The following is a 457201-nucleotide window of genomic DNA, read 5'->3' as shown; positions in this document are numbered from 1 at the left end:
CCGGTAGGCCGAGACTTCGCGGCGGCCGGTGAGCCAGAACCGCCAGGGCCGGTCGGCCGCCTGGCTCACCCCGACCCGTGGCCCGCAGCTGTCCGGGCCACCCGCGCCGAGCAGAACGGTGACCGGCGACGCGACGTCGAACATGTCCACCCCGTTGTCGGCCAGCTCGATGGCCAACGCCGAACACAAGTTCCCCGGACCGCGGGCCAGGGCCATCGGCCGGACCGCCGGGCCGCGACGGTGTCGGGCGACGTCGACACCGGACTCGATGGCCGCCGCCCGCAGGAGTACCGCCGCGGCGGTGCCCTCAGGTCCGCACGAGACGTTGGCGCACACGTGGATGCCGTGGCTGCGATAGGTATAGAGTCGACCCGGCGGGCCGAACATCACCGCGTTGCGGGCACTACGCCCCCGATAGGAGTGGGCCGCGGCGTCGGGCCACGGCCCATCCGGCGGGCCGCCGTAGGCCTCGACCTCGATGATCAGCGCACTGACCCCCCGGCAGGAGATCACCCCGCCGAGCAGCAGCCGGGCTGCCGACACGGGGTCGGTGTCGAGCTGCGCGGCGGTCATGTGAGGCGATTCTGCCCGCAGACATTGACATGCCGGCCACAGGCGCGCAGTGTTCATCATGTGATGAGTTCATCGGGCGATTAATTGCAGACCGACTTCGACGGGGCGGTTCACGCCCGCCATCTGCGCGTCGTGCGCGGCAAACGGATCGCTCTGCGCGACGTCTCGGTGAACATCGCCCGAGGTACGGTGACCGGGCTGCTCGGACCGTCGGGCTGTGGCAAGACCACTCTGATGCGCTGCGTCGTGGGCACCCAGATCGTGGCGTCCGGGACGGTGACGGTTCTGGGTCATCCGGCCGGCTCCCCCCAGCTGCGCCGCCGCGTCGGTTACGTCACTCAGGACCCGACCATCTACAACGACCTGCGCGTCATCGACAACGTGCGTTACTTCGCCGCCCTTTACGGCGCACCCGCCACCGCCGCCGACGAGGCCGTCGACTCAGTCGGGCTGCGCGACCATGCCGGAGCCTTCTGCGGCAACCTCTCGGGCGGCCAGCGGGCCCGGGTGTCGCTGGCGTGTGCCCTGGTCTGCCAACCGGACCTGCTGGTGCTCGACGAACCGACCGTCGGCCTCGACCCCGTCCTGCGCGCCGATCTGTGGGCCCAGTTCCGCGCCCTGTCCCGCCGCGGCACAACGCTGTTGGTGTCCAGCCACGTGATGGACGAAGCCGACCATTGCGGCGACCTGCTGCTGATGCGGGAGGGCCGCCTGCTGGCCCACACCACTCCCAACCGTCTACGCGAGGAGACCGGATGCACGTCGCTGGAGGAAGCGTTCCTGTCCGTCATCCGGCACACCACCGCAGTGTCAGCAGGCTGAGCCCACGCGCCTACCTGGCCACAACGACGCGCATCCTGCGCCAGCTGCGAGCCGATCACCGCAGTGTCGCAATGATTCTCGTGGTCCCCAGCGCGGTGATCACGCTGATGTACTTCATGTTCTCCGACATACCCACCCGCCCAGGCACGGCCTCGCCGTTCCACACCGCATGCCTGATCCTGCTCGGACTGTTCCCGTTGTTCGTGATGTTCCTCATCACCTCGATCACCATGCAGCGTGAGCGGGCATCCGGAACGCTGGAGCGAATCCTGACCACCCCTCTTCGCCGCCTCGATCTACTGGCCGCCTACGGCACCGCGTTCTCCATAGCCGCTGCCGCACAAGCGATCCTGGCGTGTGTGGTGGCATTCTGGTTGCTGGGCTTCGACACCGAGGGCAGCCCGGTCTGGGTGTTCGTGATCGCGGTGATCAACGCCGTCCTCGGCGTAGGTCTCGGGCTGCTGGCAAGCGCGTTCGCCCGCACCGAGTTCCAGGCAGTGCAGTTCATGCCCGTCGTGATCGTCCCGCAGCTCCTGCTGGCAGGCATCATCGTCCCGCGCGCCCTGATGCCGACCTGGCTGGAATGGATCAGCAATGCGATGCCGGCCAGCTACGCCTTGGAGGCGCTGCAGCAGGTGAGCTCCCACGCCGAGTTGACCGACGTCGCCGTCCGCGACATGTTCGTGGTCCTCGCCTTCGCGGTCGTGGCGCTGGCGTTGGCAGCCGCCACCCTGCGGCGGCGCACTCCGTGAGGCGTCCCGGCCGCCCGCCCGGCACCTCCGACACCCGGGACCGGATTCTCAAAGCTGCCCGAGAGTTGTTCGCCGCCAATGGGATTGACAGAACATCCGTTCGCGCTGTCGCGGCCGCAGCCGGGGTGGACTCGGCGTTGGTGCACCACTACTTCGGCACCAAACAGCAGTTGTTCGCCGCGGCCATCGACCTACCCCTTGACCCGATGACCTTGCTCGGGCCCGTCCGCGAGACACCGGTGGACGAGCTCGGGCTGGCGTTGCCGTCGTTGCTGTTGCCGCTGTGGGACTCGGAGATGGGCGCCGCACTGGTGGCCACGCTGCGCTCGATGCTGGCCGGCTCCGACATCAGCCTGTTCCGCTCGTTCGTGCAGGAGGTCATCAGCGCCGAGGTCGGCCCGCGAGTCGACAATCCGCCGGGCAGCGGCCGCGTCCGCGTGCAGTTCGTCGCCTCCCAGCTCGTCGGCGTGGTGATGGCCCGCTACATCATCAAGCTGGAGCCGTTCGCCTCCCTGCCGGCCCAGCAGATCGCTGAAACCATCGCACCGAACCTGCAGCACTACCTGACCGGGGACCTGCCGTGAGGTTCAGCCGACGCTACCCCAATTCAGCTGTCCCAGAAGGACAATCGCCGGTTAACTGCCAGCGCTGGCCATCAGTCGCTCGTGCTCCTCGGGGCCGACGTCGACCGCCTCGTCGACCAGCAGCACCGGGATCCCGTCCTCGATGCGGTAGGCCTTGTGCAGGCGCGGGTTGTAGAGCACGCCGTCGGCGAGCAGCAGCGGACCCCGGTCGGCGGGGCAGACCAGGATGCTCAGGAGCTTCTCGTCGAGCACGGCCGCGACTACGGGGTGATCGGCGCGGCGGGCGGGGCCGACTGCTGGCCGCCACCGAAGCCGGGGTTGCTGTCGCCGGGCATCTGGCCGGCGCCCATCACGGCGCTGTTGTTGTTCTGGGCGGCCCGGGCCTGCTGCAGCAGATCCGACTGCGCCTTGATCTTCTGCTGGTAGGCCAGCGTGTCCGACAGCGCGTCGATCAACGGCTTCTGGTTGGGCCGGTAGTTCAGCGCCTGGATGATCGCGGCGACGTTGGCCTTGGACGGCTTGAAGCCCGCGGCGCGCAGCTTCATCACCGACTTGATCAGGTTGGACAACTGACCACCGCCGGCGCCCATGTCGTATTCCTGGTCGATGTACGCCAGCAACTCGTCGGCGCTCTTGAACTGCGGCATGCCCGAATCCGAGGCGGCGGCTGCGGTGGGGGTGGCCGGCGATGTCGTGCCCGGGTCGGCCAGCGCGACCTGCGAGCCGAACCCGGCGACCAGACCTGCAGTCACCGCACTGATCATCGTGCCTCTGACGCTGCGACGCCAGCGACTCCGTGTCTGCGTTGTCATGCAATCCTCCGACGCGTGGGGTCCCCGACCTACCGGCGAGCCTAACAGCGCGGCCCGACCTGGGCAGAAGCTCAGCTCTGGGACCCCACCAGCGCAGCTCGTGCCGCGGCCGTCAACCGCGTGTACTTTCCCGTATCGGCGTCGAAATACCAGCTGTTACGCGACGGCTTGGGCACACCGGCGGCCCGCAATGCGGAGACCGTCGGGCGGTAGGTGGCGCTGAGCGGCAGCGAGGGCACCACGTGGATGACGTCCGGGCCGAGCCCGAACGGCATCGCGGCCACCGCCTCACTGAGGTCGGCGACGGTCACACTCAGCCCCGGTCGCAGCGTGATGGCGGTGACGGCCACCGTGCCACCCGGGCCCTCGACGCCGTACGTCGCGGCCAGGTCCACCGCAGCGATGCGGCCCATCGCCTCGGTGATGGGCTCGGGAAACACCACCCCGCGCGGGGCGCGGATCAGCGTGTTGCGGTTGCCGAGCAACCAGAAGTCACCGTCGGCGTCGCGCCGGAACACGTACTCGGTGGAGATCCACGTGTCGCCGGGGGCGAACACCCCGCGCTTGACCGACGCCGTCGGGTCGATCGGTCCCCGCGGCCGGGCCAGCAGCAGACCCGCCTGGTTGGCTTGCGCGACCTGGACGAAGCCGCGGTCGTCCTCCAGGATCAGGTCGTCATCGGGGTCGTAGGCGGCCAGTTCCACCTCACCGCCACCCGGCAGCGGACGGCCCTTGCTGCCGACCTTGGCGCCGGCCACATTCGCCAGCACCGTCTGCCCGTCCGTCGTGGCGAAGAACTCCACGATGTTGGCCGGAGTGAAGGCATCGACGACCCGCTGCCACAGACCGGTGGGCATACCGGAGCCGATGAACAGCCGGACCGGGTGGTTGCGGTGCGGCGTGAAGGCCGGATCTTCGATGAGTTCGCGCAGCATCGCCCACGTGTAGGACACGACGGTGACACCGTACCGGCGGATCTCGGCGGCGAACCGGTCCGGCTGCAGCCCGCGCGACAGGGCGATGCGGGCGCCGCCGACGACGGCCCCGCCCAGGCTCACCAACAGCCCGGACTGGTGGTGCAGCGGGGTCAGGCAGTAGACCGTGTCGCTGCGGCCCAGCGCCGCGGCCGAGGCCGTCCCGAACGCCGACAACGCCCAGCGGTAGTTGGTGATCTGTTTGGGGACCAGTTCCCCGCCGATCGTGCTGAATGCGACGAACGCGAGGTCCCGCGCCAGGCCGGGGTTGGGCCGGTACCACCCGGGCAGCGCCACGGTGTCCGGATCGATCTTCTCCATGTCGATGACGCCGCTGTCGGCGGGCAGGTTGAGGTCGCGGCTCTCGCCGCCGCCGAGGACCAGGATCTGGACGGGCAACTTGCGGGCGGCCTCGAGATTGCCCGGGTCGGTGATCACCTCGGTCACCCCACCGAGCCGGACGGCCTCGTCGAGGTCGGCGTCCGGGGGCATCAGCACCGCAACCGCGCCGAGCCGGGACAGGGCGGCGATCGCCACCAGCGCCGAGGGTCGGGTGTCCATCAGCACGCCCACGCGCACACCCTGGCGCACACCCACCCGGATCAGGCCCCGCACCACGTTGTTGATGCGGCAGTTGACCCCCTCGTAGGTGTGCACCCGGCCGTCGAAGATCAGGAACTCGCCGTTGGGGGCACCATCGGCCTGCTCATCGATGATGCGCGCCAACGAGATTCGGGTGTGGTCGTTGATCTGGCCCAGGCGAACCAGGCGCGGCAGGGTGCGCGCGGTCTCGATGGCCAGCAACCGCATCGACTTGTTCGCGTTGACGACCGCGTCGGCCGCGCCGCGCACCAGCGACACGGCCAGACCCGAGGCCTCCGCCACGCCGTGAATGATGCGCGAACTGAGCGCGACCCCGGAGTCCTCCGGTTCGGCGGCGCTGTCCTCCATCGGTGAGATGTTGGCCGGGCGCGGGTCCTGGCCGGACAGCCACAGCACCCAGTCGGCCACCGTCGGCCAGGTCGTGGTGGCGGCCTTGGAACCGACGACGAGACCGAAGTGCCCGGCGCGGATCGTCACCTCGTAGACGTCGGCGCTGGGCGCGGCCCGTTTGATGCCACGCACCGACGCCGGCTGACCGATGTCGTCGACCTCGCCGACGAACGCCAGCACGGGGCAGGTGATGTCGGACAGCGTGACGAGCTGACCGTTGATGGCGAAACCGCCCGTCATCATCCGGTTGTGGGCGATGAACTGCTTGAGCAGTTCGGAGACGGCCGGGCCCGACCATGCGATCCAGCCCTCGCTGTCCAGGAAGCGGCGCTGCTGTTCGCGCGGCAGCAGGGCATCCCGGTCGTGGAGCTGGCGCATGAAGTCGACGCGGGCTTTGGCGGTCTTGAGCGGATCGAGCATCTGGAAGCCGGTGCGGGCCATCCATCCGGTGATGTCGACCCGGTTGAAGACGTGGTCGGCCATGAAATCGGCGGCCACCGCCACGAAATTGGCCGGGATGCCCATCGGAAGCGCGGCCAGGGTGTCCACCGGCGCCCCGAACGCCACGATGCTGGCGATGTCCTTGCTGCGCCGGTAGGCGGCGGTCTGGTAGCAGAACATGCCGCCCTGCGAATAGCCCGCCAGGTGCACGTCGTGGCCGGTGGTCTCCTTGATGGTGTCGATGGCCTCGTCGAGGGCGACGATGTGATCGGTGAGGGTGCGTTCCATCCCGCCCTCGACCTCGTCGGGCGAGCCGAAGTCGATCACCCACGGGTCGATCCCGGCCGCATGCAGGATGCCGACCGCGCCGTCCTCCTGGGTGACGTCCCACATGTTCGCCGACATCATCATCGGATGCACCATCAGGACCGGTGGCCCCGCGGGCGGCTGGCCGGGCCGATTGTCCGGCGGGAAATAGCGCCGGAGCTTGTACATCGGCTTGCTCTCGACGATCTGGAACGGTGAGGGCACCACACCGGTCTCCAGACCGCCCCAGCGCAGCACCTCGAAGCCGTTCTGGGCAGTCGCCATCAGACGCTCGACCGGCCTGGTGACCGCCGACAAGTTCAAGTCCACAACCACTCCCCTGTCCGCCGTCGCTGCTGCATACGGCCCCTGACAGCCTGCACATCATGGCACAGAGCCGGTGCGCCTCCGGCCGCTTTGGCAGCGGCGATACGGCCACAGATAGGGTCGTCCCGGTGGCACACCTACTGGGGGCCGAAGCCCTCCACCTCGAGTATCCGACCCAGGTGGTGCTCGACTCCGTGACGGTCGGCGTCAACGAGGGCGCCCGCATCGGCATCGTCGGACGCAACGGCGACGGAAAATCCAGTCTGATGGGCATGCTCACCGGCCGGATCACCCCGAATTCCGGCCGGGTGACGCGCCGCGGCGGCGTGCGGGTGACCGCTCTGGATCAGGCCGACACCCTCGAGCCGGGCAGTACCGTTGGCAGTTCGCTGGTCGGCGACCAGCCTGAGCATGAATGGGCCGGCGATCCCCGGGTGCGTGACGTCGTCGCCGGGCTGCTCTCCGACATCGACTGGCAGACCCCGGTCTCCTCGCTGTCCGGCGGGCAGCGACGCCGGGTGCAGCTGGCCACCCTGCTCATCGGCGACTGGGACGTCATCGCCCTCGACGAACCCACCAACCACCTCGACATCGAGGGCATCACCTGGCTGGCCGAACACCTCAAGAACCGGTGGCCCGGCAGCGCCGGCGGGCTGTTGGTGGTGACCCACGACCGCTGGTTCCTCGACGAGGTCGCCAACACGACGTGGGAGGTGCACGACGGGGTCGTCGAGCCGTTCGAGGGCGGCTACGCGGCCTACGTGCTGCAGCGCGTCGAGCGCGACCGGATCGCGGCGGCCACCGAAGCCAAGCGGCAGAACCTGATGCGCAAGGAGCTGGCCTGGCTGCGCCGCGGTGCACCCGCGCGGACGTCCAAGCCCAGGTTCCGAATCGACGCGGCCAACCAGCTGATCGCCGACGTGCCGCCGCTGCGCAACACCGTCGAGTTGGCCAAGCTGGCGACCGCGCGTCTGGGCAAGGACGTCATCGACCTGCTCGACGCATCGGTGTCCTTCGACGGCAGGACGGTGTTGCGCGACGTCGAGTGGCGCATCGCTCCCGGCGAACGCACCGGAATCGTCGGGGCCAACGGCGCCGGGAAGTCCACGCTGCTGGGCTTGATCGCCGGGACGCTGAGCCCGGACAGCGGCCGGGTCAAGCGCGGCAAGACCGTCCGCCTGGCGGTGCTCGACCAGCAGTCCAGCCAGCTGACGGAGATCGCCGGTGACCTGGTGCGGGAGGTTCTGGGCCGGCTCAAAGCAGGGTACGTGGTCGACGGGCGCGAGCTGACGCCGGCACAACTGTTGGAGCGCTTGGGTTTTCGCCGCGATCAGCTCTCCTCCCGGGTGGGCGAGCTCTCCGGCGGACAGCGACGGCGTCTGCAGCTGATGCTCACCCTGCTCGAAGAACCCAACGTCCTGGTGCTCGACGAGCCGACCAACGACGTCGACATCGACATGCTCTCGGCCACTGAGGATCTGCTCGACTCGTGGCCCGGCACCCTCATCGTCGTCTCCCACGACCGGTACCTGCTCGAACGCATCACCGACCAGCAGTACGCGATCATCGACGGCCATCTTCGCCACCTCCCCGGTGGCGTCGACGAGTACCTGCGCATCGCCGCGCGGCGACGGGCCCAGGCGGGCACCGGCCGGCCTGCGGAGGAGTCCGGCACGCCGGTGGCACTGTCAGGGGCTGAGTTGCGCAACGTCGAGAAGGAGATCGCCGCACTGGACCGGGCCTTGGCCAAGTTGGCCGAACGAGTCAACGCCACACACGTCGAACTGGCCGAGCACGACCAATCCGACCACGTCGGGATCACCCGTCTGACTCAGCAATTACGCGGGCTCGAAAGCGACGTGGCAGACAAGGAAAGCCGGTGGCTGGAGCTCTCCGAGCTCATCGAGTAGCGATTCGCAACCGGTCAGCGCTGTCGCGCACCACAGCGAGCTGCTTGGCGACCTGAATGGGTGCGGTACCGCCGCGGGCGTCGCGCGAGGACACCGAGCCCTCCACGGTCAGCACGTCGCGCACCTCGGGGGTCAGGGCCTCGCTGATCTGCGCCAGTTCGTCGTCGGTCAGCTCGTTGAGGCCGACTCCGCGGCTCTCGGCCGTGCGGACCGCCGCGCCCGCGGCCTCGTGTGCGATCCGGAACGGAACCCCGCGGCGTACCAGCCATTCGGCGACGTCGGTGGCCAGCGTGTAGCCGGCCGGCGCCAGCGCGGCCATCCGCTCGGTGTCGAACCGCAAAGTGGCGACCAGGCCGGCCATCGCCGGCAGCACGAGCTCCAGCTGGGCGACGGAATCGAACACCGGCTCCTTGTCCTCCTGAAGATCGCGGTTGTAGGCCAGCGGTTGAGCCTTCAGCGTCGCCAGCAGACCGGTCAGGTTGCCGATCAGCCGGCCCGACTTGCCGCGGGCCAGCTCGGCGATGTCGGGGTTCTTCTTCTGCGGCATGATCGAGCTGCCCGTGGACCACGAGTCGTGCAAGGTCACGTAGCCGAATTCGGTAGTGCTCCAGATGATGATGTCCTCGGCGAGCCGGGACAGGTCGACGGCGATCATGGCAAGCACGAACGCCGCCTCGGCGGCGAAGTCCCGCGCGGCGGTCGCGTCGATCGAATTGTCCGCTGCCGCAGCGAATCCCAGCTCCTCGGCGATCGCGTCTGGATCCAGGCCGAGCGACGAGCCGGCCAGCGCACCCGAACCGTAGGGCGATACCGCGGTACGCCGGTCGAAGTCGACGATGCGATCCACATCGCGCAACAACGGGTGTGCGTGAGCCAGCAGGTGGTGGGCCAGCAGCACCGGCTGCGCGGCCTGCAGATGAGTCTTGCCCGGCATGACCGCCGTCGGGTGGGCAGCCGCCTGGGTCGCCAGCGCCGAGACCACCTCCAGTGCGCCGGTCGCGACGCGACCCATCGCGTCGCGCAACCACATCCGGAACAGCGTGGCCACCTGGTCGTTGCGGGACCGCCCGGCCCGCAGCCGGCCCCCCAGATCGGCGCCGACGCGATCGATGAGGCCGCGCTCCAGCGCGCCGTGCACGTCCTCGTCGGTGACCAGCGGGGTGAAGCTACCGTCGGCGACGTCGGCGCCCAGGCTGTCCAGCCCGGCCAGCAGACCGTCGCGCTGTTCGTCGGTGAGCAACCCGGCCCGGTGCAGGACCTTCGCGTGGGCCTTGGAAGCGGCGACGTCATAGGGCGCCAGCACCCAGTCGAAGTGGGTGGACTTACTCAGGGCCGCCAGCGCGGGCGCCGGCCCGTCGGCGAAGCGCCCACCCCACAGCGAGCCCTCGTTGGTAGTCATGCCTGCCATTCCATCGCGTCGAGATCGAGGTTTTGTCGGGATTCACTCGCACCATCGCGGCGAAACGTCGGTTTGGCCGTCACAAACTGAGGTCCCGGCGCGCGGCGATCTTCGACGACAGCCCGTGCAGGTGCACGAAGCCCTTGGCTGCCGACTGGTCGAAGGTGTCACCCTCGTCGTAGGTCGCCAGGTTGAAGTCATAGAGCGACTCCGGGCTGCGCCGGCCGTTGACGGCGATGTGACCGCCGTGCAGCACCAGCCGGATCTCGCCGGTCACCTTCTCCTGAGTCTTGGCGACGAACGCCTCCAGCGCACTCTTCAGCGGGGAGAACCACAACCCGTCGTACACCAGCTCACCCCAGCGCTGGTCGGTGAGCCGCTTGAACCGGCCGAGTTCGCGTTCCAGGGTGATGTGTTCGAGCTCGGTGTGCGCGGTGATCAACACCATCGCACCCGGGGCTTCGTAGATCTCCCGACTCTTGATGCCGACCAGGCGGTCCTCGACCACGTCCAGCCGCCCCACACCCTGCGCGCCGGCCCGCCGGTTGAGTTCGACGATGGCATCCAGCACCGTGACCGGATTGCCGTCGATGGACACCGGTACGCCGCGCTCGAAACCGACGATGACCTCGTCAGGAGTGTTCCAGTTGAGCGTGGGGTCTTCGGTGTAGTCGTAGACATCCTTGGTCGGGGCGTTCCAAAGGTGTTCCAGGAAGCCGGTTTCCACCGCACGCCCCCACACGTTCTGATCGATGGAGAACGGTGAGCGCTTGCTGACGTTGATCGGGATCGCGTTCTCCTCGGCGAAGGCGATGGCCTTCTCGCGAGTCCAGGCGTAGTCGCGGACCGGGGCGAGTACCTCCAGATCCGGTGCCAGCGAGGCGAATCCGACCTCGAAGCGAACCTGGTCGTTGCCTTTACCAGTGCAGCCGTGGGCGACCATGCCGCCGCCGTACTCGCGGGCGGCGGCCACCAGGTGTTTGACGATCAGTGGGCGACTGAGCGCCGACACCAGCGGGTAGCGGTCCATGTAGAGCGCGTTGGACTGGATGGCCGGCAGGCAGTAGTCGTCGGCGAACTCGTCGCGAGCGTCGACCACGACCGCCTCGACGGCACCGCAGTCCAGGGCACGCTGGCGGACCACCTCCATGTCCTCGCCGCCCTGACCGAGATCGATGGCCACGGCCACGACCTCACGGCCGGTCTCCTTGCCGATCCAGCTGATGGCCACCGAGGTGTCCAGACCGCCGGAATACGCCAAGATGACGCGCTCGGACATGAAGTGTCTCCTTTGTTGTGGGGCGCTATCGGATGTTGTCGAACATGGTGGCCAGTTCCGCGCCGGTCATCGGCTCGCGGGCCACCACAAGGATGGTGTCGTCACCGGCGATGGTGCCGACGACGTCGGGCAGCGCGGCCCGGTCGATGGCGCTGGCCAGGTAGTGCGCCGCCCCCGGCGGGGTACGCAGCACGGTCAGGTTGCCACTGGCGTCGGTGGACACCAGCAGGTCGGCGAGCAGCCGGAACATGCGCTCGGTACCACCGGACACCCCGCGCACCGGGCTGCCGTCCTCGGGGACGACGTAGACGCCGACCCCGCCGTCGGCGCCGCGCAGCTTGACCGCCCCGAGTTCCTCCAGATCGCGTGACAGCGTCGCCTGGGTGACCTCGATACCCTCGCCGGCCAGCAGCGTGGCGAGCTCGCCCTGGCTGTGCACCGACTGCGACGACAGAAGGGCCACGATCCTGGCCTGCCTGCCGGCGCGGTTGGTGCTGACTTCGGTGGTCATCGCTGCTCCAGCAGCCAGACCAGCAGCAGGAATTGCCGAAGGGTGCTCATACTGCTGCCTTTTCGAGGATGTCGGGCAGTGCGGCCAGGAAGCTGTCGATCTGACCCTCGGTGATCACCAGCGGCGGCGCCAGCCGGATCACATCCGGAGCGGCGGCGTTGACCAGGAATCCCGCCTCGCGGGCAGCGGTCTCGATGATCTTGCCCTGCGGCGCGGTCAGCACCACACCGCGCAGCAGGCCGCGTCCGCGGACGTGGTCGACCAGAGGGTGATTCAGCGACTCGATGCCGTGGCTGAGCGTCTTGCCGAGCACCTCGGCTCGTTTCACCAGATCGCCGGCGGCCAGCACTCGCAACACAGCCAGCGCCGCCGCCGTGCACACCGGGTTGCCGCCGAAGGTGCTGCCGTGCAACCCCGGCGTCATCAGATCGGCGGCTGGGCCGATCCCCAGGCATGCCCCGATCGGCAGCCCGCCACCGAGACCCTTGGCCAGCGTGACGACATCGGGTGTGATGCCGTCATGCTGGTGGGCGAAGAAGGCGCCCGTACGCCCGACCCCGGTCTGCACCTCGTCGAGAACGAGCAGTGCGCCGTGGCGACTGGTGATCTCACGCGCGGCGACCAGATAGCCGGCCGGGGGAACGACGACGCCGCCCTCGCCCATGATCGGCTCGAGGAACACCGCGGCGGTGTCGTCACCCACGGCGGCGGCAAGCGCATCGCCGTCACCGTAGGGCACGTGCGTGACGTATCCGGGCAGCGGCTCGAAGGGCGCCTGCTTGGCGGGCTGACCGGTCAGCGCCAGTGCCCCCATGGTGCGGCCGTGGAACGCGTTCTCGGCGGCGACGATCTTGGTCCGCCCGGTCAGCCGGGTCAGCTTGAATGCGACCTCGTTGGCCTCGGCACCCGAATTGCAGAAGAAGACCCGGGTGGGCACCTCGGCGCCGAGGTGGTCGACCAGCGCTTCGGCCAGGGCGATTCCCGGTTCGGTGGCGTACAGGTTGGAGGTGTGGCCCAGGGTGTCGAGCTGGGTGGTGACGGCCTCGATGACCGCCGGATGACGGTGGCCGAGCACGTTGACGGCGATTCCGGCGAGCAGGTCGATGTAGGTCTTGCCGTCGACGTCGGTGACCACCGCGCCGTCGCCGGTGGCCAGCGCCACCGGCGGCGTGCCGTAGTTGTTCATCATCACCGACTGCCAGCGCTGCTGCATGGCCTCGGTATTGGTCATGAAGTCACCTTCGTCCCGGTCCCTTCGTCGGTGAACAGTTCGACCAGCACGCAGTGCTCCACCCGGCCGTCGATCACATGCGCGCTGGGAACGCCGCCCTCCACTGCCCGCAGGCACGCCTCGATCTTGGGCACCATGCCCGCTTCCAGGCTCGGCAGCAGCTGTGTCAGGGTGGCGATGTCGACCTCGCTGACCAGCGAGTCGCGGTCGGGCCAGCGGGTGTAGAGGCCTTCGACGTCGGTGAGCATCAGCAGCTTCTCCGCGCCGAGGCCTTCGGCGAGCGCCGCGGCCGCGGTGTCGGCGTTGATGTTGTGCACTACCCCGTCGGCGTCCGGGGCGATGGTGGAGACCACCGGAATGCGGCCTGCCGCAATGAGATCCAGCACCGCTGCGGTATTGACCTGCTCGACGTCGCCGACCAGGCCGATATCGGTGGCCACGCCGTCGACGTTGACGCTGCGCCGCACCGCGGTGAACAGCGCGGCGTCCTCGCCGGTGAGTCCGACCGCGTAGGGGCCGTGCGTGTTGATCAGGTTCACCAGCTCGCGGCCGACCTGGCCGAAGAGCACCATCCGCGCGACGTCGAGCACCTCGGGTGTGGTGACCCGGAAGCCGCCCTTGAAATCGCCTGCGATGCCGAGCTTCTTGAGCATGGCGGTGATCTGCGGGCCGCCGCCGTGTACCACCACCGGATGGATTCCCACATTGCGCAGGAACACCATGTCGGCAGCGAACGCCGCCTTGAGCACATCATCGGTCATCGCGTTGCCGCCGTACTTGACCACCACGATCTTGCCGTGCAGCGCCTTGAGCCACGGCAGGGCTTCGGCCAATACGGCCGCCTTGGTGTTGGTGGTGACAGTCATGAGCTGTAGGCCGAGTTCACTTCGACGTAGGCGTGCGACAGGTCGGTGGTCCGGATGGTGGCCCGTGCCTCACCGAGCTTGAGGTCGACGGTGACGTCGACGTCCCGGCCCGACAGGTCGACATCGCGTGCCCCGGCAGCACCAGCCCCGTCGATGCACACCGGGAAACCGTTGAACGACACGTCGATCCGCTGGTGCTCAATAGGGAACGGGACCATGCCGACGGCAGCCAGCACCCGGCCCCAGTTCGGGTCGGAACCGAACAGGGCGGTCTTGACCAGGCTGTCGCGGGCGATCACCCGCGCTGCGACGACAGCGTCGTCCTCACTGGGGGCACCGGTGACGGTCACGGCGATGCGCTTGGTCGCCCCCTCGGCGTCGGCCTGCAGTTGTGCGCACAGATCGTCACAGACCCGTAGCACGGCCTCGTCGAGTTCCTCCTGGGTCGGGGCGATTTCGCTGGCGCCGGAGGCCAACAGCAGCACGGTGTCGTTGGTCGAGCAGCTGCCGTCGACATCGAGGCGGTCGAAGGTCTTGGCCGCGGCCCGGCGCAGGGCGGTGTCCAGCGCGGCGGCGGCGGCCACGGCGTCGGTGGTCAACACCACCAGCATGGTGGCCAGCGACGGGGCCAGCATCCCGGCGCCCTTGGCCATACCGCCGACAGTCCAGTTCTGCCCGGAGTCGGGCGAATGGTGCAGCGCAACCTGTTTGGCCACGGTGTCGGTGGTCATGATGGCCCGGGCGGCTTCCTCTCCTCCGGTGAGTCCACCGCCGAGCTCGCGGACGATTTCGGTAACGCCGGCCAGCACCCTGTCCATCGGCAGCCGGTCGCCGATCAATCCGGTGGAGCAGACCGCGACCTCGATCGGTCCCGTCTCGGTGCCCCAGTCGGACAAAGCGGAGGCGACGGCCTCCGCCGTGGCGTGAGTGTCCTGGAAGCCCTGCGACCCGGTACAGGCATTGGCGCCGCCGGAATTCAGCAGAACCGCCCGCAGCCGGCCGGTGGTCAGCACTTGCTGGCTCCACAGCACCGGCGCCGCCTTCACCTGGTTGCGGGTGAACACCCCGGCGGCCGCGTAGTCGGGTCCTTCGTTGAGCACCAGGGCGAGGTCCAGCGCCGCAGGCTTCTTGATACCCGCGGCGATTCCGGTGGCCCGGAATCCCGCCGGCGCGGTGACGCCCTGGGTGCGCAGCAGTTTGGTACTCGCGAGCGTCACGGCGCCACTCCCACGGTCGACAGTCCTTCGGTCTCCGGCCAGCCCAAGGCGAGGTTCATCGACTGCACCGCGGCACCCGCAGTCCCCTTCACCAGGTTGTCGATGGCGCACACCGCGACCAGCACTCCGGCGTCGGCGTCGACGGCCACGGCCAGTTGCGCGGCGTTGCTGCCGATCACCGAGCCGGTGCGGGGCAGCTGGCCCTCCGGAAGCAGGTGGATGAACAGCTCTGAGCCATAAGCCTTTTCGTAGGCGGCGCGGATCTTCGACAGCGTTGCGGTGGTCCGCGCCGTGCAGGTGGCCAGGATCCCGCGCGAGGTAGGGATGAGCACCGGGGTGAACGACACCGTCACGGGCCGGTCGGTGACCGCACGGAGCCCCTGGGCGATCTCGGGGGTGTGCCGGTGCGCACCGGCGATGTTGTAGGCCCGGGCCGAACCGATGACCTCCGAACCCAGCAGGTCGCCCGTGGCGGCCCGGCCGGCTCCCGACGTGCCGCTGACGGCCACGACGGTGACCGCCGGCTCGACGAGGTCCTCGGCCACCGCGGGCAGCAGCGCGAGCAGCGCGGCGGTGGGATAGCAGCCGGGAACCGCGACCCGGTTGGTGCCCCGTAGCCGGTCCCGGCCGCCGGGCAGTTCGGGCAGCCCGTAGGGCCAGGTGCCGGCGTGTGCCGAGCCGTAGAACCGCTCCCAGTCGGCGGGGTCGGTGAGCCGGAAGTCGGCGCCGCAGTCGACGACCAGCGTCTCCTCGCCGAGCTGCTCGGCCAGGGCGGCCGAGTTGCCGTGCGGCAACGCCAGGAACACCACGTCGTGCCCGGCGAGGACGTCGAGGTCGGTGGGCTCCAGTACCCGGTCGGCCAGCGGCAGCAGGTGCGGGTGATGCTCGAAGAGCTGGGTGCCGGCGCTGGCCGCGGCGGTGAGCGCACCGATGGTCAGCCTGCCGTCGGCACATGCGGGATGGCCGAGCAGCAGACGCAGGATCTCACCGCCGGCATATCCGCTGGCACCGGCAATAGCGACCGAAGTCATCCCGCGATTCTGCATGTTTATGCAACCGTATGCAAATTCATTCCAGATCCCCGCCGCGAGCAGACGCAAAGGTCTCCAAAACACCGCGTTTTCCGGGACTTTTGCGTCTGCTCGCGGGGGAAATCAGGTGCGCAGGACGGCGCCGACGCGCTCGGCCGCGACAGCGAGCGCGGCATCGCGGGCGGCGCTGGCCTCGTCCTCGGTGAGCGTACGATCCGCCGCCCGGAACCGCAGCGCCAACGTCAGCGACTTGCGGCCCTCCCCGATCTGCGGACCGGTGTAGACGTCGAACAGCGCGACGTCCTCGAGCAGCTCGCCCGCACCGTCGCGCACCGCGTCGATGACCGCCTCCGCGGCCACGTCGCTGTCCACCACCACACTCAGGTCTTGGAACACCGCCGGGAAGGGCGAGACCCGCGGCGCGGGAAGTGTCTCGACGATCGGCACCCCGTCGAGATCGAGTTCCACCGCGCAGGTGCCCTTCGGCAGTCCCGAGCGTTCGATCACCGCGGGGTGCAACTGCCCGGCGTGACCGACGACGCGACCATCGACCACCACCTCGGCACACCGTCCCGGATGCCACGGCAGGTGCTGCGCGGCCCGCAGCGTCACATCGACTCCGCCCGCGCGGGCAATGATCCGCACCGCCTCAAAAGCGTCGGCGGCCTCCACCGGCCGGCCCGGCCCCCACGGGCCGCGCGGCTCGCGCAGCCCGGTCAGCACCGCGCCGACATGGACCGGCTGGTGCGGCAGCGAGGCGTTCAACGCAGCGATCTCGTCGTCGGTGGGCCTGCGATGGGTCGGGATCAGGTCGACGCCGCGGGTGGCCCCGGTCGGGTGAACCACCTGCGCGATCGAGAACAGAGCGACGTCGGCAAACCCACGAGAGACGTTGCGGGACAACGCTTCCAGCAGCGCGGGCAGCAATGTGGTGGCCAGGTGCGGTCGCTCGGCTTCCAGCGGGTTGAGCACCGTGGTGGTGCTGCGGCGCGGATCCTCGGCCGGCAGGCCCCACTGGTCGAAGACGCCCACCGGCAAGAACGGTGTGGGCAGCACCTCGACGAAGCCGGACAGCGCCAGCGACTTGCCGACCGCCCGGCGCCGCTTCTGCCCGGCCGTCAGGCCGCGGCCGGCAGGTGCGGCGGGCAGCACAGACGGGATCTTGTCCAAACCTTCGAGGCGCAGCACCTCCTCGACGAGGTCGGCGGGCTGCACCAGGTCGGGCCGCCAACTCGGCGGGGTAACCACGAGGATCGCCGGATCGGCGCTGTCCTCGTCGACACGGGCGCCGATCTGCGTCAGCCGGTTCACCGCGGCACCCGGCTCGTATTCCACGCCGGCCGTCCGGTCGGGCAGGTCGAATCGCATCCGCACCGGGTCAGGCGTCCACTGCTCCCGCGGCGGATCCCCACGCCAGTCGGTCAGCCGGGGCTCGACGGTCCCGCCGGCGATGTCGGCCAGCAGCGCCGCACAGCGGTCGAGTGCGGCCACCGAGATGGCCGGGTCGACCGACCGCTCGTAGCGGCGGCCGGCCTCGCTGACCAGGTGCAGGCGCCGCACCGTGCGGGACACCGCGGCCGGATCCCAGACAGCGGCCTCGAGCAGGACATCGGTGGAGTTGTCGTCGATCTCGGTGGTGCCGGCGCCCATCACTCCGCCGATGGCGGCGGTGGCAACGTCGTCGACGATGAGCACGTCACCCGGATCGAGCTTGCGTTCGATGTCGTCGAGGGTGACCACGGTCTCCCCCGGCTTGGCGAAGCGCACCGCGAAGTCGCCGTGAATGCGGCTGCTGTCGTGGGCGTGCATCGGGTGGCCCAGTTCGAGCATCACGTAGTTGGTGACGTCGACCGCCGGTGAGATCGGGCGGATACCGCAGAGCATCAGCCGGCGGCGTAACCACCACGGCGACTGGGCTTTCGGGTCGACACCGGTGACCGGGCGCAGCGCGAAGCGGCTGACCCCGGTGCCGGGCTGAACCGTCACCGCAAGCGCCGGGCCGTCGACCGGCAGTGGGGGCACGTCGGCGGGATCGACATAGTCCAGGCCATAGGCGCAGGCGATCTCACGAGCGATGCCCCGGATCGACATGCAGTAACCGCGATCCGGCGTGACCGCCAGGTCGAACACCACATCGTCGAGACCCAGCAGGCCGACGCCGTCCTCGCCCGGTTCGGCGGTGCCCGGCGGCAGCACTAGGATCCCCGAATGGTCTGCGCCCAAACCCAATTCGGCGGCCGAGCAGATCATGCCGTCCGACAGGCGGCCGTAGGTCTTGCGGCTGGCGATGTGGAAGTCGCCCGGCAACGTGGTGCCGGGAAGCGCCACCACCACCAGGTCACCGATAGCAAAGTTCGTTGCGCCGCAGACGATGTCGCGGTCCTCCGATTCACCGACGTCGACCTTGCACGCCCTGATGGGTTTCTTGAACTCGGTCAGCTCCTCGACGGCGGTCACCCGCCCGACGGTCAGCGGACCACTCACCGGCCCGAGGGCGACGATGTCCTCGACCTCGTGGCCCACGCGGATCAGAGCCTGCTCGAGGTCGCGCGGTTCGACGTCCCAGCCCGGGGCGCCGCGCTGGACGACCTCACGCAACCAGCTGTAGGGAAGGCGCATCAGACCCCGACCCCGAACGGCAACGAGAACCGGACGTCACCCTCGACCATGTCCCGCATGTCGGGAATGCCGTTGCGGAACTGCAAAGTCCGCTCCAGACCCATGCCGAAGGCAAAGCCCGAGTAGACCTCCGGGTCTATTCCGGCCGCCCGCAATACATTCGGGTTGACCATGCCGCAGCCGCCCCATTCGACCCAGCCGGCGCCGCCCTTCTTGCTCGGGAACCAGATGTCGACCTCGGCCGAGGGCTCGGTGAACGGGAAGAAGTGCGGGCGCATGCGGGTCCGTGCGGTCGGCCCGAACTCCGAGCGCGCGAACGCGTCGAGTGTGCCGCGCAGATGCGCCATCGTCAGGCCGCGGTCCACCGCCAGCCCCTCCACCTGATGGAAGACCGGGGTGTGGGTGGAGTCCAGCTCGTCGGTGCGGAACGTGCGCCCGATCGAGACGATGTAGACGGGCAGCTCACGATCCAGCAGCGTGCGCACCTGCACCGGCGAGGTGTGGGTACGCAGCAGCTGGCGCGATCCTTCCGGCGCGACGTGGAACGTGTCGGACTCGCTGCGCGCCGGATGGTCCGGCGGGAAGTTCAGGGCGTCGAAGTTGAACTGCTCGGTCTCGACCTCGGGACCTTCGGCCAGCTCCCACCCCATCGCCACGAAGGTGTCGGCGATGTGTTCGGCCAGGATTGTGATGGGATGTCGCGCACCGACGGGCTGACGCGTCGAGGGCAGCGTGACGTCGACGGCCTCGGCCACCAGGACGGCCGCGTCACGCTCGGCGCGCAGCACCGCCAGCCGATCGTCGTAGCCCTGCTGGGCCTCGCCGCGGGCGGTGTTGACCCGCTTGCCGGCGTCGACCCGGTCCGCCTTGGCCAGGGCGGCCAGCGCCTGACGGGCCAGCGCCAGCGGGGCGCGGTCACCGAGGTGTTCGGTCTTCGCGCGAGCCAGCGCGTCGAGATCGGCTGCCGCCTCGAAGGCGTGCCGGGCCGCGGCGACGGCCTTGGTCAGCGATTCCTGCGACAGCAGGTCGTCGGCTTGCTCACCCACGCGGCGAGACTCTCCTTCGCAGGCCGGATTCGTTCGCGACACGGGTGTGACGCAAGAGCCGATCATAGGTGATGCCAGAATGGCGCCTCGCGGGCATTTCGCGTACCTGGAGGTCAACCGGGTTCAGACCTTCGGGGAGGTCAAATGACCAGACCGCTGATCGTGGTCACCGTCTGGGCGGTGGCCATCGCTCTGGGCGCACTGGGGGTGTTCGTCCACTGGCTGTGGTGGGTGCCAGCCGGTGTCATGGCAGCCCTGGCCGCACTGGGTACCTGGGACGTCCTGCAGACCAAGCACACGATCCTGCGCGCGTTCCCGATCCTCGGCCACACCCGGTTCCTCGCCGAAATGCTGCGCCCGGAGATCCGCCAGTACTTCGTCGAGGCGAACACCGAGGCCAGCCCGTTCGACCGGGAGACCCGCGACATGGTCTACGAGCGGGCCAAGGGCATCAACAGCGAGGAGCCGTTCGGCACCGAGCGCAACGTCTATGCGCTGGGTTATGAGTTCCTTCGCCACTCGTTGCGGGCCCGGATGGCCACCGACCTGGCCCCGACAGTCCGGCTGGGCGGCCCGGACTGCGCGCAGCCCTATGACATCGCGCTGCTCAACGTCTCGGCGATGAGCTTCGGGGCACTGTCTGGCAACGCGATCGAGGCGCTCAACGGCGGCGCGGCCCGCGGCGGCTTCGCCCACGACACCGGAGAGGGTGCGATCAGCGCCTACCACCTCAAGCACGGCGGCGACCTGATCTGGGAGGTCGCCTCGGGCTACTTCGGCTGCCGCGACGCCGACGGTCACTTCGACGCCGCCAAGTTCGTGGAGAAGTCGGCGCTGCGCTCGGTCAAGGCGATCTCGATCAAGCTGTCCCAGGGCGCCAAGCCGGGGCTCGGCGGCGTGCTGCCCGGCGCGAAGGTGACCGCTGAGATCGCCGCCTGCCGCGGCGTACCCGTGGGTCAGACGGTGATCTCCCCGCCGGCGCACACTGCGTTCCGTACGCCGCTGGAGCTGATGCATTTCATCGCGACGCTGCGCAGCCTCTCCGGCGGCAAGCCGGTGGGGTTCAAGCTGTGCGTGGGTGCGCGCACCGAGTTCCTGTCGATCTGCAAGGCAATGCTGCAGACTGGCATCACCCCCGACTTCATCATCGTCGACGGCTCCGAGGGCGGCACCGGCGCCGCACCGCAGGAATTCGAGGACCACGTCGGCATGCCACTGACCGAAGGCCTGATGCTGGTGCACAATTGCCTGGTCGGCGTCGGGCTGCGCCGCCACATCAAGATCGGCGCCTGTGGCAAGGTGGCCGGCGGGGGCGACGTCGTCACCCGCATCTGCCAGGGCGCGGACTTCACCATGGCGGCGCGCGCCATGATGTTCGCCCTGGGCTGCATCCAGGCGATGAAGTGCAACACCAACGCCTGCCCCACCGGGGTGGCCACCCAGAACCCCAGGCTGGCGCGGGCCCTCTACGTGCCGGACAAGATCGAACGGGTGGCCAACTTCCAGCGGTCGACGGTGGCCAGTGCCGCGCAGATCGTGGCCTCGATGGGACTCGACAGCTTCGATGAGCTCGAGCCGTCGATGCTCAACCGCCGCATCGAAGGTCAACGCACCCGCACCTATGCCGAGATCTACGACTGGCTGATGCCCGGTGAGCTCTTGGAGGATCCGCCCGAATCCTGGCGCTCCGACTGGGTCGAAGCCTGCGCCGAGGAGTTCCGTTAGACCGCGGGCTCAGGCAGCGGCGCTGCTTCGAGCGCGCGCCGCGCAGTGCGCCAGCGGGTGATCCGGTACGCGGTCGCGGCGCCGACGACGCCCAGCGTGGACGTGACCACCAGCGACAACGGCGTGTAGGCCATGATCATGTAGCCGAACGCGGCGGCGACGGCGAGCAGGCCATAGCGGGCGGTGGTCCAATGCGCCGGGTGCCCGAACCGGGCCCCGACCAGCATGCCGATCACCAGCGCGATCGCATGCCCGACGTTGGTGAAGTCGCCTTGCGAGGACGCCGCCGATCCGATCGCCACGGCCAGCCACCAGCCGGTCCACACCGCCCGCCAGGGGCGCGGGATCGCCGCGGTCAGCGTGCCCAAAACGGCCAGCGCGCCGTAGCTCATTCCGACGTCGGTGACGTCGACGATCGACACCGACAGCAGGCCCACGCCCACCGCGGCGGCCATCCCCGCGGCGACCACCAGCGTGGCGCCGACGTGGCCGATCGCGAAGGCCACCACCAGCCGCCGGCTGCGCCACAGCAGTTCCGCCAGGGCCAGCAGGGCCATCAGGCCCGGCAGCCAGACGTAGATCGGTCCGGCCTCGTTGACGAAAGCGCTGCCGATCAACGTGCCGACGCGCCCGTCACCCAGGTTTCGCAGATTGGTACTGGCGTGCCGGATGACCTGTTCGCGGACGTGCGGGCCGAGCAGCAGCAGCGCCGTGGCCACCGCGACCAGTGCCGCGGTGTAGCCCAAGGTGACCCGAACGCGGCCCAGTCGCGTCAACGCAGAGAGAAACATCGCCCTCCACTATGCCTGTGTCGTCTATGCCTGTGTCGTCCAAGTGTTCGGCAGCGATACCCGTCCCGGGGGCCTAACCGCGGCGCTGCGCCCTCGCGCTCTGATACAGGCAGATCGCCGCGGCGGCAGCCACATTGAGGCTCTCGGCGCCACCGGCCATCGGGATCGTGACGCGGTGATCGGCCAGTGCCGCCAGCACCGGCGACAATCCCTGCGCTTCCGGACCGAAGATCCACGCAGCCGGTTCACCCAGCAGCGCATCGGCGTCATCCATGCTCACGTCACCGTCGAGGGTCGTCGCCAGAAGCTTCAGGCCCGCGGCGCGCAGTGCGGTAAGCACAGCGGCAGTATCGGTTTCGACGATCACCGGCACCGAGAAGATGCTGCCCGCCGAGGATCGCAGGCATTTGCCGTTGTAGGGATCGACACTGTGCCCCGAAAAGATCATCGCGGCCGCACCCATGGCGTCAGCGAGCCGGATCAGCGTGCCCGCATTGCCGGGCTCGGACAGATCGACAGCAACCGCGAGCAACGCCGGCCCGGCGCTCAGCACCTCGCCGAGATCGGTGTCCGGTACCCGGCACACCGCGACGAGCCCGGCCGGGGTCACCGTCTCCGACAGCGCCTTGGCCGCGCGCTCGGTCACTGGGTGCACCGTCAGCCCGGCCAACAGGCCGGCATGGCGCGCTGCGGCGGACTCGGTGGCGAACACCTCCTCGACCAGACCGCGGCGCGCCGCCGCCTCGACGAGGTTCGGCCCTTCGGCCAGAAAGCGCCCAGCACGACGACGCCCGGTGTGGCGCTGCAGTTTGGCCGCAGCGACCACCCGGGCGGATCGTTCAGTGAGCGCCGCTGTCAGGGAGATGTCAGGCGGCTTCACCGGAAGGCGCGTTGACATCCTCCGGCAGGGCGGCCTTGGCGGCCTCGACCAGCGCGGTGAACGCGGCCGGGTCACTGACCGCGATCTCGGCGAGGTTCTTGCGGTCGACCTCGATCCCGGCGGCCTTGAGCCCCTGGATCAGCCGGTTGTAGGTGATGTCGTTGGCGCGGGCGGCCGCGTTGATGCGGGAGATCCACAGCTTGCGGAACTCGCCCTTGCGGGCTCGGCGGTCCCGGTAGGCGTAGGTCAACGAATGCAGCTGCTGCTCTTTGGCTTTGCGGTAGAGCCGCGAACGCTGGCCGCGGTAGCCCTTCGACGCCTTCAGTACTGTGCGCCGCTTCTTCTGGGCGTTGAGTGCGCGCTTCACGCGTGCCATGGGGTGTTCCTATTCTCGTTCGTTACACGGCGGGAGGGGTACGGCGCTTAGCCGTTCAGCATCTTGGTGACGCGCTTGGTGTCGTTGGCCGACACGGTGGTGCGGCCATCGAGGCGACGGGTGCGGCGGGTCGGCTTGTGCTCGAGCAGGTGGCGGCGGTTGGCCTTCTGCCGAACGATCTTGCCGGTGCCGGTACGGCGGAAGCGCTTGCTGGCCCCGCTGTGGGTCTTGGCCTTGGGCATGTGTCCTCAGTCCTATTCGTGTCGTGTGGTCAGGTTTCGGTGGGCGCTTCGGGTTCCGCGGCGGGTTGTGCCGCCGGCGCTCCGATCGTCTGCTGGGCCGCTTTGGCGCGAGTCTTCGCGCCGCGATGCGGTGCCAGCACCATCGTCATGTTGCGGCCGTCCTGTTTGGCGGACGTCTCGACGAAGCCGTGGTCGGCCACGTCGGCGGCCAACCGCTGGAGCAACCGGTACCCGAGTTCGGGCCGGGACTGCTCGCGGCCGCGGAACATGATCGTCACCTTGACCTTCGACCCGGCTTCCAGGAAGCGGACGACGTGGCCCTTCTTGGTCTCGTAGTCGTGCGGGTCGATCTTGGGACGAAGTTTCTGTTCCTTGACGACGGTCTGCTGCTGGTTCTTGCGAGACTCGCGCGCCTTCTGGGCCGTCTCGTACTTGTACTTGCCGTAGTCCATGATCTTGCAGACCGGTGGTCTGGCGTCCGGGGCTACTTCGACAAGGTCGAGATCGGCATCCGCAGCGACGCGGAGGGCGTCTTCGATGCGCACGATGCCTACCTGCTCGCCACCTGGTCCGATCAGACGGACTTCAGGTACGCGGATGCGCTCGTTGACGCGGGTCTCAGTGCTGATGGGGCCTCCCTGGTTCGTTTTCTCTTCTAACCGGCCGCGGTGTCGAGCACCGGGGATCAGCAGGGAAAACACCACGCCATCAGCAACCTGTTCCATCGAACAGAAGGGCCCTTGCATGAAGCAGGGCCCGATGCCGACCGATCACGGCCTTCGCCGCCTGCGGAAACCGCAGAACGGATACCGTGGCGGCATCCGCGACCGGACCGCTGAGCCTATGCGGCCAACGGTGGGAGCGGGACTCCACTTGCTGTCCCCGGCGTACGCCGGGACGGTCGTGCATGCCAGTCTAGCAGGCATGACGGATTCGACGACATCGCTTTCCGATGGGGCCCCGCCTGCCCGCGACCTGGCCGACATCCCGGCCGTCGAGGTCATCAGCCGGGCTGCGGTGATGTTGATGAGCGCCGCTGCGGAGAAACTCGGGCTGTCCTGCCCCGATCCCGACGCTTCCGAGCGGCGCGACCTCGACGAGGCCCGCCGTCTCATCACGGCCCTGGCCGGTCTGGTGACCGCGTCGGCGCAGTACCTCGGCCCGCACGCCGGTCCGATGCGGGACGGTCTGAAAAGCCTGCAGCTGGCCTTCCGCGAAGCCAGCTCCGCCCCCGACGAACCCGGGCAGGGTCCGGGCGAGAAGTACACCGGGCCCGTCCAGTAGCACCCTTGACTCATTTCGCAGCACAAGGGAATATCCTCGCGGCCTATGACCGTCACCACGAGTCGCCCCACCTCGAGCTTCGGGTGGGTGCCTGCCGCGGCCGGGTGGATCATCGGCGTCATCGCGACGCTGTCGCTGCTGTCGAGCGTGTCCCCGCTGCTGCGGCATCTGATCAGGGTGCCGCGGGAGTTCATCAACGACTACCTGTTCAACTTCCCCGACACCAGCTTCGCCTGGGCGTTCGTGCTGGGCCTGTTGGCCGCCGCGCTCGCCGCCGGCAAACGGATCGCCTGGTGGATCCTGCTGTTCTACATGGTGGCCGCTTCGGTGTGGAACACCATCGCCCTGCTGACCGGCGACCAGTCCGCCGCCGTGGACGCCGGCGAAGTCATCGGCCTGATCTTCCATCTGGCGTCCATCGGCATCCTGCTGCTGGCCTACCGCGAGTTCTGGGCCAGGGTCCGCCGCGGCGCCCTGTTGAAGGCGGCGGCCACGCTGGTCGCGGGTATGGCCGCGGGAACGCTGATCGGCTGGTCGCTGCTCGAGTTCTTCCCAGGGACGCTGGCGCGCGACGACCGGTTCCTCTACGCCCTGAACCGGGTGGGCGCGTTCGCCGGTGCGGGCGCCGACGCCTTCACCGGTCACCCGCACGTGTTCGTCAACGCGCTGCTGGGTTTGTTCGGCGCGCTCGCGCTGATGGTCGCGGCGATCGTGCTCTTCCAATCCCAGCGCGCCGAGAATGCGCTCACCGGGGAGGACGAATCGGCGATCCGCGGCCTGCTGGAGGTCTACGGAAAGAACGACTCGCTGGGTTACTTCGCCACCCGCAGGGACAAGTCGGTGGTGTTCGCCCCGAGCGCTCGCGCCGCCATCACCTACCGCGTCGAGGTCGGGGTCTGCCTGGCCAGCGGCGATCCGATCGGCGACCCGCGCGCCTGGCAGCAGGCCATCACGGCGTGGCTGGACCTGTGTCAGGAGTACGGCTGGGCGCCCGGTGTGATGGGCGCCAGTTCCACTGGCGCGCAGGCTTATCGGGAAGCCGGACTGAACGCCCTGCAGCTGGGCGACGAGGCGATCCTGTACCCGGACAAGTTCCACCTGTCCGGATCGGACATGAGGGCGGTGCGCCAGGCGGTCACCCGGGCCCGCCGGGCCGGGCTCACGGTGCGAATGCGCAGGCACCGCGACTTCTCCGCCGAGGAGATGGCCGACGTCATCAAGCGCGCCGACGCGTGGCGTGACACCGAGACCGAGCGCGGTTTCTCGATGGCCCTGGGCCGGCTCGGCGACCGTGCCGACGGGAACTGTCTGCTGGTCGAGGCGGTCCACGGTGACGGCGTGGTGGCAATGCTGTCGTTGGTGCCGTGGGGCAACAACGGCTTGTCGCTGGACCTGATGCGGCGCTCACCGCAGTCCCCCAACGGCACGATCGAGCTGATGGTCACCGAGCTGTTGCAGAACGCGGAGAGCATCGGTGTCAGCCGAATCTCGTTGAACTTCGCCATGTTCCGCGCCGCCTTCGAGCAGGGGGCCCAGCTGGGCGCCGGTCCGGTCGCGCGGCTGTGGCGGGCATTGCTGGTGTTCTTCTCGAAGTGGTGGCAACTGGAGACGCTGTACCGGTCGAACATGAAGTACCAGCCGCACTGGGTACCGCGCTACGCCTGCTACGAGGACGCCCGCCTGATTCCCCGCGTCGGGGTGGCATCAGTGATCGCCGAGGGATTCCTGGTCCTGCCGTTCACCCGGCGCAACAAGCAGCACACCGGTCACTACTCGGCGGTGCCTCATGACCTGGCCGCCACCGGGCGCCTGCACGCCGACGGCAGCGCACCCGACGTCGACGAGCCCGCCGCCCAGCCCGTCCGGACCGAGGAACCGCGGCTGCCGGACCAGCTGCGGGTCCGACTGGCCAAGCTGAAAGCCCTGCAGGACAAGGGCATCGACGCCTACCCCGTCGGCAAACCTCCCACCCATACGGTGGCGGCGGCCATCGCCGAGGCAGATGACGTCACCTTGACCGTCGCCGGACGCATCCTGCGCGCCCGCGACTACGGCGGCGTGGTGTTCGCCCAGCTGCGTGACTGGTCGGGAGAGGTGCAACTGCTGCTGGACAAGTCCCAGCTCGACGGGTCCGCGGACGACTTCGTCGGCGTGGACCTCGGTGACCTGGTCGAGGCCGGCGGACGCATGGGCTACAGCAAGAACGGCACCCGCTCGCTGATCGTCGAGCAGTGGCGCATGCTCGGAAAGTGCCTGCGGCCCTTACCCGACAAGCACAAGGGGCTGCAGGATCCGGAGGCCCGGGTGCGGGCCCGCTACGTCGAACTGGCGATCAACCCTGAAGCGCGGGACCTGATCCGGGCCCGCAGCAACGTGCTGCACGCCATCCGGGAGACCTTGTTCGACAAGGGCTTCCTGGAGGTCGAGACGCCCATCCTGCAGCAGATCCACGGCGGAGCCAACGCCCGGCCGTTCACGACCCACGTCAACGCCTACGACCTCGACCTGTATCTGCGCATCGCCCCCGAGCTCTACCTCAAGAGGTTGTGCGTCGGCGGCGTCGAGCGGGTCTTCGAGCTCGGCCGGGCATTCCGCAACGAGGGCGTCGACTTCAGCCACAATCCGGAGTTCACCCTGCTGGAGGCCTATCAGGCTCACGCCGACTACCTGGTGTGGATCGACGGTTGTCGGGAGCTGATCCAGAACGCGGCGATCGCCGCCAACGGCTCGGCGGTGGTGATGCGTCCACGCGACGCCGACGGCCGCAACCTCGAGCCGGTCGACATCTCGGGCACCTGGACGGTCAAGACCATGCACGACGCGGTGTCCGAAGCCCTCGGTGAGCGCGTCGACGCGGACACCGAGCTGCCGGTGCTGCGCCGGTTGTGCGACGCGGCACAGGTGCCCTACCTGAACCACTGGGATGCCGGTGCGGTGGCGCTCGAGCTCTATGAGCGACTGGTCGAGGACCGCACCGAGGCGCCGACGTTCTACACCGACTTCCCGACCTCGGTGTCGCCGCTGACCCGCCCGCATCGCAGCAAGGCCGGGGTCGCAGAACGCTGGGACCTGGTGGCCTGGGGGGTCGAGTTGGGTACCGCCTACAGCGAGCTCACCGACCCCGTCGAACAGCGGCGACGACTGCAGGAGCAGTCGCTGCTGGCCGCCGACGGGGACCCCGAGGCGATGGAGCTCGACGAGGACTTCCTGGAGGCGATGGAGTACGCCATGCCGCCGACCGGCGGCCTGGGTGTCGGTGTCGACCGGATCGTCATGTTGATCACCGGGCGCAGCATCCGCGAGACGTTGCCGTTCCCGCTGGCCAAGCCTCGCTGACCGCCAATATTGACACCGGTTCACGGCAGGTTCATAGCAACCTTCAAGGTAGCTTCGTCACGATGGAGCCGAGACGCCTTCGACGACGATGGTCGCCGAGACGTTAATCGCGGACCCGGCCAGCCCGCTGCGACAACACATTTCGTAAACTCCCCGGAGCGTCGGCCGCCGGGAGTACGGTGACGCTATGGCCGACCAACCCAGCCAGCCCGACGACGGCGCGAAGGCCGAGCCGGCTCTGCCCACCGCGCCGCCAGTGGACACCGGCTACTCCGCGTCGGGGGTTCCGACCTTCGAGTCGGTGCGCGAGAAGATCGAGACGCGGTACGGAACGGCGCTGGGCTCAGCGGAACTCGATGCCGAAACGCCGGAGGGTCGTAGCGTCGAGGAGCAGTACGAAGCCCGGCAGCGCGCGGCGCACGACAAGCTCGAGGAGATCCGCGCCTCGATGCACCAGCAGGACAAGCCCTGAATCGGTGCGGTCGTTCACCGTCGAGGAGCGCCGTGCCCTGCTGGCCCGGCGGCACTTCCTGTCTCCGCCCGCCGAGACCCGGAACCTGACGGCGCTCACTGGGGCGGTGATCGGCTGGCATGCCACCGATCCGGCCACTCCCTACCTGTCCATGTGGTCGCGGATACCCGGATTCACCACCGCCGACCTCGACCACGAGCTTTACGAGAAGCGCTCTGTGGTAAAGCAACTCGCGATGCGCCGCATCTTGGGTCAGATGCTGACTGCCAAACAGGCGGCCGCGCCAGGATGACCGGTCGCCCGATCTGACACCGGTCCGGTCAGGCGCTGACTTTGCGCCGCCGAGTCGCGCGTTTGGGCGTCGGCGGCACGAGGATGTCTCCGAGGAACTTGCCGGTGTAGCTCTCCAGCACGGCGGCCACATCTTCCGGCGTGCCCTGCGCCACGACCGTGCCGCCGCCGGCACCGCCTTCGGGACCCATGTCGATGATCCAGTCCGATGTCTTGATCACGTCGAGGTTGTGTTCGATCACGATCACCGAATTGCCTTTGTCGACAAGGCCGTTGATCACCTTGAGCAGCTTGCGGATGTCTTCGAAGTGCAGGCCGGTGGTGGGCTCGTCGAGGATGTAGACAGTCCGTCCGGTCGACCGCTTCTGCAGTTCGGCTGCCAGCTTGACGCGCTGGGCCTCGCCGCCGGACAGCGTCGGCGCCGGTTGACCCAGCCGCACATAGCCGAGGCCGACGTCGACCAGTGTCTTGAGATAGCGGTGGATTCCGGTGATCGGCTCGAAGAACTCCGAAGCTTCCTCGATCGACATGTCGAGCACCTCGGAGATCGTCTTGCCCTTGTAGTGCACCTCGAGCGTCTCGCGGTTGTACCGGGCCCCCTGGCAGACCTCGCACGGCACGTAGACGTCGGGCAGGAAGTTCATCGCGATCTTGATCGTGCCGTCACCCGAACACGCTTCGCAGCGTCCACCTTTGACGTTGAAGGAGAACCGGCCCGGCTGATACCCGCGCACCTTGGCCTCGGTGGTCGCCGCGAACAGGGTCCGGATCTTGTCGAACACCCCGGTGTAGGTGGCCGGGTTGGACCGCGGCGTGCGGCCGATCGGCGACTGGTCGACCCGGACCAGCTTGTCGACGTGATCGAGTCCGTTGATCCGGGTGTGCCGGCCGGGGACCTGGCGCGCGCCGTTGAGCTTGTTGGCCAGCACCGAGGCCAGAATGTCGTTGACCAGAGTCGACTTTCCCGAGCCCGACACGCCGGTCACCGCGGTCAGCACCCCGAGAGGGAACGCCACGTCGATGTCGCGCAGATTGTGCTCACGTGCCCCGACGACGGTGAGCTGTTTGCGACGGTCGATCGGACGGCGAATCGCCGGCACGTCGATGCTCTGCCGCCCCGACAGATAGGCACCGGTGATGGAGTTCGGATTCTGCAGCAGGTCCTGATACGTCCCGCTGTGCACTACCCGTCCGCCGTGCTCGCCGGCGGCCGGGCCGATGTCGACCACCCAGTCGGAGTGCGCGATGGTATCCTCGTCGTGCTCCACCACGATCAGCGTGTTGCCCAAATCCCTTAGCCGCGTGAGTGTTTCGATGAGCCGACGGTTGTCGCGCTGGTGCAGCCCGATCGACGGCTCATCGAGAACATAGAGCACGCCGACCAGACCGGAGCCGATCTGGGTGGCCAGCCGGATGCGTTGTGCCTCGCCGCCGGACAGGGTGCCGGCCGCGCGCGCCAGCGACAGGTATTCCAGCCCCACGTCGAGCAGGAAGCCCAGCCGCGACTGCACCTCCTTGAGGACCTGGCCTGCGATGGCCTGCTCGCGCGGGCCCAGCGTCAGCTCGTTGAGGAACTCCGAGCATTCGGCGATCGAGAGCTCACAGACCTCGGCGATCGACTTCGACCCGCGCCCGCCGGCCGCCAGCGTCACCGCGAGGATCTCCGGCTTGAGCCGCGTGCCCTCACACACCGGGCACGGCACGTCGCGCATGAACCCTTCGTAGCGTTCCTTCATCTGCTCGGACTCGGTCTGGTCCATCCGCCGCTGCAGGAACGCCATTACGCCTTCGAAGTCGGCGTAGTAGGACCTGGTGCGGCCGTAGCGGTTGCGATAGCGCACGTGCACCTGCTCGTCGGAGCCCTCGAGAATCGCCTTGCGCGCCTTGGCCGGAAGCTTGCGCCACGGGGTGTCGACGTCGAAGCCCAAAGCCTCGCCCAGACCGGACAACATGCGGGTGAAGTACTCGGCGTTGTGGCCCATCGACCACGGCGCCACCGCACCCTGCGCCAGGGTCAGGTCCGGGTCGGGCACCACCAGCTCGGGGTCGACCTCCTTGCGGATACCCAGGCCACTGCACTCCGGGCAGGCGCCGTATGGCGAGTTGAACGAGAACGACCGCGGCTCGAGATCGTCGACGGCTAGAGCGTGGCCGTTCGGGCAGGCCAGCTTCTCGGAGAACCGCTGCTCGCGATGCGGGTGGTCATCCTCCCGGTCGACGAATTCCAGGACGACGATCCCTTCGGCCAGGTTCAGTGCCGTCTCGACGGAGTCGGTGAGCCGCTGCTTGGCGCTGGCCTTGACCGTCAACCGGTCGACCACCACCTCGATGTCGTGTTTCTCCTGCTTCTTCAGCTTGGGCGGATCAGTCAGCGGGTGCACGACACCGTCGACCCGAACGCGGCTGTAGCCCTGGGTGTTCAGCTTGTCGAAGAGGTCGGCGAATTCACCCTTGCGGGTGCGGACCACCGGGGCGAGCACCTGGAAGCGGACACCCTCCTCCATCGTCAGCACCTGGTCGACGATCTGCTGCGGGGTCTGCCGCGCGATGCGCTCACCGCATACCGGGCAGTGCGGGGTGCCGGCCCGGGCATAGAGCAGCCGCAGGTAGTCGTAGACCTCCGTGATGGTGCCGACGGTCGAGCGCGGGTTGCGGTTGGTGGACTTCTGGTCGATCGAGACCGCCGGCGACAGGCCTTCGATGAAGTCGACGTCGGGCTTGTCCATCTGGCCGAGGAACTGGCGGGCGTAGGCGCTCAGCGACTCCACGTAGCGGCGCTGGCCTTCGGCGAAGATGGTGTCGAACGCCAGGGACGACTTGCCCGACCCGGACAACCCGGTGAACACGATGAGACTGTCGCGGGGCAGGTCCAGGTCGATGCTGCGCAAATTGTGCTCGCGTGCGCCCTTCACGATCAGCCGGTCAGCCACCAGCTCCCCTTCCCGCGGGTCTTCCGCGCACCCCACACTCGACCCCCATGCTATGTGCACCCCCCGACAAGTAACGTGGCGACCATGACAGTCGTCGACGACACCTACGCCGGGCACGTCGAACCGCAGACCGCGGCTCGGCGCACGCTCCCGGGCGCGACCATCATCAAGATGTCGGTCGGCCCGATGGACAACAACGTGTACCTGGTGACCTGTTCCGCGACGGGCGAAACCCTGCTCATCGACGCCGCCAACAACCCCGAACTGCTCGTCGAGCTGGTGGGCGAGTACGCCCCCAAACTGGCCCTGATCGTGACCAGCCATCAGCACTTCGACCACTGGCAGGCGCTGGAGGCGGTCGCCGGGGCCACCGGCGCCCCGACGGCCGTGCACCAGCTCGACGCCGACCCGCTTCCGGTCAAGCCGGACCGCTTCCTGGCCAACGCCGACACAATCTCGGTCGGTGAGCTGACCTTCGACGTGATCCATCTGCGCGGGCACACGCCCGGCTCGGTGGCGCTGGCGCTGCGACCGACGGCCGAGCGAACCGCGACCCAGCTGTTCACCGGTGACTGCCTGTTCCCTGGTGGGGTCGGCAAGACTTGGGAGCCCGGCGCGTTCGAGGAACTGCTCGGCGATGTCAGCACCCGGCTGTTCGACGTGTACGACGACGCGACGGCGGTCTACCCGGGTCACGGGGACGACACGACGCTGGGCGCCGAGCGGCCGCATCTTCAGGAGTGGCGCGAGCGCGGCTGGTGAGAACGCAGACAGGCGCCGGCTGACAGCACGCCGCCTAGAGCGAGCGCGGCAGCAGACGCGACAATATGTCGGACGAGAAGAACCACCGGTGTTCGTGCAACTTCCGTAACGCCAGCCCCGGAATCCCCACCGCCCCCACGAGCGGGCGCTCAGATCCAGCCGCGCCGCTTGAACGCCAGATAGAGCAGGCCCGAGACCACGACGATGATCGCCGCGCTGGCGATCACGCCCGCGGCATCCTGAAAACCCGGGTACGGCACGTTCTGCCCGAACCAGCCGGTGACCGCCGTCGGAACCGCGATGATGGCCGCCCAGCCGGTGAGCTTCTTCATGATGGTGTTCAGCCGGGCGTCCTGCAGGGACAGGTTCGTCTCGAACACCGTGCTGATCATGTCGCGCAGCGACTCCGTCCATTCCGCCGCACGGATGACGTGGTCGTAGAGGTCGGCGTACCAGCTGTCGAGTTCGATGGCGTCATCCCGCTCCGCACGCCGGCGCATGATCGTGTTGATCACCTCTCGCATGGGCAGCACGATGCGCCGCAACTCGACGAGCTCCTTGCGCAGGCGATAGGTGTCGCGCTGGATTTTGCGGGTCTGCGCGCGGTCGTCGAACAGCTCGTCTTCCAGTGCCTCGATGGCGTCGTCGAGATCCTGGATGGTCTCGAACTGCCCGTCGACGATCCCATCGAGCAACCCGTGCAGCAGTGCCGGACTGCCCAGCCGAAGCAGATCGGCGTTGTCGTCCCACTGGCTGATGACGTCCTCGACATCGAAAACCGGTCGCTGCGGGTCGTTTTCGTGACGCACGGTGACGATCCCGCCGTGTAGCACGAAGATCGACACCCGCGCGGTGAGGAGCCGAGACTCCAGGTCGTTGGCCAGCTGCGGGCCCAGCGCGGTGGCGTAGACGGTCAGGAAGGTGTGGGTCGCATAGCGGGTGGCCTTGGTGCGCTCGGCGTGGGCGACGGTGTCCTCGATGGCGTGTTTGTCGAAGCCGAGTTCGTCGGCCAGTTGCCAGAGCACGTCATGGTCGGGGTTGCACAGGTCGACCCACAACAGAGCGCCGTCCTCGTTGAGGTGGTCGGAAATGTCGCAGAGGGGGAAGTTTTCGGCCTTGAGTTCACCGTCGAGCCAGAGCCGGGTTCGGACGGCGTTCGAGGGCGCGCTCACGTGTCAGGTCTTACCCGAGACCCGGTCATCAGCCCGTGGTATGCACGATCAGCACGTCGCTCTTGGAGCGGCGTGCGACATTGGCCGGCACCGATCCGAGCAGACGGCCCGCGATGGTGCTCAGACCCACGTTGCCGACGACCAGCAGGTCCGCGTTGACCTCTTCGGCCAGCTCGACGAGAGCATCGACGGGGGCGCCGACGACGGCGCGTTCCTCGATGTTGGTCGCGCCGGCGGCCTTGGCACGGTCACGTGCCTCGCGGAGGATGGCGTAAATGGGCGCGTTGCCGGCCACTTTGTAGCCCTCGTCCTTCAGGAGATCGGCGGCGCGAGTGTCCTCGGAGGCGGGAAAGTAAGCGGTCGCCACGATGACCTTCGCGTCGGGATCGGAGGCCAGTTGGCCCGCCCGGTCGACGGCACGCAGCGAGGAATCCGAGCCGTCCGTGCCGACGACCACGGTCTTGTAACCGCCCATCCGTACCCTCCAGTCTCCGATTGCGACGCCATCGGAACAGTAACGCCTCGGCACCACGCCAGCGCGCGATACACCTGACGTGGCTATTCCAGGAAATCCAGATCGCGTCCCAATGACTTTGTCGGCGCGAGCACAGCGTTGCTCTTTATCGAAATTGGCACCGAATTCACCTCGACACCGCGCGTTTCGCACACACCGCGCGGTGCAGAGCACGGCGGGTTAACGTTTTGCTCACCAACGGAACGGGGTTCGAGACGACCGGCGTGAGCATCACATATCGGCCAGAACGGGTCACTGGCGTCGTCGGGGGGTCAGTCGAGCCCGCTCGGCAATTCGATGCCGTCGCCGTCGCGTTCCTCGCCATCGTGGTCAGCGCTGCCGGAGCCGCCCGCCCTTCGCTGTGGTTCGACGAGGCGGCCACCATCTCGGCATCGACTCGCACGGTGCCCGGACTGTGGCGGATGGTGGGCAACATCGACGCCGTCCACGGTCTGTTCTACCTGATCATGCACGGCTGGTTCGCGATCTTCCCGGCCACCGAGTTCTGGTCGAGGTTGGCCAGTTCGGTGGCCGTGGGCGTGGCGGCCGCCGGCGTTGTGGTGCTCGGCCGCCAGTTGTCCACCCGCTCGGTTGCCGTCGCCTCCGGCGTGGTGTTCGCCCTGCTGCCACGGGTGACGTGGGCCGGCATCGAAACACGTTCGTACGCGCTGTCGACGGTGGTCGGTGTCTGGCTGACGGTATTGTGCGTGGCCGCGGTGCGCCGCAATCGGTTGCGGTGGTGGACCGGCTATGCCGCGATGCTGGTCACCGGGACGCTGCTGAACGTCTTCGTGGTCCTGATCGTCGGCGTGCACGCCGTGGTGGTCGGTGTGCTCGCCGACTCTCGCCGGGCGCGAATATGTTGGGCGGCGGGCACCGTCATGGCGGTCGCGGCCGTGACGCCATTCCTGCTCTTCACTCAGACCCAACTTTTCCAAGTCGGGTGGATTTCGCGGCTCAACGCACAGACCATCGGAAAGATCCTGCAGGAACAGTACTTCGACCATTCCCTCGCGGTGGCCGTCCTGGCCGGGCTGATAATCGTCTCGGGATTGCTGTTCCGCGCCCGGGCAGCCGACACCGCCGGTCCGCGTCCCGGTCGGTTGGTCGCGGTCAGCGCCGCCTGGATACTGATTCCCACGGCCGCCCTGCTCGTGTACTCAGCGGTGCATCAGCCGATCTACTTCCCGCGGTATCTGTCCTTCACGGCGCCCGCCATCGCGCTGCCGCTCGGTCTGTGCATCGTTGTAGTTGGACGGTCCCGTCCGGGAATCGCCGCCCTGCTGGTGGTGTTCGCCTTCGCCGCGACGCCGAACTATCTGGCGCAGCGCGGCCCCTACGCCAAAGAACACATGGACTACAGCCAGGTGGCCGACGTCATCACCCGCTACGCGGAACCCGGTGACTGCCTGGTGATGGACAACTCGACCTCCTGGAAGCCCGGACCGATCCGACCGTTGATCGCCGCCCGGCCCGCCGCGTTCGCCAAGCTCCACGACTACGGCCGCGGACTGTCAGCCGTCGAGCGAAACCGGTTGTGGGACGCCCACCTTGCGATCTGGACGTGGGCGGACAAGATGCCAGGCTGCCCGGCGATCTGGACGGTCTCTGAGCGCGACCCCACCCTGCCCGACCACCAACAGGGTTCCGACATTCCGGCGGGACCGCGGCTGGCCAGGGCGATGGCCTATCAGGTGCCGAGCCGGTTCGGCTTCCGGGCGGTCGAGCGCTGGCAGTTCAGCTTCGCCCAGGTGACCAAGTCGATCCGGTGAGGCTTCGGCGGATCCGAAGACGGGTACGCCGACGGGCATGACCGCCGAGGGCGCCGCGGCGTATGTTCCGCAGACCGATCATCTCGACCAGCTCGCCGAGGCCGCACGAACGCGCCACGGCTGCGGGCTCAACCTCGACGCCGAACAGACGGTGTTCGGCGAGGGCGCCGGTGACGAGGCCCGCTCAGTTCTCGAACCAGCGACCGGCCTTCGGCAGATCCGCTCCGAGAACCGCACCCGCGGACGGCCCGGAGACCGTGCCGGGCTTGGTGGCCGACCACCCGGTTCCCACGCACAGCAGGTCGTGCGGCGCGGAGATCGTGGTCGGCAGCGGGATCCCGAAGCCCGGAATGCCGGGGATCGTGAGCTGCGGTGGTGACAGCAGCGTCGCGACACCCTGCGCCAGCGCGGGGATGACCTGCGCAGGTGGCGTGGGCAGCGTTCCGGCGGCCTCGGCGATGGGCGCGGCCGGGATCAGGCCGGGCAGACCAGGCGTGCTGGCGGCCGCGTTGACACCCGGTCCACCCGCGACAGCGCCCGGCGGGACGGCCGGATAGGCGTCGATGTTGCCGATCGAGCTGCCGGTGACCGCCGCGGGGGGCGTCGGCGGAACAGCACCGGTGCTCACCGCGGGAACCCCCGACACCAGCGCCGGCGGAGTCGGCGGGACGGCACCCGTGCCCATAACCGGCACGCCGGGCACCACACCGGGTGGGGTCGGCGGGACGGTACCGGCGCCCACAGCCGGAACGCCGGGAACCACACCGGGCGGGGTCGGCGGGACGGCACCGGCGCCCACAGCCGGAACACCGGGAACCGCGGCAGGCGGCGAGGGCAGCCCGGCGCCGCCGCCACCACCGGGAAGTCCGGGAACAGCTGCGGTAGGAGTCGGGATTTCTGCACCGCCCGCGCCGGCTGCAGCGGCGGGCAGCGCCGCCGGCGGGGCCGGGATACCGGCCGCGGCCTGGGCAATCGCCTCGGCGGGAACACCGGCGGCCGGGCCGACGACTCCGGAGGCGTCGGCGACCGGCGCCCCGAGGGCACCCGCAGCGCCAGCACCACCGGCTCCGCCACCCGCACCAGCGCCACCCGCACCAGCGGCTCCGGCACCCGCATCACCGGCTCCGGCACCGGCACCGCCGGCACCACCGGCTCCGGCACCGGCACCCGGGAGTGCCGCCTCGGCCAGTTGACCGGAGCTGTCCGAGAGGGCGGCGCCCGGTGCTGCGGCGCCTGCGGCATCAGCGATGGCAGCCGCAGGGACACCCGCAGCGACAGGTGGAACTCCTGCAGCCGCAGGGACACCCGCAGCGACAGGTGGAACTCCTGCAGCCGCAGGGACACCCGCAGCGACAGGTGGAACTCCTGCAGCCGCGGGGACACCCGCGCCACCGCCACCGCCGACCGGGCCGCCCCGCACCGCCGCGGGCGGAGTCGGCAGACCAGCGCCGCCACCACCACCTGGGCCGCCGGGAACCGCCGCCGGCACACCCTCAGCCACCGGAGCACCCGGAGTACCAGGCACCGCCGCCGGCACACCCGGCACACCCTCAGCCACCGGAGCACCCGGAGTACCAGGCACCGCCGCCGGCACACCGGGAGCGCCCTCAACTACCGGACCACCCACAGCGCCGGGGACGGCGGCGGGCGGGGTCGGAACACCCTCGACGGACGCGGCGGCCGGAGCACCGGGAGCCGCGCCGGGGACACCGGGCACGCCTTGGGCAACCGGGACACCGGGGGTGCCGGGCACCGCGGCGCCGGGGGTGCTCACGCCGGGAATCGACGCGGCGCTGGGAACACCGGGCAGCGTGACCGGGGGCGTTCCCGGGACGTTGAGTGTGCCACCGCCGAGCGGGACGCCGGGCACGGAGACCGGGGGCGGCGGCAAGGTTGCGGCCGAATTACTCACGGCTGCGCCGGGATTAGCGGCCAGCGGCAGCGGCGGCGTCTCGACCGACGCTGCCGCCGGTGCACCAGGGGCTCCGACCGGCGGGGCACCGGGCGTGCCCACGTTCACCGGGATCTCCGCGCCGGGAACCTCGACCGGTGGGGCGGTCGGGGTGTCGACCACCGCGCCGGCCGGCGCACCGGGAACACCGGCTGGCGGCACCGGCGGGATTGCCGCGGCCTCGGGCACCACACCACCGGGAACACCGGCTGGCGGCACCGGCGGGGTGACTATCTCACCACCGGCCGGGACGCCCGGCACCGCGGCGGGCGGACCGGGGGGAACGTCGACTCCCCCGCCGACAGGCGCCCCGGGAACCGCGGCAGGCGGTCCCGGCGGGGCGACGGCCGCGCCGGGAAAGGGTGCACCGGGAACCGCGGCGGGCGGGGCCGGAACGGCGCCCGCGGCATCGGCGATGGGCGCAGCGGGAACTCCTGCGGGCGGGGCGGGCAGCGCACCGGCCGCGTCGGCGATCGGGGCACCCGGCACTCCGGCACCCAACGCGCCGGCGGCAGCGGCGGCGTCGGCGACGGGGGCGCCGACAGCCCCGGCTCCAGCGCCTGCACCCCCAGCTGCGGCACCGGCCGCGTCGGCGATCGGGGCACCCGGCACTCCGGCACCCAACGCGCCGGCGGCGTCGGCGACGGGGGTGCCGACAGCCCCGGCTCCAGCGCCTGCACCCCCAGCGCCGGCAGCGCCGGCTTCGCCACCGGCGGCGCCCAACTCGGCGCCGGCCTGCAGGCTGGCCGCGGCGTCCGCGATCGGGGCGCCAACAGGCGCCGCAGCCGCAGGCGGAAGCGCACCCGCAGCATCGGCGATCGGGGCGCCTCCGACGCCGCCGGCAGGCGGCGCCACGACACCACCGGGTGGAGTTGGCACACCACCGACGACACCTCCCGGCGGAGTGCCGGGGATCGCTGCAGGCGGTGTGGCGGTTCCGCCACCGACACCGGCGCCCGGCACGGCAGCCGGCGGAGTCGGCACACCACCGACGACACCTCCCGGCGGAGCGCCGGGAGCAGCGGCCGGCGGAGTGGTCAACCCACCCACCGTGCCGCCGGGCGGAGTGCCGGGGATCGCTGCAGGCGGCGAGGCGGTTCCGCCACCGACGACACCGGCGCCCGGCACGCCCGGCACGGCAGCCGGCGGGGTCGGCACACCACCGACGACACCGGCGCCCGGGGCGCCGGGGACCGAGGCCGGCGGCACGGCCGCGCTCGCCACGGAGTGGGTTCCGGCTGCGCCTGGCACCGCAGCAGGCGGGACCTTGATCGCACCGGGAGCGGTCGCGGGGGGAATCGGGCCGCCGACCGTCGGGGGGCTGTTGGTGAAGATCGAGGCGGCGGGGCCCGGGACCCCTTCCTGGAGGTTCGGCGGACTCGCGGCGACCTGCTGCAGGATGCTCACGCACGGCACACCAGGGCTGCCCAGATCAGCAGCCGCGCGGGGACTGAACAGCGGCGCAGTCCAGAAAAGCCCCGCAGTCGCCATAGCGGTGACAGCCGCTAAGCGATCGGTGGTCCGAGACATGGTTCCCCCGTTCTGTGGTGAGGTCTGACGGGAAAACTACAGGCGTGTAAGTAAAGGGCGGTGGCGCACTTCGGGGGGTTACCGAACTGTTGCAAACCAGTGTTGCCGCGGTTACCCCGCCCGCCCCCGAGGCTTCGGGGGCGGGCGGGACATGGAGCGAGTGACGGGATTCGAACCCGTGTAAACGGCTTTGCAGGCCGGTGCCTAGCCACTCAGCCACACCCGCATCGCTCGGTCACGATTCCAGCACGAGCCGGTCGCACACAGCGTTTGACTCAGCATGATCGCTAGCTGGACGAAGTCCGGCGAATACCGTCTCGGCATGCAGACAGGGTTGGTCGCTGACCCATCCCTACTCGGCGGGCCCGGGCAGGGCGGCCGACAGATCGTCGAGCTACTGATCGCATTCGGACCAACCGCCCTCATCGGGCTGGAGCGGGAGATCCACGGCGAAAGCGCCGGAGTGCGCACTCAGACGATCGTGGGCACGGCGGGCCGCCCTGATCCTGATGTGACCCGTCCCGCGTCGCCGCGCAGATCGTCTCCGGCATCGGCTTTCTCGGCGCCGGCCTGATCATCACCCGCCTGGGAGCGGTGCACGGGCGATCGTCCTGGGACTCACCCCGCCCATCGCGGTCGCGAGCGTCACCGGCGTTCGCCGCATCGACGACAAGGACGACTGGTGTCCCGCGTCAGTAATTCGTTTCATTAATAGTCCGAGTGAAGCTCGGCAGATCGGCGCCGCAAAACGTACTCGCACCTGGGTGGAATCACCGCGTCCCTGCTGCTAAGGCAACAGGAAACCGTGCCGTGCATACCGTCTCCTTCAGCGGTCGGCCCAGGAGTTCGGTCTTCCTCACGGTCGACTCACCGAGACACTGCCCGGACCGGGGCGGGGTTTCCACGTTCCACATGCGCAAGACTCGGCCGGGGAGGGTGCAGCCTATATCCCGGGAGCGGCGGTGTTCATGCGACCGATCAAGTGCCCTGGGTCGCCGCCTGCCGCTTCCCAGCGGCCAGCTCCTGCACCCCGGTACCGCAATCCATCTATCCGGGGCTCACCTTGACCTATCCGGGGCTCACTTTGACGAGACGTATTAGCTCCCCGGGTGATCTGCGTTCGTGACGTTCTCGCGGAGCTCTCACTCAGTGTGACGGACGCGTGGTATCCGTGCGTTCGGCGGAGTTCCTAGCAAAACAGATGTGAGCCCAAGGCGAGCTTGGATTCGACGTCGCCAGCCGGGACGGCAGGGGTGATGTTGACGATGGTGATGTCGATCACCACCACCACGATCAGCTGCGCGACCCCGATGATGGCCAGCACCCACCACCGCCGAGCCAGCGGCGCTGGACCGGAACCGCCTCCAGACGACCGTCTCTCGATGCGCCGCCCGGCAAGTCGATGACTCACTATCTCCCTGTCGAGCTAGCCCGAGCTAGCCCCGGTGTCGAGCTAGCGGCCCCATTTCACCTGCATCAATGCTCGTGGACCGCCCAGCCGACGGGGGTACGAGTCACCTCGTGCGCATCGTAGGATCGCGCCCCGGCCGTGGCCACTTCTGTCGGCCGATGATGCCGGGGCCGCGAGCCCACCGCTAGCCCAGCTCGCAGAGCTGGTCAGCCGGTCAGCTGGCCCAGTTGCTGCGATGGCGGGCATGAATCCGGTCACGACCGAGGTGGCGAACACGTCCCGACCGGCCCCGACAATGCCCGGCCAGTAACGGGCACCACACGCCACCGATTGTTCGACATGATGCAGTCCCCGCGGCCGGGCGCCTGACGGTCCCCTCGGATTACGCGTCCGAGGGGACCGTGGCGAGGCCGCCGCTGCCGACGTCCGGCATCGTTGGCGGACGTCGGCGGGTTCAGGCTGCCGGTGCCAGGACCACCGCCGAGTTGTGTCCGCCCATGCCCAGGGAGGTCTTCAGCGTTACCGCCCCCGCGCGCATCGGTGTGGGTCCGTCCAGCAGGCGTCGATGACCTGGTGCGACGGTCGGCGGCGCTGGCACGACGTGGTGCGCGTAGCCCAAGGCGGCGGCGGCGAGTTCGACGGCCGCGGCCGCGCCCTGGCAGTGCCCGACCATCTGCTTGATGGAGTAGATGCCGGGTCTTCCGTGCAGGACGTCGTCGACGAGTCCGGCTTCGGCGGTGTCGCACTGTTGGGTGCCGGGTCCGTGGGCGTTGAGGTAGGTGACCTCGTCGACGGAGGTGTTCGCCGCGTGCAGCGCGTTGAGCACGCAGAGGTCGACCTGTGTGCGGGCGGGGTCGACCGAGGTCAGGTGATGGGCATCGTGGGTCATGTCCCCACCGAGCACCCGGACGTAGGCGCGATCGGTCCGTTGGGACAGCACGAAGGAGATCGCGGCCTCACCGGCGGGGAATCCGCGGCTGCCCTCCTGGAAGGGCCGGCACGCGTCCAGCGGTTCGGTGTCCACGACCCCGACGCCGAGGCGCACGAAGTGCTCCACGTTCTCCGGTGTCAGCGACAGGTCGGTGGAGACGAACACGACGTCGTCGACGAACCCGCTGTCCAGCCACATCTTCGCGGTGATCAGCCCGGCGTTGCCCGAGGAGCACATCGCCGAGACGTTCATCGCCGGCCCATGAAAGTCGTACTCCTGCATCAGCATCGACACGGGGGTGGACGGCATCAGCGTCAGATAGTCCCGTATCCGCCGGTGCGCAGCATCCTTGAGGTAGAAGTCGCGCCAGCCCTGCACTTCCGAGATCACCACCGCGTGTAACAGGCCGACCCGTCGCCCGGGCCTCCAGCCGCGTGCGGCGGCGTCGGTGATCGCTTCGCGGGCCGCTCCGCGCATAGCACGGGCGAACCGGCTCAGGCCATCGCACGGGTCACCGTCGTCGGAGATGCGCGCCAGCCACACGTTCTCCTCGCTGCTGCGGCCGAATCCGGCGACCAGCCTCGCGGCAGGTTTGCCGCTGAGCAGTCCGTCCCACAGCGGCGGGGTTCCCCAGCCGTAGCCCGTCACGGCCCCGATCCCAGTGATCGTCATCGGTGCTGAAATCATCATGTGTTGCCTTCCTATTTCTGGCGCCCGCAGTGGGCGACCACCTTCGATTAACGCCGACCGCCCGGCAATTGACCAGGCACCATGGGGTCAGGGACCATGGGGTCTCGCAGTAGGCAGTGTGGTTACCAGTACTGCCGCGGCTAAGCTGGCGGGTCGCCAGCAAATTCGCGATTGGGGGCCTGTTGATGGCTGCTGGACCCGGCGACATGGGTGCGGGCAACGTTTCTGTGCCGCCTGATCCCGCCGAGCGGCGGTATCGGGAGCTGCTGGAGCACAGCCCCGACCCGATGTGCGTGCACGCCGACGGACGCGTCGTTTACGTCAATCCCGCGGGCGTGCGGGGCATCGGCGCGCGGCACGCCGATGACGTGCTGGGACATTTGATCACCGACTTCGTGCACCCTGATTCCGTCGCTGCGATGCTGGCCCGCATCGCCATTCTGCAGCGGGCGGGCGACAGCACTGAACCGTCGGAGGCGGTGATGCTGCGCCTGGACGGCAGCCCCGTGGACGCCGAGGTCGTCTCCGTGTTGACCAGCTGGGATGGCAAACCCGCCTACCAGGTTATCTTCCGGGACCTGACCCTGATCAAGGCTGCCCAGGCAACGCTGCGTTACCAAGCGGCCTTGGTTACGCACGCCACCGATGCGATCATCGCCACTTCGTTTGCCGGCACCGTCACCAGTTGGAACCAGGCCGCCGAAACCATCTACCAACGCTCGGCCGCACGCGCGCTGGCGGTGCCGATCAGCGAGGCGGTCGGCGCCGCCCTCGACCCCGCCGTGATCGCCGCGGGCGGCGGGGTCGAGCACGCCACCCACTACGCCGCCGACGGGACGGAGCTCAACATTCGGGTGGCCGTCGGCGGCATGGACGATGGCTACGTCGTCGTGTGCTCGGATCACACGGCGCTACGACGCGCCGAAGCGCGATTCCAGACCATCGTGGATTCCCTCGACGACGGGGTGGTGGTGTTCGACTCACACGGTCGGCCCGAATGGGTCAATCCCGCCGCCCGCCACTACCTCGGATTCCCGCCCGACGGCACGGTGCCAAATTACGCCACCCTGACCGCCCTATCTCCGCTGTGCGACATTGACGGCACCCCGATCGGCGGCGACCGACGGCCCATCGCCAAGACCACGAATAGCGGCGTTGCGATCCGAAACGAGATAGTTGGCCATGACCGGCCCGACGGGACGCGCCGGTGGCTCTCCGTCTGCTGTCGTCTGCTCGATCCCGGCGGGAGCCGACAGTCGGGGGTGCTTCTCTCCTTCACCGACGTCACCGAGCAGCGCACCGCACAAATTCAGCTCAGCCACCAGGCTCGTCACGATGCGCTCACCGGCTTGCCCAACCGGGCGTATGCCGAGGCGCAGCTATCACGTGCACTGCAGGCCGAGCCGCCGACGCTGGGCGCGGTGATGTTCGTCGACCTCGACAACGTCAAGACCATCAACGATGCCTTCGGCCACCACGCCGGTGACACGGTGATCACGGTCGCCGCTCAGCGATTGCGCTCCACGTTGCGCACCGAGGACTTCCTGGCCCGCCTCGGCGGCGACGAATTCGTCGCCCTGCTGTTCGGCCATCTCGACCGCTCCGCGATGAAGCGGCTGACCGACCGACTCCACGCCGCACTCGCCATGCCAATGGACGTGGCCGGAACACTTTGCCGCATCACCGCGAGCATCGGGGTGGCCGAAGTGGGGCCAGGAGATCCCCGCGATACGGCGCGGATTCTGCGCGACGCCGACGCCGCGATGTACAAGGCCAAGACGCACCGCGCCGCCACCCACTACGCCGACCACTAGTGTCCTGCGCCTGAAGTTCGTTACATAATTGTAATGGATATGGACCGGAGGGGTTCCCCCGCGGTGAATCAGGTTGTGCTGTGCGATGATTCGCTTATGGCGGCACGCGGGAGACCGATGGCGGAGCTGGTGTTGAGCGACGAGGAGCGCCAGACGCTGACGCGGTGGGCGCGGCGGCGCTAGTCCTCGCAGGCGCTGGCGTTGCGGTCGCGGATCGTGCTGGGCTGTGCGGATGGGCTGTCGAACAAGGAGGTCGCGGCCCGGGAGCGGGTATCGCAGCCGACAGTCGGGAAGTGGCGGCGCCGGTTCGTCGAGGCGAGGTTGGACGGGCTGGTCGATGACCCGCGGCCGGGCCGGCCGGCGTCGGTGACCGCTGAGCAGGTCGAGGACGTGGTGGTGGCCACCTTGGAATCGGTCCCCGCCCACGCCACGCACTGGTCGCGCACATCGATGGCCGAACGCGCCGGGCTGTCGAAGTCCACCATTGGGCGGATCTGGAAGGCCTTTGAGCTGCAGCCCCATCGCAGCGAGCACTTCAAGCTGTCCAACGACCCGCTGTTCGTGGAGAAGGTCTATGACATTGTCGGGCTCTACCTCGACCCGCCCGAGGCCGCGGTGGTGTTGTCGGTGGACGAGAAGTCCCAGATCCAGGCCCTGGCCCGCAGCCAACCGGCGTTCCCGATGATGCCGGGCATGCCCGAGAAACGCACCCACGACTACGTCCGGCACGGCACCACCAGCCTGTTCGCCGCCTTCGACATCGGCGAGGGCACCGTGATCTCTTCGCTGCACCGCCGCCACCGCGCGATCGAATTCCGCAGGTTCCTCGCCAAGATCGACACCGAGGTCCCCGACCATCTCGACATCCACCTGGTCTGCGACAACTACGGCACGCACAAGGCGCCCACCGTGCAAACCTGGCTCGACCGCCACCCCCGCTTCCACATGCACTTCACGCCGACCTATTCCAGCTGGATCAACCAGGTGCAACGGTGGTTCGCCGAACTCACCCGACAACTCGTCGAACGCGGCGACCACCACAGCGTGCAGGCCCTCGAACGCGACATCCGCACCTGGGTCGCCGCCTGGAACGAGAACCCGAAACCATTCATCTGGACCAAGACCGCCGAGCAGATCCTCAAATCACTCGGACTATTAATGAAACGAATTACTGACGCGGGACACTAGTGAGCCTGGCCCCGTCCCGACCGGTAGGACGCCACGACGCCGACCACGGCGAATGCCGCGAACACCCCGAACATCCACCGTCCCGCCGCGGCGTCGGGCGAGTCGCGCAGGTTCACCACCACGCCCGCAAGTCCCGCGCCGAACGCGCCGCACACCAACTGCACGGTGTTGATCGCCGCGGCGGCCACCGCCTGCTCGGCAGGGGCGTCCTGCACAGCACCCATCGCCCACGCCGACAGATGCGGCCACGCGATCCCGATGCCCGCTCCGGTGATCGCCAGCGCGACCGCCCAGATGACAACGTATCCCGTTGAGGCGCCGTCTTTTTGGGATAATGCGGCCACGGTCAGACCGACGGCCATCACCGGCGGCGCCACCGTCACCAACCGGACCGTGGCGCGGACGTCGGTGACCGACGCGCTCGCGATCTCCCCAACCGTCCAGCCCACCGACAAGGCCGCGCCCAAGAAGCCCGCGACCACCGGGGCCAGCGCCCCGAGCCGCTGGCCGAACAGCGGGACATACATGTCGCCCATCGTCGCGGCCATCAGCAGACCCAGGGTGGCGTAAATCCATTTCATCGGGCCGGGCCCGAATGCGCTGCGCGGCAACACCGCGGTGCCGGCCCGCCGGTCGACGACCATGAACGCCAGCACCAACGCCACACTGAAGGCCAGCAGGCCCCCGGTGACCGCAGTATTGCGGGGAATCGCCGCCACGCTCACCACCAGCGCCGCCGAGCCCAGCAACAGCAACGACCAGACGGGGATCCGCGGGCCGGCCGAGCCCGTGTCGGAGGCTGGGACCCGCGCAGGCAGCGCGATCGGCACCAGCAGACTCATCGCCACCGCAAGCGCCGCGAGAAGCCCGAATCCGCCTCTCCATAAACCGAATTGAGCGAACAGTCCACCCGCGGTCGGGCCGATGAGCGTGCCGATCCCCCACATGGCCGACACCGCCGCCGACGCCCTGGTCCACAGTCGATCTGGCAGCGCGGCGCCGATCACTGCGTAGCCGAGCCCGGCGAGCAGGCCACCGGCCAGGCCCTGCACCACCCGACCGACCAGCAGCAGCTGCATGGTCGGCGCCAACGTGCACAGTGCACTGCCCACGCTGAACGACAGCAGGGCGCCCAGATAGGACCATCGCGGCCCGAACCGGGTGAGTACCGGGCCCACCGTCGTCGCCGCGACCACCGACGACACCAGGTACACGGTCGTCACCCAGGTGTAGAACCGCTCACCGCCGATATCGGCGACGGCGCTGGGCAGCAGGCTCATCGTGATGAACTCGTTGGTGGCATAGATCGCCACCCCGCCGGCCAACACGGTTGTGGCACCGCCGTAGTCGCCCAGCAGCTCGCGCCAGCTGCCCGCCGCCGATGCCGTCGTCCGGGTCACGTGCATCACCGTAGAGGCTCAACCGCGATTGAGCTCAAGCCCGGTGCCGCTCCTACTTCAGGCCCGCGGCATCCATGCCGCGAAGTTCCTTCTTCAAATCGGCGATCTCGTCGCGGATTCGGGCTGCCAGCTCGAACTGCAGGTCCCGTGCGGCGGCCATCATCTGCGCCGTCAGGTCCTTGATCAGATCGGCCAGTTCGGCGCGCGGCATGTTCGCGGTGTCGCGGCCCTCGATGCTGCCAGCGCTGACGACCCGGCCCGGTTCGCCTTGCGCGCGTCGGCCCCTCGACGAGTTGCGTCCCGATCCGCCGATCTCGACGGCTTCGGTGTCGTCGGCCTCCCGGTACACCTGGTCGAGGATGTCGGCGATCTTCTTGCGCAACGGTTGCGGGTCGATCCCGCGCTCTTCGTTGTAGGCGATCTGCTTGGCGCGTCGACGCTCGGTCTCGTCGATGGCCTCTTTCATCGAGTCGGTGATGTTGTCCGCGTACATGTGCACCTCACCGGACACGTTGCGAGCCGCACGACCGATGGTCTGGATCAGGCTTCGGGTGGACCGCAGGAAGCCCTCCTTGTCGGCGTCGAGGATGGACACCAGCGACACCTCGGGAAGGTCAAGGCCCTCGCGGAGCAGGTTGATGCCGACCAGCACGTCGTACTCCCCGAGCCGCAGCTGACGCAGCAGCTCGACACGGCGCAGCGTGTCCACCTCGGAGTGCACATACCGCACCCGGATGCCCATCTCGAGCAGGTAGTCGGTGAGGTCCTCGGCCATCTTCTTGGTCAGCGTCGTCACCAGCACCCGCTCGTCGCGCTCGGCGCGGGCCCGGATCTCGCCGATCAGGTCGTCGATCTGGCCCTTCGTCGGCTTGACCACCACCTTGGGGTCTACCAGGCCGGTCGGGCGGATCACCTGCTCGACGAACTCGCCGCCGGTCTGGCTGAGCTCGTACGGTCCCGGGGTGGCCGACAGATACACCGTCTGCCCGACGCGATCGGCGAACTCCTCCCAGGTCAGCGGGCGGTTGTCGACCGCCGAGGGCAGCCGGAAGCCGTACTCCACCAGGTTGCGCTTGCGGGACATGTCGCCCTCGAACATGCCGCCGATCTGCGGCACGGTGACGTGCGACTCGTCGATGACCATCAGGAAGTCCTCGGGGAAATAGTCCAGCAGCGTCGCCGGCGCCGAGCCCGCCGGCCGGCCGTCGATGTGCCGCGAGTAGTTCTCGATACCTGAGCAGAAGCCGACCTGACGCATCATCTCGATGTCGTAGTTGGTGCGCATCCGCAGCCGCTGCGCTTCCAGCAGCTTGCCCTGGTTCTCCAGTTCAGCCAGCCGCTCGGCGAGCTCCTGCTCGATGGTCGAGATGGCCTGCGCCATCCGCTCCGGGCCGGCCACGTAGTGGGTGGCCGGGAAGATCCGCACCGAGTCGACCTTGCGGACCACGTCCCCGGTCAGCGGGTGCAGGTAATACAACGCCTCGATCTCGTCGCCGAAGTATTCGATGCGAACGGCCAATTCCTCGTAGGAGGGGATGATCTCGACGGTGTCGCCGCGCACGCGGAACGACCCGCGGGTGAAGGACATGTCGTTGCGGCTGTACTGCACGTCGACCAGCAGCCGCAGCAGCCCGTCGCGCGGCACCTCGCTGCCCACCTGCAACTCGACCGAACGGTCCAGGTAGGACTGCGGGGTACCCAGGCCGTAGATGCACGACACCGACGCGACCACGACCACGTCGCGCCGTGACAGCAGGCGTGACGTCGCCGAATGCCGGAGGCGTTCGACGTCGTCGTTGATCGAACTGTCCTTCTCGATGTAGGTATCGGTCTGGGCGATGTACGCCTCGGGCTGGTAGTAGTCGTAGTAGCTGACGAAGTACTCGACTGCGTTGTGCGGCAACATATCTCGCAACTCGTGGGCGAGCTGGGCGGCCAGCGTCTTGTTCGGCGCCATCACCAGGGCGGGCCGCTGCAGCCGTTCGATGAGCCACGCCGTGGTGGCCGACTTGCCGGTGCCGGTGGCCCCCAGCAGCACCACGTCGCGCTCCCCCGCCCGGATCCGGCGTTCCAGTTCGTCGATGGCGGCCGGCTGATCGCCGGCCGGCTGGTGCGGGCTGACCACCTCGAACCGCGCGCCCGCGCGCACCACGTCCTCCACCGCGCGGTACTCCGAGTGCGCAACGACTGGGTGTTCGGTAGCGAATGCCATCTGTCCAGGTTAAGCGCCGCCACCGACATTCGTTCCGCAGCCGATCCTCCCGGCCCGTACGCTGACGCCGTGCCCGAAGCGCCCGGGACCGCGCACGTCCACCCCCCGAAACGCGAGACCTTCGACATCGCCGCGCGAACCAACACCGACAACAAGGGCATCGCGCGCGCCGTCGACGAATATGTCATCCGTCCGTGGGGCCTCTACATGGCCCGGCCCACCCCCGGTCGCGCTCAGTTCCACTACCTGGAGTCCTGGTTGCTGCCCTCGCTGGGCATCCGGGCCAACGTCTTTCACTTCAACCCGGGCTACGAGCGAGAGCAGGACTACTACCTCGACGTCGGCCACATCGCGCCCGCGGACGCCGTCTGGCAGACCGAAGACCACTACCTCGACCTGGTCGTCTACACCGGGGACCGCACCGAATTGCTCGACGCCGACGAGCTGCTCGAGGCGCACCGACACGGCCTGGTGAGCACCGGGACGGCCGAGGCGGCGGTCCGGCGGGCCCTGGCTGCGGTCGAGGGGCTGGCCCGGCACGGCCACGACCTCACCTCTTGGCTGGCGGCCCAGGGCATGGACCTGTTCTGGCGCTAGCAACTCGGCAGCCTCGCCCGGCCACCCGAATCGATGCCGCACGCCCAACAGGTATTCTCGCTAGGCATGAGCCTCAGCAGGCGCCGCAGGCTGGCTGCGGCGGTAGGTGGTGCGATCGTACTCGCAGGTTCTCAGTTGACTGTGAGCCCGGCAGATGCCGACCCCGCGCCGCCGTCGCCGGCCCCGCCTCCGCCACCCGCGGGCGAAGTGCTGCACAACGTGACTTACCGCGCGCGCGCCGACGGCACCTCGCGCGGTGCGGTCGTTGCCTACAAAATCGACGACACCAACGTCAACAGCGACCAGCCGACACTGCTGCCCGGCGTCACGTTCGAGGTCAACACGGTGCTGACCGACCCCGAACAGGCCGGTATGGAGATCTCCATCCAGTGGCCCTACGGATCGAATCTGCACTGCGAGATCCTGGTGGACGATCAGACCGTCACCCAGGCCGATCAGTTCATCGCCCCGCGGCTGTTCCATCCCAGAGATGACCCGCTGTACGGCACGCTGCAGTGCGGCGCGCCGCTGAACAAGCCCAACCCGGCGCAGGTGGCACCTCCGAGCGGCCCGGACGCGGCTGCCTGACCGCTCAGGGGCGCCAGCCGGTCGCATCGGCCCACGCCCACGCTCGCCGGTAGGCGTCGAGGAACCACGGCTCCTTGGCTTCGGTGTAGCGCGCACCGTCGTGGTGCTGAGCCGCGGACCGCTTGACCACCAGGTAGTCGGTCCGCGCTGCGGGGTTGGCGGCCAGCCAATCCACGAACAACAACGCGAACTGCTGGTTGGGCCAGCCGTCCACCCGGATGTGGACGTTGGTCGGCCGGCCGGGGTCGCCCGAGGCGTGAAACCGCTTGTGCCACAACGACGTATCCTCATCGCGGTCGAACCGGGCATCGGTACTGCGGGCATCGGACTTCGGCGCGTCGGACGTGACGGCCGCCACCCTCGGGTAGCCCGCCCGCAGCAGGTCGTCGGCGAGCTCATCGGCGACCTCCGGCGACGCGACTGTCACCTGGATGTCGATGACGTCCTTGGCGTCCATACCGGGCACCGCCGTCGACCCGATGTGGTCGATCCGCACGGCACGGTGCCCACATGTGGTGTTGAGCCGGGCCATGATCCGGCGGGCCTGGCCGGGCCAGCTCGGATCGGCGGACACCACCTCGGGAGCGCCGTGCACCGGCGTGCCGGTGGCGAGGTTGTGCGCGAACGGCCGGACGCGCTGATACCAGAGGTCGCGGGCCTTCTCGACCAGTTCGCCCTCGCTGCCCGAGTTGTCCAACCACACGTCTGCGACCAGTCTTCTCTGCTCGTCAGTGGCCTGGGCCGCGATGCGGGCCCTGGCGTCGGCCTCGGTGAAACCGCGGTGGTCGATGAGCCGCTTCACCCGGACCTCGGGGTCGGCGTTGACGACGACGACCAGCGGGAACATCGGCGCCATGTGCGACTCGACCAGCAGCGGGATGTCCTCGACGATCACCGCATCCTCACCGGCGGCGGCGATCAGCTCCGAGCGGCGGTGTGCCACCAGCGGATGGACGATGCTATTGAGGGTCTGACGCTTGTCCTCGTCACTGAAGGCGATCGCGGCCAGCGCGGGACGGTCCAGCGCGCCGTCCGGCCGCAGGATGCGCGCCCCGAACGCGTCGACGAGCTTGGACAGTCCCTCGGTCCCCGGTTCGACCACCTCGCGGGAGATGACGTCCCCGTCGACGACGATGCCCCCACATTCGGAAAACGTGGCGGACACCGTCGACTTACCGGCGCCGATACCGCCGGTCAATCCGATCCGAAGCATCATTCTCCTTAGAAACGAAACTGCGCAGGAAGCCCGAAGGCTTCCTGCGCGGTTTCAATCTCGACGGCTGAGCTGCTAGGCGTTGCCCGCCAGCTTCTCGCGCAGGGCCGCGAGCTGGGCATCGCTGGCCAGCGAGCCGCCTGCTGACTCACCCGAGCTCGAGGACGACGAGGACGCTCCGTTGCCAGCCGGACGCTCGGCCGCGGCAGCCTCGGCCGCGGCGAACTTCTCCATCTGGGCGGTGTGCATCTTGTGCCGCTGCTCGGCCTCGGCGTAGCGGGCCTCCCACTCGGTGCGCTGCTTGTCGAAGCCTTCGAGCCATTCGTTGGTCTCGGCGTCGAAGCCCTCGGGGAAGATGTAGTTGCCCTGCTCGTCGTAGCTGTCGGCCATGCCGTACTTGCTGGGGTCGAACTCCTCGGTGTAATCCTCGTTGGCCTGCTTGAGGCTCAGTGAGATCCGGCGGCGCTCCAGGTCGATGTCGATGACCTTGACCATGGCGTCGTCGCCGACCTGCACAACCTGGTCCGGCACCTCGACGTGGCGCTCGGCCAGTTCGGAGATGTGCACCAGACCCTCGATGCCCTCCTCGACGCGCACGAACGCGCCGAACGGAACGAGCTTGGTGACCTTGCCCGGCACGATCTGGCCGATCGCGTGGGTGCGGGCGAAGTGACGCCACGGGTCTTCCTGGGTGGCCTTCAGCGACAGCGAGACGCGCTCGCGGTCCATGTCGACGTCGAGCACCTCGACGGTGACCTCGTCACCCACCTGAACCACCTCGGAGGGATGGTCGATGTGCTTCCAGGACAGCTCGGAGACGTGCACCAGGCCGTCGACCCCACCGAGGTCGACGAACGCGCCGAAGTTGACGATCGAGGAGACCACACCCTTGCGGACGGCGCCCTTCTGCAGCTGGTTGAGGAACTCGCTGCGCACCTCGGACTGGGTCTGCTCCAGCCAGGCGCGCCGGCTCAGCACCACGTTGTTGCGGTTCTTGTCCAGCTCGATGATCTTGGCCTCGATCTCCTTGCCGATGTACGGCTGCAGATCGCGGACGCGACGCATCTCGACCAGCGACGCGGGCAGGAAGCCGCGCAGGCCGATGTCGAGGATCAGGCCGCCCTTGACGACCTCGATGACGGTGCCCTTGACTGCCTCGTCCTTCTCCTTGAGCTCCTCGATGGTGCCCCAGGCGCGCTCGTACTGGGCGCGCTTCTTGGACAGGATCAGGCGGCCTTCCTTGTCCTCCTTGGTGAGGACGAGGGCTTCCACCTTGTCGCCGACGGACACAACCTCGCTGGGGTCCACGTCGTGCTTGATGGAGAGCTCACGGGAAGGAATGACACCTTCGGTCTTGTAACCGATGTCGAGCAGAACCTCGTCCCGGTCGACCTTGACGATCGTCCCCTCGACGATGTCGCCATCGTTGAAGTACTTGATGGTTTTGTCGATGGCGGCGAGGAAGTCCTCTGCCGAGCCGATGTCGTTGACGGCTACTTGCGGCGAGGTGACGGTGGGACTTGGCATATTGTTGGGTTGCTCCGGACAGGGTCGCTCGTAGGGACAGTGTTCAGGTGATGTACCCGCAAAGTGCGCACAGGTACCATCCGAGACTACTCGACTAGGCACACGCTGGACAAACTCGGGTCTGGCAGGCCCCTGCCGGCGATGTTGCCGATTACCCTCCTCTGGTGTCCTACGCCACGATGCCGCCGTTCCCGCGGCCCGTCCGCAAAGTCGGAGCGCCCCTGGCGGTGATCATCGTCTTCGGCACCATCGCCGGGCTGATCTTGATCCTGCTGACCGCGGTGAACCCGGCCGGGACGGCGATCGGCTTCGTCTTGTCCACGGTGGCGATGAGCCTGGTGCTGCTGTCCTACCTGTGGCTGGACCGCTGGGAGCCCGAGCCGCCCCGGCTGCTGGTGCTGGCGTTCCTGTGGGGCGCGTCGGTGGCGATCCTGGCGTCGGTGGTGCTCGAGTTGATCGTCGAGTCGGCGATCAACCCGGGCCAGCAGGAGACCACCTTCTTCACCGTCGCCGTCGCAGCACCGGTCATCGAGGAAGCCGCCAAGGGCCTGTTCCTGCTGCTGATGATGACCGGGGTGCGCCGCAACGAGCTGAACTCGCTGACCGACTGCCTGGTGTATGCGGGCGTGCCGGCGGTGGGTTTCGCATGGCTGGAGGACATCTTCTACATCGCCGACGGCGAGACGCTGGCCACCTCGCTGGCCACCGCCGCGATGCGGCTGATCATGGCGCCGTTCGCGCATCCGCTGTTCACCACCTTCACCGGTATCGGCGTGTATTTCGCTCTACAGCAACGCAATACGTTGGCCAAGGTCGGCTACGTCGGACTGGGCTTCGTCGCGGCGGTGGTGATGCACGGGTTGTGGAACGGCTCGGCGCTGGCGAGCCCGGGCGCCTACTTCGGGCTGTATGCGGTGTGGATGATGCCGATCTTCTTCCTGGCGATCGTGCTGGCCGTCCGCAGCCGGCGACGCGAGCAGAAGATCGTCGCCGAGAAGCTGCCCGGGATGGTGGCCGCGGGCCTGGTGCTGCCCGCCGAGACGGCGTGGCTGGGGTCGATCAAGACCCGCAAGCAGGCCGTGGCGGCCGCCACCGGATTCGGCGGCCGGCAGGCCGGCATCGGGGTGAAGAAGTTCACCCACCAGGTGGTCGAGCTGGCGTTCGTCCGTGACCGCATCGAGCGAGGCTTCGGCGACGCCCGGGTGTTCGCCCTTCAGCAGGAGGAAGTAGACGGCGTGGTCGCCGCGCGAGCCGCCGCCGGGCCGGCACTGCAGTGGCTCACCAATCGGCGAACGTGCGCGTAATGCGCGCCAATGCGGCGTGTCGGCGTGCCGACGCGCACCCTCGCGGGTCAGTCAGTGCGCTGCCGCGTCCCAACTGCGGCCGTATCCCACCGACACCTCGAGCGGCACATCCAGCGGGTAGGCGCCGCCCATCTTGTCGCGCACCAGCTCCTCGACGGCGTCTCGCTCGCCATCGGCCACCTCGAGCAGCAGCTCGTCGTGCACCTGCAGCAGCATCCGGGACTTCAAGCCCGCATCCTTGATCGCGTGCCAGACGTTGATCATCGCGACCTTGATGATGTCGGCGGCGCTGCCCTGGATCGGGGCGTTGAGCGCGGCCCGCTCGGCGGCCTCCCGGACCTGCCGGTTGCTGCTGTCCAGCTCGGGCAGATAGCGCCGCCGGCCCAACACCGTGGACGTGTAGCCGTCCTTGCGGGCCTGGTCGACGACATCCATCAGGTAATCGCGCACCCCGCCGAACCGGGCGAAGTACTGGTCCATCTGGACCTTGGCCTCTTCGGTGGAGATCTTCAGCTGGGCGGCCAGGCCGTAGGCGCTCAGCCCGTAGGCCAATCCGTAGGACATCGCCTTGACCCGGCGTCGCAGCTCGGGCGTCACCTCGTCGATCGGCACGCCGAAGGCCCGTGAGGCGACGAACGAGTGCAGGTCCTCCCCGGTTCGGAAAGCCTCGATGAGGCCCTCGTCCTTGGACAGGTGCGCCATGATCCGCATCTCGATCTGGCTGTAGTCGGCGGTCAACAGCTCGGCGTAGCCGCCGCCGACGATGAACGCGTCGCGGATCTGGCGGCCCGCGTCGGTGCGGACCGGGATGTTCTGCAGGTTGGGTTCGGTCGACGACAGCCGGCCGGTCGCGGCGATGGTCTGGTTGAACGTGGTGTGGATGCGGCCGTCTGCGGCCACCGACTTCAGCAGCCCGTCGACGGTGACCTTGAGCCGGGTCGCGTCGCGGTGGGTCAGCAGGTGCTCGAGGAACGGATGCCCGGTCTTGTCGAACAGCGACTGCAGCGCGTCGGCATCGGTGGTGTAACCGGTCTTGGTGCGCTTGGTCTTCGGCATGCCGAGCTCGTCGAACAGCACGACCTGCAGCTGCTTCGGCGAGCCGAGGTTGATCTGCTTGCCGATGACCGCGTACGCCGCGTCGGCTGCCTCACGGATCTGGTCGCCGAACTCTCGGTGCAGGGTGTCCAGCTTGTCCAGATCGACCGCGATGCCCGCCGTTTCCATCCCGGCCAGCACCGACTGCACCGGCAGTTCCATCTCGCCCAGCAGCGACGACGAGTCGATGCGGGTCAGCTCCTCGTCGAGCGCGTCAGCCAGGTCGGCAACCGCACGGGCCCGCAGGATCAGGGTCTGCACCGCTTGGTCGTCGACGCCCTCGCTGTCGTCGAGCAGCGAAAGCTGTTGCTGCTCAGGGTTATCGGCGCGCAGCTCGCGGCGCAGGTAGCGCAGCGAGAGGTCGTCGAGCGCGAAGCTGCGCTGGCCAGGCCGCACCAGATAGGCCGCCAGGGCGGTGTCGGAGGTGACGCCGGCCAGCGTCCAGCCCCGCCCGGCCAGGTCGTGTATGCCGATCTTGGCCTCGTGCAACGCCTTTGGCTTGGCCGGGTCGGCCAGCCAGGCAGCGAGTGCGGCTTCGTCCTCGGGTGTGAGAGTGGCGGTGTCGAGGTAGGCACCGTCGCCGTCGGCGGCGGCGATGGCCAGCGCGGTGGCGTCACCGTCGTACACGGCGTGGGTGCCGACCACCGCGAGACCGGAGCGACGTCCGTCGCCGGCATGCTCGGCCAGCCACGCCGCCAATGTCCCGGGCTCCAGCGGCCCGCCGCGGACGTCGAAGCCCTCGTCGACTTCGGGTTCCACGGCGGCCAACGTGTCGAACAGCCGGTCGCGCAGCACCCTGAACTCGAGGTCGTCGAACAGCCGGTGGATCTGGTCGCGGTCCCACGGCAGCAGTCGCAGAGTGTCGGGCGTCTGCGCCAAGGGCACGTCCTTGACAAGTTCGGTGAGGTCGCGGTTGAGTACCACGCTGGACAGGTTCTCCCGCAAGGCGTCCCCGACCTTGCCGCGCACGGACTCGACGTTGTCGACGAGCCCCTGCAGGGACCCGTACTCGACGATCCACTTGGCCGCGGTCTTCTCCCCCACGCCTGGAATGCCGGGCAGGTTGTCACTCGGATCGCCCCGCAGAGCCGCGAAGTCCGGATACTGCGCGGGTGTCAGCCCGTACTTCTCCACCACCGCCTCCGGGGTGAAGCGGGTCAGGTCGCTGACACCCTTGCGGGGATAAAGCACCGTCACGTCGGGGCTGACGAGCTGCAGTGCATCGCGGTCACCGGTGACCACCAGGACCCGGTAGCCCTCCCGCTCACCCTGGGAGGCCAGCGTGGCGATGATGTCGTCGGCTTCGAAGCCCGGCTCGGCCAGGACGGTGATGCCCAGCGCGTTGAGCACCTCTTTGGTGATGTCGATCTGGCCGCGGAACTCGTCGGGAGTGGCCGACCGGCCGGCCTTGTACTCCGGAAACTTGTCCACCCGGAACGTCTGCCGCGAGACGTCGAACGCGGCGGCGATGTGGCTGGGCTGCTCATCGCGCAGCAGGTTGATCAGCATGGCGGTGAAGCCGTACACCGCATTGGTGGTCAGACCGTTCTTGGTCTTGAAGTTCTCGGCGGGCAGCGCGTAGAACGCCCGGTAGGCCACCGAGTTGCCGTCCAACAGCATGAGTGTGGGCTTTTCGTCCGTCGCGCTCGCCGTCACGGCCCTAACTCTAGGCACCGCCGCCGACACCCAGGCAGCTGATCCTGTTGCGGTCGGTAGCCGAAAAGCATCTGGGTTCGGTAGCGGGTGTGCCGTCGGTGCGGGCAGTGTCGACGGTCACCCCGAACCACCCGCAGCACCCGCCCGAATCGCCCGACATCGCAACGGATTCCACCGCCACGGCATTTAGTACTATCCCCAGTACCAATCGAGAGGTCCAGCCATGCCCGTCGACCGCCTGTTGCCCAATCAGGACGCCGCCGATCTGATCGCCCTGACCCGCGACGTCGCCGACAAGATCCTCAGCCCCGTCGTCGACGAGCACGAGCGTTCCGAGACCTACCCCGAAGGTGTTTTCGCCCAGCTCGGTGAAGCGGGACTGCTGAGCCTGACTCAGCCCGAGGAGTGGGGCGGCGCCGCCCAGCCGTTCGAGGTCTACCTGCAGGTGCTCGAGGAACTCGCCGCGCGCTGGGCGTCGGTCGCGGTGGCGGTCAGCGTGCACAGCCTGTCTTGTCACCCGCTACTCACCTTCGGCACCGAGGAGCAGAAGCGGCGCTGGCTGACCGGCATGTTGTCCGGCGACCAGATCGGCGCCTACAGCCTGTCCGAACCGCAGGCCGGCTCGGATGCCGCGGCGCTGCGCTGCGCAGCCACCCTGACCGAGGGCGGCTACGTCATCAACGGCTCGAAGTCGTGGATCACCCATGGCGGGCGGGCCGATTTCTACACCCTGTTCGCCCGGACGGGTGAGGGTTCCAAGGGGGTGTCCTGCTTTCTGATCCCCGGCGACCAGCCGGGCCTGAGCTTCGGTAAGCCGGAGGAGAAGATGGGCCTGGCCGCCGTGCCGACCACCTCGGCGTTCTACGACAACGCGGTCGTCGACGCCGACCGCCTCGTCGGGGCCGAGGGTCAGGGTCTGCAGATCGCCTTCAGTGCACTGGACTCCGGGCGGCTGGGTATCGCCGCGGTGGCCGTCGGCATCGCGCAGGCCGCACTCGACGAGGCCTGCGCCTACGCCAACGAGCGAACGTCATTCGGCCGCAAGATCATCGACCACCAGGGGCTGGGCTTCCTGCTGGCCGACATGGTTGCCGCGGTGGCCAGCGCCCGGGCCACCTACCTCGATGCGGCCCGGCGCCGCGACGCCGGACTTCCCTACTCGCAGCAGGCCAGCGTCGCCAAGCTCGTCGCCACCGATGCCGCGATGAAGGTGACCACCGACGCCGTGCAGGTGCTCGGCGGCGTCGGCTACACCCGGGACTACCGTGTCGAGCGCTACATGCGGGAAGCCAAGATCACGCAGATCTTCGAAGGAACCAATCAGATCCAGCGGCTGGTTATCGCGCGGGGCCTAACGAAGCCCTGATCGCCAGGCCCGAACCGGGCTACGATCCGTCCCATCGACACCGACGCCGAGGTGCCGTTCCACGGTAAGGTGCGCTCGTACCGCGGTCTCGACGAGGGAATCCATCGCAAAAATCCAACTTCGTTGCGGAATCGGTTGCGGATGTCCGGCGAATCCGCGATGGTTTAGTGACGGAGGGCGACCGATCGCTGTGGCCGTCGGCCGGCGGTGCGGATCTCGGTGGAACCGCCCACCGGTGACGTCGCGTCGGTGCGCGCCAAGGTCGTCGATCTCACAATCACTTTCGACTACCCTCCGCCCCCTTACGAAAGGCACCACGGCTCATGGCCAATGGGATCGACCCCCGCATCTTCGCCCAGTCCGCGTCCCGACGCCGGTTCATCGGCGGCGGCGCCGCTGCCGCCGCGGCTTTGGTCCTCTCTCTCTCTCTCTCACGAAAATTCACGTGACCACAGCTGGTGAGGCGTGCGTGGGTGACTCGCCAGCTGTGGCGGGTGGGGTGATCGAGGTTGGCGCGTTGTTGTTATGCGGTGTTGGTGAGGGGTTGGAGGCTGACTCGGTAGCCGAGGGATTCGAGCTGACTGATCGCGTGTGCCTTGGTTTTGGCTGGGATACGGCGGGTGAAGTAGTCGGCGCCGGGATCACGGTAGAACTCGCCGTTGGTGAGCATGTTCCACACCGCCACGAGGATGGAATGTTCGAGTGCAACAAGTGCTTTCATCGGACCTCGACGGGCGGCGATACGCCGGTATTTGGCTGAGAGGTAGGTTCCCTTCGAGCGGGACGCGGCTAGCGCGGCAGTCCCGAGGGCCCCTTTCAAATACCGGTTTCCGTGCCGGGTTTTGGTCGACTTCACCTTGCCCGCGGACTCGTTGGATCCGGGTGCGGTGCCCGCCCACGACGCCAGATGCCCGGCGGTGGCAAATACGCTCATGTCGGCGCCGGTCTCGGCGAGCAGCACCTCAGCGACGATCCTTGAGACGCCCGGGATGCTCGTCAGCAGTTCCCGGGCCGCCGCTAAAGGTGTCACCGCCACGCCGATCCTGTCATCGAGGTCGGCTAACGCCTGCCCGTACTGGTCGATCAGATTCAGGTGCATCCTGATCAAGTATCCGTGGTGGGGGGTGAACCGGCCGGTCAGCGCCTCGGTGAGGGTCGGGATCTTCGAGCGCATCCGGCGTTGGGCCAGATCTGCCATCGCCGCCGGCCCCGACTGGCCCGCGATGAGGGCCTCCAGCATCGCCCTGCCCGAGACTCCCATGATGTCGGTGGCGACCGAGGACAGTTTGATGCCGGCGTCCTCGAGGACTTTCTCGATGCGCTGCACCTGCCGTGCGCGGTCGCGGGTCAGGGTGGTGCGGGCGCGGGTGAGATCGCGTAGTTCCCGGATTGGTTGGGGCGGCACCAGCGATCCGCGTAGCAACCCGTGCGCACCCAAATCGGCCAGCCAGGCAGCATCGGAGACATCGGTCTTGCGGCCCGGCATGTTGCGGGCGTCGTGGGCGTTGACCAGCATCACCGTCAGGGTGTCTTCGAGGAGGTAGAAGTACGGCTTCCAATAATCGCCCGTCGCTTCCATCACCACACAGTTGACCCTTTGGTCGAGCAGGTGCTCACGCAACGCCAGGATCTGACCCGACATCGCACCCCACGTCGTCACCGTGGCCGATGTCGGTGTGCTCCCAGAGCCTTGGACCCGGACGCAGACTTTGGCGTCCCTCTTTGAGATATCTATTCCCGCGCACCGCGGATGTATCACTTCCATCGCCGATCACCTCAGCATTCCCATTGCAGTTTCATTGCAGGCGTGTGGGTTACGGGGAGGGCGGGGGTAAAACAGAAATCTCTCACTCGTGCTCGAAGGCAACACTCCACGGTCCCCGCGGATGACGATCATGCCCTCCACCACCATGCTGACACGCAGGCTCACCGGCACCACAGGCTGATCGGGGTTGGCCGCAACACACACCTGGAAAGCCTGCACCCTTCACGCGGTATCACGCCAGAGTCGGCGTCGACCATCGGCACAGGTGAGGTCGCCACCATTTTCCGTCCCCACGGAGGGGCCAGCGCAGCGCCCCTGAATTGCTGACACGAAAATTGGGTGACCACAACGGGTGACCCTGCTTGTTTGGCGGGTTATGCAGACTGGGTGAGTGGTTCCAGTGTGACTCGGTAGCCGAGGGATTCGAGTTGGTTGATTGCCCGGGATTTGGTTCGGGCGGGCTGGTGGGCGGTGTAGTAGTTCGCGCCGGGGTCGCGGTAGAAGTCGCCGTTGGTGAGCATGTTGTGGGCGGCGGTGATCATGGCGTGTTCGATGGCGACGATGGCGCGCATCGGGCCGCGTCGGGTGGCGATGCGCTTGTATTTGGCGGACAAGTAGGTGTTCTTGGAGCGGGCTGCGGACAGCGCGGCGATTCCGAGGACGCCCTTGAGGTAGCGGTTGCCGGGCCGGGTTTTGGTGGATTTGACCCGTCCGGCGGACTCGTTGGAACCGGGCGAGACTCCCGCCCAGGATGCCAGATGCCCGGCGGTGGGGAACACGCTCATGTCGCCGCCGGTTTCGGCGATGAACACTTCAGCGACGATCCGGGAGAATCCCGGGATGCTCATCAGCAGGTCCCGGGCCGGGAGAAAAGGTTCCATCGCCGCCTCGATGCGCTCATCGAGTCGACCGATGTCGGCGGTGTGGGCGTCGATGCGGTCCAGAAACAGTCGCGCCATGAACGCGTGGTGGTCGTTGAAGCGTCCGGTCAGCGCTTCGGTCAAGGCCGGGATCTTCGAGCGCAGCCGGCGCCGGGCCAGATCGGCCAGGGCAGCGGGGTCACGCTGGCCCGCGATCAGCGCTTCGAGCATCGCCCGGCCCGAGACGCCGGTGATGTCGGTGGCCACCGAGGACAGTTTGATGCCGGCGTCTTCGAGCAGTTTCTCCAGTCGCTGCACCTCGCGGGTGCGTTCGCGGGTGATCACGGTGCGGGCGCGGGTCAGATCGCGCAACGCCCGGATCGGCGCCGGAGGCACGAACGACGCCTTCACCAGCCCGTGGGCGCCCAGATCGGCCAGCCACGCGGCATCGGAGACGTCGGTTTTGCGGCCGGGTAGGCCTCGCACCGAGGCGGCGTTGACCAGCACCACGTCGAGTTCGTCGTCGAGCAGGTAGTAGAACGGTTTCCAATAGTCGCTGGTGGACTCGATCACTACGCAGCTGACCTTGGCTGCCACCAGGTGCTCACGTAGCGCCAGGATCTGGCTGGTCGTCGCGCCCCAGGTCGTCACCGTCGCTGCGGTGGCCCGCCGGCCGTGGCCTTGCACCCGGATGCAGACCTTGGCGTCCTTCTTCGAGCAGTCGATCCCCGCGCACCGCGGGTGCATCACATCCATCACCCATCACCTCAATCTGATGTACCGTAATTCCTTGTTGTGGAGGGTGTTTCGGGGAGGGCGGGAGTGAAACAGGAATCTGACACTCGTGCTCGACGGCAACATTCCACGGTTCCCGTGGACAAGATGTGCCCTCCACCCCAAGCTAGCCTGCGGGCTCACATGGCAACATAGAGCGACCGGGGTCGACCGAAACACTCCATCAGCATCAACCCGGGCCACCGCTGAGACAACCCCGTACCCGACCGGCGGACGAGCAGCAAATTTTCGCCCACCACGGCGGGGCGCAGCCCCTCAAAAGCTAGCCTCGATTTTGCGTGCGAATTGGTCGGAGTGCGGTTCGGGGTCGGCTGGGGCTGTTCGGGCGCGGTTTCGGTGGGTGGGTGTGACGGTTTGGCCGGTGTCGCTCGGTGTGGCGGGCTTTCCAGGGCCGGTGGGTCTTTCGGGTCGTGGTGGACGTGTGGTGCGGTGGTCAACCGAAGGCGGTGCGCAGACGCTGCCATGCGGTGGCGATGGCGTGGGCCCAGCGCCATGTGGCGTCGATGCGCAGGTGGGTGCGTCGGGCGGCGCGGGTGATGCGGGCGGCGACGTGCAGGACGCGGTAGCGGAAGGTGTCGATCTCGCAGCCGGCGATGTCGGGCTGGTCGGCGAAGCCGATGAGTTTGGTCCAGGCCACGAGATCGGTTGCGGTGAGGATGATTTCGAGCCAGGCAGCGTTGGCATCGAAGCCGTGGCAGGGCAGGTTGCGCAGCCCGGTGGTTTTGGCCTCGCGGATGCGGTCCTCGACGCGGGCGTGTTGGCGATGCCGCAGCTCCAGGCCGGCGAGTTGCCCGTCGACGACGCCGTTGGGTGTGTCGGTGATGAAGGCGGTGACCCGCATCCCGTCGGCGTCGGTGAACCGCAGCTGCGCGCCGGGGTGGGGGCGTTCCCTGCGCAGGATCAGCCGGGTGCCCTCGGGCCAGCTGCTCATCTCGACCAGGCCGGTGGCCTCGGCGACCCAGGCGCCGTCGCGGATCGCGCCGCTGGAGTCGATCGCCGGATACCAGGCCTCGGCGAGGTTGAGGGTGTCGACCGCGTCGCGCACGCGGGCGTCGACGGCGAACCCGAACGAGAACCCCACCCCTTGCCTGCGGCATTCGGCGGCGAACTTGTGCGTGGCACCGGCGGAATCCGACCGCACCAGGATCTTGTGGGCGGTGGGATCGTGCGGGTCGGGTCGGTAGGCGGCCGGCAGCGATTCCAGCGCCCAGCCCAACACGGTGATGTGATCGGCGGCGGTGTTGCTGCCGGCGTTGCCCGCTCGCAGCAGCCCGGCCAGCGCTTCGCCGCCGGCGACCTCGGGGCGGTCCAGGAACGCCAGCAGCGGGTGGTGACCGTAGGTCTTCTTCCAGGTCGCGGCCGCGTTCTCCTTGTTGTCGGAATGGTCGATGGTGATGGTGGCGTCGAGGTCGATGTGCAGCCACCTGCCAGCGGCCGGCGCAGCCCCGGCAGCCCACGCCGCCGCCCGCGCATCGCAGCGCGCCGCCCGGATCGCCGGCAGGTGCGCGGCGTCGATCCGCTCGTCGACCAGCCGCCACATCGTGGTCGTCGAGGCGGCCGGACCGAACACGTGCTCACGGTCCCCGCACAACTGCCCGACCCCGTCGATGCAGGTCGCGCCGTCAGCGACCGCCGCGGCGAGATCGGCGAACACCGCCCCCGGCGGGTAGATCCACGGGCCCCGATAGGTGTCGGCCAACGCCGCGGTGACCCCCGCCGACAGCCCGGACAGATCCGCCAGTTCCCGCAGCATCCCCACCCCGGCGTGAGACACGACGCCATGACCATCCGCGGACACTTTCACTCGGGAAACCGCTGCGCTACTCTTCACCTGCGAAGTGCCTTCCAGCCAGGCTAATGGAACCGTTAAGAAGTCCTATTATTCCTTGCAGGACAGGCACTTTCGCGTATCAACACACTCCACCCGGGGCATTGCGCGAAAAATCGAGGCTAGGCCCGTCATTCCTCGCCGCGTGTAGCACGTCGGACAACTCGTCGGGCAGCGCCAGCGGCCCCGCGACCCCGTCCGACGACGGCAAGCCGGCGACCGGCAAGCTGCGGATCTCGAACTGGCCGCTGTACATGGCCGACGGATTCGTGGCCGCCTTCCAGACCGCGACCGGCCTGACCGTCGACTACAAGGAAGACTTCAACGACAACGAGGAATGGTTCGCCAAGAACAAGGAGCCGCTGTCCCGCAAACAGGACATTGGCGCCGACCTGGTGGTGCCGACGCAGTTCCTGGCCGCCCGGCTCAACAGCCTGGGCTGGCTGAACGGGATCAGCGAAAGCCGTTGGACCAACAAGAAGAACCTGCGCCCCGACCTCATGGACGCCAAAGCCGACCCGGGCCGCAAGTTCAGTGCGCCGTACATGTCCGGAATGACGGCGCTGGCCTACAACCAGGCCGCCACCGGTCGCGACATCACCAAGATCGACGATCTGTGGGATCCCGCTTTCAAGGGCAAGATCAGCCTGCTGTCCGACATGCAGGACGGCCTGGGCATGATCATGCTCTCGCAGGGCGGATCGCTCGAGAATCCCACGACGGAAAGCGTCCAGAAGGCCGTCGAGCTGATCAAGGAGCAGAAGGACAAGGGCCAGATCCGGCGGTTCACCGGAAACGACTACGCCGACGACCTCGCGGCGGGCAATAGCGTTATCGCCCAAGCGTATTCGGGTGACGTGGTGCAGCTGCAGAAGGACAATCCGGACCTGAAGTTCGTGGTGCCCGAGAGCGGCGGCACGACGTTCGTCGACACGATGGTGATCCCGTACACCACGCAGAACCAGAAGGCCACCGAGGAGTGGATCAACTACGTCTACGACCGGGCGAATTACGCCAAGCTGATCGCGCACACGCAGTACGTGCCGGTGCTGTCGGACATGACCGACGAACTGAACAGGATCGACCCGGGCCTGGCCTCCAACCCGTTGATCAACCCGCCGAAGGCGACCTTGGACAAGCTCAAGTCGTGGGCTGCACTCACCGACGAGCAGACCCAGGAGTTCAACAAGGCCTACGCCGAAGTTACCGGCGGCTGACCCGATGGCCGGTGTAGCCGGTAGCAGCCGGCAGCGGAGCAAGTTGGCTCCGTACCTGATGATCCTGCCGGCGCTCGCGTACCTCGGGGTCTTCTACGTGGTGCCATTCGTCTCCCTGTTCCGGACCTCGCTGTCGAGTATGGGCGGGTCGGTGTACCTGCCGAAAGCTCACCTTCGGCTGGAACTTCAGCAACTACACCAACGCCCTGAGCATGTACAGGGACCAGATCCTGCGCTCGTTCGGCTACGCCTTCTCCGCCACGGTGCTGTGCATACTGCTGGCCTTCCCGCTGGCCTACGTGATTGCGTTCAAGGCCGGCCGGTACAAGAACCTGCTGCTGGGTCTGGTGATCCTGCCGTTCTTCGTCACGTTCCACTGATTCGCACGCTGGCGTGGAAGACCATCCTGGCTGACGACGGCTGGGTGGTGATCGGCGGGTTGACCTACGACTGGATCATCTTCATGGTCCTGCCGCTGTACGTCCACGATCCTGATCGCGCATGTGGCCTTCGAGATCAGCTTCGTCGCCATGACCGTGCGTGCGCGGGTCCGTGGCTTCGACTGGACGCTCGAGGATGCCTCGCTGGACCTGGGCGCCGGACCGACTCGGACGTTCTTCAAGGTGACGCTGCCGCTGATCGTCCCGGGCATCGTGGCGGCGGCGATGCTGTCGTTCGCCTTGTCGCTGGACGACTTCATCATCACCTATTTCGTCAGCGGCTCCACGGTCACCTATCCGCTTTACGTGAACGCGGCGGTGAAAGCCGCTGTGCCGCCTCAGATCAACGTGCTGGCCACCGCGATCCTGGCGATCAGCCTGCTGCTGCTCGGTGTGGGAACCCTGTACCGACGCAAGCGGGACATCTGAGCTTGCTCGCGGAGAAGACGGCGGTTCACGCCGGCAACCGCCGACGATACGGCATTCTTGCCGGGTGAACATCGAGTCGATCCTGGAGTCCATCCCACCGCTGGCGGTGTACCTGGCGGTGGGCCTGATCATCGGTATCGAGAGCCTCGGTATCCCGCTGCCCGGGGAGATCGCGCTGGTGAGCGCGGCGCTGCTGGCATCGCGACACACCCTCGACATCTCCCCGGTCTGGGTAGGCGCGGCCGCCACCATCGGCGCAATCATCGGTGACACGATCGGCTACACGATCGGGCGGCGGTTCGGAATGCCGTTGTTCGAGAGGCTCGGCAAGCGCTTCCCCAAACACTTCGGCCCGGGCCACGTCGCTCTGGCCGAGCAGCTGTTCTCCCGATGGGGGGTGTGGGCGGTGTTCTTCGGCCGCTTCATCGCGCTGCTGCGAATCCTGGCCGGCCCGCTGGCCGGCGCGCTGCGCATGCGCTACCCCTACTTCTTGGCCGCCAACGCCGCGGGCGCGGTGTGCTGGGCCGGCGGTACCACGGCGGTGGTGTACTACCTAGGCTTGGCGGCCGAGAAGTGGCTGTCCCGGTTCTCCTGGGTTGCCCTGGTGATCGCGATCATCGCTGGCATCGGACTGACCTTGCTGTTGAAGGAACGCACCCGCAACCTCATCGCGCAACTCGAGGCCGAGCACGATTGGGAGACGCTGCGCCACGCCAAGTGACGACCGGTTTGCGTGACCCGAATCCCGGGACGCTAAATGCCATGGTCGACAATGCGGTGCACGGCGCGGTGGACATCAGGCCGTGCGAACCAATTCCACTCCACGATCGCGCAGTTCGGTCAGGGCGCGCGCGGTCGAGTCTGGGGCGACCCCGGCCGTCAGGTCCACCAGGACCCTCGTCCTGAAACCCGCCCGCACGGCATCGGAGGCCGTCTCGCGCACGCAGTAGTCCGTCGCAATGCCGGCGACGTCCACCTCGTCGACTCCGTGGTCGCGCAGCCAGTCGGCCAGCGAGATGCCGTCGGCGACACCGTCGAACCCGCTGTAGGCAGCGGTGTACGCGCCCTTGAGGAACACCGCCTCGATGGGTGCGGTGTCCAATTCGGGGTGGAACTCGGCGCCGGTTGTTCCGGCCACACAGTGCCGCGGCCAAGAGTCGACGAAGTCCGGCTTGTCGGCGAAGTGCGCACCGGGATCGACATGCAGGTCCTTGCACGCCACCACATGGTCGTACCCGTGGTGGCCCGACAGCAGGGCGTTGATCGCCCGCACCACCCCCGTGGCGCCGTCCACCGCGAGCGACCCACCCTCGCAGAAGTCGTTCTGCACGTCGACGATGATCAGCGCCCGCACCCTGCCACCGTATCGGCGAACGCCGGGCGGCACAGCAGTACAGTGATACCGCCGAATCGCCAGAAGAGGATTCCCGGGCAAAAGGTACCGCACCCAGGGCTACTTCTTCTCCTCAGCCGGCGGCAGCCCGGTGTCGTGCGTGGTGGGCCTGACCGTGGCGTCGACCACGGCGCTGTGGCCCGGCACGTACACGGCATCCGGGCCGCCCTGGTGGTCGGGTGCGCGCACTGCGGCGGCGGCCGGGCTGACGGCGTCGGGAAACCCCGCCGAGCCGAGAATGTGGTCGAAGTGGTAGTGCATCTCACTGAACCAGTCGCTGAGCAAACCGTGCGGTGAGGGCCTACGTTGCAACATGTAGCTAATCGAATTATAGTCCAGACACATGTCCAGACAGCTCGCTGCCGGTGTCCGGTTGCTTCCACGATGACTTGCGGGAGCCCGGCGGGTAACCCGCCCTCATCCGTCGTGGCCATGGCAGGAGCGTGAGCATGCGAATTGCGTTGCTGTCGTATCGCAGCAAGACCCACTGCGGCGGGCAGGGGGTTTACGTCCGCCACCTCAGCCGTGGGCTGGTCGAACTGGGTCACGACGTCGAGGTCTTCTCCGGTCAGCCCTACCCCGAGGTGCTCGATCCCCGGGTCCGGTTGACCGAGGTTCCCAGCCTGGACCTCTACCGCGAGCCCGATCCGTTCCGCGTGCCCCGCCCCAGTGAGATCCGCGACCGTATCGACATGCTCGAACTTGCCACCATGTGGACCTCGGGCTTCCCCGAGCCGCGCACCTTCAGCCTGCGCGCCGCACGACTGCTCGCCGCCCGCCGCGACGAGTTCGACGTGGTCCACGACAACCAGTGCCTCGGTACCGGGCTGCTGCGGATCGCCGCCGACGGCCTGCCCGTAGTGGCCACCGTGCACCACCCCATCACCCGGGACCGGGTGCTCGATCTGGCCGCCGCCAAATGGTGGCGAAAGCCGTTGGTGCACAGGTGGTATGGCTTCGCGCAGATGCAGAAGAAGGTCGCCCGCAGCATTCCCGACCTGCTGACGGTGTCGTCGTCGTCGGCCACCGACATCGCCGACGACTTCGGCGTCAGCCCCGACCAGTTACACGTCGTGCCGCTCGGTGTGGACACCGAGCTGTTCAAACCGCTCGAACAGCCACGGGTTCCGGCCCGGATCATCGCGATATCGAGCGCCGACCGTCCACTCAAGGGCATCGGCCACCTACTTCACGCGGTTGCGAAACTGCGTGCCGAGCACGAGGTGGAACTGCAGCTCGTCGCCAAGCTCGAACCCAACGGACCGACCGAGAAACTGATCGCCGAACTCGGCATCTCCGACATCGTGCACACCTCCAGCGGTCTGTCGGACGCCGAGCTGGCAACACTGTTCGCCTCCGCCGAGGTCGCCTGCATCCCCTCGCTGTACGAGGGCTTCTCGCTGCCTGCCGTGGAGGCCATGGCCAGCGGGACGCCGATCGTGGCCAGCCGCGCCGGTGCGCTGCCCGAGGTGCTGGGCCCCGACGGGGAATGCGCTGATCTGGTGACCCCCGGCGACGTCGGCGAGCTGACCGCCGCGCTCGACCGGCAGCTGTCGTCCCCCGAGCGCAGGCACTGGCTGGGCACCGCGGGTCGACGGCGCGCGCTCGACGTCTTCAGCTGGGAGTCGGTGGCTGCGCAGACGGTGCGGGTCTACGAGCAGGCGATCGCCCGCACCGGTCGGGTCCGCAACACCATCGAGGCGGTCGACGAACCATGCTGACCGTGGACTACGACCGGTTGCGCGTCGGACCGGGCAGCAAGGTGATCGACGTCGGCTGCGGTGCGGGCCGGCACAGTTTCGAGGCATATCGCCGCGGCGCCAACGTGATCGCCTTCGACCAGAACGCCGCCGAACTGGCCGACGTCGACACGATCCTGCAGGCGATGGGTCAGGCCGGTGAAGCGCCGGAGTCGGCCAAGGCGCAGGTGGTGGTCGGTGACGCGCTTGCCCTGCCGTACCCGGATGGCAGCTTCGACACGGTGATCGCCTCGGAGATCCTCGAGCACATCCCCGATGACGACGGTGCGATCACCGAGCTGATCCGAGTGCTCAAACCCGGTGGAACGCTTGCCGTCACGGTGCCACGCTGGCTTCCGGAGAAGATCTGTTGGCTGCTCTCCGACGCCTACCACGCCAACGAGGGCGGCCACATTCGCATCTACAGGGCCGACCAGCTGCGGTCCAAACTCACCCTCGGTGGCCTGAGGTTCACCCACTCCGAGCATGCCCACGGTCTTCATACACCATTCTGGTGGCTGAAATGCGCTGTCGGCGTTGACAAGCCGGAGCATCCCGCGGTCAAGGCGTATCATAAGCTGCTGGTGTGGGACTTGATGTCACAGCCGAAGCTCACCCGGGTCGCCGAAGCTGCGCTCAACCCTCTGGTGGGCAAGAGCGTCGCGCTCTACTTCGAGAAGCCGGTCACCGATGGCCCGGCGAGCTGACCTCGACGGCGTGCCCGGCGTAGCCGGGGTGCTGACTCCGCAGCAGTGCCGCCAGACGGCGGAATCGATTGCGGCCGTGCAGGAAGCCTCGGGTGAGATCCCCTGGTCGGAAACCGGGCACACCGATGTCTGGGACCATGTCGAGTGTGCGATGGCACTGACCGTGGCGGGGCTGACCGAGCCCGCCCGCGCCGCCTACGACTGGTGCCGAAGCGAGCAGCGGGCCGACGGGTCATGGCCGATCCAGTACCGCCGCGGCGTGATCGAGGACCCCAACAGCGACAGCAACTTCTGCGCATACGTCGCCACGGGCGTGTGGCATCACGTGCTGGTGACCCGTGATCGCCGGTTCGGCGAGCTGATGTGGCCCACCGTTCGCGCGGCGATCGACTTCGTCCTTGACCTGCAGACCACCACAGGAGAAATCTACTGGGCACAAGGCCCTTCCGGTGCGCTGCCGGAGGCGCTGCTGACCGGTTGCGCCAGCGTGTACCACAGTATCCGCTGCGCGCTGGCGCTCGCCGACTTCGTCGACGACCCGCAGCCGGAATGGGAGATCGCACTGGGCCGGCTCGGCCACGCGATCGCCGAGCATCCGGATGCTTTCGCCGAGAAGCCGCACCATTCGATGGACTGGTACTACCCCATTCTCGGTGGCGCGCTGCGTGGTTCGGAGGCGAGCACCCGGATCGCCCAGCGATGGGACGAGTTCGTGGTCGACGGTCTGGGCATCCGCTGCGTCAACGACCGGCCGTGGGTGACCGGCGCGGAGACCTGCGAACTGGTCATGGCACTGGACGCGATGGGTGAGCGCCACCGTGCGATGATCCAGTTCGCCGCGATGCAGCATCTGCGCGAGGCCGACGGCTCCTACTGGACCGGACTGGTGTTCGCCGACGGAAAGCGCTGGCCCGTCGAACGCACCTCGTGGACCGGCGCGGCCGTCATCCTGGCCGCTGATGCGCTGTCGGTGACCACCGGAGGCAGCGGCATCTTCCGCGCCGCCGAACTGCCCCGCGGCCTCGAAGGTGACTACGACTGTGAATGCGTCAGGAGCTGACGGGCTTGTCGCCCGCCGCGCCGGAGCCGATCCCCGAGTCGCTTCGCTCCTGCCCGCCGGAGCCGATCCCCGAGTCGCTTCGCTCCTGCCCGCCGGAGCCGATCCCCGAGTCGCTTCGCTCCTGCCCGCCGGAGGTACGCTCCAGCACCCGCAGCGACCCGGTGCACCCTACCTCGGTGAAGTGGCCGGATTCCAATGCGCGGCAATAGATGTTGTAGGGCGGTCGGCCGCCGTCGCGCGGGTCGGGAAAGACGTCGTGGATGATCAGCACGCCACCCACCGACACCCACTTGGCCCAGCCGGCGAAGTCCTGCTGGGCGGCGGTCTCACTGTGACCCCCGTCGATGAACAGCAATTGCAGGGGCGTCCGCCAGCCGCGGGCCACCACCGTCGACTTGCCCACCACCGCGACGATCGTGTCGTCGAGACCGGCCGCATGAAGTGTCCGGCGGAAGGTGGGCAGCGTGTCGAACCGCCCGCTGACCGGGTCGACCATCGTCGCGTCGTGCCACTCCCAGCCCGGCTGATGCTCCTCGGAACCGTGGTGATGATCGATCGTGTACAGAACGCTGTCGGTGGCCGCGCCCGCCGCACCGAGCAGAACCGTCGACTTGCCGCAGTACGTACCGATCTCGACGGCCACCCCGCCATCGAGGTAGCGGACCGCCGCGTCGAACAGTGCCCGCCCTTCGTCAGCGGGCATGAAACCCACCACCTGGTCGGCCAATTCGAACAGTCTGGAAGTTTGCGCGCCGAGCGCGGAGTCGGTGCGGCCCATGGTTCGAACCTATCCTGTCGGCGTGTGCGATGGCCAGCGGTCATCTTGTCGCCCAACGTGCGTTGTAGTAGCGTCCGGACATGTGTCTGAACCGGTAGCTCGGGAATCCACACGCCGCCGGTTGACAGCCAGACAGGCAGCCACCGTGGAGCGGCTGGGCCGCGCCGCGGTGGACGTGCTCAGCCGGGAGGGTTTCGCCGGCCTGACGGTCCGGATGGTGGCCGCCGAGGCCGGTGTCGGTGCGGCGACTGCCTATACGTACTTCTCGTCCAAGGAGCATCTGGTCGCCGAGGTGTTCTGGCGCCGGCTGGCCTCGACTCCTGCCCCGCCGTCCGACTCACCGGATCCGGTGGAGCGGGTGGTCGCCGTGCTGCGCCACATCGCGCTTCTCGTCGCCGACGAGCCGCAGCTGGCCGGGGCGGTCACCACCGCGCTGCTCGGCAAGGATCCCGACGTCGAGCACCTACGCTTGCGCATCGGTCGGGAGATCCACGAGCGGTTGTCGTTAGCCCTTGGTACCCAAGCAGATTCAGAGATCGTCGAGTCGCTCGAGCAGCTCTACGCCGGAGCCCTGGTGCGGGCCGGGATGGGCTACGCCTCCTACACCGAAATCGCCCCCCGGCTCGAGCGGTCCGCGCGGCTGCTGCTCACCGAGGCGCCCGTGGCGAGCAGGCGAGACGCGGTTTGAACCGGCCGGCTCCCGGGCATCGTCACCAGGTGGTGTTCTGATCGCACCGCGGCGAAGCCGCTACTGCGTCGGGCGCTCGGGGTAGATTGAGCGCGACGACAGCGGCTGGAGGAGCGATCTGATGACCACGGATGACAACGACCCCAACGCGTACGGCCAACCGCAGGGTTTCCCCCGTCAGGCCTTGGGCGCGTAGTCGAAGTTGATCCGGTCACCGTCCGCGTTGGTCACCGTCAAGGTGAACGCCTGCGTCTCCTCTCCGGCGACCACCGTGCAGTCGATGGTGGTGCCCGGCTTGCCCTCGAGATCGCTGGTGCAGTCCGCGGAGTCGGGGCGCTGCCCCAACTGAGTCTCGAGCTGGTCGAGCAGTGAGCTTTCGACCTGCGCCTTGACCAGAACCGGAATGACTGTGAAGTTCATCAGCAGACCGTCAACGTTGGTGACGTCTACGGTGCGCTTGAGTGTGATGCCGCCCTGGCTCACCTCGCACTGCGCCTCCGAACCCTTCTTGCCCTCCAGTCGGGACTCGCAGGTGATCGAATCGACAGGCGTGCCCGCCGACTCCGAGAGCAGGCGCCCCACCGCCTTCTCCAGTTGCTCCTTGGACACCGCGGGGGTCATGTCGTAGCTGACGGTCGAACCGTCAACCTTGGTGACCGTGACGACCGGCTCGAAGACGTTGGTGTCGGTGAGCGCCACCTCGCAGGTGACCGACTTACCGACCTCGCCCTTGAGATCGTCCTTGCAGGTGACCGACTTCGGCTTCTGCCCGGCTTTGTCCAGCCGGTCGGAGATGTCCTTCTGCAGGTCGGCTTTCGCCACCACCGGCGCTCCCCCGCTGCCGACGCTGAACGAACAGCCCGTCAGCGTCGCCGAGGTGACAGCCACCGCCGCAAGGGCAGCGCCTGTCCGTCGCATCCCAACCTCCCAAGCTTGCTCAGGCAGCGCCCACGCGCGGTCCGCGAACAAGATACCAAGCGCGCGTCCGCGAGCAGTCAGCTGAGCGTGATTGACTGTGGACGTGAGCAGAGCCCCGCTTCTGGCCCGGCGCTTCTTCGACCGCTTCGAGCCGGTCCACGCGATCACCTACTTCGCCCCCGAGGTGCGATCAGGCTTGGCGGCGATGGGATTCACCGGTTACTGGCGGGGCTACTTCGCCGCGCGGTCGTCGCCGCTCGGTCCGGTTCCGGCCGAGGTGGTGACCGCCATCTTCTACAACTTCGCCGCCGAGCGCGTGCACCGCACGGTGCCGGCCGTGTGGGAGGTTGCCACACCCGCCGAGGTGCTGCGGGTGCGGGAGGACACTGCCGTTGCCGCGTTGCGCCGCTGCGGGCTGTCCGACGACTCGGCGGGTGTGGCCGAGGCTGCCGAACTCGCCGGAGTCGCCGCGCGCAGCGCTCCCCTCGACGGCCGGCCGTTGTTCGCCGCGAACCTGGCCCTGCCGTGGCCCCGCACTCCGCTTGCGGCGCTGTGGCAGGCCGCGACCCTGCTGCGCGAACATCGCGGCGACGGCCACGTGGCGGCGTTGGCGGCCGAGGGAATCGGGGGCCGGGAGGCCAGCGTGCTGCACGTGGCGGCCGGAGCGGTCCCGGCGGCGGTCATCAAGCGCAGTCGGGACTACACCGACGAAGAATGGGACGCTCGTACCGATAGCCTGAAGGCGCGCGGATTGCTCACCGCTGCAGGCGAACTCACCGACGAGGGAAGAGCTCTCAAAAATCATGTCGAGCATCGCACCGACACCCTGGCGCTGACGGCCCTGGACGCGCTCGACGACGACGCCGTGGAGCGTCTCTTCGCGGCGCTGACTCCCCTGACCCGTCTGGTGGTCGCCGGAGGCGACATCCCGGCGGCGACCCCGATGGGCCTGCGCCGCGACGATCTCGACGACGACTCGGCGCACCTGTAGTCAGAGGTTGCGGTTCCACTCCGCCGAGCCGACACCGCGGCGGCCGTCGGTGGTCTCCACCTCGGCTCAGGCGCGCGGGAACTGCCTCACCCGGTCCGCCAGCGCCGGGACCGCTAGCCTGGCGGGATGCGGATCGCCGGGTTGGTCGCTGCGTCGCTGCTGGTCGCGGGATGCCTCGCCGGGTGTTCGGACTCAACCGGCGGTCAGGCGCACCCGACGGCGCTGACGCCGATCACCCCGTCCCGCTCGGGTAGCTCGACCTCTGCCACCACGACCACGTCGACGCTGGCCGCTCCGCCGACCGGCGTGCCCATCGCCCAGGCGATCAAGTGGATCGAAGCCGCCCCGCCCGTCGACGCCGCGCGGTACCACGTCGCACTTCGCGGCGGGGTGACCGCCGATCTCGGCGACGACGTCGCGTTCACGACGCCGGCCGGCACCACCTGCATGACCGACGCCAAGCACAGCGCCCCCGGGCTGGCGTGCCTGGTCAACCTGACCGATCCCCCGAAACAGCCGCCGGACGTCTACGGCCAGTGGAAGGGCGGCTGGGTCGACTTCGACGGCGGCACCGTTCTGGTCGGCTCGGCGCACGGCGACCCAGGACGGTTTGCGAACGGGCGGGGGGCCGAGCTGCCGCTCGACAAATCACTGTCGTTCGGCGACTTTCGCTGCCGAACCGATTCCGATGCGCTGTACTGCGTGAACTATGCGCACCAGTCCGCGGTGCGGTTGGCCGACAGTGGTGTGGACACCTACGCCTGCGCGCAGCAGGTCACGCCGCCCGCGGGAATAGGTGTGGAGTACGTCTGCTAGCCCGCCGGATAGGCGTGCACCACAGCGGTGCCCAGCTTGGGGATCGCGTGGGCGAGGGTGTGCTCGGCCTCGTGGGCGAGCTGATGGGCTTCACGCAGGCTCAGCTGCGGGCTGACGTCGAGTTCCACGTCAGCGTCTAGGCGCAGGCCGACCCAGCGCATCCGAATCCGTTGCACGCCGAGCACTCCGGGCTGGCGGGTCAGGGTGTCGTAGGCGGTGTCGACGAGGGCGGGATCCACGCCGTCGAGCAGTCGGGCGAACACGTCGCGGGCCGCGACCACCATCACCACGACGATCGCCGCGGCGATCAGCAGGCCGACGACCGGATCGGCCTGCGGGAACCCCAGCGCCACTCCGATCGCGCCGAGGACCACCGCAAGAGAGGTGAGACCGTCTGCGCGGGCGTGCATTCCGTCGGCCTGCAGGGCGGTGGAACCGATCCGCTTGCCCACCCGGATGCGGTACAGCGCCACCAACTCGTTGCCGAGAAATCCGACTACACCGGCCGCAGCCACCCAGCCGAGGTGGGACAGCGGGGCCGGATGGATCAGCCGGTCGACCGCCTCGGCCGCCGCGACGATAGCCGACAACGCGATGACGCCGACCACGAACAGACCAGCGAGGTCCTCGGCGCGGCCGAGACCGTAGGTGTATCGCTTCGTGGCGCTTCGCCGGCTCAGTGAGAACGCGAGCCACAGCGGGATCGCGGTCAGCGCGTCGGAGAAGTTGTGGATCGTATCGGCCAGCAGCGCAACGGATCCCGAGACGATGACGATCGCGATCTGGATGACGGCCGTGACGGTCAGTGCTACCAGACTGATCTTGACGGCCCGGATCCCGGCGTCGCTGTCGGTGAGCGCATCATCGACGCGCCCGGCGTGGTCGTGGGTGTGGCCGTGACCCTGTTCGTGACTGTGTCCCATCACGCCCTCCCCGTGCGTGGCAGTTCAGCGACTTCGGTGTCACCGCGATGATGTGCGGGTACCCCGCCGGCGGCGTGTTCAGCGTTGAATACCGCGTCGGAGACGAGTTGGCGCACGTGGTCGTTCTCCAGGCGGTAGAAGACCTGAGTGCCTTCACGGCGGGTGCGGACCAGCCGCGCCATCCGAAGCTTGGCCAAATGCTGCGACACCGACGGTGCCGGCTTGCCGACCCGCTCGGCGAGGTCGTTGACGCTCAATTCGTCGCCGCTGAGCGACCACAGTAACTGGACGCGGGTGGCGTCGGCGAGCATGCGGAACACCTCGACGACGAGGTCGACATGGTCGTCGACCAGGCGGCGTTCATGCTTATCTGCATTCATACGCAGATAATAGCGGCTGGATTCGATGCTGGGGTTGGTGACGACGTGGCTGGACGAGGCGATGACGCCGGGGTGGGCGTACGGGCCGAGCCGGTGACGGCGGAAATGGGAGTCGAATGACGTTGCCAGACCGGGTCTGCGGAGTCGGCGAGCGCCGCGGCGATCCTGTGGCACGGAGACCGAGCGGGTGCGTACGCGCGCATTCCGTGGTGAGGCAACCTATCGCCCTTTCGCACGCATTTCCGACGAGTCAACCCTGTCGGTGCGCCGGCGTATTATTCGAACATGCTTTCGAATGAGGTGGTGGGGGCGTTCGCGGCGATCAACGCCGCCCTCGACACCGTCGCGGAGGTGGATCTCAGAGCCCTGGCCGCCCAGGATCTACTGCAGCTGGCCGCGCTGACCGAGAAAGCCATCCGCCGCCACACCGTGGTCTCCCACGACCTCAGCCAACACCTGCACCAACACAGCGTCGCCGAGATCGGCGGGGCGGCAGGCAAGGTCCTAGCTGACTGGCTGCGCATCAGCCCCGCCGAAGCCCGCCGCCGCGCACGGATCACCGAACCGCTGACCGAGCGCACCACCTTGACAGGCGAATCGCTGGCGCCGCGTCAACCCGCCGCCGCCGAAGCCTGGCGCGCCGGGGTCCTGGACCCCGAACACCTGAAGGTCATCCAACGCTTCCTCGGCGACCTGCCCCTCGACGTCCCGCAGGTCGAGCGGGAGAAAGCCGAAGCCTTCCTGGCCGAGCAGGCCAGGCTGTTACGGCCCGATCAGCTGGCCCGGGTAGCCGACCGACTGGCCATCGAACTCAACCCCGACGGAAAATTCAGCGACGACGATCGGGCCCGCAAACGCAGCTTCACCCTCGGGCGCCAACATCCTGACGGCATGACCGAAGCCCGGCTGGTGGCCACCCCCGAACTGCGCTCCTATCTGGAAGCATTGCTGGCCAAGTTCGCCGCGCCCGGCATGTGCAACCCCGCCGACCAGACCGCCGTCACCGCCGGCGAGCCCGCGGCGGCTCAGGCCGAAGCCGACACCCGCACCCTCGGGCAACGCCAACACGACGCCCTGATGGCGATGCTGCGCTCGAAGCTGGGCGACCCGAAACTGGGCCAGCACAACGGGCTTCCGGTCACCGTCATCGTCACAGCCACGATGCAGGAACTGCAGGACAAAACCGGATACGCAGTCACCGGCGGCGGAGGGTTGGTGCCGATGCGCGACGTCATCCGGATGGCATCACATGCCTACCACTACCTGGCGCTCTTCGACTCGGTCACCGGGCAGGCTTTGTGGCTAGGCCGGTCAAAACGACTCGCCACACCCGATCAACGCATTGTGCTGCACGCGAGAGATCGCGGCTGCACAGCACCCGGCTGCACCGTTCCCGGCTACGGCTGCCAAGTGCACCACGCCGCCAAAGACTGGAAAGACGGCGGAAACACCAACGTCGACGAACTCGGATTCGCCTGCAAATGCGACAACCTGCTCGTCGAAAACGGCGGCTGGCTCACCCGAAAACTCCCCAACGGCGACACCCAATGGATCCCACCTCCGCAGCTGCCACTGACCGGCGGCGTCAACACCTACCACCACCCCGAACGATTCCTTCGAGAGCGCGAGGGCCCGAAGCGGCGGAAGTAGGGGCCGGTTGCGTTTCTCCGCTGTTGGATGGCCTATCCACCCTGCCCGCACCCGAACGACGCAGCCGCTCAGCTGGCCAGCACTCCCTTGGCCCGCAGGATCGGAAGCACGCCCTCGGCGAACCAGTACGCCTCTTCCAGGTGCGGGTAGCCGGACAGGATGAACTCGTCGAAGCCCAACGAGTGGTACTCCCAGATCAAATTGGCGACCTCTTCGTGACTCCCTACCAGCGCGGTGCCCGCACCACCTCGCACCAGGCCGACGCCGGCCCACAGGTTGGGGTAGATCTCGAGCTTGTCGACCTGCCCGCCGTGGAGGGCGGTCATCCTGCGCTGCCCTTCGGATTCCGACTTGGCATGCAGCTTGGTGGCCTGCTCGATCTGCTCGGGCGTCAGCTCCTTGACCAATTCCTCGGCCACCGCCCATGCCGCCGCGGATGTGTCGCGTGTGATCGTGTGCAACCTGATGCCGAATCGCAGGGTGCGGCCGCGACGTTCGGCGAGCTCACGCACCTGGTTGATCTTGGCCGCCGCGGCCTGCGGCGGTTCACCCCAGGTCAGGTAGACGTCGACATAGTCGGCGGCGATCGGAAGCGCGGCCGCCGATGATCCACCGAAGTAGAGCTCCGGCTGCGGGTTCGGCGGCTCCGAGACCCGACCATCGTTGATCGTGTAGTACTCGCCCTTGAAATCGAACGACTCGTTCTCCCAGATTGACTTGATGATGTGGAGGAATTCGCCTGTACGCGAGTACCTTTCGTCGTGGCTCAGCCGGTCGCCGAAGCGGCGCTGCTCGGAATCGTCGCCGCCGCTGACCACGTTGAGCAGCAGACGTCCATCCGAGAAGCGCTGAAAGGTCGCCGCCTGCTGGGCGGCCAGCGTCGGTGGCACCAACCCGGGGCGGAAGGCCACCAGGAACTTCAGCCGTTCGGTTTCGGCGAGCATCGCCGAGGCTGTCAGCCAGGCGTCCTCACACCAGGTTCCGGTCGGCGACAGTACCCCCTCGTAGCCCAGCCGGTCGGCGGCCCTGGCGATTTCGGCCAGGTAGCGCCGACTCGGAGCGCGGTAACCCTCCGGGATAGTGTGATGCGACGACGCGTGGGAGGCGCCGACGATCGATCGGCTGTCACCGTTGGTCGGCAGGAACCAGAAGAATTTCGCAGGCACGGGTGCCCTCCTTAGTTGGCGCTGATGAGGCTGGCTTGCAGGGCGTCGTTGTAACGACGGTCGACCCATTTGGCGAAGTCGGGTGCGGACTGGATCTGGCCGGAGGCGGCGAACAGATCGGCCAGCTTCTGCTCGGAGGCCACCGCCCGATCGGTCAGCTCGGTCGGCAGTCGCAGACTTCTCCCCTGCGACACCTCGGCCACTTTGAGATCCAATCCGACTGCGGCCGCGTACTTCTCGGCCCAGTCCTGCGGGTAGTCCTGAGCCCACTTGGCAGCCTTGGCGAAGCGGACCAGAAGATCGGACAGCGCGGTATTGCGTTTGGCGTCGGCCAGCGCCGCGTCGGAGGCGACGCCGAACCAGTACCCGTTCGTCACGCCCTTGGCCTGCGCGATGCTACGGACCTTCAACTGCTGCTCGGCCTGCGCGGTATAGGGATCCCAGATCGCCCACGCGTCGGCCTGACCGGCACGGAACGCCGACAGCGCATCAGCCGGTTGCAGGAACACCAACTTCACGTCGGTCGGCTTCAGCCCCGCCTTGTCCAGCTGCCCGAGCACGTTGCCGTGCGCGGAGCTGCCCTTGGCCACCAGGATCGTCTTGCCGCGCAGATCGGCGACCGAGGTGATCGGCGAGTCGGCCTGCACCAGGATCTGGTCCCCCAGCCCGCCGCCGTTGTACGCCGAGACCACCTTGACCTTCGCACCCGACGCAGCCCCGAAGATCGGCGGTGTGTTCCCGGTGATCGCGAAGTCGATCTTGCCCGCGGTCGCCGCTTCCACCTGCGGTGGACCTGAGGTGAATGTGGAGAACGCGATCTTGTACGGCAGGTTGTCCAGCGCACCCGCCGCCCGAAGCAGCGATTCGGTGCCGCCCTTCTGGTCGCCCACCTGCAGGGTGAGGTCGGACAGCTCGGTGAGCGGGACGGTCTGCGGGGCCTTGGTGGCACCCGCGTTGTCCTGCCGCGACACGCAGCCGGTCGCCAGCAGACTCACCACTGCCAGCACGGCCAATAGTGCACGGATCGGGTTGCGGTACAAGCTCACTCCTGTCAGATCTGGACACCAAGTTGCTCGAGCAGCTCGATCCGGTGGTTATCGGTCTGCGTCGACGAGGTGCCATGCGGCCGACGCGGTTCGGCGATCTCGGTTTGATGCACCACGCGGCCGGAGTCCAGGACCAGCACCCGGTCGGCCAGTGCCACAGCCTCGTTGACGTCGTGGGTCACCAGCAGCACACCGAAGCCGTGCCGGCGCCACAGATCGAGCAGCAGCGACTGCATGCTCAGCCGGGTGAGCGCATCGAGCGCACCGAACGGCTCGTCGAGCAACAGCAGCCGCGGCTCGGCCGCCAGGGCGCGGGCCAGTGAAACCCGTTGCGCCTGGCCCCCCGACAGCGTCTGCGGCCACGCGTCCGCACGGTCGCTCAAGCCCACGTCGGCAAGGGCCTGATCGGCGCGCGCGACGATTTCGCTTCGGGACAACCGGAACCGGGTCAGGCCGTAGCCCACGTTGGTTCGCACGGTGCGCCACGGGAACAGCCGCGGCTCCTGAAACGCCAACGCGGGCGCACCGGCCACCACCCGTTCCCCGCTGTGGTCGTCGGACAGCCCGGCAAGCACCCGCAGCACGGTCGACTTGCCCGATCCGCTGCGACCCACCAGTGCGACGATCTCCCCGGCACCGACGGTCACCGACACGTCGCGAAGAACATGGTGCTCGCCGTACCACTTGTCGACGTGGCGAAGCTCGGCGGCGTTGGAGGTCGAGCGTTCGGAGACCACCGTCATGACCGATACCTCAGCGCCCGACGCTCCATCACCCGCACCACGGCGTCGGTGACGATGCCCAGCAACGCGTAGACGATCAGACCGAAGATGATGACGTCGATCCGCAGGAAGTCGCGCGCATTGTTGATCAGGAAGCCGATGCCCTTGTCGGCGTTGATCTGCTCGGCCACGATCAGCGTCAACCAGGCGATGGCCAGTGACTGCCGCAGGCCGACGAGCACCTGCGGGGCTGCGCTGGGGATCGCGATGTGGCTGAACCGCTGCCGAAACGAAAAACCAAGCACGTCAGCGGTTTCGAACAGCTTGGGGTCGACCTGGCGGATCGCCGAGAACGTGTTGAGGTACAGCGGGAAGCTGACACCGAGCGCCACCAACAGCACCTTGGGCAGCTCGCCGATGCCGAACCACAGGATGAACAACGGGATCAGGCCCAGGTGCGGAAGAGCACGCAGCATCTGCATCGGCGGGTCGACGGTGGCCTCGGCCCACCGCGACAACCCGACCACACTGCCCAGTCCGACGCCGATGACGCCACCGAGCAGAAGGCCTTCGGTCACCCGCAGCCCGGACACCCGCAGGGCATCGGACAGCTCGCCGTTGCCGATGAGCTCGACACCGGCCTCGGCGATCAGCGACGGGGCCGGCAGCACGTCCTGGGAGATCAGCCCGATCGCGCTGCCGAGCTGCCACAGCGCCAGCAGCGCCAGGGGCGAGACCCACCGCGCGATCGTCCACCTGCGGTGCCGGCGCGCGACGGACGTTCGGGCACCAGCCGGCAGGACCGGCGCGATGGCCGGCGCGGTGGGCGTAGTCACGGTGTTCGTCCTCGGGATGGCGGGTGATCGTGCGTGCGACAACTCAAAGCCGTCGCATGAATCGACCCTACGAACGCGCCGCTACGCCGATAAGGGTTTGCTTCGCGATGAAGAAATCACGGGCAATCAGGTGGCCCGGCTCAGCACACCAGACGCCTCGATCGACTCCAGCAGCAGGGTGCGGTAACCGTAGTCGTCGAACAGCACGGTGATGCGGTCGTCCTCGACGCTCATGACCGCCCCCGAACCCCACTCGCGGTGCCGGACCGGGGTGCCGACCACCCACCGCCCGTCGGGCGCCGTCGAGTCGGCACCGGCGTCACAGCAGTCGCAATTACCGCACGGCGCGGACAACGATTCACCGAAGTAGCTCAGCAGGAACTCGCGCCGGCAGTCCCGCGTCTCGGCGTAGCCGCGCATCATCTCCACGCGGGTGCGGTCGATGCGCTCCTTCTTGTCGACGATCTCGACCGCACGCCGCACGGCGTCCCCGACCTCGACCCGGTCGGTGAGCGTGAACCCGGCCCGGGAGGACGAGATCAGCCCGGCCTCCTCCAGCAGGTTGACCGCGTTGGTCACTCGACGGCCAGCTACGTCGAGCGCATCTCGTAAGTCGTTGAGCTGCTTGGGATCAGTGGGACTCAGCGCGGAGTACACCCCGGCCAACAGTTCTTCGTCGGGGCGGTGGGTGGTGAAGAAGCGGGCCAGCCCGAGGTCCTCCTGGCGGTAGAACAACACCGCCTCGGCAGGCTCGCCGTCCCGCCCGGCGCGGCCGATCTGCTGGTAGTAGCTATCCATCGAATCGGGTACCGAAGCGTGGACGACGGCGCGAACGTCCGGCTTGTCGATGCCCATGCCGAAGGCGGACGTGGCGACGACGACGTCGACCTCGTCGGCCCGGAAGCGCTGGTGCACTTCGTCGCGCTGCCCGCGGGACAGCCCCGCGTGATAGGCGTCCGCCCGCACACCGTGCGAAACCAGTTCGGCCGCATAGTCTTCGGCGTCTTTACGGGTGGCGGTGTACAGCAGTGCCGGTCGCGGCACCCGTAGCATCCGGGCCAGCACCGCATCGCGCTTGTCGTCGTCGGTGACGTGGTGGGACACCGCCAGGTGGATGTTCGGTCGGTCGAAGCCGCTGGCGATCACCAGCGGATCGCGCAGCCGCAGACGCTCGGCGATCTCGCGGCGCACCACCGGGGACGCGGTGGCCGTCAGCGCGACCACCCGCGGACCGCCGAGCCGTTCGATGGCATCGGGGATGCGCAGATAACTCGGCCGGAAGTCGTGGCCCCACGCCGATACGCAGTGCGCCTCGTCGACGACCACCAGCGAGATGTCGATAGCGGACAGCCCCGCGACCACCTCGTCGTTGCTCAGCTGCTCCGGTGCCAGGAAGACGTACTCGGCTTCATGCTCGCGCACGGCCTTCCAGTTGCGGGCCACATCGGCGCTGTCGAGTTGGGAGTTGAAGGCCACCGCGTCGGGAGCCTCGGTGGCCGCCAGCCCGCTGATCTGGTCGCGCTGCAGGGCGATCAACGGCGAGATCACCAGGGTCGCGCCGTCGAGCAGGACACCGGGAACCTGATAGATGGCCGACTTTCCCGACCCGGTCGCCATGACCGCCAGCACGTCACGTCCGGCCAGTACCGCCTCCATCGCGTCCAGCTGGGCCGACCGCAGCTGCTGCCAGCCGAACACGTCTCGGGCGACCCGCCGCAGATCGTCCCGCCGACTCATCGGAGTGCCATTGCCCCGGCACGTGCCGTTCAACCGGACGTCACCGCCATCCGTCGGCGGCCTTGGCGGCCCGCATCAAGGCGTCGCACAATTCCCGCAGTTCCTTGGCACCGGCGCCCTCGTCGACCGCGATCGCGACGTCCTCGGCGGCGCAGCGCACCTGATAGACCCGATCGGACAGCTCGGCGGCCTCCTCGGCGGTCAGGACCACCGCGTCGGGCGGCACCGACGTGCCCTTCACCAGGGCACGCTGCTCATACGCGCGCTGCCGGCACGACTGACGGCAGTATTGTTTGCGCCGGCCCATTCCCGAATCGGCGACATCGCGACCGCACCACCGGCACGGCTGCGAGCGGGTACGGCGCGTCACGCCTTGAGACTGTAGCCGGGTCCGGCGAGTGATCCCGGTATCATGGACAGTCGAGTCGGGAACCGCGGACGCTGCTCCTGCGTTCATCATCCGGACTGCATATTGCGTTATTGAGGAGAGTTGACGATGGCTGATCGTGTCTTGAGAGGCAGCCGGCTCGGAGCCGTGAGCTACGAGACTGACCGCAACCACGACCTGGCGCCGCGTCAGATTGCGCGGTACCGGACCGACAACGGCGAAGAGTTCGACGTCCCGTTCGCCGACGACGCCGAGATTCCCGGCACCTGGCTGTGCCGCAACGGCCTGGAGGGCACCCTCATCGAGGGCGAACTGCCCGAGCCGAAGAAGGTCAAGCCACCGCGCACCCACTGGGACATGCTGCTGGAACGCCGCTCGGTCGAGGAGCTCGAGGAGTTGCTCAAGGAGCGTCTGGACCTGATCAAGACCAAGCGCCGCGGTAGCTGACCTCTACCGGACGACGCCGCGCGCCCGGTCCAGTCGCCCGCCGATGCCCCACTGGGCGACCTTCACCATCGCTTCGCGGATATTTGAACCGCTCATCTTCGACACACCGAGTTCGCGCTCGCTGAACGTGATCGGGACCTCCACGACGGAGAACCCGTTGTTGATCGTGCGCCAGGTCAGGTCGATCTGGAAGCAGTAGCCCTTGGAGTCGACCGCCGACAGGTCGATCTTCTCCAGCACCTCACGCCGGTAGGCGCGATAGCCCGCGGTGATGTCGTGAATGCCGACGCCGAGCAGCACCCGCGAGTAGGTGTTGGCCGTCTTGGACAGCACCAACCGGCGCCACGGCCAGTTGCGGACCGTCCCGCCCTCGACGTAGCGCGAGCCGATCGCGAGATCCGCGCCGTTGTCGACCGCATCGAGCAGCCGGTGCAGCTGCTCGGGGGCGTGGCTGCCGTCGGCGTCCATCTCGACCAGCACGTTGTACTGCCGGCCCAGACCCCAGGCGAACCCGGCGAGGTACGCCGCACCCAGACCGTCCTTGACGGTGCGGCGCATCACGTGGATCCGGTCGGGATCGACCAGCGACAGCTCGTCGGCAAGCTCGCCGGTGCCGTCCGGGCTGTCGTCGTCGACGATCAGCACGTGTACGTCAGGCCGGGCCTTGTGCACCCGGCCCAGGATTAATGGCAGGTTCTCCAGCTCGTTGAACGTGGGGATGATCACCAGGGAGCGCTGGCTGGGCCGCGCGGAATCCTTCTCGGCGCCCTTCTTGCCCTGCCAGGTCATGAGTCTCCTTTGTCGCGCTGCCCGGCCAGGGCCGAGGAGGTATCACCCTCATCTGGCGGGTTGTTCTCGTCGTCTCCGCCCCCCGACATGCTGGACCCGTCGTCTCCTTCCCGTCGCCTGCGGCGCAACGGGCGCATGAACCAACCATTGTGCAGTATGGCCGCCGCGATCACGGCAACGGCGGCTCCGACCAGCACCCACTGCACCAGCGGACCCCACCGGGTCGCCGGCGTCTCGGTGGTCTTCAGCCGGACCGGTACGTCGAGGTAAGCCGGGGTGAAGAACTGGGTGCGGGCGATCTCGCTGCCGTCCGGCGCGATGACGGCACTGATGCCGGTGGTGCCTGCGACCACGACGTAGCGGTCAAGCTCGACGGCGCGGGCCCGGGCGAACGCGAGTTGCTGTTCGCTCATGTTCTGGTCGAAGGTGGCGTTGTTGGTCGGCACGGCGAGCACCTGGGCGCCGTTGCGCACCGACTGGCGCAGTGCGCGGTCGAAGATGACCTCCCAGCAGGTGGCCACCCCTACGGGAACGCCAGCCGCGTGCACGACGCCGCTGCCGCTTCCCGGGACGAAGTAGCCCGCCCGATCGGCGTAGGACGACAGGTGCTTGAAGAAACTGCGCCACGGCAGATACTCACCGAACGGCTGCACGATCTGCTTGTCGTGGCGCTCCCCCGGCCCCGAGACGGCGTCCCACACGATGATCGTGTTCGACGCGGTCGGGTTCTCCGGCGTCCAGTCGGGACGCGCGAGGACCGCGCCGACCAGGATCGGGGCGCCGATCGCCTGCGCGGCGACTGAGATCTGCTGGGCGGCGTCGGCGTTGGTGAGCGGGTCGATGTCCGAGGAGTTCTCCGGCCACACCACGAACTGCGGCTGCGGCGCGCGGCCGGCCTTGACGTCCTCGGCCAGCTGCACGGTCTCGCTGACGTGATTGTCCAGCACGGCACGACGCTGGCTGTTGAAGTCCAGGCCCAGCCGGGGCACGTTGCCCTGAATGGCCGCGACCGTGACGGTTGGCTCGTTTCCGGCCCCGGCGCGGCGAACCGGCGGCGCGGCCAGCGCGGTGCCCAGCAGAACTGCCATCACGCACAGCCCGGGCACCAGCACGCCCGCCAGCGACGGTGCCTCGCCACTCGTGTCCGGTCCGCTGTGCTGCCACCAGTGCACGATCTCGGTCGCCAGCGCGCACAACGAGGTGCCGAGCACGGCGATGGCAAACGACAGCAGCGGCACACCGCCGAACTGGACCAGCGCCAGGAACGGCCCCCGAGTCTGGCCGAAACCGACTACACCCCAAGGGAATCCGCCGAACGGAACACTAGACTTCAGCCATTCCTGCATCACCCACAGCAGCGCCAGCCACAACGGCCAGCCCGGCAGGCGGCGCGCCAGCACGGCGAACATGCCGAACACCGCCGTGAACAGCGCCTGCAGCGCCGCCAGCAGCAGCCAGGGGACGGGACCGACCAGTCCGCTGATCCATGGCAGCAGCGGGATGTAGAACGCCAGCCCGTACAGGAAGCCGTAGCCGAGGCCGCCGGCGAGGGTGGTCTTCGGATGCACCAGCACCCAGCTCAGCAGCGCGAAGCTCACGATGGCCGACCACCACCATCCGATCGGCGGGAAGCTGATGTACATCAGCAGGCCCGCCGACACCGTGGCGAGCAGGCGGAAGGCGCGCGGGGGCAAGGCGGCGGCGATCCGCCGCAGCCGCCCGGGCTTCTCGTCAGCCATGCAGCTCAGCCATGCAGCACGACACCCCGGTGAACGGTCTGCCGGCAGACCGGCAGCGGATCGTCCGGATCGAGGCGCGGCAGGGCCGGCACCCGCGAGCGCGGGTCGGTGGACCACCGCTGCACGCTGTCGGCGGGGGCGCTGACATCAAGATCACCGGTCTCCCACACCGCGTACGACGCTGGCGCACCGGGCACCAGCGTCCCGGTGACACCGTCGCGAACCCCGCCGGCCCGCCACGCCCCGCGGGTGGCAGCGGCGAAGGCGGCGCGCACCGAAACGGCGCTGCCCGGAGTCTGATGATGGCTGGCTGCGCGTACCGTCTCCCAGGGATTGATGCCGGTCACGGGAGCGTCCGAGCCGAACGCCAGGGGCACGCCTGCCGATGCTAACAGCGCCAGCGGGTTGAGCCGGGTGGCTCTGCCGATACCGAGTCGCCGGGCGTACATTCCGTTGCTGCCACCCCACCGCGCGTCGAAATTGGGCTGCATGCTGGCCACGACACCCCATTGGCCCAACTTGGCTGCCTGCTCACCGGAGACCATCTCAAGGTGCTCCAAGCGGTGACCGCAGCGAGCCACCGTCGGCGCCCCGAATCGCTCGACGACCCGCTCGAGTGCCTCGACCACGGCGGTGACCGCGGCGTCCCCGATGACGTGGAAACCGGCGGTCACGCCGGCCTCAGTGCAGGCGGTGAGGTGTTCGGTGATGGTGTCGGGATCGAGGTAGCAGTGGCCGGTCGTGTCGGGGGCGTCGGCGTAGGGCTGGCACAGCCATGCGGTGCGTGAGCCGAGCGCGCCGTCGACGAACAGGTCACCGGCCAGTCCGCGCGCCCCGGTGGCCTCGATCAGGGCCCGGGCCTGCGCGGCACTGGACACCGCCTCGCCCCAGTAGCCGACGACGTCCACGCCGTGCTCGGTGGCGCGCAGTTCCTGCCAGTCGTCGGATCCGCCGATGTCGGGTCCGGCGCATTCGTGGACGGCGACGATGCCGGCGGCGGCGACGCCATCCAGCGCCGCCCGGCGGGCCTCGTCACGCTGCTGCCAGGTCAGCAGGCGGCGGGCCTCGGCGCGCACCAGATGGTGAGCGTCGGCGGACAGCGGTCGGTGCGGGTCGAAGCCCGCGACGGCGGACAGGCCCGAGACCAGGTCCCGCAGCGCGGTCGAGGCGACGGCCGAGTGGACGTCGACGCGCGCCAGGTAGGCCGGCACCATGCCGACGACGGCGTCGAGTTCCTTGGTGGTGGGCGTGCCGTCAGGCCAGGCGGTGTCGTCCCAGCCGTGCGCCCAGATCGGCTGACCAGGGTGGGCGGCGGTGTGCTCGGCGACCAGCCGCAGGCAGTGCTGACGGGAGGTGGCGGCGGTGAGGTCCAGCCCGGTGATGAGCAGGCCGGTGGAGGTCAGGTGGATGTGGCTGTCGACGAACGCCGGTGCGACGAACGCACCGGCGAGGTCGACGACGTCGGCGTCACCGAACTGGGCCCGGCCGACATCGTCGCTGCCGAGCCAGGCGACGACGCCGTCGCGCACAGCCATCGCGGTGGCATCGGGGTGCGACGGGCTGTGCACGCGCCCGCCCAGCAGCAGTGTGGTCACGTCGGTTAGTGTCCCGCGCGGGTGAATGAAAGTGAGTGAGAGCGGAGTGCGGCTAGTTGTACTAGTTGTAACGGACGATGTTCGCGTCGTGCACGCCGCTGTAGTGCTGCTCGTCGATGACGTCGCCGTCGATGTAGTCACCGTGGCCGCCGTAGCCTGCGGCCGCGAACCTGCGGCCGGGCCCGGTCAGGTTGATCACGCCGACCCGGCGGGCGATTCCGCGAGTGAGCATCACGGCGGCCAGCGGGCGCACGGCGCCGCGGGTGGGCGGCATCAGCATCAGGGTGCCGAGGGCGGTGGTGACCAGGCCGGGGATGAACACCAGGAAGGTGCCCAGCGCCACGAGCATGCCGTCGGCGACGGCACTCCGGGGGTTGGTGCGGGTGCGTTGCAGCCGCACGATCTGTCGCTTGACCTGGGATCCGGCCAGCGCCACGCCGACCACCGAGGTGGCCAGCAGCACCAGCAGGGTCCAGCCCAGCCCAATGGACCAGGTCAGCAGGGCCAGTACGGCCAGCTCGACAAGGGCGTAGACGAAGAACGTCCGCATCACCATGTCCAGCCAACGACCGGGGCGCGGGCGGGGTTCCTGACAGTCCTGAAAAGAGCCTGTGATTTCCGGTCAGGCGGCGCGCAGTTCCAAGCCGACATTGTGCTTGGCGCCGCCGCGCAGCTTGCTGAAAAGGCTGAACAGGAACCCGAAGAGTCGGTAGCGCTTCACGATCGCCCGGTAGACGTCCTCGGTGTGCGCCGGGTCGAGCACGGTCGCCACCGCCTCGTTCGGCTCGCCCTTGACGTTGCCGCGCCAGTCACAGACCGCCAGCGTCACCCGCGGGGTGTTGCGGATGCGCTTGACCTTCCAGGAGTCCTTCCCGGTGATGACCAGGGCGCGCTCACCGTCCGGGGCGATCCAGATCGGCGTCGGATTGGGCCTGCCGTCCTGCCCACCGATCTAGCGAATTACCGTGCTTCGAGGTCGCCCTCAGTCTCCAGCAGCACCTGGCGCAGACCGTCCAGCGTCGCCGGATCCGGGTCCTGCCACATGCCGCGGCCGACGGCTTCCAGCAGCCGCTCCGACATCCCGTGCAAGGCCCACGGGTTGGACTCGTCCATGAACTTGCGATTCTCCGGGTCCAGGACGTACTGCTGGGTGAGCTGCTCGTACATCCAGTCGGCCATCACCCCCGCGGTCGCGTCGTAGCCGAACAGGTAGTCCACCGTCGCGGCCATCTCGAAGGCGCCCTTATAGCCGTGCTTGCGCATCGCCGACATCCAGCGCGGGTTGACCACGCGGGCCCGGAACACCCGGGTGGTCTCCTCCGAGAGCGTGCGGGTGCGCACCGCGTCGGGCCGGGTGTTGTCCCCGATGTAGGCCGCCGGCGCCTTGCCGGTCAGCGCGCGAACGGTGGCGACCATGCCGCCGTGGTACTGGTAGTAGTCGTCGGAGTCGGCGATGTCGTGCTCGCGGGTGTCGGTGTTCTTGGCGGCCACCACGATCCGGCGGTACTGGATCGACATGTCGCCGGCGGCCGGCTTGCCGTCCAGTTCCCGCCCGTAGGCGAAGCCGCCCCACGCGGTGTAGACCTCGGCCAGGTCGGCGTCGTCGCGCCAGTTGCGGCTGTCGATCAACTGCAGCAGACCCGCCCCGTAGGTACCCGGCTTGGAGCCGAATATCCTTGTGGTGGCGCGCCTTTGGTCACCGTGCTCGGCGAGGTCGGCTTGGGCGTGGGCGTGGACGAAGTTCTGGTCGGCGGGCTCGTCGAGGCCGGCGACCAGGCACACCGCGTCGTCGAGCATCGCCACGACGTGCGGGAACGCGTCGCGGAAGAAGCCGGAGATGCGCACCGTGACGTCGATGCGGGGCCGGTCGAGCTCCTCGACCGAGATGGCCTCCAGGTCGACCACGCGGCGCGATGCGTCGTCCCACACCGGCCGGACACCAAGCAGGGCAAGGACTTCGGCGATGTCGTCGCCGGAGGTGCGCATCGCCGAGGTGCCCCACACCGACAGCCCGACCGAACGCGGCCAGTCGCCGTAGTCGGCTTTGTAGCGCTCCAGCAGCGAATCGGCCATCGCCACACCGGTTTCCCAGGCCAGCCGTGACGGCACCGCCTTGGGGTCCACCGAGTAGAAGTTGCGCCCGGTGGGCAGCACGTTGACCAGGCCGCGCAGCGGCGAGCCGGACGGACCTGCCGCGATGAAGTGGCCGTCCAGTGCGCGCAGCACCTGGTCGATCTCGGCCGCCGTGCCGGCCAGTCGCGGCACCACCTCGGTGGCCGCGAATCGCAGGATCCGGGCCACCTGGGCGTCGTCGGTGAGCTCGTCGACCCGCTCGGCGTCCCAGCCGGTGGCCTGCAGCCGGGCCAGCAGGTCGCGGGCCTGCCGCTCGGCCTCATCGACGACGGTCCGTTCGTCGCTGCCGTCCTCGACCAGGCCGAGCGCTTGGCGCAGACCGGGCAGGTGCTGCTCGCCGCCGAAGAGCTGGCGGGCGCGCAGGATCGCCAGCACCAGGTCGAGTTCGCCCCCACCGGTGGGCGCCGCGCCCAGGATGTGCAAGCCGTCGCGGATCTGGACGTCCTTGATCTCGCAGAGCCAGCCGTCGACGTGCAGCAGCATGTCGTCGAAGCTGTCGTCCTCGGGGCGGTCGGCCAGCCCGAGATCGTGGTCCATCTTGGCGGCGCGCATCAGCGTCCAGATCTGCTGGCGGATGGCGGGCAGCTTGCCCGGGTCGAGGGCGGCGATGTTGGCGTGCTCGTCGAGCAGCTGCTCGAGGCGGGCGATGTCGCCGTAGGTTTCGGCCCGGGCCATCGGCGGGATGAGGTGGTCGACCAGCGTGGCGTGGGCCCGCCGCTTGGCCTGAGTGCCCTCCCCCGGATCGTTGACCAGGAACGGGTAGATCAGCGGCAGGTCGCCCAGGGCTGCGTCGGGGCCGCAGCCGGCGGACATGCCGACGGTGTTGCCCGGTAGCCATTCCAGGTTGCCGTGCTTGCCCAGATGCACGACCGCGTGCGCCCCGAACTCGTGGCGCAACCAGAAGTAGGCGGCCAAGTAGTGGTGGGTCGGCGGCAGGTCCGGATCGTGGTAGATGGCCACCGGGTTCTCCCCGAACCCGCGGGGCGGCTGCACCAGGATCACGATGTTCTCGGATTCGATTGCCGCGACGACGATTTCACCCTCGGGATCGCGGCTGCGGTCCACGAAAAGCTCGCCCGGTGGCGGGCCCCAGTGCCGCACCATCGCCTCGGTCAACTCGGCCGGCAGCGTCGCGAACCACTCGCGGTAGCGCGCGGCGGGCACCCGGACGGGGTTGCCGGACAGCTCGGCGTCAGTCAGCCAGTCGGGATCCTGCCCGCCGCGCTCGATCAGCGCATGCATCAGGGCGTCACCGCCGCCTGCCTCGACGCCGGGAAGGTCGCCGATGTGATACCCGTTGTCGCGCAACGCCGTCAGCAACGCCACCGCGCTGGCCGGGGTGTCGAGGCCGACGGCGTTGCCGATCCGGGAGTGCTTGGTCGGGTAGGCCGAGAACACCAGCGCCAGCCGCTTGTCGGGTGCGGCGACCCGGCGCAGATTGGCGTAGTTGACGGCGAGACCGGCCACCCGCGCGCAACGCTCCGGATCCGGCACGTAGGCGATCAGCCCGTCGTTGTCGATCTCCTTGAACGAGAACGGCACGGTGATGATGCGGCCGTCGAACTCCGGCACCGCCACCTGGGTGGCGACGTCCAGCGGGCTCAGCCCGTCGTCGTTGTTCGCCCAGGTTGCCCGCGAGCTCGTCAGGCACAGCCCCTGCAGAATCGGGACGTCCAGGGCGGCAAGGTGTTTGACGTCCCAGCCATCGTCGTCGTTGCCCGCGGTCGCGGTCGCCGGGCGGGCACCGCCCGCGGCGAGCACGGTGACGACCATGGCGTCGGCGGTGCCCAGCAGGTCGAGCAGTTCGGGTTCGGGGGTGCGCAGCGAGGTGCAGTACACCGGAAGGGGCCGCCCGCCCGCTTGTTCGATGGCGGTGCACAGGGCGTCGATGTAGGCGGTGTTACCGGCCAGGTGCTGGGCGCGGTAGAACAGCACCGCGATCGTCGGTCCGTCGATCTCACGGGTGTCACGCTCCAGCACTCCCCACACCGGTGTGGGCGCGGGCGGGTTGAAGCCGAAGCCCGTCATCAGCAGGGTGTCGGTGAGGAAAGCGTGCAACTGGCGCAGATTCTCCACGCCGCCCTGCGCCAGGTAGATGTGAGTCTGCATGGCGATGCCCGCCGGCACGGTGGAGCGCTCCATCAGGTCGGCATCGGGTGCCTGCTCGCCGCTGACCACCACCGTCGGCACACCGCTGGCCACCACGGCGTCGATCCCGTCCTCCCAGGCGCGGTACCCGCCGAGGATCCGCACCACCACCACGTCGGCCCCGGCCAGGAGCTCGGTCAGCTCACCGTCGACCAGCCGCGAGGGGTTCGCCCACCGGTAGCCGGCGTCGCTGGCGCGGGCGGCGATGAGGTCGGTGTCTGAGGTGGAGAGCAGCAGGACGGTGGGTTGAGGCACCCGTCATTCGTACCCGGGCGGCATCAGCCGGGTCCAGTCGGAGCGTGGCGTATCGAGGATGGGCAGCTGGTCATGACGCCGGCATCGGGCACCACCACCCTGCGCTGGACTGCCCTGCCGGACAGTCCCTGACCGTACGCTGGACCGGTGACCAGAACGCGTGAGGACGACGCCTGCCCGGGGGCACTGCAAGTGCACCGGGCCGCCGACGGCGCGCTGGCCCGGTTGCGTCTGCCGGGCGGGATGATCACCGCCGGCCAGCTGGAGGCGCTGGCCCACGCCGCGACCGAGCACGGCAACGGCACGCTGGAGCTGACCGTGCGGGGCAACGTCCAGCTGCGCGGTGTGCGCGACACCGCCGCCGTCGCCGATGCGGCCGCCACTGCCGGCCTGCTGCCCTCACCTGACCACGAGCGGGTGCGCAACGTCATCGCCTCGCCGTTGTCGGGCCGGGTGGGTGGACTCGCCGACGTGCGGCCCTGGGTCGCCGAGCTGGACCGCGGGATCCAGTCCGACCGCGACCTGGTGCGGCTGCCCGGCCGGTTCATGTTCGGCCTCGACGACGGGACCGGCGACATCTCGGGGCTGCGCGCCGACGCCGGCGTGCATGTTGTGGGCGAGCGGGCGGCGCTGCTGCTGGGCGGTAACGACACCGGTGTCCGCCTCAGTTGCGACGAGGTGGTGCCGGCCCTGCTCGCGGTGGCGCGCCGTTTCGTCGCGGTGCGCGGAAATGCCTGGCGGATAGCCGAATTGGAGGATCCGTCGATTCTGGCGTCGGACTTCGCGGCGACCGCACCAGGTGGGGCGACCTATCCCCCGGTGCTGCGGCCGCCGGTCGGCTGGATCCTGCAGGACGACGGACGCGTGGCCTTGGGGGCGGCGGTGCCACTGGGTGTCCTGGAGGCCCGGCAGGCGCAGTTCGTCGCCGCGATCGACGCCCCGGTGATCGTCACCCCGTGGCGGTCGCTGCTGGTATGCGACATGGAGGAGGGCGTCGCCGACTCGTCGCTGCGGGTGTTGGCTCCGCTGGGCCTGGTGTTCGACGAGAACTCGCCGTGGCTGCGCGTCAGCTCCTGCGTCGGCAGCCCCGGCTGCGAGAAGTCGCTGGCCGACGCGCGTGCCGAGGCCACCCGGGCGGTGGCCGCGGACGTCCCCGTCGGGCACGTGCATTACGTCGGCTGCGAACGGGCCTGCGGCAGTCCGCTGTCGGGCGAGGTGAGGGTGGCAACGGGCGAGGGCTTTCAGCGGATGAACCGCCAGGTCGTAGGGTGATCGGATGCTCGACTACACCCGGGACGCCGCCGAGATCTATCGGCAGTCGTTCGCGACGATCCGCGCCGAGGCGGACCTTTCGCCGTTTCCCGACGACGTCGCGCGGGTGGTCGTCCGGCTGATCCACACCTGCGGACAGGTCGACCTCACCGAGCACGTGGCCTTCACCCCCGGCGTCGTTGCCGCGACGCATGCAGCGCTGGTCGGCGGCGCCCCCATCCTGTGTGACTCCTCGATGGTCGCCGCGGGAATCAACGCCGCCCGGCTGCCCGCGGGCAACGAGGTCGTGTCGCTGGTGGCCGATCCGCGCGCCGCCGATTTGGCGAAGCGTCGGGAGACGACGCGGTCGGCGGCCGCCGTGGAGTTGTGGGCCGAGCGGCTGGACGGTGCCGTGCTGGCGATCGGCAACGCCCCCACCGCGTTGTTCCGGCTGTTGGAGTTGATCGACGAGGGTGTGCCTGCCCCGGTGTCGGTGCTCGGCGGCCCAGTCGGGTTCGTCGGCTCAGCGCAGTCCAAGCAGGAGCTCATCGAGCACCCGCGCGGGATGGAGCACCTGCTGGTGCGGGGCCGCCGCGGCGGCAGTGCGATGGCAGCCGCCGCGGTGAACGCGATTGCGAGCGAACGCGAATGACGGGAACGCTCTTCGGCGTCGGGCTCGGGCCAGGCGATCCGGAGCTGGTGACGGTCAAGGCCGCGCGCGTCATCGGCGAGGCCGACGTGGTCGCGTATCACAGTGCGCGCCATGGCCGCAGCATCGCGCGACGTATCGCCGAGCCGTATCTGCGGCCGGGCCAGATCGAGGAGCACCTGGTCTACCCGGTGACCACCGAGGCCACCGACCACCCCGGCGGCTACGCCGGCGCGATGGAGGACTTCTACCGCGAGTCAGCCGAACGGATCGCCGCGCACCTCGACGCTGGGCGCGATGTGGCGCTGCTGGCCGAGGGTGATCCGCTGTTCTACAGCTCCTACATGCACGTGCACAGCCGGCTGACCGAGCGGTTCGACGCGGTGATAATCCCCGGGGTGACGTCGGTGAGCGCGGCCTCGGCGGCCATCGCCACTCCGCTGGTGACCGGTGACGAGGTGCTCTCCATTCTGCCCGGTACCATGCCGGTGCGCGAGCTGACCCGCCGGCTCGCGGACGCCGACGCGGCCGTGGTGATGAAGCTGGGCCGCAGGTATCCACAAGTGCGCGAAGCGCTTTCGATGTCCGGTCGGCTGGACGAGGCGTTCTACGTGGAACGGGCGAGCACCGACGCGCAGCGGGTGCTTCCGGCCGGCGAGGTGGACGCCGAGGGAGTGCCGTACTTCTCGCTGGCGATCCTGCCCGGAGCCCGAAGGCCGGCGACATCGGACACGTGCGGTCTGCATCGCAAGACGGTCATCGGCGGTGTCGCGGTGGTGGGCCTGGGCCCCGGCGATGTCGACTGGATGACCCCGCAGAGCCGCCACGAGCTGGCTGCTGCCACCGATTTGGTCGGTTACGGGCCGTATCTGGGCCGGGTGCCGTTGCGCGCCGGTCAGATTCGCCACCCGAGTGACAACACCGATGAACCCGCCCGCGCCCGGCTGGCCTGCGAACTGGCTGAGCGAGGCCGGGCGGTCGCAGTGGTGTCCTCGGGTGATCCGGGGGTGTTCGCGATGGCCACCGCGGTTCTCGAGGAGGCCAAGCAGTGGCCGGATGTCGCGGTGCGGGTGATCCCGGCCATGACGGCCGCCCAAGCTGTGGCGAGCCGGGTCGGCGCGCCGTTGGGTCACGACTATGCGGTGATCTCACTGTCCGACCGGCTCAAGCCGTGGGACCTCATCGCCGCCCGATTGTCGGCGGCGGCGACCGCCGATCTGGTTTTGGCCATCTACAACCCGGCGTCCAAGAGCCGGACCTGGCAGGTCGCGGCGATGCGGGATCTGTTGCTCGAGCACCGCGATCCTGGGACGCCGGTGGTCATCGGGCGCGACGTGTCCGGCCCGGACGAGTCGGTGACGGTGGCCCGTCTGAGCGACCTCGATCAGGCCGACGTGGATATGCGCTGCCTGCTGATCATCGGCTCGTCGCAAACCCAGTGGTACACCACTTCTTCGGGTGACACCGTGTTCACCCCGCGCCGCTACCCAACCTGAGGCCCCGGGGGGCAGGAGCGCAGCACCCACGCGACGGCCTCGTCGACGGTGCTGACCGTCTCAACGCCGGCAGGTAGCGGCGGGCGGTCGATCATCACCACCGCCACACCCAGGTTCTTGGCGGCGGCGAGCTTGGCCTCGGTCAGCGCTCCCCCGCTGTTCTTGGTGACCAGCACCTCGATCCTGTTGTCCCGCAGCAGCGCGTACTCGTCACCGTAGCCGTAGGGCCCACGCGACAGCAGCACCTCGTGATGGCGCGGAAGCACCTCGGGGTCGGGCGGGGTGACGACCCGAATCAGGAACCACGCGTCGCTGCCGGTGAACGGTGCGACTCCGGAACGCCCGGTGGTCAGGAAGACTCGCGAATAGCCCTGCTGTGCAACGATGTCCGCCGCTTCGGTGTCGGAGGCGACCAGGGTTGCCTCACCGGGGTTCCAGGCCGGCCGGGCCAGCACCACGTGTGGCAGCTTCAGATCGGCACAGGCTTGGGCGGCGCGTGCGGTCATGGTGGCGGCGAACGGATGCGTGGCATCGACGACGGCTCGGATGTCGTTGTCGCGCAACCACTGTGTGAGACCTTCGGCGCCACCGAAGCCGCCGATGCGGACCGGACCGACCGGCAGCGCCGGGTCGGGGACGCGACCCGCGAGCGAGCTGATGATGTCGGTGTCGGGGTGCAGTCGCGCGGCCAGCGCCCTGGCCTCCCCCGTCCCGCCAAGCAGCAGGATGCGCATCAGTGTCGGCTGCCGCGAGTACGGTGCGAGGAGTACAGGTAGCTGTCGGTGAAACCCTCTGCGGCAAGCACATCACCGACGATGATCACCGCGGTCTTGGTGATCGACGCGGCGTGCATCTGCCCGGCGATGTCGGCCAGCGTGCCGCGCAGCACGACCTGCTGTGGCCAGCTCGCGAACGCGACGACCGCGACCGGGGTGTCCGGGCGGTAGCCCCCCTCGAGCAACTGGGGCACGATGGCGTCGATCCGGTGCGCCGCCAGGTGCAGCACCAGCGTCGCACCGGGTTTGCACAGCGCGACAAGGTCTTCACCGTCGGGCATCGCGGTGGACAGCGTGGCGACCCGGCTCAGCGTCACGGTCTGCGCGACGCCGGGCACGGTGAGCTCACGGCCGAGCGCCGCGGCGGCGGCCGCGAAAGCCGGCACACCGGGCACGATGTCGTAGTCGATGCCCAGTGCGTCCAGCCGGCGGCACTGTTCGGCGATCGCGCTGTAGATCGACGGATCACCGGAGTGCAGCCGGGCCACGTCATGGCCGGCGTTACTGGCCTCGGCGAGCTCGTCGATGATCTCCTCGAGGGTCAGCGGACCGGTGTCGACCACCTTGGCCTCGGGCGGGCACAGCGCCAGCAGGTCCGGCGGCATGATCGACCCGGCGTACAGACAGACCGGGCAGCGCTGCAGCAGCCGCTGGCCGCGGACGGTGATCAGGTCTGCCGCACCGGGCCCCGCGCCGATGAAATGGACGGTCACAGCGCGCTCACCACCCACTGGGTGATGGGCATGGCCGGGCGCCAGCCGGTGAACCCGCCGAGCGGTTCGCCGCGGTAGTGCTGGAATCGGCGGAGCTCGCCGCCGAGACGTGAATGCCATTCCACCAGAAGCGCTTCGGATTCCGCGGTGACAGCGTTGGCGACCAGTCGGCCACCGGCGAGCAGTCGGTCGACACACGCCGAGAGCAGGCCCGGGTGGGTCAGACCGCCGCCGACGAAGATGGCGCTCGGTTGCGGTACGTCGTCGAAGGCCTCCGGTGCTCCACCGCGGACTTCGAGGTCCACACCGAAGTCCTTGGCGTTGGCGGCGATCCGCTCGCACCGCTCCGCGTTGGTCTCGAACGCGACGGCCCGGCAGCCGGGCGCGCTGCGGCACCACTCGATGCCGATGCTGCCGGACCCGGCACCGACGTCCCACAGCAGCTCACCGGGTCGCGGCGCGAGCGCGGCCAGCGTGACGGCACGAATGGACTGCTTGGTGATCTGCCCGTCGTGGCGGAAGACGCCGTCGGGCAGGATCTGGGCGATCCGCTCGTCGGGCAGGTAGCGGATGGCGGCCACGTTGAGATCCTCGACGTCGTCGGGCGGGGCGGCGGCCCAGGCGTCGGCGGCCCGGCTGCGCACCCGCTCGTCGCGACTGCCGAGCTGTTCGAGGACGGTGAACTCCGATGTCCCGCGGCCCGTTTCGACCAATAGCCGGGCCAGCTCGGCGGGTGTGGCGCCGTTGCGCGACAACACGACGGCCTGTCCCCCGCGGCGCACCGCGGTGTGTACCGGTGCGGTAACCAGGCTGATGACTTCGGTGTCCTGCGCCGTCCAGCCCATCCGGGCGCAGGCCAGCGTCACCGAGGACACGTGCGGCAGCACCCGCACCCTGCCGGCACCGTACAGCCGGATCAGCGTGGTCCCGATGCCGTGCAGAAGCGGGTCACCGCTGGCGACGACGTGGATGTCGCCGGCGGGGTGGTCGTCGAGCAGACACTCCAGCGCGGGCATCATGGGCGAGGGCCAGCGGTGCCGCGGGGCGGCGACGGTGTCGTCGAGCAGGTCGATCTGCCGTTGAGATCCGTAAATGACTGTGGCGGAATACAATTCGGATCTAGATTCCTCGGACAACCCGGTCATGCCGTCCGCGCCGATACCCACGACCACGATCATCGCGGCAGCCTCCGCCACACCGCTTGCGGCAACAACTTCATCCCGAAGAAGATCGGCCGCAGCGCCCACGGCACCCACACCGTGCGCCGCCCGTTCGACAGGGCGCGGGCCGTCGCCTCGGCCACCTGGGCGGGTGTGCTGGACAGCGGCGCCGGGTCCATCCCGTCGGTCATCCGGCCGATGACAAAGCCGGGCCGCACGATCAGCAGCCGCACCCCGCTGCCGTGCAGCGCGTCGGCGAGTCCGGAGGCGAACCCGTCGAGGCCCCCCTTGGCCGAGCCGTAGACATAGTTGGCTCGGCGCACCCGGATTCCGGCCACCGAGGAGAACACCACCAGCGCGCCCCGGCCGGCGGCGCGCATCGCGGTCGCCAGGTGGGTCAGCAGGCTGATCTGCGCGACGTAGTCGGTGTGCACGATCGCGACGGCGTGCGCGGCGTCGGTCTCGGCGCGGGCCTGGTCGCCGAGGATGCCGAAGGCCAGCACGGCGGTGCCGATCGGCCCGAACTCACCGACCAGCTTGTCGACGAGCGGGCCGTGGGAGGCCAGGTCGTCGGCGTCGAACTCGACGGTGTGCACCGCGGCGGCCCCGGCGCCGCAGACCGCAGCCACCTGCTTGTCGAGCCGGTCGGCGTTGCGGGCGGCCAGCACCACGGTGGCCTTCGGGGCGAGCCGCTGCGCGAGTTCGATGCCGATCTCGCTGCGGCCGCCGAAGATCACGACCGGTCCGGCCCCCGTGTCATTCACAGCTCTCGATTATTCACTGCGCTAGCGTGGAGCTTGATGGCGAACCTAACCACGCGGCTGACCGGCGATGCGCTGGCATTTCTCACCGAGCGCCACCTCGCGATGCTGACGACGCTGCGCGCCGACAACTCGCCGCACGTGGTGGCGGTCGGCTTCACCTTCGACCCCAAGACCCACATCGCCAGGGTCATCACCACCGACGGCTCGCAGAAGGCGATCAACGCCGAGCGGAACAACGTCGGTGTGCTGTCTCAGGTCGACGGTGCCCGCTGGCTGTCCCTGGAGGGCAGCGCCAGTGTGAATCGCGATCCGGCAGCGATCCGCGACGCCGAACTGCGCTACGCGCAGCGCTACCGCACCCCGCGGGTCAACCCGCGCCGCGTGGTCGTCGAGGTCCACGTCGAACGGGTGCTGGGCTCCTCGGGCCTGCTGGACCGTTCCAAGATCTGAGCCCGGAGGCGAGGATCAATCGACGCGCCAGCGGCGGGAACTGTGCTGAACTGCTGCGCCCAGCCAACCGAGGATGCGGTCGTCGACCTCTAGATCGGCACCACGGTCAGCTCACGCGGGCGACCGTTGACCGACAGCGCCCCGTCGGCGGTGACGATCACGATGTCCTCGATGCGCGCACCCCAGCGGCCCGGAAAGTAGATGCCCGGTTCGACGGAGAACGCCATGCCCTCGGCCAGCGGCAGGGCGTTGCCCGCGACGATGTAGGGCTCCTCGTGCACCGACAGCCCGATTCCGTGGCCGGTGCGGTGCACGAAGTACTCGCCCAGTCCGGCGTCGGCGAGCACGTCGCGGGCGGCGGCGTCGACCTGATCGGCCGTCACCCCCGGCCGGACCGCCGCCACCCCGGCGGCCTGTGCACGCTGCAGCACCGCGTATTGCTCGGCGATCTCCGCGCTTGGCTCGCCGAGGCTGTAGGTACGGGTGGAATCCGAGTTGTAGCCGGGCTCCACTGGGCCGCCGATGTCGACGACGACGATGTCACCGGCCTGCAGTACCCGATCCGAGCACTCGTGGTGCGGGTCGGCCCCGTTGGGCCCGGAACCGACGATGACGAAAGCCGCCTCCGAATGTCCCTCGGCCACAATGGCTCTGGTGATATCAGCGGCGACATCCGCCTCCGTGCGGCCGGGCACCAGGAACTCCGGCACCCGCGCGTGTACCCGGTCGATTGCCGCACCGGCCGTGCGCAACGCCTCGATCTCGGCCGGGTCCTTGTGCATCCGCAGCGAGCGCAGCACGTCGGTGGCCAGTACCGGTACCGCGCCCAACCTCTTGGCCAGCGGCAGCAGGTGCAGTGCGGGCATCGAGTCGGTCACCGCGGCCCGCGCCTGCCCGCCGAGGGCGTCGGCCACGATGTCGTAGGGGTTCTCGCCGTCCGCCCAGTCCCGCACCACAAGGCCGAGGTCGCCGGCCGCGGACTCCCGCAGCGCCGCCAACTCCAGCCGCGGGACCACCACGACCGGCGCGCCACCGGCCGGAATCACCAGGGCGGTCAGCCGCTCGAAGGTCTGCGCCCGCGAGCCCAGCAGGTAGCGCAGGTCATAACCCGGCGTCACCACCAGGCCCGCCACCCCCGCCTGGTCGGCGGCGGCCGCGGCGGCTTTGAGCCGGTGGGCGTACACATCGGACGGGAAACGGCTGGCGCTCATGTCAGCAAGGTTAGCCGCGGGCATACGATCACACGGTGCTGCGCGACATCCGCGAACTCGCCGGCGACCCGGAGGCCTGCGCCGCCGAATTGGGCGCTGAGGTGGTCTGCTCAGCGACCGCAACCTGGGCCGCAGCTACCCCCGGGTCGTATCTGTTCAGGGAGGTCTGATGTCAGCGCCGGTGTTGCTGCTCGACGGCGCCAGCATGTGGTTCCGGTCGTTCTTCGGCGTGCCGTCCTCGATCACCGCGCCGGACGGCAGGCCCGTCAACGCCGTTCGCGGGTTCATCGACAGCGTGGCGACGCTGATCACCCGGGAGCGCCCAGGCCGGCTGGTGGTGTGCCTGGATCTGGACTGGCGCCCGCAGTTCCGCGTCGATCTCATCCCGTCGTACAAGGCGCACCGGGTCGCCGAGGAGATCGACGGCGGCGAGCCGGATCTGGAGGAGGTGCCCGACGAGCTGAACCACCAGGTGGACATGATCATGGAGTTGCTCGACGCGTTCGGGGTCGCCACCGCCGGGGCGCCCGGCTACGAGGCCGACGACGTCCTGGGCACCCTGGCCGCCGCCGAACGGCGCGACCGTGCCGTGGTGGTCAGCGGCGACCGCGACCTGCTGCAGCTGGTCTCCGACGACCCGGTCGAGGTTCGGGTGCTGTATCTGGGCCGGGGGTTGTCCAACGCGGTGATGTTCGGGCCCACCGAGGTGGCCGAGAAATACGGTGTCCCCACGCACCGGGCCGGGCCGGCATACGCCGAACTTGCCCTGTTGCGCGGAGATCCGTCCGACGGGCTGCCCGGCGTGCCCGGGGTCGGTGAGAAGACAGCCGCCACAATGCTGGCGCAGCACGGATCACTGGAGGCGATCCTCGCTGCGGCTTACGATCCCAATTCCAAGCTGCCCAAAGCCTTTCGGGCCAAGCTGCTGGCCGCCGCCGACTACATCGAGGCCGCGGGCCCGGTGGTGGCGGTGGCCCGCGGCGCTCCGGTCGAGTTCTCCACTGCCAGTGACCTGTTGCCGCTCTCGGCCGCCGACCCGGCACGGGTGGCTGAACTCGCCAAGGCCTACGGGGTGGGCTCGTCGATCGCGCGCCTGCAGAAGGCGCTGGATACGTTGCCGGGCTAGTCGATTGCTACCTGTGTAGCATCTCGGTAGGATATCGGTATGAAGCTTAGCATCAGCCTGTCAGACGAGGATGTTGCGGTGCTCGATGCCTACATCGAACGCGTCGGGCTGCCTTCGCGGTCGGCGGGTCTGCAGCGGGCTATTCGCATGCTGCGCTTCCCGACGCTTGAAGACGACTACGCCGAGGCCTGGGAAGAATGGTCGGCCGCCGGCAGCGACGAATCATGGAGTGAGACCGTCGGCGACGGGCTTGACCATGCTGCGCGGTGAAGTCTGGCAAGTCGATTTGGATCCCGCCCGTGGCAGTGAAGCGAACAAGCAGCGGCCGGCGGTCGTCGTGAGCAATGACCGTGCCAATGCCACCGCAACAAAGCTGGGCCGTGGTGTCATCACCGTAGTCCCCGTCACCAGGAACACTGCTCGGGTCTTCCCGTTCCAGGTGCTGTTGTTGTCAGACCCCAGTGGGTTGTCCGTTGAGTCCAAAGCCCAAGCAGAACAGGTCAGATCAATTACCGTGCAACGACTCGTGCGTCGGATCGGGCGAGTATCCCCGACCGAGCTTGCCGCGATTGACGAGGCGCTACGACTTCATCTCGACTTGTGAGGGTCGGCTAGGGCGTGGACCGCGGCCAGGCGCTGCCGCAACTCGACCTCGTCGATCACTCCGCGCGCCATCAGCGAGTGCGCCAGCGCTACCAGTTGACTCTCCGGGTACGGCAGGTTCGCGTACCGGATGGCCGACGGCTCGTCCTCCTCGTCGCGGCGCTCCTTGAACGTGAAGTTCAATTCCTCAGTGCCGCAGGACTTGTCGAGTGTTCGGAGGCATTCAGGGTGACGGTAGTTCGGGGTGCGGTGCCACTCCGGGAACTCGTTTTCAGACGGCGTGCAGCGAGCATGACGGTAGCACCGCGCGGCAACACCGAGGTGACATTACCGGATCCTGATTTTGTGTTGCAGCACAGGGAAATTCGGCTACATGGCCGTCAATTCAGCGGTAGTTCGCGGGCCCGGAGGACGCCGGTCGGCTATTTGGGACGGCCGACCTCGTAGGTGCCCTTGTCATCCTGGAAGGTCACTGTCACCTGGCGCTTGGTGCCGTCGATACTGACCTCGCAGGTGAAGGTGTCGCCCTTCTTGACCGTCGGGTTCTGGCCGTTGTTGCACTTGACGTCCTTGACGTTCTTGGCTCCATAACCATTGGTCTCGTCGGTCAGGATCTGCTGGACACCCTGCTGGGCCTTGTTGATGTCCAGCTTGGAGGTGACGAAGAAGCCGGGCTTCCAGAACCCGAGCACCAGGACCACGGCCAGGATGATGGCCGCCAGCACTCCGATGACGGTGCCGATGACGGCCGCCGACTTCTTGGACGACTCCTCCCCGCCGGGCTGCGGGTAGGGGGCGTACTGCCCCGGCTGGCCGGGTTGCCCCGGCTGGCCCGGCTGCGGGTACTGGCCGTACTGCGGCTGGCCGGGCTGGCCGTACTGCGGCTGGCCGGGCTGACCGTACTGCGGCTGGCCGGGCTGGCCGTACTGCGGCTGGCCGGGCTGGCCGTACTGCGGCTGGCCGGGCTGACCGTACTGCGGCTGGGCGTACTGACCGGGCTGGCCGTAGGCGGCGGGGTTGTATTCGGTCGGCTGCTGGTACTGCTGCTGCGGCGGGTAGCCCTGGGTCTGGGGCTGGCCGTACTGCGGGTACTGCTGCGGGGTGTAGGCGGGCGGCTGCCAGGTCGGCGGCTCGCTGGTCGGCTGCTGCCAGGACGGGGTTTCGGCCGGTCGCTCCGGGGAGGCCGGGGGCTGCCAGGACGGCGTCGCAGCCGAGGGCTGCTCCGAGCCGGGGGCAGGCTGATCCTCACCCTGGGCGGGCTGCTGAGCCTGCCAGGGGTTGGGGTCAGATCCCTGCGGTCCGCTCATCGTCTCTCCTTGGTCTGGTAGCGGCTAGCCGCTCCCACCGTAGCGTTTGCATCACCCTACCCGCTATCAACAGCCACGACGCCGCGTCGGACGTCGTCGATGGCGCGTTTCGCCGCACTGCGCAGCGCCGGGTCGGGTCCGGCGTTGCGAACCTGATCGAGTAGGTCGAGCACCTGACGGCACCAGCGGACGAAGTCGCCTGCAGGCAGCGGGGTGCCGTTCCCCGCGACGTCGGAGGCCGCCAAGGCGGCGGCGAGATCGCCGGTGGTCGCCCAGCGGTACACCGCGGCCCCGAACCCCTCGTCGGGCTCGCGCGACGGGCTGATCCGATGCCGGTTCTCGTCGGCACGCAATTGACCCGCCAGTCGGCGGGTCTCGGCCAGCGCCCGGCGCACCCCGGCGGTGGGCATGTCCACCGCGTGCAGCGGCGTCGGGCCGTCGCCGCCGCGCGACTCGAACACCATGGCCGAGAGCACCGCCGCCAACTCCGCGGGCTGAAGGCCCTTCCAGATCCCGTTGCGAAGGCATTCGGCAACCAGCAGGTCGCACTCGCTGTAGATCCGGGCCAGCAGCCGGCCGTCCGGGGTCACCCGCGGACCGCCGTCCCCGCCGGAATCCTCTATGAAGCCGCGCTCGGTCAGCAGGCCGACGATCCGGTCGAACGTGCGGGCCAGCGAGTTCGTCGCCGCGCCGACCTTCTTGCGGATCGCCTCGTTGTCGCGCTCCACCCGCAGATAGCGTTCACCGACCCGCACCTTGGCCTCCCGGTCGGCCGCCCGGTGCCCGGGGTGCCGGCGCATCTCGTCGCGCAACGACGTCAGCTCCGGATCGATGCCCGGTTCGTCGCCGCCGTCGCGCCGCTTACGTCCCGACGGCACGACCAGCCCGGCCGCCGCCGACCGCAGCGCCGACGCCAGGTCGCGGCGCACCCTCGGTTGGCGGTGCTCGACGCGTTTGGGCAGCGACATCGACCCGATCGGCGCGGCGGCACCCGGATAGTCCGCCGAGGAAATCCTTCCCGCCCAACGGTTTTCGGTCAACACCAGCGGTCTCGGGTCGTCCCCGTCGTTCGCGGCCTCCAGCACCACGGCCAGCCCGCCGTGGCGGCCCTGGGTGATGGTGATGATGTCGCCGCGGCGCAGCGAGGACAGCGCGTCACTGGCGGCCTGCCGACGCTGCAACCGCGACGCCCGCGACTGGGCGCGCTCGCGCTCGCTGATCTTGGCGCGCAGCCGCACGTAGTCCAGGATCGCGGGCTCGGGCACCGGCTCGGCTCGGCGGTCCCAGCCCATCTCGGCGGCGATCTCGTCGAGCATCTTCTCGCCCCGCTCGATACCGCGGACCAGCCCGACCACCGACCGGTCGGCCTGGTACTGGGCGAACGAGCGCTCCAGCAGCCGGTGCGCCTGCTCCGGGCCCATCTGGTTCACCAGGTTGATCGTCATGTTGTACGACGGCGCGAACGAACTCTTGAGCGGGAAGGTCCGGGTGGACGCCAGTCCGGCGACCTCCGCGGGCTCGAGGTCGGGATGCCAGACCACGACGGCGTGGCCCTCGACGTCGATGCCGCGGCGCCCGGCCCGGCCGGTCAGCTGGGTGTACTCGCCCGGCGTGAGCGGCATGTGCTGCTCGCCGTTGAACTTGACCAGCTTCTCGAGCACCACCGTGCGGGCCGGCATGTTGATGCCCAGAGCCAGTGTCTCGGTGGCGAACACGGCCTTGACCAGACCCGCGGTGAACAGCTCTTCGACGGTGTGCCGGAAGACCGGGAGCATGCCCGCGTGGTGGGCGGCCAGCCCGCGTAGCAGTCCCTCGCGCCACTCGTAGTAGTCCAGCACCGCGAGGTCGGCGTCGGCCAGGTCGCCGCACCGGCGGTCAATCACCTCGGCGATGCGGGCCCGTTCCTCGTCGTTGGTCAGCCGCAGGGGGCTGCGCAGGCATTGCTTGACCGCGCCGTCGCAGCCGGCGCGGGAGAAGATGAACGTGATCGCGGGCAGCAGGCCCTCGCGATCCAGAGTGGCGATGACGTCCGGGCGCGACGGCGGCCGATGCAGGCCCGGACCACCGCCGGGCCGCCGCTCGTCAGACCTGCCCCGGCCGCGGTGACGCGGCTGCCCGTCCGCCAGCCGGTCGGCCTCCCGCCGGTGCGCGATGTGCCGGGTCAGATCCGGGTCGACGAGGTGCTGCCTGCCCTGGCTGTCGTAGTCGAACAGGTCGAAGAGCCGCTTACCCACCAGCATGTGCTGCCACAGCGGTACCGGGCGATGCTCATCGACCACGACTGTGGTGTCACCGCGCACGGTCTGCATCCAGCCGCCGAACTCCTCGGCGTTGCTCACCGTCGCCGACAGGCTGACCAGCCGGACGTCGTCGGGCAGGTGCAGGATGACCTCCTCCCACACCGCGCCGCGCATCCGGTCGGCCAGGAAGTGCACCTCGTCCATCACTACATACGAAAGTCCATGCAGCGCATCCGAACCCGCGTACAGCATGTTGCGCAGCACCTCGGTGGTCATCACCACCACCGGGGCATCGCCGTTGATCGACTGATCGCCGGTCAGCAGCCCGATGCGTTCCGCGCCGTACCGGCGGACCAAATCGGCGTGCTTCTGGTTGCTCAGCGCCTTGATCGGCGTGGTGTAGAAGCACTTTCGCCCGGCGGCCAGCGCCAGGTGCACGGCGAACTCGCCCACCACCGTCTTGCCCGCGCCGGTCGGCGCGCACACCAGCACGCCGTGACCACGTTCGAGGGCCTCACACGCCTCGAGCTGGAACGGGTCGAGGCGAAACGTCAGCAGCTCGACGAACCGGGCCAGGCCCACCCCCGGGTCGCTGCGCTCCTGCCCGCCGAACTCAGGTGATGTCGTCATGCTGTGCCGCGACCTGCGCAGGTGCGGCCACCGGTGTCGGCGGCTCGATGGGCGCGGCCTGGTCGTCGGGGATCGCCGCCTGCGCGGCCGCCTCGCGTCTGGCCTTGCGGCTGTCGTGCAGGTGGGTGACCTGGATGGCCAACTCCATCAGCAGGGACAGGGCCAGACCCAGCGCCAGCATCGAGAACGGGTCCGAACCGGGTGTGGCGAACGCGGCGAACACGAATACCCCGAAGATCAGGCCGCGCCGCCACGACTTGAGCTTCGCGTAGGGAAGGATGTCGACCAGGTTCAGCATGATGATCAGCAGCGGGAACTCGAAGCTGACGCCGAAGACCAGCAGCAGGTTGATCAGGAACCCGAAGTAGCGATCACCGGACAAGGCCGTGACCTGCACGTCGTTACCGACGGTCAGCAAGAAGTGCAAAGCCTTCGACAACACGATGTAGGCCAGCACCGCGCCGGAGATGAACAGCATCGCGGCGAACGTCACGAACGCCATCGCGAAGCGCCGCTCGTTGCGGTACAGCCCCGGGGTGATGAACGCCCACAGCTGGTAGAGCCACACCGGGCAGGCCAGCACGATACCGGCGGTCATGCCGACCTTCAGGCGCAGCATGAACTGGTCGAACGGCGCGGTGGCCAGCAGACGGCAGCCGCCGTCGGCGCTGATGTCGGCGCGCGCCGACGGAGGCAGCGAACAGTACGGCTCGCGTAGCCAGTTGCCGAGGCTTTCGACCCCGAAGATGCCGTGGCTGTACCAGATGAAGCCGATGATCGTGGTCAGCGCGACAGCGCCGAGCGAGATCAGCAGCCGGGTGCGCAGCTCCCGGATGTGGTCGACGAGGGACATCGTCCCGTCAGTATTGGCGCGGCTGCGACGTTGTCGCGGGTCGAGCCGCGACATGAACTTAGGGGTGCGCACGGCAGCGTCTGACTACGGGCGCCTTCGCGCCGGATCGTGGTCGGCTCAGGCCGGTCGGGCGTCGGTCGGGTTCGGCGCCGGGGTCGGTGTCACGGGCGCCTCGACGCGTTCGGACTGCACCTGGGTTGGGGGCTGCGCCGGCTGGACGGGGGTTTCCGTCTTCCCCTCGTTCTGCAGCTCCTTGACCTCTGACTTGAAGATCCGCATCGACTTGCCCAGCGAGCGCGCAGCATCAGGCAACCGCTTCGACCCGAAGAGCAGCACGATCACGGCGATCAGGATCAGCCAGTGCCACGGTTGTAGAGCACCCAATTTGGTCACCTCCAGATGTCTGTTCGATGCTACCGCAGGCGGCCCCGTGACAAGCCTGGACGCGGAATCAGCCGTCCAGATCCGCGTAGGCGGCCAGCGCCGCGGTCGCCGCCTCGCGCACCCGGGCCACCAAGGACTCGGGCCCCAGCACCCGCACGTCGGGACCGAAGCCCAGCACCAGCCGGCTCATCCACTCGTCGGAGGCGTAGGTCATCGCCGCCTCGCAGTAGCCGGCGGGTAGCTCTTCACGAACCCGCATCGGGTAGTACTCGAGCATCCACGACGCCGTGGGCGCCACCAGCAGGGTGGCCGCGGGCAGTGCGGGGTCGGCGTCGAACAGCGAGGTGTCCGGGCCGGCTTGCACGGCCGGTGCCGGCGGCGCGGACGGTTCGTCGAGCACACCGGCCTCGACGATGCGGTCGAACCGGAACAGCCGCACGCTCTCGGCCTCGCGGGACCACGCCTCCAGGTAACTGTGGTCACCGACCAGCACCACGCGGATCGGGTCGACGATGCGGGTGGACAGCATGTCGCGCGACGCCGAGTAGTACTCGATGCTCAGGGCACGCCCGCCGCGCACCGCGGTCCGCACCGCCGCGGCGGCCTCGCTCTCGATCGGGGCCTGCTCCTCGACTGCGGCCGCGGCATGGGTCTGGTCATGCGCGATGGTCCCCGCCGCCGACTCGATCTTGGCGATGGCACTGCGGGCCGCCGCCGGGTCCACCACACCGGGGATGTCGACCAGCGCGCGCAACGCCACCAGCAGTCCGGTGGCCTCCGGTGAGGTCAGCCGCAGCGGGGCGTCCACGCCAGCGGTGAACGTCACGTTGATGGTGTCGTCGGAGAACTCGAAGTCGATGAGGTCACCCGGCCCGTACCCGGGCAGCCCGCACATCCACAACTGGTCGAGGTCCTGCTGAAGCTGCTTTCGGGTGACGCCCAGATCGGCGGCGGCCTCCTCGTAGGTGATCTGGGGGTTGGCCTTGAGGTACGGCACCATGTTGAGCAGCCGGACCAGGCGGGTGGAAACCGGACTCATGCGCAACCCGCCTGAGCCTTCAACCGCGCCACCACATCCTCGCGCAGCGCAGCCGGTTCCAGAACCAGCGCGTCGGCCCCGTAGCCCGTGATCTCACGGGCGAGGCGGTCGCGGGTGCCCAGATCCAGTTCGAGGACCTCGCCGGCCCGGCCGCCGATGGTGCGCGCGCCTTTCGATGTCCCGGCACGTCGCAGCGCCGCTGCCCGTCCGTCGGCCACCCACACCGTCGCCGTCACGCCGCTGGGCGCCTCGCCGATGGCCTTGTCGACGATCGCGCGCAGGTCCACCCCGTCCGGGCGGCTCACCGATCCCGGCGGCCCAACGGTTTCCACGTCGGCACCGATGCGGGAAAGCCGAAATGTGCGGGTGGCGTCGCGGTCCCGATCATGGCCGACCAGATACCAGCGGCCCCGCGCGGTCACCACACCCCACGGCTCGACAGTGCGCTCGGTGAAAGGCTCGGTGGGCAACGGCCGGTGCCGGAACCGGACAGCTTGCCCAGAGTTGATGGCGGACAACAGGATTCCGAGAACGTCTTCAGAGCCGCGCAGTCCGGGCGGGCCCGACGGTGTGGTGATCGCGACCGCACCGTCGGGGTCGACGTCGACACCGGCGGCCCGCAGCTTCAGCAGCGCGCCCTGGGTCGCGGTGATCAGCTCGGGTGACTCCCACAATTGCGCGGCGACAGCAACCGCGGCCGCCTCCTCGGCGGTGAGCTCGATGTCGGGCAGCGCGTAGGCGTTTCGGTTGATGCGGTACCCCTCGGCGGGGTCGAAGGAGGAGACCCGGCCGGTCTCCAACGGGATGCCGAGGTCGCGCAGCTCGTTCTTGTCGCGCTCGAACATCCGCGAGAACGCTTCGTCGCTCGGGCTTTCGGAGTACCCGGCCACGCTGGCGCGGATGCGCTCTGCGGTGAGGTAACCGTGGGTGGACAGCAGGGCGATGACAAGATTCATCAGCCGCTCGACCTTGGATGTCGCCACTCGCCCAACCTTAGCCGGGATGGGTGCGCCGGTCGTGCGGCGCGCTCGTCACATGCTGGCGATGAGCCGCTTCACCCGCTCGTCGACCGAGCGGAACGGGTCCTTGCACAGCACCGTGCGCTGGGCCTGATCGTTGAGCTTGAGGTGCACCCAGTCGACCGTGAAGTCGCGGCCGGCCTCCTGGGCGGCGGCGATGAACTCGCCGCGCAGCTTGGCGCGCGTGGTCTGCGGCGGGGTGTCGACGGCGGCCTCGATCTCCTCGTCGGTGGTGATCCTGGTCGCCAGTCCCTTGCGCTGCAGCAGGTCGAACACGCCGCGCCCGCGCTTGATGTCGTGGTACGCCAGATCGAGCTGGCTGATCTTCGGGTCGGACAGCTCCATGCTGTAGCGGTCCTGGTAGCGCTGGAACAGCTTGCGCTTGATCACCCAGTCGATCTCGGTGTCGACCTTGGCGAAGTCCTGGCTCTCGACGGCGTCGAGTTGACGGCCCCACAGGTCGACGACCTGGTCGATCTGGGTGTTCGGCTCGCGGGTCTGCAGGTATTCGACCGCCCGCGCGTAGTACTCGCGCTGGATGTCCAGCGCGCTGGCCTGCCGCCCGCCGGCCAGCCGCACGAGTCTGCGACCGGTCAGGTCGTGGCTGACCTCCCGGATCGCGCGGATGGGATTGTCCAGCGAGAAGTCCCGGAACGCCACGCCGGCCTCGATCATCTCCAGCACCAGCGAGGCGGCGCCGACCTTGAGCATGGTGGTGGCTTCGCACATGTTGGAGTCGCCGACGATGACGTGCAGGCGACGGTACTTCTCGGCGTCGGCGTGCGGCTCGTCACGGGTGTTGATGATCGGACGCGACCGTGTGGTGGCGCTGGAGACGCCCTCCCAGATGTGCTCGGCACGCTGCGAGAGGCAGAACGTCGCGGCTTTCGGCGTCTGCAGCACCTTGCCTGCGCCGCAGATCAGCTGGCGGGTGACCAGGAACGGCAGCAGCACGTCGGAGATCCGGGAGAACTCCCCGGCCCGCACGATCAGGTAGTTCTCGTGGCAGCCGTAGGAGTTGCCCGCCGAGTCGGTGTTGTTCTTGAACAGGTAGATGTCCCCGCCGATGCCCTCGTCGGCCAACCGCTGCTCGGCGTCGATCAGCAGATCCTCCAGAACCCGCTCACCCGCGCGGTCATGGGTGACCAGCTGGACGAGGTTGTCGCACTCGGCGGTGGCGTACTCGGGGTGGCTGCCCACATCCAGGTACAACCGCGCGCCGTTGCGCAAAAAGACATTCGAGCTGCGGCCCCACGACACCACGCGACGGAACAGATACCGGGCTACCTCGTCCGGGCTCAGTCGGCGATGGCCGTGGAACGTGCAGGTGACACCGAATTCGGTTTCGATGCCCATGATCCTTCGCTGCACACAGTCGAGCGTACTGGTTGCTGTGGACCAGCGGTGTGCAAGCGCTCAGTGAAACGCCTTCGGATCTATGCGGATTGCCCTGTGGATCGCCGAATTCGCGCCGCCTGTCGCCATGTCAGCATCAGCCATGCCCGAACCCGTCGGCCTCGACGCATCCGCACTGAGCCGGCTCACCGAGCGCGTCGCGCAGGCAGGTGCCGAACTGTCCGCCATGTCGATACCCGGCGTCGAGCAGTTACCCGGCTCGGCCCTGGCCGGTCTGGCCGGACCCCGGCGCGCGGCCGCTGACGTGCGCAGACACGGCACGACGGTACAGGCGTGGGCCGACACCGCCCGTCGCATGGCCGGTGAGCTGTCAGCCGCCGATCAGGCCGGCGCCGACCGCGTTGGCCTGCGATGACGCGTCCTACCGTAGCCGAGGTGGTGGCCTGGCACCCGGAAGCGCTGAACGCCTTGGCCGCCGAGTGGGACGACGCGGCGGGCCTGTTGCAGGCACACGCCGACGCCGTCGAGGGGGCCGTGCGGCCGGGCGGTTGGACGGGTGTCGCCGCGCAGGCCGCCCACGATGCACTCTCCCCCGTGGTAGCCGAACTGCGGCAGCTGAGCCGGGCGCTCGTCGTCGCCGCCGCGGAAGCGCGGGACGCCGCGCTGACCGTCGGCCACGCCCGTGACCAGGTCCTGGTGGTGCTGGCCCAGGCGAAACAGGCCGGGTGCGCGGTCGCCGACGACGGCACAGTCGGACCACCTACCGCGTCGAGCCTGATGACGGCATGCAGCGGCGGTTCACCGGCGGTCGCGGGTGCCATTCTCACCGGCCGGCTTCAGGCCGCGCTGGACGGGCTCGGTGATGCCGACCGCGCTGCGGCGCAGGCGATAGACGCCGCGTTCGACGTCGGACCGTCGTCTGCACCGGTGCGTCCGGCCGGAGTGGTCGGCCCCGGCGTCAGCGACTGGCCGACCCTGAGTCAGGACCGGATCGCCGCGCAGATCGGCGCGATGTCCCCCGACGAGCGCGAACGGCTGGTCGAGCAGCGACCCCGCGAGGTCGGCAACACCGACGGGGTGCCGTGGCAGATGCGGCTGGCGGCCAACCGGATCAACATCGCCACCGCGATCCTCGACGAGCGCCGCACCCTCGACCGCCCAGTCGAGGACAAGCTGCGCGCCGCCATCTCGCCGACCCTGAGTCCGGCCGACGCCGAACGGCTCTGGGCAACCCTGCACGCCGACCCGGCGCTGCGGGCCGCGGCGATCGCCGTCCACGACCGTGACGCCCGCCGCCGGATCGCCTACTACGAGACGCTGCTGGCCGACGTCCCCGACCCGGTCGACCGCGAGCGCCGGGTGCCGCGGCAGATCCTGGCGTTCGACCCGGCGCGATCTTCACTGATCGAGCTCTCCGGCGACCTGGGCCGGGCCCGCGCGCTCGGCGTGCTGGTGCCGGGGTTGAACACGACGTTCGACGGCTCGGCCGACGACGTGGCCACCGCCCGCCGGTTCGTCGCGGGCTCGGGCGGGGACGTCGCGATGATCACCTACCTCGGCGGACCGTTCCCGACCGGGGTGCTGGCGGCTGGTTTGGCCGACGCGGCGGACGCCCGCTACGCACTGGACATGGCGCCGCGGCTGGTCGCGTTCAGCGAGGACGTCGAGCGGCAGGCCGGGAACCGTCCGGTGACCTACATCGGCCACTCCTATGGCGGTTCCATCGTCGGAACCGCCGAGCGGTTCGGGCTCACCGCCGACCGGGTGATCTTCGTCGAGGCGGCCGGGGCCGGCGTCGGCGTCCAGAGCCCCGCCGACTGGCACGACCGCAACCCCACCGTGATCCGGTTCAGCATGACCGCGCCCGGCGATCTGATCAGTGCCGTGCAGGGCATCCCGTTTGGACCGCACGGCGCCGACCCCGACGAGATGCCCGGTGTCGTCCCACTGTCCGCCGGCCGGCGGCTGACGGGCGGGCCGATGATCGGGCCGTCGACGCACAGCGACGTGCTCACCGAACCGTCCGACGCGTGGCGCAACATCCTGGCGGTGATCACCGGCGACCGCGCGCACATCCGGGTGGGATAGCGGGCATGGTTTCGCTGGGCGCCGCGACGGGCTAACCGGCGCTGTCATCCTCGGGGGCAGCTGCTGATTCCGAATCATCTTTCTGCAGTAGGGCTTCCACCGCCGCACCGGTGATCCGGCGGAATGCCCGCCGCGGACGGTTGGCGTCCAGAATCGCCACCTCCAGCGTTGAGGACCCCAGCGCGCGGGGCTCGCTCGGCGGGGTGGCGTTGGTGCTCGTGCTGGCGATCCCGGCGCGCAGCGCGCCGACGGCGATTCTGACCGCGTCGGCGAGTTCGGCGTTCTCCGAGTAGGAGTCCTTGAGCGCACCGATGATCGGGTCGGTCGTGCCGCCCATCACCACGAAGTGCGGCTCGTCGGCGATTGAGCCGTCATAGGTGATCCGGTACAGCTCAGGGGGTTTCGTCTCGCCGTAGTGGGCCACCTCGGCCACGCACAGCTCCACCTCGTAGGGCTTGGCCTGCTCGGTGAAGATCGTGCCCAGCGTCTGCGCATAGACATTGGCCAGCTGTCGTCCGGTGACATCGCGACGGTCATACGCGTAGCCGCGGGTATCGGCGAACTGGATGCCGCCCCGGCGCAGGTTGTCGAATTCGTTGAACCGGCCGACCGCGGCGAAACCCACCCGGTCGTAGAGCTCGCTGACCTTCTGCAGCGACCGCGACGGGTTCTCCGCGACGAACAGCACACCGCCGGCGTAGGCCAGCACGACCACACTGCGGCCCCGGGCAATGCCCTTGCGCGCGAGCTCGGAACGCTCACGCATCGCCTGCTCAGGCGAGATGAAATATGGGAAGCTCACTAGTCCACCCGCGGTGCTTCGTTGCTCGGACCCTTACCTGGGCCGAATGTGTTTGTCGCAGAACGTGCTTCGATCACGTCACGGGCCAGCCTGGAGATCCGCTCCTCGGAGACCTCGGCCGCGCCTTCGGCTTCGATGGTGACCGCGGTCGGGAAGATTCCCCGGACCAGGTCCGGCCCGCCGGTGGCGGAGTCGTCGTCGGCCGCGTCGTAGAGCGCCTCGACGGCGGCCTTCAACGCCGAATCCGCGTCCGTCACATTGGCATACAGCTTCTTGATCGACGACTTGGCGAAGATCGAGCCCGAGCCTACCGACTGATATCCCTCTTCCTCGATGTTCCAGCCACCGGCGGCGTCGAACGACACGATGCGGCCCGCGGCGAGCGGGTCGGGATCGTCGAGGTCGTAGCCGACCAGAAGGGGCAGTGCGACGAACCCCTGCAGAGCCGCACCGAGGTTGCCGCGCACCATCGTCGACAGGCGGTTGACCTTGCCGCGGAAGGTCAGCGGCACCCCTTCGACCTTCTCGTAGTGCTCGAGTTCGACGGCGTAGAGCCGGGCGAACTCGACGGCGATGGCCGCGGTGCCCGCGATGCCGGTGGCCGTGTAGTCGTCGGTGATGTACACCTTCTGCACATCACGCCCGGCGATCATGTTGCCCTGCGTCGAGCGGCGGTCACCGGCGATCAACACACCGCCGGGGTACCGGAGGGCCACGATCGTGGTGCCGTGCGGCAGTGCGTCCCCGGTGGCGGTCGTGCCGGAGACCGCGCTGGTCGGCAGCAGTTGCGGTGCTTCGCGGCGCAGGAACTCGGAGAACGAGGACAGATCGGACAGAGACGAACTGGCGGCCAGGCGATCAGAGAACGGCCAGGTCACTGTCCGCCCTTTTGAACGTATGCGCGCACGAAGTCCTCGGCGTTCTCCTCGAGGACGTCATCGATCTCGTCGAGCAGATCGTCGGTCTCCTCGGCGAGTTTGTCGCGACGCTCCTGCCCGCCGGCGCCGTTGCCGGAGAGGTCGTCGTCCTCGCCGCCTCCGCCACCACGCTTGGTCTGCTCCTGAGCCATCGCTGCCTCCTGCTCGTCATCGGCGGCCATGTCGTGCCATGCGGCACGGGCCACCGGTTCTTCCACCCTACCGGTCACGACCGGTATTGCTCGGTCTAACGATCGTCAGGTCGTCAGTTGTTCCACCAGTTCCGCGGCGCTGTCGACCGAATCCAGCAAGGCGCCGACATGGGCTTTGCTGCCCCGCAGCGGCTCCAGCGTCGGGATCCGGACCAGCGAGTCGCCGCCCAGGTCGAAGATCACCGAGTCCCAGCTCGCCGCGGCGATGTCGGCGCCGAACCGGCGCAGGCATTCACCGCGGAAGTAGGCACGAGTGTCCGTCGGCGGGTTGTCCACGGCGTCGATCACCTGCTGTTCGGTGACCAGGCGCTTCATCGACCCGCGGGCTACTAGTCGGTTGTACAGGCCCTTGTCCAGCCGCACATCGGAGTACTGCAGATCCACCAGGTACAGGCGGGGTGCCGACCAGCTCAGGTTCTCCCGGTTGCGGAAACCCTCGAGCAGGCGCAGCTTGGCCGGCCAGTCCAGCAGCTCCGCGCAATCCATCGGATCGCGTTCGAGCAGATCCAGGACGTGCGCCCAGGTTTCGAGGACGTCGGTGGCCCGCGGATCGGGGTCGCGGGCGTCGACCAGCTTGGCCACCCGGTCGAGGTAGATGCGCTGGATCGCCAGCGCCGTCAGCTCCCGGCCGTCGGCCATCGCGACAGCGGCCCGAAGCGACGGGTCGCGGCTGATCACGTGGACCGCATGCACGGGCCGGGCCAGCGCCACGTCGGACAGGTCCAGACCGTGCCGCAGGCCCTCCTCGATGAGGTCGAGCACCAGCGAGGTGGTGCCGACCTTCAGATACGTCGAGGTCTCGGCCAGGTTGGCGTCGCCGATGATGACGTGCAGCCGGCGGTATTTGTCGGCGTCGGCGTGCGGCTCGTCGCGGGTGTTTATGATGCCCCGCTTGAGCGTGGTCTCCAGACCAACCTCGACCTCGATGTAGTCCGAGCGCTGCGACAGCTGGAAGCCGGGCTCATCACCCGACGGGCCGATGCCGACCCGGCCGGAGCCGGTGACGACCTGGCGCGACACCAGGAACGGCGTCAGCCCGGAGATCACCGACGAGAACGGCGTCTGCCGGCTCATCAGGTAGTTCTCGTGCGTGCCGTAGGAGGCGCCCTTGCCGTCGACGTTGTTCTTGTACAACTGCAGCTTGGCCGCTCCGGGCACGCTGGCCACGTGCCGGGCAGCGGCTTCCATCACACGCTCGCCGGCCTTGTCCCAGATCACCGCATCGAGCGGATCGGTGACCTCGGGGGCGGCGTACTCGGGATGGGCGTGGTCGACATAGAGCCGCGCACCGTTGGTCAGGATCATGTTGGCCGCGCCGATCTCGTCGGCGTCGACGATCGGCGGCGGGCTCGAGGACCGGCTCAGGTCGAAGCCGCGGGCGTCGCGCAGCGGCGATTCCACCTCGTAGTCCCAGCGGGTGCGCTTGGCCCGCTGGATGCCGGCGGCCGCGGCGTATGCCAACACCGCCTGAGTCGAGGTCAGGATCGGATTGGCGGTCGGGTCGGACGGCGAGGAGATGCCGTACTCGACCTCGGTTCCGATAATCCGTTGCATGTGCGCAAGCCTATCTGTCCGCCAGGCGCGCCTCGCGGCCGGAGCACGGGAGATACGACAGGGGTGAGCCGATCGGCCCCGCCGCTGGCCCGCCTACTCGCTGGAGTTCTGAGAGCCCAGCGGTTAGAGGTACTGGCCCAGGTTCGACTCGGTGTCGATCGCCCGCGACGCACTCGAGCTCTTGCCCGTGACCAGCGTGCGGATGTAGACGATCCGCTCACCCTTCTTGCCCGAGATCCGGGCCCAGTCATCGGGATTGGTGGTGTTGGGCAGATCCTCGTTCTCGGCGAACTCGTCGACGATCGAGTCGAGCAGATGCTGGATGCGCAGACCCCGCTGCCCCGTTTCCAGCACCGACTTGATCGCGTACTTCTTCGCGCGGTCGACGACGTTCTGGATCATCGCACCGGAGTTGAAGTCCTTGAAGTACATGACTTCCTTGTCACCGTTGGCGTAGGTGACCTCCAGGAACCGGTTGTCGTCGATCTCGGCGTACATCCGGTCGACGACCTTCTCGATCATCGCCCTGATGCACTGTCCGCGGTCGCCGTCGAACTCGGCCAGATCGTCGGCGTTCACCGGCAGGCCCTTGGTGAGGTACTTCGAGAAGATGTCCAGCGCCGCTTCGGCATCCGGCCGCTCGATCTTGATCTTGACGTCCAGGCGGCCGGGCCGCAGGATCGCCGGGTCGATCATGTCCTCGCGGTTGGAGGCGCCGATCACGATGACGTTCTCCAGGCCTTCCACACCGTCGATCTCGCTCAGCAGCTGCGGCACGACAGTGGTCTCCACGTCCGAGCTCACGCCGGTGCCGCGGGTCCGGAAGATCGAGTCCATCTCGTCGAAGAACACGATCACCGGAGTGCCCTCGGACGCCTTCTCGCGCGCCCGCTGGAAGATCAGCCGGATGTGGCGCTCGGTCTCGCCGACGAACTTGTTCAGCAGTTCCGGGCCCTTGATGTTGAGGAAGTACGACTTCGCCTCGCGGGCGTCGTCGCCGCGGACCTCGGCCATCTTCTTGGCCAGCGAGTTGGCCACCGCCTTGGCGATCAGCGTCTTGCCGCAACCCGGAGGGCCGTAGAGCAGGACACCCTTGGGCGGCCGCAGCGAGTACTCCCGGTAGAGGTCCTTGTGCAGGAACGGCAGCTCCACGGCGTCGCGGATCTGCTCGATCTGGCGGGTCAGACCGCCGATGTCGGAGTAGGCGACGTCGGGCACCTCTTCGAGCACGAGGTCCTCGACCTCGGCCTTCGGGATGCGTTCGAAGGCGTAGCCGGCCTTGGTGTCGACCAGCAGCGAGTCACCGGGACGCAGCTTGCGCGCGCGCTGGTCGTCGTCGAGGTCCTCGGCCACCTCCGGAGGCAGGTCCTCCATGGCGACCAGCGGCTCGGCCAGCCAGACGATGCGCTCCTCGTCGGCGTGGCCGACCACCAGGGCGCGGTGGCCGTCGGCCAGGATCTCGCGCAGCGTGCTGATCTCGCCGACCGCCTCGTAGTGGCCGGCTTCGACGACGGTCAGCGCCTCGTTGAGCCGGACGGTCTGGCCCTTCTTCAGCGACTTGACGTCGATGTTGGGCGAGCACGTCAGCCGCATCTTGCGGCCCGAGGTGAACACGTCGACGGTGTCATCGTCGTGGGAGCCCAGCAAGACGCCGTAGCCGCTCGGCGGCTGGCCCAGCCGGTCGACCTCCTCGCGCAGCGCGAGCAACTGCTGCCGCGCCTCCTTGAGGGTGTCCATCAGCTTGGCGTTGCGCGCCGCCAGGGAGTCGATTCGCGCCTCGAGCTGGTGCACGTCGCGGGCGCTGCGTGAGCTTTCCTGACCGATCGCGTTCTCCAGCTGCTCGCGCAAGATCGCTGCCTCGCGGCGCAGCTGCTCCAATTCGGCAGCGTCATCGCCGGACAGCTGTGGGTCTTCGTGCAGTGACTCAGTCATGTTGCGCTCCTTTCCCGCACCGAGAGTTGGTGCGGCGGATACCTCAACGCTACCGGCCAATGGCCGATCATGTACGCCCGAGGAATTTCGACACACTGGCAACACTGTTAACCTGTTGAGTGAGTCGGGATGATCGAAAGGACAGTCGTGACCCTGAAACACCTCGCCACGGGTATGGCGGCCGCCGCAATCGTCGGTGGCGTTGCCGCCGGTGTGACCTCGGTTGCATTCAGTACGCCGATGACCTCGCCCGCCGTGCAGCCGGTCGTGTTCGGCGCCCCGCTGCCCCAGGCACCGGCCCCCGAGTTGCAAAGTGCGCTGGTGGCCACGCTCGACGGGCTGCAGAGCCGCGGCTCGTTCTCGGGCTCCAAGGCCTCCTACATCCAGGGCGGTCTGGGCCGGATCGAGGGCATCACCGCCGACCGCGCCTTCAGCAACGCCTCCGCCAAGGGCTACTTTCCGCTGAGCTTCACCGTGGCCGATATCGACCAGGAAGGCCCGACCGCGACGGCGAATGTCACCGCGACCGCGGCCACCGGCGCGTCGGCCAGCCAGAGCATCCAGTTCATCGCAGGTCCGAGCCCAACCGGCTGGCAGCTGACCAAGTCATCGGCGCTGGCGTTGATGTCCGCCGCCAGCTGAGCCGCCGCTGGATGCGTCGCAACCCGACAGCAGCGCTGAGCGCCGCCACAATCGTGGCGGCGCTCGCGCTGTCAGGGTGTTCCAACCACGACGAATCCACACCCGCCCCGAACCCCGCCCCCACCCCAGCAGTCCGGCGTGGCAGCGCCACCGCAGTCCCCCAGCGCCGCGCTGCCGCCCCCGAGGCGCTGACCGATGTGCTCTACCGGCTGGCCGATCCGCCGTCAAAGGCGCCGACAACCTGCAGCTCATCGAGAACACGACGCCGGATGACGCGGGGACGATCGACCGGTTCGCCGCCGCGCTGCGCGACAACGGGTTCAACCCGCTGACGTTCACCGCCACCGGCATCATGTGGTCGGACCGCCGGCCCGCCGACGCGCTGGCCACCATCAACGTCACGACGTCCAATCCGGCCAACCCGGGCGGCTTCTCCTTCCCCATGGAATTCCGCCCGCACGACGGCGGCTGGCAGCTTTCCCGGGAGACCGCCGACATGCTGCTGGCGTTCGGCAACGCGCGCACCGACGCAGCCGGAGCCCCCAGCCTGCCCGGGCCACCATCCCCGGCGCCCACACCGCCCAGCCCAGCCCTGCCGCCCGCCGCTCCGACGCCGACGCCCTGAATGTGGATCGGCTGGCTCGAGTTCGACATCCTGCTCGGTGACGTGCGCTCACTGAAGGAGAAGCGCTCGGTGGTGCGGCCGATCGTCGCCGAACTGCAGCGCCGGTTCAGCGTCTCTGCGGCGGAAACCGACTCTCTTGATCTGCACCGCCGGGCCGGCGTCGGCCTGTCGGTGGTCGCCGCCGACCCGGCCCATGTGATCGACGTGCTCGACGCCGCCGAACGGCTGGTCGCCTCCCGTCCCCAGATCGAGCTGTTGTCGGCGCGGCGCGGCCTGCACCGCAGCGACGACTAGGTCGCAGCCCGGCAATCAGGTCGGAAGTCGCTTGCGCCGCAACGGCGTTGGCGTGATGGTTCCCGGGGCCAGCCGGCGCGCGGAGATCAGGAACGCGGTGTGGCCGCGCATGTTGTGCTCCGGGCGCACCGCGAGCCCGACGACGTTCCAGCCGCGCTGCAGTGTCTCCCAGGCCCTCGGTTCGGTCCAGCACTGCTGTTCGCGTAGCGCCTCGACCGTCTTGGACAACTGGGTCACGGTGGCCACGTAGACGATCAGCACGCCGCCGGGGATCAACAGCCGCGCCACGGTGTCGAGCACGTCCCACGGTGCCAGCATGTCGAGCACCGCCCGGTCGACGGAGGCCTCGGCGAGTTCGGAGTCGACGAGGTCGCCGACGATGAGCCGCCAGTTCTCCGGGGTCTGCCCGAAGAAGGTGTCGACATTGCGCCGGGCGTGCTCGGCATGGTCGTCGCGTACCTCGTAGGAGATCACCTCGCCGGCGGGTCCGACGGCGCGCACCAGCGAGCACGTCAGCGCTCCGGACCCGGCGCCGGCCTCCAGGACCCGGGCGCCCGGGAAGATGTCGCCCTCGTGGACGATCTGGGCGGCGTCCTTGGGGTAGATCACCTGGGCGCCGCGCGGCATGGACATCACATAGTCGATCAGCAGCGGGCGCAGCACCAGGAAGGCGTCGCCGTTGGTGGACTTGACCACGCTGCCCTCGGGCAGGCCGATCACCGTGTCGTGGGCGATGGCTCCGCGGTGGGTGTGGAACTCGCTGCCCGGCGACAGGATCATCGTGTAGTGCCGGCCCTTGGGGTCGGTGAGCTGAACGCGGTCCCCGACAACGAAGGGCCCGGTCCTTCGCGGGGCTGCCGCGCGCTCAGTCACAGCCGTTCAGCCTGCCATAGCGGACTCGCCGCACCGCGCGGGCTCGCCATGTCGGTGTCCGCGCCTAGGCTTCGGCCTATGTCTGATCGGGCGACCACTGAGCGACCGCGGCCCGCGCTGTCGCCGTCGCGGGCCGCCGATTTCAAGCAGTGTCCGCTGCTGTACCGGTTCCGGGCGATCGACCGGCTGCCGGAGCCGCCATCCACCGCGCAGCTGCGCGGGTCGGTGGTGCACGCCGTTCTGGAGCAGCTCTACGGGCTGCCTGCCGTCGAGCGCGGCCCGCAGACCGCGCTGTCCCTGGTCGACCCGGCCTGGGACCGGGTGCTGGCCGGCCACCCCGAGCTGACCGTGGGGCTCAGCACCGAGGAGCGCGCGCAGCTGCTGGCCGACGCCCGTGCGCTGCTGTCCGGCTACTACCGGCTTGAGGACCCCACCCGCTTCGACCCGGCGAGCTGCGAACAGCGCATCGAAGTGGAGCTGGCCGACGGCACCCTGCTGCGCGGATTCGTCGACCGCATCGACGTCGCGGGCACCGGCGAGGTAAGGGTGGTGGACTACAAGACCGGCAAGGCCCCGCCGGCAGCGCGGGCGCTGGCGGAGTTCAAGGCGCTGTTCCAGATGAAGTTCTACGCGGTGGCGCTGCTGCGCTCGCGCGACGTGCTGGCCACCCGGCTGCGGTTGATCTATCTCGCCGACGGTCAGCTGCTGGACTACACCCCTGATCTCGACGAGTTGCTGCGCTTCGAGAAGACCTTGATGGCGATCTGGCGTGCGATCCAATCAACCGGTGCGACAGGCGATTTCCGCCCCAACCCGTCTCGGCTGTGCGGCTGGTGCAGTCACCGCGCGCTGTGTCCGGTCTACGAAGGCACCCCGCCGCCCTACCCGGGCTGGCCTGAGCGGCTGGGCGAGCCGGCCGCACGACGGTGATGCCGCGGTGTACGAAGACGCCGCGGGCGCGCGGGTCCATCGGCACCTCGGCGCAGACGCTGCTGGCGCAGCGGCGCTGATTCAGAGCACGCTGACCAGAACAGCGACCGCCACACCGCCGACCGCCGCGACCACGTCTTCGAGCACGCCGATCGGCAGGTCGCGGCCGCCGGTCGCACGGACCAGTCGGGTGCGCGCCTCGTAGCCGCCGATGGTGCCCAGCACGGCACCGATGATGCCCATGCCGAGGCTGCTCCACGGATAGCCCCACGCGGTTCCGAGCACCGCGCCGGCGAAGCCGCCTGTGACAAGCCGCGTCACGAACTGCACCGCCGTCTTGCGGCTGGGGGTCTGCTCCATCTGGTCGGAGATCAGCTCGGCGACGGCGATCACCGTCAGCACCGTCACGGTGGCCCAGTGGCCCACCCATGACGCCCAGGTTCCGGAGAGGTTGATCCAGTCGAGGAACGCCGCCCATGCCATGACTGCCGGTGCGGTGAAGGCCCGCAGGCCGGCAATCACCCCGATGAGCAGGGCCAGCAGCAGAACGAGTGCGTGGGTCACACGCGGACGCTAGCACGGCCCTCCTGGCCGATTTCAGAAGCGACAGAACCTGATGTCGGAGGCCAGGATCGCCTTGGCGCCGATGGCCGCCAGTTCGTCCATGATCGCGTTGACGTCGCGGCGCGGCACGAGGGCGCGGACCGCTACCCAGTCGGGATCGGCCAGCGGCGCGATGGTCGGCGATTCCAGGCCGGGGGTGATCTCGGTGGCGCGCTGCAGTACCGGGCGCGGGCAGTCGTAGTCGAGCATCAGGTACTGCTGGCCGAACACCACGCCCTGCACCCGGGCGGCCAGCTGGTCCCGCGCGGCGCGGTTGGCGTCGGCGCCGTCATCGGTGCGCTCGACGAGCACCGCCTCGGAATCGCACAGCGAATCGCCGAAGGCCACCAGGTTGTGCAGGCTCAGGGTGCGACCAGAGCCCACCACGTCGGCAATCGCGTCGGCCACACCGAGTTGGATCGAGATCTCGACCGCGCCGTCCAGCCGGATCACCCTCGCATCAATGCCCTTGTCCCGCAGGTCTTTTCGAACAAGATTCGGGTAAGCGGTGGCGATTCGCTTGCCGGCCAGATCAGCGACGGACCAGTCTCGGCCGGCCGGGCCGGCATACCGGAAGCTGGACGAGCCGAAGCCCAGTGCCAGCCGCTCGTGCACGGGCGCCTCGGATTCGGCCGCCAGGTCGCGGCCGGTGATGCCGAAGTCGAGCTGGCCGGAGCCGACGTAGATGGCGATGTCCTTGGGCCGCAGGAAGAAGAACTCGACACCGTTGGCCCGGTCGATGACGGTGAGGTCCTTGGGGTCGCTGCGCCGGCGGTAGCCCGCCTCGGAGAGGATCTCTGCGGCGGATTCGGACAGGGCCCCCTTGTTGGGGACGGCGACGCGCAACATGGCAGCCATCTAGAGCTTCCGGTAGATGTCGTCGAGGCTCAGACCACGGGCCACCATCAGTACCTGCGTCCAATACAGCAGCTGACTGATCTCCTCGGCCAGCGCCTCGTCGGGTTCGTGCTCGGCGGCCAGCCAGACCTCACCGGCCTCCTCGAGGATCTTCTTGCCGAGGCTGTGCACGCCGGCGTCCAGGGCGGCGACGGTGGCGCTACCCGCGGGACGCGTGCTCGCACGCTCCCCCAGCTCGGCGAACAGTTCCTCGAAGGTCTTCACGGGCTGCGATTGTTTCATGGCGGCCGATGCGCCGTCACGGCGGTTTCCCGTGGGCCTGCGAGCCGGGGCTCGGCGCCAAGACCGACGACGTCGCCGGGTATTACTTCATCGGCGCCAGCGCAGCTGGCGCTGCGTCATCGTGACCCGCACCTGGGCGGGCTGCCAGGCGTCCGGCGGCGGGCTCGGTGTGACGGGTGCGCCGCAGACCGTCACCGACGATCGCGGCCAGAGCGTCACTCCGAACGCGATCCTGGTGCGCTCTCCTGCGTCAGTGAAGACCGACAAGGGCCTCACGTTCTCGACATCCGGGGCCGCCTGGCAGTACACCGACGTGCCGTGACTGTGGCTCGGGGCCCTGCCCGGCCATGCGGCGTCCCTTCCGCCGCTCCGCGCAAACGAAGTAACGACTACCTTCGCACAGTCAGACCGTCGACACGCCGATATTGACCGGCAGCCTCACGCGGAGCGTTCGCCGAGCCCGAGCTGCAGTTCGGCGTAGATCTCACGCAGTTGCGGGATGCCCACCTGCGTGAGCGACGAAACGTGCCGGCGCCGCGGGGTGATCGGAACCTCGACGTCGTTGGGCACCACCAACACCGGGCAACCGGCGTCCTCGGCGGCAGCGGTGCCGGCGATCGAGTCCTCGATCGCCAGACAATCACCCGCGCCGAAATCTAGCAGTTCAGCGGCGCGGAGGTAGACGTCCGGAGCGGGCTTCCCCGCCGGGACCTCGTCACCGCAGACAGTCACCGAAAAATATTGCCTTCCAATGCTATTCAGCGCGTTTTCGGTCAGGGCCCGACGGGTGTTGGTCACCAGTGCCATCGGGACGTCGGCGGCCAGTAACGCGTCGAGCAGTTCCCGAGCGCCAGGACACCACGGCAAACCGGTCGTGAACAATTCCCCGACGTAGTCGTGCATCCAGTCAGCAACCTCTGCCATGTGCTCCGGGTTCGGATCCAGACCCAGATCGTCGAACACGATGCGGATCACCCCGTCGGCCGAACCGCCCACCGTGGCGCCGCGGACCTCGGGTGCCAGCACCCGCCCACGACGGCGATACAGCTCGTTGATCGCGACATCCCATAGCTTTTCGGAGTCGACTAGGGTGCCGTCCATGTCCCACAAGACCGCTCGCACCGCACGATTGTGCCACGCCTACCGATCCGTAGGGCTCAGTCCTCCGGGTCGTAGCCGAGGTTCGGGGCGAGCCAGCGCTCGGCTTCCTGCGTGGTCCAGCCCTTGCGCTTCGCGTAGTCGGCGACCTGGTCCGCGGCTATCCGTCCGACCACGAAGTACTGCGACTGCGGGTGCGAGAAGTACCAGCCGCTGACGGCAGCGCCGGGCCACATCGCCATCGACTCGGTCAGCTCGATGCCGGTCCGGTTCTTGACGTCCAGCAACTCCCAGAGCGTCGTCTTCTCGGTGTGTTCCGGGCAGGCCGGGTAGCCGGGGGCAGGGCGGATCCCGCGGTACTTCTCACCGATGAGGGCCTCGTTGTCCAGGCGCTCGTCGGGCTGGTATCCCCAGAACTCCGTGCGGACCCGCTGATGCATCCGCTCGGCGAACGCTTCGGCCAGCCGGTCGGCGAGCGACTCCAGCAGGATCGCGTTGTAGTCGTCGTGGGCCGCCTTGAACTCTGCGATCTTGTCCTGGCTGCCGAGCCCCGCGGTGACGGCGAACGCGCCGATGTAGTCGGCCAGACCCGTGTGTTTGGGCGCGATGTAGTCGCCCAGTGACCGGTTCGGGATGCCGTCCCGGTGCTGGCCCTGTTGGCGCAGGTTGTGCAGCGTGGCCAGCACCCGGGTGCGGGTCTCGTCGGTGTAGACCTCGATGTCGTCACCGACCGCGTTCGCCGGGAAGAACCCGATCACCCCGTTGGCCCTCAGCCACTTTTCCTTGATCAGGGTGTCGAGCATCTCCTGGGCGTCGTCGTAGAGCTTGCGGGCGGTCTCGCCCGAGGCCGGGTTGTTGAGGATGTCGGGGAACCGGCCCTTCATCTCCCAGGCGTTGAAGAATGGCTGCCAGTCGATGTATTCGCGCAGCTCGGCGAGGTCGTAGTCACCGAACTCCCGCACGCCGAGGCCCTGCGCGGGCGCCGGTGGCGGGTAGCCGTCCCACTCGATCGGCGTCCGGTTGGCGCGCGCCTTCTCCAGCGTCAGCATCGGCCGCTCGTTCTTCTGAGCATGCCGTTCGCGAAGGGAGGCGTAATCCTTCTCGGTGGCCTCCAGCAAGGCTGGACGCTGCTTGTCGTCGAGCAGTGCCGCAGCGACCGGCACCGAGCGGGACGCGTCCTTGACCCAGACCACCGGACCGCTGCGACGTGGCGCCACCTTCACGGCCGTGTGCGCGCGCGACGTGGTCGCGCCACCGATCAGCAGCGGAATCTGCAGACCCTCGCGTTCCATCTCGACGGCGAAGTTGACCATCTCGTCCAGGGACGGGGTGATCAGACCGGACAGCCCGATGATGTCGGCGTCGTGCTCTTTCGCGGCGTCCAGGATCTTGCTCGCAGGCACCATCACACCGAGGTCGATCACTTCGAAGTTGTTGCACTGCAGGACGACTCCGACGATGTTCTTGCCGATGTCGTGGACATCGCCCTTGACGGTCGCCATGATGATCGTGCCGTTGGTGTCCTTACCTACCCCGTCATCTGGGGTGGCGCCTGCCGCTTTTTTTTCCGCCTCGATGTACGGCAGCAGGCAGGCCACGGCCTTCTTCATCACCCGGGCCGACTTCACGACCTGGGGCAGGAACATCTTGCCCGCGCCGAAGAGGTCACCGACGACGTTCATGCCGTCCATCAACGGGCCCTCGATCACCTCGATGGGGCGACCGCCTGCGGCGGCGATTTCGGCCCGCAATTCCTCGGTGTCGGCGTCAACATGGGCGTCGATGCCCTTGACCAGGGCGTGGGTGATCCGCTCGCGGATCGGGAGGCTGCGCCACTGCGCCGCCGCCGGGTCCTCGGCCTTGTCCGTGCTGTTGAACCGCTCGGCGATCTCCAGGAGTCGTTCGGCCGCATCCTTGCGACGGTTCAGGACGACATCCTCGATGCGATCCCGTAACTCGGGGTCGATCGAGTCGTAGGGCACCAGCGCACCGGCGTTGACGATGCCCATGTCGAGGCCGGCCTTGATGGCGTGGAACAGGAACACCGCGTGGATCGCCTCGCGGACGGGGTTGTTGCCCCGGAACGAGAATGACACGTTCGAGATGCCGCCCGAGATGTGCACCCCGAGAAGGTTTTCCTTGATCCAGGCGCAGGCCTCGATGAAGTCGATCCCGTAGGTCGCATGCTCCTCGATACCGGTCGCCAGTGCGAAGCAGTTCGGGTCGAAGATGATGTCCTCGGCCGGGAAGCCGACCTCTTGGGTCAGGATCCGGTAGGCGCGGCTGCAAATCTCCTTGCGGCGTTCCAGGTTGTCGGCCTGACCCTGCTCGTCGAAGGCCATGACGACGACGGCGGCGCCGTACTTGCGGCACAGCCGTGCCTCGCGGACGAACTTCTCGCCGCCCTCCTTCATGGAGATCGAGTTGACGATCGGCTTGCCCTGCACGTTCTTCAGGCCCGCCTCGATGACCTCCCACCTGGAGGAGTCGATCATCACCGGGACGCGGCTGATGTCCGGCTCGGCCGCGATCAGCTTGGTGAACCGGTCCATCGCGGCGACACCGTCGATCATGCCTTCGTCCATGTTGATGTCGATCACTTGCGCACCGACCTGGACCTGCTGCAGGGCGACCGATAGCGCGGTGTCGTAGTCCTCAGCCTTGATCAGGTTGCGGAACCGGGCAGAGCCGGTGATGTTGGTGCGCTCACCGATGTTCACGAACAGCGAGTCGTCGGTGATGTTGAGCGGCTCCAGGCCGGCGAGCCGGGTGGCGACCGGGATCTCCGGCACCTTCCGCGGCGGCTTGCCCTCGACGACCTTGACGATTTCGGCGATGTGCGCCGGTGTCGTTCCGCAGCAACCACCGACCAGGTTGACCAGACCCGCCTCGGCGAATTCGCCGAGGTAACCGGCCTGACGCTTCGGGGACTCGTCGTACTCGCCGAAGGCGTTGGGCAGGCCGGCGTTCGGGTAGCAGGAGACGAAGGTGTCCGCGATGCGCGCCATCTCGGCGATGTACGGCCTCATCTCCGGCGCGCCCAGTGCGCAGTTGAGGCCTACCGCAATCGGCTTTGCGTGCCTGATCGAGTTCCAGAACGCTTCGGTGACCTGACCGGACAAAGTCCGTCCGGACGCATCGGTGATGGTGCCCGAGATGATCACCGGCCAGCGGCGTCCGCGGTCCTCGAACAGCGTCTCGATGGCGAACACTGCCGCCTTGGCGTTGAGCGTGTCGAAGATCGTCTCGACGATGAGGATGTCGGCACCGCCGTCAACCAGGCCGTTGGCGGCGTCGAGGTAGGCGGCAACCAGTTGATCGTAGGAGACGTTGCGGGCTCCCGGATCGTTGACGTCCGGCGAGATCGACGCGGTCCGCGTCGTCGGCCCCAGCGCCCCGGCGACGTAGCAGGGCCGCTCTGCGGTGCTGAACTCGTCGCAGGCCTTGCGGGCCAGCGCAGCGCCGGCGTAGTTCAGTTCGTAGCTCAGCTCCGACATGCCGTAGTCGGAGAGCGAGACCGCGTTCGCGTTGAACGTGTTGGTCTCCAGGATGTCGGCGCCCGCCTCGAGGTACTCGCGGTGGATGCCGGAGATGATGTGCGGCTGTGTCAGGGTCAGCAGATCGTTGTTGCCCACGAGATCGCTCGGCCAGTCTTTGAACCGCTCGCCGCGGTAACCGGCCTCGTCCGGCCGGTCCCGCTGGATCGCCGTGCCCATCGCACCGTCGATCACCACGATCCGCTGGCTCAGAGCAGCTGTCAGCTCGTCGGTGCAGTCGGGCCGGATGTTCGGCTCAAAGTTGTCCTGCTCAGGGGTGGTCACGTGCACTCCTTCCGTGGCGGAAGGCGTCCTTGACTCTGCCGAGCGTGGCGGATACCGGTACGGACCCGGAACCGTTGCAACGCCTCTCGACCCGAAAAGTCTACGTCGTCAACCATCTGAGCGACGTCTGGACGCTCGCGGATCCTGTCGACAAGGTAGTAGTTACCGGGTTAACCAGATTGCAGCCGAACGTATTTCGTCTCGTTGCAGCCCTCCAGTGCGCGGAAGTCGTCGAGGGTCAGATCGGCGGCCTGCAACTGCGTGCCCATGGCACACCAGGGTTGTCGGTCGGAGACGGCTCACCGCAGCCGCGCAAGCCTTACGCTGAACTGGTGACTCCGTCGAGCTACAGCGGTGCCAAGGGCCCGGACCTGCCCGAACTCCGCAACACCATCATTGTTGCGGCGTTCGAGGGCTGGAACGACGCCGGCGACGCGGCCAGTGATGCGGTCGAGCATCTCGACGCGATCTGGGAGGCCGAGACGATCGTCGAGATTGACGACGAAGCCTATTACGACTACCAGGTGAATCGCCCCGTCATCCGGCAGGTCGACGGCGTCACCCGCGAACTGGTGTGGCCGTCGATGCGCATCGCGCACTGCCGCCCGCCGGGCTCGGATCGCGACATCGTGCTGATGCACGGCGTGGAGCCCAATATGAGGTGGCGCACGTTCTGCGCAGAGCTGCTCGCGATCGCCGACAAGCTCAACGTCGACACCGTCGTGATCCTGGGCGCTCTGCTGGCCGACACGCCGCATACCCGGCCGGTGCCGGTGTCGGGTGCGGCCTATTCCCCCGAGTCGGCCAAGTTCTTCGGTCTCGAGGAGACCAGGTACGAGGGGCCGACCGGGATTGCCGGGGTGTTCCAGGACGCGTGTGTGGCCGCCGGCATCCCCGCGGTGACGTTCTGGGCTGCTGTTCCGCACTACGTCTCGCAGCCGCCCAATCCGAAGGCCACCGTCGCGCTGCTGCGCCGTGTCGAGGACGTCCTCGACATCGAGGTGCCGCTGGGTGAGCTGCCCGCCCAGGCCGAGGAGTGGGAGCAGGCCGTCACCGAGATGACCGCCGAGGACGAAGAGATCGCCGAGTACGTGTCCGCCCTCGAGCAGCGCGGCGACGCCGAGGTGGACATGAACGAGGCGCTGTCGAAGATCGACGGCGACGCGCTGGCCGCGGAGTTCGAGCGCTATCTGCGCCGGCGGGGTCCGGGCTTCCGGGGCTGAGTTCCGATGTGGGGATAATCGACGACGGGTGCGTGGCAGGACGCCGCGGTCCATGCACGCGCGGTTTCGGGTTGCGCTGCCGGTGCAGCGCGGCGCGGGACTTTCCGCTCAGCCGGCGCGTGGCCACCCCGCCGACCAGCGGCTCCAGCTCGTTCACGGCGCCGTCGACCAAGGGTGCTGCCCGGTCTCGCCGTCCGAGCCGTTGGACAGCAGCGACAACAGCTCGAATAGTTTCCCCGGGACCTCGTTAGCCTGCCTGGCCTTGGCCAGCTCAGCGGCCAGACGCGTGTTCGCGGCCTCCAGCTTCACGGCCCACTTGTCTGCCCCGGTCTTGGCCGGCCCGACCTCAAGGGTCGTCCTCATCCCCGTCGTCGGGCAGCAGCCGCTCGGGGTGGTGGTATGAGTTGGTGCCGCCGATCAGGGGCACGCCCGGTGGCGGAATCCACTCGGTGTGGCCGTTGGGCAGCTTGCGAGTGCCCCAGCCATCGTTCTCCGCGTGCAGGTTGTCCCGCTTGCAGGCCAGCGTCAGGTCGTCGATGTCAGTGTTGCCGCCACGGTTCCAGTCCGTGACCGCATGATGAACCTGACAGTCATAACCGCGCACAGTGCACCCCGGCGCAGTACACCCACGCTCCTTGCTCAGCAACATGATTCGCTGCTCGGCCGAGGCGAGGCGCTTCTTTCGACCCAACCACAGCGACTTACCCGTCACCCCGTCGAAGACCGCCAGATAGTTGTACGCCGGCGTCGCCATCCGGATCACGTCGCTCATCGGGATTAGGGTGCCGCCGGCGGTGACCGCGTGACCGGTCTTGGCCTGCAGGTCCTGCACCGTCGCGGTCACGATCACTGTCACCGGAAGTCCGTTGTGCTGGCCCAGTTTCGGGTCACCCAACCGGCCGCGCACCAACTCGGCCAACGCGTCATGCTGGCGCTGGCCGTGCCCACGCAGATCACGTTGCCCATCGCCGCCATCCGGGTTGCACATCCCGGGAGCGGCGAACTTCGCCAACCAGGCATCCAACATCGCCCGCAACTCCGGATCGGCCACCAGCCTGCCCACGCTCATCCCGTCGGGCCGCTGTCCGCCGCACCACACGAACCCGCGCTTGCGCGCCCGATCCTCCTCGGAAAACGTCCCGTCCGGATTGAGGTGGGTCGCCAGCCGCGCTGCCACCTTCTCCAACTGATCGGGCCGCAGACTCTGGGCATGCTCAGCCAACGATCGCTCGGCCTTCTCCACCTGTGCCGGTGGCACATGATCGGGCAACTCGCGGAAGAACTTCTGAATCACCCGCAGGTGTTCGAGATCGAGCAGACCGGCGTCCCACGCCTTGGCCGTGGCCGGCAACAGCGGCGGCAGCTGTTCACCGGTCAACGTGGTGCGCGGGGCAAGCTGCCCAGCGTCGCCCAGCCGCCGCTTGGCCTCCCGGCGACTGATCCGCAGCATGTCGGCCAACACGATGCCCACCGGCGGGCAACCCTCGTACTGCTCCAGATGGGTGAGCTGCTCGCGCGAGATCGCGATCTGCCTGCGCAGCGCCGTCTCCAACCGGTCCACCGCCGCGAAGCGTTCCGGCGCACACAACTCCCGTACGTCGGCGGCCCCCAACAGTTCGACCGCCGCGTCCAGCGCATCCAGCGCCACACTGATCGAACTCATGTTCGAATACTATGGCGAGGCACCGACAAGAGATGCTGTTCACATCCTGACCACCGGGGGTCGTCCTGCCGACCAGTTGGTAGGGCTGCGATACCGTTTGAGATCGGGTACCGACGAGTAACAAATCACGACGAAGTGAGGTCGCAATCGTGAGACTGGCACTGAGCGATGAGGACGCGAAACTCCGCGACGAGTTGCGCGAGTTCTTCACCACCGAGGTCCCGGCCGAGATCCGGGAACGAGCCCGTAACGACGCTCTGAACTGGCCCGACGACATCGTCTCGACAACCCGCATCCTGAACAAGGCCGGGCTTGCGGTGCCGAACTGGCCGGTGGAGTGGGGCGGCAAGGACTGGTCGCCGCTGCAGCGTCAGATCTGGGCCGACCAGATGCGGATGGCCCGTGTGCCCGAGCCGCTGGCCTTCAACGCCAGCATGGTCGGTCCGGTCATCGCTCAGTTCGGGTCGCAGGAGATCAAGGAACGCTTCCTGCCCGCCACCGCCAACCTCGACATCTGGTGGTGCCAGGGCTTCTCCGAGCCTGAAGCCGGCTCCGATCTGGCTTCGCTGCGGACCGTCGCGGTCCGCGACGGGGACGACTACGTGATCAACGGCCAGAAGACCTGGACCACGCTGGGCCAGTTCGCCGACTGGATCTTCGTGCTCGCCCGCACCAACCCGGACGCGCCGAAGAAGCAGGCCGGCATCTCGTTCATCCTCGTCGAGATGTCCACGCCGGGCATCACCATCCGGCCGATCAAGCTGATCGACGGCAGCTACGAGGTCAACGAGGTCTTCTTCGAGGACGTCCGGGTGCCCGCCAACCAACTCGTCGGCGAGGAGAACCAGGGCTGGAGCTACGCGAAGTTCCTGCTGTCCAACGAACGCACCGGCATCGCCCGGATCGGCACCACCAAGGTGTGGTTGTCCGACGTCAAGGGGCGCGCCGCCGAGACCTCTGTCGGTGGCGGAACCCTGCTGGCGGATCCGCTTTTCGCATCACGGGTGGCCGAGATCGAAAACGAGTTGCTGGCACTGGAACTCACCCAGCTGCGCGTCAGCGGAGACGAGGCCACCGGCAAGCCGAATCCGGCCTCGTCGATCCTCAAGCTGCGCGGCAGCCAACTGCAGCAGGCTGTCACCGAGCTCCTGGTGGAGGTCGCCGGGCCGGACGCGCTGCCCTTCGCCGGTGGCGACGCCATCGACTCACCGCAATGGGCCCAGCACGCCGCGCCGCGCTACCTCAACTTCCGCAAGACCTCGATCTACGGCGGCAGCAACGAGGTTCAGCGCACCATCATCTCTTCGACGATTCTTGGACTGTGAGGGCCGGCCATGAACTTTGACCTGACCGAAGAACAGCAACTGCTGGCCGATACCGCACGCGATGTGCTGGGCCGCAGCTACGACACCGAGAGCCGCAACAAGGTGGTGGAGTCCGAACTCGGATGGAGCCGCGACGTGTGGCACCAGCTGGCCGAAATCGGCATCCTCGGTTTGGGTTTCGAGCCCGAGGAGTCCGGCCAGATCGAGATCATGGTCGTGATGACCGAGATCGGACGGCGGCTGGCCCCCGAACCGGTCGCCGCGGCCGCGCTCATCCCCGGCGGTGTGATCGCCGAACTCGGCAGCGACGAGCAGCGGGCGTTGCTCGACGAGGTGGCCGGCGGCGAGAAGCTGCTCGCCCTCGCCCATCTCGAGCCGGGCCTGCGCGGCTCCGACGAGTTGTCGACCCGCGCCACCCAACAGGGCGCCTCGTGGACCCTCGCCGGTCGCAAAAACCCTGTGCTGGCCGGTGATTCGGCCGATATGCTCGTCGTCACCGCCGGCCTCCCCGACGGCGGGGCCGGCCTTTTCCTGGTCGATGCCGGGACAACCACCCGGCACAGCTACCGGACCTTCGACGGCCAGCGCGGCGCCGAGATCACATTCGGCGGCGTCGCCGCGCAACCGCTCGGTGACGGCGGCGACGCCAGTGACCGCATCCACGCAACGCTGATCCGGTACTCGTCGGCGCTGTGCGCAGAGGCCGTCGGTGCCATGGACGAGGCGCTGCGGCTGACGACCGAATACCTGAAGGCGCGCAAGCAATTCGGCGTGCCGCTCAAGACCTTCCAGACGCTCACCCAGCGCGCCGCCGACATGTACGTCTCGCTCGAGCTCGCTCGCAGCATGAACTACTACGCGGCCGTGTGCATTTCCGACGGACGGCTCGACCCGCTGGTCGCGGCGCGGGCCAAGCTGCAGATCGGACGCTCGGGACGCCACATCGCCCAGGAAGCCATTCAGATGCACGGCGGTATCGGTATGACCGCCGAGTATCCGGTGGCGCACTATGCGGCGCGGCTCACCGGGATCGAGCAGACGCTGGGGTCGTCCACCGATCAGCTTCGCTACCTGTCCGGGCAGGTCGGCAGCTACGACATCGCCACGCTGTAGCGGGATTTCACTTCGTCTCTCGCGCTCTTCGAGCCGCGAGCTACAGCGACACTCCCAGCAGAGCGTCGACGGCCGCCGCCACGGCGGCGGGCGAAGACGGATCGTGTCCACCGTACTCCAGTGCGTCTGCGCTCCACCCGTCCACCGCGGCTAGCGCCCTGGGGGTGTCCAAGTCGTCGGCCAGGTACTCGCGCAGCCGGCCGACGAGATCTGCTGCATCCGGTCCGGCGGGCAGGGCGGCGGCACTGCGCCACCGCGCCAGCCGGGCATTGGCCTCGGCCAGCACGTCGTCGCTCCAGAACCGGTCGCTGCGGTAATGGCCGGCGAGCAGACCGAGCCGGATGGCCGAGGGATCGACACCCTGCTCGCGCAGCCGCGACACCAGCACCAGGTTCCCTCGGCTCTTGGACATCTTGCGCCCGTCCCAGCCGATCATCCCGGCATGTACGTAGTGGCGTGCGAATCTCCGCTCCCCCGTTGCACATTCGGCATGGGCGGCGGAGAACTCGTGGTGCGGGAAGATCAGGTCACTGCCACCGCCCTGGATGTCGAATCCGAAACCCAAGCGGTCCAACGAGATTGCCGAACACTCGACGTGCCAGCCGGGGCGCCCGGGGCCGAACGGTGACGGCCAACTCGGCTCGTCGGGACGGGCGGCGCGCCACAGCAGGGCGTCGAGCGGATCGGCCTTGCCCGGCCGCCCCGGGTCGCCGCCGCATTCGGCGAACAACCGCATCATCGTCTCGCGGTCGCAGCCGGACTCGTAGCCGAACTGCGGGGTGGCGTCGGCGCGGTAGTAGACGTCCGGGAACTCGGGGTCGTCGACCACGTAGGCCGCGCCGGAGGCCAGCAGCTTCTCGACGAGTTCGACCACCTCGGCGATCGCGTCGGTCGCGGCCACGTAGTCGCGCGGCGGCAGCACCCGTAACGCCGCCATGTCCTCGCGGAACAGCTGGATCTCCCGGGCACCGAGTTCGCGCCAGTCGACGCCGTCCCGATTGGCCCGCTCGAACAGCGGGTCGTCGACGTCGGTGATGTTCTGGACGTAGTGCACCTGGTGGCCGTTGTCGACCCAGACCCGGTAGACCAGGTCGAAGGTCAGGTACGTGGCGGCGTGACCCAGGTGCGTCGCGTCATAGGGCGTGATCCCGCAGACGTACATCGTCGCGGTGTCTCCCGGCGTGGTGGGACGGACCTGGCGGTCTGCACTGTCGTAGAGCCGCAGCGCCGGCCCGCGACCGGGCAGCTGCGGGATCTCGACGGCCGGCCACGACTGCATGGCCTCGACTCTAGGGGGTTCGTTGTTCATCGCCACACACGACAACCGGGCGCCCGAATTGATTCCCGCGCTCAGCTGGCCAGCCACATCGCATCGAGCAGCAGATCGGCCACCTCCGGCCGGCACATCAGCAGATCGGGCAGGTACGGGTCGGGCTGGTTGTAGCGCAGCGGCGAGCCGTCCAAACGAGTGGCGTGCAGTCCCGCGGCCTGCAGCACACCGGCCGGGGCGGCGGAGTCCCACTCCCACTGGCCGCCGGCGTGGATGTAGGCGTCGGCGTCGCCGCGAACCACGGCCATCGCCTTGGCCCCGGCCGATCCGATGCGGATGAAGTCGATGTCCAGGCGGTCGCGCAGCCGCCACAGCACGGCCGGCGGCCGGTTGGAGCTCGCGGTGATGCGGATGGGACCGGACGGTGGCGCCGAGGGGGCGGTCACGGTATCGCTGCGGTGCACCTCGCCCACGGCCGGCAGCGCCACGGCCGCATCGGTGATGGTGCCGTCGGGCCCGCCCGTCCGTTGCCACAGGGCGACGTGCACCGCCCAGTCCGGTCGCCGCGGCATGGAGAACTCGCGGGTGCCGTCGAGCGGGTCGATGATCCACACCCGATCAGCCTGTAAGCGCTTGAGGTCGTCGTAGGCCTCCTCGGACAGCACCGCGTCGTTGGGGCGTTCCTCCCGCAACCGACGCAGGATCAGCGCGTTGGCCCGAACGTCGCCTGCGTCGCCGAGCGCGGGCGGAAAGTCGTGGCCGACCTCCTCACGAACCCTCAGCAACAGCCGCCCGGCCTCCTCGGCCAGGTCGGCGGCCAGCTCCGCGTCGGTCACACTCACCGTGCCAGTATCGCCGAATCACGATCAGCACCGCCCGCCGCCCCGCGGGTAGATTGCAGCGAATGCGCGTGTTGTGGCTCCTCGGCAGCGCCGTCCTGGCCCTGGCAGCCTGCGGGTCGACGCCGCCGGCGCCGCACCCGCTGGGCGGCACCAGCTGGCGGCTGCTCAGCCTGGAGTCGATGAACGACGAGCAGGGCACCACCGCCGTCGACGACCCGTCGAGGTACACCGTGGAATTCGGCACCGACGGCCGCGCCGCGTTCCGCATCGACTGCAACCGCGGCACTTCGACCTGGCAGGCCAGCGCGGCGTCGCCGGACTCCGGAAGCCTATCGTTCGGCCCGATCGCCACCACCCGCATGGCGTGCCCGCAGCCGTCGCTGGAGAACCAGGTGTCCACCGCACTGGGCTACGTGCGCGGATTCCTGATCAAGGACGGCCTGCTGCACATGTCCCTGCTGGCCGACGGGGCCGTCCTGCACTGGGAGCCCGACCACAAGACGGGTGGACCGAAGAAGCGCTAGAACGCGGGCCAGGGAAATGGCCTGCGCAGGTCCGGTCCCGGCATCACCGGCTCGTTCAGCAGCGCACGAACCCGCCGGCGCAGCGCCGCCACCTCCGCGTCGGTGATGTGCTCACACAACTGCTCGGCCAACGGCCCGGCCAGCTCCTCGCCGAGTTCGGCCACCGCTTCGAGGGTTTCGTCGTCGATCGACTTGCCGGCCCAGCCCCACAGCACCGTGCGCAGCTTGTCCTGAACGTGCAGCGACACCCCGTGGTCGACGCCGTACACCCGGCCGTCCACCCCGGCCAGGATGTGGCCGCCCTTGCGGTCGGCGTTGTTGACGATCACGTCGAAGACCGCCATTCGGTGCAACCGCTGATCGTCGGCGTGCACCAGTGTCACCTCGTTGCCGGCGTAGTCGTAGGCGTTGAGCACCGAAAGATAGCCTGCCGGAATCGATCCCGGCGCGCGCAGGTCGACCAGTCCGGGACCGGTCGGCTCGCCACGTTCGTCATCGCCGGGCTGATCCACCCACAGCTGCAGCATCCCCGGCCCGGCCGGACCGTCGCGAATGATGGTGAGCGGCACGATGTTCCAGCCCAAGGCGGTCGACACCAGATAGGCGCCGAGCTCGCGGCCGGCCAGCGTGCCGTCCGGGAAGTCCCACAGCGGCTGCTCCCCCACCACCGGCTTGTAGACACAGTGCACGGTCTGGCCGTCCCGGCTCGCCTCGCAGAGGAAGGTGGCGTTGCTGGCCGACCGGATTCGCCCGATGACCTCCAACTCACCGCGCGACAGCACATCGCGGACCGGGGATTGGTCGGCGGCGCTCACGAGCCCAGGTCGTCCTCGGCCCCGCTGAAAGCGCCGCGCCGATATCCGTTGGTACGCACGCAGATGTGGCCCTCGGGATCGAGCGGCTCGTCGCACAGCGGGCAGGGTGGGCGTCCGGCCGAGATCACCCGATGCGAGCGGGAGGCGAACTGCCGCGCCGACTCCGGGGTGAGGAACACCCGCACCGCGTCGGGGCCCTCCTCGGCGTCGTCGAGCACCACCGACGCGTCGAACTCGGTATCGGTCACCGCGAGCAACTCGACCACCACGGTCTGGGCCTCGGAATCCCAACCGAGCCCCATGGTGCCGACGCGGAATTCGGCGTCGACGGGGGTGATCAGCGGGCTGAGGTCCTCGACCTCGGTTTCCGGCGGCAGCGGCGTCCCGAACCGGCGGTTGATCTCCACCAGCAAGGCGCCGATCCGTTCGGCCAACACCGCGACCTGCTGTTTTTCCAGGATGACGGAGACGACCCTGCTGTCGTGCACGGCCTGCAAGTAGAACGTCCGGTTTCCGGGCTGCCCGACGGTCCCGGCCACAAATCGGTCGGGAGTGCGGAAGACGTGAATTGCGCGGGGCATGTCACTTCCAAAATACCGGCACAAGCAGCTCAGCCGTAATTGGCGGGGCGTGCCGCGACACCGAAATGTTCTAGTCCATGGAGCCGCCGACGACGGCATTGTCACCGGTGTCAGTGCTCTCCGTGGGTGGTGGAGCGCTCAGGACCGACGCCAGCTGGCCGCCGGTGTGGTTGACGTGGATGACGAACGGGCGGATCGGCGTGTAACGGATCACACTCATCGACGCCGGATCGGCAGTGATGCGCTGAAAACTGTCCAGGTGCGTGCCGAGCGCATCGGCGATGACGGCCTTGATGATGTCGCCGTGGGTGCAGGCCACCCACAGGGCGTCCGCGCCGTGTTCCTCGGCCAGACGCCGGTCGTGCTCGCGGACCGCTGCCACCGCCCGGGCCTGCACCTGGGCTAGACCCTCACCCTCGGGGAAGACCGCGGCGCTGGGCTGGTGCTGTACCACCGACCACAGCGGCTCTTTGACCAGATCCTTCAGCGCGCGCCCGGTCCACTGGCCGTAGTCCACCTCGGCAATCCGGTCGTCTACCACGGGCTCGAGGCCAAGTGCCGCCGAGAGCGGCTCGAGGGTCAGCCGGCAGCGCAGCAGCGGCGAGCGCACCAGCGCCTTGATCGGCAGGCCGTCGACCCGCTCGACGATCGCGTCGGCCTGGGCGCGGCCCTTGTCGTCGAGTTCGACGCCCTCGGTGCGCCCAGCCAGGGTGTGCGCCGTATTCGACGTCGAGCGGCCGTGGCGCAGCAAGATGACTGTCACTTAGCGCCGCTCCTCCTCATCGCGTCGCTCTGCATCGTCGCCGGCGGTCATTGCGCGGCCACGACTCCCGTCCCCAGCAGCGCGATGACCACGAGCGCCAGCACCACCCGGTACCCCACGAACCAGTACATGACGTGGTGGGCGACGAACCGCAACAGCCAGGCGATGGCGGCGAAGCCGACGACGAAGGCAATGACGACGGAGACCAGCAGTTGCGCGCCGGTGGCGCTCATCCCCTCGGTCACCGGATGGAAGGCGTCGGGCAGCGAGAACAGTCCCGAGGCCACAACCGCCGGAATACCAAGCAGGAAGCCGAATCTCGCCGACAACTGGCGGTCGAGCCCCAGGAACAGACCGGCGCTGATCGTCGATCCGGAACGGGATACCCCGGGCACCAGCGCCAGACACTGGGCGAGACCCACCAGCAGGCCGTCGCGCCACGTCAGCTGTTCGATATGACGGGTCTGCCTGCCGTAGTACTCGGCGGCGGCGATGACGGCGGAGAACACCAGCATCGCGATGGCGATCACCCACAGGTTGCGAACCTCGCCGCGGATCACCTCTTTGAACGCCACACCGAGCACGACGATCGGCACTGTGCCGATGATGACGTACCAGCCCAGCCGGTAGTCGAGGTTGTCCCGGTGTGCCTTGACGAACAGCCCGTTGAACCAGGCCTTGAGGATGCGGCCGATGTCACGGGCGAAGTAGATGATCACGGCGGCCTCGGTGCCCAACTGCGAGACGGCGGTGAAGGACGCCCCGGCATCACCGGCGAAGAAGACCCGGGACACGATCGCGAGGTGGCTCGACGACGACACCGGCAGGAACTCCGTCAACCCTTGCACGATCGACAAGACGACAACTTGCAACCACGACATCGGCGCGACATCCACGCGCCGACCGTACTTGATGAACCTGTTGTTTCAGCGCGCCGGGCGAGGCACGGGCTGCGCGGTGGCGACGGCGTCGCGCAATACGGCGATCAGGCTGCGCGTGTCGTCGACGTCGAAATCACCGATGCTGCGGGTCGCCGTGGCGACCACGTCCTCGGCGTGCGGCACCGGGCCGGTCAGCCGTGGGTGGTAGATCTCGACCACCAACTGGCCCCGGTGCACGTGGAAGGAGAAGCTGCGACCGTCGCCGAGGTGCCCGAAACCGTTGGCGAACACACCGGTCGAGATGTCCTCGATGGCGAACTCTTGTCCCTCGGATTCTGGGGTCGCGGCCAGCGTCATGAGGTCACCATAACGCGACTTATTCGGTCGGAGGAGACATACGCGGCAGATTGTCTCCTCGCCGGACACCTAGAATCTGTGATCGACAGTGGGCGACTGCATCGCTCGATCTTGAACACGTCCGGGGGCCACCCGTTGCCAACGCTTGTAAACAGCGCCGGTTTGCGCAGCTACGCGAGCATGTTTGCGGCCCTAGTGGTGATCGCCACCGGGTGTTCGTCAAACCCGTTCAGCGCACCTCCGCCGACCATCGAGCCCGCCACCGCCGCGGTATCGCCGCCGGTGAGCACCCCTCCCGCCGGTCAGATCCTGCCGCTGGCAGGCCGTCCGCAGGCCGCGTTGTTCGACGCGCACATGTCGGCGCTGGTGGTCTTCACCCCCGCCGCCGACCCGAAGGGCGCGGCGACGGTGACCGTGGTCGGGCCGTCCGGGCCGCCGCGGCCGCTCACGCTGCCCGGCCCGGCGAGCGCGATCGCCGGTGACGGGCAGGGTACGGCCTACCTGTCGACGCGGGGCGGCTATTTCACCGTGGACCTGGCGACGGGCACCTCGCGACGAGTGGAGGTCACCGACGAATCCGGCACCGACTTCACCGCGATCGCCCGGCGGGCCGACGGGCACCTGGTGCTCGGGAGCGCCGACGGCGCCGCCTACACGCTGGCCACCGACACCACGGTGTCCGAGAAGGTCAAGATCTTCGCCCGGGTCGACGCCATCGTCGCCGAGGGCGACAACGCCGTCGTCCTCGACCGTGGGCAGACGTCGGTCACCGCGCTGGACAGCGCCGGAAAGACCCGGCAGTCCCTGCGGGCCGGTGAGGGTGCCACGACCTTGGCGGCCGACCCGCTGGGCCGGGTCCTGGTGGCCGACACCCGCGGCGGACAGCTTCTGGTGTTCGGCGTGGACCCGCTGATCGAGCGGCAGGCCTACCCGGTCCCGCTGGCGCCCTATGGGCTGGCCGGATCGCGGCAACTCGCGTGGGTTTCCCAGACCGCGGCGAACGTGGTGATTGGTTACGATCTCGCTACAGGAATCCCCGTGGAAAAGGTGCGCTACCCCACCGTGCAGCAGCCGAACTCGCTGGCCTTCGACGACAAGTCCGGCACGCTCTACGTCGTGTCGGGGTCGGGCGCCGGGGTGCAGGTCATCCGCAACGCCGCCGGTGGCCGATGAGCACCGCGCACCGCGGCCGGATGCCCGCGAGCTGGGAAGTCGACCTGTCCGACGACTACGAGTGGATTCCGCTGCGGCTTGCGCCTGAGGTGACCCGCATCAGCGCGTCGATTCGGCTGTCCATCGAGGCCGAGTACCGCGGCTGGGAGCTGACCCGGGTCCGGCTGTACACCGACGGAAGTCGACGGGTGTTGTTGCGGCGCAAGAAGTCTCGAATCTACAACCCCACTGTCGACCAGCCCGGCCAATGATGTACGGCGCACTGCGGCGGGCGCTCTTTCTGGTGCCCCCCGAACGTGTCCACACGCTGGTGTTCGCCGCGCTGCGCGCCGCAACCGCCACCGAAACCGCCCGCAAGCAGCTGCGCCGCCGGCTGGCCCCGCACGACCCGGCACTGGCCAGCACGGTGTTCGGGGTGCGCTTCCCGGGACCGCTCGGGCTGGCCGCCGGCTTCGACAAGGACGGCCTGGGACTGGACACCTGGGGCCCGCTGGGTTTCGGCTACGCCGAGGTCGGCACGGTCACAGCCGCGCCGCAGCCGGGCAATCCGCAGCCGCGGCTGTTCCGGCTGCCCGATGACCGGGCCCTGCTGAACCGAATGGGCTTCAACAACCTCGGCGCCGGACAACTGGCTCTGCGGCTCGCCCGACACCACCCCGACGTGCCGATCGGGGTCAACATCGGCAAGTCGAAGATCACCCCGCCCGAGCAGGCGGCTGAGGACTACCGTTCCAGCGCACGGCTGCTCGGCCCGCTGGCCGACTACCTGGTGGTCAACGTCAGCTCCCCGAACACCCCCGGTCTGCGGGACCTGCAGGCCGTCGAGTCGCTGCGCCCGATCCTCAGTGCGGTGCTCGGCGAAACGACGGCGCCGGTGCTGGTCAAGATCGCGCCCGACCTGTCGGACGACGACGTCGACGCCGTCGCCGATCTGGCCGTCGAACTCGGACTGGCCGGGATCGTCGCCACCAACACCACGATCTCGCGGGCCGGCATCCGCACCCCTGGCGTGGATGACCTTGGCGCTGGCGGGATCTCCGGGCCTCCGGTGGCGCAGCGTTCGCTGGAGATCCTGCGCCGGCTGCGCGCGCGGGTCGGCGAACGGCTGGCGTTGGTCAGCGTGGGCGGGATCGAGACCGCCGACGACGCGTGGGAGCGGATCACCGCGGGCGCCTCACTGCTGCAGGGCTACACCGGGTTCGTCTACGGGGGCGGCTTGTGGGCCAAGCAGATTCACGACGGTATCGCCGCCCGGCTGCATGCCGACGGGTTCTCGTCGTTGAGCGACGCTGTCGGCTCGGCGGCGCACTAGTTCCCTTCCGCGAGCAGACGCAAAGGCGCCCATTCGCCCGGCGTGTCGGGAACGTTTGCGTCTGCTCGGCGATGGAAGGTGACTACTTCTGTTCGTAGGTTCCGTGGATGACCGCGCGCGCAGTCGCATTCAGGAACAGATTGAAGCCGAGGAAGGCCGGGCTGGCGTCCTCCGAGAGCTCGAGCTTCTCCACGTTGAGCGCATGCACGGCGACGAAGTAGCGGTGGTAGCCGTGGCCGGCCGGCGGGGCGGCACCGATGAAGCGGCGCACACCGGCGTCGTTGACCAGGGTCAGGGCATCGCCGGGAAGCAGGGAGCCGTCACCCACACCGGAGGGCAACTCGGTGACGGTGGCCGGCAGGTTGGCCACCGCCCAGTGCCAGAACCCGGACGCCGTCGGGGCATCCGGGTCGAAGACGGTGACGGCGAAGCTGCGGGTCTCCTCCGGGAACCCCGACCAGCTCAGTTGCGGTGAGACGTCCTCGCCGCCGGCGCCCATGATGCCGCTGACCTGAGCGTTCTTCAGCGGCTTGCCGTCGGAGATGTCGGTGCTCGTCAGGGTGAAGCCGGGCAGCTTGGGCAGGAAGTCGTACGGGTTGTAGTCAAAAGCCATGACTGGCAATCCTTTCGGTGTGGGTCAGCAGTTTCTCAAGAAGTGCTCGAGCACCCGGGTGCCGAACTGCAGCGCTTCGGCGGGTACCCGCTCGTCGACGCCGTGGAACAGCGCCGCAAAGTCCAATTCCGGCGGCAGGCGCAGCGGGATGAAGCCGAAGCACCGAATGCCAAGGCGGGCAAAGTGTTTGGCGTCAGTTCCGGCGGAGAGCATATAGGGAACCGTCCGGGCCTCGGGGTCGGTGGCCAGCAGTGCGCCGTTCATCGCCTCGACCAGATCACCGTCGAATTCGGTTTCGTAGGAGGGTAGTTCGGTGATCCACTCCCTGGTGATGTCGGGGCCGATGATCTCGTCGACCTCGCGCTCGAAAGCGGCCTGACGCCCCGGGACCACCCGGCAGTCGATCACCGCTTCCGCCGTCGCGGGGATGACGTTGGCCTTGTAACCGGCCGTGAGCATGGTGGGGTTGGCCGTGTCCCGCAGGGTCGCACCCACGATGCGGGCGATCGGACCCAACTTCGCGATGGCGCCGTCCAGATCGGGCCCGTCGAGATCGAAGGTGTAGCCGGTCTCCTCGGCGACAGCGGTGAGGAACTCGTCGACAGCGGGATGCACGACGAGGGGAAACTGGTGGCGGCCCAGCCGGCCGACGGCTTCGGCGATCGCCGTGACGGCGTTGTCGTCGTGGATCATCGAGCCGTGCCCGGCCCGGCCGCGGGCCTTCAGCCGCATCCACAGCATGCCCTTCTCGGCCGTCTCGATCAGATACAAGCGGCGTTCCCCGCCGTCCTTGCGCGGGACCGTCAGCGAGAAACCGCCCACCTCGCCGATGGCCTCGGTGACGCCGTCGAACAGATCGGGCCGGTTATCCACCAGCCAGCGTGCGCCGTACTTGCCGCCGGCCTCCTCGTCGGCGACGAAGGCGAACACCAGGTCGCGGGGCGGGACGATGCCGGCGCATTTGAAGTGGCGTGCGACGGCGATCATCATGCCGCACATGTCCTTCATGTCGATGGCTCCGCGGCCCCAGACGTAGCCGTCCTCCACGGCGCCTGAGAAGGGATGCACACTCCAGTCCGCCGGTTCGGCCGGGACCACGTCGAGGTGGCCGTGGATGAGCAGGGCGCCCCGGCTGCGGTCGGCGCCGGGAAGGCGGGCGAAGACGTTGCCGCGCCCCGGCGCACCGGACTCCAGGTACTCGGCGTCGTAGCCGACCTCGGAGAGCTGCTCGGCCACCCATCGCGCGCAGTCGGCCTCGCCCCTGGTGGTGTCGAGTTCGCCGGTGTTGGAGGTGTCGAACCGGATGAGTGCGCTGACGAGGTCGACCACCTCGTCGACGGGTTCTGTCACAGTCACCTTTCCTACCATTGGCACCGCGCCACCGGTCGGGCGACGCCTTGGCAATACCACACATTTCTCTTGAACCACGTGCGCAACACGCCGGGATGGGGTTTGATTTGCCGGTGACCTGCCGCCTCCCCACCCTCGCGGCACTGCTGTGCATGGCGGTCAGCGGCTGCGCGGCCACCACCGCAGGCACCGCGATGCCGGCCGAACGGGTCCTTCTGACCACCGCCGATGCACTGCCTACGCTGCTGCTGTCGGCCTCAGACGTGGGGACGGCGCTGGCCAGCGACGACGTGGTAGTCACCTCCGACGTGACCAAGGCGTGGAACGACAGTGGCCGGCTGGCCGACGTCAACTGCCTGGCCGTCGCCGGTGCCGCGCAGCAGAGCGTCTACGCCGACAGCGGCTCGACCGCCGTGCACGGGCAGGTGGTGCGCGATCCGCCGACCGCCCCGGCCTGGTCGCACTACGCGGTGCAGGCGGTGGTGCTCTTCCCGACCGCGCAGGCGGCCGCCGAGTTCTTCACCACCTCGCAGCAACGGTGGGCCGGCTGCTCGAATCGCGAACTCACCTACCCCCAGCCGCTGGGACCCGAGCAGGTGTGGTCGGTGGGTCAGACCAGCACCGACCGCGACGTGCTGGCGGTGTCGCGGGTGCAGGAGAACCCGGAGAAGTGGTCGTGCCAGCGTGCGCTGACGGTGCACAGCAACGTGGCGGTGGACGTCGAAGCGTGCAGCCTGGACGGCCCGACTTCGGCCGCGGCGGCGATCGCCGGTCAGATCGCGGGACGGCTGCCCGCCGCCTGATCCGGCTGGTTTGGGGCTCTGGCCGTCGATCCGATAGCCTTAGCTGCCCATACCGAGTCCGAGTGGCGGAATGGCAGACGCGCTAGCTTGAGGTGCTAGTGCCCTATTAACGGGCGTGGGGGTTCAAGTCCCCCCTCGGACACAATTTGTTAGCTAAAAATATAGAAAGCCCGCTCTGAACTGGATAGGAGCGGGTTGTATTCATTTGCTGATATCGATTGGGCATCGCGTTGATGTCCTAAATCTGTCGTACGGCGGGAACGGCGAATATCCCATTGCGGTGCTATGCCGCGGGGTGTCACCGTGGTGCTCGTGCGGAGCGAGCACAGGACGACCGCAGAAGAGCATGACGCATTCAGCGGGCTCGCGTCTCTGGCAGCCAGTGAGTCTTGCGGGGCGGCTGTTAGCTACGGGGGCGCGGCCCGGGTCGGGTCGCGTGTCGCGCGTGCCGCCTTCGGCCTCTTGGTGCAACGATCCGGTCATGGGGGATCGACTGCGTGAAACGATGGATGGGACACTCGGCCATTTCTGGATGAATTTCGGCGATGTGTACAACCTCGACAAGGCAGCAGATGGCTACGTGCGGCTAGCCGAGGACGACCTATTCCACATCGGCACCTTGCGCACTCGCCAGTACAACAGCGAGTTCGGCACAAACCGCGAGCGACTTGCTCTGCCAGACACGATCTACGCGATGACGAACGTGACCCGTTCCATCTTCTTCGATATCGCCGGCATCTCGCAGTCGAACGTGATGGGGGAACGAGCTTCCACCCAAACTGTTCGGACACGCGGTGTGATAGTGAACGTGCCCCTTGCGGCGCTCAAGGACGACAAGTTTCTCGCCGTGGAGCTTGAGATTCCACAGGTGACCAGATGGGCGGGGCTAACCAGCATTCGCGAGGAAATCGTTCCTCCCAGCGGTAGTCGGGGGAAGCAATACAAGGCTGAAACGGTTGAGGTGGACCCTCTTGAATTGGGGATCAGACGCGGTTTCAACTTGAAGCTGGACTCGACGTGGCACGTTGACGGCCCTGACGACCGGCGAACGATCAATGCGCCGCTCGTGGTGGGGACAACAAGCCGCACACCGCGGAAGTGGCACGACCACCTTGTGCCGCTACTGGCCGTCCAAGATCTGATCAATCTCGCCCACGAAGGATTCGTGCCAGCGGAGCAAGCGAGGGTTGAATTCAAGATCGAAGACGACGGCAGCCCCCGCGACTCTGCCACACTTTGGAACTCTCGATTGATGGCGCTGCCGCGCCAAGGCGGTGTATCGAGCCCGAAGTCGATGACGGAGGTCCCGTTGTTCTACCTCGGGCACATCGGCGGCGTTAAAGGGCTCCGCAACTGGATCCGTCTTGACCACGAACACGGGCGTGCGACGGGTCCGATTACGAACACATACAGGTACGGCCGCACCGGCATAGAGGTCCATCTAATCGAACTGGCTGTCGGGATGGAGTACTGGACCAACCTCCACAAAAAGCTACGGCGAGCCTGGGCGCTACCGCGTCGGCTACGAAAGAAGACGAACGAACCGCTACCAATGTCGATCGGGCGCCACGTTGGTCCGGCTTTTGCAGACTTCGTCGGTGACCTAGACAAGTGGAGCCAACTGTTCTGGGACGCCTACACCAGCTTGAAGCACGCTCCGTCATACGAATACGATCCAAGGGATATCGAGGTTCTTGGCGACTCAGGCCAACTGTTACTACTGGGAGAGTTGTTGAATCGGGTCGCTGGCAACAGAACGCCAATGAAGGCGATCACCAGCAGTCACCGCACACAGCACCTCAAGCAGGGAATTCAAAGGCTCGTTGCTGCAAGCTAAACCCGGCGCCCGACACCGAGGCGCTGCCGTCGCCATGCAGGTGACTACGAACGCCAGCTGCGCCGAAGTCCCACCGGGGACGGCAAACACCGTCCGCCGCAACACCTTCGGATGCAGCTTGGCCGGAAGGCGACCAGCCACCATGACATCGACCGTCTCGGCGTCACGAGCACCGCGGACGAATCGGTGTACCGGCCCGTTGCCGACCGCGCCTCCGGCTTGCGCAGGTCAATCCCTCAGGTCGTCGTTGCCGCGCTCAATAGTGAGATGTACAAATCATGGTTCAGTGAGTGTACAGTTCACGGTGTGGATGTATCCGTGACCGAGTTGCGCGCGCACCTCAGCGATTGGCTCGATCGAGCTCGGGCTGGTGGTGAGGTCGTCATCACCGACCGCGGGATTCCGGTCGCGCGACTCGCTGCGCTGGACAGCGCAGGCACCTTGGAGCGTCTCACGGCCGAAGGCGTGATTGGCAAGGCCACCGCGCAGCGGCCCGTCGCTGCGGGTCGGTCCCGGCCCCGACCGCGGCGGCCGGTGTCTGACCGGGTCAGCGACCAGCGGCGCTGACCGGTGCCGCTCGTCTACTTCGACGCCAGCGCCTTCGTCAAACTTCTCACCACCGAGACAGGGAGCTCGCTGGCGTCCGCGCTATGGGACGGCTGCGACGCCGCATTGTCCAGCCGCCTGGCCTACCCCGAAGTCCGCGCCGCACTCGCCGCAGCAGGCCGCAATCACGACCTAACCGAATCCGAGCTCGCCGAAGCCGAGCGTGACTGGGAGGACTTCTGGGCCGCCACCCGCCCAATCGAACTCACCGCGACGGTCGAACAGCACGCCGGCCACCTCGCCCGAGCCCATGCCTTGCGCGGAGCCGACGCTGTCCATCTGGCCAGCGCGTTGGCAGTCGGCGACCCCGGCCTGATCATCGCCGTCTGGGACCGACGCCTGCACACCGGAGCCCAAGCCGCCGGGTGCCGAGTCGCCCCCGCCCAACTCGACCCCTAGCCCGACCGCCCGACACCAGAGTGAGTCTCCCCAGCACGGACGACGATCAGGTACCGATTCGCCAGGTCTCAACCCGTGTCGCAGATGGCCAAGTCCCCCCTCGGACACATCCGGCGACACGGCTTAGGTCGGCCGTCGCCTTGACTCGTCGCTGGTACGGGTCGTCGTCAAGACGCAGACCCAGGCTGGCTTACACCTGTGCACGTTCGGCGCCGGTTGCCGCACCGAGGACTAGAGCCCGCCTAATTCCTCGACTAATTCGTTGATCTGTGCGGCGGACGTGATGCGGGGTCGCTCCGTCCGCTCAAGCCGGGACCTCAGTTCGTCGCGCTCAGCGATGCGGCGATGCAACTTGTGATCGATGCGTCAAGTCGCGCAGTCACCTCGTCTTCACGGAGGTAGACGGTGCGCGGGTGATCGCTGAGGTCAGCGGATGCAGAACGCTACTCACCAGACTCGCAGTGGTAGAGAATGCGTGTCGTTCGCTTTCCGGTGCGGGCGACGCCTTGCATCCGCCGCACGCGGCGCAGAACAGCAGCCCACGCAGCGCGTACGGCACAGTCGATTCCCTGCTGGAAACAAGACCACCCCTCCGGGCCTGGGCGACAGGCAACGACCCGAGGATCGACTCATCCAATCGTGGACTCGTAGTCGGCGGCGCAGCGGACCACAACGTCGCCCCGCACGTCGCACGGGGCTGGCACCATGGATCCATGACTACCCGTGAGCAGCTACATCTGCTCGTCGACGAGATGGACGACGAGCAGGTCGAGCGTGCGCTGCTCGTCGTCGAGCCGATCCTGCACTCCCGCTCCACAGGTGCTGGAGCCGAGCGCCGACCACTGCCCGCATTTGTTGGAAGTTTCGAGAGTCGGACGCCACGACCTATCCCAGCATGTGGACGAGTTGCTAGCTGACGGCTTCGGCCACTGACCAGCCGTTGTGATCCTGGTCGATACCAACGTCATCGTGGCGCTGGCGGATCGGTCCGACACAGCACAGGAACGCTGTCGCCGCTGGCTAGAAGAACAGATCGACGAGTTGTCTCTTCCGGTCACCGTTCTGGCCGAGGCATGCTGCCTCATCGACAGGTTCGGCGGTCCGATCGCCGAGGCACAGTTCCTCGATTCGGTCGGCCCCGGTCACCCGGGGGCGTTTCGTTTCGGCTCACGCTCGCCGGACCGCTCTGAGCCCGTCCCCGAGCGTCCACACTGCGGCACCGAGCAGGGCGACATCCTTGATCAGGAATTGACCGGTCGGGGAAAGCACCGGAAATCCTCCGGCAGATTGCTCGCCGATTCCGGGCGTCGTGAACAGGAAGCTGACCGTGGCGACGAAGAGTCCGATCGCGAGAAGGCTGCCGGCGACGGACAGCTTCGGCAACAACGGTTTGACGGCGAGCAGCACCGCGGTGGTCAGTTCCACGACCCCGAGCACCGACGAGAACGTCGCCACCGAGACGATCGCGTAGACCCAGCTCATGAGCGGGCTGTTCGCCACCAGAGGCTGGATTCCCTGCGCCTCGTAGGCGGTGAACTTCAGTGCGCCGATCCAGCCGATCACGACGACCAAGCCGTAGCGCGCCGCCAGCGCGCCGATGCGGGACACCGTCGAATCCGGGAGTGCGACGGGCTGCTCACGGTGAACCTGTATTGCTGTCATTGGTGAACCTTTCATGCGACGGGTGTCTCGACAGACGGTGGGTGCGCCCAAACCCACGGACCGTTACGTGTTGCCGGGGTAACGGTTCTGACCGAAATCACCGCCGCCGAGGGGCAGCGAAGGGAGAAACCACCGGTTCTAGGCCTACATCGACGGCAACCGCCGCGGCCCGAAGGGCCGGATTCCCTGCGTGCAACTTCGATGGCCGCCGACTCGCAGCTCAGCGACGACCGCGACAGCGCCCGTGACGTGGAGCGCCTCGGGCTGCGCCACGAGGATCTGCGCGAACACACCACCCGTCACGTCGACCACGCCGCCCGCCGGCTACGACGACTGGTACGTGGCTTCCTGGACCGTGCCAGCGGCTAGTTCGGCGAGGACAAGTCGCGTCGCACACGGAACGGCCTGTGCGACAACAGGGCTCAGCTGCACTCCGGCATATAGATGTGCAGCGCGTGGCTGTGGATCCACTCCCCGCAGTACAGCAGCCGGCGCAGCGCGACCACCTGCGAGTCGTCGGCCAGCCGGCGCAAACCCGTGCCGTCGAGCACGACGGCATCGCTGGTTGGCGTGCCACCATGGTTACCCACGAACGGCCGTTCACGCGGGGGCCATTGCCGGCAGGATAAATTGCCAATTGTCACATCCCTGGCATCGTTCATCTGCTGGAAACCTGGTCTGGCTAGCGTCGGGCCATGGTCGGGGTGGAGCAACAACTCCAGCGGCTGCAGACCGAGGTCGGCGCGCTCCTGGATCGGCTGGCCGATGCCGAGAAACGCTGGCAACCGTGGATCGCTCCGGTTACCAGCGAAAATCGCTGCAGCGCAATCAATCTGGTGCACTACTGGGCGATCCGGCAGGTCGATCTGCGCGACCTCCAACAGCGCCTCGCCGGATTCGGATTGTCCTCGCTCGGTCGCAGCGAAGGCCACGTTGCGGCCACCCTGCAGTCGGTGTCGGCTGCGATCGCAGCAATGCGCGGCAGCGGCTGGGTGGCCGACGAGCAGGCGATCGCCGCCGTCGGGCAGGGTGCTCAACTTCTCGCGCGCAACGCCACCGAACTGCTGGGGCCGGCAGCCGAAGACCGTGCCGCGCGGATCATGGTCACCCTGCCGTCGGAGGCGGCCACCGATCCCGCCCTGGTGCGCACCTTCGTCGACTCCGGGATGCGGATCGCCCGCATCAACTGTGCCCACGACGACGCGGCGGCGTGGAAAGCCATGGCCGCCAACGTCAGATCCGCCGCGGCGGCCGCCGGCCGGCCGTGTTTGGTGGCGATGGACCTCGGCGGACCCAAGCTGCGCACCGGGCCGCTGGAACCTGGGCCGCAGGTCGTCCGGCTGCGCCCCAGCCGCAACGCCCGCGGCCAGGTGGTCGCGGCCGCGCGGGGATGGCTCACCAGCGAGCGCCGGCCGGCCCGACCACCGGAACCGGGCCTGACCACGGTGCCGGTGGACGGCGACTGGCTGGCCCGCCGCGCCGAGGGCGACGAGCTGGTGCTGCACGACACCCGCGGCTCCAAGCGCCGATTGCTGCTCGCCGCCGCGGCCACCGGCGGATTCGTCGTCACGGTCGAGAAGACCACTTACCTGGAAACGGGCACTGTCCTCGTGGCCGCCGGTGGGCATGACGCGACCGAGGTCGGCGAACTGGCCGCCGTCGAGCAGTCCATCACGCTGAAAGCCGGCGACGTGGTGCACCTGACGCGGGACTGCACACCCGCGCCGGTCGACGTCGACGAGCCGCCCCGGATTGGATGCACCCTGCCGCAGGTCTTCGACACCGCCGAGGCCGGTGAACGAATCTTCTTCGACGACGGCAAGATCGGCGGCGAGGTGGTGGCCGTGCAGCCCGACAGCCTGGCCGTCCGCATCGACCAACCCGCGCACGGCACGGTCAAGCTGCACGCCGGCCGGGGAATCAACGTGCCGGACACCGATCTGGTCATCTCCGCGCTGACCGACAAGGACGTGGCCGATCTGGCGACGGTGGTCGAACTCGCCGACTTCGTCCAGCTGTCCTTCGTCCGTGAACCCGCCGACGTGATCCGGTTGTTCGACGAGCTGGCCCGCCTCGGCGATACCGAACTGGGTGTCGTGCTCAAGATCGAGACGCGGCAGGGTTTCGACCGGCTGCCCCAGCTGCTGCTGACGGCGATGCGCCGCCGCCGCGTCGGGGTGATGATCGCGCGCGGGGATCTGGCCGTGGAATGCGGCTACGAGCGGATGGCCGAAGTCCAGGAGGAGACGCTGTGGCTGTGCGAGGCGGCGCACGTACCGGTGATCTGGGCGACCCAGGTCCTCGAGCAGCTCGCCAAGACCGGGCTGCCGTCGCGCGCCGAGATCAGTGACGCGGCCATGGCGGAGCGGGCCGAGTGCGTGATGCTCAACAAGGGTCCCTACATCACCGACGCGGTCGCGACGCTCGACAACATCCTGGGCCGGATGGCCGGCCACGGGTACAAGAAGAACCCGCTGTTGCGCAGCCTGAAGTCGTGGCGGGCGGTCGCGCCCTAGTCAGAGGGTCCTGGCGGTGTCATCAGGGATTCGGAGCCGCGGGCCCGCCGGATTGCCCGGGCGAGGCGCAATGACCCGAAACCGGGGTCAGCGCTTCTCGGGTTCGCCAGCCGGCTCTGCGTCGCCAGCCGGCTCTGCGTCGTCGGCCGGCTCTGCGTCGTCGCCGTCTTCGCCCTGAGGGTCGTTCTCGTCGACGGTGTGGATCGCGGCCTCCTCGGCCGGTTCCGGAAGCTCTGGCTCGTCATCGTCGGGAATGTCGGACTCGGGATCGTCGGAGACCACCTCTTCGGGGTGGTCCTCGGCGGCGATCTCCTCCTCCAGCGACTCGTCGGGATAGTCCGCGTCGAACGTGGAGTAGGTCGCATCGACGCTCTGCTCATCGGAGTACGCCACGACATCGGCCGTGGCCGGCTCCTCGGGCTCGTCGGGGGCCGTGGCCGGGGCGGCGGCGCCGTCATCGGAAGCGCCGCTCTGGCGCTCGCGAATGGCGTCGACGATCAGCAGGATGACGCCCAGGACGCTGGCCCCGATGCACACCCAGGCGACCAGCTCACTGCTGGTGACGACAGCGGTGACCAGGGCCGCGAGGCCGATCACCGCCAGCACCAGCGCAACGATCAGCATGGATCAACCTCCGGCGACGCGAAACAGGCGGGCGGGGGCCGCAGCGGCCCGTGAGTACCTCAGTTCGTGGGCCGGCTGAACTGGTTGAAGCCGCCGTCGCTGGCCGCACCGGAGTCGACCGGGGCAGCCGAGCCACGCTGGCCCAGCTCCTCCAGCTGCGACTCAAGATAGGTCTTCAGGCGGGTGCGGTACTCGCGCTCGAAGGTCCGCAACTGCTCGAGGCGGCCCTCCAGGACGGTGCGCTGCTGGTTGATAGTGCCCATGATCTCCGAGTGCTTTCGCTCGGCGTCGGCCTGCAGCGCGTCGGCCTTCTCCTGCGCCTGGCGCAGCTGGGCTTCCGCCCGGGTCTGGGCATCGCTGAGCATCGCCTCCGAGCGCTGCTTGGCGTCGGCGACGGTGGTCTCCGCGGTGTGGCGGGCCTCCGACAGGATCTGGTCGGCGTTGGCCCGCGCATCGGAGAGCAGCTTGTCGGCCTCGGCCTTGGCGGTCGCGGTCAACCGGTCGGCGGTGTCCTGAGCCAGGCTCAGCACACGGGCGGCCTTGATGGCCCGCTCCTCGGTGCCTGACGACGACGGCGCGGGGGCCGCCTGCTGCACGGGCGCAGGTGCGGGCTCGGGCTCGGGCTCCGGCTGATGCAGCGGGATCGCCTGAGTGGGAGCGGGTACGCCACCGCCGGCACGCGCAGAGGCCAACTCCTGGTCGAGCTCGCTGACCCGCTGACGCAGGTCGGAGTTCTCCTCGATCAGGCGGGTGAGCTCGTTCTCCACCAGGTCGAGAAAGGCGTCAACCTCGTCCTCGTTGTAGCCACGCTTGCCGATGGGTGGCTTGCTGAACGCCACATTGTGCACGTCGGCCGGTGTAAGTGGCATTGTCTGCCCCCTCGGGTCTGGATGGTCGAACCGAATCTTGTGTCGAACGCGTGCTGCGTTCATCGTGCCGTACTGTAACTGGCGCCCATCCTGTCACACCAGAACCGCCGGTTGCCGCCGAGACCGATAATTAAGAGCGAATTTCAAAATTCCGCCCGCGGGATGCGGCGTGGCGCAGGCGCGATTCGGCCCCCGATGCGGTATTTTGCCGGCCTTCGGCGGTCGGGTCAGGCAGCGGACGCGGCGGCGTTGAACGCCAATTGCATCCCGATGAACGCAACCAGCAGAAGCACCATGATCGACAGGTCGAATCGGACGGCACCGATCGTCAGCTGCGGGATCAGCCGACGTAACAGCTTCACCGGTGGGTCGGTGAGCGTCATGATCGCCTCGAGGATCACCACGGTGACGCCGCGCGGGTGCCAGTCACGCGCAAACGAGCGAATGAACTCCACGACGACCCGGGCGATCAGCAGCAGCCAGAAGATGAACAGCGCGAAACCCAGGATTTCGAAGAACAGCGCCAACTAAAGCCGGTCCTTACTAACAGCGGATGTGACATTGCCGACACCGCTGGCTTCATCCCAGCGTGACGCCCGTCAGCCTACCTAGTCGGCGGGCACTCGCCCACCGACTAGGTCACTGGTAGCTGTAGAAACCCGCCTCGGCGATGCGTTGACGCTCCTCGGCGCTGACGTCGACATCGGCCGGCGACAGCAGGAACACCTTGGTGGCCACCTTGTCGAATGAGCCGCGAAGCGCGAAGGCCAGCCCGGCGGCGAAGTCCACCAGCCGCTTGGCGTCGGCGTTGTCCATCGACACCAGGTCCATGATCACCGGCTGACCGTCGCGGAATCGTTCACCGATGGTGCGGGCCTCGCTGTAGTCCTTCGGGCGCAGCGTGGTGATCTTCGACAGCGGGCTGCCCGCCTCGAAGAGCTCGGCCATCCGGCGGGGGTCCATCGCCAGAGCGCCGCGGGTGGAACCGCGCAGTGAACCGAAGCGGGACGGCCGCGGCATGTCGTCGAACTCGCGCGGCCGGAACCGGGGCTCATCGGCGTAGCGGAAGCCGCCGGTCGGCGGGGCGTCGTAGTCGCCGCGCGGTTCGTCGTACTCGCGGGGGGCGCGGGGCTCGCGGTCCTCGTAGCGCGGTCCGCGCTCGTAGCCGTCGTCGGCGAAACGCTCACTGCGACGGGAGTATCCGCCGTGGCCGGCGCCGTGGCCGTCGTCGTCGTAGTACTCGTCGTCGTAATCGTCCATCGGAGCCATACCGAAGTAGGCCTTGACCTTGTGCAGTGTGCTCATCGCTGGACCCTTCTGGAGCGTGAAGTTCGGTGTCTGTGATGAAGATGTGACTGGAGTGACTACTCAGGGAGACGTTAGAGGACGTTGTCCCATAAGCGCTGTACCGACACGCACACACGTCGAACCGTGTCGCACCGCCGCTTCCAGGTCACCGGACATCCCGGCGGACAACTCGGTGGCCTCGGGGTGGTTCTGCACCACCCGGCGGTGTTCGGCGGCCAGCGTCGCAAAGGCCTCGTCGGGGTCGGCGCCCAGCGGCGGGATCGCCATCAGCCCGACCAGTCGCAGGCCGTCGGCGTCGGCCACCTGGGCGCAGATGGCGTCGACCGCTGCCGGGTCACCGAGGTCCACCCCGCCGCGTTCGGTGTCACCGTCGAGGCTGATCTGCACGAACACCTTCACCGGATCGGCGCGCAAGCCTTGCTCGATGGCCTGCTGCGCACCGCGGTCCAGCGCGGCCGCGACCTTGGCGGTGCTCAGCGAGTGCACGGAATCCGCCCAGACCGCTACGTGTTTGGCCTTGTTGCGCTGGACCTGGCCGACCATATGCCAGCGCACGTCGTGGGCACCTGTCAGCGCCTGGAACTCGGCGATCTTGGCCGAGGCCTCCTGCTCGCGCGACTCTCCGAAACCGCGGCAGCCCAGCCGCCACAGGATCTCGACGTCGGAGGCGGGGAAGAACTTGGTGATCGGCAGCAGCTCCACGTCGGCCGCGTCACGGCCGGCGGCTCCCGCCGCGGCGGCCACCCGGTCGCGCAGGGCGGCCAGCGCGGTGGCGAGTTCGGATTCCCGGTCGCTCATTCCATCCACACCAGTGAGGCCAGCCGACCCGTCGGCGCGTCGCGGCGGTGGCTGAACAGATTCTTGTCGGCGACGGTGCACCGCGGGTCGGCGTCGACAGCCTTGATGCCCGCGCCGATCAACTGCCGGGCGATGCCTGCGCGCAGATCCAGCCCCGGGGTGCCACGCGCGGTGCGGGTGCGACTGCCCGGCAGCACCGTCTCGACGTCGGCGGCCATCTGTTCGGGCACCTCGTAGTTGGCACCGCTGACCGCGGGGCCGAGCAGCACCGAGATGTCCCCGACGTGAGCGCCCTGGGCCAGCATCGCCTCGACCGTTCGCAGCACCACGCCCTTGGCGGCGCCCACCCGCCCGGCGTGCACACCGGCGACCACGCCGGCGCGGGCGTCGGCCAGCAGCACCGGCACGCAGTCGGCGGTGACCACGGCCAGGGCCAGGCGCGACGCGGTGGTCACCAGGGCATCGGTGTCCTCGAGCGGATCGGTGCGCGGCTCGGTCACCACCTCGACGTGGTCGCCGTGGACCTGGTTCATCCAGACCACGTGGTCCTCGGGCAGCCCGATCGCGCGGGCCAGACGTGCGCGGTTGGCCGCCACAGCGGCCGGATCGTCGCCGACGTGGTCACCGAGATTGAAGGTGTCGAACGGCGGCGCCGAAGCCCCGCCGACCCGGGTGGTGGTCACGCGGCGGATGCGAACAGTCACTGGTCCCAGTATCCGGGCGCCTGATCGCGCGGTCAGTGCCGCATGAACGGCGGGACGTCGACGTCATCGTCGGAGATTCCGCCGTCGTCACCCCCGATGCGAACCGTCGCGCCGTTGCTCGGCGCAGGCACGCTGACCGCGCCGATCGGGTCGAACAGCGAGGAGCTGAGCTTGCCCGCGGCACCGGGGGCGATCGAGGGCGCCGCAGCGGCGGGTCCCACGACCGGCTTACGGCTGGGACCGGCGGCGTCGAAGCCGGCGGCGATGACCGTCACCCGGACCTCGTCACCCAGCGAGTCGTCGATCACGGTGCCGAAGATAATGTTCGCGTCGGCGTGGGCGGCGTCCTGGACCAGCGAGGCGGCCTCGTTGATCTCGAACAGGCCCAGGTCGCTGCCACCGGCGATGGACATCAGCACGCCCTGCGCGCCTTCCATCGACGCTTCCAGCAGCGGCGAGTTGATGGCGATCTCGGCGGCCTTGAGCGCACGGCCGTCGCCACGGGCCGAGCCGATGCCCATCAGGGCGGTGCCCGCGCCGCTCATGATGCCCTTGACGTCGGCGAAGTCGACGTTGATCAGGCCCGGGGTGGTGATGAGGTCGGTGATGCCCTGCACGCCGTTGAGCAGCACCTCGTCGGCGCTGCGGAAGGCGTCCATCAGGGAGACCTGGGCGTCGCCCATCTGCAGCAGACGATCATTGGGGATGACGATGAGGGTATCGCAGCTCTCGCGCAGCGCCTGGATGCCGGCCTCGGCCTGGTTGGAGCGGCGCTTGCCCTCGAAGGAGAATGGCCGGGTGACCACGCCGACGGTCAGCGCGCCGAGCTTGCGGGCGATGGTGGCCACCACCGGCGCGCCGCCGGTGCCGGTGCCGCCGCCTTCACCGGCGGTGACGAACACCATGTCGGCGCCGCGCAGCAGTTCTTCGATCTCGTCCTTGGCGTCCTCGGCGGCCTTGCGGCCCACCTCGGGGTCAGCGCCGGCGCCGAGACCGCGGGTGGAGTCACGTCCGACGTCGAGCTTGACGTCGGCGTCGCTCATCAACAACGCCTGAGCGTCGGTGTTGATCGCGATGAACTCGACTCCCTTGAGTCCCTGCTCGATCATTCGGTTGACGGCGTTGACACCGCCGCCGCCGATGCCAACGACCTTGATGACGGCGAGGTAGTTATGCGGGGGGGTCATCGTGTGGGTCTTCCTCCCTGTCGGGCTCGGGTGGCGCTGAGCTTCTCGGCAAACCCTCAACCTCAACCAGAGGCTTAGAGTTATGTCAAGTAGTTGCGCGCAACCAGAACGGTATGGCCGGTCGGCGTCGGATGTGGGAGGCGCGCCGACGTGTCGCAGGCGAATTTCCCGCGAGGTCGGTCACGGCCCGCGCGTGAGACTTACTTGACCGTCGGCAGATCCGGGCTCGACACGTCGTAGGCGCGGCCGGGCTGGGTCAGCAGTGCCGCCAATTTCTCGGCCTTCTCGTCGGTGCGGTCGGTGGTCCCCCACACCACCGTGCGGCCATCGGTGAGGGTGAGCGTGATCGAGGCGACCGACGGTGCGGCGACCCGGCTGACCTGCCCGACGACATCGGGACTCAGTGACGTCATCACCTGCAGTGCCGCCCGGGTGGGCGGATCGCCGGGCCCGGGGTGGTCGACGTCGATGTAGGCCAGGCCGGGCGGCGGCGGCGCAGTCGCGAAGTCGACGCCGTCCCTGTCGAACAGGTGCGGGCCGTCGGGATAGTCCTTCACCGCGATCGGGATGCGCTCGACGATGGTGATGCGCAAGGTCGACGGGTACTCGCGCTGCACCCGCGCACTGGCCACCCGCCGGATGCCGGCCACCCGGTCGGCCACCATGTCGGTGTTGATCTGCAGCAGCGGGGTGCCAAGTGCGACCTTGGCCGCGTCGAGGACCTCCTCGCGGGTCACCACGCCGGTGCCGGTGACGACGAGCGAGCGCGCCGACATCAGCGGCGTGAAGAACAGCACCAGCCCCAGCCCGACCGCGACCACCGCCAGCACCGCCAGCCAGGTCAGCAGCCGAAGGCCGCGAACCGCCCTGCGGCCCAACGGTTTCGACGCATCCGACTGCTCATCGCGGACGCGGCGCTTGGCCTCTCGGCGGGCCTCCTCGATCGCCATCGCACGGGCCTGGGCGGCGCGGCGCTCCTCACGTTCCCGGCGCGCTCGCCGGCGTGGGCCCTCGAAATCCGGTTCCTCGGCTACCTCGGGCTCGTCCGGCGTCACCTCGGCCTCGGGCTCCTCGGTCGCCGTGGGCGCCGTCGGAGGATCGGACTCCGTCACCTCGGGCGAGATTGTGTCCTCAACCGGTTCGGCCTGCGGCTCGTCCCCCGGCGCTGTCACCACACCTCCCCGATGCGCTCGGCCCGCTCCTGCAGGGCCGAGATGATCTCGGCGCCCAGTATCGTCACGTCGCCGGCGCCCATGGTGACCACCACGTCACCGTCGCGGGCCGTCGCGGCCACCCGAGCGGCCACCGCGGAGAAGTCCGCCACGTACTGCACCGGCACGCTGACGTGTTCGGCGACGGTGGCCCCGCTGATGCCGGCCATCGGCTGCTCGCGGGCGGCGTAGACGTCAAGGACGAACACCTCGTCGGCGGTGTCCAGTGCGCTGCCGAACTCGCGAGCGAAAGTCTTTGTCCGCGAATACAAGTGGGGCTGGAACACCACGATGCTGCGGGCGCCCGCGATGGTCGGGTGGCCGGTACGGTCCTGCCGGGCGATGGCACGCAGCGCGGTCAGTGCGGCGCGCACCTCGGTCGGATGGTGGGCGTAGTCGTCGAAGACGCGAACACCGGCGGCGGTACCCACCAGTTCGAACCGGCGGCGCACCCCCTCGAACCCGGCCAGGCCGTCGAGCACGTCGTCGATCGGGGTGCCCACCTCGACGGCGGCCAGCAGCGCGCCCAGCGCGTTGAGCGCCATGTGCCGGCCCGGCACCGCCAGCCGCATCACCCGCGGGTGGGCCTCGCCGGCGAGCTGGATGTGGGCTACCGCGCCGGTCCCCTGCTGTTCCCAGTCGACCAGCGCTCCGGCCAGCCCGTCGCCGGGCCCGCTACCGTAGCGCAAGACCCGAACACCAAGTGCCGCACTGCGTTCGGCCAGCGCTGCGGCACCGGGATCGTCGCCGCACACCACCAGCGCGCCGCCGGGCGCCAGCCGCTGCACGAAGGCGTCGAACACCGCGGTGTAGGCCTGCGGGGTTCCGAAGAAATCCAGGTGGTCGGACTCGATGTTGGTGACCACCGCGACGTCGGGGGTGTACTCCAGCAGCGAACCGTCGCTCTCGTCGGCCTCGGCGACGAAACAGTCGCCGCTGCCGTTGTGCGCGTTGGTGCCCGCCTCGCCGAGGTCACCGCCGACGGCGAACGACGGATCCATCCCGGCATGCTGCAGGGCGACGATGAGCATCGAGGTGGTGGTGGTCTTGCCGTGTGTGCCGGTCACCAGCAGGGTGCGCCGGCCAGCCATCAGCTTGGCCAGCACCACCGGCCGCAGGATCACCGGAATCCCCCGCCTGGCCGCCTCGACGAGTTCGGTGTTGGTCTTGGGGATCGCGGCATGGGTCGTGATCACCGCGGTCGGACCGCCCGGCAGCAGGTCGAGGTTGGCTGTGTCGTGCCCGATGTTGATCAGCGCGCCGCGGGCGCGCAGCGCGACCACCCCGCGGGACTCCTTGGCATCCGAGCCCGAAACCATGCCGCCGCGGTCCAGCAGGATCCGCGCGATTCCGGACATGCCCGCACCGCCGACACCGACCATGTGCACCCGCTGCAGCTCGGGCGGCAACGCCTTGGCCGCGGTCACCGGGTGGCCGTCCGGGCCGACCGCGCCACGTCGAGTGCCACCTCGGCGACCCGGCGCGCGGCGTCGCGGTGGCCGACCTGCGCGGTGGCGGCGGTCATCGCCTCCAGCCGGGGGGCGTCGGTCAGCAGGCCGGCGACCTCGCGGGCGACGAACTCCGGCGTGAGGTCGGCGTCGGCGACCAGCAGCCCTCCCCCGGCGTTGACCACCGGCAGCGCATTGAGCCGCTGCTCGCCGTTGCCGATCGGCAGCGGCACGTACACCGCGGGCAGCCCGACGGCCGACACTTCGGCCACCGTCATCGCCCCGGAACGGCAGATCGCCAGGTCGGCGGCGGCGTAGGCAAGATCCATCTGGTAGAGGTAGGGCACCGCGACGTAGGGCGGATCGCCCGACTCGGAGGTGCGCAGCTCGAGGGTGTTCTTGGGTCCGTGGGCGTGCAGCACCGAGATACCCGCGGCAGCCAGGTCGGCCGCGGCCGCCGAGACCGCCGCGTTGATCGAGGCGGCGCCCTGCGAGCCGCCGAAGACCAGCAGCACGCGGGCATCCTCGGCGAAGCCGAAATGGGCGCGGGCCTGCGCGCACAGCGCGGCGCGGTCGAGTGCCGTGATCGACCCCCGCACCGGCATGCCCACCACCTCGGCGTGGACGAGGCCGGAGTCGGGCACGGCGGCCAGCACACGCCGGGCGCCCCGGGCACCCACCCGGTTGGCCAGCCCGGCGCTGGCGTTGGCCTCGTGGACCACAACCGGAACGCGGGCGCGGCGGGCGGCCAGATAGGCCGGCAGGGCAACGTAGCCGCCGAAGCCGACGACCACGTCGGCGTGGACGTCGTCGAGCACCGCACGCGTCTCGCGCACGGCCTGGCGCACCCGAAAAGGCAGCCGCATCAGGTCGCAGTTGAGCTTGCGCGGCAGCGGGACCGGGGTGATGAGTTCGAGGTGGTAGCCGCGGTCGGGCACCAGCCTGGTCTCCAGGCCGCGGGCGGTCCCGAGGGCGGTGATGCGGACGTCTGGGTCAAGGGCCTTCAACGCGTCGGCGACCGCCATGGCCGGTTCGACGTGACCCGCGGTGCCACCACCGGCAAGCACGACCGACACCGGGGCGTCGCCGTTCTTCGCACTGCTCCTGCCGCCCGAGTCGCCGCGTTCCACACCGCCGCCGACCCCCGAGAACCTCACCCGTAACGCTGACCTTCCAATGTGCGGGGCCGCCGTGCGGGGCCGCCTGCAGGTTGTCCGTATCGCTGCGCCCCGTCGGGGTAATCCTGACGGGAAGCGCCTCCATGATGCCCTGCGCGTCGGGTGGGTCGCTTGGCCGTCCTGGTTTTGGCTGGCAGCGCGGCGCGACTGCGGGCGGGTTCGGGATTGCGGGTGGACTTGCGGGCCGGCTTCCTGGTGGTCTTCTTGGCCGGCTCGGGCGAGCCGGACCGCAGCCGGTCGCGCAGCGCCTCGACCCTGGTGGGCACGTAGGGCTCGGGCAGCGGCAGGCGCAGCAGCCGGTTCATCTTGTCGTCGCGGCCCGCGCGCAGGGCCGCGACCGCCTCCGGCTCGTGACGGGCCGCGTTGGCCATCAGCCCGATCATGAAAAGTGTTGTCGCCGTTGATGTTCCACCCGCCGATATCAATGGCAGCTGAATGCCGGTGACCGGCAACAGGCCGATGACGTAACCGACGTTGATAAACACCTGGCCGATGACCCACATCGTGGCGGTGGCGGTCAGCAGGCGCAGGAACGGGTCGGCCGAGCGGCGGGCGATCCGCATGCCGGTGTAGGCGAACAACCCGAACAGGGCCAGCAGCCCGAACGCACCGACAAAGCCGAGTTCCTCGCCGATGATGGCGAAGATGAAGTCGTTGTGGGCGTTGGGCAGGTAGTTCCACTTCGCGGTGCCCTGACCCAGGCCGTCGCCGAACACCCCACCGTTGGCCAGCGCGAACTTGGCCTGGCGCGCCTGGTAGCCGGAGCCCTGCGCGTCGGCGCTGGGATCCAGCCAGGATCGCACCCGATCCGAGCGGTAGCCGGCGGAAACGGCGAGCACGGCCGCGGCGGCCACCACGGCCCCCAGTGAGCTGACGAACACCTTCAGCGGCAGACCGGCAAACCAGAGCAGGGCGAGCAGGATGATGCCCAGCGACACCGTCTGCCCGAGGTCGGGCTGGGCGACGATGAGCGCCAGCGCGATCACCGCCGCCGGCAGCAGCGGAATGAGCATCTCCTTCAGCGATGCGCGCTCCATGCGCCGGGTGGCCAAGAGGTGCGAGCCCCAGATGGCGAATGCGATCTTGGTCAGCTCGGAGGGCTGCATGGACAGGCCCGCGAAGACGAACCAGCCGCGCGAGCCGTTGGCTTCGTGCCCGATCCCGGGGATCAGCACCAGCGTGATCAGGACGATCGTCAGCGCGAACGCGGAGAACGCGGTGCGGCGCAGGAACCGCACCGGCAGGCGCAGCGCTACCCAGCAGGCGAACAGGCCGAGGCAGGTCCACATCACCTGCCGGGCGAAGATCGTCCACGGCGAGCCGTCCTCGTCGTAGGAATGCACCCCGGAGGCCGACAGCACCATGGTCAAACCGAGCGTGACCAGCAGCGCGGCCACCGAGATGATCAGGTGGAACGACGTCATCGGCCGGCCCAGCCAGGCACCGAACTTCTTGTGCGGCTCGAACTTCGGCCTCGCGGGCGCCCCGACGGTCACGACCGCCGTGGGCTCGGTGGTGGGCTCGGCCCGATCGACGGCGGCCTCAGGGTCGGCAGGGGCCGCCACGTCGTCCGGGGCGCCCCGACGCCGTGACCGGTTCAGGATGTTGGCGCGCACGGCCGCTACCGGGCCGCGGCACGCACGGCGGCGGCGAACGCGTCGCCGCGGTCCCCGTAGCCGGCGAACTGGTCGAACGACGCTCCAGCAGGGGCCAGCAGCACCGTGTCCCCGGTCCGAGCCAGGCTGGCGGCGGCAGCGACGACCTCGGTCATCACCCGCGCGCCCAGGCCGGAACCGGAGGCATCGACCACTCGAGTCTCATGAGCAACACCTGACTCATTGATCCCATGCACCACATGATCCTCCCCTGTCACCACCTCGACGACGGGGACATCGGGCGCGTGTCGCGATAACGCCTCGGCAACCACCGCACGATCACGGCCGATCAGCACTGCCCCGACCAGCCGGTCAGCCACCCGGGTGACCATGTCGTCCACCGACGCGCCCTTGAGCAGGCCACCGGCCACCCACACCACCCGCGGATAGGCCAGCACCGACGCCTGGGCGGCATGCGGGTTGGTGGCCTTGGAGTCGTCGACGTAGGTCACCCCGTCGACCACGGCAACCGCTTCGGCACGGTGCCGGCCCACTGTGAAGCCAGCCAGCGCCGAGGCGATGGATCCGGCGCGCACGCCGACTGATCGGGCCAGCGCGGAGGCCGCCAGCGCGTCGAGTACTCCGACCGGGCCCGCGACGGGGATCGACGCCACCGGGGCCAGTTGCAGGTCCTCGGCGAACGCCCGGTCCATGAGCATCCCGTCGCGCACCCCGAGCTCCCCGGCGGCCGGTTCACCGAGCCGGAAGCCGACCTTGACCGCGGCCGCCGAACCGGGCAGCAGGGCGGTGGCCGGCGCGTCATCGAGACCGACGACGGCGACCCGACCCTCCAGCGCCCTGGCCTTGGCCGCGGCGTAGGCGTCGAATCCGCCGTGCCAGTCCAGGTGGTCCTCGGCGATGTTGAGCACCGCCCCCGCCTCGGGGCGCAGCGACGGCGCCCAGAACAGCTGGAAGCTGGAAGCTTCCACGGCCAGCAGATCCGCCGGTTGCTCCAGCACGTCGAGAACCGGGTCGCCGATGTTGCCGCACAGCACCGCGCGCCGACCGTCGGCCACCAGCATCGCGTGCAGCATCGAGGTCGTGGTGGTCTTGCCGTTGGTGCCGGTCACCACCAGCCAGCGCCGCGGCGGGCCGTAGTGCCCGGCGGCGTCGAGCCGCCAGGCCAGTTCGACGTCACCCCAGATCGGCACCCCTGCCGCCGCGGCAGCGGCCAGCACCGGCGCGGTGGGCGGGAAGCCGGGGCTGGTGATCACCAGCGTGAAGCCGTCGATCGCCGCGCCGGCATCCGCGGGTGTCACTGTGGCCACGCCGCCGGCGGCCAGCGTCGCCAACGCCTCGGTGTTGTCGTCACATACCGCGATCTCGACGGCCCAGGACGCCAGCGCGGCCACGACGGCCCGTCCGGTGATCCCGGCACCGGTCACCAGCACCCGCGCCCCGGGGGCCAGCGGCTCGAGTCCCGACGGCATGTCAGGCGCCGATGGCGGACAGCCACTCGCCGTAGAACAGGGCGACGCCCAGGCCGCAGGCGATCGCGGTCAACAGCCAGAACCTGATGATCACCGTGGTCTCGGCCCAGCCGACGAGTTCGAAGTGGTGATGGAACGGCGCCATCCGGAACACCCGGCGCCCAGTGGTGCGGAAGGCGAGGATCTGCACCACCACCGAGGTCACCTCGGCGACGAACAGCGCGCCGAGCACCACGGCCAGCACTTCGGTGCGGCTGGTCACCGAGAGCCCCGCGATGATGCCGCCCAACGCCAGCGACCCAGTGTCGCCCATGAAGATCTTGGCCGGCGCGGCGTTCCACCACAGGAACCCGATGCAGGCGCCTGCGGTGGCGGCGGCGATCAGCGCCAGGTCCAGCGGGTCGCGCACGTTGTAGCAGCCCAGTCCGGGTGCGGTCGCGCACGCGTTGCGGTACTGCCAGAAGGTGATCAACACATAGGCGGCGCTGACCATCGCCATGCTGCCGCCGGCCAGTCCGTCGAGGCCGTCGGTGAAGTTCACCGCGTTGGACCAGGCACTGACCACCACGACGACGAACAGCACGAACAGCGCCGGACTCAGTGTGACGGTGGCGATCTCGCGCACGTAGGACAGTTCGGGACTGCCCGGTGTGAGTCCGTCGGAGTTGCGGAACTGCAGGACGAGGATGCCGAACAGCACGGCGGCGGTGATCTGGCCGACGGTCTTGGCGGTCTTGTTCAGGCCCAGGTTGCGGGAGCGCCGGATCTTGATGAGGTCGTCGGTGAAGCCGACGGCGCCCAGCGCGGTGGCCAGGCCCAGCACCAGCAACCCGGACGCCGACGGGCCGCTGCCGTCCAGCGCAAGGCCGAGCAGGTGGGTGCCGAAGTAGCCGGCCCAGATCCCGGCGATGATCGCCACCCCGCCCATCGACGGTGTGCCGCGTTTGGTCTTGTGACTCGGCGGGCCGTCCTCGCGGATCTCCTGACCGAAGCCCTGCTCGGTGAACAGCCGGATCAGAACCGGGGTGAGCAGGATCGAGACCGCCAGCGCGATGGCGACGGCGATGAGGATGAGTCTCACTGGGCCTCCGGCCACATCGTCGACTCGGCGACCAGGGCCTCGGCCAGCGCACCGAGCCCCGCCGCGTTCGACGCCTTGACCAGCACCACGTCACCGGGCTGCAGCTCGGCGCGCAGCAGCGCCAGGGCCGCGTCGGCGTCGGGCACCACGGTGGATTCCGAACCCCAGGAACCCTCCATGACCGCCCCGTGGTGCATGGCGTTCATAGGCCTCCCGGTCCCGACGACGACAAGTCGACTGATATCTAAGCGCACGGCCAGCCGGCCGAGACGATCGTGCTCGGTAATCGACTCCTCGCCGAGTTCGCCCATCTCCCCGAGAACGGCCCAGCTGCGCTGCTGCTGCTGGCGGGCCATGACGGCCAGCGCCTGAAGCCCGGCCCGCATCGAGTCGGGGTTGGCGTTGTAGGCGTCGTTGATGACAGTGACCCCGTCGGGGCGCACCCGCACCTCCATCCGGTGCCGCGAGGCCGGGCCGGCACCGGCCAGCGCCTCGGCCACCAGCGGCAGACTCGCGCCGCACTCCAGGGCGATCGCGGCGGCCGAGAGCGCATTGCTCACTTGATGCTCGCCGTGCACGGCCAGCTGCACCTCGGCCGATTCGGTGGCGGTGGAGAGGGTGAAGCGCGGCCGGGCCAGCTCGTCGAGTTCGATGTTCTGTGCGCGCAGCTCGATGTTCTCGGTCCGGCCGACCCGCACCACCCGCGCGACGGTCTTGGCGTCCATCGCGGCGACCATCGGATCGTCGGCGTTGAGAACCGCCACCCCGGATGCCGGAAGTGCTTGTACCAGTTCGGACTTCGTTTCGGCGATGATCTCGCGGGAACCGAACTCGCCGAGGTGGGCGGTGCCGACGTTGAGCACCGTGGCGATCGAGGGCCGGGCGATCGCGGCCAGCGCAGCGATGTTGCCGGGGTGACGCGCCGACATCTCGAGCACCAGGAAGTCGGTGTCCTCGGTGGCGCGCAGCACCGTCCAGGGGTGGCCGAGCTCGTTGTTGAACGACCCGGGCGGGGCCACCACCTCGCCCAGCGGGCGCAGCACGGCGGCGATGAGGTCCTTGGTCGACGTCTTGCCCGACGACCCGGTGATGCCGATGATCGTCAGCCCGCCCTCGACCAGCTCGGCGGCCACCGCGGACGCCAGCTTGGCCAGTGCGGCCAGCACTGCGGCGCCCGAACCGTCGGTGTCGTGCTCGAACACCCCGGCCTGGGCGTCGGACGCCGGGGCGGGCGGCACCACGATCGCGGGCACACCGACCGGACGCGCGGCGAGCACCGCCGCCGCGCCCGCGGCGACCGCGGACTGCGCGAAGTCGTGGCCGTCGGAACGCGCGCCGGGCAGTGCCAGGAACAGCCCGCCCGGGGTGATCGCCCGCGAGTCGAACTCGACGGTGCCGGTCACCTGCCGCTGCGCGGCCTCGGCCGGGCCGATGTCGGCGAGCTCACCGCCGACGATCTCGGCGATCCGGGCGACGGTCAGCGGAATCATTGCCGGCTCCCGAGCGCCTCGAGCGCCGCGGCCAGCTCGTCGCGGTCGTCGAAGGGCCGGGTCCGTCCACGTGCGGTCTGACCCTTCTCGTGTCCCTTGCCCGCGATCACCACCACATCCCCGCGCCGGGCCCAGGCCACGGCGTGCCGGATCGCGTCGCGGCGGTCACCGATCTCGACCACCACGCCCCGGTCGTCCACCTGGGCGGCACCGTCCAGGATGGCCGCTCGGATCGCCGCCGGATCCTCGTCGCGGGGGTTGTCGTCGGTGACCACGACCAGGTCGGCGAGCTCGGCGGCGATGTGGCCCATGGCTTCCCGCTTGCCGGGGTCGCGGCCTCCCCCGGCGCCAAACACCACGGCCAGCCGCGAATCGGGCCGGCGCAACGTCTGCAGCACGGCCTGCAGCGCGCCCGGTTTGTGCGCGTAGTCCACGACGGCCTGGAAGTCCTGGCCGCGCTCGATCGCCTCGAGCCGGCCGGGCACCGATGCCTCCCGCAGGCCGGGCGAGGCCTGCTCGGGCGACACGCCCACCGCGTCGAGCATCGCCAGGGCCAGCAGAGCGTTGGCCACGTTGTAGCGACCGGGCAGCCGGATCCGCAGCCGGTGATGCACCCCTGCCGGGTCGATGGCGGTGAACTCCTGCAGACCGCTGTCGAGCACGACGATGTCCTCGGCCCGCCAGTCCGCCGGATGTCCGTCGGCGCTGATGGTGACGCCATCGTCGGCGCGCCGCGCCATGGCCCGGCCGGCGTCGTCGTCGACGCAGATCACCGGAACCGCTGCGTGCACCGGCGAGGACGGGTCGAACAGCCGGGCCTTGGCCTCGAAGTAGGCCTCCATCGTGGGGTGGAAGTCGAGGTGGTCGCGGGACAGGTTGGTGAAGCCACCCGCGGCGAACCGGATTCCGTCCACCCGACCGAGTGCCAGGGCGTGGCTGGACACCTCCATGACCGCGGTGTCGACGCCACGCTCGGCCATCACGGCCAGCAGCGCCTGCACTGCGGGGGCCTCCGGGGTGGTCAACGCGCTGGGCACGTCGGCGCCGGCGATCCGCACCCCCACCGTGCCGATCAGACCCGGTGTGCGCTCGGCCGACCGCAGCCCCGCCTCGATCAGGTGCGTCGTCGTGGTCTTGCCGGACGTGCCGGTGACTCCGAGGACCGCCACCCGGTCCGACGGGTGGCCGTAGACCGCGGAGGCGAGATCGCCGAGGATCGACCGGGGTGCCGGGTGAACCAGCAGCGGCACCGGAGCCGGGTCGCCGAGTTCGCGGTGGATGATCGCCACACCTTCGGCGTCGGTGAGCACGGCAACGGCACCACGGGCGACGGCATCACCGGCGTATCCGGCGCCGTGCGAGGTCGAGCCGGGCAACGCGGCGAACAGGTCACCGGCTCCGGCGTCCTGCCCGCGCAGGGTGACGCCGGTGATCCGGACGTCGGGAACGGCGCCACGGTTGGCGGGGACGGCGCCGATGCGGGCGGCCAGCATCGGCAAGCCCAGCGCCGGTGTGGTGCGCGGCCGCAGGACTTCGGTCACGCCCGTCACCTCCATCAACTTCCGGTCGCTGAGCACCAGCCTCTCGGCGTGACCGTCTGCTCGATCGAGATGCCACCCTACCGAGCCGGAAGCGCCGAGCGGTTATGTGGCCTGCAGCGTGAGCGGCGGCCCGGGGTCCGGTGAGAGCGGGACGTTCTCCCGTTGCAGCAGCCAGGCGGCGATGTTGTGGAACAGCGGCGCCGCCGAGTGGCCGGCCGAGCCGTCGGCGTTGCGCTGCGGGTTGTCCATCATGATGCCGACGACGTAGCGGGGATCGTCCGAGGGTGCCAGCCCGGCGAAGGTGATCCAGTAGACGTCGCTGAAGTAGCAGCCACAGGCCGGGTTGATCTGCTGGGCGGTGCCGGTCTTGCCCGCGACCTGATAGCCCTCGACCGAGGCGGCCGGGGCGGTGCCCTGCTGGTAGCCCATCGGGTCGCGCTGGACCACGGCGCGCAGCATGTTGCGCACGGTGCGCGCGGTGTCGGCCGAGACGACGCGGATGCCGGTGGGCCGCGGCTCCTCGGTGGCGGAGCCGTCCGCGGCGATGGTGGCCTTGACGATGCGCGGCGGGATCCGCACCCCGTCGTTGGCGATGGCCTGGTACATGCCGGCCATCTGCAGCAGGGTCATCGAAAGGCCCTGTCCGATCGGCAGGTTGGAGAACGTGCTGCCCGACCACTGATCGATCGGCGGGACCAGGCCCGAGCTCTCGCCGGGCAGGCCGACGCCGGTGCGCTGACCGAGCCCGAACTTGCCGAGCATGTCGTAGTAGCGCTCCGGGCCGACCCGCTGGGCCAGCATCAGGGTGCCGACGTTGGAGGATTTACCGAACACCCCGGTGGTGGTGTAGGGCATCACACCGTGGTCCCACGCGTCGTGGACGTTGACCCCGCCCATGTCGATCGAACCCGGTACCGACAACACCTCGTCGGGGTTGGACAGGCCGTATTCGATCACCGACGAGGCGGTGACGATCTTGTTGACCGAACCGGGCTCGAACGGTGAGGTGACCGAGAGGTTGCCCATCTGCTTGTCGGACTGGCGGCCGATGTCCTGGCTGGGGTCGAAGGTGTCGTCGTTCGACATCGCCAGCACTTCACCGGTCTTGGCGTCCAGCACCACCGCTGAGGCATTCTTGGCCCCGGAGAGGTCCTTGGCCTGCTGCACCTGTTGCTGGACGTAGAACTGGATGTCGTCGTCGAGAGTCAGCTGCACGGTCGAGCCGTCGACCGCGTCGTGCTTGTTGCGATAGCTGCCGGGGATGACGACGCCGTCGGAGCCGCGGTCGTAGGTGATGGAGCCGTCGGTGCCCGACAGCTTGGAGTCCATCGAGTCCTCCAGGCCGAGCAGGCCGTGGCCGTCCCAGTCGATACCGCCGACGATGTTGGCGGCCAGCACCCCGCCCGGGTACTGGCGCAGGTCCTGGCGTTCGGCGCCGACCTCAGGGAACTTCTTGATGATCGCGTCGGCGATGGCGGGGTCGACGGCGCGGGCGAGGTAGACGAAGGTCTCGTTGCTGCGCAGCTTCTTCAGCAGGGTCGCGGCGTCGGGCTTGTCGCCGAGCTTGGCGGAGACCTCGGTGGCGATCTGGGTGAGCCGCTTGTCGGGGTCCGGGGCGGACGGCGACTTCTGCTTGGCCTCGGTCAGCTGCTTGCGGATCTTGGCCGGCTGGAAGGTCAGGGCCCTGGCCTCGATGGTGAAGGCGAGCTTGTCGTAGTTGCGGTCGACGATGCTGCCGCGCACCGCTTTCTCGACGTCGGTGACCTTGAGCTGGCTCGCGGCCTCGGTGCGCAGCCCGGCCGCCTGCGGGACCTGCAGGTTGAACAGCTGCGCTGCCGCCACCAGCAGCGCGAGGAGGATGACGACGTTGCCGGTCCGATGACGGAAGACGAATGATGCTGTGCGCGAGACGGTTTCGACGGGCTCGCGGGTACGTCGCGCCATGGCCGAGTGGCCGGGTCCGGTTTCGGGCTGGCGCTTGCCCTTGGCTTTGGAAACCCGGGTCCGCTCGCCGCGGGTCACTGCGCGGCTCCGGCCACCGGCGGCGCGGGCACGGCGTCGGCCGGGGCCGGGCCGCCGACGGGCACCGGCACCAGGTTCAGACCGGGCGCGAGCGCGGGCCCCGGCAGGGCGGCTTCGGCCGGCGCGTGGTCGGTGGCCGACGGAATGCGCACCGGCACTTCGGTTCCGGCGGCCGGCGGCATCCCGGCCAGCGGGACGGCACCTGGCACCAGCGGGGTCAGGTGAGTCGGAACCTCCGGCGCACTACCGGGCTTGGGGGCCGGCGGCGCGGCAGGTGCCGGCGGGGCGGGCGGCTTGTCGTCGGGCAACTTGGTGTTCAGCGGCGGCGGCGGTGCACCCTCGGCGGGCTTGGGCTTGCCGACGACGATCCAGTTGCCCACGGGGTCCTGAACCAGGTGCGCGGTGTCCTTCGACGGGATCATGCCCAGGTTGCGGGCGGCCTCGGCCAGCGCGGGTGCCGACTCCGCCTCCAGGACGTCGCGCTCGAGGGCTTCCTTCTGCTGGGTCAGCGCGTCGTTGGTCGCGCGGGCATTGCCGAGCTGGTAGGAGCGCTGCGCGGCGGCGGTGGACAGCCAGAGTGTGACACCCAAGCCGACGGCGAGAGCCCCGATGATCAGGACCACGAAGGGCACCTTGGCCGTCAGGGTCTGCGGGCGAAGGTCGATGGTCGCCAGCCGGGCGATCAACCGCTCGCGCAGTGGCGACCGAACGATCTCGGGGGCCTTGGCTTTACGTGCCTTAGCCCGCGCCTTGGCCTGACTGGCGGTCTTGGGCCGGGCGGGGCGTTCGACGGGGCGCGCCGTCGGCGCGGTCTGCGGCCCCTGGCGCAGGCCACGCGGTTCGTGCGGCCGGCGGGCCGACACGCCGTTGCGCTGCCGGGACCCGCGTGCGGCCGCCTCGCCCGTACGCCGCCGGCCGGCGGCGGCCTTGCCCTTCGTGACGTCGCCCTTCTTGACGTCCTTCTTGGTCTTCTCGCGATCCGCGGGATCGGCTGCCTTGCGCCCGACCTTCATCAGTTGTCCCCTCCCCGTCCCGGGTTGCCCAGCTCGGCCCGCTGCACGGCCCGCAGCCGTACCGGCGCGCTGCGGGGATTGCGTTCGATCTCGTCGGCGCCGGCACGTTCGGCGCCCCGAGTGATCGCGATGAATTCCGGCTCGTGGCCGGGCAGTTCGACGGGAAGGCCCGCCGGGGTGCGGGAGGCCGTCGCGGCGGCGAAGGTCGTCTTGACGATGCGGTCCTCCAGCGACTGGTAGGCCATCACCACGATGCGGCCGCCGGGGCGCAGCGCCGACAGCGCGGCGGGCAGTGCGGCGCTCAGCGAGTCCAGTTCGGCGTTGACCGCGATCCGCAGCGCCTGGAAGGTCCGCTTGGCCGGGTGTCCCCCGGTGCGCCGAGCCGGCGCGGGGACCGCTTTGTAGATGATCTCGACCAGCTCGCCGGTCGTGGTCAGCGGCTCGCGCTCACGTCGTTCGACGACCAGCCCGGCGATGCGGTGGGCGAACTTCTCCTCACCAAACCGGCGCAGGATGTCGGTGAGCGCGGCGCGGTCGTAGGTGTTGAGGATCTCGGCCGCCGTCAGCGGGGCCTCCGGATCCATCCGCATGTCCAGCGGAGCGTCCTGCGCATACGAGAAGCCGCGCTCGCGCTGGTCGAGCTGCATGGACGAGACCCCGAGGTCGAACAGCACACCGTCGACCGAAGCCGTCGTCGCGCAACCTGCTTCGGCCAAGGCGTCGGCGAGCCCATCGTACCGGGTCCGGACCAAGGTGATGCGATCGGCGAACGGCGCCAGCCGCTGCGTAGCGCCGGCCAGCGCGTTGGGGTCGCGGTCGAGCCCGATCAGCCGCAGCCCGGGGAAGTCGCCTAGGAAGCGTTCGGCGTGACCGCCCGCACCAAGGGTGGCGTCGACCAGGACGGCACCGGAACCGTCGGCCGCACGGCGGGTCAGCGCCGGGGCGAGGAGATCGACGCAGCGCTGCAGCAGGACGGGAACGTGTCCGTGGTCGGCGGAGTCAACCACGACGGAACCTCCCGGTCGATCTGCGGGTGTCCCTGCACCGAGGTCCCTGCCCGGGGTCGCGAACCTGGCGTTGGGGAAGTACGCCAGGGTCGGTTCGGGCAGAGGCCACGGTGCACGGGCCGGGTCAGATGATGTCGCTGAGCGCTTCATCGCTGGCCGCGGAGAAGTTCTCTTCGTGGGTCTGCTGGTATTCCTGCCAGGCCTGGGCGTCCCAGATCTCGAGGAAATCGACCGCGCCGATCACCACGCAGTCCTTGGAGAGGTTGGCGTAGCGACGGTGGTCGGCGGAAAGGGTGATCCGGCCCTGTGAGTCGGGATGCTGTTCGTCGGTGCCGGCCGCGAGGTTGCGCAGGAACGCACGGGCCTCCGGATTGCTCCGCGAGGTCTGCGCGGCCCGCCGGGCCAGCTGCTCGAACTCCGCCCGCGGGTAGACAGCCAGGCTGTGGTCTTGGCTCTTGGTGACCATCAACCCTCCTGCCAGTGCGTCGCGGAACTTGGCGGGCAGCGTCAGCCGCCCCTTGTCGTCGAGCCTGGGCGTGTAGGTACCGAGAAACATCCCCGCACCTCCTACACCCCGGAGCCTCCTTCACTCCGTTAGCCGCCACAATACCCCACATTCCCCCACTTTGCTCCACCTTCCGGGGGCATTTTGGGGTTTGTCCGCCACCTTCTTCCACTGAAAGCATTTCAGCCCCGGCCAACGGGGTGCTGGAGGCGGTAAAAGCCCTGCTCAGCAGGCAGTGGGGCGATGTGGGGGACGCACAGAAAGATGCCCGCGACCGCGCCGACCCGGAGTGGTCATGGCGCGGCGCGGGTGCGGCGCGGTGCGCGCACCACAAAAAACGGGGCAGCCTGCTGGCTACCCCGTCATCGGTTCCGCTGACTATTCGTCGAAACGGCGCCGGAAGCGGTCCTCCATACGGCTGGTGAACGACCCGCCGGAGCCCTTGACCCGTCGCTGACGCGAAGCCGCCGAACCGAACCCGGGGTGGTCCCGGCCGCCCGGAAGCCGCGGACCGGTGACCGCGAACACCACGCCGCCGAACATCACCAGGAAGCCGAGCACGGACAGGATCGGGAAACTTCCGATCATCGTCGCCTTGAAGGCCACGCCGGCGATCAGCATCGCGAGGCCCACCACGAACAGTCCAGCGCCCTGCAGTCGCCTGCGCGTTGAGGGGCCCCGCAGAGTTCCGCCCCGCACACTGGAGGCGAACTTGGGGTCCTCGGCATAGAGAGCGCTCTCGATCTGATCGAGCATGCGCTGCTCATGATCGGAGAGTGGCATTCGTCCCTCCTTGCCGACACGGCCGGTCTGTTCTGACATGAAACGTGGGTTGCCCAGCATTTACGGGGCCAACAACCAAATGATACGAGGAGAAACAGCGCCGTACCACCAAGTTGGTCCACCCGATTCTACGACGTCAGACCACCGGCACCGGTCGGCCCCCGGGTCGGTGGCGGCCACCCCGATAATGGCGGTGGACCCGTGACCGATCCGCACGCGAAGAAGGGCGCTCAGGCGTTGGCGACTATCCTGATCGATCTGTCGCCCAACGACATGCAGCGCCGCCTGCACGACGCCCTGACCGTGTACGTCGACGCGATGCGCTATCCCCGCGGAACCGAGAGCCAGCGGGCAACGATGTGGCTGGAGCACACCCGCCGCCGCGGCTGGAAGGCGGTGGCGGCGGTCGAAACCGACAGCACCGCCGGCGAGGAACCCACATCCGCACAGCTCGACGCCGCGCCGCTGCTCGGTATCGCCTACGGCTACTGCGGCGCGCCGGACCAGTGGTGGCAGCGGCAGGTCGTCGCCGGCCTACACCGCGCCGGGGTCGCCCCCGACGAGATCAACCAGTTGATGAGCAATTACTTCGAGCTGACCGAACTGCACATCCATCCTCGGGCCCAGGGCCGGGGGCTCGGTGAGGCGCTGGCCCGATGCCTGCTGGCCGGCCGCGGCGAGGCCAAAGTGCTGCTGTCGACCCCGGAGATCATCGGCGAGGCCAACCGGGCATGGCGCCTGTACCGCCGGCTGGGATTCACCGACGTCATCCGCGGATATCACTTCGCCGGCGACCCGCGGGCCTTCGCCATTCTGGGACGCGCCCTGCCGTTGTAGCCTCTGCACGCGCCGCAAACGCAGCCGGTCTGGCACGATACCCCTCGTGCGCGACCGATCCCGCCTTCTGCGCCTGCGCTCGCTGGCGTTGTTGCTGCTGTTGGTGGCGCCACAGGCGGTCGGCTGTGTCCGCGTCCACGCCTCGATCACGGTGTCACCCGACGATCGGGTGTCCGGTCAGATCGTGGCGGCCGCGAAGGGTCGCGACGACAAGGACCAGGGACCGCAGTTCGACCTCAACGTCCCGTTCAGCCAGAAGGTCGCCGTCTCCGAGTACGACTCGGACGGTTACGTTGGCTCCGAAGCGGTGTTCTCCGATCTGAGCTTCGCCGAGGTGCCGCAGCTGGCCAACCTCAACCGCGACGCCACCGGGGTGGACATCTCGCTTCGCCGGGCGGGCAACCTGGTGATCCTGGAGGGCCGCACCGACCTGACCAACGTCAACGATCCCGACGCCGACGTGCAGCTGACGGTGGCCTTCCCCGGCGAAGTCACCTCCACCAACGGCGACCGGATCGACAGCGAGGTCGTGGAATGGAAGCTCAAGCCCGGTGTGGTGTCCACGCTGAGCGCGCAGGCGCGGGTCACCGACCCGAGCACACGGTCGTTCACCACTGCGGCGCTGTGGCTGGGGCTTGCCGCGCTGGTGGTCGCCGGGATCATCGGGACGCTGGCCTACCGGACTCGCGACCGCTCGCCGCGGTTCGCCACCGCTGATCAGGCCGACGACTAGGCCGCTAAGTGGGGACGGCCATTCCCAGATTCGCCAGCACCTCACTGGTCGCCCGCGCGAAGTTCAGCGTGCAGAAGTGCAGGCACGGCGCGCCTTCTGCGATCAGCCGCTCACTCATCCGGGTGGCCAGTTCGATACCGATCTTGCGGACCTCGTCGCGGTTCTCCTGCGGCCCCGTCCCGGCGGCCGCGGTCAGCCGCTCGAGTAGACCGGCCGGGATCTGCGAACCGGAGAGCTCGACCTGGCGGCGCACGGTGCGCACCGACGTGATCGGCATCAGGCCGGGGATGATCGGCTTGGCGCCCTGTTCGGCATCGGCGGCGACGATCCGGTCACGCAGCCGCAGGTAGTCCTCGACGTCGAAGAACATCTGGGTGATCGAATACTCCGCACCGGCACGCAGCTTGGCGACCAGGTTGGCGGTGTCCCGGTCCAGACCACCCGCGCGCGGGTGGCCCTCCGGGAACGACGCCACGCCCACCCGGAAATCGCCGAGCTCGCGGATCAGTTCGACCAGTTCGACGGCGTACTCCAGGCCCTCGGGGTGCTTGACCCACTCGTTGTGCACGCCGCCCTGCGGGTCACCGCGCAGTGCCAGCAAATTGGTGATACCGCGGTCGGCGAACGCGCCGACCAGCGCGCGCAACTCCCCCACCCGGTGCCCCACCGCGGTCAAGTGCGCGACCGGCAGCAGGGTGGTCTCCTCCGCCAGCTGCCCCACGACTCGGATGGTCCGGTCACGGGTGGACCCGCCCGCGCCGTAGGTCACCGACACGAACGCCGGGGAGATCGGTTCGAAGGACCGCGCCGCCCGCCACAGCCGCGCCTCGGCATCCTCGTCGCGGGGCGGATAGAACTCGACGGAAAACGGCACCCGGTCCCGGCCGATCTCACGGATTCGGTCGACCACCGAGACGGGTGTGCCTGGTGTACCTGTGCTCGACACCTCGACAGCATAGTGGCCGCCCGGCGGCCCGGCTGACCCTCGGTAGGGCAAAACCGCTGCCAGGCTCTACTCTGGTTGGACTTACCGGCACACAGAAAGGGGCGTGCGCTGAGCGTCGAAGCAACGGCTCCGTCAGGCGTCGAGCTGGCCGACGCCGTCACCGATCAACTGCGTGTCTACCTGGCCGGCCGCCGCGCGCAGGCAGCCTACATCGGCGTCGACTACGACGGACTGATCGCCGCCCTGGAGGATTTCGTCCTGCGCGGCGGCAAACGCGTGCGTCCCGCGTTCGCCTACTGGGGCTACCGCGCGGTGACCGCCGACCCCGGCGCCCGGGTCGACGCCGACGCCCTGCTGCTGTTCTCGGCCTTGGAACTGCTGCACGCCTGCGCATTGGTCCACGACGACGTCATCGACAATTCCGCGACCCGGCGCGGAATGCCCACCGCACACGTGCATTTCACCGAGCTGCACCGCCGCCGCGGCTGGACCGGCTCCCCCGACCAGTTCGGCCGCTCGGCGGCAATCCTGCTGGGCGATCTGTCGCTGGCGTGGGCCGACGACATCGTCACGACCGTCGATCTGCCCCGCGCGGCGCTGCTGCGGGTGCAGCGCGTCTGGTCGGACATCCGCACCGAGGTGCTCGGCGGGCAGTACCTCGACATCGTGGCCGAATCCAGCGGCTCGGAGTCGATCGCCTCGGCGATGAACGTCAACGCCTACAAGACGGCGTCCTACACGATCTCTCGCCCACTGCAGTTCGGCGCCGCTGCCGCGGCCGACCGGCCTGACGTGCAGCAGCTGTTCCACGAGCTGGGCACCGACCTCGGTGTCGCGTTCCAGCTCCGCGACGACGTCCTCGGCGTTTTCGGCGACCCCGCGGTCACCGGCAAGCCCTCCGGCGACGATCTGCGCTCGGGCAAGCGGACTGTGCTGCTGGCGGAAGCCCTCGAGCGCGCCGACAGTTCCGACCCGGCGGCCGCGACCCTGCTGCGCCGCGGCATCGGCACCGAACTGACCGACGCACAGGTGCGCGAGCTGTGCCGGGTGATCGAGTCGGTGGGCGCGCTGGCCGCGGTGGAGGAACACATCGAGATACTCACCCGTCGGGGGCTGGCGATGCTGGAGAGCGCGCCGATCAACGCCCCGGCCAAGGCCGGGCTGACCGAGCTCGCCAGATTGGCCGCCAACCGGTCGGCCTAGACCTATGTCCAGCACCGCACCGACGACACCGACTCCGGCCCCGACGGGCCTGGCCAGGCTGACCGCATTCGCTTCCGGCAACGACGGCAGGCCCGCGCTGCTGGGCTTCCTCGGTGCGGTGCTGATCACGCTCGGCGGTCTGGGTGCGGGCAGCACCCGGCAGCACGACCCGCTGTTGGAGTCTCTGCACCTGTCCTGGCTGCGGTTCGGCCACGGCCTGGTGGTGTCGTCGGTCCTGCTGTGGGGCGGTGTGGTTCTGATGCTGCTGGCCTGGCTGTGGGTGGGCCGCAGGGTGATCCGGCACGGCACCGGCGCCAGCGAGTGGGCGATGATCGCCACCACCGGTTTCTGGCTTGCGCCACTGCTGTTGAGCGTTCCGCTGTTCAGCCGCGACACCTACTCCTATCTCGCGCAGGGGGCGCTGCTGCGCGACGGCTTCGACCCCTACGCCGTCGGGCCGATCGAGAACCAGAACTCGTTGCTGGACAACGTGAGTCCGATATGGACCACCACCACCGCGCCGTACGGCCCGGCGTTCATCCTGGTGGCCAAGTTCGTCACGATGCTCGTCGGCAACCATGTGGTGGCCGGCACCATGCTGCTGCGGCTGTGCATGCTGCCCGGCCTGGCGCTGCTGATCTGGGCCGCCCCGCGGGTGACCCGCCACGTCGGCGCCAACGGCGGTGTGGCGCTGTGGATCTGCGTGCTCAACCCGCTGGTGATCATCCACCTGATGGGCGGTGTGCACAACGAGATGCTGATGGTCGGCATGATGATGGCCGGCATCGCGCTGACGTTCGCACGCCGTCACCTCGCCGGTACCGCGCTGATCGCCGTGGCGGTCGCGGTGAAGGCGACCGCGGTACTGGCGCTGCCTTTCATGGTGTGGGTATGGATGCGCCATCTGCGCGAGGACAAGAACCAGTCGACCGTACGCGCTTTCCTCACCGCGTCGGCGGCATCGGTGGCGACGTTCATCGCGGTGTTCGTGGTCCTGTCCGGCCTCGCCGGTGTCGGACTGGGCTGGCTGACGGCTCTGGCCGGCTCGGTGAAGATCATCAACTGGCTGACGGTTCCCACCGCCGTCGCCAACCTCACCAACGCGATCGGCGGCCTGCTGTTCCCGGTGAACTTCTACGCGGTGCTGCAGGTGACCCGCATCGTCGGCATCGGCGTCATCGCGGTCTCGCTTCCGTTGCTGTGGTGGCGATTTCGGCACGACGACCGGCAGGCGCTGACCGGGATCGCCTGGGCGATGCTCGTTGTGGTGCTGTTCGTCCCGGCGGCCCTGCCCTGGTACTACACCTGGCCGCTGGCCGTGGTGTCGGCGCTGGCGCAGTCGCGGCCGACGATCGCACTGATCGCCGGGTTCTCCACCTGGATCATGGTCATCTTCAAACCGGACGGTTCACACGGCATGTACTCGTGGATCCACGTTCTGCTGGCCACGGTGTGTGCGGTGGCGGCGTGGTATTCGCTGTACCGCACCGAGGACCCGTCGGAGCCCGATCAGTACGCCATCGCCTGAGCCCGCCGGACGATCTCGCGCGCCTGGTGGGCGTGCAGCGCATCGACGGGGCGGGCGTCGCTGGTCGGCTCGCGCACCCCGTCGCGGGTCAGTGTCAGCGACGGGTCGGCGGTGAACAGCCAGCGCAGGATTTCGGTGTCGCGAAATCCCCCGTCGCGCAGCACCGCCAGCAGGCCCGACAGCGACTTGACCACCTGCCCGCCGTCGGTGAAGAAGATCTTCGGGATCATCGGCACACCGTTGCGCCGGACTGCGAGCAGATGACCTTCGCGCAACTGCTGGTGCACCTTGGTCACCGGCATATGCAGCAACTCGGCCACTTTCGGCAGGTCGTAGAGGGGCTCATCGGGATCGAGAACGTCGTCACCGGCGGGAATGGTGCTCACGCGGCCAGTCTAGGGCCGCGGACGCTAGGACACGCGCCGACTGCGAGGAATCTGGACGTCAAGCCTCGCCACGTACCATGTGGCGGTGACGTCCGACCCACTCGACGGCGTGTTGCTGGACGGTCGGTACCGCGTCGAGGCCAAGATCGCCGTCGGCGGGATGTCGACAGTCTATCGCGGTCTCGACATCCGTCTGGACCGCCCGGTGGCGCTGAAGGTGATGGACGCCAGGTACGCCAACGACAGCCAGTTCCTCACCCGGTTCCAGCGCGAGGCCCGAGCGGTCGCGCGACTGAAGGACCACGGTCTGGTGGCGGTGTACGACCAGGGCCTTGATGCCGCTCACCCGTTCCTGGTGATGGAGCTGGTCGAGGGTGGCACGCTGCGCGAGCTGCTGCGCGAGCGCGGTCCCATGCCGCCGCACGCCGCCGCGGCGGTGCTACGCCCGGTGCTCGGCGGGCTGGCGGTAGCGCACCGGGCGGGCCTGGTGCACCGCGACATCAAGCCCGAGAACGTCCTGATCTCCGACGAGGGTGAGGTCAAGCTGGCCGACTTCGGCCTGGTGCGCGCCGTTGCCGAGGCCGGGATCACGTCCACCAGCGTCATCCTCGGCACCGCCGCCTACCTGTCCCCCGAGCAGGTCAGCAGCGGAACCGCCGACCCGCGCAGCGACGTCTATGCCGTCGGCGTTCTCACCTACGAATTGATCACGGGCGCAACGCCGTTCAGTGGCGACAACCCGCTCGCGGTGGCCTACCTGCGGATGGACCACGACGTGCCGCCGCCCAGTTCGGCGATCAGCGGCGTGCCCCCGCCGTTCGACGAGTTCGTCGCCCGGTCCACCGCCCGCGATCCGGACGAGCGCTACGCCGATGCCGGCGAGATGGCCGAGGATCTCGACGCGATCGCCGCCGAACTCGCACTGCCGAAGTTCCGCGTGCCCGCACCGCAGCACTCCGCCCAGCACGCCGCCGCGACGGCGTACCACAGCCGGCTCGCCGAGGTGCCGACCATCGGTCAGCCGGTCAAGAACCCGACGCGCCAGCTCGTCCGCACGCCTGAGGACTTTCAGCCCGCGCCGGAGCCGGTGGCCGACGAGGACGAATACCAGGGAGTACCAAGGCAATTCGCCGGTATCGACATCAACGACTTCGCCTGGGCGCGCCAGCGAGCCCGCCGCGCCGTGGTGTCCTGGGTGCTGGCCGTGCTGATCCTGACTGGCCTGGTGGCTGCCGGCGCGTGGACGCTCGGGACCAATCTGCAGGGCCTCATCGGCCAGTAACCCGTCGCCGGGTACGCGAAAAGCTCAGTCGCGCAGCATCTCCGCTACCAGGAACGCCAACTCGAGGCTCTGTTGGGTGTTCAGCCGCGGGTCGCACGCCGTCTCGTAGCGGCCGGCCAGATCGGTGTCGGAGATGTCCTGCGCACCGCCGAGGCACTCGGTGACGTTCTCACCGGTGATCTCGACGTGGATGCCGCCCGGGTGCGTGCCCAGCGCGCGGTGCACTTCGAAGAAGCCCTGCACCTCGTCGACAATGCGGTCGAAGTGACGGGTCTTGTAGCCCGTCGAGGACTCGTGGGTGTTGCCGTGCATCGGGTCGCACTGCCAGATGACCTGGTGACCCGAAGCCTGCACCTTCTCGATGATCGGCGGCAGCACGTCCCGCACCTTGTGGTTGCCCATCCGGCTGACGAGGGTCAGCCGACCCGGCTGGTTGGTGGGATCGAGCCGCTCGACGTACTCAACCGCCAGCTCGGGCGAGGTGGTCGGACCGATCTTCACCCCGATCGGGTTCGCAATCACCTCGGCGAACGCCACATGCGCGCCGTCGAGCTGGCGGGTGCGCTCCCCGATCCAGACGTAGTGCGCCGAAAGGTCGTAAAGCTTCGGACCGCCCTGGGCTTCGCTGTCCAGGCGCAGCATCGCTCGCTCGTAGTCGAGCACCAGCGCCTCGTGGCTGGCGTAGATGTCAGCGGTGTCCAGGTTGCGGTCGTTGACCCCGCAGGCGCTCATGAACCTCAGGCCGCGGTCGATCTCGCCGGCGAGCTGCTCGTAGCGGGCGCCGGCCGGAGAGGTGCGGACGAACTCGCGGTTCCAGTCGTGCACCAGGTGCAGGGAGGCCAGCCCCGACGAGGTCAGCGCCCGCACCAGGTTCATCGCCGCACTGGCGTTGGCGTAGGCGCGGACCAGGCGCGACGGGTCGTGGTCGCGCACGGCGGCGTCCGGGGCGAAACCGTTGACCATGTCGCCCCGGTAGGACTTCAGGCCCAGGGCGTCGGTGTCCGACGAGCGCGGCTTGGCGTACTGGCCGGCGATGCGGGCGACCTTGACCACCGGCAGGCTGGCCCCGTAGGTCAGCACCACCGCCATCTGCAGAAGGGTGCGGATGTTGGCGCGGATGTGCGGCTCGGTGTTGTCGGCGAACGTCTCGGCACAGTCGCCGCCCTGCAGCAGGAATGCCTCGCCGCGGGCCACCGCGGCGAGCTGGCCGGACAGCTTCTCGATCTCGGAGGCCACGGTCACCGGCGGGACGCTCTCCAGGACCGTTCGCATCGCCTGGGCCTGCTCGGCGTCCCAGCTGGGCTGCTGGGCGGCCGGCTTGGCCAGCGCGGCGTCCAGACGCGCGCGCAGGTCCGCCGGCAACGGCGGCAGCGACGGCAGCTGCTCGATCGGTACGTCAACGGTCCAGTTCACCCGTCCATGGTAACCGCGCAAGATCGTGCTCTCGACCACACTCGGGCCCCGCCCCAGGCGGTGCTACCTGCGGGAAGTACTGTCGCCGGGCACCGGCCCGCTGTCGATGCCGGTGGTCATCAGCACGAAGCGGCGCATGTTGTGCCGGGCGTCGACGAGTGCGTCATGGGTGTCGTGCGGCCGCGGTGGCATCCGGGGACAGCCCCGGTCCTCCCAGAACTGCCGCAGTTCACGGGTGAACCGCGGGATCTGGGGCGGCAGGCTGGTCATCGGTCCCCACAGCTGGCAGAGCACGACGTGGTCGTAGGCCGCGACCCAGGCCCACAGCTCGATGGGCTCGTCACCGTCGATGTCGAAGAACTCTTCGAGGCCCTCCCGGATCTGGCGGCGGGACTGCCAGAGCCGCGAGGACGGCGACGGCAGCTTGGGCAGCACGTTGGTGCGGACCCACGGGCCGGCGGACTCGGGGTCGAACTCGGTGGAGATCGCGTAGAACTCGCGGCCGTCCTCGGCGACCACACCGATCGAGATGAGGTCGATGACGCGCCCGTTGTCGATGAATTCCGTGTCGTAGAAGTACCGCACCGGCCGCACCCTATCCTGCGTAATCCGCCGCCACCTGCGGCTTGGCGTCGAGGCTGGCCGGTGGCGCGGGGGCGGCGTGGATTTCGCGGTCCAGTTCGGCGTCCACCTCGGAGTCGGCCGGGAAGCTGGGCTCGCCGGCGATGATGTGCTGCAGCCACAGCTTGGCCTGGACCACCGGGCGGCGCAGATAGCGCTCGCGCTCCAGCGCCCGGTGCATTTTGCGGGGCTTGTCCTGGTAGTGCCAGCGCGCCCAGGGGGCGTGCGGCCGCGACAGCCGGATCGCTCCGATGAACAGCAGCGGGGTGATGAACATGCCGATCAGCCCGGTCCAGACCTTGCCCTTGAGCAGGACGACCACCGCCAGCGCCAGCGTCAGCACGGCCATGATCACCACCGTGGTGCGGGCCAGCACCGAGTTGTCGTCCCGCCAGATGCCGATGTCGAAGAACGACAACGGGTTGAAGCCCAGGATCAGCAGTCCGGCCACGGCCACCGCGGCGAACACGGCATCCACCGATGCGCGGCCGTCCTCGGCCCAGTACACGTCCTCCAGGTGCAGGATGAGGGCGAACTCGTCGAGCAGCAGGGCGGCGCCGATACCGAAAACGATTGCGGCGGCGGTGAATTCACCCACACCGCCGTCGACGGCCAGGGTGACCATGGTGACACCGGAAATCATCACCAGCACGACGCCGATGACGACGTGGTGGATGTGCAGGCCGCCGTGGCCGGAGATGTTGCGCGGCTGCCACCACTTGCGGGGCCCGGTCCCGTCGGCGTTGCGGCGGATGTAGCGCACGATGGTCCGCGTCACCAAGAACGTGACGATGAACGCGATCAGGCACCACATCAGCGGGATCCGCCCGGGGGCGACGACGTCGACGTGCACGGTGAGGGGCACGGGGAGTGAACTTACGCCCCGCCGCTGCGAGGCGATATTTCGCGTGGCCTCACCGCGCCCCGATAGTCTGGTCTGCGACATGAGTACGTGGCAGCCGCCCGAAACGGGCAGCGTGTTCGGGCGGGCCGTGGCTTCTCCCAGGCTGAAGCCGTGGCTGACGGCCTGTTGGCGGGCGATGCAGCTGCTGATCGTCGCGGGCATGGTCTACGCGGTCTGGACGCTGTTCGGGCACATCCCCTACCGCATCGACATTGACGTCTACCGGATGGGCGGGCAGGCCTGGCTGCACGACCGGCCGCTGTACGCCGGCGACGTGACCTTCCACACTCGCATCGGGCTCGACCTGCCGTTCACCTATCCCCCGCTGGCGGCGGTCCTGTTCAGCCCGTTCGCCTGGCTGGGGCTCAATGCGGCCAGCGTGGTCATCACAGTGATGACCCTGGTGCTGCTGTTGCTGTCCACCTGGATCGTGCTCACCCGCCTCTACCTGTGGCAGGACTCGGCGCTGACCCGCGAGCCGGCCTGGCTGCGCCGGTGCTGGTTGGCCGCGGGCATCGTGGCACTGGCCGTGGTGCACCTGGAGCCGATCGCCGCCAACTTCGCCTTCGGCCAGATCAACGTCGTGCTGATGACCCTGGTGATCGCCGATTGCGTCCCGCGCGGCACACCGTGGCCGCGCGGGCTGCTGCTCGGTGTGGCGATCGCGCTGAAGCTGACCCCGGCGGTGTTCCTGCTCTACTTCGTGCTGCGCCGGGACGGCCGTGCCGCGTTGACCGCGTTCGGCACCTTCGTCGGGGCCAGCCTGCTCGGGTTCGTGCTGGCATGGCGCGATTCTGTCGAGTACTGGACCACGACGGTGCGGCACACCGACAGAATCGGCAGTGCCGCGCTGAACACCAACCAGAACATCGCCGGCTCCCTGGCGCGCCTGGGCCTGGGCCAGAGCACCCATTTCGTGCTGTGGACGCTGGCCTGCTTCGCCGTATTGGGCCTGACCATCTGGGCGGTACGCCGGGTGCTGGCAGCCGGCGAGCCGACGCTCGGGCTGATGTGCGTTGCGCTGTTGGGACTAATGGTCTCGCCGGTGTCGTGGTCACACCACTGGGTATGGGCGCTGCCGACCGTCGTCGTGACAACGGTGCTGACCTACCGGCGGCGAAACGTAGCGCTGGGCGCGGTGACGGCGGCCGGGGTGGCGTTGATGGTCTGGATTCCGCTTGAGTTGCTGCCCAAGCACCACGAGGAGACGGCGTCGTGGTGGCGCCAGCTGCTCGGGATGTCCTACGTGTGGTGGGCGCTGGCCGTGCTGGTCGTGGCCGGCCTGACCGTGACGCGCCCGGTGGTCACCCGGCGGCCGTCTCAGGGATCCGCGCCGGTGGCTGACCTGGTGCATCGGCCGTAGCGTCGGCCTTGCCTTCCTTGAGGCCTTCCTTGACCGCCGCGGCGTAAATGTCGACGTACTCCTGACCGGAGAGCTTCATCAGCTCGTAGATCACCTCGTCGATGACGGCCCGCTCGATGAAGCGGTTGCCGGCCAGGCCGTCGAAGCGCGAGAAGTCCATCGGCTTGCCGAACCGCACGGTCACCCGGCCGAAGTGCCACATCTTGGATCCCGGCGGGTTGACCACGTCGGTTCCGATCATCGCGACCGGAATCACCGGGACGCCGGTCGCCAGCGCCAGCCGCGCCAGCCCGGTCTTGCCCTTGTAGAGCCGGCCGTCGGGTGAGCGGGTGCCCTCCGGGTACATACCCAGCAGCTTGCCGTTCTCGAGCAGGCGCTTGGCGGTGTCCAGCGCGTTCCGGGCGGCGTCGGCGTCGGTGCGGTCGATCGGCACCTGCCCGGCCGCGGTGTAGAACCAGCGGGTGAACCAGCCCTTGAGGCCGGTTCCGGTGAAGTACTCCTGCTTGGCCAGGAAGGTGATCCGGCGGCGCACCACCAGCGGCAAGTAGAAGCTGTCCGCGACCGCCAGATGATTGCTCGCCAGGATCACCGGGCCGGAGTCCGGAACATATTCCAGCCCTTCGACTTTCGGCCTACCGAGCAACGACAGCAACGGTCCCATGAAGATGTACTTGAACAGCCAATACCACATGGAGCCTCCCGATCGGGCGCGCGCTTTGCGCCAACTCTACCCAGCCGGTGGTGGGCCGACCACAGGTCGGTTGGGGTTCACACCGGATCAGCAGTCGCCGGGGCCGCTCACTCCTCGACGGTGATCGGTATGCGTTGGTAGCGGCCCTGCGTGGGTGGCGGGCTGTCCGGCCCGTCATCGTCAGGTGCCGGCGGGCCGTCGGAGCCCGACTGCGACGTGTTGTCGCCGGCCATCGACCGGACCAGCATCAGCAGCGCCACGCTGTGCTGGGCGATGACGGTCAGCAACGGGTGTTGCTCACCGTTGACCAGCGCCGCCAGCGCGCAGACCGGGCACCACGCCTGCTGGCATTTCCCCGGGCCGCTGCCCGCCCCGGAAGCCATCGCGGCGGCGGCGCGCACCGCCGGGTCCAGCCGGTCGAGGATCGCCTGGGCCAGGGCACGCAGTTCGGGCCCGATCTCGGAGTGCGGTCCGGTCACGCGGGCCACACCTCGGGGTCGGGTCTGAATCGCACGGTCAGTTCGCTGCCGCGCAGTGCGGCGTCGGCGACGATGCATCGGCGCAGAACCGATGCCAGCCGCACGCGGCGCCGCATCCCTGCGACACCGATGATCAGGTCGTCACCGACGCGGCCCAGCGTCAACGTGCCCGAGTCGATCTGTGGCAACTCTAGCCGCATGCGATAGACGGCATCGAGCCCCGAACCGGATTCCCGATCGACGATCGGCCGCAGCGGCCCGGGCGGCGGCGAGCCGTCGCGCCGCCGCGCACTGTCCAGGAGCTCGCCCAGCGCCTTCGGCCCGATCGGCTCGCCGGCCAGATGCGGGACGAGCACCAACTGGACGTCGCCGATCGTGCCGGTGAGCTCGCCGAGCACCGACTGCTGTTCGGAGATGCGCTCGGCATACCAGTCGAACGCCGGATGGTCCGGCAGATTGCGGTACTCGTACGAATCGTCTTCGAGCAGAACCTGGTTGACGATCAGCTCGGCGACCCGCACGCCCATCAGCGCCAGCGAACCCATGGTGCGGACGGCCTCGGCGGCGACCACCCGTTCGGCGGTGAGCACCAGATGCGCGCTGACCCGCTCGGCGTCGGTCAGCCACGCCGAGAGTCCCTCGACGCGCGCGCTGATCGACTCGACCACCGCCACCGTCGCCGCTGCGCGGACATCCTCGACCGCCGAGCTGAGCCTGCGGTGCCGCGGCCACGCCCGCTCCAGGTACATGGCGAACGCGGCCGGCAGGGTCAGCATCCGCATGGCATCGGCGGTCGACGCGCAGTCGACCACCACGTAGTCCCAGCGCCCGGATGCGGCCAGTGCGGCCACCTCGGCCAGACCGAGTACTTCCTGGATACCGGGCACTGCCGAAAGTTCTTCGGGCGCAACGTTGGTCAGGTCCGAGTCGGGGAAGCGCGCCACCAGCACCGGTGCGACGTCACGCCAGCGCGCTTCCAGCAGGGCCAGGGTGTCCAGGGCCAGCGCGTCGAGGTATCCGCCGGCGCTGTCGTCGGTCTCCTGCTCGGTCAGGATCCGGACCGGCTCACCACTCCCGGTTGGGGGTACCGGCACGCCCAGGACGTCACCCAGCGAGTGCGCCTGGTCGGTGGAGACGGCCAGCACCCGGTCGCCGTCCAGTGCCGTGCGCACCGCGGTCGCCGACGCCAGGGTGGACTTGCCCACCCCGCCCTTGCCGACGAAGAAGCTGATCCGGGCCCAGGCATCGGAGCCCGCATCGGCAGCGGGTGCGTCATCGGGCTTCACTCAGCCCTCGACCCTTTTCTTCAGGTCCTTGAGCGCGGTGTCGGTCAGTCTGCGTTCGGCCTTGCGCTTGAGCAGGCCGATCATCGGGATCATCAGATCCACCGACAACTCGTAGGTGACGTCGGTGCCAGATCCCTTGGGCTGCAACATGTATGCACCATCGAGTGTCTTGAGAAGCGAGCTGGAGACCAGCGACCAGCGCACCGATTTGCGGTCGGCCGGCCATTCGTACCTCAGCACCATCGTGTCCTTGAGCACCGCGGCGTCCAGCAGCAGCCTCGCGGTGAGCGGGTAGCCCTGCTTGTCGGATTCGAGAACCTCGGTCTCCTGGTATTCCGACACCCACTCCGGGTATGAACCGATGTCGGCGATGACGTCCATCACCGTGCGCGGATCTGCGTCGATGTAGATGGTCTGCGCCGTTTTGTCAGCCACTTTTGCCAACCCTCCTTGGCCACAAACGGTACCCTCCCCGCCCGGGGTGTGACCTCATATCACCTGCCGGGTGCGACCCCCACCGGGCGGGTGGCCTCCAGCGTGGCCTTGACCTCGAAGGCCATCCGCTTGCCGGCGACGCGGCGCTGATGGGTCAGCTTGGCCAGGTTCATCTTGGCCAGTTGCCAGGCAGCTACGCCGGTCGGCTCGGCGTGCAGGAAATAGTGCAGCAGCACCCCGTCGAGCACCGGCTCCAGCCAGATCTCCATGGTGCCGGTCAGCGGCCCGCTCACCGTCCAGCGCACACCCTTCTCGACCCGGTCCTCCACGACCTCCAGCCGTAGATCGGGCCACCACCGCCGCCAGCTCGCCGGGAGCGTGACAGCGCGGCCGACCGCGGCGGGATCGGCAGCGACGAAGGTCTCGTCGGCGATCTGGACGCTGTGCATCTCACCAGCTTCACATATGCCTGTCCGCAGCCTGTCCCGGCCCGGCGGGTGAAGGCCGTCACAGCCGGTTGGCGCGATTTGACTAGGCTGAGTGCATCAAGCCCGATCCACAAGGGGTTCATGTGCGCGAGTACAGCGTTCCGGCGCCGTTCACCATCGGTGAGCACGACAACGTCGTCAGGTCGGTCTTCGACCACGAGCGCGACGACCCCGACTATCCGATCCTGCAGCGGCTGGTCGACGGTGCCTGGACCGATGTGACGTGCGCGGAGGCCGCGGCCCAGGTCCGCACCGCGGCGCTGGGATTGATCGCCGAGGGCGTGCGGGCCGGCGATCGGGTGGCGATCCTGTCGGCGACGCGCTACGAGTGGGTGATCCTCGACTACGCGATCCTGTCGGTCGGCGCGGTCACCGTACCGATCTACGAGACGTCCTCGGCCGAACAGGTCCGTTGGGTGCTGGAGGACTCCGGTGCGGTGCTGGCGTTCACCGAGACCGAGGCGCACGCCCAGATGGTCGCTGAACTGCACGCCGAGCTGCCCGCCCTGCGTAAGACGTTCCGTATCGAGGCCTCCGGTCCGGCGGCGCTCGACGAGCTGGCCGAGGCGGCTGCCGACGCCGACGCCGCCGAGCTGGGCCGCCGCCTGGACGGCCTGCGCTCCAGTGACCCGGCGACGCTGATCTACACCTCGGGCACCACCGGCCGGCCCAAGGGTGTCCAGCTGACGCATTCGAATCTGTTGTATGAAACCCGCGGCGCCGCAACGTGTTTCCCCACCCTACTTCGCCAGCACGAGCGGCTGCTGGTGTTCCTGCCGCTGGCGCACGTGCTGGCCCGGGCGCTGTCCATGACGGCGTTCGCCAACAAGGTGACGCTGGGCTACACCAGCGACATCAAGCACCTGGCGCCGGTGTTGGGGGTGTTCAAGCCGACGATCGTGGTCTCGGTGCCGCGGGTGTTCGAAAAGGTGTACAACACAGCGGAGTTGAACGCCCGGGACAGCGGCCGGGGCAAGATCTTCGAGCTGGCCGCCAAGACGGCGATCGCCTACAGCGAGGCCCTTGATACTGGCGAACCGAATCTGATGCTCAAGCTCGGGCACGCGGTGTTCGACCGGCTGGTGTACGGCAAGCTGCGCGCCGCGCTCGGGGGCGACTGTCGCGCCGCGATCTCCGGCGGGGCGCCGCTGGGCAAGCGCCTGGGCCACTTCTACCGCGGCGTTGGCCTGTCCATCTACGAGGGTTACGGCCTGACCGAGACCAGTTCGGCGATCACCGTGAACCGCATCGGCGAACTCAAGGTCGGCACCGTGGGCAAGCTGGTGCCGGGCAACAGCTTGAAGGTCGCCGCGGATGGCGAGCTCCTGGTCAAGGGCGGCGTGGTGTTCAGCGGCTACTGGCACAACGAGAAGGCCACCGCGGAGGCGATCGTCGACGGCTGGTTCCGCACCGGCGACCTGGCCAGCGTCGACTCCGAAGGCTTCGTGTCGATCACCGGCCGCAAGAAGGAGATCATCGTGACCGCCGGGGGCAAGAACGTCGCCCCCGCCGTGCTCGAGGACGCCCTGCGGGCCCACCCGCTGATCAGCCAGGCGATGGCCGTCGGCGACAACCAACCGTTCATCGGCGCGCTGATCGCCATCGACCCGGAGGCGTTCGACGGCTGGAAGCAGCACCACAGCAAGGCACCCGAGGCCTCGGTGGGTGACCTGCGCGAGGATACCGACCTGGTCGCCGAGATCGAACTGGCCGTCAAGGACGCCAATCAGCATGTCTCCCATGCCGAGTCGATCCGCAAGTTCCGGATTCTGCCCTGTGACTTCACCGTGCTGACCGGCGAGCTGACCCCCACCCTGAAGGTCAAGCGCAACGTGGTGGCACAGAAGTTCGCCGAGGAGATCGAGGCGATCTACACCCGATGAACACACCAAAGCGCGTTACCGCGGTTGCCGCTGTCACCGGGGTGTCGGCCGCACTCGCATTGTGGTCGGCCGCTATCGCCGCGGCCGATCCCTACGCCGGGATGACCTACGCCGACGCCGCGCGGGCGATCGGCGGCGGCGGGATGACCGCGGTCGTCGCCTCCCGCAGTGGCAGCGGTCTGCCGCAGGACCAGTGCATCGTCGCCCGGTCACAGAACTCGCCGCTGCATGACAAGCCGAAGGTGCTGCTGTACCTGAACTGCAATGCGGCGGTGGCCGGCGCCGGCGTCGCGGGCAACTCCGCGGGCAGCCCTGAAGGCCAGGCGGCCATCGAGCAGCAGAAGGGCTACGAGTGGAAGAGCACCTCAGAAGCCGGTGCGCAGTGGTGTGCGGAGAACATCAATGCGCATCCGGACTGGAGCGCGTCGGCGTTCTCGGGCTGCCCGGGCGTCTCCGGCTGAGCGGCTAGCCCCAATGCCGCTCAGTTAAGGTCATGGGTCGGTTTCACAGACCAGTTCGGCCAGCCGTGTGGTCTGAGTGCGCCAGGACCAGTCGCGGCTGATCCAGTCGCGCCCGGCCGCGCCCATCCGCGCCGCCAGTGTGGGGTCGGCGAGGATCGAGCCGATCGCCTCGACGATCTGGTCGTGCGACCGGCCGTCGACCAGGCGCCCGGTCGCGCCGTCGCGCACCGTCTCCGGCGCACCGCCGGATCGGCCGGCCACCACCGGAACCCCGCTAGCCGATGCCTCCAGGAAGACGATGCCTAGCCCTTCCACGTCCAGGCCGTAACCCCTTGTGCGGCAAGGCATTGCGAAGACGTCACCCATCGCGTGGTGGGCCGGTAGCTCGGCACTGGACACTCCCCCGGTGAACACCACGTGCTCGCTGACGCCGACCTCGCGGGCCAGCCGATGCAGATTCTCGGCATGGGGACCACCGCCTACGATCACCAGTGCGGCGCCGTCGACCCGCCGCTGGATGTCGGGCAGCGCTTTGATGAGCATGTCCTGGCCTTTGCGCGGGACCAGCCGTGACACGCAGACCACGGTCGGGCGCTGGCCCAGGCCGTAGCGGGTGCGCAGCTCCGCGCGGGCCGCGGCGTCGGGACGGAAGCGTTCGACGTCCACGCCGGGCGGCAGGTGCTCCAGGTGCGCCGTGGGCCCGAACGCGGAGGCGAACCGGCCGCGGGTGTAGTGGCTGACGAAGGTGACGACGTCGGTGGTGTCCCCGATCCGGCGCAGCGCGGAGCGCGCGACCGGAAGCATCGACCAGCCCACCTCGTGCCCGTGTGTGCTGGCCACGACCCGGCGTGCACCGGCGTGGCGGGCGCGGGTGGCCAGCAGTGCCAGTGGGGCGGCAGCGCCGAACCACACGGTTTCGATGTCGTCCTCGGCGATCAGCGCCCGCATCCGACGCTCCACGCCGGGCTCGGGCAGCATCAGCGTGCCGGGATGGCGCACGATGCGGTAATCCGCGGCGCGGTCGTAGTCCTGGCAGCCCTTCCACCGCGGGGCGTAGACAGTCACCCGGTGATCGCCGGTGTCGGCGAGCCGGCCGACGAATTGCTCCAAGTAGGACTGGATGCCGCCGGGGCGCGGCGGAAAGTCGTTGGTGACCAGCAGGACCCGCGTCATCGCCTCACACGCTATCGGGTCAGCCACCGCGCCCAGCGCGCACGCAGCTCTGTCATGTCCGCGTCGAATGCGCGGCGCACCGCGGTGGCGAAGTCGCCGTGGCGCGGACCGCACGCTTCGACGTAGAGCCGGCGCAGCGCGTCGAGGCCGTAGTCGTCGGCCATGAAGCGGGCGAACCACCACGCCCGGTCATAGCCCATCGCCCGCTGCGGGCCGGCCGTGTCCAGCTCGGCGTCGGTGGGCAAAGCGGTGTTGGCCGCCGCGCCGGGGGGCAGTACCGTGGGCGGGCGGGCGACGAAATCGGCCACCCCCTCGACCAGCCAGCGCGGCGCATCCGGGGCGGTGTCGGCGCGGGCGGCGAGGTGAAAAAGTTCGTGGGTCAACACAATTCGCAGTGATGCGTCGCTCATCTTCACCGCACCCGGGGCGAACACGATCCGCTGGCCGGTGGCGCTGTGATGCGGCAGGTCGACTCGGTCGGCCACCGAGACGGCGGCGATGTCGGTCCACTGGAGGCGTGGATCGAGCCCGGCCTGCGCAACGAACTGCGCGTCGGAGTCGGTGGCAATCAGCACGATGTCGCGGTCCCAGTCGGTGCCCCAGAACTTCTCGACGGCATTCACCGCGTCCCCGATGTCGCCAGCTATCCGAGTCAGCAGGCCGTCGGTGCGCGGGCCCCCCAGGCTGATGGGGTGCACCGTGCGACCGTCGCCGACGACAAGTGGCGCGGGCACGGGGTTCGGATTCGCCGTAGGTGCGCTCACCCGCTCGGGGGCTGCGACGAGAAGCAACGTTGCGGCGACGAGCTGGCCGATGAAGACCACCGCGAGGACGGCCGGGAACCAGCCCCGGGCGGGCCGGCCGATCAGTAGCGACGGATGTTGTAGATCGGCGCTTCATTGACCGGTGCAACGCGCACCGGCACGCCGAAGGTCGAGGCGTGCACCATCATCCCGTCGCCGATGTAGATGGCCGTGTGCGAGGCGTCGGAGTAATAGTTGACGACGTCGCCGGGCTGGATCTGATCCATCGAGACCGGCCGGCCGCCGGCGGCGAGCGCCTGGCTGGAGTGCGGCAGGAAGACGCCGGCCTGCTGGAACGCCCACATCACCAGGCCGGAGCAGTCGAACTGGTTGGGGCCCGAGCCGCCCCACACGTAGGGGTCGCCGACGCGGGTGAGCGCGGCCTGCACAGCGATGGCGCCTTCGTCGGTGCCCGGCCCCGGGGCGTGCACGGCAGCCATCGGGATGACCTCGGCGGAGGCCGGGGCCTCCGGCGGGGCGTCGACCGGCGGCAGCGGGTCGGGTGCGGGCGCGGCGAGGATCTCCGGCGGCGGGACCGGGCCGGGAGCGGCCAGCGCGGTGCGCTGGTCCGGCGTGAGCGTCTGGTAGCGCGACTTGACGATCGCGATCTGGACCTGCAGCTGCGACTGCTTGCGCTGCAGGTCGGCGCGCACGGCGGCAGCCTGCTCGGCGGCAGTCTTGGCGTCCGCGGCCGACTTGGCCGAGGCTGCCTCGGCCTCGGCGGCCTCGTTGGACAGCCGGCGGAAGCTCTGCATCTGGGCGGCCATCTCGGTGGCCATCACCTTCTGCACGGCCATCTTGTCGATCAGGCCCTGAGGCGACTCGGCGGTCAGGATTGCGTTCAGGCCATCGGTCCGGCCACCCAGGTACACCGCGGCAGCAAACTTGTCGACGGCACCTTGATAGGTAGCCAGCTGGCCTTTGGCGTTGTCGACGGCGGCCAGGTCGTCAGTATGCTTTTTCTCAGCGGCGGCCCGCGCTTGCAGCTTGTTGTCGAGGTCAAGCTCAGCGGAATGCATTGATTCGGTGAGTTGCTCGGCCTGCCGCGACAGCTCTTGGAGCTTTGCCACACCGTCGTCGGACGGGTCGGCGTGCACAGTGCCGCTTATAACGGCGGAGAAAACTACGAGGCCCGCAATTCCACCCACCACAGATCGCCGAAGAACGCGTTTAGCCAGGCAATTGCGGTCAAACCTCAAGATTGCGCGTCCTTTGAGTGCGGTCGACGCCTTCTGCATCGAGCTGCCCTTGGTCTCGAACAGGTTACGAAATGGCATCGGCGTTGTCCAACGTGAGACGAAAATTTAACAAATTATCAGTAACTTGCGCCACACCAGTCACAACCTGATGACCAACCTACCAGGGCGTCAACTCGCCAGGCCCGGCCCCCCGTCCCGATGGATCGGAACCAGGCGCAGGCGGGGAGCCAAACCGGCCTCCGCGAGCACCTCCAACGCGGCCCGCTCATCGGAGAGCAATGTCTCTGGCACTCCCAGCAAAACACTCACCACACAGTCGCGGCACCCAGGGCCGCGTACTGCACAGTCATCGCAATCGATGACGACCGGCTCGTCGGGCTGAGTTCCCATATCAGGTCTCCTCTCGTCAGCCTCGGCCGCACGCTATCGGGGGGTACCGACAAGAACCTGCCGCACGGAGGGGCTGCCCGATCCTGTCGGTGCGACTGCTTACCGTCGACAGCTGTGGCCGGCTCAGCGACTGACGCGCAACTCAGTTTCGCCGATGTCGACCCGGCCGCCGACATCTCACTTCGTGAGACGACATTCGTCGTCGTCGACCTCGAGACCACCGGGGGCCGGGCCACCGCGTCGGCCGACGGCTCCCGCGACGCCATCACCGAGATCGGGGCCGTGAAGGTCCGCGGTGGAGAGGTACTCGGCGAGTTCGCCACCTTGGTCGACCCGCAGCGGGCCATTCCGCCGCAGATCGTCCACCTCACCGGCATCACCACCGCGGTGGTCCGCGACGCCCCGAGCATCGCCAGCGTGCTGCCGATGTTCCTGGAGTTCGCCCGCGGCGCGGTGCTGGTGGCGCATAACGCGGGCTTCGACATCGGGTTCCTCAAGTCGGCCGCCGAGCAGTGCGGCATCAGCTGGCCGCGCCCGCCGGTGCTCTGCACGGTGCGGCTGGCCCGCCGGGTGCTCACCCGCGAGGAAGCACCCAGCGTCCGGCTTTCGACGCTGGCCAAACTGGTCGGCTCGGCGACCCGGCCCACCCACCGTGCCCTCGACGACGCGCGGGCCACCGTCGACGTGCTGCACGCGCTGATCGAGCGCGTCGGCAATCAAGGGATCCACACCTACAGCGACCTGCACGGCTACCTGCCCAACATCTCCGATGCGCAGCGCAGCAAGCGGGTGCTGGCACAGCACATCCCGCACCGGCCCGGGGTGTATCTGTTCCGCGGCCCGACCGGCGAGGTGCTCTACATCGGGACGGCCACCGACCTGCGCCGCCGGGTCGTCCAGTACTTCAACGGTGCGGACCCGCGCGGCCGGATGAAGGAGATGGTGGCCCTCGCAACCGTCGTCGACCACGTCGAATGCGCCCACGCCCTGGAAGCCGGCGTCCGCGAGCTGCGGCTGCTGGCCGCCCATGCACCGCCCTACAATCGCCGCTCCCGCTTCCCGCACCGCTGGTGGTGGGTAGTGCTGACCGACGAGGCGTTCCCCCGGCTCTCCGTCGTCCGCCAACCGCGCCATGACCGCGCCATCGGCCCCTTCCGGTCGCGGGCCGACGCCGTCGACACCGCCGAGCTCGTCGCCCGGTTCAGCGGGGTGCGCACCTGCACGTCGCGCATCGGTCGCACCGCCGAGCACGGGCCGGCCTGCCCCGAGCGGGAGATCGCGCCGTGTCCGGCGCCGCGCGGGATCTCGGCGGCCGACTACGCCACCGCACCGGAGCGGGCGGCCGCACTGATCGACGGGTTCGACAACGCGGCACTGGGCGCCGCGGTGCAGCAGGTGACCGACCTGGCCGCCCGGTCGCGCTACGAGAGTGCCGCCCGGTTGCGCGATCAGACCGCCGCCGCCGTGGACGTGCTCTGGCGCGGGCAGCGGCTGCGGGCCCTGGCCGCAGTGGAGGAGCTGGTGGCCGCGGCACCCGACGGCGCGGGCGGCTGGCAGCTGGTGGTGGTGCGGCACGGGCAGCTGGCCGCCGCGGGAACGGCGCGGCGCGGGGTGCCGCCGATGCCGGTGGTCGACGCATTGCGGGCCGGGGCGCAGGCCGTCCTGCCGCAGCCCGCCCCGCTGGGCGGCGCGCTGGTCGAGGAGACCGCGCTCATCGCCCGCTGGTTGTCCGCTACCGGAGTGCGAATCGTCTGTGCCACAACAGGATTCGCATCATCGGTCAACTCAGCCGGGCCGTGGTCGTCCTGGGCCGCCACGGCCTGCTCGGCGCGACTGGCCGCCGAGCAGGCCCAGCGCCTGGACTCAGAGCTCCTGTGTGAAGCGCACCCAGCGCGCGAGGAGCTGCTCGGCCGCCCCCGAGTCGATCGCTTCGGCAGCCCGGCCCAGCCCCTCCTCCCAGGACGGCAGCCATTCGGCGTGGCTGGATAGCCCCGCGTGGGCCACCATCGCGCCCGCCGCGTTGAGGATGACAGCATCGCGGACCGGGCCCTTGGCGCCGCCGAGCACGTTGCGCGCCTCGGCCGCGTTGAACTCGGAGTCTCCCCCGACCAGCTCTTCGACGCGGGCCCGCGGGAACCCGAAGCCCAGCGGATCGAAGGTGAGCTTGTCGATCGTGCCGGCCTGCACCCGCCAGATCGTGCTCGTGGTGGTCGTCGTCAGTTCATCAAGGCCGTCGTCACCATGCACCACCAGGACGCTGCAGCGGCGCGCGGCGAAAACCCCGGCCATGACCTCGGCCAGGTCGCCGAAGGCGCAGCCGATCAGGCCCGCCCGCGGACCGGCCGGATTGGTAAGGGGGCCAAGCAGATTGAAGACGGTCGGAACACCGATCTCCCGGCGCGGCGCTCCGGCGTACTTGTAGGACGGGTGGAACACCGGGGCGAAGCAGAAGCCGATACCGATCTCGGCCACGCAGCGGGCCACCTCGTCGGGCCCCAGATCGATGCGGACGCCGAGAGCCTCGAGCATGTCGGCGCCCCCACTCTTCGACGACGCGGCCCGGTTACCGTGCTTGACCACCGGCACGCCGGCCGCGGCGACCACGATCGAGGCCATCGTGGACAGGTTGACGGTGTTGGCCTGATCACCGCCGGTTCCCACGATGTCGACGGTGTCGGTGCCGATGACGTCGGTCGGCACCCGGAGGGCGTAGCGCAGCATGGTATCGGCCAACTCACGCACCTCGGTGGCCGTCGGGCGCTTCATCTTCATCGACACGCCGAAGGCGGCGATCTGAGCCGGCGTCGCGGCCCCCGTCATGATCTGGTCCATCGCCCAGCCGCTCTCGCCGGGCGCGAGTTCCGCTCCGGCCGTCAACCGGCCCAGGACCTGCGGCCATGTCGAAATCGGGGCGCCGGACGGGGGCTGCGAAATGGGCTGCGTCACGCGCCGATACTCGCACGCCGGCCGGGAACTTCACAGCGCCGATCAACGACAGTTATGACTAATTCGGCCCCTGGCTGTACCTCGACAACTACAAAGCGTCATACTTCTTCATGTGACGAGCGCTGTTGGCACTTCAGGAACTGCGATCACATCGCGCGTACATTCGCTGAACCGGCCGAATATGGTCAGTGTTGGCACCATCGTGTGGCTTTCCAGTGAGCTGATGTTCTTTGCTGGACTGTTCGCGATGTACTTCACTGCCCGTGCTCAGGCCGGCGGGGTATGGCCGCCGCCACCGACCGAGCTGAACCTTTATCAGGCGGTGCCGGTGACGCTGGTGCTGATCGCGTCGTCGTTCACCTGTCAGATGGGTGTGTTCGCGGCCGAGCGCGGTGACGTCTTCGGGCTGCGCCGCTGGTACGTGATCACGCTCGTGATGGGCCTGTTCTTCCTGCTCGGCCAGGCGTACGAGTACGTCCAGCTCGTGACCCACGGCACGACGATCCCGGGCAGCGCCTACGGCAGCGTCTTCTACCTCGCCACCGGCTTCCACGGCCTGCACGTGCTCGGCGGTCTGATCGCGTTCGTGCTTCTGCTCATCCGAACCCGGATGAGCAAGTTCACGCCGGCGCAGGCGACCGCTGCCATCGTCGTGTCCTACTACTGGCACTTCGTCGACATCGTGTGGATCGCGCTGTTCGCGACCATCTATTTCATCCGTTGATGAGAAGGGGTTCGATGCTCAAGAAGATGGGGCGGTTCGGATCCGGGATGAGCGACAAGTCGCGCCGCCGACTACGTCGCCGTCTGACTGGCGCGCTGCTGCTGCTGGTCGGCCTCGGAGTCGCTGGAGGGCTTGCCGCCACACTTACTCCTACGCCGCAGGTGGCGGTCGCCGACGAATCGCAGTCGGCACTGCTGCGCACCGGTAAGCAGCTCTACGACACGGCCTGCATCACCTGCCATGGCGCCAACCTGCAAGGTGTTCAGGGCCGCGGGCCCAGCCTGATCGGCGTCGGCGAGGCCGCTGTCTTCTTCCAGGTCAACACCGGCCGCATGCCGGCGATACGCGGCGAAGCCCAGGCTCCCCGCAAGGCCCCGGCCTTCGACGAGGCCCAGACCGATGCACTGGGCGCCTACATCCAGGCCAACGGCGGCGGACCGCTGACCCCCCGCGACGCCAACGGGCAGATCGCCGTCCAGTCGCTGATCGGCAACGACGTGGCACGCAGCGGTGACCTGTTCCGCCTCAACTGCGCGTCCTGCCACAACTTCACCGGCAAGGGCGGGGCGCTGTCGTCGGGCAAGTACGCGCCCGGCCTGACCGACGCCTCACCGGCGCAGATCTACACCGCGATGCTGACCGGTCCGCAGAACATGCCCAAGTTCTCCGATCGCCAGCTGTCGCCGGAGGAGAAGAAGGACATCGTCGCCTACGTCCGGATGGCGGCCCACACACCGAATCCCGGTGGCTACGGGCTCGGCGGGCTCGGGCCCGCTCCTGAAGGTATGGCGATGTGGATCATCGGCATGGTCGCCGCCATCGCGGCGGCGCTCTGGATCGGGGCGAGGGCATGAGTGATATGCAGGGCAGTGACACCTCGAGCACCGGGGTACCCGGTCAGCCGACCGACGAGCTCCTCGCGCAGATGTCGCGCGAGGAGCTGGTCGAACTCGGAGGCCGCATCGACGGCGTCGAGACCATCCTCAAGGAGCCGCGCTGGCCCGTCGAGGGCACCCGCGCCGAGAAGCGCTCCGAGCGCTTGGTGGCGTTCTGGCTGATGCTCGGCGGTGTCAGCGGCCTGCTGCTGCTGGTGGTCTTCCTGTTCTGGCCGTGGGAGTACAAGCCGGACCACACCAAGGGCAACTTCCTCTACAACCTGGCCACACCGATGTACGGCCTGACCTTCGGCCTGTCGATCCTGGCGATCGGCATCGGAGCGGTCCTGTTCCAGAAGCGGTTCATCCCGCAGGAGATCTCCGTCCAGGAGCGCCATGACGGCGCGTCCTCGGAGCTGGACCGCGAGACGGTCGCGGCCAACCTCACCGACGCCCTCGAGGGTTCGACGATCAAGCGCCGCAAGATGATCGGGATGTCGCTGGGCATCGGCATCGGCGCCTTCGGCGTCGGCACCCTGGTGGCCTTCATCGGCGGCCTGATCAAGAATCCGTGGAAGCCGGTCGTTCCGACCGCCGAGGGCAAGAAGGCCGTGCTGTGGACCTCCGGCTGGACCCCCCGCTTCGAGGGCGAGACGATCTATCTGGCCCGGGCCACCGGCCTGCCGGGTGAGTCGCCGTTCGTCAAGATGCGCCCGGAGGACATCGATGCCGGCGGTATGGAAACGGTGTTCCCCTGGCGCGAGTCCGACGGCGACGGCACCACCGTCGAATCGCACGAGAAGCTGTCCGAGATCGCCCTGGGCGTGCGCAACCCGGTGATGCTCATCCGCATCAAGCCGATCGACATGTCCCGCGTGGTCAAGCGTCGGGGCCAGGAGAGCTTCAACTTCGGTGACCTGTTCGCCTACACCAAGGTGTGCTCGCACCTGGGCTGCCCGGCATCGCTGTACGAGCAGCAGACCTACCGCATCCTGTGCCCGTGCCACCAATCGCAGTTCGACGCACTGCAGTTCGCGCGGCCGATCTTCGGACCGGCCGCACGAGCGCTGGCACAGCTGCCGATCACCATTGATCAAGAGGGCTACCTGGTCGCCAACGGCGACTTCATCGAATCCGTCGGACCCGCATTCTGGGAGCGCACATCATGAGTTCCTCCAAGATCGCCGAACGCCTGGCCAAGCAGGGCGACGCAATCGACTCGCGCTATCACCCGTCGGCTGCGGTCAGACGACAGCTGAACAAGGTCTTCCCCACCCACTGGTCGTTCCTGCTGGGCGAGGTGGCGCTGTACAGCTTCATCGTCCTGCTGCTCACCGGCGTGTACCTGAGCCTGTTCTTCGACCCCTCGATGACTGAGGTCACCTACAACGGCGTCTACCAGCCGCTGCGCGGTGTGCAGATGTCGCGGGCCTACGAGACGACGCTGGACATCAGCTTCGAGGTGCGCGGCGGCCTGTTCGTCCGCCAGATCCACCACTGGGCCGCACTGATGTTCGCCGCGGCGATCATGGTGCACCTGGCTCGCATCTTCTTCACCGGCGCGTTCCGCCGGCCCCGTGAGGCCAACTGGGTCATCGGCTCGCTGCTGCTGATCCTGGCGATGTTCGAGGGTTACTTCGGTTACTCGCTGCCCGACGACCTGCTGTCCGGTATCGGCCTGCGCGCCGCGCTCTCGTCGATCACCCTGGGCCTGCCGATCATCGGAACCTGGCTGCACTGGGCGCTGTTCGGCGGCGACTTCCCGGGCAACATCATCATTCCGCGGTTGTACGCGCTGCACATCCTGATCATCCCGGGAATCATCCTGGCGCTCATCGGGATTCACCTGGCGCTGGTGTGGTTCCAGAAGCACACCCAGTTCCCCGGCCCGGGACGGACCGAGAAGAACGTCGTCGGCGTCCGCGTCATGCCGGTGTTCGCGGTGAAGTCCGGCGCGTTCTTCGCCGTGATCGTCGGCGTCCTCGGCCTGATGGGCGGTCTGCTGCAGATCAACCCGATCTGGCAGTTGGGCCCCTACAAGCCCTCGCAGGTCTCGGCCGGCAGCCAGCCCGACTTCTACATGATGTGGACCGAGGGTCTGGCCCGTATCTTCCCGCCGTGGGAGCTCTACTTCTGGCACCACACCGTGCCGGCGGCCTTCTGGGTGGCCATCGTGATGGGTCTGGTGTTCCTGCTGCTGACGATCTACCCGTTCCTGGAGGCCAAGTTCTCCGGCGACAGCGCCCACCACAACCTGCTGCAGCGTCCGCGTGACGTTCCGGTGCGAACGGGCATCGGCGCCATGGCGATTGCCTTCTACATGGTGCTGACGCTGGCCGCGATGAACGACATCATCGCGTTGAAGTTCTACATCTCGCTCAACGCGACGACGTGGATCGGCCGCGTCGGCATGCTCGTACTGCCGCCGCTGGTGTTCTTCGTCGCCTACCGCTGGGCGGTGGGCCTGCAGCGCAGCGACCGAGAGGTGCTCGAGCACGGTGTCGAGACGGGAATCATCACCCGTCTACCGCACGGCGCCTACATCGAGCTGCACCAGCCGCTCGGCCCGGTCGACGACCACGGCCACCCGATTCCGCTGGAATACCAGGGAGCCGCGATACCCAAGCGGATGAACAAGCTGGGCGCCAGCGGCGCACCGGGCCATGGCAGCTTCCTCACTGCCGACCCGGCCTCCGAGGATGCTGCGCTCAACGCGGCCGATCACGCGACCGAGGTCAAGGCGCTCACCGCGCTTCGGGAGTGGCAGGACGACGAGTCCGGGCCGAACGGCAACGGCCGGCACTAGAAGTCACAACGGCGAAAGCCCCGGGTCTCGGCCCGGGGCTTTCGCCGTTGTGGGCGAGTCGTCTGTGGGCGATGTGGAGCCGACGTCTTCCGATCGCGGCCGCCGCCGCGTGATGCACGGTGACAGCGGCTGGATCGGAAATCTGTTGCTGCAGGTCCAGGCCATCTTTGAGCGCGTAGAACATCGCGTTCTCGACGTGCTGCGTGAATTCCGGGTGCGCGTCGGACCTGTCGTTGGGTGGCGGCGCGTTGCCGCTTCTTCTTCGGCGGCATCGCCTCGTAGGCGTGCGCGCAATGCGCGTTCTGCGCGCTCGTGTACCGGTATCCCGGTCAACTGCTCCGAGCCCCTACTCGGCCTGGGCTTCGTCCAGCGCGGCGTGCAGCTGACGCAGATAGAACACCGGGAGCACCGGCATCGCGACGGTGACGACGGCCGCGAGGCCCAGCGCCACCCATGCGCCGGTCTGATTGTCGACGGCCAGAAGATAGGTCGCGAGCGAAACCCCGACCAGGGCCAGGCCGATCGCACCCAGCAGAGTTATTGTGCCGCGCAGCCACAGCCGGTCCAGCTCGGTCGCCGGGATGAGCAAGTCTGCCCGCCGGGTCGCCGAAGACTGGGCGAACGCAGGCTGATACGGCTCGTACGGGTCGACGGTCGCGCCGAATACCTTGAGCTTCTCGGTCGGCGCCTCTGTGGGCCGCACGGGGGCCGCGGCCGGCGTTTGTGGCGGCGGCGCGGCAGCCTTGGTCGCCGTCGCGGCGGCCGGCAGGACGGGCACGGCCTGCGCTGCGCGGCGGGCCCGGATCAACAGCGGGATGGCGCCGACGATGATCAGCGCCGAGACGGCGATGACGCTGTAGAGCACCCACGTCGTGTGTTTGCCTTCGCCGCCGATGGTGTGGCCGCGGCCGAGGTCGACCAGCGCGACGATAGCAATGACCGTCACCGCTAGCAGCACCAGCCAGATCGCTCCACACACACCGACCAGGACGCGGTCCACCGTCTCCGGCGACCGGTCGTCGTCTTGTGTCCCGACCACGGCGACCTCCGATTCACGCGCCATCAGCAGCTCGTCTGCGCTGAGTTGTTCTGGTTCGACGAGAGCACGGTCCCGTCGCTAGTGGTGATCGAGCAGTTCAGCTTGCTGACCAGGAACAGGCTGGAGGCCTGTACCGAGCCGACGTCGGACTGCGAAATCGGTGTGACCGTCAGCGACCACGGGATGTAGACGTTTCGCTGGGTGCGGCGACGCCCTGAGGCGTCGACATACGTCACGGTGATGATGTCACCGGGCGCCTTGGTCCCCGTCACCGAGTAGGTGACCTGTCGCGGCCCGGCCGGTGTGGTGGTCGTCGGGGGCGGCGGCGGCGTCGTCGTCACCGGCGGCGGTGCCTCCGTCGTGACGGGCGGCGGCGGTGGTGGTGGTGGCGGCGGTTCCGGCGTCACCGTCACCGGTCTCGGTGGGCGGCGGCGGGGGCGGTTCCTCGGTGGTCGGCGGGGTGGCGGAGGTGGCGGCGGCACCGTCGTGGTGATCTGGTCCTGCACCGGCGGCAGCGACACTGTCGTGGTGGTCTTGGGGGTGGCCAGCTTGTCGGTGTCGGTGCTGGTCACCAACAGCGATACCGACACCACCAGGGCGACCGCGGCGATGATGGCCGTGACACCCACGACCCACGGCCATTTCGGCGGTTCGGTGTCCTCGATGACCTCGGGTGCGGAGTCGTAGGTGTCGTAGTCGTAGAGCCGGGGATCGGGTGCGACGAAGGGGCCCGCGGTGTACTGCTCGGACTCCGGGGCGGAATAGGCCCGGTGGAAGCCGGTATCGGTGACCTGGTCGTCCCGGTACTCGTCGGTCGGCTGACCGCTGGGCTCCTCATCTGGCGGATTCGGCCCGCTCATCCTCGCCTGTCCTCTTTCGACTACATCACCGCAGCACGCGGGCCAAGGACTGGCGCGCAGCATGCCGACGCCTCGCATTGCCCCGGCTGAACCCTACCCAACCAGGCCAGCGGGGCGCGTCACAGCACACCGTAGCGCGTCAAGTGACGCCTCGATTGTGACCTTCGGGCGCTCAGTGCTTTTCGGGACCGACGTAGTACTCGAAGACGAGTCCGGAAACCGCGCCGAGCACGAACACGACGCCGGCCACGATCAGCCACGGCAGCCACAGGGCGGCGCCGACGGCGGCGGTCGAGAAGGCCAGTGCGATCAGGATCGGCCACCAACTGTGCGGGGCGTAGAACCCCAACTCCCCTGCGCCGTCGCTGATCTCAGCATCCTCGTAGTCCTCGGGCCGGGTGTCGAGACGACGGGCCACGAAACGGAAGAATGTGCCGATGATCAACGACAGGCCCGCGGTGAGCACCAGCGCGGTGGTGCCCGCCCACTCGATGCCGCCGTTACCGAAGACCGCCGTGAGCACGCCGTAGACGATCGAGGCAAGGACGAAGAAAGCGGTCAGGATCTCGAACAGCCTGGCTTCGATATGCATGAGCTAGTCCCCTACTTGCTCGCCTGCGGGATTACCTGCTGGCCCCGCCGGGTGTCGAACGGGTGGGTGCTGATCGCGACCGGCGACTGGTTGATCGCCTGCAGCGCTTCGGCATTCGTCTTACCTGCGATGCGCGCGTTCATGTAGGCCTTGAAGTCGTCGGCCGACACCACCCGGATCTCGAAGTTCATCATCGAGTGGTAGGTGCCGCACATCTCCGCGCACCGGCCGACGAACGCACCGGTCTGCTCGATCTCGGCCACCTGGAACTTGTTGTCCGAGTGGTTGGCCGCCGGATCCGGGAAGGCGTCGCGCTTGAACAGGAACTCGGGCACCCAGAACGAGTGGATGACGTCGGCGGAGGCAACCTGGAACTCGATGCGCTTGCCGACCGGAACCACCAGGACCGGGATCTCGTAACTGGTTCCCAGCGTCTCGACCTTGTCGAAGTTCAGGTAGCTGCGGTCCTCGGGGTTCAGGCCGCGCACCGCACCGACCTTCTCCTCGCCGCTGCGTGCGTCCACCCCCTCGGGCTTGGAGACCATCGCGGCCTTGGGGGCGTTGTCTGCGCCGTCGTAGTTGAACGTGCCGTCTTTGAAGGCGATCTTCTGGTAGCCGAACTTCCAGTTCCACTGAAAGGCGGTGACGTCGACGACGACCTCGGGGTTCGGCTCCTTGTGCAGCATCTTCTCCTGCACGACGACCGTGAAGTAGAAGAGCACCGAGATGATCAGGAACGGGATGACGGTCAGCACCAGTTCCAGCGGCATGTTGTAGCCGAACTGGCGCGGCAGCTCGTCGCCGGAGCCCTTCTTCTTGCGGTGGAAGGTCACGGTCCAGAAGGTCAGACCCCACACGATCACGCCGATGACGAGAGCGGCAGCGACGGAGCCGACGAACAGGTCACGGTTGGCGTGCGCTTCCGGAGTGATGCCCTTGGGCCAGCCTAGGCCCAACACTTCCTGCCAGCTGCACCCGCTGAGCGACAGCGCCAGCACACCGATGGTGACGGCCAACGCCACCCTACGGAGCCGGGAACCGCGGGTCTTCACTTTGGCGCCTCCTGTTTCAGGTCCTGCCCATGGCCCTAATGAACCGCATTTTTCTCATCGCGGGAACTTTTTCGCGAATCGAATACTACGCAGCGTAGACCACGCGGGATCACCAAGCCCGACACACCTCCAATTCGGTCGTGTTCCGTCATATCCTCGACGGTGCCGCGCGTTCGACGCACTCCCGACGTGCGGCATACTTGGCCGCGTGTGCGGACTGCTTGCCCTGGTTTCAGCCCCGGCAAGCGGCATCACCTCCCAGACCGTCGAGGCGGTGGCCGGCGCGTCGCCGCTGATGCGCCACCGCGGCCCGGACGAGCCTGGGACGTGGGCCGATGACCAGGTGGTGCTCGGCTTCAACCGGCTGTCGATCATCGACATCGCGCACTCTCACCAGCCCCTGCGGTGGGGCCCGCCCAGCGAGCCGGACCGCTACGTGCTGGTGTTCAACGGCGAGATCTACAACTACCTCGAGCTGCGGGCCGAACTCGCCGAGCGCGACGGCGCGGTGTTCGCCACCGATGGTGACGGCGAGGCCGTCGTGGCCGCCTACCACTACTGGGGCACCGAGGCGCTGGCCCGGTTGCGCGGCATGTTCGCCTTCGCGCTCTGGGACACCCGCGACCATCAGCTGTTCTGCGCAAGGGACCCGTTCGGCATCAAGCCGCTGTTCATGGCGACCGGCCCGGGCGGCACCGCGGTCGGCAGCGAGAAGAAGTGCCTGCTCGACCTCGCGCCGGTGCTGGGCCTGGACACCGTGATCGACGAGCGTGCCGTCCAGCACTACACGGTTCTTCAGTACGTACCCGAGCCCGAGACGCTGCACCGCGGTATCCGGCGGCTGGAGTCCGGCTGCTACGGGTTGATCCGCCCCGGTGAGGCGCCGAAGGTCAGCCGGTACTTCGTGCCGCGGTTCGCCGCCACACCGTTCACCTCGGGCGGCGAGCAGGCCCGCTACGACGAGATCACCGCCGTCCTCGAGGATTCGGTGGCCAAGCACATGCGCGCCGACGTGACGGTGGGTGCTTTCCTGTCCGGCGGCATCGACTCCACCGCGATCGCCGCCCTGGCGATCCGCCACAACCCGAGGCTGATCACCTTCACCACCGGCTTCGAGCGCGAGGGCTTCTCGGAGGTCGACGTGGCGGTGGCTTCGGCAGAGGCCATCGGCGCACGGCACGTCGCCAAGGTCGTCAGCCAGTCCGAGTTCGTGACCGCGCTGCCCGAAATCGTCTGGTATCTCGACGAACCGGTGGCCGACCCGGCATTGGTGCCGCTGTTCTTCATCGCGCGCGAGGCTCGCAAGCACGTCAAGGTGGTGTTGTCCGGCGAAGGAGCCGACGAACTCTTCGGCGGCTACACGATCTATCGGGAACCGTTGTCGCTCAAGCCTTTCGACTATCTACCCCGCCCGGTGCGCAAGTCGCTGGGCCGGGCGTCGCGGCCGCTGCCCGAAGGTTTGCGCGGCAAGAGCCTGCTGCATCGCGGCTCGCTGACGCTCGAAGAGCGGTACTACGGCAATGCCCGCAGCTTCTCCGACGACCAGTTGCGCGCGGTGCTCCCCGGTTTCAAGTCCAGCTGGACGCACGCCGACGTCACCGCCCCCATCTACGCCGAGTCGGCCGGCTGGGATCCGGTGGCGCGGATGCAGCACATCGATCTGTTCACCTGGCTGCGCGGTGACATCCTGGTCAAGGCCGACAAGATGACGATGGCCAACTCACTGGAGCTGCGGGTGCCGTTCCTGGATCCCGAGGTGTTCGCAGCGGCCTCCCGGCTGCCGTTCGACCAGAAGATCACCCGCACCACCACCAAGTACGCACTGCGCCGCGCGCTGGAGCCGATCGTGCCGCCGCACGTGCTCAACCGGGCCAAGCTGGGTTTCCCGGTTCCGATCCGGCACTGGCTGCGCGCCGGCGAACTGATGGACTGGGCCTACGGCATGATCGACGCCTCGCAGGCCGGACAGTTCGTCGACACGGCCGCCGTGCGCACCATGCTCGACGAGCACCGCGCCGGGGAGGGCGATCACAGCAGACGGCTGTGGACGGTGCTGATCTTCATGCTGTGGCACGCCATCTTCGTCGAGCACAGCATCGTGCCCACGATCAGCGAGCCGCAGTACCCCGTGCAGCTCTAGCTCGACTCGGGCAATCAGCTCTGGCTCGACGACGATGCGCGGCGGACGCCGCGAGGAGGAGTCGGGCAATCAGCTCTGGCTCGACGACGATGCGCGGCGGACGCCGCGGGGAGGAGTCGGGCGATCAGCTCTAAGCGAGGGCAGCGGAAATCTCTGCGGCGGCCTTGGCGCCGTAGGCGCCCGCCAACCGGGTCTTGGCCACCTCCGGATCCCACGTCCAGTTCTGCGTGCCGGTGGTCTCCAGTACCAGCACCGCGACCAGGGAGCCTAGCTGCGCGGCGCGTTCCAGCCCCAGGCCTGCACTGCGCGCGGTCAAGAAGCCCGCCCGGAACGCGTCGCCCACACCGGTCGGGTCGACCTGCGCGGTCTCCGGCACGACGCCGACGTGGATGTTGGTGCCGTCGGCGCTGACCAGGTCCACACCCTTGGCGCCCCGGGTGGTGACCCGCAGGCCCACCTGGGCCAGCACGTCGGCGTCGGTCCAGCCGGTCTTGGACAGCAGTAAGTCCCACTCGTAGTCGTTGGTGAACAGGTAGGTGGCGCCGTCGATGAGCTGTTTGGTCTGATCGCCGGACAGCCGGGCCAGCTGCTGGGACGGGTCGGCGGCGAAGGCCAGGCCGAGCTTGCGGCACTCGTCGGTGTGCAGGAACATCGTGTCCGGGTCGTTGGCACCGACTATCACCAACTCGGGCGTGCCGATGGCCTCAACGACGTTGGCCAGCTTGATGTTTCGCGCCTGCGACATCGCCCCGGGATAGAACGAGGCGATCTGGGCCATGTCCACGTCGGTGGTGCACACGAAGCGAGCGGTGTGGGCGGTCTCGGAGATGAGCACGTTGTCGCAGTCGACGCCGGCAGCCTCGAGCCATTCGCGGTAGTCGGTGAAGTCCATCCCGGCGGCACCCACCAAGGCGGCGCTGCCGCCGAGCACGCCGATGGCGTAGGCCATGTTGCCGGCGACACCGCCGCGATGCACCACGAGATCATCGACGAGGAAACTCAGCGAGACCTTCTTCAGATGCTCGGCGAGAAGTTGTTCGGAGAACCGCCCGGGAAAGCGCATCAGGTGGTCGGTGGCAATGGATCCGGTTACCGCGATGGTCACGAAGCGTCCGCCCTTCATTTGATAGGTGATCTAGGTAACGATGCCCGCGTAACGCGGCCGTTCATTTCCCCCAGGGTGCGCTAGCCTGCGTACAAGTGCCGACTATATGGCCCGGCCTCGGCGCCGATGTGGCCGGTACTTCAGTATTCCCTCCGAGACTGTATTCCCTCCGAAGACCAGGAGACGCGTCGATGGCTGACCCCTTTCCGCCGCCCCAGCAGGCCGGCGCCGAGGGCCAACCGTTCTCCGGGTCCCCCGCCTACGCCGAGCCGTACCCCGACGTCCGCTTCGGTCCCGCCGGGGCCCCGGCGCCGGGCACCCCGTATCCCTGGGCGTATCCGGGGATACTGCCGCCACCGGTGAGCTATCCGCAGCAGAAACCCCGCCGTCGCAGGGCGTTGTGGTTGAGTCTGGCCGCTGTGGTTCTGGTCGCGGCTGTCGTGGCGGCAGCGCTGACCATCCGCACTACGCGCCCGGCAACCCCGGCCGGTGTGTTCACCGACGCCGCAACCAAGGCGACCATCCAGAGCTACCTCACCGCGCTGTCCAACGGCGATACCGAGACGATCGCGCGAAACAACCTGTGCGGCATGTACGACGGGGTCAAGGACCGCCGCGGGGATCTGGCGCTGGCGCGGCTGGCCAGTGATGCCTTTCGCAGGCAGTTCACCCGCGCCGAGGTAACCTCGATCGACAAGATCGTGCTGTCGTCGTCGTATCAGGCGCAGGTGCTGTTCACCATGACGGTAGCGCGGGCGTCCGGCGCGCGCGGCAGCCGGGCCGAGGAGCAGGGCGTGGCGCAGGTGCTGCGCCAGGATAATCAGCTGCTGGTGTGCTCGTATCTGTTGCGAACGGCCGCCCAATACTGAGCGGCCGCTGCACAGGCTGTTCGGTTAGTTGAACGAGTCGCCGCAGGCGCAGGAGCCGGTGGCGTTGGGGTTGTCGATGGTGAAGCCCTGCTTCTCGATGGTGTCGACGAAGTCGACCGTGGCGCCCTGCACGTAGGGGGCGCTCATCCGGTCGACGGTCAGGGTGACGCCACCGAACTCCGCGGTGAGGTCACCGTCGAGAGCGCGATCGTCGAAGAACAGGTTGTAGCGCAGGCCGGCGCAGCCGCCGGGCTGCACGGCGATGCGCAGCGCCAGGTCATCGCGGCCCTCCTGGTCGAGCAGCGACTTCGCCTTGGAAGCCGCGGCGTCGGTCAGGGTCACGCCGTGCGTTGCGGTCGACTGATCGGAAACAGTCATTACGTCTCCCTCATGCAGATGTCTGTCGTGGGTTCCCGTGGCGGTTAGGCCCACCTCATCAACGGTACCTTGTCCGGCGGCTATTCCCGACTCAAGCCGGCTGGAGCCCGCTCGCCGTCCGGCAGGCCAGCCCGGCCAGTTGGTTGGCTGCGTCGTCGATCGCCAGCCGCACCGAGCCTGCGTGGTCGGCAATCGAGTAGGCGGCGGCGATACCGGCCTCGCCCAGCGCGGCCGGGTCCAGCGTGACCTGGCCGGCCAGCACGATCACCGGGATGCCGCGTGCGCGGGCGCCGTCGGCAAGTGCGCTGACCACCTTGCCGTGCAGCGACTGGTCGTCGAAGCGGCCCTCGCCGGTGACGATCACGTCGGCCGCGGCGATGTCGCGCGCCAGCCCGGTGTGTTCGGCGATAACGGCCGCGCCCGAGGCGCGGGTACCACCGAGAGCCAGCAGCGCGGCGCCCAGTCCCCCGGCCGCGCCGGCCCCCGGCAACGGGCTGACCGGATGTCCGGCCAGCGCGTCGAGCTTGGCCGCCCAGGCCGTCAGCCGTTGTTCGAGGATCTCGACCGTCGCCGGGTCGGCACCCTTCTGGGGCCCGAAGATCCGCGCGGCGCCCATCGGCCCGAGCAGCGGGTGCTCGACGTCGGTGGCCGCGATCAGCGCGACCCCGTCCAGCTCGTCGCGCGCCTGCCGGAGGCCGCCGAACGCGTCGATCAGACCGCGGCCGCCGTCGGTGCAGGCGCTGCCGCCCAGGCCGACCACGATCGTGGTGGCACCCGCCCTCAGCGCGGCGTCGACGAGCTGGCCGACACCGCGGCTGTGCGCGGCGGCCGCGGTCTGCTCGGTCGGCGGACCGCCGAGCAGCGCAAGCCCGCAGGCCTGGGCGCACTCGATGTAGGCGGTCGCCGTGTCCGCGGCGTACACCCATTCGGCGTCCACATCTTCTTCCAGCGGTCCCGAGACCCGGCTACGCCGCACCCCGCCCGCCCGGCCGGCCAGTACCCCGACGAAGCCGGGCCCGCCGTCGGACTGCGGCGCCAGGGTGAGCCGGTCGGCACTGCGCGCCCGCCGCCAACCCGTCGCGATGGCGTCGGCGGCCGCCACGGCGGTCATGCTGTCGCCATAGCAGTCCGGGGCGATCAGCACCTGCAATCCCGCCTCGACGCCCGTCATTCCTGCAGCGTAAGGCCCGGCATCGCAAGGTGCATGCCGGGCTGGTGGCGCGGCGAAGTAACCTGTCAGCGTGAAGCTGCTGGGCCGAAAGAACGATGACGGCGACGCGCCGGAGGCCGAGCCGACGCCGGTCGAGGATTCCGCGTCGACACGCTCCACGCCGCCCAAGGGCAGGCCGACGCCCAAGCGAAGCCAGTCCGCCAAGCGCCGCGGCCCGGTGGCGCCCGCCCCGATGACCACCTCCGAGGCACGCAAGCGTCGCAAGGAGATGCGCGCGACGCTGACCAAAGAGGAGCGCCGGACCGAGAAGCTCGAGCGGCGCGCCGCCATGAACACTCGCCGCGAGAAGATGATGGCCGGCGAGGAGGACTACCTGCTGCCGCGCGACAAGGGGCCGGTGCGCCGCTATGTCCGTGACATCGTCGACTCCCGACGTAACCTGCTCGGCCTGTTCATGCCCGCGGCGCTGTTCATGATCTTCGTCATGCTCGCCGTGCCGAAGGTTCAGCTTCTCATCTCTCCGGCGATGCTCGTGCTGATGGCGATCATGGGCGTCGACGCCGTGTTGTTGGGCCGCAAGGTGAACAAGGCGGTGGATGCCAAGTTCCCCGACAACACCGAAGGCCCTTGGAAGCTCGGGCTTTACGCCGCGGGACGGGCCTCGCAGCTGCGCCGCATGCGTGCCCCGCGACCTCGGGTCGAGCGCGGCGCCAAGGTCGACTGACTCAACCCGGAACTGTGCGCACACTGGTGCTCGGCGGAATCAGGTCGGGCAAATCACGATGGGCCGAGTCGGCGATCGGCGCCGACAGTGCCGTCCGCTATCTCGCCACGGGCCCTGTCCCCCGCGCCGATCCCGCCTGGGCGGCGCGGGTCGACGCGCACCGCGACCGCCGCCCCGTGACCTGGCAGACCGTGGAGAGCGTGGACGTGGCCGCGCAATTGCGGGCCGCGCCGCATGCCGCGACCCTGGTCGACGACCTGGGTGGCTGGCTGACCGCAACCCTGGATCGCCGCGGCTGGGATGACGGTTCGGTTGCCGATGACATCGACGAATTGGTTTCCGCCGTCGAGGGTTTCAGTGCCCCGCTGGTGTTGGTGAGCCCCGAGGTGGGACTGGCCGTGGTGCCGGCCACCGCGTCGGGCCGCCGGTTCGCCGACGAACTGGGCACCCTCAATCAACGACTTGCCCAGTGCTGCGAGCGTGTGGTCCTGGTGGTGGCGGGACTGCCCCTGCCGGTCAAACCGACGGAGGTTGTGTGATGGAGTTCTCCGCGGTCACTCCGCCCGACTCGCGCGCCGGCGCGGCCGCCCGCCGAAGGCAGGACATCCTGACCAAGCCGACGGGTGCACTGGGTCGGCTCGAGGATCTGTCGGTGTGGGTGGCCTCCTGCCAGGGTCATTGTCCGCCAAGGCAATTCGAACGGGCACGGGTGGTGGTGTTCGCGGGCGACCACGGCGTGGCCCGCGCCAGCGTGTCGGCATACCCGCCGGAGGTCACCGCGCAGATGATAACCAACATCGGCGCCGGGGGCGCGGCGATCAACGTCCTGGCCGAGGTGGCTGGCGCGACGGTGCGCGTGGTCGACGTGGCGGTGAACACCGACGAACCCGCCGGGCGGTACAAGGTGCGCCGCTCCAGCGGTAACATCGCCATCGAGGATGCGCTGAGCGAGGACGAGGTGCTCGCCGCCCTCGAGGTGGGCCGTCGGATCGCCGACGAGGAGGTCGACGGCGGCGCCGACCTGCTGATCGCCGGTGACATGGGCATCGGAAACACCACAGCGGCAACGACATTGATCGCCGTACTGACCGACACCGAGCCGGTGGCGGTGGTGGGCCGCGGCACCGGTATCGATGATGCCGGCTGGTCACGCAAGACCGCAGCCGTACGCGACGCGATGTACCGGGGTCGCCGGTTGCGGTCCGAACCGGTCGCGTTGTTGCGCACCTGCGGCGGCGCGGATCTGGCGGCGATGGCCAGCTTCTGCGCGCAGGCCGCGGTGCGGCGCACTCCCCTGCTTCTCGACGGTCTGGTGGTGACGGCGGCGGCGCTGGTCGGTGATCGGATGGCGCCGGGTGCGAGGTCCTGGTGGCAGGCCGGGCACCGCTCCACCGAGCCCGCACACACCCTGGCATTGGACCAGCTCGGCCTGGAGCCGATCGTCGACCTGGGCCTGCGCCTGGGCGAAGGTACCGGCGCCGCGGTGGCGCTACCGCTGGTCCGCGCCGCGATCGCAACGTTGGCGTCGATGGCGACCTTCGAGGACGCCGGCGTATCCGACAAAGCGCCGGACTGACCGTGTTCGGCTCGCTGGCAACGGCTTTCGCGTTCGGGACGGTGCTTCCGATCCCGTCGCGCGGGGCCGGCGTCGGACGGGCGACGATGACGGCACTGCCGGTGGTGGGCGCCGCACTCGGGGTGGTCGCCGCTGCGGTGCTGTGGGCTGGACAGTGGGCTTTCGGGCCGCACAGCGCGCTGGCCGGGATGCTGACGGTGGCCGCGCTGCTGCTGGCGACCCGCGGCCTGCACATCGATGGTCTGGCCGACACCGTCGACGGCCTGGGCTGCTACGGGCCCCCCGAGCGGGCCTTGCAGGTGATGCGCGACGGATCGGCGGGCCCGTTCGGGGTGGCCGCGGTAGTGGTGGTGCTGACGGCACAGGGTCTGGCGTTTGCCGCTGCGCCGCCCGGGCTGAGCGGAGCCGCGGCCGTCGTCACGGCGGTGGCGAGCGGGCGGGTGGCCGCCGTGCTGGCCTGCCGTCGCGGGGTTCCGGCTGCCCCGGGCAGCGTGCTCGGTGAGCAGGTCGCCGGGAGTCAGCCGTCCGCCGTGGTGGCGCTGTGGGCGGTGTTGGCGGTGGCCGTGTCCGTCACCGCGACGCCCCGCCCGTGGCAGGGGCCGGTTGTCGTGGTGGCGGCGTTGGTGGTCTCGATTTTCCTGGTGGCCCACTGCGTGCGCCGGTTCGGCGGTATCACCGGAGATGTGCTTGGTGCAGTGGTGGAGCTGACGACGACACTGACGGCGATCGGGCTGTTGACGTCCTCCCCGCAGTGAAACTGCGAGGATTCCTCGTGCCGGCCGGCTGTCTCGATAGGCGCGTTCATGCGGCTATCGCCGTAGGCTGGTCGGTAGTGGAGGTTCGCGCCGAGCGGCTCTGTCGCATCACAGCCTTGGCTTTACGCCTCGCGTTGATGCGCGCCACTGACCTCCGCGAAGGCGGATGCCTGCGGCCTCGCCGCTTGCGTGCTGATGCACTACGGCTGGACTTCGGCGACTCGTCGACGTCCTGACGATGCCCCCAGCCCTGTTGGGCTGACGGCAAGTCCAGCCGATCGACCCCATCGACCTGGATGCGGACGTGCAGTCCGAGGTAGGCCGAAACCAGGTCGCGATCTTCGGTGATGCCGCACTCGCAGCGGTGGGTCCGTTGCGAAAGCGGTTTATTCTTGCGGTTCCCGCACAGGCAGGTTTGCGACAAGGCGGTCGTGCTTGACGCAACATCTCCACCAGCAACCCGGGTGCCCGGTCGCGCACCGACCACGTGCATGTGCTGGTCGCTTATCCACCCACGCTCGCAATTTCCGTTCTTGCGCAGCGACTCAAGGGCCGCACCGCCTACGCGGGACGGCGCGAATTCACCGGCGCATGTGTTTGCGCCCGCATGCGTGGCCACCTCTGGTCGCCCTCCTACTTCGCCGTCTCCTTCGGAGGCGCACCCCTGTCGATCATCAAGCAATACATCGACCGACAAGCTCGGCACCGACATGGTGGCCCGCTGGTGTGGCGAGGAGTTCGTCGTCCTCCTGCGCGATTGCGACATCGACGACGGGGCGGCCGTCGCCGAGAAGATCGGCGCACGAATCGCCGACACCAGGTTCGACGGCGCGGGATCGGCGACCGTCACGTCAGCATCGGTGCCGCCGAACTGGCCGACGACGATGACGTCGCCTCCTGGCTGGCACGCGCCGACGAAGCGCTCTACAAGGCGAAACGGTCCGGCCGAAACGCCGTGCGGGCCGACTAGCTGAGCCGGGCCATCCAGCCGTGCGTGTCGGCGAAGGTGCCGCGCTGGATGCCGGTGAGTGTGTCGCGCAGCGCCATCGTCACCTCGCCGGGCTCACCGTCGGCGATGGTGAACTCCCCCTCGCCGAACTTCACGTGGGAGACCGGAGTGATGACGGCGGCGGTGCCGCAGGCGAAGACCTCGGTGATCTCACCGGTGGCCGCGCCCTTCTGCCACTCTTCGACGTCGATCTTGCGTTCCTCGACGGCGAACCCGGCATCGCTGGCCAACTGCAGCAGCGAGTCGCGGGTGATGCCCGGCAGCAGCGAACCGCTCAGTTCGGGCGTGACCAGCCGGGCCGAGCCGCCGCTGCCGAAGACGAAGAACAGGTTCATCCCGCCCATCTCCTCGACGAAGCGGCGTTCGATGGCATCGAGCCACACCACCTGGTCGCAGCCGTGCTCGGTGGCCTGGGCCTGGGCCAGTAGCGAAGCCGCGTAGTTGCCGCCGAACTTGGCCGCGCCGGTGCCGCCGGGGCTGGCGCGCACGTACTCCGTCGACAGCCACACACTGACCGGCTTGATACCGCCCTTGAAGTACGCGCCGGCCGGTGAACCGATCACCAGGTAGCGGTACTCCGAGGCCGGTCGCACCCCGAGGCCCGGTTCGGTGGCGATGACGAACGGCCGCAGATACAGCGACGCCTCCCCGCCGGCGGGCGGAACCCACGGCTCGTCGACCGCGATCAGCTGCCGCAGCGACTCGATGAACACGCTTTCGGGCAGCTCCGGGATGGCCAGCCGGCGAGAGGACGTCCGCAGCCGCGCGGCGTTTGCCTCGGGCCGGAACGACACGATCGACCCGTCGGTCCACCGGTAGGCCTTCAGCCCCTCGAAGACCTCCTGCGCGTAGTGCAGGACGATCGCAGACGGATCCAATTCGATCGGGCCGTACGGCAGCACCCGGGCGTCGTGCCACCCCAGCTCGTCGGTGTAGAGCACCGACACCATGTGGTCGGTGTGATAGCGGCCGAAACCAGGGTCCTTCAGGATCTGACCGCGTACCTCGTCGCTCGCCGGATTCGCGTTGCGCTCAACCGTGAATTCGAGGGGACCGATGGTCATACGGCAATTGTAGACCGGGCGGCTAGTGGGTTTTGACCTCGACAAAAGGTGGTTTGACCACCTCGCACTCCAGAGCGCGGCCCCGCACGTCGACGTTCACCAGCGCGCCGTCCTCGATACCGGCGTCGGCCTCGACGAGGGCGAGGGCGATACCGACTTTGAGTGTCGGCGAGAACGTCCCGGACGTCGTCACGCCCACCGGCTCGGATCCGTCGAGCACGGTGAGATCGGGACGCAGCACTCCGCGGCCGACCGCGCGCAGGCCGCGCAGCAGCCGACGGGGTCCGGCCTGCTTCTCGGCCAGCAGGGCGTCGCGGCCCCAGAACGCATCCTTCTTCCAGCCGATCGCCCAGCCGCACCGGGCCTGCAGCGGCGAGATGTCCAGGGAGAGTTCGTGGCCGTGCAGCGGGTAGCCCATCTCGGTGCGCAGCGTGTCGCGCGCTCCCAGACCGGCCAGCTGACCGCCGGCCTCGCCGACCGCGCTCACCAGCGCCTCGAACACCGTCGGGGCCGCCTGCCACGAAGGCAGCAGTTCGTAGCCGTGCTCGCCGGTGTAGCCAGTCCGGCAGACCCGCACCGGCACGCCGGAGTACTCGGCGTCGGCGTAGCCCATGTAGTCCATGTCGGTGGGCAGGCCCAGGGCGGCCAGCACGTCGGAGGAGCGTGGTCCCTGCACCGCGAGCACCGCATAGGACCGGTGCTCGTTGGTGATCGAAATGCCTTGCGGCGCAACCTTTTGCAGTGCCTCCACCACGGCCGCGGTGTTAGCCGCGTTGGGCACCAGGAAGATCTCGTCGTCACTGACGTAGTAGGCGATGAGGTCGTCTATCACGCCGCCGCCCTCGGTGCAGCACAGCGTGTACTGCGCCTTGCCCGGACCGATCCGGCGCAGATCGTTGGTCATCGCGGAGTTGACGAACTCCGCCGCACCGGGTCCCACCACGAGCGCCTTGCCGAGGTGGCTGACGTCGAACAGGCCGACCGCTTCGCGGGTGGCGGTGTGCTCGCTGACGGTGCCGGCGTAGGACACCGGCATCAGCCATCCACCGAAGGGCGCGAAGGTGGCACCCTGTTCGCGGTGCTGGCTCTCGAGGGGGCCGTGCAGCAGGTCGGTGTCGGTCACGACGAACAACACTAGCGCCTGCCGTTTAGTGTGAATCCTCGTGAGCACCGAACCCGGATACACCGCGCCTGCCGTCACCGTCGCCAGCTCGCTTCCCAAGCGGGGCGTGGGGTCAGCGGTGCTGATCGTTCCCGTCGTCACCGACTCGGACAACGACGCCGCACCGAAGGTGGTCGGCGGCCCGTTCCTCGACGCCGAGGCCATCGGCGAGATCGAGGTGGGCCTGCGCGCACTGGGCGCCAAGGGCGCAACCGAGCAGGTCGCCCGCCTGCACGTGCCGACACTGCCGGTGGGCAGTGTGCTGGCCGTGGGGCTGGGAAGCCCGCGCGACGAATGGCCTGCCGAGGTGATCCGCCGTGCCGCCGGGGCGGCGGCACGCTCTCTGACGGGGGTCGAGGCCGTCATCACCACGCTGACCGAACTGCACCTGGAGGCCGCGATCGAGGGCCTGATCCTCGGCAGTTACCGGTTCACCGAGTTCCGCAGCGCCAAGACCGCACCCAAGGACCCGGCACTGTCGAAGATCACCGCGCTGAGCACCGCCTCGTCCGCCAAGAAGGACGCCGCGCGGGCCACCGCGATCGCGACGGCGGTCAACACCGCCCGCGATCTGGCCAACACCCCGCCCAGTCATCTCTTCCCGGCCGAATTCGCCAAGCGCGCACAGACTTTGGGCGAGGCCGCCGGACTGGAGGTCGAGGTGCTCGACGACAAGGCTTTGGCCAAGGGCGGTTTCGGCGGCATCGTCGGCGTGGGCAAGGGCTCGTCGCGCCCGCCGCGCCTGGTGCGGCTGACGTACCGGGGCGCGAAGGGCGAGGGGGCCAAGCGGGTCGCGCTGGTCGGCAAGGGCATCACCTTCGACACCGGCGGCATCTCCATCAAGCCGGCCGCCTCGATGCACCACATGACCTCCGACATGGGCGGTGCCGCCGCGGTGATCGCCACGGTTGTGCTGGCCGCCCGCCAAGAGCTTCCGATCGACGTGATCGCAACGGTGCCGATGGCCGAGAACATGCCCTCGTCGACCGCGCAGCGCCCCGGTGACGTTCTCACCCAGTACGGCGGAACCACCGTCGAGGTGCTCAACACCGACGCCGAGGGCCGATTGATCCTGGCCGACGCGATCGTGCGGGCCTGCGAGGACAAGCCGGACTACCTGATCGAGACCGCGACGCTGACCGGCGCGCAGACCGTCGCACTCGGGGCGCGTACTCCGGGTGTGATGGGCAGCGACGAGTTCCGCGACCGGGTGGCCGCGCTGTCCCAGCGCGAGGGCGAGAACGCCTGGGCCATGCCGCTGCCCGAGGAGCTCAAGGACGACCTGAAGTCCTCGGTGGCCGACCTGGCCAACGTCAGCTCGCAGCGCTTCGCAGGCATGCTCGTAGCCGGAGTGTACCTGCGCGAGTTCGTCGCCGACGGCGTGCAGTGGGCCCACATCGACATCGCCGGGCCGGCCTACAACACGTCGGGGCCGTGGGGCTACACCCCCAAGGGCGGCACCGGGGTTCCCACGCGGACGATGTTCGCGGTCCTGGAAGACATCGCCGCGAACGGCTAGCGCACCTTGGGCCGGATCGGCTTGTTCTTCTTGACCGCCGACACGATTGCGTCGGCCACCTTGTCGGGGCCATAGCTGCGCGGCCGGCCGACCTGCGCCCGAAGGAGCGCGCGGCTGGCCGGTTTGCCGTCGAGGTGCTCGGCCAGTTCGGTGACGGCAGTGGCCAACACCTGTGGGTGCGAGAACGGCGACCAGTGCCCGGCGCGAATGTCGCGACGCCACAGCCGCGGCACCAGCGGGAGGTGTCGTCGTAGACGTAGGGCCGCACGTAGGGGTCGTCGAGGTTGACGATCACCTGGACCGGGACCTCGACGTAACGGTCGGCGCCGCCGTGGCCGAGCGAACGGAAGAAGTTGGCGCGGTAGATGTTCATCCCGTTGGCCCCATCGGCGACGAACGTGTCGCCGAAGTGCCGCTTTTCGGCTGGAATGCCGCGAACCAGCAAGGGGCGCAGATGTTTTGCGCCAGCTCGCATCAGCGCGGGCGCCAGCACCGGCACCGGCACCGAGAACCCGGCCATGTAGCTCAGATGACCGGCCTGAGACACCGCGTGGGCGAATCGCATTGGCCGGTAGGGCCGCTTCAGCCCGTCGCGGTGACGCGGAACTTCTCGGCCAGCAGTGGCACGACGGCGTCCCACAGGACCTGCGAATCGGGCCATCCGTGCACCAGCACCACGGTCGGCCCGTCGGGGGTTGCCCTCCTCGTACACCGCGATGCGCGTTCCGTCTTTGCTGTCGATGAAGCGCGTGGCCATCGGACCCCTCCGGGCGATTGCTGTAACGGTCAGTAGCTCATACCGTTGGTACCGAACAACTTTGACCCTGCCCGCGCGGGCGCGCGGGTGCCAAGACGCTCAGCGGTCCTCGAGTTCCTCGCGCAGGGCCCGGCGCCGTTCGATGCGGCGACGTGCGTCGTAGTCGCGCATCCGCCGCGGGTAGCCGACCTTCTGCACGTCGTAGACCGGAATGCCGAGTTGCTCCCCGAGCCGGCGGGCACCGGCAGGCCCGCCCGCGGGCCGGCGGGTCCATTCGCCATCGGCGGCCACCAGCACGATGGTCATCGGCGTCACGCTGGTCTGCGGCTCGACGAAGGCCTCCACGCCGCTGCGCTGGGCGGCCCACTCCCGCAGGTGCTTCTGGTCGGCGGCCGGGCCGTCGACCCCGCCGCGACCGGACCGGAACCTGTCGAACAACCCCAACTTGTGCCGAACTCCTCTCAGCGGGTCTTTCTTCGATGGTGCCAGAGAAAAACACCCTTCGCCCTGAGTGCATGCGAGGGGCCCGGTGATGACAGGATGGACATCGATCCGCACGACTGACCGTTCGAGGGAGCCGAGACCTATGGCCGTGTCCGTCCAGATGCCCGCACTCGGGGAAAGCGTCACCGAGGGGACTGTCACCCGGTGGCTCAAGCACGAGGGCGACACCGTGGAGGTCGATGAGCCACTGCTGGAGGTGTCGACCGATAAGGTCGATACCGAGATCCCCGCCCCGGCATCCGGCGTGCTGACCAAGATCGTCGCCCAGCAGGACGACACCGTCGAGGTCGGCGGCGAGCTGGCGATCATCGGCGGGGCGGGCGAGGCCGCGGAATCCGCCCCCGCGCCCGCCCCGGCCGCGGAGGAGAAGCCCGCCGAGGAGCCGGCCGCGCAGCCCGAACCCGAGCCGGCGCCCGCGGCCCGGCCGGTCGCACAGTCGTCGGGCTCGTCGACCCCGGTGTTGATGCCCGAACTCGGCGAGTCGGTCACCGAAGGCACCGTGACCCGCTGGCTGAAGAAGGTCGGCGACCCCGTGGCGGTCGACGAGCCACTCGTCGAGGTCTCCACCGACAAGGTTGACACCGAGATCCCCTCACCGGCAGCGGGAACCTTGATCAGCATCACCGCAGAAGAGGACGTCACGGTTGCGGTCGGCGGCGAGCTGGCCCAGATCGGTGCGACCGGTGCCGCGCCGCAGTCGGCGCCCGCGCCCGCCCCGAAAGCAGAACCCGCCCCCGAGCCGAAGCCCGAACAAGCCGGAACCGAAGCCCGAGCCTGCTCCTGCGGCGGCCCCGGCTCCCGCGGCGCAGGCCGAGGCAGGCGACGGCAGCCCGTACGTCACTCCGCTGGTGCGAAAGTTGGCTGCCGAGAACGGAATCGACCTCGCGACGGTCAAGGGCACCGGTGTCGGCGGACGAATTCGCAAACAGGATGTGCTGGCTGCGGCGGAAGCCAAGAAGGCACAACCGGCACCGGCACCGGCGCCGGCTGCGTCAGCCCCGGCTCCCGCGGCCGCAGCGGGGCACTCCCCGCTGGCCCACCTGCGCGGCACCACGCAGAAGGCCAACCGGATCCGTCAGCTCACCGCCAAGAAGACCCGCGAGTCGCTGCAGGCCACCGCACAGCTCACGCAGACCCACGAGGTCGACATGACCAAGATCGTGGCGCTGCGGGCGCGGGCCAAGAACGAATTCGCCGAGCGCGAGGGCGTGAACCTGACCTACCTGCCGTTCATCGCCCGCGCGGTGATCGACGCGCTGAAGGCACACCCGAACATCAACGCGAGCTACAACGAGGACACCAAGGAGATCACCTACTACGACGCCGAGCACCTCGGGTTCGCCGTCGACACCGATCAGGGCCTGCTATCCCCGGTGATCCACAACGCCGGTGACCTGTCACTGGCCGGGCTCGCCCGCGCGATCAACGACATCGCGGCCCGGGCCCGCTCTGGTGACCTCAAGCCCGACGAGCTGTCCGGCGGCACCTTCACGATCACCAACATCGGCAGCCAGGGCGCGCTGTTCGACACCCCGATCCTGGTGCCGCCGCAGGCCGCCATGCTGGGTACCGGCGCCATCGTGAAGCGTCCGCGGGTGGTGGTCGACGACACCGGCAACGAGTCGATCGGCGTGCGCTCCATCTGCTACCTGCCGCTGACCTATGACCACCGCCTCATCGACGGTGCCGACGCCGGCCGCTTCCTGACCACCGTCAAGCGCCGGCTCGAAGAGGGAGCGTTCGAGGCCGACCTGGGGCTCTGAGTTATGGGCGACTCGGTAATCGCCATCGCCGGTTCGTCCGGTCTGATCGGATCGGCGCTGGTCTCGGCGCTGCGCGCTGCGGACAACCGGGTGATCCGCATCGTCCGCCGCGCCCCGGCCAACGGTGACGAACTGCACTGGAACCCCGACAGCGGTGAGTTCGACCCGGCCGGTCTGGAGGGTGTGGACGCCGTGATCAACCTCTGTGGGGTCAACGTCGGCGAAAAGCGGTGGTCGGGGGCGTTCAAGCAGATCCTGCGCGACAGCCGCATCGCGCCGACCGAGGTCATCTCCGCCGCGGTCGTCGACGCCGGGGTGCCGGTGCTCATCAACGCCGGCGCGGTGGGCTACTACGGCGACACCCGAAGCCGGGTGGTCGACGAAATGGCCTCTCCTGGAACGGGTTTCCTGGCCCGGTTGTGTGTCGACTGGGAAGCCGCGACGACGCCGGCCGAGGAGGCGGGAGTCCGGGTGGTGCTGGCCCGCACCGGGCTGGTGCTCTCCCCCGGCGGCGGCGCGCTGGGCCGACTGCGCCCGCTGTTCTCCTTCGGGCTCGGCGGACGGCTCGGCGGGGGCAGGCAATACGTGCCGTGGATCAGCCTCGAGGACGAAGTGCGTGCGCTGCTGTTTGCCATCAACAGCGACGGCCTGGCCGGGCCGGTCAACTTCACCGGGCCTGCGCCGGTGACCAACTCCGAGTTCGCCGCCGCGCTGGGCCGGGCCCTCAACCGCCCCACCCCCTGGCTGGTCCCGGGATTCGCGTTGCGCACCGTGCTCGGCGAGTTCGCCGACGAGGGACTGCTCGGCGGACAGCGGGCCATCCCGGCCGCCCTCGAGCGGGCCGGTTTCGTGTTCCACCACAACACCATCGGTGAGGCTTTGGCCTACGCCACCCAATCTGCGCAGGGGTAGTACCGTCGGTTGGGTGCGGCAGTCCATCCGGTCCAGCTCAGCGCCGATCGAGGTGCGGCAATTGGACACCGTCGACTATCGGGACGCCTGGCAGCTGCAACGTGGCCTCGTCGACGCCCGGGTTGTCGGCGGCCCGGATACCCTGCTGCTGCTCGAGCACCCGCCGGTCTACACCGCCGGCAAGCGCACCGAGGCCCACGAACGTCCGGTGGACGGCACGCCCGTCGTCGACACCGATCGGGGCGGCAAGATTACCTGGCACGGTCCCGGGCAGTTGGTCGGCTACCCGGTAATCGGCATGGCCGAGCCGCTCGATGTGGTGAATTACGTTCGACGCCTTGAGGAATCACTGATCGACGTGTGCGCGGAGTACGGCCTGACCGCCGGTCGGGTGGACGGCCGGTCCGGGGTGTGGCTGCCCGCCGACGCCACGCGGCCGGCCCGCAAGATCGCCGCCATCGGGATCCGGGTGGCCCGCGGAACCGCCCTGCACGGATTCGCGCTGAATTGTGACTGTGATCTGACGGCCTATGCGGCGATCGTGCCATGCGGCATCACCGACGCCGGGGTGACGTCGCTGACCGCTGAATTGGGCCGACGGGTCGGAGTCGACGACGTGCGCGCAGGGGTTGCCGAGGCGGTGTGTGACGCACTTGACGGCCGCCTGGCGGTGTCGACTCACGTAGCATCGACCCCGTGAGCGTCGACCCCGAATCCGATGTCGCCGGCCCGGCGGCTCCGGGGAACCGCAAGTTATTGCGCCTGGAGGTCCGTAACGCCGAGACCCCGATCGAACGCAAGCCGCCCTGGATCAAGACCCGCGCCCGGATGGGCCCGGAGTTCACCGCGCTCAAGGGTCTGGTCCGCCGTGAAGGCCTGCACACCGTCTGCGAAGAGGCCGGCTGCCCCAACATCTACGAATGCTGGGAGGACCGCGAGGCGACGTTCCTGATCGGCGGCGAACAGTGCACCCGTCGCTGCGACTTCTGCCAGATTGACACGGGCAAGCCCGCGGAGCTCGACCGCGACGAGCCGCGCCGGGTCGCCGAGAGTGTGGCCGCCATGGGTCTGAAGTACGCGACGGTCACCGGCGTCGCCCGTGACGACCTGCCCGACGGCGGTGCCTGGCTCTACGCCGAGACGGTGCGCGCCATCGAGGCGCTCAACCCGTCGACCGGCGTCGAGCTGCTGGCCCCGGACTTCAACGGTGATCCCAATCTGCTGCGTGAGGTGTTCGAGTCCCGTCCAGAAGTCTTCGCGCACAACGTCGAAACCGTGCCGCGCATCTTCAAGCGGATCCGTCCCGCGTTCCGCTACCAGCGCAGCCTCGACGTGCTGACCGCCGCCCGCGAGTTCGGCTTGGTGACCAAGAGCAACCTCATCCTCGGTATGGGCGAGACCATCGAGGAGGTCCGCACCGCGCTGGCCGACCTGCACGGTGCGGGCTGCGACATCGTCACCATCACCCAGTACCTGCGGCCGTCGCTACGCCACCATCCGGTGGAGCGCTGGGTCCACCCCGACGAGTTCGTCGAGCTCGCCGGCTACGCCGAGGGCTTGGGATTCGCCGGTGTCCTGGCCGGGCCGCTGGTGCGCTCGTCCTACCGGGCCGGCCGGCTGTATGCGCAGACGATCGCCGCGCGGCGTTCAGGCACCGGAGCCGCGGCGGCGGCGGCATCTCTTTCCGTATCCTGAACCAATGGCAAAGACCCGCTCCGCCGCCGAGACCAAGGCGGCCAAGGCCGAGGCGAAGGCCGCCCGCAAGGCGGCGTCCAAGCAGCGCCGCAGTCAGTTGTGGCAGGCCTTCCAGATGCAGCGCAAGGAGGACAAGCGGCTTCTGCCGTACATGATCGGCGCGTTCGTGCTGATCGTGGTGCTGGCGGTGGCCGTCGGCATCTACGCCGGCGGGTTGACGACGTACCTGCTGATCCCGCTCGGCGTGGTCCTCGGCGCGCTGGTCGCGTTCATCATCTTCGGCCGGCGCGCGCAGAAGTCGGTGTATCAGAAGGCCGAGGGGCAGACCGGTGCAGCGGCCTGGGCGCTGGAGAACCTACGCGGCAAGTGGCGGGTCACTCCGGGTGTGGCCGCCACCGGGCATTTCGACGCTGTGCACCGCGTGATCGGACGGCCGGGCGTGATCTTCGTCGCAGAGGGGTCGCCGTCGCGGGTCAAGCCGCTGCTGGCGCAGGAGAAGAAGCGCACCGCGCGACTGGTCGGCGACGTTCCGATCTACGACGTGATCGTCGGCAACGGCGAGGGCGAGGTGCCGCTGTCGAAGCTGGAGCGTCATCTGACCCGGCTGCCGGCCAACATCACGGTCAAGCAGATGGACACGCTGGAGTCCAAGCTCGTCGCGCTGGGCAGCCGCATGGGTCCTGCCGCGATGCCGAAGGGCCCGCTGCCCGCGCAAACCAAGATGAAGGGCGTGCAGCGCACCGTGCGCCGCCGCTAGGTTCTCTGGCGTTCAGCGCTGCGGCACTCCGGCCCGGGCCACCCGCTGGACCATGTCGGTGTGATTCGCCCGACGGCCGGTGCCTCGCTGGCGATGAAGACGTCCACGCTGCGACGGTGCCAGGTGTGCTTCTTCTAGGCCTCAGCGCCGGACGACGGCCGTGGCGGTCAGGCGGTCCTGCAGTCCGCGGCCGTCGGCGTCGGTGAACAGCGGCGGGATCACCAGGGCGATCAGCAGTCCGCGCACGATCGCGCGGCCGGTGCTGACGTGCAACCGGTTGTCGATCGGCACGACCAGCAGACCTAGCGCGTATTGACCTGGGGTGAAGCCGAACAGGCGCACCGAGATGACGCCGAGCAGGAACCAGATCACCAGCACCGCAGCCGACAGCGTCGAGGTGGTCACCTGCCCGACCGTCATCGCCAGGGCCGCCAACCCGTAGCTGATCAGCCAGTCGATGAGCAACGCCAGGAAGCGTCTGCCCATCCGGGCCAGCGAACGGGATCCGCTTTCCGGCAGGCCCAGCTGCTGGCCCGGGTATCCGGCGTCATAGCCGGGCTTCACCGGTTCCGGTCCGGACAGCCAGGACCCGATCTCACGCGCCATGGCCCCAGGATAGGGGTGCCGGGCCCGGAGTCCGCGGCGGCAGATGCGTAACGTCGGCGCAACATGAGCTTGACGGGCAGGCAACATCGGCTCCTTAGCGTCAGCCGCGGGTTAAGAAACCTCAGTGCCTGGACATGCGCGAGACAGGCTGCACCGAAGGAGTTTGTAAGTGGCAGAAAAGACCGCTGACGACATCATGGAGCTGATCAAGGACGAGGACGTCGAGTACGTCGACATCCGCTTCTGCGATCTACCCGGCGTCGTGCAGCACTTCTCGATTCCGGCCTCCGCGTTCAACGAGAGCGTGTTCGAGGACGGCCTCGCGTTCGACGGCTCGTCGGTCCGCGGGTTCCAGTCGATCCACGAGTCCGACATGATGCTGCTGCCGGACCCCGAGACCGCGCGGATCGACCCGTTCCGCGCCGCCAAGACGCTGAACCTGAACTTCTTCGTGCATGACCCGTTCACCCGTGAGGCTTACTCCCGCGACCCGCGCAACGTGGCCCGCAAGGCGGAGAACTACCTGGCCAGCACCGGCATCGCCGACACCGCCTTCTTCGGCGCCGAGGCCGAGTTCTACATCTTCGACTCGGTGGCATTCGACTCGAAGATGAACGGCACCTTCTACGAGGTCGACTCCGAGTCGGGCTGGTGGAACACCGGTGAGCCGTTCGAGGCCGACGGCAGCGCCAACCTCGGCTACAAGGTCCGTCCCAAGGGTGGCTACTTCCCCGTCGCCCCGTACGACCACTACGTCGATCTGCGTGACGAGATGTGCACCAACCTGATCAACGCCGGGTTCACCCTCGAACGCGGCCACCACGAGGTGGGCACCGCCGGGCAGGCCGAGATCAACTACAAATTCAACACGCTGCTGCACGCGGCCGACGACCTGCTGCTGTTCAAGTACATCATCAAGAACACCGCCTGGCAGGCCGGCAAGACGGTCACGTTCATGCCCAAGCCGCTGTTCGGTGACAACGGCTCGGGCATGCACGCCCACCAGTCGCTGTGGAAGGACGGCAAGCCGCTGTTCCACGACGAGGCGGGCTATGCCGGCCTGTCGGACACCGCTCGCCACTACATCGGCGGCATCCTGCACCACGCGCCGTCGCTGCTGGCGTTCACCAACCCGACGGTGAACTCCTACAAGCGCCTGGTGCCGGGCTACGAGGCCCCGATCAACCTGGTGTACAGCCAGCGCAACCGCTCGGCCTGTGTGCGTATCCCGATCACCGGTAACAACCCGAAGGCCAAGCGCCTGGAGTTCCGTTGCCCGGACAGCTCGGGCAACCCGTACCTGGCGTTCGCGGCGATGCTGATGGCCGGGATCGACGGCATCAAGAAGAAGATCGAGCCGCTGGCGCCGGTCGACAAGGACCTCTACGAGCTTCCGCCCGAGGAGGCCGCCAACATCCCGCAGGCGCCGACGTCGCTGGCGTCGGTGATCGACAAGCTCGAGGAGGACCACGACTACCTCACCGAGGGCGGCGTGTTCACCTCCGACCTGATCGAGACCTGGATCTCCTTCAAGCGTGACAACGAGATCCTGCCCGTGCAGATCCGGCCTCACCCGTACGAGTTCGCTCTCTACTACGACGTGTAATCCCTTGTCGTAGTAAGCCGACCGGGCCCATCCGCTCCGCGATACCTCCGAAGTCGCGCAGCGGGTGGGCTCGTCGCTGTTTGCGGCGGGCCCATAGTCGTGTCCGAAACGTTGGCCCACCGCCACGAGCCCGCAGCGATACTCGAGACCTAACGCCCTCCCAAGAGGAAGGGGCGGGTCCGCTAACACCGAAGTCCACGGCGGCTATCCCCCGAACACCTTGAGTACCACGGCCTTTGCCCGACGGGTCACCCGCAGGTAGTTGTCCAGGAACTCCCCGCCGTCGTCGTTGTGCCAGCCGGCGGCGACCGCGACGGCATTGAGCTGACGGCCCGGCCCCGGCAGCTGGTCGGTGGGCTTGCCGCGCACCAGCACCAGGGCGTTGCGGGCCCGGGTCGCCGTCAGCCAGGCCTGCCGCAGCAGGCCGACGTCGTCCTCGGCGAGCAGTTCGGCGGCGCCGATGGCGTCCAGCGTCTCCAGCGTCGAGGTGTTGTGCAGCGCCGGTATGTGGTGGGCATGCCGCAACTGCAGCAACTGCACGGTCCATTCGATATCGGCCAGCCCGCCGCGGCCCAGCTTCGTGTGCGTGTTCGGGTCCGCCCCGCGCGGCAGCCGTTCGGCATCGATACGCGCCTTGATGCGCCGGATCTCCTGCACGGCTCGCGCCGACACACCGCCGGCCGGGTACCGCGTCTTGTCCACCATCAGCAGGAACCTGAGCCCGAGATCGGGGTCACCGGCCACCGGGTGGGCCCGCAGCAACGCCTGGATCTCCCACGGCTGCGCCCACTGGTCGTAGTACGCCTCGTAAGATCCCAGCGTCCGCACCAGTGGGCCTTGCCGGCCTTCGGGGCGCAGATTGGCGTCGACTTCCAGCGGCGGGTCGTCGCTGGGAGTGCCCAGCAGTGCGCGTACCTGCTCGGCGATCGACACCGACCACTTGACCGCGCGGGATTCCTCGATGCCTTCGCCTGGCTCGCAGACGAACATCACGTCAGCGTCCGAGCCGTATCCCAGTTCGCTGCCGCCGAGGCGGCCCATGCCGATCACCGCGATCCTGGCCGGCACCGTCCCGTCCTCCGGCGTGTTGGCTCGGATCACCGCCTCCAGCGCCGACTGCAACACCGCCACCCACACCGACGTCAGTGCCGAGCAGACCTCCCTGACCTCGAGCATGCCGAGCAGATCGGCCGAGGCCACGCGGGCCAGTTCGCGGCGGCGCAGGGTCCGCGCGGCCGCGATCGCCCGGACCGGGTCGGGATGCCTTGCGGTGGAGGCGATCAGCGCTCTGCCCACGGCGTCCGGGTCGACGTCGAGCAATTTGGGTCCTGTCGGCCCGTCGGCATACTGCTGGATCACCTCGGGTGCCCGCATCAGCAGCTCGGGCACGAAGGCCGACGTGCCGAGCACCCGCATCAGGCGCTTGGCCACTGCGCTCTCGTCGCGCAGTGTGGCCAGATACCAGCGCTGGTCGGACAGCGCCTCGCTGATCCGTCGATAGGCCAGCAGACCGCTGTCGGGGTCCGGGGTGTCCGACAGCCAGTCCAGCAGCCGTGGCAGCAGCACCGACTGCACGCGTCCGCGCCGACCGCTCTCGTTGACCAGCGCGCCCAGATGCGTGAGCGCACTCTGCGGACCTTCGTAACCCAGTGCGGCAAGCTGTCTTTCGGCCGCGGCCGGCGTCATACCGGGGGCGAAGCCCATCGAAGGGCCGACGGACTCCAGCAGCGGCTGGTAGAACAGCTTGGTGTGCAGGCGCGAGACCCGCAGGTTCTGCCGCTTGATCTCCTCGCGCAGGACCCCCAGCGCATCGTGCGTGCCGTCGGGGCGCATGTGCGCCGCACGGGCCAGCCAGCGCAGCGCCTCATCGTCGTCGGGCGCGGGCAGCATGTGGGTGCGCTTGAGTCGCTGCAGTTGAAGCCGGTGCTCGAGCAGTCGCAGGAACTCGTACGACGCGGTCAGGTTGGCGGCGTCGTCTCGACCGACGTATCCCCCCGAGCCAAGTGCGGCAAGGGCTTCCAGCGTAGAGGAGACATGCAATGAGTCGTCGGTGCGGCCGTGCACCAGCTGCAGCAGCTGCACCGCGAACTCCACGTCGCGCAGTCCGCCGGTGCCGAGCTTGATCTCGCGGTCGCGCACATCGGCGGGAACCAGCGCCTCCACCCGGCGCCGCATCGCCTGCACCTCGGGCACGAAATTCTCACGCTCACAAGCGGTCCACACCATCGGCATCAGGGCGGCCAGGTATTGCTCACCGAGCTCGGCATCGCCCACGGCCGGCCTTGCCTTCAGCAGGGCCTGGAACTCCCAGGTCTTGGCCCACCGCTGGTAGTAGGCGACGTGCGAGTCCAGGGTGCGCACCAGCGCACCGTGCATGCCCTCGGGCCGCAATGCGGCGTCGACTTCGAAGAAGGTGTCCGACGCCAGCCGCATCATCTCCCCCGCAACACGGGTGGTGACAGCGTCGGCATCCTCGCCGACGAAGATGACGTCGACGTCGCTGACGTAGTTCAGTTCCCGCGCACCGCATTTGCCCATAGCGATCACTGCGATGCGCGGTGGCGGGGCACCGTCCTTGCACACTGTGGCGACGGCGACCTTCAGTGCGGCGTCCAGCGCGGCGTCGGCCATGTCGGCCAGATGCGCGCCGATCGTGGGGAACGGCAGCACGAGCTCGTTCTCGACGGTCGGGGCCAGGTCCAGGGCGGCCAGGATCAATAACTGATCACGGTAGAGCGTGCGCAGCTTCGGCATGACAGTGCTTGCAGCAGTGCCGAATCCGGCGATGCAGTCATCGAAGGCGCGTCGCAGCTGCGCGGCCGTCGGCAGGGTGACGGCGCCTTCGAGAAGATGCCACGACCGCGGGTTGGCGACCAGGTGATCGCCGAGCGCCAGAGACGAGCCGATCACCGAGAACAGTCGGCCCCGCAGGCCGCGGTCCTTCAGCAGGGCGGTGTTGAGCTGTTGCCAGTCGGGCCCGAGCGCCTCCGCGAGCCGGACCATCGTCTGCAGTGCGACATCGGCATTGGGCGCTCGCGACAGCGACCACAACAACTCGACGTGGGCGTCGGTGTCCCAGCCGAGCGTGGCCAGGTGAGCATTCGCCGACGGTTCGAGCAGCCCGAGGCGACCCACGCCGGGAACCCGGGGTCGCTGCGTCGCTGGTTTGGCCACGCCCACGACGGTAGCGCACCGAATTCTCCCCCGGTCGCTGCGCTCCTGCCCGCCGGACCTTTTTCCCCGGTCGCTGCGCTCCTGCCCGCCGGACCTTTTTCCCCGGTCGCTGCGCTCCTGCCCGCCGGACCTTTTTCCCCGGTCGCTGCGCTCCTGCCCGCCGGACCTTTTTCCCCGGTCGCTGCGCTCCTGCCCGCCGGGCCTACAGCGACAGATAAGCCTTCAGCTCGAAGGGCGTGACGTTGCTGCGGTAGTCCGCCCACTCCTTGCGCTTGTTGCGCAGGAAGTAGTCGAAGACGTGCTCGCCGAGCGCCTCGGCGACCAGTTCGGAGTTCTCCATCTCCGACAGCGCGATGCCCAGGCTCGACGGCAACTCGCGGTATCCCATCGCGCGGCGCTCCTCGGGCGTCAGCATCCACACGTCGTCTTCGGCCTGTGGGCCCAGCACATAGTTCTTCTCGATGCCGCGCAACCCGGCGGCCAGCAGCACCGCGAAGGTCAGGTACGGATTGCACGCCGAGTCGGGGCTGCGCACCTCGATGCGACGCGAGGACGCCTTGCGCGGGGTATACATCGGCACCCGCACCAGCGCCGAGCGGTTGGCCGCTCCCCAGGACGCCGCCGTCGGCGCCTCGCCGCCGTGCACCAGCCGCTTGTAGGAGTTCACCCACTGGTTGGTGATCGCACTGATCTCGCTGGCGTGCTCGAGGATGCCGGCGATGAATGACTTGGCGACGTCCGAGAGCTGCAGCGGGTCATCAGGGCTGTGGAAAGCGTTGTTCTCCCCCTCGAACAGGCTCATGTGGGTGTGCATGGCCGAGCCGGGGTATTCGGCGAACGGCTTGGGCATGAACGACGCCCGCGCACCCTCGCCGAGCGCGACCTCCTTGACGACGTAGCGGAACGTCATCACGTTGTCGGCCATCGACAGCGCGTCGGCGTAGCGCAGGTCGATCTCCTGCTGGCCGGGGGCGCCTTCGTGGTGGCTGAACTCCACCGAGATGCCCATCTGCTCCAGTGCGTCGATGGCGTGGCGGCGGAAATCGGGCGCGGAGTCGTGGACGGCCTGGTCGAAGTAGCCGCCGTTGTCGGCAGGGACCGGCACCGAGCCGTCGTACGGTCCGGGCTCGAGCAGGAAGAACTCGATCTCCGGGTGCACGTAGCACGAGAAGCCGAGATCGCTGGCCTTGGCCAGTTGGCGGCGCAGCACGTGGCGGCTGTCTGCCCACGACGGCGAGCCGTCGGGCATGGTGATGTCGCAGAACATCCTCGCCGAGTGATGCTGGCCGCCGCTGGTGGTCCATGGCAGCACCTGGAAGGTGGACGGGTCCGGCCGGGCGATGGTGTCGGACTCGAAGACGCGGGCGAAGCCCTCGATCGAGGAGCCGTCGAAGCCGATGCCCTCCTCGAAGGCGCCCTCGAGTTCGGCGGGCGCGATCGCGACCGACTTGAGGAACCCGAGCACGTCGGTGAACCACAGCCGGACGAATCGGATGTCCCGTTCCTCCAGCGTGCGCAGCACGAATTCCTTCTGGCGGTCCATGACGCGAGCGTATGCACCGCGTGTTAATTCAGTGTTACGCGGCGATGTATGTGTTTCGGGGGCTCGTTACGGTTCGCCGGGGCGGGTGGCATCACCGGTGGTACCAAGCGCGCCGGGCACGCCGACAACCGGTACCTCAGCAGTGCAGGTTCTCCGGCACCACCTGGTCGACGAAGTACCGCACGATCGCCGAGTCGATGCACTCGTCGCCGTTGAACACCGCGGTGTGCTGCGTGCCGTCATAGGTGACCAGTGCGGCCCCGAGCTGGCGGGCGAGGTTCACCCCGGACTCGTACGGGGTGGCCGGGTCGTGTGTCGTCGAGACCACGACCACGCTGCCCGGCGGCGCCGGCGACGCCGGGTGCGGGCTGGACTCGGCAGGCACCGGCCAGAATGCGCAGATGTCGCGCGGCGCCATTCCGGTGAACTGGCCGTAGGCCTGGAAGGGCGCTAGTTCGCGGGTACGCTTGTCGAGGTCGGCCCACACCGCCGGGTCGGTGGGCGTCTGGATGTCGACACAGCGGACGGCGTTGGAGGCGTCCTGGCCGCTGTCGTAGTGACCGTACGGGTCGCGTCCCTGGTACTCGTCGGCGAGCATCAGCAGGTCGCCGGCGTCGTTCTGCCGCTGCAACCCGAGCAGACCGCTGGTGAGGAACTTCCAGTACTGCGGGGTGTAGAGGGCGTTGAACGTTCCGGTGATCGCGTCCTGGTAGCTCAACCCGCGCGGATCCGACGTCGGTCCCGGCCTGGCGACCAGCGGGTCGACGAGCCGGTGGTACCGGTTGACCCATTGCGCGGGATCGGTTCCCAGCGGGCAGCCGGCCGACTTGGCGCAGTCGGCGGCGTAGTCGTCGAACGCCGTCTGGAAGCCGGCCATCTGCTGGATGATCGAGTCGACGGTGTCCTCGGCGGGGTCGACGGCACCGTCGAGGACCATGGCGCGGACCCGGTCGGGGAAGCGGTCGACATACTCGGTGCCCAGTTGGGTGCCGTAGCTGAAGCCCAGGTAGTTGAGTTTGTCGTCGCCGAGCACCCGACGAATCGTGTCCATATCCTTTGCGGCAGAGGCGGTTCCGACACCGGCCAGGAAATCGGTGCCCAGCTTCTCGGCGCATTCCTTGGCGAGGTTGCGGTACATCTGCTCGATCGCGGCGATTCCGGCGGAGCTGTAGTCGACCATCGGGTTGCGCCGCCACGCGTCGAACTCCGCGTCGCTGCGGCAGCGCGCCTCGGGAGTGGAGTAGCCGACGCCGCGCGGGTCGAAGCCGACGAGGTCGAAGTGCTCGTTGATCGGACTGCCGGCCAGCGCGTACGCCATCCCGGCCACCGCGTCGACGGCGGACGCTCCCGGGCCGCCGGGGTTGACGAACAGGGCACCGATGCGCTGGCCGCTGGCCGGAATCTTGATGACGGCCAATTGTGCTTGCGCCCCAGCAGGATTGGCGTCGTCGATCGGGACTGGAACGCTGGTGCACTGGGCGGTGGGAATGTCGTTGGATGCGTCGCCGATGAACCGCGCACAACTTCCCCACGCGACCTGCGGCACCGTCGCCTGACCGGTTCCTGGTTCGGTGGCAGCGACCGGTGCGGCCGTGACACCGGTGGTCAACGCGGCGCAGAGGAGCAGAGCCGAGCCGATTCGACTCGTGCGTCCCATGGCTGTCATCGTCGCACGGCGGTGCCTACGTCGTGACGCCGAGGGGTAACGCGTCGATCTCAGAACCGCGCGACATCAGTAACAAACGACTGACGCGATCGTAATTCCCTTGTGTTCGGCCGTGATCGGCGTTCAGCAGGTAGCGCCGGGCGGGGGCAGTTTCAGGTCGACGAGATAGGCCGCCGCGTAGTTGTCCACACAGGTGTTGCCTTGGAACACCACGGTGTGCTGAGTTCCGTTGAACGTCAGCAACGCTCCACCGAGTTGCTTGGCCAGGTCCACCCCCGCCTGATAGGGCGTGGCGGGGTCGTTGGTCGTGGACACCACGAGCACCGGCGGCAGCCCGGGCGCCGAGGCGGAGTGGGGCGTACTGGTCGCCGGAACCGGCCAGAACGCGCACGTGCTCAGCGGCGCGTGGCCGGTGAACTCGCCATAGCTCAGGAACGGCGCGACCTCACGCATCTTGCGGTCTTCCTCGATCACCTTGTCGCGGTCGGTGATCGGTGGCTGGTCCACGCAGTTCACCGCGATCCGGGCGTCGGTGGCGTTGGTGTAGTGGCCCTGCGGGTCGCGGCGCATGTACATGTCGGCCAGCGCCAGCATGGTGTCGCCGCGCCCCCTGGACAACTCGGTCAGCCCCTGGGTCAGGTGGCGCCACAGGTTCGGCGAGTACAGCGCCATGATCGTGCCGATGATCGCGTCGCTGTAACCCAGTCCACGCGGGTCGGCGGTCGGCAGGGGCTTGTCGACCAGTGGGTCGACCATGCTGCGGTAGACCGCGACGGCCTTGGCCGGGTCGGTGCCCAGCGGACAGGTCGGGTCCTTGGCGCAGTCCACCGCGTAGTCGTTGAACGCCTGCTGGAACGCGGCGGCCTGGTCAATGTCGGCCCGGATCGGGTCGGCGTTGGGGTCGACGGCGCCGTCCAGAATCATCGCGCGCACTTTGCCCGGATAAGCCTCGGCATACTCCGATCCGATCCGGGTGCCGTAGGAGTAGCCGAGGAAGGTCAGCTTGTCGTCACCTACCGCGGCGCGCAGCGCGTCGAGGTCCTTGACGACGCTGGCGGTGCCGATGTTGGCCAGGAAGTCCTTGCCCATCTTGTCGACGCAGCGCTGGACGAAGGCTTTGGTCTGGTTCTCGATGTGCTCGACGCCCTTGGGGCTGTAGTCGACCTGCGGGTCGGCCCGGATAGCGTCGTTGTCGGCGTCGGAGTTGCACCACAGGGCGGGTGTGGAGGCACCGACACCGCGCGGGTCGAAGCCGACCAGGTCGAACTTCTGGCGCACCTCGCTCGGCAGGTTCTCGACGATGCTGGCCGCCGCCTCGACACCGGACTCCCCCGGTCCGCCGGGGTTGAGGATCAGCGAGCCGACCTTGTCGCCGGTGGCGGGGAACCGGATCAGCGCCAGGCCGGCGATCGTACCGTCGGGCTTGGAGTAGTCGACCGGGACGGCGATCTTGCCGCACAGCGCGCCCGCCGGGATGGGCAGCGCGTTGCCGCCGCCGCCACCGGCAGTCCGGCACGGTCCCCACGCCACCGGCTCCCCGATCTGGGGCTCGGCGATGACAGCCTTTCCGGACACCATGGTGCTGCAGCCGGCACTCGCGACGAGTGCGGCTACCGCGGAAAGCACCGCAGCGGTGCGGACGACGCGCGGATGCGGGTACTGCCTCATGGCAAACATGCTGCCATGCTCTGCGGGGTTGCCTCCCGCACCGACCCGCCGAGGGAGTGTCCGCCAGATATGGGCCGAGCCGGAATCGCACGTCCGTCGGCGTCGGGCGCAGCGCCCTGATGTGAGCAAGTCGACGGTGTTCGATCTTCGTTTTCGCCATATCCCGGTGGCAGACTGAGGGGGTCACGCGAACCCGGGGACCCGGATGGGCCACGAGGATCGATCACGACGATCACTGGGGACAACGATGTCTGAGCAGACTGTCTACGGCGGCTGTGGCATGCCCGCGGTTGCCCGCACCAAGGTGCGCACCCGTCACCTTCTGAAGTGGAAGTCCGAAGGCCACAAGTGGGCGATGCTCACGGTCTACGACTACTCGACGGCGCGTGCCTTCGACGAGGCAGGCATCCCGGTTCTGCTGGTCGGCGATTCCGCGGCCAACGTGGTCTACGGGTACGACACCACGGTGCCGATCTCGGCCGACGAACTGATTCCGTTGGTCCGGGGCGTGGTGCGCGGTGCCGAGCACGCGCTGGTGGTGGCCGATCTGCCGTTCGGCAGCTACGAATCCAGCCCCGCGCAGGCACTGGCGACCGCGACCCGCTTCCTCAAGGAAGCCGGCGCGCATGCGGTCAAGCTCGAGGGCGGCGAGCGGGTGGCCGACCAGATCGCGACTCTGACCGCCGCCGGTATCCCGGTGATGGCCCACATCGGCTTCACCCCGCAGAGCGTCAATGGACTGGGCGGTTTCCGCGTGCAGGGCCGCGGCGACGCTGCCGAGCAGACCATCCACGACGCGATCGCGGTCCAGGAAGCGGGAGCGTTCGCGGTGGTGATGGAGATGGTCCCCGCCGAGCTGGCCACCCAGATCACCGGCAAGCTGACCATCCCGACGGTCGGTATCGGCGCAGGGCCCAACTGCGACGCCCAGGTACTCGTCTGGCAGGACATGGCCGGGCTTACAACCGGCAAGACCGCCAAGTTCGTCAAGCGTTTCGGCGATGTGGGCGCTGAATTGCGCCGCGCGGCAATTCAATACGCTGAAGAAGTGGCCACCGGCGCGTTCCCCGCCGAAGAGCACAGCTTCTAGCGCACCGCCGCCGCGAGTCGGCCCGCACCCGGACCCCGGAGAACGCCGTCGGCATCGGGCGCGCCCCCGCGTGCTTTTCGAATCGTGCTCGGTTCGGTTTGGGGCGATCTAACGCTGCCCGAGAACGCCCGCCAGGTACTCGGCCCGGCAGGCCCGCCGGGCCAGCTTGCCGCTTGTGGTCCGGGGAATGGCGCCCGCGGCGACCAGTCGCACGTCGGCGACCGGCAGCGCGTGATGGCGCGACACCGCGGCGCGGATCGCGTCGATGATCGGCCCCGGTTCGGCCTTGCCAGCACCCGGTCCGCGCTCGGCGACGATGACCAGCCGCTCCCCCGCCCCGGTGTCCGACGAACCGGCCGAGCACGGCAGTTCCCCGGCGGGCACCGAGAAGGCCGCGACGAATCCGCTGCGCACCGACTTCGACGCGTCGGCCGCGGTGGCCTCGATGTCCTGCGGGTAGTGGTTGCGGCCGTCGATGATCACCAGGTCCTTCATCCGGCCGGTGATGTAGATCTCGCCGTCGAGGTAGACGCCCATGTCACCGGTGCGGAACCAGGTGGCGTTGACGGGGACGCCCTCTGCGTGGCCGCCCTGGTCCAGCCGCACCTGCAGCTTGTTGTGGAAGGCCAGCTCGGTTTCGCGCTCGCGGCCCCAGTAGCCGCGGCCGATGTTGTCGCCGTGCAGCCAGATCTCGCCGACGCGGCCGTCGGGCAGTTCGGCTTCCGTGCCCGGGTCGACGATCACCGCCCACTGGCTGCGCGCGATCCGCCCGCACGACACCTCCGGCACCGCGTTGGGTGAATCCGGGGCGACCCGCACGGCGCGTCCGAGGCCGAGCTCGGTCCGGTCCAGGTAGACCGCACCGGCCCGGTTCTCGGGGCCGATCGTCGAGACGAACAGGGTGGCCTCGGCCATGCCGTAGGACGGTTTGATCGCCTCGGGCGGCAGCCCATACGGGGCGAAGGCGGCGTTGAACTTGTCGATCGAGTGGACGTTCACCGGCTCGGAGCCATTGATCAGGCCGGCGACGTTGCTCAGATCGAGGTCCTCGCCCTGGGGCGGCAGGCCACGGTCGGCGGCGAGTTCGAACGCGAAGTTCGGGGCGGCGGCGAACGTGCGCCCGCGCTTGGCCTCGACGGCCAGTTCCTTGATCCAGCGGTGCGGCCTGCGCACGAACGCCGTCGGCGACATCAGCGTGAGATGACCGCCGCACAGGGCGGGGAACATGATCATCAGCAGGCCCATGTCGTGGAACAGCGGAAGCCAGCTGATGCTGGCGATGTCCCAGTCCAGGCCCACCGAGATGATCATCTGGACGACGTTGGTGCACACCGCCCGGTGGGTGATCTCCACACCGGCAGGGGTACGGGTGGAGCCCGACGTGTACTGCAGGTAGGCGATGCCGTCGCTCTCGAGCGCAGCGGGGACGAACGTGTCACCCACCGAGTCCGGAACGGCGTCGATCGCGATGACTCGGGGCCGGCGGCCGCGCGGAAGCTTGCGCAGGAACGTCTGCACGGCCTCGGCGCCCGCCGACGTCGTGAGCACCACTGTAGGGGTGGCGTCAGCCAGCACGGCGTCCAGCCGCTCGGCGTGGCCGGGCAGCTCCGGAGCAAAAAGCGGTACCGCGATGTTTCCGGCCTGGACGGCGGCGAAGAAGCCGACCACGTAGTCGACGCCCTGTGGCGCCAGGATCGCCACCCGTTCGCCGGGCTGGGTCACCTGCTGCAGCCGGGCACCGACCGCCCGCAACCTGACGCCCAACTCGTCCCAGGTGAGTTCGATCGGTCGCCCTGACGGGTCGTGCTCGAAATCGATGTAGCGGTAGGACGCGGTGTCGCCGAACTGGGCGATGTTGTGATCGAGGAACGACGTGATGGTGACGTCTGGCGGCAGCGCGATGTTGCCCGCATCGTCGAGGTAGTCCTCCAATTTCAACCGGTTACCTCGCCCAGGGGTGCCGTTCGGTCCGGGACGCATAAGCGGATTCTAAGAGTTGCGGGCCCAAAGCCGCACGCACGGCTGTGGCGCGCCGCAAATTCATTTCCGGCAACGTCACCTCGCAAGGCCGCCGACGTGCGGGGACGGGTGCGTCGTGTTCACTTGGATGTGACACGCTGTGCGGCGGTCGCATGTCGGCCGGTCGATCGTGAGTGAGGGTGGAGATGAGGTCGAAATCCGCGGGCGGTACCCGCTTCGTCGAGGTCGAGCGGAAGTTCGACGTTCCGGGTAGCACGGTGTTCCCGTCGTTCGAGGGGATCTCCTTCGTGGCGCGGGTCGAGAGGATTTCGCCACAGTCGCTGGACGCGGTGTACTTCGACACACCCGGACAGGACCTGGCGCGCCACCGCATCACGCTGCGGCGCCGGACCGGCGGCGCCGACGCAGGCTGGCATCTGAAACTGCCTGCCGGGCCCGACGCGCGGACCGAGATCCACGCGCCCCTGGATGACGGCGCGGACGCGGCCGCTGCCGAGGTGCCCGCCGAGCTCGTCGACATCGTGCTGGCGATCGTGCGCGACCGCGGGTTGGCGCCGGTGGCCCGCATCGCGACCACGCGCAACGTCGTGAAGCTCTACGCCGACGACGGCGCTGACCTCGCCGAGTTCTCCGACGACGAGGTCAGCGCCTGGGCGATCAACCCTGCCGACGGCAGCGCCGGGGACGAGCAGCGCTGGCACGAGTGGGAGCTGGAGTTGGCCGACGGCGAGGTCGAGGGCGGCGACGAGATGCTCGCGCGGCTGGGCAACCGGTTGCTCGACGCCGGCGCGGTACCGGCGGGCCACGGCTCGAAGCTGGCGAAGGTGCTCGCCGACGGCCTGGCGCCGCCGGAGGATCTCCCCGAACCGCCCCCGGACCCGGTGCACCGGGCCGTGGCCGAGCAGGTGGCCGAGCTGGTGGAGTGGGACCGCGCCGTGCGCGCCGACGTCTACGACTCGGTGCATCAGATGCGCGTGATCACCCGCAAGATCCGCAGCCTGTTGCAGGCCTCCGAGGACGCGTTCGGGTTGACCGACGACGCCTGGATTCTCGACGAGCTGCGTCAGCTGGCGGGTGTGCTCGGGACGGCCAGGGACGCCGAGGTACTCGCCGAGCGCTATCAACGCGCCCTGGACTCGCTCCCTCCGGAACTCGTGCGGGGCCCGGTGCGGGAGCGGCTGGTCGACGGGGCCAACCGGCGCTACCAGGCGGGGCTGCGGCGCTCGCTGGCCGCGATGCGCTCCCCGCGCTATTTCAGGCTGCTCGACGCGCTGGAGGCCCTGGTGAGCGCCGAGCCGCCCGAGCCGGCCCCGGGTGAGGAACACGCACCGCTGAGCATCGACTCGGCCTACAAACGGGTCCGCAAGGCCGCCAAGACCGCCGAGCAGGCGGTCGAGGAGCACAAGGACGAGGCGCTGCACCGAATCCGCAAGGGCGCCAAGCGGCTTCGCTACGTCGCGGCCGCCACGGGCGAGCCGAAGGTCTCCGAGCGGGCCAAGGTGATCCAGACCCTTCTCGGCGATCACCAGGACAGCGTGGTCAGCCGCGCCCACCTGAGCCAGCAGGCCGAGGCCGCGCATGCCGCCGGAGAGGATACGTTCACCTATGGGCTGCTCTACCAGCAGGAGGACGACCTGGCGCACCGCTCGCGCGAGCAGCTCGACGACGCGCTGAGCGCGCTGAAGCGCAGCGTGCGCAAGGCCCACTAGGGGCGGACGAGTTGGCCTCTAAGCCGGATTCTGTTCCGCTCTGCCACGGTTGACCGGGGCAGGGCGGCGGCGACCATCCATCTGGGCACACCGTCACCGGGTGCCTCGAGCGGCCTACCCGCAGGCTCGGGCGAGCAGCCCTCGGACGCCTGCGCAGCCGCACACGAGGTGCGGCCTCTTGGCCTTGCTTCGGGTGGGGTTTGCCGAGCCATCCCGGTCACCCGGGATGCTGGTGCGCTCTTACCGCACCGTTTCACCCTTACCACCCGCGCCCAAACCTTCAGGCGTGGTGGCGGTTTGTTTTCTGTGGCACTGTCCCGCGAGTCACCTCGGATTGCCGTTAGCAATCACCCTGCTCTGTGAAGTCCGGACTTTCCTCGACTCAGGTGAGCCGCGGCCGCCCGGCCAACTCGTCCGCCTGAACAACGTACTGCCTGGCGCAGCTGTTCCGCGACGAAGTGCCGCTACTTGCGCCGGACCTCGATCACGTTGTCGACCAGCGTTGCCTGCTCGCCGTCGGGTCCCACGGCGTCGCGTTCGACCGAGCAGTGTGTTGACCCGTCCGCTCCACACCCGCGGCTTGGCCGAGTAGTGCTCTTCCCAGTGGTCGTGCGAATCAGCCATGACCTCAACCCAGGTACGACGTCTGGTTGACCAGCCGCACCGAGGAGCCGCCGTCCGGGTAGAACTCGGCGATGCTGAGCGACGCCAGATCCAGGTGCAGACGGTGCAGGATGCCGGCGCCCGCATCCAGCGCCAGCCGCAGCAGGGTCTTGATCGGCGTCACATGGGACACCACCAGCACGGTCTGGCCCGGATGGGCCGCGATGATGCGGTCATGGGCGCGCCGGACCCGCACGGCCACGTCGTCGAAGCTCTCCCCGCCCGGCGGCCGCAGGCTGGTGTCGCGCAGCCAGCGCCCGTGCACGTCGGGGTCGCGCTCGGCGGCCTCCAGGAACGTCAGGCCCTCCCACGCGCCGAAGTCGGTCTCGATGAGGTCCTCATCGACGGTGACGTCGAGCCCGAGTGCCTTCGCCGCCGCGGCCGCGGTCTCGTAGGACCGTTGCAGGGGCGAGGTGATCACCGCCGCGACTCCGCCCCGCTCGGCCAGATAGCGCGCAGCCGCGTCGGCCTGACGTCGGCCGGTCTCGGTGAGCTCGGGGTTGCCGCGCCCGGAGTAGCGACGCTCGCGGGAGAGTTCGGTCTGGCCGTGGCGCAGCAGCAGCAGCCGTGTCGGTGCGCCCCGGTTGCCGGTCCAGGCCGCGGGCGGGTCGGTGGCAGCCGAACGCCGGTCGGTGTCGGCGCCGTCCATCGCCTCGTTGGCCAACCGGTCGGCGTAGGAGTTGTGCTCGCGCGGAATCCACTGGAAGGTCACCGAGCCGAAGGTCGACGCCAGCGCCCTGGCCTGCTGGTGCAGCTCCGCCATGGCGGCATGCTTGACCTTCCACCGCCCGCTCATCTGCTCGACGACGAGTTTCGAATCCATCGACACCACAACCTCGTTGGCACCCAACCTGCGCGCCTCCTCGAGTCCGGCGATCAGACCGCGGTATTCGGCGACGTTGTTGGTGGTGATGCCGATGAAGTGGCCGTGTTCGGCCAGGGCAGTGCGGTGGTCTTCAGACCACACCACGCACCCGTAGCCGGCCGGGCCGGGGTTGCCGCGCGAGCCGCCGTCGGCCTCGACAAGGACTTTCACCGCTCGACCCCGCCGACGCGCAACAGGATCGCCCCACACTCGGGGCAGCGCAGCACCTCGTCGTCGGCCGCCGCGGATATCCGGGCCATCTCCCCCTGGTCGATCTCAATGCGGCACGCCCCGCACCGCCGCCCCAGAAGGCGGGCCGCTCCCACTCCGGAGGCCGCGCGCTGGCGCTCGTAGAGCTTGACCAGGTCGGGGTCCAACCCGGCGACCACCTCGCCGCGGCGTGCACCGCACTCGGCGCGCAGCCGGTCGATCTCGGCGATCGCCTCGTTTCGCGCGTGCGCCGCGTTGTCCAGATCCTGTTGCAGCGCATCGACTTTCGCCGACTCCTCCGCCTGCTCGGCGGTCAACTGCTCGCGGCGTTCCATCACCTCGAGCAACGAGTCCTCCAAGCCGGACTGCCTGCGCTCCAGCGTCCCGAGTTCGTGCTGGAGCTCCTCGAGCTGCTTGGGGTTCACCGAGCCCGAGTCCAGCAGCTGGCGGTCGCGGTCCTCGCGCTGGCGCACGCCGTCGATCTCGGACTCGAACCGCGACACTTGGGCGTCGAGGTCCTCGATCGCGATGGCCAGCGCGGCCAGCCGGTCGGCGGCGGCGAGGTGGTCGGCCTGCACCTGTTCGTGATGCTGGTGTTCGGCCAGATGGGTCACTCGGTGTGCGGCGCGGCTGAGCTCGGCATCCAGCTCGGCCACCTCCAGCAGCGAGCGTTGCTGTGGCACTTCAGCTTTCACGGGTTGCCTTTCGCGGATTGAAACTCGATGTTCCACGGGTCGGTGCGGATACCGCTGACGGCGACCGGCAGCGCCGAACCGAACTGCGAGGTCAGCAGATCGGCCACCTGAGCGCACCACGGGTATTCGCTGGCCCAGTGGGCGACGTCGACAAGGGCGACCCCGCCGGCGCGCCGATGCTCGTCGGCGGGATGGTGTCGCAGGTCGGCGGTGACGTAGGCGTCCACCCCGGCCGCCGACGCCGCAGCCAGCAGGGAGTCGCCCGCACCGCCGCACACCGCGACGCGGGACACCGGTTCGTCGGGGTCACCGGCGGCACGCACGCCCCAAGTGGTCTGCGGCAGCACCGAATTCACACGCGCGACGAAGTCGGCGAACCTCAGAGGCTGGGCCAGGCCGCCGATCCGGCCGATGCCGACGCCGGCCGGCAGCGGCGCCAGGGTCAGCACGTCGAACGCGGGCTCCTCGTACGGGTGGGCGGCGCGCATGGCCGCCAGCACCTGGGCGCGCAACCGCGACGGTGCGATCACTTCGACCCGCTCCTCGGCCAGGTGCTCGACCGACCCGACGGTGCCGATCGTCGGCGAGGCGCCGTCCAGCGGCAGGAACTGACCACGTCCAGTGACGCTCCACGAGCAGTGCGAGTAGTCGCCGATGTGGCCGGCACCCGCCTCGAACACCGCCACCCGCACGGCCTCGGCAGCTTCGGGCGGAACGAGGATCACCCACTTGTCCGTATCGGGTCCGCCGGGCGCCGGGTCGAGCACACCGTCGACCGTCACCCCCAGTGCGTCGGCCAGTGCGTCGGACACACCCGGGTCGGCCGAGTCGGCGTTGGTGTGGGCGGTGAACAACGCCGCGCCGTCGCGGATCAGGTGATGGATCAGCGCGCCCTTGGGGGTGCTGGCGGCAACCGTGTCGACCCCGCGCAGCAGCAGCGGATGGTGGGCCACCAGCAGGCCGCGCCGCCCGACCGTGCGCACCACCTCGGCGGTGGCGTCGACGGCGACGGTGACGGACTCGACCGCCTCGTCCGGGTCACCGCAGACCAGCCCGACCGAGTCCCACCCGTGTGCCAACCCGGGCGGGTAAGCGTCGTCGAGCACGGCGACGACCTCGGCGAGTTTCACGCCCATCTCGACACCTCCACCACGTCATGCACAGTAGTGCGCCGGGCGGGACGGCAGGCATCGGGCGGCACCGGCGGGCCATCGGGGACAATGGGTATGTGACACGCATGGCCGCCGACACCCGCCCGCAGTTGGTGATCTTCGATCTCGACGGCACGCTGACCGACTCGGCGGACGGAATCGTGGCCAGCTTCCGCCATGCACTGGCCGCCGTGGATGCTGAGATTCCGCCCGGTGACCTGGCCGGGCGCATCGTCGGTCCCCCGATGCACATCACGCTGCAGGGCATGGGCCTCGGCGTCCGGGCCGACGAGGCGATCGCGGCCTACCGCGCGGACTACACCACCCGCGGGTGGTCGATGAACAGTATGTTCGACGGGGTTCCGCAGCTGCTGGCCGACCTGCGGGCGGCCGGTGTGCGGCTGGCGGTGGCCACCTCCAAGGCGGAGCCGACCGCCCGGCGGATCCTCGAGCACTTCGGCCTGACCGGTCACTTCGACGTGATCGCCGGCGCCAGCGTCGACGGCTCGCGATCGAGCAAGGCCGACGTGCTGGCGCACGCCCTGGGCCAGCTGCGTCCGCTTCCGGATCGGGTGCTGATGGTCGGTGACCGCGCCCACGACGTGGAGGGTGCCGCCGAGCACGGCATCAAGACCGTGGTCGTCGGCTGGGGTTATGGAGCGGGCGACTTCAGCGATCCGGAGGTCGCTGCCGCGGCTGCCGCCCACGTCCCGACGGTGCCGGCGCTGCGCGAGGTGCTCGGTGTCTAGGGATCAGACGCAGCTGCTCGTCACGTTCGAACGTGAACGGATGCTGCGGTCGTCGAGGACCCCTTCTACGGCGACCATGCCGATTTCGAAGAGGTGTTCACCGTCATCGAAGGCGCGCTGCCGGGACTGCACGCCTGGGTCGACCAGCGGCTGGCCGGCGAAGGGCTGGCGGGGTAGATGAAACGCTGGACATTTCTGTTGCGGCCGGGCTGGCTGGCCCTGGGCCTGGTGGTTGTCGCGTTCGCCTACCTGTGCTTCACCGTGCTGGCGCCCTGGCAGCTGGGCAAGAACACCAAGACCAGCCGGGAGAACAACCAGATCCAGGCGTCGCTGACCGCCGAGCCGGTGGCCGTCACTTCGCTTCTGCCGCATCAGGATTCGTCCGCCCCCGATGCGCAGTGGCGGCGGGTGACCGCGACGGGCCACTATCTGCCGCAGGCTCAGGTACTGGCCCGGCTGCGGGTCGTCGGCGGGGCGCCGGCCTACGAGGCGCTGGTCCCGTTCGTCGTCGACAACGGTCCGACGGTGCTCGTCGACCGTGGGTACGCGAACCCGGTGCAGGGCACCAGTGTCCCGGACCTCCCACCCGTGCCCGGTGGCACGGTGTCGATCACCGCGCGGTTGCGTGACTCCGAGACCGCACCGCCGGACAAGCCGGCGTTCAAAGAGGGCGGCTACACCCAGGTGTACGCGATCGACACCCGTGCGGTATCGGCCACCACCGGCGTCCCGCTGGCCAACTCCTACCTGCAGCTGGTGGAGAACCAGCCGGGTGTGCTGGGGGTCGCCGAACTGCCGCACCTGGACGCCGGGCCGTTCCTGTCGTACGGCATCCAGTGGATCGCCTTCGGCATCGTCGCCCCGATCGGCCTGGGCTACTTCGTCTACTCCGAGATCCAGGCTCGCCGACGCGACGCCGCGGCGGTCGCGGCGCAGCAGGCGACGGCGGCGCCGGTCACCGTCGAGGACAAGCTCGCCGACCGCTACGGCCGACGACGCTGACACCCACGGCCACACCGGCCGCGGCCGCCTGAACCACCTGCGACAGACGCACCGACCGGCGCAGGTCGACGGCGGTCGGCGGGTCACCGTCGCCCAGGGTCGGGCGGATCTCCAGCTCGTGGCGGTACTGGGTAGGGCCGCCGAGCCGCACGCCCAGGGCACCGGCGAAGGCGGCCTCCACCACTCCGGCGTTCGGGCTGGGATGCCGCGCGGCGTCGCACCGCCACGCCCGCAGCGCCCCGCCCGGCGACCCACCGACCAGCGGGGCGCACACCACCACCAGCGCACCGGCCACCCGGGCCGGAAGGAGGTTGGCGGCGTCGTCCAATCGCGCTGCAGCCCAACCGAATCGGGCATAGCGCGGCGCCCGGCTGCCGATCATCGCATCCAGGGTGTTGACGCCGCGATACACCAGTACGCCGGGCACTCCCCCGGCGGCCGCCCACAGCAGCGGGGCTACGTGGGCGTCGGAGGTGTTCTCCGCCACCGATTCCAAGGCCGCGCGGGCCAGGCCGTCGGCGTCGAGCGCCGCGGGATCCCGGCCGCACAGCGCGGGCAACAACGCACGCGCTCCGTCGACGTCACCGGCCTCCAGCAGGTCGGCCAGCCTCGTGCCGGTACGGGCCAGGGTGGTCCCGCCGAGGGTGACCCAGGTGGCCGCGGCCATCATCCCCGCCAGCGCCGGACCGCCGCGCGTGCCGCGCTGTACCGAGGACCCCAGTAGCGCCAGCGCGCCGAGCAGGATCGCGACGTGCGCGGCCCCAGCGGCCTTGCTGTCGCGGTAGGTCAGTCGTTCGAGTGCGGCTGCGCACCAACCGAACCCCGCGACCGGGTGACCGCGAGCCGGGTCGGCAAAGGCGACATCGGCCAGGTGACCCAGCAGCACTCCGGTGCCGCGCCACGGTCTTCGCACAGACACTCCGGCACTCTCTCACACCTGGTGTACTGCCTCTATGAGGCCGCGATGACGCGGCGCCCGACCCGGGTGGCCGACCCGCTCAACCCGGCCGCGGTGTGGTTGGACACGCGGGCCCGCGCGCGCCGAGGGCAACGCATCGCCTGAACGCCGTGCGGCTAGAATTCGTAACGTCATCAGCACAACTCGAAGACAGGATGTCGTCATGGCGTTTCCGCCCCTGACCCACGTCGCCCTCACGGTCCGCGACCTGACGGTCAGCGTCCCGTGGTACCAGGCACTGATCGGCGCCGAACCCGTGCTCGACGAGGACACCGAGCCCGGGTTCCACCACAGCGTGTTCCTGCTCGACAACGGCACGCTGCTCGGGCTGCACGAGCACACGAAGTCGCCGTCGGCACAGGAGTTCAGCGAGCACAACGTCGGCCTGGATCATGTGGCGTTCGGTTGCGCGGACCGCGCCGAACTCGAGCGCTGGGTGGCCCGCCTGGACGAACTGGGGATCAAGCACGGCGGAATCGTGGACGCGCACTACGGCTCCGGGTTGAGCTTCCGCGATCCCGACGGCATCACGCTGGAGTTCTTCGCGCCGCCGCCGCAGTGACTCAGACCAGGGCGGTCGTCATCAGGGCGGCGTTGTAGTTGCCTGGGCCGGCCCAAGAAGTCGGCCTCGTTGACCCGAGACGTAGGCCGATCCCATCCGTCCGGACGGGGTGCCGAAAGGAGCAGACGTATCCGGCGTCGGCTGAGTCGGCGGGCGGTTTGACGAAGGCGCCCTGCTTGAAGTTCTGGTTCCCGTAGACGAATGGCGTGCTGGACCGCAGCCAGCTGGCGGTTCGGACCGTCTGCGGGGCGACCGTCCAGTTCTGGCCGTTGTATGTGCGGATCGGCGATTCAGTTGGGGCGGTGCTGGTTCGGGCGCGGTGATCGACCAGTCCGCGGTTAGCACGTGTCGCCGGCGGTGCCGCCGTAGGTGGTGATCTTGTATTCCGTGGCGGCCAGCGACAGGGTGAGTTCGCGGATCTGGCGGCGGATGGTGTCGCGGTGTTCGAGCAGCATGTCGAGTCGTTCGGGTACGGTCTGCTCGCCGCTGTCTACGAGTGAGATGTAGTGCTGTAGATCGCGGATGGCCATGCCGGACAACCGCATTCGGGTGAGGAAGACAAGACGGCGCACCGCCTCGGGCTGGTAGCTGCGGTGTCCGCTGCTGTCGCGGTCGACCTCGACCAATCCTGCACGTTCGTAATAGCGCAAGGTGTGTGATGAGACGTCGAGCAGGTCGGCAACTTCGGCGATGGTCATCGGCTCGCGGACCTCGCTGGTGTCGGCGAGACGGTGGATGACCTCGATCGACATCGGGCCATCGATCTCGTTGAGCGAGGCGAGCGCCCTGCTCATCAGGTTGTCGGTGGACATACCCGATCCTAGATCCGACGCACCGAGGTGGCGATGTCGGTGAAGTCGGCGCTGCGGGCCAGCTCAGCCCACTGACCGACCCCGTCCAGACCGCGTCGGTAGGCGGCCGTGAGCCGCTCGACGGCCTCGGCACCGAGCGGCAGCCGCAACGGCACTTCCTCGGAATGAGCCAAGGAGACGATGATCTGCGCGGCCTTTACGGGGTCGCCTTCCTGGTTCCCGTCGGCACCAGACATGTCGGCTCGCACATCGGTCAATATCTCCCGGTAGGTCGGCGAGATGGCGGTGAAGTCGAGCACCTCGGCGGCGTTGAATGCAGTGCGGAATCGGCTGGGCTCGACCAGCATCACCCGTATCCCGAACGGCGCGACCTCACCGGCCAGGGCCTCCGACCATCCCTCCAACGCGAACTTCGACGCCGAGTATGTCGAGACGCCGGGGAAGGACATCCGGCCGCCCTGACTGCTCATTTGTACGATCGTCCCGCATCCCTGGGCCCGCATGATCGGCAATGCCGCCCTGACGAGGGCGGCGGGACCGAATAGGTGCAGGTCCATCAGGTCGCGCAGCTGCTTATCGGTGACTTCCTCGGCGGCGCCGACGATGGCGCGCCCCGCGTTGTTCACCAGGACGTCGAGGCGACCGTAACGGTCGACTGCCACCTGGACGAGGCTGGCGGCTTCGCTGGTGTCTCGGGCATCGAAGGCAACGCTCATCACGCGGTCACCGAAGGTGGTGTTCAGGTCGGCCACGGCGTCAGGATTGCGGACTGCGGCCACAACCTGATCGCCCGCGGCAAGGGCAGCCTCGGCCAGTGCACGTCCGAGTCCCTTCGAGGCTCCGGTGATGATCCAGGTCTGTGTTGCCGTCGGTGTCGTCATGGCCCCGACGCTAGGAGTTCGAGCGCGCTCGAACGCAACCCCGAACCCCGCCGTGGACCGCGAGAAGAGCCGCTTAGCGCAGGCGATGTGTGGTTCACACACCCGAGCGGGACGCGCAGCGCTCTACTTGCGAGGCTCGATGGCCTTCCTGGGTCACCCGCCGCATATCGCCACGAAGTGGCACGGGCACGACCCAGCGGCAACCTGTAGACAACTTGGCACCCAGTCAGTGAACCGGCACGCCCGCAGTGGCCTGCTAACTACGGCGTTGACCTGCAAAGATCTTGGTGGGCGCGACAAGGATCGAACTTGCGACCGCTGGTGTGTAAAACCAGAGCTCTACCACTGAGCTACACGCCCGTGCCCGGGGCAGGGTACACGGATTTTGCGGGTGCATGGAAATCCGGATCAGTCCTTCAGTGCGGCCAGCGCGTCGGTCCACACCGACTGATCGCGGGCCTCGCCGGGTTGTTTGCATTCGGCGAACCGGATGATCCCGGCACGGTCGATCACGAACGTCCCACGGTTGGGGAACCCGGCGTCGGCGTTAAACACGCCGTAGGCCTGCGCGACGGCGCCGTGCGGCCAGAAGTCGGACAGCACCGGGAACAGGAAACCGCTCTGGGTAGCCCAGATCTTGTGCGTCGGCGGCGGGCCGACGGAGATGGCCAGCGTGGCGGTGTCGTCGTTTGCGTAGACGGGCAGATGGTCGCGGATCTCGTCGAGCTCGCCCTGACAGATGCCGGTGAACGCCAGCGGGAAGAACACCAGCAGAACGTTCTTCTTGCCGCGGAAGTCGCTGAGGGTGACCGGCTGGCCGTTCTGATCCTTGAGCGTGAAGTCGGCAGCCTCGGTGCCGACTTGTGCGGTCACGAATGCCTCCCGGCAGCCTTCGACTTCGGCTGCACCAGTCGGCTGGCGCTCCAGTCGCCCAGATTCGCCGACGAGGTCTGCATCAGCCCGGCCGTCGGCGCCGACTCGGCGATCTCGGCCGGAAGCACGTGGCCCGGCTTGCCGGTCTTGGGGGTCAGCACCCAGATGATGCCGTCGTCGGCCAATGGAGCGATCGCGTCCATCAGCCGGTCCACCAGGTCGCCGTCGCCGTCGCGCCACCACAGCAGGACCACGTCGACGACCTCGTCGGCGTCCTCGTCGAGCAGTTCGGCGCCGCTGGCGTCCTCGACGTCGGCCCGGATGTCATCGTCGGTGTCGTCGTCCCAGCCCAACTCCTGAACGACCTGATTCTTCTGTATGCCCAGCCTCTGGGCATGGTTCGGGGAGTCACCCGCCGCGGCCACCGTCGGGACCTCCTTGTCGTGAGGGTCGGCTGTCTAGGGCTATCGTCGCACGGCACGACCGATCACCGGCCGCGGGTGCGGTTGTCAGTACGTCGCGTCGCACAGGCTCAGGGCGGTAGACCTCGTGTTGTTGAGGTCACCGATGGTCTTGTTGAACTCACCGGCCGGCGCCTTGCCGGCGATAGCCTTGGCCGTCGCACGGGCACCGTCGACCCAGCTGGTCAGCGCATCCTTGAGTTCCGGGGGGATTGCGTCGGTCAGGCTGCCCTGCACCGCGTCGGCGCTCTGGTTGAGCGCGTCGACGGCCGGGCCTTCGGTGGCGTCGACGTTGCCGCTGCCCTGGTTGAACGCGTTGACGTAGGCATTCACCGCGTCGATCGCGTCGGCACTGGTGGTCGACAGCGTCTCGCAGGTGTCGTGCATGGCCTTGGTGGTTTCCGAGGCCTGCCGCTCCGACTCGCGGGCGCTGGAGGACGCGGCGGACTCGGACATCGACACCGAGACCGACGTCCGGTAGGCGGGTGCGTCACCAGCGTTGACCCGCGCGGTGCCGTCGCTGACGGTCGTACACCCGACCACGGCCATCATCACCACCGCGGCGCTGCCGGCCAGCAGTCCGCCGACCCGCTGCCACCGAGTACTTCTGATCAGCACAGCCCGAGAGGTTACCGGGTAAGTGGCCTGCTCGGCACGGTGCACAAATTTCACCAATCCGGCCTCGGGCACTACTCGTCGGTAAGGCCTCGGTGCGGCACGATAGACGCTAGAAGGTGCAAAACCTGCACCAACTACTAAGGAGCTGATGTTGACGACCGAGTTCGCGCGCCGTGACCTGGCCCAAAACTCAAGCAGCCCAACCGAATCCGATCGAGTGCGGGTCATCCGCGAAGGCGTCGCGTCCTACCTGCCCGACATCGACGCCGAGGAGACCGCCGAGTGGCTGGAGTCCTTCGACGACCTGGTGTCGCGCTCAGGGCCGGCCCGGGCCCGCTATCTGCTGCTGCGGATGCTGGAGCGCGCAGGCGAGCAGCGGGTCGCGATCCCAGCGCTGACCTCGACCGACTACGTCAACACCATCCCCACCGAACTCGAACCCTGGTTCCCCGGCGACGAGGAGGTCGAGCGCCGCTTCCGCCGGTGGATCCGGTGGAACGCCGCGATCATGGTGCACCGGGCGCAGCGCCCGGGCGTCGGCGTCGGCGGGCACATCTCCACCTACGCCTCCTCTGCATCGCTCTACGAGGTCGGCTTCAACCACTTCTTCCGGGGCAAGGCTCACCCCGGCGGCGGTGACCAGGTGTTCATTCAGGGCCACGCCTCCCCCGGCATCTATGCCCGCGCCTTCCTCGAGGGCCGGCTCACCGCCGATCAGCTCGACGGCTTCCGCCAGGAGCACAGCCATCCCGGCGGGGGACTGCCCTCCTACCCACACCCGCGGCTGATGCCGGAGTTCTGGGAGTTCCCGACGGTGTCGATGGGCCTGGGCCCGATGAACGCCATCTATCAGGCCCGGTTCAACCACTACCTGCACGACCGTGGCCTCAAGGACACCTCCGAGCAGCACGTGTGGGCGTTCCTCGGCGACGGTGAGATGGACGAGCCGGAAAGCCGCGGTCTGATCCAAGTGGCGGCCAACGAGGCGCTGGACAACCTGACCTTCGTCGTCAACTGCAACCTGCAGCGACTTGACGGCCCAGTGCGCGGCAACGGCAAGATCATCCAGGAGCTGGAGTCCTTCTTCCGCGGCGCCGGCTGGAACGTCATCAAGGTGGTGTGGGGCCGCGAGTGGGACGCCCTACTGCACGCGGACAAGGACGGCGCGCTGGTAAATCTGATGAACACCACGCCCGACGGCGACTATCAGACCTACAAGGCCAACGACGGCACCTACGTTCGCGACCACTTCTTCGGCCGCGACCCGCGCACCAAGGCACTGGTCGCCAGCATGTCCGATGCCGAGATCTGGAACCTCAAGCGCGGCGGCCACGACTATCGCAAGGTCTATGCCGCCTACCGCGCGGCCATGGAGCAGAAGGGCCAGCCCACCGTGATCCTGGCCAAGACCATCAAGGGTTACTCGCTGGGCGCCCACTTCCAGGGCCGCAACGCCACCCACCAGATGAAAAAGCTTGCGCTGCAAGACCTCAAGGACTTCCGCGACGCCATCCGGATCCCGGTCAGTGACGCCCAGCTCGAGGAAAACCCCTACCTGCCGCCGTACTACCATCCGGGTCCAGAAGCGCCGGAGATCCGCTATCTGGTCGACCGGCGACGGGCCCTCGGCGGGTTCCTACCCGAGCGGCGCAACAAGTCCAAGGTGCTGGCGCTGCCGCCGCGCGATGTCTACGCGCCGCTAAAGAAGGGCTCCGGCCACCAGCAGGTGGCGACCACCATGGCGATGGTGCGCACGTTCAAGGAACTGTTGCGCGACGAGGAGATCGGGAAGCGAATCGTGCCGATCATTCCCGACGAGGCCCGCACGTTCGGCATGGACTCGTGGTTCCCCAGCCTGAAGATCTACAACCGTAACGGCCAGCTCTACACCGCGGTGGACGCCGAACTGATGTTGGCTTACAAGGAGAGCAAGATCGGGCAGATCCTGCACGAGGGCATCAACGAGGCGGGCTCGACGGCGTCGTTCACCGCCGTCGGCACGTCGTACTCCACCCACAACGAGCCGATGATTCCGCTCTACATCTTCTATTCGATATTCGGGTTCCAGCGCACCGGCGACGGGTTGTGGGCCGCCGCTGACCAGATGGCGCGCGGCTTCGTGTTGGGTGCGACGGCTGGCCGCACCACGCTGACCGGTGAGGGTCTCCAGCACGCCGACGGCCACTCGCTGCTGCTGGCCTCCGCCAACCCGGCGGTGGTGGCCTACGACCCGGCCTTCGCCTACGAGATCGCCTACATCGTGGAGAGCGGGCTGTCGCGGATGTACGGCGAGAACCCGGAGAATGTCTACTTCTACGTCACGATCTACAACGAGCCCTACGCTCAGCCTGCCGAACCGGAGAACTTCGACCCGGAGGGCCTGCTGCGCGGCATCTACCGCTACCGCGCGGCGACGCAGAAGCGGACCAGCGTCGCGCAGATCCTGGCCTCCGGCGTGGCGATGCCCGAGGCGCTGCGGGCGGCCGACCTGCTGGCCGAGCGCTGGGACGTGGCCGCCGACGTCTGGTCGGTGACCAGCTGGGGCGAGCTCAACCACGACGGGGTCGCCATCGAGAAGGAGTTGCTGCGCCACCCGGACCGTCCGGCGCGGGTGCCGTACGTGACCCAGGCCCTCGGCGACACGGCCGGCCCGGCGGTCGCGGTGTCGGACTGGATGCGTGCGGTCCCCGAGCAGATCCGGCCGTGGGTGCCCAACACCTACGTCACGCTGGGCACCGACGGGTTCGGCTTCTCCGACACCCGGCCCGCGGCGCGGCGCTACTTCAACACCGATGCCGAGTCGGTGGTGGTGGCAGTGCTGGAGGCGCTGGCCCGCGACGGCGAGATCGACCCGTCGGTGGCGGTGGCGGCCGCACGCGAGTACCGGATCGACGACGTGATGGCCGCGCCGGAGCAGACCAGCGACCCCGGAGTCGCGTAGGCGACGACATCAGGCAGGGAGTCGCGTTAGTTCGGTCGCCGACTGTGCATCCGCGTACGCTGTGGGCGGCGTGTCGCGGATGAAACCGCACACTCAGCGCGAAGGCACTTTGTGGGAACATCCAGAAAAGCGGCGTATCTTTTAGGGGTGGACGACAATCCGCGCTTCGAGGCGCCGACGGCGCCGATGCAGCTGCTGGCGAACTTGCCCGACTCCACGTTGCGGCGACTCAAGCAGTACTCCGGACGGCTGGCCACCCAGGCCGTGCACGCCATGCAGGAACGGCTGCCGTTCTTCGGCGACCTCGAGGCCTCGCAGCGGGCCAGCGTCCAGCTGGTGGTGCAGGCCGCGGTGGTCAACTTCGTGGAGTGGATGCGCAACCCGGAAAGCCAGGTGGGCTACACCGCGCAGGCCTTCGAGCTGGTGCCTCAGGACCTCACCCGCCGGATCGCGCTGGCCCAGACCGTCGGCATGGTCCGGGTGACCATGGAGTTCTTCGAAGAGGTGGTGCCGCTGCTGGCCCGCGACGAAGAACAGCTCACCGCGCTGACGGTCGGGATTCTCCGCTACAGCCGTGACCTCGCATTCGCCGCCGCCGCCTCCTACGCCGACGCCGCCGAGGCCCGCGGTTCCTGGGACAGCCGGATGGAGGCCAGCGTGGTCGACGCCGTCGTGCGCGGCGACACCGGGCCCGAACTGCTGTCGCGGGCCGCAGCGCTGAACTGGGACACCACCGCGCCGGCGACGGTGCTGGTGGGCACCCCGCCGGCCGGGCGTGACGAGACCGCCAGCGAGGACGTCCGGGAGATCGCTCTGCGCCATGACCGCGCGGCGCTGGCCGACGTGCACGGCACCTGGCTGATCGCGATCCTGTCCGGCCCGCTCTCCCCGACCGACAGGTTCTTCAACGAGCTACTCGGTGCCTTCTCCGAGGGACCGGTGGTCATCGGCCCGACCGCACCGATGCTCACCGCGGCCTATCGCAGCGCCAGCGAGGCAATCTCCGGCATGAACGCGGTGGCGGGCTGGAGCGGCGCGCCGCGGCCCGTGCTGGCCCGCGAACTGCTCCCCGAGCGGGCCCTGCTCGGTGACGCCTCGGCGGTGGCCGCGCTGCACACCGAGATCATGCAGCCGTTGGCCGACGCCGGCCCGGCGCTCACCGAGACGCTCGACGCCTACCTCGACAGTGGCGGCGCCATCGAAGCTTGCGCCCGGAAACTGTTCGTTCATCCAAATACGGTCCGGTACCGGCTCAAGCGGATCGCCGACTTCACCGGCCGTGATCCGACCCTGCCGCGCGACGCCTACGTCCTGCGGGTCGCGGCCACGGTCGGACGACTCGGCTATCCGGTGCCGCCCCAGACCATGGGAAACGGTTCTGTTGTACAGCTCACAGCGCCGCTTGTGGGAACTAACGGGATCAAGTAGAGGGACCACGCACATCGCGGGAAGATGTCGAAGAAGTCGCATCACGTGCATTTTTGTGGAGACTCTACAAAAACATAAGACAATGTTCATGATCTCTTACACCGCTCAAAACCGGTTTCACAATGTTCTCTTAATGAGTGCCACGTGAACCCGTGATTGCGCTGCTCGCGCCCGGCCAGGGATCGCAGACCCCCGGCATGCTCGGCCCCTGGCTCGAGCTCCCCGGCGTCGCCGATCAGATCACCACGTGGTCACAGATCAGCGGACTGGACCTGGCCCGTCTGGGCACCACCGCGACAGCCGAGGAGATCACCGACACCGCGGTCACCCAGCCGCTGGTCGTCGCGGCCACCCTGCTGGCCAACTCCGAACTGGCCAAGCGAGACGTGCTCGCCGGCAAGCAGACCGTCGTAGCCGGCCACTCCGTCGGCGAGATCGCGGCCTACGCGATCGCCGGCGTCATCTCCGCCCACGACGCGGTCAGGCTCGCCGCCGTGCGCGGAGCCGAGATGGCCAAGGCCTGCGCCGCCGAGCCCACCGGCATGTCGGCGGTCCTCGGCGGTGACGAGGCCGAGGTGCTGGCCCGCCTCGAGGCACTCGACCTGATCCCGGCCAACCGCAACGCCGCCGGCCAGATCGTCGCCGCGGGCGCCCTCACCGCCCTGGAGAAGCTGGCCGAGGATCCGCCGGCCAAGGCCCGGGTGCGCCAGCTGGCCACCGCGGGCGCGTTCCATACCCACTACATGGCCTCCGCGCTGGACAGCTACGCCGCCGCGGCCGCCGCGGCCGACACCTCGGAGCCCACCACCGTACTGTTGTCCAACGCCGACGGCCAGCCGGTATCGTCGGCGGCTGACGCGATGGAGAAGCTCGTCGCGCAGTTGACCCGGCCCGTGCGCTGGGACCTGTGCACCGAGACCATGCGCCAGCTCAACCTCACGGCGATCATCGAGTTCCCGCCCGCGGGCACTTTGGCCGGAATCGCCAAACGCGAACTTCGGGGGGTTGCGACGCGCGCCGTCAAGACACCCGCAGATCTGGCCGAAATGACCGAGCTCTGAGCCGCCCGGTAGCCGCCCGGACAATCCCATAACGCACGATCACCACTGATTTACCAAGTAACACAACCGATTACGAAGGAGCCATTCGTGCCCGCCTCTCAGGAAGAAATCATCGCCGGTCTCGCCGAGATCATCGAAGAGGTCACCGGTATCGAGCCGTCCGAGGTCACCCCGGAGAAGTCGTTCGTCGACGACCTGGACATCGACTCGCTGTCGATGGTCGAGATCGCCGTGCAGACCGAGGACAAGTACGGCGTGAAGATCCCGGACGAGGACCTGGCCGGCCTGCGCACCGTCGGTGACGTGGTCGCCTACATCCAGAAGCTTGAGGAAGAGAACCCCGAGGCCGCAGCCGCGCTGCGCGAGAAGTTCGCACAGTGACCAAGCCTTCCACTGCTAACGGCGGTTTCCCCGATGTCGTGGTGACCGCCGTTACGGCGACAACCTCACTTGCGGGTGACATTGAGAGCACGTGGAAGGGTCTGTTGGCCGGCGAGAGCGGTATCCGCGTTCTCGAGGACGACTTCGTCACCAAGTGGGACCTTCCGGTGCGCATCGGCGGCCATCTCGCCGACCCGGTCGACGACCACTTGGGGCGTCTGGACTTCCGTCGGATGTCCTACGTCCAACGGATGGCCAAGTTCATCGGCGCGCAGCTTTGGGAATCCGCGGGTTCCCCCGAGGTCGACGGTGACCGCTTCGCGGTCGTCGTCGGCACCGGGCTGGGTGGCGGCGAGAAGATCGTCGAGACCTACGACCTGATGAACCAGGGTGGCCCCCGCAAGGTGTCGCCGCTGGCCGTTCAGATGATCATGCCCAACGGTGCCGCAGCGGTCGTCGGCCTGGAGCTGGGCGCCCGCGCCGGTGTCATCACACCGGTGTCGGCGTGTTCTTCGGGTTCGGAGGCCATCGCCCACGCGTGGCGCCAGATCGTCATGGGTGATGCCGATATCGCCGTCTGCGGCGGCGTCGAAGGCGGGATCGAGGCGCTGCCCATCGCGGCGTTCTCGATGATGCGCGCGATGTCGACCCGCAACGACGAGCCGGAGAAGGCCTCGCGGCCGTTCGACAAGGACCGTGACGGATTCGTGTTCGGCGAGGCCGGGGCGATGATGGTCATCGAGACCGAGGAGCACGCCAAGGCCCGCGGCGCCAAGCCGCTGGCCCGGCTCATGGGCGCGGGCATCACGTCGGACGCCTTCCACATGGTGGCGCCGGCTCCGGACGGCCTGCGGGCCGGCCGGGCGATGACCCGGGCGATCGAGTTGGCTGGCTTGTCCCCCAAGGACATCGACCACATCAACGCCCATGCCACGTCGACGTCGATCGGTGACGTCGCCGAGGCCAACGCCATTCGGGTTGCCGGTATGGACCACGCCGCGGTGTACGCGCCGAAGTCCGCTCTGGGCCACTCGATCGGTGCGGTCGGTGCACTGGAGTCGATCCTGACGGTGCTGGCTCTGCGGGACGGGGTGATCCCGCCGACGCTGAACTACGAGACACCGGATCCGGAGATCAACCTTGACGTCGTCGCCGGCGAACCCCGCTACGGGGAATACCAGTACGCGATCAACAACTCGTTCGGATTCGGCGGTCACAACGTGGCGCTCGCGTTCGGACGCTACTGACCACAGCACTCGCCTCGGGGCGCCACTGATTCGGTGATTCCGGGGGAAAGGACGTACCAGAAGTAATGGCAGCAGGGTTGACGCAATTGTCGACGGGGAACGGCTTCCCCAACGTGGTCGTCACTGCCGTCGCCATGACGACCGCCCTGGCATCTGATGCCGACAGCACCTGGAAAGCGTTGCTGGACGGTCAAAGTGGCATCCGGCTTCTCGAGGACGAGTTCGTCGAGAAGTACGACCTGCCGGTCCGCATCGGCGGGCATCTCGTCGAGGACTTCGACGGTGAGCTCAACCGGGTGGAACTGCGGCGGATGTCATACCTGCAGAAGATGTCCACCGTCCTGGGCCGGCGGGTCTGGCAGAACGCCGGGGCGCCCGAGGTCGATCCCCGCCGGTTGATGGTGTCGATCGGCACCGGCATGGGATCCACCGAGGAGATGCTGTTCGCGTACGACGGTATGCGCGAACGGGGTCTGCGCGCGGTGTCCCCGCTGGTGGTGCAGATGTACATGCCCAACGGCGCAGCCGCCGCGGTAGGCCTGGAACTCAAGGCGAAGGCCGGGGTCATCACCCCGGTCTCGGCTTGCGCCTCGGGTTCGGAGGGCATCGCCCAGGCCTGGCGGCAGATCGTCCTCGGCGAGGCCGACATCGCGGTGTGCGGTGGCGTCGAGACCAAGATCGAGGCCGTGCCGATCGCGGGTTTCGCCCAGATGCGCATCGTGCTGTCGACGACCAACGACGACCCCGCCGGGGCCTGCCGCCCGTTCGACCGGGACCGCAACGGCTTCGTCTTCGGCGAGGGCGGTGCGCTGATGGTCATCGAGACCGAGGAGCACGCCAAGGCGCGCGGCGCCAACATCCTGGCCCGCATCATGGGTGCGTCGATCACCTCGGACGGCTACCACATCGTGGCCCCCGACCCCAACGGCGACCGGGCCGGACATGCGATCACCCGGGCAATCCAGCTCGCGGGTCTGCAGCCCACCGACATCGACCACATCAACGCTCACGCGACCGGCACCCAGGTCGGTGACGTCGCGGAAGGAAAAGCCATCAACAATGCGCTCGGCAGTCACCGGCCGGCGGTCTACGCGCCCAAATCGGCGCTGGGCCACTCGGTGGGTGCTGTCGGCGCGGTGGAGTCGATCCTCACCGTGCTCGCGCTGCGGGACGGCATCGTGCCGCCCACGCTCAACTTGCACAACCTCGATCCGGAGATCGATCTGGACGTGGTGGCCGGCGAACCCCGCTACGGCGAATACCAGTACGCGATCAACAACTCGTTCGGATTCGGCGGTCACAACGTGGCGATCGCCTTCGGGAAGTACTGACAACCCAAGGCGTTGGACACAATCCGGCGCACGTAGGAGGTTTGGATGACGATCATGGCCCCAGAAGCGGTCGGCGAATCGCTCGACCCGCGCGACCCGCTGCTGCGTCTGCGTACATTCTTCGACGACGACACCGTCGAGCTGCTGCACGAGCGTGACCGCTCGGGTGTGCTGGCCGCTGCGGGCACCGTCAACGGCGTGCGCACCATCGCGTTCTGCACTGACGGCACCGTCATGGGCGGCGCCATGGGCGTCGAGGGCTGCCAGCACATCGTCAACGCCTACGACACCGCCATCGAGGAGCAGAGCCCGATCGTGGGTATCTGGCACTCCGGCGGCGCCCGGCTGGCCGAGGGTGTTCGCGCGCTGCACGCCGTCGGCCTGGTGTTCGAGGCCATGATCCGCGCGTCGGGCTACATCCCGCAGATCTCGATCGTCGTCGGCTTCGCCGCCGGCGGCGCGGCCTATGGGCCGGCCCTGACCGACGTCGTCGTCATGGCGCCCGAGGGCCGGGTGTTCGTCACCGGACCCGACGTGGTGCGCAGCGTCACCGGCGAGGACGTCGACATGGTGTCGCTGGGTGGTCCGGACACCCACCACAAGAAGTCCGGGGTGTGCCACATCGTCGCCGACGACGAGCTCGACGCATATGGTCGTGGCCGTCGCCTGGTCGGATTGTTCTGCCAGCAGGGTCATTTCGACCGCAGCAAGGCCGAGGCCGGCGACAGCGACCTGCACGCCCTGCTGCCGGAATCGGCCCGGCGGGCCTACGACGTGCATCCTCTGGTGGAGGCGCTGCTGGACAAGGACTCCGGCGGCGCGTCGACGTTCGAGGAGTTCCAGGCCAAGTGGGCGCCGTCGATCGTGGTCGGCATCGGTCGGCTGGCAGGCCGCAGCGTCGGCGTGCTGGCCAACAACCCGCTGCGTCTCGGCGGCTGCCTGAACTCCGAAAGTGCCGAGAAGGCAGCGCGTCTGGTCCGGCTGTGCAACGCCTTCGGCATCCCGCTGGTCGTCATCGTCGACGTGCCGGGCTACCTGCCCGGCGTGGATCAGGAGTGGGGCGGCGTGGTGCGACGCGGCGCAAAGCTGCTGCACGCGTTCGGTGAGGCCACCGTCCCGCGCGTGACGCTCGTGACCCGAAAGATCTACGGCGGAGCCTACATTGCGATGAACTCGCGTTCACTGGGTGCCACCGCCGTGTTCGCGTGGCCGGACGCCGAGGTCGCCGTGATGGGCGCCAAGGCCGCGGTCGGCATTCTGCACAAGAAGAAGCTGGCCGCCGTGCCGGATCACGAGCGTGACGCGCTGCACGAGGAACTCGCGCTCGAGCACGAGCGGATCACCGGCGGTGTGGACAGCGCGATCGAGCTCGGCGTGGTCGACGAGAAGATCGACCCGTCGCACACCCGCAGCAAGCTGACCCAGGTGCTCGCCGAGGCGCCGCCGCGCCGCGGCCGCCACAAGAACATCCCGCTGTAAGCACACCCTACTTTGCCCACTTTGGCGCCCAAACCGATGTTTGGGCGTCAAAGTGCGAGTTGCTCACGCCATTTCGCACCGCTGGAGTTGAGTAGGAACGCGATTATTCCTGGCCGCGCAGGGGTTTCACGATGTCAGTTCGTCGCGGAGAGGAACTCCTGCGCCGCGGCTGCAGCGCGCTCGCGGTCGGCGGCGACCAGCCCGATGCGGGTGCGACGGTCGAGGATGTCGTCGACGGTCAGCGCACCTTCGTGGGTGACGGCGAACTCGAACTCCGCACGGGTGACGTCGATCCCGTCGACCACCGGGTCCATCGGCCGCTCGCAGCGCGCCGAGGCGATGACGTTCGGCGACTCCGCCCCGTACCGGGCCACCAGCGACCCCGGCAAGGTGGTCGGGGTGTGCAGTGCGGCAACCGGATTGGCAGGCGCACCGACCAGCGGCAGGTTACGGGTGCGGCACGGCCGGGCGATGATCGTCCTGGCCTCCAGCGCGCGATCGAGGGTGTCCTCGGCCATGTGCCGATATTCGGTCAGCTTGCCGCCGACCACGCTGAACACTCCCGAATCCGACTCGAGGACAGCATGGTCGCGGGACAGGTCCGACGTGCGCCCCTCCCCGGTGTCGATCAGCGGACGCAACCCCGCGTAGGCGCCGGTGACGTCGGCGGTGCTCAACGCGGTGCCCAGTGCGGTGTTGACGGTGTCGAGCAGGAAGCTGACCTCGGCCGCCGTCGGTTCCGGCTCATCCGGAATCGGACCGGGCGCATCCTCGTCGGTCAGGCCGAGATACACCCGACCCAGCTGCTCGGGCATGGCGAACACGAACCGATTGATCTCGCCCGGTATCGGAATGGTCAGCGCCGCAACCGGATTGCCGAACGTGGCGGCGTCGAACACCAGGTGGGTGCCGCGGCTGGGCCGCAGCTTGATCGACGGGTCGACCTCGCCGGCCCACACACCAGTCGCGTTGATCACCACGCGCGCAACCACCTCCAGCGACTCCCCCGTCAGCTGATCGGTCAGCCGCACCGCATTGCCGGTGGCCGACGTGGCCGACACCCGGGTGAGGATGCGTGCGCCGTGCTGAGCGGCGGTGCGCGCCACGGCGGCGACCAGGCGGGCATCGTCGATCAGCTGGCCATCGAAGGCCAGCAGCGCACCGTCAAGCCCGTCGCGCCGGACGGTCGGGGCCATCTCCACGGCCTGTTGCGCGCTGATGCGCCGGGACCGGGGCAACGTGGCGGCCCTGGTGCCGGCCAGCATGCGCAGCGCGTCACCGGCCACGAATCCTGTTCGCACCAAAGCCCGTTGGACCCGGTTCATCGACGGCAGCAGCGGAACGAGTTGGGGCATGGCATGAACCAGGTGCGGTGCGGTGCGGGTCATCAGGATGCCGCGCTCGACGGCGCTGCGCCGTGCGATGCCGACGTTGCCGGTGGCCAGGTAGCGCAACCCGCCGTGCACCAGCTTGGAACTCCAGCGGCTGGTTCCGAAGGCCAGGTCGTGCTTTTCCGCAAGCACGACGGACAGTCCGCGGCCGGCCGCGTCGAGCGCGATGCCGGTTCCGGTGATCCCGCCGCCGATGACGACGACGTCGACGCGGGCGATGTCTGCGACGGCCGCCAGATCGGCGGTGCGGCGGGCGGCGTTGAGAGCGGTGAGGTCACTCATGGCGCGAGGTATCCGTTTAGTGCGTGGGACAGTTCGCCGGCCAGGGCGTGGGCGTCGAGGATCGGTGCGACCATCGGGCCGGACTGGATGGCGGATTGCGTGATCAGCAGCAGCATCGCCGACATCTGCCGGACGTCGCCGGGCCGGACGCTGCCGTCGGCCTGCGCGGTGCGCAGTTCGTCTGCCACCTGGTCGATCAGGATCTGCTGGCTGGTGCCGAGTCGCCCGGTGATGTAGACCATCGCGACTTCGGGCGCCGAGCGCAGCACCGATGCGATCACATCGTCCTCGCGCAACTGCTGGGCGACTTCGACGATCCGCGCGACCAGTCCCGCACGCCCGGGGCGCCGGGCCGGAACCTCTCGCCAGGCGCCGGTGACGCGCTCGGTGAGTAGCGCGGACAGGATGGTTCCGGTGTCGGGCCAGCGCCGGTAGACGGTCGGCCTGCTGACGCCGGCGCGGCGGGCGATCTCGGCGAGTGTCACCCGCCGCACCCCGAGGTCGCGGACGCAACTGGCAGCGGCGGCCATGATCCGGTCGCCGATGTCCACCGATTGGTCGTTACTGATTGACAGCATCTGTAATACTGTAATGCATGGTCGACAACGATGCACCCAACCGCCTGCTTCCTCCGATGGCGTGGAACGCGTGGGGCGACCCGGACGCCGCCAAACCGCTCTCCGGCGGCATCCGCGGACTGCTCGAACAAGCCCTCGGCATCAAGGCCGCCGCAATCGCCGCGCCCGGGATCGACGAGGTTCAGTTGGAGCCGTCGGCGCTGACCGATGTGCACCGCGACGGGCTGACCGCGATTGTCGGCGCCGACTACCTCCGCACCGTCGACCGCGAACGCCTGCTGTACGCGGGCGGCAAGTCGACCCTGGACCTGTTGCGGCGCAAACAGACTCAACAGGACGCGCCCGATGCCGTGCTGCTGCCGGCAGACGAGGAACAGATCGCGGCGGTGCTCGCATACTGCTCCAGGCACGGTATCGCGGTGGTGCCGTTCGGCGGTGGCACCAGCGTGGTGGGCGGGCTGGACCCGATCCGCGGTGAGTTCGGCTCCGTCGTGTCTCTGGACCTACGCCGGCTGGTCGAATTGCACTGGCTGGACGAGACTTCCAACGAAGCCGAACTGGGCGCAGGCGTCACCGGACCCGACGCCGAGCGGCTGCTGGGCGAACGCGGCTTCTCACTCGGGCACTTTCCGCAGAGTTTCCGGTTCGCCACCATCGGCGGTTTCGCGGCCACCCGCTCGTCGGGCCAGGACTCCGCAGGCTACGGGCGGTTCAACGACATGATCCGCGGGTTGCGGGTCGTCACTCCCGCCGGTGTGCTGGACCTCGGCCGGGCACCGGAGTCGGCCGCCGGGCCGGATCTTCGCGAGCTGTTCACCGGCTCGGAGGGAGTGTTCGGCATCATCACGCGCGTGCGACTGCGGGTGCACCCCACCCCGGAGGCGGTGCGCTACGAGGCGTGGTCGTTCCCCGACTTCGCCACCGGCGCCGCGGCGCTGCGCGCAGTGACTCAGATCGCTACGGGGCCGACGGTGCTGAGGTTGTCCGACGAGGCCGAGACCGGTGTCAACCTCGCCACCACCGGCGCCATCGGCGAGCAGACGATCACCGGCGGTTGCCTGGCCATCACGCTCTTCGAGGGGACCCCAGCCCATGCCGAGAGCCGGCACGCCGAGACCCGCGCCGTCCTCGAGGCCAACGGCGGGACTTCGCTGGGCGAGGGCCCGGCCAGGGCGTGGGAGCACGGCCGGTTCGACGCACCGTATCTGCGCGACTCGCTGCTGGCGGCCGGCGCGCTGTGCGAGACCCTCGAGACGGCGACCACGTGGTCGAACCTTCCGGTGCTGAAAGCCGCCGTCACCGAGGCGCTGACCACCTCGCTGGCCGAAAGTGGCACGCCGGCCTTGGTGCTGTGCCACATTTCGCACGTGTACCCCACCGGCGCGTCGCTGTACTTCACCGTCGTGGCCGGACAGCGCGGGGACGTCACCAAACAGTGGCGGGCCGCGAAAGTCGCCGCCTGCGAGGCGATCACCCGCGTCGGCGCTACCATCACCCACCACCACGCGGTCGGTGCCGATCACCGGCCGTGGATGACCGCCGAGGTCGGGGAACTCGGTGTCAAGGTGCTGCGCGCCGTCAAGCAGGCCGTCGACCCGGCCGGAATCCTCAACCCGGGCAAGCTGATTCCATGATCGTCACAGTGCTGACCAACCCGATGTCGGGCCACGGCAACGCGCCGCACGCCTCCGAACGGGCGGTGGCCCGGTTCCAGCAGCTCGGCATCGACGTGGTCCAGATCGTCGGTCGCGACGCCGCCCACGCCCGCGAACTGGTCGACGAGGCGCTCAGCCGCGGCACCGATGCCCTGGTGGTGGTCGGCGGCGACGGAATGATCCGGCTGGCGCTGCAGGCGTTGGCGCACAGCGACGTTCCGCTAGGGATCGTGCCGGCCGGCACCGGCAACGACCATGCCAGGGAGTACCGATTGCCGACAGCCGACCCGGAGGGCGCCGTCGACATCATCGCCGCCGGACACCTCGAGACGGTCGACCTCGGGCTCATCAAGGGGTCCGACGGCAGCAGCACGTGGTTCGGCACCGTCGCCGCAACGGGTTTCGACTCCCTGGTGAGCGATCGGGTCAACCGGATGAGCTGGCCGCACGGGCGGATGCGCTACAACGTCGCCATGGTTGCCGAGTTGTCCAAGCTCCGGCTGCTGCCGTTCCGCATGGTGCTCGACGGGCAGCGCGAGATCGTCACGCGGCTGACGCTGGCAGCGTTCGGCAACACGCGCAGCTACGGGGGTGGGATGCAGATCTGTCCGGGCGCCAACCACTCCGACGGCATGCTCGACATCACAATGGTGCATTCGGCTTCGCGCACCAGGCTGATCCGGTTGTTCCCCACGGTGTTCAGGGGCACCCACGTCAACCTCGACGAGGTGACGGTCGACCGAGCCCGCACCATCACCGTCGATTCACCCGGAATCAATGCGTATGCCGACGGCGACTACGTCTGCTCATTGCCGGCCGAGATCTCCGCAGTGCCAGGGGCGCTGAAAATCATTGTGCCGGATTACCCCTCGGGCAGGCGGGCCGGCCGACCCTAGTTCCTTCGTCTAGGTCGTGTCTCCACGGTGGCCGGTAGGTCCGACGGCTCTGATGGCTTCGCGCCGGTTCGCCACGCCGAGTTTTCGGTAGATGGCACGCTGGTGGGTCTTCACGGTGTTCACCGATACCGAGAATCGTGACGCGATCTCCGCAGCGGTCATCGGTGTCCGCAGGAACGCCAGAACATCTTGTTCGCGTGCTGTGAGCGGCGTTGCAGTGCCTGAAATGTCGCGTATCGCGATCCCCTCGCAAGCGACGAGGCAACTGTCCAGAAAGCTTCGGTCGGAGGTCGACGTGGCATGAGAACCGAGCAGCCTCAGACAGTCGTGGTCGGCGTTGTCGATGAATGGGTTCGTGGCGACCTAAGCAGGCCGTCGGGCGATCTGGCTCTTTCGGCGAGCTCGGTGAATCCCAGTCCCTCGCACTCATGCCGGGCGGCGACCAGCTGTGTCGCGGCACGATCTGCGCGGCGCAGCCGGGAGTTGGCCCAGCCGAGCACAAACAGAGCGCATGCATGCACCCCGTGGGAACGATCGTCCGGTCGTGAAGCGCCGACTCGATGCGGTCGACGGCAGCTGCCATGGTCTCTTCGACATCGGACGTCAGCACCGTGGTGACGTCGGCAATGAACGCGATCCGCGTCGACTCACCTTCCGTGACAGGTGCTGCCCGAGCCCGGCTCAGCAGAAGCCTTGCGTCCAGATCGTCACCGGCAAGCGCGCGGCAGCAGGCCCGGACCATCAAGGTCTCCGGATTCTCGCCGAAGGCTTCGACAGTGGAGATACAGGCCTTGTCAAGGGCATCGGCGAGTGACTGCAAGGTGAGCTGCAGCACGAATACCGCTGGGTTGCCATGGCTTTGAAGCATGTCGTGTTTGCCAACCCCGACAGCGTCAACGGAAGGAATCTCCTTGCCGACGCCTTCGAGCAGATGGAACCGGCCTCAACCGGTGCCGGGCGCCGATGTCACCGTCACCACTACCAAAGCCACCCTCGACGATGTTCGGCTGGGCGAGAAGACCCTCGACCAGGCGCGCTCGGATAGATCGATCAGTTTCAAGGGCAATGAGGCGAAGTTCGACGAGTTCCTCGGCTTGTTAGTCGACTACCCGTTCTGGTTCAACATCGTCACGCCCTGACACACGCTGAGAGCTGTTGACTTCGCCGACGAGAGTCCGTCGCGGACCACAACCGCCCGCCGCCGTTCTGACTAGCCGACCCCGCGGCTCAGCCAGCTCACCTCACCACTGTCGCCGCCGTCGCGATACGCCTCGAGAGCCTCGTCCCAGGCGGTACCCAGCACCGAGTCCAACTCGGCGGCCAACGCGTCCGCGCCTGCGGCCATCAAGGTGCGCAGCCGCATCTCGCCGACCATCGTGTCGCCGTTGGCACTCATCGATCCGCTCCACAGACCCAATTGCGGCGTGTGGCAGAACCGCTGCCCGTCCACGCCCGCGCTGGGATCCTCGGTGACTTCGAAGCGCAGGACGGACCAGGAGCGCAGGGCATTGGCCAACCGGGCACCCGTGCCGACAGGACCAACCCAGTTGGTCACGGCGCGCAGCTGGCCGGGCATGGCCGGCTGCGGGGTCCACTTCAGGTTCGCCCTGGCATTCAGGGTCGACGACAACGCCCACTCGACATGTGGGCACACCGCAGCAGGCGAGGCGTGGATGTACACCACGCCAGTCGCCGCGTCGGCAAACTGGTTCGACGCACGCATCACTTGCTCCTTCGGCTCCACTAGGGACGTCTTCCCCAACGACCTGGCATTGCCGAAGATGCAGTTGTGTCGTGCGTGTTTATTGTGCCTCGTGGGGCCCCTGTTGCGCTAGTCCGGCCCGTACTCTCTCAGAACTTCATCAGAGATTGCCGGCCACAGCGGTTTAGCCCATTCGTCGAAATCCCGGTCCGTCAGCACCACCAGGGCCAGCTCGCGGTCGGGATCGACCCAGATGAACGTGCCCGATTGTCCGAAATGGCCGAACGTCCGCGGCGAGTTCGCGGTCCCGGTCCAGTGCGGGGATTTGCCGTCGCGAATCTCGAAGCCCAGTCCCCAGTCGTTGGGCCGCTGGACACCGAAGCCTGGCAATACCCCGGTCAGACCGGGAAATTGCACGCTGGTCGCCGCCGCGTGCATCTCGGCTGACACCGTGCGGGGTGAGAGCAGGTCCGCGGCAAACACCGCCAGGTCAGCAACCGTCGAAACCCCGCCGTACCCCGCGGCCGGCGCTCCCTTCGCCAACTCGGAGCCGCCCATCCCCAGCGGCTCGAACACAGCCTCGCGCAAGTAGCGGCCGAACTCGATCCCGGAGTGCTGCTCGACGGTCTCGGCGAGCACCTGAAAGCCGTAGTTCGAGTACACCCGTCGTTTGCCCGGCTTGGCCAACACCTCAGCCGAGTTCATCGACAGCCCGGAGGCATGGGCCAGCAGGTGGCGCACGGTGCTGTCGGGCGGGCCGGCGGGGGCATCGAGGTCCACCACGCCCTCCTCGACGGCGACCTGGGCCGCGCGGGCGACGAGCGGCTTGGTCACCGAAGCCAGGCGGTACGGCGCGCTGACGTCGCCGTATTGTGCGAGCACACCGGACGGGCTGACCACCGCCGCGGAGGCAGCAGGTACCGGCCAGTCGGCAATGAGGTCGAGAGGCGTGGCCATCGGGTGCAGGCTAGCCGCCGTGCAGGCGGGCAGCTGCCTCGTCGGCCGCCGCCAGGTCGTCGGCCCCGAGCCCCCGGTGCGCCGCAGCCATCCACCGATAGGCCTGGGCGGCCTCGTGCTCCGACCCACGCATCCGGAACTCGCGCAGCGCCGCCCGCAACACGGCCAGCGCGTCGCTGAAGCGTCCGCGGCGGATCAGCAGCTGCGCGTGCAGCAGCGCGTCCGGCAGCGTGTCCGGCGCAGAGACGCTCAGTTCACGAAGGTGGCGCTCAGCACTGTCGAGATCGCCGCGCGCGAAGGCGATCTCGACCGCACCTCGCAGCAACCGGGCCCGGCCGCGCTCGTCGGCCTCGGTGAGTGCCGCCTGAATTTCGGCCCACGCCGCGTCTACGTCGCCCAACGCGCACCGCAGCAACGCCTCACCCGGCTGCGGCATGACACCCAACCGGTGCGCCGTGGCGTACGCGGCCAGTGCGCCGTCGACATCGCCGCGCAGCCGACGTACCTCCCCGAGCCGGTAGCACGCCTGGCCCGCGGTACGCGGATGCGCCTGCTCGACCGCGCTCGCCAGGGCGGCCAACCGCTGCTCCCCGATCGCCTCGAGCAACTCGCCCACCTCGAACGCCGGCTCGGGTTCGGGCGCCCGTGACGCAAGCTCGCGCAGCGCCGCGGACCGCTCCGCAACCTGGTCGACGTCGTCGCTCAGCACTGCGACCACCGTCTCCAAGTACGTCAGCCAGACCAGCACCGGGCTGTCGGGCGCACCGGCGAGCAATCCGCGGGCCCGCCGTATCCAGCTGTACCCGACGGCCACCTCACCGCGGGACAGCCACGCCGACCCCAGTTCGACGGCCTTCGTCGCCGCCGAGTTGGGGTCGGTGCGGGTCAGCCGAAGGTAGACCAGTTCGCCGACGCGCATCGCCTCGCCGGTATGGCCGGAGCGCCAGGCCGCACCCGCCATGGCGTCGAGGTCGTCGACGTTCAACGGCCCGATCGCACCGGCACGGGAGAAGGAGGCGTAGCTCGTTTCCCAGTCGCCGCTGCGATAGGCGCTGCGGGCTGCGGCCAGCAGGTCGCTCAGGGTGTCCAGTCTCGCGGTAAGCAAGTCTCCACCGTATCGCTCATCGACACACTGGCGTGCGGCATTCCGGGTTACCCGCGCTAAGGTTTCGTCCCATGAGTCAGACGGTGCGCGGTGTGATTTCTCGAAAGAAGGGCGAACCCGTCGAGCTCGTCGACATCGTGATCCCGGACCCGGGTCCGGGCGAGGTGGTCGTCGACGTCACCGCATGCGGCGTGTGCCACACGGACCTGACCTACCGCGAGGGCGGCATCAACGACGAGTACCCCTTCCTGCTCGGCCACGAGGCCGCCGGCACCGTGGAGTCCGTCGGCGAGGGCGTCACCAACGTCGAGCCCGGCGACTTCGTGATTCTCAACTGGCGCGCGGTCTGCGGGCAGTGCCGCGCCTGCAAGCGGGGCCGTCCGTGGTACTGCTTCAACACCTTCAACGCCACCCAGAAGATGACATTGACCGACGGCACCGAACTCACCCCGGCACTGGGCGTCGGCGCGTTTGCCGACAAGACCCTGGTCCACGAAGGTCAGTGCACCAAAGTCGATCCCGAGGCCGACCCCGCCGTGGCCGGCCTGCTGGGCTGCGGCGTGATGGCCGGTCTCGGCGCGGCGGTCAACACCGGCAACGTGGGCCGCGATGACACCGTCGCGGTGATCGGCTGCGGCGGCGTCGGCGACGCCGCGATCGCCGGTGCGGCCCTGGTAGGTGCCCGCAAGATCATCGCCGTGGACACCGACAACAGGAAGCTGGACTGGGCCCGCGACTTCGGCGCCACCCACACCATCAATGCCCGCGAACTCGACCCGGTCGAGACCATCCAGGACCTGACCGACGGGTTCGGTGCGGACGTGGTTATCGACGCCGTCGGCCGCCCGGAGACCTGGAAGCAGGCGTTCTACGCGCGCGATCTCGCCGGAACCGTTGTCCTGGTTGGTGTTCCGACCCCGGACATGAAGCTGGAGATGCCGCTGGTGGACTTCTTCTCCCGCGGCGGATCGCTGAAGTCCTCCTGGTACGGCGACTGCCTGCCCGAACGCGACTTCCCCACCCTGATCAGCCTGTACCGCCAGGGCCGCCTGCCGCTGGAGAAGTTCGTCTCCGAGCGGATCGGCCTCGACGGAATCGAGGACGCCTTCCACAAGATGCACGCCGGTGAGGTGCTGCGCTCGGTGGTGATCCTGTGAGTGGCATCGAGCGCGTCGTCACCCACGGCACCTTCGAACTCGACGGCGGCAGTTGGGAAGTCGACAACAACATCTGGATCGTCGGCGACGACTCCGAGGTGATCGTCATCGACGCCGCCCACGACGCCAAGGCCATCGCGGACGCCGTCGGCAAACGGCACGTCGTCGCGGTGGTCTGCACCCACGGCCACAACGACCACATCACCGTCGCACCACAGCTGAGCAAGGACTTCGACGCTCCGGTGCTGCTGAATCCCGCAGACGACATGCTGTGGCGAATGACTCATGGCGACAAGCAGTTCCGCACGATCGAAGATGGTCAGGTGCTCAAGGCCGACGGCATCGAACTGCGCGCGATCGCCACGCCCGGGCACTCCCCGGGTTCGACCTGCCTCTACGCGCCGGCACTGGGCGCGGTGTTTTCCGGCGACACCCTGTTCCAGGGTGGCCCCGGCGCCACCGGGCGTTCGTTCTCCGACTTCCCGACCATCCTCGGGTCGATCAAGGACAAGCTGGGCAAGCTGCCCGCCGACACCGTGGTCTACGCCGGCCATGGCGACACCACCCGAATCGGCGACGAGCTGGTCAACTACGACGACTGGGTGGCTCGCGGCCACTGACGAGGGACGGTCCGGGTGCCGTTCATGGCCCGAAGTGCGTCATGCGGGGCTCTGCGCCGCCGCCCCGATCAGCCAGGTCGACAGTCCGGTGCGCAGGCCGTCCTGGAATCGGCACCGCGGGTCGGGAAAGCCCAGATCTGCCATGGCCTGCCGCACCGGTTCAGTGGGCACCGAGAACGGGTACATCCCGGCCACCAGCGTCAGAATGCCCTCACCGATGAAGGCGACGGACTCCGCGGGCGCACCCCGGCTTGTGCAAGACCAACCTGCAGATCAGCGGCCCCTCGCACGGTCGCGCCAAGCCGACGGCACTGGCCCGGTTCTACCAGTTCAGCTGGCGCTACATGCCGTTCATGTGGCAGGAGGTCGACGAGGGCATCCTGCCGGTGCTCTACGCCGCCGTCGATCCGCACGGCCGGGGCGGAGTGTTCTACGGACCGACCGGCTTCATGGAGCTGGCCGGCGGCGGCGTCACCGAGGCGAAGATCCTGAGCCGGGCCTCGGACCCGGAGGGCTGCCGCAGGCTCTGGCAGCTCTCCGAACGGCTCACCGGGGTGAGTTATCCGAAGAATTGACCCCGCGGCGACTACCGTCACCTGCTGAGGCAGCAAGCACGGGAGGTCCTCATGTCACCAGACGAAACCAAGCCCGCCGGCGGCGCGGTTCAGCGCTTTGCGTTGCGCTACTGGCTGGCCATTCTGCTCGTCGTGCTCGCGGCGGTGTTCATCGGCCAGAACCGCGACCGCCAGCAGGTGCACGTCCTGTGGATCACCGTCGAGTCACCGATGTGGCTGCTGCTGACCGCGATGCTGGCGGTCGGCATCATCGTGGGTCTGCTGCTGCACCGCCGCCGCCGAAACTGACGTGCCCGAGTCCAGCATCGTGGTGCGTCCACAACCGATGGACAGCGCCAGCCGCAGCGCCTCCTCGCGCCTCCAGGCAGCCGGATTAGCGCACGCAATAACGCTTTTCGAGGGGCACGGCGCAGGTCCATCCCGCCAGCCAAGGTCGTCCTGGCCAAGAAGCGGGCTCAGCCTGACGTTGGCGGCTGCACAAATATCTGCGGAAGGCCGGGAATCGCGGGGATCGGCGGGATCGTCGGTATAATCGGCGCCTGCTGTGCCGGCGACTGGGTGACGGTGGCCGTCTCGGTCACCGGCGGCGGCGTGGTGACGACCGTCGTCGTCTCGGTCACCGGGGGTGGCGGCGGAGCCTCGGTGGTCACCGGCGGCGCCTGCACCACCTGGGTCTGGGTGACCGGGGCGGGTGACTGCACGACGGTCCGGGGCGCCTGGACGGCCTGCGTCTGGACCACCGGGGCCGGCGGTTCGACCGGCCCGGGCGGCGCCGGTACCGCCACAACGGTCCGGGCAGCCTCGGGTGTGGTCGTGACGCTCGGGGTGGGTGACCCGGGTGCGGCAGCGCTGCTGTCGTCGCGCAGCGCGACAAAGGTTCCGGCACCGGCCGCCAGGATCACCAGCAGGGCCGCGCCCACCGCCGACAGCGGGCGGCGGTACCACGGCAGGGCCGCATCGACCGGCTCGGCGGGCTCGGGTTCGAAGTCCACCAGCGGCCGGGCGCCGACGACGGCCGCCGGCTCACGAACCGGGGGCGCCAGGTCGGGCACGTCGGCAGCCTCCGACCAGGCCAGCGCCCGGCCGGTCGCTCGGGGCAGCGCGGCCAGCGCGGTGGCACTATCGTCGGCCGGTCCTCGCGCCGCCCGCAGTGCCGCGCCGATCGCAGCGGTGGCGGCCGGTCGGGTCGTCGTGACGACGGGCACCCGCAGATGCTCCGAGAGCGTCGTCGTGATCACCGGAATCGCGGCGCCGCCGCCGATCGTGGCGACCGCGGCCAGGTCCGCCGGCCGAACCCCGGCGCGGCCCAGCGTGTCCTGCACGACGGCCACCAACTCGGCCAGTGAACGGTGAAGGGATTCGTCGAGTTCGGTGCGGGTCAGCCGGACGTCACCGCGGAATCCCGGCAGCTCGGCCGGCACCGCCGTCACCGTGACAGTCGACAGTCGCTCCTTGGCGGCGCGGCACTCAGCCCGCAGCCGGCTCAGCGACCCGATAGCCCAGGTGCCGGTCACGTCGAGCGGTCCGCCGGCCGACAACTGCGCCATCACGTGGGCCAGCAGCCCCTGGTCGACCAGGTCGCCGGAGAAGTCCAGGTGGCGCACCGTCGGCGCGACCGGCTGGTAGCCGTCGGCAGCGTCGAGCAGGGCGATCGAGGTGCCGCCGCCGCCGAAGTCGCACAACGCGATCACGCCGCGGGTGGGCAGCCCGGGATCTGCCTGCAGGGCAGTGGCCGCAGCCGCAGCGTCGGCGACCAGCAGCGGTTCGTCAGCAGCCCATTCCGGGACGCGGCGCAGCGCCCGGCGCAATGCCTCGACGGCACCGGTGCGCCAGTGCGCGGGATGGGCAATGGTGGTGGCCGACGGCAGCTGCCGTCCAGCGGTGGCCGCATACGCCAGTGCCCGCAACGCGTCGGCCAGCAAAGCCTCCCCGGGATGCACCGAACCGTCGGGCGCGACGATGCCCACCGGGTCGCCGACGCGGTCAACGAAGTCGGTGAGCACCAGGCCCGGCTCGTCGAGGGCGGGGTTCTCCGACGGCAGGCCGACCTCGGGCTGCCGATACCGATAAAGCGTGATCACGGGTCTGCGGGTGACGGTACGGTCCGCCGTCACCGCGGTCAGCGTGGTGACCCCGACCGACAGGCCGAGGGCCGGTTTCGATGGGTCGGTCATGTCGTCCTATCCGGGTTCCCAGCCTGATCTCCAAGGCATGCGGGGACCCCGAGCACCGGTCTGTGGATTCACCAGGGATGTCGGCGCGGACGCCGGAGGCGTTACTCAGCGAACGGTTCCGCGGCCCGGGATGTGCTTGGCCACGCACGGAGCCTAACTGGATGAGCTTGCGCGTAAAGCAAATCGGCGCTCGGCGTAGGCGAGGTCGTCGCGCCACAGCCGGGCCGCCGCCGCCCGCATCAGCGGAGTGATCAACCCGGCGACGCGCAGCGAATGTCTGAAGCCGGTGCGGTCGGACTGCGCGATCACCGCCTCGAGCACCGCGGTGCGCGGCCGCCCGTCGGGCCCGGGCCCGATCGGCGTCGCGTGGGTCTCCACCACACTGCCGGCGCCCTCACCGTCGACGATCCGCATGACGATGGTCCGCGGCTCGGGGGCGGTGAACTCCGCGATCACCGGCACCCCGACGCGTCCCATCCGGAACGTCACGGCGACCAGGAAGCGGTCATTCTGCTCGTCGGCGTCGACCGCAGGGGCGCTGAGCACCTCGAGCTGGGTGAACGAATACGGGTGGAACCACCCACCGTGCCACGGGTCGAGCCGGTTGGCGATGACGTCGGAGGGCTCGCACACTCCCTCCAACCTGGTCACCGCCGCCAGCCGCACTCCGGTGGGTCGGGCGGGGATCACCGGGGCGTCCAACGGATCGCTGCGTCCCACCCGATCCAGCCGCACCCACACCAGCACGCCATCGTCGAAGGCGGGCAACGGTTTCCAGCCGAACTCCCAGCCACCTTCGAGGCGAAGACCATGCCACGGGCAGAGCAGCGCTCCGCAATCCAGTGTCCCGGTGGCCAGGTCGGCGCCGAGGTGCGGGCAGGCCGCCGGCCCGACGTGCAGCGCGCGCTGCTGAGCGCGCCAGGCCACGATCTCGACGCCGCCGACCTTGGCGCCCAACGGCTTGTCGGTGCGCACGTCGGAGCTCGCGGCGAAGACGTACCAGTTGCCGCTCGGACGCTGATCGGCGCGGCGCAGCGCCGCGTCGATCACTGCCGGCTGCGCGTCTTGGTAGGTGGGTTGTTGCTTGGCCCAGTCGACCTTCGGAATAAGCTGCAGCGGAATGCCTTTGGGCCACTTGGCGGCCAGTCGCGACCTCACGCTCATGACGCGCGCCCCCTCTCGGCCAGCCGGCGAAGAACCAGCGAGCGACCCTGTACCGGGACGGTGTGCAGGGTGTGCCCGCTGACCCCCCAACCGGCAAGTAGGCGGTTGGCCGCCGACCATCCGGTAGTGGCCGCCCGCTCCATCAAGGCTACCGGCAGGTCGATGCGGATCCCGTCGCCGGCCAGCATCAGCCCGGCCACCGGGGTGTCCACGGTGGGCCGGCTCTGATAGGCGCCCGGCCAGAACAGCGGGCAGTCGTCGCGCAGCAGCAGTGTCTCCCCCACGATGCCGGCATCCGCGGTCTCTGGGTAGAGCTGGTGCAGTCGGGCCAGCATCCGCTCCCGCAGGCCCTCATACGGCGGCGGGTCGACCACCGAGTACGAGTGCACCTCGACCACCGAACCATTGTGGGCGCGAGCCCATTCCGCGGCTTGGCGCTCGAAGTTGCTCACCACGCTGATGTTGTCCACGGGCTCGAGGCCGCCGGTACCCAAGAACGGTGGGCGGCCCGCCTGCACCGGCCGGTCCAGCCACAGCCGCTGCACCACGAACGGCGGGGCGGTACGCAAGCCGGCCACCTGTGCCCGCCAGTCGTCGTCACCCAATCCGGGTGAGTTGGCGACGATCTTCTGCTGTCCCGCGGGGTCGGCGGCCAGTACCACGCCATCGGCGTCGATGGTCGTTCCGCTGGAGTCGCGGACCTGCAGTACCTTCGGGCCGCTTACAACGATGGACTCGGCCGACACCCCGGACCGGATCTGCACGCCGTGCTCGATCAGATATTCCCCCAACGGATCCCACAGCGCGGTGTCGAAGTTCGACACGGCGACGTCGAAGACCAGCCCCTCGCTGGAGCCCAGGAAGTAGATGTGGAACATCGCCGCCAGCTCGGCGGCCGAGAGCCGTTCGGGCCGGGCGAAGAAGCTGCGGGCGAACACCTCGAAGGCCAGGTGCCGGGCGGCGACCGGGAAGTTGATGTCGGTCAGGAACCTACCCGCGTCGATGCCGTCGAGCTGTTCGTAGATCTCGGGCACCGACACCGCGGCCAGCGGTGCCGCCGCCGTGGCGTTGAGGCGCACCAGATCCCGGAACCGGAAGGTGGGGCTGCGCAACGCGAACACCAGCGCGTTCCACGGCGGGGTCTTGGGCAGCCCGCGGAAGGTGTCCTTGCGGCCCTCCCCGTCGACCAGCGGGTAGTCCTCGACCGGGCGCAGCCGGTCGAGGCCCGGGTCGGTGCGCCGAAGCAGTGCGCGCAGGTTGTAGTACTGGCGGAAGAACGCGTGGAATCCGCGGTTGTTGGCGACCTCGGTTCCGTTGGGCAACCGCTCGGTCCACCCTCCGACGCGTCCACCCAGATAGTTCTGCCGCTCCAGGATGTCGACGGAGACACCGCGTTCGGCCAGTCCGGCGGCAGCGGCCAGCCCGGCGATGCCGCCGCCGATCACCACCACGTGCGGGGTGTTGGGCAGGGCGTTGGCGTGCGGCAGCCCAGACGGCGCCGGGTGGCTGACTCGTCGGGGATCGATCATCGCGGTGCGTCCGCCAGGAACGTGTGCACGATGTCGCGCTGCCAGCCGGGCATGGTTTCGCTGTGTACGCCGGTGAAACCCGCCGCGACGAGCCGGCGCTGGAAGTCCTTGGCGCCGTCGAAGGCGTTCACACTGCGCCACAGGTGCCGGTACAGAGTGCTGTCGTGGGTCTGCCGCCAGCCAGCCGGGATGATGATCACCCAGCACACCGCATTCCAAATCGCCTTGGCCGCACGGGAATCGCGAACGGAGTACTCGTGTACCGCCAGAGTCGCGCCGGGCCGCAGGAGTTCACGGAAGGTGCGCAGTTCGGCGTCGGGATCAACGAGGTTGCGCAGCAGATAGGCGGCCAGGATTCCGTCGAACGGGCCGTGCACCCCCGCATCGGCGATGGCTTCGATCGGGCTGTGCACGAACTGCACGGTCTCCGGCCACTGCTTGGCCCTGGCTTCGGCCAGCATGCCCGCCGAGGCGTCCACCGCGACGATCTCGGCGTGCGGGGCGGCCTCGAGCAGCGCGGCCGTCGAAGCGCCCGTGCCGCAGCCGGCGTCGAGCAGACGCAGCCCGCGCCCACCGTCCGGAAGCCGCAGCCGGTGCGCCGAGATTCGCAGGTGGTCGTGGTATCCGGGGTTGGCGCCGACGAGCCTGTCATAGGCCCGGGCACCGACGTCGAACGCCCCGGGAACCTGCTCCCGCTGCAATCCCTCGTCGCCCACGCTCACCACTGTCGGTCCTTTCGGTCATTGGATCGTGGTCGCTGCCTTTCCCACAGCAGCAGCACCGCGGTCACCAGCGACCAGCCGAACAGAAAGTCCTCGACCGGGATGTCGAACGGGAACCGGATCCCGGTGCTGTGCTGCTCGTTGTAGATGACGATGGGGGCCGACAGCTTCGTCAGCCACCCGTCGACGATGATCTGGAACGCGAACACGATGCCCATCGAGATCCAGTATTCGACCTTGCGGAACAACCCGGTGCGCAATACCGCCAACTCCAGCGCGATGACCACGACCACCGAGACCACCGCCGGCAGCGTGTAGCCGAGGCCGGTCATCGCCGGACCTGCTCATCGCGCCCACGTGCCCGGCCGCGCAGAAGGCCCAGGATCGTGCTCACCGCCGAGTACGTCAGCAGCCCGCACAGCGGGATGATGATGAAGAACAGCAACTCTTCCAGCGGGATCGAGAACCCGACGTCGATGCCGGTGATGAACCGGGGGTTGTAGGTCCACACGTCCCCGGCGATCGCGATGGCGTCCCAGACGATGAACACCAGCGCCACCGGCAGCACCGAAGCCAGCAGTCGCAGCGGCCGACGGTACACGCCTGCGCCGAACACCTCCAGTGGTGCGGTGATCAGAACGCAGCCGCCCAGGACCAACAGGTACTGCCACTGATCCATCAGGCGGCGCCACACCATCGGGCCCGTCGGGCGCGGACCAGTCCGCCGGCGAAGACCTGCACGCGCCGCCCGGTGCCGACCGAGGCCCGTTGGCTGAAGACCTCGAAGTCGAGGGCCTCGATGCGGTCCAGGATCTCCGAATACAGGGTGAACGCCGTGGCGACGCAGGGCCGCGACTGCGGGGCGAGCAGGGCGATGCCCTTGCGTGCCTCGCGATAGACGCCCCTGGTGATGTCGTGCTGGGCCGCCAGCGCCCGGCGCACCCGCTTGTCGGTTCGGCGGCTGTGGTGGCACCACGTCAGCAGGTCGCGGTCCACCCCGAAGGTGGCCAGTTCGTCGGCCGGCAGGTAGACGCGGTTGCGCACCAGGTCCTCGTCGACGTCCCGCAGGAAGTTGGTCAGCTGAAACGCCCGGCCCAGCGCCTCGGCGCATGGCTCCGCCTCGGCCACTGGGTCGACGGTGCCGAGAATGGGCAGCATCTGCAGTCCGATGACCTCGGCCGACCCGCGCATGTAGTGGTTGAGCGCGGCGCGGTCGGGATAGTCGGTGACCGTCAGGTCCATCCGCATTGAGGCGAGGAAGTCGTGGAACAAGTCCAGCGGGATGCGGTAGGTGCGGGCGGTGTGCAGCACCGCGGGCAGCACCGGTTCGCTCGGGTCGGCGGTGCCGCTGAAGAACTTGGCCGACAGCTGGTCTAGCCGGGCCTCCCGTTCGGCGACGGTGGCCGTCGACTGCAGGTCGTCGAGGATGTCGTCGGCGTAGCGGGCGAACCCGTACAGGGCATGCACTGCGGGACGCTGTGACGGGGCCAGCAGCCGGGTCGCCAGGAAGTAGGTCCGGCCGTGCTGGGCGTTGAGCCGGCGGCAGTACCGGTAGGACTCGCGCAGCCGCTCGTCGTCGATCCCCGCGGCGTGTAACTCGGTGTGGATCATCGCCATCTGCTTCCCGACCTGGTGATGGTGCGCTTATCCGAAAGATCGTCGACCGGCCCGGTGATGCGTTCTGCTGCCAGCTTGCCCGACAGAACCGCGGTTGGCACCCCCACCCCCGGCACGGTGGAGCCGCCGGCCAGCACCGCATTGTCGATGCCGCGCACGGTGTTGGCCGGGCGGAACGGCCCGGTCTGAGAGAAGGTGTGCGCCAGCGCGAACGGCGAGCCTGCGGCCATGCCCTGCCGGGCCCAGTCCGCCGGTGTCACGACGTCGAGCACGTCAGCGTCCTCGGCCAGACCGGGCAGCAGCCGTTCGGCGGCCTTGGCGACCACCTGTTGGGCGTAGGCCTCACCCTGCGAGTCCCAATCCACCACGCTCACTTCGAGATTCGGCGACGGCGCCAGGATGTAAAGCAGATCACGGCCGGCCGGGGCCAGGCTGGGGTCACCGACGGTGGGCCTGGTGACCAACAGCGACGGATCGCTCATCAGCGTGCCGTTCCGAATGATCTCGTCGAAGGTGCCGGCCCACTTGCGCCCGAAGCTGATGTTGTGGTGCACCAGTTGCGATCCCACGGCCGGGCAGCCGACGTGGACCACCACGGCCGACGGCGCCGGGCGCAGCTTGATCGGACGCCTCGGGGCGCGGCCGAGCAGTTGGTAGGTCAGCGGCAGCTCGGTGGTGAGAACCACTGCGTCACACGCAATCCGGTCACTTTTGTCGGTGCAAACGGCAGTCACCCTGGAGCCGGAACGCTCCAGCGAGGTCACCGAGGACTGGTAGCGGAAGTCCACCCCGGCGTCGGCCGCAGCGGCGGCCAGCTCCACAGGGACGGTACGCATGCCGCCGCGCGGGAAGTACACGCCGGCAACGGTGTCCATGTAGGCGATCACCGCGTAGGCGGCCAGTGCCTGTTGCGGCGGGACACCGGCGTAGAGGGCCTGGAACGTGAAGACCCGTTGCAGCCGTTCGTCGGTGATGTACTTGCTGACCATGCGTTCCCAGCCGCGGAACCCGCCGATGGCGGCCAACCGCGCCAGCTGTGGGGTCAGCAGCGACAGCGGCGAGTCGAAGTTGCTGGAGATGAACCCGTTCATCTCCAGCTTGTAGAGCTCGGTCAGCCAGGCGCGCAGCCGCTGATAGCCGGCCGCCTCGCCCGGCCCGGCGAACGCCTCGATCGTGGCGGTCATGGCCGCGGCGTCGGTGTGGACGTCCAGCGTGCTGCCGTCGGCGAACGTCGCCCGGTAGGCCGGGTCGACCAGCGCCAACTCGAGGTGATCGTCCATCGAGGCGCCGACAGCGGCGAAGGCGTCCTCGATGATGTCGGGCATCGTCAGTACAGTCGGCCCGGTGTCGATCCGGTAGCCACGGATGTCGGCCTGCCCCATCCGGCCGCCGGGGAACGAGTAGCGCTCCACGACGGTGACCGACCGCCCTTGGCCGGCCAGCTGCAGGGCCGCAGACAGGCCGGACAGCCCGGCTCCGACCACAACGACGTGGTCTGTCGCGCCAGAAACGGTACGCATCATCGACTCCTCACGGGTTTGTTCAGGTCACGCGCGAGGTGCAGGCCGCGGCCACGTTGGCTCCTTCCAAGTAGCGGGCTGCGAAAGCCCCGGCCTAGCACGGCGCCTGGGATACCCCCTTATTACGAAGGCAATCAGAAGGCCTTGCTCTTGAGATCAATTCAAGGCGACCGGCAGCCCCAGCGCCTTCCAGGAAGGCATATGGTCACGCACCCGTAATTTTCTGGCTGCAGATTCCGAACTGGTCGCACCGCAGCGTGGAGCTGACGACGTGCAGGGTGCATCCGGTCGCCCCGCCCGCCCCGAACGGCTGGGTGCACTCGGGGCTGCTGGCACGGCACACCAGCACACAGGTTGGCGAGAAGTTCCACGTCGCGGGTGGCAGGCCCGGTTTGGAGTAGGTCTAGCTGCCCTCCATCGGCAGGTCGGCGCCCGCCGGCGGCGGTGCCACCGCCACCCACAGACCAACCCCCACGAACAGAATGGCTGCGGAAAGCACGCGCGCGACGGTCACCATGTCCCCCCGGTATAGCGCCGTCCCGAATCGATTGTCGGACATACTGGTGCTGTGCCGACCGATACACCGAACTCAGTGGCCGTGGCGGGATCGAGGGCTACGGCGGGCAGCGCCGTGGTGGCCGGATCCATCGCCACCGCGGGCAGCGCCGTGGTGGCCGGATCCATCGCCACCGCGGGCAGCGCCGTGGTGGCCGGATCCATCGCCACCGCGGGCAGCGCCGTGGTGGCCGGATCCATCGCCACCGCGGGCAGCGCGGTGATCGCCGGTTGCGTGATCACGATCCTGTCCATCCTGCTGCGCGAATGTGTCGCGTGCGCGGCCTGTTTCGCGTGCCGCCACTGCATGGCGTGTCTGGCGTGCGCGCGGTGCACCGACTGCGTCGGTTGTGTGGGGTGCTACAACTGCTCGGGATTGCGCAACGCGGTGGGCGTCCGCAACGTACATGCCGAGAAGGGCCGGGTATGACGCAGCTGAGCGGAGACGGTCCGGTCGACGGAGCCGGCCAGTGGGAGCCCTACCGGGCGGCGGCCCTCTGCAGCACGCCGACCTGGTCTGGGCAGTAGGTGGTGATCGCAGCGCCGAGGAACTGCACCGCCTGAGCCTGGGTGGAGCCGAGCTGCAGGTTGCGCTGGAGAAACTTCGCCGACGCGTTCAGGTCGCCGTCCAGGCCGGTGGCCAGCCGCTTGCAGGCGATCTTGCCGAGCCAGGCGTTGTAGTCACGAGGCCCGTAGATGCCGAAGGTGTGCAGCTGGTTGGCGAAGTCGGTGTCCGGGTCGGCGTGTGACGGTGCGGCCAGGACAATCGGCGCCGCGACGGTCGCTGCGGCGACCATGGCAAGCCTCGCGAAGTGCATGCCAATGATTGTAGGCCTGCTAAGCAGTTGCGCACCAGCCGCCCCGGATTCCGTTCTCCCCAAAACGCGTCGAGTGAGGAACCGCGGGCCCTGTTGTGACCTCAGGCACGAATGGCAGGTCGGAATCGGTTCCCGAAGCTACCGAGGGTATCGTCCGGTCAGTTAAGTCAGTTAAGTGAGCTAATCTCTTCAGTTAAACCGGCAAAGCGGTCGTAAACCGGCTAAGCGGTCGCCGCGCGAGAAGTATGGGGTTGAGATGACACGAACGGCCACCTTCAGGATCGGCATCGCAGTTTCCGTGACGGTGTCCTAGGGTTTTCGATTGGACGGGTCGCGGGGAATCCTATGGTCAAGGCATTGCGGCGGGCGTGGATTCCGCTGGTCATCATTCTTGTGGTGGCCATTGCGGGCTTCTCCGTGTACCGGCTGCACGGGTTCTTCGGCCATACCGAACTCACCCGCGCCGGCAGCGGTCTTGCCAATGACACCCAGCCGTTCAACCCCAAGCAGGTGAAGTACGAGATCTTCGGCCCTGCCGGCGCGGTGGCGACCATCAATTACCTCGACCTCGACGCCAAGCCGCAGATCGTGCGCGACACCACCCTGCCGTGGTCGCTGACGCTGACGACCACGGCACCGGCAGCCAGCGCCAACATCGTGGCTCAGGGTGACACCGACACCATCGGCTGCCGTATCTACGTCGACGGTGTGCTGAAGGACGAGAAGACCTCCGACGGCGTCAACGCCCAGACCTTCTGCCTGGTGAAGTCCGCATGAGCCGACACGGAGCGCACCCACTGATTCCCCGGTTCGTCCGGATGTTCTCGGTGCCGATCGTGCTGTTCTGGTTCGGGCTGGTTGTCGTGCTCAGCGTCGCGGTGCCACCACTGGAGCAGGTGAGCCAGGAGCACACCGTGTCGCTGGCACCGACAGACGCGCCGTCGATGCTGGCGATGAAGCGGGTCGGCAAGGACTTCCGGGAGTTCGACTCCAACAGCTCGGCGATGGTCCTGCTGGAAAGTGACCAGCCGCTGGGCGCCGAGGCCCACCATTACTACGACGGTTTGATCCAGAAGCTGCGGGCCGACCCCAGGCACGTCGAGCACGTGCAGGACTTCTGGGGCGACCCGCTGACGGCTGCAGGCTCGCAGAGCGCCGACGGAAAGGCCGCCTACGTCCAGGTGTATCTGGCCGGCAACCAGGGCGAGAGCCTGGCCAACGAGTCGGTCGACGCCGTCCAGGGGATCGTCAAGGACAACCCGCCGCCGGCGGGAATCAAGGTCTACGTCACCGGTCCGACGGCGCTGAGCCACGATCAGCACAACGTCGGAGACTCGGCCGTCAAGACCGTCGAGGCCCTCACGATCGCCGTCATCCTCGTGATGCTGCTGCTGGTCTACCGCTCCATCATCACGACGATCCTTGTGCTGGTGATGGTGTTCCTCGAGCTCACCGCGGCCCGGGGTGTCATCGCGTTCCTCGGCAACGCCGAAGTGATCGGCCTCTCGACATTCGCCGTCAATCTCCTGGCGACCCTGTCCATCGCCGCGGCCACGGACTATGCGATCTTCCTGATCGGGCGCTACCACGAGGCGCGACTGGCCGGCGAGGATCGCGAGACGGCCTTCTACACCATGTATCACGGCACCGCGCACGTGATCCTGGGCTCGGGCCTGACCATCGCGGGTGCGACGTTCTGTCTGCACTTCACCCGGATGCCCTATTTCAAGTCGCTGGGTTTCCCGTTGGCCATCGGCATGCTCGTGGTGGTGTTCGCGGCGTTGACGTTCGGACCCGCAGTCATCGCGATCGGCAGCCGGTTCAGGAAAACGTTCGAACCCAAGCGGAAGATGAACACGCATCGGTGGCGCCGGGTGGGCACCGCGGTGGTGCGTTGGCCCGGTCCGATCCTCGCTGCGTCGACGGCGCTGGCGCTGATCGGTCTGTTGGCCCTGCCCTCGTATACGACCAACTACAACGACCGCAACTACCTGCCCAAGGACATCCCGGCCGCCGCCGGGTACGCGGCGGCCGACCGGCACTTTCCGCAGGCGCGGATGAATCCCGAGTTGTTGCTCATCGAGACCGACCACGACGTGCGCAACCCAGCGAACATGCTCGTTGTCGACCGAATTGCCAAGAGCATCTTCCACATTCCCGGTATCGGCCGCGTGCAGACCATCACCCGGCCAGTGGGCACCCCGATCGAGCACACCTCGATCCCGTTCATCATCAGCATGTCTGGCACCAACCAGACGATGAACATGTCCTATCTGCAGGACCGCATGAAGGACATGCTCAAGATGGGCGACGAGCTGCAGGTCACCATCGACACGATGGAACGGATGCTCGCGCTGACCAAGCAGATGGTCGGCATCACCCACAGCATGGTCACCCAGACCAAGCAGATGGTGGCCGACACCAATGCAATCCGCGACCACTTGGCCGATTTCGACGACTTCTTCCGGCCGATCCGGAACTATTTCTATTGGGAACCGCACTGTTTCGACATCCCGATCTGCCACGCGCTGCGGTCGGTGTTCGACAGCCTCGACGGAATCAACACCCTCAGTGACGATCTCGCGGCAATGGTCGTCGACATGGACAAGCTCGACACGCTGATGCCGAAGATGGTCGAGATCATGCCGCCGATGATCGCGACGATGAAGTCGATGAAGACCACCATGATGACGATGCAGTCCACGATGAGTGGTTTCCAGGACCAGATGCAGGCCATGCAGGACAACGCGACCGCGATGGGCCAGGCCTTCGACGCCTCGAAGAACGACGACTCGTTCTATCTGCCGCCGGAGGTCTTCGACAACCCGGAGTTCCAGCGCGGTCTGAAGATGTTCGTCTCGCCGGATGGAAAAGCGGTGCGGTTCATCATCTCCCACGAGGGTGACCCCGCGACGCCGGAAGGCGTCTCGCACATCGACAAGATCAAGAATGCGGCCTTCGAAGCGATCAAGGGCTCCCCGTTGGAGGGCTCGAAGGTCTACCTCGGCGGCACCGCGTCGGTGTACAAGGACTTGCAGGAAGGCGCCAACTACGACCTGCTGATCGCAGGAATCGCGGCGCTGTGCCTGATCTTCGTCATCATGCTGGTGATCACCCGAAGCGTGGTGGCGGCGGCGGTGATCGTGGGCACTGTGGTGCTGTCGCTGGGTGCGTCGTTCGGGCTGTCGGTCCTGTTGTGGCAACTCATCCTGGGCCAGCCGCTGCACTGGATGGTCATCGCGATGGCGGTCATCATCCTGCTGGCGGTGGGATCGGACTACAACCTGCTGCTGGTGGCCCGGTTCAAGGAGGAGATCCACGCCGGGCTCAACACCGGAATCATCCGGTCGATGGCCGGTAGCGGTTCGGTGGTCACCTCGGCCGGCTTGGTGTTCGCCGTCACCATGGGGTCGCTGGCGATCAGCCCGTTGCGGGTCGCCGGCCAGGTCGGGACGACGATCGCGCTCGGTCTGTTGTTCGACACGCTGGTGGTCCGCTCGTTCATGACGCCGTCCATCGCCGCTCTGCTGGGCAAGTGGTTCTGGTGGCCGCAGCGGGTTCGTCAGCGCCCGCTGCCACAGCCCTGGCCCGAACCACAGCCGGACTCCGAGTCGACGGATCGAGACTCCGCGAGCGCGAGTTCGCCGGGCTCGACCTGAGGCCTGCCCCGGACCTGTCGTGTTCGGCACATGTTCGCGCGTTGTTTGCCGATCGGCAACCGAGAACAGGACTTCGCTGTCATTCTAGACCGGCAGCCACTAATTCGGCCGCCCGGGGAAGGACTGAAATGCCGCTCCCCCCGCTGCTGGACCGCTCTGCTTTAGATGGGGTCGGGGCGGACAACCTGCCAGTTCCGCAGGCCCGCGCGGCCGCCCCGGAAGCACGTGGGCTTTGCAGGTCAGGGTTCCGAAGATGGGCGAACTCGTGGTGGGCCAGTGATGGTGACATGTTTGCAACAGTGGTGACCAGAGTTACCCATGAGGTTTGCCAGTTTGGTACGGTCGGCGTCAACGCGACCGTGCGAGCAGCGCCGAGAAGCCGGCCGCGAAGTTTGCGATGGATCGTGACACCGAAGTGATCCGACAGGGGTGGAGTGGATGAGGCCCTCGATGAATGCCGCGGCGTATGTGGGCCGGATGGGCGTGCTTGCGGTGGCCTTGGGCGTAGGAGCAGCCGTTGCCTCCGGCAACACTGTGGCCTGGGCCGATGGCTCCGGCGATGCCGGCTCGGCAGCACACGGCACGGCCTCACACGACACATCCGCACCGGGCGCGAATGCCCCGGCGTCGACGGCGCCCGGTTCCACCGGTTCGTCGTCGACCGCACGATCCAAGCGAGCTTCCCTGCGCCCAGCCACCACCGCCGATCGAACACCGGGATCCGGAACGCCGTCCTCGTCAAAGTCCGGCAAGAGCGCCGCGGCGCGCGCTGCCGCCTCCGGTTCCGGTGGCGCGCTCACCCGCGCGACGACCGTCGACAAGCCCGCCGGCTCGACGGCGCAGGCCACGTCGGCGGACACCGCCGCACCGGCCCCGGCAGCGACAGCCGTCAACCCCTCCCGGGTGGCACTCAGTACCGCCGCCGTGACCGTCGCACCCGCGGTGGTTGCCACCGCGGGTGCGACCGCCGCGGTCCTCAGCGTGCCGGTCACCGCGACGGCGCCTGTCGTGACCGCGCTGCCCACCGATGCCGTCCAATCCGCCGCGCCGCCTGTGCTGTCGCGACTGCTGGCAGTCTTCGAACTCGTACGAGGCGGGCTGGGAAGTACGCCGCGCACTCCCCCCACCACGCCGGCGGCGTGGATGTTGGCCGCCTGGGTGCGACGGGAGTTCGACCCCGCGCCCCCCGCCTCGCGGGCCGCGTCGACCACGGCGACCTCCGCTCCGATCGCGCTGGCAGCGGCGGTGGTGACCTCGCCGACCACCCTGCCTTCGGCTCCGGTCGGCTGGGTGACCGGTCAGGCCAACACCGGCTACCCCGGCCTCAACTGGCCGCAGACCAACAACACCGCGCGGCAGGAAGTCTGGGGAACCGACCTCGGCATCCTGTGGGAGAACGGCCTGACCGGCAACATCCAGCTGGCCTTCGGCGACACCTTCAGCGGCCCCAACATGACCGGCGACTGGCGCTCCAACATCCTTCTGCTCAGCCGGGACACCAACCTGAGCAACGGCCTGAGTCTGCTGCCGACCGATTACGCGTACCAGTTCATTCCCAGCGCGCCCGGTGCGCTGTTCCCGATTCTTAGCTCCGAGGTGACGATCATCCCGACCTCGGCGGTCTCGGTGAACAACCAGCAGTACGTCAACTACATGTCGGTCAAGTCGTGGGACACCCCAGGCCGGTGGACCACCAACTACTCGGCGATCTCGGTGTACGACCAAGCCACCGACAAGTGGGTTCTGGCCCCCTCGACCATCCGCTCGGCCGGCTGGTTCCGGTCCTCGACGCCCTACGTTGCAGGCAACCAGAACTTCCAGCAGGCCGCCTACGTCCTGCAGCCCGCCGACCAGGTTCCGGCCGGCGGAACCCAGTACCTCTACGCCTTCGGCACCCCGTCGGGCCGGGCCGGCTCGGCCTACCTGTCCCGAGTGCCGGCCGACTCCGTCACCGACCTGAGCAAGTACGAGTACTGGGACGGCGGCAACTGGGTCGCCGACCGGCCCGCGGTGGCGGCGCCGGTCCTCGGTGATTCCACCCGCTCCACAGGGCTTTTCGGCCCGATCATCGACCTGGCCAACAACCCCAACTTCTTCTGCGGCTGGTTCGCCGGGCTGACCGGTGCCAAGACCGGCGGCAACGTCAGCGAGATGTCGGTGCAGTACAACGACTATCTGAAGAAGTACGTGGTGCTGTACGGCAACGGTAACAACGACGTGATCCTGCGGACCGCCGACCAGCCGGAGGGCCCGTGGTCGGATCCGGTGACCATCGCGACCTCGGCGCGATACCCGGGCCTGTACGCGCCGATGATCCACCCGTGGTCCGGCTCCGGGAAACTCGTGGACAACAACGGTCAAGCCGACGTGAACAACCTGTACTGGGACATGTCGCTGTGGGGCAACTACAACGTCGTGCTGATGAAGACCGACCTGACCCCGTTGAAGACGACGGTGGTCTGAGGCCCGCACGTCATCGACCCACCGCGGCGCGACAGGTGAGCGTCCCAGAAGGCAGTCGCTGGCCGCACATCCTGCGCCTAGGTATCTTCGCCGCCTTCCTGCTCACGCTGTTCTATCTGGTGGCGGTGTCCCGCGTGATCGACGTCGGGCGGGCACGTGACGCGATCGCCGCGACCGGGCCCGTCGCACCGCTGGCCTATCTCGCAGCGTCGGCCGTTCTTGCGGCAATCTTCGTCCCCGGCCCCCTGCTGGCCGCAGGCAGCGGGTTCCTGTTCGGGCCGGTGCTGGGCACCTTCGTCACGCTGGGCTCGACGGTGACGACGGCGACGATCGCCGCCCTCGTCGGCCGGCGGGCCGGCCGGGACAGTGCGCGGGCACTGATCGGCGCCGAGTGGGCCGGGCGCATCGACACGCAGATCCGGCGGCGCGGGCTGTGGGCCGTCGTCGGTCAGCGATTCGTTCCCGGCATCTCCGACGCACTGGCGTCCTACGCATTCGGCGCGTTCGGAATACCGTTGTGGCAGATGGCAATAGGAGCCTTCATCGGGTCAGCGCCGCGGGCGTTCGTCTACACCGCCCTGGGAGCTTCGATCTCGGATCTGTCCTCGCCGCTGGCCTACGCGGCGATTGCGGTGTGGTGTGTCACCGCGATCATCGGGGCGTTCGCTGCGCATCGTGGGTATCGCAGTTGGCGGACCCACAGCCGATAATGATGCCGTGACTGATCGCAACGTGCTCGGCGACGAACTGGAACCGTGCGGCACCGACCCGCTCACCGGCTTCTACCGCGACGGCTGCTGCTCCAGTGGGCCGGAGGACGTCGGCCTGCACACCATCTGCGCGGTCGTGACGGCGGATTTCCTGGAGCACCAGCGCTCGATCGGCAACGACCTGTCGAGGCCGATGCCGCAGTTCCGCTTCCCCGGTCTGGTGCCCGGTGACCGGTGGTGTGTCACCGCGCGGAACTGGCTTCGCGCCCATCAAGACGGCTGCGCCGCGCCAGTCGTACTGGCGTGCACGCACGAACGCACCCTGGATCTGGTGCCGATGGAGACGTTGCGGCCCCACGCCGTCGATGTGCCCGACGATCTCGGCGGTCTGTGAGGTTCAGGCAGTCGCCGCCGAGGGGCGGGCGGTTCTCGCCCAGGCCGCTGTCGGTCAGCGACGCCGAACCGGTGGTCGTGAACGGAGGTTTCGTCACGGTGCACGCGGTACCGCGCACGCAGGTGTCAAGATTGGCCAAGCCGATGCTCACCGACTCGTCGAACGGCGTGTCGAACAGACCGGTGTCGAGCGGGAACTCTTCGGGGGTATACACCGCGACGTGCGCGCAACCCGGATCACCGCCGGTGCACAGTCCGCTGGGTGCGACGTAGTGGCCGTACGCGCTGTCGACGTACTGCGTGATGTACTCGGTGGTGTCCTGCGGAATGCTCAGCGGGTGTCCCGTCCCGCCCATGAACAACGCCGTCGCGGTCAGTGCAACCAGCACCGGTGCCGTCGGCACAAACGCCAGCAACAGCACGGCGCCGAGCGTCAGAACAGTCAACGCAATCGTTAGGCTCGCCTTGCGCATGGCGAGACCCCCGTCCCGCAGAGCTGACCGTAGTCTCCGGCACAACCGTTTGCCACCTAGAGTCTGGCAAATAATTGCGAGGACCACACGACTTTCGGTCGCAAAGCACGTGACCCGACCGCGCGGACTGCCTCAGCTGCAGCAGGTGGGGCCTAAGGCCGCGCACAGGGCCGGTACTGAATCGAAGGACAACCGGTGGAATACGTTTATGCCGCGCCGCTCGGAGAACACCAGCCCGGCTTTGCCGAGCGATGACCGATCGCGTGCTCAGGGTCGACGTATCGGGCCGGTCTCAGTCGTGATGATCGTGGTGATGACCGTCGGTCTCCAACCCCATATCGGTCACCGGCAACCCGGATTCAAGAGAGGTCGGAGCCGAAGATGGCTGGGGTGCAACGACATCCGGCGACGCAGCGGGATCGGCGTTGCGGTGGTCACCCGCAGTATGCGCATCGTGGACGGCCTGATGTTCTGCTTGCGCCGCGTCGGTGCCGCCGTGGTGATGGTGGTCGTGGCCCTGCTGGCTCGAAGCCAGTCCCACCGTCACCGCTCCGGCCATCACGGTATTGGCACCAAGCAGGACGAGCGCCCTGCCAAGATTGGAAACCTCTCCGACCCAGAAGCGGCGGGGCCACGCCCACCCGGCGCCCATGACGACGTAGCACTGAAGTAGTAGGACGCAGATGCCGGCGGTGTCGACCGCCTCGGGTTGACCGGCGTAGGGGCCGAATGGTGCGCCCACGATCCGGGACATCACCCACAGCCCGACCGAACCCGTATTGGCCAGGATTCCCGTAGTGAGCACCAGCGGAATTGGGCGCATCCAGACGACGAACGCCCACATCAGTTGGAAGACCGCAATCGCGGCGAAGAACAACCCGGACGGCAACCAATCCCGCCCGTGCATCGGCGCTACCCCGAAGTGGATGACCGCTGCGCCGATGGACGCCACCGCCGCACACCGCGCCGCCAGCCGACAGTCAGTCTTGTTCCACCCGTTGGCCGCCACGGGATCGACCCTGACACGCTCGGCCGATCGGCGCGAGCAGCAAGGGGTAACGGTCGGATGCCAGATCGACAACGAGCCCCTGCGGGCCCCTACCTACCGAGTGCGAACACCGGAATCAGCGGAGCTGCGGCGCGCAGTTCCTCAGCGCTGGACTGTGGCGTCAGCCCGGCGGCGTGCCCTTTGACCTCCCAGTACCAGCGCTGCAGGTACAGCCGCAATAGTTCGGGTTTGACCTCGTCGGGCACTTCGGTGACCGTGGCCGTGCGGCGCTGCCAGCGTGGCCCGAGTTCCACCGTCCCGGCCGCCCGGGCATTGCGCGACCACTGGGTGTTCCCGCGGGGCGACACCAGGTAGTCGACGCCGTCGACCCGCAATACGTTGACCACAACGCGTCGCATCATGCCGCTGGTGCGGCCGCGCACCCGCAGGGCTCTGTTGCCCGCGACACCGATACCCCATTCCGCGAGGACCCGGATGACGGTGTTGAGACCGCGTGCGGCGGTGTTCGGGCGGTCGTAGTGGGCGGTCATCATGACTCCTGCCAGTTTCGTGAGCGGTGCTCTCGTTCCTCCAGGCTCGCATGGCTCGCTCGATAAATCAAGAGCGCTGCTCTCTTTTGTGTCACACTCAGCCGATGGGCAAACGAGAGGCGTCCCGGCAGCGAATCGAGGCGCAGATCCTGGAGCTCGCACGTCAGCAGCTGGTGACGGAAGGCGCAGCCGGGCTGTCCGTGCGCGCGATCGCCCGGGATCTGGGCATGGCCTCCTCTGCGGTGTACCGCTACGTCGCCAGTCGCGACGAGCTGCTCACCCTGTTGCTTGTCGACGCCTACTCCCAGCTTGCCGACCATGTTGAGCTGGCGCGGGAGGGCGCCGCCGGAGCCGGATGGCAGGGCGATGTCACCGCCATCGCGCGGGCGACGCGGCAGTGGGCGCTTGAGCAGCCCGCCTGCTGGGCGCTGCTCTATGGCAGCCCGGTTCCCGGCTATCACGCTCCTGCGGAGCTCACCATCGGGCCAGGCACGCGGGTGGTCCAGGCACTGTTCGATGCGGTCGCTTCGGGAATCGCCAGCGGAACCGTCATGCATACGAAACGGACTGTTGCACAATCACTTTCAGAGGATTTGCAGCGTCTTCGTGTCGAGTTCGGTTTCCACGGCGACGATGCGCTGGTAGTGAGATGCACGGTCGGCTGGGCGGTCATCGTCGGCGCCATCAGCCTCGAGGTGTTCGGACAGTACGGCTCCGACACGTTCGTAGACTCCGCAGCCTTGTTCGACGAGCAGGTGCGGATACTGGTCGACCTGCTGGCCGGTCCGCGCGGGAACTGAGGCTTGCTCAGCTGAGGCATACATCGGGGTCTCGATGCCGGTAACGGCCCAGTCGAGCAGTCGACACCGCTCTCCGTGTTCACCGCGTTGTGCGCGCTGGGCCAAAATATTGGCACGATATTTGCGCGCTGTTCAATAAGGTGCGAGGGCCAACGACGGCCGCGTTTAGTGTCGCCTGACCAACGTCGGTCAGGGGCCGCCATGCGAAAGCCACCGTTAACGACCTACTCGATGCTGGCCTTCGTCGGGATAGCCGCACTGTCGGCGGTCGCGTGCGGTTCGTCCAAGGACAGTTCGTCGAGCGCCTCTTCGGCGGCACCGAACACCACGTCCGCGGCGGCGTCGGGCGCAGCTTCCGTCGAAAATCCACGGCGAAAAGGGCGAAGTCGAGGTGATCGGGTCCATCGATTCGGTGTCCGGCACGACGATCGAGGTAATCGGACCCAACGGATCGGCGAAGGTCGCGTTCTCCCCGTCGACGAAGATCATGGAGCTGACACCCGCCAAGCCGACCGACATCACCCCTGGCCTGTGCGTCACCATCCGGCCCGCAAGTGGTGCGGAAGGCGGCACCGTCACCGCTGATGCCGTAGTGGTCGGCGCATCGGGTGGCGGTCAGTGCCAGAAGACCGGCGGCGCTGACAACGCAGGGCTTCCGTCCAGCGCGTTGGGGGGCTTTCGCGGCACCGTCGATTCGCTCAGTGACAAGACGATCGTCGTGACGACGCTCGGTGCCGACGGGAGTAGCACGAAAACCACGGTGCAGACCAACGACACCACCCTGTTCGCCGCTCGCCACCGTGTCGATACGGACGCCATCATCGAGGGCAAGTGCATCGTCGCCGGCGGGACCACTGACACCGGCGGCGTTTTACAGACGTCGACCATCAACCTGCCGCTGGTCGTCGACGGAAAGTGCCCACAGCCCAAGGGCAGCTGACATCGGCTCCGTCCGCGCTTCGCCGGTGCCGGGATGCATCAGTCGCCGCGGATTTCGTATTCAGGGATCGTTTCGGAGTAGAAGCCGCTGAAATCTAGAGCCCCCTCACCCAGCCCTTTACCTGTTTTCGCAGGTCAGCGCTGATTATCTCGGCGTCAAGAGGGGGCTGACTCGGCCTGAAATTGGAACATGTAGGGCGGGCGGGGCTCGAACCCGCGACCAGCGGATTATGAGTCCGCGGCTCTAACCAACTGAGCTACCGCCCCTGGGCGCCGACAGCGCAGCACTATGGTCGCACGCCGGAGGCAGCAGTCGGCAATCAGGCGTACTGCGCTTGAGTGGATTATTGCGCCTGGCTCACCGATGACATGTGGAAGTCGGGGATTCTCAGCGTCGGCATCACCGCGCGGGTGGCCCAGTCGCCCCACTCTCGCGGCAGCGTCATCTCGGCCACACCGGCCTCGCCGGCCCGCCGTAGCAGGTCCAGCGGGCTCTCGTTGAACCGGAAGTTGTTGACCGCCGCAGTGACCTCGCCGTCCTCGATGAGGTACACCCCGTCGCGGGTCAGCCCGGTCAGCAGCAGCGTGGTCGGGTCTACGGTGCGGATATACCACAGCGTGGTCAGCAGCAGGCCGCGTTCGGTGGCCGCCACCATGTCGGCGAGACTGGCTGCGCCGCCGGTCATCAGCAGGTTGTCGGCGGGCATCGCGGGCTGGGTGCCGAACTCGGCGGCCGCGGCCCGCGGGTAGGCCAGCGCGTTGATGGTGCCGTCGCGAATCCAGTCGACCCGGCCGATGTCGAATCCGTTGTCGAACACCGAGATTCGCTCGGAGCTGCTGGTGGCGGCGACGAACGGTGCGCACTCCAGACCGGTTGCGAACGGATCGGAGTACATCGTCAGCGGAAGCCCGGTCAGCTTCTCCCCCACCCGCGTTCCCCCGCCGGGCGCCGACAGGGCGGTGCGTCCCTCCTGCGCGCCGCGGCCCTCCATCGACCAGCCGAGGTAGATCATCATGTCGGCCACGGTCGACGGCGGCATCAACGTCTCGTAGCGTCCGGCGGGCAGCTCGACGGTGCGATTGGCCCAGCCCAGCCGCATCGCCAGATCCTCGAGCATGGCGTCGGTCGGGACGTCATGGAACCACGGCGTGCTGACCCCGGCCCAGGCGCTGGCACCGTCGCGCTTGGCGTTGATCTCCACCGTGCCGGTGGGCTGGGTGAAGCGGCGACGCACCCCGGTCGAGGTGGCCAAAAACGTCGTCTCGACCAGGTGGTGGGCGTAGCCGTACAGCCGGTCGGGGCCACCGAACCCGGCCGACAGTGACTCGGCGACATCGGCGAACACCTCCGCTCCGGTCTCGGGCACCGGCTTGTTCCAGTCGTCGGGAGTTCCGCTGCCGGACCGCAGCGGCGCGCTGTCGCGAGCCTCGGGAGCGGCGTGCGCCGCCTGCTCGGCGGCGGCCACCAGTGCCCCGATCGCCGACGGGTCGACGTCGCTGGTGCGGATTGACCCCGTATGAGAGGTGTTCCCTTTGCGCACAATGGAAATCACGGTCGTGGAGCGGGTGGTCGACACCCCGTTGGTGGTCATCGAGTTCCCGGCCCAGCGCAATGAGGCTTCGGCGCGGTCGGTGACGATGACGACAGTCTCGTCGACGGTGGCCGCCGCCAGGGCGAGTTCGACGACCTGTTGTGCGGGAATCATTCGCGCCCCTCCTCGCCGAGGCGCGGTCATCGGCCCGCCTCCTCACGGGTATTCAGTACATTCACCCCGCGGAACAACGCCGATGGGCAGCCGTGGCTCACCGCTGCGACCTGACCGGGTTGAGCCTTGCCGCAGTTGAACGCCCCGCCGAGTTGCCATGTCTTTCGCCCGCCGACGGCTTCCATCGAGTTCCAGAAGGCGGTGGTGGTGGCCTGGTAGGCCACATCGCGCACCTGGCCGTCGAGCCTGCCGTCGCGGATGCGGTAGAACCGCTGCCCGGTGAACTGGAAGTTGTAGCGCTGCATGTCGATTGACCACGACTTGTCGCCGACGATGTAGATGCCCTCGCTCACCCGGCTGATCAGATCAACGGTGCTCAGGTCGTCGGCTCCGGGTTGCAGCGAGACGTTGGCCATCCGCTGGATCGGCACGTGATGCGGGGAGTCGGCATAGGAGCAGCCGTTGGACCTGGACTGCCCCAGTCGCGGCGCGAACACCCGGTCGAGCTGATAGCCGACGAAGACCCCGTCGCGCACCAGATCCCAGCTTTGGGCTGCAACACCTTCGTCGTCGTATCCGATTGTCGCCAAACCGTATTCGACGGTTCGGTCGGCGGTCACGTTCATCACCGGCGAGCCGTAGCGCATCGTGTTCAGCTTGTCCGGCGTGGCGAACGACGTGCCAGCATAGGCCGCCTCGTAGCCGATCGCCCGGTCGTATTCGGTGGCGTGCCCGATCGATTCGTGGATGGTCAGCCACAGGTTGGTCGGGTCGATCACCAGATCGGTCGGCCCAGCGACCACGCTGGGCGCCTTCGTCTTCTCGGCCAGCAGGGTGGGCAGCTCGGCCAGCTCGGAAGACCAGTCCCAGACCTCGCCATCGGCCAGGGCCTCCCAGCCCCGCGCGGTGGGCGGGGCCAGGGTCCGCATCGACTCGAAGCTGCCCGCCGCGGCGTCGACGGCCACCGCCTCCAGAACCGGCATCACCCGCACCCGCTGCTGCGTGATGCTCGAGCCGAACGTGTCGGCGTAGAACACCTGCTCCTTGACCGCGTTGACCATTGCCGAAACGTGGTCCACCCCGTCGGCGGCCAACAGCCGGCCGGAGTACTCCTCCAGCAGCCCGATCTTGTCGGCGGTCGAGATGGTGAACGGGTCGATGGCGTAGCTCGACACCCAGGTGGCCTCGGCGTAGACGGGTTCGGCGGCCAACTCGATGCGCTCGGCGTTCAGCGCGCCCAGCGTCCTGGCCACCGCCACCGCCCGGCGCGCCGTGTCCGCGGCGACCTCGGGCGCGAGCTCGGCATGGGAGGCAAAACCCCAGGTGCCCTCGACGATGACCCGGATCGCGAGCCCGACCTCCCGGTCGGTGACGGCGGTCTCCAGCTCCCCGTCACGCAGCTGCACCACCTCGGTGGTGATGGCGTGGATGCGCAGGTCGGCGTAGCTGGCACCCGCCTGTATGGCGGCGGTCAGCGCGGCATCGGCCAACAGCTGGCGGGGCAGGGCGATGAAGTCGGCGTCGACAACACGAGGACTCACCGCTACACCGTAACGGGCGGGCACCGCCACCGGCTTTAATGACTGGGGTGACCACCCGGCGTGTGCGCTCGACCCTGCTGGGGTACGCGCTGCTGGCGCCGAGCCTGTTCGGGGTGGTGTGCTTCCTGCTGCTGCCGATGCTCGTCGTGGTGTGGCTGAGCCTGCACCGCTGGGATCTGTTGGGCCCGATCCGCTATGTGGGTCTGGACAATTGGCGATCGGTTCTCAGCGACGCCACTTTCGGCAACTCCCTGCTGGTGACACTGATCTTCATCGCGATCGTGGTGCCCGCCCAGATCGTCCTGGGTTTGGCGGCGGCCTCGCTGCTGGCCCGCGAACTTCCCGGCAGCGGGGTATTCCGCACGCTGTACGTGGTGCCGTGGGTGTGCTCGCCGCTGGCGGTGGCGGTGCTGTGGCACTGGATCCTGGCGCCCACCGACGGCGCGGTCAGTACTGTGCTGGGCCGGCCCATCGAGTGGCTCACCGATCCCGGCCTGGCGCTGCCGGTGGTCTCGGCGGTCACGGTGTGGACCAACGTCGGCTACCTGACGCTGTTCTTCCTGGCCGGCATCCTGGCCATCCCGCCGCAGATCCAGGCCGCCGCGCGCCTCGACGGCGCGACGGGCTGGCAGCGGTTCTGGCGTGTCACCCTGCCGATGCTGCGCCCGACCTTGTTCTTCGTCTCGGTCACCGGCATCGTCAGCGCCGCGCAGGTGTTCGACACGGTGTACGCGCTGACCGGCGGTGGTCCGGCCGGGCGCACCGACCTGGTGGCCCACCGCATCTACGCCGAAGCCTTCGGCGCCGCGGCCATCGGGCGGGCGGCCGTCATGGCGCTGGTGCTGTTCGTGATCCTCGTGGGCGCCACGATCGTCCAGCATCTCTACTTCCGCCGCCGGATCAGCTATGACCTCACGTAACGCGCTGATCTATGCCGGGATGCTCGCCGGGGCGCTGCTCACGCTCGCCCCGTTCGGGCTCGGTCTGCTGACGTCGTTCACCTCCGTGCACCAGTTCGCCACCGGCACACCGCTGTCGCTGCCCGATCCGCCGACGCTGGCCAACTATGCCGCGCTGGGTGACGCCGGGTTCGGCCGGGCGCTGGCGGTCACCGCGCTGATGACAGCGATCATCACCATCGGCCAGTTGACTTTCTCGGTGCTGGCGGCCTACGCATTCGCGCGCCTGGAGTTCCCCGGACGCGACGCGCTGTTCTGGGTGTATGTCGCCACGCTGATGGTGCCCGCCACGGTGACGGTGGTACCGCTGTACCTGATGATGGCCGAACTCGGTCTGCGCAACACGTTCTGGGCGCTGGTGCTGCCGTTGCTGTTCGGCTCGCCGTACGCGATCTTCCTGCTGCGTGAGTACTTCAGGGCCATCCCCGCCGACCTGCTCAACGCCGCGCGGCTGGACGGCGCCAACACCCTCGACGTGATCGTGCACGTGATCCTGCCGTCCAGCAAGCCGATCCTGGTGACGCTGACCCTGATCACCGTTGTGAGTCAATGGAATTCGTTCATGTGGCCGCTGGTGATCACCAGTGGCAGCACCTGGCGGGTACTGACGGTGGCCACCGCGGGCCTGCAGTCGCAGTTCAACGCGCAGTGGACGCTGGTGATGGCCGCCACGACCGTCGCGATCGTCCCGCTGATCGTGCTGTTCCTGACGTTCCAGCGCCACATCGTGCGCTCGATCGTGGTGACGGGGCTCAAATGAGCCGGCCGAGAACCTCGACGCTGCTGCTGGCCGCGCTGGTCGGGGTCGCGCTGCTGCTGGTGGCCGGGGTGTGGGCGCTGGGCCGCACCGGTGCGCCGGGCGGCAAGACGGTGATCACCGTGCGGCTGTGGGACCAGCAGGTCGCCGCCGCCTACCGCGACTCGTTCGCCGAGTTCAGCCGCACCCACCCCGGTTTCGAGGTGCGCGTCAACGTCGTGGCCTACGCGAGCTACTTCGACACCCTGCGCACCGACGTGGCCGGCGGCGGCGCCGACGACGTCTTCTGGATCAACAACGCCTACTTCGCCGAGTACGCCGACAACAGCCGGTTGATGGCCGTGCAACCCAGTGCCGGCTGGGACCAGTCCGTGGTCGCGCAGTTCACCCGCACCGGCACGCTGTGGGGGGTGCCGCAACTGACCGACGCCGGTATCGCCCTGTACTACAACGCCGACCTGCTGGCCGCCGACGGCGTCGACCCAGCCGAGCTGAACACGCTGCGCTGGGATCCCGACCCCGCCAACGACACGCTGCGGCCGCTATTGCACCGCCTCACCCACGGCCGCCAGTGGAGCTACACGCGGCCAACGACCTGCAGGGCATCTACCTCAACTACATCGGTTCGGCCGGCGGAAAGTTCGCCACCGGCGACCGGTTCGCGTTCGACAATCCCCAGGCCGCCGAGGCGTTCCGCTACGTCGTCGGCCTAATCAACACCGACCGGGTGGCGCCACCGGCGTCGGACACCAACGGCAACGGCGACTTCTGCCGCAACCAGTTCATGTCCGGGCGGATGGCGATCTTCCAGTCCGGCACCTACAACCTGGCCCAGATCGCCGATCAGGCCACCTTCCGGTGGGGCCTCGCCATGCTTCCGATCGGGCCGGCGGGGCGGGTCAGCGTCACCAACGGCATTGCCGCGGCGGGCAATCCGGCCAGCCGCCACCCCGAGGCTGTCCGCGAGGTGCTGGCGTGGCTGGGCAGCCGCGAGGGCAACGAATACGTCGGCAGGCGCGGCGCGGCAATCCCCGCTGTGCTCGCCGCGCAGAAGGTGTACTTCGACTACTGGTCGGCCAAGGGCGTCGACGTCACCCCGTTCTTCACGGTGCTCGACGGCGCGCGGATCGCCGCACCTGGCGGTGCCGGCTTCGCCGCCGGCTACCAGGCGATCAAGCCCTACTTCGACGAGATGTTCCTCGGCAGAACGCCCGTCGCCGAAGTGCTTGCGGCCGCGCAGCGCGCAGCCAACACCGCGGCACCTCGCTAACCGCCGGACAGCCCGACGATCTCCAGTCCGATCGCCAACGCGCACAACAGCACCGTGATGGCCAGCGTCACCCAGTCCGCGCTCCGCGGCCCCGACGGTGCCGCGGCGATCTGCCCGGTGCCACCGCGCGCGGTGATGGCATCGCCCATCTCGTCGGCGCGGCGCAGCGTCACGGTGATGCCCGCGGCAAGCAGGTCGACCATCTCGATGGCCCAGCGGCGCCGTCGCGCCCGCCGCGTGGTCAGCACCGGCCGGGGCCGCAACCGCCGCGCCGCGTACATGAGGCGGAACTCGTCGAGCAGCATCGGAAAAGCCCGCAGCGCCAAGGCAAGTGCCACCGCCCAGTCGTCCACCGGGATGCGCAGGACCTTCAGCGGCCGACCCAGCCGCGCCACCGCGGGAGCCACGTCGGCGACGTTGGTCGTCCACGACACCATCGCGCCGAGCGCCAGCAGCAGGATCGACACCGCGGTGATCCGCAGGAACTTCAGCAGCCCGCCCAACCCGATGTCGACCGGTCCGAGGTGAAACTCCGGGCTGCCGCCGGCCAGTCCCGCGGTCGCCGCGCCGAGCAGCAACAGCAGCCACAGCCACTTCGGGATCGAGGGCAGCGCGCCGCGCGGGATGTGGGCCAGCCAGACCGCTGCGCCCACCGCGACGGCCACCAGAGCGATCGACAGCCATCCCGGGTAGAACGCTAGGAGAGCCGAAAAGGCAAGCACCACAATGAGTTTGGTGCCCGCCCACAGCTCGTGGATCACCGAGGTACCGGGGACCGGGCGCAGCAGCACCACCGGACGGGACTGGCGGGCGGCCGTCACGACCTACCTCCCGCCGCCGTCGGCGCCGCGGCCAGCACGCCGTCGGTCAGGTGCAATGTAGTCGGACAGAGCTCTTCGAGGCCGACGAAGTCGTGTGAGATCACCACGACCGTCAGACCGGTGTTGTGGCGCAGATCCGCCAGCAGGCGCAGCAGCCCGCGCTGACTGGCGGCGTCCAGACCGGCCAGCGGCTCGTCGAGGATCAGCGCCTGCGGCTTGCGGGCCAGCAACCCCGCCAGCACCACACGGCGCATCTGCCCGCCGGAGAGCTGGTCGATACGGCGCCGGGCCAGCGACGCATCCAGTCCCACCGCGCCCAGTGCCGAGACCACCCGGACCCTGTCGTCGGGTGAAAAGCCCGCCGCCGAGGCGATTTCCGAGTCGACGCGGGCACGCATCAGCTGCAGCCGGGCGGCCTGGAACGCGATCGCCACCTCGCCGAGGTGATCGTGCGCCGGGCGGCCGCGCACCAGGCAGGAGCCCGTGGTCGGCGTCGTGAGCCCGGCCATGATCCAGGCGAGGGTGGACTTGCCGGAACCGTTGCCGCCGTGGATGAGAACGCCGTCGCCCTCGGCGACGGCGAAACTCACATCACGCAGGGCGGTCTTGGCCCACGGGGTGCCGCTGGCGTATTCGTGGCCGACGCCGTCGAGCTGCAGCACCGGAGCCCCCCGATGCGGTGTGGTGGCGATCGTCGGCGCGGGCGCGGCGGCGCTGCCGACCGTGTCGGTGTTGTCCTGCGAGTCGCTGAGATTGACGACGCGGTCGGCAATGTCGGCCTCGTTGGTGTAGTGGGTGATCTGCACCAACGTCATCCGGTGGCGCTCGGTCAGTCCGGACAGCACGCTCAGCAGCGTCTCGCGGCCACGCTGGTCGACCATGCTGGTGATCTCGTCGGCGATCAGCATCGAGGGCTGGCGGGCCAGCGCTGCGGCCACGGCCAGCCGTTGCAGCTCACCGCCGGACAGCCCGCCGGTGTCGCGCTCCTCCATACCGGCCAGGCCCACCTCGTCGAGCAGAGCCGCAATGTCGGTGTGCGTTCCCGGCGGCAGTCCCCACACCACGTCGTCGGCGACCCTGGTCCCCAGCACCTGGCTCTCCGGATGCTGCATGACCACCGCCGTCCCGCCCAGCCGGCCAAGCCCCACCGCCCCGGGCCGCTCGACGGTGCCCGAGGTGGGTTCGCGCCCGGACAGCAACAGCATCAGCGTGGTCTTCCCCGAGCCGTTTGCCCCGGTGACGGCGACGTGTTCGCCGGCCTCGACGGTCAGGGTCAGCGGCGCGAGCGCGTCGTGGGCGGCACCCGGGTAGCGGAAGCGCGCCTCGGCGAGCCGGACCGGCACGGGCGCCACGGGCCCGTCCTCGGCCGACGGCTCGAGTTTGTGCACGTCGGGGATGCCGCGCAGGCGTTGCAGCACCCGCGACAGCGCCCACCACCCGACCAGGGTGACGATCATCATCGACAGGATCGCGTAGCCCATCAGCAACAGCGGCCAGTAGTCCAGCGCGGTGGTGAAGAAGCGTTTGAAGTCCTCGGCGCCGGGTCGGAACGGCTCGAAGCGCGACATCACCGAGACCACGCCGTCGACGTTGGCGGTCATCGCCTCGAACGTCAGGGTGCGCAACCGGACCAGGACGGTCAACGCGGCGATGATGAAGAACCCGGAGATCACCCCGGCGACCACCGACACCGCGACTACCGTCGGTGTACCGCGACCGCGGCGCTTGATGATGCCGGTGAGCCCGCCGACATAGGCGCAGTTCAGCACCACCATGAAGCCGCTGATGCCGGCGATGAGGAACGCGATGACGCTGGCGGCGAAGGTGGCCGCCAGCAGCACGCGGACGCGGTAGCGGTAACCGAGCAGTCCCATCGGGACGGTCACGAGCAGCGAGAGGCCGCCGGCGAACGGGATGACGATGGACAGAATGGTCAGCGCCGCGCTGAGCGCGGCCATCACCGAGGCCTGCGCCATCTCCACCGGAGTCAGGGATGTGCCGCGCTGTCGCGAAGACGTCGGACCGGGAGGCCGCTGTTGCAGCGCCTCCGGTCGCGTCGCGGTCATCTCACGATTCTGCCAGCCGGCCGGACCCCGCAGCGCGTGCGACCTGCCTGTGAGCAAAGCCACCTTCGACCGAGTCTGACAACATAGTATTTCTATGTAAATATGGAGAGATGAGTCCGCAGACCACCACCACCGGCTTGGGCTCGGACCTGCTCACCGTCGTCGCCAAGCTCAACCGGCTGGCCACCCAGCGCATCCGGCTACCGCTGCCGTGGGCGCAGGCCCGGCTGCTCGGCACGATCGACGACCAGGGCGAGGCCCGGATCTCCGATCTGGCCGAGCTCGACCACTGCTCGCAGCCGACGATGACCACCCAGGTCCGTCGCCTCGAGGACGCCGGGCTGGTGGCCCGCACCCCCGATCCCGACGACGCACGCGCGGTTCGCATTCGCATCACGCCGGAGGGTCAACGCATCCTGGCCCGCGTCAGGGCCGATCGGGCCGCCGTCATCGATCCGCGCGTCGCGCGCCTCTCCGAGGAGGACCGCGACACTCTGTCGGCAGCCATCGGGCCGTTGCACCGGCTGCTCGACGATCTCGACACCGCTGCTGAATCCGACCGCTGAGAAGTTAGGAGTAGCCACCGATGTGGCGCCAACCCAAGGCCGTTTGGGCCGTTGCCTTCGCGTCCGTCGTCGCCTTCATGGGCATCGGGCTCGTCGACCCCATCCTCAAGCCCATCGCCGACAGCCTGGATGCCACGCCGTCACAGGTGTCGCTGCTGTTCACCAGCTACATGGCCGTGATGGGGGTGGCCATGCTGATCACCGGCGTGGTGTCCAGCCGCATCGGACCCAAGCGCACACTGCTGCTCGGCCTTGTCGTCATCATCGCCGGCGCCGGGCTGGCCGGAATGTCGGACACCGTGATGGGCATCGTCGGCTGGCGGGCCCTGTGGGGCCTGGGCAATGCGCTGTTCATCGCAACCGCCCTGGCGACCATCGTCGGCTCCGCGCGTGGCTCGGTGGCCCAGGCGATCATCCTCTACGAGGCCGCGCTGGGGCTGGGCATCGCGGTGGGGCCGCTGGTCGGCGGCGTGCTGGGTTCGATCTCGTGGCGCGGGCCGTTCTTCGGGGTGTCGGCGCTGATGGCCGTCGCCCTGGTGGTGACCGCCGTGCTGCTGCCCGAGACACCCCGCCCGCAACGCGCCACCACACTGGCCGACCCGTTCCGCGCTCTGCGCCACCGCGGCCTGCTCGGTGTGGCGATCACGGCGCTGCTCTACAACTTCGGATTCTTCACCCTGCTGGCGTTCACCCCGTTCCCCCTGAACATGAGCGCGCACCAGATCGGGCTGATCTTCTTCGGCTGGGGCCTTGCGCTGGCCTTCACCTCGGTGGTCGCCGCCCCGCGGCTCCAAGCCCGGTTCGGTACCGTGCCGGTGCTGCTGGTGAACCTGCTGTGCATGTCGGCGGTGCTCGCGGTGATGGCGCTGGGTACCGACAACAAGGCCGTGCTGGCCTCCTGTGTGGTGATCGCCGGGTTGTTCATCGGCATCAACAACACCCTGATCACCGAGACGGTGATGAAGGCCGCGCCGGTCGAACGCGGGGTGGCCTCGGCGGCCTACGGCTTCGTCCGGTTCGGCGGCGCCGCGTTCGCGCCGTGGCTGGCCGGCTTTCTCGGTGAGCGGGTCAGTGTGCACCTGCCGTTCTGGGTCGGTGCGGCAGCGGTGCTGGCCGCCGCCGGTGTGCTCGGGTTGACCAGCCGCCACCTCACGGGGATTGATGTCGAGGAAGATGAACTCGACGAGATCACCGAGCAGGCCACGGCGGTGACGGTCGGCAACGACAGCTGACCGCCCTTGGCGCCGGGCGAGGCCCACCAGCCTCGTCGTCCCTCACTTCCAGTGGTCACACGACTTCATCCTGCTCGGCGTCGCCCTGATCGGCACCACCGTGAGCCCCTGCATGCGGTTCTCAACTCGCACTGATTCTCCGGCGCTGGGAGTGCATACACTCTGCGGGTGGGCGCCGGGGGCGACAACGCCAAGCTGAACCGGTCTCTCGGGCTGCCCCTGGTCACTCTGTACGGCCTCGGCAACATCGTGGGCGCCGGCATCTATGTGCTCGTCGGCAAGGTGGCGGGCTTCGCCGGGCACAGCACCACGCTGGCGTTCCTCATCGCCATGGTCACCGCCGCGGTCACCGCGTTGTCCTACATGGAACTCGCGGGCCGCTATCCCGTCAGCGCCAGCGTCTCGGTGTACCTGCACCGCGCGTTCGGTAAGCGCCGGCTCTCAACGGCGATCGGCCTGACGATGGTCGGCGGCGGTGTCGCTTCGGCGGCGGCACTGGCACAGGGCTTCGCGGGCTATCTGAACTCGTTCGTCGCGGTTCCGACCATCGTGGGCAGCGTGGGCCTGCTCGTGGTGATCGGGGCGGTCGCGATCAAGGGAATAGGCGAGTCGGCGACGATGGCCGCAGTGCTCACCGGCTTGGAGGTGCTCGGCCTGGTGCTGGTCATCTGGGTCGGACGGAACGCGTTCGCGCACATCGATGTTGGCCACTTGCTGGCGATCGACCCGGCGGTCGGCATCGGCGGCGTCTTCACCGGCGCGTTCCTGGCTTTCTATGCCTTCATCGGGTTCGAGGACATGGTCAATGTCTCCGAGGAAGTCAAGCGACCCAGCCGCACCATGCCGCTGGCCATCCTGTTCGCGCTGCTGGCCTCCACTGTGCTGTACCTGCTGGTTGTTGTGGTCTCGACGACTCTGGTGTCCCCGGCCGAACTCGCGGCCAGTGAAGCACCGCTGACGCTGGTTTTCGAGCGGGGCGGGGCAAGCCACGGGGTTTTCCTCAGCCTCATCGGGATGACCGCCGCGATGAACGGCGTGATCGTGCAGATCATCATGGGCTCGCGCATTCTCTACGGACTGGCCAAGGAGGGCTGGATCCACAGCAGGTTCGCCCGCGTGCACGGTGCGTACCAGACGCCGGTGATCGCCACACTCGTCGTGATAACCGCAATGATCATCGGCACGGCACTGCTGCCACTGGTGTCGCTGGCCCAACTCACCAGCCTGCTCGTGCTCATCATCTTCACCCTGGTGAACGCCTCGCTGATCGTCATCAAGCGGCGCCACCGCGATCACCAGGGGTACATCAATGTCCCTGCGGCGATCCCGTACCTCGGCGTGCTGCTGTGCCTGGGAACTGTTGTCCTGCAGGCATTCAACTGGTGAGGGTTTCGCCAACGGCTGGCCGCCGATGGAGATGGTCAGGCCGCCGCCCCAATACGGACCCGATGCCAATCCCGAAGAAGGAGGCGCACGAGGCGTTCGCCGCCGGTGCGGAACCCAGTCCGGCGGTGCCAAGCGTGAGATGCTGCTCCCCCGGATGGACTCGAACCATATTTCCGGTGCTGTTGGGCGCGTTTACGTGGCGTCCACCAGCTAAAACACATCACTGTTGTTCACGCTAGTTACCTGTAACTGTGGGCAGATTGTGGGCACGGTGTGGGCACAGATCACGCCAGGACGCTTTTGGTGATCAGCTCGTAATGGTGCAGCCGGCCGCGCAGCATATGCCGCTCCACGGTGCCGTCGACCAGCAGGCCACTGTTGTAGGAGAACGGGTTCACCGGGTCGAGTCCGAACATCCCCCATCCCAGACGCAGCTGGTTGCCGATGCGGGGCGGGATGTCGACGCGGGGCGCCAGGACCATCCGGTACCGGGAGGTGACGACACCGGCACCGACATCAAGCGCCTGCTCGGTGTCGAGTGGGAACACTTCACCGGCAACCGTTACGACGACTGTGGTAAAGAGTTCCCCGCCGGCCTCGTCATATTGGGGCGGATCGTAGGGGGCCTCCGTCGCCACCTCGATGCTGTCGTGGTAGATCACAGCGCCCGCACCCGATACCGGTTGAGGATGAACAACTCGGCCAAGCTGAACCCGTTGAACCCGCCACGGACCTCCACCGACCCGACCCTGGTGGGGATCTGCTCGGGGTTGGCGGCCAGCCTGGCCGAGGCGCAGATGATCACGGCGGCCAGCTCGTCGTCGGGCTCACCCGCGACGAACCCCCTACCTCGGGTGTAGGAGGAGACCATCGCGGTGATGATCGGCACGGTTTCGTCGCACATGGAGACCAGCAGCGTGTCGCTGCCCTGCCCGAGGAACGCGGCGACATCACCGCCCGTCACGATCGGCATCAGGCGGTCAGCACGATCACGGCAGCCGGCTGCAAAACACCCAAGTCGTAGCGGGTGGTCACCCGGATGCCGATCTCGTCGTACTCGGCGTAGCGTTCGGTGAGGATCGTGACGCTGGGGGCGACGTCGCGGGCCACCGCCACCTGACTCATGTCAACCAAAACCGCTGTGCCCGTAGGCAGTTTGTTCGTCGGTGTGACCCCGATACCGAACATCCGGTAGGTGGGGCCGGAGGTGACGTCGGACTCCAGCAGGTATTTCGCCGACCCGGTCTGCTCCTTGAGTTTGCGGAGCGCGATGAAGTCGGCGCCGGAGATGAACCACCGGTTCGGTGTGACCTCGGCGGCGACGGCCTGCCCGATCGCGGTGAGCAGTGAGTCGGCGTTGGTGACGTCGAGCGTCCCGGTCTGCACGCCGGCCTGCTTGGTCAAACCGGTGATGCCCTTGCCGGCCTCACCATGCACTGTGGTGGTCACGGTCACGCTCATGTCGGTGCCGCCGGTCAGCAGCGCACCGTCCGCGGTCATCTGCGGCACGTTCAGGTTGGCCAGCGCGCCGGCGAAGGTGACGGTGTACGGGCCGCCCGCCGACCCGGCCACGGTGGCGTTGCTGGCCCCGATCGTCGAGACCGCCTGCAAAGCGGTCTGCACTGCGGAGGAGGCGGCGTTGAACGCGATGTTTCCCGACGCCACACCGCGGTAGGACACGGTGAACGTGCCGCCGGTCGGGGTGCCGTTGACGGTGATCACCTGCTGCTCGGAGGTGTCCGTGCCGGCCCCGGTCAGCAGAGCCTGATCGAGCTGATCACTGACGACCTTCACGAGGCGGTTCTGCAGGACGGAGTCGATGCCGACCACGGACTGGCGCACCAATTCCCTTGTGTACCTTTCGATTACCTTAATCGACTTGCGTTCGGTCGGCATCAGCACGACCTCGTCGAACGCGGTCGAGTGGGTGGAGTCGATCAGGCCGGCCTCGGCGACGTAGTTCACCGGATCGGAGCCGGCGATCTTCGGGACGCGCAGCACGCCGGCGGTGTCGAAGATCCGCGGGCCGCTGGACAGCACCACGGAGGCTGCTTCGAGGGGTTGAACCAACAGCGACGCAACCTGCTCTGCAAGCAACTCGGGCGCGGTGGAAGTTGTCTCAGCCATGGGGATGTCCGTTCTGTGACAAGGGAATGGGATCTACCTGTGTCACCAGGACAACCGGGGTGCGCGCCGGGCGCTACGCCTTCATCATACCCCGGAGGGGTACCTAGCCGGCCCGCTGACGGAGGATCGCCGCCAGATCAACCTTCCCCGCGCCCGGCTTCGCGCCCTGCCCGACATCACCGGACGGCCGGCGCGCCGCGTAATGCGGGCGGCGCTCGATCAGCGCTCCGATCGCCGCCGTCAGCTTGTCCGGGTCGTCGAGCAACTCCGGGTCGTAGGGCAGATCATCGGGATCGGCGAGCCGGCCGGTCGAGCGGACCAGCTCGGTGAACAGGCGCCGAGCAAGGTCATCGGCATGTTGAGCCCGCTGACGGTACTTCGCGTTCTCGTCACGCAGCCGCTCGACATATGCGCGCGGAAACGAGCCCCGATCGTCGCCCTGCGTTTCCGCGGGAGGCTCCCCCATACGATCACCCTCGGGGTGGTCGGTTCGTTCGTCTACAGGGCTCTCAGCGCCCGTTTCCTCGGCCTCGGTCGGGTCAGAAGACATTCGGCATTCCCTTCGCCGGGTTGAAGTAGTCCAACGCTCGCGGTCCGGCCGATGACGACGACGTCATCGACGCGATCACGTCATCGCTGTAGCCCAGGCGCTGCAGCGCGTAGTCACGCGGCAACAAGCCGGCCGCAAACAACTTCACCACCGCGTCGGACTCCTGCGCGACCGATCGGGTACTGGCATCAGCCCACTGCACCCGGATGTCGTCGATCAACTGCGGATCGCGGCCCGTGCCGATCGCGACCATCAGCTTCGCAACCTGCTCCCAAGCCCGGCCGAACGTGGCCTGACGGGCCTCCGCGCGGGCGGTCAGGCTAGCCTCGGCCGCCCGCAGAGCATCCGCCGACGCCGGCTGATCCGACAACACACCCAGATAGTGCGACGGCAGGGTGGACACAGCCTCGATCTGACCGAGCAGCACCTTCACCGCCGTCTCATACCCGGACAGGTCCGCGCCCGGCAGCTGCCCGAACTTCGCGGTCTCGTTCTCACTGATCATCGCCCGCGCACCTTCCGGGATCGGATTGACCTCGACCGTCTCACCCGTCTCGTTACCCGCCGCGTCGAGCACAGGGTCCTCGACCAGCTCGATCCCCGTAGCCCAGCGACGCGGCCGGGCCGTGTACTCCGACGCCACCAGCATGTCGGCCAAAGTCTTGTTCAGCCCGTCGACCAGCGGCATCAGGTCGTCGAGCTCCGATGCGCCACGATCCTCCAGGATCCTGCCGGTGTTGCGGATCGCGACGACCGGCACCTCGCCGAGCGGATTGACCAGCTCCTCGACCGCGCGGAAACCGTGGATCGTCGCCCCCGTCTGGTCCGCCCGGTACCGCACGATCCGGTCCGGCCCATACCAGACAGCCTCGGTGGTGGTCTTGGTCTCCCACCGTTTCACCGCCGCCATGATCCGCCGCGTCCCCGGATCGGTTTGCGCCGCAACCTGTTTCGCCGACTCGATCGTGACCTTCGGCCGGCCGGACTGATCGGCCCACACGATCACGAACGCATCGCCGAGCTGCAGCGCCTCACGATGCGCCACGCCGGCGAGCTGATCCATATCGTTGCGCACCCAATCGGCCCACAGCCCGGGATCGGAGAACCCGGTGATCCGCAGCCGCTCGGCGAGAGCGGTCACCGCAAGCCGCGGAATATTGCTTGCCATCCGCCCGAACCGGCCACCCAAAGCCGTCCGCGCCTCCGGCGACAGAAACGAAAGCGCCTGCATCCCTGTGTAATAGGCGTCCAGCTCGGCGTACCGTGCTTGCGGCTCGTCCAACTTCATCAGCAACGTTTCCAAGTCGATCGGTATCTGCGCGCTCACACGAAGCTCCTCGTCCGTTTCCGTGATTTGGTTTGATGCCAGGCCGCCCGGTCGAACGCCACGATCGCCGCGATCGCCGCGTCGATCTTGCGTGGACTTCCGCGCTTGTCCTTCGCGATCAGATCACCCTGAGCCGTGGTCTTCGCCACCGCGTGCGCCATGTGCGCGGCCAAACCCGGATCCCCGTCGTGGGTCACCGCGCGGGTCACCACCGCCTGATACAGCCGGTCCGTCGCGGGTGCCATGCGCTGCGGTGCGGCGGTGTTCCACTCCAGCACCCGTCGCTCCCCGTGCCGGTGCGCCCACGTCTCCACCTCGGAACGCCAGCCCCACGGATCGCACGCCAACTCGGCCACGTCGTATCTGGCGAACGCCAGATCGACGGCGGCGTCGACCTCGTCGCGCGGCACCCGCCACGACGGGAAGCCCGGGTTCTCCCACAGGCCGACCAGGAACAGGTGCCCGGACAGGGTGCAGCCGACGATCGCCGTGCTATCGCCGGACGCGGACCCGTCGAAGCCGAGGACGACCCGTTCCCCGATCCCGACATCGCGGCCGGCCCTGCAGGCGTCCCAGCTGCCGAACGGCAACCACTGATCGACACCGGTCACCCACTGCCCGAGGCGCAGCTGCCGGAACACCGGCTCGCGGATCGTGCGCCGGGCCGCCTCGAGTCCATCCTCGGCCAGGAACGGGTTCCGGCACGCCAACGCCGGGTTCGCCACCCGCCACGCCTTACGGTCATCAGTCGCGCAGCCGGCCGGCGCGCAGTACTCGCGGAAGAAGAACGACGGATCATCACCGCGGCGGCCGTGCTCCACCAACGCCCACATCACACTGTCGGGTGTGCTCGCCGGGGTGGAGATCGCCAGCGTCAACGACTCCGGTCTCTTACCGGACACGGAGGTGACCGCCTCCCACACCTGCTCGGTCACCACATGCAGTTCGTCGACGATCAGCAGACTCGGGTCGTGGCCGTGCAACGCTCCCGGCTCGGCCGGCAACGGCAGTAGCATGGCGTCGTTCTGCGGCACGTACAGGCGGTCGGCGAAGATTTGGGTCCGCTCGGCCAGCACCGGGTTGAGTTCGATCATGCGGCGCGCGTACTTGAGGATGATCGCCGCCTGCCTCGCGTCGGACGCCACGCACAGCACCTCGGCGGACGGCGGGCCGACGAACAGCTCTGCGATGCCGAGCGCGGCGGCCAGCATGGACTTGCCGTTGGCTCGCGGGACGCTGACGAGGGCGGAGCGGACGCCCGGCGTGAACGCGCCCGCGATGATCTCCCGCTGGAACGGCCGCAGCCGGAACGGCTCGTTGGCGCCCCGGCCGCGCGGGCACACCAGGTATTCGCCGATGAACTTCGTGCGGCGCCGCGCCCGGGCGGCCGGCCAGCCGTCGAAGGTCAGCGGCGGCGCCTGCACTTCCCGCTTAGGCCCAGCACGCACGTTACACCTCCGCCTGAAGTGTAAACCTACGGGAGGACTGGAGCGAATGGCGGAATCCGCCAATCGTTCTCCCGCGCCGCACGCAGAAACCTCTCGGATGCTGCTTGGCGAGTGTTAAGTTTCTTAACACCGTTGAGGCGCATGGCTTTCGCGACGACCATCGCCTGCTGACCCTTGGAAATGTTGCGGCGACGGCCGCTCGATCTCGGGTCAGCGGATTGAGTTTGTTTACACTCTCACCAGAAGTGTAACGCGAACTTTGCCTCAGGTAGTGGCCGGCGAGTTTGCTGTGAGGGCATATCCCCAGGTCAGAGGCTTACCGCGCTGACCCCGTTGGCCCGGTTACATGAGTGCTTACCAACCTTGGCGCTACCGGAGAACACGTAGCGGCAGATTGTGCGTGATTCAGGGCGGATCGAAAACACCGCAACCGCGGCACACGTACAGGATGGATTCCCAATGATGCGTGTGTGGGCCGTCCGCGTCCGTGGGATCGTGGATGCCCTGCCATGCGGCGATCCGGCGGGCACGCTCCACAGCGTCCAGCACCCTCGGTGTCAGGCCGGGATGGTCTTCGGGCACGTAGCCCGGCACCTCTTGCCCGTTCACCGCGCTGGCCCGTTGGCCCGGTTACATGCGCTGCAGTACACGCCGCGGTAGTCCTGCAGGCGCAGTGGTAGCCCGTCGGCGCGGCGCCTCCACGTCTCCTCGCCGTGGTCGAGTTGCAGGTTTTCGGTGGACCCGCACGATTGGCAGAACGGCTGGAGTCGGCGGGCTTTACGGGACAGTTTGCGGTGCTGGCGGTCGTAGCCGCGGCAGGAGTCGCAGCGTGATCCGCGGCCCGGCTCACCGCACGTGAGGCACGGCGTCATTCGGCTCCTTCTTCGAGGTTGATGAACGCGCGGATAGCGGTGTCGATGATGGCGCCGGCGACGTCGGTGGTCAGGGCGGGCACGAGGCTGGTGTAGACCGTCAGCATCCCCGCAATCAGTGGGGTGGCGTCGTCGGTCTCGCCGGCGATCGTGTCCAAGCGCGCCGGCTGGCGCTCGTGGTAGGCGTGGAGGAAGCGGGCGGCGCGCACCGTTGGGGTGTCTGGGATGTGGCCGGCGAGGTGGGCGACCAGCTCGATGAACGCCGCTTTCCCAGCTTCGGTGACGAGCTGGGTGGTGACCGCGTCGAGTGATCCGAGTAGTGCGCCTAGTAGTGGACCGGGTCGGGTGTCGTCGTTGATTTCCTGCAGGACGGCGTTGACTCCTTGCGTGTCGCCGGCGAGGTGGTGCTTGATGATGACGGCCGCCCGGCGGTAGGCGGTGGCGGTGATGTCGGTCATCGGATTGATCCTTTCGTTGTTTGCTGGGTTTTGGCGTGGGTGTGGACGGGGTGTGGACGGCGTCCACACTTGTCCACACCCTGTGACCTGCGAAAATGGGTGTGGACGGGGTGTGGACGCGTCCACACCCCCCCCTACTCGTCGGTGTTGAGGCGGTAACGCTGAGCAAACCCGTCACCGGCCACGGGAACAATGAATTTCTTATCAATGAACAGGTCAAACACGGTGGGGAAGACGTCGCGGAGGGTGGATCGGCAAGCTGCCAGCAGATCGCGTCTCGTTGCGCCTTCAGCTCCGACGCGCTCCAATTTTCGTGTGATGATTTTGGCGGTTCTTTGCTGGGCTTCCTCCTCCAGTCGTGCGGCGATGATGGTTTCTCGGTCGGCGGCGGCGTGGGCCTTGGCCCGGTTGGTTTGCCGCGCCTGGTCGGCAACCGTCTGGGCCACGGCGGCGCGGGTGGCGTTGGAGGTGGCGACGACCTGGCCGGCCAGAGCCCAGTCGTCCTCGTTCGGGGAGACCCGCCCGTCGAGGACGGCGAGGAGGGTCATGACCTTGGCTTGGATGGCGAGGAGGTGGCCGTCGTTGCCGTCGACTTGGCCGCGGTTCATCGCGACCTGATGGGCGTCCATCGCGGCTGTCACGAAAACCGGAAGCGTGATCTCGGTGGGCCACAGGACGCCTCGCGCGCGGGTGACCTCGGCCGGCTTCTGGCAGGGCGGGCGTTTGTCGTCGACGTCGGGGTCCTGGGTGGGAGCCCACAGGATCCTTTGAGCGGTGCCGCCTGATCCGTCGAGCAGTGGGGCCGCCTTGCCGGGCTGCACACCGACGTAGACGCATGCCCGGTAGGTGCCGGCGGGCACGTGGGTGCGGGTGTCGCGGCCGGAGTTGGTGAACCCGAGATCGCCGCCGGTGAACAGGTCTCGCAGGACCGCGTCGAGGGTTGACCCGGATCTGGTCATCAGTGCGGCCAGCTTGTCGATCTCGGAGGCGGTGAAGATCGCCGAGCGGGCGATCGGCTTGGCGGGCACGCCGTCCTTGTCGACGACGGGGTCGCCGGTCGCGTCGCGGTCGACGTGGAAGACGCGCGCGACACCTTCTCCGGAGCCGACGGGAAGGTACAGGGGTGCTTCCCATCCGGGGCCGGCGAAGTCTATGGCTTGCCGTGCGGCGCCCATCGCGGAGTCCTTGCCCGACCCTGACGGGCCTGCGAGGGCGAGGGTCACGTTCAACGACAGCGGGTTTCCGAACTCGGCGGGGAGCGCCACGTGTGCTGGGATCGCGGCGGAGGTGCGGATGAGGACGCATCCGAGGACGGCCCACGGGCTGCGGCGCTTGTGCTTCGCGAAATCATGGATGTGTCGCAGGATGTTGCGGGCGTCCCAGAAGCCGTCGGGGTCTTCGTCGGGTAGCGGGGCGATGTCGGCGACGTTGATCACCACTGTTGGGTCTCCTGAAGGGATTTCGCGGCTTTCGACATGTCGCCGCCGTGGTTGAGTATCGCGTGCGCACGGAATCGGGTGTAGCCCTTGGGGTTTCCCGGTTCGGTGACGTCGAATGGGGTGTTTGGGGAGTAGACGAACAGGCATCCGTGTTGGATGGTGGCCGACCAGGGGGAGGTGGCGGTGGGGTGACGCCAGCGTGCGCCGTCGGCGTCGGGATCCGGGTCGAGGCACGTCCAACCGTGCGGCGCGAGGATGTCTTGCCATGACGTGGCCGAGCTGTACTGGTCGGCGATCGAGCCGGTGAAGAAGCCTCCGAGAGGGTCGTGGCGCATTCGTGGTCGGGGTGGCGTTGCCGGTCGAGGCTGTTTCTCGGGTCTCAGCAGGTCGATCAGCCAGCGGGGGGGTGCGGCGACCGGGGCGTGCGGGTCTGACCATCGGTAGGCGCGCCGGGTGCGCGGGTTTACCGACGGCGGCAGCACGCATTGCATCACGGAGGAGGCACGCAGCTCGACCCCGCCGGGCAGGCGGGTCGCGGTGAGCCGTCCGGGTGGTCGTCGTAGCCAGATGTGAAGACCGCCGGACCCGGTGATCGTGGTCAGGGTGTGACCGATCGGGGTGTTATCGGCTTCGAGGTGTTCGAGCGCCCCGACACCGTCGACGCCGTGACCCTCGGTGGTTTCGACGTCGAGAACCATCACCGGGTCGGGCAGGGGTGCGCCGATGTTGTATCCACGGTATCGGCCGCCCCACCAGGCGGTGACTTGGTTGACGTCGCTGGTGGCCCGGTTAGTCCAGTCAGCTAGGACGGGACGTTTGCCGTCGCTGCCGCGTAGGGGGTGCACGCGCCAACCGGCGATCGCGTACTCGATCGCATACGCGCCGATGTCCGTCGAGTCGAGCACGGTGGCTCCGAGGCTTCGGATTGCGATCGCCTCGGCGTGAAGGTCGTCGGCGGTCATCGGTTTTCTGCCGGCGCCGTGCAGTCGGCTCTGTGCGCGCCGGCCGTCAGCCGGTGGTAGCCGCAGCCCGGGCACCAGTCGGGGTGACGGGCGTGGTCGGAGGCGTGGAGTTGCCGCCACAGGTCGCGGAGTTTCGACGTTTTACTCATGCGGCGTCGCCGCCGTTGACGGGGCGGTTGCGGCCGCCCAGCTTTAGGTAGGGCGGTCCGGTTCCTTTGTGCCGCATGGATGCCCATGTTTGGTCGGTGGTGCGACGCTCTGCGGTCCGTTTGGGCAGCGGCCGCCGGAGATGCAGCAGATCGTAGTGGTAGCTCACGCGACGTCACCGCTACCAAATGAGTTGGCAGATAGGTAGTTCAGAACATCCTCGCGCCGGTAGCGGACGCGCCTACCAATTCGTACGTACGGTAACCCGCGCTTCAGATAGCGGTCCTGGTCGAGTGATGCCTTGCTTGCCTTGAGGTATTCCGCCACCTCGGCGGTAGTCATCAAGGGCGGTAAATTTTCCATTTATCCTCCGCTCTCAAAACTTGGTAGTGATCTGTTTTGATCACTCCCGTCATCAGATTGGAGCACATTTTCGAAGTTGTCAAGTTAGACCTAGTGACTTATCAATCCTGATCATTTACCATTGCAGAATGGCAAGTGACTCAAAGACCACCGGACGACCCTTGGGACCCTCTGGTGAAGCAGTTAGATCCAACATCGTGCGGATACGTGAGGCGAAGATGATGCCGGTGACAGGGCTGTCCGAGCGGCTGGAGACCTTGGGGCGCCCCATTCCACCGCTCGGCCTCCGCAGGATCGAGGCCGGCACACGCCGCGTCGATGTCGACGACCTGGTGGCAATTGCGATCGCGCTCGGCGTGTCCCCGGCCAGTCTGCTTATGCCTGAGGTCTCCTCGATCGCGCATGACGACCTGGTGTCCGTCACGGGGTGGCATAAGCCCATAACAGCGACGGTGGTGTGGGGCTGGCTGACCTCGGCTAGGCCGCTCGTCAGAGGGACACTCGGCTCATTCATCGACCACGCGCTACCGCAGTGGGATAGGGATCGTTGGTCAACGAAAATAGTGGGCGCCGATGGCGACGATCAGTAAGTACCAAACCTCCAGTGGTACAACGCTTTACAGAGTACGTTACCGAACACCCGACAAACGTCAGACCGACAAGCGCGGATTTAGGACTAAACGCGACGCCGAGACGTTTGCTGTTGAGGTTGAGGGCAGTAAACTTCGCCGCGAATATGTTTCACCCTCGATGGGCCGGGCCACGATCGGCGAGCTCGGCACCGCGTGGCTAGAGCGCCAACGAGGGCACTTGAAGCCAAATAGCTTCCGATCCATCGAGGTGTCCTGGCGAGTGCACGTCGAGCCCGTGTGGGCTCGTACGCAGTTGTCGGCTGTCTCCTACTCAACTGTGCAGGCGTGGACCTCCGAGCTGGCGCAGCGCCGTGGTGCGAAAGTGGTTCGGTACGCGCACGGTGTGCTGTACGGGATCTGCGAGGACGCTGTCAGGGACAGCCGGCTGGCGTCCAACCCGTGTCGCGGCGTGAAACTCCCCCCGATCGTGAAGAAGCCGAACGTCTATCTCACCGGTGATCAGCTGCACGCGCTGGCACGCGAGTCGGGGCGGTACGGGTCGCTGGTGTTGCTGTTGGGCACGGCCGGTTTGCGGTGGGGTGAGGCCGCCGGCCTCCGGGTAGGTGATGTCGATTTCCTGCGTCGCAAGATCCTGGTCCACAAGAATGCGACCGGAGGCAGCGTGGAGTCGTTGAAAGGTGGCGAGCACCGGACCCTGGCGGTCGCCAAATACGTCGTAGACGAGTTGGCAACGACAGTGGCCGGTAAGGGTCGGGATGAGCTGATCTGGCCGTCGAGCACTGGAGGCTATCTGCGACCACCGGCGACGCATGACTCGTGGCTATCCGGTGCGGTGGCGCGCTGCCAGAAGACGGCCGCCCAGAGCGATCCGTTCCCGCGGGTGACGGCCCACGATCTTCGGCACACGGCTGCCTCGTTGGCGATCTCCAATAGCGCGAACGTGAAAGTCGTGCAACGGATGCTCGGGCACAAGTCGGCTGCGATGACCTTGGATGTGTACGCAGATCTTTTCGACGACGATTTGGTCGCGGTCGCTGACAAGCTGGATCGAAGTGTGGGCAAATTGTGGGCACCGGGCTTGGGGCTGGACGCCTAGCCGCCGTGTATATCCCTCCCACCAGCGGCTTTCACAGTGAGTACCTTGCTCCCCCGGATGGACTCGAACCATCAACCGTCCGATTAACAGTCGGAAGCTCTGCCAATTGAGCTACAGGGGACTACCTGCCCGGCCAGGCGCGCTTGCGCCGACGCGGACCGGGAAGTGACTCTAGCCTACCGGGGTCCCTCCACGCCAAAACGGGTGGCGGGCGCGGTCGGGTCCGCGTCAGGCAGGATGGTGGGCGTAGGTGTCGAGGAAGGGAGCGCAGTGATCCGGTTTCTGGCCGTACTCGGCGTCGGCTACGTGTTGGGCACCAAGGCCGGCCGTCGCCGCTACGAGCAGATCGTCGGCACCTACCGCGCCGTGACGGACAATCCCGCCACCCGATCGATGATCGACGCCGGACGCCGCAAGCTGGCCGACCGGGTTTCCCCGGATCCCGACCCGAGGATGGTCCGACTCACCGAGATCGACTCGGAGACCACCGTGGTCGAGCCACGGCAGCCGGAAGCGAAGTAGAAATCCCGGGGCGTCAGCCCATCGGGATACTGATGGACTGACCCGGCAGCAGGGGGCCGGTGGTCACACCGAGGCCCGGGCTGCCGCTGTTCTGGCCGCCGAGGCCGATCTGCGGCGTGCCGATGTAGGTCGGGCTGCCGTTGGACCACGAGATGCACTGCCCGTCGTTGCGGGATCCGACCCATGCCAGGCAGGTGCCCGAACCGGTGGCCGAGGTGCTCGAGGTGCTGGAGTCGGTCAGCGCGGCCAGGGCCGGCACCGCAGCCGCAGCCGCGGCAAGGGCGCCGATGGCGGCGATTCGCCGTGCACGAGTATTCGCGGTAGTCATATCCGGCCTTTCGCTGTAAACAGGCAGCACGTTAACCATACCGTGGCGGCAATTCTCACGCAGTCAGGTGGTCGCCGCTGGCCTGTTCGAGCAGGCTGCGCCGGTAGGACTCCAGCGCCACCAGGTCGCCGAACAGGGCGTGGTACTCGTCGCCCTGCTCGACCGGCGACATCCGCTGCAGTTTGGACTTGACCTCGGCGACCTGCCGGCCTACCCACACTTCCTGCAGTCGGGCCAGCACGCCGCCGATGCAGCGGGGCAGTTTGTCCTCGTCGTCGACCCGGATGGCCTCGACACCGAGCTCGGTGATCAGGCCCTGGGTGGCCGGCGCGTTCGTCTGTTCGCGCACGGTGTCGATCCACTGCCCGCCGGTGATGCCGGACGACGTCCCGCCGGCTGACTCGATGGCGGTGCGCACCGCGGCGTAGCCGGGGTGGGTGAAGCTCTCCACGGTCAGCGAGTCGAAAACCGGGCCGGCCAGCGCCGGGTATTGCAGGGCGGCCTTAAGCGCCTCACGCTGCGGCCACAGCGTCGGGTCCCGGGGGTCGGGCCGGCTGGCCCCGGCCTCTCCGGCCGCTCTGGGCCGCCCGATCGGCGGGCGCCGGTTGTCACCGCGGGCACCGGGCTTATGTTCGGCCTCCTCGCGGACCCGGGCGATCACCTGGGCGACGTCGTCCCATCCCACCCAGCCGGCCAGCTGGCGTGCGTACTCGTCGCGCAGGGTCGGGTCCTTGATCTGGGCGACCATCGGCACGCAGCGGCGCAGCGCCGCCACCCGGCCCTCGGCCAGATCCAGGTCGTGCTCGGCCAGTGCGGTGCGGATGGCGAACTCGAACAGTGGCGTGCGGCGGGCCACCAGATCGCGCAGCGCGGTGTCGCCGTGCGCGAGCCGCAGATCGCACGGGTCCATGCCGTCGGCGGCAACCGCCACGAAGCTCTGCCCGGCCAGGTTCTGCTCGCCGGCGAATGCCTTGAGCGCCGCGGCCCGGCCGGCCGCATCGCCGTCGAAGACGTAGATCAGCTCGCCGCGGAAGAACTTGTCGTCCATCATCAGTCGGCGCAGCATCGCCAGGTGTTCGTCGCCGAATGCGGTGCCGCAGGACGCCACCGCGGTGGTGACTCCGGCCAGGTGCATCGCCATTACGTCGCTGTAGCCCTCGACGACGACGGCTTGATGGCCTTTGGCGATGTCGCGCTTGGCCAGGTCGATGCCGAACAACACGTTGGACTTCTTGTAGAGCACCGTCTCCGGAGTGTTGACGTACTTGGCGTCCATCTGGTCGTCGTCGAAGATGCGCCGCGCGCCGAAGCCGACGACCTCACCGCTGGCGGTGCGGATCGGCCACAGCAGCCTGCGGTGGAACCGGTCCATCGGACCACGCCTGCCCTCGCGAGACAGGCCGGCCGCCTCGAGTTCCTTGAACTCGAAGCCCTTGCGAATGAGGTGCTTGGTCAACGAATCCCAGCCCGACGGTGCGAACCCGCAGCCGAACTGGCGAGCTGCCGCGGCGTCGAAGTTGCGCTCTGTCAAGTACTTTCGCGCGGGCGCGGCTTCATCGGAATCCAGTGCGGCGGCGTAGAACTCCTGGGCGGCGGCGTTGGCGGCGATCAGCCGGCTGCGGCTGCCGCGGTCGCGCTGGACGCTGGTGCCGCCGCCGCTATAGGTGACCGTGTAGCTGATGCGATCGGCCAGCATCTCCACGGCCTCGACGAAGCTGACGTGCTCGATCTTCTGGAGGAAGGCGTAGACGTCGCCGCCCTCGCCGCAGCCGAAGCAGTGGAAGTGGCCGTGGTTGGGGCGCACGTGGAACGAGGGTGACTTCTCGTCATGGAAGGGGCACAGGCCCTTGAGCGAGTCGGCGCCGGCGCGGCGCAGCTGGACGTAGTCGCCCACGACGTCCTCGATGGCGACGCGCTCGCGGATGGCGGCGATGTCGCGTTCGGAGATGCGCCCCTTGCGATCCCCGCCCCCGCTCACACCGGCCATCGGCACAGTCTAGAGCGGACCCGCGAGGCACTTGGCCAGGTCGCCGAGCGTAACGTCTAGGTGACGTTGAGCACCGATCGCAACCCTGACGTTACTGCCGGCGCGGCGGATCGTCGCCGATGCCGGCGTCGATGCGTTCCAGGCGGCCCTCGGTGTAGGAGGCGATCTGGTCGACGACGACGCGCAGCCGCGCGGCGTCGTCGGGCGCGGCGTTGAACGCGGGCGCGAAGATGGTGTCCAGCGTCGCCGGTGCGCCCTCGAGCAGCCAGTGCGCCACCCGGTGGATGCGGTCCCGTTGCCGCGCCTGCAGTTCCAGGTGCCGGGGGTCGGACATGATGAACTGCAGCGCCAGTGTCTTGAGCACCGCGACCTCGGCGCGCACCGTGGCGGGCACATGCAGATCGGCCTGGTAGCGCACCAGCGGCTGCGGCCCGGCAACCTCGTGGGTCAGCGCGATCGCGGCCGAGGCGAACCGGCCGACCAGCTCACTGGTCAGCCGCTTGAGGGCCACCGAGGCGGCCAGCGTTCCGTCGTACTTGCCGACGTCGGCGACCACCGGCAGCCGGGACAACCGGCGCGCGGCGTGCTCCAGATCCCCGGCGCCCAGCCCGCGTCCGGCGTCGATCGCGCTGGACTCGCCCAGCGGGCCCAGGGCCGCGGCGGCGTCGTCGTCGGCCAGCACCCGCAGGTCGATCCGACCCGACACCACACCGTCCTCGACGTCGTGCACCGAATAGGCCACATCGTCGGCCCAGTCCATCACCTGCGACTCCAGGCACGGCCGTTCGGCGGGCAGACCGCCGCGCACCCACTGCGCCAGTTCCCGGTCGTCTTCGTAGAAGCCGAACTTGCGCCCGCGCGCACCGCGGAACCACGGATACTTCGTGACGGCGTCCAGCCCGGCGCGGGTGAGGTTGAGGCCGACGCTACGGCCATCGGCGTCAAGGACTTTGGGCTCGATGCGGGTCAGGATCCGGAAGTTCTGGGCGTTGCCCTCGAATCCTCCGCAGGCGGAGGCGAACTCGTCGAGGGCCCGCTCGCCGTTGTGCCCATAGGGCGGGTGACCGATGTCGTGTGCCAGGCCGGCCATGTCCACCAGGTCGGGATCGCAGCCCAGCGGCACCGCCATCCCCCGGCCGATCTGGGCGACCTCCAGCGAGTGCGTGAGACGGGTGCGCGGGTTCTCGCTCTCGCGCGGCCCGACCACCTGGGTCTTGTCGGCCAGGCGGCGAAGCGCCGCGCAGTGCAGCACCCGGGCACCGTCGCGGGCGAAGTCGGTCCGGTGCTCGGTCGTCGTACCGGGCAGCCCGGCGGTCTTGGCCGTCTCCGCCACCGCCCGCTCGTGGTCGGCCTCGTCGTAGCGGCCCTGCTGAATCGTCGTCACCGAGGCACAGTCTGCCAGCTACATTTGACGCTCATGCGCCTCGCTCGTCTGTTCAGCCTGCTCGCCGCCATCCTGACGGTCGCAACACTGGTAGCACCGACCGCCACGGCTGAGCCCCCGTTCCGGCTGCCCGACTACGTCACCGACAACGCCGGCGTGCTGAACGACAAGCAGCTCTCCGACGTGCAGAAGGCCGTCGACCGGCTGTACTCCGACCGCCACGTACGCCTGTGGGTGGTGTTCGTGGACTCGTTCGCCCCCAAGGGCGCGGTGTCCTGGGCGCAGGACACCCGCGTGGTCAGCGACCTGGGCGATCAAGACGCGATCCTGGCCGTGGCCACCGGCGAGCGCTCCTACGCCTTCCTGGTGCCGCCGGCCGCGGCAGGCGGCAGCTCAACCAAGGTCGACGACATCCGCCGCGACAAGATCGAGCCCGCCCTGCGCGGCAACGACTGGGCAGGTGCGGCCATTGCGGCGGCCAACGGGCTCGCTGCGCTGGGCGCGTCCTCGGGCGGAACCGCGGCGAGCATCTCGTGGGTGCCGGTGCTGATCATCGCCGCGCTCATCCTGCTGGCGATCGTGCTGCTGATCTTGTGGAGCCGCCACCGCAAGCGCAAGCGCCACGAGGCCGAGGTGGCTGCGGCCAAGAGGGTGGACCCGACCGACCCGAATGCGCTGGCCTCGGTGCCCGTCGACGCCCTCGACGAGCTGTCCCGCTCGATCGTCGTCGACGTCGACAACGCGGTGCGCACCAGCAACAATGAGCTGGAGCTGGCCGCCGAGGAGTTCGGTCCGCAGCAGACCGAGCCGTTCGCCAAGGCCGTCGAGAACGCCAGGATCACCCTGAAGCAGGCGTTCAACGTCCGTCAGCAGCTCGACGACGCGGTGCCCGAAACTCCGGCGCAGCGCCGCGATCTGCTGACCCGCGTGGTGGTCGCGGCGGCACGCGCCAACCGCGAGCTCGAGACACAGACCCAGTCCTTCCAGCAGCTGCGCGACCTGGTGATCAACGCCCCCGACCGGCTCGACGCGCTGACCCAGCAGCTGGTGGACGTCACCGCCCGCATCGAGCCGTCACAGCAGAAGCTGACCCAGTTGCACAGCGAGTTCGCCGACTCCGCGCTGGCGTCGGTGGCGCGCAACGTCAACGCCGCCAAAGAACGGCTGGCCTTCGCCGACGAGTCGATCACCCGGGGACGCGAACTGGTGGCCAAGCCGGTCGCCGGCAAGCAGGGTGAGCTGATCGACAGCGTGCGAGGCGCGGAATCGGCTCTGCAGCAAGCCAGTTCGATGCTCGCCGCGGTGGACAGCGCGGCCAGCGACATCCGCAAGGCGGTGAGCACATTGCCGGCGGCGATCACCGACATCCAGAACGGGATCAACCAGGCCGCCACTCAGCTGGCGCAGGGTTCGCTGGCCAATGCCGCCGAACTGTCGGCGGCGCGCGATGCCGCGGTCAAGGCGGTCACCGCGGCGCAGAGCGCCGGGGCGACCGACCCATTGGGTGCGTTCACCCAGCTGACCGAGGCCGACGCTCACCTCGACCGACTGCTGGCCGCCGTCGCCGAGGAGCGCGAGGCCGCCGAACGGCTCAGCCGGTCCTACGACCAGGCGCTGTTCGCCGCGCAATCGCGGGTCCGCTCGGTGTCGGACTACGTCGACACCCGCCGCGGCAGCGTCGGGCCGGAGGCCCGCACCCGACTCAACGAGGCGGTGCGCCAGCTGGAAGCCGCGCAGTCGAAGAAGAAGTCCAACATCACCGAGGCGATCGCGCACGCCAACGGAGCCTCACTGCTGGCGGCGCAGGCCCAGCAGCTGGCCAACGAGGATGTGCAGTCCGCACAGCGAGCCTACATGAATCATTATGGCGGCGTTGGCCGTTCGTCGGACATGGGCGCGGTGATCGGTGGGATCATCCTCGGTAACATCCTGTCCGGCGGCATGCGCGGCGGCATGCGCGGCGGCGGCTGGACGTCGACCACCTTCGGCGGGTCGCAGGGCTCGTCGGGCGGCGGGATGTTCGGCGGCGGCGGCCGGTTCTAGCGTCAGCCCTTGAGGCGGGTGGCCAGGTAGTCGACCACCGAGTCGATGCCGATGCGTTCCTGGGTCATCTCGTCGCGCTCGCGCACGGTGACCGCGTGGTCCTCGAGCGAGTCGAAATCGACTGTCACACAGTACGGTGTGCCGATCTCGTCCTGACGGCGATAGCGCCGGCCGATCGCGCCAGCATCGTCGAACTCGATGTTCCAGTACTTGCGGAGCTCGGCGGCCAGGTCCTTGGCCTTCGGACTGAGGTCCTCGTTGCGTGACAGCGGCAGCACCGCGACCTTCACCGGAGACAGCCGAGGGTCCAGACGCAGCACCGTGCGCTTGTCGACGCCGCCCTTGGCGTTGGGCGCCTCGTCCTCGGCGTAGGCGTCGACGAGGAACGCCATGAACGAACGGGTAAGTCCCGCTGCGGGTTCGATCACGTAGGGCACGTAGCGGGTGTCGGTCGCCTGGTCGTAGTACGACAGGTCGACACCGGAATGCTCCGAGTGCGTCTTGAGGTCGAAGTCGGTGCGGTTGGCGATGCCCTCGAGCTCACCCCAGGGGTTGCCCTGGAAGCCGAACTTGTACTCGATGTCGGTGGTGCCCGCCGAGTAGTGCGACAGCTTCTCCTTGGGATGCTCGTACAGCCTCAGGTTGTCGCGCTTGATGCCCAGGTCGACGTACCACTGCAGCCGGGTGTCGATCCAGTACTGGTGCCACTCGCGTGCGGTGTCGGGCTCGACGAAGAACTCCATCTCCATCTGCTCGAACTCGCGAGTGCGGAAGATGAAGTTGCCCGGGGTGATCTCGTTGCGGAAGCTCTTGCCGATCTGGCCGATGCCGAACGGCGGCTTTTTGCGCGAGGTGGTGACCACGTTGGCGAAGTTGACGAAGATGCCCTGCGCCGTCTCGGGCCGCAGGAAGTGCAGACCCTCCTCCGTCTCGATCGGGCCGAGGTAGGTCTTGAGCATCATGTTGAAGTCGCGCGGCTCGGTCCACTGCCCCTTGGTGCCGCAGTCCGGGCAGGTGATCTCGCTCATCGGCACCGAGTCGGGGTCAGCGATCCCCTTCTTCTCGGCGTAGGCCTCCTGCATGTGGTCCTGACGGTGCCGCTTGTGGCAGTTCAGGCATTCGACCAGCGGGTCGTTGAACACGTCGACGTGACCCGAGGCCACCCATACCTCACGCGGCAGGATGATCGAGCTGTCCAGGCCGACGACGTCGTCGCGGCTGGTGACCACCGAGCGCCACCACTGCCGCTTGATGTTCTCTTTCAGCTCGACGCCGAGCGGGCCGTAGTCCCACGCCGACTTCGTGCCGCCATAGATCTCGCCGGACTGGTACACCAGGCCACGGCGCTTGGCCAGGTTGACGACGGTATCGATCACGGACGCCACGATGGGTGCCACTCCTTTGTCTGTCTGGTCTTTCTGCGGGCAACAGCCCCATAGCCTAGCGACCCGTCTACCCGCCTTTGACATGCGTCATCGTGCATGGAACAGTGGAACACCAAGTGGAAATGATTTCCAATAGCGTCCCCGCCTGTTCAGGAGGTGATGGCATGACACTTCATGAGTCAACCTCAAGCCGCGTTTCGCAGGGTTTGCGCGGCTCCGTGGAGGTTGGGGATGCAGGGCTGGTCGTCGTGCCGGCAGCGGTAGATGACGCGGATCAGTCCCCCATTGGGTCGTTCGATTCCGATCTGCGCGTCGGCGGGATCGTCGAATCTGGCGAGTTTGCGAATCAACATCGCAATACCGTCCGCGGTATGGTCAATCGTGTGGTGCCCTAGTGACCACCGCCGCCGACCACGTCGCTCTCCTCGAGCGCGCCGGAGAGTTGCTGCGGGCGCTGGCCGCGCCGGTTCGCATCGCCATCGTGTTGCAGTTGCGCGAGTCGCAGCGCTGCGTGCACGAGCTCGTCGACGCCCTCGACGTTCCCCAGCCGCTGGTCAGTCAGCATCTGCGGATCTTGAAGGCTGCGGGTGTGGTGGCCGGCGAGCGCTCCGGCCGCGAGGTGACGTACCGGCTGGTCGACGACCACCTCGCCGAGATCGTCGTGGCCGCGATCAGCCACGCCGGGGAGGACCTCGCGTGACGGGATCCGATGTCCGCGCTCCCGGGACGGGCGTGCGTGCCACCCGCCAGCGGGCGGCCATCATGGCGCTGTTGGATTCGGTCGACGAGTTCCGTTCCGCCCAGGAACTGCACGACCAGTTGCGCCGCCGCGGCGAGAACATCGGACTGACCACGGTCTACCGCACTCTGCAGTCGCTGTCGTCAGCGGACCTGGTGGACATGGTGCGCACCGACACCGGCGAGTCGGTCTACCGGCGCTGCTCGGCACCCGACCATCACCACCATCTGGTGTGCCGGCACTGCGGCTCGGCGGTCGAGGTCAGCGGCCGCGAGGTCGAAGCCTGGGCTGCCGAAGTGGCTGACGCACAAGGGTTTTCCGACGTGAGTCACACCGTCGAGTTGTTCGGCACCTGCGCCGAGTGCCGACGCACAAGACCAGTGCCCGCCTCACAGCGACTCTCTCCTGACAACCCGACGGGCCTGAATCGAGATTGACGCCGGCCTGAGGCTCACTCGAACTGCGGCGCGCTCGCGTCGATTTCGGTGCCGCATCCGCTGGCTACCCCTAGTCGACCAACGCGCGCCGCGCGTCGACGCCGGCGGCCAGCACCATCAGCACCAGCGTGCGCAAAGCCTGATCCCCCAGCCCGTCGCCCGGAAAGTTGTAGCGCAGCATCACATCGCCGCGCCTGCCCGGCTGCTCGATCAGCGTCACCGTCCCCAGCATCGTCGCCTGCGCTTGTGCCGCAACGCGTTTGCGCAAGTCAGCGTTGAGCGGCAGGTCCCAGGCCAGCACCTGGGTCACCGACACCATCTCGATGTCGTCGGCTATCGTCACGGTGCGCAACGACGCGAACGTGCCCTCGTGCCGGACGGTCAGGGCGCCGTCGTCCTCGACGTCGACCGGCATCACGTCGCGCAACGCCTCGGCCAGTCGCGCCCCAAGCTCCACGGAACTAGAACTCATCTGCCCGCCTCCTCCCCGGGCCACCGGCCCGCATCGTCGCCGGGCTAGGCCCGGCCGAAGCGCCGGTTGCGCTCGGCGTACTCCTCGCATGCGGCCCACAGGTCGCGGCGGTCGTAGTCCGGCCAGAGTTTGTCCTGGAACACGTATTCGGCGTAGGCGGCCTGCCACAGCATGAAGTTGCTCGACCGCTGCTCCCCCGACGTGCGGATGAACAGGTCGACATCGGGGATGTCCGGACGGTACAGGTGCCGGGCGATGGTTGCTTCACCCACCCGCTCCGGGTCGATGCGGCCCGCGGCGGCCTCACACGCGATTTGCCTTGCCGCTTCGGCGATTTCGGCACGGCCACCGTAGTTGACGCAGTAGTTCACGGTGATGACGTCGTTGTTCGTCGTCATGTTTTCGGCGATGTCGAATTCCTTGATGACGCTGCGCCACATCCGCGCGCGGGAACCCACCCAGCGCATCTGCACACCGATGATGTCGAGGTTCTCCCGACGCCGGCGCACCACTTCGCGGTTGAAGCCCATCAGGAAGCGAACCTCGTCGGCGCTGCGCCGCCAGTTCTCGGTGGAGAACGCGTACACCGTCAGGTGCTTGATGCCGATCTCGACGGCCCCGCAGGTGATGTCGATCAGCACCGCCTCGCCCATCTTGTGGCCCTCGGTGCGGCTCAGCCCCCGTTGGGTGGCCCACCGGCCGTTACCGTCCATGACGACGGCCACATGCTTGGGCATCTGGTCGGCGGGGATCGCCGGCGGCACGGCCTTGGAGGTGTGCTGGGGCGGGCGGCGCGGTCCCCCGCCGGGCGCCGGCGGCAGCTCGGGGAAGACAACGGGCCAGCTCGAGGTGTCGGGGAACGTCGGGTAGTCGTCGGGCGCTGGGGGCAGTTGGGGAAACTGGTCCTTCCGCCTGCGCTCAGCCCCCCGCCACGAGCTGGTCACCCGGTTCATCGCCATGGGGCACATCCTGCCTGAACATCTCCTTACCGTGATTGGCGGGCTGCCGGTAGACACGCTCCACCAACGGCAGCGTTCGCAGCTGGCGTTCCAGGTGCCATTGCAGGTGAGCGGCGACCAGACCGCTGGCGTGGCTGCGGTGTGACGGCGACGAACCTTCCGCGGCCTCCCAGTCGCCCTCGTGCAGCGCCGACATCAGATCCAGCACGGCCTGCGGCGGGGTGGTCGACCCGGACGGCCGGCAGTGCATGCACACACTGCCACCAGCGGCGATGTGGAAGGCGCGGTGCGGTCCGGGGGCCGCGCAGCGGGCGCATTCGGTCAGGGCCGGCGCCCAGCCGGCGATCGCCATGGCCCGCAGCAGATAGGCGTCGAGGACCAGTTCGCGGGGACGGCGCCCGTCGGCCACCGCACGCAGCGCACCGACGGTGAGCCGGTGCAGCGCGGGGGCCGGGGCGCGCTCCTCACCGGCGAGGCGCTCGGCGGTCTCCAGGACGGCGCAGGCGCAGGTGTAGCGGCCGTAATCGCTGACGATGTCGGTGGCGAAGGCGTCGATGGACACCACCTGGGTGACGATGTCGAGGTTGCGGCCCGGGTGCAGCTGGACGTCGATGTGCGCGAACGGCTCGAGCCGGGAGCCGAACTTGCTGCGGGTACGCCGAACGCCCTTGGCCACCGCGCGGACCAGACCGTGGTCGCGGGTCAACAAGGTGACGATGCGATCGGCCTCACCGAGTTTGTGCTGGCGCAGCACGACCGCCCGGTCCCGGTACAGCCGCATCAGACGAGTTTCCCACGACACTGCGACATCCACGCGGACCCGCGCCGTTAGTCTCGACCTCGCCACGGCTGTGAACGTCAATCCGAGCCGATCGGTGGTGGGACACGCCGACCATTCGCGATCTAGAAGCCTAGGCGCCCAAGCTGTTTGGGGTCACGCTGCCAGTTCTTGGCGATCTTGACCCGCAGGTCCAGATACACCTTGGTGCCGAGCAGCTTCTCGATCTGGGTGCGGGCGGCGGTCCCGACCTCCTTGAGCCGGGCGCCGCCCTTGCCGATGACGATGCCCTTCTGGCTGTCGCGCTCGACGTAGAGCACGGCACGCACGTCGATCAGGTCGTCGCGGTCTTCACGGGGTTCGATGTCCTCGATGACGACGGCCAGCGAGTGCGGCAGTTCGTCGCGCACACCTTCCAGCGCCGCCTCGCGGATGAGCTCGGCCATGAGGACTTCCTCCGGCTCATCGGTGAGCTCGCCGTCGGGATAGAACGCCGGGCCGGGCGGCAGTTGCGCGGCCAGCACGTCGATCAGGACGTCGACCTGCTCGCCCTTGGTCGCCGAGACCGGGACGATGTCGGCGGCGGTGTCGCCGACGAGTTCGTGCACCGCGACGAGCTGTTCAGCGACCTTATCCTTGGCGACCTTGTCGATCTTGGTGACGATGACGACGAGGGTGGTTTTCGGGGCGACCGCGCGGATCTGCTCGTAGATCCAGCGGTCACCGGGCCCGATGGCCTCGTCGGCGGGGATGCACAGCCCGATGACGTCGACCTCCGAGTAGGTGGCGCGCACGAGGTCGTTGAGCCGCTTGCCCAGCAGCGTGCGCGGGCGGTGCAGGCCGGGGGTGTCGACGAGCACGATCTGGAAGTCCTCGCGGTGCACGATGCCGCGGATGGTGTGCCGGGTGGTTTGCGGACGGTCGGAAGTGATCGCCACCTTGGTGCCGACCAGCGCGTTGGTCAGGGTCGACTTGCCGGTGTTGGGGCGGCCGACGAAACACACGAAACCGGAACGGAACTCATTCACTGTGCAATCCTGGCGTCGAGTGTGCGCTGAGGACGGGATTTCGGCCGGATTACCGCCCTGGAAGCACTCTCGATGCTCATTGCGGTGTCCCCGCGCCCTCGGCCGCTTCGGCTCGGCCCATCGCGCCGCGCGCGAGCCCCACGAGCTCGGCGTCTTCGGCGTCGAGATCACTCATCGATCTCCCCGTCCTCCAATTCGGTCCGGCTGACCAGAACGGTTTCGATCCGGACCCGGCCTCGGTGGTCGCGGCCGCCTTCGGCGCGCAGCCGCAGCCCGTGCGAGACCACCTCGGCACCGGGCAACGGGACCCGGCCCAGTTCCAGGGCCACCAGACCACCGACAGTGTCCACGTCGAGGTCGTCTTCGAACTCGACGTCGTACAGCTCGCCGACGTCCTCAATCGGAAGGCGGGCCGACACGCGGAACTTGTTGTCGCCCAACTCCTCGACCGGCGCCACCTCGTCGGTGTCGTATTCGTCGGCGATCTCGCCGACGATCTCCTCGAGGACGTCCTCGATGGTCACCAGACCGGCGATGGCGCCGTATTCGTCGACGAGCAGTGCCATGTGGTTGCGGTCGCGCTGCATCTCGCGCAACAGGTCGTCCAGCGCCTTGGAGTCCGGCACGAACACCGCGGGGCGCATGACCTCGGCCACCGAGGTGTCCTGCCCGCTGTTGGTGGAGTAGTAGGTGCGCTGCACAAGGTCTTTGAGGTAGACGACGCCGACGATGTCATCGACGTTCTCCCCGACCACCGGGATGCGGGAGTGCCCGCTGCGGACCGCCAACGAGGTCGCCTGGCCGGCCGTCTTGTCCGACTCGATCCACACCATCTCGGTGCGCGGCACCATCACCTCGCGGGCCGGGGTGTCGCCGAGTTCGAAAACCGACTGGATCATCCGGCGCTCATCGTCGGCGACCACGCCGCGCTGCTGGGCCAGGTCGACGACTTCGCGCAATTCGATCTCGGAGGCGAACGGCCCATTGCGGAACCCACGACCCGGCGTCAGCGCGTTGCCGAGCAGGATCAGCAACCGGCTGATCGGGGTCAGCAGGACCGAAATCGCTTGCAACGGAACGGCAGACGCCAGCGCGATGCTGTAGGCATGCTGGCGCCCCAGCGTGCGCGGGCCGACCCCCATCGCCACGAAGCTGGCCACGGTCATGATCGCCGCGGCCGCCACCAGGCCCCATTTCAAGCCGAGATCGTCCCACAGGAAGGCGACCAGCAGCACGGTGGCCGCGGCTTCACACGCGATACGCAGCAGCACAACGAGATTGATGTAGCGCGGCCGTTCGGCCATGATCCGGGCCAGGCGCAGCGCACCGGGGCGTTCGTCGCGTACCAGTTCCTCGACCCGCGCCACCGAGACCGTGCTGATAGCGGCGTCGATGGCAGCGAACAGGCCACCCAGAGCGATCAGCGCGATCGCGCCGAGCAGCGGAGAGATTCCGGTCACGGTTCGTCGAAATACCGCGACTTGTCGAGCAGTCGCTGGTCCTTCTCGTTCTGGCGGTCCTGGTGATAGCCCTCGACCTGGTCGGCGACCCACTCCTCGAGCAGCCGACGCTGGAGGGCGAACATTTCCTTTTCTTCGTCCGGCTCGGCGTGGTCGTAGCCGAGCAGGTGCAGCACGCCGTGCACGGTCAGCAGTGCCAGCTCCTGGCCCAGGGTGTGCCCGGCGGCCCGCGCCTGCGCGGCGGCGAACTCCGGGCACAGCACGATATCGCCGAGCATGGCGGGCCCGGGTTCGGGCGCATCGGGCCGGCCGCCGGGTTCGAGCTCGTCCATCGGGAAGCTCATCACGTCGGTGGGCCCGGGCAGGTCCATCCAGCGCATGTGCAGGTCGGCCATCGAGTTGGTGTCGAGCAACACCATCGACAGTTCGGCGGCCGGGTTGACGTCCATCTTGCGGATGACGAACCGGGCGACGCTGATCAGTTCCTCTTCGGAAACGTCGAGGCCGGATTCGTTGGATACCTCGATGCTCATGTCCTCTGCCGCCGCCTAACGCCGTGGCGAGCGCCGCTGCGCCCGGTTCATCAGGGCCGGCTGCTCGGCTTTGGCGTAGGCGTCGACGATCTCGGACACCAGCCGGTGGCGCACCACATCGGCACTGGTGAGCTGCGCGAAGTGGATGTCGTCGATGCCGTCAAGGATGTCCATCGCTGCGCGCAGACCCGATCTGGCCCCGCCAGGCAGGTCGACCTGCGTAATATCGCCTGTCACAACGATTTTCGAGCCGAACCCAAGCCGGGTGAGGAACATCTTCATCTGCTCGGCGGTGGTGTTCTGCGCCTCGTCGAGAATGATGAACGCATCATTGAGGGTCCTTCCCCGCATGTACCCCAGCGGCGCAACCTCGATCACACCCGCCGCCATGAGTTTCGGGATGGCCTCGTGATCCATCATGTCGTGCAGCGCGTCGTAGAGCGGGCGCAGGTACGGGTCGATCTTCTCGCTGAGCGTGCCGGGCAGAAAGCCAAGTCGCTCACCAGCTTCCACCGCCGGACGGGTCAGGATGATCCGGGTGACCTGCTTGGTCTGCAGCGCGCTGACTGCCTTGGCCATCGCCAGGTAGGTCTTGCCGGTGCCGGCCGGGCCGATGCCGAACACAATGGTGTTGGCGTCGATCGCGTCGACATAGCGCTTCTGGTTGAGCGTCTTGGGCCGGATCGTCTTGCCGCGCCGCGACAGGATGTCCAGGGTCAGCACTTCGGCCGGGGACTCGTTTTCGGCGCCGGACACCATGGCCACACTGCGGCGCACCGCATCCGGGGTGAGGGTCTGCCCGCCGGCGACGATCGCGATCAGCTCGGAGACCACCCGCTCGGCCAGCGCCACCTCGGCGGCATCGCCCGACATCGACACCGAGTTGCCGCGCACGTGCACGTCAGCTGCCAGGCTGCTTTCGAGTGCACGCAGGTTCTCGTCAGCGGAACCAAGCAGGCCCACGACGAGGTCGGGCGGAACAGTCGTGCTGCTGCGCACGGGCGAGCCAGCAGTCGTCTCGCGGGGCGTCACGTGGTCTTTCAAGCCTGCTTTCTGGGTTTCCGGGTCGCTGTCTCGAATTCCCAGTTTACCGCCCGGTACGACACTGCCGACGGCGAACTTCCCGGGCTCACTCGGCCGGCTCCGCGGTCCACCGCGGGGTGAGCACACCGAGCGCGCCGAGTGCCACCGCCGCGGCCGTCGACGTCCGCAACACCGTCGGGCCCAGCCGCACCGCTGCGGCACCCGCAGCTACCAGGGCGGCGATCTCCCCGTCGTTGAGTCCGCCTTCGGGTCCGACGATCAGCGTGATCGAAGCCGCACGCGCCACCTGCATTTCCGCCATCGGCCGCTCGGCCGATTCATGTAACGCCAGGACCGCGCCTCCGGCTTTCACCTGCTCGGCGACCAGACCGGCCAGCGAGTCCGTCGTCACCGGACCGTTGACCTCGGGGATGTAGGGCCGCCGCGATTGCCGGGCAGCCGACCTGGCCACCGCGCGCCAGCGTCGCAATCCCTTCTCCGCGCGGTCGCCCTCCCAGCGCGCCACGCAGCGGGCCGCCTGCCAGGCGATGAAGTCGTCCGCCCCCGCCTCGGTGGCCAGTTCGATCGCCAGCTCGGAGCGTTCCGACTTGGGGATGGCCTGGACGACCGTCACCGACGGCACCAGCCGCGGCGCCGTCCAACGCTGCACGACCAGGGCCGACAATTCCCGCTTACCCGCCTCGGCCACCTCGCAGCGCGCCATTGCGCCAGCACCGTCGGAGAGCACCAGCCATTCCCCCGGCCGGATGCGACGCACCGTGGCGGCGTGGAAACCTTCGTCACCTTCGACGACGGCGGACTGGCCGACCGCCGGAATGGTGTCGGTGTAGAACAGCGTGTCGGCCAAGGTTGTCAGCGACCGCTGAAGGTCTCCCGCAGCCGGCTGAACAGCCCGCCGCCGGAGTTGGCTGTCTGGGCGTGCGTGGACCGGACCTGGGCTTCCTCGTGGCTGTGGGTCTTGAGCTCGGCGAGCAGTTCCTGGGTGCGGGCATCGAGCTTGGTCGGGATGCTGACCTCGATGTGGGCGTGCAGGTCGCCGCGAACACCGCTGCGCAGGTGCGGCATACCGTGCCCGCGCAACGTGGTCACCGAGCCGGGCTGGGTGCCCGGCGGGATGGTGATCTCGGTAAGGCCGTCCAGGATCGCGTCGACGGTGACTGTGGCGCCCAGAGCGGCATCGGCCATCGGCACCGACACGGTGCAATGCAGGTCGTCGCCGTCGCGCACGAAGATGTCGTGCGGCTGCTCGTGAACCTCGACGTAGACGTCGCCGGCGGGGCCGCCGCCGGGGCCCACCTCGCCTTGAGCGGCCAGACGCACCCGCATCCCGTCGCCGACACCGGCCGGGATCTTGACGCTGATGTCGCGGCGGGCACGCACCCGACCGTCGCCGCCGCAGCGGTGACACGGGTCGGGGATGACCTCGCCCACCCCTCGGCACGTCGGGCACGGCCGCGACGTCATCACCTGGCCGAGCAGCGAACGCTGAACGCTCTGCACCTCGCCACGGCCGCCGCAGATGTTGCAGGTGACGGGAGTGGAGTTGCCGTGGGTGCCCTTGCCCTGGCAGATGTCGCACAGCACGGCGGTGTCGACGGTGACCTGCTTGGTCACCCCTGTCGCACACTCGGACAGGTCCAGCCGCATCCGCAACAGCGAATCCGATCCGGGCCGCACGCGGCCGACCGGGCCGCGGGATCCCGTGCCGCCGCCGAAGAAAGCCTCGAACACATCGCCCAGACCGCCGAACCCGGCGAAGCCGTTGGCCGCGGCGGCGTTCTCCAGCGGGTCGCCACCCAGGTCGACGACGCGCCGCTTCTCCGGATCGGAGAGCACCTCATAGGCGGCGCTGATCTCCTTGAACTTGTGCTGGGCTTCCTCGTCGGGGTTGACGTCGGGATGCAGCTCACGGGCCAGCTTCCGATAGGCGCGCTTGATCTCCTGATCACTGGCGCCCTTGCTCACCCCGAGCAGGCCGTAATAATCGCGTGCCACGCTTGACCTTTCCTACCGGATCTACCGGTTGCCTAGGACTTCGCCGATGTACATCGCAACCGCCGCGACGTTGGCGATAGTTCCCGGATAGTCCATCCGGGTGGGTCCCAACACACCCATGCCGCCGAAGACGGTGCCCAACCTGCCGTAGGTAGTGGTCACCACCGACGTGCCGACCATCTGCTCGGCCTCGGTCTCGTGACCGATACGCACCGTGACCTTACCCGCCTCCTGCTGGGCGGCCAGCAGGCGAAGCACCACCACCTGCTCCTCGAGCGCCTCGAGGATGGAACGCAGCGACCCGCCGAAGTCTGCGGTGTTGCGGGTCAGATTGGCGGTGCCACCCATCAGCAGCCGCTCCTCGTTGTGCTCCACCAACGACTCCAGCAGCACAGTCGCGGAGCGGCCGACGGCGTCACCGAGCCCGCCGGAGCCGTCGAGCCGGGCGGCCAGGTCGGCCACCGCGGCCGAGGCCGCCGCGAGTCGCTTGCCCTCCAGCGCCTGACCGAGCAGCTCGCGCAGCTGGGAGAGCTGATGGTCGTCGATGGTGTCGCCGAGTTCGACGATGCGCTGGTCGACGCGGCCGGAGTCGGTGATGACCACCATCAGCAGCCGGGCCGGGGTCAGCGCGACGACCTCGAGGTGGCGCACCGTGGACGTGGACATCGTCGGGTACTGGACGATTGCGACCTGCCGGGTGAGCTGAGCCAGCAGCTTCACGGCGCGGCGCAGCACGTCGTCGAGGTCGACGCCGGACTCCAGGAACCGCAGGATCGCGCGGCGTTCCGAAGAGGACAGCGGTTTGACGTCGTCGATCCTGTCGACGAACTCTCGATAGCCCTTCTCGGTGGGCACCCGACCCGAGCTCGTGTGCGGTTGGGCGATGTAGCCCTCGGCTTCCAGCACCGCCATATCGTTGCGCACGGTGGCGCTGGAGACCCCGAGGTTGTGGCGCTCGACAAGAGCCTTGGAGCCGATCGGCTCCTTGGTCGCGACGAAGTCGGCGACGATGGCACGGAGCACCTCATAGCGACGGTCGTCGGCACTTCCCATCTGGTACACCTCCAAGTCGTCTCCATTTTACGGCCATCAGCAGCACAATTAGCACCCATGCCCGGCGAGTGCCACCGGCTCCGCACCGAACTTCGCCCATCAGTGGCATTCCGCCCACCTGGGACTAGCCTTGCTCGAATGGCGATGCCAGGTCGGACGGCCGGGCCCGGAAGGACACCCCGATGATCTTCAAGGGCGTGCGCGAAGGAAAGCCGTACCCCGAACACGGGCTCACCTACCGGGACTGGTCGCAGATCCCGCCGCGCCAGATCCGCCTCGACGAGTTGGTCACCACCACGACCGTGTTGGCGCTGGACCGATTGCTGTCGGAGGACTCGACCTTCTACGGCGACCTGTTTCCCCATGCGGTCAAGTGGCATGGCGTGGTCTATCTCGAGGACGGACTGCACAGAGCGGTTCGGGCGGCACTGCGTAACCGCACGGTGTTGCATGCGCGGGTGTTCGACATGGACGCCGGTCCCGAGGCGTCCTACTAGCTCGCTGGGTGGCGCCGGGGCGCGCCGGGCCCTCTCCGACCGCCAGACTCGTTCAGCGGAGGCGACTGTTGCGATCTGTCGACCTGGGCGATGGCCTAACCGGGGTACCGTCGAGTAATTGGAGGTACCATCTACCTTGAGTTTCGCAGTTTGACACCTGTGATTTCTGGGGCTGTTGTGGCGTTGTCCGGCGTGTCGCCGTGATCCGGTGGCAAGCATGACGAAGCATCGGCGGTTGTGAAAAGTCAACCCCGAGATGGAGTTCCGCCGATGCTTCCGGGCCTGACCCTACCCGCATCGTGGCGTTCGCTGTTGGACCTGTTTCGGCCCGCGTTTCGCCGCGGATCGACGTTCGCGTTGTTCACGCTGCTGGCTACCGGGCTGGCGGCGCGGACCACCCGGCGCACGGTGGTGGGGATGCTCGCCGGAGCGGGCATGGCTGCGGCGGTGTCGTTCCACTCGGCGTGCCGGTTCTTCTCCCACCACGCCTGGGACGTCGACCCGATCGGGCTGGTGCTGGCCCGGCTGATCGTGGATCGGCTGCTGCCCGATGGGGCACCGATCACGGTGGTCGTCGACGACACCCTATTCCGCCGCTGGGGGCCCAAGGTGCACGCCGCGTACTGGACCCACGACGGCTCCGCCCAGGACCCCAACGCGCTGGGCCGCGGCAACCGGTGGGTGATCGTCGGCATCGTCCTCACGCTGCGGTTCTGTACCCGCCCGGTGTAGCGTCAGGACCGTTCGATCGACGGCACCGTCGATCAATGCATCTCGACTCACGGCCACCTTCTGGACGCGCATTCCACTATCAGGTGCGGCGGGCCAGCCTCAGCCAGTAAGCGTGCATCACCGCGAAAATGAACGCTGTGCTGATGCCGAACAGCAGGACGCCGTTCACCGCCTCCAGCGCGCCCAGCATCTGCCATCGGGATGGCAACATCAGTCCCGGTATTTCGAAGGTGGTCATGACGCCAAGCGAATAGACCGATGCGTCCGTGAACGAGCCGAACGCGCCGAGCCAGCTATATGCCGAGGCCCAGAGCACGCCCTGCAGCCCATGCAGAGCGGCTAATATCAGCCCGACCGCCCCGATATGGCTGATCACGATCGGAATCGCCCGGCGGGGATCATGCTGGTGACTGTCGACTTCGACCCGAATCCTCGTTTCGAGACCGAACGCCATCATCACCACGGCGGTCGTCTGGATCACGATGGTCAACACAATGAGCGACAAGCCCAACGTCCAACTCGCCAGATCCACCTGTGCTCCCTTCAGCGGCTGCACCCATGGTTGCACTGTGTGACGCCGACGAAGGCGCAATCCGTATCGGGCGCCTGCTTGGTCTCGACGAGAACGCCGGCGAGCGGGGTATAGCGCCCTCGACACCCAGTCGGGCGCCAGCATGAGTGCGGGACAGCGCCCGTTCGGATGATCGCTACCCCTACCCGGTTCGGCGGGCGTGGCCGTCTGCCGGTGTACAGCTGCGTGACGTTCGATGTGGACCGTTGCCGCAGAATGCGACCACCGAATTCGACACGCCGCGCCGCCCTTACGGCGATTCTGTCGCGCATGCTGAACACCGCTGGGTTCGCGTCCGGAAGCCCCGATCATGTCCCACGGTCGATGGCGTCGAAAACGCTCAGGGAGTGCTCAAACGGTGCGGAAGTGACGCCCAGTTGGTTCCCGAACGGGTGGTCGAGCCAGTAGACGATGAACAGCAGCAGACCGAGCAGGACGGCGACCGCGCTCAACAGAGCCAGGTGACCACGTGTGCTCTCCAGGCGCATGAAACCGCCGAGCCCCACGACGACGACACCGCCGAAGAGCAGACCGGTCCACAGCAACCCCGGTATTCGAGGTTGGCCATCCAGGATTCGCTGGTTGCGATCCGACGCCAGAACGGTCAGCTGGCCGAGAAACTCCTGACCGATCGGGCTCGCCGCGACGCTGGATTGCGCACCGCCGAGCACCCGGTACATATCAGTGAGCGCGGCGCGCGCGGTGTGGGTGGTACCGGCATCGTCTTGCTGATGCCATTCGGGGCCCTCAACCGCCGTCGCGTATTTGCGGACCAAATCGCGCATCTGGGTCTGCTCCGGCAGGGGCATGCCGACGGTCTGCCGGTACATCGTTGTCAACGTGGACGCCTCGTTCGCGACGTTCGCCTCGGCGGAGGAGAACTGCTCCCAGGCCACGACGATGGTGAATCCCAAAAGAGCGCCGTAAACCAGCCCGACACAGGTCAAAAACGGCGACAGCGCTGCATTGTGCCCCGTCGGAATCGGCCTGCAATCCCGAAGTTGCCCATGGCGCACCTCCACAGGTAGGGCGTCAGCCGCCCGCACCGGGCACCTGCCCATGCAGTATGTCGCGCCCTCGCCTCAATAGCGACCGCACGCGCTGGGGTCATCAACCGGCCCCGACCGATGTCGCGTCGCAGACCATCAGATAGGACCTTAACGGACGAGGCGAGCGCCGCTGGCGAAGCCCGCCACGGGGCGGCGAGCCTCCTTGAGCCGCGAGCACAACTGCGCACGCGATCCCGCTCAGAAGGAATCCAAGCAGAACAACCAGTGCTCGCGCCCACTAGTTCCTTGAGGTCCGGACCCTTCGGGCCAAACTCCCGCCGTGCGTCGACCGCCCTGACAGGATGACGCGATGTCCATACCATCCGGGCCGTCTTCTCGGGGCCACTTTGCGTCCGTTAACGACACCGCGAGCGGCGGCGGTTGCCGGAGTGCTGTTCGCCGCGCTGTTCGGGACGGTGGTGTTCCTGATCCGCCACAACATGCCCGAGGAGTTTGGAGACTCGACGGGCTGGCTGACCACGCAGCACAGTGGCATCGCCACCGCGACGGTGCTGATGCCGTTCGCCGGGTACTGGTGGTCAGCGGCTTGATACTGGCCCGCCGAGGACTCTTCGACCAATTGCGGGCCGGCCACCACTGAATGGTTCGGGCCGCAGCGCCGGACCAGCGTCCATCGCCGCCGATGTGGGGTAGGCGATCGCGTTCCGGGCACTCGACAGCGGCGCGCTGATATTGATACAGCGATCGGATGTACATCGCCGAGGCGGCCACCGCTCACACCGAAATTGGCGACATCATGGCCGCTGAGCGGCCTCCTCTGAACCGGACCTCAACAGAGAATCCACTTGCTGAGTGCGGCGATAGCTCTGGGTGGTCTTAAGCTAGTCGAGGACGTCACGCACGACAGCGTCGGCTAGCAGCCGGCCGCGGCCGGTGAGCACCAGTCGATCGCCGTTGTGTGTCAAAAGACCCGCGGTCACCGCGTCGGTGGCACGCCGTTGCTCGGTCTCGCTCAGCGCGCCCACCGGCAGGCCCTCGCGTAACCGAATCTGCAACAGCACGTCTTCGACGTGGCGATCGTGGTCGTCGAGGCGTTCGAAATCGGCGACCGGGGCTCGACCCTGGCCCAGCTGTTCGGCATAAGCCAAGGGGCGCTTGACATTCCACCACCGGGTGTCGCCGACGAAACCGTGCGCACCCGGTCCCGCGCCCCACCACTGGCCGCCGTTCCAGTACCCGAGGTTGTGCCGGCACTCCGCGCCCGGGCGGCTCCAGTTGGAGACCTCGTACCAGCTCAGTCCGGCAGCCGAGAGCCACCCGTCGAGCAGTTCGTAGCGGTGGGCCAGCACGTCGTCGTCAGGGCGGGCGATCTCCCCCCGGCTGACTCGACGGGCCAGCGCGGTGCCGTCCTCGACGACCAACGCGTAGGCCGAAACATGGTCGACCCCGGCGGACAGGGCGGCGTCGACCGAATGTCGCAGATCGTCGTCGCTCTCCCCCGGCGTGCCGTAGATCAGATCGATGTTGAGGTGCTCGAAGCCCGCCGCCAGGGCTTCCTGCGCCGCCTGCAGCGCCCGTCCCGGTGAATGGGTCCGGTCAAGTACGGCCAGCACCCGCTCCGCCACCGACTGCATGCCGAGCGACACCCGGGTGTAGCCCGCCCGGCGGATCTGCTCGAAGAACGGCGCCGACGTCGACTCGGGGTTGGCCTCGGTGGTGACCTCGGCGTCGGGCCCCAGCACGAAATTGTCCCGGACTGCGTCGAGCACGGAGGCCAGACCAGCACCGCCCAGCAGCGAGGGCGTACCGCCGCCGACGAAGACGGTGTCGACTGTCACATCGCTGACCACACACGCAGCCATCGCGAGTTCGGCGCGCACTGCGGCCAACCAGCCCTGAGGTGTGGCCCCGCCCAACTCACCGGCGGTGTAGGTGTTGAAGTCGCAGTATCCGCAGCGTGTCGCGCAAAACGGCACGTGAACGTAGATCCCGAACGCCGTGCCCGGGGTACGGCGCACGGCGGGAAACCCAGCCGTCGTTGCGCCGATACCCACACCGCCAGTATCCCAGCCCGAGTTTTACTCATCGCGATCACAAATCTGGCCCGAGTTCAGCCATCGAGCGGGTTCGTGGCAGAATGGCCCGCATGTCCGCCCCCCACACTCTGCGCAGCGTTGCGCTGGTGGCTCGGCGGCATGTTGATTTCAAGCGCGTCTGTACGTGTTGTTGTCTGGCCTGACGCCGTAGACCCGCCCACCTGCACTTCAGCTGGCCGCCGGATCTGCGCCGCCGGAACAGCTCACCGGTGGTTTTGCGCAATTCGAACGCCAGCTCCTTGGTATGAGGAGCATCTTCAATGACCCAGCCGACCAAGACGGCCAGGCCACCCAAGACTCGCGACGAGGGCCAGTGGGCCCTGGGTAGCCGCGAGCCGCTGAACGCCAACGAGCAGTTCAAGAAGGACGATGACGCGCTCAACGTCCGCGCCCGCATCGAGGAGGTCTACTCCAAGCAGGGCTTCGACAGCATCGACAAGCAGGACCTGCGCGGCCGGATGCGCTGGATGGGCCTGTACACCCAGCGCGAGCAGGGCTACGACGGCACCTGGACCGGCGACGAGAACGCCGACATCCTCGAGGCCAAGTACTTCATGATGCGGGTGCGTTGTGACGGTGGAGCCCTCACGGCCGCGGGGCTGCGCACCCTCGGCGAGATTTCCACCGAGTTCGCCCGCGACACCGCCGACATCAGCGACCGCGAGAACGTGCAATACCACTGGATCCGCATCGAGGACGTCCCGCAGATCTGGGCGAAGCTGGCCGGCGTCGGGCTGCAGACCACCGAGGCCTGCGGCGACTGCCCCCGCGTCGTGCTCGGTTCGCCGTTGGCCGGCGAATCGCTCGACGAGGTGCTCGACCCGACGTGGGCGATCGACGAGATCGTCCGCCGCTGGGTCGGCGACCCGACGTTCTCCAACCTGCCCCGTAAGTACAAGACCGCTATCTCGGGTCTGCAGGACGTTGCGCACGAGATCAACGACATCGCGTTCATCGGCGTCAACCATCCCGAGCACGGACCGGGTCTGGACCTGTGGGTCGGCGGCGGACTGTCAACCAACCCGATGCTCGCCCAGCGTCTCGGCGCATGGGTTCCGCTCGACGAGGTGCCTGAGGTGTGGGAGGCCGTGACGTCGTTGTTCCGCGACTACGGCTACCGCAGGCTGCGGTCCAAGGCACGGCTGAAGTTCCTCGTCAAGGACTGGGGTACGGAGAAATTCCGCGACGTTCTCGAAACGGAATACCTGGGCCGCAAGCTGATCGACGGGCCCGCACCGGAGCAGCTGAAGCACCCGGTCGACCACATCGGCGTGCAACGGCAGAAGAACGGCCTGAACGCGGTGGGCGTCGCGCCGATCGCCGGTCGCGTTACGGGCACGATCCTGACCAAGGTCGCCGACCTCGCCGAGGCTGCGGGCTCGGACCGGATCCGTCTCACGCCGTACCAGAAACTGGTCATCCTCGACGTCGCCGACGACAAGTTGGACGCGCTGCGCGAAGGACTGGACACGCTCGGCCTGCCCTCGGCACCGTCGCAGTGGCGCAAGAATCTGATGGCCTGCAGCGGTATCGAATACTGCAAGTTGTCGTTCGCCGAGACCCGCAACCGGGCTCAGGTACTCGTACCAGAGCTGGAGACGCGGCTCAAAGACCTCAACTCGCAACTCGACGTTCCGGTCACCGTCCACATCAACGGCTGCCCGAACTCGTGCGCCCGCATCCAGATTGCCGACATCGGGTTCAAGGGCCAGATGGTCGACGACGGCGAAGGTAATTCGGTCGAGGGTTTCCAGGTCCACCTCGGTGGAAGCCTCGGGCTGGACAGCGGCTTCGGCCGGAAGCTGCGCCAGCACAAGGTGACCAGTGCCGAGCTCGGAGACTACATCGAGCGAGTGGTGCGCAACTTCGTGAAACAAAGGCAAGAGGGCGAGCGTTTCGCCCAGTGGGCCGTGCGCGCTCAGGAAGAAGATTTGCGATGAGTTTCGGGGTGGGCGAAGTGACCGAAGCTGACCTGCGGACGCTGGCACAACGCGGTGCCGCCGAGCTGGGCGGCGCCGATGCTCGCGACCTGTTGGCGTGGACCGACCAGCATTTCGGCGGCCATTACGTGGTGGCGTCGAACATGCAGGACGCGGTGCTGGTCGACATGGCGGCCAAGGTGCGACCGGGTGTCGACGTGCTGTTCCTCGACACCGGGTACCACTTCGCCGAGACCATCGGCACCCGTGACGCCATCGAAGCTGTCTATGACGTCAATGTCGTCAACGTCACTCCCGAGCACAGCGTCTCCGAGCAGGACCGCCTGCTGGGCAAGGACCTGTTCGCTCGCGAACCCGACGAATGCTGCCGGCTGCGCAAGGTCACCCCGTTACGCAAAGCGCTGCAAGGGTATTCGGCGTGGGTGACCGGCATCCGCCGGGTCGAAGCACCGACCCGGGCCAACGCCCCGCTGATCTCCTTTGACGAGGCCTTCGGCCTGGTGAAGATCAACCCGCTGGCCGCGTGGACCGACGAGGACATGCAGGCCTACGTCGAGGCCAACGGCGTGCTGGTGAATCCGCTTGTGGACGAGGGCTATCCGTCGATCGGGTGCGCGCCCTGCACCGCCAAGCCGGTCGATGGCGCCGACCCGCGCAGCGGCCGCTGGTCGGGCACCGGCAAGGTCGAGTGCGGACTGCACAACTCGTGATTGTGTCTCCTCCCTGCTCGCTTCGCTCCTGCCCGCCGATGATCCTGACCGCGCACGGCAGCGTCGATCCCCGCTCTGCCGCGGTCACACACGCCGTCGCCGAGCAGGTCAGGGTGCAGCGGTCAGGCTTGGACGTGCGGGTTGCGTTCTGTGAGAAGAACTCTCCGAACCTTGCCGACGTCCTGCGGACGCTACTCGGACCGGCAGTCGTGACACCGCTGCTGTTGGCCAGCGCCTACCACGCCCGGGTCGACATCCCCGCGATGATCGACGAGGCCGGCGCTGACGTGCTCGAGGCCGACACCCTGGGTGAGGACCCGCGTCTGGTTCAGATCATGCGGGAACGCCTCGCCGAGAAGGGTGCCGACGAGCATGACCCGGAATTGGGCGTCCTCGTAGTGGCGGTCGGTTCCTCCCGCGCAGCGGCCAACGCGCGCGCCGCGACGCTGGTGGCAACCCTTGCCGAGGGCACGCGGTGGGCTGGCGTCCAGGTGGCCTATGCCACCGGGCCTCAACGGTCCGTCATCAACGGTATCGAACTGCTTCGGCAGGGCGGCGCGGGCCGGATCGTGCTGGCGCCGTGGTTCATCGCGCCGGGACGCATCACCGACCGGGTGTCCAAGATTGCTTGCAGCGCAGACATTCCGATGGCCGAACCGCTCGGATCCCATCCCCTGATGGCGCAGGCGGTGCTCGACCGGTTCGACCGGGCTGTGGCGCAGCGCGCCGCGGCCTAGCTGGCAGCGACCTGCACTTCGCCGGCGATCGGCGGTACGCGGGTGGCCCGCACGTACACGGAGTCGCCCTCTTTGAGGCCGAGTGCCTCGGCGTCGCCGCGGGTGATCTGCGCGATGAACGGAGCACCGTTGGTGGCGTTGGTCAGTTCGACGCGCACCTCAAAACCGAGATAGACCACCCGGTCGATGGTGGCGCGCACGACACCGGTCGACTCTGCCGTGCCGTCGCCGACGGCGACCGCCATCTCCGGGTTGCGTCCGACCCGAATATCGTGTGGGCGCACCAGGATTCCGTTGAGTGATGACACCGTGCCGAGGAACGACATCACGAATGCGTTGGCCGGCCTGTCGTAGACGTCGGCAGGCGAGCCGACCTGCTCGACCCGTCCCTTGTTGAGAACGGCGATCCGGTCGGCGACGTCGAGCGCCTCGGCCTGGTCGTGGGTGACCAACACCGTCGTCACGTGGACTTCGTCATGCAGGCGGCGCAACCATGCCCGAAGGTCCTCGCGGACCTTGGCGTCCAGCGCGCCGAAGGGTTCGTCGAGCAACAGCACCTCGGGGTCCACTGCCAGCGCGCGGGCCAGGGCCATGCGTTGCCGTTGACCGCCGGAAAGCTGGTTGGGGTACCGGGTTTGGAATCCGGCCAGCCCGACCACCTCGAGCAGGTTGTCGACCTTCTCCTTGATCTCTGACTTCGGCTTCTTGCGGATCTTCAGGCCGAAAGCGACGTTGTCGCGCACGGTCAGATGCTTGAAGGCGGCGTAGTGCTGGAACACGAAGCCGATGCCCCGCCGCTGCGGCGGCACGTTGGTGACGTCGCGGCCGTTGATGGTGATGGCGCCGGTGTCGGGCTGGTCGAGGCCGGCGATGGCGCGCAGCAACGTGGACTTGCCCGAACCGCTGGGCCCCAGCAGGGCGGTCAACGACCCGGCGGGTACCACGAAATCCACGTTGTCGAGGGCGGCGAACACGCCGTAGCGCTTGTTGGCGCCCGTGACGGTGATGGCATTGGTCATGAGAGTCGTTCTCCTAGTTCGATTACTCGCTCGCCTCGGCGCGCCGGGCGTCCAGGATCACCTGGACGACCAGCACCAGCACTGCGACCGCCATCAGCAACGTCGAGACGGCGTAGGCGCCGTACTCGGCGCCGCGGCTGTAGCGGTCGGAGACCAGCAAGGTCAGCGTCTGTGATGTGCCGGGCAGGTTGGACGACACCATGATCACCGCGCCGTACTCGCCGAGGGTGCGAGCGACGGTGAGCACGATGCCGTAGGTCAGGCCCCACCGGATCGACGGCAGGGTGATCCGCCAAAACGTCTGCCACCAACTCGATCCCAGGGTCGCGGCCGCCTGTTCCTGATCGGTACCGAGTTCGTGCAGAACCGGCTCGACCTCGCGGATGACGAACGGGACCGTGACGAAAATGCTGGCCAGCACGATGCCGGGGAACCCGAAGATGATCTTGAAGCCGAGGTTGTTCTCGACGAACCCGAACACCCCGGCGCTGCCCCACAACAGAATCAGCGCCACACCGACGACCACCGGCGACACCGCGAACGGCAGGTCAACGACCGCCTGCAACGCAGACTTCCCGCGGAACTTGTTGCGCGCCAACACGAGCGCGGTCGGCACCCCGAAGATCACGTTGAGCGGCACCACTATCGCGACGACAAGCAGCGAGAGCTGCAGTGCCGACAACGCGGCCGGCGTGGTGATGGAATCGACGAACGCGCCGAAGCCGGGAGTGAAGGTGCGCCACAAGATCAGGCTGACCGGCACGAGCACCAACACCAGGACGTAGGCCAGCGCGGCATAGCGGGTGAGGTAGCGCACCAGCGGAGACGGGATCACGACGCCAGTTCCTCCCGTTTGGCCGCGCGCGAGCCGATGGCCCGCAACACCAGCAGCACGATGAACGAGAGCACCAGCAGCACAATGGAAATCGCCGCCGCGCCGGTCCGGTCGTCATTTTCGATCAACGTCCGGATCCACTGTGAGGACACCTCGGTCTCCCCCGGCACCGCACCGCCGATGAGCACCACCGAGCCGAACTCGCCGATCGCGCGGGAGAATGCCAGCCCAGCACCGGACAACAGCGAGGGCAGCAGCGCGGGCAGCACAACCTTGGTGAAGATGACAAAGTTGGTCGCCCCCAGCGAGGCCGCGGCCTCCTCGACGTCACGGTCGAGTTCGAGTAGCACCGGCTGCACGGAGCGCACCACGAAGGGCAGCGTGACGAACAAGAGTGCAACGCCGACACCCCATTTGGTGTGCTGCAGATGCAGATCGATCGGACTGTTGGGACCGTAGAGCGCCAGCATGACAAGGCTCGCCACGATGGTGGGCAGCGCGAACGGCAAGTCGATCACGGCATCGACCAACCGCTTGCCCGGGAAGTCGTCGCGAGTGAGCACCCAGGCGACCAGCAGCCCGAACACCGCGTTCACCAGCGTGACGCCGATCGAGATCGTCAGCGTCACCCGGAACGACTCGATCGCGGCGTTCGAGGTGATCGCCAGCCAGAAGGCGTGCCACCCGCCCTTGGCCGACTGCCACACGATCGCGGCCAGTGGCAGCAGGACGATGACGCTCAACCAGATCGACGCGGCGCCAACCCGCAGGCTGGTGGTGCCGTGACGGCGAGCCGGGAAGCGGGACGGCCCGCCCGAGTCACCACCGGTGAGCTCGGGCCGGACCGCCTGCAGATTCGGCTCGATGGCTGCCGTCATCCGGTTGCCTGCTTGTAGATCTTTGCGATGGAGCCATTCTCCTTGTCGAACAGCGCCGGATCCACCGTGCTCCACCCGCCGAGGTCGGCGATCGTCCACAACTTCTGCGCCGGTGCCGGGAAGTCGGCGGCGAAGTCGGCGGCCACCGCGGGGTCGACCGGCCGGAAGCCGGCCTGCGCCCAGATCTTCTGGCCTTCGGGCGTGAACAGGAAGTTCTTCAGCGCGGTCGCCTTGTCGAGGTGCGGGCTGGTGGTCACCACGGCCACCGGGTTCTCGATCTTGAAGGTCTGCGACGGGATGATGTGCTCGACCGGCTTGCCCTGCCGCTCGACGTTGATCGCCTCGTCCTCGTAGCTCAACAGCACATCACCGGTGCCCTGCAGGAACACGTCGGTGGCTTCCCGGCCCGAGCCGGGGCGAGTCTTGACGTGCTCGCTGACCAGCTTGCTGACGAAGTCCAGGCCGGCTTGCGCGTCCTGGCCGCCGATGCTCTTGGCGGCGTACGGCGCGAGCAGATTCCACTTGGCCGAACCCGAGCTCAGCGGGCTAGGGGTGACCACCTCGACGCCGGGCTGCAGCAGGTCGTCCCAGTCCTTGATGTTCTTGGGGTTGCCCTTGCGGACGACGATGGTGACGACCGAGCCGAAGGGGATGCCCTTGGTGGCGTCCTTGTTCCAATCGGCGGCAACCTTGTTGGCCTTCACCAGACGGGTGACGTCGGGCTCGACAGAGAAGTTGACGATGTCGGCCGGCTTGCCGTCCACCACCGCGCGCGACTGGTCCCCCGACGCGCCGTAGGACGTCGTCACCTCCACACCCTTGCCCTCGGGCGTGGCCACGAACGCCGGAATGATCTTGCTCCAGCCGGGTTCGGGAACGGCATAGGCCACCAGCGTCAGCGTGGTGTCTGCCTTGGCGCCACCACCCCCGCCGGCGACGTCGCTGGAGCCGCCGCCGCAGGCGGCCAGCACCGTCGCAGTAGCGGCGAGTGCTGCGGCCGCGCGCCACCGGCTATGGGGCGAGGGGATTGTGCGCATCGGGGGCCTTTCTCATTTGCGGGTGGGGGGATTTGCACCCGCCGCAACGGAATGGCGATTCTTCGACAGCACTATGGCATGACAATCGCCGACACCAGACCGTGGACGGGCAGTGGTATCAGCGACAACAAGCGACATCAGCAACGGCGCAAGCACCGACGGCAATGAGTGCCAAGATATGGCCCTCGCCGTAACCGGTCGCCGATTGCATGGCGCAGAGCTTAACAGAGTTGTTGCGCCGGGCCACTCGGGGCGTCAGCGGTTGAGCAGCCACACCGCGAGGACCAGAATCAGCAGCGCCACCAGCGCCAACGTCACCCGGGAGCGGGGCATGCCGCTCATCACCGCGGCCCGTCGTTGCCACGAATCCAATGCAGACCGCGGATGCCGTTGCCGAGCACCACGTCCACCACCACCGCGATCCCGTAGGCGAGGGCCAGGACCACCGGCATCACGATGAGGGTCTGTAGCACGAATCCCAAACCGGACAGCCACAGCTCCACGCCGTCCCACCAACTCAGGAATGCCGTCACGCGACCAGCCTAGGCCCCGCCGCTGGGCCGTACGCCACCGCCGCGAACAGCCAAGTTACGGTTCTGCTCACAGGTAGACGCCCAGCCGCCCGCAGTCGATGATGTCCCAATGGTTCTGCATGCCCAGCCAACCGGCGGCGGGGACGCTGAGGCCGTGGCCACTGTCGCGTCACCCGCGCCCCTGTCCGTGACGGCCCCGGTGCCCTACGCCTCCAGTGCAGCGCTGCGCAACCCGTTCCCGCCGATCGCCGACTACGCGTTCCTGTCGGACTGCGAGAACACCTGCCTGATCTCCTCCGCCGGTGCGGTCGAGTGGCTGTGCGTGCCGCGGCCGGACTCCCCCAGCGTCTTCGGTGCGATCCTGGACCGCGGCGCCGGCCATTTCCGGCTCGGACCGTACGGGGTGTCGGTGCCCGCCGCACGCCGGTATCTGCCGGGCAGTCTGATCCTGGAGACCACCTGGCAGACCCACACCGGCTGGGTGATCGTGCGGGACGCCCTGGTGATGGGGCCCTGGCACGACATCGAAGCCCGATCGCGCACCCACCGGCGCACACCCATGGACTGGGATGCCCAGCACATCCTGCTGCGCACCGTGCGATGTGTGAGCGGCACGGTGGAGCTGGTGATGAATTGCGAACCGTCCTTCAACTATGCGCGGGTCAACGCCACCTGGGAGTACTCGGCCAACGGCTACGGCGAGGCCGTCGCCCGGGCCAGGAAGGATCCCGACGCCCATCCGACGCTGCGCCTGACCACCAATCTGCGCATCGGGCTCGAGGGCCGCGAGGCGCGGGCGCGTACCCGCCTCAAGGAGGGCGACAACGTCTTCGTTGCGCTGTCGTGGTCCAAGTATCCCTCGCCGCAGACCTACGCCGAAGCCGCCGACAAGATGTGGCAGACCAGCGAGGCCTGGCGGCAGTGGATCAACATCGGGGACTTCCCCGACCACCCGTGGCGCGCCTACCTGCAGCGCAGCGCGCTCACGCTCAAGGGGCTGACGTACTCGCCGACCGGCGCGCTGCTGGCGGCCAGCACCACTTCGCTGCCCGAAACTCCGCAGGGCGAACGCAACTGGGACTACCGCTACGCGTGGGTGCGCGACTCGACGTTCGCGTTGTGGGGCCTCTACACGCTGGGCCTGGACCGCGAGGCTGACGACTTCTTCTCGTTCATCGCCGACGTGTCGGGCGCCAACAACGGCGAACGGCATCCACTGCAGGTGATGTATGCCGTCGGCGGCGAACGTGAGCTGGTCGAAGAGGAGCTCAATCACCTTTCCGGCTACGACAACGCCCGCCCGGTGCGCATCGGCAACGGCGCCTACAACCAGCGCCAGCACGACATCTGGGGCACCATGCTCGACTCGGTGTACCTGCATGCCAAGTCCCGAGAGCAGATCTCCGATCAGCTGTGGCCGGTGCTCAAGGAACAGGTCGAAGAGGCCATCAAACACTGGAAGGAACCCGATCGCGGCATCTGGGAGGTGCGCGGCGAAGCGCAGCACTTCACCTCCTCGAAGGTGATGTGCTGGGTGGCGCTGGACCGCGGGTCCAAGCTGGCAGAGCTGGTCGGCGAGAAGAGCTACGCCCGGCAGTGGCGGGCGACCGCTGAGGAGATCAAGGCCGACGTCCTGGCCCACGGCGTGGACAAGCGCGGGGTACTGACGCAGCGCTACGGCGACGACGCCCTCGACGCCTCGCTGCTGTTGGTTCCGCTGGTGCGGTTCCTGCCGTCCGACGATCCGCGGGTGCGGGCTACGGTGCTGGCGATCGCCGACGAGCTCACCGAGGACGGCCTGGTTCTGCGCTACCGCGTCGAGGAGACCGACGACGGTCTGTCCGGCGAGGAGGGCACGTTCACGATCTGCTCGTTCTGGCTGGTGTCCGCACTGGTGGAGATCGGTGAGGTCAGTCGGGCGCGGCATCTGTGTGAGCGGCTGCTGTCCTTCGCCAGTCCGCTGCATCTGTATGCCGAGGAGCTCGAGCCGCGCACCGGCCGTCATCTGGGTAACTTCCCGCAGGCGTTCACCCATCTGGCGCTGATCAACGCCGTGGTGCACGTGATCCGCGCCGAGGAGGAGGCGGACGACACCGGGGTGTTCCAGCCGGCGCACGCGCCGATGTAAGCCGATGGCCTACATATAGGGGGTGATGGTGACGCTGTCGGTCCTGGCGCTGGCGGCGTTTGTCGCCCGGCGCCGGGTCGACTGACGTCCACCTCGGATCACGGTGTGTCGATCTCTTGTCCGACTCGCACCAGGCAGCGACGATGGCACCCATGAGCTACCGAAGGGTTGACACCTCACGACGAGTCATCGATCTCGCGACGGGCATTCTGGTCGGCCTGCGTGGTTGCTCGGAGCGCGACGCATTCGCCGAACTCGTAGCCGCCGTCCAGCGAACCGGAATCGGCGTGGGCAGTATCGCACGTGCCCTGGTCGCGATCGCCGGATCCTCCGACGACTCGGTGCCGTATCAGGCCGAGGCGTTCGACCTGTGGGCGGATCTGCTTGCGGCGCGGGCGGTCGGCGCGGCGGCGACCTAGTTGCCCTGTCCCCCGCGCCCGAGGGCGGCCAGGTCGGCGACCGGGTCGGTGCGGTTGATCAGCCAATCGCCCAGGATGCGGGCTTTGTACACCCGCGGGTTGTGCGAGGCCAGTGTTCGGGCATTGCGCCAGTGCCGATCGAGCCCGCGCCCCTCGGACACCCCGGACGCTCCGAGCGCGTCGAAGATTCGCGTGGTGGCGGACAGTGCGGCGGAGATGATCACCAGCTGCGCCTGGTCGACCGCCACCTCGGCGTCGATCAGGCGCCGGCGCGCGCCGGCCTCGTCGCCGGCGATGCGGCCGACAACAATGCGGTCCAGGCTTCTGCTGCTGCGGGCAAGAGCCGCCTCCGCGGCGAATACGTCGGCGGACACCTCGCCGATCACCTGCAGTAGTTGCGGATCGGCGGCCGGGACGGTGGTCAGTCCCTGCGGGTAGTTGCGGATCCGCTCGGCCAGCGCCGAGGAGCCGTCCCGCAGTGCGGCTTTGGTGATTCCGGTCAGCACCGACAGCATCGCGTTCTGGTAGAAGTGGCCCCGGTAGCTGAACCGCTCGGTGGCGGGGAACACGTCACCGCGATCGGCGCGGGCCCGCTTGTAGCGGGCCGTTCCGCTGGCGGTGGTGCGCTGGCCGAACCCGTCCCAGTCGTCGATCAGGGTGACTCCGGAGTCCTCGCTGCGGACCAGCGCGGTCAGCAGTTCACCGTCGTCGGCGCGTCCGAGCACATCGAGCCAGTCCGCGTAAAGGCTGCCCGTCGCATAGTATTTCGCGCCGCTGATGACCCAGTGGTCGTCCTCCTGGGTGATCGTGGTGGTCAGGCTGGCCAGCGGGACGTTGTTGGCCTCCGTCCATCCGCCGCCGACGAATTCGCCGCCCAGGAAGCGCTTGATCCAGGTGTCGTTGCTGTCGGTGACGGGCGCGTTGAGCCGGTCCTCGACGAAAGCCAGGTGGTTACGCCAGACGTGGGCGACGTTGGGGTCGGCCTCCGCTAGTTCGGCCAGCAGCACGAAGGTGTCTTCCAGCGACGCCCCGAACCCGCCGTGGATGGCGGGAATCCGGAGGGTGCCGAAGCCGGCATCGTTGAGCCAGCGCACCTGTTCGTAGGGGAAGATCCGCCCGCGCTCGCGTTCGGCATTGCCCTCCGCGACCTTGTCGATGACGGGCCGGAACGCCGACGACAATCCCTCATCGGAGGCGGTCGGCTCGGCGAGATAGGTTGTTGTTTGGCTCATTTCGAAATTCCTGAAGTGTCGATGCGATACGCGAATTGCTGCTCGACGGCGATGTATCCGAGCCGGCGGTACAGCAGGTGCGCCTTGCTGCCGTTGTTGATATCGGTGCCCAGCGATGCGACGGTCAACCCCCGCCGCAGTGCGGCCAGCCAGATCTTGCGCAACAGCAGTTCACCGATGCCGAGCCGGCGCAGGTCCGGTCGCACACCGATGTAATCGGTGTGCGCGCTGCGCTCTTCGGCGGGGGCCGCACCCGAGGTGAAGGTCGACCCGATCACATACCCGACCACTTCATCCGCCTCGTCGACGGCGGCATTGCTGAAGTCAGGTGTGAAAGCTCGGCTGTGGATGTGGTGCTCCCAGTCCTCGGGCGTCTTGGACATGTTCCCGAAGTGCTCCAGGAACGTGGCGTGCTGCAGGCGGCGAACCTGCTCACTGAGACCGCGGCTGATGACCTCCGACCACCCGATGACCGTCAGGCCCGGGATCTCCGCATGCTCCAGCGCTGCGGCGTCCTCGCCCTGCAGCGGCTTGCGGGTGCGGACGAACTCCGCTTCCTGCTGCGCCCCACGGCGTTTGAGCGCGTCGATTACCAACGGCTGGTTGCTGCCGATGAACACCCTCAGGAAAGCGCCGGGGATATCGGTCGCCTCCCGCTCGAATCGACGCACTGTTGTTGAGACGACGTCGTCGACGACGTCGGAGGGAACCTCGGGCTCGATCACGAATTCCCCGATGATCTCTGGTTCCGCACAGTGCGGATGGCGAACGGCGGCGTACCCGCGGACCCGTCCGTTCTCATCACGCAGCACGCTCGTCTGGAAGGCAGACGCCAACTGCTCGGCCACGTCGCGGGAGTCGGCCGCGAACTTGCGGCCACTGAGCCCGTGCGCGGTGGCGAGGAAGTCCGCGATCGGTGGATGGTCCGCAGCATTCACCGGAGCAACCGACCAGCTTCCGGTAATCGGAACGTCGAGCAGTGTCATCGGTCCCTCCGCGGGGCCGGCACCGAGATGCCCAGCAGCGTGCCCTCGTTGAGATACGTCAGCCCCAGATCGGCTCCTTGAGCCGCCGGTGGTGTGACGGCCCGCACGAGTCCGGACCGCAGCCTGGTCACGATCTGGTGCAGCCCACGGCCGCTCACGGCGCGACCGTCTGCTTGTCGCGGCGGCCCCGCGGGTCGTCGTCCCCCTCCGGTACCCGGGCCTCGCCGTTGTCGTGGCTGAGCACGTCGAGGATTCCCTCGTCGATCAGCCGCTGCTGTTCGGCTTCGGACAGCGTCTGAATGGTGCCCAGGCGGGCCGCCACCTCGGGCCGGGTCCGGCGCAGATACCAGTACCAGGCCAGGCCGGCGGCCAGCAGGCCGAAGAACACGAACGGCAGGATGTTGAACGGGAAGTCGGGCACCGGGTAGAAGTTGGAGAAGATCACGTAGCCGATGCCGAGGGCTGCTACCACCGACACCACGAGGCGAGTGGTGTTCAGCGCCTTGATCTTTCGCAGCCAGATCGGGGTGGCGACGACGACCAGCAGGTAGCTGACCAGAAATCCCCAGTTGGCCACGTACCCGCCATACACGTCGAACACCAGCCGGCCGACCGAGCTGAAGGTGGCCGTCACCGAGAACACGAATGCCAGCACACCCACGAACACGATTCCCGCCCAGGGTGTCTTGTGCCTGGGATGGACCCAGGTCAGGGCGGCGGGCAGAGCGCCCTCGTGGGCAAGGGTGAACAGCGAACGCGCAGCCGCGGTGTTGACCGCGGTGACGAAGACGATGAAGGCGACGGCAACCGTCGCACTCACCACGTGGTTGATCCACGACACCCCGGTGACATCGGCCAGCTGCGGCAGCACCGCCTTGTCACCGTCGATGTCACCGAAGTGCAGGATCTGCGGGTACGTGGCGAAGATGTAGAGCACACCGATCAACAGCACGACCCGCAGCAGCGAACGCGCTATGTTCTGGTGTGCATTTTTGGCCTCGGCACCCAGCGAGGCCACGCTCTCGAAGCCCGCGTAGGAACCGACGGCGGTGATCGCGGCGATGAACGTGGCGCTGGTCCCCAGATGCGCCGGATTGAACTGCTCGGTGTCGATACGCGAGCCGTAGCTCACGTACGAGGCGACGATGATCACCAGGATCGAGGCGATGGCGACGAGCTCAAACGCCAATTCGTACTTGGCCGCGATCGCGACGCCGCGGTAGGGCAAATACGTCGCGGCGCCAACCACCACGATCACCAGCAGCAGGCGAAACCAGGTGGATTCCGAGCCGAGCCCGATGGACTCCAGGAACGAGTCCAGATACAGCACCCCGCCGAGGGTTCCGGTAATCGCAAAGCCGATGTAGCCCAGCAGCAGGCTGAAGCCGGCCGCGTAGGCGAAGCCGGGCCCCAGGCCGTTGCCGGTGTAAGTGCCCAGCGAGCCGGATGACACCGTGCGCTTGGCCTGGAAGCTGATGGTGGTGGCGATCAGGATGGTCAGCGCCAGACCGACCAGCACCGCCCAGGACGCGCCCTCCCCTGCCGCGACGAACAACGAGTAGGGCACCGTGGCCACCGCCACGCTCGGCGCCGCGGCCGCGAGCCCCTGGGCGAAGACGCCCCACGGGCCCAACGCTTCTCGTTCCAGTCCAGTGGACTCGGCTGCTCTCAGCGAGCGGCCTCCGAGTCCGAGTTGAGATGTGGACATGATGCGCCTCCCGACCCCCGGCGTGCATCACCTGCGCCATGCATTCGCTTGGCACGCCGAGGGTTAACGTAGTGTTGATGTGACAGTTACGGTTCCGCAAACGTGTCCGGCACGTCAGTTATCGGATCGCCGAGATTCTTTTCCGAAAGCCCGCGCCGGGGTGGTCGGCGGGCAGCAGTGCCGTCCCGCGCGGGAAGATCCTCTGGCGCAACGTTTCTCCCGACTCCGAGTTCGTCAGCCCACGCCGCCGCAGCTCAGGGACGAGGTACTCGGCGACGTCGGCGAAGCTGCCGGGTGTGAGGTGGTAGGCGATGTTGAAGCCGTCGACTCCGGTCCGGTCGGCGTAGGCCTCGAGGACGTCGGCCACGCTCGACGGGTCTCCGACGAACAGCGGGCCACCGAAGCCGCCGAGGTTGCCTACGTAGTCGCGCAAGGTGATGTGCTGGTTGTCGACGGTGGCCAGGATGGAGCGACAGGCGTCGGTGTCGAACTGCTCGATCGGGCGGTCCACCCCGTAGGTGGACCAGTCCACACCTGTCAGGGCCGATAGCAACACCAGACCACCCTCCAGATCGGTGTAGCGCGACAGCGCGTCGGCCTTGGCCCGCGCGGCCCGTTTGGTGCTGTCGACGACGATCTCGACGGAGGTGAGGAACCGCACGGATTCGGGGCTGCGTCCGTGTTGGACAGCGCGCCGCCGGACGTCCTCGACCCGTGCGCGGACGACGTCGGGACGGGGGTCGGACACGAAGACCAGTTCGGCGTTGCGCCCGGCGAATTCTCGCCCCGCCGGCGATGATCCGGCCTGGAACAATACCGGCGTGCGCTGTGGGGACGGCTCTACCAGGTGGGCGCCGGGTACCGAGAAGTACGTTCCCTCATGACCGATCGGGTGCACCTTGGTCGGGTCGGTGAACACTCCGCGTGCGACGTCACGCACCACGGCCCCGTCCTCCCACGAACCTTCCCACAGTTTGTAGGTGACCTCGAGGAACTCCTGGGCGATCGCATAGCGCTCATCGTGCGGGATCTGCCGGTCGCGGCCGATGATGTTGCGCGCCGCGCTGTCGAGCAGCGAGGTGACGACGTTCCAGCCGATCCGCCCGCCGGTGAGATGGTCCAGGGTGCTGAACTTGCGCGCCAACAGATACGGGCTCTCATAGGTGGTCGACACCGTGATTCCGAAACCCAATCGCTCGGTGGCGGCGGCCATCGCGGAGACGACGAGCAGTGGGTCGGTGACCGGGGTCTGGACTGCGTGGGTGAGCGCGGCGTCGGCGTTACCGCCGAACACGTCGAGTTGGCCGACCGCATCGGCGATGAACAGCAAGTCGAAGCCACCGGCGTCGAGCAGGCGCGCGAGGTCGACCCAGTAGTTGAGTGTGGTGTACTGCGCAGTGCGGTCCTCGGGATGCCGCCACAGCCCGAAGTTGCCGTGCGACACGGTCGACATGGTGAAGGCGGACAACACGAATGGCGCCCGCGCGCCGCGCCCGCTCATGCCAACCGCACGTGCCACTGCGGGGCGGGCAGCCCCATACGGTGTCGCACCGTCGGTACTTCCGGGTGTCGCCACGGACCCGCCGAACCCGTGCTGCCGAAAGCAAGGAGGTGCAGTTCTCGGGACACCACCGCAGATTAGGACCGCGTGGTGCGGATCTGCATCGGTTAGACCCAGCGCGAATCGAATTGCCGTACTGCCGAAGCGGACTGGTGCACCTACTTCTTCTTGGCGGCGTTCCTCAACATCTCGGTGGCGATGCTCCCGGCCTCGTCGCCGATCGAGTTGCTGCACGCCCACGCCTCCACGACGAGGTGGGATGCCGTGCCCAGCGCGTGCTGACAGCCCCACCCGCCGGCGTCGCGCTGCTCGGCGCTCTGCGTCAGGATCTCCCCGGCGGTGTCGGCGTCACCGATGTCCCACGTCGAGTGCACCTCGTCGTTGTCGATGTCGATCGACGAGCCCTCACACTTCTTCCACGTCGTCCTGGACTCCTCGACGAACTTCTGGGCTTTGTCCGGCGACGGGAACAGCACCGCGATCTGCTCAACCCAGTGGTCGTTGTCGCTGACGGGCTCCTGCAGCACCTCGTCGCGCACGGCGGTCCAGTCACTGCCCTTGTAAACCTTCTCCTCGGCGCCGTAGATCGCGCCGAGGCAGTCGATGTCCGACACTGCGTCGGAGTTGTCGCTCATCTCCTCAGACGTCCGGGTCTGCCGGATGCCGGTGGCGTCCATGATGCCGTTGACCGCACCGGCGGTCAGCAGCACATGCTCAAGATCGGACTTCTCGAGCTTCGGCCCGCCGGCACGCGTAGACCCGCCCCCGTGGGCCTGCACGGCGCTGCCGCCGACCGTGGAGACGCACCCGGACAGCAGCGCGCTGAACATGAGGGCGGCACACACCGCGGGCACAGGGCGGATCACCGGGTCCATTGTCCCCCGACTGCCGGCTTCCGCCGCTACCCCCGGGTCAGCGGACCCGGCCGAGCATCGCCGTGGCGAGGTTCACCGCGCGGCCGGCCGGTTTCCGCTGGGCTGGCGTGCCGCCGGTGACCGCCACGTCGACATCGACGATGCAGTCCCCGGTAATCCCGAGCGCCCGCTCCGTCGGGAACTCGGCGTCCTGCTGGTTGTCGGAGTTGATCACCGTCGCGGACAGCACCGGCCCGTCGACCCGGACGTCGGTGACCTTCTGGTACAACTCGGCGTTGTTGGCGTTGTGCAGATAGGTCGTCACGGTGGTGCCCCGACAGGCCTTCCATCGGATCACGAACTCGCCGAACATCCGCTGGGCCTCGGCCTCCGAACAGAACTGGACCACACCGGCATCCGCGCTGGAGACCGTCTGGTGCCCGCCGTGTGATGTGCCCCCTACTTCCGCGTTTTGTCGCCCGGTTTGTCGTTGGCGGTGTCGGTGGACAACGCCGCGACGAAGGCTTCCTGCGGGACGTCGACCCGGCCGATCGTCTTCATCCGCTTCTTGCCCTCTTTCTGCTTCTCCAGCAGCTTGCGCTTACGGGTGATGTCACCGCCGTAGCACTTCGCGAGCACGTCCTTGCGGATGGCCCGAATGTTCTCGCGGGCAATGATTCTCGAGCCGACGGCCGCCTGCACCGGAACCTCGAACTGCTGGCGCGGGATGAGCTCCTTGAGCTTGGTGGTCATCTTGTTGCCGTACGCGGCAGCCGAATCCTTGTGAACGATCGCACTGAACGCGTCGACGGCCTCGCCCTGCAGCAGGATGTCGACCTTGACCAGCGCGGCCTCCTGCTCGCCGGCCTCCTCGTAGTCCAGGCTGGCGTAGCCGCGGGTGCGCGACTTCAGTGCGTCGAAGAAGTCGAAGATGATCTCCCCCATCGGCATGGTGTAGCGCAGCTCGACGCGTTCCGGGGAAAGGTAGTCCATGCCGCCGAGCTCGCCGCGGCGGGACTGACAGAGCTCCATGATGGTGCCGATGAATTCACTCGGCGCGATCACCGTGCACTTGACCACGGGCTCGAAGACGGTGCGGACCTTGCCTTCCGGCCAGTCCGACGGGTTGGTGACGACGAGCTCGGTGCCGTCATCCTGGATCACCCGGTAGACGACGTTCGGCGCGGTGGAGATCAGGTCGAGGTCGAACTCGCGCTCCAGACGCTCGCGGGTGATCTCCATGTGCAGCAGGCCGAGGAATCCGCACCGGAAGCCGAAGCCCAGGGCCACTGATGTCTCGGGCTCGTACGTCAGGGCGGCGTCGTTGAGCTGCAGTTTGTCCAGGGCCTCACGCAGATTGGGGTAGTCCGACCCGTCGACCGGGTACAGCCCCGAGTACACCATCGGTTTGGGTTCGCGGTAACCCGTGAGCGCCTCGGTGGCACCGTGGCGGGCGCTGGTGACGGTGTCACCGACCTTGGACTGACGGACGTCCTTCACACCGGTGATCAGGTAGCCCACCTCGCCGACGCCGAGGCCGACGGTCGGCTTGGGCTCCGGGGAGACGATGCCGACCTCGAGCAGCTCGTGAGTGGCGCCGGTCGACATCATCTTGATCTTCTCGCGCGGCGTGATCTTGCCGTCGACCACGCGGACGTAGGTGACCACGCCGCGGTAGATGTCGTAGACCGAGTCGAAGATCATCGCCCGGGCCGGAGCGTCGGCGTCACCGGTGGGGGCCGGCACCTGCCGCACCACCTCGTCGAGCAGTTCCGCCACGCCCTCACCGGTCTTGCCGGACACCCGCAGCACATCGCCGGGCTCACAACCGATGATGTGGGCGATCTCACCGGCGTAGCGCTCGGGGTCGGCGGCGGGTAGGTCGATCTTGTTGAGCACCGGGATGATCGTCAGGTCCCGGTCCAGCGCCAGATACAGGTTCGCCAGGGTCTGGGCCTCGATGCCCTGGGCGGCGTCGACCAGCAGGATCGCACCCTCGCAGGCTTCCAGCGCCCGGGACACCTCGTAGGTGAAGTCGACGTGGCCGGGGGTGTCGATCAGGTGCAGGACGTAATCGGTGTCCCCGACCTTCCACGGCAGCCGGACGTTCTGAGCCTTGATCGTGATGCCGCGTTCCCGCTCGATGTCCATGCGGTCCAGGTACTGCGCGCGCATGTCCCGGTCGGCGACGACTCCGGTGAGCTGCAGCATGCGGTCCGCCAGCGTCGACTTGCCGTGATCGATGTGGGCGATGATGCAGAAGTTCCGAATCTGTGCCGGCGCGGTGAACGTCTGGTCGGCGAAACTGCTGATGGGAATCTCCTGGTCGGGCGGTGTTAGTAGGGCCGGTGGGCACGTCAAGCGTATCGGGACGACCGCCGCCGGGCCCAATCGCTCGCCTATGCTGTCGAGAATGGCGTCGCAGTGGAAGACGTTGCAGCGGTTCGCAGAGAACCTTGTGTTCAACGAGGCCCCGAAGTTCATCCGGCATCTGCAGAGTTCACCGTCCGTCCAACGGACCATTCAGCAGGGCATCAGGATGGGCATCGACGCCTTGGTGGCCACGGCCGTCGCCACCGACAAGCCCGCCGCAATCACCGCGGGCCGGCCGGTCACCAAGAACAGCGTCCCCACCGCGCACCGCGCCCGCAAAGTGGTCTACGCCCCCGACCTCGACGGCTGGGCCGACCCAGGCGAGATCGTCTGGACCTGGGTGGTCTACGAAGACGACCCGACCCAGGGCAAGGACCGCCCCGTGCTCGTCGTCGGCCGCGACCGCAGCGTCCTGCTGGGTCTGATGCTGTCCAGCCAAACCCACCACGCCGACGACCGGGACTGGATCGGTATCGGGACGGGAAGCTGGGACTACGAGGCGCGGCCCAGCTGGGTGCGCTTGGATCGAGTGCTCGACGTTCCCGAGGAAAGCATCCGCCGTGAGGGCGCGATCCTCGACGAGGTGACCTTCGAGCTGGTCGCCGCCAGGCTGCGCGCCGAGTACTCCTGGAGCTGAACCCCGCTCAGCCGACCGCGGCCGCGCGCCCGGACTCGCGCACCACCGGCAGGACACCGGTGCCGACGTACGGCCCACGGTCCGGGGTGGACCTCCAGGGCCACCTGCTCGGACGTCTCACCCCAGGTGAGGTGGACGTCGGCGTGCTCGGCCGGCCACCTCGATGGCCTCCGGCGAGGAGCCGCCGAAGTAGATGTCGGGCGCGACCGCCCCCGGTGACGATGTTGATGGCCAGCCGGTTTCCGGTGAACCTCTGGTGGGTGCTGACCTCCAGGGCGGCGAGGGTGGATGACAGCAACATCATGGGTGCGACTCTTCCGGTCGACGCGAACCGCGCCGGTCCCTCGACCCTGGTCAAGGCCGGTGATTCGCCGTTACTGGTCGACTGCGGCCGCGGGGCGTTGATGCGCGCGGCCGCCGCGGGCGTGGGCGCGGCGAACCTGACCGCTCTGCTGCTGACCCATCTGCACAGCGACCACATCACCGATCTCTCCGACGTCATCACCACCCGCTGGGTGACGACGTTCATGCCGACCCCGTTGCCGATCATCGGCCCGCCCGGCACGAAAGCGGTGGTAGAGGCGACGCTGGCTGCGCTGGCGCCCGACATCTCGTATCGCATCGCCCACCACGCCGACATCACCGAACCGCCCTCGGTGCAAGTGCATGAGTACACCGAGGGTCAGGTGTGGGACGGCGACGAAGTGCGGATCGCGGTGGCACCTACCGACCATCGTCCGGTCGAGCCGACGATCGCCTTTCGCGTGGAATACGAGAGCAACTCCGTGGTGCTGGCTGGCGACACGGTCCCCTGCGCGACGCTCGACCAACTGGCCCGCGGTGCGGATGCCCTCGTGCACACCGTCATTCGCAAGGACCTGGTCGCACTGGTGCCCCGCCAGCGACTTAAAGACATCCTGGACTACCACTCCTCGGTTGAGCAGGCCGCGGCTACTGCGGCGCGCGCCGGGGTGAACACCCTGGTACTCACCCACTACGTGCCACCACTGGCGCCAGGAGAGGAGGACCAGTGGCGGGCATTGGCCGCCAACGAGTTTCGCGGTCGGGTCGAACTCGGTGACGACCTGCTGCGGGTGACGATCGGCTAGGCGGGTCAGGCCAGGCGGGTGATCTCCACGACCACGTCGAGGTCGGTGGAACCCTCACCGGAGTAGATGCCCTTCAGCGGCGAGACGTCGGCGTAGTCACGCCCGACCCCGACGCTGATGTACTGCTCGTTGATCTCGGAGTCGTTGGTCGGGTCGTAGTGCCACCAGCTGCCCGTCCACGCCTGGATCCAGGCGTGGCTCTGCCCGTCGACGGTGTCTCCGACGACGGCATCGCGGTTGGGGTGCAGATAGCCCGACACGTAGCGGGCCGGAATCCCCATGCCGCGCAACATGATCAACGTCAGGTGGGCGAAATCCTGACATACCCCCTTGCCTTCCCGCAGCGCGTCGAGCCCCGAGGAGTGCACGCCCGTGGTACCGGGGACGTAGTTCAGTTCGCGGTGCGCCCAGCGGGCCGCCGCGAAGACGGCGTCACGCGGGTCGTTCTCCCTGGCGATCCGCGTGCCGACCCGCTCGAGCCGGCGACTGGCCGGGGTGTAGTGCGTCGGGGTGAGCACCTCGTCGAAGCGGTCACGCACCGCTTCGGAGGCCAGTTCCGCCCAGGACACCGTCGTTGACGGAGATTCGGACCGGTCGGTCTCGACCACCGACGAGGAGGTCACCTCGAGCTCGGCGTGCGGCGCGTGCAGGTCGAAAGCCGTTACGGCAGTTCCCCAGTAGTCGACATAGCGATAGTTGCGGGTGGCCGGTACGGTCTCGACCCGGTTGAGGATGACGTTCTGCCGGGAGTCCGACCGAGGGGTGAGCCGGGCTTCGTTGTAGGAGGCGGTGACCGGCGACTTGTAGGCGTAGCCCGTCGCGTGCACCACGCGCATCCGCCACATCAGACCTCGCCCTCCTCGACAACAAGGGCGCCGTTGTGCCCGGCGTCCGACCACGCCACCCACGGGGCGGAGTGAAAGTACTGCAGCGCCACCGCTTCTCCGACGTCCCGGCAGGTGGCCTGCAGACCGGCCAGCCGCTGCTCGAACGATTCGAGCAGCACCCCGGGACGGATGAACTCCAGCTCGCTGCGGGCGCGGCCGAGGAGCCGCTGCGCCTCGGCGGTGGCGCCGACACGGTTGTGCTGGCGGTGCATCAGCTCGTCGAGGCTGTGTTCGGCGAGCTTGAGCGAGTAGAAGATCGACCGCGGGAAAAGCCGGTCCAGCAACATGAACTCGACGACGCGGTTGGCGTCGAGCACGCCGCGGTAGGTGCGCAGATAGGTGTCGTGGGCACCGGCCGAGCGCAGCACCGTCACCCACGCCGGGGAGGACGCACTGTCACCGACGCGGGACAGCAGCAGCCGCACCGTCATGTCCACCCGTTCGATGGCGCGGCCCAGCACTAGGAACCGGTAGCCGTCGTCGCGGGACAGCGTCGAGTCGGCCAGGCCGGCGAACATCGCCGCGCGGCCTTCGATGAACGAAAAGAACTCGTGCGGGCCCAGCCGGCGGGAGGCGCGCTCGCGTTCGCCGAGCGCGTTGTAGGTCGTGTTAAGACACTCCCACATGTCGCTTGACGTGACTTCCCTTGCCGAGCGGGCGTTTTCGCGTGCGCCGGAGATCGCGTCGACGATGGAGCAACCACCCTCCAGCCCGCGGCTGAACGCCACCAGGTCGGTCAGTGACCACAGGTCGAGCTGATGCTCGGGCGGTTCGATGCCGAGCACCTGCAGCAGCACCCGCGACGTCTGGTCGGGGTCCACGCTGGAGTCCTCGAGCAGTTGGTGGACCGTGACATCGAGGATGCGGGCGGTGTCGTCGGCGCGCTCGACATATCGGCCGATCCAGTAGAGCGCCTCGGCGTTGCGGGCCAGCATCAGCGCATCACCGCCTGCTGCTGCTGGCTCTGCTGCTGCTGGCCGGACTGCTCGGAGGCCTTCTCGGTCGCGGACACTTTGGCCGGCGTGGGCAGCTTGCGGACGATCTCGGCGGCGCCCAGCTCACGGGCGGCCACCGACGTGCGCGACGCCAGCACCCAGGTGTCCTTCGAACCGCCGCCCTGACTGGAGTTGACCACCAGCGACCCCTCGGTGAGCGCGACGCGGGTCAGCCCGCCCGGCAGCACCCAGACGTCCTCGCCGTCGTTGACCGCGAACGGACGCAGGTCGACGTGGCGCGGCGCGAGATTGTCGCCGACCTTGGTCGGCACCGTCGAGAGCTGGACCACCGGCTGGGCGATCCAGCCGCGGGGGTCGGCGAGGATCTTCTTGCGGACCGTCGCCAGCTCCTTCGCCGAGGCATCCGGCCCGAACACGATGCCGTAGCCACCGGAGCCCTCGACCGGTTTGATCACCAGTTCGTCGATGCGGTCGAGTACCTCTTCGCGCTCCTCGTCCAGCCAGCACCGGTAGGTGTCGACATTGGCCAGCAGCGGCTTCTCGCCGAGGTAGTACTCGATGATCGTCGGCACGTACGTGTAGACCAATTTGTCGTCACCGACGCCGTTGCCGACCGCGCTGGAGATCACCACGTTGCCGGCGCGGGCGGCGTTGAGCAGACCGGCGACGCCGAGCACCGAGTCGGGCCGGAACTGCATGGGGTCGAGGAAGTCGTCGTCGATGCGGCGGTAGATGACGTCGACCTGGCGTTCGCCCTCGGTGGTGCGCATGTAGACGGTATTGTCGCGGCAGAACATGTCGCGGCCCTCGACGAGCTCGACACCCATCTGCCGGGCCAGCAGGGAATGCTCGAAGTAGGCGGAGTTGAACGGGCCCGGGGTCAGGACGACGACGGTCGGGTCGGCCTCGTTGGTGGCCGCCGCGTTGCGCAGCGCCTGCAGCAGATGCGAGGCGTAGTCGCCGACGGCGCGCACCCGGTGGGTGGCGAACAGGTTCGGGAAGACCCGGGCCATCGTGCGGCGGTTCTCCATGACGTAGGAGACCCCCGAGGGTGAGCGCAGGTTGTCCTCGAGCACGCGGAAGGTGCCCTGTGCGTCGCGGATCAGGTCGATGCCGGCGACGTGGATGCGCACCCCGTTGGGCGGGTTGATCCCGGCCGCCTGCCGGTGGAAGTGCTCGCAGGACGTGACCAGCCGGCGCGGGATGACCCCGTCACGCAGGATCTCCTGGTCGCCATAGATGTCGTCGAGGTAGAGCTCGAGGGCTTTGACCCGCTGGGTGATGCCCCGCTCGAGCCGGGACCATTCGGCGGCGGAGATGACGCGCGGCACCAGGTCGAGCGGGAAGGGCCGCTCCTGGCCCGACAGCGAGAAGGTGATGCCCTGGTCGATGAAGGCTCTGCCCAGTGCCTCGGCGCGTGCCCCGAGGTCTTCGGCGTCCGAGGGTGCGAGCTCGGCGAAGATGCCCTTGTACGGCCCGCGGACGTCGCCCTGGGCGTCGAACATCTCGTCGAAGGCCTTCGCGTAGGAGCCCAGCTCGTTGTAGCCACCGAAGATGTGGTCGTGTTTACGGGGCTGTCGCGAGCCGTTGCGCGGGGACCGGCTGGCTTCGGAGGGCAGGGTGCGGAGGCTCACCTGTCACATGCTGCACCAAGATCGCCGTTTCGGCAGGTTACTGAGGTCCATTTTGGGCGATTGCGCACCCCGCTGGTACCCTGAACGTTCACTGCCCGAGGGCTTGACGGCCCCGGCATGACAGATACCCCGAGCTTGAAAACGAAGAGGACATATACGCGTGGCCAACATCAAGTCGCAGCAGAAGCGGATTCTCACCAACGAGCGCCGCAGACTGCGCAACAAGTCGGTGAAGAGCTCGCTCCATACTGCGATCCGCGCGTTCCGTGAGGCTGCCGCCGAGGGCGACAAGGCCAAGGCCGGCGACCTGCTGACCGCGACCAGCCGCAAGCTGGACAAGGCCGCCAGCAAGGGTGTCATTCACAAGAACCAGGCTGCCAACAAGAAGTCTGCTCTCGCGCAGGCCTTCAACCAGCTCTGATCAGTCCCGGCCGCTTCCGGCGGCCAGTTGCGCAACCTTGCGCACCGCATCTTCCAGCGCGTAGTTGGCGTCGGCTGCTGTGCCCTTGACGTCGGCGTTCAACGTCGCCACCAGCCTGATCGCCGTGGCGACCCGGTCGCGCGACCAGCGCCGCGACTGCTTCTGAGCCTTCTGAATACGCCACGGCGGCATTCCCAGTTCTGATGCCAACCGGTAGGGGTCACCGGAGAGCGGACCCACCCGGGCGATGCTGTGGATCGCCTCGGCCAGCGCGTCGGCCAGCACCACGTGGGGCACCCCGCGCATCATCGCCCAGCGCAGCGCCTCCGTCGACCCGGCGACGTCGCCCACCACGGCTTTGTCGGCAATGTCGAAGCCGGACACCTCGGCCTTGCCGCTGTGATAGCGCCGGACCGCGACCGCGTCGACGCGGCCACCGGTGTCGGCGACCAGCTGTGAGCACGCCGAGGCCAGTTCGCGGATATCGGAGCCGACCGCGTCGAGCAGGGCGTTGAGCGTGTCGTCGTCGACCTTGACCTTCAGTCCACGGAACTCCGCGCGCACGAAGTCCGCCCGCTCGGCGGCCCTGGTGATCTTTGCGCAAGGATGGACCTCGGCGCCGAGCTTCTTGAGTCGATCGGCCAGCGCTTTCGCCCGCCCCCCGCCGGAGTGCACGACGGCCAGCACCGTGCCGGGTGGGAGGTCAGCGGCGGCCGAGGAGATGAGTTCGACCGCGTCCTTCCCAACTTCAGCGGCCGACTCCAGGACCACCACCCGCTCGTCGGCGAACAGCGACGGGCTGAGCAGCTCGGCGAGTTCATTGGTGGACACCTCGCTGGCCCGCAGCCGGTTGACCGGCACGTCGTCGGTGCCCGCCGCCGCGCGCGCAGCCCGCAGCACCCGGCCGATCGCTCGATCGACCAACAACTCCTCGTCACCGAGGATCAGATGCAGACCGGCCACCGTCGCGCTCACGCCCCGATCGTTTCACGCCGCGCCGACACACACCGACACCGACCACGACCGCCACGGCAAGGACACTCGTGCCGCCGACCGTCGCCACCCCGGCGAGCCCCGACGGCACCGTGACCGCAGCGCCGGGAACCGCGCCGGCCCAGCGCGCGACGTGCAGCAGCCACCACAGCTCCGGCCCGGTGAACCGGATCAGCAATCCGGCGCCGGCCGGCCACAGCGGGCACAGCGCCGCAGCAGCCGTCCCGAGCACCGTTATCGGTGGGATGACAACGGCTGCAGCCAGATTCGCCAGTATCGCGACCAGGCTCAGCCGACCCGAGATGGCCGCCACCAACGGCGCGGTCACCAGCTGGGCGGCCAGCGCGACGCATATCGCGTCGGCAAGCGGTTTGGGGCAGCCGCGGGCCACCAGCCGCGCCGACCAGATCGGGGCGAGGACCACCAGAGCGGCCGTGGCGAACACCGATAACGCAAATCCGGCGTCGACCGCCAGCTGCGGGGCCGCCACGAGCAGGGCCAGCACCGCCGCCGACAGGATCGGGATCGCTTGACGGCGCCGCCCGGACAGCACCGCGAGCAGCGCGAGGGCACCCATCACCGCCGCGCGCAGCACGCTGGCGGTCGGCTGCACCACGATGACGAACACCAGCAGCGCCACCGCGGCCAGGGCCACTGCCGGGCGCGGACCGATCAGCCGCGCCGACAACAGCACCGCCCCGCACACGATCGTGACGTTGGCCCCGGAGACCGCGGTGAGATGGGTCAGACCGGCGGTGCGGAACTGCGCGGTGGTGGCCGGCGGGACCGACGACGTGTCGCCCAGTACGAGCCCGGGCAGCATCGCGGCCTGATCGGCGGGCAGGACGTCCAGAGCCGTGGCGGTGAATCGGGACCGCACACTCTGGGCCGCGCGCTGCACCGCCGACGCCTCGCCGAGTGCCGGTTCGCCCGTCGCGGTGATGACCGCGACGGTCAGGTCCCGGCGCGTGGGGCGGGCGATGCGGGCCCGAAACCGTGCCGGCTGCCCGGCGGTCAGCTCGGCGAAGCCCAGCACCGGCGCGAAGACGACGACCCGTCCTGACATTCCGTCCTCGCCGACCCGGTTGAGATTGGCGCGGAACATCATTCGCCCGTTTCCCAGCGACCGCGGGCTCTCCGTCGGCGTGACCGTCAGCGAGGCCGCGCTGCCGAACCGGTGTGCGATGGGGTGCTCGCGCACGGCGGCACCGCGCAGCGCGACCGCCACCCCGAACCCCGCCCCGATGACCGCCGTACCGATCACCGCGACGGCGGCCGCGCGGATCGCCGGGTTCAGCTCACCGCGCCACCACACCAGCGCCGCCCAGCCGACCGCGGCGATCCCACACGCCGCGGCGAGCAGCGCGCCGATGGACCACGCGATCCCTGCGGCGGTCACCGTCCAGGCCGTCACCGCCGCCGGCACCAATCGGAGATCGAGCCGGGCCGCAGCCTCGGGGTGCATCACTCAGACCCGCACCAGCGCTAGCAGTTTCTCCAACCGCGCGGTCCCGATGCCGTCGACCTCGCCGAGCTGGTCGACGCTGGTGAACTTCCCGTTGGCATCGCGCCACGCCACAATCGCGGCCGCAGTGACCGGGCCGACGCCCGGCAGGGCGTCGAGCTGTTCGGCGCTCGCGGTGTTCAGGTCAAGCGGTGCGGACGGCGTGCCGCTTGTCTGGGTCGCCGCCGCGGCGGGGGCCCCGGGTGCGCCTCCCCTGACCGAGCTGCCCAGCGCGCTGGGCTGGCCGGCCGGCGTGGAGATTCCCACGACCACCTGCTCGCCGTCGGCGAGATGACGGGCGAGGTTGAGTCCCAGCATGTCGGCGCCGTCGAGCGCTCCGCCGGCCGCCGACACCGCGTCGGCGATCCGGGCACCCGGCGCCAGGGTCACCAGGCCCGGCTTGTCGACCAGACCGACCACGCTGACGACGACCGGCTGATCGGGCATGGCACTGGGGCGCGATGTCGCCGAGGACACCATCTCCACCGGCGGCAGCTTGGCCGACATGACCGGGGCGGGATCGTCTCGCATCAGGCTGACCACCGTGACGAGCACGGCGACTGCGGCGATCACCGCCAGCGCGACACCGCCGGCCCGGCCCGGGTCGGCCCTGATCGCCGCCAGCAGCCGCTCACGCCACTGCGGGCGGCTGTCGGGGATCCAGCTCGGGGTCAGGGCCTCGTCGTCGGAGTCGGCGTCATCGTCCGGGTCGGCCCCGCCGGGGGTGACCAGGCGGGCCAGCGGGTGATCGGTTCGCATGACCTGACGGTAGGAGCGCCACCCGACCCGATCCGACCGCCTGAGCGCCGGCCACGGGATTCCTGTGGATGAAAGCCGAACTGTGCAGAACTCGTCGCCGTCAGGCCAACGGCTACCACCGCGGCTGGGTCGGTGACCGCAACGTGGTCAGCGTCGGGTTCAACTGGATCATGGGCAGCCACGTCACCCCGCCCAAGCCACGGCCTGACGCTCAGGCCTGCGGGCCGTCGACCGCGACGACCACGCCTACCGCCCCGGGGCCCACATGCACGCCGATCACCGGCCCCAGATCGGTGACCACGATCTGTCCGCACCCGGGCAGCGCGGCCGCCAAGGTGGCCGCGACCTCGGCCGCGGCGTCGGGATTGGCGATGTGGTGCACGGCCAGGGCGGCGCGCCGCTCCCCCACCACCTCCAGAACCTGCTCCACCATGGCGGCGACCGCCTTGGATGCGGTGCGCACCCGGGCGAGCAGCACCAGCCGGCCCTGTTCGTCGATGCGCAGCAGCGGTTTGAGCGCCAGCGCGGTACCTAGCCATGAGGCCGCGGTGCCGATGCGCCCACTGCGGCGCAGATTCTCCAAACGGTGCACGACGACGAAACCGTGCACCCGCTCCACCGTGCATTCCGCTTCGGCGGCAACGACATTCAGCTCCGCACCGGAGCGGGCGACACGGGCGGCGGCAAGCGCGACGAAACCGGTGCCCATCGCCGCCGACTTCGAGTCGACCACCCGCACCGCTGCGCCAAACTCCGCGGCCGCATACTCCGCGGCGCCCAGCGTGCTCGACAGCGCGCCGGAGATGTGGACGGCGACCACGCCGTCACCCCCGCTGTCCTGCAACGCCTGGCGATAGGCGGCAGTCAGTTCGGCCGGAGTCGCCCCCGCCGTCGTGACCTGGCCGCGGTGGTAGAGATCGGACGGGACGGGGTCGACGCCGTCACGCAGATCGTGTCCGTCGACCAGAATGTGCAGCGGTACAACGCGAATCCCCCACGCGTCGACCTCCCCGGCGGGAATCCGGGCCGACGAGTCGGTCACCACGACGACCGCCATGGGTCAGGCGCGCGGCTTGTCGTGCGGGACGCCGGCCTCGGCGAGCGCCTTGGCCATCAGTTCGGCGACGGCCTCGTGTGCCTCGAAGTTCCAGTGGATTCCGTCCGGGTTGCCGCGACCGACCAGAACATGTTCGGCGACAGCCTCTTTGAGGTCGACCAGCGGGATGTCGTGTTCGGCGGCCCAGTCGGTGATCGCGCTGACGGTGCCCGTCCGCCCGTGGTGGGCGTTGCCGTAGGTGTCGGCGATGTGTACCGACGGCAGTGAGGCCACGATCGGGATGCCCGGGCGGTTGAAATCGATTGCGCCGCGCGTCATCTCCAGATACTCGACGGTCAACCGCGGAGGCAGCGCCGAACGCGCGATCGGCGAGAATCGCGGCTGCACCCAGCCGTATCCGTCACGCACCCACCGGCGCAACCACGGCGGGCGCACGTAGCGGATCAGTTCGCGCAGCGCGGTGGGCAACGGCGACGGCAGCGAGTCCATGCCGCCGGTCGCGAAGATCACCGCCCCCGCCCGCGGCAGAGCCGCCCACGCCCGCGGGTCCTGCGTGGCCGCCCACCACACGTCACGCGACGTCCACCCGATACGCCCGATGAGTTCGAGATCCCAACCCAGTTCAGCGGCAACGATATTGGGCCAGATCCGTGGATCGTCGGCGGGCAGTCCGCCCTCCGGCCCGTAATAGGACAGCGAGTCGGCGAAGACCAGTAGGGTTCGACCCCGGCGGGCAGGAGCGGAGCCACCCGGGGGTGGATCGGGCTCAGAGGACATCGTTGGCCACCTGGGCGGAGGCGTTCCACACATCCAGCCGCCAGCGCAGACCGGTGAAATCCGCGTCGTCGGCACCATGCCCGGACAACTGCGCCCAGCTGGCGTTGCCCATGCCGCCCAGCACCGGCCAACTGTCGACGGGAAGGTCGAGCAGTGCGGCGCACAGCGCGGCGATCAACCCGCCGTGGGCGACCAGCACCACCGGCCGTTCGGGCTCCTCGAGCCCCCACTCATGTTCTGCGGCAACCAGTTCGGCGACCAGCGGCACGCTACGGTCGGCGACGTCGATGCGGCTCTCCCCGCCGTGCGGCGCCCACGTGGCGTCGTCGCGCCAGGCAACGCGCGCACCCGGAGCGTTGGTGTCGACCTGGTGGTGGGTCAGGCCCTGCCAGTCACCCAGATGAGTCTCCCGCAGCCGGGTGTCCACGTGCACGGGCAAACCGGCGCGCTCCCCCAGCGCAAGGGCGGTGTCGCAGGCGCGGCGCAGGTCCGAGGAGACGATCAGCAGCGGTTGCCGCTTGGCCAGCACCTCAGCGGCGGCCACCGCCTGAGCCCGGCCCAGGTCGGTCAGCTCGGTGTCGAGCTGGCCCTGCATCCGGCTGCCCGCGTTGTACTCCGTCTGACCGTGGCGCAGCATCACCAGGCGGCGCACCCTCACGGCGCCTCCTCATCTGATGTCGCCGGCCCGGCGGCTCCGGTATCGAGGGCCACGTCGTCGAGGTTCACCTCGACCAGCGGGCAGTCCCGCCACAGCCGGTCGAGCGCGTAGAAATGGCGCTCGTCCTGATGCTGGATGTGCACGACGATGTCGACGTAGTCCAGCAGCACCCAACGCCCCTCCCGGGTGCCCTCCCGGCGAGCCGGCTTGTACCCGGCCAGGCGCATCTTCTCCTCGACCTCGTCGACGATCGCGTTGACCTGCCGTTCGTTGGACGCCGAGGCGATCACGAACAGGTCGGTGATCACCAGCTGACCCGAGACGTCGATGACGACGACGTCCTGGGCGAGTTTGGAGGCCGCGGCACGGGCGGCGACTTCCGCCATCCGGATCGCTTCGGCGGACGCGGTCACTGGGGTCCCTCCTCGAGGGGTGCGGCGGCCATCGGATCCACCGGACCGAGGTCGCGGTAGAGGCCGCGCTTGGCGACGTATTGCACCACCCCGTCGGGAACCAGATACCAGATGGGGCGGTTGTTGCCGGCGCGAGCGCGGCAGTCGGTGGACGAGATGGCCAGCGCGGGAACCTCGACCAGGTTGAGTGCCTCCTCGGGCAGCTGGTCGAAAGCCGCGACGATGTGCTGCCCGTTGAGCTCGTAGCCCGGCCGGCTGACCCCGATGAAGCGGGCCAGGGCGAACAGTTCCTCCCAGTTCTGCCAGGACAGGATCGAGGCAAGCGCGTCGGCGCCGGTGATGAAGTACAGGTCGGCGTCGGGGTTCAGCGCGCTCAGGTCGCGCAGCGTGTCGTCGGTGTAAGTCGGTCCGCCGCGGTCGATGTCGACCCGGCTCACCGAGAACCGCGGGTTGGACGCGGTGGCGATGACCGTCATCAGGTACCGGTCCTCGGCAGGCGTGACCTCGCGCGACTTCTGCCAGGGCCGGCCAGTGGGCACGAACACCACTTCGTCGAGTTCGAACAGGTCGGCCACCTCGCTGGCCGCGACCAGGTGGCCGTTGTGGATGGGATCGAACGTCCCGCCCATCACGCCGAGCCTGCGTCGCGCCGAGGAAACCACGATTGACCAGCTTACGGGAGCCTGCCGGCTTCGCCCTGCTCGCGACGGCAACCGGCCGCTGTGCTCTGGCAAACTCGATACCGCCCTTATCGACGGCCGATCCGCGTACGATTCCCCGTTAAGTCGGGTCGTGCGCGAATTCGCTTCACTTGCGGGGGCAAAGCGGAGATGAACTTGAGGGGCGGACATCGGACGGCGACCCGGCCGGTTGTGGGGGTGGCAACCGCGCTCGTGGCCCTGACGCTGGGCCTGACGCCGACGGTGTCGTCGGCCCCGCTGCTCGCCGCGGCCACCGTCGACTACCTGCGCGGCACGAACATCGGCCGGACACCGACCGATGAGCAGTACCGCGCCTTCATCGGGCAAGTCTTGGAAGGCACCGGAACACCGGCGGACCCACCGACTGCGGCCGGCAATGTGCCCTACAACGCCGGTTTCTGGCCGGTGTCGCATGGCCTGGTGTTCGACTTCACCTGGAACGCCTCGGTGGCGCAGGGCGTGCAGAACCTCGCCGCCCGCAACCCGCAGGGCGACGTCATCTTCGGGATGTCTCAGGGCGCCGTCGTGGCCTCCCAGTACCAGGCCCAGCACCCGCAAGGGACCGGTAACACCTTCGTGCTCGTCGAGAACCCGGCTCGGCCGAACGGCGGCGTGCTGTCCCGCTTCGCCGGGCTCTACATCCCCATCCTGGACATCACCTTCGCCGGCGCCACGCCCGACACCGGCGATACCACGGTCGACGTCGCCCGCCAGTACGACGGCTGGGCCGACTTCCCCACCTACCCGCTGAACCTACTCGCGACGGCCAACGCCATCCTCGGCATGATCGACGTCCACGGCCCGACCCAGACCCAGCTGACCGCCGCCGACATCGAAGCTGCCAAGGCTGCCGGGAACGGCATGTACTACCAGCAGCGCAGGGACACCACCTACTACCTCATCCGCACGCCCCGGCTGCCGCTGCTGATGCCGCTGTCCGGCATCGTGCCCGACCCGATCCTCGACGCACTGGACCCGCCGCTGCGGGCCCTGGTGGAGCTGGGCTATGACCGCACCGATTACAGCCAGCCGACGACGGCACGGTTGTTGCCCTCGATCGGCGCGGTCCAGCCCGTCGCCGCGAGTGCGCAGGCCGCTGTCAGCACCGCGCCGGTTCCCTCGGTGCCCCGGCTGAACGCGACCACGCGACCGACCGCACGCGCCGCCACCAAACCGGCGCTGCCCACGCGGCCGCACCCGAACACGTCGCCGGACAGGGTGATCGCACCGGGCACCGGAGCAGTCTCACCTGCTGCGAAGACAACCGAGGTCGGCACCAAGGGTCCCGGCACGGGCTCGCCGCAGCGGCGCATCACACCGGCAGCAGCTGATCGATCACCGCGGCGAGCTGCTTGGCCGAACGGCACTCGTGCATCGTGATTACGTCCTGGTAGTCGCCGAGCACCAACAGCGAGCTGCGCGGTGAGAGCACATTGTGGAAGTTCTCGGTGAACGAGACGAACGCGTTGCCGTAGTCGGAGTGCCCCGGTTTCGTCGATCAGCAGCACCGTCGGTTCGGTGCGCCGGATCGCGGTCAGCAGCGGCCGCTGCAGCAGGAACTCCTCGCTGAACACGTCGGTCTTCGTCTGATCCCAGTCACCGGAGCCGGACTGGATGCGCAGGATCTGCTTCGCGTGGTTCCACTCGGGGTCCTCCCGTCGTGGATCAGGCCGGTCGGGTGTGGCCGTCTCCCCAGACGATCCACTTGCTCGAGGTCAGCTCCGGCAGACCCATCGGACCACGCGCGTGCAGCTTCTGGGTGGAGATGCCGATCTCGGCGCCGAAACCGAACTGCTCACCGTCGGTGAAGGCGGTCGACGCGTTGACCATCACCGCGGCCGCATCCACCTGTTCGGTGAAACGTTGCGCCGCTGCGACATTGGCAGTGACGATGGCCTCGGTATGACCGGTGCCGTAGGTGTTGATGTGCTCGATCGCCGCGTCGATTCCGTCGACGACCGCCACCGCGATGTCCATCGACAGGAACTCCGCCCGCAGTTCGTCCTCGGTCGGATCGTCATGGACGGTGACGCCGGCCTGCTGGAGCGCGGCCAGCAGCCGCGGCCGCGCGATGTCGGCGATGCCAGCGTCGATCAGCAGGGTCTCGGCGGCGTTGCACACACTGGGCCGACGCATCTTGGCGTTGAGCACGATCGCCTCGGCCATGTCGAGGTCGGCTGCCGAGTGCACGTAGACGTGACAGTTGCCGACGCCGGTCTCGATGGTGGGCACGGTGGCGTCGCGCACGACGGCGTCGATCAGGCCCGCCCCGCCGCGCGGGATCACCACGTCGACCAGGCCGCGGGCCTGGATCAGGTGGGTGACGCTGGAGCGGTCGGCGCTGGGCAGCAGCTGCACGGCGTCTTCGGGCAGACCTTCACCGGCCAGCGCGCCGCGCAGCACGGTCACCAGTTCGGCGTTGCAGTTCGCCGCCGACGAGCTGCCCCGCAGCAGGACCGCGTTGCCAGATTTCAAGGTCAGGCCGAACGCGTCGACGGTCACGTTGGGACGGCCCTCGTAGACGATTCCGATCACGCCCAGGGGAACCCGCTGCTGGCGAAGCTTTAAGCCATTCGGCAGGGTGCGGCCGCGCAGCACCTCACCGACCGGGTCGGGCAGCCCGGCGACCTGGCGCAGCCCGGCGGCGATGCCGTCGACGCGCTGCGGGTTCAGCGCCAGCCGGTCCAGCATCGCCTCGGCCGTGCCGGCGGCACGCGCAACCTCGAGATCCTTGACGTTGGCCGCCAGGATCTGGTGGGTGTGGGCGAGCACGGCGTCGGCGGCCGCGTGCAGGGCGCGGTCCTTGACCGTGGTGGTCAGCGATCCGAGGGCACGTGAGGCGACGCGGGCGCGGCGGGCCGCGTCGTGCACCTGTGAGCGAACATCGGGAACCGACGGCGCTTGGACACTCATAAGTCCAGCGTATCGGTCTCTCCAGCAACCGGCAGGTGGGGGCTGTTCTTCAGCGCGGCTGCGCTGCCGGGCGCCGGGGAGACAGTTCTGGCCTCGCCCCGGCGGTGATCGCCGCCTGCGACGTGCGTCAGTCTTCGGGGACTTCGCGCTCGATCTCGGCCAGCCAGGTCCGTGCCGACATGTCCGACGGTGCGCGCCAGTCACCGCGCGGAGACAGCGATCCGCCCGCGGAAACCTTGGGGCCGTTGGGCAGTGCCGAACGCTTGAACTGGCTGAACGAGTAGTAGCGCTGCGCGAAAACACCGAGCCAGTGCCGAATCTCCTTGAGCGAGTACGACGGACGCTTGCCCTCGGGGAAGCCGGGCGGCCACGTGCCGCGGTCGGGATCGCTCCAAGCGTGCCAGGCCAAGAACGCGATCTTCGACGGCCGGAAACCGTGGCGCAGCACCTGGAACAACGAGAAGTCCTGCAGCGAGTACGGACCGACCTTGGCCTCGCTGCTCTGGATCTCCTCGTCCTCGCCGGTGGGCACCAGTTCCGGGGTGATCTCGGTGTCGAGCACCGACTGCAGGATCTCGTCGACCTCGTCGGGGAACTGCCCTGAGGAGATGACCCACCGGATCAGGTGCTGGATAAGGGTTTTCGGGACCCCGGCGTTGACGTTGTAGTGGCTCATCTGGTCGCCGACACCGTAGGTGGACCAGCCCAGCGCCAACTCGGAGAGGTCACCGGTTCCCAGCACGATGCCGCCGCGCTGGTTGGCGATCCGGAACAGGTAGTCGGTGCGCAGCCCGGCCTGCACGTTCTCGAAGGTGATGTCGTAGACCTCTTCACCGCGGGAGAACGGATGGCCGATCTCGGTCAGCATCAGCTTGGCCGTCGACCGGATGTCGAGCTCTTCGAAGGTGACGCCCAGCGCGTTCGAGAGTCTGATCGCGTTGGCCTTGGTGCGCTCGCCGGTGGCGAACCCCGGCAGGGTGAACGCGAGAATGTCGCTGCGCGGCCGGCCTTCCCGGTCCATCGCGCGGGCGGCGACGATCAGCGCGTGCGTCGAGTCCAGACCGCCGGAGACCCCGACGACCACCTTCGGGTAGTTCAGCGCGCGCAGCCGCTGCTCGAGCCCGGAGACCTGGATGTTGTAGCCCTCGTAGCAATCCTGTTCCAGCCGAGCCGGATCGCTGGGTACGAACGGGAATCGCTCGACCTCGCGCATCAGGCCGATGTCGCCGGTGGGTGGATCGAGGACGAAACCGATGCGCCGGAACGATTTCAGCGCGTCCTGGTGGTGCCTGCGGTTGTCGTCGAACGTGCCCATCCGCAGCCGCTCGGCGCGCAGCAGGTCGAGGTCGACGTCGGCCACCGAACGGCGCTCGCCCTTCGGGAAGCGTTCGGACTCGGCGAGCAACCGGCCGTTCTCGTAGATCATCGTCTGGCCGTCCCAGGCCAAGTCGGTGGTCGACTCGCCCTCCCCGGCCGCTGCATAGACGTAGGCGGCCAGGCAGCGCGCCGAGGCCGAGCGGGCCAGCAGCTTGCGATCCTCGGCTCGCCCGATCGTGATGGGACTACCCGACAGGTTCGCCAGCACCGTCGCCCCCGCCAGCGCGGCCTGCGCGCTCGGCGGCACGGGCACGAACATGTCCTCGCAGATCTCGACATGCAGCACCAGACCGGACACGTCGTCGGCCGCGAACAGCAGATCTGGGCCGAACGGCACCTCGGCGCCACCGACGCGGATGGTGCCGTGCAGGTCGTCGCCGGGGGCGACCTGGCGGCGTTCGTAGAACTCCCGGTACGTCGGCAGGTAGGACTTCGGCGCGACGCCGAGCACGACACCGCGATGGATCACCACCGCGCTGTTGTAGATACGATGCAGGTAGCGCAGCGGCGCGCCGACCACCAGGACCGGGAACAGATCGGCGGAGGCGGCGACCACCTCCAGCAAGGCGTCCTCGACCGCGTCGAGCAACGTGTCCTGCAGCAGGATGTCCTCGATCGAATACCCCGACAAGGTGAGCTCCGGGAACACCGCCACGGCCACACTGTCGTCATGGCAGGCCCGCGCGATCCGCAACACCGACTCGGCGTTGGCGGCCGGGTCCGCAAGCACCGTGCGGTGAGTGCACGCGGCCACCCGGACGAACCCGCGCCGGTAGGCGGAATAGAAATCCATGACCCATTGTTGCCCGCGTGTTCGAGAACCCGGAAACGGGTACGCCCGAAGCCATGGCCGATACCGCCGTTCTGGTGGTGGACATGTTCAGTGCCACCCCCGCGACAGGCTGGTGCGCCTCGGACAGCCGCCTATCCTGGTGACGTGGAAGCCCCCGAGCTCGTCGCAGTCCTGACGGGCCGGCGCATCGCCGTGCTGACGGGTGCGGGCCTGTCCACCGACTCGGGCATCCCGGACTACCGCGGCCCGGACTCGCCGCCGGCCAACCCCATGACGATCCGGCAGTTCACCTCCAGCCGGGAGTACCGGCAGCGCTACTGGGCCCGCAACCACCTGGGCTGGCGGCACATGGCGCAGACCCGGCCGAATGCCGGGCACCGCGCGCTGGCCGCGCTGGAGCATGCCGGCCCGGTCGCCGGGGTGATCACTCAGAACGTCGACCTGCTGCACACCAAGGCGGGCAGCCGCAACGTGATCAACCTGCACGGTACCTACGCGCGGGTGGTGTGCCTGGATTGCCGGTACACGATGTCCCGCGCGGCGCTTGGCGAGCAACTCGATGCCGCCAACCCGGGGTTCGCCGAGCGGGCCGAGAAGGTCGGGGGGCTGGCGGTGGCGCCGGACGCCGACGCGGTGGTCACCGACACCGGGTCGTTCCGCTTCGTCGACTGCCCGTCGTGCGGCGGCATGCTCAAACCCGACATCGTCTACTTCGGCGAGAGCGTTCCCAAACAGGTTGTGGATCAAGCCTATTCACTCATCGACTCCTCCGACGCGCTCTTGGTGGCCGGGTCGTCGCTGACGGTGTTCTCCGGCTACCGGTTCGTGCGGCACGCCGCGGCAGCGGGCATACCCGTCGCGATCATCAACCGCGGACCCACCCGCGGCGACGATCTGGCGTCGGTCAAGGTGGACAACGGCTGCTCGGAGATGCTGGCGCTGCTCGCCGACGAGCTGGCCGGACGCAACTCGCTGTCGCGCGGGCGCTAGACCGCCACCAAGTCGTCGGCGTGTACGGCCGGCCTGCGCATCTCGGCGGGCAGGTCACTGGTGGACCGACCGATCATCGTGGCCAACTCGGCAGCGTCATAGGCCACCACACCGCGCGCCACCATCTGCTCGACGGGCCCGCGCAGCTCGACGACGTCGCCGCCGAAGAACCGGCCTGACACGGCGGTGATACCGGCGGGCAGCAATGAGCGCCGCTGCTTGACCACCGCGCGCACCGCCCCGGCGTCCAGCGTCAGCGCCCCCGATGCCTCCGCGGCGTAGCGGACCCAGAACCGGCGTGCCGACATCCGGTCCGGCCGCGGGGCGAACACGGTGCCCACCGAGGCGTCGGTGAGCGCCGTGGCGGCGTCGGTCGCAGCGGCCAGCAGCACCGGCAACCCGGCGTCGGCGGCCAGCAGCGCCGAGGACAGCTTGGAACGCATCCCGCCGGTGCCCAGCGCGCTGCCCTGCCCGGCCACCACCCCGTCGAGGTCGTCCGGCCCGGTCACCTCGGGGATGAAACGCGCGTCGGCCTTGCGGGGATCGGCGTCGTAGAGCCCGTCGATGTCGGAGAGCAGAATCAGCGCATCGGCACCCACCAGGTGGGCCACCAGCGCTGAGAGCCGGTCGTTGTCACCGAAGCGGATCTCGTTGGTGGCCACGGTGTCGTTCTCGTTGACGATGGCCACCGCGTGCAGCGCCCGCAGTCGGTCCAGCGTGCGCTGGGCGTTGGTGTGCTGTACCCGCATCGAGATGTCATGTGCGGTCAGCAGCACCTGTCCCACCGTGCGGTCGTAGCGGGCGAACGCCGCGCTCCAGGCGTTGACCAGAGCGACCTGACCTACGCTGGCCGCCGCCTGCTTGGTGGCCAGGTCGGTGGGACGCTTGCTCAGGCCCAGCGGCTCGATGCCGGCGGCGATCGCGCCGGAGGACACGATGACGACATCGGAACCGGCCTTCATCCGGGCCTCGATGGCGTCGACGAGTTTGGCCAGCCGGCCGGCGTCGAACAACCCCGACTTGGTGGTCAGTGCGGTGGTGCCGACCTTGACGACGACACTCCGGGCGGTGCGGATCGCGTCGCGGTACTGACTCACTGCTCGTCCCCGTGCTCGCGGCGCAGGCGACGGGCCTCCTTGCGCTCGGCGGCTCCGATTCGGTCGTTGCGCTCCAGCCGGGCGTCGGTGCCGCGGCCGGTCGGGGTGACGTCCACGCCGGCGGGCGTCTGCGGCTCCCAGTCGAAAGTCATGTCACCGATGGTGACCGCACATCCCGGCTTGGCACCCAGCTTCAGCAGTTCGTCCTCGACGCCCAGGCGGGCCAGTCGGTCGCCGAGATAGCCGACCGCCTCGTCGTTGTCGAAGTTGGTCTGCGCCACCCAGCGTTCCGGCCGGGTGCCGCGTACCACGAACCCGCCGGGGTTCTCGGTGTCGACCTCGACGCTGAAGCCGCTCTGGTCGACCGGGATCGGCCGGATCACCGGGCGCCGCGGCACCACCTCGGGCTGGGTGGCCTGGTAGGACGCCACCATGTCCCACAGAGCAAAGATCAACTCCCGCAAGCCTTCCCGGCTCACGGTCGACACCTCGAAGACCGGCCAGCCGCGGCTTTCGATCTCGGGGCGCACGAAATCGGCGAGCTCACGGGCCTCGGGCACGTCGATCTTGTTCAGCACCACCGCGCGCGGGCGGTCGGCGAGGTCACCGAGTGTCGAATCCCCTTGCAGCGTCGGCTGATACGCGGCGAGTTCGGCCTCGAGCGCGTCGATGTCGGAGATCGGGTCGCGACCGGGTTCGAGCGCGGCGCAGTCCACGACGTGCACCAGCACCGCGCAGCGTTCGATGTGACGCAGGAAATCCAGGCCCAGCCCGCGGCCCTGGGAAGCGCCGGGGATCAGGCCCGGCACGTCGGCGACGGTGAAGGTGTGCTCACCGGCCGAGACCACGCCGAGGTTGGGCACCAGCGTGGTGAACGGGTAGTCGGCGATCTTGGGCTTGGCCGCCGAGATCGTCGACACCAGGGACGACTTGCCCGCCGACGGGAAGCCGATCAGACCGACGTCGGCGACGGTCTTGAGCTCCAGGGTGAGTTCGCGCTCCTGGCCCTTCTCGCCGAGCAGCGCGAAACCGGGCGCCTTTCGGGCGCGGGAAGCCAGCGCGGCATTGCCCAGGCCGCCGCGACCGCCCTCGGCGGCCACGAAGCGGGTGCCGGCGCCGACCAGGTCGGCCAGCAGCCGGCCCTGCTCGTCGAGCACGACGGTGCCGTCGGGAACCTTCACCTCGAGATCGACGCCGTTGGCGCCTTCGCGGTTGCTGCCCATACCCTGCTTGCCGGAAGGCGCGACGACGTTCGGGTGGAAATGGAAGTCCAGCAGCGTGTGCACCTGCGGGTCGACGACCAGGATGACGCTGCCGCCGCTGCCGCCGTTGCCGCCATCAGGACCGCCGAGCGGCTTGAACTTCTCGCGATGGACCGACGCACAGCCGTTACCGCCGTTGCCCGCACGCGTGTGAATGACGACGCGGTCGACGAACCGGGGCATCGGAGAGTCCTTTCAATCGTCGAGTGTGCGTCTACTGCGAGAAATCGGTCTCAATCTCGCAGTGGATGCACACTCGCGAAATTAAGACCTACTCCGGTCGCGCGACGCGGACGACGTTGACGGTCTTGCGGCCGCGCTTGAGACCGAACTCCACCGCGCCGGGAGCGGTGGCGAACAGGGTGTCGTCACCGCCGCGGCCGACGTTCACGCCGGGGTGGAAATGGGTGCCGCGCTGGCGGACGAGGATCTCGCCGGCCTTGACGGCCTGACCGCCGAACCGCTTGACGCCGAGCCGCTGGGCATTGGATTCGCGGCCGTTGCGCGAGCTGGAAGCGCCCTTCTTGTGTGCCATGTCTGTTCGCTCCCTGTCGCTTACTTGATTCCGGTGACCTTGAGCACGGTCAGCGGCTGACGGTGACCCTGCCGCTTGTGGTAGCCGGTCTTGTTCTTGAACTTGTGGATGCGGATCTTGGGGCCCTTGATGTGCTCGAGCACCTCGCCGGTCACCGCGACCTTGGCCAGGTCCTTGGCGTCGGTGGTCACCGTCGCGCCGTCGACGACGAGCGCGACGGGCAGCGACACCGAAGCGCCCGGCTCACCGTCGAGCTTCTCGACCTTGACCACGTCACCGACGGCAACCTTGTACTGCTTGCCGCCGGTCTTGACGATTGCGTACGTCGCCATCAGTTCCTCTGCCTTGCTCTGCGGGCGCGCGCTAACCGGAGCTGCGTGCGCGGGTCTGGGGGTGCGGGATCTTGAGCCCGCTGCCGCCGGCGACGGACGCCAGGCGACAACTGCTCAAGGTTACGTGACCAGCACCGGGAGGGTCAAACCGCCTCACCTAGGACACGGGCGGCCCGGCTGGCCGGGCCGCGGCGCGCCGACGGGTCCGTCCGGTGCCCACCGCAGGTGCGGGCGCCGCGACGGGCTCGTCCTCGTCCAGGTCGTCCTCGTCGTCGAGGTCCTCGTCGTCGTCCTCATCGGAATCCTCGGCGTCGATGTCCAGCGTGTCCTCGTCGACGTCCTCGTCATCCTCGTCGAGGTCTACGTCGATCTCGTCCTCATCGGAGTCCTCGTCGTCGAGGTCGTCGTCGACGACCTCGAGCTCCTCGGTGTCGGCCTCGAGGTCCGAGATCGCCTCCCGCTCGAGTTCGTCGGCGAGCTCCTCTTCGGACTCGTCGTCCTCGTACCTGCCGTTGGCCGCCGCCATCGCCTTGAACATCGGGTGTTCACCGGGCCCGTGGGCCGGCACCCGCGCGACGACGGCGGGCTCGTCGGTGCGTGCCTTCTTGCCGCGCTTGCTGCGGCGCCCGCCGGACTCGGCCTTGCGCCCGGCGCCGGCCGTGGTGTCGACCGGATCGGCGTGCAGCACGATGCCCCGGCCGCTGCAGTGCGTGCAGGTGGTCGAAAACGCTTCGACCAGTCCGGTGCCGAGCTTCTTGCGGGTCAGCTGCACCAGGCCCAGCGAGGTCACCTCGGACACCTGGTGGCGGGTGCGGTCGCGGGCCAGCGCCTCGGTCAGCCGGCGCAGCACCAGGTCCCGGTTGGACTCCAGCACCATGTCGATGAAGTCGATGACCACGATGCCGCCGATGTCGCGCAGCCGCAGCTGGCGCACGATCTCCTCGGCCGCCTCGAGGTTGTTCTTGGTGACGGTCTGCTCGAGGTTGCCCCCGGCGCCGGTGAACTTGCCGGTGTTGACGTCGACGACGGTCATCGCCTCGGTGCGATCGATGACCAGCGTGCCGCCCGAGGGCAGCCACACCTTGCGGTCCATCGCCTTGGCCAGCTGCTCGTCGACGCGGTGCACCGCGAACACGTCGGGCCCATCCAGGCTGGCCGGCTCGTACTTGGTCAGCTTCGAAAGCAGTTCCGGGGCAACGGAATCGATGTAGAAGTTGATGGTCTCCCAGGCGTTGTCGCCGGAGACGATGAGATTGGAGAAGTCCTCGTTGAACAGGTCACGGATCACCTTGACCAGCACGTCGGGCTCTTCGTAGAGCGCGACGGCGGCACCGGCAGCCTTGGCCTTGATCTCCTCGGCCTGCGCGGCGATACCGTTCCAGCGCTCCTGCAGCCGCTCGACGTCACCGCGGATGTCGGATTCCTTGACCCCTTCGGAGGCGGTCCGGATGATCACGCCGGCGTCCGACGGCACCACGTCGCGCAGCATCTCCTTGAGCCGCTGACGCTCGGTGTCGGGCAGCTTGCGGCTGATGCCGGTCGACGAGGCACCCGGCACGTAGACCAGGTAGCGCCCGGCCAGTGACACCTGGGTGGTCAGGCGGGCGCCCTTGTGACCGACCGGGTCCTTGCTGACCTGGACGACGACGTAGTCGCCAGGCTTGAGTGCCTGCTCGATCTTGCGCTGCGCGCCACCGAGGCCGGCGGCCTCCCAGTTCACTTCACCGGCGTAGAGCACGCCGTTGCGGCCGCGGCCGATGTCGACGAAGGCGGCCTCCATCGACGGCAGCACGTTCTGCACGATGCCCAGGTAAATGTTGCCGACCAGCGACGCCGACGCGGCCGAGGTGACGAAGTGCTCGACGACGACACCGTCTTCGAGGACCGCGATCTGGGTGTACCGGGCGCCCTCGTGCGGCGGCTCGGTGCGCACCTTGTCGCGCACCACCATGACCCGGTCGACCGCCTCGCGGCGGGCCAGGAACTCAGCCTCGGTCAGGATCGGCGGGCGGCGCCGACCGGCCTCGCGACCGTCGCGGCGGCGCTGACGCTTGGCCTCCAGCCGAGTGGAACCGCTGATGCCCTGGATGGCGTCCGGGTCGCGGTCTGTCTTCTCGCGCGGGGCGCGCTCGTGCACGACGGTGTTGGGCGGATCGTCGGACGACCCGGCCTCGCCGTCCTCGCCGCCACCGGCCTTGCGGCGACGGCGCCGGCGACGGCGCCGGGTGGCACCCTCACCGGTGCCCGACTCCTCGTCGCCGTTGGCCTCGTCGCCCTCGTCGTCAGCGCCCTGGGACTTGTCCTCGGCGGCCGGCTGGTCGGAATCCTCCCCGTCGGCACCGCCCTGCTCACCGCGACCGCGTCCGCGACCACGACGGCCGCGGCGGCGGCGCCGGTTCGCCGGACGGTCGCCCTGCTCGTCGTCGGCGTCGGCGCCGGATTCCTCGTCCTCGTCGTCCTCGTCGTCGTCCTCGTCGTCGTCGTCCTCGAGAACAGCCGGGACGGGCCGCGGGGCGACGAAGAGCGGCATGAACACCGACTCCACGGTGGCGGTCTCCAGGATCAGCCGCGACTCCGGCTCGGCGGCCTGCTCGACCGCCTCGGCCGCGAAGTCGACGACGTCAGGCTCCGCCGGCGCGTCAGCGGCCTCGAGCTCCTGCGCCAGCACGTCGCGCACCCGCACCGCGTCGCTGCGGTCGACGGTGGACTGCGCGCTGCGGGTGCGGCCGTCGAGCGCGCTCAGTGCGTCGAGGACCCGCCTGCTGGTGGTGCCGAGCACCCGGGCCAGGGAGTGGACTCTCAAGCGCTCGGGTAATTCCTCGCCCGCAGCCGCGGGTGATTCCCACTGCGGCTCGCTGGGGGTTTCGGGCAGTTCCTGGAAGGTGTCATCGTCGGCCACGTAGTCTCCTCAAGCCCCCGGGCGCGTCTGGCGACGCGGCCACGCGAGGGCTTCCGCTGTGCGCCCGGGTAGCTTCCCCCGGGCTTGTCATGGTCTCGCTCCGAACAGCCCGTGACGGACGCGCTCAGTGCCTGGCTGAATGATGGCTGTGACGGTCGGCGCCGCACCGCTGTTTGCGGTGGTCGCGCACGTCTGAGTCTTCATTCGTTCGGATGTGTTTGTGGGCACATCCGTCATCAGTATCCCACACCGCGGGCCCGGTTCTGACCCACAGGTGAGCCAAGAACCTCAGACGCCGGGGAACCAGAGCGCGATCTCGCGCTCTGCGGACTCCGTCGAGTCCGAGCCGTGCACGAGATTGAACTGGGTTTCCAGCCCGAAATCACCGCGGATGGTCCCCGGCGTCGCCTTCTCGACCGGGTCGGTTCCGCCCGCGAGCTGACGGAACGCGGCCACCGCGCGGGGGCCTTCGAGGATCACGGCCACCACCGGTCCGGAGGTGATGAACTCCAGCAGCGAGCCGAAGAAGGCTTTGCCCTCGTGCTCGGCGTAGTGCGCCCGGGCGAGCTCGTCGCTGACGTGCTTGAGCTCGAGGGCCGCGATGGACAGGCCTTTGCGCTCGATCCGGCTGATGATCTCGCCGATCACCCGACGCAAGACGCCATCGGGCTTGATCAGAACCAGGGTCCGCTCGCTCACGGCCGACATCGTACCCGTCACTGCGGCGGTTGCTGCTGGCCGGGCAGCAGCCCGCGGCGCTGCCGGCGCAGCACATCGGCACGCAGATAGGCGATGACGCCCCACACCACGACGAAGAGCACACCAACGAAGCCGACGGCCGGATACACCGCGAACCCGGCGACGAGGATCAGCTGGACCCCGAGGTTCACCCAGATCGCCCCCGGCCTGCCCTGCACACCGGCCAGCAGCACCAGCAGGACCGCGAACCCGATGAGATATGCCGTCGACCAGGCGGTGAGCCCGCCGCCGACCAGGTTGACGACTGGCAGCGCGAGCAGCACCACGATCGCCTCGAGGATCAGCGTGCCGGCCATGACGCCGCGGAAGCTCTTCCACGGATCCGGGGCCTTCGCGGCGGGCGTGTCGTCACTCATTGCGGGTCCTTCCCGAACAGGGTGCGGGCCGCGCCGGCGGTCACGACCGACCCGGTGATGACGATGCCGGCGCCGGAGAAACCGTCGGCCTCGAGGGCGGAGTCCTCGACCACCGCGGTGGCGGTCTCGATGGCGTCGGGCAGGGTGTCGGCGCGCAGCACGCGGTCCGGGCCGAAGATCTCCCCGGCCCGCACGGCCAGCGCGTCGACCTCGAGCGCTCGGGGTGAGCCGTTGTGGGTGACGACGACCTGGTCGAACACCGGCTCCAGCGCGGTGAGGATCCCGATGGCGTCCTTGTCCCCCATCACACTGAGCACACCGACGAGGAAGCGGAAGTCGAACTCGGTGCCCAGCGCGTCAGCCAGGGCGGCGGCGCCGCCGGGGTTGTGGGCGGCGTCGACGAACACCGTCGGCGCGCTACGCATCCGCTCCAGACGCCCGGGACTGGCGGCGGCGGCGAAACCGGCCCGCACGGTGTCGATGTCGAGCTGACGCTGGGCGCCGGCGCCGAAGAACGCCTCGACGGCGGCCAGTGCCACCGCGGCGTTGTGGGCCTGGTGTTCGCCGTGCAGTGGCAGGAAGATCTCGGGGTACGTGCCGCCGAGGCCCTGCAGGTCGAGCACCTGACCGCCGACGGCGACCTGACGGCTCAGCACCGCGAACTCGGAGTCTTCCCGGGCCACCGCCGCATCGGAGCGCACCGCCTGGGCCAGCAGCACCTCCATCGCCTCGGGCGCCTGCCGGGCGATCACCGCGACGGTGTCGACCGGCGCCAGCTCACCGCGCGGGGCGCCGATGATGCCGGCCTTCTCCGCGGCGATGTCGGCGATCGTGTCGCCGAGGTACTCGGCGTGGTCGATACCGATGGGGGTGATCACCGCGACCGGGGCGTCGACGACGCTGGTGGCGTCCCACCGTCCGCCCATACCGACCTCGACGACGGCGATGTCGACCGGGGCGTCGGCGAACGCGGCGAACGCCATGGCGGTGACAACCTCGAACTTGCTCATCGCGGGGCCGCCGCCGGCCTCGGACTGGCGGTCGATCAGCTGGACGAAGGGTTCGATCTCGCGGTAGACCTCGACGTAGCGGGCCGGGCTGATCGGCTGGTTGTCGATGGCGATGCGTTCGACCGCCGACTGCAGGTGCGGGCTGGTGGTGCGTCCGGTGCGGTGGCTGAAGGCACTCAGCAGCGCGTCGACCATGCGCGCCACCGAGGTCTTGCCGTTGGTGCCGGCGATGTGGATGGCCGGATAGCTGAGCTGGGGTGAGCCCAGCAGCTCCATGAGTGCCGAGATCCGCGCGGTGCTGGGCTCCAGCTTGGTCTCCGGCCAGCGCTGGTCGAGCAGGTGCTCGACCTGCAGCAGTGCGGCGATCTCGTCGGGCGTGGGTTCCTCGATACTCATGCCAGCGCAGCCAGGCGGGCCGTGATCCGGTCCACTTCCTCGCTGGCCAGCTGCCGGCGGTCCCGGATCTTGGCGACGACGTCCTCGGGCGCCTTGGCCAGGAACGCGGCGTTGTCGAGTTTGGCTGTGGTGCCGGCCAATTCCTTCTGCGCCGCGGCGAGGTCCTTCTCGAGGCGACGACATTCGGCAGCCACGTCGACGGTTCCGGAGGTGTCGAGCTCGACGTTGACCGTGCCGCCGGACAGCCGTACCTCGATGTGCGCGGTCGGGCTGAAGTCGGCACCCGCGGCCGTCAACCAGGCCAGCGCAGCCACCGGGGTGACGTGGACACCCAGGCCGGCCTCGTCGACGCCGGAGAGCCGCGCGGGCACCTTCTGCCGGTCGGCCAGACCCTGGTCGCTGCGGAAGCGGCGGACCTCGGTGACCAGCTTCTGCACATCGGCAACCCGTTGGGCGGCAACGGCATCCGGCGCGAAACCCGAGGCCGTCGGCCACTCCGCGACCACCAGCGACTCCGCATCGGTCAGCGCCTTCCACAGCGTCTCGGTGACGAATGGCATCACCGGGTGCAGCAGCTTGAGCAGAGTATCGAGCACCGCGGCCAAGACCGCGGTGGTGTGCGAAACACCCTCGGCCAGCTGGACTTTGGCCAGCTCGAGATACCAGTCGCAGAACTCGTCCCAGGCGAAGTGGTACAGCGACTCGCAGGCCCGGCTGAACTCGTAGCCGTCGAAGGCCGAATCCACCTCGGTGCGAACCTCTTCCAGTCGGCCGAGAATCCACCGGTCGGCGTCGGTGAGCTGGTCGGCGGCCGGAACCGGCGCCGGGGCCGCGCCGTTCATCAGTGCGAAGCGGGTGGCGTTGAACAGTTTGGTGGCGAAGTTGCGCGACGCGCGGGCGTGATCCTCACCGATCGACAGGTCACCGCCGGGGCTGGCGCCGCGGGCCAGGGTGAAGCGCAGCGCGTCGGCGCCGAACAGTTCGACCCAGTCCAGCGGGTCGATGCCGTTGCCCCGCGACTTGCTCATCTTGCGGCCGTGCTCGTCGCGGATCAGGCCGTGCAGGAAGACGTTCTCGAACGGCACCTGCGGACCCCGCTTGCCGTCCAGGGTGATCGCGTTGTCGTCGGCCACGAACGTCCCGAACATCACCATGCGGGCGACCCAGAAGAACAGGATGTCGTAACCGGTGACCAGAACGCTTGTCGGATAGAACTTCTCGAGCTCGGGAGTCTGGTCGGGCCAGCCCATCGTGGAGAACGGCCACAGCGCCGAGGAGAACCAGGTGTCCAGGACGTCGGGGTCCTGCTCCCAGCCCTCCGGCGGAGTCTGGTCAGGCCCGACGCACACCGTCTCGCCACCCGGTCCGTGCCAGATCGGAATGCGATGGCCCCACCACAATTGACGTGAGATGCACCAGTCGTGCATGTCGTCGACCCAGGCAAACCACCGCGGCTCCAGGCTCTTCGGATGAATCACGATGTCGCCGTTGCGAACTGCGTCACCGGCCGCCTTCGCCATCGAGGATACCCTCACCCACCACTGCAAGCTCAGCCGCGGTTCGATGGGCTCACCGCTGCGCTCGGAATGCCCGACGCTGTGCAGGTATGGCCGTTTCTCGGCGACGATGCGCCCTTCGTCGGCCAGCGCCTGGCGCACCGCGTAGCGGGCCTCGAAGCGGTCCAAGCCGTCGAATTTCGTTCCGGTGTCGGCGATTCGGCCCTTGGTGTCCATGATCGACGGCATCGGCAGGTCGTGCCGCAGGCCGATCTCGAAGTCGTTCGGGTCGTGAGCCGGAGTGACTTTGACCGCGCCCGTACCGAATTCGGGGTCGACGTGCTCGTCGGCGACGATCACGATCTCGCGGTCCAGGAACGGGTGCGGCAACGCGGTGCCGACCAGATGCCGGTAGCGCTCGTCGTCGGGGTGCACCGCGATCGCGGTGTCGCCGAGCATGGTCTCGATTCGCGTGGTGGCCACGACGATGTGGGGTTGCGCGTCGTCCATCGAGCCGTACCGGAATGACACCAGCTCGCCCTCGACGTCTTCGTACTTGACCTCGAGGTCGGAGATCGCCGTCTCGAGCACCGGCGACCAGTTCACCAGCCGCTCGGCCTGGTAGATCAGCCCGGCGTCATAGAGCCGCTTGAAGATGGTGCGCACCGCGCGGGACAGGCCCTCGTCCATGGTGAAACGGTCGCGGCTCCAGTCCACCCCGTCGCCCAGCCGGCGCATCTGGCCGCCGATCGTCCCGCCGGACTCGTGTTTCCAGTCCCACACCTTCTGGATGAACAGCTCGCGGCCGAAGTCCTCTTTGGTCTTGCCGTCGGCGGCGAGCTGCTTTTCCACCACCGACTGCGTCGCGATACCGGCGTGGTCCATGCCGGGCAGCCACAGCACCTCGAAGCCCTGCATGCGCTTGCGCCGGGTCAGCGCATCCATCAGCGTGTGGTCCAGCGCGTGGCCCATGTGCAGGCTGCCGGTCACGTTCGGCGGCGGCAGCACGATCGAGTACGCGGGTTTGCCGCTGGCGGGGTCGGCCGTGAAGTAGCCGGCGTCGACCCAGCGCTGGTAGATCTGCTGCTCTACCGTTCCCGGCTCCCACGACTTGGGAATGGCCTCGGCGCGGGAGTCAGGAGTGGTGGTCACCCGTCAATTCTAGGAACGGGCGTGCGCGGGTCGTCGGGCGGTGCGGCGGCTAGCGCTTGCCGCCAAGCAGGCCACCCAGGACGTCGCCGATGGCACCGCCCTGCTTGCCGCCGAGCACGCTCCCCAGGATGCTGCCCAGCGGGTTATTGCCGGCGCCGCCGCCGGTGGCACCGCCGAGGATGCCGCCCAGCAGGTCGCCGAGGCCACCGCCGCCCGAGTCGGCCGCCTCGGTGGATTCGCCGCCGGCACTCTTGCCGGCGAACTGCTTGCCGATGTAGGCCAGCACGATCGGAGCCAGGATCGGAAGCAGCCGCTTGATCAGGTCGGTGTTGCCCGCCCCACCGCCGGCCAGCGCCGAGGCCACCTGGTTGGTGTCGTTGCCGCTGAAGATGCGCGCGACGAACTGCTCGCCCTGCGCCGGGTCGACATCGTCGACGTTGACCCCGCCGTCGACGAGGCCCGAGGAGCCCTCGGCGTGGATCGCGGATTCGAGCCCGCTGGAGTCGATGTCGTCGGAGACGACGTTGTGCTGGATGCTGCCGAGCAGCGTGGGCACCAGGGTCTGGATAGCCTGGTTCACCTCGCCCTGATCCGCGCCGAGCTTGTTGGCGATATCCGCTACCGGGATCTGGTTGTACAAGTCTTCGGGACCGGCCATGTGTTGTTCCACCTTCGCGCTAATTTGCCGTCGATCGGAATCGAGATTAGTCGAGCCTGCCTGATGTGTCCGGCGCGAATGACGCTCACAGAAAAGATTTGGCTCTATTGCCATGAATCATCAATGTGGATGACCTCATGTGTGGTAGGGGAGTTCGAGGGTGATCGGCCCGCAGACGAGCATGATCATGGCGAGTGCGTGCTCGGCGTTGTGGAAGCCGTAGGCCCTGCGGATGATCAGCCGGACTTTATTGTTGAGCCCTTCGTGGCGGCCGTTGGCCAGGCCGCGCTCCACTGCGGCTTGGATGCCATCGAGGTGTTTCTTGATCGTTCGGCCGACCTTGACGAACTGCGGGATCGGGCACCGTTGCGCCCATGAGTACCATTTCCCGAGCATGTCGGTGACGGTGTCGGCGTCGAGGTCTCCGGCGAACACCGCCCGCAGCGATTCCTTGAGCTCGTAGGCGCGGACCAGTGCGCCGCCCTCGCGTTTGAGCTGGGCGAGGGTGGCTTTCTGTGTGTCGGTGAGGGATTCGGGGTTCTTCAGCAGCGCCCAGCGGGCTCCCTTGTAGGGTTTGGCGATCTGCTTGTTCGAGAGTTTGCGCGCGGACTGCCATACCTGACGGCGAACGTCGTCGAGGGCGTCGGTGGCTAGTTTGACGACATGGAACGGATCGAAGCAGATCACCGCCTGCGGGGCATGTGCGCGAACGGATTTCGCGAATGCCGGCCCGAGGTCCATCGACACGGCCTCGATCTTCTTCGCACCGCCCTCGGGCAGGGCGGCGGTGAACAACGCGTCGAGAGTGGCTGCCTTCTTGCCCGGCGCACCCCACATGATTGTGCCGGTGTCGTGGTCGCAGACCAGCTGTCGTGAAGGAACGCGATGCTCGCATCGCCGAGCTCACCGGTCACCTCTGCGACCCGGAAGGCAGTCCCCCTGCGTATCACAATGAGTTGAGCCCACTGGTTCACAGCAAATCGGCCTGACGCAGGCCGAGATACGGATCGGCTTACCATGACCAGCTCCACGATTTCGGGGGGAACCACATAATTCCTCTCAGGTGATCTCGCGATCACCTGTTATTCAATTGGCCGCCGTGTGACGGCAGGACCTCTTCACCCCCGGACGAATCACGACTTGCACGAGACGCGGTTGGCCTACGTGGGCCAGAGTTGGCACGCACGCCCCGCGCGGTGACTCTGATCACGTGTGCAGGATAGACGTGGCGCAGGACACCTCCGGTTGGCAACACGACGACTGTTGTGCCCTGCGTACCCGGAATGTGGAACGCCGGTGAAACCCGCCGCTTGGCTCGTCGCCTCTACGCGGACTGGGTCATCGACTATGAGGAGAACTGTGAACAAGACTTCTGTGGCATCTAGCGAGCACGACTTGAGAGATGCGTACGCGGTCGCTCTGGACGACATCGACGTCAGCAATCCCGAACTGTACCGAAATGACACGTGGCGCCCGTATTTCAAGCGTTTACGGGAGGAGGATCCGGTCCACTTCTGCAAGGACAGCATGTTCGGCCCGTACTGGTCGATTACGAAGTTCGCGGACATCATGCGAGTAGATACCTCACCCGAGATCTTTTCCTCGGAGGCGAAGTTCGGCGGCATCACGATCATGGACGACAACAAGGCCGTGAGCCTGCCGATGTTCATCGCGATGGACCCCCCCAAACACGATGAGCAGCGCCTGGCGGTCAGTCCGATTGTCGCACCGGAGAACCTCGCCAAGCTGGAAGGGCTCATCCGTGATCGCACCGCGGGTGTGCTAGACAGTTTGCCTCTCAACGAGACCTTCGACTGGGTCCGGAATGTCTCGATCAACTTGACCACACAAATGTTGGCGACCTTGTTCGACTTTCCCTGGGAGGACCGCGCCAAGTTGACACGTTGGTCGGATGTAGCGACGACCATTCCCGGCGCCGGCGTGATTGAGTCCGAGGAAGAGCGGATGAGCGAATTGCAGGAGTGCGCCGCTTACATGACAAGGCTGTGGAATGATCGTGTCAACGCCGAACCGCGTAACGACCTCATCTCGATGATGGCGCATTCGCAGGCGACCCGAAACCAAACGCCGGAAGAATTTCTCGGCAACATGCTGTTGCTGATCGTCGGCGGTAACGACACCACCCGCAATTCGATGACGGGCGGCGTCGTAGCTCTCAACGAGTTCCCAAATGAGTACCGCAAACTGTGCGGCAACCCTAACCTGGTCGGTTCCATGGTGCCCGAGATCATCCGTTGGCAGACGCCGCTGGCGCACATGCGCCGCACCGCTTTGACGGACACCGAGATCGGCGGGAAGTCGATCCGCAAGGGCGACAAGGTCATCATGTGGTACGTGTCAGGTAACCGCGATCCGGAGGCCATCGAGAATCCGGATGCCTTCATCATCGATCGTGCCCGGCCGCGCCATCACCTGTCATTCGGATTTGGGATCCACCGCTGTGTCGGCAACCGCCTGGCCGAGTTGCAGTTGCGAATCATCTGGGAGGAGCTTCTCAAGCGTTGGCCCAACCCGATGCAGATCGAGGTCGTTGGAGCTCCCACCCGGGTGTTGTCGCCGTTCGTCAAGGGCTACGAGTCCCTGCCCGTGCGTATCAACGTCTGATGCGGCGAGGTCGAGGAGATGACGCCAAATGAGCCAAACCGTGCTCGTCGTCGGCGGGGGTCAAGCTGGCGGGCAGGCAGTGGCCAGCCTCCGGTCAAACGGATTCGACGGACGGATCGTTCTCATCGGCGCGGAGTCGGTGTTGCCCTATCAACGGCCACCGTTGTCGAAGGCATTTCTGGCCGGCAGCCTACCGGTGGAGCGGCTGTTTCTGCGGCCACCGGCGTTCTATGAGAAGGCTCGGGTCGACGTGATGCTCGGGGTCTGCGTCACCGGGATGGATATCAACCAGCGGCAGGTGACGCTCGACGATGGACGCGAACTCGAGTTCGATCGGCTGGTGTTGGCCACCGGTGGCCGGCCCCGCCCCTTGTCATGCCCTGGTGCGGATTCTCCGATACTGCATTACCTGCGCACCGTGGCCGACGTCGAGGGCATCCGTGCGAAGTTGCGGCCCGGGGCGCGGCTGGTGCTGATTGGCGGGGGCTACATCGGTCTCGAGATTGCCGCCGTCGCGGCGAAGCTGGGATTGATGGTGACCGTCGTGGAGGCCGAGCCCACGGTGCTGGCCAGGGTCACCTGTCCGGACGTGGCCCAGTTCTTCGAAGCCGAGCATCGCCGCGCCGGGGTCACGATTCGATGCGCGACGACGGTGACCGGCATCGAGCAAGTCGGGTCTGCGGCGCGGGTCCTGACCGCCGACGGTGAGAGCTTCGATGCCGATCTGGTTATCGCAGGTATCGGACTGCTCCCGAATGTCGAGTTAGCCTCGGCTGCGGGTCTGACGTGCGACAACGGTATCGTTGTCGACGAGCTGTGTGAAACCTCGGAGCCGGGTATTTACGCCGCAGGTGACTGCACACAGCACCCCAGCGAAGTCTACGGCTGCCGACTGCGGCTGGAGTCGGTCCACAACGCGATCGAGCAGGCGAAGACCGCCGCCGCAGCGATCTGCGGTAGCGCCAAACCCTATCGGCAAGTGCCCTGGTTCTGGTCGGATCAGTACGATCTGAAGTTGCAGACCGCTGGACTGAACCGCGGTTATGACCAGGTAGTGCTTCGTGGCGACCCCGACACCAGATCGTTCGCAGCGTTCTACTTGCACGACGGCAGAATGCTTGCCGTGGATGCGATCAATCGGCCGATCGAGTTCATGGCGGCCAAATCGCTGATCGCCGAGCGCGCCGTCATTGACGGAGAAAGACTCGCCGATGAGCGCATCCCGGTCCAGGCGCTGGCCCATCGATAGCCCCGCTCAACTGGATGCTGCACTTTTCTTTTCCACTATCCAACCCCACGCCGGCGACCGGAGTCGGCCTTACCACAGAAGGACTGAGATGACCAAGATCACCTACGTAGACCACACCGGAACATCCAGAACCGTCGATGGGATCGACGGCGAGTCTCTGATGGAAACCGCCGTGTCGAACCTGGTGCCGGGCATCGACGGTGACTGCGGCGGTGCGTGTGCCTGCGCCACCTGCCACGTGCACGTCGACACCGACTGGTTCGACAGACTACCGCCGATAGAGCCCAACGAAAAGTCCATGCTGGAATTCTGCGAAGGTGCCGACGAGAAGTCTCGGCTTGGCTGCCAGATCAAGGTCAGCCCCGCTCTCGACGGCATCGTAGTCCACACTCCAGTTGCCCAGCACTGAACAGCTGGACTGGGGTCAGGTGGCGGCGCCGTGGTGAAGCCAATCGCCAGGACCGAAGCCCTGGCACCGGACAATTTCGAAGTCGGCGACGACGGCGCCCTCACCATCCTCGATCCGGAACCCCGCAGATGAGCGGCGTGCGCTGGTCGAAGGCGGCCGTGATGGCGTGCCCTACGGGGGCGTTGAGCATCGCCGATTGAGCGTGGCTGGCCGCTCGCGGCCGTTTACTTGGGCGACAAGCTCGCGAACTCGGGTGTGGTGTTGCGGGTGCATGACACCGATCCGGACGCAGTGGTGACGGTGGGCATGCCGACCAAGGTGGTGGAGACGGGAGCGGCCAGTACCACGGTGCCCAATGTCGAGCTGTTCATACCACGCCGCCGTAGCCGCAGCGCACGCACCATTGCCAGCCAACTAGCCCCTAATTAAGGCCTGGCGTCGGTTGAAGTTACGGCCGATACTGGCCTCACGCAAATCGCCCCATCTCGAAGCTCAAGGACAAACTTAACGAGTTCGTCGATGCCGTCACGCTGACGAAAGACCAGGTGACGATCACCAAGAACGGTTCGCCGGCTGCAGTGCTGATCGGTTTCGAAGAGTGGGAATCGTTGCAGGAAACCCTGTACTGGCTGTCGCAGCCCGGCATTCGCGGCGCGATCGCTGAGGCGGATGCCGACATCGCCGCAGGTAAAACAGATGGCGAAGACGAGATCAGATCTGAGTTCGGCGTTCCGCAACAGCGCCGGTCGTGACCGATCTGGAAGGGCCGTCCGCCGCCTTCGAGGTTCGTTTCACCGCCGCAGCCCGACGTGGGTTCAACACGCTTCCGCCTCGTGTGTTGTCGGCCGTCTACGACCACCGGTCTGAGGGTCAACTGCGTCCTGGACACCGCCCCCTACCCCACCGGAACCAAGTACACGGCGAAAGACGTTGACGCCCTATCGATCACACGAGCCGACAAGGATGGAATTCGCGCTCGATGAGTTGACTGGCCGCTGAGGTCTTCTAACCTGGCGCCGCCGCGCCAATCTCAGCAGTCGTACGGCTGGTGTCCGACGAGTGGGCACGAGATCGACTGGCGTAAGGTGTGCGCTGTGGCTCAGGCGTTCGATTCAGTCGCGGCCGTCTCGCGGATCCTGACCGAACACGGCCCACTGGACGAGGATGACGTCATTGCCCGGATCCGGGCCGAAGGGGACGACCCGGAGAAGCGCCCGGGTCCCGTTATCAACGAAATACTCTGTCCGGCAAGGCAATTGACTGACGACCGGTGGGTATGGCTGCCGAAAGTGCTGCTCGGGCGGGTGTTCACGCACCGCGTTCGCGCAGACGAGGTGGCCTATGACCTGCTGACAGTGACCCCGGATCTGGACCCGATCACCGAGCTGTGCCTGCACGAGGGCTACCAGCAACTCGCCGACGGTTCACCGGTCAGCGTCGTATTGGCCGAATACGATCACCAACTGTTGCGACAACGGGGCATTCCGCCGGAGGTGATCGACCCGCTTGGGGCGCTGCTGCTGTTGCCGCCGGGCACGCTGAGCGGGTTGGGTGCGGCCGACGGCGATTTGGTCGGCGTTCGACTGTCCGTCTCCGGCTTGGTCATCGAGCGCGTCGCCGCGGTCCAGTCCCCGACCGACGTGGGTGAACGACTGGCCGCCACCCTCGACGCCGACAAGCCAACGTTCCTGGACTCCGCAGTGTGGACGGTGTGCGTCGACGACCCCGCAGTGTTCACCGAACCGTTGCCCCCGCTGCGCGACATCATCGAGGACTGTGGCCTCGTCCACGACGACGACTGGTTGGCACCGCCTGGGTTCGATTTCGAGCGATGGCGCTTCGAGCGAGACTGCGAGCGGCTGATCCGCCGGTACGGCCTCGAACCCGATGACGCGCTCACACTGAGGGCCCTGGTGGCGGTGTACGACCAGATGTCGGCGATCCTGGAAGCCGCGATCGGCGCGGACGAGGTGCCCGACGATTCGTCCGACGCGGCCGGCGACGACGAGACACCGCCGGATGATCCCGCCGGGTACCGCGCACTGGCGGCCGCGTTCGGATCCGCACTGAGCGACCCGCTGCTGGCCCAGCTGCTGGTGGACGAGACGGTGGGCCGCGGGGGTGCACCCGCCGCGCTCGGCCTTTTCGCCGAGACCCTCGAACCGCAGGTGGCGCGCACCGCCCGGGTGGCGTACCGCTGGCTGCGCGCGGTGGCGTTGGAGCAGATAGGCGACGTCGAGTCGGCCGAGCGGGAGTACCTCGCCGCGGAGTCGATGGACACCGACTGGCCGCCGACGCTGCTCGATCTGGCCCGCTTCGCCTCCGACCGCGGCGATGCCGAACGCGGGTTGGCCCTGCTGCGCCGCGCCGGCGCAGGGCCCGGTCATCCGCTGACGCGGATACTGGAGCAGCACCGCGCTACGCCACACACCGACCTCGGCCGCAACGATGCGTGCTGGTGCGGTTCGGGCCGCAAGTACAAGAAGTGCCATCTGGGGCACGAACAGCTTCCCCTGGACGACCGCGTCGGCTGGCTGTACCTCAAAGCCTGCCACCATGTGTTTCTCACCGACTGGCGGGAGCTGCTGGAAGAGGCGGCCGAGGCGCGCGCTGCCCATGGCTCCGCCGACGCGAAACTCCCTGCGGGAGTTGATGATCCGCTGCTGATCGACACTGTGCTCTTCGAAGGCGGTGCGTTTGCGGACTTCCTGGCCAAGCGTGGGTCACTGCTACCCGATGACGAACGGCTCTTGGCAGACCAATGGCTGCTCGTGGATCGTTCCGTGTTCGAGGTCGAGCAGGTGCACCGCGGACAGGGCATCGAGGTCCGCGATGTACGCACAGGAGACGTCGTTGAGGTGCACGAGCGGACGGCCAGCGGCCAGCTCCGACCGGGGCAGCTGATCTGCGCCCGCGTGGTGCCCGCCGGGCGGACCCACCAGTTCCTCGGCGGGGCGGAGCCGGTCGCCTTGCACGAACGCGACCGGCTCATCGATCTGCTCGACTCCGAGCCCGACCCGGTGGATCTGGTGGAGTTCCTGAGCCGCCGGTTCGCACCGCCGACACTGGTCAACACCGAGGGCGACGCCCTGACGATGTGCGAGGCGACCGTGAAGATCGGCGACTCGGCGCGGATCGAGGCTTTGCTCGACGACGCGTTCGACCGGGCTGACGACGAGCCGCACTGGATCGAACACGTCACCACCGACGGAATGCAGCGAATCAGCGCCACCGTGGCGCTCGAGGGCGACCAGCTGAGGGTGCACACCAACAGCGAGCAACGGATGGACCGCGTGCTGGCGGTACTGACACGCCTCGACCCGTCGGCGACGCTGCTCGACGACGTCCGCCAGCCCGTCCGCGATGTGCACGAAGCCGTCGGACTGGCTCAGCAGATGCCCACGCCTGGCGCGGGGGCGTTCGATCCCGACGACCCGCAGATCGCCCAGACGCTCGACGGGTTCATCCGCGAATACGAGACGGCGTGGCTCGATGAACCCATTCCCGCCCTCGACGGTCACACCCCGCGGCAGGCCGCCGAGGACCCCACCCGACGGGCCGACCTGATCAAGCTGCTGGACAGCTTCCCCGTGGCCGACGGCAGCACCGGTATGGACGCCGACCGGCTGCGCGCCGCGCTGGGCCTGCAATAGCGCCGTCGGCTATCCGGCGACGTCTCGTCGTCGTCATCGTCCCAGCGCTTCGCCCCCGCGAGGAGGAGCCTTCGCTGCCGTGTTCGGTGACCACCGATGCCAAGGGTGACGCGATTCGGCACGCAGTTTTGGCCGCTGAACTGGACGCCGATCAATCGAGTGCGGCAGAAGTGATGTCGGTATGGGTGAAGTCGTCACCGACGTACAGCAACGGTTCACCGGTAACCGCGGCAAGGGCGTAGGAGAAGCAATCGCCGAGGTTCAGGCCGGCAGGATGGCCGCTACCACGTCCAAACTCGCGGTAGGCGCGCGTGGCGCTCACGGCCTGCTCGGCGTCGAAAGACACCGTCGCAATGCCCAGTTGACCGATTAGGCGCTCGACCCGCCGCAGATCTTCGGGCGCCAGTCGTCTCGTAAGGACCGCCCCGACCTCAACCAGTGTGTTGCGCTGGTGCGGGAACTTGCGCAGGGCGTCCCCGTGTCCCGGTGTTCTCCTCCATCACCCCGGTGCCGACGAGGCGTGGCTCCATCGTGCGGCGGAATTGGTGCGGCGACGGCCGTCAGGTGTTCGGCACGGCCGACCGCTCCCCCGTAATGTGGCCCAGCGAGCGCGGTGACCGATTGACCCTCCGCGCCCTTCGGACGACCTTTCACCGCGTTTCGCCAGCGGGCCGGTCTGCCGCCGGAGCTGAGCCGCGCAGGCGTCGCTCCGGCCAGCATCTTGATCCGGCTCGCCGGCAGCGCGTCCAGCAGCTCGGGAAGTAGCGGCCGAGCTGCTTGCCGCTACGCGGCTGCAGCACCACCTCGTCGCCGCCGCGGAACACCAGCGCCCGGACGCTGTCCCACTTCGGCTCGTCGGACCGCACTTGTCATCGGTGCGGCTCAGCCGGGGACCGTTTGTCTGCCTCGGTTCGTGGACTCCGTCTGATCCACCCAGGCCAAGATGACCGAAGCGGCGAGGCCCATGTTTCCCACCTGGCAGTGGTTTGAGGCACCGTCGACGGCGGTGAACGTCCTCGTCGTGACGGATCGCGCCGCCGTGAGATTGGCCGCCTGGCGCCCCAACTGCTTGAGCGGTACGAAGTGGTCGTCGACTCCGGCGAGCAGCAGAACGTCGCCGGCGACCCGGTGCGAAATGCGCCGCGTGCTGAACGCGAGCGTCGAGCGCAGAAAGTCGTACGGCGTGGCGGCGCCGGTGACGTGCATGCCCTGGCTCAGCCCCCACTCCGCGACGGGTCGACGCGCCGCGGCCCTAGTCGCCAGCGAGTCGACGACGCCGCGCATTCGCAGGGTCAACAGCGACCGCAACGCGGGGCCCACCCCCGGTCCGATCTGGCGGGCGAGGACCTCGAAGAAGTCATCGAGGACGTCGAACGCGATCACCCGGCTGATCCGTGATTCGAACGCGGCCGCCCTGATGACGAGGCCACCACCGAGCGACATCCCGATGGCGGTGACACCGTCAAAGCCGTAGTGGTCGAGCACCGCGCCCATCGGGCGCTCCCACTCGGGGATCATCGTCAGACCTTGCTCCTCCAGTGGGCCACCCTGCCCTGGCCCGTCGAACATGACGACGCGCCGGCCGGCGTCACACATCGCCGCGGCCAGTGGCAGGAACTCTTCGATGTAGCTGTCGAACCCGCCGAACAGCACGATCGGTGCGCCGGTCTGGTCGGCGGGCCGCAGGTCGTAGGCCGGCAGCGCGCCGGAACCGAAGGGCACCTGGTCGGCAGCGACGTCGAAGATCGCGCGGATGGCCGAAACGAAGCGGGCGCGTGCCGCCGAGCGACGCGGATCGTCGGCGGCCATGAAGAACCCCGCGGCGCGGTCGTAGAAGGCGGCCGCCAGTGGCCGGTCGGTGGCGCGGGCGTGCTCGGCCAGCCGCAGGTAGCCGTCGACCCATTCCGAATAGGTGTTGGACCGGGCCGCCAGCTCCGCGATCTCGTCGACGGCGGACCGGCCGATCGACTCGACCCAGCGGTTGCATTCGAAGTTGAGGGCAACATCGGAGTGGAACTGGCGATAGCCGACGCGGGGGCCGAGGTGTCCACGCCAGAAATGCTATCGCAAGTTGACTTGCGATATGGTGGCGGCGTGACGGCAGTGACATCCCACCGGCGCGGAGAGCACGTGCGTCACACCGTGCTGGCCGCGGCCTTCGACGAACTGACCGAAAACGGCCTGGCCCGAGCGACTGTCGCGGGGGTGGCGCGCCGCTCCGGAGTGCACGAGACGACGATCTACCGGCGGTGGGTGACTCGCGAGAACCTGTTCGTGAACGCAACGCTGGCCCGCAGTGCCGACGAGATACCCGCGCCGGACACCGGATCGACGCGGGGTGATCTGATCGCGATCGTGCGCGCAGTGACCGCCTATGTGTCGACGCCTGCCGGGCGTGCGGCGCTGCACGCGGCCGCGGTGCCGTTGGACGACGCGTATCCCGATGCCCGCGCGGCGTTTTGGGCGGGCCGGCTGCACGCGCTACGCCGAGTGGTCGAGCGCGGCATCGCGCGTGGCGATCTGCGCCCCGACACCGATCCGGGGCTGCTGCTCGAGACTCTTGTCGCGCCGGTGCACGGTCGACTGCTGTTCACCGGCGAACCGGTCGACGACGCGCTGGCCGAGTCGCTCGTCAACCTTGTGCTACGCGGCGCGGCGGCCTAATGCGGACGTTCGCGCTGGTGCACCCCATCGCCACCGGCCTGGCGCTCGTGCTGGCGGCGGGCACGTTCCGGGTGCTCGATATCTGGCTCTATTGGGCTCTACTGACGTTTCCGTGGGTCGGGTGATGGCCCCGTAGACACCTTCCGTCGGGGCCGCGCGAATGCGCCGGGCAGGTCTCTGACCTGCCCCTCTGCCTGCCATCAGGACGCACAGAGGCTCGCGGGTCAAGGGTGGCCGAAGGCCATCGCAAAGCGACGCGAAGCGCCCTTGACGCGCGAGGGGTGCGCCCGTAGGCAGCGCGGCCCCGACAACCTCCGCCACAGTGGAATACGCGGGACAGTGCCAATTCGTCACCCACGGATATGTCACAAGAGCCAAAGATTTGCGGAAAATTCAATCCAGTCGCCCGATTTCGAGCTGGATGCCGGCGCCCGGAAAGCGAGCCAGCAGTGCATCACCCATCGCCGCGGCCGGGGTGAGCACGCCGCGCAGATCCGAGAGCTTGTCGCGATCGAATGCGAGCGCCAAAGCACACTCCCCGAGCATCACCGAGGTGGCCTTGTATCCAGGATCGCCCTGCTGGAAGATGGTGGCCACATAGCGGGCGCCGCCGGTGGTGGTCGTGTAGGTCTCGGCCTTGTAGTAGCCGCTCTCCCGGGTCTGCTCGCCGGGTCCGGTGCCGGGCTTGGGCGCGATGCGTTCGACGAGCCGGCGCGGGATGAAGCGGAAGAACCGGCTGCCCAACGCAACCGCACCGTTGTTTGCAGCACTGGCCACCGCCGACACCACCGGTGCGATGACCGACGAGCCGACGCTGAGATTCTCGGCGTAGCGGAACCGCTTGCCGTATGCGTAGCCGAGCAGGGCGTTGCTGCGCCGCACGATCCGGGTGTTGTAGTTCGCCATGAAGAAACCGGTGGTCCAGGTGCCCGCCAGCTCGGGGGCGATGTCCTTACCGCGTCGCCACGGCAGGTCGGGTTGGGGACCGAGCTCCGGCTCGGCGGCGCGGTCCGGGGACAGCGTGTAGGGATCCTCGAGGAGGCGGCGGGTGTTGGGGTCGTTGGACGCGGCACGGAAGATCTCGATCCCCGAGGCGGCTGTGCCGCCCGACACGCCCCCCTTGAGGGCACGCACCACGAAGTTGGTGTCGCCGAGTTCCCCGGTGCCGTGCCGTCCCGCTGGGCGCGCCTATAGAGCGCGAAGACGCTCATATCCGAAGGGACGGAATCGAATCCGCACGCGTGAACGATTCGCGCGCCGGTATCGACGGCCTCCTTGTGGTAGTCGTCGATGCTCTGGCGCACGAACGCGGCCTCGCCGGTGAGGTCCGCATAGTCGGTGCCGGCCGCCGCGCACGCCGCGACCAGCGGCAGGCCGTAGCGGCTGTAGGGACCGACAGTGGTGACGACCACCCGGGTCCGGGCGGCCATGTCGTTCAGCGACGACGGCGAGGACGCGTCGGCAGTCAGGATCGGCCAGGACTGCGCCGATTCGCCGAGGCTCTCTCGGACGGCGAGCAGCTTGTCGGGCGAGCGGCCGGCCAGCGCGACCCGGGCGTCGCCACCCGCGCGGGCGAGGTACTCGGACGTGAGCTTGCCGACGAAGCCGGTGGCCCCGTACAGGACGATGTCGAATTCACGCTGCTCTGCGGTCATGGCCGCCAACTTACCGGGGTGTGGCTATCCCAATGCTTCGGGGAACTCGCCTTCCTGCGGTCATGCCCCGTTGGTAGCGCAGAAGAAGTCTCTTAGCGCGTCCGCGGTCTGGTCGGGCAGTTCCTCGGCGAGGAAGTGACCGCCGTCCAGCGCGCGCCCGCTGACCCGGGCGCTGCACTGCGCCTGCCACAACGCGAGCGGATCGAAGAGTGCCTCGATCACCCCGCGTGCACCCCACAACACCAGCGTGTCGCAGGCGATCTTGTCCCCCGCTGCGCGCGAGGCGCGGTCGTGGTCGAGGTCGATGCTCGCCGCGGCGCGGTAGTCCTCGCAGATGGCGTGGATGGCGTCGGGGTCGGTGAAGCAGCGCTCGTAGGACTGCAGAGCTGCAGGCTCGAGGTAAGCCAGGCCGCGCGAGCCCCACCCGCCGAGACACCAGTGCAGATAGAACAGCGGGTCGCCGCCGATCATCGTCTCGGGCAGCGGGCTGGGCTGGATGAGGTGGAACCAGTGGTAGTAGAACGTGGCGAACCGCATGTCGGTCGCCTCGTACATGTCCAGCGTCGGTGCGATGTCGATGACCGCCAGCCGGGTGATCGCGCCGGGATGGTCGACGGCCAGGCGGTGGGCGACCCGCCCGCCACGGTCGTGGCCACACACCGCGTAGCTGTCGTGTCCGAGCCAGGCCATCAGCTCGACGATGTCGGCGGCCATCGTGCGCTTGGAGTAGTTGACGTGCCCCGACTCCCCCGGCGGCTTGGCGGAGTCGCCGTAGCCGCGAAGGTCGGGCAGTACCAGCCGGAAGTGCGGCGCGAGCCGGCGCGCCACCCGGTGCCACATCGCGTGGTTCTGCGGAAAGCCGTGCAGCAGCACCAGCGGTGGTGCGTCGGCACGTCCCCCGACGCGGGCGTGGATGGTGACGTCCCCGGCTCGATGATCGACGGTGTCGAAGCCGGCGAACCAGTCGGACGTTTCGGTCATGCGGGACCTCCCCAGTCGGCGTATACCGACGATATCGTCGGGGCATGGCCGAGATCGCCATCATCGGTGCCGGAATCGCCGGCCAGCGCGCGAAGTTGCGCGACATCCTCACCGAGGCGTTGACGCCGGCAGCGTCGTCCACGGGCCGACGTCTGACTCAGTGAATGCCGAGCGCGTTGGCGACGGCCTTGCCCGGGTCGGTGAGGGCCTGGCACATCTTGCCGAAGTCGATCAGGCCCAGCGGGCCGCGGCCGAGGTTCTGGCATCCGGCCTGGGCCGGGGCAGCGGTGGTGCCGCTGGACACCGGGACGGCGAAGCCGGGAGCACCGGCGTTCTTGCTGCACGACGGCCAGGCGCCCAGGCCCTGCTTCTGCATCACGTTCTCGGCCACCCGGATCTGCTCCTCGCGGGAAGCCTGGTGGGGAGTACCGACGCCGCCGTTGGCCGCCCAGGTCGCCTGCTTGAACTGCAGGCCGCCGTAGAAGCCGTTGCCGGAGTCGGCCCCCCATTTGCCGCCGGACTCGCACTGCGCGATCGCGTCCCAGTTCACACCGCTGTCTGCGCTGGCGTTGCCGCAGCTCAGAACGACGCCGGCCAGTGCGAGCGCTCCGGAGATGACTGCCAGAGTGATTATCCTGCGAATGGCGCTCATCTGTGTGCCCTTCCCGACCAAGGGGCGCAATTACTGCGCTGTTGCGATGGGAATCGCACCTAACGGGACAGTTGTTACGGGCGTGTCAGTTGAAATCTCTGAGATTTTTGATACAGGAGTTCTTAGAGAAACAGGAGTGGCGCCTTGTGTCAGCCGCGACGACCGCAGACTGGCCACGCGCCGATCCCCGCGAACGCACAGAGCCCGCCCCGTTCTCGGCCCGCTCGCGGACGAGTCCGGGAGATCACGACAATGACGCCATTATCAAATCGTTATTGACGTTGGAATAATTGGAGCACCGGTTTATCCGACTATTTGCTGTGCCAGATCTTCGGGGGAATTGATATTTGCCAGCTCCCGCTTGAACGGCACGACGACGCGTTGCGTGACCACCGTTTCGGTCAGCGCCCGCATGCTGCGTTCGCCGGCGGACACCAGCGCGTCGATGGGGTCGGCCAACTCGGTCCGGTAGATCCCGGCCAGGTAGTGATCCCGGCCATCCCACGGCAGCACGATGTCGACACCCTCGTAGTCGGCCAGGGCGTCGATGACCTCGACCGACAGATACGGCATGTCCACGGCACTGACGAAGGCCCGTTCCAGCCCGGCCGCCGCTGCCGCTCGAAGTCCGCGGCCGGTGGCCAGCAGCGGGCCGACGCCGCGAACCTCGTCCCTAATCACCTCCGCCTGCACCGACGGAAGTGCCTGGCCGGGTGCGGCGATCACGAACACCGGGGAGCACCGAGAACGCAGCACGTCAACGGTGTACTCGACCATCGTGGTCGACGACTCGGGGTGTGCCAGCGTGGCCTTGTCCCGGCCCATCCGGCGCGACGCACCGCCGGCCAACACCACGGCGGCCAGCGGAGCGAGTGAGCTCACGGCCCGGCTAGTCCACGGTCCAGGTGTCGCGGCCGCGCAGCAGCGACTGCAACGCGTGCCGGTCGTGCGGGGTGGCTTCCCGCGCCAGACGGACCTGATCACGGGCAGCGTCGTCGTAGGTCGGGCGGTGGACCTGGCGGAAGATACCCATCACGGTGTGCTCGAGGTTCTGGTCACTGAGCCGCGACAGGGCGAAGGCGTAGGCCGGGTCGTCGATCTGCGCGTCGTGAACCACGATGTCCGCGGCCGACACGTCCGCGGTCTTCGCGAGGTCGAGGCCGAATCCGCTCTTGACGACGCAGTACTCTCCGTTGACCCCGAAAGTGACCGGCTCTCCCTGGTGGACATTGATGACCCGCTCCTCGGCGCCCTCCTTGCGCAGCACGTCGAAGGAGCCGTCATTGAAGATCGGGCAGTCCTGCAGGATCTCGACCAGTGCGGCACCGCGGTGCTCGGCCGCCGCGCGAAGGACCTCCGACAGACCCTTGCGGTCGGAGTCCAGCGCCCGCCCGACGAAGGTCGCCTCGGCACCCAGCGCCAGCGACACCGGGTTGAACGGATAGTCCAGCGAACCCATCGGGGTGGACTTGGTGACCTTGCCGACCTCGGAGGTCGGCGAGTACTGACCCTTGGTCAGCCCGTAGATCCGGTTGTTGAACAGCAGGATCGTGATGTTGAGGTTGCGGCGCAGCGCGTGGATCAGGTGGTTGCCGCCGATCGACAGGGCGTCGCCGTCCCCGGTGACGACCCAGACCGACAGGTCGGGCCGGGCCAGCGCCAAGCCGGTGGCGATGGTCGGCGCGCGCCCGTGGATCGAGTGGAAGCCGTAGCTCTCCAGGTAATACGGGAAGCGGCTCGAGCAGCCGATGCCGCTGACGAACGCGATGTTCTCCCGGCGCAGGCCGAGTTCCGGCAGGAAGTTGCGGATGGTGTTGAGGATGACGTAGTCACCGCAGCCGGGGCACCAGCGGACCTCCTGGTCGGTGGTGAAGTCCTTGGCCTTCTGCGGCTCGTCGGCGGTCGGTACTCCGGCGATCTTGGACACCGGTGCCAGCAGATCCGCTCCGATCAGATCAATCATGCGCTCACTCCCGCGGTAGCCGCCGCCAGCCTGGCGAACTTGGCCTTGTCGCTTTCCTTCTCACTCAACGTTCCATCGAGGGCACTGTCGATGATGCCCGCCACCTCGTCAGCCAGGAACGCCATGCCGTGCACCTTGGTCACGGACTGGACGTCGACCAGATACTTGCCGCGCAGCAGCAGCGCCAGCTGGCCCAGATTCATCTCCGGTACGACCACCTTCGGGTAGCGCCGCAGCACCTCGCCGAGGTTGGCCGGGAACGGGTTGAGGTGGCGCAGCTGGGCGTGGGCGACCTTGATGCCGCGCCGGCGGGCTCGGCGGCACGCCTCCCCGATCGGGCCGAACGAGCTGCCCCATCCGAGCAGCAGCAACTCGGCGTCGCCGGTCGGGTCGTCGACCTCGAGGTCGGGCACCGCGATGCCGTCGATCTTGGCCTGCCGCAACCGGACCATCAGGTCGTGGTTGGCCGGCTCGTAGGAGATGTTGCCCGAGCCGTTGGCCGACTCCAGACCACCGATGCGGTGCTCCAGTCCCGGCGTGCCGGGGATGGCGAACTGGCGGGCCAGGGTCTCCGGGTCGCGGTTGTAGGGCGCGAAGTCCTCACCGGGTCGGGCCAGGTTGGTCTCGATCGGCTCGAAGCTGCCGACCCCGGGGATGCGCCACGGCTCCGAGCCGTTGGCGATCGCGCCGTCGGACAGCAGGATCACCGGTGTGCGGTAGGTCAGCGCGATACGCGCGGCCTCGATGGCCACCTCGAAGCAGTCCGAGGGCGACCGGGCGGCCAGCACCGGCACCGGCGACTCGCCGTTGCGGCCGAACATCGCCTGCAGCAGGTCGGCCTGTTCGGTCTTGGTGGGAAGCCCCGTCGACGGGCCACCGCGCTGGACGTCGATCACCAGCAGCGGAAGCTCGGTCATCACGGCGAGGCCGATGGCCTCGGACTTCAGCGAGACACCCGGGCCCGACGTGCTCGTCACGCCCAGCGCGCCGCCGTAGGAGGCGCCGATCGCGGCGCCGATACCGGCGATCTCGTCCTCGGCCTGGAAGGTCAGGACGTTGAAATTCTTGTGCTTGGACAGCTCGTGCAGGATGTCCGAGGCCGGGGTGATCGGGTAGCTGCCCAGGATCACCTGGATGTCGGCGAGCTGGCCGGCGGCGATCACGCCGTATGCCAGCGCGGTGTTGCCCGAGATCTGCCGGTACTCGCCAGGCTCGAGCTTGGCCGGCGCGACCTCGTAGGTGGTGCCGAACGCCTCGGTGGTCTCGCCGTAGTTCCAGCCGGCTCTCAGGGCCAGGACGTTGGCTTCGGCGACATCGGGCTTGCGGGCGAACTTTTCCCGGATGAACGTCTCGCTGGTCTCGACCGGCCGGCCGTACATCCAGGACAGCAGACCGAGCGCGAACATGTTCTTCGCCCGCTGTCCGTCCTTCTTGGATGCGCCGATCTCCTCGACGGCACCCAGCGTCAGGGTGGTCATCGGGATGGCGTGGACGACGAACTCGGCGAGTTCCTCGGTCTCCAGCGGATTGGTCTCGTAGCCGACCTTGGCCAGGTTGCGCTTGGTGAACTCGTCGGAGTTCGCGATCACCAGGCCGCCGCGCGGCAGGTCGGCCAGGTTGGCCTTCAGCGCCGCTGGGTTCATCGCGACCAGGACATCGGGGCGATCCCCGGCGGTCAGGATGTCGTAGTCGGCGATCTGGATCTGGAACGACGACACACCGGGCAGCGTGCCCTGTGGCGCGCGGATCTCGGCGGGGTAATTCGGTTGTGTCGCAAGGTCATTGCCGAACAGCGCGGCTTCGGTGGTGAATCGGTCGCCGGTGAGTTGCATACCGTCACCGGAGTCACCCGCGAAGCGGATAACGACCTTTTCGAGTTTTTGTCGGTTACCCGTAGCTCCGTTGCCGTTCGGACCCACGTGCCCGCCTTTCGTCTGTTTTCGGTAGCCGATTCCGTGTCGCAGACGTGTGGACGCGCCGCCGGAGTCGCACAGCCAGGTTCGATTGCTGTCACTCGCAGTACCGATTATTGCACTTTCTTAGGCAAGCTATACCGGCGTTCGACGTTGACACGCCGCAACGGGTCGCACGAAGATGCAGCTCACAGCCGTGATTCAGCAATCGGTGAGACAAAAGTGTGTCGTTCATCACTTGTCGAGAACGGGAATCTCTAAGAGATTTGCTACTCGCGGGTAGCTCTCAGTTACCGGCGCACCCCCAGTCGTTTCTCCAGTTCACCGGCGACGAGTTCACTGGCCTCTTTGGCTGCGGCGCGAGGATCGGCGCCCGCCGCGCGATTTGCCACATAACAGGTGGTGAACATGTCACCGGCCCCGGTGGTTTGGACACCCTCCACCCGCCAGGCGGCCGGCACTCGCACGCAGGTGTCCCCGGTATAGATGTCGCACCCCTCGGATCCGTAGGTCACCAGAATCTCGGGCACCCCGAGGCGGGCCGCGGTCGCTTCGTCGAACGGTCCGTCGGCGACGATGATGGCCTCGTCCTCGGCCAGCTTCAGGATGCTGAGGTTTGCCAGCAGCTCCGGCGGGTAGTGGCGGTGCACGACCAGCGGCCCAAGCTGGTCGGCGCGGACCAGGCCCTGGCCGTCGTAGGCGACCCGGTGGCCTCGCTGCGCCAGAAGAGCCAGCGTCTGGGCGGGAAAGTCGGTACGCAGCAGCGGCGCGAGGTGCACCCACGTCGTCGTGGGAGCCGCGGCTTCGACCTCGGCTGCGCCCCACACCGGGCCGATGGCCTCCACCGACATCCTTCGGTGATCCACATCCTCGTAGTCCAACCGGAACGAGCTCGTGCAGTCCGCCGTCAGGATCCGGATCATCGACCCGAACCGGTCGAGCAGCGGGTCGAACAACGGCCGGTCGTCAGCGGCGGCCAGCGCGACGATGCCGCCCGGTGCGCCCGCAGCCTCCATGGCCACGCCGGAGAACGACGCGCACCCGCCGGGGGTCTTCGGCCCGCCGTTGATCACGTCGATGGCCAGATTGCCCAGCACGGTCACGCCGGCGACGAGGTCGGCGCGCTGTTCTGGCACGAATTGTCTCCTCATCACCGTCGGCGCATCCATCGTCGCCGTCGGCGCGAGATGCTAGTCGGGAATTCCTCGTTTCAACGACTCGGCGAGTTCAGCCGGGCAGGTTCCCCACCGACACCGAACAGCCCGGTGAGCAAACCGACGAGGAACCCGGCGGGGATGGATCTCCGGGCACAGTGACGCCAACTTGATGCCGGAATCGCCGACCTTGCATGCAGTGCCGGTGTCGCCGTTGTCCTGGAGCAATCGGATCCCTGCGACCACCATCACCACGGCGAAGCCGATCAGCAGGACCGATTGGGGTAGATGTCTGCCGATGGCCGTAAGACCGGCACCGCTGACTCACGGGCACCGAACGCATCACATCGTGCTGCAATCGAATTGCTAAGCCAATCCCTTGAGCATCAGGTTCCAGTACATGAATGGGAGCCCGTATTTCTTCAAGTACCAATATGCGCGGTGCGGCGTGGTCGGATTGAGCAGTGGGAACGTGGGTTCTAGCTGCAGGTCGTAGTCGAACTCGGCAAGCAGCATCGCGTGCGACGAGGTGGTGATCGGGCACGACGAGTAACCGTCGTATGACGCGCGCAGTGGTCGCTTATTCAGGAACGCGTCGATGTTGTCGACGACCACGGGCGCCTGTTTGCGGATCGCGGCACCGGTCTTCGAGTTCGGCGAGGAACCGGCGTCACCCAGGCTGAACACATTCGGGTACCGCACGTGCTGCATGGTGTGCTTGTCGATGTCGACGTAGCCCATTGCATCACCGGTCGACAGCGGGCTGGACTTGATCCAGTCCGGCGCCGACTGCCGCGGCACGGCGTGCAATACGTCGTAGGGCAGCATGGCGTCGGTCCCGCCTGCGGCGACACTGGTGATGCCGACCTTATGCGATGTCGCGTCGACGGACGTCACCTCGGAATTGGTGTGCAAGGTGATGCCGTAGTCGGCGATGACCTTGTCGAGGCTGTCCGCGATCGCCGGAATCCCGAACGGCCGCGCCCCCGGCATCACCAGGTGGACGTCGATGTCTTTGAGCACACCCTGCTTGCGCCAGTAGTCCGATGCCAGGTAGGCGATCTTCTGCGGCGCTCCGGCGCACTTGATCGCGCCGGAGGGAACCGTGAACACAGCGGTGCCCGACCGAAGATTGCGGATGAAGTCCCAGGTGCGCGGCGCGAGGTCGAACCGGTAGTTCGACGACACCCCGCCGCGGCCCAGGGCATCCTCCAGGCCCTCGGTGCGGTTCCAGTCGAGCTGGATGCCCGGGCTTACGACGAGCACGTCGTATGCGTAGCTCGACCCGTCGGCGCAGGTCACCGTGTTGGCGTCGGGATCAAAGGCACTGGCGGCGTTCTTGATCCAGGTCGCCCCCTTGGGCATGACTGAGGATTCGTCGCGCTCGGTGGTCGAGGCCTTCACCTGTCCGCCGCCGACGAGCGTCCACAGCGGTTGGTAGTAGTGCTTGTCCGACGGCTCGATGACCGCGACGTCCGTGTAGCCCTTGCGGAGCAGCCGGGCCGCAACGGTGATGCCGGCGGTTCCGCCGCCGACGATCAGGATCTGGTGTTTGGCCTTGATGGTCATGATCTGTGGTCTCCTCGATCTTCAAGCGTTCTGGCTGGCTCAGGCATTTTGAACTGCGTCGGCCCAGGCGCCGTAACCGCCCAGGATGTCGCTGACGTCGGTGAAGCCGTTCTGGCGCAGCAGGCTGGCCGCGACCGACGACCGGTAACCGCCGGCGCAGTAGACGACTGTCGGCTTGGTGGCGTCGAGCTCACCCAGCCGGGCGGGCAGCTGGCCCACCGCGATCGGGATTGCGTTCGGGATGGACCCGGCCTCGACCTCGCCCGGGTTGCGGACGTCGACGATCTGCAGGTCGCGCATGTGCGACGCCCGCTCGTCGAACGCTTTGGCCGTCAACCGCGACGCCACCTGGACGTCGTCCTGGTGGGCGAACATCGCCCGATATGGGTCGGCCAGGTAACCGATCACCCGATCGAAGCCAATCCGGGCCAGCCGATTCTTGCCCTCGAGCTCCTGACCAGGCTCGGTGAACAGCACGATGTCGACGTCGGACTTGAGCACTGATCCGGCGAACTCGGCGTAACGACCTTCGAGTCCGATGTTGATCGCCTGACGCAGATGACCCTGGGCGAACTCCTCGGGAGTGCGCCCGTCCACCAGGACGGCTCCGCCGTCGAGGGCGGCACGGACCTGCTCGTAGGTCATGGCCGCCGGCATCTCGGTCTCGTCCAGCAGTCCGCGGTCCTTGCGGTTGAGGATGGCGTCGTAGACGAAGTAGCCGGGCGCGGGTGGCTGCCCCTCTGTGACGAGGTTCATGAAGGTCGCCTTGTCGGGGGCCCGCAGCGCGTAGTTCGTTGCTTTCTGGTCACCCATCGTCGACCAAAGATCGGTGGACAGGTTCTTGCCGCACGCCGAGCCCGCGCCGTGTGCCGGATACACCCGGGTGGCGTCGGGCAGCGTCATCAGCTTGTCGTGCAGCGAGTCGTACAGCTTGTCGGCGAGCTCGTCACGGGTGAAGCCGATCGAGGCCAACAGGTCGGGGCGGCCAACGTCGCCGATGAACAGGGTGTCGCCGGTCATCACACCGTAGGGAACGGTGTCGTCGGCGTGCTCGTAGACCACGATGCTCAGGGACTCGGGCGTGTGCCCCGGGGTGTGGCGGAACTCCAGCGTCACGTCGCCGAGCGAATAGCGCTCACCGTCGGCGACACCCATCGACTCGAATTCGGTCTCGGCGACCGAGGAGTAGACGATCTTCGCGCCGGTCGCCTTCGCCAGCTCGAGGTGGCCCGACAAGAAGTCGGCGTGAAAGTGGGTCTCGATGACCAGTTCGATGGTCAAACCGAGCTGTTTGGCATCGCTCACGTACTCGGCCACGACGCGTTGCGGGTCGACAACAACTGCGCGACCGGTGGTTTCGTCGCCGATCAGATAGGAAGCGTGGGACAGGCAGTCCAGGTAGTACTGCTGCAGGATCATCGTCGTCTTCTTTCTCTTTGGAACCTTGGTAATGCCATCCCGGCATGTACCCCTATGGGTATATCAGGTACCCTAGGGGGTATCTTATTCCGGCCTTGACAGTACCGATGGGGGTATGTCTACCATGTAAATTAAGTATACCCCTGGTGGTATCGAAGGCCTAGGGGCTTTCGCCATCACCGGCCTGACGGAAGGACCCTTTCCATGACCGCTCCCGCCACCATCGACTCGCAGGACCTCAGCGACCGCCTCGGCTCGGCTTCGCCGCCGCGGATTCTGGATGTCCGAACCCCGGGCGAATTCGAGACCGTCCACATCGCCGGTGCATATAACGTCCCGCTGGACCTACTGCGCGAGCACCGCGACGAGATCATCGGCCACCTTGACGAAGACGTCGTCTTGGTATGCCGCTCTGGTCAACGGGCCTCGCAAGCCGAGGAGACCCTACGAGCCGCCGGTCTGGACAACGTGCACATCCTCGACGGCGGCATCACGGCCTGGGAGGCGAAGGGGTTCGCGGTCCGGCGCGGCGCGCAGCGCTGGGACCTTGAACGCCAGGTCCGACTCGTCGCCGGTTCGATCGTGCTGACCAGCGTTCTGGGCAGCCTCGCCGCACCAAAGCTCAAGTGGGTCGCCGCGGCGATCGGAGGCGGACTGACGTTCGCATCCCTGACCAATACCTGCGCGATGGGTATGGCCTTGTCGAAGCTGCCCTACAACCGCGGCGTTACCTGTGACGCCCAGACGGTCGTCGCCCAGCTCATCAGTTCCTCCGCTGACCAGAAGGCGAAATAGCCGACATGATCATCGTGACAGTTGCCCTGGCCGTGTTCGTCGGTGTCGCCCTTGGCCTGCTCGGAGGCGGCGGATCGATTCTGACCGTACCGCTACTGGCCTACGTCGCCGGGATGGACGCAAAACAGGCCATTGCCACCTCGTTGCTGGTCGTCGGCGTGACCAGCGCGGTCGGCGCTGTGTCGCATGCAAAGGCGGGCCGCGTGCAATGGCGCACCGGCCTGATCTTCGGCGGGGCGGGCATGGCCGGGGCCTACCTCGGCGGCGTTCTGGCCCGATTCATTCCGGGAACGATCCTGCTCATCGGGTTCGCCCTGATGATGATCGCCACCGCCATCGCCATGTTGCGCGGACGAAAGAACGTGGTGCCGACCGACGGCACACATCGGCTGCACTTCGGCAAGATCGTCGCCGAGGGTCTCGTCGTGGGCCTGGTGACCGGTCTCGTCGGCGCCGGCGGCGGATTCCTTGTGGTGCCGGCACTGGCACTGCTCGGTGGCTTGCCGATGCCCATCGCCGTCGGCACGTCGTTAGTCGTGATCGCGATGAAGTCGTTCGCGGGCCTGAGCGGATACCTGTTAAGCGTTCACATCAACTGGACGGTAGCGCTCGCGGTTACCGCCGCGGCAGTCATCGGCGCCTTCATCGGTGCCCGACTCACCGCCATGATCGACCCCGATGCGCTGCGCAAGGCCTTCGGCTGGTTTGTCCTGGTGATGTCGTCAGTAATCCTCGCCCAGGAGATCCACCTGGCCGTGGGGGTGGCCGCGGCGACTCTGACCGTCATTGCCGGCGGAATGTACTTCGCCTGCAGCCGACATGGATTCTGCCCACTGCGCCGACTCATCTCCGGCCACGACGTGCGCGCGACGGCAGGCTAGCCCCACTCGCCAGACATCGGCTTGTCGTCTCGGCTGACTGCGAAAGGCGCGACACCGGCCGATGGGCTGCACTGCGGAGACTGGTTCTGCTGCACCAAGGAGATCCCCGCCGACGACATCAGGTCTGCGATCCGAGTGAAAGGTAAAGCGTGATGAACGTATTGGAAGTCGATCCGGTCGGGGCGATGCGGCTTGTCGACGAGTCCGGCGCCGTCCTGCTCGACGTTCGGGAGGACGAAGAGTGGGCAGCCGGACATGCACCCGGCGCGGTTCATGTACGCCTTGGCGACCTCGACGCGCGCACCCTCGACACCACCGCGCCCGTTGTCGCGGTGTGCCGGTCAGGCAACAGATCCGGTTCAGCGGCAAAGAACCTCGCCGCCGCCGGGGTTACCGTCTACAACCTGGCCGGAGGGATGAAGGCATGGCGGGAGGCCGGGCAACCCGTCGTGCGCGATGACGGTACCGCGGGCACCGTCATTTAATCTCAATCGGGAAAGAGATCCAGCCGGCCTCAGATTCATCGAGCTGACCACGGCGGTCCCGATGAGCCGGCCAGGCTCAGCCGAAGACGCGGTCGACGAATGCCTCCGTGTCCTGCTTCCAGGCGATCGCGAAGTTGCCCACGTCGTCGCGGCTGATCGCCAGGCTGGGACAAAACCAGCTTCCCCCGTCGCCAGTGAAGAAGTGCGGTGAGCCGACCACGCCGCGGGAACGGCCCTCATCCCAGTCGGCATGGACGGCGGCGGACGTGGCCTCGACGTCGAGGGGGTCGAGGCGTGATCATGACGATCGCCCTCGGCCCGTCATTTCGGCTGACCTCCAGCGGCGTCAGCGAACTCGGGCCGCCGGCGTCGGCAAGGCAACGACACTCAGAGTATGTAGAGCATCTCCTGGTAGGTCGGCAGCGGCCAGAGATCATCGGCGACAACGCTTTCCAGCGTGTCAGCGGCCGAACGCACGGCGTCCATCAAGGGCAGCAGGCTCGCCGCGTGCTCGGCCTCTTCCTTGCCAGAATCGCCGCCGTGCACATCGATCGCCGTCTTGAGTGCTGCCAGCGCCGCAGTCAGCTCCGGAATCGGCGTGGACACAGTCTCGAGCAACGTCGTGTCCGCAGCCACCCCAGCCTTCTTCAGCGCCGCGACGTTCTGCGCCAGCTCGGTCTGGTACCGAATGGCCGCGGGCAGGATCACCGTCGACCCGATTTCCAGCGTCAGCTTGGCCTCGACATTGACGGTCAGGGCGTAGGTCTCATAGCGGACCTCTTTGCGGCTGTGCAGCTCGCGCGAGTTGAAGACGCCGTACCTCTCGAAGACCTCGATCGCCTCCGGCGTCACCAGCTGCGGGATGGCATCGAGCGTCGTCTTGAGGTTCGGCAGGCCGCGCTCGGCCGCTTCGATCTGCCAGTTCTCGGAGTAGCCGTCACCGTTGAACACGACGGCGCCGTGCTCGGTGATGATCTCGGTCAGCAGTTTCTGCACGGCCTGGTCGAAGTTCTCGCCGTCGGCGACGGCCCCGTCCAGCACGGTGGCCATATAGTCGAGCGAGTCGGCCATGATCGTGTTGAGGATGATCATCGGCACGTTGATCGTCTGCCCCGAGCCCGGAGCGCGGAACTCGAAGCGGTTGCCGGTGAACGCGAATGGGCTGGTGCGGTTGCGGTCACCCGGGTCGGTCGGCAGCTCGGGCAGCGTGTCGACACCGATGATCATGGTGCCCTTGCCCTTTGACGACGTGGCCGCCCCCTTGGCGATCTGCTCGAACACGTCGGCCAGCTGATCGCCGAGGAAGATCGAGATGATGGCCGGCGGAGCCTCGTTGGCGCCCAGCCGGTGATCGTTGGTGGCAGAGGCCACCGAGACCCGCAGCAGGCCGCCGTACTTGTGCACCGCCCGGATGACCGCCGCGCAGAACACCAGGAACTGCGCGTTCTCGTGGGGGGTGTCGCCGGGCACCAGCAGGCTGCCGAACTGCGCATTGCCCATCGAGAAATTCACGTGCTTGCCCGAACCGTTGACACCGGCAAACGGCTTCTCGTGAAACAGGCACTCCATGCCGTGCTTCTTGGCGATCTTGCGGAACGTTGTCATCAACAGCTGCTGATGGTCGGCGGCGAGATTGGCCCGCTCGAACATCGGCGCGATCTCGAATTGACCTGGCGCGACCTCATTGTGCCGGGTCTTGGCCGGGATGCCGAGCTTGAACAGCTCACGCTCGGTGTCCATCATGAAGGCCAGCACCCGGTCCGGGATGGCGCCGAAGTAGTGGTCGTCGAATTCCTGGCCCTTGGGCGGCTTCGCACCGAACAGCGTACGACCCGAGTTGATCAGGTCGGGGCGAGCCAGGAAGAAGTGGCGGTCTACCAGGAAGTACTCCTGCTCGGGCCCGCAGAACGACACGATGTGGTCGAAATCCTTGTGGCCGAACAGCTTCAGGATGCGCTCGGCCTGGGCGCCCATGGCCTGCTGGCTACGCAGCAGCGGCGTCTTGTAGTCCAGCGCCTCACCGGTCATCGAGACGAACACCGTCGGGATGCACAGCGTGTTGCCGTTCGGGTTCTCCAGGATGTAGGCCGGGCTGGTGACGTCCCATCCGGTGTAGCCGCGCGCCTCGAAGGTGCTACGCAGACCGCCCGACGGGAAGCTGGACGCGTCGGGCTCGCCTTGGATGAGGGTCTTGCCCGCGAATTCGGCGAGCGTCGCGCCGTCACCCACCGGCTCCAGGAAGCTGTCGTGCTTCTCGGCGGTCAGCCCAGTCATGGGGTAGAAGACGTGTGCGTAGTGGGTCGCGCCCTTCGACAGCGCCCAGTCCTTCATCACCGAGGCGACGGCGTCGGCGACTGCCGGATCGAGCTTCGCACCCTTCTCGACGGTCGCGACGACCGACTTGTAGACCGACTTCGGCAACCGCAACCGCATCTCCGCCAGGGTGAAGACGTTCGATCCGAAGATCTCGCCCGGCGCCTCGCCTGGATCGAAGCTGATCGGGGGAGGCTCGTAGGCCTCGACATTGACGATCGCCTGGAGACGGGCCGCGTTTCCGCTCAACTGAATCTTCCTCTGCACCCAAGACGTCCGCGTCTGCTCGCGGATGTGTGACCGGCCAACACTAGGAAGCTTCGATTCCGAACTTGTTACGCCGGCGTCAACGCCAGATAGCGGCGTGATCGGCAACAAAGTCCGGGAATGGCCGCAATGGTCGACGTAGTCCACAAGGTACTGCATGACGTCGTGGCCGTGCAGAACGGCGGATCCGGCTCGCCGGCCGCAGCGGTCGGCTTCGGCGCCAGCCGTCGCAGAGAAGAGTTCGGCAGGCGGCACGGCCGTGCCCGGTGCGAGCGTCGGGCAAGCGCGACGCACACCCGGCCAGCGGCAAGGCGACTGCCAAATCGGGCAGGTGAATGCGGACGGTCAGCTCCGCAGCCTAGATTTGAGGGCATGAGCATCGGCCGCGACATCCCCGCCGACTACGACGAGCACGTGGTACACGTCAGCGACGCCAAACACGAGGCCGCCGGGGTGAAGGCCGTGATGGTCAGCATGCAGCGCGGGCTGGCCGAAATGGGTCCGGTCCGCACACTGGCCACCCTGGCACGGCTCAATCAGCGGCATGGATTCGACTGCCCGGGTTGCGCCTGGCCCGAAGAGCACGGCGGCCGCAAACTCGCTGAGTTCTGCGAAAACGGCGCCAAGGCGGTGGCCGAGGAGGCCACCAAGCGACGGGTCACCCCGGAGTTCTTCGCTCGCCATTCGGTGGCCGAACTGGCCGCCAAGCCCGAGTACTGGTTGTCCCAGCAGGGCCGGCTCACCCACCCGATGGTCCTGCGGCCCGGCGAGCAGCACTACCGGCCGATCGGCTGGGACGAGGCCTACCGGCTGATCGCCGAGCACCTGCGTGACCTCGGTTCCCCGCACGAGGCGGTGTTCTACACCTCGGGGCGCACCAGCAACGAGGCCGCATTTCTCTACCAACTACTGGTGCGCAGCTTCGGCACCAACAATCTGCCGGACTGTTCCAACATGTGCCACGAGTCGTCGGGCACGGCGCTGATCGATTCCATCGGCATCGGCAAGGGCTCGGTGACGGTCGACGACGTCGAGCACGCCGACGTCATCGTCATCGCCGGGCAGAATCCGGGCACCAACCATCCGCGGATGCTCTCGGTGCTGGAGAAGGCGAAAGCCAACGGGGCGAAGATCATCGCCATCAACCCACTGCCCGAGGCCGGCCTGATCCGGTTCAAGGATCCGCAGAAGGTGAACGGCGTGATCGGCCACGGGGTGCCGATTGCCGACGAGTTCGTGCAGATCCGCATCGGCGGCGACCTGGCGTTGTTCAAGGGGCTGGGCCGGCTGCTGGTGGAGGCCGACGACCGCGCCCCGGGCAGTGTGATCGACCGGGAGTTCATCGCTCAGCACTGCCACGGATTCGGCGGGTACCTCGCCGACGCCCGCACGGTCAACTTGGACACCGTCACCGAGGCGACGGGTATCTCCCGGCCGCAGTTGGATCGGGTCGCGGGCATGCTCGCGGCCTCGCAGCGCACGATCGTCTGCTGGGCGATGGGCATCACCCAGCACACCCACGCCGTCGCCACGATCGCCGAGATGACCAACCTGCTGTTGTTGCGCGGCATGATCGGCAAGCCCGGCGCCGGAGTGTGCCCGGTGCGGGGGCATTCCAACGTCCAGGGTGACCGCACGATGGGGATCTGGGAGAAAGTCCCCGAGACTTTCCTGACTGCACTGGACAACCGGTTCGGCATCATCAGTCCCCGCAAGCACGGCTACGACACGGTCGCCGCCATCCGGGCGATGCGCGACGGGCGGGCATCGGTGTTCCTGGCCATGGGCGGCAATTTCGCCTCGGCCACCCCGGATACCGCCGTGACGGAGTCGGCGCTGAGCACCTGCGCGCTGACCGTGCAGGTCTCCACCAAGCTCAACCGCAGCCACCTGGTGCACGGCCGCACGGCGCTCATCCTGCCCACCCTGGGCCGCACCGACCGCGACCTCGTGAACGGCCACAAACAGGTTGTCTCCGTCGAGGATTCGATGTCGATGGTGCACCTGTCGCGGGGCAGCCTGACCCCGCCGAGCGACGAGGTCCGCAGCGAGGTCGCCATCATCTGCCAGCTGGCCCGCACGGTGCTCGGAGCCGACCACCCCGTGCCGTGGGAGACCTTCGCCGCCGACTACGACACCATCCGCGACGCGATCGCCGCCGTCGTGCCGGGCTGCGCCGACTACAACACCCGAGTGCGCCAACCCGACGGCTTCCAATTGCCGCACCCGCCAAGGGATTCCCGTGAATTTCCCACCACCACCGGCAAGGCGAACTTCGCAGTCAACCCGCTGCACTGGGTAGCGGTACCGCCTGGCCGGCTGGTGCTGCAGACATTGCGCAGCCACGACCAGTACAACACCACCATCTACGGCCTCGATGACCGTTACCGCGGGGTCAAGGGTGGTCGCCGCGTGGTCTTCGTCAATCCTGCCGACATCGAGGCACTCGGGCTGGCTGCGGGCGACCGAGTCGACTTGATCTCGGAGTTCACCGACCGTCAGGGCGAATTGCAGGAGCGCCGCGCCAAGGATTTCCTCGTCGTGCCCTACTCCACCCCGGTTGGCAACGCCGCCGCCTACTACCCGGAGACCAATCCCCTGGTGCCGCTGGATCACGTTGCCGCCAGGTCGAATACGCCGGTCTCGAAGGCGGTCGTGATCCGGCTGGAACCCGGCGGGCAGGATCCCGGCGACCTGGGAAGCGGCACAACGTGGGGCGGGTAACCTCGCGGTGGCGGGTCAGCCGCGTCATCGACGGGAACGCCACCGAGCGCTCGGAGACCTTGGTCGTCGAGGAGCCGCTGGAGATTCGCGTCAATTCCTCGCCGCTGAGTGTCACAATGCGCACCCCCGGTTCCGATGTCGAACTGGTACAGGGCTTTCTGTTGACCGAAGGGGTCATCACCCACCGCGACGACGTGCTCACCGTCCGCTACTGCCGCGGTGCTGAATCCGATGCCGACGGCATGAACAGCTACAACGTGCTCGATGTGACGCTGCGCCCCGGTGTGCCGATGCCGGAGGTGGACGTCACCCGCAACTTCTACACCACCTCGTCATGCGGGGTGTGCGGCAAAGCCTCGATCGACGCCGTCCGGTTGACCAGCCGACACGCCCCCGGCGACGACCCATCGACCGTGACTGTCGCGACGCTGACCGCGATGCCCACCCAACTGCGCTCGGCGCAAAAGGTTTTCGCCAGCACAGGCGGACTGCACGGCGCGGCGTTGTTCGATGTCGACGGCACGATGCTGGCCGTGCGCGAGGATGTCGGCCGGCACAACGCCGTCGACAAGGTGATCGGCTGGGCGCTGGAAGCCCACCACGTCCCGCTGAGCGGCACTGTCCTGCTGGTCAGCGGCCGAGCGTCCTTCGAGCTCACCCAGAAGGCGGTGATGGCCGGTATCCCGGTGCTTGCCGCGGTGTCGGCACCGTCCTCGCTGGCCGTCGACCTGGCCACCCAGTCGGGTCTGACCCTGGTGGCGTTCCTACGCGGGGAATCGATGAACATCTACAGCAGGGCCGACCGCATCCAGCACTAGACGCACACGCCGACACCGCGCGCGCTACGTCACGCGATCAGTGTGGTGCTCCACAATCCCCACCACCGCAACTGCGCACGCAATCTACAGACCGCATTCGCTCAGCGGGACGGGTCGCGGAGATCGCGCTTCTGCTCGACGAGGTGATCGTCGAACGGGAAACGCGCAGGCTCAGCGGAAGCGCTAGGCGGACTTGTCGCGACGCTCGGGGCGCGACGGCTTGCGTGGCACGATCGTCGGCAGGACGTTGTCCTGGACGGTCTCCTTGGTCACCACGACCTTGGCGACGTCGTCGCGGCTGGGGATGTCGTACATCACCGGCAGCAGGACTTCTTCCATGATCGCGCGCAGACCGCGGGCGCCGGTGCCCCGGTGGATCGCCTGGTCGGCGATGGCGTCCAAGGCATCTTCGTCGAACTCCAGCTCGACGCCGTCCATCTCGAACAAGCGGGTGTACTGCTTGACCAGCGCGTTCTTCGGCTTGGACAGGATCTGCACCAGCGATTCCTTGTCCAGGTTGGTCACCGACGCCACCACCGGCAGGCGCCCGATGAACTCCGGGATCAGGCCGAACTTGATCAGATCCTCGGGCATCACCTCGGCGAAATGGTCCTGCGTGTCGATCTCGGCCTTGGACTTCACCTCGGCACCGAAGCCAAGCCCACGCTTGCCGACCCGGTCGGAGACGATCTTCTCCAGCCCCGCGAACGCGCCCGCCACGATGAACAGCACGTTGGTGGTATCGATCTGGATGAACTCCTGGTGCGGGTGCTTACGGCCGCCCTGCGGCGGCACCGAAGCCTGGGTGCCTTCCAGGATCTTCAGCAGCGCCTGCTGCACACCCTCACCGGAGACGTCACGGGTGATCGACGGGTTCTCGCTCTTGCGGGCGATCTTGTCGACCTCGTCGATGTAGATGATGCCGGTCTCGGCGCGCTTGACGTCGTAGTCGGCGGCCTGGATCAGCTTGAGCAGAATGTTCTCGACGTCCTCACCGACGTAACCGGCCTCGGTGAGCGCGGTGGCGTCGGCGATGGCGAACGGCACGTTGAGCATCTTGGCCAGGGTCTGTGCCAGGTAGGTCTTGCCGCATCCGGTCGGGCCCAGCATCAGGATGTTGGACTTGGCCAGCTCGACGGGCTCGGAACGGGAATCACGATGTTTCTCGCCAGCCTGGATGCGCTTGTAGTGGTTGTAGACGGCGACGGCGAGGGTGCGCTTGGCGGTGTCCTGCCCGATGACATAGCTCTCCAGGAACTCCCGGATCTCGGCCGGCTTGGGCAGTTCATCGAGCTTGACGTCGTCGGCGTCGGCCAGCTCCTCTTCGATGATCTCGTTGCACAGGTCGATGCACTCGTCGCAGATGTAGACACCCGGGCCTGCGATCAGCTTTTTGACCTGCTTCTGACTCTTCCCGCAGAACGAGCACTTCAGCAGGTCACCGCCGTCTCCGATGCGCGCCATGGTGGTGGGGTCCTACTTCCTTCGCCGTCGGTGTTCGATCTTTGCCATCAAGTCTGCGTGGGCTATGTCCCGACGCTACCCGTTCGCTCGGCCACGGTGCGACAGGTAGAAGCGAATAGCGTCAGCGGTATTCGTGCGTGTGGTGAACATATCCCCTGACACCGCTCCCGTCGCCCCGGAACGCGGCGCTGTGCTTTCGGCGTGTCGCCGCTACGACGGCGGCGATCCCGACTCAGGCGTTCTGAGCCGAGAGCTTCCGGTACTCCAGCACGGTGTCGATGATCCCGTACTCCTTGGCGTCCGCGGCGGTCAGGATCTTGTCGCGATCGGTGTCCTTGCGGATGACGGCGGGGTCCTTGCCGGTGTGACGGGCCAGGGTCTGCTCCATGAGGGTCCGCATCCGCTCGATCTCGGCGGCCTGGATCTCTAGGTCGGAGAACTGGCCCTGGATGACGCCACCGAGCGACGGCTGGTGAATCAGCACGCGCGCGTTGGGCAGCGCCAGCCGCTTACCGGGCGAGCCCGCCGCCAGCAGCACGGCGGCCGCCGAGGCGGCCTGCCCCAGGCAGACGGTCTGGATGTCGGCGCGCACGTACTGCATGGTGTCGTAGATCGCCATCAACGAGGTGAACGAGCCACCCGGTGAATTGATGTACATGGTGATGTCGCGGTCGGGATCCAGCGACTCCAGCACCAGCAGCTGGGCCATGATGTCGTTGGCCGAGGCGTCGTCGACCTGCACACCGAGGAAGATGATGCGTTCCTCGAACAACTTGTTGTAGGGGTTGGACTCCTTGACGCCCCAGCTGGAGTGCTCGATGAACGACGGCAGGATGTAGCGCCCCTGTGGAGCCAGCCGGGGGTCGGTGTAATCAGGCATTGGACAGTCCGTTCACGTGGGCACGGGTGATGATGTGGTCGACGAAGCCGTACTCGAGCGCTTGCTGCGCGGTGAACCAGCGGTCACGATCGGAGTCGGCCTCGATGCGCTCGATCGGCTGGCCGGTGAACTCCGCGTTGAGCCGGAACATCTCCTTCTTGATGAGCGCAAACTGCTCGGCCTGGATGGCGATGTCGGCCGCGCCACCGGTGATACCGCCCAGCGGCTGGTGCATGAGGATGCGGGCGTGCGGCAGCGCATAGCGCTTGCCCTTGGCGCCTGCCGCGAGCAGGAACTCGCCCATCGAGGCGGCCATGCCCATAGCGTAGGTGGCCACGTCGCACGGCGCGAGCACCATCGTGTCGTAGATAGCCATGCCGGCGCTGATCGAGCCGCCCGGCGAGTTGATGTACAGCGAGATGTCCTTGGTCGGATCCTCCGCCGCCAGCAGCAGAATCTGCGCGCACAGCCGGTTGGCGATCTCGTCGTCGACCTGAGAGCCGAGGAAGATGATGCGCTCGGCGAGCAACCGCTCATACACCGAGTCAGTGAGGTTCAGCCCTGGCGCGCCTGAACGCATGTGAGTCACGACTTGATACCTGCTTTCTTCAAGACTGCGTACTACCCGACCCTAACCAACCAGCGGCCAACCGCACTCCCCGGAGAGCGCACGTTCGCTTTCGGCGTTATTCGGCCTCGCCGGCTTCCTCGTCCGCGCCGCCCTCGGTGTCCTCGGCGCCGGCCGGCGATCCGAAGAACTCGCTGGTGTCGACGACTTCACCGTTGGTGTCGGTGACGGTGGCCGCCTCGACCACCGCGGCCACGGTCAGACCGCGGCGCACGTCGGCGAACATCGCCGGCAACTGGTTGTTCTGCTGCAGGATGCCCAGCAGCTGCGCCGGCTCGATGCCGAACTGACGCGACATCAGTACGAGCCGCTCGGTCAGGTCGTTCTGGCCGACCTGGATGTCGAGGTCGTCGGCGATGGTGTCCATCAGCAGCTGAGTCTTGACGGCCTTCTCCGCGGCCTCGCGGGTCTCGGCGTCGAACTGCTCACGCGAGCTGCCCTGCGCCTCGAGCGCCTCGGCGAATTTGGCCTCATCGTGCTCGAGGCCGTGGACCGCGTTGTGCACCGTCTCGTCGATCTGCGCCTGCACGATCGCCTCGGGCAGCGGCACGTCGACCTTCTCCAGCAGCAGCTCGAGGGCGTTGTCGCGGATCCTCTCGGCCTGGTGGATGCGCTTGACCCGGCCGACCTGCTCGGTGAGGTTGGCCTTCAGCTCCTCGATGGTGTCGAATTCGCTTGCCAGCTGGGCGAATTCATCGTCGGCCTCGGGCAGCTCGCGTTCCTTGATGGACTTGACGGTGACGGTCACCTCGGCGTTCTTACCGGCGAGCTCACCGGCGACGAGCTTGGTGGTGAACGTCTTGGACTCGCCCTCGGAGAGCCCGACGATCGCCTCGTCGAGGCCGTCGATCAGCTGGCCGGAGCCGACCTCGTGGGACAGGCCCTCGGTGGTGGCCTCCGGGACGTCCTGTCCGTCGACGGTGGCCGACAGGTCGATGGAGACGAAATCGCCTTCGGCGGCCGGACGCTCGACACCCTTCAGCGTTCCGAAGCGGGCACGCAGCGCCTGCAGCTCGGCGTCGACGTCCTCGTCGGTGACCTCGATCGGGTCGACGGAGATCTTCAGCTCACTGAGGTCGGGCAGCTCGATGTCGGGCCGCACGTCGACCTCGGCGGTGAACACCAGCTCCTCGCCGTCCTCGATCTTGGTGATCTCGATGTTCGGCTGACCCAACGGGCGCACCTCGGTGGTGGTGACGGCCTCGCTGTAGCGGCCGGGCAGCGCGTCGTTGACCACCTGCTCGAGCACCGCCCCGCGGCCCAGCCGGGCCTCGAGAAGCTTCGCTGGGGCCTTCCCGGGCCGGAACCCGGGCAGCCGCACCTGCTTGGCCAGCTCTTTGTATGCCCGGTCGAAGTCCGGCTGCAGTTCCGTGAAGGGCACCTCCACGTTGATGCGAACCCGGGTCGGGCTCAACTTCTCGACGGTGCTCTTCACTGCGGTACTCCTCGGGTCGGTGTTCTCGGACGATCTGCGGTTGTCAGGGCGTGTCGGGGTGACAGGATTTGAACCTGCGGCCTTCCGCTCCCAAAGCGGATGCGCTACCAAGCTGCGCTACACCCCGGTGCTGTGCTTCTCGCGTCGCGATCCTACGGCCCAACACCCGGTCAACCGCAATCGACCTCGACGGCACGGGGTCGAGGAGGTCCGATTGGATTTGATCTGGTCGGCGCCGGTACATTTGGGCTCGCACACTGCACGCGGGCGTAGCTCAATGGTAGAGCCCTAGTCTTCCAAACTAGCTACGCGGGTTCGATTCCCGTCGCCCGCTCCACCGAGTGGGCCGAACATGCGTTCGGCAGCCCTCCTACCTGCTCCGTTGTCATGACCGGCAGCGGGTGCGGTGATCTCAGGGATGCCCGGTCCGAACAGCGGGCGCAGCAGGCCGCCGAACCAGCGTACGGATCAGTCGTCAAGGTGACACGCGGGACAATGTGTGGGTCCGGGTCCAACACCGCACGCAAGTCGGGGTCAGGACGAGGAACCGGCCACAGTGCGCGGGGGTGACGGCTAGCGCGGTGGGTCACCCTTCCACTGAAAGCTGTTGATGTACTTGCCCAAATCCTCGGCGAGTTGCAGGTTCGCTCCCGACGGCAAGCTGGGGCCGTCACCCGGCCGGAACGGGTGATACGGGCCGATCGCGGCGCCGATGAGCGCCAGGTCGTTCTTCACCGCGGCCATCACGACGATGCGGTTGCGCCGGGCAAGGCCGGTCGAGCCTTGTGGGTAGACGTCGAGGACGGCGCCGTAGCCGAGCTGGTAGCCCACCGTCGCGTTCGGCAGAACGTAGGCCACCGTCGCATCCGGCGAGTTCTCGCGCACGAGATCGTCGACGACTTGCTCGGCCGTCCGGCCATTGGCGGGAACGGCGAACAGCTCCATCGCGCCCCCGTCGCCGCCGGTGAAATTCGCGTCGACGCCGGTGTCCTCCGTGGTGATGGCATAGGCCGACCCGGGTCCCGGGTAGGCGACCGAGAAGGAGCCGTCGGCGGCAGTGAAGCGCGGGTTGGCTTGAACCGGGACCCCGGTGGGCGGGCGGCCACAGTCCGGCGGGCAGGTGAAGCGAACCGCCGGGGTAGCGGTCAGTACCGACGCCGCGGTCATCGCACCGACCACCGCCGACAGGCCTGCCGCCAGAAGCAGCAGCAGCCGCCGCAGGGACGTGTACGGCAGCGGCAGGGCCGTATACGAGCCCGAAAGCACCGAATAGCCCGGAGCGAGTTCGCGCGTCACCGACGGCGTACTCATCGGTCCACCAACTCGGTGCCCGGTTGCGGCCGGTCGCGTCGACGCGCCGCTCGCGACGTCCGCGACGCGGCGTGCGCGGCGACACCGCATGCAGGGCAGAACGCCACATCGGGGACGACGTGCCCACAGCTCGGGCACAAGATCGGCAACTCGACATGAAGCGGGTCCTGCGGCTCGTGCAGCACCGCCACCTGCATCCCCACCCGCAGGGCCACCACCGCCGCCAGGGCGAGCACCACGTGCACCAAAAACTGGAGGTCCGAGGCGATCTGCAGCACCTCGACCAGCCCGACGTTGGCGTAGGCCGCGGCCGCAACCACCAGCGCCAGCCCGCCGACCGCCAGCTGACGAACACGGGAACTGTCCGGCCGCCGCGAGTACCACAGCACGATCCCGATCAGGCCGCCGACCGACGCCGCGGTCAGGGGCATGGTGAGCCCTCGGACGCCGGCCTCGATCAACAGATCGGTGACGGGCTGATCGCTGATGGTGATGCCGGCATCGATCTCCTGGACCATCCGGACCATCGTCACCGTGACCGCGAACACCGTCGCTCCGAGTACACCAATGGCAAAGCCGTACAACGATTCTCGGTCTGGTGGTCGAGTCAGCCGAACCAGTATGGTCGGCAGCTGCATCGCCAGCAGGCCCCCGAACGGGATCACCAGCGCGTCCCGCACCAGCCGGGCCGTTGGCATCTCGGTCCCGAGTCCCAGGCTGTAGTACTCGGCGACGACGGTGCTGGTCAGCAGCGCCCACCCCACCCCGACCGCAATGCCGAGCACCACGGTCAACACCCAGACCCGCCACGGCAGGTCAGCGATGACGCCGGTCTCGGTCAGGTAGATCACGAACAGCAGTAGCGGGGCGAAGGTCGCCACCGCCACCATCGGCACATACCAGTGCAGCAAGCAGAACGCGACCAACACCGCCAGCACGAGCGCCAGTCCGACGCGGAACGTGCCGTGCGAGCGGCGCGGCAAGTGCGGAAACATCGAGCTGACCAACGACGGCTGCAGAACGCTCTCGCCCGGCGCCGCGACAAAAGCGTTGACCCGCAACCAGTCCGGGCCGCTGCCGCGTTCGTGCACCAGCCGTGCGCCACACCGTCCACAGAACCTGCCTGCCGGTACGTCGTGCCCGCACAGCCGGCATGGCATGGTCTCAATTTGCGTGGTCACGCCACCCCCCGCTGGACGTCGAGGATATCGCGGGCCAGGTTGTCGACGTTGGGGGTGCCCAGACCGGTCACCATGTCGTAGCCCGGGCCGGCCACGGCGACCGCATTGGTGCCCAGGACGATGTCGTGAAAGGCAGGCCGGGTGGCACCGGCGGCGATATGGTACAGGGTCGGGTTGAGCCCCCCCAGCGAGCGTCCCCCTCTGTCGATGAGGAACTGGTTCATCACCGCGGCGATGCCGGCCCACAGCGGCGCCGCCTGCGATGTGCCGCCGCCGACGACCAGCTGCTGACGAAGGACGATGACGGCACCGGTGGCGGTGTCGGCGACGGCCGACACATCGGGGGTCAGACGGCGCAACCCGGTGTCATGCGCCGCGGTCTGCCACGGCGGACGCTCGAACAAGGCAGAGATCCCGCCGCTGCTGCCCTGGGTCAGGGGCCCATCGCTCCACCCGAGTTCGGCGAGCCACTGATAGTGCTCGTCGGTCGACAGGGAGGTGCCCCCGACGGTCGTCACCTCCGGCAGTGAGGCGACCGCATCCAGGCCGACGTCTGACGGGCCGGGCGGGGCCGACCAGTCGTGGCCACGTTTGCATTCCAGACCGGCAAGATCACCGCTGGCGTTGAACACCGTGGTGCCCCGTGACACCGCGCCGGCCACCGCTTCGCGGACCGGAGCCAAATCGGCGGCGGTGATCATCCGGTCGCAGCCCCACCCGATCGACAGGCTCCACACCGCCCCAGGGAAGCGCCGGACCACGTCCTGCATCAGTTCGGCAATCTTGACGTAGGTACCCCCGCCCTCGACCGTCGGACGGGCGTTGACCAGGACCTTGCGCGCATCGGGCGCCAGCGCATGGGCCACCTGCAGGTCCATCGAGGCCTCGTTGTTGCGCTGCTCGGGCATCCCGCCGACGACCTCGGGGGTGAATTTGGGCAGTCCGTAGGTCTGGGCATACATGTCGAGGTCGGCCTGGTCGAAACCGTCGAACGCGAACACCACGATGGTGGTGTGCTTGCCGGTGTAGCCGGCGTCGGCCAACGGCCGCACGTTGTAGATGGTGCGCAGCGCATCCGGCGGCAGGCTGTGGTCGGGCACGTCGTTGGGAAGTGGCCGAATCGACGGGCTGCTCGAGTGGTACGGGGTGTAGCTCAGGATCCGGCCCAGCCCCGACACCGAATCACGCAGTGCCGCAGGCACCGCCGGCTGCTGCGGTGAGGCATAGAATTGCTCGCCGAGCGGGCTGCGGTAGTCGCGCACCGGCACGCCCAGCGCGGCGGCGACCCTGGCCGGCGGGCCCAGCAACACCGCCCAACCGGCGCCCGGCTGCCAATGCACCGACAGACCGTTGGCCGACGCCCACCGCTGCAACCGGTCCGGAGGCTGAGTGCCGCGGAGTTCGGCGGTGAGCTGCACGGCCTGCGCGTGGGATTCGCCGAGGTTGGTCGAGGCGTCCAGCAGGACAACAAACGGTCCCGTAATCGCTTGTGCCGGGGCCGAATCCGGGTGATGGCGCGCACCGCATCCGGCAAGCGCGAGCACGCCCACCGATAGCAGGGCCAGCACTGTACGAGACATGGGTGAACCGAACCATAGTGCACTGACGTGCGGTTCGCAGGAACCTGAGCCGAAGACGTCAGCTGCGGACCGGACGGCGGTAGGTCAGCTTGTCGAACTCCCGGCCGTACTCGTCGACGGCCGTCACGTCCATCTCGCTCATCAGGTTTCCGGGCCGCACGTCGACGCGGATGAACGCGTAGTTGCGGAACCGCACTCGCGACCAGCCGACACCCTCGGCCTGCTTGTGACCGTCGGCCGTCCAGACGTAGCTGTTGGGCACGAAAGTGTCGGGCACCTCGTGACCGCGGTAGCTCTCCTGCTCCCCGGGCTGGAAGTCGTACCGCGGCCGCCCGGCCGATCCCACCGTGTAGTAGACCGTGCCGTCGGTTTCCGGGTAGACGATCGCGTTGTCCTCGGCAGCCCGGGTGGGCGCCCCATCCCGGACGGGGTCGGTCCGTTCGAAGGCGTGGTTGTGACCCTGGAGCACCAAATCGACCTGGTAGCGGTCGAACAGCGGCTCCCAGGCCGCCCGCACGCCCCCGTCGCTGGCGTGGTCGGCGACCGTGGAGTATGCGCAGTGGTGGAAGAAGGCGACAATGAAGTCGATGTCGGGATTGGCCCGATGCGCGGCCAATGTCCTTTCCACCCAACTGTTTTGCGCCCCGTGCGAGTAACCCGTGTTGGTGGTGATCTCATAGCTGACGTCGTTGGCGTCCAGCGAGAACACCGCGACGTTGCCGTAGGTGAACGAATAGACCGATGGGCAGCCCGCCGGACCGTTGCCCGGGAAGTCCAGCCGCGCAAGGTGCCCGCCGTAGCCATGCACCGGGTAAGCGGCTTCCATATCGTGGTTGCCGGTGGCGAACATCCACGGCGTCGTCGACGCACTGGCCTCGATGGAGCCCAGATAGACGTCCCACACGTAGGGGTTGAACTTGTCGAACCCCTTGGGGGGATCACCTTTTCGCACGAATTGCGGGGGTTTGCCAGCGCCGGACGGGTCAGCATAGGCGATGTCGCCCGCCAGCACGTGGAAGTCGGGGCGCGAGGCGATGATCTGGTTGAGCACGTTCTCGGTGTGCGCGACCGACGGGTCGTTATCGGGTTTGTAGTAGTTGTCGTCGTAGATTCCGGGCGGACGGCCCGGCGGAAGCGTCGGCGTTTCGTCGGTGCCCTGGTCGCCCATCATCGTGAACCGGAACCAGCCCACGGTATTTCGCGCACTGGGCATCGCGGTGGTCGCGGACCGCACGTCGCTGACGAAACCGTCGTCGGTGCGCCAGCGGTAGAAGTGCGGCGTGTGCCCGGGCAGGCTGTCCACCGGGGCGTGGACATAGAACTGCTCGGCCGACAGCACTCCGCCGGCGCTGTCGGGGATCTGTGTCACCAGGTTGCGGACTTCCGCCTCGACCGTCGCACCCAGTCCCGGTGTCGGGCCGTGGTCGACGAAGACTTTGGTTCGGCCCGGATTGCGCGACAGCTGGGCGGCCAGCCGCAGCTGGCTCGAGGCGTCCGACCCGTATCCAACTCGCCGGCCGGCCACCCCCAGCGGTGCATCCTGGGCGTACGCCCGGTGCCCGAACGGGGCAGCTCCCACCGCGGCGACGGCCGCCGCAGCCGCGGATTCGCGCAGGAAGTTGCGCCGGGAACCCCGGTGCCGGCGCAGATACGTCTGATGCCACTCGTACTGCTCGGCGATCGTCATCCGGGTGGCCAGCGCCGGCGGGATACCGGTGTCGGGAATCTCCACCCCAGAATCGTGACGCAAGCACCTGCGTGAACGCGGAATCGGCAGGAAACTCCGGGTGAACAAATCGATGAGCGCCAGCGCTAATCACGACGCGGTTTCGATTTCGCTCCAATCGTCCTCTCAGCTTTCGTGGGTACCGTCACCTCCGTAGATTCAGCTTCAGCACCCGGCGGGCAGCCCCGGTCGGGACCGTCGGCCAGGAGGCCCGTTGAGCGACCACATACCCATCGGCGGTGCCTGTGCCGCGGGTTTTGGCGCGGTCCGCGACGCCTTCGAGAAGAACTTCACCGCTGGTGACGAGGTCGGCGCCGCGGTGGCCGTGTGGGTCGATGGGGATCTGGTGGTCAACCTGTGGGGCGGCTACGCCGACGCCCGCCGGCGACGGCAGTGGCGACAGAACACCCTGGCCAGTATTTTTTCCGGAACCAAGGGCCTGACGAGCACGTGCGTGCACCTGCTGGCCGACCGCGGCGAGATCGACCTGTATGCCCCGGTCGCCGTGTACTGGCCGGAGTTCGCCCAGAACGGGAAGCAGGACATCACGGTCGCCTCGGTGCTGGGACACCGCTCCGGGGTCATCGGCCCGCGCACCCGCATGCACTGGAGCGACACCACCGACTGGGACCGGGTGTGCGCCGACCTCGCCGCCGCCGAGCCGTGGTGGCCACCGGGGACCGCGCAGGGCTACCACATGGTGACCTTCGGCTTCATTCTCGGTGAGGTGGTCCGCCGCGTCACCGGGCGCACGATCGGCCAGTACCTGCGGACCGAAATCGCCCAGCCCATGGGGATCGACGTGCACATCGGCCTGCCGGAGGCCGAACACTCTCGCTGCGCGGAGATGGTCAACAAGCCGCACATCCGCGACGTCCTGGCCACCGGCCGGGCGCCGGGAGATCCGACCTCCCTCGACGAGCATCCGATGGCCGGGCTGTCGGTCGCGATGGGCTTCGTCCCCGACGACGAACTCGGCTCCAACGAGCTCGCGCTGTGGCGCACCTGCCAATTCCCGGGCACCAACGGACACGTCTCGGCACTGGGCCTGGCCACGTTCTACAACGGGCTGGCGCAGGAGAAGCTGCTCAGCCGCGAGCATCTGGAATCGGTGCGCATCTCGCAGGGCGGCTTCGACGCCGACCTGGTGCTCGGTGCCCGGGTCGCCGATCACGGCTGGGGTCTGGGCTACATGCTCAACCAGCGTGGGGTCGCCGGACCGAACCTGCGCAGCTTCGGCCACGGCGGATCGGGCGGCTCCTACGGGTTCGTCGACCTCGAGCACCGCATCGGCTACGCCTACGTGATGAATTACTTCGACGCCACCAAGTGCAATGCCGACCCGCGCAGCGCCGCGTTGAGTGACGCGGTCTACCGCGCTCTCGGCGTGCTCTGACGAGCTAATTCTCCTCCGCGAGGGCACATTCACAGGGATCGGTACTGTGGACGCCATGAACGGTGTGCTGGTGGTGCTCATCCTGGTCGTGCTCGCTGCGATCGTGCTGGCGGTGGTGAGTTCGTCGCGGGCCTCGGGCAATCGCAAGGCCGCCTCACTCGCCGACGCCAAGGCTGACGCGCGGAGGCTGATCGAACGTCTCGGCGGCCAGGTGCTCAACCTGTCCGGAACCAACGACGCTTCCAATCAGGCGCTGGCCGATGCTTCCGAACGGTTCACCGCGGCTTCGTCGCAGATCGAGCAGGCCACCACCGCCAAGCAGGCCATGATGGCCAAGGAAAGCGCTATCGAGGGCCTGTTCTACGTGCGCGCCGCGCGCACTGCGATGGGCATGGATCCCGGTCCGGAGCTGGAGACGATGGCCGGGCAGAAGGCGGCGGGTGCGGTCACCGAGGACCGCAAGGTTCAGTTCGAGGGCCGCGAGATCGAGGCCTCCCCCGTGCCCAGCCAGCGCACGCCGAACTACTACCCGGGTGGCCGGGTCGCGGGCCGTCCGGTGCCGGCCGGCTGGTATTCCGAGCCGTGGTGGAAGACGGCACTGGTCGCCGGCGCCTGGGGCGTTGGTTCGGTGCTGTTGTTCGACGCGTTGTTCTCCGGCATGGGCGGCGTCGGCTACGACGCGTCGGGGTTCGAGACGGGCTACGGCTCGGGCTTCGACCAAGGCTTCGACCAGGGTTATGACCAGGGTCTGGACGCGGGCGGCCAAGACGGCGGCCTGGGCGACAGCGGCGGCTGGGATTTCGGCGGGGGCGACTTCTAAAGCCGGCTCTCCATTCGCCCGGTCACGGTTGCCTCCTGCAGGTCCAGGCGCCCGAGCGTGGCGCGCCCAGGACCAGCGCGGTGGCGAAGGTCAGCGGATTCGCGCCCACGGCAGCGCCGGGTCGGCGTCCCGTCGCAGCGGGTCGGGCCCGAGCCGGGCCACGATGGCCGACACCTGCGCCTCATCGACCACCTCACAGGCCGTCGGGCCGCGCAGGTCGGTGCCGCATTCGGCGCCGACAATCCGCATGCGCACCTGGCCGACGGGCGGCGGCATCGGCACCGGCGACTCGGTGAACCTGCCGTACAGACCCAGGTGCACGTGCACGATCGGGCCGCCGTCGTAGTGGTGGAACAGGTGCTTGCCCCAGACCGAGGCGCGGGTGAACACCCGGCCGTCGATCGTCGCGGCGTCGGTGAAGCGGCCCTGCGGGCTCGACACGGCCGCCGGGGCGCCGGCGAAGCGGCGCTGATGCAGCCGGGCGAGCCGGTGAAGGGTATGGCCTTCCGGCACGGCTCAGGCCGGGGCGCCGGGCACCGGCGGCGGCACGTGGGTGCGCTCGTACTCATCGAGGACGTCGATACGCCGCTGGTGGCGTTCGGCTTTCGACCACGGGGTGGCCAGGAACGCGTCGACGATCGCCAGCGCCTCTTGTTCTGTGTGCATGCGGCCGCCGATGCCGATCAGCTGGGCATTGTTGTGCTCGCGGGCCAGCGAGGCCGTATCGGTGCTCCACGCCAGGGCGCAGCGGGCGCCGGGGACCTTGTTGGCAGCGATCTGCTCGCCATTGCCCGAACCACCGAGCACGATGCCCAGGCTGCCCGGGTCGGCCACCGTGCGCAGTGCGGCGGCGATGCAGAAGGCCGGGTAGTCGTCGTCGGCGTCATAGGCGTAAGCGCCGCAGTCGATCGGCTCGTGACCACCGGCTTTCAGGTGCTCGATGATGGCCTGCTTGAGTTCGTAGCCGGCATGGTCGCCGCCGAGGTAGACACGCATGGCCGATACCTTACTGACGGAACTCAGCTCACGGTGATAGCGTCGCAACCGGAGAGTGAAAGTCAGTCGAACTGCGGGGCTTCGGTCCGCGTCCGCTTCAGCTCCCAGAAGTGCGGGTAGGACCCGAAAGTCACCGAGGCATCCCACAGCTTGCCGGCCTCCTCACCGCGCGGGATGCGCGAGAGCACCGGGCCGAAGAACGCCACCCCATTGACGTGGATGGTGGGCGTCCCGACGTCGTCGCCGACAGCGTCCATCCCCTCGTGATGGCTCTTGCGCAACGCGTCGTCGAACTTGTCGGTGGCGGCGGCCTCGGCGAGCTCGGCGGGCAGGCCGACCTCCGCCAGCGACTCCTTGATGACGATGTCGAAGTCCTGGACGCCTTGGTCGTGGATGCGGGTGCCCATCGCGGTGTAGAGCGGCGAGAGGATCTCGCGGCCGCGGGCCTGCTCGGCGGCGATGGCGACCCGGACCGGGCCCCACGCCTGCTTCAGCGCCTCCCGGTACTCCTCGGGCAGGTCACGGCCCTCGTTGAGGACGGCCAGGCTCATCACCCGGAAGTTCACGTCGATATCGCGGACCTTCTCGACCTCGAGGATCCAGCGGGAGGTGATCCAACACCACGGGCACAACGGATCGAACCAGAAACCGGCGACGGACTTCTCGGCCATGGGGACTCCTCCCAATGATTGACGCAGACCTTCATCACAACTCATGCCGATAGAACACTGTTCCCGCTGCCGCTAGGTTGGACGCGTGGCACTTCCCAACCTCACCCGTGACGAGGCCATCGAGCGCGCCGCTCTGGTCACCGTCGGCAACTATCGCATCGCCCTGGACCTCACCACTGGTGAGAAGACATTCCGGTCCACCACGACCGTCGAATTCGAGGCGCTGCCCGGCGCGGACACCGTCATCGACCTGGCCGCCGACGTGGTGCACAGCGCCGTGCTCAACGGCCACGCCATCGACGTCTCGGGGTACGACGAGTCCACCGGCATCCCGCTGCGCGGGCTGGCCAAGACCAACACCCTGGTGGTCGACGCCGACTGCCGGTACTCCAACACCGGCGAGGGCCTGCACCGCTTCGTCGACCCCGTCGACGGCGAGGTCTACCTGTACTCGCAGTTCGAAACCGCCGACGCCAAGCGGATGTTCGCGTGCTTCGACCAGCCCGACCTCAAGGCGACGTTCGACGTGACAGTCGCCGCTCCGTCGCACTGGCAGGTGATCTCCAACGGCGCGACCACGTCGGTCGACAACAGCGTGCACACCTTCGCCACCACCCCGCGGATGAGCACGTATCTCGTGGCGCTGATCGCCGGGCCGTACGCTCGCTGGGACGACGTCTACGCCGACGAGCACGGCGAGATTCCGCTCGGGCTGTTCTGCCGGTCCTCGCTGGCCGAGTTCATGGACGCCGAGCGGCTGTTCACCGAGACCAAGCAGGGCTTCGGCTTCTACCACCGCAACTTCGGGGTGCCGTATGCATTCGGCAAGTACGACCAGTTGTTCGTCCCGGAGTTCAACGCCGGGGCGATGGAGAACGCCGGCGCGGTGACCTTCCTGGAGGACTACGTCTTCCGGTCGAAGGTCACCCGCTACAGCTACGAGCGCCGGGCCGAGACCGTGCTGCACGAGATGGCGCACATGTGGTTCGGCGACCTGGTGACGATGACGTGGTGGGACGACCTGTGGCTCAACGAGTCGTTCGCGACGTTCGCCTCAGTGCTGTGCCAGGCCGAGGCCACCGAGTACACCGAGGCCTGGACCACCTTCGCCAACGTGGAGAAGTCGTGGGCGTATCGCCAGGACCAGCTGCCGTCGACCCATCCGGTGGCCGCCGACATTCCCGACTTGCACGCCGTCGAGGTGAACTTCGACGGCATCACCTACGCCAAAGGCGCCAGCGTGCTCAAGCAGCTGGTGGCCTACGTCGGCCTGGAGCACTTCCTCGCCGGCCTGCGCGACTACTTCGCCGCGCACGCCTTCGACAACGCGACGTTCGACGACCTGCTGGGCGCGCTGGAGAAGGCGTCGGGCCGCGACCTGTCCGACTGGGGCCGGCAGTGGCTGAAGACCACCGGGCTGAACACCCTGCGCGCCGACTTCGAGGTCGACGACGCCGGCCGGTTCACCCGGTTTGCGATCTTCCAGGGCGGCGCCAAGCCCGGGGCCGAGGATACCCGGGTGCATCGGCTCGCGGTCGGTATCTACGATGACGACCCGACGACGGGCAAGCTGGTCCGGGTGCACCGCGAAGAACTCGACGTCGCCGGTGATCTCACTGACGTTCCTGCGCTGCAAGGTGTTTCGCGCGGCAGACTGATCCTGGTCAACGACGACGACCTCACCTACTGCTCGTTGCGCCTCGACGACGACTCCCTGCAGACCGCGCTGAGCCGCATCACCGACATCGCCGAGCCGCTGCCACGCACGCTGGTGTGGTCGGCCGCCTGGGAGATGACCCGCGACGCCGAGCTGACGGCCCGCGACTTCGTCGCGCTGGTGATGAGCGGCGTGCAGGCCGAGACCGAGGTCGGGGTGGCCCAGCGGTTGTTGCTGCAGGCGCAGACCGCGCTGAACTCCTACGCCGATCCCGAATGGGCCCGCGCCAGCGGCTGGCCCGCGTTCGCCGATCGCCTGCTGGACCTGGCGCGCGAGTCGGCGCCGGGCTCGGATCACCAGCTGGCGTTCGTCAACGCGCTGTGCACCTCGGTGCTCTCGCTGCGCCACGTCGCCGTCCTGGCGACGCTGCTGGACAACGAACCGGCCGAAGTGAACCTGCCGGGTCTGGTGATCGACACCGACCTGCGGTGGCGGATCGTCACCGCGCTGGCCGCCAGTGGTGATCTAGACGCCGACGGGATTGCCACCCCGTTCATCGACAACGAGGTGAAGACCGACCCGACTGCGGCGGGACGGCGCCATGCCGCCGCCGCAGCGGCGGCCCGCCCGCAGGCGGAGGTCAAGGAGCAGGCCTGGCGGCAGGTGATCGAGGACGACACGCTGGCCAACACCACCACCCGATCGATCGTCGGCGGCTTCGTGCAGCCCGGGCAGTCCGCACTGCTCGCGCCGTTCACCGAGCGCTACTTCGCGGCGATCCCCGGAGTGTGGGAACGCAGGTCGTCCGAGGTGGCCCAGACCGTTGTGATCGGGCTGTACCCGACCTGGGACATCAGCGAGGACGCTTTGCGGGCCGCCGACCACTTCCTCGGCGGCGAGATGCCGCCGGCGCTGCGGCGGCTGGTACTCGAAGGCCGCGCCGGCGTCGAACGCTCGCTGAAGGCGCGGGCGTTCGACGCCGGCTGACGCTCCGCGAGGACGACGGACTACGGCCGCGAGATCCCCGCGGACAGCACCCGCACCGCGCTGATCAGGCCGTCGATCAGGTTGCCTTCCTTGAAGGCCCCCGCGGCGGCCGAGACCCCCAGCGGCGCGGCCGATTCGGCGCCACGCCCCCGCACGTCGGCGCCGTAGACCACCTCGATCGCGCGCTGGTCGGGCGAAACCGCCAGCAGCACAGCGTTGTTCGGGGTCGGAACGTCAGCCAGGATCTCCCTCGCACGCCCTGCGGTGTCGGCGCCGAGATCACCGATGTAGACGGCGAAGCGGGCCTTGGACTGCCGGCTGGCGTACTTCAGGGCGTCGTCGATGGCGACGAGGTCCTTGGTCGGGAACGGGTACTGCACCGACAGCTCACCGGGTTCGGTGACTCCGGAGAGCCGTCCGCTGGACGTGACCACCCAGCCCACCGGAAGCTTGGCCGGGTCGAGCGTGGCCGGCGCGCTCGTGTGCTCACCACTTGCCACTTGCGCCACCTCCCACGCTGACGACGTCGGAGCCGTGACCGTGGGGCCCGCCGCCGGGGACCACCTCGTCGATGGCCGCCCACAGGATCGGCTCGTGCGTCCAGGGCTCGGAAAGCTTGTAGGTAGCGGGATGGTTTCCTTTGCGGGAGAGCATCAGTGCGACCAAGACGGCCACGACCGCCAGCGAAACCCCCACGAACAACACGTGGATGACTGCAGCGTTCACGGTTCAAACCGTAGCAGCGTCAGGCAGCGCCCTCGTCGAGGTAGCGCACCCAGGCTGGGTCGAGCTCCTTGACCGTGCACAACAGTCGCCAATGCTGACCCTTCGGTGACGTGGGCACCAGCCGCAGCGTCCAGCCCAGCTCGGTCAGCAGCTTGTCGGCCTTGCGGTGGTTGCACGGCGCGCAAGCGGCCACACAATTCTCCCAGGAGTGCTCGCCGCCGCGGCTGCGGGGCACCACGTGGTCGACGGTGTCGGCCTTGCCGCCGCAGTAGGCGCACCGGAAACGGTCGCGGTGCATCAGCGCCGCCCGGGTCATCGGGATGCGTGCCCGGTAGGGCACCCGCACGTAAGTGCGCAGCCGGATGACCGAGGGCACCACGATCACCCGGGTGGCCGAGTGGATCACAGGCCCTCCAGGGTCGTCGTGGACCACGTCGGCCTTGCCGCACAGCAGCATGATCACGGCCCGCCGCATCGGCAGGGCTGTCAACGGTTCGTAGGTGGAGTTAAGCAACAGCACCCGGCGACGTCCCCACACTGATCCGTCGGCCGGGCTGGGTATGTGAGGGTCAGCGTGCAGGCCGGAGCCCGATAGGGCTCCAGCCGTGCCCGCCGCGGCGCGGTGGCCGCGGTTCCGTTTGCGCTGCGACATACGTCCTCCGCGAACCAGTTCACCATGGATCGGCCGCGAACGCACGACGATTTCGACTGTGTTCGCAGGTCAAATCCGTGAACAACGGGTGACGTTGGTCGTTGCCGACCGCGACGTACACAATGGTGGGGTGGCCGAGGATCCGCAGACGTTCTATGACGAGGTCGGTGGCGCGGAGACGTTCCGCGCGATCGTGTCCCGCTTCTACGAGCTGGTCCGCGAGGACGAGGTGCTGCGGCCGCTGTACCCCGACGACGAGCTCGACGCCGCCGAGGACCGGCTGCGGATGTTCCTCGAGCAGTACTGGGGCGGCCCGCGCACCTATTCGGAGCTGCGCGGACACCCCCGGCTGCGGATGCGTCATGTGCCGTTCAAGATCGGTTTCGTCGAGCGTGACGCCTGGTTGCGGTGCATGCACACCGCGGTCGCCTCGATCGACTCCCAGACGCTGGACGATGCGCACCGCCGCACGCTGCTCGGCTACCTCGACATGGCCGCACAGTCGATGGTGAACTCGCCCTTCTGACGGCACAATGAGAAGGCGTGACCGCCGGAGCGAAGTGGTGGACCAACGCGATCTTCTACCAGATCTATCCCCGCTCGTTCGCCGACAGCGACGGTGACGGTGTCGGCGACCTCGGCGGGGTGGTGGCACACCTCGACCACCTCAGCAGTCTGGGCGTGGACGCGATCTGGCTGAACCCGGTCACCGTCTCGCCGATGGCCGATCACGGCTACGACGTGGCCGACCCGCGCGATGTCGACCCGCTGTTCGGTGGACTCGACGCCCTCGACCGGTTGGTCCAGGAGGCACATGCGCGCAGTATCCGCGTCACGCTGGACCTGGTGCCCAACCACACCAGCTCCCAGCACTCCTGGTTCCAGTCCGCGCTGGCCGCCGGACCGGGCAGCGCCGAACGCGAGCGCTACATCTTCCGCGACGGGCGAGGCCCTGCCGGCGAGCAACCGCCCAACAACTGGGTGTCGGTGTTCGGCGGCCCGGCCTGGACCCGGGTGCCGGACGGGCAGTGGTATCTGCACCTGTTCGACGCCGAGCAGCCCGATCTCAACTGGGACAACCCCGAGGTGTTCGAGGACCTGGAGAAGACGCTACGGTTCTGGCTCGACCGCGGGGTGGACGGATTCCGCATCGACGTCGCCCACGGCATGTCCAAGCCGCCAGGCCTGCCGGACATGACCAATCCCGACATCGAGATGCTCAGATCGCAAGACGACGATCCGAGGTTCAACCACGAGGGTGTGCACGAGATCCACCGCGGCATCCGCTCGGTGCTCGACGACTACCCGCACGCGGTGTCGATCGGCGAGATCTGGGTGTTCGACAACGAGGACTTCGCCAAGTATCTGCGGCCCGACGAACTGCACATGGGCTTCAACTTCCGTTTGGTACGAGCAGAATTCGACGCGGTGAGCATCCACGGTGCGATCGAGAACGCGCTGGCGGCCGCCTCGATCGAGGACGCGAGCCCCACATGGACGCTGTCCAACCACGATGTGGACCGCGAGGTCACCCGCTACGGCGGCGGGCACCGCGGGCTGGCCCGGGCCCGGGCCATGGCGATGGTGATGCTGGCGTTGCCCGGTGCGGTGTTCGTCTACAACGGCGAGGAACTGGGCTTGCCCAATGTCGACCTGCCCGACGAGGTCCTGCAGGACCCGATGTGGGAACGCTCCGGACACACCGAGCGCGGCCGCGACGCATGCCGGGTACCGATGCCGTGGTCGGGTTCTGCTCCCCCGTTCGGCTTTTCGTCCAATCCGCAGACGTGGTTGCCCATTCCTCCGCAATGGGACACGCTCACCGTCGCGCGCCAGAAGGCCGACCCGGACTCGACGCTGTCGTTCTTCCGTTCGATCCTGCATCTGCGGCGCAACGCTTTTCACTTCACAGAGAACGACGTCGAATGGCTGTCGCTGGGACCCGAGTTGCTGGCGTTCTTCTCCGGCGGGGTGTTGTGCGTGCTGAACACCGGCACGTCGGAGCGGGCGCTTCCGGCCGGCACGGTCATTGCCTCCAGTGCGCCGATCGACGGGTCCTCGCTGCCACCGGATTCGGCGGCGTGGGTGGTGACGGCTTAGACCGGTGTCGGAGATCGCGAAGCTCATGCCAACCGCGAAGGAGACGTAGAAGAAGTCCGAGTAGCAGGGCCGGTCGCTGTCGTGCGGGTCGTTGAAGTCGATCCCGCCGTTCCGCGCCGGGTCGAAGTAGTGCTTGGCATAGATCAGCGCGTACAGCGTGTGGATGGTGAGCCAGGACAACACGATGCTGCCGACCGCCAGCCAGCGTGCGCCGTCGTCGTGGGCCTGGCGCAGCAGAACCCCGACACCGACCAGGCTGGCCGCCGCGCCGCCGAGGATCAACACGACGACCGCGAGGTGGCCCGGCTCCTCCCGCCCGGCGTGTGTCTCGGTCCGGCGGTGGTCGAAGCGCCACAGGGCCAGCCACGTCCAGCCGGTGAAGACGCTCGCCACCGCGGTCCATCCGCCGAGCAGAGACAGCGAACCACTGCGCGTCCACAGCATGGCGGCGACGACGGCGCCGACCGCGCTACCCACGGCAACTCGCGCCGCCGGGCTGTGCCAGAACGGCAGCCTGCCTGACCCGTTCTCAGCCATCACTCCCCCGCCTTGTCGTCATCGAGGGCAACGCGGGGGTGGGCTCTCACCGCAGCACCAGCGCGGGATCGCCGCGTCGGCGAAACACCGAACCGAATCGGGCGTCGATCCGCAGCCACGCCGGCAGCACCCGCACCCGCACGATCTCGTCTTCGGATGGCGACTCGGGTACGAAACCCATTGCGGTCAAGGCGAACACGCAGCGCATCGGGATACCGATCGCGGTGTCCGCCGAGCTGACCTGCAGTACCTCCTGATCCAGCAGCGAGGCCGGCGGGCCGTGCGCGCTGCCGTGGTCGCGGGCCAGGTCTGCACCGCGGCGCGCCAGGTTGACCAGCACCGCGGCCGGAATGTCATCGACATGGGCGAACCCGGCGTCCGGCGGAAGCACACCTCGCCAGGCGGAGTCCATCGAATACCCGGTGTCGACTACACCCGAGGCGTCAGCATTGCGCAGACCCCGAGCCAATTGGTCTGCGCCGCAAGACAAATCCCCAGCATCGAGCTCTCCGGCCACCACCCGCACGGCCAACACGTCGAAACCCGTGTTCACCCAGGCCGCCAGCAGCCCGTCGGCGCGCCGGCGCAGCCGGACCACCGCGGCATCGTCGAGCCTAAGCGCACGATCGACGAAGGCGGCCAGGTCGTTTCGCTGGACCACGTCGGCTATGGTGAGGCTCATCGCAGGTAACGCTGCAGGTACTCCCGGTGCGTCGACGAGAGCCGGACCAGTCGCTGCTCTTCGATGTGCACCGCGGCCAGTTGGGTTTCGGCGATCACCGACGGACGCGAATCCGGCGCGGCGCCCACCGAGCGCACCTCATAGCCCAGGGTGAAGTCCACCGCACGCAGCCGTTTGGTCCACATCGTCACCTGCAGCGGTGAATCAGCAAGCCGCAGTTGCCCTTTGTAGAGCACCTGCACCTCGTGGATGAGCAGGCCGATGGTGGCGATGTCCTCAGCGAACGGCTCGCGCAGGAAGTCCACGCGCGCCTCCTCCAGGATCGTCACCATAGTGGCGTGGTTGATGTGCTGGTACATGTCGATATCGGACCAGCGCACACGCACGCCGGTGGTGAAGCCGTTAGCCACTTGTTCCTGTTCCGGTCGTTCGGGTCATGTTGCGGAGCTGTCGGGCCGCCACCGACAACGTCGCGAGGTCGCGTTCGTCGTCGGCGTAGATCTCGGCCAGGGTTCGGCGCGCCCGCTCCACTCGGGAGCCGTTGGTGTGCTCCCACTCGGCGATCTTCTGCTCCCCCGTCTCGTCCGGTTCCCCGACCGCCAGCACGTCGAAACACAACGTCCGCAGCGAACCGTAGATGTCGTCGCGGATCGCCAGGCGGGCCAGGGCATGCCAGCGGTCGTCGCGGGGCAGCCCGGACACCGCGGTCAGCAGTCCGTCGGTGCTCAGATGGTCCATCAGCGCGAAGTAGGTGTCGGCCACCTCGCCCGGATCGCGTTCGACGATGTCGGCGATGTCGATCACGTCGAGCAGGCTGTACTTGTAGAGGCCGGTGGCCACGCTGTACGCCAGTTCCGGCGAGGCGCCGTGCGCGCCGAACTCGGCGGCCTCCTTGGCGACGATGGCCTTGTCTTCACCGCGCAACCACTCCGACATCCGCGGAGTCAGCGCGGCGACCTGGGCGGCGAACCGGTTGATCTCGGCGCCGACCGCCAAGGGCTGCGGGCGGTAGTTCAACAGCCAGCGCGACGCCCGGTCGAGCAGTCGGCGCAGGTCCAGCGTCATCCGGTCGGAGACGTTGACCGGCACCTGGCCGTTTGCACCGGCGTCGCGAATCTGGCGCCACACCTCGCCGATTCCGAAGATCGCGTCGGTGGCCGCGAACGTGCGCACCGCGTCGACGTAGCTGACGCCGACGTCCTCGGTGATCCGGTAGGCGAAGGTGATCCCGCCGGTGTCGATGACGTGGTTGACCAGCATCGTGGTGACGATCTCGCGCCGCAGCTGGTGATTGCGGATATCGGCGGCGAAGGTGTCGCGCAGCCGGCTGGGGAAGTACTGCGGCAGCCGCGAGGCGAACACCTCCTGGTCGGGCAGGTCGCTGGCCAGCACCTCGTCTTTGAGGGCGAGCTTGACGTGGGCCATCAGGGTCGCCAGCTCCGGTGAGCTCAGGCCGATGCCGACCTCCTGGCGGCGGCGGATCTCCTTGTTGGACGGCAGCGCCTCGAGCTCACGGTTGAGCTCGCGGCGCTCCTCCAGCTCGCGGATCTGACGGGCGTGCACGTTGAGCATCGATGCCGCATTGGCCCGGCTGGTGCCCATCAGGTCGTTCTGGTCGATGTTGTCGGTCAGCACCAGCGCGCCCACCTCGTCGGTCATCGACATCAGCAGCTCGGTGCGCTGTTCGGCGCTGACCTTGCCCACCGTGACCAGCGAGTCGACCAGGATCTTGATGTTGACCTCGTGATCGGAGCAGTCCACTCCGGCGGAGTTGTCCAGCGCATCGGTGTTGATCCGCCCGCCGCACAGGTCGAATTCGACGCGGCCCAGCGAGGTCACACCGAGGTTGCCGCCCTCGCCGATCACCTTGGCGCGCACCTGGTTTCCGTTGACGCGCACCGTGTCGTTGGCACGATCGGCGACGTCGGCGTCGGATTCGGACTCCGCCTTGATGTAGGTGCCGATACCGCCGTTGAACAGCAGGTCAACCGGGGCCTGCAGGATCGCCCGTATGAGGGTCGGCGGAGTCGTCTCTGTGACACCGTCGTCGATGCCGAGCGCCTCGCGCATCTGCGGGCTGATCGGAATCGACTTCTGCTGGCGGCTGAACACCCCGCCGCCGGAGCTGATCAGGCTGGAGTCGTAGTCCTGCCAGCTCGAGCGCGGCAGGTCGAACAGCCGGCGGCGCTCCTCCCAGGACCTGGCCGCGTCCGGGTCCGGGTCGACGAAGATGTGTCGGTGGTCGAAGGCAGCGATCAGGCGGATGTGGCGGGACAGCAGCATCCCGTTGCCGAACACGTCGCCGCTCATGTCGCCCACGCCGACGACGGTGAAGTCCTCGCTCTGGGTATCGACACCCATTTCCAGGAAGTGGCGTTTGACGGCCTCCCACGCACCCTTGGCCGTGATGCCCATGGCCTTGTGGTCGTAGCCGACCGAGCCACCGGAGGCGAACGCGTCACCGAGCCAGAATCCGTAGGACTTGGCTACGTCGTTGGCAAAGTCGGAGAACGTGGCGGTGCCCTTGTCCGCGGCGACAACCAGGTAGGCATCGTCGCCGTCGCGGCGGACCACGCCCGGCGGGGTGATGACGTGGCCGCCGGTGCGGTCGACGTTGTCGGTGACGTCGAGCAGGCCGGCGATGAACAGCCGGAAGCAGGCCACCCCTTCGTTGCGGGAGGCGTCGCGGTCGGCGGCGGCGTCACCGGTCGCCGCCGGCGGCCGCTTGACCACGAAGCCGCCCTTGGCCCCGACCGGGACGATGACGGCGTTCTTGACGGCTTGCGCCTTCACCAGGCCGAGGATCTCGGTGCGGAAGTCCTCGCGGCGGTCCGACCAGCGCAGGCCGCCGCGCGCGACGTGACCGAACCGCAGGTGCACACCCTCGACCCGTGGCGAGTACACGAAGATCTCGAATTTCGGCCTGGGCAAAGGCAATTCGCTGATCAACTGGGGATTGAGCTTGAGTGACAAAACGTTATGGGCACGCGCCGAGCTGTCGTCGTCGACGAAGTAGTTGGTGCGCAACGTCACCTGGATCATCGAGGCGAACGCCCGCAGCACCCGGTCGGTGTCGAGGCTGACCAGCGCGTCGATGTCGGCGCTCACCGCTGCCGCGGCGGCGTGGGCGTCCAGGCCCTTGTCCGTCGACTCCGGGTCGAACATCGCCTCGAAGAGTGCGACCAGCGAGCGCGCGGTGCCGGCATTCTCGTTGAGCACCGACTCGATATGCGCCTGGCTGTAGGGAAAAGCGGCCTGGCGCAAGTACTTTGCGTAGGCGCGCAGCACGGCGACCTGCTGCCAGGTCAGTCCGGCCCGCAGCACCAGCTCGTTGAACCGGTCGATCTCGGCCCAGCCGTGACAGATCGCGGTGACGGCGTCGGCGAAGCGCTGCGCGGTGGCGTCCCGCTCCTGTTCGGTGGCGGCGTCCGGCATCGAGGCGTCGGGCCGGATCTTGAACTGGTAAATCCAGACTTTGAGCCCGTCCGGTCGTACGACGGTGAACGGCCGCTCCTCGAGCACCAGCACGCCCATGCACTGCAACATCGGCAGCAGGTGACTCAGCGAGGCCGTCGAGCCGCCGAGATACCAGGTGAGGAACGCGTCACGGCCGTCGTCACCCTTCTCGAACTGCAGCTTGACCGAGTTGTCCTGCAGCGCTTCGATGTAGCCGATGTCGGTAATCGCCTCGGTAGGGCTGACGACCTGCTTGAACTCCTCGGGCAGGGCGTCGGCGTAGTGCTCGGCCATCGCCTGGTCGATCGAGCCGGTCCTGGCCGCACCGATCAGCCGGTCGCCCCAGGTGCGCAGCGCCTCGGTGAGCAGCCCCCGCACGCGGGTGCGGTTGGCTTCGGTGGTGTCGATCGACTGGCGGGTGAACGAGTCGGGCAGGCGCACCGTGAAATGCACGACAGCCCAGGGCGATTCGCTGACCCGGGCGGTGTAGTCGATGCTCAGGCCGCCGAACTCGCGAACCAGGATGTCCTGCATGGCCAGCCGCACCGCCGTGGTGTAGCGATCACGCGGCAGGTACACCAGACAGGACACGAAATGCCCGAGCTGGTCGGCGCGCAGGAACAACAGCGCACAACGGCGCGAGCCGAGCTCGACGACGGCGCTGGCCGTCGCGAGCATCTGCTCGGCGGTCAGCGAGAACAGCTCGGAGCGCGGGATGGTCTGGAGGATGTCGAGCATCAGCTGACCGGGGTGGCTGGGGTCGTCCTTGGACATGGCCAGCACCTCGCGCGCCCGCCGCGAGATCAACGGGATGTCGAGCACATTGGCGCTCGTCGCGGCCACGGCGAACAGCCCGACGAACCGATGTTCCACATCGCCGCCGTCCCGCTGCTCGCGGATCACCACGATGTACGGATACGCCCCGTAGCGCAGGAAGCTGGGCATGGTCGCCTGCGCCAGCACCAGCAGATCACCGGGCTCGGTCAGCTCGGGCAGCACCTCGGTGCGCAGCCGAGCGACGCCGAGGCGGGTGGACTCGTCGACCGTCGCGTGGCCGTCGGCGACCACGCACAGCTGCGAGCCCAGCAGCACGAAGTGGCCGTCGGCCAGCCAGCGCAGCAGGTCGGCGACGTCCCGGCGATCGGGGCCCGCGAACCGGTCTCCGGTGTCGGCGTCCATCTCGCGGGCGAGGTTCGGCAGCACCGCGCTCAGCTGCACCGAGTCCAGCGCCACCTGGCGTGCGTCGGCGACGACCATCGGCAGCAGCCGCTGCGCCTCGGCAAGCGCCTTGCGGTGGACCGAGGGCGAAAGCTGGACGTGGATCCAGGACTCCTGGAAACCGTCGGCCCCCGTGTCCGCCTCAGCGGACTGCGGTCGCACATCGAGCAGCTCGCCGGTCGGGCTGCGCCGGACCCGGAACACCGGGTTCATCAGCGCGACGTAGGCCACACCGAGGCGGTGCAGCAGCACCGTGACCGAGTCCAGCAGCATAGCGGCCTGATCGGCGACGATCTGCAGGGCCGGACCGAAGCCAGCGGGGTCGTCGCTGCCGTAGACGGCCACCAGCGTCTCCCCGGCCGGCCGCCCGTGCGCGAGACGTTCCTGAGCTGCGATGAGCTCCGGCGGAACCACATCTTGGGCGTTGACCTGGACCAGCGGTCCGGAGTCGTCGGCGTCGGCGTGCGGGACGCCGTCGTGGGGGCCTCGATAGGTGGCCAGGTAGGCCGCGCCCATCGCCGAGTTCATCTCGTCGACGGCGTCCTGGCTGAGATGAGTCCACTCGACGGGCAAGTCGAGGCTGGTAGTTCTGGGGTCAACCGTCATACCTGCCACTCCTGATGAGCCGGCGAACCGACGCTGGTCCGCAGCCGATCACATTAGTCGCGGGTGAGCCTGCGGTGGGTCACCCGGTGCGGACGAGCCGCATCCGCACCCAATCTCTCGACTTTGTTCTCCTCGTAGGCCCCGAAGTTGCCCTCGAACCAGAACCACTTCGCCTCGTTGTCGTCGTCGCCCTCCCACGCCAGGATGTGCGTGCAGGTGCGGTCCAGGAACCAGCGATCGTGGCTGATGACCACCGCGCAGCCGGGGAAGTTCTCCAGCGCGTTCTCCAGCGAGCCGAGGGTCTCGACGTCAAGGTCGTTGGTCGGTTCGTCGAGCAGGATCAAATTGCCACCCTCTTTGAGCGTCAACGCCAGATTGAGCCGGTTGCGTTCACCGCCGGACAGCACGCCCGCCGGCTTCTGCTGGTCAGGACCCTTGAATCCGAATGCCGAGACGTAGGCACGGGATGGAATCTCGTTGTGGCCGACCTCGATGTAGTCCAATCCATCGGAGACCACCTGCCACACCGTCTTGTTCGGGTCGATGCCGGCCCGGCTCTGATCGACGTAGCTCAGCTTGACCGTCTCGCCGACCCGGACCGTACCGCTGTCCGGCTTCTCCAGACCGACGATCGTCTTGAACAACGTGGTCTTGCCGACGCCGTTGGGCCCGATCACCCCGACGATGCCGTTGCGCGGCAACGTGAACGACAGGTCCTTGATCAACACCCGCCCGTCGTAACCCTTGTCCAGATGCTCGACTTCGACGACGACGTTGCCCAGCCGCGGCGGAGCGGGGATCTGGATCTCCTCGAAGTCGAGCTTGCGGGTCTTCTCGGCTTCGGCCGCCATCTCCTCGTACCGGCCGAGTCGGGCCTTGTTCTTGGCCTGCCGGGCTTTGGCGCCCGAGCGCACCCAGGCCAGCTCCTCCTTGAGCCGCTTCTGCAGCTTCTGGTCCTTCTTGCCCTGCACCTCCAGGCGCTCGGCCTTCTTCTCCAGATAGGTCGAGTAGTTGCCCTCGTACGGGTAGGCCCGGCCGCGGTCGAGCTCGAGGATCCACTCGGCGACGTTGTCCAGGAAGTACCGGTCGTGGGTGACCGCCAGAACCGCGCCCTTGTAGGCGGCGAGGTGCTGTTCCAGCCACAGCACGCTTTCGGCGTCGAGGTGGTTGGTGGGCTCGTCGAGCAGCAGCAGGTCCGGCTTGCTCAACAGCAGTTTGCACAGCGCTACCCGGCGCTTCTCACCACCGGACAGGTGGGTCACCGGCTCGTCGGGCGGCGGGCAGCGCAGCGCGTCCATCGCCTGCTCCAGCTGAGAGTCGATATCCCAGGCGTCGGCGGCGTCCAGCTCTTCCTGGAGCTTGCCCATCTCGTCCATCAGCTCGTCGGTGTAGTCGGTCGCCATCAGCTCGGCGACCTCGTTGTACCGATTGAGCTTGGCCTTGATCGCCACGCCGTCCTCGACGTTCTCCCGGACCGTCTTGGTCTCGTCCAGCTGCGGCTCCTGCATGAGGATGCCGACGGTCGCGCCGGGCGCCAGGAACGCATCGCCGTTGTTGGCCTGGTCCAGACCGGCCATGATCCGCAGCACGCTGGACTTACCGGCACCGTTGGGGCCGACCACGCCGATCTTGGCGCCGGGCAGAAAGGCCAGTGTGACGTCGTCGAGGATGACCTTGTCGCCGTGGGCCTTGCGGACCTTCCGCATCGTGTAGATGTAATCCGCCATTGCCGCGGTGTCGCCTTCCGTCTTTTCGTGTATTTCTCGCCGACCATCCTAGGCGTCACCCGGTCGGGGCCCGGCGGCCGCGCAGGGTCTCTGCCGCGCGGCCGCCACCCCGTCAGGCCGACAGCACCAGATCCGCCGCTTCCTCGGGCTCCTCCGCCTCATCGGGTGCGGCCTCCTCGGCGACAGGTTCGGCCGCCTTGGGCTGTGGCTGCTCGAAGCGCACGATGGCCCGGGACAGGTCTGGGCCCACGGCGGTGGCGCGCATCTCCAGCGACGAGCGCCGCACGCCGTCCTTGTCTTCGTACTCACTGGTGAAGACGTCGCCGACGACGATCACCGGGGCGCCCTTGTAAAGGGCCGCCCCGACGCCGGTGACCAGCTTGCCCCAGCAGTTGACGGTGATGAACAGCGAATTGCCCGGTTCCCAGGTGCCTTCGCCGTTTCGGCGCCGGGAGTTACTGGCCACCCGGAAGCTGATCAGCTCCTGGCCGTTGACGGGCTTGCGCCGAAGGTCAGTGACGATGCGGCCGACGACGGTGAGATGGGTTTCGAACATGGCTGGGGTCCTTTCAATCCAGAGCGATCCATTACCTACTCAGTCAGCCGCGAGGCACCGACATCGAGGTCCGCGCCGCGACCGGGCGGTCGGCGGCTGTGGATGAAGTGCGGACTGTGGATGACGACACGGCCGCCACGAACCGCCGCGAGTTCACTCTGATCGACGACTGAGACAGCTCAGCGGTTGACGCCGCCGGCGTCGCGACGGGCCAACTCGGCCAGCATCGCGTTGTAGGCAACCAGATCCGCCTCGTGATCGCGGTCGGCGGCGCGGTCCAACCGCTTGGCCGTGCGCCGGTCGCTTCGGCTCCACTGCACCAGCAGCGCGACCATCACCACCATGAGCGGTACCTCACCTGGGGCCCACGCGATCGAGCCGCCGAGGTGCTGGTCACCCACCAGGTCGGTATGCCAACTCAAATGCAGTGAGCGGTAAAAACTTTCGCCGAGCACCCGCTGCATACCCATCATCACCACACCGAAGAACGCGTGCAGCGGCAGCGTGGCGAACACCATGGCGATCTTGGCTACCGACGGCAACTGCCGCGGTGCCGGATCCACTCCGATGACCACCCAGTAGAACAGGTAGCCGCTCATCAGGAAGTGCAGGTTCATCAGGACGTGCGCCCCGTGGTGGCTGACCGCATCGTCGAAGATTCCGCCGAAGTACAGCGCGTAGAAGCCCACCACGAACATCACGGTGGCCACGACCGGATGGGTGAAGAACCGCGACCAGCGGCTGTGCAGGCCGTCGAGTAGCCATTCGCGGGGGCCGTCCAGCCCCAGCGCAGCACCGCGACGCTGGCGACGGTGACGAAAAGGGCTAGGAACGCCGTCCAGCGCCATGCGTTCGCAATGTCGACCAGACTGGCCACCGACCACAGCTGAACCGGGTTGAGATCGTCGCGCAGCGGCTGTCCCGACACGTCGGAGATCGTCAGCGGCACAAGCAGCGCCGCGCACACCGTCCACACCGCGGAGGCCACCGAGCCCAGCCGCAGGGCGAGATAGCCCGCGGCGTCGAGTACGCCGTTATCCTGGGGAGGGACGAAGAACGCCGCGAACATGAACGAGCCGACAGCCAGCACGGCGGCGATCTCCCCCGCCGCCCGCATGAACGGCAGCCCCAGCGTGGTCACCGGTCCCGGGTCGGGCAGGCCGGTTGCGGCCAGCGCCTCGGCCAGCGACAGCGCGCCGATACCCGCCGCGGTGATCCCGGCCAGCAACGCGACCACCGACAACACCGGCCACACCGCGCTGCGGCGGAAGCCGGTAGTCGCGGTCATGCCGCCAGCGTATGGTCAGCCGGCCTGTTCACGAACTCGGACCTCGCGGGCGTAGAACTGCTCGGCGGACAACTTGTGAATGCGGTCCATGTCGGCCAGGATGCCGCGCAGCTCCAGCAGGAACGCCTGCCTCCGCTCCCGCAGGTTCGGTGCCTGTTCCAGCAGGTGTTGATCGGCGGCCACCTGTCGCGCGGTCGCGAACAGCAGTGCCGACACCGACTCGTTGCTGCGGATCCGGCCCTGCGCCGCGTACTGGGCCCCGACGCCCAGGGCGATCTTGGAGAGCTCCTTCTCCCCGATCTCAGCCGGCGCGTCACACAGCACGTCGGCGACGATCTCGTAGGCCTCCAGGAACGGCCGCAGCATCGCGTTCGCCATCAGGGGTCGCTTCTCACGCAACAGGTTGTCGACGGCTTCGCCGCCGGCCGCGACGTGGATCTCCCAGTCGTCGTGCCACTCCATCTCCTCGGCCAGGTGCTCGCGGAAGGACGCCGAGTCGGCGAAGTAGAAGTCGAACTTCAACAGGTCACGCAGACGCATCGCCTGCTCCCAGAACAGCGCCACCCGGGCGCCGTCGGGTGCGCGGCCGGCATGGGCCAGGGCGAGCTCGACAATGGAGGTCTCCAGGAAGGCGTGGATGAGCGTGTTGCGGTAGAACGCGGCCTCGTGCTCGTGTTCGGGCGCGATCCGCCACACCGGTTCGTGACCGCCGTCCACCCGGGTCACCGGATGCCCGTTGGACAGTGCGTCGACTGCCGCGCGCACACCGTCGAGCGTGCGAAGTCGCAAGGCGCTGTTGGTAACCGGAGTCTGCTTGCGCTCCAGGTAGTCCAGCGAATCCTGCAGGGTGTGGTGCAGCTGCCCCAGCGTCAACGCACGGCCACGCGTTGTGAGCAGCAGCGCCGACACCAGCCCCGTGGCATTGATCGGCGTCGCCGCGAGGATCCGCCAGGCCACCTCGAACGCCATCTTTTGCAGCGCAAGACGTTTGGCGGCCGGGTCGGAGACCATCGAGCCGCCGGGCTCACCGAGGTACTGGCGCATCGAGACCGCGTCGGGAAAGCGGACGTAGATCTTGCCGTAGTTGCGCTCGCCCTGGGCCTTGATGAACTTGTACAGCCACTCCGCGCCCTCCGGGGTCTTCTCCCCACCGCGCGCGTAGGCCGCGTATTCGGCGGTCTCGTGCAACTGGTCGAAGCTGATCGACACCGGCTGCAGCAGAATGTCCTCGCTGCGGCCGTCCAGGTAGGCGTCGGCGACATAGGCGAGCAGACCGAGCTTGGGCGGCAACATCTTTCCGGTCCGCGAACGGGTGCCCTCGATCGACCAGCTCAGGTTGAAGCGCTTCTCGACGATGTAGCCGACGAACTGGCGAAGCACGTACTTGTACACCGGATCGTCGAGCTTGCGTCGCAGGAAGATGACACCCGAGCGGCGCATCAGCGGGCCCAAGAATCCGAAGGAGAGGTTGATCCCGGCGAACGTGTGCGTCGGTGGCAGCTTGTTCTCCTGCATCGCCACCGGGACGATGACACCGTCGAGATAGGACCGGTGGGAGAACAGCAACACCGCTGGGTGGTCTTCCAGGGCACGGCGCATCGACTCGATTTCCACCGGGTCGTAGTCGATGCGGGGATCGAAGCCGCGGCTGAAGATCGCCCGGCCCAGGTTGGGGATCAGGTCCACCGAGAACCTGCTCCAGCCGGTGGCCAGCTCGTTGAGCATCTCCTCGGCCTTGACGGGGCTGGCCCCGGGGATCTTCTCCAGTCCCTCCATGAAACGGGACGACGCCATCAGCTCATCGGTGATGAGTTGCGGCGACTTGTACTCCGGCCCGAGCAGGCGCAGTTCCATCCGCTCGATGGCCAGTGCCGCGCGACGCAGCACGAAGCGGGCGAAGTCGCGCGGACTTTCGCCGACCGTCTTCTCCTGCCACTGCCGGCGCAGCTCGGACACCTTGGCCGGCTCGCCGGCGACGATGCGGGCGCGCGACGGATCCTTGCGAAGAATGCTGCGCTGCAACAACTCCGGCGGCCGGTAGGTGTCTCGGCCCGAGATCAAACCGACGATCTTGACCCGGGTGGGCAGCCCGCCCGGAACCCAGAACACCTGCACCGGAACCACCAGCCGGTCCCCACCGGTCCCAAGTTCCTCGACGAGTTGGGCCACCACCCCCGGCGGCGGATCCCCGGCGGGTAACTGCAACACCTCGAGTTTGGTGTTGGGGTGCGCCCGCCGCTGGGCGTGCAGCCAGTCATTGAGCAGCTCGAGTTCGGCCTTCGACGACACCGAGGCCAGCACCAGCGCGTCGCCGGTAGTGCCGAAATCGGCGAGGTGATCGCAGGCGGTCATCGACCGCCCCTGACAGTCGGCGGCTCGGTTTTCTTGGCCGCTGCCTTCTTTGTCGCCGCCGTTTTGACCGGCGCCTTCCTGGCCGCTGCCTTTTTGGCCGGCGCCTTCCTGGCCGCTGCCTTCTTGTAGATCGGGTGCACCGGAACCTTGTCCTGCGGCCAGTCCGCGAGGGTGTCGAGGTAGAGCTGCCGGACACCGGCGATCCGCTCGGAGAGGTCGTCGAGCGTCCAGTCCTCCACTGAAATCGGCGGATAGACAACGACATCCACGGTTCCGGGATTCATCGTCGAGGAGTCCCGCGGAGCGATCACCTCGGCATTGCGGATCACGATCGGGACCAGTGGCACACCGGCGGCCATCGCCAGCCGGAACGGGCCCTTCTTGAAGGGACCCACGGTGCGGGTGTCCAGCCGGGTGCCTTCCGGCGCGATCAGAATCGACAGGCCCTTCTCGACGAGGTCCTCGACACGCTGGAGCGACTCCACGGCGGCCTTCGGGTCGTCCCGGTCGATGAACACGGTGTCGACCAGCTTGCCCAATGTGCCGATCACGGGGTCGCTTTCGAGTTCCTTCTTCCCCACCCCGGTCCAGTTGTCCTTGATCAGGGCTGCGGAGATGATGGGGTCGAAGTTGTTGCGGTGGTTGAAGATGAACACCGCGGGCCGCTTCTTGGTCAGATTCTCCGCACCCAGCACGTTGAGATTCACGCCGTTGGCGGCCAGCATCAGGTTCGGGAACGCGGTGGTGAAGAAGTTCACGCCGCGGCGTCGGCTTCGGGTCAGCAGGCCCCAGCCGATCGCGCCGGTGGCGGCCGGGAGCAGCGACCCGACGCCGAGCAGGGTCCGCACCTGACCCATCAGCCCACCGCTGCCGCGACTGTTGAATTCCAGGATGGGCCAGCCGCGCCGCCGTGCCACCGCGGCCATCTTGCCCTCGGGGTTGGTGGGCCGGGGGTTGCCGACCAGATACATCAGCGCGACGTCCTCGTCGCCGTCGGCGTAGAAGTAGGACCGCTTGAGGTCGATGTCGTTGTCGGCGGCGAACTTCTGCACCGCGTCGGCCTTGCCGGGCCCCCACAGGATCGGGCGCACAACCTCGCCGGTGAGGACGTCGTCCTCGTCGACCTCGAACTTGTTGGTCAGCGTGTTCTCGATGCCCAGGAAGCGGGCCACCGGCTCGACCTGCAGTGTCAGCGCCGACGAGCTGAGCACCACCGTGTGGCCGCGCTCCATGTGCGCGTGTACCAGCTCGCGCATCTCCGGATAGATCCGTTTCTCGATCTTCTGGATGAACAGCCGCTCGCCGATCTCGTGCAGGTCGGACAGTGCGCGACCGCGCAACGCCTGCGAGGCCTTGCCGATCAGCTCCTCGAACTCCAACCGGCCGAGCCGGTGGTTGAGCCCGGCCGCGATCATCGTGATGAGCTCGCCGATGCCCATGTCCCGGCTGCGGAAGCGCTCCTGGGTGAGGATCACCGCGGTGAAGCCGGCGACCAGCGTGCCGTCGAGGTCGAAGAAGGCACCGATCTGGGGGCCGGGCGGGCTGGCCGTCACCTCGGCGACCGAGCCGGGCAGGCGCAGGTTCTTGTCACTCATGAGTAGGACACCGATCCGTTCGCAGGGGTTTGCGTGGAGTCGTCAACCGGGTCGGGGAACGACGACGGGACCACCCGCCGTGGCGGATCACCGGCCAGGGCGAGCACCTCGTCGAATCCGCACCGCAGGCACTGCGCAAACAGTTCCTCGTTGGTGATCGCGGCCCTGTCGTATCGGGCGGTGACGGTCGCGTAGCCGCCCCGGGAAACCAGCACGACCATGATCGCAACCCCGGGCAGCGGCCCAAGACCGAACTGGCGCAACACCTTCGACCCGGCGATGAAGGTTTCGCCGGCGTAGACCGGCACATTGCTGGCCTGCACGTCAGAGGCGATCACCGATCCGCTCATCGCCTCGAGCACCGCGTCGGGCAGCAGGCTGAGCACCGGCGCCACCGAGCCGATCAGGTCGATGGCGGCCTCCTCACGCCGGGAGGTCATCTGCTTGCGGATCTTCCGGATGCGCAGAGCCGGGTCGGCGACACCGATCGGGGCCGCCAGGTTGACCCCGGCGAACCGGTTGCCGCCGGCCGGATCGGCTTCGGCGCGCAGGCTCACCGGCACGGCCATCGGCAAGCTGTTGACCGGGACGCCGAGCGCCTCGTGATAGAGCCGCAGCGCACCGCACAGCCCGGCCAGATAGGCGTCGTTGATCGATCCGCCGGCCGCGTGGGCGGCCGATCGCAAGTCCGCCAGTTTCATCTCGATGGCTTCACTGCGCGAGGACAGGCTGCGCCGCCGCAGCAGCGGGGACGGCTCGGCCGCCCGGCCCATCACCCGGCGTCCGGACCGGGCGTAGTCGAGGACGTCGAACACGGCGGTGCCCGGATTGCGCACCACGCGGCCAATGGCCGACAGCCCGCCGGACACCACGCCGAACAGGCCGGCCACGATGGCGCCGGGCAACTGGTTGATGCCCTCGCGCATCAGGTCGTTGGGGGTGAGGTCCTGAGGCACCGGCATCGGCGGGGTCGGCCGCGCGGGTGGATTGCGTTCCAGGTCATAGATCTCGGCGAACATCGTCGCCGCGCCCACCCCGTCGGTGACGGCGTGACTCAGATGCAGCAGGGTGGCGGCCTTGCCTGCCTCGAGTCCTTCGACCAGGGTGGCGGTCCACAACGGCCGGGAGATGTCCAGCGGCGACTGCAGGCTCACCTCGGCCAGGTCGAGCACCTGGCGCAGGGTGCCTGGCTCGGGGACGCGCACCCGGCGGACGTGGAAGTCGAGGTTGAAGTCCGGGTCGACCACCCAGCGCGGCGGTGCGGTGGGCAGGGTCGGCACGACGACGCGCTGCCGCAACCGCAGGACCTTGCGGGAGGCGTTGTCGAAGCAGGCCCGGAAGTGCTCCCAATCCGGGGTGGTGTCGAGGATCTCCAGCGCCATGATGCCCGAGCGGGTCCGCGGGTTCGCTTCGCCGCGATGCAGCAGCATGTCGAGGGGCCCGAGTTCGGACGGCAGACCGTTCGCATCAACAGGTCGGCTCATCGATCCCTCCTCATCGACACCAGCACCCTCCCACGCTAGTCGGCGCGCGGCGCGCAATTGGCCGGATCACCGGACGGCTTCTGTCATAAAGGTGACGACCTCCGTCTGCGCGCCGACAACCGAAGTTCACCAACCGGACACCGGATGGCACCACACTCGGGGTGTGTGGCATCCGAATCCTCGCCGAGCCGCGGCCGTGGTCGCGTCGGTCTTCGCGCTCGTCGCCTCCTCCTGCGCTGACAAGCCAGCCCTCACCAGTTCGGCGAACACGGCCACGCCGATCCACCACCTCGTGGTGATCATCGGGGAGAACGTGTCCTTCGACCACTACTTCGGCACCTACCCGCATGCCGCGAACACCGACGGGCAGCCGTTCACCGCGCGTCCGGACACCCCGGCCGTCGACGGGCTGACGCCCGAGTTGCTCAGCCGCAACCCGAACAAGTCCCAGCCGGTTCGGCTCGGCGGAACGGGCCAGATCGTTACCTGCGACCAGGACCACGGCTACACCCCCGAACAGCTGGCCTTCAACGGTGGCGCGATGAACCGGTTCGTCGAACACACCGAGATCGCCAGCTGCAAACCGCCGATCTTCTCCGCACCGGGCATGGTGATGGGCTACTACGACGGCAACACCGTGACCGCGCTGTGGAACTACGCACAGCACTTCGCCATGAGCGACAACTCGTACAACTCGACGTTCGGCCCCTCGACACCCGGCCACCTGAACCTGGTCTCCGGCCAAACCCACGGCGTGACAAAGAAATTCATGCCCGGCGGTAAGCCGTTCCCCGCTGACCAGGTGATCGAGAACACGCTGATCGGCGGCTCCCAGCCGTTCGGCGACGACTGCTCGAGCCGCGATCAGGTCCAGCTCAGCAACAACAACAAGAACATCGGCGACCTGCTGAACGCCAAGAAGATCACCTGGGGGTACTTCCAGGGCGGCTTCCGGCCCACCTCGACCAAACCCGACGGCACCGCGGTGTGCGGCGCCGAGCACAACGTCGGAACGGCGATCGGCGGAACCGGAACCTCCGGCCCGCTGCCATTCGGGACGAAGGGTGACTACATCCCCCACCACGAGCCGTTCCAGTACTACCCGTCCACCGCCAACCCGCACCACCTGCCGCCCGGTTCGACCGACGCCATCGGCCGCAGCGACCAGGCCAACCATCAGTACGACCTGTCGGACTTCTGGACCGCCGCCGACGCCGGTCACCTGCCGGCCGTCAGCTTCCTGAAGGCACCGGGCTACCAGGACGGCCATGCGCAGTACTCCGATCCCC

At 68.2% G+C, this 457201-nt stretch carries 415 protein-coding genes, 7 tRNA genes, 1 other RNA gene and 31 pseudogenes (2 of these 454 cut by a window edge); 166 read left to right on the top strand and 288 right to left on the bottom strand.

Annotated features, from left to right (window positions below):
* On the bottom strand, positions 1-573 hold the 5' portion of the coding sequence (locus tag K9U37_RS11955) for a DNA-3-methyladenine glycosylase (protein ID WP_243071872.1). Its footprint begins 39 nt before the window's first position; the window shows 573 of its 612 coding nt (coding positions 1-573); it begins with the start codon at positions 571-573; its stop codon lies off the left edge, out of view.
* An 84-nt stretch (positions 574-657) separates the two neighbouring features.
* On the opposite strand from K9U37_RS11955, the gene K9U37_RS11950 reads away from it, so the two are divergent.
* Genes K9U37_RS11950 through K9U37_RS11940 form a run of 3 tightly spaced genes read left to right on the top strand, consistent with a single transcriptional unit; the run spans position 658 to position 2731 of the window.
* Positions 658-1395 (top strand): ABC transporter ATP-binding protein, encoded by a 738-nt coding sequence (locus K9U37_RS11950; RefSeq protein ID WP_243071871.1) that lies wholly within the window; start codon positions 658-660, stop codon positions 1393-1395.
* Positions 1329-2147, top strand: a complete 819-nt coding sequence (locus K9U37_RS11945; RefSeq protein ID WP_243071870.1) for an ABC transporter permease — start codon at positions 1329-1331, stop codon at positions 2145-2147. Before K9U37_RS11950 ends, K9U37_RS11945 begins: the two co-directional genes overlap by 67 nt.
* On the top strand, positions 2144-2731 hold the full coding sequence (locus K9U37_RS11940) for a TetR/AcrR family transcriptional regulator (protein WP_243071869.1): 588 nt from the start codon (positions 2144-2146) through the stop codon (positions 2729-2731). Before K9U37_RS11945 ends, K9U37_RS11940 begins: the two co-directional genes overlap by 4 nt.
* Before the next feature lie 51 nt (positions 2732-2782).
* Here the strand turns inward: K9U37_RS11940 and K9U37_RS11935 are convergent, their stop codons facing one another.
* The 3 genes from K9U37_RS11935 to K9U37_RS11925 all read right to left on the bottom strand — a co-directional run bounded on the left by K9U37_RS11935 (position 2783) and on the right by K9U37_RS11925 (position 6593).
* Positions 2783-2983, bottom strand: a complete 201-nt coding sequence (locus K9U37_RS11935) for a Trm112 family protein (protein WP_243071868.1) — start codon at positions 2981-2983, stop codon at positions 2783-2785.
* Positions 2984-2991: 8 nt separating this feature from the next.
* The gene (locus K9U37_RS11930) at positions 2992-3483 is read right to left on the bottom strand and encodes a hypothetical protein (protein WP_243071867.1); all 492 of its coding nucleotides are present in this window, start codon (positions 3481-3483) and stop codon (positions 2992-2994) included.
* Positions 3484-3614: 131 nt separating this feature from the next.
* Positions 3615-6593: an acyl-CoA synthetase gene (locus tag K9U37_RS11925; protein WP_372489505.1), complete on the bottom strand. Its 2979-nt coding sequence runs from the start codon at positions 6591-6593 to the stop codon at positions 3615-3617.
* A 119-nt stretch (positions 6594-6712) separates the two neighbouring features.
* Here K9U37_RS11925 and K9U37_RS11920 point away from each other — a divergent pair, with 119 nt between their 5' ends.
* Complete coding sequence (locus tag K9U37_RS11920; RefSeq protein WP_243071866.1) at positions 6713-8494, top strand: ABC-F family ATP-binding cassette domain-containing protein; 1782 nt, start codon at positions 6713-6715, stop codon at positions 8492-8494.
* On the opposite strand, the gene argH is transcribed toward K9U37_RS11920, so the two are convergent.
* The 9 genes from argH to pheS form a co-directional block, all read right to left on the bottom strand.
* On the bottom strand, positions 8484-9893 hold the full coding sequence (gene argH, locus K9U37_RS11915; protein WP_243071865.1) for an argininosuccinate lyase: 1410 nt from the start codon (positions 9891-9893) through the stop codon (positions 8484-8486). The genes K9U37_RS11920 and argH overlap by 11 nt on opposite strands.
* 79 nt (positions 9894-9972) lie before the next feature.
* Positions 9973-11172, bottom strand: coding sequence for an argininosuccinate synthase (locus K9U37_RS11910; RefSeq protein WP_243071864.1), 1200 nt, complete (start codon positions 11170-11172; stop codon positions 9973-9975).
* A gap of 25 nt (positions 11173-11197) precedes the next feature.
* Complete coding sequence (locus tag K9U37_RS11905) at positions 11198-11683, bottom strand: arginine repressor (protein WP_243071863.1); 486 nt, start codon at positions 11681-11683, stop codon at positions 11198-11200.
* Positions 11684-11729: 46 nt separating this feature from the next.
* Positions 11730-12914, bottom strand: a complete 1185-nt coding sequence (locus K9U37_RS11900; RefSeq protein WP_243071862.1) for an acetylornithine transaminase — start codon at positions 12912-12914, stop codon at positions 11730-11732.
* Entirely contained in the window at positions 12911-13780 is an 870-nt protein-coding gene (gene argB, locus K9U37_RS11895) for an acetylglutamate kinase (protein WP_243071861.1), read from the bottom strand. The genes K9U37_RS11900 and argB overlap by 4 nt, the downstream gene beginning before the upstream one ends.
* A complete protein-coding gene (gene argJ, locus K9U37_RS11890; RefSeq protein ID WP_243071860.1) occupies positions 13777-14997 on the bottom strand; it encodes a bifunctional glutamate N-acetyltransferase/amino-acid acetyltransferase ArgJ in 1221 nt (406 codons plus the stop codon). Before argJ ends, argB begins: the two co-directional genes overlap by 4 nt.
* Positions 14994-16043, bottom strand: a complete 1050-nt coding sequence (gene argC / locus K9U37_RS11885) for an N-acetyl-gamma-glutamyl-phosphate reductase (RefSeq protein ID WP_243071859.1) — start codon at positions 16041-16043, stop codon at positions 14994-14996. The genes argJ and argC overlap by 4 nt, the downstream gene beginning before the upstream one ends.
* 108 nt (positions 16044-16151) lie before the next feature.
* The gene (gene pheT / locus K9U37_RS11880) at positions 16152-18647 is read right to left on the bottom strand and encodes a phenylalanine--tRNA ligase subunit beta (RefSeq protein WP_243071858.1); all 2496 of its coding nucleotides are present in this window, start codon (positions 18645-18647) and stop codon (positions 16152-16154) included.
* A complete protein-coding gene (gene pheS, locus K9U37_RS11875) occupies positions 18647-19693 on the bottom strand; it encodes a phenylalanine--tRNA ligase subunit alpha (protein WP_243071857.1) in 1047 nt (348 codons plus the stop codon). Before pheS ends, pheT begins: the two co-directional genes overlap by 1 nt.
* A gap of 144 nt (positions 19694-19837) precedes the next feature.
* Here pheS and K9U37_RS11870 point away from each other — a divergent pair, with 144 nt between their 5' ends.
* A complete protein-coding gene (locus tag K9U37_RS11870; protein ID WP_243071856.1) occupies positions 19838-21418 on the top strand; it encodes an FMN-binding glutamate synthase family protein in 1581 nt (526 codons plus the stop codon).
* On the opposite strand, the gene K9U37_RS11865 is transcribed toward K9U37_RS11870, so the two are convergent.
* The 5 genes from K9U37_RS11865 to infC form a co-directional block, all read right to left on the bottom strand.
* Entirely contained in the window at positions 21415-22209 is a 795-nt protein-coding gene (locus K9U37_RS11865) for a rhomboid-like protein (protein ID WP_243071855.1), read from the bottom strand. The two genes, K9U37_RS11870 and K9U37_RS11865, sit on opposite strands and share 4 nt — an antisense overlap.
* Before the next feature lie 73 nt (positions 22210-22282).
* A complete protein-coding gene (locus K9U37_RS11860; protein WP_243071854.1) occupies positions 22283-23107 on the bottom strand; it encodes a TrmH family RNA methyltransferase in 825 nt (274 codons plus the stop codon).
* On the bottom strand, positions 23076-23465 hold the full coding sequence (gene rplT / locus K9U37_RS11855; RefSeq protein ID WP_005149096.1) for a 50S ribosomal protein L20: 390 nt from the start codon (positions 23463-23465) through the stop codon (positions 23076-23078). The genes K9U37_RS11860 and rplT overlap by 32 nt, the downstream gene beginning before the upstream one ends.
* 47 nt (positions 23466-23512) lie before the next feature.
* On the bottom strand, positions 23513-23707 hold the full coding sequence (gene rpmI, locus K9U37_RS11850) for a 50S ribosomal protein L35 (protein WP_243071853.1): 195 nt from the start codon (positions 23705-23707) through the stop codon (positions 23513-23515).
* A gap of 29 nt (positions 23708-23736) precedes the next feature.
* Complete coding sequence (gene infC / locus K9U37_RS11845) at positions 23737-24393, bottom strand: translation initiation factor IF-3 (RefSeq protein WP_243073348.1); 657 nt, start codon at positions 24391-24393, stop codon at positions 23737-23739.
* Between the two features lie 238 nt (positions 24394-24631).
* Between infC and K9U37_RS11840 the strand changes: the two genes are divergently transcribed.
* The 4 genes from K9U37_RS11840 (at position 24632) to K9U37_RS11825 (ending at position 29091) form a co-directional block, all read left to right on the top strand.
* Positions 24632-24991 carry a DUF1844 domain-containing protein gene (locus tag K9U37_RS11840; protein WP_243071852.1) on the top strand — a complete coding sequence of 120 codons (360 nt, stop codon included), beginning with the start codon at positions 24632-24634 and terminating at the stop codon, positions 24989-24991.
* A 45-nt stretch (positions 24992-25036) separates the two neighbouring features.
* Positions 25037-28327, top strand: a complete 3291-nt coding sequence (gene lysX / locus K9U37_RS11835; RefSeq protein WP_243071851.1) for a bifunctional lysylphosphatidylglycerol synthetase/lysine--tRNA ligase LysX — start codon at positions 25037-25039, stop codon at positions 28325-28327.
* A gap of 187 nt (positions 28328-28514) precedes the next feature.
* Positions 28515-28799, top strand: a complete 285-nt coding sequence (locus K9U37_RS11830) for a PspA/IM30 family protein (RefSeq protein ID WP_243071850.1) — start codon at positions 28515-28517, stop codon at positions 28797-28799.
* A 4-nt stretch (positions 28800-28803) separates the two neighbouring features.
* Positions 28804-29091: a DNA glycosylase AlkZ-like family protein gene (locus K9U37_RS11825; RefSeq protein ID WP_308197371.1), complete on the top strand. Its 288-nt coding sequence runs from the start codon at positions 28804-28806 to the stop codon at positions 29089-29091.
* A gap of 28 nt (positions 29092-29119) precedes the next feature.
* Here the strand turns inward: K9U37_RS11825 and uvrA are convergent, their stop codons facing one another.
* A complete protein-coding gene (gene uvrA, locus K9U37_RS11820) occupies positions 29120-32020 on the bottom strand; it encodes an excinuclease ABC subunit UvrA (RefSeq protein WP_243071849.1) in 2901 nt (966 codons plus the stop codon).
* 84 nt (positions 32021-32104) lie between these two features.
* Between uvrA and K9U37_RS11815 the strand changes: the two genes are divergently transcribed.
* On the top strand, positions 32105-32782 hold the full coding sequence (locus K9U37_RS11815) for an MBL fold metallo-hydrolase (RefSeq protein ID WP_243071848.1): 678 nt from the start codon (positions 32105-32107) through the stop codon (positions 32780-32782).
* A gap of 149 nt (positions 32783-32931) precedes the next feature.
* Here the strand turns inward: K9U37_RS11815 and K9U37_RS11810 are convergent, their stop codons facing one another.
* Together K9U37_RS11810 and K9U37_RS11805 are read right to left on the bottom strand one after the other, a co-directional pair.
* The gene (locus tag K9U37_RS11810) at positions 32932-33954 is read right to left on the bottom strand and encodes a magnesium transporter CorA family protein (protein WP_243071847.1); all 1023 of its coding nucleotides are present in this window, start codon (positions 33952-33954) and stop codon (positions 32932-32934) included.
* 28 nt (positions 33955-33982) lie between these two features.
* Entirely contained in the window at positions 33983-34429 is a 447-nt protein-coding gene (locus K9U37_RS11805) for a universal stress protein (protein WP_243071846.1), read from the bottom strand.
* Positions 34430-34692: 263 nt separating this feature from the next.
* Here K9U37_RS11805 and K9U37_RS11800 point away from each other — a divergent pair, with 263 nt between their 5' ends.
* A complete protein-coding gene (locus K9U37_RS11800) occupies positions 34693-36240 on the top strand; it encodes a glycosyltransferase family 39 protein (protein ID WP_243071845.1) in 1548 nt (515 codons plus the stop codon).
* 184 nt (positions 36241-36424) lie between these two features.
* On the opposite strand, the gene K9U37_RS11795 is transcribed toward K9U37_RS11800, so the two are convergent.
* Together K9U37_RS11795 and K9U37_RS11790 are read right to left on the bottom strand one after the other, a co-directional pair.
* Positions 36425-39598, bottom strand: a complete 3174-nt coding sequence (locus tag K9U37_RS11795; protein ID WP_243071844.1) for a hypothetical protein — start codon at positions 39596-39598, stop codon at positions 36425-36427.
* A 275-nt stretch (positions 39599-39873) separates the two neighbouring features.
* Positions 39874-39947, bottom strand: a tRNA-Cys gene (locus K9U37_RS11790).
* 96 nt (positions 39948-40043) lie between these two features.
* Between K9U37_RS11790 and K9U37_RS11785 the strand changes: the two are divergent.
* Positions 40044-40342 (top strand): annotated as a pseudogene (locus K9U37_RS11785) (MgtC/SapB family protein); the annotation flags it as partial.
* Positions 40343-40910: 568 nt separating this feature from the next.
* Here the strand turns inward: K9U37_RS11785 and K9U37_RS20035 are convergent.
* Positions 40911-41045, bottom strand: coding sequence for a hypothetical protein (locus K9U37_RS20035; RefSeq protein WP_272888032.1), 135 nt, complete (start codon positions 41043-41045; stop codon positions 40911-40913).
* A gap of 541 nt (positions 41046-41586) precedes the next feature.
* Entirely contained in the window at positions 41587-42735 is a 1149-nt protein-coding gene (locus K9U37_RS11780; protein ID WP_243071843.1) for a beta-ketoacyl synthase N-terminal-like domain-containing protein, read from the bottom strand.
* Between the two features lie 203 nt (positions 42736-42938).
* On the opposite strand from K9U37_RS11780, the gene K9U37_RS11775 reads away from it, so the two are divergent.
* Positions 42939-44567: a sensor domain-containing diguanylate cyclase gene (locus tag K9U37_RS11775; RefSeq protein ID WP_243071842.1), complete on the top strand. Its 1629-nt coding sequence runs from the start codon at positions 42939-42941 to the stop codon at positions 44565-44567.
* A gap of 96 nt (positions 44568-44663) precedes the next feature.
* Positions 44664-45755: pseudogene (locus K9U37_RS11770) on the top strand (IS630 family transposase).
* Here the strand turns inward: K9U37_RS11770 and K9U37_RS11765 are convergent.
* Positions 45752-47155, bottom strand: coding sequence for an MFS transporter (locus K9U37_RS11765; protein WP_243071841.1), 1404 nt, complete (start codon positions 47153-47155; stop codon positions 45752-45754). The pseudogene K9U37_RS11770 and the gene K9U37_RS11765 overlap by 4 nt on opposite strands.
* 52 nt (positions 47156-47207) lie before the next feature.
* Positions 47208-49367 carry an excinuclease ABC subunit UvrB gene (uvrB, locus tag K9U37_RS11760; RefSeq protein WP_243071840.1) on the bottom strand — a complete coding sequence of 720 codons (2160 nt, stop codon included), beginning with the start codon at positions 49365-49367 and terminating at the stop codon, positions 47208-47210.
* A gap of 69 nt (positions 49368-49436) precedes the next feature.
* Between uvrB and K9U37_RS11755 the strand changes: the two genes are divergently transcribed.
* Complete coding sequence (locus tag K9U37_RS11755; RefSeq protein WP_243071839.1) at positions 49437-49964, top strand: ribonuclease FAU-1 family protein; 528 nt, start codon at positions 49437-49439, stop codon at positions 49962-49964.
* 141 nt (positions 49965-50105) lie between these two features.
* A complete protein-coding gene (locus tag K9U37_RS11750) occupies positions 50106-50552 on the top strand; it encodes a hypothetical protein (RefSeq protein WP_372489565.1) in 447 nt (148 codons plus the stop codon).
* Between the two features lie 4 nt (positions 50553-50556).
* Here the strand turns inward: K9U37_RS11750 and coaE are convergent, their stop codons facing one another.
* Both coaE and rpsA read right to left on the bottom strand, forming a co-directional pair.
* Positions 50557-51765: a dephospho-CoA kinase gene (gene coaE / locus K9U37_RS11745; protein ID WP_243071837.1), complete on the bottom strand. Its 1209-nt coding sequence runs from the start codon at positions 51763-51765 to the stop codon at positions 50557-50559.
* A 75-nt stretch (positions 51766-51840) separates the two neighbouring features.
* Entirely contained in the window at positions 51841-53292 is a 1452-nt protein-coding gene (gene rpsA / locus K9U37_RS11740; protein WP_243071836.1) for a 30S ribosomal protein S1, read from the bottom strand.
* 179 nt (positions 53293-53471) lie between these two features.
* Here rpsA and K9U37_RS11735 point away from each other — a divergent pair, with 179 nt between their 5' ends.
* The gene (locus K9U37_RS11735) at positions 53472-54596 is read left to right on the top strand and encodes a PrsW family intramembrane metalloprotease (protein ID WP_243073347.1); all 1125 of its coding nucleotides are present in this window, start codon (positions 53472-53474) and stop codon (positions 54594-54596) included.
* Between the two features lie 51 nt (positions 54597-54647).
* Here K9U37_RS11735 and polA read toward each other — a convergent pair whose 3' ends face one another.
* Positions 54648-57311 carry a DNA polymerase I gene (gene polA, locus K9U37_RS11730; RefSeq protein WP_243073346.1) on the bottom strand — a complete coding sequence of 888 codons (2664 nt, stop codon included), beginning with the start codon at positions 57309-57311 and terminating at the stop codon, positions 54648-54650.
* An 89-nt stretch (positions 57312-57400) separates the two neighbouring features.
* Between polA and K9U37_RS11725 the strand changes: the two are divergent.
* The 3 genes and pseudogenes from K9U37_RS11725 to K9U37_RS20505 form a co-directional block, all read left to right on the top strand.
* Positions 57401-57526 (top strand): annotated as a pseudogene (locus K9U37_RS11725) (lipid-transfer protein); the annotation flags it as partial.
* Positions 57527-57570: 44 nt separating this feature from the next.
* A complete protein-coding gene (locus K9U37_RS11720) occupies positions 57571-58713 on the top strand; it encodes an acyl-CoA dehydrogenase family protein (protein ID WP_243071835.1) in 1143 nt (380 codons plus the stop codon).
* 323 nt (positions 58714-59036) lie between these two features.
* Entirely contained in the window at positions 59037-59162 is a 126-nt protein-coding gene (locus K9U37_RS20505) for a twin-arginine translocation signal domain-containing protein (protein ID WP_372489504.1), read from the top strand.
* Between the two features lie 74 nt (positions 59163-59236).
* Here the strand turns inward: K9U37_RS20505 and K9U37_RS11715 are convergent, their stop codons facing one another.
* From K9U37_RS11715 to K9U37_RS11705, 3 genes are all read right to left on the bottom strand, one after another.
* Positions 59237-60478: an IS110 family RNA-guided transposase gene (locus K9U37_RS11715; protein ID WP_243070569.1), complete on the bottom strand. Its 1242-nt coding sequence runs from the start codon at positions 60476-60478 to the stop codon at positions 59237-59239.
* 374 nt (positions 60479-60852) lie between these two features.
* Positions 60853-62094 (bottom strand): IS110 family RNA-guided transposase, encoded by a 1242-nt coding sequence (locus K9U37_RS11710; protein WP_243071834.1) that lies wholly within the window; start codon positions 62092-62094, stop codon positions 60853-60855.
* Between the two features lie 472 nt (positions 62095-62566).
* Positions 62567-63964, bottom strand: a complete 1398-nt coding sequence (locus K9U37_RS11705; protein ID WP_243069986.1) for an IS1380 family transposase — start codon at positions 63962-63964, stop codon at positions 62567-62569.
* A 101-nt stretch (positions 63965-64065) separates the two neighbouring features.
* On the opposite strand from K9U37_RS11705, the gene K9U37_RS11700 reads away from it, so the two are divergent.
* The 4 genes and pseudogenes from K9U37_RS11700 to K9U37_RS11685 all read left to right on the top strand — a co-directional run bounded on the left by K9U37_RS11700 (position 64066) and on the right by K9U37_RS11685 (position 66768).
* Positions 64066-65178, top strand: a complete 1113-nt coding sequence (locus tag K9U37_RS11700; protein WP_243071833.1) for a polyamine ABC transporter substrate-binding protein — start codon at positions 64066-64068, stop codon at positions 65176-65178.
* Between the two features lie 212 nt (positions 65179-65390).
* On the top strand, positions 65391-65558 hold the full coding sequence (locus K9U37_RS11695; RefSeq protein ID WP_243071832.1) for a hypothetical protein: 168 nt from the start codon (positions 65391-65393) through the stop codon (positions 65556-65558).
* A 102-nt stretch (positions 65559-65660) separates the two neighbouring features.
* A pseudogene (locus tag K9U37_RS11690) lies at positions 65661-66047 on the top strand (ABC transporter permease); the annotation flags it as partial.
* Between the two features lie 64 nt (positions 66048-66111).
* Positions 66112-66768 carry a DedA family protein gene (locus tag K9U37_RS11685; protein ID WP_243071831.1) on the top strand — a complete coding sequence of 219 codons (657 nt, stop codon included), beginning with the start codon at positions 66112-66114 and terminating at the stop codon, positions 66766-66768.
* Between the two features lie 75 nt (positions 66769-66843).
* Here the strand turns inward: K9U37_RS11685 and K9U37_RS11680 are convergent, their stop codons facing one another.
* Complete coding sequence (locus tag K9U37_RS11680) at positions 66844-67401, bottom strand: nicotinamidase (RefSeq protein WP_243071830.1); 558 nt, start codon at positions 67399-67401, stop codon at positions 66844-66846.
* 99 nt (positions 67402-67500) lie between these two features.
* Complete coding sequence (locus K9U37_RS11675) at positions 67501-67755, bottom strand: hypothetical protein (protein ID WP_243071829.1); 255 nt, start codon at positions 67753-67755, stop codon at positions 67501-67503.
* A 134-nt stretch (positions 67756-67889) separates the two neighbouring features.
* Here K9U37_RS11675 and manT point away from each other — a divergent pair, with 134 nt between their 5' ends.
* Genes manT through mmpH form a run of 3 tightly spaced genes read left to right on the top strand, consistent with a single transcriptional unit; the run spans position 67890 to position 70946 of the window.
* Entirely contained in the window at positions 67890-69161 is a 1272-nt protein-coding gene (gene manT / locus K9U37_RS11670; protein WP_243071828.1) for an MMP alpha-(1->4)-mannosyltransferase, read from the top strand.
* A complete protein-coding gene (locus K9U37_RS11665) occupies positions 69155-69886 on the top strand; it encodes a class I SAM-dependent methyltransferase (RefSeq protein ID WP_243071827.1) in 732 nt (243 codons plus the stop codon). Before manT ends, K9U37_RS11665 begins: the two co-directional genes overlap by 7 nt.
* On the top strand, positions 69870-70946 hold the full coding sequence (gene mmpH, locus K9U37_RS11660) for an MMP endo-(1,4)-3-O-methyl-alpha-D-mannosidase (protein WP_243071826.1): 1077 nt from the start codon (positions 69870-69872) through the stop codon (positions 70944-70946). The genes K9U37_RS11665 and mmpH overlap by 17 nt, the downstream gene beginning before the upstream one ends.
* A gap of 127 nt (positions 70947-71073) precedes the next feature.
* Here the strand turns inward: mmpH and K9U37_RS11655 are convergent.
* A pseudogene (locus tag K9U37_RS11655) lies at positions 71074-71724 on the bottom strand (class I SAM-dependent methyltransferase); the annotation flags it as partial.
* An 82-nt stretch (positions 71725-71806) separates the two neighbouring features.
* Here K9U37_RS11655 and K9U37_RS11650 point away from each other — a divergent pair.
* Positions 71807-72412 carry a TetR family transcriptional regulator gene (locus tag K9U37_RS11650; protein WP_243071824.1) on the top strand — a complete coding sequence of 202 codons (606 nt, stop codon included), beginning with the start codon at positions 71807-71809 and terminating at the stop codon, positions 72410-72412.
* Between the two features lie 177 nt (positions 72413-72589).
* On the opposite strand, the gene K9U37_RS11645 is transcribed toward K9U37_RS11650, so the two are convergent.
* The gene (locus K9U37_RS11645) at positions 72590-73330 is read right to left on the bottom strand and encodes a DUF4333 domain-containing protein (RefSeq protein ID WP_243071823.1); all 741 of its coding nucleotides are present in this window, start codon (positions 73328-73330) and stop codon (positions 72590-72592) included.
* A 103-nt stretch (positions 73331-73433) separates the two neighbouring features.
* Between K9U37_RS11645 and K9U37_RS11640 the strand changes: the two genes are divergently transcribed.
* Positions 73434-74321 (top strand): SCO6745 family protein, encoded by an 888-nt coding sequence (locus K9U37_RS11640; RefSeq protein WP_243071822.1) that lies wholly within the window; start codon positions 73434-73436, stop codon positions 74319-74321.
* A 126-nt stretch (positions 74322-74447) separates the two neighbouring features.
* Positions 74448-75137, top strand: coding sequence for a hypothetical protein (locus K9U37_RS11635; RefSeq protein ID WP_243071821.1), 690 nt, complete (start codon positions 74448-74450; stop codon positions 75135-75137).
* On the opposite strand, the gene K9U37_RS11630 is transcribed toward K9U37_RS11635, so the two are convergent.
* Complete coding sequence (locus K9U37_RS11630; protein WP_243071820.1) at positions 75134-76060, bottom strand: cation diffusion facilitator family transporter; 927 nt, start codon at positions 76058-76060, stop codon at positions 75134-75136. The two genes, K9U37_RS11635 and K9U37_RS11630, sit on opposite strands and share 4 nt — an antisense overlap.
* Positions 76060-76440: an ArsR/SmtB family transcription factor gene (locus tag K9U37_RS11625; protein ID WP_243071819.1), complete on the bottom strand. Its 381-nt coding sequence runs from the start codon at positions 76438-76440 to the stop codon at positions 76060-76062. The genes K9U37_RS11630 and K9U37_RS11625 overlap by 1 nt, the downstream gene beginning before the upstream one ends.
* A 285-nt stretch (positions 76441-76725) precedes the next feature.
* On the opposite strand from K9U37_RS11625, the gene K9U37_RS11620 reads away from it, so the two are divergent.
* On the top strand, positions 76726-78090 hold the full coding sequence (locus tag K9U37_RS11620) for an HNH endonuclease signature motif containing protein (RefSeq protein ID WP_243071818.1): 1365 nt from the start codon (positions 76726-76728) through the stop codon (positions 78088-78090).
* Between the two features lie 68 nt (positions 78091-78158).
* Here the strand turns inward: K9U37_RS11620 and K9U37_RS11615 are convergent, their stop codons facing one another.
* From K9U37_RS11615 to K9U37_RS11590, 6 genes are all read right to left on the bottom strand, one after another.
* On the bottom strand, positions 78159-79256 hold the full coding sequence (locus K9U37_RS11615) for an LLM class flavin-dependent oxidoreductase (RefSeq protein ID WP_243071817.1): 1098 nt from the start codon (positions 79254-79256) through the stop codon (positions 78159-78161).
* Positions 79257-79267: 11 nt separating this feature from the next.
* Positions 79268-80281, bottom strand: a complete 1014-nt coding sequence (locus tag K9U37_RS11610; RefSeq protein WP_243073345.1) for an ABC transporter substrate-binding protein — start codon at positions 80279-80281, stop codon at positions 79268-79270.
* A 26-nt stretch (positions 80282-80307) separates the two neighbouring features.
* Entirely contained in the window at positions 80308-81045 is a 738-nt protein-coding gene (locus K9U37_RS11605) for an ABC transporter ATP-binding protein (RefSeq protein ID WP_243071816.1), read from the bottom strand.
* On the bottom strand, positions 81042-81860 hold the full coding sequence (locus K9U37_RS11600; RefSeq protein ID WP_372489503.1) for an ABC transporter permease: 819 nt from the start codon (positions 81858-81860) through the stop codon (positions 81042-81044). The genes K9U37_RS11605 and K9U37_RS11600 overlap by 4 nt, the downstream gene beginning before the upstream one ends.
* Before the next feature lie 126 nt (positions 81861-81986).
* The gene (locus tag K9U37_RS11595; RefSeq protein WP_243071815.1) at positions 81987-83597 is read right to left on the bottom strand and encodes a RecQ family ATP-dependent DNA helicase; all 1611 of its coding nucleotides are present in this window, start codon (positions 83595-83597) and stop codon (positions 81987-81989) included.
* A gap of 40 nt (positions 83598-83637) precedes the next feature.
* Positions 83638-83967 (bottom strand): hypothetical protein, encoded by a 330-nt coding sequence (locus tag K9U37_RS11590; RefSeq protein WP_243071814.1) that lies wholly within the window; start codon positions 83965-83967, stop codon positions 83638-83640.
* 126 nt (positions 83968-84093) lie between these two features.
* On the opposite strand from K9U37_RS11590, the gene rbpA reads away from it, so the two are divergent.
* Positions 84094-84432, top strand: coding sequence for an RNA polymerase-binding protein RbpA (gene rbpA / locus K9U37_RS11585; RefSeq protein WP_243071813.1), 339 nt, complete (start codon positions 84094-84096; stop codon positions 84430-84432).
* Positions 84433-84435: 3 nt separating this feature from the next.
* On the opposite strand, the gene K9U37_RS11580 is transcribed toward rbpA, so the two are convergent.
* From K9U37_RS11580 to cobN, 6 genes are all read right to left on the bottom strand, one after another.
* The gene (locus tag K9U37_RS11580; RefSeq protein ID WP_243071812.1) at positions 84436-85221 is read right to left on the bottom strand and encodes a polyprenol monophosphomannose synthase; all 786 of its coding nucleotides are present in this window, start codon (positions 85219-85221) and stop codon (positions 84436-84438) included.
* Complete coding sequence (gene lnt / locus K9U37_RS11575) at positions 85218-86960, bottom strand: apolipoprotein N-acyltransferase (RefSeq protein ID WP_243071811.1); 1743 nt, start codon at positions 86958-86960, stop codon at positions 85218-85220. Before lnt ends, K9U37_RS11580 begins: the two co-directional genes overlap by 4 nt.
* A gap of 5 nt (positions 86961-86965) precedes the next feature.
* Positions 86966-88555, bottom strand: a complete 1590-nt coding sequence (locus tag K9U37_RS11570; protein ID WP_243071810.1) for an amidohydrolase — start codon at positions 88553-88555, stop codon at positions 86966-86968.
* 61 nt (positions 88556-88616) lie between these two features.
* The gene (locus K9U37_RS11565) at positions 88617-89105 is read right to left on the bottom strand and encodes an FxsA family protein (RefSeq protein ID WP_243071809.1); all 489 of its coding nucleotides are present in this window, start codon (positions 89103-89105) and stop codon (positions 88617-88619) included.
* Between the two features lie 72 nt (positions 89106-89177).
* Complete coding sequence (locus K9U37_RS11560) at positions 89178-89507, bottom strand: PPOX class F420-dependent oxidoreductase (RefSeq protein WP_243073343.1); 330 nt, start codon at positions 89505-89507, stop codon at positions 89178-89180.
* Positions 89508-89515: 8 nt separating this feature from the next.
* Positions 89516-93091 carry a cobaltochelatase subunit CobN gene (gene cobN / locus K9U37_RS11555; protein WP_243071808.1) on the bottom strand — a complete coding sequence of 1192 codons (3576 nt, stop codon included), beginning with the start codon at positions 93089-93091 and terminating at the stop codon, positions 89516-89518.
* 147 nt (positions 93092-93238) lie between these two features.
* Here cobN and cobG point away from each other — a divergent pair, with 147 nt between their 5' ends.
* Genes cobG through K9U37_RS11540 form a run of 3 tightly spaced genes read left to right on the top strand, consistent with a single transcriptional unit; the run spans position 93239 to position 96487 of the window.
* Positions 93239-94363 (top strand): precorrin-3B synthase, encoded by a 1125-nt coding sequence (gene cobG / locus K9U37_RS11550; protein ID WP_243071807.1) that lies wholly within the window; start codon positions 93239-93241, stop codon positions 94361-94363.
* Between the two features lie 4 nt (positions 94364-94367).
* Positions 94368-94994, top strand: coding sequence for a precorrin-8X methylmutase (locus K9U37_RS11545; protein ID WP_243071806.1), 627 nt, complete (start codon positions 94368-94370; stop codon positions 94992-94994).
* Entirely contained in the window at positions 94991-96487 is a 1497-nt protein-coding gene (locus K9U37_RS11540) for a precorrin-2 C(20)-methyltransferase (RefSeq protein WP_243071805.1), read from the top strand. Before K9U37_RS11545 ends, K9U37_RS11540 begins: the two co-directional genes overlap by 4 nt.
* Here the strand turns inward: K9U37_RS11540 and K9U37_RS11535 are convergent.
* From K9U37_RS11535 to dprE2, 4 genes are read right to left on the bottom strand one after another with little or no spacing between them, the layout of a single operon-like run.
* Positions 96475-97221, bottom strand: coding sequence for a cobalt-precorrin-6A reductase (locus K9U37_RS11535; protein WP_243071804.1), 747 nt, complete (start codon positions 97219-97221; stop codon positions 96475-96477). The genes K9U37_RS11540 and K9U37_RS11535 overlap by 13 nt on opposite strands.
* Complete coding sequence (cobM, locus tag K9U37_RS11530) at positions 97221-97976, bottom strand: precorrin-4 C(11)-methyltransferase (protein ID WP_243071803.1); 756 nt, start codon at positions 97974-97976, stop codon at positions 97221-97223. Before cobM ends, K9U37_RS11535 begins: the two co-directional genes overlap by 1 nt.
* Positions 97973-99154: a precorrin-6y C5,15-methyltransferase (decarboxylating) subunit CbiE gene (gene cbiE / locus K9U37_RS11525; protein WP_243071802.1), complete on the bottom strand. Its 1182-nt coding sequence runs from the start codon at positions 99152-99154 to the stop codon at positions 97973-97975. The genes cobM and cbiE overlap by 4 nt, the downstream gene beginning before the upstream one ends.
* Positions 99151-99900 carry a decaprenylphospho-beta-D-erythro-pentofuranosid-2-ulose 2-reductase gene (gene dprE2 / locus K9U37_RS11520; protein ID WP_243071801.1) on the bottom strand — a complete coding sequence of 250 codons (750 nt, stop codon included), beginning with the start codon at positions 99898-99900 and terminating at the stop codon, positions 99151-99153. The genes cbiE and dprE2 overlap by 4 nt, the downstream gene beginning before the upstream one ends.
* A gap of 36 nt (positions 99901-99936) precedes the next feature.
* On the opposite strand from dprE2, the gene K9U37_RS11515 reads away from it, so the two are divergent.
* Positions 99937-100350, top strand: coding sequence for a F420-dependent biliverdin reductase (locus tag K9U37_RS11515; protein ID WP_243071800.1), 414 nt, complete (start codon positions 99937-99939; stop codon positions 100348-100350).
* Positions 100351-100439: 89 nt separating this feature from the next.
* Here the strand turns inward: K9U37_RS11515 and K9U37_RS11510 are convergent, their stop codons facing one another.
* Positions 100440-101561, bottom strand: coding sequence for a M24 family metallopeptidase (locus K9U37_RS11510; protein WP_243071799.1), 1122 nt, complete (start codon positions 101559-101561; stop codon positions 100440-100442).
* 35 nt (positions 101562-101596) lie between these two features.
* Here K9U37_RS11510 and K9U37_RS20030 point away from each other — a divergent pair, with 35 nt between their 5' ends.
* Genes K9U37_RS20030 through K9U37_RS11495 form a run of 4 tightly spaced genes read left to right on the top strand, consistent with a single transcriptional unit; the run spans position 101597 to position 103291 of the window.
* Positions 101597-101731 carry a hypothetical protein gene (locus tag K9U37_RS20030; RefSeq protein WP_272888031.1) on the top strand — a complete coding sequence of 45 codons (135 nt, stop codon included), beginning with the start codon at positions 101597-101599 and terminating at the stop codon, positions 101729-101731.
* On the top strand, positions 101731-102687 hold the full coding sequence (locus tag K9U37_RS11505) for a 5'-3' exonuclease (protein ID WP_243071798.1): 957 nt from the start codon (positions 101731-101733) through the stop codon (positions 102685-102687). Before K9U37_RS20030 ends, K9U37_RS11505 begins: the two co-directional genes overlap by 1 nt.
* A gap of 39 nt (positions 102688-102726) precedes the next feature.
* Entirely contained in the window at positions 102727-102957 is a 231-nt protein-coding gene (locus tag K9U37_RS11500) for a ribbon-helix-helix domain-containing protein (RefSeq protein WP_243071797.1), read from the top strand.
* A complete protein-coding gene (locus tag K9U37_RS11495; protein WP_243071796.1) occupies positions 102944-103291 on the top strand; it encodes a type II toxin-antitoxin system PemK/MazF family toxin in 348 nt (115 codons plus the stop codon). The genes K9U37_RS11500 and K9U37_RS11495 overlap by 14 nt, the downstream gene beginning before the upstream one ends.
* Here K9U37_RS11495 and K9U37_RS11490 read toward each other — a convergent pair.
* From K9U37_RS11490 to pafA, 8 genes and pseudogenes are all read right to left on the bottom strand, one after another.
* Positions 103276-103461: pseudogene (locus K9U37_RS11490) on the bottom strand (hypothetical protein); the annotation flags it as partial. The gene K9U37_RS11495 and the pseudogene K9U37_RS11490 sit on opposite strands and share 16 nt — an antisense overlap.
* 251 nt (positions 103462-103712) lie before the next feature.
* A complete protein-coding gene (locus K9U37_RS11485) occupies positions 103713-104597 on the bottom strand; it encodes a DUF4333 domain-containing protein (protein WP_243071795.1) in 885 nt (294 codons plus the stop codon).
* Between the two features lie 56 nt (positions 104598-104653).
* Positions 104654-107467, bottom strand: coding sequence for a DEAD/DEAH box helicase (locus K9U37_RS11480; RefSeq protein WP_243071794.1), 2814 nt, complete (start codon positions 107465-107467; stop codon positions 104654-104656).
* A complete protein-coding gene (tatC, locus tag K9U37_RS11475) occupies positions 107451-108374 on the bottom strand; it encodes a twin-arginine translocase subunit TatC (RefSeq protein ID WP_243073342.1) in 924 nt (307 codons plus the stop codon). The genes K9U37_RS11480 and tatC overlap by 17 nt, the downstream gene beginning before the upstream one ends.
* A gap of 63 nt (positions 108375-108437) precedes the next feature.
* The gene (gene tatA, locus K9U37_RS11470; RefSeq protein ID WP_243073341.1) at positions 108438-108704 is read right to left on the bottom strand and encodes a Sec-independent protein translocase subunit TatA; all 267 of its coding nucleotides are present in this window, start codon (positions 108702-108704) and stop codon (positions 108438-108440) included.
* A 67-nt stretch (positions 108705-108771) separates the two neighbouring features.
* The gene (locus K9U37_RS11465; protein ID WP_243071793.1) at positions 108772-109743 is read right to left on the bottom strand and encodes a helix-turn-helix transcriptional regulator; all 972 of its coding nucleotides are present in this window, start codon (positions 109741-109743) and stop codon (positions 108772-108774) included.
* Positions 109740-110726, bottom strand: coding sequence for a helix-turn-helix transcriptional regulator (locus K9U37_RS11460; RefSeq protein WP_243071792.1), 987 nt, complete (start codon positions 110724-110726; stop codon positions 109740-109742). The genes K9U37_RS11465 and K9U37_RS11460 overlap by 4 nt, the downstream gene beginning before the upstream one ends.
* A gap of 48 nt (positions 110727-110774) precedes the next feature.
* Positions 110775-112133 carry a Pup--protein ligase gene (pafA, locus tag K9U37_RS11455; protein ID WP_243071791.1) on the bottom strand — a complete coding sequence of 453 codons (1359 nt, stop codon included), beginning with the start codon at positions 112131-112133 and terminating at the stop codon, positions 110775-110777.
* Positions 112134-112260: 127 nt separating this feature from the next.
* On the opposite strand from pafA, the gene K9U37_RS11450 reads away from it, so the two are divergent.
* Together K9U37_RS11450 and K9U37_RS11445 are read left to right on the top strand one after the other, a co-directional pair.
* Positions 112261-112533, top strand: a complete 273-nt coding sequence (locus K9U37_RS11450; RefSeq protein WP_243071790.1) for a DUF7162 family protein — start codon at positions 112261-112263, stop codon at positions 112531-112533.
* Positions 112530-114206: an alpha/beta hydrolase gene (locus K9U37_RS11445; RefSeq protein ID WP_243071789.1), complete on the top strand. Its 1677-nt coding sequence runs from the start codon at positions 112530-112532 to the stop codon at positions 114204-114206. The genes K9U37_RS11450 and K9U37_RS11445 overlap by 4 nt, the downstream gene beginning before the upstream one ends.
* A gap of 31 nt (positions 114207-114237) precedes the next feature.
* On the opposite strand, the gene prcA is transcribed toward K9U37_RS11445, so the two are convergent.
* The 5 genes from prcA to arc all read right to left on the bottom strand — a co-directional run bounded on the left by prcA (position 114238) and on the right by arc (position 119623).
* The gene (prcA, locus tag K9U37_RS11440) at positions 114238-115008 is read right to left on the bottom strand and encodes a proteasome subunit alpha (RefSeq protein WP_243071788.1); all 771 of its coding nucleotides are present in this window, start codon (positions 115006-115008) and stop codon (positions 114238-114240) included.
* On the bottom strand, positions 115008-115886 hold the full coding sequence (prcB, locus tag K9U37_RS11435) for a proteasome subunit beta (protein WP_243071787.1): 879 nt from the start codon (positions 115884-115886) through the stop codon (positions 115008-115010). Before prcB ends, prcA begins: the two co-directional genes overlap by 1 nt.
* Positions 115883-116077 (bottom strand): ubiquitin-like protein Pup, encoded by a 195-nt coding sequence (locus K9U37_RS11430; RefSeq protein WP_108059026.1) that lies wholly within the window; start codon positions 116075-116077, stop codon positions 115883-115885. Before K9U37_RS11430 ends, prcB begins: the two co-directional genes overlap by 4 nt.
* 105 nt (positions 116078-116182) lie before the next feature.
* Positions 116183-117691, bottom strand: coding sequence for a depupylase/deamidase Dop (dop, locus tag K9U37_RS11425; protein ID WP_243071786.1), 1509 nt, complete (start codon positions 117689-117691; stop codon positions 116183-116185).
* Positions 117692-117814: 123 nt separating this feature from the next.
* Positions 117815-119623, bottom strand: coding sequence for a proteasome ATPase (arc, locus tag K9U37_RS11420; RefSeq protein ID WP_243071785.1), 1809 nt, complete (start codon positions 119621-119623; stop codon positions 117815-117817).
* Positions 119624-119770: 147 nt separating this feature from the next.
* Between arc and K9U37_RS11415 the strand changes: the two genes are divergently transcribed.
* The 3 genes and pseudogenes from K9U37_RS11415 (at position 119771) to K9U37_RS11405 (ending at position 121184) form a co-directional block, all read left to right on the top strand.
* A complete protein-coding gene (locus tag K9U37_RS11415) occupies positions 119771-120265 on the top strand; it encodes an MTB12 family secreted protein (RefSeq protein ID WP_372489502.1) in 495 nt (164 codons plus the stop codon).
* A gap of 11 nt (positions 120266-120276) precedes the next feature.
* Positions 120277-120890: pseudogene (gene lppK / locus K9U37_RS11410) on the top strand (lipoprotein LppK).
* Entirely contained in the window at positions 120891-121184 is a 294-nt protein-coding gene (locus K9U37_RS11405) for a DUF503 domain-containing protein (protein WP_243071783.1), read from the top strand. It begins immediately after the preceding pseudogene.
* A 15-nt stretch (positions 121185-121199) separates the two neighbouring features.
* Here K9U37_RS11405 and trmI read toward each other — a convergent pair whose 3' ends face one another.
* A complete protein-coding gene (gene trmI, locus K9U37_RS11400) occupies positions 121200-122057 on the bottom strand; it encodes a tRNA (adenine(58)-N(1))-methyltransferase TrmI (protein WP_243071782.1) in 858 nt (285 codons plus the stop codon).
* 78 nt (positions 122058-122135) lie between these two features.
* Here trmI and K9U37_RS11395 point away from each other — a divergent pair, with 78 nt between their 5' ends.
* On the top strand, positions 122136-122987 hold the full coding sequence (locus K9U37_RS11395) for a RecB family exonuclease (RefSeq protein WP_243071781.1): 852 nt from the start codon (positions 122136-122138) through the stop codon (positions 122985-122987).
* 81 nt (positions 122988-123068) lie between these two features.
* Here K9U37_RS11395 and K9U37_RS11390 read toward each other — a convergent pair whose 3' ends face one another.
* The 3 genes from K9U37_RS11390 to K9U37_RS11380 are packed head-to-tail and all read right to left on the bottom strand — an operon-like array spanning position 123069 to position 124730.
* Positions 123069-123551, bottom strand: a complete 483-nt coding sequence (locus K9U37_RS11390; protein WP_243071780.1) for a DUF4126 family protein — start codon at positions 123549-123551, stop codon at positions 123069-123071.
* Positions 123552-123584: 33 nt separating this feature from the next.
* On the bottom strand, positions 123585-124439 hold the full coding sequence (gene hisG / locus K9U37_RS11385; RefSeq protein WP_243073340.1) for an ATP phosphoribosyltransferase: 855 nt from the start codon (positions 124437-124439) through the stop codon (positions 123585-123587).
* A 9-nt stretch (positions 124440-124448) separates the two neighbouring features.
* Complete coding sequence (locus K9U37_RS11380) at positions 124449-124730, bottom strand: phosphoribosyl-ATP diphosphatase (protein WP_243071779.1); 282 nt, start codon at positions 124728-124730, stop codon at positions 124449-124451.
* Between the two features lie 121 nt (positions 124731-124851).
* Between K9U37_RS11380 and K9U37_RS11375 the strand changes: the two genes are divergently transcribed.
* Positions 124852-125052 carry a hypothetical protein gene (locus K9U37_RS11375; RefSeq protein WP_243071778.1) on the top strand — a complete coding sequence of 67 codons (201 nt, stop codon included), beginning with the start codon at positions 124852-124854 and terminating at the stop codon, positions 125050-125052.
* Positions 125053-125168: 116 nt separating this feature from the next.
* Here the strand turns inward: K9U37_RS11375 and K9U37_RS11370 are convergent, their stop codons facing one another.
* The 3 genes and pseudogenes from K9U37_RS11370 to K9U37_RS20500 all read right to left on the bottom strand — a co-directional run.
* Positions 125169-125852, bottom strand: coding sequence for an HAD family hydrolase (locus K9U37_RS11370; RefSeq protein ID WP_243071777.1), 684 nt, complete (start codon positions 125850-125852; stop codon positions 125169-125171).
* Between the two features lie 35 nt (positions 125853-125887).
* Positions 125888-129649: a methionine synthase gene (metH, locus tag K9U37_RS11365; RefSeq protein WP_243071776.1), complete on the bottom strand. Its 3762-nt coding sequence runs from the start codon at positions 129647-129649 to the stop codon at positions 125888-125890.
* 134 nt (positions 129650-129783) lie between these two features.
* A pseudogene (locus tag K9U37_RS20500) lies at positions 129784-129918 on the bottom strand (hypothetical protein); the annotation flags it as partial.
* A 63-nt stretch (positions 129919-129981) separates the two neighbouring features.
* Here K9U37_RS20500 and K9U37_RS11360 point away from each other — a divergent pair.
* The gene (locus K9U37_RS11360) at positions 129982-130872 is read left to right on the top strand and encodes a PAC2 family protein (RefSeq protein WP_243071775.1); all 891 of its coding nucleotides are present in this window, start codon (positions 129982-129984) and stop codon (positions 130870-130872) included.
* 153 nt (positions 130873-131025) lie between these two features.
* On the opposite strand, the gene K9U37_RS11355 is transcribed toward K9U37_RS11360, so the two are convergent.
* On the bottom strand, positions 131026-131235 hold the full coding sequence (locus tag K9U37_RS11355) for a hypothetical protein (RefSeq protein WP_243071774.1): 210 nt from the start codon (positions 131233-131235) through the stop codon (positions 131026-131028).
* On the bottom strand, positions 131219-132535 hold the full coding sequence (locus tag K9U37_RS11350; RefSeq protein WP_243071773.1) for an HNH endonuclease signature motif containing protein: 1317 nt from the start codon (positions 132533-132535) through the stop codon (positions 131219-131221). Before K9U37_RS11350 ends, K9U37_RS11355 begins: the two co-directional genes overlap by 17 nt.
* 149 nt (positions 132536-132684) lie before the next feature.
* On the opposite strand from K9U37_RS11350, the gene K9U37_RS11345 reads away from it, so the two are divergent.
* Entirely contained in the window at positions 132685-133860 is a 1176-nt protein-coding gene (locus K9U37_RS11345) for an acyl-CoA dehydrogenase family protein (RefSeq protein ID WP_243071772.1), read from the top strand.
* 9 nt (positions 133861-133869) lie between these two features.
* Positions 133870-134973: an acyl-CoA dehydrogenase family protein gene (locus tag K9U37_RS11340; protein WP_243071771.1), complete on the top strand. Its 1104-nt coding sequence runs from the start codon at positions 133870-133872 to the stop codon at positions 134971-134973.
* A 40-nt stretch (positions 134974-135013) separates the two neighbouring features.
* On the opposite strand, the gene mshC is transcribed toward K9U37_RS11340, so the two are convergent.
* Positions 135014-136252 (bottom strand): cysteine--1-D-myo-inosityl 2-amino-2-deoxy-alpha-D-glucopyranoside ligase, encoded by a 1239-nt coding sequence (mshC, locus tag K9U37_RS11335; protein WP_243071770.1) that lies wholly within the window; start codon positions 136250-136252, stop codon positions 135014-135016.
* 71 nt (positions 136253-136323) lie between these two features.
* Positions 136324-137085 carry a 3'(2'),5'-bisphosphate nucleotidase CysQ gene (locus K9U37_RS11330; RefSeq protein WP_243071769.1) on the bottom strand — a complete coding sequence of 254 codons (762 nt, stop codon included), beginning with the start codon at positions 137083-137085 and terminating at the stop codon, positions 136324-136326.
* A 62-nt stretch (positions 137086-137147) separates the two neighbouring features.
* Between K9U37_RS11330 and K9U37_RS11325 the strand changes: the two genes are divergently transcribed.
* Entirely contained in the window at positions 137148-137609 is a 462-nt protein-coding gene (locus K9U37_RS11325) for an META domain-containing protein (RefSeq protein WP_243071768.1), read from the top strand.
* On the opposite strand, the gene K9U37_RS11320 is transcribed toward K9U37_RS11325, so the two are convergent.
* The 5 genes from K9U37_RS11320 to K9U37_RS11300 all read right to left on the bottom strand — a co-directional run bounded on the left by K9U37_RS11320 (position 137606) and on the right by K9U37_RS11300 (position 141006).
* Positions 137606-138424, bottom strand: coding sequence for an Rv2133c family protein (locus K9U37_RS11320; protein WP_243071767.1), 819 nt, complete (start codon positions 138422-138424; stop codon positions 137606-137608). The two genes, K9U37_RS11325 and K9U37_RS11320, sit on opposite strands and share 4 nt — an antisense overlap.
* Complete coding sequence (locus K9U37_RS11315; RefSeq protein ID WP_243071766.1) at positions 138421-139005, bottom strand: Rv2134c family protein; 585 nt, start codon at positions 139003-139005, stop codon at positions 138421-138423. The genes K9U37_RS11320 and K9U37_RS11315 overlap by 4 nt, the downstream gene beginning before the upstream one ends.
* Before the next feature lie 70 nt (positions 139006-139075).
* On the bottom strand, positions 139076-139768 hold the full coding sequence (locus K9U37_RS11310) for a histidine phosphatase family protein (RefSeq protein WP_243071765.1): 693 nt from the start codon (positions 139766-139768) through the stop codon (positions 139076-139078).
* Between the two features lie 47 nt (positions 139769-139815).
* Complete coding sequence (locus tag K9U37_RS11305) at positions 139816-140649, bottom strand: undecaprenyl-diphosphate phosphatase (protein ID WP_243073339.1); 834 nt, start codon at positions 140647-140649, stop codon at positions 139816-139818.
* A 45-nt stretch (positions 140650-140694) separates the two neighbouring features.
* Positions 140695-141006: a hypothetical protein gene (locus tag K9U37_RS11300; protein WP_243071764.1), complete on the bottom strand. Its 312-nt coding sequence runs from the start codon at positions 141004-141006 to the stop codon at positions 140695-140697.
* Positions 141007-141186: 180 nt separating this feature from the next.
* Between K9U37_RS11300 and K9U37_RS11295 the strand changes: the two genes are divergently transcribed.
* The 3 genes from K9U37_RS11295 to K9U37_RS11285 are packed head-to-tail and all read left to right on the top strand — an operon-like array spanning position 141187 to position 143491.
* The gene (locus K9U37_RS11295; RefSeq protein ID WP_243071763.1) at positions 141187-142179 is read left to right on the top strand and encodes a YncE family protein; all 993 of its coding nucleotides are present in this window, start codon (positions 141187-141189) and stop codon (positions 142177-142179) included.
* A complete protein-coding gene (locus K9U37_RS11290; protein ID WP_243071762.1) occupies positions 142176-142430 on the top strand; it encodes a DUF5703 family protein in 255 nt (84 codons plus the stop codon). The genes K9U37_RS11295 and K9U37_RS11290 overlap by 4 nt, the downstream gene beginning before the upstream one ends.
* On the top strand, positions 142430-143491 hold the full coding sequence (locus K9U37_RS11285) for a quinone-dependent dihydroorotate dehydrogenase (RefSeq protein WP_243073338.1): 1062 nt from the start codon (positions 142430-142432) through the stop codon (positions 143489-143491). The genes K9U37_RS11290 and K9U37_RS11285 overlap by 1 nt, the downstream gene beginning before the upstream one ends.
* A gap of 82 nt (positions 143492-143573) precedes the next feature.
* Here K9U37_RS11285 and K9U37_RS11280 read toward each other — a convergent pair whose 3' ends face one another.
* Both K9U37_RS11280 and K9U37_RS11275 read right to left on the bottom strand, forming a co-directional pair.
* A complete protein-coding gene (locus tag K9U37_RS11280) occupies positions 143574-144104 on the bottom strand; it encodes a YbhB/YbcL family Raf kinase inhibitor-like protein (protein WP_243071761.1) in 531 nt (176 codons plus the stop codon).
* A 24-nt stretch (positions 144105-144128) separates the two neighbouring features.
* A complete protein-coding gene (locus K9U37_RS11275) occupies positions 144129-145472 on the bottom strand; it encodes a M20/M25/M40 family metallo-hydrolase (RefSeq protein ID WP_243073337.1) in 1344 nt (447 codons plus the stop codon).
* Between the two features lie 95 nt (positions 145473-145567).
* On the opposite strand from K9U37_RS11275, the gene K9U37_RS11270 reads away from it, so the two are divergent.
* The 6 genes and pseudogenes from K9U37_RS11270 to K9U37_RS20495 all read left to right on the top strand — a co-directional run.
* Positions 145568-146257 carry a sensor domain-containing protein gene (locus K9U37_RS11270; RefSeq protein WP_243071760.1) on the top strand — a complete coding sequence of 230 codons (690 nt, stop codon included), beginning with the start codon at positions 145568-145570 and terminating at the stop codon, positions 146255-146257.
* 56 nt (positions 146258-146313) lie between these two features.
* Positions 146314-146399 (top strand) — tRNA-Leu (locus K9U37_RS11265).
* A gap of 339 nt (positions 146400-146738) precedes the next feature.
* A complete protein-coding gene (locus K9U37_RS11260; RefSeq protein WP_243071759.1) occupies positions 146739-148094 on the top strand; it encodes an ApeA N-terminal domain 1-containing protein in 1356 nt (451 codons plus the stop codon).
* A gap of 111 nt (positions 148095-148205) precedes the next feature.
* Positions 148206-148661: pseudogene (locus K9U37_RS11255) on the top strand (type II toxin-antitoxin system Phd/YefM family antitoxin).
* Positions 148662-148664: 3 nt separating this feature from the next.
* Positions 148665-149099, top strand: coding sequence for a type II toxin-antitoxin system VapC family toxin (locus K9U37_RS11250; RefSeq protein WP_243071758.1), 435 nt, complete (start codon positions 148665-148667; stop codon positions 149097-149099).
* 942 nt (positions 149100-150041) lie between these two features.
* Positions 150042-150179, top strand: a pseudogene (locus tag K9U37_RS20495) (PIN domain-containing protein); the annotation flags it as partial.
* Positions 150180-150266: 87 nt separating this feature from the next.
* On the opposite strand, the gene K9U37_RS11245 reads toward K9U37_RS20495, so the two are convergent.
* Positions 150267-150761, bottom strand: a complete 495-nt coding sequence (locus K9U37_RS11245; RefSeq protein WP_243071757.1) for a YkgB family protein — start codon at positions 150759-150761, stop codon at positions 150267-150269.
* 201 nt (positions 150762-150962) lie between these two features.
* On the opposite strand from K9U37_RS11245, the gene K9U37_RS11240 reads away from it, so the two are divergent.
* Complete coding sequence (locus K9U37_RS11240) at positions 150963-151130, top strand: hypothetical protein (protein WP_243071756.1); 168 nt, start codon at positions 150963-150965, stop codon at positions 151128-151130.
* Positions 151131-151183: 53 nt separating this feature from the next.
* Here K9U37_RS11240 and K9U37_RS20490 read toward each other — a convergent pair whose 3' ends face one another.
* Positions 151184-151351, bottom strand: a complete 168-nt coding sequence (locus K9U37_RS20490; RefSeq protein WP_372489501.1) for a hypothetical protein — start codon at positions 151349-151351, stop codon at positions 151184-151186.
* Positions 151352-151456: 105 nt separating this feature from the next.
* Between K9U37_RS20490 and K9U37_RS11235 the strand changes: the two genes are divergently transcribed.
* A complete protein-coding gene (locus K9U37_RS11235) occupies positions 151457-153277 on the top strand; it encodes a pyruvate kinase (RefSeq protein WP_243071755.1) in 1821 nt (606 codons plus the stop codon).
* An 87-nt stretch (positions 153278-153364) separates the two neighbouring features.
* Here the strand turns inward: K9U37_RS11235 and K9U37_RS11230 are convergent, their stop codons facing one another.
* The 20 genes from K9U37_RS11230 to K9U37_RS11135 form a co-directional block, all read right to left on the bottom strand.
* Positions 153365-153901: a phage holin family protein gene (locus tag K9U37_RS11230; protein ID WP_243071754.1), complete on the bottom strand. Its 537-nt coding sequence runs from the start codon at positions 153899-153901 to the stop codon at positions 153365-153367.
* A gap of 59 nt (positions 153902-153960) precedes the next feature.
* On the bottom strand, positions 153961-154770 hold the full coding sequence (gene wag31 / locus K9U37_RS11225; RefSeq protein WP_243071753.1) for a DivIVA-like cell division protein Wag31: 810 nt from the start codon (positions 154768-154770) through the stop codon (positions 153961-153963).
* 227 nt (positions 154771-154997) lie between these two features.
* Positions 154998-155297: a YggT family protein gene (locus tag K9U37_RS11220; RefSeq protein ID WP_243071752.1), complete on the bottom strand. Its 300-nt coding sequence runs from the start codon at positions 155295-155297 to the stop codon at positions 154998-155000.
* 112 nt (positions 155298-155409) lie between these two features.
* A complete protein-coding gene (locus K9U37_RS11215) occupies positions 155410-156075 on the bottom strand; it encodes a cell division protein SepF (RefSeq protein ID WP_243071751.1) in 666 nt (221 codons plus the stop codon).
* 63 nt (positions 156076-156138) lie between these two features.
* A complete protein-coding gene (locus K9U37_RS11210) occupies positions 156139-156876 on the bottom strand; it encodes a YggS family pyridoxal phosphate-dependent enzyme (RefSeq protein ID WP_243071750.1) in 738 nt (245 codons plus the stop codon).
* Positions 156873-157580 carry a peptidoglycan editing factor PgeF gene (pgeF, locus tag K9U37_RS11205; protein WP_243071749.1) on the bottom strand — a complete coding sequence of 236 codons (708 nt, stop codon included), beginning with the start codon at positions 157578-157580 and terminating at the stop codon, positions 156873-156875. Before pgeF ends, K9U37_RS11210 begins: the two co-directional genes overlap by 4 nt.
* Before the next feature lie 32 nt (positions 157581-157612).
* Entirely contained in the window at positions 157613-158767 is a 1155-nt protein-coding gene (ftsZ, locus tag K9U37_RS11200) for a cell division protein FtsZ (protein WP_243071748.1), read from the bottom strand.
* Between the two features lie 200 nt (positions 158768-158967).
* Complete coding sequence (locus K9U37_RS11195; RefSeq protein WP_243073336.1) at positions 158968-159822, bottom strand: cell division protein FtsQ/DivIB; 855 nt, start codon at positions 159820-159822, stop codon at positions 158968-158970.
* A gap of 113 nt (positions 159823-159935) precedes the next feature.
* The gene (gene murC / locus K9U37_RS11190; RefSeq protein ID WP_243073335.1) at positions 159936-161360 is read right to left on the bottom strand and encodes a UDP-N-acetylmuramate--L-alanine ligase; all 1425 of its coding nucleotides are present in this window, start codon (positions 161358-161360) and stop codon (positions 159936-159938) included.
* A 41-nt stretch (positions 161361-161401) separates the two neighbouring features.
* A complete protein-coding gene (murG, locus tag K9U37_RS11185) occupies positions 161402-162556 on the bottom strand; it encodes an undecaprenyldiphospho-muramoylpentapeptide beta-N-acetylglucosaminyltransferase (RefSeq protein ID WP_243073334.1) in 1155 nt (384 codons plus the stop codon).
* A gap of 23 nt (positions 162557-162579) precedes the next feature.
* Positions 162580-164100 (bottom strand): putative lipid II flippase FtsW, encoded by a 1521-nt coding sequence (gene ftsW / locus K9U37_RS11180; RefSeq protein WP_243073333.1) that lies wholly within the window; start codon positions 164098-164100, stop codon positions 162580-162582.
* A 125-nt stretch (positions 164101-164225) separates the two neighbouring features.
* On the bottom strand, positions 164226-165689 hold the full coding sequence (murD, locus tag K9U37_RS11175) for a UDP-N-acetylmuramoyl-L-alanine--D-glutamate ligase (protein WP_243071747.1): 1464 nt from the start codon (positions 165687-165689) through the stop codon (positions 164226-164228).
* Position 165690: 1 nt separating this feature from the next.
* Positions 165691-166770 (bottom strand): phospho-N-acetylmuramoyl-pentapeptide-transferase, encoded by a 1080-nt coding sequence (gene mraY / locus K9U37_RS11170; RefSeq protein WP_243071746.1) that lies wholly within the window; start codon positions 166768-166770, stop codon positions 165691-165693.
* Positions 166767-168260: a UDP-N-acetylmuramoyl-tripeptide--D-alanyl-D-alanine ligase gene (locus K9U37_RS11165; protein WP_243071745.1), complete on the bottom strand. Its 1494-nt coding sequence runs from the start codon at positions 168258-168260 to the stop codon at positions 166767-166769. Before K9U37_RS11165 ends, mraY begins: the two co-directional genes overlap by 4 nt.
* Positions 168257-169816 (bottom strand): UDP-N-acetylmuramoyl-L-alanyl-D-glutamate--2,6-diaminopimelate ligase, encoded by a 1560-nt coding sequence (locus K9U37_RS11160; RefSeq protein ID WP_372489500.1) that lies wholly within the window; start codon positions 169814-169816, stop codon positions 168257-168259. The genes K9U37_RS11165 and K9U37_RS11160 overlap by 4 nt, the downstream gene beginning before the upstream one ends.
* An 87-nt stretch (positions 169817-169903) precedes the next feature.
* Positions 169904-171823 (bottom strand): peptidoglycan D,D-transpeptidase FtsI family protein, encoded by a 1920-nt coding sequence (locus tag K9U37_RS11155; protein WP_243071744.1) that lies wholly within the window; start codon positions 171821-171823, stop codon positions 169904-169906.
* The gene (gene ftsL, locus K9U37_RS11150) at positions 171820-172836 is read right to left on the bottom strand and encodes a cell division protein FtsL (protein WP_243071743.1); all 1017 of its coding nucleotides are present in this window, start codon (positions 172834-172836) and stop codon (positions 171820-171822) included. The genes K9U37_RS11155 and ftsL overlap by 4 nt, the downstream gene beginning before the upstream one ends.
* Positions 172836-173993 carry a 16S rRNA (cytosine(1402)-N(4))-methyltransferase RsmH gene (rsmH, locus tag K9U37_RS11145; RefSeq protein WP_243071742.1) on the bottom strand — a complete coding sequence of 386 codons (1158 nt, stop codon included), beginning with the start codon at positions 173991-173993 and terminating at the stop codon, positions 172836-172838. Before rsmH ends, ftsL begins: the two co-directional genes overlap by 1 nt.
* Positions 173968-174399 (bottom strand): division/cell wall cluster transcriptional repressor MraZ, encoded by a 432-nt coding sequence (gene mraZ, locus K9U37_RS11140; RefSeq protein WP_243071741.1) that lies wholly within the window; start codon positions 174397-174399, stop codon positions 173968-173970. The genes rsmH and mraZ overlap by 26 nt, the downstream gene beginning before the upstream one ends.
* 327 nt (positions 174400-174726) lie before the next feature.
* On the bottom strand, positions 174727-175131 hold the full coding sequence (locus K9U37_RS11135; protein WP_243071740.1) for an SCO2097 family morphological protein: 405 nt from the start codon (positions 175129-175131) through the stop codon (positions 174727-174729).
* Between the two features lie 237 nt (positions 175132-175368).
* Between K9U37_RS11135 and K9U37_RS11130 the strand changes: the two genes are divergently transcribed.
* Positions 175369-175968, top strand: coding sequence for a GNAT family N-acetyltransferase (locus K9U37_RS11130; RefSeq protein WP_243073331.1), 600 nt, complete (start codon positions 175369-175371; stop codon positions 175966-175968).
* A 46-nt stretch (positions 175969-176014) separates the two neighbouring features.
* A complete protein-coding gene (locus tag K9U37_RS11125; RefSeq protein WP_243071739.1) occupies positions 176015-176701 on the top strand; it encodes an LppM family (lipo)protein in 687 nt (228 codons plus the stop codon).
* A 4-nt stretch (positions 176702-176705) separates the two neighbouring features.
* On the opposite strand, the gene metF is transcribed toward K9U37_RS11125, so the two are convergent.
* Entirely contained in the window at positions 176706-177647 is a 942-nt protein-coding gene (gene metF / locus K9U37_RS11120) for a methylenetetrahydrofolate reductase [NAD(P)H] (RefSeq protein ID WP_372489499.1), read from the bottom strand.
* A gap of 144 nt (positions 177648-177791) precedes the next feature.
* Here metF and idsA2 point away from each other — a divergent pair, with 144 nt between their 5' ends.
* Positions 177792-178850, top strand: coding sequence for a bifunctional (2E,6E)-farnesyl/geranyl diphosphate synthase (gene idsA2, locus K9U37_RS11115; RefSeq protein ID WP_243073329.1), 1059 nt, complete (start codon positions 177792-177794; stop codon positions 178848-178850).
* A gap of 4 nt (positions 178851-178854) precedes the next feature.
* Positions 178855-180378 (top strand): alpha-(1->6)-mannopyranosyltransferase A, encoded by a 1524-nt coding sequence (locus K9U37_RS11110; RefSeq protein ID WP_243071738.1) that lies wholly within the window; start codon positions 178855-178857, stop codon positions 180376-180378.
* On the opposite strand, the gene K9U37_RS11105 is transcribed toward K9U37_RS11110, so the two are convergent.
* Positions 180360-180764 (bottom strand): Rv2175c family DNA-binding protein, encoded by a 405-nt coding sequence (locus K9U37_RS11105; RefSeq protein WP_243071737.1) that lies wholly within the window; start codon positions 180762-180764, stop codon positions 180360-180362. The two genes, K9U37_RS11110 and K9U37_RS11105, sit on opposite strands and share 19 nt — an antisense overlap.
* Positions 180765-180924: 160 nt before the next feature.
* Here K9U37_RS11105 and K9U37_RS11100 point away from each other — a divergent pair, with 160 nt between their 5' ends.
* Positions 180925-182046, top strand: coding sequence for a protein kinase domain-containing protein (locus K9U37_RS11100; protein WP_243073328.1), 1122 nt, complete (start codon positions 180925-180927; stop codon positions 182044-182046).
* A 24-nt stretch (positions 182047-182070) separates the two neighbouring features.
* Here K9U37_RS11100 and K9U37_RS11095 read toward each other — a convergent pair whose 3' ends face one another.
* The 3 genes from K9U37_RS11095 to K9U37_RS11085 form a co-directional block, all read right to left on the bottom strand.
* On the bottom strand, positions 182071-183459 hold the full coding sequence (locus tag K9U37_RS11095) for a class II 3-deoxy-7-phosphoheptulonate synthase (protein ID WP_243071736.1): 1389 nt from the start codon (positions 183457-183459) through the stop codon (positions 182071-182073).
* Between the two features lie 63 nt (positions 183460-183522).
* Positions 183523-184044: a polyadenylate-specific 3'-exoribonuclease AS gene (locus K9U37_RS11090; RefSeq protein ID WP_243071735.1), complete on the bottom strand. Its 522-nt coding sequence runs from the start codon at positions 184042-184044 to the stop codon at positions 183523-183525.
* 10 nt (positions 184045-184054) lie between these two features.
* Positions 184055-184894, bottom strand: coding sequence for a hypothetical protein (locus tag K9U37_RS11085; RefSeq protein WP_252394499.1), 840 nt, complete (start codon positions 184892-184894; stop codon positions 184055-184057).
* A gap of 130 nt (positions 184895-185024) precedes the next feature.
* On the opposite strand from K9U37_RS11085, the gene K9U37_RS11080 reads away from it, so the two are divergent.
* Positions 185025-186347 (top strand): glycosyltransferase 87 family protein, encoded by a 1323-nt coding sequence (locus K9U37_RS11080; protein WP_243071733.1) that lies wholly within the window; start codon positions 185025-185027, stop codon positions 186345-186347.
* Here the strand turns inward: K9U37_RS11080 and K9U37_RS11075 are convergent.
* The 5 genes from K9U37_RS11075 to K9U37_RS11055 all read right to left on the bottom strand — a co-directional run bounded on the left by K9U37_RS11075 (position 186289) and on the right by K9U37_RS11055 (position 189687).
* Positions 186289-187038, bottom strand: a complete 750-nt coding sequence (locus K9U37_RS11075) for a lysophospholipid acyltransferase family protein (protein WP_243071732.1) — start codon at positions 187036-187038, stop codon at positions 186289-186291. The genes K9U37_RS11080 and K9U37_RS11075 overlap by 59 nt on opposite strands.
* A 107-nt stretch (positions 187039-187145) precedes the next feature.
* Complete coding sequence (locus K9U37_RS11070) at positions 187146-187517, bottom strand: hypothetical protein (protein WP_243071731.1); 372 nt, start codon at positions 187515-187517, stop codon at positions 187146-187148.
* Positions 187514-188803 (bottom strand): ArsA family ATPase, encoded by a 1290-nt coding sequence (locus K9U37_RS11065; RefSeq protein ID WP_243071730.1) that lies wholly within the window; start codon positions 188801-188803, stop codon positions 187514-187516. The genes K9U37_RS11070 and K9U37_RS11065 overlap by 4 nt, the downstream gene beginning before the upstream one ends.
* The gene (locus tag K9U37_RS11060) at positions 188804-189238 is read right to left on the bottom strand and encodes an SRPBCC family protein (RefSeq protein WP_243071729.1); all 435 of its coding nucleotides are present in this window, start codon (positions 189236-189238) and stop codon (positions 188804-188806) included. It abuts the gene before it with no gap.
* 59 nt (positions 189239-189297) lie between these two features.
* Positions 189298-189687 (bottom strand): polyketide cyclase / dehydrase and lipid transport, encoded by a 390-nt coding sequence (locus K9U37_RS11055; RefSeq protein WP_243071728.1) that lies wholly within the window; start codon positions 189685-189687, stop codon positions 189298-189300.
* Positions 189688-189809: 122 nt separating this feature from the next.
* Between K9U37_RS11055 and K9U37_RS11050 the strand changes: the two genes are divergently transcribed.
* Entirely contained in the window at positions 189810-191609 is a 1800-nt protein-coding gene (locus K9U37_RS11050) for an AMP-dependent synthetase/ligase (protein ID WP_243071727.1), read from the top strand.
* The gene (locus K9U37_RS11045) at positions 191606-192070 is read left to right on the top strand and encodes a hypothetical protein (protein ID WP_243071726.1); all 465 of its coding nucleotides are present in this window, start codon (positions 191606-191608) and stop codon (positions 192068-192070) included. The genes K9U37_RS11050 and K9U37_RS11045 overlap by 4 nt, the downstream gene beginning before the upstream one ends.
* Before the next feature lie 30 nt (positions 192071-192100).
* Here K9U37_RS11045 and K9U37_RS11040 read toward each other — a convergent pair whose 3' ends face one another.
* From K9U37_RS11040 to K9U37_RS11025, 4 genes are all read right to left on the bottom strand, one after another.
* On the bottom strand, positions 192101-193243 hold the full coding sequence (locus tag K9U37_RS11040) for a glycosyltransferase family 4 protein (protein ID WP_243071725.1): 1143 nt from the start codon (positions 193241-193243) through the stop codon (positions 192101-192103).
* A gap of 11 nt (positions 193244-193254) precedes the next feature.
* A complete protein-coding gene (locus K9U37_RS11035; protein WP_372489498.1) occupies positions 193255-194067 on the bottom strand; it encodes a hypothetical protein in 813 nt (270 codons plus the stop codon).
* A gap of 41 nt (positions 194068-194108) precedes the next feature.
* Positions 194109-195245, bottom strand: a complete 1137-nt coding sequence (gene ripC / locus K9U37_RS11030; protein WP_243073326.1) for a peptidoglycan hydrolase RipC — start codon at positions 195243-195245, stop codon at positions 194109-194111.
* Between the two features lie 168 nt (positions 195246-195413).
* Complete coding sequence (locus K9U37_RS11025; protein WP_243071724.1) at positions 195414-195635, bottom strand: hypothetical protein; 222 nt, start codon at positions 195633-195635, stop codon at positions 195414-195416.
* 114 nt (positions 195636-195749) lie between these two features.
* Here K9U37_RS11025 and K9U37_RS11020 point away from each other — a divergent pair.
* Positions 195750-197561 (top strand): annotated as a pseudogene (locus K9U37_RS11020) (DEDD exonuclease domain-containing protein); the annotation flags it as partial.
* On the opposite strand, the gene trpD reads toward K9U37_RS11020, so the two are convergent.
* On the bottom strand, positions 197499-198581 hold the full coding sequence (gene trpD, locus K9U37_RS11015) for an anthranilate phosphoribosyltransferase (protein WP_372489497.1): 1083 nt from the start codon (positions 198579-198581) through the stop codon (positions 197499-197501). The pseudogene K9U37_RS11020 and the gene trpD overlap by 63 nt on opposite strands.
* Positions 198582-198693: 112 nt before the next feature.
* Here trpD and ctaE point away from each other — a divergent pair, with 112 nt between their 5' ends.
* Genes ctaE through qcrB form a run of 4 tightly spaced genes read left to right on the top strand, consistent with a single transcriptional unit; the run spans position 198694 to position 202986 of the window.
* A complete protein-coding gene (ctaE, locus tag K9U37_RS11010; protein WP_243071723.1) occupies positions 198694-199305 on the top strand; it encodes an aa3-type cytochrome oxidase subunit III in 612 nt (203 codons plus the stop codon).
* A gap of 47 nt (positions 199306-199352) precedes the next feature.
* Positions 199353-200159: a cytochrome bc1 complex diheme cytochrome c subunit gene (gene qcrC, locus K9U37_RS11005; protein ID WP_243073324.1), complete on the top strand. Its 807-nt coding sequence runs from the start codon at positions 199353-199355 to the stop codon at positions 200157-200159.
* A 5-nt stretch (positions 200160-200164) separates the two neighbouring features.
* Entirely contained in the window at positions 200165-201349 is a 1185-nt protein-coding gene (gene qcrA / locus K9U37_RS11000; RefSeq protein WP_372489564.1) for a cytochrome bc1 complex Rieske iron-sulfur subunit, read from the top strand.
* Entirely contained in the window at positions 201346-202986 is a 1641-nt protein-coding gene (gene qcrB / locus K9U37_RS10995; RefSeq protein WP_243071721.1) for a cytochrome bc1 complex cytochrome b subunit, read from the top strand. The genes qcrA and qcrB overlap by 4 nt, the downstream gene beginning before the upstream one ends.
* Positions 202987-203332: 346 nt before the next feature.
* On the opposite strand, the gene K9U37_RS10990 is transcribed toward qcrB, so the two are convergent.
* The 4 genes and pseudogenes from K9U37_RS10990 to ctaC form a co-directional block, all read right to left on the bottom strand.
* Positions 203333-204049, bottom strand: coding sequence for a DUF2561 family protein (locus tag K9U37_RS10990; protein WP_243071720.1), 717 nt, complete (start codon positions 204047-204049; stop codon positions 203333-203335).
* Positions 204049-204885, bottom strand: a pseudogene (locus tag K9U37_RS10985) (MmpS family transport accessory protein). The gene K9U37_RS10990 and the pseudogene K9U37_RS10985 overlap by 1 nt, the downstream one beginning before the upstream one ends.
* 172 nt (positions 204886-205057) lie before the next feature.
* Entirely contained in the window at positions 205058-205477 is a 420-nt protein-coding gene (locus K9U37_RS10980) for a cytochrome c oxidase subunit 4 (protein WP_243071718.1), read from the bottom strand.
* 11 nt (positions 205478-205488) lie between these two features.
* The gene (gene ctaC / locus K9U37_RS10975; RefSeq protein WP_243071717.1) at positions 205489-206529 is read right to left on the bottom strand and encodes an aa3-type cytochrome oxidase subunit II; all 1041 of its coding nucleotides are present in this window, start codon (positions 206527-206529) and stop codon (positions 205489-205491) included.
* A gap of 208 nt (positions 206530-206737) precedes the next feature.
* Here ctaC and asnB point away from each other — a divergent pair, with 208 nt between their 5' ends.
* Positions 206738-208669 (top strand): asparagine synthase (glutamine-hydrolyzing), encoded by a 1932-nt coding sequence (asnB, locus tag K9U37_RS10970; RefSeq protein WP_243071716.1) that lies wholly within the window; start codon positions 206738-206740, stop codon positions 208667-208669.
* A 130-nt stretch (positions 208670-208799) separates the two neighbouring features.
* Here the strand turns inward: asnB and K9U37_RS10965 are convergent, their stop codons facing one another.
* Positions 208800-209774: a carbohydrate kinase family protein gene (locus K9U37_RS10965; protein WP_243071715.1), complete on the bottom strand. Its 975-nt coding sequence runs from the start codon at positions 209772-209774 to the stop codon at positions 208800-208802.
* 191 nt (positions 209775-209965) lie between these two features.
* On the opposite strand from K9U37_RS10965, the gene K9U37_RS10960 reads away from it, so the two are divergent.
* Positions 209966-210643: an Rv0361 family membrane protein gene (locus tag K9U37_RS10960; RefSeq protein WP_243071714.1), complete on the top strand. Its 678-nt coding sequence runs from the start codon at positions 209966-209968 to the stop codon at positions 210641-210643.
* Positions 210644-210667: 24 nt separating this feature from the next.
* On the opposite strand, the gene K9U37_RS10955 is transcribed toward K9U37_RS10960, so the two are convergent.
* Both K9U37_RS10955 and K9U37_RS10950 read right to left on the bottom strand, forming a co-directional pair.
* The gene (locus tag K9U37_RS10955) at positions 210668-211021 is read right to left on the bottom strand and encodes a HesB/IscA family protein (RefSeq protein WP_243071713.1); all 354 of its coding nucleotides are present in this window, start codon (positions 211019-211021) and stop codon (positions 210668-210670) included.
* A gap of 91 nt (positions 211022-211112) precedes the next feature.
* On the bottom strand, positions 211113-212192 hold the full coding sequence (locus K9U37_RS10950) for a glycerate kinase family protein (RefSeq protein ID WP_243071712.1): 1080 nt from the start codon (positions 212190-212192) through the stop codon (positions 211113-211115).
* Between the two features lie 70 nt (positions 212193-212262).
* Between K9U37_RS10950 and K9U37_RS10945 the strand changes: the two genes are divergently transcribed.
* From K9U37_RS10945 to K9U37_RS20485, 5 genes are all read left to right on the top strand, one after another.
* The gene (locus K9U37_RS10945; RefSeq protein WP_243071711.1) at positions 212263-212916 is read left to right on the top strand and encodes a DUF3043 domain-containing protein; all 654 of its coding nucleotides are present in this window, start codon (positions 212263-212265) and stop codon (positions 212914-212916) included.
* A 14-nt stretch (positions 212917-212930) separates the two neighbouring features.
* Positions 212931-213455, top strand: a complete 525-nt coding sequence (locus K9U37_RS10940) for a bifunctional adenosylcobinamide kinase/adenosylcobinamide-phosphate guanylyltransferase (protein ID WP_243071710.1) — start codon at positions 212931-212933, stop codon at positions 213453-213455.
* Complete coding sequence (gene cobT, locus K9U37_RS10935) at positions 213455-214492, top strand: nicotinate-nucleotide--dimethylbenzimidazole phosphoribosyltransferase (protein ID WP_243071709.1); 1038 nt, start codon at positions 213455-213457, stop codon at positions 214490-214492. Before K9U37_RS10940 ends, cobT begins: the two co-directional genes overlap by 1 nt.
* A 2-nt stretch (positions 214493-214494) precedes the next feature.
* Positions 214495-215247, top strand: coding sequence for an adenosylcobinamide-GDP ribazoletransferase (locus tag K9U37_RS10930; RefSeq protein ID WP_243071708.1), 753 nt, complete (start codon positions 214495-214497; stop codon positions 215245-215247).
* Positions 215248-215734: 487 nt separating this feature from the next.
* On the top strand, positions 215735-216217 hold the full coding sequence (locus K9U37_RS20485) for a transposase (RefSeq protein WP_372489496.1): 483 nt from the start codon (positions 215735-215737) through the stop codon (positions 216215-216217).
* Here the strand turns inward: K9U37_RS20485 and K9U37_RS10915 are convergent.
* Both K9U37_RS10915 and gcvT read right to left on the bottom strand, forming a co-directional pair.
* The gene (locus tag K9U37_RS10915) at positions 216214-217320 is read right to left on the bottom strand and encodes a branched-chain amino acid aminotransferase (RefSeq protein ID WP_243071705.1); all 1107 of its coding nucleotides are present in this window, start codon (positions 217318-217320) and stop codon (positions 216214-216216) included. The two genes, K9U37_RS20485 and K9U37_RS10915, sit on opposite strands and share 4 nt — an antisense overlap.
* A gap of 22 nt (positions 217321-217342) precedes the next feature.
* Positions 217343-218443, bottom strand: coding sequence for a glycine cleavage system aminomethyltransferase GcvT (gene gcvT / locus K9U37_RS10910; protein WP_243071704.1), 1101 nt, complete (start codon positions 218441-218443; stop codon positions 217343-217345).
* A gap of 40 nt (positions 218444-218483) precedes the next feature.
* On the opposite strand from gcvT, the gene K9U37_RS10905 reads away from it, so the two are divergent.
* Positions 218484-220001, top strand: coding sequence for a leucyl aminopeptidase (locus tag K9U37_RS10905; RefSeq protein ID WP_243071703.1), 1518 nt, complete (start codon positions 218484-218486; stop codon positions 219999-220001).
* Positions 220002-220063: 62 nt separating this feature from the next.
* Here K9U37_RS10905 and K9U37_RS10900 read toward each other — a convergent pair.
* Positions 220064-220758 (bottom strand): annotated as a pseudogene (locus tag K9U37_RS10900) (SDR family oxidoreductase); the annotation flags it as partial.
* Between the two features lie 99 nt (positions 220759-220857).
* Positions 220858-221202, bottom strand: coding sequence for an oxidoreductase (locus K9U37_RS10895; protein ID WP_243071702.1), 345 nt, complete (start codon positions 221200-221202; stop codon positions 220858-220860).
* Between the two features lie 142 nt (positions 221203-221344).
* Between K9U37_RS10895 and sucB the strand changes: the two are divergent.
* The 5 genes and pseudogenes from sucB to K9U37_RS10870 all read left to right on the top strand — a co-directional run bounded on the left by sucB (position 221345) and on the right by K9U37_RS10870 (position 226389).
* Positions 221345-223025: pseudogene (gene sucB, locus K9U37_RS10890) on the top strand (2-oxoglutarate dehydrogenase, E2 component, dihydrolipoamide succinyltransferase).
* 3 nt (positions 223026-223028) lie between these two features.
* Positions 223029-223937, top strand: a complete 909-nt coding sequence (locus K9U37_RS10885) for a TIGR01777 family oxidoreductase (protein ID WP_243071701.1) — start codon at positions 223029-223031, stop codon at positions 223935-223937.
* A 13-nt stretch (positions 223938-223950) separates the two neighbouring features.
* Positions 223951-224637, top strand: coding sequence for a lipoyl(octanoyl) transferase LipB (lipB, locus tag K9U37_RS10880; RefSeq protein WP_243071700.1), 687 nt, complete (start codon positions 223951-223953; stop codon positions 224635-224637).
* Complete coding sequence (gene lipA, locus K9U37_RS10875) at positions 224634-225632, top strand: lipoyl synthase (RefSeq protein ID WP_243071699.1); 999 nt, start codon at positions 224634-224636, stop codon at positions 225630-225632. Before lipB ends, lipA begins: the two co-directional genes overlap by 4 nt.
* A gap of 4 nt (positions 225633-225636) precedes the next feature.
* Positions 225637-226389 (top strand): DUF4191 domain-containing protein, encoded by a 753-nt coding sequence (locus K9U37_RS10870; protein ID WP_243071698.1) that lies wholly within the window; start codon positions 225637-225639, stop codon positions 226387-226389.
* A gap of 141 nt (positions 226390-226530) precedes the next feature.
* Here K9U37_RS10870 and K9U37_RS10865 read toward each other — a convergent pair whose 3' ends face one another.
* Positions 226531-226995 (bottom strand): RDD family protein, encoded by a 465-nt coding sequence (locus K9U37_RS10865; protein WP_243071697.1) that lies wholly within the window; start codon positions 226993-226995, stop codon positions 226531-226533.
* A gap of 169 nt (positions 226996-227164) precedes the next feature.
* Between K9U37_RS10865 and glnA (K9U37_RS10860) the strand changes: the two genes are divergently transcribed.
* Positions 227165-228601 (top strand): type I glutamate--ammonia ligase, encoded by a 1437-nt coding sequence (glnA, locus tag K9U37_RS10860; RefSeq protein ID WP_243071696.1) that lies wholly within the window; start codon positions 227165-227167, stop codon positions 228599-228601.
* Between the two features lie 204 nt (positions 228602-228805).
* Here glnA (K9U37_RS10860) and K9U37_RS10855 read toward each other — a convergent pair whose 3' ends face one another.
* The 4 genes from K9U37_RS10855 to K9U37_RS10840 all read right to left on the bottom strand — a co-directional run bounded on the left by K9U37_RS10855 (position 228806) and on the right by K9U37_RS10840 (position 236652).
* Complete coding sequence (locus tag K9U37_RS10855; RefSeq protein WP_243071695.1) at positions 228806-231781, bottom strand: bifunctional [glutamine synthetase] adenylyltransferase/[glutamine synthetase]-adenylyl-L-tyrosine phosphorylase; 2976 nt, start codon at positions 231779-231781, stop codon at positions 228806-228808.
* A 196-nt stretch (positions 231782-231977) separates the two neighbouring features.
* Positions 231978-233318: a type I glutamate--ammonia ligase gene (gene glnA, locus K9U37_RS10850; protein WP_243071694.1), complete on the bottom strand. Its 1341-nt coding sequence runs from the start codon at positions 233316-233318 to the stop codon at positions 231978-231980.
* A gap of 136 nt (positions 233319-233454) precedes the next feature.
* Positions 233455-234984: an alpha/beta hydrolase gene (locus tag K9U37_RS10845; RefSeq protein WP_243071693.1), complete on the bottom strand. Its 1530-nt coding sequence runs from the start codon at positions 234982-234984 to the stop codon at positions 233455-233457.
* Positions 234985-235107: 123 nt separating this feature from the next.
* On the bottom strand, positions 235108-236652 hold the full coding sequence (locus tag K9U37_RS10840; protein ID WP_243071692.1) for an alpha/beta hydrolase: 1545 nt from the start codon (positions 236650-236652) through the stop codon (positions 235108-235110).
* Positions 236653-236899: 247 nt separating this feature from the next.
* On the opposite strand from K9U37_RS10840, the gene panB reads away from it, so the two are divergent.
* On the top strand, positions 236900-237742 hold the full coding sequence (panB, locus tag K9U37_RS10835) for a 3-methyl-2-oxobutanoate hydroxymethyltransferase (RefSeq protein ID WP_243071691.1): 843 nt from the start codon (positions 236900-236902) through the stop codon (positions 237740-237742).
* Between the two features lie 108 nt (positions 237743-237850).
* On the opposite strand, the gene K9U37_RS10830 is transcribed toward panB, so the two are convergent.
* Positions 237851-239722 carry a fatty acyl-AMP ligase gene (locus K9U37_RS10830; protein WP_243071690.1) on the bottom strand — a complete coding sequence of 624 codons (1872 nt, stop codon included), beginning with the start codon at positions 239720-239722 and terminating at the stop codon, positions 237851-237853.
* Between the two features lie 185 nt (positions 239723-239907).
* Between K9U37_RS10830 and K9U37_RS10825 the strand changes: the two genes are divergently transcribed.
* A complete protein-coding gene (locus tag K9U37_RS10825; RefSeq protein WP_243071689.1) occupies positions 239908-241431 on the top strand; it encodes a CYTH and CHAD domain-containing protein in 1524 nt (507 codons plus the stop codon).
* A 3-nt stretch (positions 241432-241434) separates the two neighbouring features.
* Here the strand turns inward: K9U37_RS10825 and rnpB are convergent.
* The 4 genes from rnpB to K9U37_RS10805 form a co-directional block, all read right to left on the bottom strand.
* Positions 241435-241844, bottom strand: an RNA gene (gene rnpB, locus K9U37_RS10820) — RNase P RNA component class A.
* A gap of 215 nt (positions 241845-242059) precedes the next feature.
* Entirely contained in the window at positions 242060-243130 is a 1071-nt protein-coding gene (locus K9U37_RS10815) for a bifunctional RNase H/acid phosphatase (protein WP_243071688.1), read from the bottom strand.
* Entirely contained in the window at positions 243127-243864 is a 738-nt protein-coding gene (locus K9U37_RS10810; protein ID WP_243071687.1) for a zinc ribbon domain-containing protein, read from the bottom strand. The genes K9U37_RS10815 and K9U37_RS10810 overlap by 4 nt, the downstream gene beginning before the upstream one ends.
* A complete protein-coding gene (locus tag K9U37_RS10805) occupies positions 243861-245000 on the bottom strand; it encodes a Nif3-like dinuclear metal center hexameric protein (RefSeq protein ID WP_243071686.1) in 1140 nt (379 codons plus the stop codon). The genes K9U37_RS10810 and K9U37_RS10805 overlap by 4 nt, the downstream gene beginning before the upstream one ends.
* A 101-nt stretch (positions 245001-245101) precedes the next feature.
* Here K9U37_RS10805 and K9U37_RS10800 point away from each other — a divergent pair, with 101 nt between their 5' ends.
* The 3 genes and pseudogenes from K9U37_RS10800 (at position 245102) to K9U37_RS10790 (ending at position 246766) form a co-directional block, all read left to right on the top strand.
* The gene (locus tag K9U37_RS10800) at positions 245102-245764 is read left to right on the top strand and encodes an HAD-IA family hydrolase (RefSeq protein WP_243073323.1); all 663 of its coding nucleotides are present in this window, start codon (positions 245102-245104) and stop codon (positions 245762-245764) included.
* A gap of 51 nt (positions 245765-245815) precedes the next feature.
* Positions 245816-245941, top strand: a pseudogene (locus K9U37_RS10795) (arsenate reductase/protein-tyrosine-phosphatase family protein); the annotation flags it as partial.
* A complete protein-coding gene (locus tag K9U37_RS10790) occupies positions 245942-246766 on the top strand; it encodes an SURF1 family cytochrome oxidase biogenesis protein (protein WP_243071685.1) in 825 nt (274 codons plus the stop codon). It abuts the pseudogene before it with no gap.
* Here K9U37_RS10790 and K9U37_RS10785 read toward each other — a convergent pair.
* Entirely contained in the window at positions 246720-247685 is a 966-nt protein-coding gene (locus K9U37_RS10785) for a cobalamin biosynthesis protein (protein ID WP_243071684.1), read from the bottom strand. The two genes, K9U37_RS10790 and K9U37_RS10785, sit on opposite strands and share 47 nt — an antisense overlap.
* A gap of 202 nt (positions 247686-247887) precedes the next feature.
* Here K9U37_RS10785 and K9U37_RS10780 point away from each other — a divergent pair, with 202 nt between their 5' ends.
* Entirely contained in the window at positions 247888-248286 is a 399-nt protein-coding gene (locus tag K9U37_RS10780; RefSeq protein WP_243071683.1) for a VOC family protein, read from the top strand.
* A gap of 338 nt (positions 248287-248624) precedes the next feature.
* On the opposite strand, the gene K9U37_RS10775 is transcribed toward K9U37_RS10780, so the two are convergent.
* The 6 genes from K9U37_RS10775 to K9U37_RS10750 all read right to left on the bottom strand — a co-directional run bounded on the left by K9U37_RS10775 (position 248625) and on the right by K9U37_RS10750 (position 251865).
* Positions 248625-249098, bottom strand: coding sequence for a MerR family transcriptional regulator (locus tag K9U37_RS10775; RefSeq protein WP_243071682.1), 474 nt, complete (start codon positions 249096-249098; stop codon positions 248625-248627).
* An 8-nt stretch (positions 249099-249106) separates the two neighbouring features.
* Positions 249107-249979, bottom strand: a complete 873-nt coding sequence (locus K9U37_RS10770; RefSeq protein WP_243071681.1) for an SDR family NAD(P)-dependent oxidoreductase — start codon at positions 249977-249979, stop codon at positions 249107-249109.
* Positions 249980-250264: 285 nt separating this feature from the next.
* A tRNA-Val gene (locus K9U37_RS10765) sits at positions 250265-250339 on the bottom strand.
* A 48-nt stretch (positions 250340-250387) separates the two neighbouring features.
* On the bottom strand, positions 250388-250852 hold the full coding sequence (locus tag K9U37_RS10760) for a peroxiredoxin (protein ID WP_243071680.1): 465 nt from the start codon (positions 250850-250852) through the stop codon (positions 250388-250390).
* Complete coding sequence (locus K9U37_RS10755; RefSeq protein ID WP_243071679.1) at positions 250849-251277, bottom strand: DUF3052 domain-containing protein; 429 nt, start codon at positions 251275-251277, stop codon at positions 250849-250851. The genes K9U37_RS10760 and K9U37_RS10755 overlap by 4 nt, the downstream gene beginning before the upstream one ends.
* 84 nt (positions 251278-251361) lie before the next feature.
* Positions 251362-251865: an Rv2240c family protein gene (locus K9U37_RS10750; RefSeq protein ID WP_372489563.1), complete on the bottom strand. Its 504-nt coding sequence runs from the start codon at positions 251863-251865 to the stop codon at positions 251362-251364.
* Between the two features lie 217 nt (positions 251866-252082).
* On the opposite strand from K9U37_RS10750, the gene aceE reads away from it, so the two are divergent.
* The 7 genes from aceE (at position 252083) to K9U37_RS10715 (ending at position 261799) form a co-directional block, all read left to right on the top strand.
* A complete protein-coding gene (gene aceE / locus K9U37_RS10745) occupies positions 252083-254872 on the top strand; it encodes a pyruvate dehydrogenase (acetyl-transferring), homodimeric type (protein ID WP_243071677.1) in 2790 nt (929 codons plus the stop codon).
* Between the two features lie 186 nt (positions 254873-255058).
* Positions 255059-256300: a PucR family transcriptional regulator gene (locus K9U37_RS10740; RefSeq protein ID WP_243073322.1), complete on the top strand. Its 1242-nt coding sequence runs from the start codon at positions 255059-255061 to the stop codon at positions 256298-256300.
* A gap of 152 nt (positions 256301-256452) precedes the next feature.
* Positions 256453-257361 carry an ACP S-malonyltransferase gene (locus K9U37_RS10735; protein WP_243073321.1) on the top strand — a complete coding sequence of 303 codons (909 nt, stop codon included), beginning with the start codon at positions 256453-256455 and terminating at the stop codon, positions 257359-257361.
* A gap of 87 nt (positions 257362-257448) precedes the next feature.
* The gene (gene acpM / locus K9U37_RS10730) at positions 257449-257742 is read left to right on the top strand and encodes a meromycolate extension acyl carrier protein AcpM (protein WP_243071676.1); all 294 of its coding nucleotides are present in this window, start codon (positions 257449-257451) and stop codon (positions 257740-257742) included.
* Complete coding sequence (gene kasA, locus K9U37_RS10725) at positions 257739-258989, top strand: 3-oxoacyl-ACP synthase KasA (protein WP_243071675.1); 1251 nt, start codon at positions 257739-257741, stop codon at positions 258987-258989. The genes acpM and kasA overlap by 4 nt, the downstream gene beginning before the upstream one ends.
* A gap of 65 nt (positions 258990-259054) precedes the next feature.
* Positions 259055-260320, top strand: a complete 1266-nt coding sequence (gene kasB / locus K9U37_RS10720) for a 3-oxoacyl-ACP synthase KasB (RefSeq protein ID WP_272888029.1) — start codon at positions 259055-259057, stop codon at positions 260318-260320.
* 45 nt (positions 260321-260365) lie between these two features.
* A complete protein-coding gene (locus K9U37_RS10715; protein WP_243071674.1) occupies positions 260366-261799 on the top strand; it encodes an acyl-CoA carboxylase subunit beta in 1434 nt (477 codons plus the stop codon).
* A 134-nt stretch (positions 261800-261933) separates the two neighbouring features.
* On the opposite strand, the gene K9U37_RS10710 is transcribed toward K9U37_RS10715, so the two are convergent.
* Positions 261934-263472 carry a glycerol-3-phosphate dehydrogenase/oxidase gene (locus K9U37_RS10710; RefSeq protein ID WP_243071673.1) on the bottom strand — a complete coding sequence of 513 codons (1539 nt, stop codon included), beginning with the start codon at positions 263470-263472 and terminating at the stop codon, positions 261934-261936.
* Positions 263469-264050, bottom strand: a complete 582-nt coding sequence (locus K9U37_RS10705) for a TetR/AcrR family transcriptional regulator (RefSeq protein WP_243071672.1) — start codon at positions 264048-264050, stop codon at positions 263469-263471. Before K9U37_RS10705 ends, K9U37_RS10710 begins: the two co-directional genes overlap by 4 nt.
* A gap of 56 nt (positions 264051-264106) precedes the next feature.
* On the opposite strand from K9U37_RS10705, the gene K9U37_RS10700 reads away from it, so the two are divergent.
* Positions 264107-265684: an FAD-binding oxidoreductase gene (locus tag K9U37_RS10700; protein WP_243073319.1), complete on the top strand. Its 1578-nt coding sequence runs from the start codon at positions 264107-264109 to the stop codon at positions 265682-265684.
* On the top strand, positions 265681-266601 hold the full coding sequence (locus tag K9U37_RS10695; RefSeq protein ID WP_243071671.1) for a diacylglycerol kinase: 921 nt from the start codon (positions 265681-265683) through the stop codon (positions 266599-266601). The genes K9U37_RS10700 and K9U37_RS10695 overlap by 4 nt, the downstream gene beginning before the upstream one ends.
* Positions 266602-266610: 9 nt before the next feature.
* Here the strand turns inward: K9U37_RS10695 and K9U37_RS20025 are convergent, their stop codons facing one another.
* Entirely contained in the window at positions 266611-266829 is a 219-nt protein-coding gene (locus K9U37_RS20025) for a response regulator transcription factor (RefSeq protein WP_308197428.1), read from the bottom strand.
* A gap of 316 nt (positions 266830-267145) precedes the next feature.
* Here K9U37_RS20025 and K9U37_RS10685 point away from each other — a divergent pair, with 316 nt between their 5' ends.
* The 3 genes and pseudogenes from K9U37_RS10685 (at position 267146) to K9U37_RS10675 (ending at position 267740) form a co-directional block, all read left to right on the top strand.
* On the top strand, positions 267146-267415 hold the full coding sequence (locus tag K9U37_RS10685) for a hypothetical protein (protein ID WP_243071669.1): 270 nt from the start codon (positions 267146-267148) through the stop codon (positions 267413-267415).
* A 39-nt stretch (positions 267416-267454) separates the two neighbouring features.
* Positions 267455-267499 (top strand): annotated as a pseudogene (locus K9U37_RS20195) (hypothetical protein); the annotation flags it as partial.
* 52 nt (positions 267500-267551) lie between these two features.
* The gene (locus tag K9U37_RS10675; RefSeq protein WP_243073318.1) at positions 267552-267740 is read left to right on the top strand and encodes an alkyl sulfatase C-terminal domain-containing protein; all 189 of its coding nucleotides are present in this window, start codon (positions 267552-267554) and stop codon (positions 267738-267740) included.
* Positions 267741-267811: 71 nt separating this feature from the next.
* Here the strand turns inward: K9U37_RS10675 and K9U37_RS10670 are convergent, their stop codons facing one another.
* The 3 genes from K9U37_RS10670 to K9U37_RS10660 all read right to left on the bottom strand — a co-directional run bounded on the left by K9U37_RS10670 (position 267812) and on the right by K9U37_RS10660 (position 270365).
* A complete protein-coding gene (locus K9U37_RS10670) occupies positions 267812-268324 on the bottom strand; it encodes a DUF3145 domain-containing protein (RefSeq protein ID WP_243071668.1) in 513 nt (170 codons plus the stop codon).
* A 108-nt stretch (positions 268325-268432) separates the two neighbouring features.
* Entirely contained in the window at positions 268433-269260 is an 828-nt protein-coding gene (locus K9U37_RS10665; RefSeq protein WP_243071667.1) for a serine hydrolase domain-containing protein, read from the bottom strand.
* A 10-nt stretch (positions 269261-269270) separates the two neighbouring features.
* Positions 269271-270365, bottom strand: a complete 1095-nt coding sequence (locus K9U37_RS10660; RefSeq protein ID WP_243071666.1) for a tetratricopeptide repeat protein — start codon at positions 270363-270365, stop codon at positions 269271-269273.
* Between the two features lie 71 nt (positions 270366-270436).
* Between K9U37_RS10660 and K9U37_RS10655 the strand changes: the two genes are divergently transcribed.
* Both K9U37_RS10655 and K9U37_RS10650 read left to right on the top strand, forming a co-directional pair.
* Positions 270437-271522, top strand: a complete 1086-nt coding sequence (locus tag K9U37_RS10655) for an S-(hydroxymethyl)mycothiol dehydrogenase (RefSeq protein ID WP_243071665.1) — start codon at positions 270437-270439, stop codon at positions 271520-271522.
* Positions 271519-272142, top strand: coding sequence for an MBL fold metallo-hydrolase (locus K9U37_RS10650; RefSeq protein WP_243071664.1), 624 nt, complete (start codon positions 271519-271521; stop codon positions 272140-272142). The genes K9U37_RS10655 and K9U37_RS10650 overlap by 4 nt, the downstream gene beginning before the upstream one ends.
* 39 nt (positions 272143-272181) lie before the next feature.
* Here the strand turns inward: K9U37_RS10650 and K9U37_RS10645 are convergent, their stop codons facing one another.
* Positions 272182-272328 carry a hypothetical protein gene (locus K9U37_RS10645; RefSeq protein ID WP_243073317.1) on the bottom strand — a complete coding sequence of 49 codons (147 nt, stop codon included), beginning with the start codon at positions 272326-272328 and terminating at the stop codon, positions 272182-272184.
* Positions 272329-272381: 53 nt separating this feature from the next.
* Between K9U37_RS10645 and K9U37_RS10640 the strand changes: the two are divergent.
* From K9U37_RS10640 to K9U37_RS20190, 3 genes and pseudogenes are all read left to right on the top strand, one after another.
* Positions 272382-272717: pseudogene (locus K9U37_RS10640) on the top strand (short chain dehydrogenase); the annotation flags it as partial.
* Positions 272718-272768: 51 nt separating this feature from the next.
* Positions 272769-273005, top strand: coding sequence for a DUF1049 domain-containing protein (locus K9U37_RS10635; RefSeq protein ID WP_243071663.1), 237 nt, complete (start codon positions 272769-272771; stop codon positions 273003-273005).
* Position 273006: 1 nt separating this feature from the next.
* Positions 273007-273117 (top strand): annotated as a pseudogene (locus tag K9U37_RS20190) (class I SAM-dependent methyltransferase); the annotation flags it as partial.
* 55 nt (positions 273118-273172) lie between these two features.
* Here K9U37_RS20190 and K9U37_RS10625 read toward each other — a convergent pair.
* From K9U37_RS10625 to crtI, 8 genes are all read right to left on the bottom strand, one after another.
* A complete protein-coding gene (locus K9U37_RS10625) occupies positions 273173-274891 on the bottom strand; it encodes an Hsp70 family protein (protein ID WP_243071662.1) in 1719 nt (572 codons plus the stop codon).
* A gap of 153 nt (positions 274892-275044) precedes the next feature.
* Positions 275045-276055, bottom strand: a complete 1011-nt coding sequence (locus tag K9U37_RS10620) for a Rieske (2Fe-2S) protein (protein ID WP_243071661.1) — start codon at positions 276053-276055, stop codon at positions 275045-275047.
* Positions 276052-277584, bottom strand: coding sequence for an FAD-dependent oxidoreductase (locus tag K9U37_RS10615; protein ID WP_243071660.1), 1533 nt, complete (start codon positions 277582-277584; stop codon positions 276052-276054). The genes K9U37_RS10620 and K9U37_RS10615 overlap by 4 nt, the downstream gene beginning before the upstream one ends.
* The gene (locus K9U37_RS10610; protein WP_243071659.1) at positions 277581-278306 is read right to left on the bottom strand and encodes a class I SAM-dependent methyltransferase; all 726 of its coding nucleotides are present in this window, start codon (positions 278304-278306) and stop codon (positions 277581-277583) included. Before K9U37_RS10610 ends, K9U37_RS10615 begins: the two co-directional genes overlap by 4 nt.
* Positions 278303-278638, bottom strand: coding sequence for a lycopene cyclase domain-containing protein (locus K9U37_RS10605; protein WP_243071658.1), 336 nt, complete (start codon positions 278636-278638; stop codon positions 278303-278305). The genes K9U37_RS10610 and K9U37_RS10605 overlap by 4 nt, the downstream gene beginning before the upstream one ends.
* The gene (locus K9U37_RS10600) at positions 278635-278985 is read right to left on the bottom strand and encodes a lycopene cyclase domain-containing protein (RefSeq protein WP_243071657.1); all 351 of its coding nucleotides are present in this window, start codon (positions 278983-278985) and stop codon (positions 278635-278637) included. Before K9U37_RS10600 ends, K9U37_RS10605 begins: the two co-directional genes overlap by 4 nt.
* The gene (locus tag K9U37_RS10595) at positions 278985-279917 is read right to left on the bottom strand and encodes a phytoene/squalene synthase family protein (protein ID WP_243071656.1); all 933 of its coding nucleotides are present in this window, start codon (positions 279915-279917) and stop codon (positions 278985-278987) included. The genes K9U37_RS10600 and K9U37_RS10595 overlap by 1 nt, the downstream gene beginning before the upstream one ends.
* Complete coding sequence (gene crtI / locus K9U37_RS10590; RefSeq protein ID WP_243071655.1) at positions 279914-281443, bottom strand: phytoene desaturase family protein; 1530 nt, start codon at positions 281441-281443, stop codon at positions 279914-279916. Before crtI ends, K9U37_RS10595 begins: the two co-directional genes overlap by 4 nt.
* 592 nt (positions 281444-282035) lie before the next feature.
* Here crtI and K9U37_RS10585 point away from each other — a divergent pair.
* A complete protein-coding gene (locus K9U37_RS10585) occupies positions 282036-282428 on the top strand; it encodes a hypothetical protein (protein WP_243073316.1) in 393 nt (130 codons plus the stop codon).
* A gap of 49 nt (positions 282429-282477) precedes the next feature.
* On the opposite strand, the gene K9U37_RS10580 is transcribed toward K9U37_RS10585, so the two are convergent.
* Positions 282478-282816, bottom strand: a complete 339-nt coding sequence (locus tag K9U37_RS10580; RefSeq protein WP_243071654.1) for a DUF732 domain-containing protein — start codon at positions 282814-282816, stop codon at positions 282478-282480.
* 345 nt (positions 282817-283161) lie between these two features.
* On the opposite strand from K9U37_RS10580, the gene K9U37_RS10575 reads away from it, so the two are divergent.
* The 5 genes from K9U37_RS10575 (at position 283162) to K9U37_RS10555 (ending at position 290042) form a co-directional block, all read left to right on the top strand.
* Entirely contained in the window at positions 283162-283593 is a 432-nt protein-coding gene (locus tag K9U37_RS10575) for an MmpS family transport accessory protein (RefSeq protein WP_243071653.1), read from the top strand.
* Positions 283590-286475, top strand: coding sequence for an MMPL/RND family transporter (locus K9U37_RS10570; protein WP_243071652.1), 2886 nt, complete (start codon positions 283590-283592; stop codon positions 286473-286475). Before K9U37_RS10575 ends, K9U37_RS10570 begins: the two co-directional genes overlap by 4 nt.
* Before the next feature lie 438 nt (positions 286476-286913).
* Positions 286914-288938: a DUF4185 domain-containing protein gene (locus tag K9U37_RS10565; protein WP_243071651.1), complete on the top strand. Its 2025-nt coding sequence runs from the start codon at positions 286914-286916 to the stop codon at positions 288936-288938.
* Positions 288939-288973: 35 nt separating this feature from the next.
* Positions 288974-289648 carry a TVP38/TMEM64 family protein gene (locus K9U37_RS10560; RefSeq protein ID WP_243071650.1) on the top strand — a complete coding sequence of 225 codons (675 nt, stop codon included), beginning with the start codon at positions 288974-288976 and terminating at the stop codon, positions 289646-289648.
* A gap of 7 nt (positions 289649-289655) precedes the next feature.
* Entirely contained in the window at positions 289656-290042 is a 387-nt protein-coding gene (locus tag K9U37_RS10555) for a DUF2237 family protein (RefSeq protein WP_243071649.1), read from the top strand.
* A gap of 764 nt (positions 290043-290806) precedes the next feature.
* Here the strand turns inward: K9U37_RS10555 and K9U37_RS10550 are convergent.
* Together K9U37_RS10550 and K9U37_RS10545 are read right to left on the bottom strand one after the other, a co-directional pair.
* Positions 290807-291523 (bottom strand): hypothetical protein, encoded by a 717-nt coding sequence (locus K9U37_RS10550; protein WP_243071648.1) that lies wholly within the window; start codon positions 291521-291523, stop codon positions 290807-290809.
* A gap of 89 nt (positions 291524-291612) precedes the next feature.
* Positions 291613-292053, bottom strand: a complete 441-nt coding sequence (locus K9U37_RS10545) for a nitroreductase/quinone reductase family protein (protein WP_243071647.1) — start codon at positions 292051-292053, stop codon at positions 291613-291615.
* A gap of 104 nt (positions 292054-292157) precedes the next feature.
* Here K9U37_RS10545 and K9U37_RS10540 point away from each other — a divergent pair, with 104 nt between their 5' ends.
* A complete protein-coding gene (locus tag K9U37_RS10540; RefSeq protein ID WP_243071646.1) occupies positions 292158-292853 on the top strand; it encodes a TetR/AcrR family transcriptional regulator in 696 nt (231 codons plus the stop codon).
* A 391-nt stretch (positions 292854-293244) separates the two neighbouring features.
* The gene (locus tag K9U37_RS10535; RefSeq protein WP_243071645.1) at positions 293245-293793 is read left to right on the top strand and encodes a DUF5666 domain-containing protein; all 549 of its coding nucleotides are present in this window, start codon (positions 293245-293247) and stop codon (positions 293791-293793) included.
* A 192-nt stretch (positions 293794-293985) separates the two neighbouring features.
* On the opposite strand, the gene K9U37_RS10530 is transcribed toward K9U37_RS10535, so the two are convergent.
* From K9U37_RS10530 to K9U37_RS10520, 3 genes are all read right to left on the bottom strand, one after another.
* Positions 293986-294059: transfer RNA gene (locus K9U37_RS10530), tRNA-Ile, on the bottom strand.
* Positions 294060-294136: 77 nt separating this feature from the next.
* A complete protein-coding gene (locus K9U37_RS10525; protein WP_243071644.1) occupies positions 294137-295498 on the bottom strand; it encodes a metallopeptidase TldD-related protein in 1362 nt (453 codons plus the stop codon).
* 26 nt (positions 295499-295524) lie between these two features.
* Complete coding sequence (locus K9U37_RS10520) at positions 295525-297039, bottom strand: TldD/PmbA family protein (protein ID WP_243071643.1); 1515 nt, start codon at positions 297037-297039, stop codon at positions 295525-295527.
* A gap of 38 nt (positions 297040-297077) precedes the next feature.
* On the opposite strand from K9U37_RS10520, the gene K9U37_RS10515 reads away from it, so the two are divergent.
* From K9U37_RS10515 to K9U37_RS10505, 3 genes and pseudogenes are all read left to right on the top strand, one after another.
* On the top strand, positions 297078-297959 hold the full coding sequence (locus tag K9U37_RS10515; protein WP_243071642.1) for a carbohydrate ABC transporter permease: 882 nt from the start codon (positions 297078-297080) through the stop codon (positions 297957-297959).
* Positions 297946-298758: a carbohydrate ABC transporter permease gene (locus K9U37_RS10510; RefSeq protein ID WP_243071641.1), complete on the top strand. Its 813-nt coding sequence runs from the start codon at positions 297946-297948 to the stop codon at positions 298756-298758. The genes K9U37_RS10515 and K9U37_RS10510 overlap by 14 nt, the downstream gene beginning before the upstream one ends.
* A pseudogene (locus tag K9U37_RS10505) lies at positions 298755-300025 on the top strand (extracellular solute-binding protein). The gene K9U37_RS10510 and the pseudogene K9U37_RS10505 overlap by 4 nt, the downstream one beginning before the upstream one ends.
* Here K9U37_RS10505 and K9U37_RS10500 read toward each other — a convergent pair.
* Together K9U37_RS10500 and K9U37_RS10495 are read right to left on the bottom strand one after the other, a co-directional pair.
* Complete coding sequence (locus K9U37_RS10500; protein WP_243071640.1) at positions 300022-300846, bottom strand: CbiQ family ECF transporter T component; 825 nt, start codon at positions 300844-300846, stop codon at positions 300022-300024. The pseudogene K9U37_RS10505 and the gene K9U37_RS10500 sit on opposite strands and share 4 nt — an antisense overlap.
* Positions 300843-302912, bottom strand: coding sequence for an ABC transporter ATP-binding protein (locus K9U37_RS10495; protein ID WP_243071639.1), 2070 nt, complete (start codon positions 302910-302912; stop codon positions 300843-300845). Before K9U37_RS10495 ends, K9U37_RS10500 begins: the two co-directional genes overlap by 4 nt.
* A 110-nt stretch (positions 302913-303022) precedes the next feature.
* Between K9U37_RS10495 and K9U37_RS10490 the strand changes: the two genes are divergently transcribed.
* From K9U37_RS10490 to K9U37_RS10480, 3 genes are all read left to right on the top strand, one after another.
* Positions 303023-303478, top strand: a complete 456-nt coding sequence (locus K9U37_RS10490) for a MarR family winged helix-turn-helix transcriptional regulator (RefSeq protein WP_243071638.1) — start codon at positions 303023-303025, stop codon at positions 303476-303478.
* Positions 303479-303498: 20 nt separating this feature from the next.
* Positions 303499-304710 carry an MFS transporter gene (locus K9U37_RS10485; protein ID WP_243071637.1) on the top strand — a complete coding sequence of 404 codons (1212 nt, stop codon included), beginning with the start codon at positions 303499-303501 and terminating at the stop codon, positions 304708-304710.
* Positions 304711-304878: 168 nt separating this feature from the next.
* Entirely contained in the window at positions 304879-306096 is a 1218-nt protein-coding gene (locus K9U37_RS10480; RefSeq protein WP_243071636.1) for an APC family permease, read from the top strand.
* A 284-nt stretch (positions 306097-306380) separates the two neighbouring features.
* On the opposite strand, the gene K9U37_RS10475 is transcribed toward K9U37_RS10480, so the two are convergent.
* The 11 genes from K9U37_RS10475 to K9U37_RS10425 form a co-directional block, all read right to left on the bottom strand.
* Positions 306381-306758: a hypothetical protein gene (locus tag K9U37_RS10475; RefSeq protein WP_243071635.1), complete on the bottom strand. Its 378-nt coding sequence runs from the start codon at positions 306756-306758 to the stop codon at positions 306381-306383.
* Positions 306755-307069, bottom strand: coding sequence for a hypothetical protein (locus K9U37_RS10470; protein WP_243071634.1), 315 nt, complete (start codon positions 307067-307069; stop codon positions 306755-306757). Before K9U37_RS10470 ends, K9U37_RS10475 begins: the two co-directional genes overlap by 4 nt.
* The gene (locus K9U37_RS10465) at positions 307069-308223 is read right to left on the bottom strand and encodes a phage major capsid protein (RefSeq protein WP_243071633.1); all 1155 of its coding nucleotides are present in this window, start codon (positions 308221-308223) and stop codon (positions 307069-307071) included. The genes K9U37_RS10470 and K9U37_RS10465 overlap by 1 nt, the downstream gene beginning before the upstream one ends.
* A 103-nt stretch (positions 308224-308326) precedes the next feature.
* The gene (locus tag K9U37_RS10460; RefSeq protein ID WP_308197367.1) at positions 308327-308773 is read right to left on the bottom strand and encodes a hypothetical protein; all 447 of its coding nucleotides are present in this window, start codon (positions 308771-308773) and stop codon (positions 308327-308329) included.
* On the bottom strand, positions 308763-310061 hold the full coding sequence (locus tag K9U37_RS10455; RefSeq protein ID WP_243073314.1) for a phage portal protein: 1299 nt from the start codon (positions 310059-310061) through the stop codon (positions 308763-308765). The genes K9U37_RS10460 and K9U37_RS10455 overlap by 11 nt, the downstream gene beginning before the upstream one ends.
* Before the next feature lie 35 nt (positions 310062-310096).
* Complete coding sequence (locus K9U37_RS10450; RefSeq protein ID WP_243071632.1) at positions 310097-311548, bottom strand: terminase large subunit domain-containing protein; 1452 nt, start codon at positions 311546-311548, stop codon at positions 310097-310099.
* A 605-nt stretch (positions 311549-312153) separates the two neighbouring features.
* Positions 312154-312420 (bottom strand): hypothetical protein, encoded by a 267-nt coding sequence (locus K9U37_RS10445; protein ID WP_243071631.1) that lies wholly within the window; start codon positions 312418-312420, stop codon positions 312154-312156.
* A complete protein-coding gene (locus K9U37_RS10440) occupies positions 312417-312878 on the bottom strand; it encodes a hypothetical protein (RefSeq protein ID WP_243071630.1) in 462 nt (153 codons plus the stop codon). Before K9U37_RS10440 ends, K9U37_RS10445 begins: the two co-directional genes overlap by 4 nt.
* 134 nt (positions 312879-313012) lie before the next feature.
* Positions 313013-314317, bottom strand: a complete 1305-nt coding sequence (locus K9U37_RS10435) for a hypothetical protein (protein WP_243071629.1) — start codon at positions 314315-314317, stop codon at positions 313013-313015.
* Positions 314311-315279 (bottom strand): bifunctional DNA primase/polymerase, encoded by a 969-nt coding sequence (locus tag K9U37_RS10430; protein WP_243071628.1) that lies wholly within the window; start codon positions 315277-315279, stop codon positions 314311-314313. Before K9U37_RS10430 ends, K9U37_RS10435 begins: the two co-directional genes overlap by 7 nt.
* A 312-nt stretch (positions 315280-315591) precedes the next feature.
* On the bottom strand, positions 315592-315768 hold the full coding sequence (locus tag K9U37_RS10425; protein WP_243071627.1) for a helix-turn-helix domain-containing protein: 177 nt from the start codon (positions 315766-315768) through the stop codon (positions 315592-315594).
* Positions 315769-315917: 149 nt separating this feature from the next.
* Between K9U37_RS10425 and K9U37_RS10420 the strand changes: the two genes are divergently transcribed.
* Positions 315918-316379 (top strand): helix-turn-helix domain-containing protein, encoded by a 462-nt coding sequence (locus tag K9U37_RS10420; RefSeq protein ID WP_243071626.1) that lies wholly within the window; start codon positions 315918-315920, stop codon positions 316377-316379.
* 262 nt (positions 316380-316641) lie between these two features.
* Entirely contained in the window at positions 316642-317478 is an 837-nt protein-coding gene (locus tag K9U37_RS10415) for a tyrosine-type recombinase/integrase (protein WP_243071625.1), read from the top strand.
* Between the two features lie 48 nt (positions 317479-317526).
* On the opposite strand, the gene K9U37_RS10410 is transcribed toward K9U37_RS10415, so the two are convergent.
* Positions 317527-317599, bottom strand: a tRNA-Asn gene (locus tag K9U37_RS10410).
* Positions 317600-317748: 149 nt separating this feature from the next.
* Here K9U37_RS10410 and K9U37_RS10405 point away from each other — a divergent pair.
* The gene (locus tag K9U37_RS10405) at positions 317749-318000 is read left to right on the top strand and encodes a hypothetical protein (protein ID WP_243071624.1); all 252 of its coding nucleotides are present in this window, start codon (positions 317749-317751) and stop codon (positions 317998-318000) included.
* Positions 318001-318013: 13 nt separating this feature from the next.
* Here K9U37_RS10405 and K9U37_RS10400 read toward each other — a convergent pair whose 3' ends face one another.
* The 3 genes from K9U37_RS10400 to K9U37_RS10390 form a co-directional block, all read right to left on the bottom strand.
* The gene (locus K9U37_RS10400) at positions 318014-318328 is read right to left on the bottom strand and encodes a DUF7155 family protein (RefSeq protein ID WP_243071623.1); all 315 of its coding nucleotides are present in this window, start codon (positions 318326-318328) and stop codon (positions 318014-318016) included.
* Between the two features lie 55 nt (positions 318329-318383).
* The gene (gene dnaG / locus K9U37_RS10395) at positions 318384-320315 is read right to left on the bottom strand and encodes a DNA primase (protein WP_243071622.1); all 1932 of its coding nucleotides are present in this window, start codon (positions 320313-320315) and stop codon (positions 318384-318386) included.
* 91 nt (positions 320316-320406) lie between these two features.
* Positions 320407-321699 carry a deoxyguanosinetriphosphate triphosphohydrolase gene (locus tag K9U37_RS10390; protein ID WP_243071621.1) on the bottom strand — a complete coding sequence of 431 codons (1293 nt, stop codon included), beginning with the start codon at positions 321697-321699 and terminating at the stop codon, positions 320407-320409.
* Positions 321700-321732: 33 nt separating this feature from the next.
* On the opposite strand from K9U37_RS10390, the gene K9U37_RS10385 reads away from it, so the two are divergent.
* Entirely contained in the window at positions 321733-323742 is a 2010-nt protein-coding gene (locus K9U37_RS10385; protein WP_243071620.1) for a TPM domain-containing protein, read from the top strand.
* 2 nt (positions 323743-323744) lie between these two features.
* Here the strand turns inward: K9U37_RS10385 and K9U37_RS10380 are convergent, their stop codons facing one another.
* The gene (locus K9U37_RS10380; protein WP_243071619.1) at positions 323745-325127 is read right to left on the bottom strand and encodes a glycine--tRNA ligase; all 1383 of its coding nucleotides are present in this window, start codon (positions 325125-325127) and stop codon (positions 323745-323747) included.
* Between the two features lie 185 nt (positions 325128-325312).
* Positions 325313-325480, bottom strand: coding sequence for a hypothetical protein (locus tag K9U37_RS10375; protein WP_243071618.1), 168 nt, complete (start codon positions 325478-325480; stop codon positions 325313-325315).
* 41 nt (positions 325481-325521) lie between these two features.
* Here K9U37_RS10375 and K9U37_RS10370 point away from each other — a divergent pair, with 41 nt between their 5' ends.
* Both K9U37_RS10370 and K9U37_RS10365 read left to right on the top strand, forming a co-directional pair.
* Entirely contained in the window at positions 325522-325827 is a 306-nt protein-coding gene (locus K9U37_RS10370) for an ArsR/SmtB family transcription factor (protein WP_243071617.1), read from the top strand.
* Entirely contained in the window at positions 325824-326303 is a 480-nt protein-coding gene (locus K9U37_RS10365; RefSeq protein ID WP_308197365.1) for a Fur family transcriptional regulator, read from the top strand. The genes K9U37_RS10370 and K9U37_RS10365 overlap by 4 nt, the downstream gene beginning before the upstream one ends.
* A gap of 70 nt (positions 326304-326373) precedes the next feature.
* Here the strand turns inward: K9U37_RS10365 and K9U37_RS10360 are convergent, their stop codons facing one another.
* The 11 genes and pseudogenes from K9U37_RS10360 to hrcA all read right to left on the bottom strand — a co-directional run bounded on the left by K9U37_RS10360 (position 326374) and on the right by hrcA (position 335625).
* Positions 326374-326760, bottom strand: a complete 387-nt coding sequence (locus K9U37_RS10360; protein ID WP_243073312.1) for a hypothetical protein — start codon at positions 326758-326760, stop codon at positions 326374-326376.
* Between the two features lie 59 nt (positions 326761-326819).
* Positions 326820-327734, bottom strand: a complete 915-nt coding sequence (locus tag K9U37_RS10355; protein WP_243071616.1) for a decaprenyl diphosphate synthase — start codon at positions 327732-327734, stop codon at positions 326820-326822.
* On the bottom strand, positions 327694-328515 hold the full coding sequence (recO, locus tag K9U37_RS10350; protein ID WP_243071615.1) for a DNA repair protein RecO: 822 nt from the start codon (positions 328513-328515) through the stop codon (positions 327694-327696). The genes K9U37_RS10355 and recO overlap by 41 nt, the downstream gene beginning before the upstream one ends.
* A 122-nt stretch (positions 328516-328637) precedes the next feature.
* The gene (gene era / locus K9U37_RS10345) at positions 328638-329540 is read right to left on the bottom strand and encodes a GTPase Era (RefSeq protein WP_243071614.1); all 903 of its coding nucleotides are present in this window, start codon (positions 329538-329540) and stop codon (positions 328638-328640) included.
* Between the two features lie 91 nt (positions 329541-329631).
* A pseudogene (locus K9U37_RS10340) lies at positions 329632-329715 on the bottom strand (cytidine deaminase); the annotation flags it as partial.
* Positions 329708-331000 carry a hemolysin family protein gene (locus K9U37_RS10335; protein WP_243071613.1) on the bottom strand — a complete coding sequence of 431 codons (1293 nt, stop codon included), beginning with the start codon at positions 330998-331000 and terminating at the stop codon, positions 329708-329710. The gene K9U37_RS10335 and the pseudogene K9U37_RS10340, both read right to left, overlap by 8 nt.
* The gene (gene ybeY / locus K9U37_RS10330) at positions 330997-331533 is read right to left on the bottom strand and encodes an rRNA maturation RNase YbeY (RefSeq protein WP_243071612.1); all 537 of its coding nucleotides are present in this window, start codon (positions 331531-331533) and stop codon (positions 330997-330999) included. Before ybeY ends, K9U37_RS10335 begins: the two co-directional genes overlap by 4 nt.
* A gap of 15 nt (positions 331534-331548) precedes the next feature.
* Entirely contained in the window at positions 331549-332577 is a 1029-nt protein-coding gene (locus K9U37_RS10325) for a PhoH family protein (protein WP_243071611.1), read from the bottom strand.
* An 85-nt stretch (positions 332578-332662) separates the two neighbouring features.
* Positions 332663-333424 (bottom strand): 16S rRNA (uracil(1498)-N(3))-methyltransferase, encoded by a 762-nt coding sequence (locus K9U37_RS10320; protein ID WP_243071610.1) that lies wholly within the window; start codon positions 333422-333424, stop codon positions 332663-332665.
* Positions 333425-333429: 5 nt separating this feature from the next.
* Complete coding sequence (gene dnaJ / locus K9U37_RS10315) at positions 333430-334572, bottom strand: molecular chaperone DnaJ (protein ID WP_243071609.1); 1143 nt, start codon at positions 334570-334572, stop codon at positions 333430-333432.
* Positions 334573-334593: 21 nt separating this feature from the next.
* The gene (gene hrcA, locus K9U37_RS10310) at positions 334594-335625 is read right to left on the bottom strand and encodes a heat-inducible transcriptional repressor HrcA (protein WP_243071608.1); all 1032 of its coding nucleotides are present in this window, start codon (positions 335623-335625) and stop codon (positions 334594-334596) included.
* Between the two features lie 182 nt (positions 335626-335807).
* Between hrcA and K9U37_RS10305 the strand changes: the two genes are divergently transcribed.
* On the top strand, positions 335808-336122 hold the full coding sequence (locus K9U37_RS10305) for a type II toxin-antitoxin system VapB family antitoxin (RefSeq protein WP_243071607.1): 315 nt from the start codon (positions 335808-335810) through the stop codon (positions 336120-336122).
* A 270-nt stretch (positions 336123-336392) separates the two neighbouring features.
* Positions 336393-336854: a transposase gene (locus tag K9U37_RS10300; RefSeq protein ID WP_243071606.1), complete on the top strand. Its 462-nt coding sequence runs from the start codon at positions 336393-336395 to the stop codon at positions 336852-336854.
* 79 nt (positions 336855-336933) lie between these two features.
* On the opposite strand, the gene K9U37_RS10295 is transcribed toward K9U37_RS10300, so the two are convergent.
* Together K9U37_RS10295 and K9U37_RS10290 are read right to left on the bottom strand one after the other, a co-directional pair.
* Positions 336934-337386, bottom strand: a complete 453-nt coding sequence (locus K9U37_RS10295; RefSeq protein ID WP_243071605.1) for a hypothetical protein — start codon at positions 337384-337386, stop codon at positions 336934-336936.
* A 347-nt stretch (positions 337387-337733) separates the two neighbouring features.
* On the bottom strand, positions 337734-338447 hold the full coding sequence (locus K9U37_RS10290; protein ID WP_243071604.1) for a bestrophin-like domain: 714 nt from the start codon (positions 338445-338447) through the stop codon (positions 337734-337736).
* Positions 338448-338863: 416 nt separating this feature from the next.
* Between K9U37_RS10290 and K9U37_RS20020 the strand changes: the two genes are divergently transcribed.
* Positions 338864-339025 carry a hypothetical protein gene (locus K9U37_RS20020; protein ID WP_272888028.1) on the top strand — a complete coding sequence of 54 codons (162 nt, stop codon included), beginning with the start codon at positions 338864-338866 and terminating at the stop codon, positions 339023-339025.
* A 291-nt stretch (positions 339026-339316) separates the two neighbouring features.
* Here the strand turns inward: K9U37_RS20020 and hemW are convergent, their stop codons facing one another.
* Entirely contained in the window at positions 339317-340489 is a 1173-nt protein-coding gene (gene hemW / locus K9U37_RS10280; protein WP_243071603.1) for a radical SAM family heme chaperone HemW, read from the bottom strand.
* A gap of 83 nt (positions 340490-340572) precedes the next feature.
* On the opposite strand from hemW, the gene K9U37_RS20480 reads away from it, so the two are divergent.
* The 4 genes from K9U37_RS20480 to K9U37_RS10265 all read left to right on the top strand — a co-directional run bounded on the left by K9U37_RS20480 (position 340573) and on the right by K9U37_RS10265 (position 343918).
* A complete protein-coding gene (locus K9U37_RS20480; RefSeq protein ID WP_372489494.1) occupies positions 340573-340674 on the top strand; it encodes an Ms4527A family Cys-rich leader peptide in 102 nt (33 codons plus the stop codon).
* Positions 340675-340791: 117 nt separating this feature from the next.
* Entirely contained in the window at positions 340792-342471 is a 1680-nt protein-coding gene (locus K9U37_RS10275) for a nitrite/sulfite reductase (protein WP_243071602.1), read from the top strand.
* Positions 342468-343181 (top strand): phosphoadenylyl-sulfate reductase, encoded by a 714-nt coding sequence (locus tag K9U37_RS10270; RefSeq protein WP_243071601.1) that lies wholly within the window; start codon positions 342468-342470, stop codon positions 343179-343181. The genes K9U37_RS10275 and K9U37_RS10270 overlap by 4 nt, the downstream gene beginning before the upstream one ends.
* Positions 343182-343219: 38 nt before the next feature.
* Positions 343220-343918, top strand: coding sequence for a sirohydrochlorin chelatase (locus K9U37_RS10265; RefSeq protein ID WP_243071600.1), 699 nt, complete (start codon positions 343220-343222; stop codon positions 343916-343918).
* Here K9U37_RS10265 and K9U37_RS20680 read toward each other — a convergent pair.
* The 7 genes and pseudogenes from K9U37_RS20680 to K9U37_RS10240 form a co-directional block, all read right to left on the bottom strand.
* Positions 343915-344244, bottom strand: coding sequence for a TOBE-like domain-containing protein (locus tag K9U37_RS20680; protein WP_443627156.1), 330 nt, complete (start codon positions 344242-344244; stop codon positions 343915-343917). The two genes, K9U37_RS10265 and K9U37_RS20680, sit on opposite strands and share 4 nt — an antisense overlap.
* 30 nt (positions 344245-344274) lie before the next feature.
* Positions 344275-344937: pseudogene (locus tag K9U37_RS20675) on the bottom strand (sulfate/molybdate ABC transporter ATP-binding protein); the annotation flags it as partial.
* Between the two features lie 22 nt (positions 344938-344959).
* Positions 344960-345772, bottom strand: coding sequence for a sulfate ABC transporter permease subunit CysW (gene cysW, locus K9U37_RS10255; RefSeq protein WP_243071598.1), 813 nt, complete (start codon positions 345770-345772; stop codon positions 344960-344962).
* The gene (cysT, locus tag K9U37_RS10250; protein WP_243071597.1) at positions 345769-346650 is read right to left on the bottom strand and encodes a sulfate ABC transporter permease subunit CysT; all 882 of its coding nucleotides are present in this window, start codon (positions 346648-346650) and stop codon (positions 345769-345771) included. Before cysT ends, cysW begins: the two co-directional genes overlap by 4 nt.
* Positions 346647-347687 (bottom strand): sulfate ABC transporter substrate-binding protein, encoded by a 1041-nt coding sequence (locus tag K9U37_RS10245; RefSeq protein ID WP_243071596.1) that lies wholly within the window; start codon positions 347685-347687, stop codon positions 346647-346649. Before K9U37_RS10245 ends, cysT begins: the two co-directional genes overlap by 4 nt.
* 118 nt (positions 347688-347805) lie before the next feature.
* Entirely contained in the window at positions 347806-347898 is a 93-nt protein-coding gene (locus tag K9U37_RS20475; protein WP_353612230.1) for an Ms4533A family Cys-rich leader peptide, read from the bottom strand.
* A 130-nt stretch (positions 347899-348028) separates the two neighbouring features.
* The gene (locus K9U37_RS10240) at positions 348029-348220 is read right to left on the bottom strand and encodes a hypothetical protein (RefSeq protein ID WP_243071595.1); all 192 of its coding nucleotides are present in this window, start codon (positions 348218-348220) and stop codon (positions 348029-348031) included.
* Positions 348221-348329: 109 nt separating this feature from the next.
* Here K9U37_RS10240 and K9U37_RS10235 point away from each other — a divergent pair, with 109 nt between their 5' ends.
* Positions 348330-350348: a glycoside hydrolase family 15 protein gene (locus K9U37_RS10235; RefSeq protein ID WP_243071594.1), complete on the top strand. Its 2019-nt coding sequence runs from the start codon at positions 348330-348332 to the stop codon at positions 350346-350348.
* Positions 350349-350500: 152 nt separating this feature from the next.
* Positions 350501-350767 carry an ANTAR domain-containing protein gene (locus K9U37_RS10230; RefSeq protein WP_243071593.1) on the top strand — a complete coding sequence of 89 codons (267 nt, stop codon included), beginning with the start codon at positions 350501-350503 and terminating at the stop codon, positions 350765-350767.
* Here the strand turns inward: K9U37_RS10230 and K9U37_RS10225 are convergent.
* The 8 genes and pseudogenes from K9U37_RS10225 to lepA all read right to left on the bottom strand — a co-directional run bounded on the left by K9U37_RS10225 (position 350764) and on the right by lepA (position 359469).
* Complete coding sequence (locus tag K9U37_RS10225) at positions 350764-351999, bottom strand: acyl-CoA dehydrogenase family protein (protein WP_243071592.1); 1236 nt, start codon at positions 351997-351999, stop codon at positions 350764-350766. The genes K9U37_RS10230 and K9U37_RS10225 overlap by 4 nt on opposite strands.
* Positions 351996-352985: a GNAT family N-acetyltransferase gene (locus K9U37_RS10220; protein ID WP_243071591.1), complete on the bottom strand. Its 990-nt coding sequence runs from the start codon at positions 352983-352985 to the stop codon at positions 351996-351998. Before K9U37_RS10220 ends, K9U37_RS10225 begins: the two co-directional genes overlap by 4 nt.
* Positions 352982-353143, bottom strand: a complete 162-nt coding sequence (locus K9U37_RS10215) for a hypothetical protein (protein WP_243071590.1) — start codon at positions 353141-353143, stop codon at positions 352982-352984. The genes K9U37_RS10220 and K9U37_RS10215 overlap by 4 nt, the downstream gene beginning before the upstream one ends.
* Complete coding sequence (locus K9U37_RS10210) at positions 353140-354693, bottom strand: APC family permease (RefSeq protein ID WP_243071589.1); 1554 nt, start codon at positions 354691-354693, stop codon at positions 353140-353142. Before K9U37_RS10210 ends, K9U37_RS10215 begins: the two co-directional genes overlap by 4 nt.
* Positions 354694-354811: 118 nt before the next feature.
* A complete protein-coding gene (locus tag K9U37_RS10205; RefSeq protein WP_243071588.1) occupies positions 354812-356194 on the bottom strand; it encodes an LLM class flavin-dependent oxidoreductase in 1383 nt (460 codons plus the stop codon).
* Between the two features lie 218 nt (positions 356195-356412).
* Positions 356413-357129, bottom strand: coding sequence for a sensor domain-containing protein (locus K9U37_RS10200; protein WP_372489493.1), 717 nt, complete (start codon positions 357127-357129; stop codon positions 356413-356415).
* A gap of 37 nt (positions 357130-357166) precedes the next feature.
* Positions 357167-357544 (bottom strand): annotated as a pseudogene (locus tag K9U37_RS10195) (sensor domain-containing protein); the annotation flags it as partial.
* Between the two features lie 23 nt (positions 357545-357567).
* Complete coding sequence (gene lepA / locus K9U37_RS10190; protein ID WP_243071585.1) at positions 357568-359469, bottom strand: translation elongation factor 4; 1902 nt, start codon at positions 359467-359469, stop codon at positions 357568-357570.
* A 52-nt stretch (positions 359470-359521) separates the two neighbouring features.
* On the opposite strand from lepA, the gene K9U37_RS10185 reads away from it, so the two are divergent.
* Positions 359522-360118 (top strand): type II toxin-antitoxin system PemK/MazF family toxin, encoded by a 597-nt coding sequence (locus K9U37_RS10185; protein WP_243071584.1) that lies wholly within the window; start codon positions 359522-359524, stop codon positions 360116-360118.
* A 7-nt stretch (positions 360119-360125) separates the two neighbouring features.
* Here the strand turns inward: K9U37_RS10185 and K9U37_RS10180 are convergent, their stop codons facing one another.
* On the bottom strand, positions 360126-360422 hold the full coding sequence (locus K9U37_RS10180; protein ID WP_372489492.1) for a hypothetical protein: 297 nt from the start codon (positions 360420-360422) through the stop codon (positions 360126-360128).
* Here K9U37_RS10180 and K9U37_RS10175 point away from each other — a divergent pair.
* Positions 360421-361227 carry a ribonuclease Z gene (locus K9U37_RS10175; RefSeq protein ID WP_252394458.1) on the top strand — a complete coding sequence of 269 codons (807 nt, stop codon included), beginning with the start codon at positions 360421-360423 and terminating at the stop codon, positions 361225-361227. The genes K9U37_RS10180 and K9U37_RS10175 overlap by 2 nt on opposite strands.
* A 5-nt stretch (positions 361228-361232) precedes the next feature.
* On the opposite strand, the gene K9U37_RS10170 is transcribed toward K9U37_RS10175, so the two are convergent.
* The 3 genes from K9U37_RS10170 to K9U37_RS10160 are packed head-to-tail and all read right to left on the bottom strand — an operon-like array spanning position 361233 to position 364704.
* Positions 361233-362072 carry a transglutaminase family protein gene (locus K9U37_RS10170; protein WP_243071582.1) on the bottom strand — a complete coding sequence of 280 codons (840 nt, stop codon included), beginning with the start codon at positions 362070-362072 and terminating at the stop codon, positions 361233-361235.
* Positions 362072-363049 carry an alpha-E domain-containing protein gene (locus tag K9U37_RS10165; protein WP_243071581.1) on the bottom strand — a complete coding sequence of 326 codons (978 nt, stop codon included), beginning with the start codon at positions 363047-363049 and terminating at the stop codon, positions 362072-362074. The genes K9U37_RS10170 and K9U37_RS10165 overlap by 1 nt, the downstream gene beginning before the upstream one ends.
* The gene (locus tag K9U37_RS10160) at positions 363049-364704 is read right to left on the bottom strand and encodes a circularly permuted type 2 ATP-grasp protein (protein WP_372489491.1); all 1656 of its coding nucleotides are present in this window, start codon (positions 364702-364704) and stop codon (positions 363049-363051) included. The genes K9U37_RS10165 and K9U37_RS10160 overlap by 1 nt, the downstream gene beginning before the upstream one ends.
* A 160-nt stretch (positions 364705-364864) precedes the next feature.
* On the opposite strand from K9U37_RS10160, the gene rpsT reads away from it, so the two are divergent.
* Positions 364865-365125 carry a 30S ribosomal protein S20 gene (rpsT, locus tag K9U37_RS10155; protein ID WP_243071580.1) on the top strand — a complete coding sequence of 87 codons (261 nt, stop codon included), beginning with the start codon at positions 364865-364867 and terminating at the stop codon, positions 365123-365125.
* Here the strand turns inward: rpsT and holA are convergent, their stop codons facing one another.
* The 8 genes from holA to nadD all read right to left on the bottom strand — a co-directional run bounded on the left by holA (position 365126) and on the right by nadD (position 371948).
* Entirely contained in the window at positions 365126-366100 is a 975-nt protein-coding gene (gene holA / locus K9U37_RS10150; RefSeq protein WP_243071579.1) for a DNA polymerase III subunit delta, read from the bottom strand.
* On the bottom strand, positions 366060-367583 hold the full coding sequence (locus K9U37_RS10145) for a ComEC/Rec2 family competence protein (RefSeq protein ID WP_243071578.1): 1524 nt from the start codon (positions 367581-367583) through the stop codon (positions 366060-366062). The genes holA and K9U37_RS10145 overlap by 41 nt, the downstream gene beginning before the upstream one ends.
* Before the next feature lie 3 nt (positions 367584-367586).
* Positions 367587-368381, bottom strand: a complete 795-nt coding sequence (locus tag K9U37_RS10140; protein WP_243071577.1) for a ComEA family DNA-binding protein — start codon at positions 368379-368381, stop codon at positions 367587-367589.
* Between the two features lie 211 nt (positions 368382-368592).
* Positions 368593-369438 carry a DegV family protein gene (locus K9U37_RS10135; RefSeq protein ID WP_243071576.1) on the bottom strand — a complete coding sequence of 282 codons (846 nt, stop codon included), beginning with the start codon at positions 369436-369438 and terminating at the stop codon, positions 368593-368595.
* Positions 369439-369441: 3 nt separating this feature from the next.
* Positions 369442-370215: a diglucosylglycerate octanoyltransferase gene (octT, locus tag K9U37_RS10130; protein WP_243071575.1), complete on the bottom strand. Its 774-nt coding sequence runs from the start codon at positions 370213-370215 to the stop codon at positions 369442-369444.
* Positions 370205-370873: a glucosyl-3-phosphoglycerate phosphatase gene (gpgP, locus tag K9U37_RS10125; RefSeq protein WP_243071574.1), complete on the bottom strand. Its 669-nt coding sequence runs from the start codon at positions 370871-370873 to the stop codon at positions 370205-370207. Before gpgP ends, octT begins: the two co-directional genes overlap by 11 nt.
* Positions 370870-371286 (bottom strand): ribosome silencing factor, encoded by a 417-nt coding sequence (gene rsfS / locus K9U37_RS10120; RefSeq protein ID WP_243071573.1) that lies wholly within the window; start codon positions 371284-371286, stop codon positions 370870-370872. Before rsfS ends, gpgP begins: the two co-directional genes overlap by 4 nt.
* Positions 371283-371948: a nicotinate-nucleotide adenylyltransferase gene (nadD, locus tag K9U37_RS10115; RefSeq protein ID WP_308197364.1), complete on the bottom strand. Its 666-nt coding sequence runs from the start codon at positions 371946-371948 to the stop codon at positions 371283-371285. The genes rsfS and nadD overlap by 4 nt, the downstream gene beginning before the upstream one ends.
* Before the next feature lie 216 nt (positions 371949-372164).
* Here nadD and K9U37_RS10110 point away from each other — a divergent pair, with 216 nt between their 5' ends.
* The gene (locus K9U37_RS10110) at positions 372165-373367 is read left to right on the top strand and encodes a PE-PPE domain-containing protein (protein ID WP_243071572.1); all 1203 of its coding nucleotides are present in this window, start codon (positions 372165-372167) and stop codon (positions 373365-373367) included.
* Here the strand turns inward: K9U37_RS10110 and K9U37_RS10105 are convergent.
* The 4 genes and pseudogenes from K9U37_RS10105 to K9U37_RS10090 all read right to left on the bottom strand — a co-directional run.
* Positions 373300-373479, bottom strand: a pseudogene (locus tag K9U37_RS10105) (hypothetical protein); the annotation flags it as partial. The gene K9U37_RS10110 and the pseudogene K9U37_RS10105 sit on opposite strands and share 68 nt — an antisense overlap.
* Positions 373471-373639 (bottom strand): annotated as a pseudogene (locus K9U37_RS10100) (AAA family ATPase); the annotation flags it as partial. The pseudogenes K9U37_RS10105 and K9U37_RS10100, both read right to left, overlap by 9 nt.
* A gap of 13 nt (positions 373640-373652) precedes the next feature.
* A complete protein-coding gene (locus K9U37_RS10095; protein ID WP_243071571.1) occupies positions 373653-374900 on the bottom strand; it encodes a glutamate-5-semialdehyde dehydrogenase in 1248 nt (415 codons plus the stop codon).
* Positions 374901-375027: 127 nt separating this feature from the next.
* Positions 375028-377070 (bottom strand): NAD(+) synthase, encoded by a 2043-nt coding sequence (locus tag K9U37_RS10090; RefSeq protein WP_243071570.1) that lies wholly within the window; start codon positions 377068-377070, stop codon positions 375028-375030.
* A gap of 144 nt (positions 377071-377214) precedes the next feature.
* On the opposite strand from K9U37_RS10090, the gene K9U37_RS10085 reads away from it, so the two are divergent.
* Positions 377215-378060, top strand: coding sequence for an NAD-dependent protein deacetylase (locus tag K9U37_RS10085; protein ID WP_243071569.1), 846 nt, complete (start codon positions 377215-377217; stop codon positions 378058-378060).
* On the opposite strand, the gene proB is transcribed toward K9U37_RS10085, so the two are convergent.
* From proB to K9U37_RS10030, 11 genes are all read right to left on the bottom strand, one after another.
* A complete protein-coding gene (gene proB, locus K9U37_RS10080; protein WP_243071568.1) occupies positions 378057-379157 on the bottom strand; it encodes a glutamate 5-kinase in 1101 nt (366 codons plus the stop codon). The genes K9U37_RS10085 and proB overlap by 4 nt on opposite strands.
* Positions 379154-380602 carry a GTPase ObgE gene (gene obgE / locus K9U37_RS10075; protein WP_243071567.1) on the bottom strand — a complete coding sequence of 483 codons (1449 nt, stop codon included), beginning with the start codon at positions 380600-380602 and terminating at the stop codon, positions 379154-379156. Before obgE ends, proB begins: the two co-directional genes overlap by 4 nt.
* Positions 380603-380690: 88 nt before the next feature.
* The gene (gene rpmA, locus K9U37_RS10070) at positions 380691-380954 is read right to left on the bottom strand and encodes a 50S ribosomal protein L27 (RefSeq protein WP_243071566.1); all 264 of its coding nucleotides are present in this window, start codon (positions 380952-380954) and stop codon (positions 380691-380693) included.
* A gap of 20 nt (positions 380955-380974) precedes the next feature.
* Positions 380975-381286, bottom strand: a complete 312-nt coding sequence (gene rplU, locus K9U37_RS10065) for a 50S ribosomal protein L21 (protein ID WP_243071565.1) — start codon at positions 381284-381286, stop codon at positions 380975-380977.
* Positions 381287-381443: 157 nt separating this feature from the next.
* A complete protein-coding gene (rne, locus tag K9U37_RS10060) occupies positions 381444-384185 on the bottom strand; it encodes a ribonuclease E (RefSeq protein ID WP_372489490.1) in 2742 nt (913 codons plus the stop codon).
* 288 nt (positions 384186-384473) lie between these two features.
* On the bottom strand, positions 384474-384884 hold the full coding sequence (gene ndk / locus K9U37_RS10055) for a nucleoside-diphosphate kinase (RefSeq protein ID WP_243071564.1): 411 nt from the start codon (positions 384882-384884) through the stop codon (positions 384474-384476).
* A 17-nt stretch (positions 384885-384901) separates the two neighbouring features.
* Positions 384902-385300, bottom strand: a complete 399-nt coding sequence (locus K9U37_RS10050) for a DUF4233 domain-containing protein (protein WP_243071563.1) — start codon at positions 385298-385300, stop codon at positions 384902-384904.
* Positions 385297-386706, bottom strand: coding sequence for a bifunctional tetrahydrofolate synthase/dihydrofolate synthase (gene folC, locus K9U37_RS10045; protein WP_243071562.1), 1410 nt, complete (start codon positions 386704-386706; stop codon positions 385297-385299). Before folC ends, K9U37_RS10050 begins: the two co-directional genes overlap by 4 nt.
* Positions 386703-389354 carry a valine--tRNA ligase gene (locus K9U37_RS10040; protein ID WP_243071561.1) on the bottom strand — a complete coding sequence of 884 codons (2652 nt, stop codon included), beginning with the start codon at positions 389352-389354 and terminating at the stop codon, positions 386703-386705. Before K9U37_RS10040 ends, folC begins: the two co-directional genes overlap by 4 nt.
* 49 nt (positions 389355-389403) lie before the next feature.
* Positions 389404-390012 (bottom strand): DUF937 domain-containing protein, encoded by a 609-nt coding sequence (locus K9U37_RS10035; protein WP_243071560.1) that lies wholly within the window; start codon positions 390010-390012, stop codon positions 389404-389406.
* A gap of 135 nt (positions 390013-390147) precedes the next feature.
* Entirely contained in the window at positions 390148-390879 is a 732-nt protein-coding gene (locus K9U37_RS10030) for an ISL3 family transposase (protein ID WP_272888111.1), read from the bottom strand.
* 492 nt (positions 390880-391371) lie between these two features.
* Between K9U37_RS10030 and K9U37_RS10025 the strand changes: the two genes are divergently transcribed.
* The 6 genes and pseudogenes from K9U37_RS10025 to K9U37_RS10000 all read left to right on the top strand — a co-directional run bounded on the left by K9U37_RS10025 (position 391372) and on the right by K9U37_RS10000 (position 397948).
* Positions 391372-392637, top strand: coding sequence for a cytochrome P450 (locus K9U37_RS10025; protein WP_243071558.1), 1266 nt, complete (start codon positions 391372-391374; stop codon positions 392635-392637).
* Positions 392638-392665: 28 nt separating this feature from the next.
* Positions 392666-393886, top strand: coding sequence for an NAD(P)/FAD-dependent oxidoreductase (locus tag K9U37_RS10020; RefSeq protein ID WP_243071557.1), 1221 nt, complete (start codon positions 392666-392668; stop codon positions 393884-393886).
* Between the two features lie 88 nt (positions 393887-393974).
* Positions 393975-394295: a 2Fe-2S iron-sulfur cluster-binding protein gene (locus tag K9U37_RS10015; protein ID WP_243071556.1), complete on the top strand. Its 321-nt coding sequence runs from the start codon at positions 393975-393977 to the stop codon at positions 394293-394295.
* Positions 394296-394523: 228 nt separating this feature from the next.
* Positions 394524-394667: pseudogene (locus K9U37_RS10010) on the top strand (sterol carrier protein); the annotation flags it as partial.
* Positions 394668-394777: 110 nt separating this feature from the next.
* Positions 394778-395047 (top strand): type II toxin-antitoxin system Phd/YefM family antitoxin, encoded by a 270-nt coding sequence (locus tag K9U37_RS10005; RefSeq protein ID WP_243073308.1) that lies wholly within the window; start codon positions 394778-394780, stop codon positions 395045-395047.
* Positions 395048-395389: 342 nt separating this feature from the next.
* Positions 395390-397948: an SEC-C domain-containing protein gene (locus K9U37_RS10000; RefSeq protein ID WP_243071555.1), complete on the top strand. Its 2559-nt coding sequence runs from the start codon at positions 395390-395392 to the stop codon at positions 397946-397948.
* A gap of 151 nt (positions 397949-398099) precedes the next feature.
* Here the strand turns inward: K9U37_RS10000 and K9U37_RS09995 are convergent, their stop codons facing one another.
* The 3 genes and pseudogenes from K9U37_RS09995 to K9U37_RS09985 all read right to left on the bottom strand — a co-directional run bounded on the left by K9U37_RS09995 (position 398100) and on the right by K9U37_RS09985 (position 399757).
* Positions 398100-398387 carry a type II toxin-antitoxin system VapC family toxin gene (locus K9U37_RS09995; RefSeq protein ID WP_272888110.1) on the bottom strand — a complete coding sequence of 96 codons (288 nt, stop codon included), beginning with the start codon at positions 398385-398387 and terminating at the stop codon, positions 398100-398102.
* A 316-nt stretch (positions 398388-398703) separates the two neighbouring features.
* Positions 398704-398814: pseudogene (locus K9U37_RS09990) on the bottom strand (ATP-dependent DNA ligase); the annotation flags it as partial.
* Positions 398815-398830: 16 nt separating this feature from the next.
* Positions 398831-399757, bottom strand: a complete 927-nt coding sequence (locus tag K9U37_RS09985) for an alpha/beta fold hydrolase (RefSeq protein WP_243071554.1) — start codon at positions 399755-399757, stop codon at positions 398831-398833.
* Positions 399758-400042: 285 nt separating this feature from the next.
* Here K9U37_RS09985 and K9U37_RS09980 point away from each other — a divergent pair, with 285 nt between their 5' ends.
* Entirely contained in the window at positions 400043-400612 is a 570-nt protein-coding gene (locus K9U37_RS09980) for a TetR/AcrR family transcriptional regulator (protein WP_243071553.1), read from the top strand.
* Entirely contained in the window at positions 400612-400737 is a 126-nt protein-coding gene (locus K9U37_RS20015) for a hypothetical protein (RefSeq protein WP_272888027.1), read from the top strand. The genes K9U37_RS09980 and K9U37_RS20015 overlap by 1 nt, the downstream gene beginning before the upstream one ends.
* A gap of 268 nt (positions 400738-401005) precedes the next feature.
* Here K9U37_RS20015 and K9U37_RS09975 read toward each other — a convergent pair.
* From K9U37_RS09975 to K9U37_RS09930, 10 genes and pseudogenes are all read right to left on the bottom strand, one after another.
* Positions 401006-402267 (bottom strand): annotated as a pseudogene (locus K9U37_RS09975) (saccharopine dehydrogenase family protein).
* A 60-nt stretch (positions 402268-402327) separates the two neighbouring features.
* Complete coding sequence (locus tag K9U37_RS09970; RefSeq protein ID WP_243071552.1) at positions 402328-403248, bottom strand: alpha/beta fold hydrolase; 921 nt, start codon at positions 403246-403248, stop codon at positions 402328-402330.
* A 157-nt stretch (positions 403249-403405) separates the two neighbouring features.
* The gene (locus K9U37_RS09965; RefSeq protein ID WP_243071551.1) at positions 403406-403900 is read right to left on the bottom strand and encodes a transglycosylase family protein; all 495 of its coding nucleotides are present in this window, start codon (positions 403898-403900) and stop codon (positions 403406-403408) included.
* Between the two features lie 303 nt (positions 403901-404203).
* Positions 404204-404782 (bottom strand): molybdenum cofactor guanylyltransferase, encoded by a 579-nt coding sequence (gene mobA / locus K9U37_RS09960; protein ID WP_243071550.1) that lies wholly within the window; start codon positions 404780-404782, stop codon positions 404204-404206.
* Positions 404783-404789: 7 nt separating this feature from the next.
* Positions 404790-405863 carry a 2-oxoacid:ferredoxin oxidoreductase subunit beta gene (locus K9U37_RS09955; RefSeq protein ID WP_243071549.1) on the bottom strand — a complete coding sequence of 358 codons (1074 nt, stop codon included), beginning with the start codon at positions 405861-405863 and terminating at the stop codon, positions 404790-404792.
* A complete protein-coding gene (locus K9U37_RS09950; RefSeq protein WP_243071548.1) occupies positions 405860-407782 on the bottom strand; it encodes a 2-oxoacid:acceptor oxidoreductase subunit alpha in 1923 nt (640 codons plus the stop codon). Before K9U37_RS09950 ends, K9U37_RS09955 begins: the two co-directional genes overlap by 4 nt.
* Positions 407783-408066: 284 nt before the next feature.
* On the bottom strand, positions 408067-408912 hold the full coding sequence (locus K9U37_RS09945; protein ID WP_372489489.1) for a PfkB family carbohydrate kinase: 846 nt from the start codon (positions 408910-408912) through the stop codon (positions 408067-408069).
* Between the two features lie 107 nt (positions 408913-409019).
* Positions 409020-409236: pseudogene (locus tag K9U37_RS09940) on the bottom strand (sulfite exporter TauE/SafE family protein); the annotation flags it as partial.
* A gap of 60 nt (positions 409237-409296) precedes the next feature.
* Entirely contained in the window at positions 409297-410499 is a 1203-nt protein-coding gene (locus K9U37_RS09935) for an NAD(P)/FAD-dependent oxidoreductase (protein ID WP_243071547.1), read from the bottom strand.
* A 39-nt stretch (positions 410500-410538) separates the two neighbouring features.
* Positions 410539-411918, bottom strand: coding sequence for an MBL fold metallo-hydrolase (locus K9U37_RS09930; RefSeq protein ID WP_243071546.1), 1380 nt, complete (start codon positions 411916-411918; stop codon positions 410539-410541).
* A gap of 204 nt (positions 411919-412122) precedes the next feature.
* On the opposite strand from K9U37_RS09930, the gene K9U37_RS09925 reads away from it, so the two are divergent.
* From K9U37_RS09925 to K9U37_RS09915, 3 genes are all read left to right on the top strand, one after another.
* Positions 412123-412713, top strand: coding sequence for a rhodanese-like domain-containing protein (locus K9U37_RS09925; protein WP_243071545.1), 591 nt, complete (start codon positions 412123-412125; stop codon positions 412711-412713).
* A gap of 5 nt (positions 412714-412718) precedes the next feature.
* Positions 412719-413594, top strand: coding sequence for a sulfite exporter TauE/SafE family protein (locus K9U37_RS09920; RefSeq protein ID WP_243071544.1), 876 nt, complete (start codon positions 412719-412721; stop codon positions 413592-413594).
* Between the two features lie 152 nt (positions 413595-413746).
* Entirely contained in the window at positions 413747-414079 is a 333-nt protein-coding gene (locus K9U37_RS09915; RefSeq protein ID WP_243071543.1) for a rhodanese-like domain-containing protein, read from the top strand.
* 76 nt (positions 414080-414155) lie between these two features.
* On the opposite strand, the gene K9U37_RS09910 is transcribed toward K9U37_RS09915, so the two are convergent.
* Complete coding sequence (locus K9U37_RS09910) at positions 414156-414299, bottom strand: hypothetical protein (protein ID WP_243071542.1); 144 nt, start codon at positions 414297-414299, stop codon at positions 414156-414158.
* 167 nt (positions 414300-414466) lie between these two features.
* Positions 414467-416641 (bottom strand): glutamine synthetase III family protein, encoded by a 2175-nt coding sequence (locus K9U37_RS09905; protein WP_243071541.1) that lies wholly within the window; start codon positions 416639-416641, stop codon positions 414467-414469.
* A 390-nt stretch (positions 416642-417031) separates the two neighbouring features.
* Between K9U37_RS09905 and K9U37_RS09900 the strand changes: the two genes are divergently transcribed.
* Together K9U37_RS09900 and fdhD are read left to right on the top strand one after the other, a co-directional pair.
* A complete protein-coding gene (locus tag K9U37_RS09900; protein ID WP_243071540.1) occupies positions 417032-419383 on the top strand; it encodes an FdhF/YdeP family oxidoreductase in 2352 nt (783 codons plus the stop codon).
* Entirely contained in the window at positions 419371-420201 is an 831-nt protein-coding gene (gene fdhD / locus K9U37_RS09895) for a formate dehydrogenase accessory sulfurtransferase FdhD (protein ID WP_243071539.1), read from the top strand. Before K9U37_RS09900 ends, fdhD begins: the two co-directional genes overlap by 13 nt.
* Positions 420202-420384: 183 nt before the next feature.
* Here fdhD and clpX read toward each other — a convergent pair whose 3' ends face one another.
* From clpX to K9U37_RS09870, 5 genes are all read right to left on the bottom strand, one after another.
* Complete coding sequence (gene clpX / locus K9U37_RS09890; protein WP_243071538.1) at positions 420385-421665, bottom strand: ATP-dependent Clp protease ATP-binding subunit ClpX; 1281 nt, start codon at positions 421663-421665, stop codon at positions 420385-420387.
* A 232-nt stretch (positions 421666-421897) separates the two neighbouring features.
* Positions 421898-422545 (bottom strand): ATP-dependent Clp protease proteolytic subunit, encoded by a 648-nt coding sequence (locus K9U37_RS09885; RefSeq protein ID WP_243071537.1) that lies wholly within the window; start codon positions 422543-422545, stop codon positions 421898-421900.
* Positions 422538-423125: an ATP-dependent Clp protease proteolytic subunit gene (locus K9U37_RS09880; RefSeq protein WP_243071536.1), complete on the bottom strand. Its 588-nt coding sequence runs from the start codon at positions 423123-423125 to the stop codon at positions 422538-422540. The genes K9U37_RS09885 and K9U37_RS09880 overlap by 8 nt, the downstream gene beginning before the upstream one ends.
* A gap of 106 nt (positions 423126-423231) precedes the next feature.
* Complete coding sequence (gene tig / locus K9U37_RS09875) at positions 423232-424608, bottom strand: trigger factor (RefSeq protein WP_243071535.1); 1377 nt, start codon at positions 424606-424608, stop codon at positions 423232-423234.
* A 53-nt stretch (positions 424609-424661) separates the two neighbouring features.
* Positions 424662-424735, bottom strand: a tRNA-Pro gene (locus K9U37_RS09870).
* A 136-nt stretch (positions 424736-424871) separates the two neighbouring features.
* Between K9U37_RS09870 and K9U37_RS09865 the strand changes: the two genes are divergently transcribed.
* Positions 424872-424945, top strand: a tRNA-Gly gene (locus K9U37_RS09865).
* A 236-nt stretch (positions 424946-425181) separates the two neighbouring features.
* Here the strand turns inward: K9U37_RS09865 and K9U37_RS09860 are convergent.
* Genes K9U37_RS09860 through K9U37_RS09845 form a run of 4 tightly spaced genes read right to left on the bottom strand, consistent with a single transcriptional unit; the run spans position 425182 to position 430367 of the window.
* On the bottom strand, positions 425182-425919 hold the full coding sequence (locus K9U37_RS09860) for a hypothetical protein (RefSeq protein WP_243071534.1): 738 nt from the start codon (positions 425917-425919) through the stop codon (positions 425182-425184).
* Positions 425916-427100: a zinc ribbon domain-containing protein gene (locus tag K9U37_RS09855; RefSeq protein WP_243071533.1), complete on the bottom strand. Its 1185-nt coding sequence runs from the start codon at positions 427098-427100 to the stop codon at positions 425916-425918. The genes K9U37_RS09860 and K9U37_RS09855 overlap by 4 nt, the downstream gene beginning before the upstream one ends.
* Positions 427097-428680: a S53 family peptidase gene (locus K9U37_RS09850; protein ID WP_243071532.1), complete on the bottom strand. Its 1584-nt coding sequence runs from the start codon at positions 428678-428680 to the stop codon at positions 427097-427099. Before K9U37_RS09850 ends, K9U37_RS09855 begins: the two co-directional genes overlap by 4 nt.
* A 58-nt stretch (positions 428681-428738) precedes the next feature.
* Entirely contained in the window at positions 428739-430367 is a 1629-nt protein-coding gene (locus K9U37_RS09845; RefSeq protein WP_243073305.1) for a metallophosphoesterase, read from the bottom strand.
* Positions 430368-430620: 253 nt separating this feature from the next.
* Here K9U37_RS09845 and K9U37_RS09840 point away from each other — a divergent pair, with 253 nt between their 5' ends.
* On the top strand, positions 430621-431802 hold the full coding sequence (locus K9U37_RS09840; protein ID WP_243071531.1) for a serine hydrolase domain-containing protein: 1182 nt from the start codon (positions 430621-430623) through the stop codon (positions 431800-431802).
* Between the two features lie 55 nt (positions 431803-431857).
* Positions 431858-432622, top strand: a complete 765-nt coding sequence (locus tag K9U37_RS09835; RefSeq protein WP_243071530.1) for a DUF1542 domain-containing protein — start codon at positions 431858-431860, stop codon at positions 432620-432622.
* 96 nt (positions 432623-432718) lie between these two features.
* Here the strand turns inward: K9U37_RS09835 and K9U37_RS09830 are convergent.
* From K9U37_RS09830 to K9U37_RS09820, 3 genes and pseudogenes are all read right to left on the bottom strand, one after another.
* Positions 432719-433135, bottom strand: a pseudogene (locus tag K9U37_RS09830) (DNA-formamidopyrimidine glycosylase family protein); the annotation flags it as partial.
* Between the two features lie 3 nt (positions 433136-433138).
* Positions 433139-433618, bottom strand: a complete 480-nt coding sequence (locus K9U37_RS09825) for a ribose-5-phosphate isomerase (protein ID WP_243071529.1) — start codon at positions 433616-433618, stop codon at positions 433139-433141.
* A 62-nt stretch (positions 433619-433680) separates the two neighbouring features.
* The gene (locus K9U37_RS09820; RefSeq protein ID WP_243071528.1) at positions 433681-434289 is read right to left on the bottom strand and encodes a DsbA family protein; all 609 of its coding nucleotides are present in this window, start codon (positions 434287-434289) and stop codon (positions 433681-433683) included.
* 85 nt (positions 434290-434374) lie between these two features.
* On the opposite strand from K9U37_RS09820, the gene pepN reads away from it, so the two are divergent.
* Complete coding sequence (gene pepN, locus K9U37_RS09815; RefSeq protein ID WP_243071527.1) at positions 434375-436933, top strand: aminopeptidase N; 2559 nt, start codon at positions 434375-434377, stop codon at positions 436931-436933.
* 20 nt (positions 436934-436953) lie between these two features.
* On the opposite strand, the gene K9U37_RS09810 is transcribed toward pepN, so the two are convergent.
* From K9U37_RS09810 to K9U37_RS09800, 3 genes are read right to left on the bottom strand one after another with little or no spacing between them, the layout of a single operon-like run.
* Positions 436954-437433, bottom strand: coding sequence for a DUF5130 domain-containing protein (locus K9U37_RS09810; RefSeq protein WP_243071526.1), 480 nt, complete (start codon positions 437431-437433; stop codon positions 436954-436956).
* A complete protein-coding gene (gene ctaJ / locus K9U37_RS09805; protein ID WP_443627147.1) occupies positions 437420-437659 on the bottom strand; it encodes an aa3-type cytochrome oxidase subunit CtaJ in 240 nt (79 codons plus the stop codon). The genes K9U37_RS09810 and ctaJ overlap by 14 nt, the downstream gene beginning before the upstream one ends.
* A 19-nt stretch (positions 437660-437678) precedes the next feature.
* Positions 437679-438311 (bottom strand): HNH endonuclease, encoded by a 633-nt coding sequence (locus K9U37_RS09800; RefSeq protein ID WP_243071525.1) that lies wholly within the window; start codon positions 438309-438311, stop codon positions 437679-437681.
* A gap of 130 nt (positions 438312-438441) precedes the next feature.
* On the opposite strand from K9U37_RS09800, the gene K9U37_RS09795 reads away from it, so the two are divergent.
* Together K9U37_RS09795 and K9U37_RS09790 are read left to right on the top strand one after the other, a co-directional pair.
* Positions 438442-438837: a globin gene (locus K9U37_RS09795; protein WP_243073303.1), complete on the top strand. Its 396-nt coding sequence runs from the start codon at positions 438442-438444 to the stop codon at positions 438835-438837.
* Positions 438838-438854: 17 nt separating this feature from the next.
* Complete coding sequence (locus K9U37_RS09790; RefSeq protein ID WP_243071524.1) at positions 438855-440411, top strand: glycoside hydrolase family 13 protein; 1557 nt, start codon at positions 438855-438857, stop codon at positions 440409-440411.
* Positions 440412-440444: 33 nt separating this feature from the next.
* Here the strand turns inward: K9U37_RS09790 and K9U37_RS20470 are convergent.
* From K9U37_RS20470 to K9U37_RS09745, 10 genes and pseudogenes are all read right to left on the bottom strand, one after another.
* Positions 440445-440855, bottom strand: a pseudogene (locus tag K9U37_RS20470) (DUF1345 domain-containing protein); the annotation flags it as partial.
* 139 nt (positions 440856-440994) lie between these two features.
* Positions 440995-441630 carry a DUF8185 domain-containing protein gene (locus K9U37_RS09785; protein ID WP_243071523.1) on the bottom strand — a complete coding sequence of 212 codons (636 nt, stop codon included), beginning with the start codon at positions 441628-441630 and terminating at the stop codon, positions 440995-440997.
* A complete protein-coding gene (locus K9U37_RS09780; RefSeq protein WP_252394444.1) occupies positions 441627-441989 on the bottom strand; it encodes an acyl-CoA thioesterase in 363 nt (120 codons plus the stop codon). Before K9U37_RS09780 ends, K9U37_RS09785 begins: the two co-directional genes overlap by 4 nt.
* Positions 441990-442032: 43 nt before the next feature.
* A complete protein-coding gene (locus tag K9U37_RS09775; protein ID WP_372489486.1) occupies positions 442033-446910 on the bottom strand; it encodes an NAD-glutamate dehydrogenase in 4878 nt (1625 codons plus the stop codon).
* 53 nt (positions 446911-446963) lie between these two features.
* A complete protein-coding gene (gene ettA / locus K9U37_RS09770; RefSeq protein WP_243071521.1) occupies positions 446964-448637 on the bottom strand; it encodes an energy-dependent translational throttle protein EttA in 1674 nt (557 codons plus the stop codon).
* A gap of 112 nt (positions 448638-448749) precedes the next feature.
* Entirely contained in the window at positions 448750-449193 is a 444-nt protein-coding gene (locus K9U37_RS09765; RefSeq protein WP_243071520.1) for a single-stranded DNA-binding protein, read from the bottom strand.
* Between the two features lie 179 nt (positions 449194-449372).
* Positions 449373-450481 (bottom strand): annotated as a pseudogene (locus K9U37_RS09760) (cytochrome c oxidase assembly protein).
* A gap of 15 nt (positions 450482-450496) precedes the next feature.
* Positions 450497-452833, bottom strand: a complete 2337-nt coding sequence (locus K9U37_RS09755) for a glycerol-3-phosphate 1-O-acyltransferase (protein WP_243071519.1) — start codon at positions 452831-452833, stop codon at positions 450497-450499.
* Positions 452830-454428 carry an HAD-IB family hydrolase/lysophospholipid acyltransferase family protein gene (locus K9U37_RS09750; protein WP_243071518.1) on the bottom strand — a complete coding sequence of 533 codons (1599 nt, stop codon included), beginning with the start codon at positions 454426-454428 and terminating at the stop codon, positions 452830-452832. The genes K9U37_RS09755 and K9U37_RS09750 overlap by 4 nt, the downstream gene beginning before the upstream one ends.
* Complete coding sequence (locus tag K9U37_RS09745) at positions 454425-455912, bottom strand: wax ester/triacylglycerol synthase family O-acyltransferase (RefSeq protein ID WP_243071517.1); 1488 nt, start codon at positions 455910-455912, stop codon at positions 454425-454427. Before K9U37_RS09745 ends, K9U37_RS09750 begins: the two co-directional genes overlap by 4 nt.
* A gap of 163 nt (positions 455913-456075) precedes the next feature.
* On the opposite strand from K9U37_RS09745, the gene K9U37_RS09740 reads away from it, so the two are divergent.
* A protein-coding gene (locus tag K9U37_RS09740; RefSeq protein WP_243071516.1) for a phospholipase C crosses the window boundary here: on the top strand, positions 456076-457201 show its 5' portion. Its footprint extends 458 nt past the window's final position; 1126 of the gene's 1584 nt are visible here — the first part of the coding sequence; the start codon lies at positions 456076-456078; its stop codon lies beyond the right edge, outside the window.

The organism is Candidatus Mycolicibacterium alkanivorans, assembly GCF_022760805.1.
Lineage (GTDB): Bacteria > Actinomycetota > Actinomycetes > Mycobacteriales > Mycobacteriaceae > Mycobacterium > Mycobacterium alkanivorans.
Note: the sequence above shows the minus strand (reverse complement) of the source record. Positions and strands in the feature narration are given on the sequence as shown.

Excerpts from the sequence above, each read along its gene's own strand:
- K9U37_RS11945 (WP_243071870.1), top strand. The coding sequence starts at position 1,329 with ATGCACGTCGCTGGAGGAAGCGTTCCTGTCCGTCATCCGGCACACCAC.
- argH (WP_243071865.1), bottom strand. The coding sequence starts at position 9,893 with ATGACTACCAACGAGGGCTCGCTGTGGGGTGGGCGCTTCGCCGACGGG.
- K9U37_RS11910 (WP_243071864.1), bottom strand. The coding sequence starts at position 11,172 with ATGTCCGAGCGCGTCATCTTGGCGTATTCCGGCGGTCTGGACACCTCG.
- K9U37_RS11905 (WP_243071863.1), bottom strand. The coding sequence starts at position 11,683 with ATGACCACCGAAGTCAGCACCAACCGCGCCGGCAGGCAGGCCAGGATC.
- K9U37_RS11900 (WP_243071862.1), bottom strand. The coding sequence starts at position 12,914 with ATGACCAATACCGAGGCCATGCAGCAGCGCTGGCAGTCGGTGATGATG.
- argB (WP_243071861.1), bottom strand. The coding sequence starts at position 13,780 with ATGACTGTCACCACCAACACCAAGGCGGCCGTATTGGCCGAAGCCCTG.
- argC (WP_243071859.1), bottom strand. The coding sequence starts at position 16,043 with ATGCAGAATCGCGGGATGACTTCGGTCGCTATTGCCGGTGCCAGCGGA.
- pheT (WP_243071858.1), bottom strand. The coding sequence starts at position 18,647 with ATGCGCCTTCCCTACAGCTGGTTGCGTGAGGTCGTCCAGCGCGGCGCC.
- K9U37_RS11870 (WP_243071856.1), top strand. The coding sequence starts at position 19,838 with ATGACCAGACCGCTGATCGTGGTCACCGTCTGGGCGGTGGCCATCGCT.
- K9U37_RS11865 (WP_243071855.1), bottom strand. The coding sequence starts at position 22,209 with ATGTTTCTCTCTGCGTTGACGCGACTGGGCCGCGTTCGGGTCACCTTG.
- K9U37_RS11860 (WP_243071854.1), bottom strand. The coding sequence starts at position 23,107 with ATGTCAACGCGCCTTCCGGTGAAGCCGCCTGACATCTCCCTGACAGCG.
- rplT (WP_005149096.1), bottom strand. The coding sequence starts at position 23,465 with ATGGCACGCGTGAAGCGCGCACTCAACGCCCAGAAGAAGCGGCGCACA.
- rpmI (WP_243071853.1), bottom strand. The coding sequence starts at position 23,707 with ATGCCCAAGGCCAAGACCCACAGCGGGGCCAGCAAGCGCTTCCGCCGT.
- K9U37_RS11840 (WP_243071852.1), top strand. The coding sequence starts at position 24,632 with ATGACGGATTCGACGACATCGCTTTCCGATGGGGCCCCGCCTGCCCGC.
- lysX (WP_243071851.1), top strand. The coding sequence starts at position 25,037 with ATGACCGTCACCACGAGTCGCCCCACCTCGAGCTTCGGGTGGGTGCCT.
- K9U37_RS11830 (WP_243071850.1), top strand. The coding sequence starts at position 28,515 with ATGGCCGACCAACCCAGCCAGCCCGACGACGGCGCGAAGGCCGAGCCG.
- K9U37_RS11815 (WP_243071848.1), top strand. The coding sequence starts at position 32,105 with ATGACAGTCGTCGACGACACCTACGCCGGGCACGTCGAACCGCAGACC.
- K9U37_RS11805 (WP_243071846.1), bottom strand. The coding sequence starts at position 34,429 with ATGGGCGGTTACAAGACCGTGGTCGTCGGCACGGACGGCTCGGATTCC.
- K9U37_RS11780 (WP_243071843.1), bottom strand. The coding sequence starts at position 42,735 with ATGACGATCACTGGGATCGGGGCCGTGACGGGCTACGGCTGGGGAACC.
- K9U37_RS11775 (WP_243071842.1), top strand. The coding sequence starts at position 42,939 with ATGGCTGCTGGACCCGGCGACATGGGTGCGGGCAACGTTTCTGTGCCG.
- uvrB (WP_243071840.1), bottom strand. The coding sequence starts at position 49,367 with ATGGCATTCGCTACCGAACACCCAGTCGTTGCGCACTCGGAGTACCGC.
- coaE (WP_243071837.1), bottom strand. The coding sequence starts at position 51,765 with ATGCTTCGGATCGGATTGACCGGCGGTATCGGCGCCGGTAAGTCGACG.
- rpsA (WP_243071836.1), bottom strand. The coding sequence starts at position 53,292 with ATGCCAAGTCCCACCGTCACCTCGCCGCAAGTAGCCGTCAACGACATC.
- K9U37_RS11735 (WP_243073347.1), top strand. The coding sequence starts at position 53,472 with ATGCCGCCGTTCCCGCGGCCCGTCCGCAAAGTCGGAGCGCCCCTGGCG.
- polA (WP_243073346.1), bottom strand. The coding sequence starts at position 57,311 with ATGCTGTTGGACGGCAACTCGGTGGCCTACCGGGCGTTCTACGCGCTG.
- K9U37_RS11720 (WP_243071835.1), top strand. The coding sequence starts at position 57,571 with ATGCCCGTCGACCGCCTGTTGCCCAATCAGGACGCCGCCGATCTGATC.
- K9U37_RS20505 (WP_372489504.1), top strand. The coding sequence starts at position 59,037 with ATGGCCAATGGGATCGACCCCCGCATCTTCGCCCAGTCCGCGTCCCGA.
- K9U37_RS11715 (WP_243070569.1), bottom strand. The coding sequence starts at position 60,478 with ATGGAAGTGATACATCCGCGGTGCGCGGGAATAGATATCTCAAAGAGG.
- K9U37_RS11710 (WP_243071834.1), bottom strand. The coding sequence starts at position 62,094 with ATGGATGTGATGCACCCGCGGTGCGCGGGGATCGACTGCTCGAAGAAG.
- K9U37_RS11695 (WP_243071832.1), top strand. The coding sequence starts at position 65,391 with ATGTACAGGGACCAGATCCTGCGCTCGTTCGGCTACGCCTTCTCCGCC.
- K9U37_RS11675 (WP_243071829.1), bottom strand. The coding sequence starts at position 67,755 with ATGTTGCAACGTAGGCCCTCACCGCACGGTTTGCTCAGCGACTGGTTC.
- manT (WP_243071828.1), top strand. The coding sequence starts at position 67,890 with ATGCGAATTGCGTTGCTGTCGTATCGCAGCAAGACCCACTGCGGCGGG.
- K9U37_RS11665 (WP_243071827.1), top strand. The coding sequence starts at position 69,155 with ATGCTGACCGTGGACTACGACCGGTTGCGCGTCGGACCGGGCAGCAAG.
- mmpH (WP_243071826.1), top strand. The coding sequence starts at position 69,870 with ATGGCCCGGCGAGCTGACCTCGACGGCGTGCCCGGCGTAGCCGGGGTG.
- K9U37_RS11645 (WP_243071823.1), bottom strand. The coding sequence starts at position 73,330 with ATGCGACGGACAGGCGCTGCCCTTGCGGCGGTGGCTGTCACCTCGGCG.
- K9U37_RS11635 (WP_243071821.1), top strand. The coding sequence starts at position 74,448 with ATGCGGATCGCCGGGTTGGTCGCTGCGTCGCTGCTGGTCGCGGGATGC.
- K9U37_RS11630 (WP_243071820.1), bottom strand. The coding sequence starts at position 76,060 with ATGGGACACAGTCACGAACAGGGTCACGGCCACACCCACGACCACGCC.
- K9U37_RS11625 (WP_243071819.1), bottom strand. The coding sequence starts at position 76,440 with ATGAATGCAGATAAGCATGAACGCCGCCTGGTCGACGACCATGTCGAC.
- K9U37_RS11620 (WP_243071818.1), top strand. The coding sequence starts at position 76,726 with ATGCTTTCGAATGAGGTGGTGGGGGCGTTCGCGGCGATCAACGCCGCC.
- K9U37_RS11605 (WP_243071816.1), bottom strand. The coding sequence starts at position 81,045 with ATGACGGTGGTCTCCGAACGCTCGACCTCCAACGCCGCCGAGCTTCGC.
- K9U37_RS11595 (WP_243071815.1), bottom strand. The coding sequence starts at position 83,597 with ATGAGTCGGCGGGACGATCTGCGGCGGGTCGCCCGAGACGTGTTCGGC.
- rbpA (WP_243071813.1), top strand. The coding sequence starts at position 84,094 with ATGGCTGATCGTGTCTTGAGAGGCAGCCGGCTCGGAGCCGTGAGCTAC.
- K9U37_RS11580 (WP_243071812.1), bottom strand. The coding sequence starts at position 85,221 with ATGACCTGGCAGGGCAAGAAGGGCGCCGAGAAGGATTCCGCGCGGCCC.
- lnt (WP_243071811.1), bottom strand. The coding sequence starts at position 86,960 with ATGGCTGACGAGAAGCCCGGGCGGCTGCGGCGGATCGCCGCCGCCTTG.
- K9U37_RS11565 (WP_243071809.1), bottom strand. The coding sequence starts at position 89,105 with ATGCGGACGTTCTTCGTCTACGCCCTTGTCGAGCTGGCCGTACTGGCC.
- K9U37_RS11545 (WP_243071806.1), top strand. The coding sequence starts at position 94,368 with ATGCTCGACTACACCCGGGACGCCGCCGAGATCTATCGGCAGTCGTTC.
- K9U37_RS11540 (WP_243071805.1), top strand. The coding sequence starts at position 94,991 with ATGACGGGAACGCTCTTCGGCGTCGGGCTCGGGCCAGGCGATCCGGAG.
- K9U37_RS11535 (WP_243071804.1), bottom strand. The coding sequence starts at position 97,221 with ATGCGCATCCTGCTGCTTGGCGGGACGGGGGAGGCCAGGGCGCTGGCC.
- cbiE (WP_243071802.1), bottom strand. The coding sequence starts at position 99,154 with ATGATCGTGGTCGTGGGTATCGGCGCGGACGGCATGACCGGGTTGTCC.
- K9U37_RS11515 (WP_243071800.1), top strand. The coding sequence starts at position 99,937 with ATGGCGAACCTAACCACGCGGCTGACCGGCGATGCGCTGGCATTTCTC.
- K9U37_RS11510 (WP_243071799.1), bottom strand. The coding sequence starts at position 101,561 with ATGAGCGCCAGCCGTTTCCCGTCCGATGTGTACGCCCACCGGCTCAAA.
- K9U37_RS11505 (WP_243071798.1), top strand. The coding sequence starts at position 101,731 with ATGTCAGCGCCGGTGTTGCTGCTCGACGGCGCCAGCATGTGGTTCCGG.
- K9U37_RS11500 (WP_243071797.1), top strand. The coding sequence starts at position 102,727 with ATGAAGCTTAGCATCAGCCTGTCAGACGAGGATGTTGCGGTGCTCGAT.
- K9U37_RS11495 (WP_243071796.1), top strand. The coding sequence starts at position 102,944 with ATGCTGCGCGGTGAAGTCTGGCAAGTCGATTTGGATCCCGCCCGTGGC.
- K9U37_RS11485 (WP_243071795.1), bottom strand. The coding sequence starts at position 104,597 with ATGAGCGGACCGCAGGGATCTGACCCCAACCCCTGGCAGGCTCAGCAG.
- K9U37_RS11480 (WP_243071794.1), bottom strand. The coding sequence starts at position 107,467 with ATGACGACATCACCTGAGTTCGGCGGGCAGGAGCGCAGCGACCCGGGG.
- tatC (WP_243073342.1), bottom strand. The coding sequence starts at position 108,374 with ATGTCGCGGCTCGACCCGCGACAACGTCGCAGCCGCGCCAATACTGAC.
- K9U37_RS11465 (WP_243071793.1), bottom strand. The coding sequence starts at position 109,743 with ATGAGTCCGGTTTCCACCCGCCTGGTCCGGCTGCTCAACATGGTGCCG.
- K9U37_RS11450 (WP_243071790.1), top strand. The coding sequence starts at position 112,261 with ATGCCCGAACCCGTCGGCCTCGACGCATCCGCACTGAGCCGGCTCACC.
- K9U37_RS11445 (WP_243071789.1), top strand. The coding sequence starts at position 112,530 with ATGACGCGTCCTACCGTAGCCGAGGTGGTGGCCTGGCACCCGGAAGCG.
- K9U37_RS11430 (WP_108059026.1), bottom strand. The coding sequence starts at position 116,077 with ATGGCTCAGGAGCAGACCAAGCGTGGTGGCGGAGGCGGCGAGGACGAC.
- dop (WP_243071786.1), bottom strand. The coding sequence starts at position 117,691 with ATGCAACGGATTATCGGAACCGAGGTCGAGTACGGCATCTCCTCGCCG.
- arc (WP_243071785.1), bottom strand. The coding sequence starts at position 119,623 with ATGACTGAGTCACTGCACGAAGACCCACAGCTGTCCGGCGATGACGCT.
- K9U37_RS11405 (WP_243071783.1), top strand. The coding sequence starts at position 120,891 with ATGTGGATCGGCTGGCTCGAGTTCGACATCCTGCTCGGTGACGTGCGC.
- K9U37_RS11395 (WP_243071781.1), top strand. The coding sequence starts at position 122,136 with ATGTCTGATCGGGCGACCACTGAGCGACCGCGGCCCGCGCTGTCGCCG.
- hisG (WP_243073340.1), bottom strand. The coding sequence starts at position 124,439 with ATGTTGCGCGTCGCCGTCCCCAACAAGGGGGCCCTGTCCGAATCCGCC.
- K9U37_RS11380 (WP_243071779.1), bottom strand. The coding sequence starts at position 124,730 with ATGAAACAATCGCAGCCCGTGAAGACCTTCGAGGAACTGTTCGCCGAG.
- K9U37_RS11355 (WP_243071774.1), bottom strand. The coding sequence starts at position 131,235 with ATGAGGACGACCCTTGAGGTCGGGCCGGCCAAGACCGGGGCAGACAAG.
- K9U37_RS11350 (WP_243071773.1), bottom strand. The coding sequence starts at position 132,535 with ATGAGTTCGATCAGTGTGGCGCTGGATGCGCTGGACGCGGCGGTCGAA.
- K9U37_RS11340 (WP_243071771.1), top strand. The coding sequence starts at position 133,870 with ATGAACTTTGACCTGACCGAAGAACAGCAACTGCTGGCCGATACCGCA.
- mshC (WP_243071770.1), bottom strand. The coding sequence starts at position 136,252 with ATGCAGTCGTGGCCGGCCGTCGAGATCCCGCAGCTGCCCGGTCGCGGG.
- K9U37_RS11325 (WP_243071768.1), top strand. The coding sequence starts at position 137,148 with ATGCGCGTGTTGTGGCTCCTCGGCAGCGCCGTCCTGGCCCTGGCAGCC.
- K9U37_RS11315 (WP_243071766.1), bottom strand. The coding sequence starts at position 139,005 with ATGCCCCGCGCAATTCACGTCTTCCGCACTCCCGACCGATTTGTGGCC.
- K9U37_RS11305 (WP_243073339.1), bottom strand. The coding sequence starts at position 140,649 with ATGTCGTGGTTGCAAGTTGTCGTCTTGTCGATCGTGCAAGGGTTGACG.
- K9U37_RS11300 (WP_243071764.1), bottom strand. The coding sequence starts at position 141,006 with ATGACGCTGGCCGCGACCCCAGAATCCGAGGGACAAGAGTTCGCCATC.
- K9U37_RS11295 (WP_243071763.1), top strand. The coding sequence starts at position 141,187 with ATGTTTGCGGCCCTAGTGGTGATCGCCACCGGGTGTTCGTCAAACCCG.
- K9U37_RS11290 (WP_243071762.1), top strand. The coding sequence starts at position 142,176 with ATGAGCACCGCGCACCGCGGCCGGATGCCCGCGAGCTGGGAAGTCGAC.
- K9U37_RS11285 (WP_243073338.1), top strand. The coding sequence starts at position 142,430 with ATGTACGGCGCACTGCGGCGGGCGCTCTTTCTGGTGCCCCCCGAACGT.
- K9U37_RS11280 (WP_243071761.1), bottom strand. The coding sequence starts at position 144,104 with ATGGCTTTTGACTACAACCCGTACGACTTCCTGCCCAAGCTGCCCGGC.
- K9U37_RS11275 (WP_243073337.1), bottom strand. The coding sequence starts at position 145,472 with ATGGTAGGAAAGGTGACTGTGACAGAACCCGTCGACGAGGTGGTCGAC.
- K9U37_RS11260 (WP_243071759.1), top strand. The coding sequence starts at position 146,739 with ATGGGGGATCGACTGCGTGAAACGATGGATGGGACACTCGGCCATTTC.
- K9U37_RS11245 (WP_243071757.1), bottom strand. The coding sequence starts at position 150,761 with ATGACAGCAATACAGGTTCACCGTGAGCAGCCCGTCGCACTCCCGGAT.
- K9U37_RS11240 (WP_243071756.1), top strand. The coding sequence starts at position 150,963 with ATGGCCGCCGACTCGCAGCTCAGCGACGACCGCGACAGCGCCCGTGAC.
- K9U37_RS11235 (WP_243071755.1), top strand. The coding sequence starts at position 151,457 with ATGGTCGGGGTGGAGCAACAACTCCAGCGGCTGCAGACCGAGGTCGGC.
- K9U37_RS11230 (WP_243071754.1), bottom strand. The coding sequence starts at position 153,901 with ATGCTGATCGTTGCGCTGGTGCTGGCGGTGATCGGCCTCGCGGCCCTG.
- wag31 (WP_243071753.1), bottom strand. The coding sequence starts at position 154,770 with ATGCCACTTACACCGGCCGACGTGCACAATGTGGCGTTCAGCAAGCCA.
- K9U37_RS11215 (WP_243071751.1), bottom strand. The coding sequence starts at position 156,075 with ATGAGCACACTGCACAAGGTCAAGGCCTACTTCGGTATGGCTCCGATG.
- K9U37_RS11210 (WP_243071750.1), bottom strand. The coding sequence starts at position 156,876 with ATGAGCGACCGGGAATCCGAACTCGCCACCGCGCTGGCCGCCCTGCGC.
- ftsZ (WP_243071748.1), bottom strand. The coding sequence starts at position 158,767 with ATGACCCCCCCGCATAACTACCTCGCCGTCATCAAGGTCGTTGGCATC.
- murC (WP_243073335.1), bottom strand. The coding sequence starts at position 161,360 with ATGGTCGGTGTCGGCGGTGCGGGCATGTCCGGAATCGCGCGGATCCTG.
- murD (WP_243071747.1), bottom strand. The coding sequence starts at position 165,689 with ATGCCGTCGGGACTCGAGCCGCTGGCCCCCGGGGCGCGGGTGCTGGTG.
- K9U37_RS11165 (WP_243071745.1), bottom strand. The coding sequence starts at position 168,260 with ATGATTCCGCTGACCGTCGCCCGGATCGCCGAGATCGTCGGCGGTGAG.
- K9U37_RS11160 (WP_372489500.1), bottom strand. The coding sequence starts at position 169,816 with ATGGAGGTGACGGGCGTGACCGAAGTCCTGCGGCCGCGCACCACACCG.
- ftsL (WP_243071743.1), bottom strand. The coding sequence starts at position 172,836 with ATGAAGGTCGGGCGCAAGGCAGCCGATCCCGCGGATCGCGAGAAGACC.
- rsmH (WP_243071742.1), bottom strand. The coding sequence starts at position 173,993 with ATGAAGCGCTCAGCGACATCATCTGACCCGGCCCGTGCACCGTGGCCT.
- mraZ (WP_243071741.1), bottom strand. The coding sequence starts at position 174,399 with ATGTTTCTCGGTACCTACACGCCCAGGCTCGACGACAAGGGGCGGCTG.
- K9U37_RS11135 (WP_243071740.1), bottom strand. The coding sequence starts at position 175,131 with ATGCCACTCTCCGATCATGAGCAGCGCATGCTCGATCAGATCGAGAGC.
- K9U37_RS11110 (WP_243071738.1), top strand. The coding sequence starts at position 178,855 with ATGTCCAGCACCGCACCGACGACACCGACTCCGGCCCCGACGGGCCTG.
- K9U37_RS11100 (WP_243073328.1), top strand. The coding sequence starts at position 180,925 with ATGTCGACAGTCTATCGCGGTCTCGACATCCGTCTGGACCGCCCGGTG.
- K9U37_RS11085 (WP_252394499.1), bottom strand. The coding sequence starts at position 184,894 with ATGTGGTGCCTGATCGCGTTCATCGTCACGTTCTTGGTGACGCGGACC.
- K9U37_RS11080 (WP_243071733.1), top strand. The coding sequence starts at position 185,025 with ATGAGTACGTGGCAGCCGCCCGAAACGGGCAGCGTGTTCGGGCGGGCC.
- K9U37_RS11075 (WP_243071732.1), bottom strand. The coding sequence starts at position 187,038 with ATGTGGTATTGGCTGTTCAAGTACATCTTCATGGGACCGTTGCTGTCG.
- K9U37_RS11055 (WP_243071728.1), bottom strand. The coding sequence starts at position 189,687 with ATGCACAGCGTCCAGATCGCCGACGAGACCTTCGTCGCTGCCGATCCC.
- K9U37_RS11045 (WP_243071726.1), top strand. The coding sequence starts at position 191,606 with ATGAACACACCAAAGCGCGTTACCGCGGTTGCCGCTGTCACCGGGGTG.
- K9U37_RS11040 (WP_243071725.1), bottom strand. The coding sequence starts at position 193,243 with ATGACGCGGGTCCTGCTGGTCACCAACGACTTTCCGCCGCGCCCCGGC.
- K9U37_RS11025 (WP_243071724.1), bottom strand. The coding sequence starts at position 195,635 with ATGGGAACTCAGCCCGACGAGCCGGTCGTCATCGATTGCGATGACTGT.
- qcrC (WP_243073324.1), top strand. The coding sequence starts at position 199,353 with ATGAGCGACAAGTCGCGCCGCCGACTACGTCGCCGTCTGACTGGCGCG.
- qcrA (WP_372489564.1), top strand. The coding sequence starts at position 200,165 with ATGCAGGGCAGTGACACCTCGAGCACCGGGGTACCCGGTCAGCCGACC.
- qcrB (WP_243071721.1), top strand. The coding sequence starts at position 201,346 with ATGAGTTCCTCCAAGATCGCCGAACGCCTGGCCAAGCAGGGCGACGCA.
- K9U37_RS10990 (WP_243071720.1), bottom strand. The coding sequence starts at position 204,049 with ATGGCGCGTGAATCGGAGGTCGCCGTGGTCGGGACACAAGACGACGAC.
- K9U37_RS10980 (WP_243071718.1), bottom strand. The coding sequence starts at position 205,477 with ATGCATATCGAAGCCAGGCTGTTCGAGATCCTGACCGCTTTCTTCGTC.
- K9U37_RS10960 (WP_243071714.1), top strand. The coding sequence starts at position 209,966 with ATGGCTGACCCCTTTCCGCCGCCCCAGCAGGCCGGCGCCGAGGGCCAA.
- K9U37_RS10955 (WP_243071713.1), bottom strand. The coding sequence starts at position 211,021 with ATGACTGTTTCCGATCAGTCGACCGCAACGCACGGCGTGACCCTGACC.
- K9U37_RS10950 (WP_243071712.1), bottom strand. The coding sequence starts at position 212,192 with ATGACGGGCGTCGAGGCGGGATTGCAGGTGCTGATCGCCCCGGACTGC.
- cobT (WP_243071709.1), top strand. The coding sequence starts at position 213,455 with ATGGAGTTCTCCGCGGTCACTCCGCCCGACTCGCGCGCCGGCGCGGCC.
- K9U37_RS10915 (WP_243071705.1), bottom strand. The coding sequence starts at position 217,320 with ATGACCATCGGTCCCCTCGAATTCACGGTTGAGCGCAACGCGAATCCG.
- K9U37_RS10885 (WP_243071701.1), top strand. The coding sequence starts at position 223,029 with ATGGGCGACTCGGTAATCGCCATCGCCGGTTCGTCCGGTCTGATCGGA.
- K9U37_RS10870 (WP_243071698.1), top strand. The coding sequence starts at position 225,637 with ATGGCAAAGACCCGCTCCGCCGCCGAGACCAAGGCGGCCAAGGCCGAG.
- K9U37_RS10865 (WP_243071697.1), bottom strand. The coding sequence starts at position 226,995 with ATGGCGCGTGAGATCGGGTCCTGGCTGTCCGGACCGGAACCGGTGAAG.
- glnA (WP_243071694.1), bottom strand. The coding sequence starts at position 233,318 with ATGGACCGCCAGAAGGAATTCGTGCTGCGCACGCTGGAGGAACGGGAC.
- K9U37_RS10845 (WP_243071693.1), bottom strand. The coding sequence starts at position 234,984 with ATGACAGCCATGGGACGCACGAGTCGAATCGGCTCGGCTCTGCTCCTC.
- K9U37_RS10840 (WP_243071692.1), bottom strand. The coding sequence starts at position 236,652 with ATGAGGCAGTACCCGCATCCGCGCGTCGTCCGCACCGCTGCGGTGCTT.
- panB (WP_243071691.1), top strand. The coding sequence starts at position 236,900 with ATGTCTGAGCAGACTGTCTACGGCGGCTGTGGCATGCCCGCGGTTGCC.
- K9U37_RS10830 (WP_243071690.1), bottom strand. The coding sequence starts at position 239,722 with ATGCGTCCCGGACCGAACGGCACCCCTGGGCGAGGTAACCGGTTGAAA.
- K9U37_RS10825 (WP_243071689.1), top strand. The coding sequence starts at position 239,908 with ATGAGGTCGAAATCCGCGGGCGGTACCCGCTTCGTCGAGGTCGAGCGG.
- K9U37_RS10805 (WP_243071686.1), bottom strand. The coding sequence starts at position 245,000 with ATGGGCGTGAAACTCGCCGAGGTCGTCGCCGTGCTCGACGACGCTTAC.
- K9U37_RS10800 (WP_243073323.1), top strand. The coding sequence starts at position 245,102 with ATGGCCGCCGACACCCGCCCGCAGTTGGTGATCTTCGATCTCGACGGC.
- K9U37_RS10790 (WP_243071685.1), top strand. The coding sequence starts at position 245,942 with ATGAAACGCTGGACATTTCTGTTGCGGCCGGGCTGGCTGGCCCTGGGC.
- K9U37_RS10780 (WP_243071683.1), top strand. The coding sequence starts at position 247,888 with ATGGCGTTTCCGCCCCTGACCCACGTCGCCCTCACGGTCCGCGACCTG.
- K9U37_RS10775 (WP_243071682.1), bottom strand. The coding sequence starts at position 249,098 with ATGTCCACCGACAACCTGATGAGCAGGGCGCTCGCCTCGCTCAACGAG.
- K9U37_RS10770 (WP_243071681.1), bottom strand. The coding sequence starts at position 249,979 with ATGACGACACCGACGGCAACACAGACCTGGATCATCACCGGAGCCTCG.
- K9U37_RS10750 (WP_372489563.1), bottom strand. The coding sequence starts at position 251,865 with ATGATGGCCGTGGTCGGGTGTACGACCGTCAGCGACGGCACCGCGCGG.
- K9U37_RS10740 (WP_243073322.1), top strand. The coding sequence starts at position 255,059 with ATGCAGCTGCTGGCGAACTTGCCCGACTCCACGTTGCGGCGACTCAAG.
- kasB (WP_272888029.1), top strand. The coding sequence starts at position 259,055 with ATGGCAGCAGGGTTGACGCAATTGTCGACGGGGAACGGCTTCCCCAAC.
- K9U37_RS10715 (WP_243071674.1), top strand. The coding sequence starts at position 260,366 with ATGACGATCATGGCCCCAGAAGCGGTCGGCGAATCGCTCGACCCGCGC.
- K9U37_RS10710 (WP_243071673.1), bottom strand. The coding sequence starts at position 263,472 with ATGAGTGACCTCACCGCTCTCAACGCCGCCCGCCGCACCGCCGATCTG.
- K9U37_RS10705 (WP_243071672.1), bottom strand. The coding sequence starts at position 264,050 with ATGCTGTCAATCAGTAACGACCAATCGGTGGACATCGGCGACCGGATC.
- K9U37_RS10700 (WP_243073319.1), top strand. The coding sequence starts at position 264,107 with ATGGCGTGGAACGCGTGGGGCGACCCGGACGCCGCCAAACCGCTCTCC.
- K9U37_RS10695 (WP_243071671.1), top strand. The coding sequence starts at position 265,681 with ATGATCGTCACAGTGCTGACCAACCCGATGTCGGGCCACGGCAACGCG.
- K9U37_RS10670 (WP_243071668.1), bottom strand. The coding sequence starts at position 268,324 with ATGCGTGCGTCGAACCAGTTTGCCGACGCGGCGACTGGCGTGGTGTAC.
- K9U37_RS10665 (WP_243071667.1), bottom strand. The coding sequence starts at position 269,260 with ATGGCCACGCCTCTCGACCTCATTGCCGACTGGCCGGTACCTGCTGCC.
- K9U37_RS10655 (WP_243071665.1), top strand. The coding sequence starts at position 270,437 with ATGAGTCAGACGGTGCGCGGTGTGATTTCTCGAAAGAAGGGCGAACCC.
- K9U37_RS10645 (WP_243073317.1), bottom strand. The coding sequence starts at position 272,328 with ATGTACCCGTTCTCGGTGCCCACTGAACCGGTGCGGCAGGCCATGGCA.
- K9U37_RS10635 (WP_243071663.1), top strand. The coding sequence starts at position 272,769 with ATGTCACCAGACGAAACCAAGCCCGCCGGCGGCGCGGTTCAGCGCTTT.
- K9U37_RS10625 (WP_243071662.1), bottom strand. The coding sequence starts at position 274,891 with ATGACCGACCCATCGAAACCGGCCCTCGGCCTGTCGGTCGGGGTCACC.
- K9U37_RS10620 (WP_243071661.1), bottom strand. The coding sequence starts at position 276,055 with ATGAGCGTGAGGTCGCGACTGGCCGCCAAGTGGCCCAAAGGCATTCCG.
- K9U37_RS10615 (WP_243071660.1), bottom strand. The coding sequence starts at position 277,584 with ATGATCGATCCCCGACGAGTCAGCCACCCGGCGCCGTCTGGGCTGCCG.
- K9U37_RS10605 (WP_243071658.1), bottom strand. The coding sequence starts at position 278,638 with ATGACCGGCCTCGGCTACACGCTGCCGGCGGTGGTCTCGGTGGTCGTG.
- K9U37_RS10600 (WP_243071657.1), bottom strand. The coding sequence starts at position 278,985 with ATGGATCAGTGGCAGTACCTGTTGGTCCTGGGCGGCTGCGTTCTGATC.
- K9U37_RS10595 (WP_243071656.1), bottom strand. The coding sequence starts at position 279,917 with ATGATCCACACCGAGTTACACGCCGCGGGGATCGACGACGAGCGGCTG.
- crtI (WP_243071655.1), bottom strand. The coding sequence starts at position 281,443 with ATGCGTACCGTTTCTGGCGCGACAGACCACGTCGTTGTGGTCGGAGCC.
- K9U37_RS10580 (WP_243071654.1), bottom strand. The coding sequence starts at position 282,816 with ATGCACTTCGCGAGGCTTGCCATGGTCGCCGCAGCGACCGTCGCGGCG.
- K9U37_RS10575 (WP_243071653.1), top strand. The coding sequence starts at position 283,162 with ATGGTCAAGGCATTGCGGCGGGCGTGGATTCCGCTGGTCATCATTCTT.
- K9U37_RS10570 (WP_243071652.1), top strand. The coding sequence starts at position 283,590 with ATGAGCCGACACGGAGCGCACCCACTGATTCCCCGGTTCGTCCGGATG.
- K9U37_RS10565 (WP_243071651.1), top strand. The coding sequence starts at position 286,914 with ATGAGGCCCTCGATGAATGCCGCGGCGTATGTGGGCCGGATGGGCGTG.
- K9U37_RS10545 (WP_243071647.1), bottom strand. The coding sequence starts at position 292,053 with ATGACCGCCCACTACGACCGCCCGAACACCGCCGCACGCGGTCTCAAC.
- K9U37_RS10540 (WP_243071646.1), top strand. The coding sequence starts at position 292,158 with ATGGGCAAACGAGAGGCGTCCCGGCAGCGAATCGAGGCGCAGATCCTG.
- K9U37_RS10525 (WP_243071644.1), bottom strand. The coding sequence starts at position 295,498 with ATGATTCCCGCACAACAGGTCGTCGAACTCGCCCTGGCGGCGGCCACC.
- K9U37_RS10515 (WP_243071642.1), top strand. The coding sequence starts at position 297,078 with ATGACTGGGGTGACCACCCGGCGTGTGCGCTCGACCCTGCTGGGGTAC.
- K9U37_RS10510 (WP_243071641.1), top strand. The coding sequence starts at position 297,946 with ATGACCTCACGTAACGCGCTGATCTATGCCGGGATGCTCGCCGGGGCG.
- K9U37_RS10495 (WP_243071639.1), bottom strand. The coding sequence starts at position 302,912 with ATGACCGCGACGCGACCGGAGGCGCTGCAACAGCGGCCTCCCGGTCCG.
- K9U37_RS10490 (WP_243071638.1), top strand. The coding sequence starts at position 303,023 with ATGAGTCCGCAGACCACCACCACCGGCTTGGGCTCGGACCTGCTCACC.
- K9U37_RS10485 (WP_243071637.1), top strand. The coding sequence starts at position 303,499 with ATGTGGCGCCAACCCAAGGCCGTTTGGGCCGTTGCCTTCGCGTCCGTC.
- K9U37_RS10470 (WP_243071634.1), bottom strand. The coding sequence starts at position 307,069 with ATGCCGATCGTGACGGGCGGTGATGTCGCCGCGTTCCTCGGGCAGGGC.
- K9U37_RS10465 (WP_243071633.1), bottom strand. The coding sequence starts at position 308,223 with ATGGCTGAGACAACTTCCACCGCGCCCGAGTTGCTTGCAGAGCAGGTT.
- K9U37_RS10460 (WP_308197367.1), bottom strand. The coding sequence starts at position 308,773 with ATGTCTTCTGACCCGACCGAGGCCGAGGAAACGGGCGCTGAGAGCCCT.
- K9U37_RS10455 (WP_243073314.1), bottom strand. The coding sequence starts at position 310,061 with ATGAAGTTGGACGAGCCGCAAGCACGGTACGCCGAGCTGGACGCCTAT.
- K9U37_RS10445 (WP_243071631.1), bottom strand. The coding sequence starts at position 312,420 with ATGACGCCGTGCCTCACGTGCGGTGAGCCGGGCCGCGGATCACGCTGC.
- K9U37_RS10440 (WP_243071630.1), bottom strand. The coding sequence starts at position 312,878 with ATGACCGACATCACCGCCACCGCCTACCGCCGGGCGGCCGTCATCATC.
- K9U37_RS10430 (WP_243071628.1), bottom strand. The coding sequence starts at position 315,279 with ATGACCGCCGACGACCTTCACGCCGAGGCGATCGCAATCCGAAGCCTC.
- K9U37_RS10425 (WP_243071627.1), bottom strand. The coding sequence starts at position 315,768 with ATGACTACCGCCGAGGTGGCGGAATACCTCAAGGCAAGCAAGGCATCA.
- K9U37_RS10420 (WP_243071626.1), top strand. The coding sequence starts at position 315,918 with ATGGCAAGTGACTCAAAGACCACCGGACGACCCTTGGGACCCTCTGGT.
- K9U37_RS10400 (WP_243071623.1), bottom strand. The coding sequence starts at position 318,328 with ATGACTACCGCGAATACTCGTGCACGGCGAATCGCCGCCATCGGCGCC.
- dnaG (WP_243071622.1), bottom strand. The coding sequence starts at position 320,315 with ATGGCCGGTGTGAGCGGGGGCGGGGATCGCAAGGGGCGCATCTCCGAA.
- K9U37_RS10385 (WP_243071620.1), top strand. The coding sequence starts at position 321,733 with ATGCGCCTCGCTCGTCTGTTCAGCCTGCTCGCCGCCATCCTGACGGTC.
- K9U37_RS10375 (WP_243071618.1), bottom strand. The coding sequence starts at position 325,480 with ATGTTGATTCGCAAACTCGCCAGATTCGACGATCCCGCCGACGCGCAG.
- K9U37_RS10355 (WP_243071616.1), bottom strand. The coding sequence starts at position 327,734 with ATGGCGATGAACCGGGTGACCAGCTCGTGGCGGGGGGCTGAGCGCAGG.
- recO (WP_243071615.1), bottom strand. The coding sequence starts at position 328,515 with ATGCGGCTGTACCGGGACCGGGCGGTCGTGCTGCGCCAGCACAAACTC.
- ybeY (WP_243071612.1), bottom strand. The coding sequence starts at position 331,533 with ATGAGCATCGAGGTATCCAACGAATCCGGCCTCGACGTTTCCGAAGAG.
- hrcA (WP_243071608.1), bottom strand. The coding sequence starts at position 335,625 with ATGGGAAGTGCCGACGACCGTCGCTATGAGGTGCTCCGTGCCATCGTC.
- K9U37_RS10305 (WP_243071607.1), top strand. The coding sequence starts at position 335,808 with ATGATCTTCAAGGGCGTGCGCGAAGGAAAGCCGTACCCCGAACACGGG.
- K9U37_RS10300 (WP_243071606.1), top strand. The coding sequence starts at position 336,393 with ATGCTTCCGGGCCTGACCCTACCCGCATCGTGGCGTTCGCTGTTGGAC.
- K9U37_RS20480 (WP_372489494.1), top strand. The coding sequence starts at position 340,573 with ATGGCCCGCATGTCCGCCCCCCACACTCTGCGCAGCGTTGCGCTGGTG.
- K9U37_RS10275 (WP_243071602.1), top strand. The coding sequence starts at position 340,792 with ATGACCCAGCCGACCAAGACGGCCAGGCCACCCAAGACTCGCGACGAG.
- K9U37_RS10270 (WP_243071601.1), top strand. The coding sequence starts at position 342,468 with ATGAGTTTCGGGGTGGGCGAAGTGACCGAAGCTGACCTGCGGACGCTG.
- K9U37_RS10265 (WP_243071600.1), top strand. The coding sequence starts at position 343,220 with ATGATCCTGACCGCGCACGGCAGCGTCGATCCCCGCTCTGCCGCGGTC.
- K9U37_RS20680 (WP_443627156.1), bottom strand. The coding sequence starts at position 344,244 with ATGTCGTTCCTCGGCACGGTGTCATCACTCAACGGAATCCTGGTGCGC.
- cysT (WP_243071597.1), bottom strand. The coding sequence starts at position 346,650 with ATGACGGCAGCCATCGAGCCGAATCTGCAGGCGGTCCGGCCCGAGCTC.
- K9U37_RS10245 (WP_243071596.1), bottom strand. The coding sequence starts at position 347,687 with ATGCGCACAATCCCCTCGCCCCATAGCCGGTGGCGCGCGGCCGCAGCA.
- K9U37_RS20475 (WP_353612230.1), bottom strand. The coding sequence starts at position 347,898 with ATGCAATCGGCGACCGGTTACGGCGAGGGCCATATCTTGGCACTCATT.
- K9U37_RS10235 (WP_243071594.1), top strand. The coding sequence starts at position 348,330 with ATGGTTCTGCATGCCCAGCCAACCGGCGGCGGGGACGCTGAGGCCGTG.
- K9U37_RS10230 (WP_243071593.1), top strand. The coding sequence starts at position 350,501 with ATGAGCTACCGAAGGGTTGACACCTCACGACGAGTCATCGATCTCGCG.
- K9U37_RS10225 (WP_243071592.1), bottom strand. The coding sequence starts at position 351,999 with ATGAGCCAAACAACAACCTATCTCGCCGAGCCGACCGCCTCCGATGAG.
- K9U37_RS10220 (WP_243071591.1), bottom strand. The coding sequence starts at position 352,985 with ATGACACTGCTCGACGTTCCGATTACCGGAAGCTGGTCGGTTGCTCCG.
- K9U37_RS10210 (WP_243071589.1), bottom strand. The coding sequence starts at position 354,693 with ATGTCCACATCTCAACTCGGACTCGGAGGCCGCTCGCTGAGAGCAGCC.
- K9U37_RS10205 (WP_243071588.1), bottom strand. The coding sequence starts at position 356,194 with ATGAGCGGGCGCGGCGCGCGGGCGCCATTCGTGTTGTCCGCCTTCACC.
- K9U37_RS10200 (WP_372489493.1), bottom strand. The coding sequence starts at position 357,129 with ATGGACCCGGTGATCCGCCCTGTGCCCGCGGTGTGTGCCGCCCTCATG.
- K9U37_RS10185 (WP_243071584.1), top strand. The coding sequence starts at position 359,522 with ATGGCGTCGCAGTGGAAGACGTTGCAGCGGTTCGCAGAGAACCTTGTG.
- K9U37_RS10175 (WP_252394458.1), top strand. The coding sequence starts at position 360,421 with ATGGGTGCGACTCTTCCGGTCGACGCGAACCGCGCCGGTCCCTCGACC.
- K9U37_RS10180 (WP_372489492.1), bottom strand. The coding sequence starts at position 360,422 with ATGATGTTGCTGTCATCCACCCTCGCCGCCCTGGAGGTCAGCACCCAC.
- K9U37_RS10170 (WP_243071582.1), bottom strand. The coding sequence starts at position 362,072 with ATGTGGCGGATGCGCGTGGTGCACGCGACGGGCTACGCCTACAAGTCG.
- K9U37_RS10165 (WP_243071581.1), bottom strand. The coding sequence starts at position 363,049 with ATGCTGGCCCGCAACGCCGAGGCGCTCTACTGGATCGGCCGATATGTC.
- K9U37_RS10145 (WP_243071578.1), bottom strand. The coding sequence starts at position 367,583 with ATGCACCCCGAGGCTGCGGCCCGGCTCGATCTCCGATTGGTGCCGGCG.
- K9U37_RS10140 (WP_243071577.1), bottom strand. The coding sequence starts at position 368,381 with ATGCGAACCGATCACCCGCTGGCCCGCCTGGTCACCCCCGGCGGGGCC.
- K9U37_RS10135 (WP_243071576.1), bottom strand. The coding sequence starts at position 369,438 with ATGGCGGTCGTCGTGGTGACCGACTCGTCGGCCCGGATTCCCGCCGGG.
- octT (WP_243071575.1), bottom strand. The coding sequence starts at position 370,215 with ATGTCCTCTGAGCCCGATCCACCCCCGGGTGGCTCCGCTCCTGCCCGC.
- K9U37_RS10095 (WP_243071571.1), bottom strand. The coding sequence starts at position 374,900 with ATGAGTGTCCAAGCGCCGTCGGTTCCCGATGTTCGCTCACAGGTGCAC.
- K9U37_RS10090 (WP_243071570.1), bottom strand. The coding sequence starts at position 377,070 with ATGGATTTCTATTCCGCCTACCGGCGCGGGTTCGTCCGGGTGGCCGCG.
- obgE (WP_243071567.1), bottom strand. The coding sequence starts at position 380,602 with ATGCCCCGGTTCGTCGACCGCGTCGTCATTCACACGCGTGCGGGCAAC.
- rpmA (WP_243071566.1), bottom strand. The coding sequence starts at position 380,954 with ATGGCACACAAGAAGGGCGCTTCCAGCTCGCGCAACGGCCGCGAATCC.
- rplU (WP_243071565.1), bottom strand. The coding sequence starts at position 381,286 with ATGGCGACGTACGCAATCGTCAAGACCGGCGGCAAGCAGTACAAGGTT.
- K9U37_RS10050 (WP_243071563.1), bottom strand. The coding sequence starts at position 385,300 with ATGAGTGACGACACGCCCGCCGCGAAGGCCCCGGATCCGTGGAAGAGC.
- folC (WP_243071562.1), bottom strand. The coding sequence starts at position 386,706 with ATGAGTATCGAGGAACCCACGCCCGACGAGATCGCCGCACTGCTGCAG.
- K9U37_RS10035 (WP_243071560.1), bottom strand. The coding sequence starts at position 390,012 with ATGGCCGGTCCCGAAGACTTGTACAACCAGATCCCGGTAGCGGATATC.
- K9U37_RS10020 (WP_243071557.1), top strand. The coding sequence starts at position 392,666 with ATGAGCCAAACCGTGCTCGTCGTCGGCGGGGGTCAAGCTGGCGGGCAG.
- K9U37_RS10015 (WP_243071556.1), top strand. The coding sequence starts at position 393,975 with ATGACCAAGATCACCTACGTAGACCACACCGGAACATCCAGAACCGTC.
- K9U37_RS09985 (WP_243071554.1), bottom strand. The coding sequence starts at position 399,757 with ATGGCCGCCGACGATCCGCGTCGCTCGGCGGCACGCGCCCGCTTCGTT.
- K9U37_RS20015 (WP_272888027.1), top strand. The coding sequence starts at position 400,612 with ATGCGGACGTTCGCGCTGGTGCACCCCATCGCCACCGGCCTGGCGCTC.
- K9U37_RS09970 (WP_243071552.1), bottom strand. The coding sequence starts at position 403,248 with ATGACCGAAACGTCCGACTGGTTCGCCGGCTTCGACACCGTCGATCAT.
- K9U37_RS09965 (WP_243071551.1), bottom strand. The coding sequence starts at position 403,900 with ATGAGCGCCATTCGCAGGATAATCACTCTGGCAGTCATCTCCGGAGCG.
- K9U37_RS09955 (WP_243071549.1), bottom strand. The coding sequence starts at position 405,863 with ATGATTGATCTGATCGGAGCGGATCTGCTGGCACCGGTGTCCAAGATC.
- K9U37_RS09935 (WP_243071547.1), bottom strand. The coding sequence starts at position 410,499 with ATGACCATCAAGGCCAAACACCAGATCCTGATCGTCGGCGGCGGAACC.
- K9U37_RS09930 (WP_243071546.1), bottom strand. The coding sequence starts at position 411,918 with ATGATCCTGCAGCAGTACTACCTGGACTGCCTGTCCCACGCTTCCTAT.
- K9U37_RS09925 (WP_243071545.1), top strand. The coding sequence starts at position 412,123 with ATGACCGCTCCCGCCACCATCGACTCGCAGGACCTCAGCGACCGCCTC.
- K9U37_RS09920 (WP_243071544.1), top strand. The coding sequence starts at position 412,719 with ATGATCATCGTGACAGTTGCCCTGGCCGTGTTCGTCGGTGTCGCCCTT.
- K9U37_RS09915 (WP_243071543.1), top strand. The coding sequence starts at position 413,747 with ATGAACGTATTGGAAGTCGATCCGGTCGGGGCGATGCGGCTTGTCGAC.
- K9U37_RS09900 (WP_243071540.1), top strand. The coding sequence starts at position 417,032 with ATGAGCATCGGCCGCGACATCCCCGCCGACTACGACGAGCACGTGGTA.
- clpX (WP_243071538.1), bottom strand. The coding sequence starts at position 421,665 with ATGGCGCGCATCGGAGACGGCGGTGACCTGCTGAAGTGCTCGTTCTGC.
- K9U37_RS09885 (WP_243071537.1), bottom strand. The coding sequence starts at position 422,545 with ATGCCTGATTACACCGACCCCCGGCTGGCTCCACAGGGGCGCTACATC.
- K9U37_RS09880 (WP_243071536.1), bottom strand. The coding sequence starts at position 423,125 with ATGCGTTCAGGCGCGCCAGGGCTGAACCTCACTGACTCGGTGTATGAG.
- K9U37_RS09860 (WP_243071534.1), bottom strand. The coding sequence starts at position 425,919 with ATGAGTACGCCGTCGGTGACGCGCGAACTCGCTCCGGGCTATTCGGTG.
- K9U37_RS09850 (WP_243071532.1), bottom strand. The coding sequence starts at position 428,680 with ATGTCTCGTACAGTGCTGGCCCTGCTATCGGTGGGCGTGCTCGCGCTT.
- K9U37_RS09845 (WP_243073305.1), bottom strand. The coding sequence starts at position 430,367 with ATGACGATCGCCGAGCAGTACGAGTGGCATCAGACGTATCTGCGCCGG.
- K9U37_RS09835 (WP_243071530.1), top strand. The coding sequence starts at position 431,858 with ATGAACGGTGTGCTGGTGGTGCTCATCCTGGTCGTGCTCGCTGCGATC.
- K9U37_RS09825 (WP_243071529.1), bottom strand. The coding sequence starts at position 433,618 with ATGCGTGTCTACCTCGGCGGCGACCATGCCGGCTACGAACTCAAGCAG.
- K9U37_RS09820 (WP_243071528.1), bottom strand. The coding sequence starts at position 434,289 with ATGGCCGAGAAGTCCGTCGCCGGTTTCTGGTTCGATCCGTTGTGCCCG.
- K9U37_RS09800 (WP_243071525.1), bottom strand. The coding sequence starts at position 438,311 with ATGTCGCAGCGCAAACGGAACCGCGGCCACCGCGCCGCGGCGGGCACG.
- K9U37_RS09785 (WP_243071523.1), bottom strand. The coding sequence starts at position 441,630 with ATGAGCCTCACCATAGCCGACGTGGTCCAGCGAAACGACCTGGCCGCC.
- K9U37_RS09780 (WP_252394444.1), bottom strand. The coding sequence starts at position 441,989 with ATGTACCAGCACATCAACCACGCCACTATGGTGACGATCCTGGAGGAG.
- K9U37_RS09775 (WP_372489486.1), bottom strand. The coding sequence starts at position 446,910 with ATGACGGTTGACCCCAGAACTACCAGCCTCGACTTGCCCGTCGAGTGG.
- ettA (WP_243071521.1), bottom strand. The coding sequence starts at position 448,637 with ATGGCGGATTACATCTACACGATGCGGAAGGTCCGCAAGGCCCACGGC.
- K9U37_RS09765 (WP_243071520.1), bottom strand. The coding sequence starts at position 449,193 with ATGTTCGAAACCCATCTCACCGTCGTCGGCCGCATCGTCACTGACCTT.
- K9U37_RS09755 (WP_243071519.1), bottom strand. The coding sequence starts at position 452,833 with ATGACCGCCTGCGATCACCTCGCCGATTTCGGCACTACCGGCGACGCG.
- K9U37_RS09750 (WP_243071518.1), bottom strand. The coding sequence starts at position 454,428 with ATGAGTGACAAGAACCTGCGCCTGCCCGGCTCGGTCGCCGAGGTGACG.
- K9U37_RS09745 (WP_243071517.1), bottom strand. The coding sequence starts at position 455,912 with ATGAGCCGACCTGTTGATGCGAACGGTCTGCCGTCCGAACTCGGGCCC.